This is a genomic window from Arthrobacter sp. 9V (assembly GCF_902506065.1).
Classification (GTDB): domain Bacteria; phylum Actinomycetota; class Actinomycetes; order Actinomycetales; family Micrococcaceae; genus Arthrobacter.
Genome location: NZ_LR732912.1, coordinates 112859 through 565984, shown reverse-complemented (window position 1 = coordinate 565984; position 453126 = coordinate 112859). Strand labels below are relative to the sequence as shown.

Genomic DNA, 453126 nt, shown 5'->3' with positions numbered 1-453126 from the left:
GAAGGCCCTGCCCACTGAGAAACCTGTAGCCAAGGCCGAGTAGCGAAGACCCCTGGGTCCGTCCCGCCGGGTCCTTCGGTAGAGCTTGCCGCACCAGCCACACTGCCGCGGTTGCTCTGACGCCCCTTCCGGCCTCGCGAGCCCACTCCGATTCGGGCCAGAGCCCGCTCGGGCACAACCCGCGCCCCGCAAGCCTCCTCCTTCCCCCGAAGCCCGCTCCGGCCTCGCGAGCCCACTCCGTTTCGATGGTTCCCTGCGAACAACGCCGTGCGCCCGGCACTCCTGGCAGGGAACCCCCGAATCGAGCCGGCCACAGCCCAGCCGCCACAGCCCCGGGCTACACAGCAGGAATACCCACGTAAACCTCCGGGTTCACCCTTCAAGAGCACCCAAACGCGCATTGGAGAAGTTCATGACTGCAGTTCAGCTCGGCGACGGCCTTGAGGTTAGCCCCCTCGGCTTCGGCGGAATGGCCCTCACGCCGGTTTATGGCGGAATCGATCCTGAGGAAGGCCTGAAAACCCTTAGGCATGCGGCGGATGCGGGAATCACGTTCATCGATACCGCGGATGTTTACGGCGCGGGGAGCAACGAGGAACTGGTGGGCAGGCTGCTCAAGGAGCGGCGCGACGAGATCCAAGTGGCCACAAAGTTTGGAATTGAGGGCAACCCCGCGGACGGGTACACGGGAGTCCGCGGGGATGCGCCCTACATCAGGCATGCGGTGGAAGCGAGCCTCCGCCGCCTGGACACTGATGTGATTGACCTCTACTACATGCACCGCCGTGACCTCCGCGTTCCGATAGTGGAAACCGTGGAGGCCATGGCGGAGCTGGTCCGAGAGGGCAAGGTCCGGCACCTCGGATTATCTGAAGTGACAGCCGAGGAGCTCACGCAGGCCAGCGCTGTTCATCCCATTGCCGCGGTCCAGAGTGAATGGTCAATCTGGAGCAGGGATGTTGAACTCAACGTCGTGCCTGCAGCCAAGGAACTTGGCGTAGGGTTTGTGCCTTACTCGCCGCTGGGCCGTGGCTTCCTTACGGGAACCGTTAGCGCGGGCGATCTCGGGGAAAATGACTTCCGCCACAAGATCCCCCGTTTTGGAGACGAGGCACTTGATGCAAACCAGGCCGTGGTAGCCGCGGTCCGCGAGGTAGCCAGTGAGCTGGATGCAACTCCGGCCCAGGTAGCCCTGGCTTGGCTGTTTACCCAAGGTCAGCGCCTTGGGATTTCTGTGGTTCCCATCCCCGGCACGCGTAAAACGCACAGGATCGACGAGAACCTTGGGGCGCTGTCCCTGCAACTGGGAACAGCGCAGCTTGAGAAGCTCAACCAAGCTGCGGCCGCCGTCGTGGGTTCACGTTCCGCAGACCCTAACTGGGTCTCGCAGGGCCGCGAAGCCAACAACGTAGGCTGATTCGCATGGATTCGCTTATTCACTCACTGCGTGAGATTACTATCCGAAGCATTTCGGTCAGCGAGATGAACAACAATGTGTACGTGTTGACTTCGAAGTCAACAGGTACGCAGTTGTTGATCGACGCCGCTGACGACCTTCCGGCCATTCAGCAACTTCTCGAGGACGCGGCCGGCGATTCGACGGCGCCCACCAAGTTGGCCAGGATCGCCACCACCCATCAGCACTGGGACCACGTCCGGGCCCTGGCTGAGCTGGTGGAAATCACCGGCGCAAGCACCTCAGCGGGAGCGGACGACGCCGATGCGTTGCCGGTTCCAGTGGATGTCCGGCTTGGACACGGCGACGTTGAGCGGTTCGATGGCTTCGAGGTTACGGCGGTCCACCTGCGCGGACACACCCCGGGCTCGATCGCTTTCGTGTACCAGGATGCTGTCGGGCCAGCCCACATTTTCAGTGGAGACTCGTTGTTTCCGGGCGGCGTCGGCAACACACAGAACGATCCTTCACGTTTCACTTCTCTGTTGAACGACGTGCAGGAGCGGCTGTTCGACGCTTATCCGGACGAAACCCTGGTTCACCCTGGCCATGGACTGCCCACCACCCTTGGTGCCGAACGCCCACATCTTGAGGAGTGGCGCGCCCGAGGCTGGTGATTGCGGGGCCCACTCTGCGTTCCAAACCCAAGGAATGGGGCGCAAAGCGGGCCTCACAACGCGAGACTCAAACTTGCGGGGCCCGCTCTGCGTTCCAAACCCAAAGAATGGGGCGCAAAGCCGGCCTCACAACGCGGGGGGTTAGCGGCCGCGACGTTCGTTCGAAGCCGGAGCCGATGCACGACGCGGGCCGCTGCGTGCCGGACGACCTGCACCGGAGCCACCACGGCCCGAGTTGCCTGAGGCACCTGAACCGTAGGATCCGCCGGACGTTGCACCTGTTGCGGAAGACCAGACGGCCTTGTTTCCACCGGTGCGGGTGCTCGTGGTGGATGCCGTGCGGGGAGCCGAAGCCGAGCGCTGGCCGGTAGCCGGACGCCCACTGCGGCCGCTCTGGCCCTGCGAGCCGGGAACGTCATTGCGGTGAGTAGCGCCGGCCTTGCCGCGACCACGGGGGCTGCGGGCGACGTCGTCGTTCATTGCTGCGCGGCGATCCGCACGGTTGGTGTCCGTACGAACCGGCTCAGCCCCAACCTTGCCGCGACCATTGCGACCACCACGGCCACCAGCGGTGGGAGCAGCCTGCGTGGAACGGCGTGCGCGCTTGCGCTGGGCGTTGGCGCCGGTAGACGTGCCGCCACCCTGCTGGGTTTTCGCAGCGAGGAGGGCCGCACGGGTGCGGGGATCGACCTTGTCAGCGATGTCGCCCACGAGCTTTGTCACCAGCGGGGAGTTGGCCGTAACACGTTCAAACGAAACATCAACGCCGGCAGCCTTCATGAGCTTCTTGACGTCGCTCTGCTGCTCCGGGAGCGTCAGAGTAACTACGGTGCCATCCGAACCTGCGCGGGCGGTGCGGCCTGAGCGGTGCAGGTAAGCCTTGTGCTCTGTGGGCGGGTCCACGTGGATGACGAGTTCGACGTCGTCAACGTGCACGCCGCGGGCTGCGACGTCGGTGGCCACCAGGACGCGGACGTCACCGTTGGAGAACTCGGCAAGGTTGCGGTCGCGGGCGTTCTGCGACAGGTTGCCGTGGAGATCGACAGCGGGGATGCCGGCGTCCGTGAGGGTCTTGGCAAGCTTGCGGGCGTGGTGCTTGGTCCGCATGAAGAGGACGCGGCGGCCGGCGCCGGAGGCCAGTTCAACAATGAGCTGCTTCTTGACGGTCTGGTCGTTGACCACCAGGACGTGGTGTTCCATGGTGGTGACAGCGGCCTGGGGATCGTCCACGGAGTGCGTCAGCGGGTTGGACAGGTAACGGTTGACCAGCTTGTCAACACCGTTGTCCAACGTTGCGGAGAAAAGCAGACGCTGACCCTGGGTGGGGGTCATGTCCATGAGCTTCTTGACAACCGGGAGGAAGCCGAGGTCAGCCATGTGATCGGCCTCGTCCAGCACGGTGACCTCAACGGCTTCGAGCGACAGGATGCGCTGGCGGATCAGGTCCTCGAGGCGGCCCGGGCAGGCGATGACAATATCGACGCCGGCGCGGAGTGCCTTTTCCTGGCGGGCCTGGGAGATGCCGCCGTAGATGACCGTGGTGTTCAAGCCCATGGCCTTGGCCAGCGGCTCGATGGTGGCGTTGATCTGGGTTGCCAGTTCACGTGTGGGTGCAAGAACGAGGCCCATGGGGCGGCCGGGCTTGCGGAAGTGCTTTGCTTCGCGCTCGGCCAGGCGGGCCACGAGCGGGATGGCGAAAGCGATGGTCTTACCGGAACCGGTGCGGCCACGGCCCAGGACGTCGCGGCCTGCGAGCGTATCCGGGAGAGTCTTGACCTGGATGGGGAATGCCTCTTCGATGCCATCTGCGGCGAGGGATTCAGCAATGGGCTTGGGCGTGCCAAGGGCAGCAAAAGTAGTCATAAACTTCATGTCTTTCGGGCGGTGTCCAAGTGCGGACATCGGCCCCCGACGCCGGTTGGGCCAGGGGTTCGCCGAGGAAAAGTCAGGTGGTCTACCGGTTCGCTACAACAGCGGTGCCGGGACCAAATAGAACGCGTTCATCGACGCAGGATGTGCCTCTCACATGAAAAATGCCCCGTCGCGTAGCCTTTCAGGCCACCTGCTTCAGGGCGTCACCGCACATCAAGTGTTCCTAGCTTAGCAGTGTTTCTCCTGCGGACCTGCATCGGGGCTGTTCAGACCCCGTTGCGGGGCCCGCTTTGCGCGGCTCGCGACCCGCGAAGCACGCAGACCGGGCCCCACAACTCACCCACCCGGCGTTGCGGGGCCTGCTTTGCGCGGCTTGCGACGCGCGAAGCACGCAAAGCAGGCCCCACAACTCACCCACCCGGATCAGGAGCGAGTGAGTTCGGGTTCCGCGGCCCGGGTTTCGGTTGCGGCCGCGCGGGCGGCGACCCTGGGCGCAATAACAACCCCGACGACGGCGATGATCGCCGTAAGTGCGAAGACCCCCGCAAACGAGTTCGTCGTCGTAAAGGCAGCGAATACGAGCCCCGTCAAAGCCAAGGACAGCGCGCCCCCGAGGGAGTCGGAGATGGACATGGCCGCGCTGTTGAAGCCCTGGTTTTCCTCGGTGGAAAGGGCCAGCGTCATCACTGAGAGCCGCGGGTACATGAGCCCCATTCCAGCACCAGCGAGGATCCACCCGGCAATGGCCACGGCCGCGGGGAGGGCAAACGCCGAGGTCACCAAGGTGGAGATCACGGCTATCAGCACCAACAGGGCGCCGATCTTCACAGCAAGGTCGTCGGCAAGCCGGGCACCGAGCCGCCCTTGGATGGCCGACGCCCCGGCCCAAGCCAGTGCCGCACCAGTCAGGGTCAGCCCGGCGAAGGTAGGTGTGAAAGCGTACTTCTCAGTCAGCAGGTACGGCAGGTACACCTCGGCCCCGAAGAACGCCGCGGACGCCAAGCCGCGCACCAGGATTACACTGGGCAGGCCGCGTCGGGCGGTCAACGTTCCACGCGGTACCAGCGGGCGGAAAGCGACCAGCGCAATGACAAGCGCCACCACGGCGATCACCCCGCCGAAGCCCGGAACCTCTGCAGACAGGTTCAGTCCAAGGACGGCGACGGCGGCGAGCGCGGCCCATCCCATCCGTCCGAAGGCCCACGGAACAGGCTCGGCAGCGGGTTCGGAATGCATGCCGCGGACCGCCGGCACCACCATCAACAGGGCCGGAACTACCAGGCCCACAACACCAAGGAACACCCAGTGCCAGCTGCTGAGCTGGGCCACCACTCCTGCGGCGAATGGCCCAATCAGGGAAGGAACCACCCAGGACGCGGCGAAGGCGGCGAAGATTTTGGGGTGCAGCGCCGGCGGGTATACGCGGGCAACCAGGACGTAAAGGGCCACGGTCATTGCACCGCCACCAAGTCCCTGGACCAGACGCCCCAGCACCAGCATTTCCATGGTTCCGGCCATGCCGGCGATCAGCAGACCAACAACAAACAACGCAACCGAGGAGTACAGCGGCGCTGCCGGACCACGACGATCTGACCAGTTACCCGCTGCCACCATGCCCATCACGCCGGTTGCGAGCGGGCCTGCGAAGGCCAGCGCGTAGAGGCTGGCTCCGTCGAGGTCGCGGCTGACCAGCGGCATGATGGTGGTCACCGCGAGGGACTCGAACGCGCTCAGGAACACGAGCGCGCATGCCCCCACGGTGGCGAGCAGGTATGGACGGCGCAGTATCCCGGCCGTTGAGGTGTCAGAGGTCATGGACGCCAGCCTAGAACCTCAACTAATGTTGAGGTCAATCCGCCGCCCGCCCCATCGAAAGCAACCCATGCCGCCAGGAGAAATGCACCGGCCACTGACCATAGGTGAGCTGTCCGAGAGGAGTGGAGTATCGGCGTCGGCCCTTCATTTCTACGAACGGAACGGGCTGATTGAAGCTGAGCGAACGGCCGGCAATCAGCGCCGGTACAGGCGGGACACGCTGCGGCGCGTCGCGTTCATCAAGACCTCCCAGCGGGTGGGTTTGCCGCTGAAGGACATCCGTGAGGCGCTGGACTCGCTGCCTGACGGGCGGACCCCCACCAAGCACGACTGGTCCAAGCTGTCCTTGCGGTGGCGCAAGGAGTTGGACGAGCGGATCGCAGCACTGCAGCACCTCCGCAATGATCTTGATGGGTGCATCGGCTGCGGCTGCCTGAGCCTGAAATCCTGTACGCTGCAGAATCCGTCGGATGAACTCGGCGCGTCCGGCGCCGGTGCCCAGCGATGGACTTTGCCGGAATAGCAACAGGCATTGCCTTTCAGCGCAGCGCCACGGCACGCTTGGGTTATGACAGAACACGCGCACGACGCCGGTACCCACCAGCACACCCATGAGGGCGCACAGCAGGGCGGCCTGAACCTCCACGAGGACGCGGACAATGCCGTGGACATGTGGGACGGCATGTACCGGGAACGCGCCAAAATTTGGAGTGGAAACCCGAACCCGCAGTTGGTGGCCGAGGTCGCCGGGCTGAAGCCGGGAAGGGCGCTGGACCTTGGCTCCGGGGAAGGTGGGGACGCCATCTGGTTAGCCCGGCAGGGTTGGACCGTCACCGCGTTGGACGTGTCCGCCGTCGCGCTTGAACGGGCAGCAGCCCATGCGGCGGAAACCGATCATGCGGATCGGATCACGTGGCAGCAACAGGACCTCAGCGAGTGGGAGCCCGAACCGGTCTTCGATCTGGTCTCGGCCCAGTTCCTCCATTCCCCTTTATTGCCGTGGCGGGACTCTGCAGCGAAAGCGGCGGCGGCCGTGGCACCCGGCGGGACGCTGCTGGTGGTGGGGCATCATCCGCACGGGCTTCCTCCATGGAGCCGCCACCACGAGTCCGGCATGTTCTTCACGCCCGAGCAATTGGCTGGCGCGCTGCGGCTGGATCGTGAGCCGTGGTTCGTCAATGTCCTCACCGACCGCGCAAGGACAGTTGCAGGACCTGACGGCGAATCCGGCACCACCTTGGACACGGTTCTGAGGGCCACCAAGCACGCCTAAATACCCGCAGGCAGCAGCTCCCCATAGGGCGGCACCACTGTCCCTGTTGCGGTGGAGTCCGGATTCAGCATCCACCCCACGCGTTTGGCCGTGTTCAGCATGACCACGCTTTCCACGAGCTGGATGCCCGGGATCCGCTGCTGGATGGTGAGTTCCATTTCCATGACGTCGGCCAGCGAGCGCAACCACATGATCATGGTGAAGTTGGTGCGGCCTGTGGTGGAGGCGGAAAAGCGGACATTGCGGATGGCCCTAAGCTCGGTGGCGGCCGCTTGGTGCTCCCCTGCGGGAACGTTGGCGAACCATTGAACAGTGATGGGGAAGCCGGAGAATTGTTGGGCGATTTCGCATCGGAAGGACAGCATTCGGCTGTTCAGGACCCTGCCCAGTTGCCGTTGGACGGTGGCGGGGTTTCTGCCCAGGGCCCGGGCGATTTCTGCTGCTGTGGCCCGACCGTCCCGGGCCAGAAACGGGATGAGTGCCAGGTGGTTTTCCGGGAGCGGGAGCACCATGGAGTCAGGTGACGGGTTTGCTGATTCGGGTCCGGCGAGCGCCCTGAGCGCTTGTTGTTCGGCCTTGCTGAGGACGTTGAGCCGCCAGGCGTAGCCGCTGGTGTGGATGCGTGTGCAGAGGGCTGTGTGGTACTTGGTGAGTCCACGGATTTCCTTGAGCCTGGGCAACACGTGGGTGCTGAACTGTCCCAGATCCTGGGTGATGACGGTCAGCGTGAGGTCGCGGTTACTGGCGGCTTCTTCAACCGTGATGACCTCGGGAAGTTGAGCTACCGCGGCGGTGACGTCCGGCCGCAAGTCCATGTCGCAGTCGATATCCACCATGGCCAAGCACATGTCTTTGGGGTCGCCCATGAGGTGTGCGGTGGTCCATGCCGCGCCGGCCCCTCTGAGGCGCTCCCATCTGGACGCCAGCGTGGTGGCATGGACACCCAGGACCTCGCCGGCGTCGGACCAGCTGATCCGGGGCGAGATTTGCAGGGCGTTGACCAGGCGCAGGTCTTCTTCACTGAGTTCCACGAGTACATCATGGCAGATGACTGCATAATTCCAGCCGGAAATGGTTGTTGAATGCATTTTTGCAGTTGTTTTCATACTTGTGAAGCACGTCACCTCAGAATGGCATAAGGAACCCGTCCCCGGAAAGACCAGGAGAACTTATGACCATCGCCGCAGACGCCAAGGAACTGCAGGAGGACATTGTCCGCCTCCGCCACGACCTCCACCGGGAACCGGAAATCGGCCTGCAACTCCCCCGCACCCAGGAAAAGGTGCTCAAGGCGTTGGACGGACTCCCGTACGAGATCACCCTGGGTAAGGAAACGACGTCGGTCACCGCGGTTCTGCGTGGCGGCGCGGCTCACGCTTCAGCGGAGAAGCCCGTGGTGTTGCTGCGTGCGGACATGGATGGACTCCCGGTGCAGGAAACCACCGGCGTGGACTACACCTCCCGTGTGGACGGCGCGATGCATGCCTGCGGCCACGACCTCCACACTTCCATGCTCGCCGGTGCCGCCACCCTGCTAGCCGAGCGCCGCGATCAGTTGGCCGGTGACGTCATCCTCATGTTCCAGCCCGGCGAAGAGGGCTTCGACGGCGCAAGCTACATGATCAAGGAGGGCGTGCTTGACGCGGCCGGTCGTCGCGCTGACACCGCCTACGGAATGCACGTGTTCTCCTCGCTTGAACCACATGGCCAGTTCGTCACCAAGCCGGGAGTCATGCTCAGCTCCTCCGACGGCCTTGTTGTCACGGTGTTGGGCGCTGGCGGCCACGGCTCGGCTCCTTACTCCGCCAAGGATCCCGTCACGGCAGCTGCAGAGATGGTCACAGCGCTTCAGGTGATGGTCACCCGCCAGTTCAACATGTTCGATCCCGTGGTCCTCACCGTCGGCGTCCTGCACGCCGGAACCAAGCGCAACGTCATCCCGGAGACCGCCCGCATCGAAGCCACCATCAGGACCTTCTCCGAGGAGTCCCGGCGGAAGATGATGGAAGCAGTACCCAGGCTGCTCCACGGCATCGCCGCAGCCCACGGTTTGGAGGCGGATGTGCACTACCAAGAGGAATACCCCCTCACCATCAACGACGAGGATGAAACCACCACTGCCGAGAAGGTCATCGCCGGAATGTTCGGCGAGTCCCGGCACACGCGGATGGCTACTCCCCTGAGCGGTTCGGAGGACTTCTCGCGGGTTCTCGCTGAAGTTCCCGGCACCTTCGTAGGACTCAGCGCCGTTGCCCCGGGCGCCGACCACACGACGTCGCCGTTCAACCACTCGCCGTACGCAATGTTCGACGACGGCGTCCTCACCGACGGCGCGGCACTGTACGCCGAACTTGCCGTATCCCGCATTGCTGCCCTCGCCGGCAACTAACTCCCAGCCCCGCCTGATCTTGGAGAATGACATGACCGCTACCGTAGGAACCACTCCCGAAGTCAAGGTCCACAAGTCCCACGTGCGCACATTGGTGGGCACGGGCATCGGCAACGCCGTTGAATGGTACGACTGGGCGATCTATGCAACGTTTTCGCCGTTCATCGCGAGCGCCCTGTTCAGTCAAGCCGACCCCACCTCAGCGGTGTTGTCCACCTTGGCAATTTTCGCCGTCGGGTTCGTGGCCCGTCCGTTCGGCGGGTTCGTGTTCGGCTGGATCGGCGACAGGATCGGCCGCAAGACCTCCATGACCGTGGCCGTGGCCTTGGGCGCGGTGGGCAGCCTCCTCATCGGCGTTGCGCCTACGTTTGCTGCCGTTGGCGCCTTCGCTTCGGTGATGCTGCTGGTAGCCCGCCTCATCCAAGGGCTTGCGCACGGCGGTGAGCTGCCGTCATCGCAAACTTATTTGTCCGAAATGGCGCCCAAGGAACACCGCGGCTTCTGGGCAACCCTCATTTACACCTCCGGGACGGCCGGCATCCTGGCCGGGACGTTGCTGGGCGCCATCCTCACCGCAACCCTCAGCAAGGATGACATGAGTGCCTGGGGTTGGCGCGTCCCGTTCCTGATCGGCGGAGCGCTGGGCATCTACGCCCTGTTCATGCGGGCCAAGATGAAGGAGACCGAAGCTTTCCAGGCCGAGGCACCCAAAGAGAAGCGCCTGCCCATCTGGCCGCAGATTGTGAAATACCGCAAGCAGGCGCTGCAGGTTATCGGCCTCACCGTCGGCCTGACCGTTGTGTACTACATCTGGGGCGTCGTGGCTCCGAGCTACGCTGCAACCGCGCTGAAAATGGACCGTGGTGCGGCACTCTGGGCCGGCGTGGTGGCCAACGTGGTGTTCATCGCCGCCCTGCCGTTCTGGGGCAAACTGTCTGACCGCATCGGCCGCAAACCGGTGATCATCGCTTCCTCCGCAGGTGCCGCGCTGTTCCACTTCCCCATGACGTGGTTGCTCAAGGACTCGCCTTGGCAGCTGGCGGTGTCCATGTCCGTGATGCTGTTCTTCATCGCCGGCAGCGCCGCGATTGTGCCGGCCGTCTACGCTGAGCTGTTCCCCACGCACATCCGCACCATCGGCGTCGGTGTTCCATACTCCATCTGCGTCGCTGTGTTCGGTGGCACGGCTCCTTACCTGCAGACCTGGCTTGGCACCATCGGACAGGCTCAGCTGTTCAATGTGTACGCAGTGATCCTGCTGCTGGTGGGCATCGCGTTCGCCTTCTCCATCCCGGAGACCAAGGGCAAGGACCTCACCGTCTGACCTCTCCCGCTTTCGTTGTGAGGCCCGCTCTGCGTTTGTCCCTAGGTTTTTGGGGCGCAGAGCGGGCCTCGCAACGTTAAACGAAGCGGTCGCGGCCTGCCCGGTATCCGAAGAACGCGGCCAGCGAGCCCACCACCAGGAACAGGATTCCGGCCGCTGCGAATCCGCCGGTTGCCTGATGAAGTTGGCCTACCATCAACGTGCCAAGGGAACCCACCCCGTAGCCGACGCCCTGCATCATTCCGGACAAGTGCGCGGCGGTGTGGGCGTCGCGGGTGCGGACCATGATCATGGTGAGGGCCACTGCAGTCAGCGACCCCTGACCCAGCCCATTGAGCCCGGTCCAGATCCAGATGAGCTCCGTGGGACCAAAGATGGTGAGCGCAAAACCGCCTCCGGTCATGAGCGCCACCACCATGTTGATGATCCGCTGATCCTTGAAGCGCGTGGCCAAGGCAGGGGCAAACAGCGAGCCGAGCATCTGCAGAACAATGGACACCGAGACGATCAACCCGGCCGTCCCGCCGTCAATCCCCCTGTCCCGGAGGATGGGAGCCATCCACGCGAACACGCTGAACGACATCATGGCCTGCAGCACCATGAACAATGTCACCTGCCATGCCACGGCCGACCGCCACACGTTGACCCCGCCGTGAACTGCCTGATGCTTCACGGAAGGCTGGCGGATTGCCAACGGCAGGAAGAGCAAAAGTACGACGCCGGCAGGCACCGCCCAGAACCACAGCGCCGAGGTCCACTGGCCGGTTGCCGTAAATACCGGATACGTGAAGCCCGCGCCAAGGGCCGCCGACGCGCAGATCGCCGTCGTATAGAGCCCACCCATCAGACCCAGCCGGTGAGGGAAATCCCTTTTGACGACACCCGGAAGGAGAACGTTGCAGAGGGCAATGGCGGCACCGCACGCGGCGGTTCCAGCGAGAAGCGTGGGTAAGTGTCCCATCCCGGGAATATCCAGGGGCCTCAGGAGCAAGCCTGCGGTGAGGACCGCCATGGCTCCCAAGAGCACCCGTTCCGCACCGAACCGCCGGGCGAGCACGGGGGCTAAGGGTGCGAAGACTCCCAGCAGGGTGACCGGAACGGTGGTGAGGACTACCAGCGACCAACCCGGCAACCCGGCGTCGGACGTTATTTCCGGAAGGACCGCGGAGAAGCTGGAGAAGACCGTGCGGAGGTTCAGGCCGATGAGCACCAGGCAGATTCCCAGGTATACGAGTCCGCGCTTGCCACTGAGCCGGGTGGGATCGGGCGCAGGTTCTTCGTCAATCTCTGCGTCCACCGCGATCTCAGGGAGGACTGACTTCTCTGGGTAGCCGGGGGTCTTGGAGGAGGTCACACGTCCTATTCTGTCAGCCAGGCTTGTCCGGCGCCCGTTGGGCCGGATATGACCATCACGGGATATGACCATCACGGGATATGACCAGCACGGGATATGACCAGCGGGATTGGCACAGTTATCCACATAGGCTTGATCACCCCTGCCTGTGCAGCATCCCGATCCATAGCGTTGAGGGCATGGACAAGACCTTGGAACCTTCACCTCAATCCGCAACTTCAGAACGCCCCGGTAAGCCATCCCAAGAGACGGCCGCAGCGTATTTACGCCCAGCGGGATTGCGTGCAGGCATCTGGAGCTTGGTGCTTGCCATGGGGGTGCCTGTTGTCTTACAGATCATCTTGCCTGTGGGGACATACTTCGCGTTGAGCGCCGAGTCGCCTTCCTACTCATTTGCTGCGCAGACCGTTTTCCTGGCCCCCACGGGAGCTTGTTGGCTCGCGGCAGTGCTCTGTGGCCTGACGTGTCTAAGGCTGGCCAGGCGCAGTGGCGCCGATGGGCAGCGGACCACCGCCTGGACGTTCGGCGTCCTCGGGCTCTGTGTTGCAGGACTCGAAGGGCTGATGTTGCTGGTGCCGTTTCTTTACAGCTAGCTCGGGTTCTTTAGAGCTGAGTTCGGGCCGAACTACCCCGCCGAACCAAAGTATTCTGGAAAGGATGAGTGAAACTCCAGATTCCCCGAGACCCGTGACCCCCGGCAGCCAGGCCTCCTTCGGCACCTATGGTGGCCGACCAGTCAGCTTTGTGCGCCGCGGCACCCGTTTGCAGGGACGTCGACAGGCCGCCTGGGAAGAGCACGCCGAGCGCTGGGCCATCCAAGTCCCACGCCATGTTGCCAACACCTCGGTGCACCCCGATTACACGTTCGACGCCGAGGCAGTGTTTGGGCGCAAGGCACCCCTGATCGTGGAGATCGGTTCCGGCCTGGGCGACGCCGTGGTTCATGCCGCAGAGCAGAACCCGGACAAGGACTTCCTCGCAGTGGAGGTCTATACCCCGGGCCTTGCCAACACCATCATCAAGATCAACAGCCGCGGGCTGACCAACGTGCGGGTGGTGGAAGCCAATGCCCCCGAGGTCCTGGAGTCCATGCTCCCGGAAGGCTCGGTCAGCGAACTGTGGGTGTTCTTCCCGGATCCGTGGCACAAGGCGCGCCACCACAAGCGCCGCCTCATCCAGCCTGCCTTCGCTTCGGTAGCTGCCAAGGCGCTCGAAAAGGGTGGTTACTGGCGGATCGCTACTGACTGGTCAAACTACGCAGTACACGTCCGCGAGGTTCTGGCAGACTCCACGGAGTTCGAGAACATGCACGAAGGCGAGCGCAGCGGCGAGGAGAGCCCGTTGACGCAAGTGTGGCAGTCCGGCGTCGAGTCTGTTGTGGGCGGTGCGCCCGTCCGGGAAGGTCGCGCGCCGGTCAGTACGGAGCACACCGGGCCGAACCAGGGTGTGGATGAAGAAGGCGGTTGGGCGCCACGGTTTGATGGCCGCATCCGGACAAGTTTTGAGAATAAAGCCCACGAGGCCGGGCGCATGATCTTTGACCTCACGTACCGCAAGCTTTAGCCGACGGACTTTGGGGAAAAACATGAGCTATCAGCCGCCGATCGAGTACTACCAGCAGCCGCAACGTGCCGGGAACCAGGGGCTGGGTGCAGGCATTACCAGCATCATCGCTGCCGTGCTCTCGCCGGTCGCGGCGATTGTGAGCATTCCCTTGGGGATCGCAGCAGTAGCATCGGCCATGAGCCGTTATAACGAGGGCAACGACTCGTGGTGGGTTGGTGCGCTTGTCCTGGCGGGGATTGCGGTGGTGCTGGCTCTTGTTGCTGTGGTGAGTGGGCTGATCGCCGTCTTTCGGGCTGGCCGCATGAATGCCGGGCGCATCACGGGAATCATCGGATTGGCCATCATGGCAGTCAACATTTTTGGCATCCTCTTCATGGTGTTTCTGGTACTCGGTTCAGGTCAGGGGTCCTAAATGCCGCAGGTACGCGCCGAACGGTTCATCCGGCTGGATCCGGAAACAGCCTTCGCCCTCTCCCAGACCACCGGAGAATTCCGGCTCAAATGGGATCCGTTTATTTCTGCCCAAGCCTTTTTGGATGGCGCGAAAGCAGCCGGCAAAGGCGTCAGAACACGGACTGTCTCCCGTATGGGCTTGAAGATGGTCAGCGAGTACGTCTCCTTCATGCCTCCCAGGAATGTAGGGATGACCATGGTTTCGGGGCCGTGGTTCTTTGAGAATTTTGGAGGTGGCTGGAGATTCACCCCGGACGACGGCGGCACCCGGACAGTCTGGAAATACACCTTCTCCTGCCGCCCGGCCCTCCTGAAACCTGTGGCCGAGAGGATCGGAAGTTGGGTCCTGGGCAGGGAAATTGAGCGTCGCATTGAGGCGTTTGCCCGGGCCTGCGAGGACGAGACCTTGGTAGCAGAGCTGCGCGCGCAGGGCACCGGAGTTACTGAACGCTAAGGTTTCCTCGCAAGAACCTGCCTGTTACGGCACCGAAATCGAGGCCACCGTCTTCTGGGCTTCATCGCGAAGCTCAACCCCGGCGATGCCGGCCAACTGTACCGGCGTGGCACCGGTGATCTTGATCCGGCCGCTGGCTGTGGCCGTCCATCCGCAGGTGCGTTCTTCAGCGCCGTCCCGGCCCTTGACCCAAAGGTAAAGGGTGCCCTCCAGCGGCATGGACCGGCCCTCAACCTCGAGCTCCGTCCCCCAGTTCTTCTTCACCATGCCCACGGTCAGCTGCAGCCCGTCGTCGGACTGGACCGAGTAGCTGGCGTCCGGCTTCGGCGGCTGGTTCAGCAGCGGCCCGGCAAGGAAACCAACGGCAAGGCAAGCAGCGGCAACCGCGCCCACCAAAGCTGCCCACCGGCGTCGTGATTTCCGCCTGCGAGCTGACAAGTCCACCAGGACCTTCTCCGGTAATGCCTCGGGTTCGGGTTCCAGCAGCGAGAGTGCGTTCACACCTCCAGCGACAGTGAGGGCCACTGCGTCAGCCGCGGGAACGGCATCGAGCAAAGCCGGCAAGCTCTCCAACTGCTCCAACTCATTGCGGCATTGCGCGCATTTGGCGAGGTGGTCTTCGAACGTGCGCGCCTCCTGGAGCTCCAGCCCACCCAGCAGGTAGGCGCCCAGCAGTTGGTGGACGGAGTTCTCGTTCATCGTTCCACCTCCATTTCATCAAGGATCGTTCGGAGGGCTTTCACTGCGTAGAAAGCCCGGGACTTCACGGTTCCCGCCGGGATGTTCAGTTCAAGTGCTGCTTCACTGACGGTGAACCTCTGGTAGTGGAGCGCCACCAAAACCTGGCGGTGTTCATGACTGAGCCGCAGCAAAGCTTCCTCCATGAGGACCCTGTTCAGTAGTTCGTCAACGCGCTCCGTCGCGGGATGGTCCGGGAGGTCCTGTTCGCCTGCTTCGGAAGGGCGGCGCTGGGCCTTCCTGTAGTTGTCAATGATGACGTTACGCGCCGTGCGGAAGAGGTAGCTGCGCAGGCTTCCCGTGATCTGAGGAGCGTGCTGCCACACCTTAAGGATGGTTTCCTGAACGACGTCGTCGGCCTGATGGGCATCGGAGGTGCAGCTCAGAACGAAGCGTTTCAGCGCTGTGCCGTGGTCGCGGTAAATCGCGGCCACCACGTCTTCGTCCAACGGCATAGCCACCTCCCTCTTTCGGCTGCCCCTCGCTTATACGACGACGTGCGCAAGGAAAAGGTTCAGCTCCGTGAACCATTCTTCCCCCACCGACGTCGTAGGGGTTAGCGCCGACCCATCCCGGCCGGCTCGTCAAAGGAGCTAGACATGAAGAAACCACTCAGTTTTGGATTCGGTGCATTGATCCTGAGCGCCGCATTGGCCGGTTGTGGTGGAAGCCCGGGAACTACTACAACTACTCCGCCACCGGCGGCTTCGTCTTCCGCGGCCGCTACCTCCGCGTCCCCCGGCATGGATGCATCCCCCAGCATGAACGCCAGCACTGCTGCCTCCGGTACGGAAATGAAAGTGTCCTCTTCCAGCGCCGGGCAGATCGTGACGGACAGCAAAGGCATGAGCCTCTATTTCTTCACCAAGGACGTCAAGGACTCGGGAACCAGTGCCTGCACGGAAGCCTGCCTGGTCGCATGGCCAATATTCACAACCACCTCTGATGCTCCCTCAGTTGATGGGGTCACCGGGACCGTGGGAACCATCGCCTCACCTGACGGAAAGAAGCATGTGACTCTCAACGGTATGCCGCTCTACTACTACGCCAAGGACAAAGCTCCAGGGGACGTGACGGGTCAGGGCGTGGGCGGTGTCTGGTACCTGGTCAGCCCCACCGGGGAGATGATCAAGGGCGCTGCTGGTTCGGGCTACTAAGACCTGGGGCCGGGTTCGCGGGAAGCCTGCCACGTCCATCACAGTCACCCAAGCCATGGACCCGATCCGCTAGACTGCAAGCCACTCATCGGGGGAGAGAACATGGCAGACCAGAAAACCACCACGAAGAACCCGCCGAACCTGGGATTCCTTGTCTTGCAGGAAACCGCTTGGACCCTGGGTCTTTTAGCGATGATCATGACTGCCTTAGACCGGGGTTTGGACTGGATTTGGATCGGCCTGCTTGTCTGCTGGCAAGCGTCCATCATCTGGGGCTTCATCAAGCTGTGGCGAGCCAACGCCACCTAGCGCACTGGGCTCGCCGGAACGCGTCCAGATCGCCGGAAACGTCCGGCGATCCGAGCAGCGTTCCGGCGATCACGGCGGCGGAGGCAGAGACCCTACCGCCGGGCGCTCCCATACAACTGCCGGACCAGGTGCTCGATGTCCGGCTCGTGCAGTGACAGGTCGGCGACCTCGGCCGTGCCGGAGATGGCAGCCAGAACGGCGGCCGCTGAGAGCCTGCGGGGGTCGAAGGAGACGCTGTGCCGGATCCCTTCGGCCTCAATACCTTCATGGACGGCGCCATCGGGCAGCGCAAAGAGATCAGCCGAGTGCACGGGAGAGGCGAGGTCAACCACCATGGTGCGGACGGCTCCGGCGACGTCAGCCAACCCGGTAAGCGGGCCGTCGTAGGCGATGGCGCCGTCGTCGACTACCAGTACGCGTTGGCACAGACGCTGGATATCACTCATGTCGTGGGTGGTGAGCAGCAGCGTGGTGCCATTTTCCCGACGCTCGGCGTCCAGGAACTGGCGCAGTTTCTCCTTGCTGATCATGTCCAGACCAATGGTGGGCTCGTCCAGGATCACCAGCTCCGGCCGGTGCAGCAGGGCAGCGGCAACCTCGCCGCGCATACGCTGGCCTAGCGATAGCTGCCGGACAGGCGTAGTGAGGAACTCCCCCAGATCCATCTGCTCGGCGAGTTCGCGGAACCGTGGCTTCCAATCGGCCTCGGGCATACGGTGCATGGCACCGAGGATCGGGTAAGAGTCCTGCAGCGGCAGGTCCCACCAGAGCTGTGAACGCTGCCCGAACACGACGCCGATCTTCCGGGCCAGCGCTTTACGCTGCGGTACGGGGTTGAACCCGCAAACGCTCACGCGCCCTGAGCTTGGCACCAGCACACCGGTCAACATCTTGATGGTGGTGGACTTCCCGGCACCGTTGGCTCCGATATACCCCACCGCTTCTCCGGGTTCCACGTTGAAATCAATGCCCCGGACTGCGTGAACGGTCTTTTTGCGTCGCCGGAACCTGCCCATGGGTTCCATGACTTGGAACTCGCGGCTCAGATTTTCTACCTCAATGATGGGCATGTCAGCCTCCTGCGCCGGTGTACTTTTTGATGGCTGCCCGCCAAAGGAGCAGCATGAGTCCGCTGAGGACGACGGCGGCCGGCAGTCCCAGCCAGCCCGTCCACGCCGGGATTCCGGCCGGTCCGTTGAGGCCGAGAATGACCAGGCTGGGTGCGTAGGCCACGAGCGTAGCCGGGATAACAAAAGTGAAGAAGATCTGGATCGGGAAGAACAACGCCGCTCCGGGCATGGAGGCAACGTACCGGCCCCCGTAGGTGAATGCGTTGGCGAATTGTCTGCCGTCAAGGATCCAGAACTGCATGGCTCCAGCCCCGAGGAAGAGCGCACAGAAGATCGCCGCCCCAGCCAACGGCGTGATCAGGGCGAGCAGTACTTTGCCTGGATCCCACGTGATGTCGGCGAACAGCAGGGCCGCAGCCAAGGCCGCCAGAGCGAAGATCAAACGGCCAACGCGTCTCAGTTGGAAGTCGGATGTGGCGAGCTGAAGCAGCACAGGAAGGGGCCTCACCAAGAGCACCTCCAGCTTCCCGGACCTGATGGTCTCGGACATGGCGTCCGTCTCCCCCAGGAGCAGGTCACCCAGCGCGAATGCTACGGATGCGAGTCCGAACACCAGGAGTGTCTGCGCAAAGGTCATACCGCCGAACGAGGAGACGTTGTGGACAATCGCGTACAGTTCAACAAACTCCGTCAGGCCCAGGAGGACCTGGCCAGCGACGTCTGAGAGGAAGCTGCCCCGGTAGGCGAGTTGCGAGCGCAATCTCGCGGAGACCAACAGCCTGAGGAGCACCAGGTTGGTGACCGGAGCGTGGGGATCATGTAAGGCACGGGAGCTAGCCACCTTGCACCACCAACCGCCGCGAGCCGAAGCGGACCATCGTCTGCACAATGATCAGCAGCACGGCCAGCCACAGAAGTTGGATGCCAACCATCGCAAGGCTCTCACCGCCGTCGGTCCTTCCGGCAAGAATGTCCACCGGCGTCTGCAGCATGGACGGGAACGGTGTGGCCCGGGCGAAATCAAGCAGCCAGTCCGGAAACCACGTCACCGGGACCAGGAACCCGGACAGCAGGTTCATGAGGACCATGTACAGCATCCAGAATCCCCGGATCTCGAGCACCCAGAAGGCAAGCAGGTTGATGGCGAAGAAGCCCAAAAAGTTCAGGGACACGGCAGCGAGGATGGACACGAATCCCAGCAGGTACGGTCCAGGACTACCCGGCATCGCCAGGCCTGTCACCAGGGCGCCGACGATGAGCGGCGGCAAACCGCGCGGCAGAACATCGAACGCGGCGCGCCCCAGGTCTTGCGCCCAATATGATGCGGTCAGGTTGACCGATCGGGACAGGTCGACGGCGATGTCCCCCGACTTCACGCGCCCGGCCAGCTCAGCGTTCCCGAAGAGCCCCAAAGGTGCCAGGAGCGCCTGGCCCAGCCACACGTAAGTGGCCGCCTCCATAGCCGAGTATCCGCCAATGGCGCCGCCCGCCGTCGTAATAGCGCTTAGCAGCAGCGACGCCCGGATGAGCCCAAAAACGGAGTTGGTGAAAGCACCGGCGACGGCGGCAGTACGGTACGTGGAATGGCGGCGGAAAGATGACCTGGCCAGTTCCCAATACGCACGCACCGATCGAGTCTACTCACGCCACTCCCCCTCATCACACGAAGCCGTGAATTCGTCGACACGCATGGGGATGAACCGCCGAGCGGCCCGGCATCCGGAAGCGTGCGTCCAACGGCAGGACGGCAGGCATCCGGAAGCGTGCGTTAAAGCGCAAGGTGGGCCCACGCCGTCAGGGTTCCCTGGCCGAGCTTGCGAGGCTAGGGGGACGGTGGGGTACACGCGGAGGATGTCTGCCGCCCGGCCGCAGGCAAAGCCGGAGGATGCCGGGCCGCTCGGCCCGCATACCAAGGCCTAGGCGTCGGCGAATTCCTCGGACTCTTCGAACTCTACGGCCGCGATGATTTCCTTGGTTTCAGGGTGGATCATGAAGGCCTCGTCGTCGTCTTCGATCATGAGGTAGTCGCCGTGGTCGGTGGAGAAGTGCCAGGCGAGGGTCTTCACGCCGTCGTGCTCGTAGTTGGGGTCGCCCATGGTGATCTTTTCCAGGGCGTAGCCGGCAACGTCACAGAGTTCGCGGATGATGACCTCGAACTCGGGGGCGTTGGCGAGGGCTTCTTCGTCGGCTTCGGCTTGGCGTTCGGCAAGGTCCGGGATGAGGGCGACGCGCTGGGTGATGTGCTCTTCGATTTCTTCGTCAGTGAGAACCAACAGGGCAGACTGGTCGCGGAGGTAGGCGCCGTTGAGCTCGATGATGTCCTCTTCTTCGAGCAGCGCTTCAAATTCGCCGTCGAGCTCGTCCAAGGTAACAACAGCGGCAGGCGGGGTTTCGGATTCGTCCAGTTCGCCGTCGAGGTAGGCCTCGGCTTCCTCCTCGGTCAACGCATCAAAGGCGGCGGCGGTCCTGTTGAAGAGGTCAAGATGCCGGCTGGCACCCATCTCTTCTAGGCCCGAGCGGACGTAGGCGTCCACTTCTTCACGCTCCGGCGCGGTGAAGACGTACTGTGCGAAACCGCCGGACAGTGCCTGTGTGAGGTAGAAGTCCACAAAGTAGCTGTTGAGCGCAGGGGCCGCAATTTCGTCGCTGTTGAGGAGCTCTTGGTACATGTGGTTCACCACGTTGACGTTGGAATCCACCACATCCGCGTTGCCGGCTTCGAAGCTGGTCTTGTTCAGGACAACGGGGTACTCGTTGGTAGTCATGGGAAATCCTCACTGCTGAAAGCTGATGGTGCTCCGGACCCTTTCAACGTACGCGCGGGAGCGGCGCGGCAATCGAGGATGAGGTTAACGGAGGGCGAAGTTTGGGAGCCGTTTTCTGCTGACTAAGATTGAACAGATATCCTCCTGCCGAAAGTAGCCCTGCGCATGCCGTCCCACACAGACGAAAACTGGGAACTGGCCATTCAGACTCCAGCCATCACTGACCGCTCGCTCGCGGCCGGACTGGCTTATGCCATGGGCAGCCGCGTGAACGGGATTACTTTTGACGCGGCCACGGGCCTGTTGATGGGCAAGGTTCGCGGCACTGGTCCGCAACCGTATTCGACGTCGGCAAAGCTGGTCCGTAAGCCCAGCGGCTGGAGCTGCACGGTGGGTATTTGCAGCTGCCCGGTCCGTAAGGACTGCAAGCATGTGGCCGCGTTGCTCTTCACTGCTGAAGACCACCCCACCATTCGCGCCCAGCTTCTCTCCCAAGCCCCCGGAATTCAGACATCAAGGGTTGGCTCAGGTCAGCAGGGCGGGGCGGCACGGCCTGCTTGGGAACAAGCCCTCAACAGGCTGATCACCAAGCCCGGTACGGCTCCCAGCGCTGCGGGCATCCAGCTGGCGCTTCAGTTCGAGGTGGAAGAGCCCGCGGCGCACTTCTCCTACACAGGCCGCCGTGATCCCATGCGCAGCGTCCGCCAGCTCAAAGCACGCCCTGTGATGATGGGTGCCAAGGGAAAATGGATCCGCGGCGACGTCTCCTGGAACAACCTCAGCTACGTCAGCTTCCGGCGTGAATTCAACGAGGTCCACGTCGAATGGCTTCAGACTTTCCTGGCCGCACACGGTTCAAGCAACGGCCGGCAGCAACCATCCGGTGCAATGTGGTTGAGCCTGAACGATTTCGCGGCCAAGAACCTGTGGACCCTTCTCGCCGACGCCACCAAGGCCGGCATCCCGCTCATTCACGCCGCTGGTAGCGAGCCTGTTCGCGTCGAGACGCAACCCGCCGTCGTCGGACTGAGTCTGGCGCGGCTGGACGCGGACCCTGACACCGCTGCGAACACCGCAAAAACGGAAGCGCCCGACGGCGGCCTGCAGCTTGCGCCATCGGTAACCATCGGTGGGGAGCCCGTAGATCCCGGATCCGTGGGTTTCCTGGGCAAACCGGCCAATGGGATTTTCTTCACGCATTCGGGCGAAACCCTCCCGGGCGTGCCTCAGCAGAAGAACCTCATCACCCTTGCCCCGATTGAGGGCGGCATTACGGATGAGTTGCTGGAGTTCGTCATGGATGGCGATACCCTTCAGATCCCGGCAGAGGACGAGAGCCGGTTCCTGACCTCGTTCTACCCCAAGCTGCGGCAGTCAACACCGGTTCAGGCCGCGGATGAATCGGTGGAGCTTCCCACGCTGGCCGTTCCTACGCTGTCCCTGCTGGCCAATTACGGAAACGACCACAAGGTACGGCTGCACTGGGAATGGCACTACAAGTCCGGCACCCTTGTTACCGCGCAGCCCTTGTGGCGGCACCCGGACGATCGCGGCTACCGGGACGATCTTGAAGAAGCACGGATACTGGAGTCGCTCGGACGGCCGTGGGACGTGGTGCCTGCGCTGGCCGAATCTGCAACGGGCGGCTGGGGTGCGCCCCGCATCGCGGCCTCCGCTGAGCTCAGTGGCTTGGACACGCTGGCGTTCACCGAGGAGGTGTTGCCTGCGCTCAAGGACCTTCCGGACGTGGTGGTTGAAACCTCAGGCGACATCGCCGATTACCGTGAGGCCGCCGAAGCGCCCGTGGTGTCCATTTCCACGAAGGAAACGGCAAGCGGCGACTGGTTCGACCTCGGCATCGTGATCACCCTAGAAGGTGAACCCGTCTCCTTCGCGGCTGTCTTCTCCGCGCTCGCCGCCGGGATGAGCCGCATGCTGCTTCCCAGCGGCGCCTACTTCTCGCTGGATCTTCCCGAACTTCACCAGCTCCGGGCACTCATTGATGAAGCCCGCTCCCTGCAGGACAACCCGGACAACAAGGACGGCACCCTGCAGATCAGCCGCTTCCAGGCCGGGCTCTGGGATGAGCTGGCACAACTGGGAATCGTGGACGAACAGGCCGCCGCGTGGCGTGAGGCGGTTGGTGGACTGCTCGACGACGGCGTGACCGGGCTTCCGCTCCCGGCCGCACTTAACGCTGAGCTGCGTCCGTATCAGCTTGAAGGTTTCAACTGGCTGAGCTTCCTCTACAAGCACAGCCTTGGCGGAGTGCTGGCTGATGACATGGGCCTGGGTAAGACCGTGCAGGCCATCGCGCTGATTTGTGCGGCGAAGGACCTGGCGGCGGAAACTGCTGCCGCCGCTCAGGGTGACTCTTCCGAAGTGACGCCGCGGGCTCCGTTCCTGGTGGTGGCGCCCACCAGTGTGGTGAGCAACTGGGCGGCCGAAGCTGAACGCTTTGCTCCGGGCCTGGTGGTGCGCACCGTGGGGGAAACCTTCGCCAAGAGCGGCCTGGCCCCGGCCGAAGCGTTGGCGGGCGCCGACGTCGTTATTACCTCCTATGCCTTGTTCCGCATTGATTACGATGCCTACGCGTCCTTCCAGTGGGCGGGGCTGATGCTCGATGAGGCGCAGTTCGTCAAGAACCACCAGTCCAAGGCGTACCAGTGCGCCCGGAAACTGCCGGCGCGGTTCAAATTGGCCATCACGGGCACGCCGCTGGAGAACAACCTCATGGAGTTCTGGGCGCTCACCTCGATTGTGGCGCCAGGCCTGTTCCCCAGCCCCAAACGATTCGCGGAGAACTACCAAAAGCCGGTGGAAAAGAACGGTGACTCGGCGCAGCTGGGCAAGCTCCGGCGTCGTGTGCGTCCGCTCATGATGCGCCGCACCAAAGAGCAAGTCATCAAGGACCTGCCGCCCAAGCAGGAGCAGATCTTGGAAGTAGTGCTGAACCCGAGGCACCAAAAGGTCTACCAGACCCACCTGCAGCGCGAACGGCAGAAGATCCTGGGCCTGATTGACGATGTGAACAAGAACCGGTTCACCATCTTCCAGTCGTTGACGTTGCTGCGGCAGCTGAGTTTGGATGCGTCGTTGGTGGACTCGTCCTTGTCCGGAGTGCGTTCCTCCAAGCTGGACGTGCTGTTCGAACAACTGGAAGACCTCATTTCCGAGGGGCACCGGGCGCTGATCTTCAGCCAGTTCACGGGATTCCTGGGCAAAGTCCGCGAACGCCTGGACGCCGAAGGGGTGGAGTACTGCTACCTCGATGGCAGCACCCGCAACCGCGGGGATGTTGTGAGCGAGTTCAAGAACGGCGCCGCTCCGGTGTTCCTGATCTCGCTGAAGGCCGGTGGTTTCGGGCTCAACCTGACCGAGGCAGATTACGTGTTCCTGCTGGATCCTTGGTGGAACCCGGCGTCCGAGGCCCAGGCCGTGGACCGCACCCACCGCATTGGGCAGGCCAGGAACGTGATGGTCTACCGGTTGGTTGCGAAGGACACCATCGAAGAGAAGGTCATGGCGTTGAAGGCCAAGAAATCACAGCTGTTCGCGGACGTGATGGAAGGCGATGCCCTGGCCGGTGGCTCGTTGACGGCGGACGACCTTGCGGCGCTGTTCGCGGAGTAGCCTCCCCGAACAGCCCGGCACTTTGCTTAGTCGGCTCGTGAGGAAGCTGTCTGAATGACCTTGGCCAGGTCCCTGGGGCGGCTCCACATGGGCCAATGTCCCGTGGGCAGGTCAATGACTTCGAGCTGCTCTATGTTCGCCACTTCCGCGAACATGGGATGGCCTGTGTTGGCCAACTCCAGCACCTGCGCGCCAGGGATCGAGCAGCACACCAATGTGGTCCGGACCTTGCGGCGGGCATCGTTCGTCAGGTGGACGGCTTGACGAAGCACCGGGCCGGGCTCAGGTATTGCGCGTGCCCGAAAACGCTCGAGGACCTCGGCGCTCAGGCCTTCCAGACTGGCCTGCTGCCCAAGCACGTCAAAAGAGGGCAGTGGAAGCTCCTCCAATCCTTCCGGGAAATCCGGAGCGAACACGCTTCCTGTGGACACAGGCCCGGAGTCCACCCACACCATCTGGTGAACAAGCTCAGGGTGCCTGTCGAGGACAAGACTGACCGGTGCGTTGGCCCCACTGTGGGCGACGATAGTGGCAGGCTGGTCTTCGGAAACCCCCAGTCGGGCAAAGATATCCAAGACCGCTGCAGCTTGATCTTCCAAGGTCTTCGTTGCCCGGTCAGGATCGTTGGCATCCAGACCAGGAAGCGTCATTGCGACTGCACGCGACTGCTCGGATTCCAAGTGCTCAAGGACTTCATCCCACGCCCAAGCGCCCAACCAGTGGCCGGCGATGAAAATGATCGGACTGCTGTTAGTAGTTCTCATATGACTACCTTCTTGGATAGTCCGGACAGCTGTGTGTCACTATTTATGTCATGAATTTCGTGCGGCCTGAACAGTGAAACGAACCGAACAGTGAAGCGATCCGAGCGACTCCTCGCCCTCTCCGAGATGCTTCGCCGCAACGGATCACGGGGGTCCTCCGCCGATCGGCTGGCCAGAGAGTTCGGCGTTTCCGCGCGAACAATCAAGAGGGACCTCGCTGCGCTTGAGAACAGCGGCGCGCCCATATGGTCGCGTCCAGGACCCGGTGGTGGCTACGGATTGGCTGCCGGTGCTTCCCTGCCGCCTGTGAGTCTGTCCCCAGCGCAGGCCGTGGCGCTTATGGCAGCTGTGTCCGCTTCACCAGATGCCCCTTATGCCGATCTGGCAGCGGCCGGGATCCGGAAGATCGTTGATGTCCTCGATCCCAAGACCAAGGCAAGAGCCGATGAACTCGCTGGCCGCGTCTGGGTCAATGCGGCCTCCCCCTCCTCGCGGACCATCAAATCGGCGCTGGAGGAGGCGATGTCTGAGCAGCGTGTAGTCCGCATCCGCTACACCTCCAAAGATGGGAACAGCACCACCCGCGACGTCGAACCCGTGCTGTTCGCCTCAACAAACGGCCAGTGGTACCTGGTTGGGTGGTGTCGACTTCGCGACGCCATGCGATGGTTCATTGTGTCGCGCATCGAACGAGCCAGCGTCACCAAGGCGGCTTGCGGCGGCCACACCATCCACGAGGTGGGTGAACCCCCGGAGAACGCCAGACCCGTGCATGGTGGGGGCGTGTGAGCCCCTCAATGAGCCCCTCGCAAGTCTTAGTCGTCCAGCCGAACCCCACGCAATAGCAACATGGTTCCGCCCACGGCAACCGCGGAAGCCAGGAACACCCCCGCTGCGCCGAGGCCCACCGCCACCACGCCGATTGCACTGGGCAGGACCACCTGCCCCACCCTGTTTCCGGCCAACCGCAAGGCGAGCGCACGTCCGCGTTGGCCTTCGGGGGCTTGGGCCGAGAGCCAGGACATGGTCAGTGGTTGGCCTATCCCGAGCCCGAGGCCGAGGAATGCCATGACGATGAACAGCAGCCACTCGGGCATGGGAATGGCTGCGACACCGAGCGCAACTGTGGAGATGGCAAGGCTGAGGACCAGCAGCTTCATCCGGCCCAGTTTCCGTGACATGCTGCCCAGACCTAGCCGGGAAACCATGGAAAACAGAGCGCGAACGGTCAGCATGAGGCCCACGGTTGCTGCGGTGAGGCCCCTATCCGCGCCCAGTGCCGGCAGGTAGACAACGGTCAGGTCCACTACTGCCAGCACAGTGGCGCTGGTTGCGAGGGCGCGGACCACGCCCGGGGTCCGGAGGAGAGCAACAGCTCTGCCCTTCGGCCCGCCCTTGGCGATGCGCCTTCCCTGGCTGACCTTGGAAGAAATCACGAACGTGGTCAGGAACAGCACCAAGCTCATAGCGGTGGCGAGCAGGAAGATGGCCTGCGTATTCGGCCGAACAGATGCACCGCCCACCACGGAAATGGCCAACGGTCCCAAGGCTTGGCCCAGTGATGCGGCGAAGGTCAGGTATCCGAAAGCCGAGTCCAGGCGCGAGGAGGCAGCGTTGTTCGCCACTACCGCTTGCTGCCCCACCACGCAGGCCAGCTGGCCTGCGCCCAGCAGCGCTGTCCCGGCCACGAGTGCCGGAACCGATGTCCCCCAGAACAACAGAAACGCTGAACAGCCCAGTACGACGGCGGCCCCTATCGCCATGAGCCGGCGCTCGCCCAGGCGGTCCACCAGTCCGCCGATGGGCAGGGCAAGCAACAGGGGAAACACTGCGTAGCTCGCGGCTAGAAGTCCCAACGCAAATCCGGGAACGTCCAATTCGAGCGCACGGTACGTGGTGGCTGGCCGGACAAGGAAAGTGACGGCCTGGATGAGGGCCGAGTGAATCAGGAGTGCGGTGGACGAACGCCGTCCGAGTTCGCCGATCATTCGACCACGAGGCCGGTGCTTGAAATGACCCGCAAGGTCTCATCACGTGCGCCGATCACGTGGTCGAAAGCAACCTTGGCTGCCTTCTCCGCATCCTTCGATGCGATGGCTTCGACCAGGAGCCGGTGATTGGCCAGGGCTTCATCACGGCGTTCAGGGGCGTTGTTGGTGAAGTAACGGTAGCGCTCAACCTGACTGCTGATCTGATCGTGAAAGCGCCTGGCCCAGGAGTTTCCGGCGATCCTGGCGATGGCTGCGTGGAGGGCCACCCCGTACTTCATGGCTTCATCGGCGAATTCCACCAGGGCGGCATTACGGGCAACAATCCCTCGAAGTTCTTCAAGGTCCGCCTCGGTGGCATTGGCACACGCTTCCCGGGCCATCAGCGACTCCAACGCAGCACGGACGTCATACAGCTCTGAAATGGCCGTTTCGTCCAGCACGGGAACCATGACTCCGCCGGTGGCTTGCTGCTCGAGCAGGCTCTCCGAGATGAGCCGCCGAATGGCTTCCCGTAGCGGCGTCCGGCTGACCTGCAGGGCCGCAGCCATGGCTGGCTCATAGATTCGCTCACCAGGCTTGAGCTCCAGGCTGAGGATCCGGCGTTTCAGCTCGCCGTAGACAACGTGTGCCCCTGTGTTTCGTGGCTGTGGATCTGCCATGCCGGGCCTCTCGTAGACAATAGGTGTACTTGTATACAAGTATCCACCGCCAGTCCGACACTGAGCAACCAGAGCAACACGGAATGAAGGTGACCACTTCTGACTGACCCCGAACGAGCCTGTTCGAATGCCTTGTTGCCGCCCCAAGAGACTCATAGTCTCGGCTTGCCCGGCCTTCCCGGAAACCGGGCAGCACCCGAATGAAACCCCAAAGATGAGGTCCCCCATGGCGTTTACCGCTCGAAGAATCCGAAGGCCCGTGGCAGTGCTGGCGGCAGCTGTTACGGCAGCGGCCGGCCTTGCGCTCCTGCCCGCGACTACACCGCAAGCACACGCTGCTGACGCAACCGCCGTCACCATCACCCCGAACCCGGCCAGCCGCGGCGAAGCGTTCGAGGGTTGGGGCACCAGCCTGGTCTGGTTTGCGAATGCGACGGCGGGGTACTCCCCCGAGCTGCGTGAGGAGCTGTACCAGAAGGTCTTTGGCGAGAACGGGCTGAACCTCAACATCGCCCGCTACAACGTCGGTGGCGGCAACGCCTCGGACGTCCCGAACTACCTCAATGACGGCAGCGCTGTGGAGGGATGGTGGAAGCCGGTCACTGAAGCACAACCCGGCCAACCGGCGTCGAACCTTTACAACCCGGACGGAACCGTAGACAAGACGCAGGCCAACAAGCTCGCTTTCCTGAACGCCTGGGACCCTGATAACCCCGCGTCCTACAACCCCGATGCCGATCAAAACCAGCGCTGGTGGGTGGAGCGCCTCGCCGCGGACCAACAGATCACGCACTGGGAAGCCTTCAGTAACTCCCCTCCATGGTTCATGACCAAGAGCGGCTACGTGTCCGGCCAAGTCAACCCCGCCAAGGGCGAGAATCTGCTGCCCGAAGCGGAAGCGAAGTTCGCCGCCTACATGAGGAACGCCGTCGAGCTTCTTGAAAAAGGCAGCGGCGTTACCGTGGACACCATTGATCCGTTCAACGAGCCGAACTCCGGCTACTGGGGTACGGACATCGACGCCGCCACGGGCAAACCGCCCACCAGCTACACGCAGAAGCAGGAAGGCGCACTGATTTACCCGGCAGCCCAGGACCGCGTGACCAAACTACTGGCTTCCGAGCTGGAAAAAGGCACCACGGACGCCGTCATCTCCGCGATGGACGAGACCGACCCCACCAAGTTCATGACCAACTGGAACGGCTACAGCCAGGAAGCCAAGGACGCGGTTGCCCAGCTCAACGTCCACACCTACGGGACCAATGATCGACGCCGGGTCCGCGACCTCGCCAACTCCACGGACAAGCCACTGTGGATGAGCGAGGTTGGCGGTTTTTGGACCGGCAACCCTGCGCTCGGCGACTCCACCAGCGGCTGGGACCGCTCCAACATCACCAACGGCCTGGGCATCGCGGGCCGAATGGTCAATGACCTCCGCGAGCTGGAACCCGACGCCTGGGTGTTCTGGCAGCCGGTAGAGGACACCTACAAGCAGGAAAAGGCGGACAAGGGCTGGGGTTCCATCTACGTTGACTTCGACTGCAACTACGAAGGCCGCGAAGGCTTCTCCAACCGCCGCATCAATGACGGCGCAACCGGAGACCAAGCCAAATGCAAAGTCCTGACCAACCAGAAGTACAACACCACCCGGAACTTCACGCACTACATCCGTCCCGGTGACTTCCTGATCCAAAACGACAACGCCAAGACCGCCAGCGCACTCCGCGCCGACGGAAACGGCGCCACACTGGTCCACTTCAATGACACCCCGACGCCGGAAAAGGTCACCTTGGATCTCAGCCGCTTCGGCTCAATTGCTCCCGGCGCCAAAGTCACGCCAGTGGTCACCACCAAGTCGCCGTTGGATGACATCGAGAAGAACGCGCTGGTGAAGGGCACTCCGGTTGCCGTGGACACTGCAGCCAAGTCCGCCACGCTTGAGGTTCCTGCCGCATCAGTGGTGACGTTCGTCGTCGACGGCGTCAGTGGAGTTTCGGACGACGCCGCACCTGTGCAGGACGGTCACAGCTACCACCTCAGCGGTGAGGCCAGCGGGAAGTACCTGACCGGGCGTGCGAACGGTACCGCCTCCATCGAAGAACTGGGCACCGATGCCGCTGGCGTGGCTCCGCAGATGTGGACATTCAACGCCGTGAACGCTGACGACGAGTTTGCGAACGATCGCCGTTGGGTTCTGACCAACAAGGATGGCAAGGTTCTCACCGGCAACGGTGGTGTGCTCAACGGCAGCCAGAGCGGTGCGGCAACGCTGGGTTCTCTGACGCTGGATCAAGCCAAAGCGACTCCTTCTGCACAGTGGATAGTAACTACTGAGAACGGCAAGCAATGGTCCCTGGTGAATGCGGGCGCTGCGATTGCCCTGCAGGTTACAGGCAACCAGACCGCAGCGGGAACGTCTGTGGCTCTGGCATCGTCCACAGGAACCACAGCAACCGCATGGGCCAACCCACACCAGGCGTGGGCCTCTACAGACATTGCGGATCTGAAGCTCATGGGCGTCACGCCCGTTGAATTGAGCACGCTTCCCGGCGTGGCACCTGTCCTGCCCAGCACCGTCACTCCCCTGTACGCGGCGGGTCCGGGAAAGCCGCTGGCCGTTACCTGGTCCGCAGTTGACCCTTCGGTTTGGCAGAAGGAAGGGAAAGTGACCCTCCAGGGGTCGGGCCTTGATCCCTACGGGCAGGCGTTCACTGATGCCCTGCTGACGGTGACCGTTGGGCAATACGTGGCCACAGATCCGGCGTCCGTCACAGTGGGAATCGGTTCTACTGTGGCCGAAGTCCAGGCTGCCGCGCCCACGTCCGTCCCCGGACAAATCGGCGATGGCCCGGCCCGTAACCCGCTCCCGGTCACGTGGGACTGGGCTTCTCTCTCAGAATCCGCCCTGCAGTCCACCGGCTCAGTGACAGTTCCCGGCACGGCGGGTTCACTGCCTGCGAGCCTCACAGTGCTGGTGGTGGACCGGGTTCCCAGCAGCAATATCTGCAAGGACGATCCCACCACTTCTGTCACGGCGAGCTACACCGAGGGCTCCTACATTGCCAAGAACACCTGCGATGCCAACGCCTCCACGCGCTGGTCCAATTGGGTCAGCGGTGGCCGGGCGGGTGACAACCTGAGCTACGCCTTCGGCCGCGACTACACCGTTTCCTCTGTGACCGTGACGTCTGCGGAAAAGGCCGCCCAAAGCCTCAAGGTCCAGTATCAGGATGCCTCCGGAGCGTGGAAGGACACCTCCGCGGGAACCATCACGGGACTCTCCATTTCTTCACCGACAACCGTCCGCTTCGACCCCGTCACCACCCGCGGGATCAGGGTTTCGTTCATGACCACGGCTTCGTACACGAAGATCGCTGAGGTTGCCATCGCGGGTTCCCGCCTGGCCGACGCCGGACTGGCCGACCTCGGCCGGCTCCTCGTCAACCAGGCCTCGGTTATCGGCTTCCACCCGGCGACCACCGACTACAGAGTGCTGACACCCACGGCGACTCCCGCCGTCGTCGGCTACCCGCTGGACACCAACGCAAAGGTGACCGTCCAGCAGCCCACCGCTGAGAACCCGACGGCGGTAGTCACCGTGACAGCACCGGACGGCACCGCCAAGCAGTACAGCGTGACAGTGTCCACGGGCAAGGACGCGTGCAAGAGCGACGGCTGGAAGAACAGCCCATCGCCCGTGTTCACCAACCAAGGGCAGTGCGTGAGCAGTTTCGCGGCCGGGAAGTAGGTCCTCAGTAACGGTTCGGGTCTCCTCCTGCTATGCGCGGGAGGAGGCTCGCGCCGTTTCTGCCTAGCCGCGCACCCAGCGGTACGGCGTCGTCGTCGAGACCTTGAGCAAGCCGGAGCGCTCCAGGATGGGCCGCGAAAATTCGGTGGAGTCGCTGTGAATCAGGGTCTTTCCCATGTCCAGCGCGGCCTGTGCACGGCGGGCCGTCAAAGCCCGGTAGATCCCGCGACCGCGCCACTCTTTCCTCGTGGCACCACCCCAGATTCCGGCGAAGGACGTGTCCGGCGCCGGCTCCAGGCGTCCTGCGCTGACAATCTGACCGTCAGCTTCAGCTACCCACAACTGCATGCCATCGCGCAAGGACAGCCTGTGCAGCAGGGCATCGGCCATTTCATCTGACACAGGTTCCCCGAAGACCTCGTCTTGCATCGCGCTCATCGTCCGGACATCAGCTTCATCCGTTACCTGCCGGAGGGTCACGCCTTCGGGAAGCGGCACCTCTGCGCTCAACGCCTTCGCTTCGCCGATCATGATGGATTCGGGCTCGTCCTGGGTGAAGCCATTCTCGATGAGCGCTCCGTGCAAACCCGGCGCGCGATCATGCCCGCGCGATTTCCATTCCACCCTGGTGATGTCAGGTTCAGCGCGGAAGTAGGCTACCGTCTCGGCGACGAGCCGGCTGACGGTGGGCGCATCCACGTTGCCCAGGTCCTGGTAGGTCACGAAGCCGCGGCCCTTCATGAACGTCACCCAACGCAGCGGGCCGTGCCGGGTCACTTTGATGGCACTCGGCGTCTCCGCGTCGGTACGGAGGTTGGCGTCGTAAGCATCAAGGAAACGTGCGCGGTCTTCGCTGAGGGTCATTCCGCGAGCCTACTGCAGCCTGGCTGGTCACCCGATTTCGATGGTTCCCTGCGCACCATGCCGTGCGCCCGGCACGGTCAGCAGCTAGGCATCGAAATGGGCGGGCCACAGTTCGGCGAGGGTTATTGAAGCACCGTCGGGGAACACGAACTCTCCCTCGCCCTCCCCTTCCCCGGCAACAAACGTGACACCTGCGTCCTGCGAAGCACCTCCGTCACCGGCGAGAACGACGACGGCGGCATAGTCGCCGTCGTGCGAGGAGCCTGCGGTACCCACCCAGGGAATGGTGAGCTCCGAGCCCATGGGGTGGGCGCCGGGGCGGGCGAACGTCCCGGACGAATCCAACGCCAGGCCGTACCCGGGAACAGGGCGGATGGTACTGGTTGCTGACGACGCGGCATCCACAGGCCATCCGCCAATCCGCAACGCAGCACCCGAACCGGCGGAGGCACCAGAGGCACCCGAAGCACCCGAAGCACCTGCAGCACCCGTTACCCGCACCAGCCTGAGTTCCACCGCACCCCGCGTCACTGAAACCACCGTGACCGAGGGCCCTGGAGTCGCAACCCCTGCAACTCCGCTGCCGTGATCGGGGCCGGCATCAGGATCGGGTTCAATCCAGTGGGCTGTGAACCGCGACGCGCCAACCTGGAAGCCACCTTCGGCAAAGGACCCGAGGTGTTCGAACCCCGTCCGGTGCGTCAGCCGTTCAGAGGAGTCAAGGAACGCCACCGCGTTGTCCACGGACTCCGGCGTGAGGTCCGGGAACGTGTGAGTCGAGTACCCAATCCGGGCATACAGCGGCGAATCAGCCACCACGGAGCCAACAACAGCGTGATCCGTGGCATGGTTCCGGATCCGGACCACGCCGTCCGCGCGGGTACCGTCAATCTGCCAACCCGGCGCTTTGATCAGCCGCTGAGTGTCCGCAACCTCAACGGGCAGGGGAGCTTCAACGGAGGTCCAGGCCAGGTGATCCGCCGGCAGCACCAGGCCCAGCATGCCCTTCGCAGCCCAATACGGTGATCCAGCACCGGAGTAGGCCTGCTTCATCCCGGCGAATTCTCCCTGCCAGCCGATGGAGAGAAGCCCGTCCCCGGTGATGGACCCGTGCCGGGCAAAGTAATCCAGCATTCCGGACGCTGCACGGCGGGCCATGCCGGGAGCCAAACGCGTGTGCCCGGACAACTCCCCCACCCAGAATGGTGCGGCCGCCGCGAACCGGTAGATCAAACTCCGGCCTTGAATGAGCGGGGCTCCGTTTGCCCCCACAAGGTACGCGGCGTCGTCCAGGAAATCAGCCAACCGATCGCCGTCGAGCTTCTTGCGGGCGGCAACGCGGGGATCGTTGGGAGCCATCAGCGCCCAAAGCTGCGGGTACACCTGGAAAGCCCAGCCAACGTAATGGTCGTAGGCGCGTTCGGGACCGTCGGCGAACCAGCCACCGCCCCGGTACAGCGAATCGTGGATGGCGAGTCCGGCGTCGATGTCCTCGTCCGAGTACCGGCCACCAACTGATGCAAGGAACGTCTCCACCACAATCTGGAACCACACCCAGTTGATGGGCGGATACTCCTCACCGATCACAGTCTCAAACCAGGCAATGAGTTGCTCCTGCACGCGCTCCGGGAGCTTGTCCCACAGCACGTCACGCGTCAACGCCAAACCAACAGCCAACGACGCCGCCTCAACCTTCGCCTGCCCCAGCTCACCTGGCGTCGGCCACCGGTCAGGGTTGGCGGGATTGGTTCCGGCGTCCAGGCCGTCGGCATACCACTGGGCGATCCACCCGGTGCTGGCGGGGTCGCCTGCAATCCGGAAGGAGGCCAGGAGGAACGTCCGGGCGAAGGCTTCGAGTGAATCGCTTCGCGGGCCGTACCGGCTGTTTGCTCCGGGCAAGTGGATGTTGGCGTGGTCCTCGGTCCCAAAACGGTGGGCAGAACGCAGGAGGTGATCCGCGTACGCGCACCAGTGCTCGCGGGTCAGGCCGGTGTATGGGGAAAGCGCGTGGTCCAAAGGGGGCAGGACAAGAGTCATCAGAGCGAGTCCTCCAGCAGTACACCTGCAAGCCCTCGCGGTGCACCTAACGAAGAATCGCGCACAATCAGCTCAGGGTTCAGGTCAATCCGATGCACAGGGCGCATCCTTCCTTCGGCCAGGCGGGCAGCCATGAGCTGCACCGCCACTTTGCCCACATAGCTTTTGGGTGGTCGAACCGCGGAAATCGCAGGCTCGGCAAGGTAGGCAACTTCGTCGTCGTATCCAACGATCGCCATGCTGCCGGGGACGTCCACCCCGCGGTCCACGCAGTGCTGTACGAACGCCACGGCCTGGGTATCGGAGTGCACCAACATTGCGGTGGTCCCTGATGAACGGCAGAGCTCCAGGACCTGATCAAAGTGCTGGGCGCGGTCGCCGTTGTCCAGCTTGGCCGAATCCTCGTGGATGGACTTGTCCAGGGGGATCTTCAAAGCGTTCAGGGCCTGCTTCCAACCGCGGACCACGTGGGGACTGGTGGGACTGGTGGAATCGGTGAGGCAACCGATCATCCGGTGCCCCTCTTGCCACAAATGCCGTACGGCCATCCCGGCACCGAAGGAATGATCCGTGGCCACCCATTCAAGGCGGTGCGACGGGATCTCCGACGGCGCCCGACGCTCGGCCATGATCACCGGAATGGGCAACGCATTGAGCCAGCGGAGAAGCTCTTTGCCGTGCTCACCACCCATATCCGGGGCCACAATCAGGCCGTCAATGTTCTGCGTATCCAAGAGTGCCTGGACCTGGCGGCGGTTATCGGCTGCATCGTAGGCGGAGCCGCGCACCAGGATACGGAGATTCTGGACCTCGGCCTCTCCACGTGCACCGGAAATCACTTGCGGCCAGTAATAGTCCAAGGACGGAACCACCATGCCGATTGAGTAGCTGTGAGCCGAGGGCCGTCCCACAGCCGCCGATCGATCCAAGGGGCTGGGCAGCGTAGCACCCCCGTGAACACGCGAGACAAGGCCTTCGTCCGCCAAGGTGTTCACATCGCGTCGGATGGTCAACTCACTGACGCCCAGTTTCACCGCGATATCGCGCACAGTGATGGCGCCATGGGCACGCAGCTCCTCCATGAGACGCTCACGTCGTTGCAGCGAAAACAGCGACTTTCCGCCCATTTCGGGCGTCTGTTCGGAACTCAAGGTGTTGCCTCCACTGTGAGGGTGAATGCGCCGGAAGCGCGGTTTTCGGCGGGCATGCGGAATCGGAGCCGGGTCAGCTTTTCGCCCCAGATATCTCCCAGGAGCGGATCGTCCAGGAGCCATTCGTCCACCAGTACGACGGCGGTGGCCGGCTTCCAGCGGAGATGCAGCCCTCTGTTGGTTTCCACGGCCGGAATCCCCTCAGGCGTGATGGTTGCCGTCGCGTCTGAACCGACGCGGACAGTGCCGGACATCAGATAGGTGATGTCGACGTCGTGCGTTCCCTCTGGCGGGTGCGTTCCCTCCGTGCCAGCCGGCAGGTTCCAGCGGTCGTCAATCACCACAGTCCCCAGCTCGCGGTTCATGAGCGAGGTTCGGATCCACTGCTCGGCGTGGTCCAGGCCGTAGGCAGCCCCGAGTCCCAGGGCGAGCGTCGGTTCCTCGGCGGTGGGTTCCTGCAGAACGGTTGCCGCAAACGAGGGCCCGGTCCCCTGTTCCAGTCCGAACGGCGCCGGCACGCTGTGCCAGGCGCTCTGCATGGCCCGGATCAGGTACCGATCAGGTCCGAACGTTTGGGCGGTGTAGGTGGGCTGGCCGGCATCCACCAGCAACGGCACACCGTCCACGGCCACCACCACTGAGCCCACGTCGCGGTGGTTGTGGTGCTCGCCGTTGTGTCCGCCCTTCGCCGCGAGCGTGAGCCCATCCGAGGAGCCCGGAGTTTGCCGCGCCACCATGATCTGGACCGATGGCAGGTACGTCCCCCAACTGGGGGACAGCACATGTCCCAATGGGCCCTCATTGCGACGTTTGCTGTCCCCTAGTTGGGGGCGGGAGGTGAGTTGGGTGAGGACGCGGCCCAGTCCGGCGGCGGCTTTGGGTTCGGGCTCGACGGCGGCAAACGTTGCGGCATGTGCGGCGGCCTCAGAGTCCCCCAGCCGGACAGCCCATCGGTGCAGCATTCCCCACGGCAATCCGTGGTGGGCTCGGGCCGGACCGTCGGCCACGTTCAGGAACCACCGGTTGCCCAGATGCATCCGGTGCGGGAAGGCCACCAGTGCACGGATCACGGGCAGGTCAGGATTCAGGACACCGCCACTTGCCTCCTCCAGCAAAGCGAGGCCTTCCAGCGCACGCCCGGCACCGTTCCACCAGTAGGCGAAGCCCTCGTCGATGGCGCCATCAGCCGGGATGGAGGCGAGGAAACGGTCCAATCCTTCAATACAGCGGGCAACCACCTCCGCCTGCAGCCCCGGGTCGTCCACCAGCAATAGCGCTGCCACAATGATGTTCGAGTGGATCCATGGGTTCCAGTTGTGGACATCACCGTCCAAGCCCAGCCAGTGCCAGTCGAGGCGGTCCAGGAACGGGCGGATCACGCGTTCGTTCGTCTCCAGGCGGATCCGCCGACGGAGACCGGGGGCGCGTTCATCCAGCAGAGAACCCAGCACATGGTCCAGCCACGCGAGCTGAGCCACCACTTCTCCTGCACCGAGGTCCAGATACGGCCGGGAACGGTCCGGGACCACCTCGCCGTCGCGCGTGAACACGTCATCATGCGCGGCCCAACTCCACGAGCTCTGCTCACACAGGAGGTACGCGCCATCAATCACTTCGTCGAGCCAGCCGTCATCAGAGGGACCACCCAAGGCAGCCATCACGACGGCGCGCGTCAGCCGCTGCTGCCGGCCCGCCACCAGTCCCTCATACGCCGTGCGGTTTCCGTCCCGGAAGTAGCGCGCGTAGTGCGAGACCAGTGGCTGGGGCCACGGCGTCCCGGCATCCGCATTTGCCAGGGTACGCAGCTCGGAAAGGGGGCTGGCAGCAGCGAGCTGCCACCCGGCGTCGGACGCTGGACGAACGGTGAGGCGATTACGGGAGCCAACAAGTGTCTGCTTCAAAGCGGATGCGCCTGCTGACTCACCCCAAGCGGTCAGCAGGGGCGTCAGGGGTGGCGCGTCAACGGCGGCGGTGCCGGTTGCCATAGGAATTCTTCTCTCATTTGTTCGAGTCTGAACGTTTAAGATCAAGCTCGATTGAGTTGAATGAACTGTCTTGTTTATGAGTATGTACTGATTATTAGATGTGATGCAACACATAAATCACGGTCGAACAGGCCACCGATAGCTTCGAAGGGAGGATCCCTCAATGTCGCTCAAGCCCCAGGCACTGCTGGTCATGAATAGCGGAACCTTTGCTGATCAGTTCGACTCCACACGACTGGAGCGGCTGGCAGGAATGGTTGATCTCGGTGATCAGCCGTGGACGGATTCCTTGGACACCCCGGAACTGACGGGTCGCCTGGAAGAGGTGGAAATCCTCCTCACCAGCTGGGGAGTACCGCAGCTCAATGCTGAGCGTCTGGAGCGCATGCCCAAGCTCCGGGCAATTTTCCACTGTGCAGGAACAGTGCGCAGCTTCGTCAGCGAGGAGCTCTGGGATCGCGGCATCACCGTAACCAACGGGGCCGACGCCAATGCCATACCGGTAGCCGAGTTCACGTTCGCTTCAATAGTCCTCGCGGGCAAGAAGGCCCACGTGCTGGCCAACGACGCCCGCACCTACCGGGAAGACTGGAGCTACATAGGTAACCGCGGCGAATTGGGCAACATCGGACGGGTGATCGGCGTGATCGGGTTCTCCCGGATAGGCCGCCGGGTGGTTCAACTGGTCCAGCAACTCCAGGACGTCACCTGCTTGGTGAGTGATCCTTATGCCGATCCGCGTGAAGTGGCCGCCGCGGGCGGCAAGCTGGTGACGTTGGAGGAGCTCCTGCCCGTATCCGACGTCGTGACCATCCACGCACCCGCACTGCCGGAAACCCGCAACATGATCAGCACCGCCGAGCTGCAGTCCATGAAGGACCACGCGACGCTCATCAACACCGCCCGCGGTTCGCTCGTGGACACTGAAGCCCTCGAGAAAGAGTGTGCCACCGGACGGATCACTGCCCTGCTGGATGTGACCGAACCCGAGCCTCTACCCGCCGAATCCACCCTGTACAACCTCCCCAACGTGATCATCACCCCGCACATTGCAGGTTCGCTCGGGACTGAAACCAGGCGGATGTCAGATGCCGCACTGGATGACCTGGAGCGGTACCTCGCCGGCAAGGACCTCCTTGCCCAAGTAGTCCACGCGGACCTCGGCCTCAGCGCCTAGATCCCCTCAAGAACACCCGGCACCAACCAAGCCGCACCTACGGCAAACTTAAACCCAGTACTAAAGGAGAACGCAATGAAGCGCACAACCCTCGCCGCAATCGCCCTTGCGGTGACTGCAGGGCTCGGACTCACCGGCTGTGCCGGCGCTGCCGGTCCCGCCGAACCGCAGGCGGCCGAAGGCAAAACCCGGCTGACCGTTTCGGTGTGGAACTACGAGGGCACCCCGGAGTTCAAGGCCCTCTTTGACAGCTACGAGGCTGCCAATCCCAACATCGACATTGAGCCCGTGGACATCCTGGCCGATGACTACCCCCAGAAAGTCACCACCATGCTGGCCGGCGGTGACACCACTGACGTGCTCACCATGAAGAACGTGATCGACTACTCCCGCTACGCCAACAACGGCCAGCTGCAGGAAATCAATGACGTTGTAGACAAGGTGGGCAAGGACAACCTCGCCGGCACGGACGCCTTCAACATTGACGGCAAGTACTTCGCAGCCCCCTACCGCCAGGACTTTTGGCTCCTGTACTACAACAAGGACCTGTTCAAGGCTGCCGGAATTGAAGATCCCAAGGACCTGACCTGGGAAAAGTACACCGAGATCGCCAAGAAGCTCTCCACCGAGGCCGGCGGTAAGAAGACGTACGGCACCTACCACCACATTTGGCGTTCAGTGGTCCAGGCCATCGCAGCAGCCCAGAACGGTGCTGACCAGAACAGCGGCGATTACGGCTTCATGGAGGACCAGTACAACACCGCGCTGGACCTGCAGAAGTCCGGAGCCACCTTGGACTTCGGCACCGCCAAGAGCCAGAAGACCAGCTACCGCACCATGTTCGAGTCCGGCCAGGCGGCCATGATGCCCATGGGTACCTGGTACATCGCCGGCATCCTCCAGGCAAAGAAGGACGGCAAGACCAACGTCAACTGGGGCTTGGCCCCGATGCCGCAGAAGAACGACGACGGCAAAGTCACCACGTTCGGTTCGCCCACGGCCTTCGCCGTGAACAAGAACGCGAGCCACTCCGATGAAGCCAAAAAGTTCATCGAGTGGGCCGCCGGAGAAGAAGGCGCCAAGGCGATCTCCAAGATCGGCGTAGTCCCGGCCCTGCAGAACGACGCCATCACCGCTGAGTACTTCAAGCTCGATGGCATGCCCACGGACGAGCTGTCCAAGAAGGCCTTCACGCCGGACACCACCGAGCTGGAAATGCCTGTCAGCGACAAGTCAGCCGCCACGGACAAGATCCTCAACCAGGAGCACGACCTGATCATGGTGGGCGAGCGCTCCGTCACTGATGGCATTGCCGAGATGGGCAAGCGCGTCACGAGCGAAGTGCTGGGCAAGTAATCCCGCCTGGCAAGTAACTCTCCCCGGTTCCGGTGCTGCATCCTTGAGGCGCAGCACCGGAACCCGGACCTGAACTCTCCGGATCCTGAAATGGAGGAACGCCCCCGCCCCCGGGAGCGGTCATCATGACTACAGAAACAATCCCCCAGGCACCTGCCCCAGTGCAGAGCCGCGGCAACAGGAAGCAAGCCAGGCGTAATACGCTGATCGGCTGGACGTTCATCCTTCCGAACTTCCTTGGCTTCCTGGCCTTCACACTCATTCCAGTCGTGGCCGCTTTCGCGCTCTCCTTCATGGAATGGACCTCGTTCAGCGCTCCCAAATGGATTGGCCTGGCCAACTTCGAGCGCATGTTCGCCTCCGATTCCTTCTGGATCGCCCTGCGGAACACCGTTGTCTACGCCTTGGGCCATGTGCCGCTCACCATGGCTTTGGCACTGCTGCTGGCCATGCTGCTGAACCGCAAGCTCAAGGGCATCGGCTTCTTCCGGGTAGCGATCTTCTTCCCTTACATCACCTCGCTGGTGGCTGTGGCAGTGGTTTGGAACATGCTGTTCAGCCCGGACAGCGGCCCCATCAACCAGTTCCTCGGCGCAATCGGCATCGCCAATCCTCCCGGCTGGACCTCCAGCTCGGACTGGGCCATGCCTGCGGTGATCATCACCAGTGTGTGGCGGGACATGGGCTACTACATGGTCCTGTACTTGGCCGGTCTTCAGGCAATCCCCACCGAGCTGTACGAAGCGGCCGAAGTTGACGGGGCCAGCGCGTGGCAGCGTTTCTGGAACGTCACCATCCCGTCCCTGCGTCCCACCACGTTCTTTGTGGTGGTCATGCTGACGGTCTCCAGCTTCAAGGTGTTCGACCTGATTGTGGTCATGACCAACGGTGGCCCCGGGCGGTCCACCACGGTGCTGTCCCAGCTGATCTACCAGGAAGGCATTGGCGAAGGTAAGTTCGGCTACTCCTCGGCCATTTCGCTGGTCCTGTTCATCATCGTGCTGACGGTCACCGTCCTGCAGTTCAAGATCCAACAGCGGAGGGAACGCTGATGACCAACATGGCCGAAGACCTCAAAGCCACTCATGTGACGGACGCAGCCTCATCTCCGTCCGGGGCACCCAGTGCGGAAGACCGTCGTCGTACTGACCGCAAGCGTTCCCCGCGGGAACAGAAGAAGCGCACCGCAAACATTGTGATTTATGGTGTTCTGGTGGTCCTGGTGGTGGCGCTCATGGTGCCGTTCATCTGGATGCTCTCTTCCTCGCTGAAGGAAAACAACCAGGTCCTCACCGTCCCCATCCAGTGGATCCCGCAGGAGTTCGTGTGGAGCAATTACACGGACATCTGGACCCGCATCCCCATGATGGGCTACCTGCAAAATTCGCTCTACCTCGCCGTGATCATCACCTGCCTCCAGGTCCTCACAGGCTCGCTGGCTGCCTACGGTTTCTCCAAGGTCCGCTTCCCGGGCCGCGACGTCCTGTTCCTTGCCTACATTGGCACCATCGCCGTTCCGTGGCAGGCCTACATGGTGCCGCAGTACATCATGATGCAGAACCTTGGCCTGACCAACAGCTTCAACGCCCTCATCCTGCTGCAGGCGTTCGGCGCTTTCGGTGTGTTCCTGATGCGCCAGTACTACATGACCATCCCGGACGAGCTCTGCGAAGCGGCCCGCATTGACGGCCTCAGCGAGTACGGCATCTGGGCCCGCGTGATCCTGCCCCTGTCCAAGCCCGCCCTCGCCAGCCTGGCACTGCTCACGTTCGTGAACACGTGGAACGACTACATGGGCCCGTTCATCTACCTCACGTCCAACCGACTCTGGACTGTCCAGTTGGGCCTCCGGTCCTTCGTTGGCCAGTTCGACGCCGAGTACGCCATGATCATGACCGGCTCTGTGATCTCCGTGATCCCCATCCTCATCATCTTCCTCATCGGCCAGCGCTACTTCATCCAGGGCATCGCCACCAGCGGGATGAAAGGATGAGTACTGTGGCGGGGCAGAAGCGACGGCGGTGGGCCAGCCCGGGGTTCGAAACCTTCGGGAGCATTTTCGGCTTCATTTACACCTTCCTGGCCGGAAACGCGTTGCTCGCCGTGGCCAACGCCCCGCTGGTCCTCAGCCTCTCGCTGGTGGCCGACCCCGCCGCTGCATGGCCGTTCTTCCTGGCGCTCTCGGTCACCATTGCGCCCTCACTCGCCGGCATCTTCGCCGCCTTCAAGGCTCTGAACGACGACGGCGGTGCGGTCAAGCCGGTTGCCGCTTTCCTTCGGGGATACAAGCGCAGTTTTGCCAAAGCCGCACTGCTTGGCGTGGGGGCCGTGGCCATGCTGCTGTTCCTCGGCGTGGACTTGGCCGTCATCCAGAACAATGCAGCGGCGATTCCCGGCGCGGCCCTTCTGGTGCCGCTGATCGTAGTAGCAGCCGCCGTGACGGTGACCCTTTCCGTCACGGCGATTGCCGGCGTCGTACTTCTGCCTGAGGCGAGGCTGAAAGGCATCCTCAAGGCCTCGCTGTATCTGGCCGTTCAGCGCTGGTACCTCAGCCTGGCCATGCTGATCCTGCTGGGGATCATCGTTTCCGCGGCAGTGCTGCAACCTGTCCTGGGCATCGCGCTGGCACCGGCGCCGCTGCTGTTCGTGATTTGGAGCAACGCCTCCTACGTTTTCCACGCCGTGCTCCGCACCCCGTAATACTGTTAGGACCATTTCTTGGACACGTTCGAAATCGGAGATCAGGACTTCCTCCTGAATGATCGGCCCTTCCGCATCCTCTCCGGCGCCATCCACTACTTCCGGGTTCACCCCGATCTGTGGGCGGACCGGATTGAGAAGGCCCGGCTGATGGGGCTGAACACCATCGAGACGTACGTGCCGTGGAATGAGCATTCACCCTCTCCCGGCGCTTTTGTTGCCGACGGCGCGCTGGATCTTGGCCGGTTCCTTGACTTGGTGGCCGATTCCGGGATGCACGCGATTGTCCGGCCAGGTCCCTATATTTGCGCCGAATGGGACAACGGAGGGCTGCCCGCCTGGCTGTTCACCGACCCCACTGTTGGCGTGCGCAGCAGTGAGCCCGGCTATCTCGCCGCAGTTTCCTCCTACATGGAAGCCGTCCTGGCTCTGGTGGTGCCGCGGCAGATTACGCAGGGCGGCCCCGTGATCATGTTCCAGATCGAGAACGAATACGGCGCTTATGGCAGCGACAAGGCGTATCTGCAGCATTTAGTTGACCTGTCCAAGCGTCTGGGTGTTGATATCCCGCTGTTCACCTGCGATCAGCCGTTCGGGACCATGATCGAGGACGGCTCACTGCCGGAACTCCACAAGACTGGAACGTTCGGCTCCCGTTCGCTTGAGCGGCTCGGTTTCCTGCGGGAGCGGCAGCCTACCGGACCCCTGATGTGCGCCGAGTTCTGGAACGGTTGGTTCGATAACTGGGGAACGCACCACCACACCACCGACGCCGCTGTTTCCGCCGCCGAACTGGACGCGCTGCTGACCGCAGGTGCTTCAGTGAACATCTACATGTTCCACGGCGGCACCAACTCCGGGTTCACCAACGGTGCGAACCACAAGGGCATTTACGAGCCCACCATCACCTCCTACGACTACGACGCACCGCTCTCCGAAGACGGACACCCCACGGCCAAGTACTTTGCATTCCGGGACGTCATTGCCAAGCACTTCCCGGTTCCAGCGGAGGTGCCTGTCGGTCGGGTTCCTGCCCCGGCTTCTACCGTTTCTGTCTCGGCGACCACGCCGTTGCTCTCCGCTGCTGCGGCTACGTCCTTGGCTACGTCCTTGGCGCCCGGAGCCGTTCCTCCTGTCGAGATGACCGGGCAGTACCGCGGCTTTTATCTGTACGAGGTCTCGCTTCCGGCCGGAGGAGTCTTGTCCTTCTCCGAGGTGCGGGACCGTGCCCAGTTCTTCCTGGACGGCGTGCCCGTGGGCGTCCTGAGCCGGGAACAGGGCGAGCGTGCCATTGTCATCCCCGGTGGTGGCCGCCTCCAGGTCCTTCTGGAGGATCAGGGCCGGGTGAATTACGGGCAGAGGATCGGCGAGGCCAAAGGGCTGATAGGGCCTGCACTGCTAAATGGTGTGGAGGTGTTGGACTGGAAAGTCGGTGCTGTTGACCTGGCCTCGCTGGACGCCTTCCGGACCACTGCCCTGCCCCTTCCCGCAGGTGATGTGGACGCCGGCGTGGGCGGTCCGTCCATCTCCTTTGCCACTTTTGAAGCGGACGGCCCGCGCGACCGTTTCCTCCGCCTGGACGGTTGGACCAAGGGCAATGCCTTCATCAACGGCTTCAACCTCGGCCGCTACTGGAGCCGCGGGCCGCAGCGAACGCTATACGTTCCCGGTCCGCTGATCCGTGAAGGCGCCAACGAGCTCGCCATCCTGGAACTCCACGGAAGCGCCACGCGTGAGGTGAGTTTCGTCGTCGAGCCCGATCTCGGCCCCGACGAAAAGTAACCCTCCATCACATCCCGCGCCCTTTAACCCAACCCTCCATCACATCCCACGCGCCAAAACCCAACCCTCCATCACATCCCACGCGCCAAAACCCAACCCTCCATCGCATCCCACGCGCCAAAACCCAACCCTCCATCACATCCCACGCACCAAAACCCAACCCTTGCGTTCGTCAACTTTTTGAGACAGGTTCGTTGTTTGTTTTGGGTTAGGCGGCCAGGGGTTGGTGGGCGTGGGTTTGGTATTGGGTGTGGGCTTTGGCTGGTGGGATGCCACCTGCTCTGCGGTTGGGCCGGCGGCGGTTGTACCAGGCTTCGATGTAGTCCATGACTCCGGTGCGGGCAGCGAGCCGGGAATCATAGCGTTGGTGGTGGTAGAACTCGGTTTTTAGGTGGGAGAAGAAGTTTTCCGCGACCGCGTTATCCCAGCACACCCCGACCTTGCCCATGGACTGGGTGACCCCGTGATCGCCGCACCATCTCTGGAATTCATCAGAGGTGTACTGGGTTCCCCGGTCTGAATGGAACACCACCGAGGTCCCGGTCAGATGCCCATGGTTCCGGGCCATCTGCAGGGCCGCGGTGCACAGGCTAGCGCGCATGTGTGCGGCCATGGACCAGCCGATCACCATGCCCGAAAACAGGTCAATGACGGTGGCAAGGTAGAGCCAGCCCTCACCGGTGCGCAGGTAGGTGATGTCACCAACGAGACGGGTTCCGGGCACTGTTGAGGTGAAGTCCCGATTGCCCTTAGCGTCGAGCATGTGGTTCTCAATATGAGCTGTTTTGGCCTGCGGGTCCTGGACCGTGGTGGCCTTCCAAGCCCGGGTGCGGACTGCCCGCCGCCCGTGCTCGCGCATGATCGCACCCACCGTCGGGGCTGAGACCTTCACCCCGCCCTCGTTCAAAAGGAGGGTGAGCTGGTCCCGGCCCGCACGGCCTTCCTCTTTCGTGTAAAGCGTGGTCACCGCCGCAGCGAGCTGCTCGTGCCGTACCACCCTTGGCGGCGGGCCTGCGGGATTCCGCCACCGGTAAAACGAGGCCCGGGAAACCTTCAACGCCCTGCACAGCCACACCACCGAATGGTTGGCCTTCTCCGCTTCGATGAACTCGTAGAAGTCCTCTACTTTTGCTTCGCGGCAAAGAAGGCGCTGACTTTTCCCAGGAACTCAACCTCAGCCTTCAACCGCTCGTTCTCGGCCAAAGCCTTCTGGTGCTCTTCCCATTCCACGGGCCCACGATCGGGCACCGGGACCAGTGTCGGACCACCAGGGGAACGCTGACGGGCCCGCGCAAGCCAGTTGCCCAACGTGCTTTCCTTCACCCCGATCTCCTCAGCTACCTGTTTTACCGACCGATCAGTGGACAAAACCAGCTGCACTGCTTCCTCACGGAACGCAGCATCATATTTTCTTCTGGGCGTGGTCATCTGAAGCGAATCTCCCATCAAGCTGTCTCAGAAAACCATACGACCGCACCTCCATCACATCCCGCGCGCTTGAGGGGCAACCATCGCTCACTTTCCTTAGAGGAGTGATGGAGGGTGCCGGATTAAGGCACGGGAAGCGAAAGAGCGTCCCGGAATAAGCCACGGGAGGTGATGGAGCGTCCCGGAATAAGCCACGGGAAGTGAAAGAGGGTCCCGGAATAAGGCACGGGAAGTGAAAGAGGGTCCCGGAATAAGGCACGGGAAGTGATGGAGGGTTGGGGACGCAGGAGGGGACCGGCTGGTGAGCCGGTCCCCTTCTGCGTATTCAGCGACGCTGCGTGTTCAGCGGTTGAATGTTCAGCGCGCGGGCGTCATTAGCCGCGGCAGAGCTCGCCGTACTTCGTTCCTGCTTCCTGGTAGGCCGCGGAAAGCTCGCCCAGCTTCTCCTCGCTCGGCTCCTCCTTGGCCTGCTCATCCAGGAAATCCAGAATGGCGGTGACAACCGGCTTCATCTCGGTGGAAGCCACCGATTCGATGGGCCGAATGGCGTTGGCTACGCGGTTGGTGGCGGTCTTGCTCGCGTTCTGGGGAATGCCGGCGGCGGCGACACCCACGCGGTCGCAGGTTTCCGCGGTGGTCAGCTGCTGCTGGGCGGAACAGGCGGATGCCGAGGCGATGAGCCCGGCAGCGATCAGGACAGTGGTGAGTTTCTTCATGATTCCCTCAGTGGTCGACGTCCCTTTGATTGTAATCAGAGCAGCGGCCGCATCACGCATTAGGTCCTGCTTGCCCGCCGCCGAACCCGCTACAAGGCAGGCGTACGGGGTGGTGCCGTTCGCCGTGAACCGGTGGCTTCGAAGGCGGCGGCCAACGCCAGCAGGGCATTGTCGTCGTAAGCGCGGCCGGCGAAGGTGAGGCCCACGGGCATGCCGATATCCGCCATGGTTCCCATGGGTACAGTCACCGTGGGAATGCCCAAGTGCCTCGGGACAAGGTTCCCGTTGGCCACCCACACACCATTCCGCCAGCCGAGGTCCGCGGAATCAGGGTTGACGTCCATGTCGGCAGGACCAACATCCGCGACAGCCGGGAACAGGACAGCGTCCAATCCAAGCCCGTCCATCCACTCCTCCAGATCCACACGCCGTGTCTCCTCGAGCCCCTGCACTCCGCTTTCGAGCTCGGGAATCTCAGTGAAGAGCGATACTCCGTGCTCACGGACGTGCCCCGGATACTCTGCAATGTCGTCGTCGAATCCGTCGTAGCGGTCAGGCAAGGCACCTTCAGGATGCGGGAAAATCAAAGCGCCATCCACGTCCGTGAGACTGCTGAGTGCGGGATCGCCGTTGGCCCGCAGGAAGTCGTCCCACGCCCAGGCGGAAAGGTCCACGATTTCGCGCTTGAGGTATTCGGGGGTGACCAGGCCGCGTGTGGCGATAGTGGGTGCGCCGGGCCGGTCGCCTTCATAGTTTGAGACCACCGGGAAGTCCACCAGCACAACGTCAGCACCGGCTGCTTCAAGGTCCCGCTTCGCCGCCTCCCACAGGGCAATTACGGAAGCCCGCGTCTCGATGCGCTGCCCGGTGGGTCCGCCGATGCCCGGCTGAGCGCTGGTTCCGGCGTCGGGGTCTGCGTTGATGTACATGCGCGGCACTCCGAACCGCTTTCCCCGCAACGCCAGCTGTCCGCCGTCGGCGTCTTCCACGGACAGAGCCACGTATGACTCCGGCCGGACCTCGGAGGACTTCGGGATGGGAACCCATGGCTGTGCGCGCCAGAAGTCGCCGCGGGTCTCGGCGTCGTCGGCCACGATCACGTCCAGCAGCTCCAGCATGTCCGCCATAGTGCGGGTGTGCGGGACCACCACGTCCATGGTGGGGACCAGCGGCCAGTTGCCGCGCACGGAGATGACGCCTCGGGAGGGCGTGTAAGCGCACAGGGCATTGTTCGACGCCGGTGCGCGGCCACTTGACCAGGTCTCCTCGCCAAGACCGAAAGCGGCGAAGCTTGCCGCTGTCGCGGTCCCGGACCCGTTGGAGGAACCGGAACCGAACGCTGCAGTCAGGAACTCTGCGTTGTAGGGGCTTTCGGCGCGTCCGTAGACGCCACGTTGCATGCCGCCGTTGGCCATGGGCGGCATGTTGGTGAGGCCGATCAGCACCGCACCGGCATCCCGTAGGCGCTCGATGGTGAAGGCATCACGCTGCGCCACCAAGTGCTCGAACGCCGGTGATCCGGCTGCGGCAGTAAGGCCCTTGGCCAGGTAGCTGTCCTTGGCTGTGTAGGGTATGCCGTCCAACGGGCCCCTCAGAGTCCCGTTGGACCGCCGAGCGTCAGATGCCCTGGCGTCGTCCAAAGCATGGGGGTTCATGACCACCAGCGCATTGAGTTTGATGCCGTTGTGGTCGTAAGCCTCAATGCGGTCAAGGTACGCCTGCGTGAGCTGTTCGCTGGTCACCTCTCCGGCTTCCAGCGCCGCGCGCAACTGCGCGATGGAGGCTTCAACGACGTCGAAGGGGGCCATTACACTGCACCTCCACTGGTTTGTGTTGGAACGAGAAGGGGCTGCTGCTGGGTGATGCAGTGGATACCGCCGCCGCGGGCGAGGATGGGGCGTGCGTCCACGGTGACAACACGGCGGCCGGGGTAGGCCTCGGCCAGGATTTCTGCCGCGAGGGAGTCGGCACGTTCTTCGCCGTAGCCGCACGCGATGACGCCGCCGTTGACCACGAGGTGGTTGACGTAGCTCCAGTCCACAAAGCCGTCTTCGTCGCGCAGCGTTTCCGGCGCGGGCAGCGGGATGATCTCGAACGGTTTGCCGGCCGCGTCCGTTTGGGTTTCCAGGAATGACTGGAGAGTGCGGCTGACCTGGTAGTCCGGGTGCTCAGGGTTGGTTTGGGAGTGCAACAGGATCCGGCCGGGGGTGGGGAGGGTGGCCACCATGTCGATGTGGCCCCGGGTGCCCAGGTCCTCGTAATCGCGGGTCAGGCCGCGGGGAACCCAGATGACCTTGGTGGCCCCGATGGTGCGAGCTAATTCAGCCTCCACTGCAGCCTTGTCCGCGTAGGGGTTTCGGCGCGGATCAAGCTGTACCGTTTCGGTGATCAGCACAGTGCCTTCGCCGTCTACGTGGATGGCGCCGCCCTCATTAACCAGAAGGGAGCTGACCAGTTCAGCGCCGGATTGTTCCGCAACGAAACGGCCCATGCCGGCACTCTTCTGCCATTCGGACCATGCAGGCGCGCCCCAGCCGTTGAAGATCCAGTCCACCGCGCCAAGCACGCCGGGACGTTCGTCGTCGAGCACAAAGGTGGGTCCGACGTCGCGCATCCAGAACTCATCCAGCGGCACTTCAACTTGCTCGATGCCGCTGCCCAGCATGCGGGCAGCACGATCACGCTCGCTGGGGTCCACCACCATGGTGACCGGTTCGAATTCGGCTACCGCATGGGCGACGGCGGTCCACGCCCCGTAGGCCTCTTCGGCGGAGGCGGGGTCGTCGCCGAGGGTCAGGCCGGTGCGGGGGAACGCCATCCAGGTGCGCTCATGCGGTGCGGTTTCGGCCGGCATTCTCCAAGCCATGGGTGACTCCTTTGTCTTCTGACACGTTGTAGCAATCTTCTTGTTGATCACTCGATCAACAATGGTGAAAACTTAATCTAGACTGGTCCTTGATGTCAAGCACCCAGCAGAAACGCGCAGTCCGCAAGTCACCGGCAGAGCGCGCCGCGGAAATCACCGAAGCCGCCCGCGAAATAGCCCTCGAGGCCGGCCTCACAGCGCTCACGTTGCGCAATGTCGCCGCCCGCGTGGGCGTAGCTTCCGGGCTCGTGGCGCACTACCAGCCCACCATGGACGCGCTCGTTTCAAGCACCTTCGCCACCATCGTGGCCGCAGAAACACAAGAAGTTGCGGCCCTCCTGAGCCAACTCCCCGGACCATCCGAACGCTTGGCCCTGCTGGTGGAAACTCTGTTGGACAACAGCAGGCTGGACGTCACCGCAATCTGGGTGGAAGCCTGGACGCTGGGCCGCCGCAACGAAACGTTGGCTGCTTCAGTCCGCGAGCAGATGGATGCCTGGCAGAAGGTTTTCCAAGGAGTGGTGGAGGAGGGAAATGCGACCGGCGCCTTCAGCGTTTCCGATCCTGCCGCCGTCGCATGGCAGATCCTCGGCATGGTGGACGGCCTGAATGCACAAGCACTGGTCCGTTGGGACGGCGTCAACGATCGCGGCACTCATCTGGCCCACGCCGTCGAAGGCATGGTGGGCGCCGCACGAGGCTCCCTGGTGACCAATCCGGACGCGTAGCAAAGCCCACCAGCCCGCTGGTCTTGAGGGTGCCGCGCTCCCCCTGCCCTAGGCTGGGGAGCATGGCGCTCATTTACAAGGCAACCCTGTCCCCGTCCAAGCTCGAACTCATCGCCGACTACCTCCCGAAGCAGCCCTGGTTCATCCAGGATGGTTCACCGGAGCTCATTGGCGCCTACCGCTTTGATGATCCTGCCGGTGAGGTGGGCCTCGAAACGCACGTTGTCACCGCCGGAGAGCGCGTCTACCAGGTTCCCCTCAGCTACCGCGGCTACGAGCTGGCCGGGGCGGAGGAGTGGCTCATCGGCACCATGGACCACTCGGTCCTGGGCAAGCGCTGGGTCTACGACGCCTGCGCCGACCCCGTCTACGTCAAGGTCCTCGCCACCGCCATCCTCACCGGCCAGAAAGAAGCCGAGCTCATTGTGGACGGCGAGCCCGAGCCCCGCCCCAGCACCGTCACGGTGAAAGGCAGCGGAAAGCTCGACGGCGGCGTCCCCGCCTTGAGTGCTTCGGCGCCGGTATCCGGTAGCGGCGTAACCATCATTGATGCAGGCGAGCTGCGGTTGAAGGTCACCCGGGTTCTGGACGTGGCAGCGGATGCTTCAGCCAATACGGCCGCAGCCCCGGAGCTTCACGGGGACCTGATTCTCAACGGACACTGGGCCGGGCTGGAGAACCCGGTGGAACTGGCATCAGTGGTTCGGAACTAACCTTCCAGCTGCTTCGCCTCGCTGGGGTACCTGTTGGTCGCAGGTGCTCCGGCGTAGGCTGGCAACCAAGTCGTCTTCCTACGTGAGGAGTTCAGCATGTACAAAGCGCAAAGCATCATTCCCGCCGCCCAGGATCTTGCACGGGAGTGGGTATCGCATGCAACGGAGGGCACATCCGCGCAGACAGATGCAGTGGTGAGGTGGGCTTTAGGCCGGATCAACCACGCCGACGTCCCGTCCGTGGTTCAAGGCGTAATGCTCACGTTGACCGGGAACAAGAAGGCCGCCAAGGAAGCAAGGCGCACTGCCGAGAGGGCAGTTAAGAGGACCACGCAGGCTCTTAGCCGAAAGACCACGCAGCGCAGTTCCGGACGGGCCATATGGTTCACCGCCATTGCTGCTGCCCTGCTGGGAGCCGGCGCGGTATTTGCTTGGCGTACCATGCTGCCTCCGGGGGAACCTGAGCCGGTCAAGCAGCCGGAAACTCCTGTCCAACCGCCGGTGCCCCCGGTTCCGTAGCACCGCCGCCGCACCGGACCGATTCAGGTTCCGGAAGCGCTAACGTACCGAAGAAGCTAAGGCGCCGGGTCGTCGTCGTGCGGTAGTAATCGTCTCCGCAGCGACGTCCCGGCGAAGAGCCAGTAAGCTCCTCCGCTTGCCAACAGGAACCCCACCACGCCCAGGATGACCACTTGGGTGATGATCCCGGCGATGACCATGACGAAGCCGGCAATAACGGCCACAGTGCCAAGAACGGTACGTGCCACGGCTCCTCGCGGCCGGCCGGACTTCAGCTCATAGGCGAGGTCGGGATCCGTCGAAGCGAGATCCCGCTCCAGCTCTTCCAAGCTCCTGCGTTCTTCTTCCGACAACGACATCGGAGTTCCTCACCACATGAGCAGGGCCGCCAACGTTGCGTCGATGCTCGGAACATCAGCACGAGCGCTGCTTGCCGTGCCATGCCTTTATTATCTTCCCGATGCCCCGTTCTTACCAAAGGTCCTAAGCATGCTTACGATGGAGGGGCACGATTCTGACACACCACGAGCATGGAACCCCCACCCGCCGAATGGAAAGTTGAACTCCCATGGCACGACCAAGCGCTAAGAAAGCAACGAACACCATCCAGGCGGTTCCCAGGCGCCGCGGACCTGGAAGGGCCATTTGGCTTATCGCGGCCGGTCTCGTCGCTGGGATAGCCGGTGGAGTTTTCGGCTTCCGCATGCTGGTGCCGCCGGGAGAGCCCGAGCCAGCGACGGACCGTCGCCGTGAAGCAAGTCGCCGCGGAGCAAGTCCCCGCGAAGCAAGTCCCCGTGAGGCAACAGGCGCTTCCCGGGCGCAAAGAGACGATGCTTCACAGCCCCATGTGGAACAGCCCGCGGAAATCCTGGTCCCGGAAGAGCCGGTGGAAATCTCCACCAGGATGCGCCCGGGAGAATGGACTGAGGCGTCACTGCTGGAACACGTGGAGAACTACAAGCAGCAGATCCGGGACATGGGAGCCAGGGAGTCGCAAATTGTGGTGGACGTGGAACGGACGGAAGCAGGCGCTGCCCGGGTAGTGGTCAGTTGGGACAGGACTCTGCCGTAGCCGAAAGGGCGCAGGGCCCTAAAGGTTCTCGCCCTGCCGCGGCCGCCACACCACAACTGCCTGAGATCGCGCGCGGGGCCTTTGCCCACGGGCAAGGCTGACGACGTCGCCGGCCGCACCGGCCGCGAATATCCGCGCATCCACCGGTGAACGGCGGCGCGATAGTTCCTCCGTCAGCTCGGCCACCCGGTACTGCAGCGCAGCAACCTGGTTTTCGAGGTCAAGGATGCGTTTGATGCCTTCAAGGGAGACGCCGGACTGCGAGAGGCGCTGGACCTCCCGCAGTTTGTTGACGTCGTTCTGCGAGTAGCGGCGGGACTTGCCGGGAGCACGGCTGGGCGACACGATGCCCAAACGGTCGTACTGGCGCAACGTCTGCGGATGCATGTCGGCAAGCTCCGCAGCCACGGAGATGACAAAGATCGGCTGGTTGACGTCGATTGCCATGACCGCCTCCTTACAACCGGGCCTTTGCGGCCAGGTCGTGACGCGGGTTGGCGTCAGTGGTGGCCGCGGCGAAAGCCTTCACGGCTTCCTCTGCTTCCTTGTTCAGGTTCTGCGGAACCGCGACGTCGATTGTCACCAGGAGGTCGCCGCTGGACTTGGACGTCTTCACGCCACGGCCCTTCACCCGGAGGGTACGGCCCGAGGGGGTTCCCGCCGGTACACGCACCTTGACGGTGTCGCCGTCGAGCGTTGGCACCTCAATAGTGGCGCCCAGCGCCGCTTCGGCAAACGTGACGGGCACATGGATGCGGATGTTGTCGCCGTCGCGGTGGAAAAAGTCGTGGGGCTTTACGCTCACCGTGATGATGAGGTCGCCATTGCCGGCAGGTCCGGCGTTGCCCTTACCGCGCTGACGGACTTTCTGCCCGTCCTTGATGCCGGCGGGAATCTTGACGTCGATCACGTTGCCGTTGCTCTCACGCAAGCTCACAGTGGTGCCCTTGATGGAACCGGCAAACGAGATGGACGTGGTGGCCGTACGGTCTGCGCCCTTTTGCGGCGCACGCTGGAACCCTGTGGGGCCCGCTCCGCCGAAACCACCGCCGAACAGGTCAGCAAACTCGGGGGGAATGCCGCCGCCTGCAGGTTGACGGGCACCCGGTCCGCCGCCGAACAGACCGCCAAAGAGATCCTCAAACCCGCCGTTGGCTCCGGCACCACCGCGGCCGGCACCGGCACCCGGAGCGAACCGGGCACCACCCATGGCACGGATGGCATCGTACTGTTGGCGGTCCTCGGGGTTGGACAGCACCGAGTAAGCCTCGGAGATGTCCTTGAACTTCTTCTCCGCAGCAGCATCGCCCGAGTTCGTATCAGGGTGATGCTCGCGGGCCAGCTTGCGGTAAGCCTTCTTGATATCCGCGTCGGACGCGTCCTTGGCAATACCAAGGATCGCGTAAAAATCCTTTTCAACCCAGTCCTGGCTGGCCAAGAGCGTTTCCTTTCGTTGGGGGGCGGAACGAGATGGCAGTTCGCGCCAATGTTTTACTCAAACACTGTCACGAACTGCCATCTCGAGAGGTGTACTAAGCCGGAACCGCGACGATGACCTGGGCTGCACGCAGGACCCGCTCGCCGGAGCGGTATCCGGAGCGCAGCACCTGGCTGACAGTGTCAACCTCGATGTCTTCGCCGGGCTGCTGGATGAGTGCCTCGTGGATGGTGGGGTCGAATTCGACTCCGGTATCTGCGATGCGTTCCAGTCCGTACGTCTTCAGCGCGTTTTCCAGTTTGGTGGCGATCGCGGCGAAGGGGCCGTCTTCGAGGTCACCGTGCTGGCGGGCGGCGTCGACGTCGTCCAGCACCGGGAGCAGCGAGTTCAGGACGCCAATGACGGCCATCTCTCCTGCTACGGCGCGGTCGCGTTCAACGCGCTTGCGGTAGTTGACGTACTCAGCCTGAAGGCGGAGGAGATCGTTGCGGAGCTCCGCTGCCTGGGCTTCCGCCGCGGCACCGGAGGCTACCGATTCCTCGGCCGGCACCTCTACCCCGTTGAGGATTTCCTCAGCCTGGGAGAGTGCGTCGCCGTCCGTGGGAGCAGCGTTGCCTTCGGCCGGGGCCGCAGCTTCGCTGTCCGGGTGACGGGCCGCGCCGGTCTCCGGGTCAACCTTGCGGTTGTCCCGAATGACAGGCTTGCGCGGCTCGTTGCCTTCTGAGTGCTCTGCTTCGTTGCCGTGGTGAGGCATGGCTACTTCTTCGCTTCGTCTTCGTCGATGATTTCTGCGTCCACGATGTCTTCGTCAGCAGCCTTCTCACCGGCAGGAGCGCCTTCAGCACCGGCACCCGGAGCGTCAGCTGCGGCAGCCTGCGAGTAGATCGCTTCGCCGAGCTTGGTCTGGGAGGCCTGGAGCTTCTCGAACGCAGTCTTCACGGCTGCGTCGTCAGTGCCTTCCAGCGCGGACTTGAGGGCGTCGACGTCGGCCTTGACCTCGGTCTTGACTTCCTCAGGCAGCTTGTCGTCGTTGTCGGCGATCAGCTTGTCCACGGAGTAGGCGAGCTGCTCAGCGGAGTTACGGGTATCCGTAGCTTCGCGGCGGGCCTTGTCCTCTGCGGCGTGCTCTTCGGCTTCACGGACCATGCGGTCGATGTCGTCCTTGGACAGTGCCGTGCCACCGGTGATGGTCATGGACTGTTCCTTGCCGGTGCCCTTGTCCTTGGCGGACACGTGGACAATACCGTTTGCGTCGATGTCGAAGGTGACCTCAACCTGCGGAACGCCACGCGGTGCCGGAGCGATGCCGGTCAGTTCGAACGTGCCCAGCGGCTTGTTGTCGCGGGTGAATTCACGCTCGCCCTGGAAGACCTGGATGGCCACGGACGGCTGGTTGTCGTCAGCAGTGGTGAAGGTCTCGGAACGCTTGGTGGGGATAGCGGTGTTGCGCTCGATCAGGTGCGTCATGACGCCACCCTTGGTTTCGATGCCGAGGGACAGCGGGGTGACGTCGATGAGGAGGACGTCTTTGCGCTCACCCTTCAGGACACCGGCCTGGAGTGCGGCGCCAACGGCCACAACTTCATCCGGGTTGACGCCCTTATTGGGTTCCTTGCCGCCGGCGAGTTCCTTGACGAGCTCGGAAACAGCAGGCATACGGGTGGAGCCACCGACGAGCACGATGTGGTCGATGTCAGAAACCTTGATGCCGGCTTCGGCAATGACGTCGTTGAACGGCTTCTTGGTGCGGTCCAGCAGGTCCTTGGTGAGGTCCTGGAACTTGGCGCGGGTGAGCTGCTCGTCCAGGTGAACCGGGCCGTCGGGGGTGACGGAGAGGTACTGGAGGGAGATGTTGGTGCTGGTGGAGGAGGACAGTTCCTTCTTGGCCTGCTCGGCAGCTTCACGGAGACGCTGAAGGGCGATCTTGTCCTTGGAGAGGTCGATGCCCTTGACCTTGAGCTGGCTCAGGAGCCACTCGACAACGCGGTTGTCCCAGTCGTCGCCACCGAGGCGGTTGTCGCCCGCGGTTGCACGGACCTGAATGGTGGAGAAGTTGTCTTCATCCTTGCCAACTTCGAGGAGGGAGACGTCGAAGGTTCCGCCACCGAGGTCGAAGACCAGGATGAGTTCGTCTTCCTTGCCCTTGTCCAAGCCGTAGGCCAGTGCAGCCGCGGTGGGCTCGTTGACAATGCGGAGGACGTTGAGGCCTGCAATTTCGCCGGCTTCCTTGGTGGACTGGCGCTCGGCGTCGTTGAAGTAGGCCGGAACGGTGATCACGGCGTCGGTGACCTTTTCACCCAAGTAGCTCTCGGCGTCGTTCTTGAGCTTCATGAGGATACGCGCGGAGATTTCCTGCGGCGTGTACTTCTTGTCATCGATGGCGACGTTCCAGTCGGTGCCCATGTGGCGCTTGACCGAAGCGATAGTGCGGTCGATGTTGTTGACGGCCTGGCGCTTGGCGATTTCGCCAACCAGGACTTCGCCGGACTTGGAGAACGCAACCACCGACGGCGTGGTGCGGCCGCCTTCTGCGTTGGCGATAACTGTGGGCTCGCCACCTTCGAGAACAGAGACCACGGAGTTGGTGGTTCCGAGGTCGATACCTACTGCACGTGACATATCTTGTTTCCTTTCAATGGCCGATGTTGGAGATTGCACCTGACAGCTGTCCGCTGGGCGGTCTACGTGCCGGAAGCCTGCTCAACAATCGGCTAGTTGAGCGTTCTGCACTCAACTGTACTCAGCCTTGGAAAGATGTCAATCCAAAGTTGAGTCGACTGCGCTCAACTTTGCTTCTCACCCTTAAAAACTTGCCGGAATTCCGGGGCTGAAGGGCTGGTTTCGCCTACGGTGAACTGAGCATCCCGGGCCTGAGCATCCCGGGCCGGCGGCTGCGGCTTGTACACCCAGGCCACCAGCACCACGGAGATGATCATCAGCAGGAACCACGCCAAAAGCTTGTCGATGGAGACGGCCTGCCAGCCCTCCAGCTGGTTCGGGTACAGCCACGCGCGCGACCATGTGCCGATGTTCTCGGCAAACCAAATGAACAGCGCCACCAGCAGGAAGGACACCAGGATGGGCATACGGAAGCGACGCCGGAACACCCGGAAGTGCATGACGCACCTTCCGTAAACAAGCACGACGGCGGCCAGCAGCACCCAGCGCGCATCGAAGATGTAGTGGTGCGAGAAGAAATTGACGTAGATCCCACCGGCAACAACGGCCGTGATCCACCGGCGCGGGTACCGGTCAAAGCGAAGGTCGAAGAGCCGGAAAACGCGCACCATATAGGAGCCAACCGCGGCGTACATGAATCCACTGAACAAAGGGACGGCCCCGATCCTCAAGACGCCTTCAGCCTCATAAGCCCACGAGCCAACGTCAGTCTTGAACAGCTCCATCACCGTTCCCACCACGTGGAACAGCAGGATCACCCGCAACTCCCGGAGGGTCTCAAGTTTGAAACTGATCATCAGAATCTGGATAACCACTGCGGCGAGCGTGAGGAAGTCGTTCCGCGCAAGGCCCGCGTTGTCCGGATACCAGAGCCGCGCCGCGATGATCACTGCGAGTAACGCCGCCCCGAACACGCAGGCCCATGCCTGCTTCAGCCCGAAGACCACGAACTCGGTGAGCCGCTCACGCATCCGACCACTGCGGGCGCGGTCCAGGTAGCGGTGAGCGGCGTCGTCGATGGACTGCTCAACCGAGGTGAAGTTACGCGCCATGGGATGCCTCACCCGTCTTGAGTTGGCTCAAGTAGTAATCCCTCGGCCAGTGGCGGAGCCGCTGCGGCAGCCGCGGGTAAACGCGTCCTGCCATGCGCATGGTCCGTTCGAAGCGCCGCGCATGATGTGGGCTCCAGTCGAATCCGAAACCTTCACGAACATGCTCAGGCAAGAGGCCCGCCGTGAGGAAGCGGGCCAGCGGCATGGCCAGGCGCATCATGGCCGGGCCTGCCGCAGGGTAGAGCAAGTCCCGGGCGATTTTGCGCGCCTTATCATCAGGCCGCAACGTCGCCAGGTGCCCGTCCCAGTATGTGGCGAACGCGGCACGATCAGCGGGCCACTTCTCCGGCGGGAGCTGTAATGCCGTGCCGATCCGCGCGTAGTCACGGTACATGAGGTCCGCGGTTTCGTCGTCGAGGGGTCCGTGAACCTGCTGATAAACGGTCATCGCGGTGTCGTAAAGGGTAGCGACAACCCACAGCTGCGAATCGGCGTCGAAAGCGTTGTAGCCTGCCGACGCATCGTCAGCGGTCCGGCGAACCGGCGCGTGGGCGCGGTTGACGGCGCGGCGCACAGCGGCGACCTGCTCATCCGTGCCGTAAACCACGGCGTAAACGTAGGTCAGCGTGGCGCGGAGCCTGTCTTGCGGCCTATGAGCGAAGTCGCTGTGGTCCGCAACTCCGTGGCCAACGCGGGGATCGGCAATCTGCAGGAGGATCGCGCGGCCCGCGCCGGCCAGAAGAACACCTTCCGCACCAATATCTGCAAGTCCCCGAGCCATCTGAATACTGTAGCGCCCTAGCCTTGGAGCCCTATGACTCCCAGCAGCACACACAGTTGATGCTCGAACAACTCATCCCGAGCAGTGAAGGTGTCCGGCCCGTACTGGCCAAATACCTCGAAACTGACTGCTCCGAACAGGGACGTCCATAGCAACACGCCACGCGCCAGGGACGCATCCGGGGCGGCAAGGTTCAGTTCAGTACGGATGGCCGCGAGGTCCTTGGCAAGCTTTTCTGGAATCACGACGGCGGGACTCACCTCGGCGTTAAGCGCACCTGCCCGGTAGGCGGCATCGAAGATCCCGACGAGACGAACGATGACCCGCGTTCCGGGGACGGTAGTGCGCTCTCCCGGCGCTTGATACCCGGGAACGGGACTGCCGAAAAGCAGGGAGTAGCTGGCGGGTTCACGGATTGCCCAGGCGCGGACCGCCTTTGCGAGCGCCGTGAACTGTCCGGCGAAATCGTCCTCCGGCACGGCATCCACCGCCGCGTCCACTTCATCGCCGAGCTGGTTGTAGCCGTCAATCAGCAGAAGCGTGAGGAGTTCGTCACGGTTCTCCACGTAGCGGTAGACCGCTGAGGACACGACGCCGAGATCCCTCGCCACGGCGCGAAGGGACAGGGCGGCTGCGCCGTGAAGAGCCAAGTGCTCCCTGCCTAGCCGGATGATGTCCGCGATGGTCTGAGCACGGGCTCTCTCGCGGGGCGTGGCGGGCTTCTCCTTGGTGTTCGCGGAAGTGGTTTCGACTGATGTCATGGTCCCAGCTTGCCATAACAGAGAGCGCTGTCAACAAAGGAGAGCAGTGCTCTTGACTTTGAGCATCTCATGATTGAGTCTTATTGAGAGAGCAGCGCTCTCGCTTTGAATTTCCTGACAGAGACCGAAAGAAGGAATCACCATGTACGTCGTCACCGGAGCAGGGCCCGTTGGTTACACAGTCGCCGAACAACTCGCAGAGCAAGGACATCATGTACGGGTCCTCACCCGCTCGGGCAGCGGCCCGGACCATCCCTTGGTGGAGCGGCTGCAGGTGGACGTGTCGGATCGCGAAGAGCTCAGCAAAGTCATCACCGGAGCCAGCGCAGTCTTCCACTGCATCCACGCTTCCGCTTACCGGGCAACAACGTGGGCCGCCGAACTTCCCCCAACCGAGCAAGTGGTGATGGACGCAGCGGCAGCCGCGGGCGCCGTCGTCGTCTTCCCCGAAAGCCTGTATTCGTACAGCGAGCCGGACCGGATCATGGCTGAAACGAGCCCGCGGGAAGCTTCCGGAGGAAAGCGCGGCATTCGTGTCCAGCTGCTGAAGGCCCGCCGGGCGCACCTGGCCAATACCGTGAGCGTCATAGCTGGAGACTTTTTTGGTCCGCGGGTGAAAATGGCCCACGCCGGCGAACGGATGGTCCCCTTGGTCTTGTCGGGCAAGCGCATCCAAGCGATCGGCAGCGCAGATCAGCCACACTCTTTCACTTACGTTCCGGACCTCGCCGCGGCCATGATCGCCGCAGCATTGAATCCCCAGTTATGGAACAGCGTGCTGCACGCGCCCACCGGCCTGCCGATGACCCAGCGCCAACTGGCCGCAGCCTACGCCGATGCGGCAGGAGTTTCCGTCCCGAAAGTGAGCGCCGTGCCCGGTTGGGTACTGCGGGCGGCCGGCATCTTCTCCACTGACATGCGTGAACTGGCTGAGATGCTCTATCAGTTCGAGCGTCCCTTTGTGATGGACTCAGCCGAAAGCCAGCAGCTACTGGGGCTGCAACCCACTCCCCTTACCGAAGCGGCTGCGGCCACGGTGGCGTGGTGGCGGGCGTCGGATGTCTGAAAATGTTCGAATCATGGATTTCGCAGTCTTGGGCTGAAACCCTGAGGAAGTGCGCACGGGACGTATCCGGAACGTCCTAAAAGCACCCAATCACCCCCACGGGACACTCAATGAGGAGATCTTCCATGCCCACTTTCGCCATCAATCGCCGTCAATTGCTGCAGACCGGGGGCATCGGCGGCCTCGCCGTAGCGCTGTCAGCAATGACCTCCGAGGCAGCCCAGGCCGCCCGCCCCCTCAACACCTCGGTGCCGGTAATTACCGACCTGGGACCCGCCGTCGTGCAGTTTTCCCTGATGAGTTCCCTGCTGGTGGGCGACACCGTGTACATCGGCTCGCGCAATCTGAATCCTGTGCGGGTCATTGGATTTCATCTGCCCACCGGCAAAGTTACGTCCCGCACCGATCTCGGTTCCGGGTACAGCATCCAGGCTCTGGCCGCTGACTCCACCGGCCGTTACCTCTATGCGGGCGTACTGCGCGACGGCGTGGATGGGAAACCGAACCTGTACCGCTGGGATCTGAGCACACCGAACGTTCCAGCAGTGGGCGTCGGCGAAACCGGGGACCGCGACATCCGGGCCCTGGCCGTTGCTCCTGATGGCAAGGTCTACGCAGCCGGTGGCGGTGAAACCACCAAAGCTCCCTCTCTCTGGGAATACGATCCCGCCACCAATGCCATGACCAGCTGGGGCGTGCCGGATCCCGGAGCAACAATCGCCCAGGCAGTGGCAGCCACTGCCAGCCACGTGTACTTCGGCACCGGCAGCACCTTGGGCGGCGGCAACGGATCCAGTCCGGCACGCTTGTTTGCGTTCGATCGGACAAGCAAAACGCCCACCAACATCCTTCCAGCCGAGGTGGCTACCGGCGTCTCCGTTACTTCCCTTAGCGTCCTGAACGGCCAACTCGGAGTGGGCATCAAGGGCCCGGGGAAGTCCGTGCTGATCAACCTGGCAGACCACAGCAAGTATGTGATCATCGCAAAGACCGGTGTGATGTTCAGGCAGCTTGGCAATGACGTTTTCTTCGTCAAGGAGCCGGGCGTCTGGTCCTACAACATGGCCACCAAACGGATCACCCAGATCCTCACCGAAGATGTTGGCGCAATGTGGGGGTTGGACGTCTACGGAGGCAAAGCAATCACGGTGTCTTCCTACGACGTCATTGAGGTTGACCCGGTGGCGAAGACCGCGGTCAAGCATGATCTGACGGAGGCGGGCGCTCCTGGCGGACCACAGTTGTGCATGGGCCTGGCGGCTGGCGCCGGGGATGTTTACGTGGGCGGCACCGGGACCATAGCCCGTCACCAATTGGCTGCGAACCAGGTTTCCTACCTCAGGGCAACCGGCGAGGCCAAGGACGCTGTAATCGTGGGAGGAATTCTTTACACCGGGCAGTACAACTCACGGGGAATCTACGCCTTCGACCCCAACACCGGGCAGCTCCCCTATCAAGTGGCTGCGCTCCCGGCGGGGCAGAACCGTCCCCTGGATGTCTGCTGGGATGCCGTCAACGGGCTGGTGATTGCCGGCGCCCAGAACGACACAGGCGGTGGGGGCTGCTTCGCCGCGTACAACCCGGTGACAACGCAGGTCATCTCCAAGGTCAACCCCATCGACAACCTCCAGATGGTCCGCGCCGTGTCCACAAAGGACGGCGTGGCCTACCTCGGCGGTGACAACATCTACGCCACAGGTCCCCGGAGCACTGTGGTGGCCTGGGATCCCGTGGCCAACCAGGAATTGTGGCGCCTGGATCCGGGACAGCCGCAGGGCATCGCAGCAATGGCAATCCACGGCAAATTCCTTTACGGCATGTCCCGCAAAGCTGCCGGTCTGTTCGTCATCGATCTTGACACCCGTCAAGTGGTTCACCACGGCGACCTCAGCAGCGTGTGCACCGACTTCGGCGCCCTCCAGGTCAGCCGCCGGATCATCTACGGCGTCTCCGACACCACGGTGTTCCGCATTGACCCCATCACCTTCGCAGTGTCGGTTGTTGTGGCAGACATCAACGGCGGCTGGTACAGCGGACCCCACATCACAGCCGACGAGGACGGTCTGCTGTACACACTCCGCGGGCCCAATCTCGTGCGCATTGACGATCAGCAGGCAATGCAGACCATGCGGCGATAGCCCCGTCACACCCAAGCGCCCTCCGGTCCCATGTAAGTAGCAGCAGATGCCGTTCTGAGCCCTCAAAACGGCATCTGCTGCTACCCAGTTGGGCTGGCGGTGAACAATCCCGCCAGCACCGAGCATGCAGCACCTCGGGCCAGCGCTACCGGATCTGCAACTGAAGTATCAAACAATGGAGGCGGAGTATTCGCGTGGTCGTATTGGCGCACGAACGCGGCCTTGGTCTGCTCGGCAAACGTCCCCAGATCGGCCTCGGGCGCGAAGCCGACCACCACCTGCCCGGGGCCCAGGACCTTGGCCGTGTTCGCCATTCCGATGCCCAGGTGCAGGGCGGCGTCGGCAATCAGGCTGGAATCGGCGTCGGGGTCTATCCCCCGGTCCTGGCCGCTCCGCTCCAGCTCACGCTGCATCCCCCACAGGCTGCCGCGGGTCTCGAAGCAATCGTCCGCGCCGCAGTGACAGGGCCTGGCCGGACCTGGTCCGGTGATCGCCCGCGAATGGGCGAAGCCCCCGGCCGCACCGTTGAAGCCGCGCTGGATGCGGCCTTCAATCACGACGGCGGCGCCCAGACTGGTGCCGACGCTGAAGATGAGCATCTCGCGGCCTTTGAAAACGTCGTCGAACAGCAGCCCGCGGGCGTAGGCATTGACGTAACTGTCAACGATGACCGGTTGCCCGGAAACTTCTTCCAGGAGCACTTGGAACTTGATGTCAGCCCAGCCCATCGCCCCGCTGTGCCGCACCAAGCCGCTAGCTTGATCAACCACGCCGGAAACGGCAACACCCACTCCAATAAGCCTGGACTCCAGGTTGCCGGAGGCTGTGTGGACCGCCCGGGCCACGGCCGCTGCCGCTTCGTCCGGGCCTGTGGACGCCAACGGCTCGCTGTGGGTGGCCACCACGTCACCGCGCAAATCGACGACGACGGCGTGGGCCTCCGTAGCGGACAGCCTCACCCCCGCCGCGAAAACACCTTCGCGTCCGAGCTCAAGCAGTCGCGCGGGCCTTCCACCCGTGCTGGGCGCAATCTCGGTCTCAACCAGCAGGCCCGAGTTGATGAGCTTGCCCGTTATTCCGGTGACGCTGGCAGCGCTCAGGCCGGTCTGAACCGTGATGGTGGCCCGGGAGACGGGCGATTTGGTCCGCACGACGTCGAGCACCAGGGCCTCGTTGATCTCACGGATCAGGGCCTTGCTGCCTGCACGTGGCTTCATTGCTGGTGGCTCCTGTTGTTGCGCGGCAAAGGATCCCACCCATTCTGGCATCCGTAGCGCTATTGCTTTCACACTCTCCATCATACTTACTTTAGTCATTGACAAAAGATAGTGAAACTGGCAATCTCAACCCATGAACATCAACAACGGCGTTGCATCGACACCACCACCACCCACCGCCGCCGGACTGAGGATTCTCCTGAGCATCCCGGACGTGGAACGGGCGGCCTTCATCTCCCCGGAAACCCACGCTGCACTGAACCAGCTGGGCGAGGTTACCGCCATCGCACCGGCCCAGCTCCAGTCATTGGACGCTTTCGCCGCCGCGGCAGCTGGGACAGACATCTTCATCACAGCGTGGGGCTTCCCCCGCCTCGATGCCGAACACCTGGCAGCGGCACCGAACCTCAAATGCGTCGTCCACGCCGCGTCATCGCTGCACGCCCTTGTCAGCGACGCATTTTGGGCCGCCGGCATCCCCATCTCCCAAGCGGGAGCAGCCATGGCCCCGGCCGTTGCGGAGCTCTCGCTCACCTTCACTCTGAGCCTGCTGCGCCGCGTGCACCAGCTCGATCACAGCCTCCGCAACGGCACCAACTGGGACGATGCCCGGGCAGTACCCAGGGCCCGTGAAGTCTCCGGCGCCCGCATCGGCGTAGTCGGCGCTTCACGGACGGGCCGCCGCTACATTGACGCTTGCCTGGCACTCGGCGCCACGGTGTCCGTCTACGACCCCTACATTCCCCAAGGCGATCCCCTCGCGACCAGTTCCGCCTCCTTGCAAGACGTGATGGCAAACAGTGACGTGGTTGCGGTTCATGCACCGGCCACCAACGAAACCGAAGGGCTCATCGGTGCTGCCGAACTCGCGCTGCTTCCGGATGGGGCAGCGTTCGTGAACACGGCGCGCTCCACCATCGTGGACATGGAAGCCCTGTACAAAGAGGTCCACTCAGGCCGGATTGATGCCGCACTGGACGTCTTCGACCAGGAGCCCTTGCCCGCGGACAGCCCCTGGCGTTCGCTGCCGAACGTGCTCCTTACTCCCCACCTCGGCGGAGCCACCATCGACTCCAGACGCAGGGCCGGCGGCATTGTGGTTGACGAACTCCGCCGCTTCATCAGCGGCCAACCCATGGAACACGCCCTCATCCGCACCGACCTCGAACGGATGGGCTGACCGTGCAGAACATTCTCCTGATCCACTGCCACGACCTCGGCCGCTTCCTGGGCACCTACGGAGTGGAAACCGTCTCCACACCGAATCTGGATGCCTTTGCCGACGAATCCACGCTCTTTGAGCAAGCCTTCGCCACCGCTCCCCACTGCAGCCCGGCCCGGGCCTCACTCTTCACGGGCACCTATCCCCAGACCAACGGTGTCCTCGGGCTGACGCACGAGCCCTTCAGCTGGGATCTCAAAGATCCGACGGACCACATCGCCCACAGGTTGAAGTCCGTCGGCTACCAAACCGAGCTCGTTGGCGTGCACCACGAATCGCGTGTTTTGGCGGACGACGTTGTGGCCAGCCGGCTCGGTTTCGACCACGCCCGTACGGGAGGTACCCGGGACGTCGTCGTGGATCGCGCCACTGACGCTTTGCGTCGCATGTCCGGCAGCGACCGTCCCTTCTACCTGCAGGTCGGCTTCACGGAGCCCCACCGGGTGCCCTCCGAAAGGGACCGCCCTGGGGTGATGGGTTTCCTGGCCGACGGCGTGAACCCGGACGTTTCTCTGGGGCACACCGTTCCTGCCCACCTGGTGGACGACGACGGCGCCCGCGAGGAAATCGCCGAGCTGCAGGGCGCTGTTAAGCACATGGACCAAGGCGTGGGGCGTGTCCTAGCCGAATTGGATGCACTGGGCCTCCGCGATCAGACGCTGGTTCTGTTCACCACGGACCACGGACTTGCGCTGCCCCGCGCCAAATGCACCCTGTACGACGCCGGACTCGGCGTTGCGCTGATGCTGCGCCACCCCGGCAATCCGGCGTGGTCCGGGAGACGCGTGGCGGACATCGTCAGTCACGTCGATGTCCTGCCCACCCTGTTGGACCTGGCAGGACTGCCAACACCGGAAGGCCTCGCCGGGACCACCCTGCGGCCGGCGGTCGAAGCAGGGGAGGCACCACGCAACCACTGTTTCAGCCAGTTGAGCTACCACACGTATTACGATCCCAAGCGATCAGTGCGGACATCCACGCACAAGCTGATCGTTAATTTCTCCAACGCACCACGCGCCATGGATCCCACGCAATCCTGGATCCATCGCAGCTTGCCGGCAGATCTCGGCGGCCCCACCATCGGTACCAGCCCGGCGATGGAACTCTACGACCTCACAACAGATCCTGAGGAACTGGACAACATTGCCGCCCATCCGGAGCAGTCGGGGATCCTCCGTAATCTCTCCGTTGCCCTCTTCGACTGGATGCGGGAGTGCGATGATCCCCTCCTCGCCGCCCCCGTAGCAGCCAGCCGGCATCACCTCGCGCTCAACGCGATCCAAGAAGCCACCCTCACCCGAAAGTAGCCACCATGTTTACACGTAAGTTGGGCCGCGCCACCTTGGCGACTGCCGCCGTCGTGACCGCCGCTTTGACGCTGACCGCCTGCGGTCCCGCCGGTTCTTCAACCTCCGACGGCGGCCAGGCCACCGGCAAGGTGACGCTCTGGATGTACCCCGTCATCAAGGACGAGACGGCCAGCAAGAAATTCTGGCAGGACACCGAGGCCAGCTTCGAGAAGGCCAATCCGGGAATCGACCTGACCATTGAGCTCCAGACGTTCGACAAGCGGGACGCCCAGATCTCGGCAGCGCTGGCCGCTGGCTCGGGACCCGACGTCGTACTCATTACGCCGGACCAAGCCGCCACCTACCGCAATGTTCGTGGTCTGCTGCCAGTGGACAAAGCCGTGGAGAAGGATAAGGACAGCTTCTACCCCGGGACTTTGGAAGCGGCGACGTTCGACAAAGAGGTGTTCGGCGTTCCGTTGTTCCAGAACATCAACACCACTGCGTACAACACCAAAATCTTCGCTGAAGCAGGTTTGCCGCTGCCCAAGACCTGGGACGATCTCCGCAGGACAGCGCCGGTTCTGGCCAAGAAGGGCGTCGCCGTCATGGACTACGCCGGCAGCCCTGAACAAACGCTGAACCTGTCCTTCTATCCTCTGTTGTGGCAGGCAGGCGGCACTGTGTTTACCGATGATGCCAAGGACATCGCTTTCGACTCCGAAGCCGGTGTTTCGGCGCTGCAACTGCTGATCGATCTCAAGAAGCTCGGTGGGCTCCCCGCGGATGCCGCCACCGATGGTCCCAAGGTTGAAGGTGCGCCGATCGCCACAGGAAAGGCCGCAATGCGTGCCACCGCATCCCTGCCTGAGCTAAAGCAGATGAGGACCGCCCTCGGTGCCGAAAATGTTGCCCTGGGCGCCCCCTTGCAGGGCAAGGTACAGGCAACGTACGGCAACCCCGGATTGCTCGCACTGACCTCCATCAACAAGAAGGAAAACCGGGAAGCCGCGTACACCGTGATGAGCTACCTGAGCTCGGCGGAGTCCCAGAAGGCCCTCAACGCCGCCGCAGGCAACCTGCCCACCCGGACCGACGCCGCGGTGTTGGGCACCGATGCCGATTCGCTCGCCATGGCAGAAGCTTTGAAATCCGCCAACCCCGGCGAACCGTCGCCCGCGGCACGTCAGGTCATGGGTGCCCTTGCACCGAATATCCAGGCAGCGCTTCGTGGCGATGTCACCGCCAAGGAAGCCCTGGACCGTGCCGCTAAAGAGGCTCGCGGCATCCTGCAGCGCTCGGCATCCTGAGTCCAGCCCAACCACTGATTGGTCACCCCATGTCTGTAAACACCCGCACCAGAAACACATTGGCCGGTCGACATCCCGAGTTGACGGCACCCCCGCTCAAGCCGTTTGGGGCCAAGAAGGCCCGTAACCGGGAGGCACTGGCCGGCATCCTCTTCGTCCTGCCCACCCTGGTCATTTTCGGTCTGTTCAAATTCCTCCCCATCTTTGGGGCCGGAGCCATGAGCCTGACCGAGTACAGCCTCAACGGCGACTTCGAATTCCTGGGCGCAGACAACTACACACGGCTGGCTGCTGATCCCAACTTCTGGCAAAGCCTCAAGGTGACGTTCCTGTACGTGGCGATCTTTGTGCCATTCATCATTGCTGTGTCCCTGGCCGGGGCCGTCCTCTTGGACAAGTTGGTTCGGTTCACCGGGACTTTCCGTGCGCTGCTGTTCATCCCGTACCTCAGCTCGTTCGTCATGGCCGGCATTATCTGGACGTGGATCTTCTCCACGGATGGTCCGCTGAATGCAGCATTGGTTGGTCTTGGCATGGGCCCCGTGCCCTTCACTTCAGGACCCCAACTCCTGGTCCTGTTGTCCCTGGCCGTGGTGTCAGTGTGGAAAGGCTTCGGCTACTCCATGCTGATCTTCCTGGCCGGACTCAAAGCCCAGCCCGCGGAAGTCCATGAAGCCGCCCGCATTGACGGGGCCGGCGCCTGGAAATCGTTCTGGTACGTCACATTGCCGCTGCTGAAGCCCGTGGTGTTCTTTGTCCTGGTCATTGAGACGATCGTCGGATTCCAGGTCTTCGACACCATCTACGTCATGACCGGCGGCGGGCCCGCCCGGGCCAGCCACAGCCTCATCTACTTCCTGTTCGATGAAGGCTTCAAGTTCTTCGATTTCGGCTACGCATCAGCCATCGGTGTGGTGCTGTTCGTCATCGTGCTCATCCTGTCACTCATCCAGCAGCGCTTCTTCGAAGGTAAGGACTCCAAGTGACTGCCACTCTGCCTGCTTCCACCGTTGGGCAACGGCCTAACACAAGCCCCCGCCGCAACACGGAGAAGCGCCGCCAGCGCACCCTGACCTGGGTACTTGCGGTGATCTCACTCTTCACCGTGGCGCCACTGATTGCAGTGGCAGTTCTGGCGCTCTCCCCGGAGGATGCCCCCACACTGCCCTACGCGTTGCCGTCGTCGTTGACGTTGGACAACATTGTCCGCATCTTCAACGTAGGCGAATTCCCGCTCTGGCTTTGGAACTCATTCCTGTACTCTGCGGTATCCGTTGTTGTGGTGCTGCTGACCGCCTCCATGGCCGCTTACGCCTTGGCCCGTAAGAGGTTCCCGGGACGGAACGCTCTGCTATGGGCCATCATCGCCACCATGATGGTGCCCGTTCAGGCCACGTTGATCCCCACGTTCATCCTCATTTCCAAGATGGGGGGCGTGAACACCTTGTGGGGCTTGATCCTGCCCACCTTGGCCAACGCCCAGGCGATCTTCCTCATCCGCCAGTTCGTCAGGGACATGCCGGAGGAACTCTTCGACGCCGCCCGCATTGACGGTGCCGGCGAATGGCGGACCTTCTGGCAGATTGTGCTCCCGCTGATCCGGCCTGTCTTGGCCACGCTGGCCATCTTCGTCTTCCTCTGGCACTGGAACGACCTCCTCTGGCCACTGGTGGTGGGTCAATCCGACACTGCCCGGACGCTTACCGTGGGCTTGGCAACCTTGAACACCGAGACGGCCTCCACGTCCAACGTCATGGCTGCAACACTGGTCAGTTTCATCCCGTGCCTGGTGATTTTCGCCCTCCTGCAGAAGCACATCGTCGCCAGCATCACGCACAGCGGGGTGAAGGGATGACGTCCGTGGCGCCTATCCGCTTCGGCCTCATCGGCGTCGACTCCCCGCACGCGCCGTCGTTCACCCGGCTCTTCGGGAACGGTTCCGACGGCGTGGTCCCCGGCGGCACGGTGACCCACGCTTGGAAGGGGGAAGCGGCGTCGGACTTTCCGTTGAGCCTGGACCGGATCGATAGTTTCGCGGCCGAGGTGAGCGGGTTGGGCGTCACCATGTGCGATTCGCCGGAAGCCGTGGCCGAAGCCTGCGATGCCCTGCTGATCGTGTCCTCCGATGCACGGACGCACCCACGCTTTTTTGAGCGCGTGGTGCGGTTCGGCAAGCCGATTTACGTGGACACGCGGTTCGCTCCTACCCTTGCTGAGGCCCGCACCATGCTCGCCCAGGCGCAGGCTTCCGGAACTTTGGTCCTGGCCGGCTCTCCCAAGCGGTTCACGCCTGAGTTCCAGGAGGCCCTTTCCCGCGGGACCGGGCAATCCGTGTCTTTGGAAGGTCCCCTCCCCACCCAGCCCGGCCACCCGGGCCTGTCCTGGTACGGCGTGCATCTGGTCGACCTCGCAGTGGCCGCCTTGGGGGCCGGACCGGAGACGGTAACGGTCGACGCCGTTAGGCCGGGGTCACCGGCCAGCGCCACCAGCGTGACAGTCCGCTGGGGAGACGGCCGCGTGGTCTCGTTGACGGGCGAAGCGGGATGGAGCGCCTTTACGTCAGGACGCATCGACACCGATCGCGGCTGTTCCGAGTTCTCCATCGAAGCGGGTCCGCCCATGCTGGCGGGCCTTCTTGACGGGATCGTGAACTCCATCCGCAACGGGACACCGAATGTGCCGTTGCGGGAGATCCTCTGCATTGTGGCAATCGTGGAAGCCGCCAATAAGAGCCTGGAAGCCGGCGCGGCGATCGTGGCCGAATAGCATTCGTTCTTTTCCACTACCCAAAGGAAACCCATGGCAGAAGTCATCATTGTCCGCGATCAAAGCGAGGCTGGAAGTGTTGCCGCGGCGATCTTCGCACAGCAGATCATCACAAACCCCTCCACCGTTCTTGGCCTCGCCACCGGCTCCACTCCCCTGTCCACCTATGCGGCACTGGCCAAGGCCGTCCGGGAGGACAGCATTGATGTGTCCCGCGTGCGTGGCTTCGCCTTGGACGAGTACCTCGGTATCCCGCCTGAGCATCCGGAAAGCTACCGCTCCGTGATCAACCGCGAAGTGGTGGAACCGCTGGGGCTCAATCCGGACCAAGTGTTCACCCCACGAGGAACGGGCGCCAACGTCACCCGGGCCGGAGCAGAATACGAAGGCCTGATTGAGCAGGCCGACGGCGTTGACCTCCAAATCCTGGGCATCGGTTCAAACGGCCACGTGGGTTTCAACGAGCCCGGATCTTCCCTGGCATCCACAACGCGCATCAAGGCATTGGCCGAGCAAACGCGCAGGGATAACGCCCGATTCTTTGGTTCCTTGGAAGAAGTCCCTACCCATTGCATTACCCAAGGGCTTGGCACCATCCTCCGGGCCAGGCAGTTGGTCCTTCTGGCCTTCGGTTCCAATAAGGCACAGGCTGTTGCAGCTGCGTTGGAAGGACCAGTGTCATCAGCAGTTCCGGGCTCGGTCATCCAACAACACCCGCGGGCTACGGTCATCATCGACGAGGACGCCGCCGCCGGACTTGCTCATGTGGAGTACTACCGGCACGCATGGCACTCAGCGCAAGATCTGCGTGCAGTAGATTTCTAGGCGGGACCATCCTTCATCCCGCAGACTCAAGGGGGCACTACATGGACCAAACCGTCCGTTCATCAGCGTGGAAAACGTTCTGGGACAAGGGTGGTTGGTGGCGGGCAATCCTGCTGGCCGTGCTCTACATGGCGATTTACCTTGGTGCCGGCCTGGTGATTGGGCCGATTGCGGGCGACCAGGTGGTAGCCGAGGACATCTTCCGCACACCTCAGAGCGTCTTCATCGGCCTCACGTTGTCGCTGATCATTGGCAGTGCGGCACTGGCCGCATTCGTGTATTCGGTGAAGTGGTTCAAACCGCTGTTCGCTCCGCAGCCGGTCAAGGGGAGCTGGTGGATGTGGGCAGCGCCATTCTTCCTGGTGGCCGCCATCGCGCTGCGCTTCCTGGGCATCAACTACAGCAGCTACCAAGCTTCCGTGGTGGTAGTGACGTTACTTACCGGTTTGCTGATCGGCTTTGCCGAAGAAATCCTCACCCGTGGCATTGTGGTGAAAATGCTGCGCGACTCCGGGAAGTCCGAGTGGGTAGTCATGGTGCTGTCTTCCTTGGTCTTTGCGCTGCTTCACTCCGCCAACATCTTGTCAGGCATGCCGATAGTCACCGTTTTGGTGACTGTGCTGTTTACGTTCGGCTTCGGCATCTGCATGTACCTGACGTTGAGGGTCACCGGAAACCTGATCTGGCCCATGATCCTGCACGCCTTGTACGACCCCACGCTCTTCTTGTCCACGGGCGGCATTGACCAAGCTGCCACGGGCCCCCAGAGCCCGTTGCTGTTGCTGGCCGGCCCGGCCAACATGATCTACATGCTGATCGCAGTGGTGGCCCTCATTGTGGTGCGGGGACATGTGCAGCGCGCCCCGCTGGCCGTACCGGCCGCACTTTAGAACAGGCAAACAGAAGCGTTCGACGGCGGATGCGCACCCGCCGTCGAACGCTTCTGTTTTCGTTTGCGGCACCCTGCTGCAGGTTCAGGACTGACCGATATCGATGCCCGTGATTGGCGCCCCGGCACGCTCGTAAACCAGCGAAACCGCCCCGTTTGGGAAGCCCTGCGGCGGCTGAGCCAACCGGAATGCCGCGGGGACGCCGTCCCCATCGGCCCACAAGCGCTTGCCCGTACCGAAGGTGAGCGGGTAGAGGTACAGGTTGAGCCGGTCCACGAGGTCCGCTTCGAGGAGCGACCGTACCAGCTCGCCGCTGCCGATCACATGAATGTCGTTGAACCGCTCCTTCAGCGCCGCGATCCGGTCAACATCCGCCAGCGCGGTTGTCCCCTCCCACTGGGGATCGTTCACGTTGCGGGACACCACGAACTTGGGCAGTCCATTGAGGGTCTCGGCAATGTGATCGCTCTGGTTGGGCCAGTACGCGGCAAAGATGTCGTAGGTTCGTCGACCCAGCAGAAGCGCGTCCATCCGGTCAATTCCGGCGACGATCGCGGCGCCGCTTTCCTCATCTGAATAGGCGGCCTGCCAACCGCCGTGATCGAAACCGCCCGAGCGGTCCTCGTCCGGACCGCCGGGCGCTTGGTACACGCCGTCCAGAGTGATGAAAAGGTCTACGGACAAAATTCCCATCGTGTGCTCCTGTTAGAGGTTAGGCTCAGGTCTTGTCAGTGTGGAGTGCGCTTCCGCGGACATCCTAGTCCGGCCAAAGAGCTGGCGGGAGGGTCGCGGGGTCCAGGGAATGGGACTATTCTGGCGCCCATGGCCAAGGCAACCTCGCCTGCGCGTGCGTGGATCGGCACGGTTCTCTTCTTGTTCCTGGCGCCCGGCATCGTGGCGGGACTCATTCCCGGACTGATCTCCGGCTGGCGATGGTTTGGTTGGGGCTCAGCGTGGATGGTGGTGATGTTTGCGTGGATCGCTATCGCTGCTGGGGTGGTTTTCCTCCTGCACGCCTTTGCCCTGTTCGCACTGCACGGTGGAACGCCCGCTCCGGTGGCTCCCAGCGAAACGCTGGTCGTGACGGGGGCTTACCGCTTCGTGCGCAACCCTATGTACATCGCCGTCGTCAGCATGATCCTCGGCCAGGCCTTGCTGTTCGGCAGTTGGGGACTAGTGATCTACGCAGTAATTGTCCTCGCCGCGGTGTTCGCGTTTGTGAAGGGCTACGAGGAACCAACCCTCACCGAGACCTACGGCGAGCAATACCTCCACTACCGGCGCAATGTCCCGGGGTGGTGGCCTCGGCTCACGCCGTGGCGGGAGTGACCGAAATTGTTGCCATACCGCCTAAGTGGGCTCGGCCTGTCCCTCGTCAGGTTCTGCCCATTCGAGGGCAGCGACAAGGTGGCTTTCGTTGGGCAGGGCTTGCTGTTCGGAGGCCGGGAGCTTGTCGTATGTATAGGCGGCGACTGCCATGGGTGAGGTTGACCGCCCGAGGCTGTACCTGACGCTGCGGTCGTTCTTAGTGCCGCAGACCAAGATGCCAATCGTTTCGTTGTGATGCTCCCGGCGAAGCATGTCATCCACAAGGGCAACGTAAAAGTTCAGCTTGCCGGCGTACTCAGGCTGGAACTTTCCCGTCTTCAGCTCGATAACCACATACCGGTTCTGGTCCATATGGAAGAACAGCATGTCGATGTAGAAGTCGTCGCCGTCGACATCGAAGTGGACCTGCCGGCCAACGAACGAGAATCCCGGCCCGAGTTCCCTCAAGGTTTCGGCGATCCGGCTGGTCAGGGCCAGTTCCAGGTCCCGTTCGGCAACTTCCCCCGACAAGCCAAGAAATTCGAAATTGTAAGGGTCCTTGGCGACCTGCTGGGCCAGCTCGGAATCTTGTCCAACAAGCCGTTGGACAAAGTTCGATGGCGCCGCACCTGTCCTTTCCTGCGTCCGGTTCATGATCATATTCAGGAGGACGTTGCGAGACCAGCCGTGTTCAGCTGCGGCAGCCGCATACCAATCCCGATCCACCTGGTTGTCCAGTTTGTCTAAGAGCACTGTGATGTGACCCCACGGCAATTGTCCAACAGCTTGTTGGACAATTGGATCCGTCCAGGCCGTTGCGAATCCCCGCATATAAAAGAGATTTCCGTCAGCCGGCCGCCACTGACATTTCTCCAAGCAAACCCCTACTCCGCGTCCTCCCCCGTCACCGTGGACTCGCGGATGATCAGCTTCGGGGCCAGGCTTACGCGCCGCAGCGCTGGAGACACCGTCGAGCCGGTCTTCCCTCCCAGCCTTTCCATGCACATGGCGACGGCGGCATGCCCCACATCGCGCTTGGGCGGGGCGATGGAGGTCAGGGGTACCGGGGCGAGGTCCGCCACTTCGTCGTCATAGGCAACGATCGCCAAATCCTCGGGTACCTCCAGGCCCGCTTCCTCAGCAAGGTTGATCAAGGTGATGGCCTCTTCGTCCGGAAGCACCAAGGCGGCGTGCGTTTCAGTGCGCCTGCAGTCTCTGAGGAACTTCGCGAACTCCTTTTGGTTGTTGCCGGCTCCCACCACTGACCGGACGTATTCCATGATCGGCGCATCTGTTTCGAGGCCGAGCTTGGCCACCATGCGCTCATGGCTTTCACGGAGCCAGGGTGCTGTGGGGCTGGTGGCAACGGCCAGTCCTATCCTGCGATGGCCCAAGGATGCCAAGTGCTCAAGGGCAAGCTCGGCGCCATGGCTGTGATCGGACATCACGGATTCGAACACCCGACTTGACCGTTCAACCAGCACCACCGGGATCCTTAGCCCGGACAGCAACTCGAAAGTGGGCGAACCGGGTTCAAGGGACCCTGCGGTTGCCAGCAGGATCCCGTCCACGGAGTTGGCCACCATGCGTTGGAGCTGCCGGTGCTCATCCTCGGGGGAGTAGTTGCTGACGCCCAGGATCAGCCGCGCGTTGAGCTCCCTGGCTGCTGCTTCGGCACCCCGGATAACCTCCGGAAAGTAGTAACCCGTGGTGGGGACAATGAGCCCCAGGGTGGCCAGCGGCTGGCGGGATCTCCTATGGACGGTGTCCCCGGAGCGTTCGGACGGCACTGGGACGGCCCCGCCATGCACTCGGCGCAAAAGCCCTTGGGCGGCCAGCTGTGTCAGGTCCCGCCGGATGGTCATGGTGGACAGGCCGGTCTTCTCCGCGAACCCGTTGACCGTCAGGGTTCCCCGCATTTCAAGCTCACGCAGAATCTTCTCGTGGCGTTCGCCGCTGAGCATGCCCACCCTCTCCGCAAGTCCTGATGTTCAAACAAGCATAGGTGACCGTATGCACGTGCGTTGCGGGGCCTGCTTTGCGCGTTAAATACTCGCCAGAGAGCGCAGAGCGGGCCCCGCAACGCCGGGCACCTACCGCCGTGGGTGGTCGTTGATCCGCACTACGTTGCGGCCGCGCATGGTGTAAAGGTAACCGTCATCGTCGTTGGTGATGTGCGAGCCGCTGTACCAGCCGCCGTTGATGTCAGCCACCACTGTGGCGAGCTCGAAGGTCTTCGGATCAAAGCGGAAGACGTCCGTGTCCGAGACGCCATAAACAGCCCCGCGGTTGGTGACCAGGGCCGCGAATCCCCTGCAGACCGAGCTGATGTCTGCTTGGTGCACCACCACACGCCGAGACAGGTCAATGACAAACAAGCGCCCGGTCCGGACGATCCCGTAAAGGTACTTGCCTTGCACGGCGAGGGCGGAGATACCTGCGCCCAGACCCGGATCCAGGCGCCACAGTTCCTTGCCCGTCAAAGGGTTCATCGCCACAACCGTGCCGGGTCCTTCAGTACCCGGCCGTCCTCCGCCAAGGTAAGCGACGCCGTCGTGCGCTGTTACTGCCCGCACCAACTGCACCTTGTCCACGGGGTTGAGGAAGAATCCGGACCTGCCCGTAGCGGGGTCATAGGTCCAGAGCGAGCCGCCGCCCTCAGTGTCGGCCTGTGCGCACACCAACACGAGCTTGTTGACCTCGTCCCAGTGGACGTCCAGGGGCCGGTTCTGTTCGGAGGAGAACTTTGCCACCTGGCTGATGGGCTGGCCACTGCGGGGATCGTAACTCCAGATGCCCTGGGAGCTGTACTGGCCCGTGTACAAAACCTGGTCCACCACCACAGCGTCCTTCGCTTCGCCCGGGACTGTCATGTTGGTGACCTGCCCGTCCTTCAGCGATCGCCGCGAGATGACGCCGTTGCCGCCCACGTAAACCAGGCCACCTCCGGCTGCCAGCCCCATGGCTTCCTGCGCGTCAGACGGCGCCCCGGCCTCGCCCAGGTCCGTGGTCTTGAACGTCCCGGAGACCGGATCGATTTCGGCCACGAATCCGAACGCGGAGGTGACCAACAGCTTGCCGTTCAGGGCATCAACGCCCCAGATTTCGCCGAGGAAAGGCCCCTGGTACGGCACCGCTGAAACTGTGTTGGCTGAAATCGAGTAGACCAACAACCCGGCCTCGTTGGCGAAGTAGACCTTGTCCCCGATCACTGCGAAATTCTTGGCGGTCTTCCCAACAGATGCAGCCGCGGCATAGGAGGACGGATTGGCAACGCTCACGGCTGCAATCTTTGAGGTGGAGGTTGAAGCGGCAGAGCTCACCAGAACCTTGTCGCCAACGATTGCAAGATCCCTGATGCTGGGGTCCGCAACCATCTCCGCCGGCGTCACGTTGGTGAAGGTCTTGGCGGCATGGTTGTAGGCGTACAGGCAGGCGCGGCTGGCACTGCCTCCGCCGCCCAGTGTGCTGCCCGCGCCGAAGAAGATGGTGGAGTCCGTGGCAGCGACTGCTCGGGCCAGGGTTGCGCCGGAGTCCGGAGTACCAAGGTTGGAAACCGTCCCCGTGGCGGGGTCGTATTCCCACAACGCCGGTGCCGTCCCGCTGCCGCCGCCCACGGCGTAGAGGCGGCCGTTGGGGGCTACGCTCATGTCGCGAACGTCGCGGTCACCGATCCGACCCACTGGCGTGGCCTTGGCGCCCAGATTGGAAAGGTCCCAGCGGAACAGGTTCGGCTTGGGGCCGGTGGTGTTCTGCAGCACGCCGGCGTACAGGTACCGGCCCGCGGCGTCGGCTGCCAGAGTTTGGATGGCGTAGCCGTTCTCCAGCTCGGTCACTCCGGTCACTTTGCCGCTGGGAACGTGGAACGCCACCACGCGCACCGGATCCAGGTTCCGCGAACCGATGTACAGCGTCTCACCCACCAGCAGCCCGCTCATGAGGGAGAACTGCACGACGCCGGGGCCCAGGTCCAGGACTTCGGTGGCCTTGGGTTTGGTGCCCGGCACGGTAGACGCCGACGCCGGGTGGCTGGCTGCGAGACCGAAGGCGGCTGCCAGCGATGCGGCTCCACCGACCTGCAGGACTGCGCGCCTGCTGATGTTCGATTTCTCCATGGGAAGGCCTGCTTTTCAGTAGTGGAATTGGTTTGTTAGTCCAAAATTCATAGCAGCGGCGATCCGGAGAGGTCCAGCATTTCTGTTCGTTCAAACAAAACCTTTCTGCCTTGAGTTCGGTCAAACTCGCACAGCGGTTCATGAGTGCGTGGTTTCGATGTTTGAAAATGTTTGAAATCTTGTAGATGTTCGAAGTAGCGCGATTACATGGACCCATCGCATGTGGCCCCAACCACACTCCCCTTCTTCGCATCGCAAGTCTTCAAAGGAGAACACCATGAAGCGTCGTCACCTCTTCGCCGGAGTAGCTGGCTTGGCCGCCAGCACTCTGTTGCTGGCCGCCTGCGGCACCGGCCCCACCCCCGCAGCAGCGCCCACACCCACGGAAGACCCCTCAGGTTCCATTACGTTCTGGTCCTCGCTGGCCGGAATGGACAAGGTGGCTGAAGCCTTCAACGCCAGCCAGGACAAGATCAAGGTCAGCTTCGAAACCATCCCCAACGGCGCCAACGGTGGGTATGCCAAACTCTCCACCGCCATCACGGCAGGCAACGGCCCCGATGTCGCAACGATCGAATACCCGCAGTTGCCGCAGTTCGTCAGCAACAGCCAGGTTGTTCCCCTCGATGGCCTGATCAACAAGGCCGAGACCGTGGACAAGCTGACGGACGAGACCAAGGCCCTGGTCCAGTTTGGTGAGAAGACCTACGCACTTCCGTACGACGCAGCCCCCATGCTCATGTGGTACCGCAAAGACATGCTGGCCAAGGCCGGCGTCGAGGTCCCCAAAACCTGGGACGAATTCGAAGAAGCGGGCAAGAAGCTCAAGGCAGCAGCCCCCAACTCCTACCTGGCCAGCTTCAACCCCAACGAGGTAGCGGCGAGCGCCGGGCTGGCCTGGCAGGCGGGCGCCAAGTGGTTCGGCACCGAGGGTGACAGCTGGAAGGTGGGCGTCAATGACGAAGCTACCCAAAAGGTTGCCTCTTACTGGCAGAAGCTGATTGACCAGAAGATCGTCAAGGTCAGCCAGGCTTACAGCGACGAGTGGAGCCTGGATCTGGCCAACAGCAACGTTGTTGGTGTGCTGGGCGCTAACTGGAGTGCCACCGGCATCCAGAAGCGTACGGAAGCCAGCGGCCAGAAGGGTCAGTGGATTGCAGCCGAACTGCCCACGTGGGGCGATGAGTCCGGCGCCTTCTATGGCGGATCCAGCTTCAACGTGACCAAGAGCAGCAAGAACCCGGCCGCTGCGGCCAAGTTCGTCGAGTTCCTGACCACCAGCCAGGAAGCCATCAAAGCCCGCGGCAATACCGGGTCCGCATTCCTTGCCTTCCCCGGACTGACGCCGGTTGCACAGCAGGCTTATGACGCCAGCTACTTCGGCAACGACATCTACGAGGTCTTCAACAAGGCCTACGGCACCATCACCCCGGGCTGGCAGTGGGGACCCAACTGGGACATCACCAACACAGCTTTGAAGGATGCTTACGGCAAGTTGACCACCGGCGGAACCATTCACGACGCCGTCGATACTGCCCAGGACGCCACCGTCGCGAGCCTGAAGCAGGCCGGCCTTTCCGTCAAAGAGTAGTTCCGTCAAAGAGTAGTAGGAGAATCCCATGGCCACCCAGGCCCTCACCACCACAGGGCGCCGCCGAGGCCGCGCCCTGGCGGGAACCGGCGGACGGACTGCTGCACTGTTCCTGATCCCTTTCTTCGCGGTGTTCGCCATCGCCATGATCGCACCGGTGGTTTACTCCCTGGTGCTGAGTTTCCACTCCCAACAGAAGTCGGGTCTGGGCTTCGGGGAAGCCAAAACCGTGTTCGTTGGACTTGAGAACTATGTGCAGGTGTTCCAGTCCGAAACGTTCATGGAAGGCATCGCCCGCTTGGGCTTGTACTGCCTGATCTACATTCCCTGCATGGTGGGTGGCGCTGTGGTCTTTGCGCTCCTCCTGGATGCATCGGTGGCCAAGGCACGCAAACTGTTCCAACTCCTGGTGTTCCTGCCCCACGCAGTCCCCGGCGTCATTGCGGCGCTTATCTGGGCCTACTTGTACACACCGGGCATCAGCCCGCTGGTCCAGGCCCTCCAAGGTGGCGGCATCCAGATCAACTTTTTGGATGCCCACATGGTCCTTCCGTCCATTGTGAACATCGGCGTGTGGGAGTGGACCGGCTACAACGTCATTATCCTGTTCACCGCGTTGCAGGCTGTTCCCCGGGAAATCCTGGAAGCCGCCAGAGTGGACGGTGCGGGCGAGATCCGGGCCGCGGTGAGCATCAAGTTCCCCCTGATCCTCCCGGCGCTGAGCGTCATCATGCTCTTCACCATCATCGGCACTCTGCAGCTGTTCACCGAGCCGTCCATCATTTCCAAGGCCACAGCCTCGGTCACCAGTACCTGGGTTCCCAACCTGTGGGCCTATGACGCGGCCTTCATCCGCCACAACCTCAACCAGGCGGCCGCCGCCTCCGTGATCATCGCCGGGCTGGCAGCAGTTCTGTCCCTGACCGTCACCCGCCTCAGCTCCAGGATGAACAAATCATGAGCACCCCAACGCTTTCCAGTTCCCGCAGCAAAGACCCTTCGGAGCAGGATCTCCGCCGCACGGGGTCCCGTACCAACCGCGGCAACTCCAATGGCAGCAGTTCAAAACGCAGCAGTTCCAAGCGCAGCGGCGGCCTGGCCAGCAAGTTCACCGTCAATGGCCTGCTCATCATCGGCTCCGCCTACATGGTGGTCCCGGTCCTGTGGCTGGTGTTCGCTTCCACCAAGAACGCAGCTGACCTCTACGGCACCAGCGCCTACGCGTTGGGCAACTTCTCCTTGTTTGAGAACATCGCGGCCGTGGCGAACCAGGACGGCGGCCTCTTCTTCCGCTGGTTGGGCAACTCCGTGATGTACGCCGGAGTAGGCGCTGTCCTGGGCAGCCTGATTTCGGTCATGGCAGGCTATGCGTTCGACAAGTTCCAGTTCCGCTGGAAGGACTCGCTCTTCGGCTTCGTCCTGGTGGGCGTCCTGATCCCCAACACAGCCACGGTTCTACCCATGTACCTGCTGGCCTCCCTGGTGGGCATGACCAACACGATCTGGGCGGTCCTCATCCCTGTCCTGTGCAACCCGTTCGGCGTGTACTTGGCCCGCGTTTACTCCGCGAGTTACGTCCCGGCCGAAACACTCGAAGCCGCCCGCATGGACGGTGCCGGGCCCATCCGGTCCTTCTTCTCCCTGGGCCTGCCCATGATGATGCCCGGCTACATCACCATCGCCCTGTTCCAGTTTGTAGGTGTGTGGAACAACTTCATGCTCCCGCTGGTCATGCTCCAAGATCAGCAACTCCTGCCCGTCAGCGTCGGTATCTCCATCTGGCAGGGGTACTCGGTACCGCAGCCCGAGTTCACACCCATGGTCATCACGGGCTCGTTGCTCTCCATCCTTCCGCTGCTGCTGGCGTTCATCATGCTGCAGCGCTTCTGGAAGTCCGGCCTTACCGCAGGGAGCGTCAAGTGACCACCACTGAACTGAACGTCGCACTGGCCATGGGGCCCGGCGTCGTGTCCCGCGTTTTCCCGCCCCGCAGATTGGAAACCCTGTCCCCCGGCTTGCGGCTGCTCAGTCCGGAGCCCATGGAAGACTTCACCACGCCGCGTTCGCTGGAGCTCCTTGCCCGGACGGACATCCTCATTACAGGCTGGAGCTGCCCCAGGCTCGACGCGGCAGCCCTGGCAGCGGCTCCGCGACTGACCCACGTCCTCCATGCCGGCGGTACTGTGAAGCACCACGTGGGCGATGAATGCTGGGACCGGGGGATCCAGATCAGTACGGCTGCCGATGCCAACTCCATCCCCGTTGCCGAATACACGGTGGCCATGATCCTGCTGGCCAATAAGCGTGTCCTCCAGATCGCCCGGAAGTTGCATTCGGAGAAAACCGAGATTGAGCCGGACCAGGTGTTCCCGGACATGGGCAATTTTGGCAAACGCGTGGGCATCATCGGAGCGTCCAGGATCGGCAAACACGTCATCCGGCTCCTGAAGTCCTACGACGTTCAGGTAGTGGTGGCAGACCCTTTCCTGGACGAAGCCGCGGCAGTGGACCTCGGCGTCGAACGTGTTTCCTTGGAGGAGCTCGTGGGCAGTTGCGACGTGGTCAGCCTCCACGCGCCGTCGCTGCCCTCCACCCGCAACCTCATTAACCACGAGCTGGTGGCCGCATTCAAGCCGGGAGCCACCTTCATCAACACCGCACGTGGCGAGCTGGTGGATCAGGACGCGCTGCTTCGGCGGATCGAGCAAGGCGACCTTTACGCCGTCCTGGACGTCACCACTCCCTGGGTACTTCCTGCAGATTCGGGCTTCTACACCCACCCCCACGTGCTGCTCACACCGCATTTGGCCGGTTCGCTGGGCATGGAACTGGAGCGCATGGCAGCCAGCACCATCGAGGAAGCACACCGCGTTTCCCGTGGCGAACCGCTTCTCCACAGGCTGCACGCGAAGGACCTCGCCTTCACGGCCTGACTTTCACTCCCCAAGACACCGACGACGGCGACATAACGGCCCGGGGCTGGCATACTCAGACCCATCGCTCCACCGAACCTTGGAACCGAGCAATAACGGGGGCATGAGTGCCAAACGAGAAGGACTTACCAGGGGCGGCCCTCCGTACGGTGGGGTCCTCGGCGCAGGGATTGAGCACCGCCGAGGTTGCCGAGAGGGTGGCCGCGGGGAAAACCAACGCGTTCGTCCAGGACACCAGCCGCAGTGTGTGGAGCATCGTCCGCGCAAACGTGCTCACCCTGTTCAACGGCATCATCCTGGCCTGCTTCATTGTCCTGTTCGCGATAGGCCGCTGGCAGGATGCCCTCTTTGGTTTCAGTGCTGTTGCCAACGCCGTGATCGGCAGCGTCCAGGAGTACCGGGCCAAGCGGGCGTTGGATCGTTTGGCCCTTCTGAACGCGCCGCACGCCCGGGTGATGAGGGACGGTTCCGAGGCAGAAATCGCCTTGGATGACGTGGTTTTGGACGACACCCTGGTCCTGAGGGCCGGTGATCAGGTGCCCGCTGACGGGGTAGTCACCAGCTCGCGCGGGCTCCAAGTGGACGAGTCCATGCTGACAGGTGAATCCGATGCCGTTGAAAAGGAAGACGGGGACCGGGTGCTGTCCGGCTCTGTTGTAGTGGCCGGTGAAGGCTCAGCGGTGGTGGACCGGGTGGGCGCAGACTCCTTCGCCAACTCCCTTGCAGCCGAAGCCAAAAGATTCTCGCTGGTTGCCTCCGAGCTCCGCTCCTCGATTGACCGCGTCCTGAAGTGGGTGACCTGGTTCGTTGGTCCTGTGGCGTTGTTGGTTTTGAACGCACAGATGATGGCACAGGGCGGGTGGGCCGAGGCTTCGGCGAGCGGCGCGTGGCGTGACGCGGCGACGGCGACCATTGCCGCCGTCGTCGCCATGGTGCCCCTGGGCCTGGTGCTGATGACCAGCATTACCTTCGCCGTCGGTGCAGTGAAACTGGCCCGGCAACAGGTCCTGGTGCAGGAGCTCCCGGCCGTGGAAGGGCTGGCCCGCGTGGACATCATCTGCTTGGACAAGACCGGGACGCTCACCCAAGGCGACATCGTCTTCGACGCCGCACACCCTTTGACGGCCCGCCCCGGCTGGGAGTCCGTTCTTTCCTGGTATGGCGTGCAGAAAGATGCCAACGCAACAGCCCGCAGCCTCAACGGGCACTTCAACGAACCGGCCGGCCAACCGCTTGACCGTGTTCCCTTTTCTTCGGCCCGTAAGTGGAGCGCGGTAATCTTCGACGACGGCATGTGGATCCTGGGCGGACCGGAAATGGTGTTCCCGGCGGGCAACCCCAGTGATCCCGTGCTCCAGCAACTTGCCACCCAAGCCCTGGAGTTGGCAGCAACAGGGCGTCGCACTTTGGTGCTGGCACATGGCACGCCCACTGATGACGAGACTGTTCCGGCCGATGCCGTGCCGGTGGTGCTGCTGACGTTCAAGGAGAACATCCGCCCCGACGCTGCCGAGACACTCACGTATTTCGCGGCTCAGGACGTGGAGGTCCGGATCATTTCCGGTGACAACCCCCAGACGGTGGCCGCAATTGCCCGGGAAGTGGGTCTGGATGCGCCCCGCGGCTTTGATGCCCGGGAACTGCCCGACGACGACCAGGAACTTCTGGAGGTCATCAACAACAACGTGGTCTTCGGACGCGTGACGCCGGACCAGAAGAAAAGGATCGTTGTAGCGCTCAAGGGTGCCGGCCGCACAGTGGCCATGACCGGGGACGGCGTCAATGATGCCTTGGCCATCAAGGAAGCCGACATCGGGGTGGCCATGAATTCCGGGGCCGCTGCCACTAAAGCAGTGGCCCGGTTGGTACTCCTGGACGGCAAGTTCTCCCACCTGCCCAGTGTGGTGGCCGAGGGCCGCCAGGTCATTGCCAACATTGAGCGCGTCTCCATGCTGTTCCTGACAAAGACCGCCTACGCCACTTTCCTGGCCATCGCGTTCGGCATCCTCCTGCTGCCGTTCCCGTTCCTTCCACGGCAGCTCTCCGTAACCGATGGCCTGACCATTGGCATACCGGCGTTCTTCCTGGCCTTGCTGCCTAACGCCCAGCGCTACATTCCCGGTTTCCTGCGCCGCTCACTGACCTTTGCAGTGCCGGCCGGCGTGTCCGTGACCTTGGGGCTGGCCTCCTACGCCCGCCTCGCCGCGAACCTGCAGATCCCCGAAGCCGAGATCCGCACCGGGTCAACCCTCATCCTTGCCATCATCGGCATCTGGATCCTGGTGGTGCTTTCACGCCCCGTCACACGTTTCAAGGGGCTGGTCATCGGGGCCATGATGATCGGGCTGATACTGGTGTATTCCGTTCCGATCGCCCGCGACTTCCTGCAATTTACCGACCCAACGCTGCCCACGGCACTACTGGTCCTGGGAACGTCCGTGGCGTGCATCGCACTGATCGAGATCGTCCGCTTCGTTCACCGCCGCGTGGCCTACCGGGATGCCCAGGACGCACTGCATCACCGGCCCTCAAATGACCGGGCCTCCAATCAGCCTGCCTCGAAGTAGCGGCGACCCCTTCCTGTCCACAGCGGCACCACCACGGCAACCGTGGCGGCCGACTGAGAAATCACAGCTGACCAGTCTGCATCGGCGGCAATGATCAGGTCCAGCACTGCAAAGGCCAAGCCGAGCAGCATCACAGCTGTTGCACCACGGCGGGCCGCCCTGCTTCCGCGTGCCACACCGGAGGCCAGCCCGATCACCAGCAACCCGAACAGGATCATTCCTGCGCCGAGCAAGGTGATGGGAAGGGCGATTCCGCCGGACTGGGCCTCAGGGGTGTAGCGCAGGAAAATTGTCAGGATCCCCAAGAGGATCTGGGCTATGCCGCCGATGTACATCAGCACCACTGAGAACGTCACCACTCCGGGCCGCTGACGGCTCTCCCCCGTAGTCATGAACTGAGCATAGACGAGCCGTTATTCGGCTTTGAGGGCTTCCGAGCGTGGTGACGCCTTTTGTCACACAGTTAACCGCTCATTCATGCCGTTCTTGGATTCAGTCAACCCCGGCTTCCTAGGGTCGGCGTTATGGAAAACATCTCCCGCAGATCCCTCATCTCGGCCGGTCTGGGTGCCGGACTCGTCGCCGCCGTGGCCGCTCCGGCCGCCAGTCCCGCCGTCGCGGTTTCAACAGCGGACGACGCCGGCCTCCGCACCGATCCGTTCACGCTTGGCATCGCGTCGGGCGAACCGTGGCCGGACGGCTTCGTCATCTGGACCCGCCTGGCAGTAAACCCAGTGGCCGAGGACGGCCTGGGCGGCATGCCCTCCCGCAACGTCGCGGTTGCCTGGGAAGTTGCCGAAGACCCGGCGATGCGCCGGGTCGTAGCCCGCGGCGTCGAGCATGCCGGGATCCAAACCGCCCACTCAGTGCACGTCGAACTCAAGGGCCTCAAACCGGGCCGGGAATACTTCTACCGTTTCCGCACCGGACGGCACCTGAGCGAGGTTGGCCGTACGCTGACCAGCCCGGCGCCCCGAGAGACCCCCGCGGCGCTGGCCATGGCGTTCGCCAGCTGCGCCCAGTACGAGCACGGCTACTTCACGGCGTACAAGCGCCTGGCCGAGGACCACCCGGACCTGGTGCTGCACCTTGGGGACTACCTCTACGAGTACAAGAAGGACAGCTACGTGATCGGCGGCGGCAACCCCCGCGATCATGAGGGTCCGGAGACCGTGGGCCTGGGCGGCTACCGCCAGCGGCACGCCCAGTACAAGTCCGACGCCGATCTTCAGGCCGCGCACGCAATCGCGCCGTGGCTGGTGGTGTGGGATGACCACGAGGTGGACAACAACTGGGCGGACGACATCCCCGAGAACAATGACCCAGCTCAGCTCAATGACACCACCGAGCATTTCCGCCAGCGTCGTTCGGCAGCGTTCCAGGCGTACTACGAGAACATGCCGCTGCGGGCTTCCTCGGTTCCAGCCGGGTTCGACATGAAGATCTACCGCACCATCCAATGGGGCCAGCTCGCCAACTTCCACATGATGGACACACGGCAGTACCGGGACGATCAGCTCGCGGGCGACGGCTGGCGCAAGAACGTTGCCGAGCGCCTGGACGAGAACCGCAGCATCACCGGGGCCGAACAGGAGAAGTGGCTGTTGGAGGGCTTCAGGAACTCCACGCAGCGCTGGGACATTCTGGGCCAGCAGGTCTTCTTCGCCGAGCGGGACCGGGACAAAGCACCGGAGATCGACGACGTCTCCATGGATGGCTGGGACGGTTACGCTGCGTCCCGCCGCCGCATCACCCAAGGCTGGGTAGACGCCAAGGTGCGCAACGCCGTCGTACTCACCGGCGACGTTCACCGTCACTGGGCCACCGACCTCAAAGTGGACTACAAAGACCCGGCGGCGGCAGTGGTTGGCTCGGAACTGGTGTGTTCTTCCATTACCTCGACCGGCGATGGCACCGGATCCACCACGGACCCCACCATGGCGTGGAACCCGCACCTGAAGTTCTACAACGACAACCGCGGGTACGTGAACACGCGCATCACCAAGGACGCCCTGAAGGCCGACTTCCGTGTACTGGACTACGTCACCACTCCAGGCGCTCCGGTCAGCACCAAAAAGTCGTTCACCATCACCGACGGCGTCGCCGGCTTGGCCTAGGTTTTTGTACAGATAATGCCCTTTCGGGGCTTTTGAGGGGCATTATCTGTACGTAAAATTGGCGGAAGCGAGCCGCCAACGTGGTGGGTAACTTCTTCAATGTCGCATATGGATCTCAAGGCTCTGGTCTCGACCGCCATCGGTCTGGTTATCGCACTCGTTGCGGCGTTGCTCGGCGCTCCGGAACTCGCGCCCTTGATCGGATGGGCTGTCGCCGGCTCCGTCTTCCTGGTCTGGGCGTGGACTAAGGCGTGGCCCGCTGGCCCGGAGGCCACGGGTGAACTCGCCCGCCACGAGGGTAAGTCTCGAGGGCTCGTTGACTCCCTGATCATAGGCGCCACATTCATCAGTCTCGTGGCGGTGGTCTTCGCCTTGATCCGCAGCCAGGAGAAGGACCCCATCGGTGTGGCCGCGGCGCTCCTGGCGGCTCTGGGCGTGGTGATCGCGTGGGCCCTGGTCAACACTGTCTACGCGTTCAAATACGCTCGGATGTATTACCACGACGACCGCCATCGCTTCAGCTTCAACCAGGACGAAGAACCGTCTTACAGCGACTTCGCCTACGCGGCATTCTCCATCGGCATGTCATACAACGCGAGCAACGTGAACCAGTCATCCACCCCCTCCCGCAGGATCGCCCTGGGGCACGCTTTGCTGTCCTATTTCTTTGGCACCTTCGTGGTAGCAGTGGCGATCAACCTCGTCGTCAGCCTGGGCCAGTCCGGTTGACCAGGAACTGCCATGGGACCTCCCGTGGTTGGTAGCGGCCGGCCCTACGCCCCAGTGACTACGCGCAACAGCGGGAGTAGCCTAGTTCCAGTTGAATTACTGGATCTCTGTCCGGCTGGGGTTCTGCCGTGGGCCATGTGCAATCGTCGCTGTACGACCTCCTGAGGGTACTTTCCGACGCCATCTCTCCCCAGCACGTGCGGTTCGACGACGGCTCCCCCACCGCCGTCGTTCCTCCACCGGACGCTCCGGTCACCGTGCGGGCGGTAACCCTGAACAGGGTTGGGCGGTCCCGCCGTGACGGGCCGGCACTGGACCTGGAACTGAGGGTGGCAGTGGAGTGCCACGGCCCTGAGCAGTTGGAGAACATGGAGCGCCTGCTCTTGGCCGTGGAACTGCACGGCCAGTACTCCGTAGTATCCAGCGGAGAGTTCCGTCCGGAGGAGTACTCCGGCGCAGTGGGGCAAGGGCTGGGCTTCCTGGTCCGCGTCCCTGTATCCCTCCCCTTCGAGGAGCCGTCGGATCCGCCTGCCCAGGCTGCCGTGGGCGCTTCAACTGCCGGACGCCGTATCCGAGGACGGCTGGTGGATGTGCACAACAAAGGCATTTCCGACGCTTACATTCACGCCCACTCTTCTGCAACCGCGGCGGTCAGTGATGCGACCGGCCACTTTGAGGTCCTGGCATCGGCTGACGAGGTCCAGCACTTCGCCGTGGCGGTTAATGGGGCCGAACGGGAAGTTTCAGCAAGCACCAAGAGCCTTCCCCTGGTGATTCGGTGGGTCTGATTCCGGAACGGTTTGCTTGCACGGGCCGCTGACGTGAAAAGATCAACCATGCGTCCCATGCAGCACTCCAGCAAACTTCAGAATGTCCGCTATGAACTCCGTGGGCCCATCCTCCAAGCGGCCAAGGCCATGGAAGCCGAGGGGCACCGAATCCTCAAGATGAACCTTGGGGACACCGCGCCGTTCGGGCTGGAGGCTCCGGAGTCAGTTGTGGTGGACATGATCCACCACCTTCGCGGCGCGCAGGGCTACAGCGATTCCAAGGGCATTTTCTCCGCCCGAACCGCCATCTCGCAGTACTACCAAACCCGCGGACTGATGACGATCGGCGTCGAGGATGTGTTTGTAGGTAACGGCGTCAGCGAGCTCATCTCCATGACCTTGCAGGCGTTCATGGAGAACGGCGACGAGATCCTTATCCCGGCTCCCGACTACCCGTTGTGGACTGCGGCTGTGACGCTTACCGGCGGTAATCCCGTGCACTACTTGTGCGATGAGGAAGAGAACTGGTGGCCGGATATGGCCGACGTCGAAGCCAGGATCACCCCGCGCACCAAGGGCATTGTGATCATCAACCCGAACAACCCCACCGGAGCCGTCTATCCCCGGCATATTCTGGAGCAGTTTGCAGCGCTGGCCCGGAAGCATGACCTTGTCCTGTTCTCCGATGAGATCTACGAGAAGATCCGCTACGTGGACGCTCCGCACATTCACACTGCAGCCGTGGCCGATGACGTCTGCGTACTGACATTCAGTGGCTTGTCCAAGGCGTACCGCATGCCGGGGTACCGGGCCGGTTGGGTGGCCGTGACCGGTCCCCGTACCGTAACCGCCGCCTACCGGGAGTCGTTGGAACTGCTGGCATCACTTCGGTTGTGCGCCAACGTGCCGGCCCAGCACGCCATCCAGACCTGCCTGGGCGGGTATCAAAGCATCGAAGCGCTTATTCGTCCCGGCGGCAGGCTCCGCGAGCAGCGTGACCTGGCCTGGAAATTGTTGACTGCCATTCCGGGCGTTTCCTGCGTTCCCGCGGCCGGTGCCATGTACCTGTTCCCGCGCCTGGACCCGGAGATCTACCCCATCGCCTCGGATGAAAAGTTTGTCCTCCAACTCCTGCAGGAACAGAAAATCCTGGTCTCGCACGGAACGGCGTTCAACTGGCCCACGCCGGACCACTTCCGGTTTGTGATCCTGCCGGCCGTGGAGGACATTGAGGAAGCAGTGCGCCGCATCTCCACCTACCTCGCCGCGTACCGGAACCGCCCCGTGGACGCCCCCAACTGAGTCGCAGATCAGGTCGTTCCCAGCGCTGGCAACGACCCCAACTGCGACTTACTTGGGCGCCCGGAGCACCTACAGAGCAGGGTCCACCATGGTCATGCCGGCAGGGTTGGCCTTGTCGAAGCCGGGCAGGAGAGCCGCTGCTTCTTCCAAGCCAATGGTGCGTTCAATGAGCAACTGCGGCTGAAGCGCACCCTGTTCGATGAGCGCCATCATGCCCGGATAGTCCACAGCTGCCATGCCGTGACTACCCAGGACGTCCAGTTCCCAGCCAATCACCCGTGCCATGGGTACTTGCGGATTGCCGTCAATGGACGGCAGCAAACCGATCTGGACGTGCCGGCCATGCCTGCGAAGGCTGAGGATCGCGTCGGCACAGGTCTGTTCACTTCCGACGGCGTCTACCGCCACATGGCTGCCTCCGCCGGAGAGGACGTTCACTGCGGCAGGGATATCCGAACCATCAGCCAGCACAGTGTGTTCGGCACCCAAACGCTCGGCTACGGCAAGCGCTTCGGGGTTCCGGTCCACGGCAATCACCCTGGCTCCCATGGCCTTGGCGATCATCACAGCACTCAGCCCTACGCCGCCCGCGCCAACCACGGTCACCCATTCGCCGGTCTTCACCTGCGCACGGGCTGCCAGCGCACGGTATGCGGTGGCGAAGCGGCAGCCGAGACTTGCCGCCGTCGTATATTCAACACCGTCAGGGATGGCAACCAGGTTGCTGTCGGCAGCATGGAGGGCCACAAACTCGGCGAAGGACCCCCAGTGGGTGAAGCCAGGCTGCTGTTGGTCCGGGCAGACCTGAGCCTCGCCGGCCAAACACCATTCGCAGGTGCCGCATCCGCAGACGAAGGGGACGGTGACGCGGTCGCCCACCTTCCAATGCTGGACGCTTTCCCCGACGGCGTCGATCACACCGGCGAGCTCGTGGCCCGGCACATGGGGCACAGCAATGTCATCGTGCCCCGCCCAGGCATGCCAGTCGCTGCGGCACATGCCTGTGGCCAGCACTTTCACCACAACGCCTCCCACGGGAGCCAAGGGTTTGGCGACTTCCCGTACTTCGGGCTGGGTCCGGACCTCATCAAAAACCATTGCGCGCACGCCCCTGACTCTAACAAGCTGCGTCCTGTCACACTTTCATCGCCCCATCCGACATCCCTGATGTAAGGCACCACCACCGAAGGGAAACATCATGCCCCGCATCAACATTGGCCACAGCAACAAGCTCGGCTACGCCGCCGTGATCGGCTTGGAAGGCTACGCACGCAAGTCCGTGGACCCGGACCTGTTTGAACTCATCAAGCTCCGCGCCTCCATTCTCAACGGCTGCGGATTCTGCGTCGACATGCACGCCACGGACGGCTTTAAGCGCGGAATACCCTCCCGCAAGCTTCATGCAGTTGCAGCATGGCAGCACTCAAAAGTGTTCTTCGATGCCCGCGAACAGGCTGTACTCGCCTTGACTGACGCGGTGACTCAGCTTGGCCCGGACACTGTCACTGATGAGATCTGGAATGCTGCCGCCACGCATTTTGACGACAGCCAAATGGGTGACTTGATCCTTGCCATCTCCACCATCAACGTGTGGAACAGGATCGCCATCAGCACGCAGATGGAGCCGCCTTTGGATGAGAAGAATCCGCTGGTCTGAACGGTAGCGTTGGCAGCATGAGTCTTGCGGTGTCGGCCACCTCGGCGTGGCAAAGCGAACGGAATCGCCTCCTGGGGATCGCCTACAGAATGCTGGGCGACTTCGGGCATGCCGAGGACGTGGTCTCTGAGGTGGCAATCGATGCTGTGCAGAGGGAACGCAAAACCGATGCAGACCGCGTGGATTCCTGGCCGGCATGGCTCACTACCGTGTGCGTGCGCCGCTCTGTTGACCGGGTACGCCAACTGGCGGCCGTGCGTGAGGAGTACACCGGCCCGTGGCTGCCGGAACCCGTGGATGCGTCCACGCTTCCGGAAGACACTGTGGCCAACCGTGAGCTTCTGTCCTTGACCCTGCTGCACTTGGCGGAGCAACTTGCCCCGGAGGCCAGGGCGGCACTCGTGTTGCACCGGGCCTTCGCGATGTCCGCTCCGGAGATTGCCGAAATCCTGGAAAAGACCCCAGCAGCTGTCCGCCAGATGATTTCACGGGCCGAACGTCGCCTTGAGATCGATCCGGATGCACCTGCTCCCCGGGCCAAGGACCGCGCCGCCTTGGAGAAGCTGGTGCGGGCCATCGAGCACGGTGAAATTGACACGGTTGTAGCCATGCTGGACCGCGACGCCGTCCTCTGGGCGGACGGCGGCGGAAGGGTCAAGAGCGCCATGAACCCGTTGTTCGGGGCGGCCAGGATCGCGCGCTTCTTCGCAGGTATCTTCGGCAAAGCGGCGGTGTTTGACCCAGCGGAGCCGGTTCGTGCCTGGGTCATTGAGGTCAACAGCGAGGCGGCCCTGGTGCTACGGCATCACGGCCGCTCCGACGTCATGGTGATCAGCACCGGCCCGGACGGGAGCATCCGGGAACTTCGCCAAGTGTCCAACCCGGACAAGCTGACCCGGGTTTCACTCTGAGCTCGGCGCTTCCAGCCCATCTTTGGCTTCCATTGTTGACCCCCTGCAGCTGAAAACCGGGCCTGGCACCGGCAAAGATGGGCCAATTCAGCGGCTCCGATTTGAGCGCCGAAGCCGGGCCACCAGCGTGGCGGCGAGTAACGCCGTCGTGATTTCCAGTCCGATCACCAGCAACAACCCGGCAGCGCCGGATGAAACAGCACCCGACGCCGGTCCCCCGCCGTGGGCGTGTCCGGAACCGACCGCTCCTAGCAGCAGGACGGCGTGGAGTCCCACCATTGCCAGGGCCGAAATCATCACTTGATGGAGCGCCCCCACCCGGCTGTGGCGCCAAATGTGGACCGTGCACGGAACGCACACTGCCGTCAGGCCGATCATGAGGATGCCCAGCCAGGCACCGTGGTGTCCCGTGATTGCGAGCCAGAGGTGCACCAGGCACGAGGCAGCGGTGAGGGCCGCGCAGATCCGGGGGTGCAGGACGGGTCCGACTGAGCGGACCCGTCCTGCCGTTGTTGTCATGGTCAGTTTCCCGGATGGGGTCTAGTGGCAGTGCCCGGCGGGTTCGCCGTGCTCGCCTGAGCCCTGCTCGCCGGAGCCGTCAACAGCGCTGTGGCAGCTCGAGCCTGAGGCGCTGGCGGGCACGTCCAACACCGGGCTCCGGTCAAAGAAGCCTTCGGGGCGGAGCTTGAAGCCGACGGTGTCCACGGGCATGATCGGCCAATCTTCCACGCGCGGGAAGTGCGTGAGGCCGAAGGTGTGCCACACTACGATGTCCTGGCCGTCGATCTCCCGGTCCTGGGCAACGTATGCCGGCAAGCCTGCTCCGCCGGAGTGCTGGTTCACGAAGTCGCCCGTAGGGTAGCGCTCCTCGTCGGAATAGCGGGTGACCCAAAGGTCCTTGGTGGCGAAGGCCGCGCGCCTGGCAATGGACGAGCCGGGGTCAGCCAGCAGCGTGGGCTGGTTCTGGGCGTGGAGCTTGTAGCCAACAGGCTCGCCCAGGCGATTCCTGGACTCCGGGTTGGAGATGATCCAGGTCCTGCCTGCGCGCGCGTCGGCCTCGCGGACTGCCTCGGACTCTTTGCTCAGGACCGTGCGCTTGCGGGAGAACGCGTTGCCGCGCTCATTGCCCGGGCCCATGGCCTGGCGGACCACGTCTTCTTCTTCAACCCGGTTGGTGAACCCGTCAATGGCCATGTCCAGGCGGGCGCTGAAGAGGTGCTGGTGGAAGGGTGCGCCGAGGCCCGGGGCGAGCTGGGAGATATTGTCCGAGCCGCCCTCGGGGAAGGCACTGGTGAAGACCACGCCGGTGGCTTTGGCCTCGAACTCGATGGTGCCGTCCAGGTAGAGGTACCAGTAGAAGCCGTAATCGTAGTTGCCGATGGTGGTGAAGAAGGAGATCACCAGGCGTCGGTTGCGGCGGGTGTAGTTGATGCCGGTCCAGAGGTCTGAGTGCTTGGAGAGGATGCCCCAGTCTTCCTCGTGCATGCAGATTCCGTTGCGGATTTCGCGGGGGTTGCCGAAGGCGTCACTGATGACGGGGCTGAGGTAGGTGATGTCGCCCAGGCAGTCGCAGCCCAGTTCCAAGGAGTTGGCGTACTGGCCCACCAGGTATTCGCCGGTATCGAAGTAGTTTTGCCAGGACCGGATGGGCGAAGGGTCGCCGTAAGGAACCACCATTTCCGCGATGGAGGCGCGGTTGATGATGGGACGCTTATTCTCGCCATCCTGGAAGGCAAGGTTGTGGAGGACAACTCCTTCACGGACGTCGAACCCAACGTCCACGCTCCACTTTTCCCACTCAACGTGGTTCCCGCAGGTGACCGTGAAGCTTGGGCCTTCCGGCTGAGTGATGCTGATGGGTTTCTGGGTTTCGCGGAGCGGGCCGGTCAATTCCGGGTCCGTGTAGTTTCCGTGCTCTGCCGGAATGGGCATGACCCCAAGGTCAATGACCTGGGTGACTTCCTTATTGACCACATCCACGTAGGCCACCAGTCCGTCCACGGGGTGGGCCCAGGCGCTGTCTTCCGGGAAGTCCTGCACGAAAGCGAGGCCGCGGAGGATGCGGCGACCTTTCTCGTCGTCGTACTCAAAAACACCGGCAGACAAAGGTGCCACGCGGACTTTGGCGACGTCCAGCTCCCTGGCTGCGAGCGCGGCGAGCCAACGCTCGTCCGTTGCGAGGAGTGTCTCCACAACCTCGAATTCCTCTTCCAGCACGGGAAGTTCGCCGGAGACTTTGGTATCGAGTTCAGTGGCTGTCAGGATTTCGCCGCTGGTTACCGAGACGAGGACGTCCGAGGGAGCTCCGCCGGAGACGTCGTGAATGAAAACACGGAATCGGCGGTCCTGCTGCGCCTGGCTGCGGGATGGATCCACCAACCCCAGGTACGCGATCCGCTTCTCAGCGCCGAGCTGGCCGGCTGCCTGCAGGATCCCCTGCACCCGGGAGATTTCGGCGCCCGTTGCCAGGGCGTACTGCGTTGCCTCAATGGCTGTGGCGTCGGTTGCTGTCTCAGTTGCTGTGGGCGTCATGGCTGCCTCTTGTCCGGGACCTATGATGGGTCAGGATTTATTTTCTATAGATGTAGAGAATAACCAAAACGTAAGATGGGTCACAAGACCTGTCCACCATTTATTTTTCGGGAGCCCATCCAGTGCCAAAGATTGTGGACCACGATCAACGACGCCTCGAGCTGGTGGACGCAACCTGGCGGATCATCGCAAGGTTGGGCATGGAGGGCGCCACCATGCGGGAGATCGCAGAGGAAGCCGGCTTCGCCAATGGCGCCCTGAAGCCCTACTTCCCCACCAAGGACCTGCTGTTGACCTCCGCGTTCGGCCACGTCTTCAACCGCACCAACCAACGCATCACTGCCCGGACCGAAGGGCTCTCAGGCGTTGAAGCCCTCCGCGCGTTCTGCGCCGAGGTCCTGCCGCTGGATGAGGAACGCGTCAACGAAGCGCGGATTGTGATTCCGTTCTGGCAGAAAGCACTCAACGACGCTGACATGGCCGCATTGCACAGCGCGTCCATGAGCCAGTGGCACACCACCATCACCGATCATTGCGCGGCAGCCCGGGCGGCGGGCGAGATCAAAGCCCCTATTGGGGACGCCGCCGTCGCCGACCACCTGCTGAACATGATGCTGGGTGCGCAGATTGTTGTGGCGCTGTCCCCCGCCGAGCACTTCTCACAGGATCTGTCCGGGCAACTGGATAACTACCTTGCGCTGCTTGCCTGTTAGCTAGCTGCTGCCATCCGAGCCAGGATTATTTAATTACACATTGCTAGCGGCATCGCTAGGCAGCTGTAATCCCAATTAGGAATGGATTTCATATTCATAGCGTTACCGATAGGATTATGAAATGGCATTGAGCATCCCCCAGCTGGCTAAGCGCCTCAACGTCAACGAAAGCCGAGCGCGCCAGCTCGTCCACTCCGGACGTATACGCGGACAACGAGTCGGTGGACGCTGGATTGTTGAGGAAGCTGACGCCGCCCAGTACCGGCCTGGCAAACCCGCAGGCCGACCACTGTCTGAACGCAGCGCCTGGCAACTCATGTCCTGCTTCTGGGAAGACAACCCGGGTCAGCCCCTCCTTGAATACCTCGAACCCTCGCCCGTTGAGAAACATCGCTTAAAGGAGCGCATCAGCCGGCTGCAGAACTCCCCCGACTTGGTGGAACTTCTCGCGTGGCTGGCTAATCGAGCCGAAAGGTTCGAGTTCTCTTCCAGCCCGTCCGACATCGCGGAGCTTCGGGAGGACAAGCGAATCCACCTCTCCGGAGTCTCTCACCCGCGCTCCGGACTGCTGGCCAACTCGGAGGTTGAAGCGTACGTGCGACGCGATGAACTCAGAGACGTCGTCAAAGACTGGTTCCTGGTCGAGCCCCATCCTGGGAAGAGACCGAATGTCATCCTCCACGCCGCCGAGCGAATCCCCGAGGAACTTCCCCCACTAGTGGTGGCGGCAGACTTGGCCGAACGGCCAGGCGTCCGTGAACAGCAAGCTGCACGCGAAATCCTGAGGAGCGTCCATGCCCATTGAACTTCCCGCAATGCTCACCGAACAGCAGGAAGCATGGCAAGCCCCGGCAGCCTCATCGGCAAAGCGGGAGCGCTGACCATCATCCACGACTCCCTACGGCAGCGGCACATCGACGACTTTCTTACCCTGGCCGCTGTTGTCCGAGCCTCCGATCTTCGGGGCGTCTCTTATAAGCCCGCCGAGCGAGACCACTTGGCAAACATGCTTGGACGCCTCGCCAATGAACCGCAGCTCATGGAACAAGTGCCGGAAGGTGCCGAGGGCGTGGAGCGTCTGCGAATCTCGCTGAACTAACTGGTGGCGCCCGAAGCCACCACTCCAACCCCCAGCCCGGCGATCACACCGCTACTGACACGCTCGACGACGGTGCTCACCTTGGGGCGTTTGAGCCACCGCATCGCCTTGAAAGCGACGACGGCGATCATTGAGAGATACGCGAAGGCGATGACGGCCACCACTGCGCCGAGAATAAGCGAGGTGCCCATGGTGTCCCCGCCGTGCGGGATGAATTGCGGAACCACGGCCAGGTAGAACAGGCCCACCTTGGGGTTGAGCAGCGTGGACAAAGCCCCTGCTCCCAACGCCGCGAGTCGACTGTACGGGAGGGGCATGTTCTCTTCGGCTCCCGCTGCAACTGCTTTGGCTGCCTTTGCCGCCTTCCGGGACTTGATGAACGAAGACACCCCCAGGTACAGCAGGTACAGGCCACCTGCGATCTTGACCCAGCGGAACAGCTCCGCGGACTGCTCAAGGATGGCGGCGAGGCCCACGCCCACTAATGCAGCCCACGCGATGGCGCCAAGGGCAGACCCTGCTGCGGCAGCGATTCCGGCGCTGGGACGGTTCAACGCGATGCGCAGAACCAGGAAAGTGTCCGGCCCAGGCGTCACGGACAGGACCAGGCAAAGGCCGGCGAAAGCGGCAAGGGAAGCAAGAGTCACAAGCTCGATTATCAGGTACTGGCGCCGCTGGGGAAAGCGTTCGCTTCCCGTCAAGCGCTGTTCGTGCATAGACAAGGCCCCTGCGAGTGATCCCAACCACACTGGAAACATCGCCGCGTGCCTCACTGGCCGCCAAGACTTACTACCCGAGCGGAGTACCAATGGAGACTTACGACGCCCTCCTGACCTCGATCACCCCGGCCACAGGCCAGAACAGCCGTACCATCCTTGACCCGGCAACTGGCCAGGCTGTGGGCGAGGCACCTGTTCACACGGTGGAAGACCTCGAAGCCGCCATCGCTGCCGCTACCGCAGCACAGCCGGCGTGGGCCGCCTTGGGCCATGACGCCAGGTCCGCTGCGCTCATGAAGGCCGCCGACGCCGTCGAGCGTTCCGCCGAAGAGCTCGCCCAACTCCTCTCCCGCGAGCAAGGCAAGCCGCTGAACGGGCCTAACGCGCGCTTCGAAGTGGGCGCGTGCGCCGCCTGGCTCCGCGCCACCGCTGCCACGCCGCTTGATCCCGAAACCGTGGTGGACGACGGCGAAACCCGCGCCGAACTGCATTACCGACCCATCGGCGTCGTGGGTGCCATTGGCCCGTGGAACTGGCCCATGATGATCACCGTCTGGCAGATCGCACCAGCCCTGCGCATGGGTAACGCCGTAGTGGTCAAGCCGTCCGAGTACACCCCGCTCTCTGTGCTGGCCCTCGCTTCGATCATCAACCAGGAACTTCCCGAAGGCCTGCTGTCCGTAGTCTCGGGCGGCCGCGACGTCGGCGCCCGGCTTGCCGAGCACCCGTCCATTGGCAAGGTGATGTTCACCGGCTCTACCGCCACGGGCAAGGCGATCATTCGCTCCTCGGCCGATACCGTCAAACGGCTCACACTGGAACTTGGCGGTAACGACGCCGGGATCGTACTCCCCGATTCCGATCCCAAAGCAATTGCCGAGGGCCTGTTCTGGGGCGCCTTCATCAACACCGGGCAGACCTGCGCCGCCCTGAAGCGCCTGTACGTGCACGAATCGCAGTACGAGGCCGTGTGCTCCGAGCTGGTTGCTGTTGCTCAGACAATGCCCATGGGTAATGGCCTTGATGAGAACAACGTGTTGGGCCCGCTACAGAACCGGCAGCAGTACGACATCGTGGCCCGACTGGTGGAGTCCGCTAAGGAATCCGGTGCGCGAGTGCTGCTGGGTGGCAACCCCGACGCCGGGCAGCCGGGCAACTTCTACCCCACCACGTTGGTGGCCGACATCGATAACGACAACCCGTTGGTTGCCGAGGAACAGTTCGGCCCGGCCCTGCCGATCATCAAATACAGCACCGTGGACGAGGCAGTGGCCAAAGCGAACGGACTCGACGTCGGACTGGGCGCCTCCGTCTGGTCATCGGACCTGAACGCTGCACGCGAGGTCGCCTCGCGGATCCAGGCCGGCACCGTGTGGATCAACAAACACGGAGCAGTGGATCCCCGCGTCCCGTTCGGTGGTGCCAAGCAGTCCGGCTACGGTCTCGAGTTCGGCGCCGAAGGTCTGAAGGCCCTGGGCGTCCCGCAGATCATCAACGGCTAACCCCCTCCCCCTCTACCCAACTAGGTGACAGATAGCGTCGCAATGAGCACTCACAGCGACGCTATCTGTCACCTACTTTTGCTTTCCCGGTGCTCCACTTCGGCCACGTTGCGGCGGCCACAGTGACGACGCCGCACGCACCTACGACGACGGCGCTGAGCTCGTGCTCGAATCTGGAGACCAGCGCGGCTCCCAGGGCCAATACGCCGACCCCGGCAAGCAAGGGGCGGCGAGCGCTGGCCGCCCACGCGATGAGCGCGACGCCGAAGAACGGGCTGTAATTGAACCCCATGGCCACGTCTGCGAAGAAGAACCCTACCGCCCCAAAACAGAGCAGACCGGAGGCGCTGGTCCTATAGTTCATGCGTCGGCAATAGAGGTAGACAATGAGCGCTGAAACCAAGCTCAATCCGTGTGAAGCCATCTGAAACGGACCGGGCGCCCTCACGTGCTAGCCCACTTCGCCTGTAAGCAGGAACGCCCAGATGAGGGTGAACAGTCCTACCACTGTCCCTGCTAACCTTGAGACCCGCTGCTCATTGACGCTGTTTGCCTTGTTTCCTTGAAACGTTGTCGCAGTCGTCATCGGCTGCCCCCAATCCTTTCTGCGAACCTAGGTCCGGCGGTACCCACTTGTCCAGTCACAGGGTGGACGCGGTTGGGAGGCCGGGCGGTCTGCGTGCAACCATGAGCATCATGGCCCAGAAGATTGCGTACCAAGGTGAGCCCGGAGCCAATTCGGATCTCGCGTGCAAGGAAATGTTCCCCGATCTCCAAAGCGTCCCGTGCGCGAGCTTTGAGGATGCCTTTGAGCGGGTATCCACTGGAGAAGTCGATTTGGCCATGATCCCCATTGAGAACTCCATTGCCGGACGCGTAGCGGACATCCATGTGCTGCTCCCCCAGTCCAAGCTCCAGATTATTGGCGAGTTCTTCCTCCCCATCCACTTTGACCTCTTGGGAATCCCGGGCAGCACCATCGAGGGTGCCACCGAGGTCCACAGCCACATCCACGCTCTGGGACAGTGCCGCAGGCTTATCCGGGAAGCGGGCCTCAAGCCGGTCATCGCTGGCGACACCGCAGGCTCAGCGCGTGAAGTCAGGGACTGGAACGATCCCCGCAAGCTGTCCCTCGCTCCGCCGCTGGCCGCTGGTCTCTACGGACTCGACGTCCTGGCCTCCGGAGTAGAGGACGACCCCACCAACACCACGCGCTTTGTTGTTCTGGCCCGGGAACAGGAGCTCCCCACCAAGGAAGAACTGCCCGGCCCTGCCATCACCAGCTTCGTGTTCCGGGTCCGCAACGTTCCCTCGGCCCTCTACAAGGCCCTGGGCGGCTTTGCCACCAATGGCCTCAACATGACGCGATTGGAAAGTTATATGGTGGGCGACGAGTTCGCTGCCACCATGTTCCTCTCCGACGTCGAAGGCCACCCCGAGGACGCCCGACTACGACGGGCTTTGGAGGAGCTGGAGTTCTTCACTACCGAAGTTCGGATTCTCGGCGTTTATGCTGCCGATGGTTACCGGGAACGGAACATCGTCGGAGTCTGACCGCGTTAGAAGTGGGTGGGCTCCTCGACCAGCGCGGTGGCAATGCTGTGGGCGTCGTCCAGGGCGGCGAGGTAGCGCTCAGCGTCCAAAGCAGCCGCACAGCCGGTGCCGGCTGCGGTGATGGCTTGGCGATAGCGGTGGTCTACGGCGTCACCGCATGCGAAAACACCTGAAAGATTGGTACAGGTGGTGGGTGAGTCCACCTTGATGTAGCCCTCTTCATCGAGGTCAACCTGACCTTCCACCAGCTCTGTTCGCGGCAAATGACCGATTGCAACGAAGATTCCGGTTGCCTCCTGCTCACGGGTTTCGCCAGTGCGGGTGTCGGTGAGGGTTACACCGGTGACTTTGGTATCTCCGTGGATCTTGGTGATCTCCGAATTCCACGCGAACTTAATCTTGGGGTTGTCCTTTGCGCGCTGCGCCATGATTCGCGAGGCACGCAGCTCATCCTTCCGGACCACCACTGTGACCGACTTTCCAAAGCGGGTCAGGAAGGTAGCTTCCTCCATGGCGGAATCGCCGCCGCCCACCACCATGATGTCCTGTTCGCGGAAGAAGAAACCATCACAGGTGGCGCACCAGGAAACGCCGTGTCCGCTGAGTTTCTTCTCCTCCGGCAGCCCGAGCTCCTTATACGCGGAGCCCGTGGCAAGGATAACCGCGGGAGCCTCGTGAGTTTCGCCGCCGCCAGTGACTACACGCTTGAGGTGACCTTTCAGATCAACGTCAGTGACGTCGTCGAACACTATCCGCGCGCCAAACTTTTCAGCCTGCTCTTGAAGTCCGTCCATCAGCTCCGGGCCTTGAATCCCGCCCGGGAAGCCGGGAAAGTTCTCCACTTCCGTGGTGTTCATGAGGGCGCCGCCGGCAGTGACGGAACCCGCCAGAACCAAAGGGCTCAGTCCGGCGCGGGCAGCGTAGATAGCGGCCGTGTAACCGGCAGGGCCGGACCCGATGATGATCAGCTGTTCGGTGCTCACGGTATCTCCTTGGGAGGGGTAGGGAAAACGGGCGGGCCAGCTGACTACTGGGCGTCAGCGTGCCGGGCAGGCAGAAGTTCTATGACGAGATTTTCAATGCGGGTCTTGATCTCGTCCCGGATGGGGCGGACAGCCTCCACGCCCTGACCGGCCGGGTCTTCAAGAACCCAGTCTTCGTAGCGCTTTCCGGGGAAATAGGGGCACTCGTCCCCGCACCCCATGGTGATGACGAGGTCTGATTCCTTGACGGCCTCCGTGGTGAGGACCTTGGGAATTTCGGCAGACATATCGATGCCGAGCTCAGCCATGGCTTCAACAGCAGCCGGATTGACCTTGTCCGCGGGCTGCGATCCCGCAGATCGGACCTCAATGGCACCTTTGGAAATACTCGTGAGGAAGGCGGCGGCCATCTGCGAGCGCCCTGCGTTGTGAACGCAGACGAACAAAACGGAGGGCTTCTTGGCGGTTTCGGTGCTCACGGGGTCTCCTGCGTCGGTGGGTTGGTCTGTCAAATAGTGTGGGGAGGCCAGGGTCAGGTCACCCGCAAACGGGGGGCGAGATCATTGACGCGGCGTGAAATGTCGGCGAACGCACCCTCAAACGCCTCTTCACTGTCAAGCCGGACCGGATCAGGGATGGACCAATGGATGCCCTTCATGCCCGGCAACTCCTCGTGGGCGTTATCGCAGACAGTAACTACCAAGTCTTCGTCGCTCATCACTTGGTCTATCAGGCAGGGTCTTGCGCCCGCAAGGTCCAGGCCGTGGCGGCGTGCGACCTCTACTGCACCTGGCGCTACGTGTTCCGCGGGATGAGTTCCTGCCGACACCGAAGGAATATCGCTCGCGGTTCGCCACAGCGCAGTTGCCAGCTGCGAGCGCGCGCTGTTCCGGGTGCAGACGAACAAAACCCGCTGTGCGCCGTGCTCCCTGCCGGGAGTGAGTCCCTCGAGTGCGCCGGGGGCCAACCGGACATAGCTGCGCCGTTTGTCACCTTCGGACCTATGCCGGACCGCCAGGCCAGCGTCCTCCATTGAGCGCAAGTGGTGCGACAGCAGGTTGGCGGGCATCTCCAGCTCTTCCTGCAGTTCTTTGGGTGACATGTCCCCCAAGGTCAACAGGTCCACGATGCGCAGGCGTGCAGGATCGGCCAGGGCGGCATATTTGGCAGCCCTCTCCAAGAGACTCGAATTTCGTTCAATAGTCATTGGTTCAATTTTGACTGAACTAGTTTCATCAGTCAAGCTGTTCTCCATGAACACTCATTCGCCAACGTTGTGGCGCCGCGGTCTCGCTGAGGCTCTGGGGACCTGCCTGCTTGTTGCCATAGTTGTGGGCTCCGGTATCGCTGCGCAGCAACTCTCCCCCGGCGACGTTGGCCTGCAGTTGCTCCAGAACAGCACTGCCACAGTGCTCGGACTGACGGTCCTCATACTGATCTTCGGTCCCATCAGCGGCGCGCACTTCAACCCCGTGGTGTCTTTGGTGGACTGGATTCTGGGCAGGCGAGTCGGCAACGGCTTGTCGCTGAAGGAACTTGGCATCTACGTTGCATCGCAGACTGTGGGTGCGATCGGCGGCAGCGTACTGGCGAACGCCATGTTTGAAGTTGGGACGTCCATGTCCAGCAAAGAACGTGCGAGTCCTGGCCCCCTGCTCGGCGAAATCGTGGCCACAGCCGGACTTGTTCTGCTGATTTTCTCCCTTGCCGCCACCAAGCGCAGCTCCCTGGCAGCCCCTGCCGTCGGCGCCTACATCGGAGCAGCGTACTGGTTCACGTCCTCTACGTCCTTCGCAAACCCTGCAGTGACAGTAGGACGGATCTTCAGCGACACCTTCGCAGGAATCGCACCGGGCTCAGTGCCTGGGTTCGTCGCGGCGCAGCTGATCGGTGCCGGCGTCGGATTCGGCCTTCTGGTGGCGCTTTTCACCCCCGGTTCGCGCGCTGCGGAGGACGTCGTCGTACCGTACACGGTGGACAGGCCGGCTTAATTCACCCTTGAACTGACGGTTCGGCAGGTTCGGCAGCATCAAAGTCATAGGCAGCCAGACCGTCGATGCTCGTACGGTTCTTGGTGATCCGGTAGTCGGCCCTGTCATAGCGACTTACGACTCGGCCCGTCCCGTGGAGACGGACAATATTCGGTCGCCCGACAAAGGCGCAGAACACGACGGTAATCCGGCCGTTCTCCCTCAAGTGGGCTATGGTTTCGCTCCCGCTGCCAGTGACATCCAGCCATGCAAAGGTGTGCTCATCAAGAACCGCGAAGGTGCCCGGAAGCCCGCGGGGAGATACGTTGACATGCACCTCGCCGGATAGCGGAGCGGTTGCTATGGATTCGCCATTGTCGGACGGCGGAACCGTAGTGCTCGCTTGAGCACCGGACCCGCCGCCGGACAATGGCGCGACACCCGGCTGCTTGAGTGCCGCTCACCTGTGGCCCGGTACTTCGCCTACCGAGCCGCCGGTGCCTTTTCTTCCTCGCGAGGCTCAACCGGGGCCGGCGAGGTCTCGCGAGCCAGCTTGCCCGGCCACCAGATCTTGCTGCCGATGTCGTAGGCCAACGCGGGCACCAGCAGGGACCGGACCAGCACGGTATCCAGCAGCACACCGAACGCCACAATGAAGGCGAGCTGCACCAGGAACATGATGGGTATGACGCCAAGGGCTGCGAAAGTAGCGGCCAGCACCACACCGGCTGAGGTGATGACACCACCTGTCACGGCCAATCCCCGCAGGATTCCGGGCCGCGTCCCATGCTTCAACGATTCTTCGCGGACACGGCTCATCAGGAAGATGTTGTAATCCACGCCGAGTGCCACCAGGAATACGAAGCCGAACAGCGGCACCGTGGCGTCGGCCCCGGAGAATCCAAACACTCCATTGAAGACCCAGGCGGAGACACCCATGGCGGCACCGTAGGAGAGCACCACGGACAGGACCAGCAGCACCGGTGCCACCACCGAACGCAGAAGGAGCATCAGGATGAAGAGGATGACTACCAGCACGATCGGGATGATCACCACCAAGTCGCGTTGCGCGGTGGTGTTGGTGTCCAATGCAGTGGCTGTCACACCGCCCACCAAAGCATCGGCATCCACTTCCTTAACCGACACCCGCAAGGACTTCACGGCTTCTTCGGCCTCTATCGAGTCCGCCGCCGAGTTCAACGTGGCATTGATAAGTACTCTGCCATCGCGAACGGCGGGATCTGCGGGAGTCCCGGGAGCACCGGTGATGGGAACATTCCCGTCGGCCAGCAGGTAGGCGTCGCCCACGCCGTCGGCCGCCTTGACCTTGTCCAGCACCTGCTGCGCGGAACCTTGGGAAGCCACCACGACGGCGGGGCTGCCGCTGCCGGCGTCGAAGTGGCGCGCCAGCGCGTCCTGGCCGTCCACGGCGTCGGATGCGGAAAGAATGACGTCCGTCTGCGGGACACCGTTGGCCTTCAGCTGCATCAAGCCCGTGGAAGCTGCAAGAAGAAGCAGGACCGAAGCCACCCACACTACGCGCGGTCGCTTGGAGACAAGACGACCCGTGGCGCGCCACAGTCCCTTTTGACCCTCAAGGCCCGTGACAATCTCAGGTTCGCGTTCGTCGTCGGGCAGCAACTTGGGACGGAAGGGCCAGAACGCGGCGCGGCCCAGTAACGCCATGAGTGCCGGCAAGAGGGTGAGCGCAGCAAACAAAGAGCAGAGGATGCCGGCGGCAGCCACGGGTCCCAGCGCCTTGTTGGAATTCAAATCGGAGAACAGCAGGCAGAGCAGCGCAATGATGACTGTGGCGCCGGAGGCGAGGATCGGCTCAAAGGAAGCTTTCCATGCCGTGATCACGGCCTGCGTGCGGTTGGTGGTGTGCGTCAGTGCCTCCCGGAACCGCGCCACGAACAGCAGCGCGTAATCGGTGGCGGCACCAATGACCAGGATGGACAGGATGCCCTGGCTCTGGCCGTTCAACTGGATCCAGCCGGCTTTGGCCATTCCAAACACCAGCAGAATTGCCGCGCACAAGGCGAAGACCGAGGTCAACAGCACTGCCAACGGCAAGACCACTGAACGGTAGACCAGCAGCAGGATCAGGAACACTGCACCCAGGGCAACCAGCAGCAGGATGCCGTCGATCCCGCTGAACGCGTTGACCAGATCGGCCGTCAAGCCTGCCGGGCCAGTCACGAACGCCTTCATGCCGTCCGGAGCTCCGGGCTGCACTACGTCGCGCAGTTCCTGGACTTTCTCGCGCAGCTCATCGGAGGACGCCATGGGAACAACAAACTGAACGGCTTTGCCATCTTCGGACGGGATGGGCCCGACGACGGCGCTCCCCAGCTTCAGTGCCTCGATATCAGCTTTCAGCCGGGCTGCTTCGCCCAGCTGTGCCGGGGTGAAGGAAGCGTCGCTCTCAACGATGACGATTGCAGGGATCTCTTCGGAGTCGCGGAACTTGGCCTGCCAGTCCCCGGCTTCGGTGGCCTCAGCACCTGCGGGCAGGAAAGAGGCTTGATCGTTGGATGAGACCTCGTCCAACCGGCCAAACGTTGGGCCGCCGATTCCTGCGATGCCCAGCCAGGTGATGACCAGCACCACTGGTATCAGCCAGCGCAGCCAGAACGGTACTTTGCGCGAGTTCATGTGTCCTTCTTCTGTGCGAATGCGGTGGGGCTTTATTCCATCATAGATTATCTCTATGATGGAACTATTCCAAGGGTTATTCACCGGGAATGCCCGAATCCCCTACTGCTGGGAGTAATATCCGGAAGGCAGTAATCACCGACAACGCAGCAGGAGGGCGGAGATGTCGAACCCAACAGATCCGCGCCCCGAGGCGAACGCGGTACAGGACCGACCAGCCGACGGCCGCCCAGACGCCCGCCCTGGTGCTGGCCCCGACACACGGCCCGGTGCTGGCCCTGCAGGAGGCCGCCCGGAAAACGCGGCTCCCCAAGAACTCGTGCGGCTCCTCCAGGACTTCACACTCGAAGCCAACCACTACGTGGACGCAGCGGGCGGCCGGAACGACATGCACCGCACGGACCTGAACGCGCTCGCCGTGATCATGCGCCATTCCGCAGCGGGCAAGGTGGTCACGCCGGGTGTTCTCCGCGCCGAACTCCGGCTCAGTTCCCCCGCCACCACGGCATTGGTCGATCGACTCCACGCCTCCGGGCACGTAGTGCGCGAACGTCTTGGTACCGACCGGCGGCAGGTTCAGTTGCAGATGACCCCCAAGGCGTACCGGGACGGAAGTGCCATGTTCATGCCGCTTGCCATGCGGATGGGCAAGGCGATGGCCGCGTACAGCGCGGAGGAACTGGAGCTCGTTACCCGGTTCATGACAGACATGGTGGAGGCCACTCTTGCCGCACGTGAGGAAGCGACCCAAGCAGAGGGGACGCGTTCCACCTAATTCCACCTTCGGAGTTGTAGCGTTTCCCTATGAACGCGCAGCAGCCTGAAGATGTCTACACCCACGGGCACCACGAGTCGGTTGTCCGGGCCCATGCCTCACGGACGGTCGAAAATTCGGCCGCGTTCGTGATTCCACACCTCACCCCTGGAACGTCAGTGCTCGACGTCGGGTGCGGACCAGGCAGCATTACGTGCGACTTCGCGGGGCTGGTGGCGCCCGGGCAAGTGATCGGTTTGGACCGGTCCGCTGATATCGTCGCGCAGGCCACCGAACTGGCTACCGAGCGCGGCGTGGATAACGTAACCTTTCAGACCGGCAATATCTACGATCTCGACTTCGAGGATGAGTCGTTCGACCTCGTTCACGCGCACCAGGTCCTCCAGCATCTGACCGACCCCGTTGCCGCCCTTCGGGAAATGCGGCGGGTGGCAAAGCCGGGCGCAATCGTTGCCGTGCGCGACGCCGATTTCCATGGCATGAGCTGGTACCCCGAAGTCCCCGAGCTGGACGACTGGATGGAGCTCTACCAAAAGATCGCCCGCCGCAACGGAGCAGAACCCGACGCCGGCCGACGCTTGGTTTCCTGGGCCCAAGAAGCCGGTTTCACCCAGGTGGCTCCCACCAGCAGCAACTGGCTCTACGCCACCGCCCAGCAACGAGCATGGCAATCCCGCGTTTGGAGCGAACGGGTGCTGCACTCAGCCTTCGCCGAGCAAGCCCTTGAATATGGCTTTGCCAATGAAGCGGACCTCGCCCGGATCGCAGCAGGTTGGCATCGCTGGGGAGCCACTGATGACGGCTTCTTCCTCATCCCCAACGGAGAGGTGATCGCCCGGGCCTGAATCTTTCGAAAAAGACGCCTGAGCTTTTTCAATAAAGTTTGCCCGGCCATGTAGAAATGCCCACCGCAGTTCCGACCTATGAGTGAAAGCACCCACCAAGGGCGCTCCTCACAAGGAGTTTGAAATGAAATACATGATCATGATGTTCGGATCGGCCGAGGGCATGATGGAAACCGCAGACCCCGCATGGATCCAGGAAATGATCGGGTTCATGATCCAGATCGACAAGGACCTCACCGAGTCCGGGGAGATGGTGTTCAACGCCGGCCTGGCCGATGGCAGCACTGCGAAACTGGTCAAGCAGACCCCGGACGGCGTCATCACCACGGACGGGCCATATGCCGAGTCGAAGGAGTCGCTGGTGGGCTACTGGGTGGTTGATGTTGCCAGCGAGGAACGTGCGGTGGAGATCTGCTCCAGCATTGTGAAGTATGCCCAGACAGTGGAACTTCGGGCCGTCCAGGAAGCGCCCCCGGAGGTCTAACTGGACTACCCGCCTGCACCAATGGAGGACCTGCTGCGCACGTTGGCGCCGCAGGTCCTCGGCGTGCTGGCGAGGACCCACGGCCAATTCGACGCGTGCGAGGATGCCGTCCAGGAGGCGCTCCTCGAGGCCTCCCAGCGGTGGCCAACCGCGTTGCCGGAGAACCCTCGAGCCTGGCTGATGGCCGTGGCTTCCCGCCGGCTGGTGGATTATTACAGGAGTGAAAGCGCCAGGCGGGCACGCGAGGAACGCGTTGCTGCCATGGACTTCGATTTCCAGTACAACTCCGCCCCGGAAGACGACGACACCCTCACCTTGATGTTCCTCTGCTGCCATCCGGCGCTGTCCGCTCCGTCGCAGCTCGCCCTCACGCTCCGGGCAGTTGGAGGACTCACGACGGCGGAAATCGCCTCCGCTTTCATGGTCCCCGAAGCGACCATGGGACAACGCATCAGCCGCGCGAAACAAGGGATCCAGAAAGCCGGCGCCACCTTCACCTTGCCGCCGCCGTCGGAGCGCAAGGCGAGGCTCGGCGTCGTACTTCACGTCCTGTACCTGATTTTCAACGAAGGCTACGCTGCTAGCTCTGGTCCTTCTTTGCAACGCGAGGAGCTCACCACTGAGGCCATCCGCGTAACGCGCCTGCTGGTGGCCGCGGCGCCGCGTGAGCTTGAGGCCACGGGCCTGCTGGCGTTGATGCTGCTGACCGATTCCCGCCGGGCGGCGCGTGCTTTGCCGGACGGGACACCCGTGCCCTTGGCGGAGCAGGACCGAGGATTGTGGAATCGGGAGCAGATAGAGGAGGGCGTCTCATTGTTGTCCTCTGTGCTGGGGCGAGGGGCCGCTGGTCCGTATCAACTTCAGGCGGCCATCGCTGCCGTTCACGCAGAGGCTGCCTCCGACGACCAGACTGATTGGCCGCAGATTTTGGCCCTGTACACGGTCCTTGAAGCCGTAGCCCCCAGCCCCGTGGTAACCCTGAACCGAGCGGTTGCCGTGGCCATGGTGCATGGGCCAGCCGCTAGTCTTGAGCTGCTGGCCGGGCTCGACGCGGCGCTTGGCCGCACACACCGTTTGGACGCCGTGCGGGGTCATTTGCTGGAAATGTCCGGCTCCTACGCTGAAGCCCGCGCAGCCTACCTTTCCGCCGCCAAGAAGACCGGCAGCCTGCCGGAACGAAAGTACTTAATGGGAAAAGTAGCGCGGATGGACGAGCAATAACCCCATATAGTCGAATCCATGGAACAACGCATACTTGGCAAGACCGGCCGGTCCGTCTCCACCATAGGACTTGGCACGTGGCAACTCGGAGCCGACTGGGGTTCCGTCACGGAAGAGGACGCCGTCGCCGTCCTTGAAGCCTCGGTGGAAGGCGGCGTCAACTTCTTCGACTCCGCAGACGTCTACGGTGACGGCCGGAGTGAGCAGTTCATTGGCCGCTTCCTGCGCGCCCACCCGGAGCTGAACCTCACGGTGGCCACCAAGATGGGCCGCCGAGTGGATCAAGTCCACCAAAACTACACCCTGGAGAACTTCCGGGCATGGACGGACCGCTCCCGGCGCAACCTCCAGCAGGACACCCTGGACCTCGTCCAGTTGCACTGCCCACCCACGTCCGTTTACAGCAGCGACGAAGTCTACGACGCCCTGGACACGCTGGTCAGCGAGGGCGCCATCCGCAATTACGGCGTCAGCGTCGAGCGGACGGACGAGGCCCTTGAAGCCATCAGGCGCGGGAACACCGCCACTGTCCAGATCATCCTCAACGCGTTCCGGTTGAAGCCCCTGGATGAGGTGCTGCCGGCAGCCAGGGAAGCGGGCGTTGGCATCATTGCCCGGGTTCCACTGGCATCCGGTTTGCTGTCCGGCAAGTACACCCCGGACACCGAATTCCCGGAGGACGACCACCGGAACTACAACCGGGACGGTTCTGCCTTCGACGTGGGCGAGACGTTCTCCGGAGTCGACTTCGCAACCGGGGTGAAGGCCGCGCAGGAGTTCAGCGGATTAGTACCCGACGGCGTCAGCACCGCCCAAGCGGCCCTCGCCTGGGTGATTGCCCAGGACGGTGTCACATCGGTCATTCCCGGTGCACGATCCGCCTCGCAGGCAGCAGCAAATGCCGAGGCCGGTGGACTTCAATCCGTGGGAGAAGGCTTGGCTGAGGGGGTGCGGGATATCTACGACCGCTACTTCCGCGAAGCGATCCACCCGCGCTGGTAGCCGCCGGGCCGCCGTCGGGCGTTGGTGTTCGACGGCGCTAAAGTCCGACGGCGCTAGTGTTCGACGCCGTTACCAGCCGCTGCGCGTGGGCGTATGTCCCTTGCGGGCTTCCTCGGGCATGGACATTTCTGCACGCAATCCGAGAAGCCGGATGGGGCGCTCCGGCTCCATTTTTCCAGTGAGTTCCAAGGCCTGCGCGAGGACCTCATCCCGGTCGAAAGTCCGGGGAATCTTCCTCGCGTAGGTCTTGGTGAAAAACGGCGCATACCGGACTTTCAGGGTCAGGCCAATCACTGGCCGACCCTCCGCTGCCACATCCTCCAGGACGCGAGCCGTCAGTTCCTTGACGGCATCCTGGATCTGGGAGGGCTCGGTGAGATTCTCCTGATACGTGGTCTCGCGGCCATGAGCGCGGGCAACCCACGGAGTGTCGTCAACCTCGCTGGCGCCTTCCCCGCGTCCCAACTGGGCGTACCAAGGGCCCATCTTCGGGCCGAACTCCGGGACGAGATCCTGGGGATTGCATGCGGCCAGCTCGGCCACTGTGGTGATGTGGTGCTTCGCGAGCCGCTGCGACACCTTGCTTCCAACGCCCCACAAATCCTTAGTGGGCTTATCACCCATGACGTCCAGCCAATTTTCCTTGGTCAGCCGAAAGATGCCCGCCGGCTTGCCGAAATCCGTGGCATTCTTTGCCCGAACCAAGGTGTCTCCGATCCCCACGCTGCAGTGCAGCCGGGTTTGCTCGAGGACCGCGGCCTGGACCTGCCGGGCGTACGCTTCCGGGTCCTCCGTTTCGATGCCCACAAAAGCCTCATCCCAGCCGAGCACCTGAACCGTGGCGCCCGGCTGTGCCCGCAGGGTAGACATGACCACCTCCGATGCCGCCAGGTAAGCCTCCTGATCGACGGGCAAAATGATGGCGTCCGGCACTTTGCGGGCAGCTATCCTCAAAGGCATGCCGGACCCGACGCCGAAAGCCCTCGCTTCATAGGATGCGGTGGAAACCACGGCGCGTTCCGTGGGGTCTCCCCTGCCACCCACAATGATCGGCTTGCCGGCCAGCTCAGGCCGACGGAGGACCTCGACAGCAGCAATGAACTGGTCCAGGTCAACGTGGAGTACCCAAGGGATTCCGCTCACGGCACCAGTTTGCCCTAAGCCGCTACTGTGGTTGTACCTTCACCACCTTCTTTGGCTTGTTCGGGTGCAGAAATCAACCCATTCCGGGTGCATTCCGGCAGATCAGCCGCCAAAGTGGGTGGGGAAGCAACGCGTCCGGAGCACCCGCCTCGCGGGCATAAGCTGAGATGTGCAGTTTTCACTTTGGCTGGCCCTTGTTGGAGCCGGCACCCTGATCAGTTTCACTCCAGGCGCCGGCGCCATTTTTACCATGAGCAACTCGCTCAATTCCGGCTTCCGACGCTCAATCTGGGGCATTCTCGGCCAGCAGGTGGCTCTGGTCATCCACATCGTCATTGTCGCTTTGGGCGTCGGAGTGCTCGTTTCCAGCTCTCCGGTGATCTTCAATGTCATCCGTTATGCCGGTGCCGCGTATCTGGTGTACCTCGGGATCAGGCAGTTCCTGCGCAAGCCGGACCTGGACGAGGAAGAAGTTGCGGACAAGAAGAACGAGTCCGCACTGTCCATGTTCCAACGCGGAATCTGGGTGAACCTGCTGAACCCGAAAGCAATTGTCTTCTTCCTTGCTTTCATGCCCCAGTTCATCCGGCCCGATCAGCCGCTCCTTCAGCAATACGCGGTGCTGACTACCACGGTCATCATTATCGACATCCTGGTGATGTGGTTCTTCTTCGCGTTCGCCGCGCGTTCCTTCCAGAGATTCACCCATGATGAGCGCGGTCAGCAGGTCCTCAACCGGGTCTTCGGCTGCTTGTTCGTGCTGGTGGGTATATTGCTCGCCGTCATCCACTAGACGTAGATCCCCGCACCACCAGCGAGCTCTCCAGGGTCACATGCGGCTCGACCAGCGGCAGGCCCTCCATGAGCCCCCGCAGTTGCTCCCCCGCTTTACGTCCCAAAGGCGTTGCAGGCAGGTGGACGCTGGTGAGGCCGGGGTTGCTGGTGGCCGAATAGGGCAGGTCATCGAACCCTGCCACAGCCAGCTCCTCAGGGATCCGTACGCCTTCAACGCGGGCTTCCTGCAGCACGCCATAGGCATGCGTATCGGTACCGCAGACGACGGCGGTAACACCCTGGCGCTGCCACTGCGGCCACGCTTCGGCGAAGGCGGCAGCGGCAGCACCGACGTCGATGGGGGTGCTGATGACGTGCCCGTCATCCACTGAAAGTCCGCACGCTGCAGCCTCTGCCAAGAAAGCTTCCCGGCGCAGCTGGAAGGTTGTTGTGCCCGTCACGCCGTCCACGTAGGCGGCGCGGGTGTGCCCGGAAGACGCCAAGTGACGGGCAAGCTCCCGGGCACCTTGGGCAACATCGAGGTTGACGGACGGCGCATAGGATTCCAGTCCCGGCGCATCCAACAGCACCAGTGGTCCTGCAGCGGAGAGGTCTTCCAGGAATTCGGCACTGGGAGCGCCCACCAGCAAGCCTGCGGGCCGGAGGGCCAGCAACTTGCGGACGTCATCAGCCTGTGGTGATTCGCCGGCGTCGGTCACGGAAAGCAGCAGCTGGTACTGGGACCCGAGCGACTCCCGAACCCCTGCAATGACGTTGGCAAAGAACGGGTTGGACACGTCCGGAGTTACCAGAATGACGATTGAGCTGACTCCGCGAGCCAAGGAACTGCCGATGCTGTCCACCACATAGCCGAGCTCAGCTATGGCGGAGCGGACCCGGGAAATGTTGTCCTCGGACACCCGTCCTTGGGTTTTGCCGTTTGCCACAAGGGACACAGTGGCCGTGGAAACGCCTGCCCGGGCGGCCACCATCGCGGCCGTCACACGGGGCGAACGGGGCGCGCGGCCATGGCGTTGGTCCAGGGATTCCATGCATCGATCGTAACGGTCTCAAACGGTCTTGACCTGCGAGAAGGCATCAAGCGCTTGACGTTCCAGCATTCAGACCAACGTTAAGCGTTTGACGTAGACCACACAGCAGTGCCAGAATTCCTCTGAATGCTTAGCGCCCTGCCCCGGGCAACTACCAGGCAGGCCCCAATGACGTGGAGAGAAACGTGGACCCCAACACCATGACACCGGCACGCAAGAAGATCATTCTTGACTGCGACCCTGGCCATGACGACGCCGTGGCATTACTGCTGGCACACGGCAACCCGGACATCGAGCTGCTTGCGGTAACAACGGTGGTGGGAAACCAGACCCTGGAAAAGGTCACCCGCAACGCCCTTTCAGTCGCAACCATCGCCGGCATCACTGGCGTCCCCTTCGCCGCCGGCTGCGACCGCCCCTTGGTCCGCACCATCGAAACGGCACCCAGCATCCACGGAGACTCCGGCATGGACGGCCCGGAGCAGCCCGAGTCCACTATCGAGCTGGACCCGCGCCACGCCGTCGACCTCATCATTGAAACGGTCATGGCACATGAGCCGGGCACGGTCACACTGGTCCCCACCGCGGGCCTCACCAACATCGCCATGGCTGCCCGCAAAGAGCCGCGAATCGTTGAGCGTGTCAAGGAAGTCGTCCTCATGGGCGGCGGCTACCACGTGGGCAACTGGAGCGCTGTGGCGGAGTTCAACATCATCATTGACCCCGAAGCCGCGCACATCGTGTTCAATGAAACCTGGCCCGTGGTGATGGTGGGCCTGGATCTCACGCACCAGGCTCTGGCCACGGACGAGGTGGTGGACCGCATCGCGAAAATCGGCACCAAGCCCGCCAAGTTCGTCATGGAGCTCATGGACTTTTTCCAGAAGACCTACAAGGACGCCCAAGGCTTCGACTTCCCGCCGGTGCACGATCCGTGCGCAGTGGCCTATGTGATCGACCCCACCGTCATGACCACCCGCAAGGTCCCCGTGGACATCGAGCTGCAGGGCAAACTCACACTCGGCATGACCGTAGCCGACTTCCGTGCCCCTGCGCCGGATGACTGCCACACCTCCGTGGCCGTGGACCTGGACCACAAGAAGTTCTGGGATTTGGTCACCGACGCAATCGAACGGATCGGCGAACCAACGCACGACGCCGGCGCTGACGCCACCGCTGGCGCCGAGGCCGAAGTCACTGCCACAGCGAACGTCACTGCCACAGCCGAGGCAATCCTGGCAGGAGAGGCAAAGTAATGTCCTCCCCCGCAACTGAATCAAAGTCCACCCGCGGCAACGTCACAGCCCTCATGGTCGCGCTGTTGGCGGCCTGCCTAGCTTTCCAGCTCAACGCCTCCATGCTCAGCCCGGCACTGGTCACCATGGGCAACGAGCTCAACACGGACCAAGCCACCATCGGCCTGTCCCAGACGTGGTTCTTCACCGCCGCAGCCCTCTTCTCCCTGTTCCTCCCGCGGCTGAGCGACATTGTGGGCCGCAAGAAGATCCTCGTCGGCATGATGATCCTGATGGCCGTTGGCTCTGTCATCGCAGCCATGGCACCGGACGTCACGTGGCTCTTCGTAGGCCGCATCATCCAGGGCGTCAGCGGTCCCACGGTTCCGCTCTGCCTGATCATGCTGCGGTCCGCGGTTACCAACCCGCGCAAGTACGGAACCCTCATGGGCCTGATCACGGCAGTCAACGGCGGCGTGGCCGGCGTCGACTCCTTCGTGGGCGGCTACTTCGCTGAAAACTTCGGCTTCCGCAGCATCTTCTGGCTCATGGTGGCCCTGGCCTTGGTAGCTACCGTGTTGGTCGCCGTCCTGGCCGGAGAAAGCAAGCCCGCCGCCGGCACCACCATGGACTGGCTGGGCGTGTTCTTCATTGTCATCGCAGTGGGCGCCCTGCTGACCGCCCTGAACGAGGGCGCCAAACTGGCCACGGCCTTCGACGCCGGAACCCTGACCCTCGCGCTCGTGCTCACGGTGATTGCCGTCGTCGCGTTCTTTGCGTTCTGGACTGTTGAGAAGCGCGCCAAGCAGCCCATGGTGGAGACCGTGCACCTGCGCCAGCGCTCCACCTGGGCTCCGCTGCTGACCACCACTCTGACCATGACGGGTATTTTCGCGGTCATCAACGGCATTGTTCCCGCATACGTGCAGGCAGCTGATCCTGGCTTCGGCGTCGGTCCTACCGAGATGTCGCTGATCATCCTGACCCCGTACGCCCTGCTTGGTTGGTTGTTCGGCCCCATCAGCGGCCGTGTGGCGCCTGTTCTTGGCTACACCAAGGTCCTTCGCATCGGCCTGATCGGCAGCTTGGTGGCGTTGGCGATCATCGCATTCTTCGGCCTGAACAACCTGCCCATGATGATTGTGGGCACGGCCTTGCTGGGCATCATGTACGCCGGTACGGTCAACATCATGCTGAACGGACTGGGCGTGGTTCTTTCGCCGCAGGGCAACCCGGGATTCCTTCCGGGCATGAATGCCGGCGCCTTCAACCTTGGCGCCGGACTGAGCTTCCTGGTCCTTCCGGCCGTCCTTGTGGCCACGGCTTCGCTCAATGACGCCAAGGCTTCTTACTTGACCGTTGTGGTGGTGGGCCTCGCCATTACCTTTGCTGCCTTTGCCGCTTCGCTCCTGATTCCCAAGCCTGTGGACGCCGAAGTGTCCGAAGACGAAAAGGTGACGGCATGACCAGCGCACCCAAGGCGGGAATCGTCGTCGTCGGCTCCCTTAACGCGGACCTCACCATCTACTGCGATCGCCTCCCTCAACCCGGCGAGACGGTCCACGGCAACGGTTTTGCGGTGAATCCCGGCGGCAAGAGCGCCAACCAGGCGGTGGCTGCCAGCAAGCTCGGCGGTCAAGTCACCCTGATCGGCGCTGTGGGGGATGATCCCAACGGCACCATGCTCCTGGATTCGACGGCCAACGCGGGAGTAGACGTTTCGCGTGTCCTCCGTTGCGACGTGGCCACCGGTGTCGCTGTCATTTCCGTGGACTCCAGTGGTGAGAACAGCATCATCATTTCCGCCGGCGCCAATGGGACGCTCAGGCCCGCGGACGTCACCCCGGACGCGTTCCAGAACGCTGCGGTGGTGTGTCTCTGCCTGGAGGTGGGGATCGATACTGTGATTGCCGCCGCCCAAGCAGGGCACGACGCCGGCGCAACAGTTCTGCTCAACGTCTCGCCTTATGCGGAGGTGCCGGAGCGGTTGGCCGGGCTGGGCGACGTTCTTCTGGTGAACGCGCATGAGGCGTCCCTGTTCCTTGGTGCCGAAGCGGAGATTCCTGACGCTGACGCTGGCGCGGAGGCTTGGGAGCCGGTTCGGAGCCAGTTCGCGGAGAGGGGTCTGCAGCGGATTCTGGTGACCCTCGGCGCCCAGGGATCCGTGGTCCTGGATTCGTTGGCGCGCGGCATCGAAGACCAGATCACCCGTATTGCCCCCACGCGTGTGTCCGCAGTTGACACCACGGGAGCCGGCGACGCCTTCACAGGTGCTGTGGCTGCGCGCTTGGCTGCGGGTGAATCACTCGCTGCCGCCGCATCCTTCGCGTCCGTTGCCGCGGCCTTGGCTGCCACGAAGAAGGGGACGCAGGCCGCGTACCCAACCATCGCCGACGTCGAGCAGCTGCGGGGCGCTTAGTCCCGCCGTCGCCACCCAACCCGGTTCGGACCCAACTAGGGGACAGCACCTGCTCTACTGAGGGCTCAGTGGAACAGGTGCTGTCCCCTAGTTGGGTTAAGCGCTTGGGTCAGGCGGACTTGCGGGCTGCGCGTTGTGCTGCGCGCTCCACGGCCTTGCGGGTCAGGGCGCCGTGGCCGGCCATGAGGCGGGGAACCACCAGATAGACGGCCGTGGGAACAACGAAGGCTGTCAGAACGAGCGCCCTCAGGACGGGGTGTAGCGGCTCCATGACGGGACCGAGGAGCAGCATGCCTACGGACACCAGCGGGAAAATGGCCAGCCAAGTGATGAGGGCCCTCATGTGAACGGAGGGCCCTTGCAGGCGCGGCACTGTTGTGGGCTCAGCAGTAGGCTCAACGGCGATTTCGGAGGCGGTTTGTGCAGTCATGGCATTCTCCAACTAAACGGTTGCTTTTGGCTTGAGATCACACTAACCCCACTCGCCAACAATTACAACCATCCAGTTGGAAAATGGTAATATGACTCCTATGGCATGGGACACAGAGCGAACCAAGGCGCTGCTGCTCGAGGCGGCTACCAGCGAGTTTTGCACTCGCGGATTGGCCGGTGCCCGCATTGATCGCATCGCCGCCGAGGCAGGGGTCAACAAGGAGCGGATCTACCAGTACTTCGGCAACAAGAATGCGCTCTTCGACACCGTGATCGTCACCGCCCTGAGCTCCCTCATGGATGAAGTTCCCATCGAAGGCAACGGCCCCGAAGCCATGGCAGACTACGCCGGCAGGCTCTTCGACCACCACCAGAAGGACGCCACGGCACCACGCCTCCTTTTCTGGGAAGGACTGGAACGGGGCACCGAAGTGGTGGGGCTTCCCAAGCGGATGGCCAACTGCGCATCCAAGGTCAACAGCACCATCGCAGCCCTGCCCGGGGTTTCACGCGAAGACGCCGGAGATCTCCTCATCACCATCGTGAGCTTGTGCGATGCCGCTCCGGTGCTCCCGGCACTGGACGGACTCATGGCCGGCAATGACCCCGGCCGGGCAGAAAGGCGACGCGCCGCCGTCGTGCGTACCGTCTACCTGGCGGCCGCAGCGCTGGCCGCCGAGGCGCAGGAACCTGCCCACAGCCGAGCCTAACGAGGACCCTGCGCCACGCACCGTGACAGTTTTGACAGGAAAAGTGACTCGGTTGTGAAGTTGCCCCTAGCCAAGAGGGGGCGGCATGAACCATGCTTGCTGCATGTACTCAACGACGAGCCCATACCGCATCATCACGGTCTGCACCGGAAACATCTGCCGCTCCCCCATGGCAGCGCTCATGCTGACCGAAGCCTTCTCAGCGGAAGGGCTCGGCGAGCTCGCAGTAGTGGACTCCGCAGGCACAACAGGGTACGAGGTAGGACACCCGATCGACCCCCGTGCCGCACGCGTTCTGACGGCCCAGCACCTCGCTTCCGAGGACCACGTTGCCCGCGAGTGGCGGCGTGAATGGTACGCCGAACGGGACCTGATACTCGCTCTTGACGTTGACCATTTCGGCTGGCTCCAAGAAGGCGCCCCGGATCACGCCTCCCTCGAAAAAGTCCGGATGCTCCGCAGCTTCGATCCCCACATGGCGGGCCGCAGCTCCCTGGACCTCGGCATCGAAGACCCCTGGTACGGCGGCCACACGGACTTCGACAACACGTGGACGCTCATCAAAGCCGCCATCCCCGGGATCGTGCAGCACGTCAAGGCCGCCATTGCCGCGTCACAGGACGCAAAAGCCAACGAGCCCCAGCAGGTAACCTCTATGACATGACCCCTGCACCCGTGATCATCGCTGTTGACGGCAGGTCCGGCGCAGGAAAAACCACGCTGGCCGTTGAACTGGCGGCCCGGCTGCGGCAACACCACAAGGTTTCGCTGTTCCACCTGGAGGACATCTACCCCGGCTGGAACGGGCTCATGCCCGGTATTGAGCGCTACGTTGGTACAGTCCTGAAGCCGCTCAGCGAAGGCATGGCGGCAGAGTGGACAAGCTGGGATTGGGACAAGCATTACGACGGCGGCCTGAACGTTACGCTGCCCGCCGAGATCGTCATTGTTGAAGGGGTAGGAGCGGCAGCGGACGCAGCCCGCCCCATGCTGGACGCCGTGGTGTGGGTGGAATCCCCCGGCGACGATCGCCGTCGTCGAGCCTTAACACGTGACGGAAGCACCTACGAGCCGTACTGGGACAGCTGGGCCGCCCAGGAAGATCAGTGGCTTTCAACCGATCAGGTGGTGGCCGCCGCCGATGTCCGGGTGCAAAACCAGGCCGACGGCAATGCGCCCGACGACGTCCTGCAGGCCCTTATGTACCTGCCCTCAATTGCTTCGATCCTGTCGCCGGAACTCAGTGCGCGGCGTGGATTGCAACTGCGTTCCGAGCGCTTGGAGGCGACGCCGGACGCTGAGCTGCTGTTCGATTCCCTCTACGGGAAATCGGCAAACGCGGTGTGGCTGGATTCTTCCAACGCCTCCGCAGTGGCCGGCCGCTCCCAAGCCGCCGCCCGCAGCCGCTTCAGCATCCTGGCTGACGACGGCGGCACGTTCGGACAGTCCGCCCTGCACCGGTCCGGGACTACCCAAGTAACAGCCGGTTCCGCCTCCGTCAGCACCTCCGGGCCCTTCTTCCGCTGGCTCGATTCAGTTTGGGGCCGCAGGGCCGTTCGCGCACCCCGCGGTTACGATGGCCAGTTCACCCTCGGCTGGCTCGGATACCTTGGCTACGAACTCAAGCGCGAAACCGGCGGCAACGATGTCCCATCCGACACCCCGGATGCTGCCCTGCTGTTCGCCGGCCGGGCCGTGGTGCTGGACCATCGCGAACAAGCCGTCTGGCTGCTCGCCTTGGCTGCGCCCGACGCCGGGGAATGGTTCCGCGAGGCCCGCACCGCCGTCGAAGCTGCCTCCGCGCCTGCCGCCGCGCCTGTCTCAGTGGGGGCGGTTCCCGAATTTACCAGCCGGGACTCCGCCACCGATTACAAGCGCAAAATTGCGGACTCCCAGCACCAAATCAGCGAAGGTAACTCCTACGAGATCTGCCTGACCACCACGTTGGAAGCCCCTGCCGGAAATCTGGACCCCTGGGCAAGCTACCTCTCGCTGCGTCGCCGCAACCCTGCACCTTTTGCCAGTTACCTCCGGTTCGGCGAACTGGTGGTGGCCAGTACGTCACCTGAACGGTTCCTCCGCATCATGTCCGACGGCGGCATGCGCGCCGAGCCGATCAAGGGCACCCGTGGCCGGTCTTCTGATGCTTCCGAGGATGCTGCGTTGCGGCACGAGCTTGAGACCTCACTAAAGGACCGCGCAGAGAACATCATGATCGTGGACCTGCTCCGCAACGACCTCAGCCATTTCGCCATACCGGGGTCCGTGACGGTCAGCAGGCTTTGTGCAATCGAAAGTTACGCCACAGTCCACCAAATGGTGAGCACCATAGATGCCCACCTTCGTCCGGGCGCCCCGCGGGCCGAAGCCCTGGCAGCAGCCTTCCCGGCAGGGTCCATGACAGGCGCGCCGAAAATCAGCACCATGGACATTCTGGACCAACTCGAATCCGGGCCGCGGGGAATCTACTCCGGCGCTATCGGATACTTCTCAATGAATGCCGCCACGGACCTTGCAGTGGTGATCCGCACGCTGGTGGTGAATCCTGACGGCGCTGGCGGGCGGATCTTGTCCCTGGGGGTGGGTGGGGCCATTACTGCGGATTCCGTGGCAGATGACGAGTACCAGGAAATCCGGACCAAGGCTTTCGGGGTGCTGTCCACGCTGGGTGCCGACTTCCCGGGCTGAGTACGCTGTTTTGGCCCTGGTCCGCTGTCGCGGCGTAGTCCACTGTTGAGGGCTACTGGAGTGTGGCGGTCAATCTGGCCACGTTATCCACATACTTGGCCAGCGGGGGTCTATCCATCCAGTCGTCCAGCATAAGCTCACGGGACACCTCGCGGTACGTGGACTCCACGGCGCGCATGAGGTTTACGGTTTCGGCGCCCAGGAGCATCACCGAGACTTCCATGTTCAGTGAGAAGGAGCGCATGTCCATGTTGCTGGAACCAAGGACGGCCACTTCGTCGTCAATAGTGAAGTGCTTGGCGTGGAGGACATATGGTGCCCGGTACAGGTAGATCCGTACGCCGGCATTCAGCAACGCCTCGTAGTAGGAGCGCTGGGCGTGGTGCACCAGGAATTGATCACCCTTTTCGGAGACGAAGAGCTCCACATCCACACCTCGCTGCGCGGCGGTGGTAATGGCGTAGAGGAGGGAGTCGTCCGGAACGAAATACGGGCTGCAGATGGAGATCCGGTGCTGCGCTGAGTAGATCAGGGTATTGAACAGGCGAAGGTTGTTCTCCGTGGCGAATCCCGGACCACTCGGCACTACTTGGGCCGTGACCTGCCCGGGAGACGGCTGGGAGGGCAGGCGAAGCTGGTCCTCAAGCGACTCGTCGGTTTCGCTGAGCCAGTCCGTAGCGAAGACTACGTTGAGGGTGGCCACAATGGGACCTTCAAGACGGGACATGAGCTCAACCCACTTCCGGCCCACCTTGTGGTGTTTGGGATTGTTGTAGGAGGGTTCAATCAGGTTCTGGGAGCCGGTGAAAGCAACCAGTCCATCGATCACCATGATCTTGCGGTGGTTCCTGAGGTCCGGACGCCTCCATTGTCCATGGATAGGCAGTAGCGGAAGCATGCGCTTCCATTGGATCTTGCCTGCCTTGAGCCTCCGGATCAGGCGACGATATCCCTTGACCCGCAGCGTTCCAATGTGGTCGAAGAGCAGCCGGACGGTGACACCCCGTTCAGCGGCCTTCTCCAGCTCTGTGAGGAGCTCATCAGTTACGGAGTCGCTGCTCATGATGTAGAACTCGGCGTTGATGTAGGTCTTGGCATCTTTGACCGCTTCGGCCATGGCTTTGATGGATTCCTGGTACCCGGGGAAGAGTTCAACCTTGTTGCCGTCAACCATGGGCAGCGATCCAAGGCGATGATTCAGCTCACCCGCTGATTTCACCCACTCCGGACCCGAGTACACGCTTACCGGATCTGCAAGATCGGATGTCACGGCACGGACTCGCCGATTTACTTCCTCCTGCTGCTCACGCCTGCGCTTGGACAGTTTGAAATTGCCGAAAAGAAGGAAGAGAACGAACCCTACGGAAGGGATGAGGAACACAGCCAAAAGCCAGGCCATGGCGGTGGTGGGACGCCTGTTACCGGGAATGATGCCCAACAGCACTATGCGCATGATCACTTCCGCAATGGCCCACGCGCCTAGTAACCAGGTCCACTCCTGGCCAAACGGAAAAGGAAAGAGCACCCTACAAACCCCCACGGTCCAAGAACAACATGGACCACAGCCTATCCGGCAAAGTCATACATCACGGCCCCGCACTAAGCTGGCACCATGACTTCTCCTGCTCCCACGGTCCTTGTTTTCCTGGACCCAGCCTTCGAAAATGGACGCGTTGCCGATTCCAGCCTTCCCCAACTCATGGCTACGGACCTTGGCGCCACCCGTGGCGATGGCGTGTTCGAATCACTCCTCGCTGTTCAAGGACGGCCCCGCAAGGTGCAGGCGCACCTGAACCGGTTGAGCAGTTCCGCGGCAGCTTTGGACCTGGTGCTTCCGGAGCAGGACGCCTGGCGCAAGGCGATTGATACCGCCATCAACGAGTTCCGGGATGTCCATCCTGCCCCCACGCCGGAGGAGGACGAGGTGGTCGTTAAGCTCATAGTGACCCGCGGTGTCGAAGGCGCAGCCAGCCCAACATGCTGGGTGCAGGCTTCCCCTTCACCCGCGGGCAGTCGCCGGCAGCGCGAGACGGGAATCGACGTCGTACTTTTGGACCGCGGCTTTGATACCGAAGCCGGCGAGCGGGCACCGTGGCTGTTGCTGGGCGCCAAGACGCTGTCCTACGCGGTCAACATGGCTGCCCTGCGTTTCGCGCATAAGCAAGGCGCAGATGATGCTATCTTCACGTCCACGGACGGCCGCGTACTGGAAGGCCCCACCTCCACTGTGTTGCTGGCGCACCTTGAAACGGTGGACGACGGCGAAGGTTCCCTCAAGACTGTCCGTCGCCTCATCACGCCGCAGCATGACAGCGGAATTCTGCCCGGAACCTCGCAGGGGGCACTGTTCGCAGCGGCGAAGGCCGCGGGTTGGGAGCTCGGCTATGGTCCGCTCGTCCCGCAGGACCTGTTCGACGCCGACGCCGTATGGCTCATCTCGAGCATTCGGTTGATCGCACCCGTGAATCACATCAACGGCAAGGAAATCGGTACACCGGCTGTTCGGAAGCAGCTGACCGCCGAGCTCAATGCTCTCTTTGCGGGCATCGAGTAAATCAGGGGCTCCAGAGTTTCCGCTCGCATTGCTCCGCTAGGAACCTAGCAGGCGGCAAGTAGAGTAATCGCTCGAATGACTCACTGATTAGAACTTCTTGCTCTCGACCACAAGTGATCATCGCGTTCAATCGCGTTTCTTAGGCTCCTTGAAATGGTCATTCGTCATGTGATGAATCTTGTAATCGTGTTAGTTGGATCACGTCCGGCTGGTACTACTTCAGACTTTGCTGGCTAACTTCCCGGAGGGAATATGGGACTCAGCTCCCCCACAGAAGCCGAAGCATCGGCAACCGAGGCGCAGTCTCAGACTGACTCCTCGCAGACAGGACTTCGCCGGTCCATGGAGGCCCGGCACCTGGTCATGATCGCCATGGGCGGAGTCATCGGCTCAGGCCTGTTCGTTAGTTCCGGATACACCATCTCCACCGCCGGCCCCCTGGGCGCGGTCCTTGCCTTCCTCATTGGCGCCGTGGTGGTCTACCTGGTGATGGCATGCCTCGGGGAGCTCGCTGTTGCGTTCCCCGTCTCGGGTGCTTTTCACATTTACGCCGCCCGCACCATCGGCCCGGCTACCGGCTTTGCCACCGCCTGGCTTTACTGGCTCTGCTGGGCCGTGGCTCTAGGTTCCGAGTTCACCGCCGCGGGCCTGCTCATGCAGCGATGGTTTCCGGGCGTTGACGTCTGGATCTGGTGTTTCGTCTTCGCCACCGTCCTGTTCACCTTGAACGCCATTTCATCGCGCGTCTTTGGTGAATCGGAGTTCTGGTTCGCGCTCATCAAGGTGGCCGCCGTCGTCGGCTTGATCATTTTGGGCGGTGCCGCGCTGGCAGGATTCCACCCCATGGCCCCGGGTGAGTTCCCCTCCTTTGGCGAGAACTTCAGCACCCCGGATGGGTTGTTTCCCAACGGATTCACCGGCGTCTTCGTCACTTGCCTTGCGGTGTTTTATGCCTTCTCGGGTTCCGAGTTGATCGGTGTAGCAGCCGGTGAGACCGCGAACCCGGGCGCCAACATCCCCAAAGCAATGCGCACCACGGTCATTAGGCTCATGATCTTCTTTGTTGGGGCGATCGTGGTCATTGCGGCCACCATCCCGTACGAACAAGTCAGCGTGGACGAGAGCCCGTTCGTCACCGTCTTTTCCATGCTGGGCATCCCGTACGCCGCGGACATCATGAACTTTGTGATCATCACAGCACTGCTGTCCGCCGGCAATTGCGGGCTCTTCTCCTGCGCACGCATGCTCTTCTCGCTGGCCGACGAAGGCCACGCGCCCAAGGCTTTCCGGAAGTTGACCAAGCGGGGCATCCCCATGATTGCCCTCTGCGTCAGCATGCTGGGTGGCCTGGCCTCACTGATCAGCAGCGTGGTTGCCCCGGAAACTGTTTACCTCGTGCTGGTCTCCGTGGCCGGTTTCGCCACCGTTGGTGTGTGGATGTCCATTGTGGCTTCACACTTCATCTACCGGCGGACCTTCATCAAGAACGGTGGCGACCTTTCGACGCTGCCTTACAAAGCGCCACTGTTCCCGCTGGTTCCAATCCTCGCGTTCGCGCTCTGTTTGGTGTCGCTGATCGGCATCGCGTTCGACCCCAACCAGGTGGCAGCACTCTTCTTTGGTGTCCCGTTCGTGGGCGCCTGCTACGCCATCTTCTACTTCAAGTACGGACGACGCCGTTCGCTCAAGAAGGCAGTGGACGCTTAAGGTCTTCGGCCCTGTGGGCTCTTGACCTTCTTTGGATACAGTTCAGCCCCTGGGCAACCTTTCCCGGTTGCCCAGGGGCTGATCTCGTCTCAAACAGGGTCAGGACCCTCCGCCGGCCGGGCCTTCACCACCCACTTTGGATTCCAGGGCTCCGCAACACTGTTTCGAGGTGTGTCGGGGCCGGTCCGAGGCCAAAGTAGGTGGTGGCCGTACGCGGCCAATGGTTCCGCGGAAGTCACGACGACGGCACTCGCCGCGCGTGCCCGGGCTTGGGTCTGAACCCGGAGCTTACTTTTTGGCCGCGCGGACCGGGTGCTCGCTCAGGATGGACAGACGGTTAAAAGCGTTGATACCAATGGCAGCCATGCAAAGCACGCTGATTTGCTCATCGCTGTAGTGCTGACGGGCCTGTTCGAAGAGCTCCGGGCTGGGCCTCGATGAGCTCATGCGGGTGATCTGTTCGGCAATTTCCATGGCCACCACTTCGCCGGGTTCAAACAACTGCACTTCCTTGTAAACGGTAACAAGGGACAGCCGTTGTTCGGTTTCCCCGTATTTCAGGGCACGACGGTGATGGAGGTCCAGGCAGAAGGCGCAGCCGTTGATCTGCGAACACAAGTAGTTGATGAGTTCAAGGGTGCGGCGCGGGATGCCAAGCCGGTCAGCTTCGTCCACCAGTTGCTGCGAGTAGTGGCTCAATGTTGCATATAGATCCGGCTGCTGCTTATCCAGATAGCCGGCCAGACGGGGTTTTGTTTCCTGTTCAGGCATGCTTGGAGCCTAGCGCAACGGGGGTTCCTGTCCTCGCTTCAGCTCCTGAATGCGCAGGCGTAAGAAGATGATTGCGAGCACCAAAGCGTAAATCGCCAAAGCCCCAACGGCCACCATCAGCAGCGTGTAGAGAATCCCAATAAGCGAAAACAAGAAAAACCCCCAATTTCACGGCCGCCAGGTGCCGAGCCGGAGCTTCAGATGCTAGCAGCCCTCGTGCAAACCCGCGGGACGTGATAGAGGGTTCGCCCCAAGCACGCGGGACGTGATAGAGGGTTCACCCCAAGCACGCGGGACGTGATAGAGGGTTCTAGTCGCGCGCGGCAGGTGCGTCTGCGGCGAGCCTTATGCCGTGCTCCGCCAGCCACACCGGATTGAAGGCCTTGCTCATATAGTTCGTACCGGCGTCGGGCGCTATGGCCACCACCACGGAACCGTGGGGCGCAGCGCGGGCCACGCGAACGGCCGCCGCCACGGCGAGCCCGGAGGAAGGACCGAGCGCGAGTCCTTCTTCATCCAGGAGCTGGTGGACGGTGGTGTAGACCTCGTCGTTGGGAATCCGCAGGAAACGGTCCACGATGGAGCGGTCGAAGGCTTTGGGCCATTCGGGCTCGGGCCAGGAGTTTCCCACACCGTCCACCAGGATCTCACCGGGATGGCCGCCGCTGTAGGCCGAGCCGTAGGGGTCGGCGCCAACCACTTCCAGATGCCCACCGGGGCGTGAAGCAGCCACCCGCTCCTTCAAGTACCTGCCGTTCCCGCTGATGGTCCCGCCGGTTCCGATGCCCGCAACGAAGTGAGTCACCAAGCCGCCGGTCTGTTCCCAGATCTCGGGGCCGGTGGTTTCATAGTGCGCAAGAGGGTTTGCCGGGTTGTCGAACTGCATCGGCCGCCAGGCACCGGGTGTCTCCGCGGTAATCCGTGCAGCCACAGCACGTGCGTTCTCCGGCGATTCGGCCGGTGCGTTCCAATCCGTCAAGATCACGCGGGCGCCATAGCTGTGCAGCGCGGCGAGCTTCTCCTCGGAGATTGTGTCGCCGGTGACCACAACTACCGGGTGCCCGGTCAGGTGACCGATGAGGGCCAGCCCAATCCCGGTATTGCCGGACGTGCTCTCCACAATGGTGGCCCCGGGTTTCAGCTCCCCGGACCTCTCCGCAGCCCGGACCATGCTCAGCGCGGTGCGGTCCTTGATGGAGCCGCCCGGGTTTTCGGACTCGAGCTTGATGTGGATGGTGCTGCCCAGGCCGCTGCCCAGCGCCTCCAACTTCACCAGAGGCGTGTTGCCCACCTTGTCCAGGACCGAGGCATCCAGTCCGTCGGCGAAGGGAAGGGCCGCGTGCACTCCATGTTTTCGGCTCACTGTACTCACCACGTCTTCTCCCCTGTCTCCGGGAATTCCCCGGCAACCGCACTGCGTAAGACCGCCCGCGCCCGTTCCACCAAGTCCGGCGCTGATGGCCGTTGGGCAAGCACGTCCGCGAGCCGGCCCACCACAAAGCCGGTCCCCTTCCCCAGCGGCTGCGCGGCACCCGCCTCAAGAAGCAGGTACGACGCCGTCAATGCTTCAATCACCAGGAGCTTCTCCGCAGCCTCCAGCGACTTCTCAAGCTGCTGCAAGGCCAGCGGGGCCAGGGTTGAATGATCCTCGACGTCGGCAGAGAGTGTGGGGGCACCCAGCGTTGCGGGGGCGGCGAGGAACTTGAGCTCAGCCAACAGTCCGGCGGCCGAGTACCAGAGGAGCCCGGGAAGTTCTTCCTGGGCCAGGCCCTCCCCGGAGGACGCCGACTGCAGGTGACGGGCACGGATGGAACGTTGCGGAGGATACAGCTTGGCGATGCGACGTTCGCTGGAAATCCCCACATGCGCCAGGGCGAGCCGCAGGCTCTCAAATGCGAGGGCCAGTTGCATTGGTTGGAAGTTCCCGCCGGACACCATGTGCCCGGAGCCAACATCAACCAACGGATTGTCGCCGCGGCCGTTCAGTTCCACTTCCAAAGCAGCACCGAGCTGCGTTACCAGTGCTCGAAAGGCTCCGTGAGTTTGCGGTGCGGCCCGGAAAGACAGGGCGTCCTGAACCGACACTTCGGGGCGAACATCCTCCAGCCATCCGCCGCTCAGCAGCTCGCGCACTGCAGCTGCCGAGTCCCGCTGCCCGTCCACCGCCTTGGCCGCCTGGATTGCCGGCGAAAACGGGCTGAGGTTCCCGCCGCCGTCGTACCTGGCGATCGTCTCCAGCGAGAGGGCAAGTGCGACGTCGGCCAGCTGGGCCAGGTGCTGCAGCCGCAGCAATGCGAGCGATCCGGCGCCCACCGAGTAGGCGTTGGCGCTGACCAGGGCGAGGGCCTCACCAGGCGCGGGAACGAGGGGCTGTAGACCGGCGTCGGCGAGCGCTTTGGCACCGGAGATCAGGGTGCCGTCCGCGCTGAACGCTTCACCTTCCCCTATGGCAACGGCGGCGACGGCGGCGAGTTGGGTGAGGTCCGAAGAGCCTACGGATCCTTCGCGCGGGATGGCGGGAAAGACGCTGCGGTTGAGCAAGTGGGCATAGAACATGGCGGTCTCGGGGCGCACTCCGGAACCGCCGCGGCTGAATCCGATCAGCCGGGTAAGGATCACGGCGCGGGCGGCGCCCCTGTCCAGATACGAGCCCACTCCGCTGTTGTGATACCTGACAACCTGGACCTGATAGGCAAGGAGCGAGTCCTCCTCCACAGCGGTATCGCGGCCGGATCCCAGCAAGGTGTTGAGTCCATACACGCGCTGCCCTGCGGCCGCTGTCTGTTCCACAATTTCTCTTGAGCGCAGGAGCAAAGACAACGCATCTTGGTTGAGTTCCACGTGAACCGCGGGATCCTCGGCCACCAGGGCCACGTCCGTAGCGCGCACGGGAGCCACCCCAATCACCAGTGTCCGCGGTTTTTCGGATGCCATCAGAAGTCCAAGAGGTTCTGCCTGAACCCGCCGTTGCCGTAACTCTTCCTCAACAGGCCTCGGCGCCGGAGTTCGGGCGTGAGCTTGTCCAACACACTGTGCACGGTCACGGGGTCCACGAAACCGGAGAAGAGGAAGCCGTCGCCACCCACCTCAGATCCGGTGGACTCCAGGTAGTCGGCAATTTCGCCGGCCGTGCCGATGATCGAGTCACCCGCACCGCCGCTGCGTGCCTGAAGGATCTGACGCAGTGTGGAACCCGGAGGCGCTGCTTTCGCGAAATGCTCCAGCGTGCCTTGGTTGCTGTTGGTGCTCAACTCGGGCAGCGGAGCGTCGAGGTCGAATTGCTTGAAGTCGATCACGGAGAGGTAGGAGATGGAGTTCAACTGGCTGTCGATGTCGCGCTGGGTGAGCTCCCGCCGCTGCGCACGTAACTCCTCGGCCTCAGCCTGGGAACCAACAACCGTAGGCTTCAGGACGAAAAGTACCTTGACGTCGTCGGGATTGCGGCCGGCCTTCGCAGCTTCCGCACGGATGGAATCCCGGTATGCCTTCATTCCGTCCACGCCCCGGGCCAAGGCAATGGCTACGTCGGCATGCCCGCCGGCAAACGCCTTGCCCCGCGGGGAAGCGCCGGCCTGAACCAGCACAGGTTCTTCAGGCAAAGGGGCCGTGTTCAACGGGCCCCTGACCTTGAAGAACTCACCTTGGTGGTTGATGGGGTGCACTTTGCCGTGGTCCGCGAACACCCCCGTCTCAACGTCCTCCAGCACGGCGCCCGGTTCCCAACTGCGCCAAAGCCGTCTGACGACGTCCACGAATTCCTCCGCCTTCTCGTAGCGGAGGTCGTGCTCAATCTGCTGGTCCAGCCCGTAGTTCTGCGCGGCGAGGTCGCTGCCGGAGGTGACAACGTTCCAGCCAAGCTGTCCTTCGGAGAAGTGCTGCAGTGTGGCCAGGAGCCGGGCGGCAGTGAAGGGCGGGTAGAAGGACGCACTGACGGTGGGGACAATCCCCAGGTGCTCGGTGGCGGAAAGAAGGTACGGGACCAACGCCAATGGATCGTGCTTGGGGGCGAAAGACGCGTGAGCCAAGGACACCTCAGCAGTGCCGCCATAGGTGTCCGGAACGGTGAGGGAATCTTCAATGATGAACAGGTCCAGCCCGGATTGCTCAAACGCCCGGACGGCTTCCTGGTACAGGGCGGGCTTCTTCCAGTCGTAGCCCAGGCCGTAACCAGGAGTCCCCCAACCCTGGACACCGAAACCGTGGCCAACAAACCATCCAAAGTGCAGCATGGGCTTGAGTGTAGAACTGCTGTGTCCGTTCACCGCGACCTGATTTCATGCGAAGTTACAGGGGGTCGTACTGGGTCAATTATGCTCCCGGGACGTCACATTTGGGCCGGACTCTTGACGGCTTGGATTTCCACATACGGCGTTCACCGTGTTCCGCAAACAGCACGGGTCCGGAATGATCGCTGTATGAGTTCACCCAGTCGCACTTCCGCCAAAGCCCGCCTGTCGGGCGTTTGGGCGCTCAAGGGGTACAAGCTTGAGTGGTTGCGGCACGATGCCGTGGCGGGTGCTGCACTGTTTGCCTTGCTGGTACCTGCCGGGATGGCTTACGCGCAGGCCGCCGGCCTTCCTCCTGTCACCGGGCTCTATGCCACGGTCATTCCGTTGCTGGTTTACGCCATGGTTGGACCTTCCCGCATTTTGGTCTTGGGACCCGATTCCTCCCTCGCCCCCATGATCGCCGCGGCTATTGTGCCGCTTGCAGCCGGGAGCAGTGAAAGATCGGTGGCGCTCGCCGGGCTGTTGGCTGTGTTGATCGGGGTGATCATGATCGCCGGTTCGGCCCTGAAACTCGGCGCCATCACCGGACTGTTGTCCAAACCCATCAGGCTCGGATACCTGAACGGAATCGCGTTGCTCGTCGCGTTATCGCAGCTTCCGGCGTTCCTGGGGATAGAGGCCAGTGGTGATATCTGGCAAAAGCTCGCGAAGGTCGCCACTGGGTTGGTGGGCGGCGAGGTCAACGTCACCGCGCTGCTGCTGGGAATGGGTTCTCTTGCCCTCATTTGGATTCCCCGGCTGCTGAAGTGGAAAGTGCCGGGCGTCCTGCTGGCGGTGGTGGGCTCGTGTGTTGCAACCGCCGTTTGGGGGCTGAACGACGACGTCAAGGTCACCGGAGTCTTGCCGCAGGGGCTGCCGATGCCCGCGTTGGGCGGAATAAGCTGGGCGGACGCGCTCACACTGCTCCCCGCGGCCGCAGGCATCGCCCTCATGGCCTTTGCAGACACCGGCGTCCTTTCCCAGACCTTGGCCGCCAAGGAAGGCAAGAGAGTTTCAGGCAACCGGGAGATGGCAGCGCTTGGAGCGGCCAACGCGGCCACAGGCCTGCTAGGTGGATTCCCGATCTCCGGCAGCGCCTCACGGACCCCCGTAGCTGTGGACGCAGGCGCCAAATCCCAGATGACGGGGGTGGTTGGCGCGGGGCTGGTCCTGGCTTTCATGTTGCTGGCTCCCGGAGTTACCGGGTATCTTCCTTCCGCAACCTTGGCCGCCGTCGTCATCGCTGCGGCCATTGCCTTGGCGGACCCTGCCGGTGTCAAGCGGCTCCTGGGCCTGAGCCGGAGCGAGTCCGTGGTGATGCTGGCAGCGTTCCTGGGAGTCCTGACCGTCGGTGTGCTGCAGGGAATTGTAGTGGCCATCGCCTTGGCGCTCCTGGACTTTGTTCGGCGGGCTTGGGATCCGTACCGGACGGAACTGGGAGCCGAAGCTGGACTCCCCGGTTATCACGACCTCGAGCGGCACCCCGACGGCGCGCGCATCCCCGGACTTCTGATCCTCCGCTTCGATGCACCCCTCTTCTTCGGCAATGGGCAGGTCCTGGCGGCCTTTGTGCGGGAACAGTTGGATGAAACTCCGGAAGAAACAACACACCCTGTTACCCACGTTATCCTCGCCGCAGAGCCCATCACCGGGATCGACACCACGGCGCTGGATGACCTCCTGACGCTGGACGAATGGCTGGCTAGACGAGGCGTGGACCTGGTGTTTGCCGAAATGAAGGGACCCGTGAAAGACAAATTGATCCGGCTGGGCACAGGCGCACGCTTTACACCCGAGCATTTCTTCCCCACGGTGGGAGCGGCAGTACGCGAACTGAAAACCAACAAGGGTGGAGCCCCCGATTACGCAACATGACGGCAGGACAAGCGCGCGCAAGTGCGGCCCAAGGCCCGTGGATGTTACGTTTTTCTTGAGTAATGAGCACCAGCGCAAAGCCCTGACTTGCTGGTCGGCAACCCTCTCTCCGGCGGGGTGCCTCAGGTGACTACTCGGCGTATCGACAAATTCGAACTGCAAGCGTGACTGAGGAGCACCAGCTATGCCTGAACCCACTGAAGAAAAACTTTCCTATCGCCTGATTACAGGCCCGGACACCCGTGATTTTTGCGAGCGGATCTCCAATGCCCTGGCGGAAGGGTACGTGTTGCACGGCAGCCCCGCGGCCACCTTCAACGGAACCGAGGTGATCGTCGCCCAGGCCGTTGTCCTGCCCGCCGCCATCGCCAGCGCCGATGCCGCAGTTGCCAATGCTGTTGACGAGTTGGATGTCGAGGACGAAGAAGCATTCGAGGGCCACGCATGAGCTACGCAGGTGACCTGACCCCGCACGACGCGTGGGCCAAGCTTGAAGCCGGTGCCATCCTGGTGGACGTCCGCACTGAAGGCGAATGGGCCCACATCGGCATCCCGGACACCAAAGCCACGGAAAACGATCCCCTGTTTATCCAGTGGAACCTTGCCGGCGGCATCCCCAACTCCCGCTTCATTGATGACTTGCGGCAGCAGGCGCCGGAGGACGACGGTGTTGAACTGGTGTTCCTGTGCCGTTCCGGCCAACGCTCCATCTCCGCCGCCATCGCCGCAACTCAGGCCGGTTTTACTGCCTACAACGTCTTGGAGGGCTTCGAAGGCGAACCGGACCGCTACGGCGAGCGCACCGTCAATGGCTGGAAGAACCGTGGCCTGCCCACCAATCTGGGGGCCGAGTAAGTGACCTTCAATCCTGACGCCGCCGGCTGGAGCCCCGACACCCAGGCCGTCCGTGGCGGCCTTGACCGCACCAATTTCCAGGAAACGTCCGAGCCCGTTTTCCTGAACTCGGGTTTCGTTTACGAATCCGCCGCTGCCGCCGAGCGCGCCTTCACAGGCGAGGACGAGCGCTTCGTCTACTCCCGCTACGGCAACCCCTCCGTCGCAACCTTCCAGGAGCGGCTGCGGCTGCTCGAAGGTACCGAAGCATGCTTTGCGACGGCGTCAGGCATGTCCGCGGTCTTCACGGCTTTGGGTGCCCTGCTGGCTGCCGGGGACCGCGTGGTTGCCGCCCGATCCCTGTTCGGCTCCTGCTTTGTGATCCTCAATGAAATCCTGCCGCGCTGGGGCGTGGAGACGGTGTTCGTGGACGGTCCTGATCTGGAGCAGTGGCGCGATGCCCTCTCCCAGCCCACTACTGCGGTCTTCTTCGAGTCGCCGTCCAATCCCATGCAGGAAATAGTTGATATCGCGGCAGTCAGCGATCTGGCGCATGCCGCCGGGGCGACCGTCGTCGTCGACAACGTCTTCGCCACTCCCCTGTTGCAACGCTGCGGTGAGCTGGGCGCAGACGTGATTGTGTACTCCGGCACCAAGCACATCGACGGCCAGGGCCGCGTCCTGGGCGGCGCGATCCTGGGCACCAAAGAATTCATTGACGGTCCGGTCAAGCAACTCATGCGTCACACTGGCCCGTCGCTGTCCGCGTTCAACGCGTGGGTGCTGACCAAGGGCCTTGAGACCATCGGACTGCGGGTGAACCACAGCTCGGCCTCCGCGTTGAAGATCGCCGAGTGGCTCGAGCAGCAACCGGCCATCAGCTGGGTCAAGTACCCGCTGCTGAAGTCTCACCCGCAGTACGAGCTTGCTGCGAAGCAGATGAAGGCGGGTGGCACGGTACTGACGTTCGAGCTGTCGCCCTCGGCCGGCCGCTCAGCGAAGGAGGCCGCGTTCGCCTTGCTCGACGGCCTCCGCGTCATTGACATCTCCAACAACCTGGGGGATTCCAAGTCCCTCGTCACCCACCCGGCCACCACCACCCACCGGGCCATGGGTCCTGAAGGCCGTGCCGCGATCGGGCTTTCCGATGGCGTGGTCCGCCTGTCCGTGGGTCTTGAAGATGTGGATGACCTCATCCTGGATCTGGAGAAGGCCCTCAAACAGGTCTAACAGCCGCCGGCACCTGCCTGATCTCGTGGGAAGAAGACTCTAGGGCCTCCTGACCCGGGTCAGCAAAGGCGCCGGTTCCGGATACGCGCCGGCAGCGCCCCCGCTGACGGTCACTTTCGCAGCATGCCCGACGACGGCGGCCAGCGCTTCTTTGGTGGGCGGACTACCCGGAGGTGCTTGGCCGTCGCGCTGCTTTTTGTTGTAACGCTCCGCCGCTTCCCGCTGCTCGTGGGCGCCGTTGCCCCGCTCCAGGATGTCCGAGATCCCCGCTTTGACGATCTCCAGCTCGCCTTGGTCGTCCAGGACAGGACTCAGGTAATCAACCAATGCCCACACCACCTCCGCCGCCGGTTGAGGCAGGAAGTCGCCAAAGTCCAGGAGCTCTCCGCGCAGACCCGCGTTGCTGGCCTGCCAGCTCGCCATCCGCAGGATTGCCGTGGGCACCGCGGCGGGTTCCACGCCGTCGAGCATCTCCAAGGAAGCTGTCTCCACCAAAGCCCGCACCAGCACTGCCATCAGTGCCGCATCCTCAGCGCGAAGGCAGACGTCGGCAACACGGACCTCAACAGTGGGCTGGTCCCGGGAAATGCGGGCGTCAAAGTAGACCATGCCCTCGTCCAGGATCACGCCCGTGTCCAGGAGGCGCTTCACCAAGCGTCTATACGCCGTCAGCGAGCCAAAAACGGAGGACGGGCCGGACGTCGGCCAGCGGTTCCAGGCTTGCGTACGGTAGCTGTCGAACCCAGTGGGGAGCCCCCGCCAGTAGGGCGAATTGGCAGTAAGTGCTGTTAGGACTGCGAGTTTGTCCCGGATGTGATCCAACACCACCACCCCCTCCTCGGGTGACTCCACGGAGGTGTGGACATGGAAACCGCACGTCAGCTGCTCGGTGGCAATGATGCCGAAGCGGTCCAGCATTTCCGCATACCGGAGGTCCGGAGTGGTGTGCGTGTTCGAAGCCAGTGGGGATGTGGCAATCGCAGCAATTCGTGCTCCGTGGCGGCGTGCGGACTCGTTGGCCATGGCCCGGCCGCGTCGGATTTGTTGCAGGATCTCGCCGTAGCTGTGGCACGGGCGTGTTTGGGTTTCGATCTGCTCCAGCTTCAGTTCGTGGCTAAGACCAGTGGCGGTTGCAGGTTCATGGTGGCCGGCCAGCAGCGCGTCCGCGAGGGCCAAGGGCTCACCCGTCACAGGATGGACGATGAGCAGCTCTTCCTCAACCCCGAAAGTCCGCATGCTCCATTCTGCGTCAGGAGTCAGGGTCAGGACAGAGCGGACACGGGTTGTGCAAATTTTGCTGGATCATCCACTAAGCCCGTGGTGGGAAGCCTTGGACCCTCCGGGGTGACCTCAGGTGCCCAGCTGTTGATCCAGCAGAATCTGATCAGCACTTCTCCACATAGGCCAAACTACCAGCCCTCTTGGACCAGATCCCATGGCTAGCTGGGAGCATGGACTCTTTCGAATTCCTGATGTCAGCGGGTGGAGTAGCAAGAGTAGGTCTCCTCAGAGACCACGGCTTTACCGCAGCCCAAGTCCGAAAGCTGGATGGCGCCTATCAAACTCGGAAGGGCCTCTGGGCTCTCCCGGAGGCGGACACCGGGTATCTCTCCGCCTTGGTGAACAACGGACATCTCACCTGCGCCAGCGCGGCAGCTCGCTATGGGCTGTGGCTCAAGGACAGACCAATGCGGCTGCATATGGCAACGAGGCACAGCAGGGGCCGGGGTTTCGTCCGTCACGGTGGGCTGAGGATGAGGCCGGACGCTTTGGTCCCGGTGGCATCGCTGGAAGACACCGTCGTTCACGCTCTAACTTGCCTTCCCGCCGTTGATGCCATCGCAGTTGCCCAATCGGCAATGGTCCTGCGCGGGGTTTCAAGGGATTCTCTTGAAAGCGGGTTGGGGGCCAGGTACTTCGGCAACGCGCGGAGGCTTTTGCGGATGGCCGACGGCCTGTCGGAGTCTGTTCCTGAGATCAGCGCACGTCTGTTGTTTGAAGCGGAGGATCTTCCATTCCAACGCCAAGTCGGCATTTCAGGGGTCGGTAGGGTGGATGCTTTGATCGATGGGTGGCTGATTGTCGAGGTCAACGGCTATCAGTTCCACAGCTCGCGAGATGCGTGGCGAAAGGACATGGCCAGACTCAATGCTGCACAGGCCTTGGGCTATCAAGCCCTGAGCTTCGCTCCCGAGCAAATATGGAACTCACCGGACGACGTCATTGCCCAGATTCGTTGGCTCCTCGCGCAGGGTAAGCCGCGTGGTGGGCGCTAAGCATATTCTGCTGGATCATCACGAGCGGAGCCGAGAAAGGCCTTGGACTTCCGAGGTTTCGTAATCGCTTCCTTGGGATGATCCAGCAGAAAACACCTAGTCCTGGAAGTACTCGATCTTCGCCCCGATGGTGTTCAGTCGCTCAGCAAGGTCCTCGTAACCGCGCTCGATCACGTAAATGTTGCGGAGCTCGGAGGTTCCCCTGGCAGCCAACATGGCCAGAAGCAGGCAGGCGGCAGGGCGCAGGGCCGGTGGGCAGCCGATCTCCGCAGCACGCCACTTGGTGGGCCCGTTCACATAGATCCGGTGCGGATCCAGCAGCTGCACCTGAGCGCCGAGCTTGTTGAGTTCCGTCAAGTAAATGGCACGGTTCTCGTATACCCAGTCGTGGATCATGGTTTGGCCCTCGGCGTTGCCCGCGATCACCGCGAAGAACGGCAGGTTGTCGATGTTCAGGCCAGGGAACGGCATGGGATGGATCTTGTCCTGCGGGGCCTGGAGCTCCGAGGGCTTGGTAGTGACGTCCACCAGCCGGGTGCGTCCGTTGCGTGCCATGTATTCGCCGGAGATCTCAAGCTTTTGGCCCATCTGCTCCAGGGTGGCCAGTTCGATTTCCATGAACTCGATGGGAACCCTGCGGATGGTGACCTCTGAGTTGGTCACAATGCCTGCGGTGATCAGGCTCATGGCCTCAATGGGGTCTTCAGACGGGAAGTACTCAATATCCACATCAATGGCCGAACGTCCGGTGATCTTCAGCGTGGTGGTTCCCACACCGTCGATCTCCACACCGAGACCCTGCAAGTAGAAGCAAAGGTCCTGCACCATGTAGTTGGGGCTGGCGTTGCGGATGATGGTGGTGCCCTCGCGATGGGCGGCGGCCATAATGGCGTTTTCCGTCACGGTATCGCCGCGTTCGGTCAGGACGAAGGAGCGATTCAGCTCATCGGCGGGAGGGGCTGTCACGGAGTAGAAACCGGACTTGGCCTCTACCTCCAGGCCGAACTGCCGGAGTGCCTGCATGTGAGGTTCCACCGTGCGGGTTCCCAGGTCACAGCCACCGGCGTAGGGAAGGAGGTATACGCTGGTTTCGTCCAGGAGCGGGCCCAGGAGCATGATGACACTGCGGGTACGCCGGGCTGCGTCTACGTCCATGGACTCGAGATCCAGGACTTCGGGGCGTCGGATGCGGAGGTCGCTGCCGTTGAGCCAGGTACATTCCATGCCGATGGAGGTCAGGACCTCAACGATCCTGTTGACTTCCTCGATCCGTGCCAGCCGACGCAGGGTGGTGGTGCCACGGTTGATGAGGCTGGCACACAAGAGAGCCACTCCGGCGTTCTTGCTGCTGTTGACGTCCACTTCGCCGGAGAGGGTCCTGCCGCCCTCCACGCGGAGGTGGGTCATCTGCGGCTTGCCCACTTTGACGATGGAGCGGCCAAAAATGGCTTCAAGCCGTTCGATCATCCGGAGGCTGAGATTTTGCTTGCCTTGTTCCATCCGGGCGATTGCGCTCTGGCTGGTTCCCAGCTCAGTAGCCAGCTGCCCCTGCGTCCAGCCCTTTTCACCTCGGGCGTCGCGGAGCAGGAGGCCTACATGTTCGGCGGTAGGTTGCGTCATAACCAATAAATATCACAAGTGAGTTAGAAGCAGTGAGCAAAACGCTGATTCAGCGGCATACATCACACGGTACCCGTCCTGTGCGATAAACAGCCCGACGGCAGTTGCTCACGGCGGTGAACGCTTTCCCCTAGTCTTCTCAAGGACAAGGCCCGCTTGAACACCCGCAAAGCCCCTTGAAAGCCAGCGAATCCTAAACCCGCCAGTACCCCAGCGCATCAATCCGGTGCTTATCCACGCCGATTTCTTTCCTCAGGTGCTTAACGATTGCCCGCGTGCTTGATGCTTCGCACGCGATCCAGAAGAAGTCGTCCGAAACAGAGACCGTGTCCGCCGTTAACGCAGCGCAGACCTCCTCCACCAACGCGGCCCCGTCGCGTTTGCGCGGAAGCCAGGTAACAACGTCGGAATCGGAGGTACGCACCTCAAGCGAGGAGTCGGCGTCGTGCTGGTATTCAAGCCAAGCCGTCACAGGAGTCCCGCCCGCAGCAACCCGGCAGCGCTCGTCCAGCAGCGAGTTGACGGCAGGGATGGAAGCGGGATCGCCCACCACCCAGATCCGGCGCGGGGCGGGCTGCGGGAAAGTGAAGGAGCTGCCTTGGACGGTGGCATCTATCGTGTCGCCGGGCTGCACTGAGCGCGCCCAGTCCGCAGCAACGCCGTTGTGCATTGCGAAGTCCATGCTGAACGTCCCGTCCGCTGGTGAGGCGTTGACCAGGGTGTAGGCACGCTGGTGGGCCTTCCCGGAATCGTTGAACCAGAGCCGGATCCACATGGTGGGATGCAGGCCGCTTCGCCCCAGGAGTCCGCCGTCGCGCACGTGCACGCGAAGGAAATCGGGGGTGATCTCCTCGCTCCCCGTGACCTCCAGAGTGAAATCCTTGGCGCCCATGACTTTGAGGACGACGCCTTCCCAATTGCGTTTCAAGCAACACTCCTTCACGAAGGTCCACGATTTGTGAACGGGGCCAAAGCCATTTATCTTGAACTTAAGTAAGCCTAACCTAAGCTCGAAAGCGGCCAGAGATTATGACGCCTGCCCCTCAGCACCACACCGCCCCGGCAGGCGGCCCCGGCACATACCGTGACAAGTGGGGGATCCCCCACTTGTGGGCTGAAACAGCTGACGAGCTCGCATTTCTGCAAGGACTGAATGCGGGCACGGACCGCTCCTGGCAGATCGAGCTGGAACGGTGGCGTTCGGAAGGCCGCACAGCCGAAATCCTGGGCGTCGACGCCATACCTTGGGACCGTTTTGCACGTCAGACGCGGCTGGATGACACCGCGCGCCGGTGCTTCGAAAACCTCGACGCCGGCACACAACGTTGGTGCGTACAGTACGTGGCAGGCGTCGACCAGGCACTAACGAACGGTCACCGCCGTGGACCGGAGTTCGAAGAATCCGGTTGCGAACCCGAGCCGTGGAATCCGTGGACCCCGCTGGGTGTCTTCCTGGTGCACCACATCCTCTTCTCAACGTTCCCCAACAAGCTGTTCCGGGCTCACATTGCGCGGACACTGGGCGATGACGCGGTGAACTTGTTCAGCATCGAAGCGCCCGTCTGGTCAGGCAGCAACGCATGGGCCGCCCACGGTTCCACCACCGCCAGCGCTCTGCCACTGATAGCAGGCGATCCCCACCGCCTCCTGGAACTTCCCGGCGTCTACCAGCAGATAAGGCTGGCATGCCCCGAGTTCGACGCGATCGGATTCGCCTTCCCCGGCGTTCCGGGCCTCCCCCATTTCGCCCACACCGGCGACACCGCCTGGGCCATCACCAACGCCATGGCCGACTACCAGGACCTCTTCGTGGAGGAGTTGCGCCGGGTCAGCGACACCTTCGGCGAGCGGATTGAGGCGCGCGGTGCGGAAGTCTGGGAACCCGTCGTCGTGAGTTCCCAAACCATCACCGTCCGCGGCGGTGAGCCGGTGCCCGTGGAGATTATTGAAACCGCGCGCGGTCCGGTCATCTCCGGAACGCCCGACGGCGGCGCCCTGAGTTTGCGCTTCCCGGCCAGGGTTGAGGGGCGGATGGGTTTCGAAGCCCTCCTGCCGCTGCTGAGGAGCCGGAGTGTCTCGGAGGTGGAAACCGCCTTCGACGCATGGGTGGAGCCTGTCAACAGCGTGGTTGCCGCGGACGTTTCCGGATCTGTACGGCATTTCGTTGCCGGGCTGGTTCCGCAACGAAATCCAGCCAACCGCCGATTGCCTGCTCCGGCTTTCTCCGCACGCCACGGGTGGGAGGGACAGTACGTGGCCTTGCCCCGCACCGAGATCCAGCAGTTTGCCGTGAGCGCGAATGACCGCCACGCGGGAGGTGGAGATGCTGTGGCCATGGAGTTTGCGCCGGCGCACCGCGCACTGCGTATCAGGGCGTTGTTGGAATCGACACCCGGGCCTTTGACCGTGGACGCCATGCGGGCTATCCATATGGACACCTTGCTGGGCCCGTGGCCGTTGTTCCGGTCCGTGCTCACCGGCCTGGATCCCGAGGACCTGTCCAGGGAAGCCAAGGAACTGCGGTCTTTGTTGCTGATTTGGGATGGCCGGATGGACGCCGACAGCCACTCGGCCGCTGTGTTTGCAGCCTGGCGTGGTTCGATGGTCCAGCGCCTGGTAGGGCACTCTGCGTTTGCTCCCCTGAATGAGCCCACCGGCTATTCACCGTTGTTCGGGCCGTGGTTGTCCGTGGCATCCCGCATTGGTTTCGCTTTGGAGACTTTGCTGGTCCGTGGCTCCGAACTTGGCATCAACGTGGGAGTGGAAGCCTCCGCCGCGCTTGAAGTCGTCGCGCTCGAGGAGTCCATGCTGAACGGCGCTGCCTGGGGTGACCGGCACAAGCTGCTGCCCGTCCATGTGCTCCCCGGGCCGCTCGCCTCATCAGCGCCTACGGCTGATCTCAGCGGGGACACCGGATGCGTTCTCTGCACCGAGAGCCTGCCCGGCGTGGAAGACCGAAGCTTCCGTGGCCCCGTAGCCCGTTACGTCTGGGACCTGGCGGATCGGCGCAACAGCCGTTGGATTGTGCCTTTCGGTGCTTCCGGCACCCCAGGTCACCAGCACTTCTCCGATCAGCTCCCGCTCTGGACCAATGGGGAACTAGCCCCGGTGGTCACTGACTGGCCTGAATTGACCAAAGACCATCTCTGACCCGCGCCAGTACCGCGCCAGCACCGCGCCAGCACCGCGCCAGCACCGCGCCAGCACCGCGCCAGCACCGCGCCAGCACCAGCCCGCATCGCCACCGAACCTCACCACCGAAGGAAGCCATGACCACCATTACCCGGGACTTCTCCGTCCGCACCACCGTCTACTCCGAAGACCTCCACGGCTGGGGCGCGCTGCGGCTTGTCCCACTGATTCCCGCTGATGACATCGATCTAATTTTCGAATGGGTTACCCAGCCCCGTGCCAAGTTCTGGGGAATGACGGAGAACTCCCGGGAAGAAGTCCAAGGGATCTACGAATTCCTGGACTCGTTGGAGACCCACCACGCGTTCCTGGCCGTCCTGGATGGAGAACCTCTGGCCCTCTTCCAGACCTACGAACCCCTGCATGATCCCGTAGGCGAGGCCTACCCTGCCCGGGAATCCGACATCGGCATGCACCTGCTCTTGGCCCCCGCCACGCGTCCCATTCCGCACTTCACCCCGCGGTTGGGTACGTCCCTGATCAAGTACATGTTCTCCCTGCCGGGCAAGGACAGGATTGTGGTGGAGCCGGACTCACGCAACGCCAAAGCTCTCCGCCGCCTGGAAGCAACATGCTTTGAACTGGGCCCCATCATTCAGCTCGCGGAAAAGGAAGCCCAGCTGGGGTTCCTTACCCGGGCGGGTTTTGATGAGATCCAGGAGCAGCAGGCACCCTAGCAATCCGGAAAACGAAGCTGGCCCGGAAAAGCGAAGTGCCGCCGGCGCCCAACAGGCCGGCGGCACGCTTGGCGACCGCTTTATCAACGCCTACGGCACTAGCGCCACACGAAACTCCAGGTTCCCGCCCCCACGGCCGTCAATACGGCACCGGCTGCGATGACCAGCCCACCCAGGAGCACCCACGCGTCCAGCATGGAGTACGTGGATTCACGGGCCCACGTCCGTTGTCCGCCGCCAAAACCGCGCGCCTCCATGGTTACTGCCAGTCGGGAAGCCCTTCTCACGGCCTGAACCAAGAGACCGAAGCTCTGCCCGAGGGTGGCTTTCAGCCGCTGGAACGGGCTGCCGTGGGAGCCGACTCCGCGCGCGCGTCGGGCCATGCCGATCGTCTGCCACTCCTCCGCCATGAGCCCCACCAGCCTCATCGCAGCCAGGGAGCCCAGGACGAACCGATGCGGCAGCTTTGCCTTTTGCGCCAAAGCATCAGCCAAATCCGTGGGATCGGTGCAAGTCATCAGCAGGATAGCCGGCAACGCAATCGCCAAACCGCGCAGCATGAAACCCAGCCCCAGCTCAAGGGAACCTTCACTGATGGACCAGAGTCCGACGTCGAGCAATACAGTGCCGCTGTCCGCGGCCACAATCGCGGTGCTCCAGCCGCCGATCGCAGCCGCGATGATCAGGGGCCAGGCCCGCTGCCACAGAAGCCTGAGGGTGAGGCCCGCCAGTGGGAACAGCGCCAGCTCCGCAACAATCGCCGTGGAGGCCGAAACCCAGTCGATGGACAGAGCCAGCACCAGGGAAATCAGGAAGACAGACACGAACTTGGCCAATGGATTGGCTTTAGTCAGGAGGGCGTGATTCCCCCGCAGGTTCACTGCGTCCCTCATGCTGCACCCGCTTCCTGATGCGTGGCCTCACCCTGGCGGACCGGGCCGAGCCGCAGCTCCGTTCCGCCGAGTACGGCACTGAATTCCTGATCGTGGGTCACCGAGACCACCGCGGTTCCGGCGTCCAGCAACTCTGAAAGGAACGACGCCAATTCCGCCCAGGTGTTGGCGTCCTGACCGAACGTGGGCTCATCCAGGACAAGTACTTTTGGATGTGCCGCGAGGACCGTGGCCACCGAAAGCCGCCGCTTCTCGCCACCGGATAACGTGTAAGGGTTGGCCTCCACCAGATGCGTTAGCCGCAACCGCTCCAGCAGTTCGTCCACGCGGTCCTCACCATGGCCCAGGTGTTTGGGGCCAAACATCAGCTCGTCCAGGACTTTACCCGTGACGAACTGGTGCTCAGGTTCCTGGAACACCGTTCCGATGCGGGAAATCAACTGCTCGGCTTTCCACTTATACGGGTCAATACCCGCCCCTTCGGAAAGCTCGACGGCGGCGCTGACCTTGCCATCCACCGGCGCGAGAAGACCGGCCAACGTGAGCGCGAAAGTGGACTTGCCCGCACCGTTGGGACCTGTAATGGTCAGCGCCTGGCCAGCCCTGACCTGTGCAGTGATGGCCGTTTGAACCGGCACCGGCGGGAAGGTCTTGAAGCCCTTGCGTCGGGGTCTTTCCCGGGAAACTGCCAGGTCCTGCGCTGCGAGGAGAAGCTCTGCGGTGTGAGGCTTGTTGCTCCGTATCCGGGTTGCCGGGACGTACCCGGGCACCCAAACACCGGCTGACATCAGCATGGTGCGGGCTTCTGAAAGCACCTGGTCCGGCGGCCCGTCCAGGAGGACACCGCCCGCTCCTCCGCTGCCGGCCTTAGCGGAGCCCGGCTGCAGGACCACGATCCGGTCCACAAGGTCTTTCCACACGGACACGCGGTGTTCCACCACAACAAGCGTGGCTCCGGTCTTGTCCACGCAGCGCCCCACCGCATCACGGACCTCCAGGACCCCAGCCGGATCCAGGTTGGCGGTCGGTTCATCCAGCAGGATCAGGCCGGGTCGCATGGCCAAAATACCGGCCAGCGCCAGGCGCTGCTTCTGACCTCCGGAGAGTGCCGCCGTCGGGTGATCCAATGCCAAACCGCCGCCTCCGGCGGTACGCAACCCCACGTCGTCGAGTGCTTCATGGACGCGGGCCCAGATCTCATCCCGCGGCACGGCAAGGTTCTCGGCACCAAAAGCAACGTCATCCCCAACCCGGGACAAGACCACCTGCGTTTCGGGGTCCTGCTGCATCAAACCGGCGCGGCCACGCTGCTCGCGGGGCGCGACGCCGTCGATCAGCAGCGAGCCGGTCTCATCCGAATCGTCCTCCTCATCCCCCAGCACGCCGGCCAGGGCATGCAGGAGCGTGGACTTACCGGCACCCGAAGGGCCCAGCAGCAGCACACGCTCACCAGGTTCAATCCGGAGATCCAAGTCCTCAATGGCAGCTTGGGCCCGGCCGGCATGCCGCCAGCCCCAGCCCTCGGCTGAGATGGCGGCAGGCCGCACCGTGCCGCTTTGCTTGGCGGACATCAGCTGAAAACTGGCTCCGAAGCGGCCTTGCGCGAAGCGAAGGAGCTCAGCACGCCGGTCTTGGCCAGGCCGCGCGTGGCAACCCAAGAAAGTCCGCCAGCGATGATCGCCCCGGAAATAGTAGTGAAAGTGATGTACGCCAGCTTGTCCACGGCTTCATAGGCGATGTTCCAGCCCCAGGGCAGGAAGGAGTCGTTCAAACCGCAGAAGAGTCCCGCTCCGGCGCCCGCAAGGAGGGAGGTAGGCAGGTTGAACTTCTTGTAAAGGAAAGCAGCAAAGATGAGCTCGGCGCCCAGGCCCTGCAAAATACCGGAGATGAGCACCGTGGTGCCATACTGCGAACCCATGATGAGCTCACCCGTGGCGGCAACAGCTTCACAGAACAGGGCGGCGCCCGGCTTGCGGATAATGAGCATGCCCAGAACCGCAGGGATCATCCAACCGCCGGCGATCAGGCCGGTGAGCGGCGGATACGTCGCATTCATGGGGATGGATACCAGTGCAGCGCCTTGGGACCACGCCCAGAAAATAACGCCGCCGGCAATGGCGATCAAGGCCGCCACAACAATGTCTACAACACGCCAGTTATAACTGGTCTTCTTCACGTTTACCGTGGTCATTTTCTGCCTCCTGAGGTTACAGGAGGGGAAAGTGCTCCCCGGAATCCGCGTGGCATGCGCCGCCCGGATCCGGACACTCTGAGAAGCTCGACTCCCTTGCGCCGGTACTAACCGGATCAGGTTCGAGGGTCTGCGGCTGTCCGCACTCTCAGCGCCCTCGCGTCTTCCGCATCTCTGCAGAGTCCGACGGCGGCGCTCCCCTGTCGTATCAAATCTGCCCTGATGGGCGGATTCAGTTTACACCTGAGTCCATGGAGGGCGCTGGTCCGTGGTGGGCATGTGGTCACAATTCGGGCTTGGGGCTGCGATGCCAGGCCCGCTCTACACCCCAACCCCACGCCCAAGCACGCACACCAGGCCCCACAACACGAGGGGCTGCGTTGCGAGGCCCGCTCTACACCCCAAACCCACGCCCAAGCACGCACACCAGGCCCCACAACACGAGGACGCGCGATGCCAGGCCCTCTCTACACCCCAACCCCACGCCCAAGCACGCACACCAGGCCCCACAACACGGGGACCTGAGAGAATGAACCAGAAGACTTCGGCGCGGCAAAGGGGCACATTTTCATGACGGACCTTCCCATCACAGACTCAACTGCGTCCCAAGCACGGTTGGCCGCCAGCGTCATCCTGCTCCGTGACGCCCCGGACGGGATTGAGGCTTTTGTCCAGCACAGGGTCAGCACCATGGACTTCGCCGCCGGCATGGTGGTCTTTCCGGGAGGACGCGTGGATTCTGTGGACGGGTCCGGATGGGATTACCCGGAGGACCTGCTTCAACGTCACGCAGCCGACTGGAACCAGAGCTCCATCGGCGCGGAGCCGGACGAGGCAGCGAAAAACGCCGGGACAGTGCTCAGGGCAGCCATCCGGGAGGTTCAAGAGGAGGCGGGGCTCAGCATCGAGGCCTCCAACCTGCGCCCGTGGGCCAATTGGATCACGCCCATAGACATGCCCAAGCGCTTCGACACCTACTTCTACATTGCCAAGCCCTCTCCGGGTGCGGCACCCCAGCACCAAACCACGGAAGCGTGGCAATCACTGTGGATGCCGGTGGAGGAGATTCTGGCAGCCGAGGCGGCCGGCTCTTTGAAGCTCATGCCACCCACGTATTACCTGCTCAAGGAAATTGCCGGGTTCAGGACAGTGGAAGAAGTTTGGCGGGCCGAACACGACGTTATTCCGGTGTTGGCCCCGGTTGGCTCTTTGGCTGCGTTCCTCAAGGAGCGGGAAAACCGTCGCTAGCGCTTGAGACGGGCCGTAGCCAGCTAGGCTGGGGGCATGAACCTCTTCTTCAAGCTGATCGGTGCCGGAGTGAGCCTCGGAGCTGGCTTTGTGGGCACCAAACTCGTCAATAAAGGCTGGGAAAAGGCCACGGGCAACAAGCCACCCTTGGGCCATGACGACACGGAATCCAGCCTGCGCTCGGCGCTGACCTTCGCACTGATCTCCGCTTTTGTCAGCACGCTCATCCAGGTTCTGGCGAGCCGCGGCACCCAGCGTGCCATCGCGCGCTTCGCCAAGAGCCACGACATCGTCTAAGCGTCCTCCGAAGAAGCAACGCGGGATCATTCCGGGCCCATTCCCAGAGGGTTTGGGGGCCGGATATGACCCCGCGTTGCCTAACGTTCGGAGGGTTCCTGGCCGGCAGCCGCCCTCTGGACCACGGCCTCAAGTTCATCTTTGGTGAGCTTTTCGCGGTGTCCGTGCTTGGTGCGGTAGGCGGAGCGCCCCACCATGTGGGCTGAGACGGGTGCTGTTAGGAGCTGGAAAATCCATGCCACCAACAGAACCGGCCATACCCACCAGGTCCGCATCTGGAGACCGATCGCGGCAAGCATGAGGAACAAGCCCAGGACCTGGGGTTTGGTGGCTGCGTGCATGCGGCTCATGAGGTCCGGGAATCTCAACAGACCGATGGCCGCACCAAGGGACATCAACGCTCCCACCACCAGGAACACTGCGGTGACAGCATCAATCACGGCGTCAAAGCCTGTGGTTTCAGGACTCATTGCTCTGGTCCCTTCGCTCTGCCACGAACCGTGCCACGGTCACCGAGCCAATGAACCCGATCACCGCCAGCGCCACCAGCAACATCAGGTTGTTCAGGTGCCTGTTCAGCGCCATGTCGATCGCCAGGGCGGCGCCAAGGATGGCCAGCAATACATCCGATGCCAGAACGCGATCCAGAAGGGACGGGCCGATCGCGATTCGGATAATCGCACCAGCGGCGGCCAGGCTAAGGATCACGGCTGTCACCACCAGAACTATTTCCTTCATAGCGCCGCCTCTTCCAGCCCGGGACGTTGTTCGGCTTTGAGTGCCTCGACTTCTTCGCGTGTACCCATAATGCGGATCAGTCCTGCTTCGATGTCTTGGGTTTCCTGACGGATTTTGTCGATGTCTGCCTCTTCATAAATGTTCAGTGCATGCAAATACAGCGTGGAAGTGGAGCGATCCACCTCCACCACCAGGGAGCCCGGGATCAGCGAGATGACGTGACCGGTGGCCGTCACCATGAGGTCGGAGTGACTCCGCAACGGAACGGCGACGACGGCGCTGCGTACCTTGGGTCCTTTGGCTACGGCCAGGTACAGCACCAGGAAGCTCGCTGCCACCACTTTGGCGATGAACATCAGGGCAAACGGTATGGCGCGCAGGATGTTGAACCTGCCGCTGAGCTCCACGGGCGGAAGGTAGAAGAACTTGGCCACCAGCACGGCGATCAGGGCACCGAACAGCAGGTTGCCTGGGCTGAAGTCCCGCCACAACGCACCCCACACAATGACCAACCATATGAGCAGCGGCAGTTCTGTGCGGAACGAGATCGGTTTACGACTCATTTGGCATCACCTGTCCGAGCATCGTCCGATGCAGTTAGATCCTTCTGCGCTTCGTCCGGCTGTGCCAGCGGCGGCACCACCACGGAATCCCCCAGCACGGAGTGAATGTACGCCGAACGGTCCAACATGATTTCAGCGGAGCCATCAGCAACCTTGAACAACGGGCCCGCGAAAACTGTCAGTGCAACACCGAATACCACCAGTCCAGCGGTGGACCCCACCATGGTCCGCGGCAGCACCCCTACATTTCCGGGGGTTTGCAGCACAGGGTCCGGGTACTCGGCGTCTTCCGGTTTGCGCCAGAACGCCCTGTTCCAGACACGGGCGATTGCCAGCAGGGTCAGCAGGCTGGTCACCACACCGCCTACTACCAGCGTGATCGCCAGCGGCGTTCCCAACTCCACACCTGCCTGCAGCAGTCCTAGTTTTCCGAGGAAACCTGAGAACGGTGGAATACCTGCCAGGTTCATTGCCGGAATGAAGAACAGTAAAGCCAGCAATGGAGAGAGCTTCGCCAAGCCACCCAAACGGTCAATGGAGGAGCTTCCGCCACGACGCTCGATCAGTCCTGTGACCAGGAATAGACTTGTTTGGACGGTGATGTGGTGGGCAACGTAGAAGACTGCGGCGCCCAGCCCTGCCACGGAACTCATGGCGAGGCCAAACACCATGTAACCGATATGGCTTACCAGGGTGAAGGACAAGAGACGCTTGATGTCACTCTGGGCCAAGGCGCCCAGAATTCCGACAATCATGGTCAGTAACGCCACCACCATCAGCGGGACATTGAGGGTGTCGCCCGGAAACAGGAGCGTTTCCGTGCGGACCATGGCATAGACGCCCACCTTGGTCAGCAAGCCCGCGAACACGGCGGTCACCGGCGCGGGGGCGGTGGGATACGAGTCCGGAAGCCAGAAGGACAGCGGGAAAACTGCTGCCTTGATGCCGAACGCCACCAGCAGCATCACGTGCAGGAGGTTCTGGGTGCCTTGGTCCAGTTCCGCGAGCTTGATGGCCAGGTCCGCCATGGTGATGGTTCCGGTGGCCCCGTAGATCATGGCAATCGCAATGAGGAACAGTACGGATGACACCACGGAAACCACTACGTACGTGACGCCTGCACGGATACGCGGGCCCGTTCCGCCCAGGGTCATCAGCACGTAGCTTGCCGTCAGTAGGATCTCGAAACCGACATAGAGGTTGAAGAGGTCACCGGTCAGGAACGCATTGGACACACCCGCAACGAGGATCAGATAAGTGGGGTGGAAGATTGAGACCGGGGCTTCCTGGTCCCCGTCGGCCATACCCTGACCCGTTGCGTAGATCAGCACGGCGAGGCTCACCACGGTTGAGACCACCAGCATGAGCGAGGAGAACTGGTCCACCACCAGGACCACGCCCCACGGCGGCAGCCATCCACCCAACGTAACCGAGGTGGTTCCCCCGTCCCAGACGGAGATCAGGAGCAGGCATTCGAGCAGCAGCGTCGCGCTGAGAATGCCGATGCTCACCACGCGTTGAGCGGTGTGGTGACGGATCAGCAGGAATGCGAGGGCAGCACCCAGAATTGGCAGGAGGACAGCTAGCGGCGACAGGTTTGCGAGATTCACGCGCTGCCTCCTTCCTGGGTTGTTGCCGTATTGGGGGTCTCTGTGGCGTCCGGTTTATCTCGATCCGCAGGGCTTGCCGGGGTAACGGCGAACTCCGAGGTTTCCAACGGGACAACGGCGTCGTCCTCGGCATCAAAGCTCGGCGTCTTGGCCACACGCATGTCTTCGAGGTCATCCTGGATCTCGTCCTGACGGGCCAGAACCCATGTGCGGTAGATGATGCCAAGCATGAAGGCCGTCACAGCGAAGGAAATGACGATCGAGGTCAGGATCAGCGCCTGGGGCAGTGGATCGCTGTACGCCTCCGGGTTGGTTTCCTTGCTGAACAGTGGCGCCAGACCGGCATACCCTCCAGTGCTCAGAATGAGGATGTTGGTGGCGTTGGCCAGCAACATCAAACCCAACAGCACGCGGGTCAGGCTGCGTTCCAGAATCAGATAGATACCGCATGCGTACAGCACGCCCATGACAATCAACAGGGTCAGGTTGATGCTCATGGGTTAACCTTCCCGAGCGCAGCGGACTGGGCGGCTTCGTGGGCGAGCTCAGGATGCTCGGCGCCATCTTCCTCCGCCAGCGGTGCGCCTTTGCCTTCGAAGTGCTCGTCGATTTCGGCCCCGAGGCTGCGAAGGACGTCGAGCGCCAACCCCACAACCACGATGTACACGCCGATATCGAAGATCGTGGAGGTGACGAACTTGACGTCGCCAAAGACCGGCAGCCAGAACTCGATAATCGCGCTTTGGAACACCTGTCCGCCGAGGAAAAGCGGAACCACACCCGAGGCCGCCGCCGTCGCCAGTCCCGTCCCCAGAAGCGTTCCGGCACTGATGGTCGCTGCCTCACTCAACTCGAACCGGCCACCGGCCAGATACCGGATAGTGAGGGCGAGGCCTGCGGTGAGGCCGCCCGCGAACCCGCCGCCCGGCAGGTTGTGGCCGGCCAGGAGGAGGTAGATGGAGAAGACGATCATCGAGTGGAAGATCAGCCTGGTCACTACTTCAAAGATGATGGAGCGTCGCTCCGGCGCGAGGGTCCGACCCGCCACCAGCCAGGCATCGCGGGTGACATCGCTGAACTTCCTGGCAACGGCCAGCGTGGCACCGTCCCGCGAATCGCGGTCGACGCCGGTGCGGCGTCCCACGCTGCCTTCCGGCACGGCGTCCGAGGTCTTGATGCGGTCGCCTCGGCTGCGGACGAATATCAGGCTGGCAACGCCCGTGGCCGCAATCGCCAACACGGAGATTTCGCCGAACGTGTCCCAGGCCCGAATGTCCACGAGGGTTACGTTGACAACGTTCAGACCGCCGCCGCCTTCATAGGCCAAGCGCGGGAAATCAAGCGAAATGGGAGTAGCCACGCGTGCGCCCATGGCGTAGATCGCAACAAAGATCATGGTGATGCCGAACGCTGCCCCAATGATCACGCGGATTACCCGCAGCCTGCCGCCGGTCCTGTCCCTGAGCTCCGCGGGTAGGCTCCGCATGGCCAGCACGAACGCCACCAGCACTATTGTTTCCACCAGCATCTGGGTCAGGGCGAGGTCCGGTGCGCCCTGCAAGGCGAACATCAGTGCGATGCCATAGCCGGTGACGGACACCATGAGAACGGCAAGGAACCGTTTGTTGGCACGGACCGCAGCCAGCGCACCCACAACGATTCCGGCTCCTGCCACCAACTGCAGCGGAGAGTTGGGGTCGATGAGATAGATGCCGTCGGGCAAAGGCTTGTTCGCCACTATCAGCGCCGTCAACGGGACCGCAAAAGCAACCGTAAGGATCACCGCAAGGTAGAAGTACAGCGAACCACGCTGTGTGCGGCCTGTTACCCAGACTGCAACATCGTCCAAGGCGCCGATGGTGTTCTGGTAAGCCCTGTCCCCGTCCACCCAGTCCGGGACCACGCTTTGCATCCGGGAGACAAGGTTGCGTCCGTAGAACATGGCAGCACCAGCGGCGAACGTTATGGCTGTGAGTCCCAGCGCAGGGGTGATGCCGTGCCACAAAGCCAAGTGTCCGGCGTCGGCCGCTTCCTGCCCGTCAACGAACAGCGCCGCGTAAGGCTGGATCCAAGTGTCCACAGGCACCGGCCACACGCCATAGGCGATGGTCAGGAGGCTCAGGATGGCCGGGGCGGCCAGGAACGCAGGTTTGATGGGTTTGAAAGGTGTGGGTTCTACGCCCGGCTTGACCGCAAACGCCCCCCACATGAAGCGGGCGCTGTAGGCGAAAGTGAGGATGGAACCAATGACCAGCCCAAGGAGAATCCAGATGCCCCACGTCGGAGCATGATCCCCGGTGCCGTAGTGGACGAAGGCTTCGAACACCGATTCTTTCGCCACAAAACCAGCCAAGGGCGGCACACCGGCCATGGACGCAGCGGCAATACCGGCTACCACTCCGAGGGCCCGTGAAGAACGGAAGACTCCTGATAGTTTGCGGATATCCCGCGTTCCGGACTGGTGGTCGATGATGCCTACCACCAGGAACAGCGCTGCTTTGAACAGGCCGTGAGCCAGCAGCAGCCCCAGCCCCGCGAGAGCTGCGTCAGGCTGCCCCAGACCCACCACCATGGTGAGGAAACCGAGTTGGCTGACGGTGCCGTAAGCGAGGATGAGCTTGATGTCGGTTTGGCGAAGCGCACGGTAGCCACCAACCAGCATGGTGGCCAGGCCCAATCCCAGAACCACGGGGAGCCAGAACTCCGACGTCGAAAATCCCGGAGCAAGGCGGGCAACAATGTAGATTCCGGCCTTGACCATCGCCGCCGCATGCAGGTAGGCACTGACGGGAGTGGGAGCCGCCATCGCGCCGGGCAGCCAGAAGTGGAAAGGAACAAGCGCCGATTTAGTCACCGCGCCGGCCAGGACAAGTACGACGGCGGCAGCCACCGCTCCTTGCATGGGTCCGCTGATGAGCGTCCCCGCTTGGTCCAGAATCGCTGAAATCCGGTATGTTCCTGCAGCTTGGCCCAGGATGATGAGGCCCACGAGCATGGCCAGGCCGCCGGCGGTGGTGACCATGAGTGCCTGAAGTGCTGAACGGCGTGCCGCGAGGCGGGTGCGCGCGTAGCCGATCAGCAGGTAGGACAGGATGGTGGTGAGCTCCCAGAAGATGAACAGCATCAGGAGGTCATCGGAGGTCACCAAGCCGAACATCGCTCCGGCAAAGGCGAGGAGTTGTGCTCCGAACCCACCGAGGTCCGGATCCGCATTCTTGAAGTAACGGGCGCAATAGACCAGTACCAAAGATCCCACGCCGAGGATCAGGAGCGACATGACCCAGGCCAAAGGATCCATGCGGAAGGCAAGTTCAAGCTTGAGGGTGGGGATCCACGGAAGAATCTCTTCTATGCCGCCACCGGAATATACGGCTTCGTACTGCATGACCAGCCAGACGAAGGCGCCTCCGGGTACCGCGGCCAGGACGTAGAACGCGTTTCTACCGAGTTTGCGAAAGATCAAGGGCGCCACAGTTGCCGCTACAAAGGTGATGGCGAGAACTGTGATCACTGTTATCTCCGCAAAGTCAGGAACATATTGTCAAAAGTTGGAGCAGGCGGTCATACGTTGGGTTCGGTTTACCTAGTTTATCAAGGGGAACCGACAGTTTTAGGCGTCGGGACCGGTCTGCGCGCACGGCTTAAAGCCGCGTTCTCCACATACCGGTCTGTCATGTGCCCGCCGATATCTCCGCCCCTATAGCATTCAAACTATGAACGCGGCCGCAGTTCCCGAAGCCTCCCATCCGACGTCCGAGCTTGCCTCGGGACCTGTTGTCTCAAAAAAGGCGCAAATACTCGCTTGGGCATCCTGGGACTGGGGCTCGGCTGCCTTCCAAGCAGTGATGACCACCTTCGTCTTCACCGTCTATTTGACGTCCAATGCCTTCGGCGGGGAAGACGCTGCCTCGGCAGCCCTCGGTGCCGCCCTGGCCATTGCAGGCCTCGCCATTGCACTGCTTGCTCCCGTCACTGGCCAGCGTTCAGACGCCGGAGGACGCCGCAAGCTCTGGCTCGGCGTCAACACGGCCGCTACGGCCGTTCTGACCGCGCTGTGCTTCTTCGTTTTCCCGCAACCGGAGTTCCTGCTCCTTGGCGTCTGCCTGATCGCCTTGGGCAACATCTTCTTCGAGTTTGCCGGCGTGAACTACAACGCCATGCTGGCCCAGATCTCAACGCCAAAGAACATCGGCAGGGTCAGCGGCTTCGGGTGGGCCATGGGCTATCTGGGAGGAATCGTGGCGCTCCTCCTTGTCCTGCAACTATTTGTCCAGCCTTCCTTTGACTGGTTCGGATCATCCACACAGGACTCCCTCAACATCCGGCTCGTGGCCATCTTCTCCGCCCTGTGGTTCTTCATCTTTGCCCTTCCAGTCATGTTCGCCGTGCCGGAAGTCTCCGTGAAGAAAGACACCGCGTCCCTGGGGTTTGCCGCCTCCTACAAGCTGCTGTTCCGGCGTATCAGAGCGATCTACAAATCCAGTCCCCACACCATCTACTTCCTGCTGTCCAGCGCGATCTTCCGCGACGGTCTCGCTGCCGTGTTTACCTTCGGCGGCGTCATTGCCGCCGGTACCTTCGGCTTCGAACTCAAGGACGTCATATTCTTCGCGATCTTCGGCAACGTAGTGGCGGCTGTCGGTGCCATCATCGGTGGCTTCCTGGATGACAGGATCGGGCCCAAGGCCGTCATCATCCTCTCCTTGGTTGGCCTCCTGGTCGCAGGCACGGCCATCCTGGTCCTCGGCAACGGAGACTACGTCTTCTTCGGAAACGACTGGCCCGGAACCTCCACTTTCTGGGTCTTCGGCCTCCTGCTCTGCTTGTTCGTGGGACCGGCGCAATCCTCCTCACGGGCCTATCTGGCAAGGCTTGCCCCCGCGGGGGAATCCGGTGAACTCTTCGGGCTCTACGCAACAACCGGCAGGGCAGTCAGCTTCCTCGCCCCCACTCTTTTCACTTTGTGCATCACCATCGCCTCGCCACTCGTTGCTGAAGGGGAAGCCCAACGATGGGGCATTCTGGGAATCATGGTGGTACTCCTTGCGGGCCTCTTGGTGATCCTTCCGGTCAAGCCACCGGCCAAGGTGGAAATAGCCGTGGTCCCGGAGCGTTAACTACATAGGACTGGCTGAGCATGAACGCCGTACCAGCCCCGTACAACAGAGTTAGGGTGGAGCTATGAACGTGGATGAGACTGAACTCCCGGGCCTCGGGATCCGCAAGGATTTCGTCACGGCCTCGGGCCGTCGCATCGGTGTCGTTGAACTTCGTGAGGGCGAGACAGAACTTTTCGTGTCCACTTGGGACGATCCTGACACCTGCCAGGCATCCATCCCTTTGACAGCCGATGAAGCGTCCACGCTCGGAAACCTTTTGGGCGGCCAACACATTGCCATGCGCTTGGCCGAGGAACATCGCGAGATACCGGGCATCGTCACCCGCCAGTTCTCCATCACCCCTGAATCGCCCTTCGTGAACCAGCCCATGGGCAAGGCACAGATCCGCACCCGCAGCGGTGTCTCCATCGTGGCGATCATGCGCGAAGGCGAGGTAGTTCCGTCGCCGGCTCCCGACGTCGTACTTCACACCGGTGATTTGCTCGTAGCGGTCGGCACGCAGGAAGGTCTTGACTCGGCAGCCGGCATCCTGCGCAACGGCTGACCGGAATGGATCCGCTCGCATTAGCCCTCGTTGAACTGGGGGCCGTCGTCTTCTGCCTCGGTCTCCTGGCTCGATTAGCGGGCCGAATAGGCATGTCCCCCATCCCTCTCTACTTGGTAGGGGGCCTGGCGTTCGGAGCCGGCGGGTTCGTCAAGCTCGATGGAATGCACGAGTTCGCCCATCTCTCAGGAGAAATCGGCGTCATCCTCCTGCTGCTTATGCTCGGACTGGAATATACAGCTTCGGAGCTCGTCACCGGCCTTCGACGGTCATGGCAAGCCGGGGTCATGGATTTCGTCCTCAACTTCCTTCCGGGCGCGGGGCTGGCCGTTCTTCTGGGGTGGGGACTTGTAGGCGCAATCGTCATGGGTGGCGTCACTTACATCTCGTCATCCGGTATCGCCGCCAAGGTCATCACGGACCTCGGCCGCATCGGCAACCGTGAGACTCCAGTAGTGCTTTCCATCCTGGTTTTTGAAGACCTCGCAATGGCCATATACCTTCCCATCCTCACGGCCATCCTTGCCGGCGTGGGTTTCTTGGGCGGACTGCAAACTGTGGGAATTGCCTTGGCCGTGGTCACGGTGGTGCTGATCATTGCGCTCAAGCATGGGCACCGGGTCTCGCAAGCAGTGCATAGCGAGAATTCCGAGGTCTTCCTGCTCAACGTGCTTGGCCTCGCGCTACTGGTGGCCGGTATTGCATCTGCCTTGCAAGTGTCCGCAGCAGTGGGCGCCTTCATGTTGGGCATCGCCATCTCCGGCGCCACGGCTCACAACGCCACACGGATCCTGGAACCATTGCGGGACCTCTTCGCTGCGATCTTCTTCGTGGCGTTCGGGCTCAACACGGATCCCACGTCGATTCCACCGGTCCTTGGATGGGCTCTTGTGCTGGCATTCATCACCGCCGCAACCAAGATGCTCACGGGAATATGGGCAGCCAAGCGCGCCGGCATCGCTGTGCCCGGTCGCTTCCGAGCAGGAGCTGCTTTGATTGCCCGCGGTGAATTCTCCATCGTCATCGCGGGCCTCGCCGTGGCATCCGGCGCAGTACCCGATGAACTCGCCGCACTTGCTACTGCCTACGTGCTCCTCATGGCGATTCTCGGTCCCCTTGCAGCCCGCTTTGTGGAGCCGGTGGTTAAAGCCATCAGGAAGGCTCCAGGAGCCCCGCCGCGTACCACTGAGCGCGCCCCCGCCTAGCGAAGCCGTCAGCGAAGCCGTCAGCGAAGCCGTCAGCGAAGCCGTCAGCGAAGAAGAGGCTAGATGGACGTCCGGTGGAAGTTCTGGTGGCTGCGGCTTGCGGTGGGTCCACGCTGGCCTTGGTAGCGGTTACCGTATTCGCCGGAGCCGTAGGGGTGTTCCGCTGAGGACGTGAGCCGGAAGAAGCACAGCTGGCCGATCTTCATACCCGGCCACAGCTTGATGGGCAACGTGGCGACGTTGGAGAGTTCCAGAGTCACGTGTCCCGAGAATCCCGGGTCGATGAAGCCAGCCGTTGAGTGGGTCAGCAGCCCAAGCCGCCCCAGGGAGGACTTGCCCTCCAGACGCGCTGCGATGTCGTCGGCCAGGCTGACAGTTTCGTACGTGGAGCCGAGCACAAATTCCCCCGGGTGCAGAATGAACGGCTCGTCGCCTTCCACTTCCACCAACCGGGTCAGTTCCGGCTGTTCCTCGGCGGGGTCAATGTGGGCATATTTATGGTTGTCGAAGAGCCGGAAGAACCGGTCAATCCGCACGTCCACGGAAGACGGCTGAACCATCGCGGGGTCGTACGGTTCAAGAACAATCCGTTGGGAGTCTATTTCGGCACGAATATCGCGGTCAGAGATCAGCACAGCATCAAAAATACCCCATGCATTGTCCGCGCCGCCCCATGGGACTATAGTTCCCGGACATGTAGAACCGCGCCCGTACTTGGGGGCAACGAGCATTCGCGGGGTAATTTGTGAGAAAACTGGCTGCGCCTGCCGCTATTGTGCTGGCCTGCACGCTGGCTCTGGGGGTGGCAGCTTCAAGCCAAATTCTCCCCTCAACGCAGACCAATCCCGGCCCCATCACCACCCCTTCGGCCGTTGTCCCATCAGGACTGACGGCACCAAAGGAAACCACGACGGCGGACTCCGCACCTTCCGCCCAGCTCCCCGCAGCCGGCAACCCATCCCAGCCAACCACGGCGCCCACCCCCGATTCCGGATCTTCAGAGCCGACTACAGGCACCACCCCGGGAACGGATACAAACAGCGGACCTGTTGCCGTGGATCCGGTCTTCGAAACCCCGCCACCATTGCCCAGCATCGGGCCTTCCTGGGGCCCTGACAACCCCTCGGACCCTGGCGTCACTGGACCACCTGCAACGGAGCCGACTCCACAAGGAACCGTTGGCACCGTCCCCACTCAAGCCCCGCCGACGGCCCCGGCCGCAGGGCCGAACCCCTCGGACTCCCCCGGCGAACCCACCGAGCCAGCCTCACCCACCGAGCCAGCGGAACCCACCGGTACCGCCTCGCCGCTTCCGGCACCACCGTTCGAGCCACCACCGTTCGAGCCATCACCGTCCCAGGCACCACCATCCGAACCGGCAACAACCCCGCTACCCACCACGCCCTTCCCGGGAAAGACCCCCAGCGGCGACATTAATCCGGAGACCGGTGCCCTCGCCCTCCTCCCTGACAGCAACGCGGCGGCGATCCTCACGGTGTTCAATGCCATCAACAGCTACCGCGCGTCGCTTGGCCTGGCTCCGGTGAAGTACCACGCAACAGTGGCCAGCTTGGCCCAGGACTGGTCCAACAACATTGCGACGCGTGAGGTGATTCAGCACCGCGCGAATTTCTGGACGGATCCACGCGCACTCAATCCGAACAACGGTGCGGGTGAAGTCATCGCTGTCCGTTGGGACCGGGATGCGGCACAGCTGGTGGAGTGGTGGAAGGGTTCCCCGGGTCACGATGCCCTTTTGCGTGATCCCCGGTTCAACGTCATGGGCATCGGCATCACCTATACCGACGGCAATTGGCAAACCACCCCCAACCGCTACACGCTCTGGGGAGTGGTGAATTTCTTTGGCTACACGACGTTACCGGCCGGGACCACCACGAGCCCTGGCGGTACGGTCCCACCCCCCACGCCCCCAACGGACCCTGTGGCTGTCTGCGAACCAGGCAGCAAGTACCAACCGCCCACCCTTAACCTGAGCGCGGCGTCGATCAACAGCGCGGCCGACCTCGTATCGATCGCCGGTGACGGTTCAGTGGTGGCTTACCCTTCGTGGGGTGGCGGGCGGTATGGCGGTGGCAAGAGAATCGGCGTCGGGTTCACCGGGCTGAAGGACCTCTTCGTCACGGACTGGGACCGTGACGGCGTTTTTGACCTGATCTCCCAAAGGCTTGACGGTGCCCTCCTGGTGTACCCCGGCCTTCAAGCGGGTGGATTCAAGGATCCCATTGCACTGGGGCAGGGCTGGGGCACGCTGAACATTGCCGTGGGCACTTGGTGTGCCAACAACAGGCTCCCGCAAATAGTGGCCATGGACGCGGGAGGCAACCTGTACCTGTACAAGAACGCGGGACTGGCCTATATCCGTTCGCAAGCGGCGATCGGAACTGGTTTCCCTGCCGTCAGGCTGAGCATGGTGGATTACAACGCTGACGGTTTCCAGGACCTTCTCACCACGGAGGCCAACGGTACTCTCCGCTTGTATCGTGGCAGCGGGCTGGGCACGCCAAAGCAGGAATCCCGTCCGGTGGTGGGTGCGGAGTGGACTGACTACACGGGAATGCGCGCACTGCGCGGGGTGACAGGTCCCGATTCCACAGGCGTCGCGGGGCTGAACCGCAACGGTGTTGTTGAGTATTGGGATCTCAATACCGGACGGCTCACCACACCGGTGACAATCGGGATCGGGTGGGGCGGACTGAAGTTCGCCCAATAGAAGCGGAGCCGAGCGCGCAACCCGGGAGTCGGCGTCGGGCGCCAACACCGGCGTCGGGCGCCAACACCAGTGACTACCCGTCCGAGTGCGCTTCGATGGCAACCTTGAGCTGCTCCAGCTGCGCTACTTCGCTCTCCAGTGCCTTCTGAATCAAGCCGTTGGTGAGTTTCCGCAGGCCCTTCGGATGGTACTCAAGGGCGAACCGGAGGCGTGTGGTGTTGCCTTCGGTGCTGAGGTAGAAGCCGCCGGTGGGCCGTGCCGGTCCAGTCACCACGGCGTAGCGGACTTCGGCTCCGGGACGGGCTTCGATGATCCTGAAATCGGCGGCGACGGGGCGGCCGCCGGGGCCGGTCACTGTCTGCTGGTAGAGGGCACCTTTTTGGCCTCGGACACCGGATCGAAGCGCGATACTCCGAACCCCCGAACGCCACAGGGAGTTGTTCATCCCGTCCATGAGGAATCCGTAAACGGTCATGGCGTCCCGGCTGATCACCACTTCATTGGCTGCGAATGCCATGGGAACCTCTTTCGGCGTACGGTCGATTATTCGTAGCCCGGTTCCCCATACGCTGCAGCTAACACCATCAGAATAGTCAGCGGCGGGGCGCCCGGGACACAAGACTGCCGAGCCTTGACCGAATGGTTATCTGCCGATTCTCGAGGCACTGCTGACAGGTGGCCGCTGGCCGGGTAGAGTGCCTGCGGCTGACTACAAGCAAATGGGGGGCGTTATGCGAGGCAAAAATCATTCGGGTTCCATGAGGAACGCACGACGACGACTGGCAGTTTGCGCTGCAATCTTCAGTTTGGCGGTAGCTGGCGGCGTCATGGTCGGGTCGCCCGCCACGGCTGCGCCGGTGCCTGGCACGGCTGCGTCGGCCGCCGTCGTTCGAGGCGCGGTGCCCACGGCGGCGAATCCCCTCCCGAGCGTCGATCCTGTGGGCGACCCTGCGAGCCTCTCCGTGCTGGTCAACAAATCCCGCCCCCTGAACCCGGTGAGCTACGCCCCCGGCGACCTGGTCAACGCCCGCGGCTCCGGCCAGTACCTCCGAGCAGAGGCTGCGGCATGGCTCAATGGCCTGTTCCAAGGTGCGGCTGATGCCGGCACGGGCGGGCTGGCTGTGGTGAGCGGCTACCGCTCCTACGCACAGCAGCAACAGGTTTATTCCTATTACGTCAGCATCTACGGCCAGGCCCAAGCGGACCTCATTTCGGCGCGCCCGGGATATAGCGAGCATCAGACCGGATTGGCCGTGGATGTGGGAAACGCCAACGGTTCCTGCGGTCTGAGCACGTGTTTCGGGGATACGGCTGCCGGCCTTTGGGTGGCTGCCAACGCGCACAAGTACGGCTTCATACTCCGCTACCCCAACGGCTATACGAACATCACGGGCTACAGCTATGAGCCATGGCATCTGCGTTACGTGGGTGTGGATCTTGCCACAGATATGAAACGCCGGGGCTTCCCCACTATGGAGCAGTACTTCGCGGGCAACCCCAGCGCTTATGCGAGCATCACTTCCGGCGCGGACTTGGTGGCTGCCGACTCTTCCGGTCGGCTCCTCCGTTACCCCGCACACGGTGGTGGCGGTTACGGCGTTCCCACGGTGATCGGCTCCAACTGGCAGGGCTTGAAGCAGGCTTTCGTAGTGGACTGGGATTCTGATGGCGTCTACGACATTCTGGCGCAATGGGATAACGGCACTTTGGGCTTGTTTACGGGTTGGCCCGGGGGCGCTTTCTCCACCCAGATCGTGGTGGGAACCGGTGACTGGGACAAGATGACCATTACCGTGGGCAAGTGGTCAGCGGCTGAGCGGTTCCCGGGCGTCGTGGGCTATTTCCCGGACGGCGGGCTGCGGTACTACCCCAATAGCTTGGGCAGGGCATTGATCTACCGGGTGGATATTGGGACTGGCTGGGCAGGCATGGGCCTGACCATGGCCGATTGGAATGCCGACGGCGCCAACGACATCCTTGCAACCACACCCTCCGGGCAACTGCTCAGCTATCCAGGCAACGGCGGTGGCGGCTTCTCGGGGCTGCCCGTGGCTGTTGGTTCCGGGTGGGGGACCATGAAAGCCCTGGTACCCAGCTTCGGTTTGTCCGGTCCGGGCACCCGTAGTATCACTGCCCAAACCGTGGACGGCTACCTCGTCGATTACGCCTTGGGGGCCGGCGTCTGGGGTGCCCAGCGTCAAGTGGGCAACGGATGGAATGGCATGAAGCTGTTCAAATAGGTCAACGGCTGTCAGCGGTGCGCCGGTCATGATGAGTCCTGCAACTGCGCTAAGCTAGGACTCGCTCGGGGGAATTTTCCCAGGCAGTGCGGGCGTAGCTCAATGGTAGAGCGCTAGCTTCCCAAGCTCGATACGCGGGTTCGATTCCCGTCGCCCGCTCCAGGAAAACCCCGGATCCTCCGATCCGGGGTTTCTTCTTTTCCGAAACCGAATGCCGCCTCGCCGCCGACAAAAGGGCCCTGCCCCCGTGACTCGGGCCACAGCGCCTTCCCGGGAGGTGTATCGTCAGAAGTCAGGAGCCATCGCGGCTCCGCTCTAAGGGAGCCATCATGGGCGACAAATCACCGCGCCAAACTGCATCGAAGAAATCCAGCAAATCCATCAAGGAAAAACGCGCGGATAAGCGGGCTTCCGAGTCTTCTGCCACCGAAGCTGCCAAGCCCTCCACGGGCAACAAGAAGTGACCGCACCAACCGGCCAGCTGAGCGTTGGCGTCCTCGCTTCCTCGCTGAAGCCCAATGAGCGCAGGCTGCCGATCCACCCGCAGCATTTGGAACGCATCGCGCCTGAAGTTCGCCGGCAGCTTCGCTTTGAGCACGGCTACGGTGAGCGTTTCGGCGTCCCGGACAGCAAACTCGAATCGTTGGTGGGCGGGCTCGGAACGCGCCAGGAGTTGATTGCCAACAGCGACGTCATCCTCCTTCCGAAGCCGCAGGCACAGGACCTGGCTGAACTCCGTGACGGTCAAACGTTGTGGGGCTGGCCGCACTGTGTGCAGGACCGGGCCATCACACAGCTGGCCATTGACAAGAAGCTCACGCTCATCGCCTTCGAGGCCATGAATCACTGGGCGGGCGACGGCGGGTTCGGCCTTCACGTCTTCCACAAAAACAACGAGCTCGCCGGGTACTGCTCCGTGCTCCACGCCTTGGCGCTCACGGGTTCCACCGGCGATTACGGCCGCCGGCTCAGCGCCGTCGTCATTGGCTTTGGTGCCACCGCCCGCGGTGCTGTTACGGCGCTTAACGCCCATGGCATCCACGACGTCCAGGTCCTCACCAACCGGGGCGTCGCCGCCGTCGGGTCTCCGATCCATTCAGTGCGGATCGTGCAGTTCGACCATGACAACAAGGCGCCGTTCCTCAGCGAAGTCATCACGGACAAGGGCCGCAAACCCCTAGCCCCGTTCCTGGCAGCCGCGGACATCGTGGTCAACTGCACCCTGCAGGACCCCAATGCCCCGCTGACTTACCTGCGCACCGAGGACTTGACCGAATTCCAGCCGGACAGCCTGATTGTGGACGTGTCCTGCGACGAAGGCATGGGCTTCGACTGGGCGCGGACCACCACGTTTGACGAGCCCATGTTCCGTGTGGGTGGGCACGTCAACTACTACGCAGTGGACCACAGTCCGTCCTACTTGTGGAATTCGGCCAGCTGGGAAATCAGCGAGGCTTTGCTTCCGTTCCTGGACACCGTGGTGGCGGGACCGGACGCGTGGGACGCCAATGACACCATCTCCCGCGCCATCGAAATCCGCGACGGCGTGATCCGCAATCCGGACGTCCTGGAATTCCAAGGACGCTCAGCGGAATATCCTCACCTGCCTGTGGCCCAGCTTCAGGCAAAGTAGCCCCACAAAGTGAAGCGCCCCCGGCTCCCGGGGGCGCTTCATCTGTTTAAACTGCCTGGGGCTCCTGAACAATGCGCAGCACCCGACGCCGGTCCCGCAGGTCCACCTTGATGTGCAGCGATGACTTCCGGGCCAGTACGACGGCGACTGTCACCGCCGCGAGTGCCGGCACACCACCGGAGATCAGGACGGCCAGATGGGGACCGAGGTGTTCGGCAAGCCAGCCCATCATGGGTCCGCCGATAGCCTGCCCACCGATCAGTACCACCAGGTACAGGCTCATGACGCGTCCGCGGATGCTCATGTTGGAGCTGGTCTGCACCATCTGGTTGGCCGCTGTGAGGAACATGAGGCACCAGAACCCGGCCAGGACCATGGTGACGCTGAACCACACCATGGACGGCATCAGCGAGGACACGCAGAGCATCAGCCCGTACAACCCGGCGGACGTCACCACCGAACGCAACCGCAGCTGGCGACGGCGGGTGGACGCCACCGCGCCCGTCAGTGCACCGAGCGCGACCATCGCGTTCACCAGGCCGTAGCCTCCGGCACCGGCGTCGTAAACGTGGTCCGCGAACGCGGCCAACAGCACTGGCAGGCTCATGGCGAAAACTGCCACGAAGCCGGCCATCAGCCACGGCCAATAGATGGTGGGCTTGCTCAATGCGTAGTTCAGACCTTCGCGCAGCATCCCTTTCTTGCGGGGAGTCGGCTGGCTGAGGTGCAGTTGGTCCTTGCGGAGGATCAGCAGCATGGCCACTGTGGAGCAACATGCCACCGCGTTCGCGGCGAAAGCCCAACCGGCGCCCACTGCAGTGAGCAGCACACCGGCAAGGGCGGGGCCGATCAGTCCGCCGAGCTGGAACGTTGTGGAGTTCACGCTGATGGCGTTGCGCAGGTATTTAGGGCCGACGAGTTCGTTGACGAACACTTGCCGGGCGGGTTGGTCAAGAACCGTCACAAAGCCCAAGACCAGCGCGATCACGTAGACGTGCCAAACCTCGACGCGACCACTGAGGGAGAGCACCGCGAGCAGGGCTGCGAGTACCGCGGCCGCAGACTGGCAGATGATGAGGATCTTTCGCTTGGCAAAGCGGTCGGCAATCATGCCACCCCACGGGCCAAGGAAAAGTGAAGGCATGAACTGCAGCGCCACCGTAATTCCGACGGCGGTGACGGAACCGGAAAGCTGGAGCACCATCCAATCCTGGGCGATGCGCTGCATCCAGATGGCGATCACGGCGATGAAGTGGCCCATCGCGAAGATCCTGAAGTTGGGGACCTTCAGGGAGATGAAGGTATGCCGCCAGGGCAGCTTTTCACTCACGACGGCGAGTGGCTGGGTGACGGTGTCCGCGGGCTGAGGTGCGGAGAGGGAATCGATGACGGGCTGGCTGACATTTGCCGCTGAAGGCGGTGGGGGTGCCAAAAGTAGTCCTCGGATGGAGTTTCGGTGGGATGCGTTTAACGCTAGGGTTGCCAGCAGCAATTATGGAAGCGTATTACGCCTATAACTAGCATTGCGGAACGCAATGACTCCTTCCCATCGGCGTAGTACTCCGGCCCGCCGCTGACCTGCGCTTTAGGAGTTCCGTGTTCGAACCTGTCCAGCTCCGATCCTTTTTGGCCGTCGCAGAAACACTCAGTTTCACCAAGGCTGCAGAGCGTCTTGGACTAGCGCAGCCCACAGTCAGCCAGCATGTCCGCAAACTTGAGGCCTCCGCCAAAAGGGTGCTGGTGGCCCGCGATACGCGCGAAGTCCGGCTCACCGACAACGGCGACGCCATGGCCGGATTTGCCCGCAACATCCTTGCCGCCCACGACTCCGCTGCGCGCTACTTTTCCGGTTCGGCCATGCGCGGGCGCCTCCGATTCGGGACCGCCGACGACCTCGCCATCACAGGTCTGCCCCGCATCCTTCGCGAGTTCCGGCAGTTGTACCCGCAAATCAACCTCGAACTCACCGTGAGCCAAAGCGACCAGCTCTACAAGCGACTCAACGCCGGCCAACTGGATCTGGTGTTCGTCAAATGGGTGGCCGGGGCCAAGGAGGGCACTGTGGTGCGTCACGACAACTTTGCATGGGTGGGCGTGGAGCAGACAGTGCTTGAACCTGGAGCCCCGGTACCGCTCATCGCCTACCCGGCCCCCAGCCTGAGCCGGAAACTGGCCATCGATGCCTTGGAAGCCGAGGGCCGTACCTGGCGGATCACGTGCAGCACCAAGCAGATCAGCGGGGTCCTCGCCGCTGTGCGCGCCGGCATTGGAGTTGCCGTGATGCCGGCGTCCTTGGTGCCCGAGGACCTGAAAGTCATCACGCAGAGGTTCGGTCTGCCGCCCGTGGGTGACGTGGACTTCACGCTGATCCGCAACCCACTGGCCAACGCTGAGGTGATCGATGCCCTCACCCAGGCCATCATGGGCCGGACTCTGAGCAAATCGAACTAGCCGTAGTACGCTCGCCCAATGATTGACGCCAAACTCACGCCACCATCTGCAAGCTTCCACGCCTCGTGGCTGGAAAGTTACGACGAATGGGGGACCTTGGACCAAGACGGCGCTGCGGCTTTTGTGGCTGCGAGATACGATCTGGACCTCCGCGACGCCAGCCACTTCGCCCAATGGGTTAACGTCCTGCACCAGATGGCCAAGGACGACTTTCAACCTCCTGAAGGTTTGGCCAACCAGAGCACCATCTGGGTGGTTCGGGACAACGCGTATTTGGGCGCCGTCAGCCTGCGGCACTCCTTGATGAACGAATACCTGACCGAGGTGGGCGGACACATTGGCTACGGCATACGGCCAAGCGCAAGGGGCCATGGCCTCGCCAAATTTGCGCTGAAGGGGGCTCTGGAAGAAGCGCGTGAGCTGGGTATGGAACGCGTGCTGGTCACCTGCAAGCAGTCCAACGTGGCATCCGCCCGCACCATCGAATCGTGCGGCGGCATCCTCGAGAGCGTGCGCCCTCCCGAGAGCTTTGTTGCCGACTTGGGCGTTACCGAGCCAATCCGTCGGTACTGGATAGACCTGTAGCCTCTGCACGGGCCCGGCCGGGGTCATCGCTGACGTGGTTCCGGCGGCCTGCCGCACTCGTTTCCGCCATATGCACCCGTAACCTCTGGTGCGCACGGCGCGAAAGGGTGCGCTACTGGTGCGTAAGGGGTGCGCACAGCGGGAAGGAGTGCGCTGCTGATGCTGACCACGCACCACCCCTGGGAACCCCAACACGTGGCAGTGGTTCCGGCGGCCTGCCGCACCCGTTTCCGCCATATGCATCCGTAACCTCTGGCGCGCACAGCGCGAAAGGGTGCGCTGTGGACGCGCAAGGGGTGCGCACGGCGGGAAAGGGTGCCCTGCTGATGCTGACCACGCACCACCCCTGGCCACCCCAACACCTGACAGTGGTTCCGGCGGCCTGCCGCACCCCTTTCCGCCATTTGCACCCGTAACCTCTGGTGCGCACGGCGGGAACGGGTGCACTGGTGGCGGGAAAGGGTGCGCTGCTAACGCGGAAAGGGCGCGCGGGTGTGTTCAACAGGCGACACGCCCTTACCGGGTAAGCGCATTCCCGGTATCCTGTGAAGATGATCGACCTCACCACGCTGGCTGACCTCACGCCGGGCATTTGTTCCGTCACTCTTCGCTCCAAAGGGATTGACGAGGTGGTCCGCATCTCCTCGAGTGCTGGCTTGGCCGGCATCGAGTGGGGTACTGATGTTCACGTGAGCGACGTCGACTCAGCCGCTCACGCCCGGAACGCAAGCAAAGCAGCCGGGCTCCGCGTCCTATCGCTCGGCTCCTACTACCGATGCGGCGAATTCGGGGACTTCGGGCGGGTGCTGGACCTTGCCACGCAGCTTGGTGCACCGAGGATCCGCGTGTGGGCCGGAGAACTGGGCTCGGCCGGTGCGAGCCAGGAGCACTGGGACGCGGTGGTCAAAGATACCCGGCGCATTGCAGACCTGGCGGCCGAACGCGGCGTGGCCATTGCTTTCGAATATCACGGGAACACTCTCACCGACTCCCCCACAACCACCCTCGACCTCCTGAACCGGGTCAACCACGCCAACGTGGGCACCTACTGGCAGCCCGCCGTCGGACTTTCAGACCAGCAGGCGCTGGAGTCCCTCCACCAAGTCCTGCCGCATGTAGTGGGCGTGCATTGTTTCTCGTGGGGGCCGGAGGCCGAGCGCTTCCCGCTGCGAAACCGAAAGCAACTGTGGCAGACCGTCACGGATGTTCTGCGCGGCAACGGCAAGGACATGGACATGATGCTGGAATTCGTCGAGGATGACCTTCCGGACAATGTGCTCAACGACGTCGCATTCCTGCACACCATCACTTTGGGCGAGGACTAGCTCTGTTCAGCGAGTGCCCCACCCCGCTACTTAGCCCAGCCCATCCGGCGAAGCCACGCGGCACAGAGCGCAGTCCATTGCTCGGCGCCAGGCGTTCCCAGAGCCAAGCCAATCCCGTGAATACCGCTCGGGAAAACATGAAGCTCCACCGGAACACCGGCCCGGCTCAAGGCGCCTGCATACGCGAGGCTGTGGCTCACAGGGACTGACTGGTCGTCAGCCGTATGCCAGAGGAACGCCGGGGGCGTGGCAGCCGTGACGTGCAGTTCCGTTGAGAGCTGCCGCAGGATTTCCGGCCCTGCTCCCGCACCGGCCAGATTGTCCACTGACCCTTGGTGCACCGAATCCACAAAGGAAATGACCGGATAGCAGAGGATGCTGAGGTCCGGCACGGCACCGGATACATCCAGGTCAGGGTCACCGGTGGAAACCTGCACCGACAAAGTGGCGGCAAGGTGCCCGCCAGCCGAAAACCCGAGGACGCCCACGCGCGAGGGATCAACCTTTAGCCCATGACTTCCACTCCGGATCCACAGCATGGCCTGCTTTGCATCCCGCAACGGGGCCGGGTGCCGGTCCGGGGCGACGCGGTAGCGCAGCAGAAACGCGTGGATTCCCAGCGAAGCGAGCCACTCCGCTACAGGTTCAGCTTCGTGATCGGCCGTTTTGGCGTAGCCTCCGCCGGGAAGAACCAGAACGGCCGGCGCCGGCACATCGGAAGGCCCGACGGCGGGAATCAACTTGAGCGCGCGGGGCGCCTGCGCCTCAACCTCCGCGGGCGCGTGCGCCTCAACCCGCGCGTCAGTCCCCGTGGCGGTCATACCTGCGATTCCACCGGGGTTTCAGTGCTCCGACGGAGTTTGACTGTACCGCTGACAGGAGGGGTGTCAGGGTCCCCGGCAGCGAGACGACCGATGTCCTCGAGAGGCAAACGCACCGTGGATAGGGCGGGCCGGAAGTCGCGGAGGGTCTCAATATCGTCGAAACCGGCGATGGTGGCGTCCCGGGGAATCCACACGCCTTCGGGTCGGAGCGCGGCGGTAACACCAATGGCCATGACGTCGTTCACGGCGAAAATGCAGAGCCGCTCCTTGGATTCTTTGATTCGCCCGGCGAGCGCCAGCCCGGCCTCGTAACCTCCGGCGCGGTTGAAGCCGGTGCGGATGATCTCAGCGGCGGGCTTACCGGCGCCAGCGAGTCCTTGCTGGAAGCCGCGGATCCGGTCGTCCGAGGTGTAGAGCCCTTCGGGTCCGGCAACAATCAGAAATTCACCGGCGTGGGTAGCGGCTAGTTCGGCGGCGAGGCCGGCAGCGAGTTCCTCATTGGGGACTTTCACTACGTGGTACCCCTCAGCGGTGGACGCGCCAACAACAGGATGGCCTACCACTCCCACGTGCCCGCCGTTACGGCAGTAACGGTCCAATTCTGCGGCGAGTTCGATGTTGCCTTGCTTGTCCTCCGCGCGGACGGAGCGGGAGCCGGCGATCACGATGGAGTCGGCGCGCCGGGCGGCGAACGCGGCAACAGCTTCTTTTTCGTCGTGCGGGGCGCCGGAGGTGCTGGCCAGCAGCACCATGCGGTTTTGCTGGCGGGCTGCTTCCTGGACTCCGCGGGCTATGGCGGAGAAGTAGGGATCGGCAATGTCGTGAACAACCAGGCCGATCAATCCGGAGCTCGATTTCGCCAGGGCCTGCGCCTGTGCGTTGGGGACGTATCCGAGCTTGTCGGCTGCCTCGCGGACGCGTTCTGCGATGTCCTCGGCCGGTTTACGGGACGAGCCGTTGAGGACCCGGGATGCCGTGGCCAGGGAAACCCCGGCCAAACGGGCAACTTCACTCAGTGTGCTGGCGGCCACGGGGCCCTCCTTTTCTGCAAGCGTCGGGACTGGCGCTAAGGAAATTATGGCAGTCTATTCCAAACTTCAGGAAAGCGCTTGCCAATGCAGTAAGTCATAGTGCATGATCGATGTCAGCGGGAATGCGCTTTCCCACACGAATCAGCAAGCACCGGCATCCGCAGAGCGACCGGCACCCAAGGCACTGGAGAAAACATGGGCTACGAAACAAAGACGATCCGCATCGCCATGAACGGCATCACCGGCCGCATGGGCTACCGCCAGCACTTGCTGCGGTCCATCCTGCCCATTCGCGACGCCGGAGGCTTCACCCTTGAAGACGGCACCAAGGTTCAGGTTGAGCCCATCCTCGTTGGCCGCAACGAAGCGAAGATCCGCGAACTGGCCGAGCTCCACAAGGTTTCCGAATGGACCACGGACCTGGACGCCGTGATCGCCGATCCCACCGTGGACATCATCTTCGATGCCTCCATGACCAGCCTCCGCGCCGCCACCCTGAAGAAGGCAATGCGCGCCGGCAAGCACATCTTCACCGAGAAGCCCACGGCCGAGACCCTCGAAGAAGCAATCGAGCTGGCACAGATCGGCAAGGAAGCCGGCGTCACCGCAGGCGTTGTGCATGACAAGCTGTACCTCCCCGGCCTGGTCAAGCTCCGCCGCCTGGTGGACGAAGGCTTCTTCGGCCGCATCCTCTCCATCCGTGGCGAGTTCGGCTACTGGGTCTTCGAAGGCGACGTCCAAGCTGCCCAGCGGCCGTCCTGGAACTACCGCAAGGAAGACGGCGGCGGAATGACCACGGACATGTTCTGCCACTGGAACTACGTCCTTGAAGGCATCATCGGCAAGGTCAAGAGCGTCAACGCCAAGACCGCCACGCACATCCCCGCACGTTGGGACGAGGCCGGCAAGGAGTACAAGGCCACAGCGGACGACGCTTCCTATGGCATTTTCGAACTTGAAACCCCGGGCGGCGACGACGTCATCGGCCAGATCAACTCCTCCTGGGCCGTCCGCGTTTACCGCGACGAACTGGTTGAGTTCCAGATCGACGGCACGCACGGTTCCGCCGTCGCCGGTTTGAACAAGTGCGTTGCGCAGCAGCGCGCCCACACCCCCAAGCCTGTGTGGAACCCGGACCTGCCCGTTACCGAATCCTTCCGCAGCCAGTGGCAGGAAGTTCCCGCCAACGCCGAGTTGGACAACGGCTTCAAGCTGCAGTGGGAAGAGTTCCTTCGCGACGTCGTCGCCGGCCGCGAGCACCGCTTCGGCCTGCTCTCCGCAGCCCGCGGCGTGCAGTTGGCCGAGCTCGGCCTGCAGTCCTCGGCTGAACGCCGCACCATCGACATCCCGGAGATCACCCTCTAATGACGTCACTGATACTTCCCACCGACGACGGCGGCACGCGCGAGTACCGCCTCCAGGCGGCCACCTCGTGGGCCAAGCCGACCGCTCCGTTGACGGCCCGCCGCGCCTACGCCGCTGCGCACGTCATCCCCGAGGTGGCTGCAGACAACACCCCCGGCGCCCCGGCGCAACTCGACTGGGACGCCACCTTGGCTTACCGGCACGAACTGTGGTCCTACGGGCTCGGCGTTGCTGACGCCATGGACACCGCCCAGCGCGGCATGGGCTTGGACTGGGCCGCGACCCAGCAGCTCATCAAGCGCACCGGCGCCGAGGCCGCTTCTGTTGTGACAGCGGGCAACGCCGCCATCGCCGGCAAGTCCGTCCGGGACCTCGTTTCCTGCGGCGCTGGCACCGACCAGCTGGACATCGCCACCCTCCCTGAGGGTGCGGCCGGCATCCAGGCCGTCATCGACGCGTACCGTGAGCAGATCGCCGTCGTCAGTGAGGCTGGCCCCAAAGTCATCCTCATGGCATCCCGCGCCCTGGCCAAGGTTGCCAACGGTGCCGACGACTACCTGCACGTTTACTCGACGCTGCTCCAGGAAGTGGACCAACCCGTCATCCTGCACTGGCTCGGCACCATGTTCGACCCCGCACTGGCAGGATACTGGGGCTCCGACGACGTTTCCGTGGCCACAGAGACGTTCCTCAGCCTGATCCGTGAGCACTCGGACAAGGTTGACGGCGTGAAAGTTTCGCTGTTGGACGCCTCGCACGAGGTCGCCCTGCGCGCCGAGCTCCCGAAAGACGTCCGCCTCTACACCGGCGACGACTTCAACTATCCGGAATTGATCGACGGCGACGAAACCCACCACTCGGACGCCCTGCTGGGCATCTTCGCTGCCATCTATCCGGCCGCTTCGGTTGCGTTGCAGAAGTACGACGCCGGTCAGGGTGCGGAAGGGCGTGCCATCCTGGACTCCACCCGTGAGCTCGGAAAGCACATCTTCAGCGCACCCACGTTCTACTACAAGACCGGCATCGCCTTCATGTCCTGGCTCAACGGCAAGCAGCCCGGCTTCCAGATGGTGGGCGGCCTGCACTCGGGCCGTTCAGTCCTCCATCTGGCCAAGACCTTCGAACTGGCAGACCAGGCCGGTCTGCTGAAGGATCCGTCGCTGGCAGCCTTCCGGATGTCCGACTTCCTCCGGATCAACGGGGTGGGCGCATGAGCGACTTCGCGCGACTCTCCCTGAACAGCGCCACCACCAAAAAGTGGACGCTCGCCGAAGCCGTTGATGGTTGCGCGCGCGCCGGTATCCCGGCGATCGGACCGTGGCGTGACCGCGTTGCGGAAGCAGGGCTGGACAAGGCCGCCAAGCTCATCAAGGACGCAGGCCTCCGGGTTTCTTCGCTCTGCCGTGGCGGCTTCCTCACGGCGGCGGATCCCGAGGGACAGGCCGCAGCGCTGGCCGACAATTTCGAGGCCGTCCGTGAAGCAGTAGCGCTGGACACCCAGGAGCTGTTCCTGGTGGTTGGCGGGCTCGCTCCGGGCGAGAAGGACGTGGTGGCTGCACGCCAACGCGTGGCCGATCGCTTGGAAGAGCTGGTCCCGTTCGCTTCGGAGAATGGCATCCGGCTGGTGCTGGAACCCCTGCACCCCATGTACGCCGCTGACCGCGCACTCATCTCCACCCTTGGCCAGGCACTGGACCTCGCCGCGCCGTACGACGCAAAGGCTGTTGGCGTCGCCGTCGACACTTTCCACGTCTGGTGGGATCCGGAACTGAAGGCGCAAATCGAACGTGCCGGCCGCGAAAACCGCCTTGCCTCCTACCAGGTGTGCGATTTCAACCTGCCCATCGCGGCTGATGCATTGCTGTCCCGCGGCATGATGGGCGACGGCGTCATTGACTTCGCCACCATCGGCACCTGGGTCAGGGACGCCGGATATACGGGCGACATAGAGGTTGAAATCTTTAATCAGGAAATCTGGGACGCCGATGGCGACACCGTCCTGGAAACCATGAAGCAGCGCTACGCGGAGCTCGTCCTCCCGTTTGCGTAACAACGTGATCCTCCCGCGGATGCCCTAAGCTCCGCGGGAGGATCGCTCCAAAAACCAGCGGGTTCCTGCCATGGTCACGGCAGGGGCCCGCTTTTTGTGCCCCTTTGTGTGTCTGCTGTGAGTCGCGGAAGGATCAGGTGAGATAAAAGGTACACAGCTGAAACATTGCGTCGACGGGAGGAAACAATGCCCACTTACGCTGGTTTTACCTGGACAAAGACGTCCACGAAACCACTGAAAGGACACCATCATGATGCTCTTGAAGACCCTCAGCTTCTTTCTCGATGCCAGCGGCAGCCACAGCGGACCGTCGGGCGAATCCAGTGCAGAGCACTCCCCCGCCGTTAGCGTGCGACTGACTTCCAGCGCTTGGGAAGGCTGGTGGGATGACGCCGATGAGGGCTTCCCCGCAAAAGCCTGAGCCTCAGCCCACCACGCGCCCGTCCCAAGACCACATGGTAAGGCCGAGCCCGGCAGGTACGTCATCCGCCGAATGTTCGTAGCGCGCCATGGTGTTGGTGGTAGTCCACGCGAAGTAATCGTGCAGGACTTTGCGGAGGGGGTCATCCACCACGCCAACGTCCGTCAGCGCCTGATCAAAGCAGCCGATAGCCCGGAGGTTCATCTCTTCATGGGGGCCGTTGCCGCTGTGCATCTTCACCACGGAAGTCTCATCGCCAAAGCTTCCCGAGTACAGCGGCGGGCCACCCAGCGCCTCACTCCAGTAGGCGGCCAGCCGTGGCCGGACGGGAAGCTTCGAATCAGGTCAGCTTTCGGCGCAGGCTTATGACGCTCGAGCGGCGAGTTGCACCTTGGCTTTCGGCAAGCCGATAAAGGTGACCGATCCGCCGTCGTGCCCTTTCAGTTCAAGCCTGATGTTCCTCGAGCCTTCCTGGGGTTCAACGGAGCTGACCTGGAAGGTCTCGCCGCCGATCCGGACGTTGTCGCCGCCCTTGATGGCTTTGAGCTTCTTGTGTTGCCTCTCAGCGTCCACGGCGTCGATCCCCGTCATCTGTTTGCTTGGCTTTGTCACCGTGATTTTCGCGGATTTCTTCGCCATCCTTGATGACTTGATCTTCCTTTTCCTGCATCTTGTCGCTCTTCTTGGTATCGCGCGGCGGAAGCTGAATGCTCTTTTCAGCTTCAATACCGCCTTGAAGTTGGCGGCCGCGCTCCATCTCGGCGTCGAACTCGGCACCAAACAGCAGGGACATGTTCAGGATCCAGAGCCACAGCAACATGATGATCACGCCGGCCAGTGCGCCATAGGTCTTGTTGTAGTTGCTGAAGTTTGCCACGTAGAAGCCAAAGCCCAGCGACGCCAGGGCAAAAATCACCAAGGCGATCAGGGAGCCCATGCTCATCCAACGGAACTTAGGCTGCTTGACGTTGGGGGTGAAGTAGTAAAGCACGGCGATGATGACCACGACGATGATGATCAGGACCGGCCATTTGGCGATATTCCAGACTGTCAGGAACGTTTCCGACAAACCGATGGCCCCACCAATGGCTTCTGCCACAGGGCCGCTTAGCACCAGCATGGCTGCTGCGAGCGCTGCACCCACGACGGCGACCACCGTCACGGCGAGCATGGTGCCGCGCAGCTTGATGAACCCGCGCCCTTCATCTACTTCGTAGACCCGGTTCATGGCCCGGCTGAATGCGGCGACATAGCCCGAGGCTGACCACAGCGCCACCACAATACCGAAGAACAACGCGAAGCCGGCCGCATTGGACTGCGTCAGGTCCTGGATGGGCTGCCGCAGGGTGTCAACCCCTGGACCCGGCGCGAACTGCTGGACGATTTCCAGCAGTGCGGACGTGGTTTTCCCCGCGTCCCCGAAAATTCCCAACAGGGAGACCAACGCCAGGAGTGCAGGGAAGAGGGCGAGGACACCGTAATAGGTAAGACCGGCCGCGGCGTCCGGGCACTGATCCTTGGTGAACTCCCGTAAAGTCCGCTTGGCAATGTACATCCACGTCGGCTTGACGAGATCGTTCGGGCTGTCCGGCTTGCGTGGGTCTTCCGCGGAAGGAGCGGTCTGCGCCTTGGCCGTGCTGGTGTGGGCTGAGTCTTGTGTAGTCATGGGGCACTCGTCCGTTGGGGTAGTTTGCGCGAACAACTGACCCATCAATAGTAAGCATGCTGATGATTATTTCGGAAGAACCCACGCCAATTAATCATCGACAATCCTGCAAGGCTATCGCGGACCCAGACTCCCCGCTCAGGCCAGTTTCCCGGCCAGCAGGAACTCGAACGGCGACTCAATCACGGACCGGATCACCTGTCCCGCAGCACCGAGGAGCGTACCGGAGTGCTCCAGGGTGGAAACGGTCAGATTTCCTGGATCCAACAGACCCGGGGCATGGCGCTCCAAGCTACCCAGAAGGGCAGGCCGGAGCCATTCCCCCAGAACGGCAAAATGCCCGCCAAGAACCACAGCTTCAATGTCCATCAGCCGGGCAGAAGAGGCGAGGGCAACCCCCAAGTACCTCCCGGCGTCGTGAACGGCCTGAGTGGCCCGTGGCTCCTGGTCAACCAAGGCCGCCAGCAGCAGTTCCGTGCGCACGCCCAGCGAGCCTTCGGGGATGCCCGCCGCCTCGAAAATGGCTTCCTGGCCCGCGAATGTTTCCAAGCACCCCGCGCCACCGCAGGAACAAGCGGGACCGTCGGGGTGGACAACAATGTGGCCGAGTTCGCCCGCCGAACCGCCCGGTCCGGTGTAAAGCTCGGAGCCAATAATGACGCCGCCGCCCACGCCCACTTCTCCCGAGACATAGAGGAAGTCCGGTTGCCCCTTGCCATACCAAAGCTCTCCGAGTGCGGCACTATTGGCCTCGTTGGACAACCTGACACCAAGCGGCGCGCCCTCCAGGAGCGAGCCCGGATTGAGTTTCTTGTGTTCCCAGTGAAGGTTAGGGGCGGACAGGACAAGGTTGCGCTGCTCATCAACGAGCCCCGGCACAGCCAATCCACCACCCAGGATCGAGATGTCCGCTGCGTTCGCTGCGGCGATGGCCTCGGCAGCCAGTCCGCCCAGGCGTTCCATGACCTTGTCAGGCTCCAGTCCCCGGTTCCGGGATTCCACTGAGGCGTGGAAGCGCAGGTTTCCACCCAGATCCACGAGACCAACGGCCAGGTAGTCCACGTTGATCTCCATGCCCACCACGCCGCGACGCGAGCTGAGCTCCAAGCCCTGCCCCGGGCGCCCCCGCTCACCGTCGCGGTAAAGCCCGACTTCGGAGACCAACCCGGACTCCACAAGATCGGCAACCAAGCTGGAAACTGCGGCCTTGGTCAGGCCGGTTCCCGCGGCCAGTTGAGCCCGGCTTGGCTTGGCATCACCGGTCCGGGCAATGGAGTCCATCACCAGAGAAAGATTTCGACGGCGGACGTCCCCTACGCGCCCGGGCGCGGCTTGCTCATTCACTGGCGTGGGACCTCCCTGCAGATTCGAAAAATTTTTCCGGCTTCCATTGACCATGATCCATCATCCCCCATATAGTTCAGATTGAAAACTAATTGGAAGGCACTTCATCAAGTTCTTCCCCCAGTGCTTTGCAAAGGAGCAAAAATGACCCCGCAGCCCACCCCGCAGGACCGCTTCACCTTTGGCCTCTGGACTGTCGGCTGGACCGGCGCCGATCCCTTCGGCGTGGCAACGCGCCCGGCGTTGGACCCTGTAGAAGCAGTTCACAAGCTCAGCGAACTTGGCGCATACGGCATCACGTTCCATGACAATGACCTCATTCCTTTCGATGCCACCGCCTCCGAGCGTGACCTCATCCTGAAGAACTTCAAGACAGCCCTCGCCGAGACTGGCCTGAAGACGCCCATGGTCACCACCAACCTCTTCAGCCACCCCGTCTTCAAGGATGGCGGGTTCACCTCGAACGACCGCTCCATCCGCCGCTTTGCCTTGAGCAAGATCCTCCGGAACATCGATCTCGCTGCCGAACTGGGCGCCGAGACCTTCGTGATGTGGGGCGGCCGTGAAGGCAGCGAATACGACGGCTCCAAGGACCTCTCAGCAGCGCTGGACCGCATGAAGGAAGGCGTGGACACCGCAGCCGGGTATATCAAGGAAAAGGGCTACGGTCTCCGTATTGCTCTGGAGCCCAAGCCGAACGAACCCCGCGGCGACATCTTCCTGCCCACAGTGGGCCATGGCCTGGCGTTCATCGCCCAGCTCGAACACGGTGACATTGTGGGCCTGAACCCGGAAACAGGCCACGAGCAGATGGCCGGGCTGAACTTCACGCACGGCATCGCCCAGGCCTTGTGGGCCGGCAAGCTCTTCCACATCGACCTCAACGGCCAACGCGGCATCAAGTACGACCAAGACCTCGTTTTCGGCCACGGAGACCTCACCAGCGCCTTCTTCACGGTGGACCTGCTGGAGAACGGCTTCCCCAACGGCGGCCCCACGTACGACGGCCCGCGCCACTTCGACTACAAGCCGTCCCGCACAGATGGTTACGACGGCGTGTGGGAATCAGCCAAGTCCAACATGTCCATGTACCTCCTGCTGAAGGAACGCGCCCTTGCTTTCCGCGCAGACCCGGATGTCCAGGAAGCACTCGCTACCTCAGGCGTGTTCGAACTGGGTGAGTCAACGCTGAACGCCGGAGAGACCACTGCGGACCTGCTGGCTGATGCCACCGCCTTCGACACGTTCGACGCCGATCAGGCCGCCGAGCGCTCGTTTGCCTTCGTCCGCCTCAACCAGCTGGCCATCGAGCACCTGCTCGGCGCCCGCTAGGTCACCCCACCCACCGCAATACCGCCGCCGGGCGCAAGGATTTCAGCTTCCTTGCCAGCCCGGCGGCGGTTCCCTTAAGGAACAAACACATGCCTCTCGTAGCCGGGATCGACAGCTCCACCCAGTCCTGCAAAGTGGTCATCCGGGATTCAGTCACAGGCGCCTTGGTGCGTCAGGGCCGGGCATCCCACCCTGAAGGCACGGAAGTCCACCCCGAGCACTGGTGGTCGGCCCTGCAGGAAGCGATCACAGAAGCAGGCGGTTTGGAAGACGTGCATGCCGTATCCGTCGGGGGCCAGCAGCACGGCATGGTGTGCCTTGACGAATCGGGAGAGGTTGTTCGACCTGCCCTGTTGTGGAACGACACGCGCTCCGCCCAAGACGCAGAGGATCTCATCCTCGAAGCCGGCAATGGCGATGCCACCGCCGGAGCCTCCTACTGGGCATCGACCACCGGAACAGTGCCCGTAGCATCATTGACCGCCAGCAAACTCCGGTGGCTAGCGCGGAACGAACCCGCGAACGCCCAACGGACCGCAGCTGTGTGCCTACCCCACGATTGGCTGTCCTGGCGCCTGGCTGGCCACGGCCCCGGAAGTGGGTTGGCCTCCCTGGAGCTCCTCCGCACGGACCGCTCGGACGCTTCCGGCACGGGCTACTTCTCGGCCTCCAGTGGCGAGTACCTGCCGGAGGTCCTCAAAGACACCCTTGGCCACGTCCCCGTGCTGCCGGCCGTCGTCGGGCCCTTGGAAACTGCCGGCAAAACGCCCGGCGGGGCACTCATCGGTCCAGGCGCGGGAGACAACGCTGCAGCGGGGCTTGGCGTGAATGCTGCAGTAGGGGACGTCGTCATATCAATCGGAACATCCGGGACGGTCTTCGCGGTTTCAGATGTTCCGGCGCTGGATGCAAGCGGGCTCGTGGCTGGCTTCGCGGACGCTACGGGCAACTACCTGCCGTTGGCCTGCACACTGAATGCGACGCGAATCTTCGACGCCACAGCTGCACTGTTGGGCGTGACCCTCACGGAACTCGGAGACCTGGCCCTGGCTGCTCCGGAGGGCGCTGAAGGGCTGACCCTTATCCCGTACTTCGAGGGCGAACGAACCCCTAACCTGCCCGATGCCACCGGTTCGCTCCACGGCATCACGGTTTCCAATTACACACCTGCCAACATGGCACGGGCGGCCATAGAGGGCGTGCTGTGTTCCTTGGCGGACGGGCTGGCCGCATTACAAGCACAAGGCGTCTCCGCCCAGCGCATCATACTGGTGGGCGGCGGTGCGCAATCACCCGCGGTTCAGCAGATCGCGGCCGCAACCTTTGGCGTACAGGTTTTCGTCCCCAAACCCGGAGAGTACGTGGCGGACGGGGCAGCCCGTCAAGCGGCAGGCGTTCTCACAGGAAAACTGCCGTCATGGCCCCTTGAAGGAATCGATGTACAGCACCCACATAAGGCCGGGGCTCCGGAGTTTCTTACGAGGTACCGCCATTACGCCGCCAAGGCGGCCAAGGGCTGATCAACTTAGCCGGTGCTCTATCGTGACAGAGTGAGCACTGAACAATCCGCATCCACCCGGCCTCCCGTCATGGAGGACGTTGCCCGCGTGGCAGGTGTCTCCCACCAGACCGTATCCCGGGTGCTGAACAACCACCCCAACGTGAGCTCAAAGACCCGCGAGCGCGTGGAACAAGCCATCACTGAACTGGGGTACCGTCGGAACACCGCCGCCCGAAGCCTGGTCACACGGCGTTCGCAGACCATCGGGGTGCTCGGCAGCGAAATGGCACAGTACGGGCCGTCCCACACGCTGCTCGGGGTCCAACAGGCGGCACGGGAAGCCGGCTACTTCGTGAGCGTTGCCGGGCTGCGGGAAGTAACCCCGGAGACCATCAAGGACGCCATGGCGCACTTCATGGACCAAGGCGTCGACGGGATCGTAGTGACCGTGCCGCACCCGGGGACTTTTGAGGTCCTCAAAGACATCACCGCTCAAGTGCCCTTGGTTGCTGTTGGATCCACCGGTGATGAACACCTCACGGGTGCCACCGTTGACCAGCGGCAAGGTGCGCGGCTCGCCGTCGAGCATCTTTTGAAACTAGGGCACCAGCGGATCGGGCACCTGTCCGGGCCCGCCGACTGGATTGACACCGCTGCGCGCATCGAAGGGTGGCATGACGCGTTGAGCGAGGCCGGAATTGAGCCTGCCATTCTCATTGAGGGCGACTGGAGTGCCGAATGCGGGTACCGCGAAGGCTTGAAAATCGCGGCCGATCGGTCCGTGACAGCTCTTTTCGTAGCAAATGACCAGATGGCTCTTGGGGTCCTCCGGGCGTTCAATGAGCTAGGCGTCCAAGTGCCGGAGGACATCAGCGTGGTGGGCTTCGACGACCAACCGGAATCGGCCTATTTCATACCGCCGCTCACCACAGTGGCACAGGACTTCGAGGAGCTCGGCCGGCGCTGCATCGGCTTGCTGTTGGATCGGCTGGAGAGCGGCTCAACCGGCACGCCTGCCACGGTAGCGCCGCGGCTGGTTGTTCGCTCCACCACGGCTCCCGCCCCCAACTGAGTAGCAGCACGTGCCGTTATGAGTGCTCAAAACGGCATCTATTGCGAGCTACTTGGGTGCGGCAGCGGCTGACCCCGTCGTAAGAAGCCCGTTCCAGGCGTCCTGCTCTTGACATCAAAGTTGTGAGCGCTAACAATTGCATCAGACCTTCTTCAGTTTTCCACCCCGACCCCCGGCAATGAGGCCTTGGCCAGCCGGATGGAGACCCCATGAATACTTCTGAAAACCTCCCGCTCGACCAACAGTTCGTCATTGGCGTGGACTACGGCACATTGTCCGGACGCGCCGTCGTCGTACGCGTATCGGACGGCGCCGAACTTGGCAGCGGCGTGTTCGAATACCCGCACGCCGTCGTGACGGAAAAGCTGCCGGGCAGCGGAAAGCGGCTCCCCGCTGACTGGGCTCTCCAGGTGCCCAACGACTACCGCGACGTCCTTCGCAATGCCGTACCGGCCGCCGTCGCTGACGCCGGCATCAACCCGGAGCATGTGGTGGGCATTGCCACTGACTTCACCGCTTGCACCATGGTTCCGACGACGGCCGACGGCACGCCGCTGAACGAACTGGAGCGCTTCGCCGACCGGCCGCACGCTTTCGTGAAACTCTGGCGTCACCACGCTGCGCAGCCGCAGGCCGACCGCATCAACAAGCTGGCCGAAGAACGCGGCGAGTCCTGGCTTCCCCGCTACGGCGGCCTGATCTCCTCCGAGTGGGAGTTTGCCAAGGGATTGCAGCTCCTTGAAGAGGATCCGGAAGTTTATGGCGCCATGGATCACTGGGTTGAGGCCGCCGACTGGATTGTTTGGCAGCTCTGCGGCAGCTATGTCCGCAACGCCTGCACCGCCGGATACAAAGGCATCTACCAGGACGGAAAGTACCCCACGGAGGACTTCCTGGCAGCGCTCAACCCGGAGTTCAAGGGCTTCGTGTCCGAAAAACTGGAACACACCATCGGCCGTTTGGGCGACGCCGCCGGTTACCTCACTGAGGAAGCCGCCGCGTGGACCGGGCTTCCGGCAGGAATCGCTGTGGCGGTAGGCAATGTTGATGCCCACGTCAGCGCACCGGCCGCGAACGCTGTTGAACCCGGGCAGCTCGTAGCCATCATGGGCACCTCCACCTGCCACGTCATGAACGGCGACGTCCTCCGGGAAGTCCCCGGCATGTGCGGAGTAGTGGACGGCGGCATTGTTGACGGGCTGTGGGGTTACGAAGCCGGGCAGTCCGGGGTAGGCGACATCTTCGGTTGGTTCACCAAGAACGGGGTCCCTCCGGAGTACCACCAGGCTGCCAAAGACAAAGGCCTAGGTATCCACGAGTACCTCACCGAGCTCGCAGAGAAACAGGCCATCGGCGAGCACGGGCTGATCGCTTTGGACTGGCACTCAGGCAACCGCTCAGTGCTGGTTGACCACGAACTTTCAGGCGTGGTGGTGGGCCAAACGTTGGCCACCAAGCCCGAGGACACTTACCGGGCACTGCTGGAAGCCACGGCATTCGGAACCCGCACCATTGTGGATGCATTCCGCGATTCCGGTGTTCCCGTTAAGGAATTCATTGTGGCGGGCGGGCTTCTGAAGAACAAGTTCCTGATGCAGGTCTACGCCGACATCACCGGACTGCAGCTCTCCACCATCGGATCCGAACAGGGTCCTGCGTTGGGCTCTGCCATCCACGCCGCTGTTGCTGCAGGTAAATACAAGGACATCCGTGAAGCCGCCGCCTCCATGGCCGCTGCTCCCGGCGCCGTCTACACTCCCATCCCGGAAAACGTGGCCGCCTACGAGGTCCTCTTCCAGGAATACAAGGCACTGCACGACTACTTCGGACGCGGAACCAACAATGTCATGCACCGCCTTAAGGCCATCCAACGCGCCGCGATTCAAGGCTCAGGACAGCAAGGATCAGCAAACGGGGCCACCGTCCTGGAAGGAGCCTCAGCATGAGCGCGCTCTTGGAATCCATCGCGAAGGTCCGCCGGGAAGTCTGCGATCTTCACGCCGAACTGACCCGCTACGAACTGGTGGTGTGGACCGCCGGCAACGTCTCGGGCCGCATCCCCGGGCACGATCTCATGGTGATCAAGCCGTCGGGGGTTTCCTATGATGACCTCACCCCCGAGCTCATGGTGGTCACCGATCTTTATGGCACACCTGTGCGGGGAATGAACACGGGCAGCGCCGGCACCGTGGACTGGGGCAACCCGGACCTCTCGCCCTCCTCTGATACGGCAGCGCACGCATACGTCTACCGGCATATGCCAGAGGTAGGCGGTGTGGTCCACACTCATTCAACGTACGCAACGGCCTGGGCTGCCCGTGGAGAAGAAATCCCCTGCGTCCTGACCATGATGGGCGATGAATTCGGCGGATCGATTCCCGTGGGACCGTTCGCCCTGATCGGCGACGACTCCATCGGCCAGGGCATCGTGGAGACCCTCAAGAACTCCAACTCGCCGGCGGTACTCATGCAGAACCACGGCCCCTTCACCATCGGCAAGGACGCCCGCAGCGCAGTCAAAGCGGCCGTGATGTGTGAGGAAGTGGCAAGGACAGTCCACATCTCCCGCCAGCTCGGCGAACCGCGGCCAATTGACCCAAGCAAAATTGAGTCCCTGTACCACCGGTATCAGAACGTTTACGGCCGCTAACGCGGACAGCCCGGCCGTTACGCCGGACAACCTCGCCGCTACCGCGGCCCACCAGAAGCCACTCGAAACTCAAAGCACCTCAGGAGCCACCAAAATGCCCAGCGCCAACAGCACTTCCGCCAACAACACTTCCCTGGGGCAGTACGAGGTCTGGTTCCTCACCGGCAGCCAGCACCTCTACGGGGAGGACGTCCTCAAGCAGGTGGCAGCGCAGTCGCAGGAGATTGCCAACGTCCTCAACGCCAGCAGCGACGTCCCGGTGAAGCTTGTGTGGAAGCCGGTCCTCACCGATTCAGACGCGATCCGCCGCACCGCGTTGGAAGCAAACTCTGACGATTCGGTAATTGGCGTCACCGCCTGGATGCACACGTTCAGCCCCGCCAAGATGTGGATCCAGGGCCTTGACGCGCTGCGTAAGCCCCTGCTTCACCTGCACACCCAGGCCAACAGGGACCTGCCGTGGGCTGACATCGATTTCGATTTCATGAACCTCAATCAGGCAGCCCACGGAGACCGGGAGTTCGGGTACATCCAGTCGCGCCTCGGCGTGCCGCGGAAGACCGTCGTCGGGCATGTTTCCAATCCCGAGGTGGCCCGCCAGGTGGGCGCGTGGCAGCGTGCCTCGGCTGGTTGGGCCGCCATCCGCACGCTGAAATTGACCCGTTTCGGCGACAACATGCGCAACGTTGCCGTCACGGAAGGTGACAAGACCGAAGCAGAGCTTCGTTTCGGCGTCTCGGTGAACACCTGGTCCGTCAACGAACTCGCCGACGCTGTTCATGCCTCGGCAGAGTCCGACGTCGATGCCCTGGTAGCCGAATATGAGCGCCTTTACGAGGTGGCTGACGAGCTGAAGGCCGACGGCGCCCGCCACGAGTCGCTGCGGTACAGCGCCAAGATCGAGCTGGGTCTTCGCAGCTTCCTTGAAGCCAACGGTTCCGCAGCCTTCACCACGTCCTTTGAGGACTTGGGCGCTCTGCGTCAACTGCCGGGCATGGCCGTCCAACGTCTCATGGCTGATGGTTATGGCTTCGGTGCCGAGGGTGACTGGAAGACCGCCATCCTGGTTCGCGCCGCCAAGGTGATGGGCGGGGACCTGCCCGGTGGCGCCTCGCTGATGGAGGACTACACGTACCACCTGGAACCGGGCAGCGAGAAAATCCTCGGCGCACACATGCTGGAGGTCTGCCCATCACTGACCGCCAAAAAGCCCCGCGTAGAGATCCACCCGCTGGGCATTGGTGGCAAGGAAGACCCCGTCCGCATGGTGTTCGACACCGACGCAGGCCCGGGAATCGTGGTGGCGCTATCCGATATGCGTGATCGTTTCCGCCTGGTAGCCAACGTGGTGGACGTCGTCGATCTCGACCAGCCGCTCCCCAACCTTCCCGTGGCCCGCGCGCTCTGGGAGCCGAAGCCCAACTTCGCCACTTCCGCCGCCGCATGGCTCACCGCCGGCGCCGCACACCACACGGTATTGTCCACGCAGGTGGGCCTTGAAGTGTTCGAGGATTTCGCCGAAATCGCCAAGACGGAACTCCTCACCATCGACGAAGGCACCACCATCAAACAGTTCAAGAAGGAACTCAACTGGAACGCCGCGTACTACAAACTGGCCGGCGGCCTGTGAGCACCGAATTCACGCTGAGTGCGGGCGGTTACACAGCCGTTGTGACCGCCCGGGCAGCCGCGCTGCGCGTCCTGCAGTTTGAGGGCAGGGACCTCGTTGTCCCGTTTCCGGAGGGCGGTCCCATCCCGGATTACCGCGGCATCATCGCTGCGCCGTGGCCCAACAGGATCGCTGATGGCACGTACAGTTTCGATGGCGTCGAGCATCGCGTGCCCCTCAACGAACCGGAGCGGGGAACCGCCCTGCACGGCCTTGCCTTCCCGCTTGATTGGGCCTTGAAAGAGTCCGACGCCGGGTCCCTGACCTTGACGTGTACGGTGGGGCCCACGGCGGGATACCCGTTCGTGTTGGAGCTTACGGCCCGGTTCACGCTGGATCAGGCCGGCCTGCATACCTCCGTGACTGCCCGGAACGCCGCCGAGGTGGCCGCTCCGTATGGCGTGTGCCCGCACCCGTATCTCGTGGCCGGACCCTCGCCACTGAACGAGTGGGTCCTGGAGTTTTCCGCAGACTCTTTCCTGGAGGTCACGCCGGATCGGCTGCTGCCCGTCGGCTTGAGGCCTCTGGACGGCCACGACTTCGACTTCCGTTCGCCGCGCGCCATCGGCAGCACCGAGATCGATCACGCCTTCACAGGAATAGGGTTCGACGGCGGTCTGGCGCGGTTGTCGTTACGCGACCCGGCGGGCACCGCCGTCGGAAGCTCCGGCGTCGGGATGTCCTGGGACGAAAGCTGCCCATGGCTGCAGATCCATACTGCTGACAAACCGGCACCCATTCCCGGCCGGATCGGCCTGGCTGTGGAGCCCATGACCTGCCCGCCGGATGCCTTCAACAGCGGCACGGACTTGATCCGGCTGGAACCGGGCGCCCAGCACACTGCGTCCTGGAGCATCTACGCCCTGTAGTCACCCAACCGCTGTAGTCACCCAACTGGGGGACAGCAAACGCTCCACTGAGCACTCAGTAGAGCAAGTGCTGTCCCCTACTTGGGTGCGCGGGGGCTAACTGTCAGAGCCCGCAGTGCTTTGGCGCACCACGAGTTCGGGGGTGAACACCACGGACCGGTGCTTGGTTCCGCCGCTCTCCTGTTCCTCGGCAAGCAACTCGATGGCCGTCCGCCCCAGAGCCTCGGTGGGCTGGCGGATGGAAGACAAGGGGACCACTGCGGAGACGGCGAAGTCGATGTCGTCGTAGCCGATCAGCGCGATGTCCTCCGGAATCTTCACGGTCCGGAGCATGGTCAGCGACTGCATGACACCCAGCGCCAAGAGATCGTTGGAGCAGAATACTGCTTCGGGCCGAAGCTCCGGGGCGCGCTCCACCAGGCTGTTGCCTACCTGCCGTCCTGCCAATACGGTCTGACCGGCGGAGTCCAGCACTTCAACACTGGCTCCTGACACCTCGGACGCAGCCCGCTGCGCGCCCTTGAGTCGGCTGGCCACCTGGCGGATGGAGGGCGTACCAACAAAAGCCAGACGACGGCGGCCCAGGTCCAGGAGGTGCTTGGCGGCCAGATACCCCCCTTCCTGGTCATCCACGGAGACGGAGCTGCAGCGATCGGTGTCCGCAAGTTCGTCCACCAGAACGGTGGGCACACCGCGTTCGCGCAAAGTATCGATCCGCTCCCCCACGTCACCCACGGGAGAGATCAGCAGCCCTTGGACGCGCTGTTCCTGGAAGAGGTCCATGTAATGGGCTTCGCGCGAGGCATCCTGCCCACTGTCCCCCACCAGCACCACGGATCCCAGCGCCGTGGCAGCGTCCTCTGCGGCACGGGCTACCGAGGAGAAGAAGGGGTTTCCAACGTCCAGCACAATCAGGCCGATGGTCCGGCTCTGGCCTGCTCGCAGTTGACGGGCGGCATCGTTGCGGACGAAGCCAAGTTCAGCGATGGATTTCAGGACGCGTTCCTTGGTCCTCTGCGAAACCCGGTCCGGGTAATTCAGCACATTGGAAACGGTTCCCACTGCTACCTGGGCGTGGATGGCAACGTCTTTGATGCTGGCTGTCTGGGACATGCTTTCCGATCTCCGCTGGCTGACGTCATTGTGTTTGGAAACGCCTTGACACCCTCCCGTTCACGAGGGTAATTTGAATCGTAACAAATGAAACGATTCAAAGACGAGTGACCCTGGAGAACCGCACATGAGGGTTTGTTTCCGCTCTTCAGTCCAGCCGGAACTGATGAACGAGTACAAGCGGCGCCACGCCGCGGTATGGCCGGAGATGCTGTCCGCACTGAAGAACGCCGGGTGGAACAACTACTCCCTGTTCCTCGCTCCGGATGGTCAACTCATCGGCTATTTGGAATGCGAAGACTACGAGGCAGCCCAGGCCCGCATGGCACTCACGGACGTCAATGCCCGCTGGCAGGCTGAGATGGCAACCTTGTTCGCCAACAGTGACCTCCCTCCGGACCAAGGCTTCGAAGTCGTCGAGGAAGTTTTCAACCTCGAAGACCAACTTGCTGCTGCCGAAATCGTCACAGGTGCAGCCGCCGCCACACACATAGATATAGACCCAGCCAAGCAAAAGGAACAAGCATGAACACCACAGAATCGGCCCTGAGCCGTCTGGGAGAACTGGCCATTGAAGTGCCGTCCTGGGCCTACGGAAACTCCGGGACCCGGTTCAAGGTCTTCGGCACTCCGGGCACTCCGCGCACCGTCCAGGAAAAGATCGCCGACGCCGCCAAGGTCCACGAGCTCACCGGTTTGGCTCCCACCGTGGCACTGCACATTCCGTGGGACAAAGTGGACGACTACGCAGCACTGCGCGAGTACGCCGCAGGGCTTGGCGTTGGCCTGGGCACCATCAACTCCAATACTTTCCAGGATGACGAGTACAAGTTCGGCTCCCTCACCTCGTCCAGCGAGTCCGTGCGCCGCCGGGCCATCGATCATCACCTGGAGTGCGTTGAGATCATGCACGCCACGGGTTCCAAGGACCTGAAGATCTGGCTGGCTGACGGCACCAACTACCCTGGCCAGGACGATATCCGCGGCCGCCAGGACCGCCTCGCGGAGTCCCTGCAGGAGATCTACGCAGGCCTCGGTGACGAGCAGCGGCTAGTCCTGGAGTACAAGTTCTTCGAGCCGGCTTTCTATCACACCGATGTTCCGGACTGGGGTACCTCCTACGCGCAGACCCTGGCCCTGGGTGAGAAGGCGTTCGTCTGCCTGGACACCGGCCACCACGCGCCGGGTACCAACATCGAGTTCATCGTCATGCAGCTCCTGCGCCTGGGCAAGCTCGGCTCCTTTGACTTCAACTCCCGCTTCTACGCCGATGATGACCTGATTGTTGGCGCGGCTGATCCGTTCCAGCTGTTCCGCATCATGCACGAGGTCATCCGAGGCGGCGGTTTCGGCAAGGACTCAGGCGTCGCGCTGATGCTGGACCAGTGCCACAACCTCGAAGAGAAGATCCCGGGCCAGATCCGCTCGGTGCTTAACGTCCAGGAAATGACGGCCCGCGCGCTCCTCGTAGACACGGCAGCACTGTCCGAAGCCCAGCGTGCCGGCGATGTCCTGGCCGCCAACGGCATCTTCAACGATGCCTTCTACACTGACGTCCGCCCGGTCCTGGCCGAGTGGCGCGAATCCCGCGGCCTGCCCGCCGATCCGATGGCCGCCTACAAGGCCAGCGGATACCAGAAGAAGATCAACGAGGACCGCGCAGGCGGCCAGCAAGCCGGATGGGGCGCTTAGAAATGACAAACACAGCCAATGAGGCCGTTCGGCAACTGATTTCCCGTTCCAACCGCCTCGGCGCGGACAAGCGGAACACCAACTTCGCCGGCGGCAACACCTCCGCCAAAGGCATCGAAAAGGACCCTGTAACGGGCCAGGACGTTGAACTCCTCTGGGTAAAGGGCTCCGGCGGCGACCTCGGCACGCTGAAAGCTGAGAACCTTGCTGTTCTCCGGCTGGACCGGCTGCAGGCACTGAAGTCCGTTTACCCCGGCGTCGAGCGTGAAGACGAAATGGTGGCCGCGTTCGATTACTGCCTCCACGGCAAGGGCGGCGCCGCGCCGTCGATCGATACCGCCATGCACGGCCTCGTTGACGCTGCCCACGTTGACCACCTGCACCCGGACTCCGGCATCGCCATTGCGACGGCGGTTGACGGCGAAGCACTGACCTCCAAGGTGTTCGGGGACAAAGTGGTCTGGGTTCCGTGGCGTCGTCCCGGCTTCCAGCTGGGCTTGGACATTGCTGCAATCAAAGAAGCCAACCCGCAGGCCATCGGCACCATCCTGGGTGGCCACGGCATCACCGCTTGGGGTGCCACCAGCGAAGAAGCCGAGGCCAACTCGCTCTGGATCATTGACCAAGCCGAGAATTACATCAAGGAAAACGGCAAGTCCGAGCCTTTCGGTGCCAAACTCCCCGGCTACGGCGCACTCCCTGAGGCTGAGCGCAAAGCCAAGGCAGCCGCCCTCGCTCCCGTGATCCGCGGCCTGGCTTCCACGGACAAGCCGCAGCTGGGGCACTTCAGTGATGACGCCGGCGTGCTTGAATTCCTTGCCGCCGAAGAGCACCCGCGCCTCGGCGCACTGGGCACTTCCTGCCCGGACCACTTCCTGCGCACCAAGGTCAAGCCGCTGGTCCTGGACCTCCCGGCTGACGCCACGATCGAGGAATCGGTGGAACGCCTGAAGGAACTGCACGCCGCCTACCGCGAGGACTACCAGGCGTACTACGACCGGCACGCCGACGCCGATTCACCCGCCTTGCGCGGCGCGGACCCGGCAATCGTGCTGGTCCCGGGTGTGGGCATGTTCTCCTTCGGCAAGGACAAGCAGACCGCCCGCGTGGCCGGCGAGTTCTACCTCAACGCCATCAATGTGATGCGCGGCGCCGAGGCCATTTCCACCTACGCCCCGATCGAGGAATCCGAGAAATTCCGCATCGAGTACTGGGCATTGGAAGAAGCCAAGCTCGCCCGCATGCCCAAGCCCAAGTCCCACGCCACCCGCATCGCGCTGGTGACCGGTGCGGCGTCGGGCATCGGCAAGGCGATCGCCACCCGTTTGGCATCCGACGGCGCCTGCGTGGTGATTGCCGACCTGAACCTTGAGAATGCGCAAAAGGTAGCCGAGGAACTGGGCGGTTCCGACGTCGCCATCGGCGTGCAGGCCGACGTGACCGACGAAGTCCAGATCGCAGCCGCAATCCAAGAGGCCGTGCTGGCGTTCGGCGGACTGGACCTGGTGGTCAACAATGCCGGCCTGTCCATCTCCAAGCCGTTGCTGGAAACCACTGAAAAGGACTGGGACCTGCAGCACAACGTCATGGCCAAGGGCTCGTTCCTGGTGTCCAAGGCCGCTGCCAAGGTGATGATCGATCAGGGCATGGGCGGTGACATCATTTACATCTCCTCCAAGAACTCCGTGTTCGCCGGACCGAACAACATCGCATACTCGGCCACCAAGGCAGACCAGGCACACCAGGTCCGCCTGCTCGCCGCCGAATTGGGCGAGCACGGGGTCCGTGTCAACGGCATCAACCCCGACGGCGTGGTCCGCGGCTCCGGCATCTTCGCCGGCGGCTGGGGCGCGAAGCGCGCAGCGGTGTACGGCGTGGACGAGCAGGAACTGGGCAAGTACTACGCCCAGCGCACACTCCTCAAGCGCGAAGTCCTCCCGGAACATGTGGCCAACGCCGCCGCCGTGCTCACCAGCAACGAGCTCTCGCACACCACCGGTCTCCACATCCCCGTGGACGCCGGCGTCGCGGCAGCTTTCCTCCGCTAGGACCGACAGTGAATTACGGAACCACAGCGGGCACCGCCCCGGCACACGCCGGGGCGGTGTCCGCTCACAACACAGTGTTTGCCGCAATCGACATCGGCGCGTCCTCCGGCCGCGTCATGCTGGGCCGCGTCTCTCCCTCCACAGGCGTGTCCCTCGAGACCATCCACCGCTTCCCCAACGGCGTCATAGAGCTCGACGGCGGCCTCCACTGGGATTTCAAGGCACTGTTCGCTGAGGTACTCAAGGGCTTGGCGGCTGCCGCCTCCGCGGCGCGTAAAAACGGCGAGCGGATCATGAGCATTGGCATCGACACCTGGGCCGTGGACTACGGATTGGTGAACGACGCCGGTGAACTCACCTCGGTGCCGTTCAGCTACCGGGACGAGCGCAGCCGGGCCACCGTGGAGCGGGTCCATGCGGTTGTTTCTCCCGAGAAGCTCTACGCTGCCACGGGCCTGCAGTACCTGCAGTTCAACACGATTTACCAGCTGGCGGCGGAACCGAACCTGGGCGGGGTGCAGGCTCTCCTCATCCCGGATCTGATCGCGTTCCTACTCACCGGTGTTCGCCGCACCGAGGCCACCAATGCCTCCACCACCGGGCTCTTCGACGCCGTGGCGGGCCAGTGGGCCACGGACTTTCTGGATGCACTGGGGCTCCCCAGGGACATCTTCCCGCCGCTCATTCAGCCCGGTGAGACCGTGGGCACACTGCTGCCTGGCATTGTGGAACAGACGGGCCTGCCCGCGGACACCACTGTGGTGGCTGTGGGTTCACACGACACTGCTTCAGCCGTGGCAGCAGTTCCCGCTGCTCAGGACGATTTTGCGTACATCTCCTCAGGGACCTGGTCCTTGGTGGGCGTGGAATTGAACGCTCCGGTGCTGAGCGAAGCCAGCCGCAAGGCCAACTTCACCAATGAGCGGGGAGTGGACGGCACCATCCGGTACCTGCGCAACGTCGGTGGCTTGTGGTTGTTGAGCGAATGCCAGCGTGCGTGGGCCGCCCAGGGATTCACCCAGTCGCTGCCAGCGTTGCTGGACTCAGCCGCTGCGCTTCCTGCCGGAGGTCCACAGATCAACGCGGACGATCCTGCTTTCACAGCCCCTGACAACATGCCGGACCGTATCCGCGCCGCCGTGCGCAACACCGGTGCGGTGCTCCCGGACCGGCCTGCCGCCGTCGTGCGTTGCATCATGGACAGCCTCGCTGCCGGGTATGCCCGGACGCTGGCCGATGCTGAGCGGCTGACTGGCGGCAGTACCAGCGTGGTGCACATTGTGGGCGGCGGTTCGCAAAACCGGCTCCTCTGCCAGCTCACGGCCTACGCCACCGGCAAGGCCGTGATCGCCGGACCTGTGGAAGCGACTGCGCAAGGCAATGTCCTGGTGCAGGCCCGCGCGGCGGGGATAGTGGCCGGCGGGCTGGCCGAGCTGCGTGAACTCGTCATGGCAGGAACCAGGTTGGAGCGCTACGAGCCGGCCCATGAGGTCAGCGGCGTACCTTCCTGACCCTCTTTGGCAAAGGGATGGCCGCGAAACAACCTGCAGCGGTTGCTTTGCGGCCATCCTGCCGTCAATCAAGGTCGGGAAGCCACACGGTCATCGGCGCTAACAACGCGAACGTCTGGTACGTCACAGCGCCGGATGAGGGTGCCGCGCTAAACTGATCGCATTATGATCCGCACAATGTTCAAGTCCAAGATCCACCGCGCAACGGTGACCCACGCCGACCTCCACTACGTCGGCTCGGTCACTGTAGACCTGGACCTCCTGGACGCGGCCGACATCCTTCCCGGCGAGCTCGTCTCCATTGTGGACGTCACCAACGGCGCCCGGCTGGAGACGTACACCATTGCCGGCGAGCGCGGTTCGGGCGTGATCGGGATCAACGGCGCGGCGGCCCACATGGTCCACGTTGGAGACACCGTCATCCTCATCACCTACGCGGAGATGACCACGGAAGAGGCCCGCACGTACGAGCCCCGCGTTGTCCACGTGGGCAAGGACAACAAGATCCTGCAGCTCGGCAACGACCCCGCCGAGGGCCACACTCCAGGGCTCATGCGCCCTCCGCACGCGCTGAACAACGCAGCACACCTCAGCTAACGCTTCAGCTCCGGCTCCACAACGAACGTTCGACGTCGGCACTTAGGTGAGTGCCGACGTCGAACGCGTTTTCGGACTGTTTCAGGACAGGACGGGAGCCTGGAGGCGCGCACCCGCGTCGTTTCGGAGTGCGGATGCTGTTTCGCGGGCAGCATCGAGGCCGCTCTCGATGGCCCCGTCAATGAACCCTCCCCATCCGTTGGCGATGTCAGATCCTGCCAGGCGAATTCTTCCCTCCGGCTGCTGGAGTTCGGCCAGGTACCGGGTGAGGTACCCCGTGTAGTGCATGGGCCACGTGGACCGAGCATATTCATCCGCCACCCAGTCATGTCCGGCGACCTCAAGCACCTTCAAACCGGGGACTATGGCATCAAGATGCCCTTGTGCAGCGGCAACGTCGGCTACATCCACGGCCCCGGCATCGGGACCGAAGCACACAAGGGTGGTGGTGTCCTGATCGATGTACTCGGCTTGGACGAAGTTCAGGGCCGCTGTCTCGGGTCCGAACGCGACGAACCTTTCCTGCCGGCCTTCCACTTTGATCCACAACTTTGCGCCGCGGCCCGCCTGTCCCCTGCCTGCCGCCTCCCTTTTGCCCGGCGACAATTCGGGTTGAATGTCGATGTCGTTGAGCACGCTGAGAGGAAGCGCAAGAATGACCTGGCGGGCCTTGTACTGTTTGCCCGTTTTTGTTGTCACGAGCACTCCCCCGTCATCTTGCTCAATGGCAGCCACTGGCTGATTCAGCCGCAGCTCTGCCGTTGAGTCCGCAAGGATCGCCTCGGCGAAGCGGCGGGTGCCGCCGTCGATCTTGAAGCTGGCGCAGGCCTCGAACATCAGCTGCCAGTCACCACTGGCCACTGCGCACCAGCGCAACGCCTGGGTGTAGGCCGCCTGGCCCAGCCTGCCGTTGAAATTCAGGGTCCAGAAAGATCTCATGAGCTGACGCTGATCTTCCGGGAGGTTCAACTGGTCAATAGCATCCGAAAGTGTGAGCTCGTCAATGTCGGCCACTGCCGGGTTATTCAGAGGTGACCACGGAAGGGGAAAGTAGTGCCGGGCCGCAGCCAGGAGCATGCGATTCGGGCCGTCAAGCAATTCCAGCAAACTTTCGGCACTGCCTTCATGCCTCTGTCCTGCAACGGTCCAGAAGGCCTTGGTGAACTCCGGCCCCGGCAACGCCTTGATCCCGTAGCGCCCCATCTCCGCCCAGACGTACGGCTGGGTCCAGTGCACCCAGGTGCCACCGAGTTCCAGGTCCCGGCCCAGGTGCTCTGCGAGGTGGGTTCGGCCCGCGATGCGGTCCTTCGCCTCGAGCAAGATGGTGGAGTGTCCGCTGCGGGACAGTTCCCTTGCTGCGGTGAGCCCGGCAAAGCCAGCGCCGATAACGACGACGTCGGAGGTTTCCACTTGTCCGTTCCTCAGCTGTAGACGAAGAATTCGATGGTGGGTTCCAGGACACTCCAGCGGGTCATTGCCCCCTTGGACAGTGAAGCCATGGAACCTTCCCTCAGCTCAAGGGTGCTCCCGCCTTTGACCTCAATGCGGAGCCTGCCGGAGATGATGTAAATGGTTTCATCCTGGTCAATCGGCAGGTCGAACGGTTCAGGCGCTTCCTCGGGCGTGACTTTCCAGATGCCGCCGCTGAGCGTCTCGTTTCCGTTGTCTCCGGGGCGGCGAAGCCATTGAACGGTGCCGAGCGCAAACGGTTCAAACGCTGCGTGGTCAAGGTGGGCATGGAAGACCTGGGACATGGGATTGCTCCTCTGGTGTGGATTGCGGAGGTGGGCCTCCACTCAGTGTTTTTGGGTGTCAGTGCTTGTGGGTGTCAGTGGGGTAGCTCGTGGTGTTCAAGACACTGAGCCTGGAGTTGAACGGCAAAGTGACGGGTTCCGCGGCAGGATTGTCCCAACCAAACATCCGGCCGATGGAGCGCTGCTCGCGGAGGTCGATCAGCAGCACTGCTTCAACGGTCATCACCTGTTCGGTCCAGAAGAAGATGTACAGGTCCTCCGCCACGGTCCATGTCATGCAGCGGTCTGTATCAGCGAGCCCCGCTTCCCCTCCCCGGACGCAGTGCCACGTGAAAGTTCCTTGGTTCAGGTAAATGTGCTCGTAGGACTCGACGTCGCTGTAACGGTAGAAGATGCGCTTGCCAACGAGGTCCGCGGACCGCTGGTGCACAGCAGCCCGGCCGCTGGCGTTGGAGTGCGTGAAGTCGGTTGTCCCCCGGACCTTGCCGTCCAAGGTGGCAAACCGGGAGACGGCGGTGGTGAGGGCACCGGTGGTTTGGTCCAGGATGATGGTGACATTCTCGGCGTCGGCGCCTTTGCCGTCGTCTTGTCCACGAACAAAATCGATGATGAAGATTCCAGGACGGGCTTCAATGGCCTTGTAAGCAGCGGTCCCGCCGGCAGCGCCCTCGGCCCAGGTGAGCGCAGAGGGAGTGAGGAAGCTGTACTCGATGGGTGTTCCATCGGCTGCCTGAAGGGAAATAGTTGTGGCAGCCAGCGCTGGAGATGCTGGCAAGGTTTGATCTCCGAAGCCGTCCAGCATGGTGGAAACGGGCGGCCATTCTTCCTCGGGGACGTAGTCCTGCAGTTCAGTGGTGGTCATGATGTGGTCCTTTGTTGGCTTGGACGGTTTTCAGTACTTGGACGATTTCAGTGTTTGGACTACATGGTTCAGACAATTTCTGCGGCGTAGTTAATGGCGGGTTTCTGCTTTCCCCGAATCAGGCCTGCCACAAAGATCAGCGGGATCCCGAGGAGGAGCCAACGGGCTACCCCGCCGGCACCGCCAAGCAGGACGTCATAGTTGTCCAAAGTCAGGTAGCCCACCACTACAAACGCCAGGAGGGAAAGTGCGGGTGCGATCACGGTGACCCAGAGGTTGTCCCGGATCCCGGACCTGGCGAAGTACACCAGGACCGCAGCGGAGGTCAGCAACAGGATGGAGATGAAGCCCGCTGTTCCCAGGGCTACAAACCACGCGAAGACTGTGGCGATCGGGTCTGCGCCGGCCAGGAGGAAGGCGCTGATCACTGCCAGGACAACCAGGGAATTGACCAAGCCGGCAAAGGCAGGTGCCCCTGTTGCGGAAACGGAAGACAACTGGGCAGGGAGTGCCCCTGCCCTGCCGAGAGCAAAAAGGTAGCGGGAGAACATGTTGGACAGACCCAGGAGCATCGCGATGAAGCTTGTGACAACCAGTACCTGCATGGCGAGGCTCAGCCACGCCCCGCCGCTGGACTCGGCGAGGTCGAAGATCATCCCGGACGGATTCTCGCTGGCTAGAGCTTGAATCCCATCGATCCCCACGGCTCCGCTGATAGCCCACGTGGACAACATGTAGAAAACGCCGATGAAGGCAATGACAAGGTAGGCCGCCCGCGGGATGGTACGCCGCGGATTCCTGGCTTCTTCGGCAAAGACCACCGTGGCCTCAAAGCTTGTAAAGCAGGCAAAGGCGAACAACAGTGAGATCCCCAGGCCGGGACCAAAAATGTTCTCCCCCGTGAACCCGGCGAACGTGAAGATTCCCAACCCCTTCTGCATGATGAGGGAGACCACAAGCGCTGCCACCACCAGGGTTTCGCCGAGGATGAGCACTCCCAGCACCTTCAAGCTGGCGTCCACGCCCTTCATGGTCAGGAAGGTAATGAGTCCCATGACTACGACGATCCAAAAATAGACCGGCAGGCCAATGCCGGTGAGGCTTTCCACGAGTTGCTGAGCAAAGACACCGAACTGGGACCACAATCCGATCTGCAGGCTGAGATAGGTCAGGATGGCGATTCCTGCGCCACCGGTGGCCCACTTGTTGCCCAAACCCTTGGCGATGTAGGCAACAAATCCGCCCGCATTAGTGATGTGCTGGCTCATTCTTAGGTATCCCACCGAGAACAGGGCCACCAATAGGGCTGCTATCACGTAGATCACCGGAGTTCCGGGGCCACTCGCGGAGAAGATGACGGGGCTGGCTCCCACCACTGCGGCCATGGGGGCGGCCGCTGCGATGGCGAAGAAGGCAATGGCAACAACGCCAAGCTTGTTCGCCCTGAGCCGGACGGCGTTGGCTGAGGGCCTGGAATCCTTGGCACCGGCCATTGTGGGACCGGCACCTTTGCCACCAACCGGGGCCGAGGTCTGATGTGAATCGTTCATGAGGCTGTTCTTTCCAAAATGCACTGGCATCATCGCCACTGCGGAGGGATAGGGGGCCCTGCCGCCCGGGGGACGAGTGTCGGGGGCGGTGAGGCTGAAGCTGCTCTTGGTGGCGGGTGATCCGGGCCACACTCCAAACTATACGTTTGTATAGTTTGAGGTGTCAATGGGTCCGCTCCCCGGATTTCTTGACCGTTAGACTCGCTGTATGAGCCAGGAAGCACGGAAACTGCCCTACGGAGATGGTCGGGATGCCCTGCTGGCTGCCGTGTTGGATGTAGTGGCGGAGAAGGGCCTGCGGGGAGCAACCTACAGATCTGTTGCCACACGCGCCGGCGTCAACCATGCACTGGTCACCCACCATTTCGGCTCCATGGAGGGACTCCTGGCCGCCACCATGGAATGGTCCGTCCAACGGTCCATCGAGGAAACCGGGCTGTCCGGGATCGCTGACTTCGACGGAAACTTCGCCGACACACTGATCGCTACCGTTTCTGCCGAACCCGAATTGCAGTTATTCCAATTCGAGATGATCCTCGAGTCCAGGCGAAACCCCCGGATCCGGGAGATGGTGGAGCGCCTCTACGCCAACTACGTCAGCACCGTGGAAGAGGCCTTGGCGCGGCGGGGGCTGGACACGCGCAACGAAGCCTCCCTCGCCATTTTTGCCGCCCTTGACGGCCTCATGCTTCAATTCCTCACCATCAGCGACCCTGACCGAATCAGGGCCGCAGTGATTCAAGTGGGGCGATTGATATCAGCGCTCGAAGCCACGAACGGAACCGCCCACAATCCTCCTGCTTGTGATGATTCACTTGGATATGACCATGGGCGAACTGCGCAGCGCGATGACCGAGGACCTTGAGGTCGCATATTTCGACAACGGCCCGGCGGACGGAGCAGTTGCGGTACTCCTCCACGGCTTCCCTTACGACGTGCTCAGTTTTGAATCCGTTGCCCACTTACTGGCAGAGCGGGGGATCCGGTCCATAACTCCGTACCTACGCGGCTACGGTGGAACTCGATTCCGTAAGGCCACGACGCTTCGTTCCGGCCAGCAAGCGGCCGTGGGGCAAGATCTGCTCGATCTCATCGATGCCCTCGAATTGCAGCGTCCAGTGGTCGCCGGGTATGACTGGGGCGGCCGGGCGGCCTGCATTGCCGCAGCCGTGCGGCCTCAAGGAATAGCTGGACTGGTGACAGTTGTGGGCTACGCAATCCAGGACATCGCCTCGTCGGTGGAGCCTGCAGCCCCGATGGATGAGTATCGGGACTGGTACCAGTGGTACTTCCACACCGAACGCGGACGCGCCGGCCTCCAGGCAAACCGCGACGAGCTGTGCCGCCTGCTCTGGCAGTTGTGGTCACCGGAATGGGCAGAGAGCGGCGACGCGTTCACTTACAGCAGTCCCAGCCTGCACAACCCCGATTTCGTTGACGTTGCTGTACATTCCTACCGCCATCGCCATGGTGCCACGGCTGGTGACGATCGATTCAATGAGCTCGAAGCATTTCTTGCGAAATCGCCACCCATCCTTGTACCAACCATTTCGCTGGACGCTCTGGCCGACGGGTTCGGGCCGGACGATTCCGAGCGGGATCGGCATCATTTCGCCGGTCCTTTCGAAATCCGCAAGCTACCGGGCATTGGCCACAACGTGCCTCAAGAGGCACCGCAGGCGTTCGCCAACGCTGTCGCCGATCTTCTCCCTCGCTAATTCGCGCCCTTAAACCGGTCCCGCAGCGTGCGTGTCCAAGGTGAATCGAAGTCCCACCGCTCAAGTGCTGCTGCCAGAGAAACCTCGCCGCCATGTTAGAGGCTGAGATGCCGGGTTTCGGTGGTGTTGTCGTTGTAGGTGACTTCGACGGGAACGGCATGGTCGGAGGAGTTTGTCAGTTCAGGGCCGGGGAACCACAAGGCGAATTGACCTTTGGATACGGTGGCCTTGATTCGTTCGCCGGTAGCCCTGATGTAGGTGATGGCGGCAACTTCGGGACCAACTTGACCGGATGCCATTGATAGCGGGTTGTCTGAAATTACACCCGTTCCGAGTTGCGTGGCTCTGACTTCCCTGGCCGATGGTTCCTTCCCTTTTCCGGGGTTTCCAACTGAACCGATGGACCCCTTCTTGAACCACGGGGCGGTGGTGTCCGTGGTGCATGTTGCTTCAAAACCGTGGCCGCCGGTGAGGACAACAGTTGTCCAGGCGCCGCGCTTCTCAGCGATGGCTACCTCTGCTTCGGCCAGGTCATGTAAGTACATACCATTACCTGCTCCTTGACTCGAGCGGAGGCAGTCGGAAACGGCATTGTCACGCTCGGTACCGATCAACTCTCCAGGCGTGGCGGTCCAGGTCGCGAAGGCGGGGTCTCCTCCTGAGAGTGCCGGCACCACGAGGAACCCGGCAGTGGCTGCCAGCGCCATGGTACCCAAGGCGAGCGCCCGCCGTCGACGTCTGGGGCGTGGCGTGGCACTTTCAAGTTTCAAGCGTCCGCTTGGCATGGAAGTTTGAGGTGACCTGAGAATTTGCTCCAGGTCGTTCCGAGACCTCTGCAAGTTGGGAGCGGGAGACTGCTCAGCTGCGTCCATGGACCGTAGAAGCGCATCAAGTTTCTGGTTTTTTTTCATGGTGTCGAGGCCTTTTCCGGAAATGTCGTTGGCACGGCAGACTCGTTGTGGGGAAAGTGGTGGAGCAGTAGTCGCAGGGACCGTCTCGCTCGGGCCAGGCGGAGCCGAAAAGCCACGGGAGAAATTCCCACGACCTGTGCTGCTTGTGGCGCCGAGAGGTTCTCAAAGATCGCTAGCCCCAGGGTCTCTTGGTGGACTTCGGTGAGAAGCGCCCAGGCCCTGCCCAGATCAACCCGGCTGCTGACCATATCAGCGTGGGAAGGGCGATGGGATACCGTCGTCTCGGCTAAGCGGACGCCGAGGGCCTGTCGTCGTTGTTCTCCGCGACTGGCATTCAGCAAGAGATTTCGTGCGATGCCAAAGACCCATGCTCGTGCATCATCTTCGCGCGTCGGCACTTCCGAAAATCGACGCCAAACAATGAGAAACGCCTCGGCCACCACGTCCTCAGCATTCGCGGCCTCTATACGGCGCTGAACAAACTTCAGTAAGTCCGAATACGCAGATTCGTATAGTGTCCAAAGGCTTCTGCCTGGTCCGGGGCTCTCGAAAGATGGCTCATACCCTGTACTTGTCCGCCACCTACCTAAGTGTGTCGCAGCGGCCCATAAAATTTTCGCAGCCCGCGCCACAACGCATCGAATACGAGTCTCCTACCCGGCGTAGGCAAACCGTCCGTATGACGGAACTCTCGCGAGAAAACGCTTACTCAGGTCTCATTTGTGGTTAAGCTGTCATTCGTGACCCCACGAATCTGCTCCCGCGCAACGCCATGATCGGCGTCCTTTCCGGGTTCTTCGTGGTGTGGGCCATCATCCTGGTGGGCATGTTTGTTGGGCGGCGGAACATCCTGGGTGAGAACGCCCGGTCAGTGCTGAGTTCGCTGACGTTCTTCGTTGCCAGCCCTGCGCTCTTGTTCGAGACCCTCAGCAAAGCCAAACTGCATGACGTTTTTGCCGCTCCCCTCCTGGTCACCGCCGTGGGTGCCGTGGTGACGGGCCTGTTGTTCTTCCTGATCGTGAAGTTTTGGCTCAAGCGCAGCCTGCCGGAATCGCTCATGTCATCCATGAGTGCGTCCCTGGCCAACTCAGCCAACCTTGGCATCCCCATTGCCGTCTTCGTGCTGGGTGACGCCAGCTATGTGGCGCCGCTGCTGATCTTCCAGTTGGCGTTCTTCACCCCGATGTACCTCATGGCCCTCGACGCGAGTACCAGCTCGCACCGCACCACTCCCCTGCGTTTTTTGCTGATGATCGTGAAGAACCCCATGATTGTGGGCTCAGCGCTGGGGCTGCTGGTGGCGGGCACTGGCTTCCAAGTCCCCGCACTGATTCTGGAGCCCATCCATCTCATTGGCGGCGCGGCGATTCCGGCCATGCTGATGTCCTTCGGAATGAGCCTTAACGGTTCCAAGCCCCTGCAAAAATCCGCAGGACGGCGCTTGGATACCTTGCTGGCCAGCGGCTTCAAACTGATCATCCACCCCTTGATCGCGTACCTGTTCGCCCGCTTCGCGTTGGGCATGGACGGGCATGCCCTGTTTGCCGTGGTGGTCACCTCGGCGCTGCCCACTGCGCAGAACGTATTCGTGGCAGCCAACCGATACCAAGCAGGAATCACCGTAGCCAAGGACACCGTGCTCATCACCACCATCGTGGCGGTGCCGGCCATGATCGCGGTGGCGCTGCTGCTCGCCTAGCGCTGCCGTACCCAAGTAGGGGACAGCACCTGCTCCAGTGAGCACTCATTGGAACAGTTACTGTCCCTCAGTTGGGTTATTGGACGTCAGTTGGGTTACTCCACGTCGGCGCTGGCCAGGTAATAGTCCAGGAGCTGAGCGCAGCGGATGAAGCCCAAATGCGAGTACGCCTGAGGATGGTTGCCCAGGTGTGTTTCCGTCCCGGGATCGTATTCCTCCGGCAACAAGCCCGTGGGCCCGAACAGTGCCACCAACTGGTTGAACAGCTCCAAGGCATCATCCAGGCGGCCAACGGCAAGATACGCCTCGATCAACCAGGTGGTGCAGATGTGGAAGCCGCCCTCCAAGCCCGGCAGGCCGTCGTCGTACCTGTAACGGAAGACGGTGGGTCCCACCCGCAACTCACGTTCAACGGCAGTGACGGTATCCAGGAAGCGCTGATCCTGAACATCCAGCAGGCCTGAGATCCCGATGTGGAGGACGGCAGCATCCAGATCAGGGCTGTCGTAGGCCACCGTGTAGGAAGCAGCGGACGAATCCCAGCCCTCGCGGAGGACTTCCTCGCGAATGGTTGAGGCAGTGGGTGCCCAATCCGAATGAGGCGTGCGCCCATGCAAAGCCGCAGCCCGGAGCGCCCTGTCCAGCGTGACCCAGCACATCACTTTGGTGTACACGTGGTGCCTCGGAGGCCGGCGTGCTTCCCAAATTCCATGGTCGGGCTCATGCCATCGGGCCAGCACTGCATGGGCCATCTGCTCCATGAGGAACCAGTGTTCATCCGGCAGGAAACCGCGACGCTCGGCAAGATCGTGGATCAACCCGGCAATGGGTCCGAAGACATCCAGTTGCACCTGGTGGTCGGCCGCGTTGCCAATGCGCACCGGCCGCGAGCCTGCATAACCTGGCAGACTTTCCACGATTGCCTCCGTGGAGAGAGGCGCCCCCGTCACCGAATAGAGGGGATGCAGCCACTCAGGCCCCGGTGCATTCTGAAGGATGCGATCCAGCCAGGACAGGAACCCGTCGGCCTCCTGGGTGGAGCCCAACGACACCAGCGCGTTCACTGTCATGGACCCGTCACGCAACCAGCAGTAGCGGTAATCCCAGTTTCTGGTCCCGCCGATGCCCTCGGGCAGTGAGGTGGTGGGCGCGGCGAGAACAGCACCGGTGGGCTCATGAACCAGGGACTTCAGCACCAAAGCCGAGCGGCGCACCAACGAGGTTTTGATGGTGGGCAGCTGCAGGGCCTTGATCCAATCACGGGAGGACTGCCCGACGGCGGTGCGCCGGTTTGGTTCACCGGCCGGGTCTGCGGGTGGAGGCTCGGTGTCACCGCAGCGAAGGTTCAACACCACAGGACCATGATTGAGGGGAACTTCCCCGGTGGCCGTAGCGTATTTGCCGTCGCTGGTGATCCGGAACGAAACCCCCGGCGCAGAGAGAATGATGGGGTCGGATGTTCCCATGATGTGGACGTCGTCGCCCCGGATCTCCATGCTGAAGGGCGCGTTGGCGTAGTCCGGCCTGGGTGCGAAGACCACGCGGGCCGTGCCTGTACCGGAGAGTACCCGCACCAGGCTGGTGATACCTTCCGGAGCAGGTTCGAGGTAGTCGGTCACAGTGACGTCAGCCCAGCGGGTCTCAACGATCATGGTGTTATCCACATACCGCTGCGCCAGCACCTGCGATGGTTTTACCGGCTCTATGCTGAAATGACCGGCGGGTTCACCGCCAAGAATGTGGGCAAAAATGGATCCCGAATCCGGCAAGGGGTGACTCATCCAGCAGACTTTCGCATCCGGGGTGAGCAATGCCGTGGAGCTCCCGTTGCCGATCATGGAATGCCGTTCCAGCCCCACCGCGTCTTCACCGAACAGCCATGCCCGCCGAAGTTCGAACAACAAAGCCAGCACGCGCGCAAAGGCCTCCGGGTCCGCGATGGTGTGCGCCGCCGTCGTATTCCCCGGACCTACATGAAGGCCGAGGTCCGGTCCGCGCAGGGTGGCGATTGCTTTTTCGTCGCTCTCGGCGTCACCTGCGTACAGCGCAGCGCTCACCCCGAGCCGTGCTCGCAGTTGCTCCAGCGCCTGTCCCTTGGCCGGTTCCTCCACGGTGAGGTCCAGGACGGAGCCGTCAATGATGAAGTACAACCCAAACTCAATGGCGATCTTCTGGGAAAGGAAGATCACCCGGTCCACTACCTCGGGCGTGGCCGGCCGGGTATGCACAGCCAAACCCACGGGCTTGCGGACAATGCTGATGCCCTTTTCAAAACCAACTGCCTCGGTCAGCGCCGTGGCCACCTGTTGGAGCAACTGTTCTGTGGCCAGGGACAAGGTGTAGGCATAACCCATGTCGAACTCCACCCCGTGGGAACCCACCAGATGGACCTCGGCCGGAAGACGGGAGACCGCTGCAAGATCCCGCAAGGACCGCCCGGAGATGATGGCCGTGTGCGTGTTAGGCAAGGCGGCGAGCGCCCGGAGTGCCACAGCTGCGCTATCAAGCGGCAACGTTTCTGTTGACACTCCCTCCGCAGAGCACAGCGTCCCACCGTAGTTGCAGGCCACCAGCAATCCGGGGACGCGGGCCAATGCCCGCAGTTCCGCGAACAACTGCGGCGTGATGCCGTTCTCAGCGTCGGACTGGAGGACGGTGCGAAGGAGGCCAAGCGGGAGCGATTTCATGAGCAGCGCCGAGTCGGCCACTGCTTGGTTCAGGTGCGTGGGCATGGCAAATCCTTCCGAAGCGGATAGCTACAGTCTCCGCCCGGATGGTTTCGCTTGACTACCTAGTAAGTTGCAAATACGTAAAGCTTTTCCTTGGATTTATGCAGGAAGGTCCCGCACTCCCCCGGCGAATTGGTTCTGCCGGCTCGAGTGCGGGACCTGACGCTGGAATCAGGCGGCGAAGGTGTCCGCGATGTCCAGGACGTCGTCCAGTATTGCCAGGCCCGCCTGGGCATCTTCAACGCTGATATTGCACGGCGGAACCACATGGATGCGGTTGAAGTTGGCAAAAGGGATAAGTCCGCGCGACTTGCAGGCTGCCACGAGTTGGTTCATTTCGGGGCTGGAAGAACCGTACGGAGCCAACGGTTCGCGGGTAGTACGGTCCTTGACCAGCTCGATGGCCCAGAAGACACCCCGGCCCCGTACCTCCCCCACAGAGCGGTGGTGTTCGGCGAATCCGGCGAGTGCCGGGCCGATCACGTCAGTTCCTAACGTTGCCGCGTGCTGCACCATGCCTTCACGTTCCATGGCGTTGATGGTGGCGACGGCGGCCGCGGTCGCAAGTGGGTGCCCGGAGTAGGTCAGCCCGCCGGGATAGGCGCGCGTACCGAAGGTGGCTGCGATTTCCGGGCTAATCGCTACCCCGCCTAATGGCACATAACCGGAATTCACGCCTTTCGCGAAGGTGATCAGATCCGGGACAACGTCAAAGTGCTCCACTGCGAACCATTTACCTGTGCGTCCGAAGCCGGCCATGACCTCGTCCGCGATCAGGACGATGCCGTGCCTGGTGCAGAGCTCACGGACCCCCTTCATGTAGTCAACCGGCGGAACGTAGATCCCTGCCGTTCCGGGGATGCTCTCCAGCATGATGGCCGCGATGCTTGATGGGCCTTCGAACTCGATCAGCTGTTCAAGATGTTCCAAGGCGCGCTGGGCTTCCTCAGCCTCGGAGGTGGAGTGGAACGCCGTGCGGTAGAGGTAGGGCGGGAAGAAGTGGAGGGTACCCGTGGAGGCGTTGTCGCTGGCCCAGCGCCGGGGGTCGCCGGTGATGTTGACGGCCAGGTGCGTCCCGCCATGGTAGGAGCGGTAGGCGGACAGGACCTTGTGGCGGCCAGTGTGCAGCCTGGCCATCCGGACCGCGTGCTCGTTGGCATCGGCCCCGCCGTTGGTGAAGAAGATCCGGTCCAGCTCTCCCGGGGTTCGCTCGGCGATCAACCGGGCGGCTTCCGATCGGGCGTCGTTGACGTAGCTGGGAGCAATGGTGCACAGCTTCGCTGCCTGCGCGGCGATCGCTGCAACCACGGCCGGGTGCTGGTGTCCTATGTTGGTGTTGACCAGTTGGGAGGAGAAGTCCAGGTACTTGTTGCCCTCACCGTCCCAGACGTGTGAGCCCTCAGCGGCGCTGATGACCATGGGATCCAACGTGTCCTGCGCGGACCAAGAGTGGAAAACGTGTTTGCGGTCCAGATCATAGGCCCGCTGCGCTGCTTCACGGTCCGTCTGTGGTGGTTCAAGAGTGGTGGTCATGCTGGTTGTCCTGACGTCGGCGCTGGGGAGTTTGGGGGAACGTTTAGGAGTTCTGAGGGAAGCCGAGGTTGATCCCGCCGTGACTGGGATCCAGCCAGCGGGTGGTCACTGCCTTGCCCCGGGTGAAGAAGCCAACGCCTTCAGAACCATGGGCATGGGTATCGCCGAACAGGGAGTTCTTCCATCCGCCGAACGAGTAGTACGCCATGGGCACCGGAACGGGGACGTTGATGCCCACCATTCCCACCTCAACCTCGTTCTCGAAGCGGCGGGCCGCACCGCCGTCGTTCGTGAAAATCGCAGTCCCGTTGCCGTACGGATTGGTGTTGATGGTAGCCAGGGCGTCGTCATAGCTGTCCACCCGGACCACCGAAAGCACGGGTCCGAAGATCTCGTCCTGGTAGATGGACATGTCCGTGGTGACGTGGTCAAACAGGGTGGGGCCCACAAAGAACCCGTCGCCTTCAGCGTCGGGGGCAACGCCGCGGCCGTCGACGACGAGGCTGGCACCTGCCGCTTCACCGGCGTCGACGTATCCGGACACTTTGTCCCTGTGCTGGGAGGTCACCAGCGGGCCCATATCGCAACCACGCATCCCATCGCCGGTGCGCAGCGTACGGGCACGATCGGCAATTTTGTCCACCAAGGCATCGGCAATGTCACCGACGGCCAGCAGCGCTGAGACAGCCATGCATCGTTCACCGGCGGAACCGAACCCGGCATTGATGGCGGCGTCGGCAGCGAGGTCAAGGTCGGCGTCGGGCAGGACAATCATGTGGTTCTTTGCACCGCCCAGCGCCTGGACCCGCTTGCCGTTGGCAGTGGCCGTTTCATATACGTACTTGGCAATCGGTGTGGAGCCTACGAAGGAAACGGCCTTCACGTCCGGGTGGGTCAGCAGGGTATCCACCGCTACTTTGTCGCCGTGGAGGACGTTGAAGACGCCGTCGGGCAGGCCGGCTTCCTTCCAGAGCTCAGCCACCCAGTTGACGGCCGTGGGGTCCTTCTCGCTGGGCTTGATGATCACGGTGTTGCCGGCTGCGATCGCGATGGGGAAGAACCACATGGGGACCATTGCCGGGAAGTTGAACGGGCTGATGATTGCCACGGGGCCCAGCGCTTGGCGGATGGAGTGGATGTCCACCTTGGTGGAGGCATTTTCGGTGTAGCTGCCCTTGAGCAGGTGCGGAATCCCGCAGGCGAACTCCACCACTTCCTGGCCGCGGCTTACTTCGCCCAAAGCGTCGTCCAGGACCTTGCCGTGCTCGGAAGTGATGATCGCGGCGAGCTCATCCTTACGGGAGTTGAGGAGCTCCCGGAAGGCGAAAAGCACCTGGGTGCGGCGGGCCAAGGAGGTATCGCGCCATGCCGGGAAGGCGGCTTTGGCAGCGGCGACGGCGGCGTTGCCCTCCTCCACGCTGGCCAAGGCAACCTGCCCGGTAACCTTCCCCGTGGCCGGGTTGGTGACAGGAGCAGTGCGGTCTCCGGCCGGGACGTAGCTGCCGTTGATCCAGTGCTCAATGGTGTTCAAGAGTTCTCCTTGGTGCGGTTCGGTTTGAAGGGCTGAAATCAGTCTGTCCGCCGCTAAAGGTTCACAGTAGGGTGCACGTGTAAAAGTATCGGCATGGACTCTTACACTGTGTAAATGCTGCCCTCCGTTAGAGCCATCCTTGACCTGCCCGTGTTCCGGGCCGCCTCGCCCAGCGTGCTGGGCGGCTCACAAGGTTTGGACACAGCCGTCCGCTGGGTGCACGTCAGCGAAATCCTCGACGTCGGCCCCCTGCTGTCCGGCGGGGAATTGGTGCTGACCACAGGCCTGGAGCTGGAGAAGACCCCTGAAGAGTCGGCGTCGTTTATCCGCTCCCTGGAATCGGCCGGAGCGGCCGGACTGATCGTGGAACTCGTCGGCCAGCGGCCCCGCAGCCGGAAGGCCCTGGAGAAAGCGGCCCGTTCTGCGTCAATACCCGTGGTTGTGGTGGAACAACGGGTGAGGTTTGTCCAAGTCACGGAGATCGTCCACAGAATGATCGTGGCCGAACAATTGGAGCGTGTGGAACGTGCCCGGGACGTCCATGAAGCGTTCACCGTGCTGAGTTTGGAAAGTGCCGACACTCAACGTGTGGTGGAGCAAGCGGCCACCATGATCGGCGCTTCAGTAGTGCTGGAAGACCTCTCGCACCTGGTTCTCGCCTACGCCGGGCAGCGCGTATCCACTACCGATCTTCTCCACGATTGGGAGCGACGATCCCGGACTACACCCTTCCCGGCACACACCGCACGGTCCGGACCGGAGCAATGGCTCCAAGCTGCGGTGGGGGTGCGGCAACAAGTGTGGGGCAGGCTGGTGGTGCCCATGCCACCCGCGGCTTTCGACGCCGATGAGGACATGGCCATCATGGTCCTGGAACGGGCGGCCCAGACGCTGGCCATCAACCGGCTGGCAGATCGGGACCAACGCGAACTCAGCCACCACGCACAAGCCGGACTCCTCAATGCACTCCGCCAGCCCCGTGGCCTCAGCGAAGCGGAGGCGCTGGCACGCGCTGGTTCCTTGGGCTTGAAGCGCTCCTCCTACTATGTGCCGATCGTTTTCAGCACCGCCCTCCCTGCCTGGGGTTCGCCCATCCTTCCCGGTGACCCCTTCGCCGGGCAGCAGGACGAGCGCGAACTTTTGGAGCGGTTGGCCAAGTCCGTCAGATCCAGTGCCGGCACAGCTTTGGCGGCAAGCATCCAGTCCGGGTCAGTAGGCATGATCCTCTCCCTACCCGCCCGGCAGCAGGAGGATCCGACGCTTCAAATCCTCGCCGAGGCTGCCGGCTCGGCGGAAGAAGCGGCACCCCCTGCCTGGATCATCGGGGTTGGCCGCATGAAAGCAACGCTTCTGGAAGCCGCGGCCGGCATTGACGAAGCAGCCCACGTGGCCGAAAGCGCTGCCACGCTCCGGGACACGGGCAAGCCCTACTTCCGGGCCACGGACGTGCGCCTTCGCGGGCTGCTGGCGCTCCTGCGCAAGGACCCCCGCGTTCAACAATTCGTGGAATCGGAATTGTCCGCCGTCCTCCAAGCAGAGGCTGAGGGCAAAGGCGAATACCTGGAACTGCTGGGACTCTACCTCGGATCCGCTGGCAACAAGGCCGCCATGGCACGCAGCGGCTACCTGAGCCGGCCCACGCTTTACGCCCGGCTCAGCAAACTTGAGGAGTTGCTGGGCGTGGACCTGGAGGATGCCGAATCGCGGACCTCACTGCACGTGGCGCTCCTGGCACACCTGATCCGGGGACAGTAAGCGCGCTACGCGCTCACCAGCCCAGCAACTTCAGCCACGAGTTCCACGGACCGCAGCCGCTCTTCGGTGCCGATGCTCTGGTGCGCCACAATCAGTTCATCGGCGTCGGCGAACGCCGCAAACTCGTCCAGGTAATCGCGCACCACGTCCTTGGTACCCACCGCGGAGAACTTCATCATTTGAGCGATGTGCTGGCCCTGCGGGGAGTCCAGCACCATGTCCGCCTCGTCATCGGTGAACTCGCGGCCGCCACCGAAGAACAGTGAAACCCGGGCACGCTTCACAGCTAGATGGATCGCCTGTGCCTGGGAGTTTGAGTCCGCGGCAGTGACGTTCACACCGGCGATCACGTGCGGCTCGGACAACTGGTCCGAGGGCTTGAACTCGCGGCGGTAAATGGCAACAGCGTCCTGAAGCGCAGCGGGGGCAAAGTGTGAAGCGAAAGCGTAGGGAAGACCCAGCTGGGCGGCCAGTTGGGCGCCGAACAGTGAGGACCCCAGGATGTACAACGGCACGTTGGTGCCCTTGCCGGGCGTCGCTTCAACACCCTGGATGCGGGTGGGTCCGGTGAGGTAGCCCTGCAGTTCCAGGACATCCTGCGGGAACCGGTCCGAGGACGTGTGGTCACGGCGCAGCGCGCGCATGGTGTTCTGGTCACTGCCGGGAGCCCGGCCCAGACCCAGATCGATTCTTCCCGGGTGCAGCGTCTCAAGGGTGCCGAACTGCTCAGCAATGGTCAGCGGGGAGTGATTGGGCAGCATCACACCACCGGCGCCGAGGCGGATGGTGTTGGTGTGGGCAGCCACGTGGGCGATCAGGACGCTGGTAGCGGAGGAAGCAATCGCGGACATGTTGTGGTGTTCGGCGTACCAAACACGGCGGTACCCCAGCTCTTCGGCTTTCTGCGCCATGGCAACACTGCCCGCCAGGCTTTCCGCCACCGTCTGGCCCTTCCCGATGGTTGCCAGGTCGAGGATGGAAAGAGGAACAGTCACAAGAAGGCCTTTCGGTACGTTTTGGTGCCCGCCGGTTGATTGCCGGGCACTCTAGCGACAACGACGGCGGCACCCGGCTTATTTCTGTGAGTTGCGTCGCGCGGTCCTTTCCCACGGTTTCGGAGCAGTTTTGTGAACCAGTTCGACGCCCGATTAACTGCCGTGAACCCCTGTATCCCAGCGTTTCGGAACGCTTTGACCCGCTCCCGGAAACTGCCGGATAGTTGCAGCCACAAGAACGCATCAGACCTCCCTGTCGCGATGATCAGGGGAAATCCAAGGAGAAACACATGGCACGCTTCGCTCTCAAGACCGGCGCCACAGCGGCGCTGGCCGCTACGGCGCTACTGGGGCTGGCTGCCTGCTCCGATCCCGGGGCCACCGCCGCAACCGGAACCTCAGCTCCGGCGTCGAACGCTTCATCCAGCTCGTCCACCAAAGAGTTCAACCTGACCCCGCAGCAGGACCGCATCAAGGTGTCTGTGGACTCTGCCGCGGCCGCCCTGGTTCCCGACGCCATCAAGGCCGATGGCAAGCTGACCGTGGTGACCACCGGCGGCACTCCCCCGCTGAGCACGTTCGCCACGGATAACAAGACTCTCATTGGCAGCGAAGTGGATATTGCCTATGCAGTGGGCGAAAGCCTTGGCCTTCAGGTGGAAGTGTTGCCGGTAGCGTGGGCCGACTGGCCGCTGGGCGTGGAGTCCGGCAAGTATGAGGCCGTCCTGTCCAACGTCACGGTGACCGAGGCACGCAAGGAGAAGTTCGACTTCGCCACGTACCGCAATGACCTTCTGGGCTTCTATGCCAAGTCCGACTCGGACATCGGCGAGGTCAAGGAAGCCAAGGATGTGGCCGGTAAGCGCATCATTGTTGGCTCGGGCACCAATCAGGAAGCCATCCTGGTGCGCTGGGACGAGGAGAACAAGAAAAACGGCTTGAAGCCCGTTGAGTTCCAGTATTACGACGACGACTCCGCCTCCCAGCTCGCCCTCCAGTCCGGCCGTGCGGACCTGACGTTCGGCCCCAACGCCTCCGCCGCCTATAAGGCTGCCAAGGATGGGAAGACCAAGGAAGTGGGCACGCTGGAAGGCGGTTGGCCGCTGAAGGCTGAGATTGCTTTCACCACCCAGAAGGGCAACGGACTGGCCGTGGCTGCCCAGGCTGCACTCAACACCCTCATCAAGGACGGAAGCTACGCCAAGATCCTGGACCGTTGGGGCCTCTCATCCGAAGCGATTCCCGCGTCCGAGCTGAACCCGGCAGGCCTGCCCAAGAAGTAGGAACCCAACTAGGGGACAGCACACGTCGCAATGACCGCTCAATGGAGCGTTTGCTGTCCCCTAGTTGGGTGGGGTTAGAAGTGGGCGGGGTCCGTGTTGGCACCGCAGAGGATCACGGCAACGGTTTCACCCGCCCGTGGAGCGTAGGCGCCTGACAGGAGCGCCGCATAGGCCGCCGCCGCACCGTGCTCCACTACGATGCGGTGCTTCTCCCACAGGGCGCGGCGTGCTTGGACAATGTCCTCATCCGTGACCAGCAGGCTTTGGACACCGGTACGCCGGGCAACTCCGAAGCCGATCTCTCCGATCCGCCGGGCTCCGAGGGAGTCCGCGGCGATGCCGGACACAGCCACATCCACCGGTTCGCCCTTGGCCAAGGCGGTGTGCAGGGTGGGGACGGTCTCGGGTTCGACGCCCACCACCTGCGCCCTGCCCTCGGCGGCCGCAGCAATGCCGCCCATCAACCCGCCGCCGCCAACAGCAACGAGGATGGTGTCGACGTCGGGCAGTTCATCCAGCAGCTCAAGCCCAACACCACCTGCGCCGGCTACGATCTCGGGCTGGTCATAGGCGTGGCAGTAGACTGCACCCTTTTCCTCGGCGAAGCGGATCGCGGCGGCGTAGGCCTCCGCGTACTCCGCGCCGCCCTGGACCACAGTGGCACCAATGGCGTAGAGCTTATGCACTTTGTTGGCCGGAGCCGACTCCGGCACAAACACAGTTGCAGGGACCCCTAGCTTGGCCGCAGCGTAGGCATTGGCCAGGCCGGCATTGCCGCCGGAAGCCACCACAATCCCCACCTCCGGGTTGAGCTCGCCGTTTTCCTTTGCCGTGAGAAGCCTGTTGAAGGCGCCGCGTGCCTTGAAAGAGCCGGTGTGCTGCATGTACTCACACTTGAACCAAAGGTGGTAGGCCTCCTGGTCGCCGCTCTCGGCCAGCGGCGTATGGCGCACCCACCCTGCCGTCCTTGAGTACGCTGCTTCTACTTCTTCGCGTGTGACCATCGTGTCTGCACCTTTCGTCCATTTCATCCTATGGTTCGGGTGGGCGGACGACGTCCTGCCGGGCATAGGCTTGAACCCATGTCCGTTGACTTCGTCCTCCGCCCCACCGTTGCCACCGATGCTGCCTGGATTGCCGAACTGCGCGCAGTGGTGATGCGCCCGGACCTCGAACGGCTGCAGCGCTTCGATCCTGTTCGCGTCCGCGAGCGCTTCCTGAACGGCTTCCAGCCCGAGCACACGTACATCATCCATTCCGACGGCGTGGACGCAGGCGTGATCGCTGTCCGCCCCGCCCCGGACAGCCGTTGGATTGAACACTTCTATGTGGCCCCAGCGCATCAAGGCAAAGGTTTGGGCAGTGCCGTGCTCCGCCACGTGATGTCGGCGTCGGTGGACGAGCGCCCGTTCCGTCTGGACGTTCTGCAAGGAAGCCCGGCCCGTCGGCTCTACGAGCGCCACGGCTTCGTCCTGGAATCCGAGGACCCCGTTGACGTGTTCATGGTGGCTCCCGCCAAGGCGTGACCCCCGCCAACCCCTAACTCCCACAACGGATGTGCGGTACCCTCAGCACACACCACGCGGCTACAGACGCGATATTTTCCGGGGGGAAACATGGGGATCTTTCAAGCGCGCTCTTTGAGGCGAGCTACCACTACCGCACTTGCCATAGGACTGTTGGGCTCGGGGCTGCTCGCTGCCGGCCCAGCTACTGCAGCGTCCCAGCCAACGCCGTTCATTGACGGCGTCCCGTACGTCGGTTCCGAGATGCGCCGGCAGTACAACTACGACTACTGGGGCTGCCGGAATCCGGACGGTTCCGGGGATGCGATCACCTTGGAATGGTTGCGCGACGGCGAACCTCTGCCGCCGGAGCGTCAGGGTGAAACTTTGCGTGTCCTCCCTGAAGACCAGGGCAGCCGCATCTCTTTGAAGGTCTACCCGCTCACCCCGGGTGAGCCAGGCTGCCCCACCGGAACGCAGCTCAGCGCCGAGACCAAACCCATCAAGGCTTCCAGCCGCGCCATGGGCTGGACCGGGCGCGGCAATTTTGAGCCGCTGGCCCGCACACACGATGGCAGGCTCATCCTGTATCCGCGCACGTACACCTATTACAAGGGCATGTGCGAGGGCCCATGCCCGGTCTATTTCAGCTCCTGGGATGAACCCCGTCAGGTGGGTGCCGGGTGGAACATGTTCAACATCGTCTTCTCCCCCGGGGATTTCGACGGTGATGGATTCAATGACCTCCTGGCGAGGAATGCGGCCGGCCAGCTGTTCCTGTACCCAGGTGACGGCGACGGAGGCTGGCTCCCCACCCGCCAGGTAGGTGCAGGGTGGAACGTCTTCGACTCGATCGTGGGACCAGGGGATTTCACTGGCGACGGCACCAACGACGTCCTGGCAAGAAATGCCGCAGGCGAGCTGTTCCTCTACCCCGGCGACGGGAACGGCGGCTGGCTCGCTCCCTCGAAGGTGGGCTGGGGTTGGCAGGTCATGAACAAGATCATCCCTGGCGGTGACATGAACGGCGACGGCACCGTGGAGGTCTTCGGCCGGGACATCAACGGCGGCCTGCAGCTGTACTCGGCCGACGGTCAGGGCGGCTGGGGTGCCCAAGCGTTCATGGGTGGCGGCTGGAATGAATTCCAGGATGTGGCGGGCATGGGCAGTTACGCGCATCAGAAGTACAACAACCTTGCGGCCGTCAACCAGAACGGCGATCTGGTGCTGTATTCCACGGGCGCCGCTACCACAAGCCTTTATGGACCCTACGGGCCGGTGGGCAACGGCTGGAACGTGTTCCGCGAACTGCTCTAGGACGCCGCTACAGCGGCAAGCTGCCCGCGGTCAGTTGCAAGCTGACAGTTCCGCGCGAAACGTCCACGACGGCGGCACTCGAGCCGCCGTCGTCGGGGGCTGTTGCGCATGCTGACGGGGAATTCTGCTGGATCATTGCCCGAAGCTCCGAACCCAGGCCGCGGAATGTAGCGGTTTTGGTTCCACGGCGAAGCAATGATCCAGCAAAAAATTCCTTCATGAGAGCTGCGCCGGCTCGTCGGACCGCACCGGAGTCTCCAGCCCCAGGTTTTCGCGCAGCGTGGTGCCCCGGTATTCGGTGGGGTAGACGCCGCGTTCCTGAAGTTCGGGCACGAGGTGCTTCACGATCTCGTCCAGGCCTGTGGGGATGAGCCACGGGGAGATATTGAAGCCATCCACCGCGCCCACCCGCGCGTATTCGGCCAGGTGATCCGCCACGGCGGTGTAGGAACCGGTAAACGTGGAGACTATGCGTGCGGTCTTGGACGTGACGAATTGGCGGATGGACAGGCCCTTGTCCTTGGCTTCGGCCCTCCATTGATCGGCAAGCTGACGGGCCTTGGCGCCGTGGAACCCGCTGCCACGCGTCTCCGAGGTCTCTTCCACCACGGGGTCGATCTCCGGAAGTGGACCATCGGGATCGTAGGAGGAGAGTTCCCGTCCCCAGAACTGTTCCAGGTAGGCGATGGCCTGCTGCGGGCCGATTTGGAGGCTCCGGACCCACGCTTTCTTCTCCTGGGCTTCCTGATCAGTGGCGCCAAGGATGAACTCACTGGCGGGCATGATCTGGACGGCGTTGGCACCGCGGCCGGCTGCGATGGACCGGGTCACGATGTCGCGGCGGAACTCCACGGCGTCGTCGAACTTGGGGTGGGCTGAGAAGATCACGTCTGCTTGGCGCGCTGCGAAATCACGGCCGTCCGGGGAGTCTCCGGCTTGGAAGAGCACAGGGCGGTACTGGGCGCTGCGCGGCAGGCGGGGGGTGACGTCAACGGTGTAGTGCTGGCCTTCGTGGAGGACCCGCCGCGCAGGTCCGGCGGGTGTTTCCCATGAGTCCCAAATGCGCTTGGCGGTTTCCACAAACGCTTCGGCGTGCTTGTAACGGTCGGCGTGGTCCAGGTATCCGCCGCGGCGGAAGTTGGCACCGGTTCAGGCGTTGTCCGTGGTGACGATGTTCCATGCAGCCCGGCCGCCGGAGATCACGTCCAATGAGGACAAGCGGTGTGCCAGGTCCGCGGGATCGTTGTATGTGGTGTTCTGCGTTGCCACGAGGCCGATGTTTTTGGTGACTGCGGCGAGCGCGGCCAGCATGGTCTGGGCATCGGGCCTGCCCACCACATCAAGGGCATGCGGGCGGCCGAGGTGCTCCCGCAAGCGAAGCCCTTCACCGAGGAAGAAAGCGGCGAACTTGCCGCGCTCGGCGGTTTGGGCGATGTGCCGGAACGATTCGAAGTCCGTCTGCGAGCCCGCTTGGGGGGCCTTCCAGATGGTGCCGGAGTTGACGCCTTGGAAGAAGATTCCGAACTGAATCTGGCCGCTGGGCTGGAAAATATCGCGTGTCATGGTGTTCCCCTACTTTCCGGCGGCAACAGTAGCCGCGGCAGTGGTCGTATAGCGGTTCTCCGCCGGCGCAAGCCTGAGGACATCGCGGAATGTGCCGTCCTGGATGGGCGGCCGCAGAACCCCGCGGCGGCGCAGTTCCGGGAGGACCAGCCGCGACAGTTCTTCCAGCTCCACATCCAGGAAAGCCGGGTGGATCCGAACGCCGTCGGCGTCCTGCAGCAGTGAGTCGAGCAGTTCGGTGAGGGCGGAAGCCGAGCCAACAAAGCGTGCAAGCCCGCTTTCCTGATCAGATACAAAGCGAGACTCCGCAGCCTGCCCACGCGCGTCCAGAACGACGTCGAGCTCCGCAACAATCGCCACCGAAGAACCAAGGCGCGCCCGCACATCTCGGATCTCAGCGGCGAGCAATTCCGGCGTGGGTGCGGAAACCAGCACCGCGTCCACGGCCTCGGCGGGGACCAGGCCCTCGCCCACCAGCGACGCCGTGGCGAGCACCGGCAGCTGTCCCTGGAGGGGCCTTGGAATGATGGACGGCCCCTTCACCGAGTAGGCGGGTCCGGCAAAGTCAGCGGGCGTTTCGAAATCCGCGTAGTGCAGCTTGTCCACATCGATGTACCGTCCGGTGGCGACGTCGCGGATCACGGCGTCGTCCTCCCAGGAGTCCCACAGGCGCCGGCTCACCTCGATGGACGCGGCGGCTTCCTGAGCCAGTGCCTCACCCTGAACAAAGGAACGTCCGACGGCGACGGCAGCCTCGGGCGAGTCCGCTGCGGTAGCGATCCAGCCGGCCCGACCGCCGGAGACGTAGTCCAAGCTGGCGAGTTGCGTGGACACGTGGAATGGCTCCGTGTAGACCGTGTCTACTTCCGGGACCACCGCGATGGTGCGGGTTACTGGGCCTGCGAAAGCCGCGCGCTGCAGGGCGTTGGCCCGCCCGGCCTCAGGGGTGTCCTTGAAGGTTGCCGCATGAAAACCGGCGGATTCGGCTGCGAGGACGGCGGCGGCAAGGTTCTCATACCCTGCGCCGTCGAGTTCAATGGCCAGGAACCCGGCCTTGCGTTCTTCGGAAGTACTCACTGCTGGTCCTGACGTTCGTAGGGAATCTTTTCGCCGGCTTCAATGGCCACCGGGAGCCGGTTTTCGGCGGGCGGCAGCGGGCAGGTGGCGAGGTCCGTATAGGCGCAGGGCAGGTTGACGGCCCGGTTGAAGTCGAGCACCACGGAGCCATCAGCTGCGGGGACCACGGACAGTGAGCGGTTGGCCGCATACGTGGTTTTGCCGGAGGTCTGATCCGTGAACAGCACGGACAGTGAGCCCGGTGCATAACCGTTGAACGCGGTCAGCGCCAATTCCTCACCGGCCAGTTTGAAGCGAATCTCCCCCGGAGCCTCGTAGACGTGTTGGATGCCCTCGACGGCGGCGCCCACCGTGGTGGGGCGCGGAGCCTCGAAGGGGACGAAGGTACCTGCCACGGCAAACGCAGCATTGGGCGTGTAGGCGGGCGTGCCCTGGTACTCCTGCAGAAGTGCGTTGGAGGGGTTTCGCGGCCGCACAATGTACTCGCCGCCGCGCTTGGCCACCTCAATGACGGTGTCGCCGGAGACCAGGTTGATGCCGCCGCGTTCCTCAATGGGACCGAACTCCAGCGTCTTGCCGGAGTCGGTGTTTAGTTCCACGCCGTCCTGCTGCAAGCTTTCGCCCGGCTCCAGGACAACACGCACGACGTCGGCGTCCACACTCCACGTGCCCGGCGCACCTTCCAGGCGGGTGGCGTCGCTGCTGAGCCAGTGCAGGTGGGTCACGGCGAGGAAGCCATGCGGGTGGGCACGGTGGCGCTCGTGGGCGGCGTGCCACTCCTGCCATTCCTGGTCAAAGGCTTCGAGAGCTGTTTCAGTGTGCCTTGCTGTTTCAGTGTGCGTAGACATGTGCGTTATCCGTCCTGTTGAAGGCGTGGTCTGCTGTGACTGCTGCTGCGGCGTCCGGTTCGGTGGCCCCGGCGAATTCCGGTCGGCCGCCAAAGGGGTCCGCGGCTTCCCAGAGCGTGGTGGGCGCCGAAGCCCGGACGGCCGGGATGACTTCCAGCGCGAAGCGTTCCAGGATTTCCAGTTGCTGCTCAAACGGCAGTGTGGTTGGCAAGGAGATTGACTGGAGATCGTGGTTGTACAGCGAGTGATAGCTGAGGATCTTGTCGATCACCTGCTCGGGGCTGCCAACCAACGCCGGCCCCTCGGCCACCGCGTGCTGGATATCCCTGAACGGCGAGTTGTTGCCCGGCACGTTGCGGCCGGCGGTGAGCCCTTCATAAACCGGCCCGTACTGGCGGATGGCTTCCTGCGTGGTGTCCGCAATGAACACCCCGCCCGCACCACTGCCCGAGCCCAGGTACTGGTGCCGCGGATCATGCCCGTGGCGCTCATACTCTTCGCGGTAGTGGTCGATCAGGACCTTGTAGTTCTCGCGGGGCTGGATGGCGTTGGCCGTGAACAGCGGATCACCCCATTTGGCGGCGAGCGCAGCCGACGTCAGGGTTGTAGCCGAGCCGTGCCAAATCCGGGGCGAGCCCGCGAAGGGGCGGGGCGTCGTCGTGGTTGGTTCGGTGAGCGCGGGCCTGAAGCGGCCGGACCACGTGACGCTCTCCTTGCGCCAGAGCGTGCGCAGCAGCGCATACTTCTCGGCGAGCAAGTCCCATTGATCGTCCAGGGAAAGACCGAAGAGCGGGTACTGCAGGACTTCGTTGCCTTTGCCGATCACCAGTTCCAGGCGGCCCCGGCTCAGTTGGTCGATGGTGGCATAGTCCTCCGCCACGCGTACCGGATCCAGTACGGAGAGCACGGTAACACCGCTCTGAAGGCGGATGCGGGTGGTGACGGCGGCAATCGCGGCGAGGACCGTCGTCGGGGATGACGAGACGAACTCGCCGGCGTGGCGTTCCCCCACGGAGAAGCTGTCAAAGCCGAGTTCTTCAGCACGCCGGGCCGTCTCCACCACCTGGTTCAGGCGGTCGGCAGGAGAGACGATTTCCCCTGTGACCGGATTTTTCAGGTGGGGAATGATGTCCAGGACCTGGAACTTCATTTAGTGGTCCCTGCCGGGGTGACGAAGGTGGCTTCAGTGACGGTCTTGGATTCGGGGATGGCTTCTTCGGAGAGGCCCCAGCGTTCCAGGACCTTGCCGTAGGAGCCGTCCTTGATGGTGGAGTTCAAGGCGTCGGTGATGGCTGGAGCAAGTCCGTTGCCCTTCAGGGTGGTGGCGGCAACGAGTGTTTCTGCGGGCCAGCCGGCGTTGACTTTGCCCACAACTTTGAGGTCATCGCGGGTGTTTTCGCGGTAGGTCACGGACGGGTACGGTGCCAGGTTCAGGTCAGTGCGGCCCGAGGAGAGCGCCAGGATGGTGTCGGCGTCGGAGGAGTAGTACTGGAGGGTGGCCGGGGCCTTGCCTTTGACTTCGAGTTCTTTGTTCCAAGCCAGCAGAATTTTCTCCTGGTTGGTGCCCGAGCCCACGGAGATCTTCAGGCCGGAAATGTCGTCCGAACCCTTGATGTTGTACGTGGAGCTCTTCTTCGCCTCAAAACCCATGTACGCGGCGCGATAGGTGGAGAAGTCGAACAGTTTCACGCGGGCTGCGTTGATGCCCACGTTGGAGAAGACGGCCTCGAAGTCGCCGGACTGGGTCTTGAGCGGCCAGTTCTCCCAGGACGTCACCTGCAGGTCCAGTTCCAGCCCCAGCTTGTCCGCCACGAGCTGGGCGATGTCCACCTCAACACCAATCGGAGTTTTGTCATCCGTGGCGTGGAAGGACAACGGAATGGAACCCGCGGTGGTGGCAACGGTGAGCTTGCCGTCTTTGGCGATCGCAGCGGGGACGGATCCTGCTGCGGCAGCATCTTTCTCGCCGCGGATCCTGTTCTGCTCCACCGAGGTGTTGTAGACAATCCCGTTCTTGGCCGCTTCGGACTCCGGCTGGGCAGCCGACGCTCCAGGATCGGAGCACCCGGCCAACACTGGAAGCACGACGGCGGGAAGTACAGCGAGTGCCACGAGCTTGCTTTTGGTGGTGCGCAGCTTGGTTTCATGTCCGGCGAAGGTGCGGGTGGTGCGAAGCATGGGGTGTCCTAGATGTTGAAGGCTGGTTCGATGACTTTGGAGAAGAAGCTGCGGGTGCGCTCCTCGCGGGGGTTGGCAAAGATGTCCTGGGGCGTGCCGGATTCCACAATCTGGCCCTGGTCCATGAACACCACGGTGTCCGCCACGTCCCGGGCGAAGCCCATCTCGTGCGTCACCACAATCAGGGTGGTGCCGGACTTGGCCAATTCACGGATGACATCCAGGACCTCGTTGACCAGTTCAGGGTCCAGTGCCGAGGTTGGCTCGTCGAACAGGAGGATCTTGGGATCGAGGGCCAACGCCCGGGCAATCGCAACGCGCTGCTGTTGACCACCGGAAAGCTGCCGCGGGTAGGCATCGGCACGATCCTTCAGGCCCACCCGGTCCAGGAGTTCCAGGCCGCGTTTCCGGGCTTCTGCCTTGGACCTTTTCTGCGCCACGATGGGCGCCTCGATCACGTTCTCCAGGGCGGTGAGGTGCGGGAACAGGTTGAAGCTCTGGAACACCATGCCAATGTGGGTGCGCTGCTTGAGGATGTCCTTCTCACGGAGTTCGTGGAGTTTGTTGCCGCGGACCTCATAGCCCACCAGTTCGCCGTCGATGGTGATGTAACCGCCGTCGACTTTTTCCAGGTGGTTGATGGTGCGCAGCAGGGTGGACTTGCCGGAGCCGGACGGGCCCACGATCACGGCCACACCACCTGGCGGCACGGACAGGGAGACACCCTTGAGGACCTCGGTGGCACCGAAGGACTTGCGGACATTGGCGATGTCCACCTGGCCCCGGGTGGCCACCGGGGCTGTGCCGGCCACTTCGCGAACCGGAGCTTTAGCGGCAGGCTGTGCCGCCGTCGTCGTGTTTTCCTTGCGTGCGGCGATGATGCTCATCGGGCGTCCTTCGTGGGAGAGGCAGCAACGTGGGTGGTGAAGAATTTCCGGGCCTTCTGCAACGGCGTGAGCGGCAGGGTCCGCAGGGCGCCCTTGGAGAAATGGCGCTCAATGTAGTACTGGAAAACGCTCAACACCGAGGTGATCACCACATACCAAAGCGTGGCGACGAGCAGCAGCGGAAGCACCTGCTGGGTCCGGTTGTAGATGACCTGGACCGTGTAAAAGAGTTCGGAGTAGGCCAGGACATAAACAATGGAGGTGCCCTTGACCAGGCCGATGATCTCGTTGAAAGCGTTGGGCAGGATGGCGCGCATGGCTTGCGGCAGCACAATTCTGGTGGACCGCTTCCATGCCGGGATGCCCAACGCCGAGGCAGCTTCGAGCTGGCCTTGGTCCACGGAGAGGATGCCGCCGCGGATGATCTCGGCAGAGTAGGCTGCCTGGTTCAGCGTGAGCCCCAGAACGGCGGCAGCGAACTGGCTGATGAGCGTGGTGGTCTGTGCCTCGAAGAAGCGGACGTCCGTGAAGGGAATGCCCAGGCTGATCTTCTCGTAAAGGTAACCAAGGTTGTACCAGAGCAGGAGCTGGACCAGCAGGGGCGTGGACCGGAAAATCCAGGAGAACGTCCAGGACACCGAGACCAGCAGCGGCGAAGAAGAAAGGCGCATGAGGGCCAGGATGAAACCGAGGATGAACCCCAGCACACCCGAAATGGCGGTGAGCTTGAGGGTCTCGATCAACCCGTTCACTACAGACTGCGCGGTGAACCATTGGGCCACTACGCCCCACTCCCAGCGCGGGTTGGTGACCAGCGACCACGCAATGGCTGCGACGCCGGCAGCTACCAGTACGGTGCCCACCCAACGCCAGGGGTGCCGGGCAGGTACCAGCTGGTAACCGGAGTAATCCGGGGTGGGCGGTGCAGTTTCCGCCGTGGCAGGCGGTGCGATTGCACTCATGCGCCACCTCATTTCAGATCGGTTGTTTTCTATCGGATGGCTGCCAATCTAGGGCTGTGCGAAACCCGGCAGCAAGGCGGGAATTTGCACTTCTTCACTGGACTTCGCGCGGCTTCGCCGGGGTTCTCACGGCGTCACAATCCTCGTCACGAGGCGCCATATGCGACGGGATTTTGCGTGACTTAACGTTGCGTGACGTGTGGTGAACGGCGATTACTGCCGCCTCGACCGGCATGGTCCAAGGTCCTTAGATTGGGCATCACCAACCACTGTTTTTCAGGAGATCCCATGCCGTCACGAGAACCCGCCATCGCCTTCATCGGCGGCGGCCCGCGCACGGCCGGTGTCCTCGAACGGCTTGCCGCCAACCGTCCCGAACTTTTCGGCGGTCCCCTGCACATCCACGTGATCGAACCCCACGAACCCGGTTCCGGGAGGATCTGGCGGTATGACCAAGATCCCGGGCTGCTGCTGAACTCCACTGCTGCGGACGTCACCATGTTCACCGACTCCTCCGTTGCCTGCGACGGGCCTTCGGTTGACGGACCCGGACTGTCCACGTGGGCCGCCGGGGTCCTGGATGGCAGCATCCGCGACGTCCCGGCTTTGGAGCCGCACCTGCTGGACCAGCTCCGCGCGCTGACCCCGGCGTCCTTTCCCACACGGCAGCTGCAGAGCAAATACCTTGAATGGTTCTTCCGCAGGGCCGTGAGCAACCTTGGCCCCGACGTCACGGTGACCGTTCATCGCGACACAGCTACCGGCGTCGTGCGTTCTTCCGCTTCCACCACGCAGGATGTTGCCACGCAGGACAACCACACGCACGACGACGCCGCGCACCGCGTTCGCCTGGCCTCCGGCGCCGAGGTGGCTGCCGACGTCGTGGTGTACGCGCTGGGCCACACCGATTCCCTGGCTGATCCCGAGTCCGCCCGCCTCAGTGAGTTCGCTGCCCGTCACGGCGGATTCCACGCGCCGCCGTCGTACACCACGGACGTGGACTACTCCGCGATTGAGGCCGGACAGGACGTGATCGTTTCCGGCATGGGACTCGCCTTTGTGGACCTGATGGTTTTGTTGTTTGAGGGCCGCGGTGGCCGCTTTGAAGAAAGTCCCGACGGCGAGCTGGACTATGTGCCCTCCGGCGCCGAGCCGCGGGTCTGGGCAGGTTCACGACGCGGCGTGCCATACCATTCCAAGATCTCCTCCGTCCTGCGCGGGGAGCCGGTATTGCGTCCGCGATACTTCACGTCCTCAGCCATCGACGCCCTGCTCGCCGAGCACCAGGAACTCGATTTCCGCACCCAGCTGTGGCCGCTGATCGCCAAGGACGCCGGCTATGCCTACTACCGGGAGCTTTTCACGGGCTACCCGTCGCGGGTGCTGGGGACGTGGGCCGACTTTGAGCCGCGCTTCGATGCCCTGGATTGGTACAGCGCTGCCCGGGAAGAACTGGTGGCATTCTCGGTGCCGGATCCTGCGCTGCGACTGGACCTCGAAAAGCTTGACCACCCCCTGAGCGGTTGCGCCTTTGCAGACTATGAAACCGTCCAGCGCTCCGTGGCCGCCTACATCCATCGCGATCTTGATCTCCGGACAAGTCCCGACCATTCCGAGACCCTCGCCCTGTTCACCGCGTTGCTGTTTGTATACATGGACCTTGGCCGGCTGGTTCCCCAGGAGCGGCTCAACGCCCGCTCCCAGCAGACCATCCATGGTTGGTGGCACGGCTTCTTCAGTTTCGTGGACTCGGGGCCTCCCGCGCACCGGCTGCGGGAAATGCTGGCACTGCACAGGGCCGGGCTCCTGAAGTTCCTGGGCCCTGGCATGTGGGTCCGCGCCGACGACTCCATCGGCAGGTTCGTGGCCGGGACGTTCCAGTCGCCCGTGGTGGTGGATGCTTCCGCCTACATTGAGGCCAGGCTGCCCTCGGCTTCCGTGGAACGTTCCGCGAATCCTGCGTTGAGGGACCTGCACGACGCCGGCTGGGGTACCGAACAAAGGCTTCTCACCTCCGAAGGCGCCCACTCCACCGGAAAACTCCTGGTCTCCGGGAATCACGAGGTCCTGTCCCCTGTTGCAACTCCTCAGAAGGGTCTGTTCGCGGTGGGACCGTGGACGTCCGGCTGGGGCGCGGGGGCGTTTGCCCGTCCCAACACCAACGCAGCACCCTTCCGGGAAAACGACGCCCTGGCGCGCCGGATCCTGTCCACGGTTGCCGCCGCCCCAGCGCTCCAACCCAACTAGGGGACAGCAAACGTCGCACTGACCCGTCATTACAGCAGTTGCTGTCCCCTACTTGGGTTCCACCTACGAAAGGCCTGACATGACCACAACGCCAACCCTGCCGACGTCGGGCCTCACCGTCCTCCGGCTGCCCATGCGTGATCCCCGCGTCCGCCCGCTTTTGGACGAGCTCGCCGTCGAATACAACACCCGTTACGGGGACCTGTTCAGCAGTGAAGGCGCTGCAGAGGAACTGAACAGGTACCCTGCCGAGGAATTTGAAGCTCCACACGGCGCGCTGATCATCATTCAGGAGAACGGCGAGTCCGTGGCAGGCGGCGCCTTCCGCCGCTATGACGAGCACACCGCAGAGCTGAAGCGGATCTGGACACACTCAGCGCATCGCCGCCGCGGTTTGGCACGGCTGGTGCTGACGGAACTGGAAAATGAGGCTCGACGCCGGGGCTACCGGAAGCTGTACCTCACCACCGGGCCACGCCAGCCGGAGGCAAAGCACCTATACCTCGCCACAGGCTACAAGGCGCTGTTCGACCTCGCAGCCGACCCCGAGGACATCAAGCACCTGGCCTTCAGCAAGGATCTTCCCCCGCAGAGCTAAGCTATGCGCATGGCCAACAAACCCACCGCAACAACTGCCGAAAAACTCGCCACCATCCAGCAGGGGTACACCTTGGAAGGCGCCACCATCGAGCTGGGGGCGGCGATCGTTGACGGGGAGATCCACAAAGAGGCCCAAGTCCGCTTGCCGTTGGCCATGATGAACCGGCACGGACTGGTTGCGGGCGCCACGGGCACCGGCAAGACAGTCACGCTGCACATGATTGCCGAGCAATTGTCGACGGCGGGTGTACCGGTTTTCCTCGCGGACATCAAAGGTGATCTGTCAGGATTGGCTACGCCCGCCACCGGCAGTGAGAAGCTGACCGCACGCACCTCTGCGCTGGGTCAGGAATGGTCTGCGAAGAACTTCCCCGTGGAGTTCCTCTCGCTCGGCGGCGACGGCCACGGAATCCCCATCCGCGCCACCATCACCTCGTTCGGGCCCATCCTGCTCTCACGCATCTTGGATCTGAACGACACCCAGGAATCCAGCCTCCAACTCATCTTCCACTTCGCGGACAAGAAGAACCTGGAACTGATCGACCTCAAGGACCTCCGCGCCGTTATCCAGTTCCTCACTTCGGACGAGGGCAAGGCCGAACTCGCAGAACTTGGCGGGCTGTCCAAGGCCACGGCCGGTGTGATCCTGCGCGAACTGGTCACCCTTGAAGCGCAGGGCATGGAGAAGTTCTTCGGCGAGCCGGAGTTCGATACCGCTGAGCTCCTCCGCACGGCACCGGACGGCCGCGGAGTAGTCAGCTGCCTCGAACTGCCCACCCTGCAGACCAAGCCGCTCTTGTTCTCCACCTTCCTCATGTGGCTCCTGGCCGACCTCTTCGAAGATCTGCCCGAAGCCGGCGACCTTGAAAAGCCCAAGCTCGTTTTCTTCCTCGATGAGGCACACCTGCTGTTCAACGGCGCGTCCAAGGCCTTCCTGGAAGCCATCACCACCACCGTCCGGCTCATTCGTTCCAAGGGCGTTGGCATCTTCTTCGTCACCCAGACACCCAAGGATGTTCCCGCCGACGTCCTCGGCCAGCTGGCCAACCGCATCCAGCACGCACTGCGGGCCTTCACCCCCGAGGATGCCAAAGCTTTGAAAGCCACGGTGTCCACGTTCCCGGTGAGCGACTACGACCTCGAAGAAACGCTCACGTCCGCAGGCATCGGCGAAGCCGTCATCACCGTCATGAACGAGAAAGGCGCACCCACCCCCGTTGCCTTGACCCGGCTCCGTGCTCCCGAGTCTGTGATGGGCCCCAGCACTGACCAGCTCATCCAAAGCACAGTGGCTGCTTCGGCTTTGCTGGTGAAATACGGCACTGCCGTGGACAACCTCTCTGCCTATGAGAAACTCACGGACCAGGCAGCCGCTCCTACCGGAGACGCGGCACCGGGTTTGCCGCCGGTTCCTTCCTCTTCCGGTGCTTCCGGTGCTTCGGGGGCTTCCGGGGCTTCGGGGGCTTCCCAGGCCGAGATCGACGCCGAAGCGCGCCGGATCGAAGAGGAAATCCTGGGCCGCCCCAGCTCAAGGTCCTCGTCGCCTGATCCTTTCCCGGCACCGTCTGCGCCCCCCGTTTCGGCTCCGTCACAGCAGTCTTCCCCGCAGTCTTCGCCGCAGGACGGGATGTTCGGCGACATCGCCGGCGCCCTCGGAGGAGCGTTGGGTGGCGGGCTCAAGAGCATGGTCCGGTCCATGGGAACCCAGCTCGGGCGCGACCTCATGCGCGGAGTCTTCGGCACGTCCTCGAGGCGCCGCCGCTAGTCCTGCCTGAAGCCGGAACCACGACGCCGGGTGGCAGCAACGCCTGCTGCCACCCGGCGTCGGGCCTTCTCCAATCGGTGGATATAAGTCGTCCGGACGTCTTCCTGCACGGTGTTGGCCGCCGTGGCAGGTAACGTAAAGGGCGTGCAGTTGAGTCAAGCGTTCGTCAAGACCGCAGCCGGATGGCTGCTCGGTCTGATGCTTGCTGCCGCCGGAGCCATTGTCTGCATCAACCTTGTGAGCTCTTCAGTGGCCAGTCCGCAACAGCCTGTCAAGGAGTATTTGGCAGCCTTGCAGCACGGCGAAGGCGAACAAGCTCTGGGTTTGCTTCGCGCCAAAGTCCCCAGCGCCAACGCGGCCATGCTGGACGGCACAGCGCTGCAAACAGCAGCCTCCAAGATATCTGACATCAAGGTGGGAAACCCGGAAACCAGGGGCAGCAATCGCGTTGCCGTGCCGGTGAACTACACCCTTGACGGCAGCCGTCTCCACACCGAATTCCTGCTGGAACGGACCGGGACCCAGTGGCTGTTCTTCGCCAAATGGGCTTTCGTCCCCACCACGCTTCCCACCATAGAAGTCACCGTGGTCAACGCCAGCGAGGCAACACTCAACGGCGTACCCGTGAACATGCCCAACGGCCGCAACAACTTTGCCGTGTTCTTCCCCGGCAAGTACGAGGCAAGTCTGAACGGCACCTACTTCGAGGCCCCGCCTGCATCGGCCCTTGTTTCAACGCGCGACGGCGGCCAGGCGCCCTTGAACTTGCAGACACGGTCCACCAAGGCCATGAATGAAGCGGTCGCGGGCAAGGTCCGGGAGTTCCTGGACACGTGTGCCGCCCAAGCCACCGAGCAACAGCGCCTGCAACCCGATTGCCCGTTCTATCACGCCAGCAATGCGCGCGTGGTGGACGGAACCATCAAATGGGCCATCACCGAGTACCCCAAAATCACCATTGAGCCGTTCGGCGGCAAGTGGGTAGTGGCCCCGCTCAACGGCAAGGCCACGCTTACCGCCCGGGAGATCAACCTCTTCACCGGCTTCGTCAACGACCTCAACGTGGAGCACGATTTCAGCTTCACCACCCAGTTGGACGTGGGCGCAGACACCGTGACTGTCACCCCGATGCTGACCTTCTGAGTCCCTCCCCTTCCCGCGTCCGCCGCGTCACGCCAAGCAACTTTTTAGCCGGGTCGGCGTCCGAGTTCCTTGGATTCCCGGGGTTTCGCCTCTCCGGTATACCCAGAAACTTGCTCAGCGTGACGGCGCTGTGACCGGTTTCCCCCGTGCCAACACGGCCAAGACTTCCCGAACCATCGCCTCAGGATTATGGACTACATCGGCGTAGTAGTAGCGGAGCACCGTGTAGCCCTTCACCGCCGAGATATTGCCTCGACGATGGTCCTTCTTGACCTGCGTCCACTCAGAGTGGTGTCGACCATCAAGCTCCACCAGCAACCAGCCCTCCAGGATGAGATCCACATACCCCACGCCATCAAGGTAAAACTGCGTTTGTGCATTGATCCCCGCCCGCCGAAAATGCGTTCTGGCCAATGTCTCCAACAGCGATTCCGCTCCGCGATCCACCCACCCAAGAACAGCCCGGGCCTTGCCATTCCTCTTGCCCTCAAGGTGCCGCAGCAGAAACTCCACAGTCGTGTCGCCCCTGCCAACGGCGCACTCCACCATCACCAAGGCCTCGGCCCAAGGCCGGCACCGCAAAGCATGGATCAGCGCATCGGCCAAGGAGGCGACCGGTCGGTACGGGTGGGCAGGCAACAGCAGACCACCGTGATGGACACCCGGGCCCTCCCCGTTTCTGGCCTGATGAACGTGCAACGGACCACCCCCGTCCAACACCCAAAGGTTATGGAAGCTGGCCGCACTGATGCACGTCAGTAACTGCCGGTTCCTGATCAACTCGATATGTGAGGTGTTGGCACCGTCCAACGCGTACACGCCTCGCGCGGGCTGAACGACTCCCCCACGCACGCTACGCCGCAGCGCGGCGTCGCTGACACCGAGGCGAGCCAGTGCAGGTCGTCGAGCCGCGCCGCCCAAGCGTCGTAAGGCGTCCTCGGGTTCCATACCTCCAGCCTGCAGTTTCAGCTGCGGGGGCGGCAGGGCCGAAGTGAGCTATGTGGATAACGCATAGACACGGACCGGCCCACTTTTGACGTCACCCACGGCATAAAAATGGCCCGGGCAACCTCCTGAGAGGTCAAACCCGGGCCATTCCAACGAGTGAGGCTTAGTCCATGCCGCGCAGATCCAGCACCAACTCGGATTCGCCGTCAGCCTGCAGGATTACGGGAATGCCCCAATCCTGCTGGTAGAGGTGGCAGGCAGCGTGGTCCGGGATTTCGCCGTCTTCAGTCTCGGGACCATCGCATGCGGCCGCCCGGGCCGTGATGTGCAGGATGCCCTCAGGAACATCAGCCGAGAGTTCAAGGGTGCGCAGCAAGCCTACCGAGGTGCCGCCACCGGAGACCAGAAGTTCCGGCGGGGTGGATGAAATCTTCAGCTGCGTGGGGTCACCCCAACGGTCGTCCAGCTTCTGGCCGGTAGGTGCTTTGAACCGGACTGCGAGTTCCAAAGTGCCAGGGGTCACCGGGCTCTTTGGACGGTGCGTCTGCGATGCGCCCTCGTCCACCTGCTGGGCTTCTTTGGGGATCGGCACCAGAACCAGTTGGTGTTTGTTGGACTCCACCACAACCAGCAGAGGATCGCTGTCTTCCACCTGAACCACGACGACGTCACTCGGCTCCGCGAGGCCCCTCGCCAAGGTGGATACCGACTTGGTGGCGGGGTCATAGCGGCGCACGGCACCGTTGTAAGTGTCTGCGATGGCCACTGAATTATCCGGCAAGACCGTCACGCCCAAGGGATGTTGCAGGCGGGCTTCGTCAGCTCCGCCATCGCGGAACCCGAAATCGAACAGGCCCTTGCCAACAGCGGTTTCCACGGTCACGCCGGAATCGCCCACCACCAACCGACGCAAGGACGACGTTTCCGAGTCAGCCACCCAAATGTTGTCTTCACCATCAATGGCCAGACCGGACGACTGAGCGAACCAGGCCTCCTCCGCTTTGCCGTCCAGCAGGCCTTCAAGAGCGGAACCGGCGAGGATGGAAACCTCATTGGCCAAGGGGTCGAAGGCGAAGATCTGGTGGGTTCCCGCCATGGCAATGACTACGCGCTGCAGCTTTTCACTCCACACCACATCCCACGGCGAGGAAAGGGAAACCTCGGTACCGAGACCCAACGCACCAACATCGATCGCGTCGGCAGCGAAGTCAGCCGGGCCGCCGTCGTGATGTTCGGACCACGTTCCGGCGCCACTGTCCGTGACTCGGGCGGGGCCGGCGTCGAGCAGCCGCTGAACACCGTTCCCAGCGAGAGTCTGTACATAGCCGGAGCTCAAGGTCACGCCACGCAGGCGGTGGTTGACGGTATCGGCAACCACGGCGTCGTAGCCAAGCTTCCATGCCACGTCTGACGGGAGAAGAGTCACGCCCTGCGGTTCGTTGAATTGGGCGATCTCGGACTGCCCATCCAGGAAACCCTTGGTGCCCGAGCCGATGATGCGCTCAACGGTTTCAAGATCGGGGCGGAGTTCCACCAGCCGGTGATGGCCGGAATCCACTACCAGGTAGTTGCCGTTGGGGAGCTGGGTGGCCTTTCCTGGGAAACGCAAAGTGCCCGACGTCGGCTCGGGAGCCACGTAAGGTCCGTTACCGCGGTGGAGGGTCCCCTTCGCCTCGTGCTCGGCTACGAGTTCCTCCAGAAGGACGCCTAGGCCGCCTGCGTGGCCCTCGCCGGAGAGGTGGGCCACGATGTAGCCCTCGGGATCGATGACCACCAGAGTGGGCCAGGCCCGGGCGGTGTACGCCTTCCACGTTGCCAGCTCGGGATCATCCAGGACCGGATGGTGGATTTCGTAGCGTTCAACGGCTGATGCCAGTGCAACGGGATCCGCCTCGTGTTCGAACTTGGGCGAATGCACGCCAACCGTCACCAGGACGTCCGAGTACTTTTCCTCGAGCGGCCGGAGTTCGTCCAGCACGTGCAGGCAGTTGATGCAGCAGAAGGTCCAGAAATCCAGCAGCACGATCTTGCCGCGCAGGGACTCGAGGTCCAGGGATTTCCCGCCCGTGTTGAGCCAGCCGCGGCCCTCCAGTTCGGAGGCCCGGACCCGGTGTTGGGTACGTACGGTTTCGCTCATCAGCGTCCTTCCAGCTTGGTGTTCGGTTCGGCCTGCCCGGCGGAGTCTGTTGTGGTGCGCTCGTTGTTGCTGCGCTCCGCCTGGGACGTTCCGGAAGCCTGGGGCGTCCTGGTTGCTTGGGCAGTCCGATGAGTCATCTTGGCATCGCGGTCAGCGAGCCGGGCAAACATATCGTTGTAAGCACTGAGATCGGCGTCGTTATTCCTGTCGGCTGCCCGGTCCACCCTGCGGGTTTCCCGTTCATCCGAGCGGGACCACATCACTGCCACGCCGATTGCCACCAGCAGCGTGGGGACCTCGCCGATGCCCCATGCCACCGCACCACCCAGTTGCTGGTCTCCAATGGCCGACGGACCCCAGGCCCTGCCCAGGTTTCCGAAGTAGTCGGCAGCCAACAGCCCGGTGCCACCCATGATGGCCACACCAAAGAATGCGTGGAAGCCCATGGTGGCCAGCAGGAGAAGCAGCCGCATGGGGTAGGGGGCGCGGCGTGGAAGAGGATCGCTGCCGATCATGCTCAGCACAAAGATGTAACCGGTCAGCAGGAAGTGCACGTTCATGAGCTCATGGCCCACATGCTCGCGCATTGCCAGGCTGAACAGGTCCGAGTAGTAGAACAGGACGATCGAGCCCGCGAAGTTGGCAGCGGCGAACAACGGGTGCGTCACAAGCTGCGAGAACTTTGAGTGCACAAACAGCAACAGCCACTCACGCAGGCCCCTGGACCCGTGAGCGCCCTCACCCCGGGCTGGCAAGGCCCGCAACGCAAGGGTCACGGGGGATCCAAGGACCAGGAAGATGGGAGCCACCATGGTCAGTGCCATGTGGTCCACCATGTGGGCAGAGAACAACACGCGTCCGTAAACGGCGGGGGGACCGGACGTGATGTAAGTGAGCACCACCAGCCCGATCAGCCAGTTCACCGTCCTGAACCAAGACCACTTGTCGCCACGCTTACGGACCTTGATGATGCCAAGGATGTAGGAGATAGCACCGAACAGCGCAACACCCACCCACAGCCAGTCAAAGCGCCATTCAGTCAGCCAGCGTTCCGGGGTGAGCTCAGGTGGGAGTTCGTAGCCGGAGAGGATGAACGACGGCGAAGCATCGGGCGCGTAGGTGGTGGGCTGCGGCGGTGCCGAGCGTCCGAGCGCAACGGCGAGTCCCGACGTCGCGCCCATCACCAGAAGCTCCACCAAAACGAGTTGCCACAGCACTCGGCGGGCAGACATGGAACCGTTCTTGCCCAGCTGCGGGATAACCCACTGGCGGTGCATGAAGCCGATACCGCCCAGGACCAGGGTGGCCAAGGACTTGGCAAGAATGAGCTGGCCATACGCCGAGCCGAAAAGGTCCGCGGGATTTGTCACGCGGATGGCGGCGTTGATGACACCGGACGCGAACACCAGGACAAAGGCGAACCCGGCAAGCGCTGAGAAGCGGCGCAGGGTCTGCTCTGTGATATCCGGTGTTCCCTTGCTCCTGGAACCCGTGAGAATGCCGGAGAGTACCGCCAGCATGATGATGCCGCCTACCCACGTTGACACACCCACCAAGTGGAGGCCCAGGGAATTAATGGCCCCCTCATGATCGCTTGAACTGGAGGAGTGCCCGATCAAAGCGGTGGGAATCAGGCCGATGAGAGCCAACAGGAGCGTGAATGCCAGGCCCGTCAGGGACCGGACACCGAACAGCGCTGTAGTGACGACGGCAGCAATGATGGTGACCGCGAGCCAGGCCTTGCCGGTCTCGATGTCCGTCATGAAGTACACCAAGGAGCGCGTGAACTCCGCGTCTCCGGAGAGCCCCTGCCCTGCGACATCTGCGTATGTCAGTACGAGGACCGCGACGGCGGACAAAGTCCATGCTGCGCCGGCGGCTGCTGCAACGGCCAGGGCCCGGGCGAAGGCCGGATGTTCCGGCGCGTCAATGTCCTTTTCGCGGGACCGGGAGCTGCCGATGTTCTTGGGCAGGATTCCGACGGCAAAGATCAGGCCGCCAACCACCGTTGCCACCGACACGTTGTGGATGGCCTTGGCGATGGGAAGGCCCCACCGGACCAGTTCGCCGGGGTCCGACACCTGCCGAGCGGCTGAGGCCCCGGAAAAGATGAGGGCCGCTGCGAGTGCGAGGAACAGCACCGCCAAACCGGCCAGCTGCCACGGCAAGGAAATGCCCGCGACTGTAGTGCCTCCCCGTGCTCCCGGTTTGGGAACAGGCGAAGGGGCAGTAGCGGAGCTTCTTGCTGATGGCACTTATCCATTGTCCGCTACCTGCCGCCGGGCTGCGAATCGAAAGAGGCGCTATGTGCATTAACTAACAAAAGGGACGGCAACCAGCAGGTTGCCGTCCCTTCAAGGCGTTCGCCGAAGAGTAATTACTTCTTCTTGGCGACAGCAGCCTTCAGCTTGGAGCCAGCGGTCAGCTTGACGCTGTGGCCGGCTGCGATCTGGATGGTTTCGCCGGTCTGCGGGTTGCGGCCGGTGCGAGCTGCACGGTCGGTGCGCTCAACTGCGAGCCAGCCCGGGATGGTGATCTTTTCGCCAGCGGCGACAGAAGTCTCGAAAACTTCGAACAGTGCATCGAGCACGGAGTTGACTGCTGCCTGGCTGGTGCCAGCCTTGCCTGCTACCTCTGCAACGAGTTCACTACGGTTCTTAGCCATTTACGTCCTCCTGGACTCATACGTTTTTGAGCTTTCAAGCGGAATGCGAGCAAGCCACTGTTCGAAAACTTACCAGCTTGGACTGGCATGGCCAGCAAATTCCGCGTGTTTCCGCGCCTTTTTGACCAAAATCACCGGATTTTCGGGGTTTTTAGGAGTGCTTTACGCCCTTGGCGTACCCTTCGGCGTTGGCAGAGTGCATAAGGGCCACACCTATGACCATCCCTCGCCGCTTCCGGGAGAGCACGCTTCTAGAAGAGTATGCGCTGGAACAACACATGGTCCTGCCACTCCCCCGCTATCTGAAGATAGGACGGAGCTACGCCTATCCTCTCGAAGCCGGATCGTTTCAAGACGGTTTGGGAGGCCGCGTTGTGGACTAGCGTGGCAGCCTGAATCCGATGGAGGCCGAGTGCGTGAGTGGCCATATCGACGACGGCGGCCACGCACCTGAAGCGATGCCCTTGCCTGTGCATGACTCATCCACCCAATAACCGAGGTTGGCGTTCAAGAAGGGCCCGCGGACAATTCCGGAGAGCGTGATCATCCCGATAATTCCGTGCGTTGCGGCTAAAACCCAAGGCACCTCCATGCTCTGTTCGTAAAGGTTCAGCTTGCCTTGGATCACTGCCGCCTGACCTGCTGTGGTGAAGAACTCGTCAGGCCGGGCCGGCTCCCACGGTGCCAAGTGCTCACGGTTCCGACCATAAGCAGCAGCCAGGGCGGACGCATCCGAATGTTCCAGTGGGCGCACGAGGAACGGGGTGGCGTCACCGCCCGCTGATGCAAGGTTTCGCGTGAGAATCATCCCTGGACTCTACCGGTGTACGCCCCGTGGCATTGCGCACGATTCGAGGGAGTGATAGCTTTCCGATGATCGTGATTTTTCCACAGGAGGTGAGTCCCATGAACGCAGTAACAACAGTGGGCGCTCCCCTGTCCACGATCCCGCGGCTGAGTTAGCCGCCACCGGGAGCGCCAAACAGGCAATTCGCGAAAGGCGACTCCCATGAACAACACACCATCTTCTTCACACTTCACCGGGCCATCTACACGGCCCGGTTCCAACCTGTCGGATCTTCAGCCCCAACCAGCCATTGACGCCTCACACAGGGTGCCCACCGGCCAGCGGGCGTTGATCCTCGGCGGCGGCGGGTCAACAGGCAATGCGTGGCTGATCGGCGTCGTCGCCGGCCTTTTCGACGCCGGCTTGGACGTGACAGCTGCCGATCTCACCGTTGGCACGTCCGCCGGCTCGACGGCGGCGGCTCAGTTGGCGGGGGCAACCCCCGCCGAGCTCTTGGATGCCGTACTTGCCGCCGTCCCGCAGAAACCCGCCGGGGTGGATTCCCGCCGAGCCGCTCCTGCCAGGAACTCGGGCGGACACAACGGAGCCCGCACTGTGACCGACCATATGGAACGAACCGGCAACATTTTGAAGGCCTCTACGGACATGGCCGATATGCGACGCCGCATGGGTGCTGCAGCAATGGACATGGCCGCAGCAATGGAAGGCGCCAGCGAACGATGGCGCGCCACCGTCGCAGCACGGCTGCCGCAACAGGAGTGGCCGGAACGGCTGGTGCTCCTCACCGCGGTTAATGCTCGCACCGGTGAACCGGTGGTTCTCGACCGCAGCAGCGGAGTGGAGCTGGTGGACGCTGTGGCAGCCAGCTGTGCAAGTGGCTTTGCATACGCCGTAGGTAGCCATCACTATATCGACGGCGGCTACCGGACCAACGCCGATAATGCCGACCTCGCGGCCGGGTACAGCCGAGTGCTGGTGCTGTCACCTTTTGGGGGCAGGACCAGGACGCCGGCGGAGTGGGGCATGCATCTGAAGGCGCAAGTAGATGAGTTGCGTCGCAGTGGCAGCCGGGTTGAGACGATCTTCCCGGACAGCGAAGCCGAGCACCTGTTCGGCACCAATGCGATGGATCTCTCGTTACGGCCGGCAGCTGCCCAGGCAGGTTTCGATCAGGGCAGGGAACTGGCCGATCCACTCAGGGAGTTCTGGCGCTGACTCGGCGGTTTGGTTGTTAAATGCGGGGAGCCCCGACCGTGTGGTCGGGGCTTCCCGTTTTAATGGTTGTCCGGCGGTGTCCTACTCTCCCACACCCTCCCGGGTGCAGTACCATCGGCGCTGTGGGTCTTAGCTTCCGGGTTCGGAATGGGACCGGGCGTTTCCCCCACGCTATGACCGCCGTAACTCTGTTACCCGTCCCTACGGTTTGTGGCCGTGGGGTGGGAAGACTGTTACAACTGTGGTGTTGTTATGTAGTTGTTGGTTCCCGTGAACATTTCTGGTTGTTGTTCGGGAACCACATAGTGGACGCGTGCAGTGTGTTGTGTGGTGTAAGTTGTTGGCCTATTAGTACCGGTCAGCTTCACGAGTCTTTAGTCCTCGCTTCCACATCCGGCCTATCAACCCATCGAAACCAGCTGAAAACCAGACCACCACACACGGGGGTGCATGACAGTACTGGCCATAATTTCAACCAATTGATAAAACAATCGGTATCAACAAACTTGGCACACTATTGAGTTCTCAAACAACAGACACACCCGGCACCACCAACCCCCAACAAGAGGCAGGATCGCTCCGGAGCAACTTTTCAAACTTACCCGAACAACCAGATCTTTGCAAATCAGCGTTTCCGCGATTTCCGATCGAGATTTCGGCCCCACCCGACGCAGGCACGCTCAGAAGCGTGCCATTTTCAGGCTGTTATCAAGGGGGTTGGCCTCCGCGGTTCTCAGCTCCAGGCTGTCTCACTCGCGGCGACTCAGAAGACATTACACGCCCCCAAGCCCGGGCACAAATCGACCCCAACACCATCCAAAAACCCCGCCAGTCCGGGCCAAAAGGCACAAGTAAAGACTCAAACCAGCCAAAAGGCCGCGAAAACAACGCCAGTGAAGCCCGTCACATAAGAAAAGACCTTCCATGTCCGCGCTAAGACTCCGAGCCAGCTACCGCCGTCGAACATTCACTCAAACCCGAGGGACCTGCACGAGCGTCCAGCCCAAACCCGAGGGACCTGCACGAGCGTCCAGCCCAAACCCGAGGGACCTGCACGAGCGTCGAGTTGAAACCCGAGGGATGTGAGCGAGCATCGGAAGGGGCGGCGGTCATCCGGCAGCGCGCGTCCAAAGGAGGAACGACCGAGCGCGCCGAGGATGACCGCCGCCCCACCACAGCCACCCGCATCAGGCCGGGATTATCGCCGGCCCAGCAATCACGTTAAAACACAAAAAGGGCCGGCAACCATAACGGTTGCCGGCCCTTTCAGAGCTTCGTGATTACCAGGAAGACTTGGTGATGCCCGGGAGCTCACCACGGTGCGCCATGTCGCGGAAGCGAACACGGGAGATACCGAACTTCTGGAGCGTGCCGCGGGGACGGCCGTCGATCTGGTCGCGGTTACGCAGACGGATCGGGGAGGCGTTGCGGGGCAGCTTCTGCAGGCCGAGGCGTGCAGCTTCGCGTGCTTCGTCAGTCGCGTTGGGGTCAACCAGGGTCTTCTTCAGCTCGAGACGCTTTGCAGCGTAACGCTCAACAATGACCTTGCGCTGCTCGTTGCGAGCAATCTTTGACTTCTTTGCCATGTGTTTAGCGCTCCTCTCGGAATTCGACGTGCTGGCGGATCTTGGGGTCGTACTTCTTCAAGACCAGACGGTCAGGATCGTTACGACGGTTCTTACGGGTTACGTAGGTGTATCCGGTGCCCGCAGTGGACTTCAGCTTGATGATCGGACGTACGTCCTTGTCCTTTGCCATTAGAGCTTTACTCCTCGTGCCAGGATGTCAGCAACGACTGAGTCGATGCCGCGTACGTCGATTGTCTTGATGCCACGGGCTGACAGGGTCAGCGTGACGTTACGGCGCAGGGACGGAACCCAGTAGCGCTTCTTCTGAATGTTCGGATCGAACCGACGCTTGTTGCGACGGTGCGAGTGCGAAATGCTGTGTCCAAAGCCCGGCTCGGCTCCGGTCACTTGGCAGTGTGCTGCCATGACTCTCCTCCAAAGATTGAATGTAACGGCGTGCAGATGTTCCTGCGTTGCCGTGCGACAGGCAGCGTCCGCATCCGGGTCCAAACCATTTCGGTAGTTTCCGCAGCAACTGCGGCGAAGAAGGTTGGCCTCAGGACCGGGCAGTGAAAATCACTGGAACAGATCCTGGGATACCGGGCGAATACAGGAATGCACGCAACTTGAGCCCCTAACTACCGGCCACCGGGACGTCAGTAAAACTGACAGTCACCACCAACCGGAGCAATTGCACACGAACCGCACTACCTAGCGCCTAACTATTCTACGGGTCAGGCCAAATTAAGACCAATCCGGCATCATACGCCCTCGAAAGCTCTTTCACAGCAGAACGAAAGGAAGCTTGGCGAGTCTTGAGTCATGACCTCGTTGATGAATCCTGATACTCCGGTGAAAAGCAGTCCGGCGCGGGCGGCACCCAAGCGGCCATCCGGCGTCGAACGCTTCCGTCCGCAAGCACGACGGCGGCTGGTCCGGGCCGACGTTCTGGGCTTCTTCGCGTGGTTGTCACCTGTTGCGGCCGTGGCATTGTGGCTGGCCGACGGCGGTTCCGCCGGGTTTTCCTCATTCGCCGGCACCATGACGGCTTTGGGGATAGTGGCTGGCTTGGTGGGCATGGACCTTGTGCTGCTGATGCTGTTGCTGGCGGCACGCATTACGTTGGTTGACAACGCCATTGGCCATGACCGTGCGCTGGAAATCCATAAGAAACTGGGCAAGCCGGCGCTTTACTTACTCCTGGCCCACGGCGTCCTGATTGCAATCGGCTATGGTGCCGCGGAGGGTTTGGACCCCGTCAGTGAGTCGGTTTCGCTGTGGACCAACGTTCCGGACATGTGGCTGGCTTTCGTGTCCATGGCGTTGTTCGTTGCCGTGGTGGTTTCGTCGCTGGTTGCGGTCCGCCGTAAGTTTCCGTACGAATTCTGGTACGCGGTACACCTGATGACCTACGCCGCTGTGGGAACGGCCATTCCCCATCAGTTCAGCGTGGGCGGGCTCTTCGCGGAAGGTACCTGGCAGCGTTGGTATTGGCTGGTGCTCTGCGTGGGAACGGGTGCGGCGCTCCTTTTTTATAGGGTGTGCCTGCCTGTCGCGGCGAGCTTTCGGCACCGACTCACCGTCAGTCGTGTGGTTCGGGTGGCACCGGACGTGTTCAGCATCGAGATGACCGGGCTCCACCTGGAACGGCTGGCCGGCAGTGGAGGCAGGTTCTTCATCTGGAGGTTCCTGGCACCCGGCCAATGGTGGCATGCCCATCCCTTCAGCCTTTCCGCTGAACCGGTTGCAGCCACGGCACCAGGCCGGGGGAAACTGCGGATCACCGTGCGGAATCTGGGTGACGGCTCGGCACGCCTGGCCCATATCAGGCCCGGGACCAAAGTAGCCATTGAAGGGCCGTACGGATTGTTCAGTACAGCCGCCAGGTCCCGTAACAGCGTGGTGATGATTGGCGCAGGCATCGGTATCACTCCTCTGCGGTCACTGCTCGAATCGACCCCCTTCGAGCCCGGCAACGCCACGGTCCTCCTGCGCGGTCACAACGAGTCCGAGATCTTCCTCGGGCAGGAAATCATGGCCCTTTGCCAGGCGCGGGGCGTCACCCTCTTCCATCTGACAGGTCCTCGGTCCTCCGGAAACCTTGCGTGGCTTCCCCGCGAGGCAGTTCAGGCCGGGTTCACCGTCAGCTCCTACGCTCCAGGCATCGCAGATGCCGACGTCTACATTTGCGGCCCGTCCGCGTGGGCCGCCTCCGTGATCCGGGACGTCCAGGCAGCTGGGGTACCTGCAGGACAACTCCACTACGAAAGGTTTGACTGGTGAGAACAAGGGCAGCATTGGCAACCGCGGTGGCATCAGTAGGCATTCTGCTGGCGGGCTGGCAGTCGGGAGCACACATCGCCGAAACCGGCACAGCAACCACCACCAGCCTCAGCAGCAGCGCCACAACCGGCGGATCAGCTGCCGGCGGATCAGTTGCCGGCGGCAGCAACAGCTCCAGCTCCGGCGGCAGCAGTTCCGGTAGTTCCGCCAGTGCTGGTAACTCCAGTAGCGGAAGCACGACGGCGGCAACGTACGACGGCGCGTCCGTCCAGACCCGCTTCGGTACAGTCCAAGTGCAGGTGACCATCCAGGACGGAAAGATCACAGAGGTCACGGCGTTGCAGCTCACTGATGCTGAACGTAAGTCAGCCCAGATCAGCAGCCGCGCAGCCCCGGTGCTGAGGTCCGAAGTTCTCCAGGCCCAGTCAGCCAACGTCCAAACCATCGGCGGGGCCACCGTCACCAGTGACGCCTACCTCTCCTCTCTCCAGGCAGCCCTCGATGCAGCCAACTTCTAACGGACAACGCCTCCGCGCACGGACGTTCCGCAGCATGGGCACTGTGGTGAGCCTGACGGTGGCGAGCACCACCTGGGCGGATGCCGCGGTTGACGAACTAGAGTCCGCCGTCGAGGTTGTTGAGGGAATCTTCGCGGACTTGGACGTCACTTTCAGCCTTTACCGTGGGGGTTCGGAAGCGAGCAGGCTGGCGTGTGGTGAGCTGGCCTTGGCGTATGCCTCCGAGACCCTGCAGGATCTTTACATCGAGGCATCGGACTGGCGGTTGGCGACAGAGGGTGCCTTCACCGCCGAGCGTCCGGACGGCACGTTGGACCTCTCCGGAATCGTGAAAGCCCATGCGGTGCGGGAAGCGTCGTTGTCGCTGGGCGCACTCGGGCTGCGGGACTGGTGCTTGAACGCGGGCGGGGACGTGCTGGTGAGCGGATCGCCTGTGCCGGCAACGCGTGAACCCTGGCTCGCAGGCGTGGTGGACCCGCTGGATCGTCAGGCTCTACTAAGTGCGTTCCCGTTGGAATCCTTCAGTGCCCTGGCAACCTCGGGATCGGCGGAACGGGGCGAACACATTTGGGCTGTTGGCGGCAGAAGAGCCGAGTTTGTCCAAGTCTCAGTAGCGGCAGCGGACATTGTCACAGCCGACGTTCTGGCGACGGCAATCGTGGCCGGTGGCACCCGGACGTTGGATCAGGCCGTTGATAAGTGGGGCGTAGGAGTGCTGGCAGTTAATGCCGATGGCACACTGTTGGCCACGCCGGAATTCAGGGCCGCTGCTTGAAGCCGCTTGCTACAGCCCGGAAGCTACAGGGGCCGGATCAGTTCCGGGTACTTGGGGCTGAGGCTGTCGCCGGAAGAAACTCCCCGCAGGCGGCGCGATACCCACGGAGCCGCGGATTCCTTCACCCACCGGGCATTGGCCTTCAGGGTTTCCACCCGGTTGGCCAACCGTACCGGCGCCAGCTCGGGCACCTCGATCGCGTGTTCGTGCTCAAGGACATCGAGCACCCGCTTTGCCATATTGACGTGGCCGGCGGTGGACATATGCATCCGGTCCTCGCCCCAGAGACGCCAATCGTCATATTCATCAAACCGCCAATAGTCCACCAGCAGTGCGCCATGGTTTTCGGCGATTTCGCGCACCAGTTCGTTGTAGATCGCAGTGCGGCCTCGCATGGCACTGAAAACTTTGGAGCCCTTCGCGTCAAAGCCAGTAAAGAGGACCACGGTGGCTCCGGTGGCACTTAACTTGGCAATGCCGGCGTCGTACTCTTCCAAAAGCGAGTCGATATCGATCTTGGGCCGCAGGATGTCGTTCGCGCCTGCGTACAACGTCACCAAGGTTGGATTCATGGCGATGGCGGCATCAACCTGCTCGGCCATGATCTGCCGAAGCTTCCGGCCACGGATGGCCAAATTGGCGTAGCCGAAGTCCGTGTTGCTGTGGGCGAGCTGTCCGGCCACGACGTCGGCCCAGCCGCGGACACCATTGGGACGGGTAGCGTCCTCGTCTCCAACACCCTCAGTGAACGAGTCCCCCAAGGCAACATAACGGGCAGAAAAATCCATGCCGTCAGTCTGCCACTTCAGCGCTCGAGGCCACAAAGCAACCGGGGACCGGGTTACGAGTCACGGAGAATCCAGTGATTGTTGTCCAGCCGGGCCACGATCTTCTCGCCAATGCGGGCAAGATCCGCGACGTCGTCGGGGCTGAGGGAATCGAGCATCAGCGTCCGCACGGACTCCACGTGTCCCGGGGCGAGGGACACAATGGTGGACATGCCGGCGTCGGTCAAGTGCGCTACGGTCACCCGGGCGTCGCCGGGGTGGGCTTGCCGTTCCACCCAGCCGCGTTTCTGCAGCTTGGTGACAACGTGGGAAAGGCGCGAAAGGGAGGCACTTGTGCGCGCGGCGAGCTCACTCATTGGCAGGTATCGGCCCTCTGTTTCGGAGAGCATCGCGAGCACGTTGTAGTCGAACAAGGACAGTTTGCCGGCCGATTGAAGCTGGGTGTCCAACGCCGAGGGGAGCAAGGTGTTGATGCTCAGCAGGGCCAGCCAGGCACGGCGTTCGTCGGCGTTCAGCCAGCGGGGTTGAGTCATGCCTACATCTTATGAGAATTCGCTACTTCTTTAGGTCCCGGCCACGGCTCAGACGATAGGCTGGCGGCATGTTTGTCGTCTCATTGACCTATAAGGTTCCCGACGAAATTGTGGACTTCCACCGCCCGGGCCATATGGCCTGGCTCAAGGACGCGTTCGACGCCGGAACTTTCCTTGCGTCCGGACGTCGCGTCCCAGCCACGGGTGGCGTTCTGCTCTCCAAAGTGGACAGGGCAGCACTGGATGCATCGTTGGCCCAGGACCCGTTCTACATTAATGGAGTGGCCGAGTTCGAGATCATCGAATTCACTGCCACCAGCGTGGCCGAGGGTTATGAGAACCTGCTGGACAGCTGAAGTATCCATGCTTTTGCCGGACCAGGCACCCGCATTTCCTTACCGGGCAGCTTCCGGGTCCTCCACGAGCTTTTTCAAACCTCCTTTCCGCGGGACCTTCACGGGTTGAGGCCAACGGGGTTTGAGCGTATCGCCTAACGTGATGCCCCTGAGTTTGCGGCCAAACAACGGAACCACCCAATCGTTGACCCAACGGCGCTGCCGTCGCTCCCATTCGCGGAGGGTGACGCGGGACGGCGGATCCCACTGTTTGGGCGAAATTTTGTGGGGGACGTTGAGGTGGTCGAGGACCTGCGCCGCCAGATACTTGTGGCCCGCTTTGGACATGTGGAGCCGGTCCGGGGCCCACATCCTCTTGTCCTTGTAAGCGTCGAAGCACCAGTAGTCCACCAGGACTGCGCCATATTTGGCAGCGAGCTCGCGGACCCTTTGGTTATAGAGGGTGTTGCGCTTCTTGAAGGGCTCCAGGACGGCAGAGACTTTTACGTCAAACCCGGTGAAAAGGACCAGGGTGGCCCCGGTTTCACTCAGACGCGCAACGAGCAACTCGTAGTCAGTGAGGAGGGCGTCCATGTCGGTACCGAAATCGAGGATGTCGTTACCGCCCGCGTAGAGCGTAACGAGGGTCGGCTCCATGGCAAGGGCGGGCTCGAGCTGTTCATCGATGATGTGCCGAAGCCTCTTGCTGCGCACAGCCAGGTTGGCGTACTCCCAACCAGGCTGGTCCTTGGCCAATTTCTCGGCAACCCTGTCCGCCCATCCACGGACCCCGTTGGGCAGAACCTTGCTGGGGTCGCCTACGCCTTCGGTGAAGGAATCCCCGATCGCGACAAACCGCCGTCGAACATCCCTCCGGTCCCCAAAGTCCTCCCGCACCCACCCGACTCTACCCGCCCCCGGTTACACAAGGCCCAACCCAAAGTGAACTCAGGGAACGGCAGGTGCGCGAGCATCGGCCTCAAGCACGAGGGATGTGCGCGAGCATCGGCCTCAAGCACGAGGGAAGTGCGCGAGCATCGGCCTCAAGCACGAGGGAAGTGCGCGAGCGTCGGCTGGAAACCCGAGGGAAGTGCGCGAGCGTCGGCCTCAAACCCGAGGGAAGTGCGCGAGCGTCGAAAGGTGACGCTCGCATGAGCCGCGGCGGCGGTTTTGCAAAGGAGCGCATCGCGGCCCATCGTGGCGCGGAGGTCGCTTAGCGACCGGACCGCCACCTATGGGTTGTGTCTAAGCGACGGCAAAACTGCCGCTTCGGCGGACTAAAGGAGAAGGATTAGCCCTCGGCTTTACCTCGTCGCCAGTAGCCCATGAACGCAACTTGCTTCCGGTCGATACCTACGTCGCGCACCAGGTACCGCCGCATTTCCTTGATCACGAACGCTTCGCCGGCGATCCATGCGTAGAACGGGAGGGCGCCTGCGGGCAGGGTGGGGTTTTTGGTGGCTTCGATCGCTGCGGTGTCCATGCGTTGCGGGGTTTCCCAGAGGATGTCCTGGTCCACGTTGACGTCTTCCGGCTCGGGACCGGCAGCTCCGGAGCCCTTGATGCCAACCCAGCCCGGAACGGGAATGGCCTTGGCCACGGCTTCTTTGAGGAGCTCGCCGTGCGGACGGGAGCGTCCAATGGCTGCACCGCGGGCGAGCCAGGTGATTTCAATGTCCGCTGCCGTGGAGATGTCCTGGAAGTCGCCGGCTTCGGGAACTTCGAGGAAGGCGTGGCCGGTCATGTCGGCAGGCAGGCTTTCGAGGATGGCACTGATGGCGGGGACGGCGGTTTCGTCGCCGGCCAGGAGGACGCGCTGGGCCAGGCCCGGACGCCATTCGATCCCGCCGTAGGCCCCGGCTGTGGTGCACTGGGCTGCGCGGTTGTTGGGGCCGATGATGGTGATGGCGTCGCCCGGCTTCGCAGCAAGGGCCCAGTTTGCTGCGGGTCCCCCGTGGCCGGCGTCGTCGAAGTGCATGACGAAGTCGATGTCGATCTCCGGGTACACGGCGTCCAGACGCTCGGAGCGGACGGTGTAAGTACGCATATCACCGCGGACGGCAGGGTCCATGGCCAACCATTCCTGGTACCAGCCGGCTTCTTCCATCTTGAAAGGAGGCAGCGGAATAACGTTGCCGGAGGCGTCGAAGGACGGGATCATCAGCTTCACGCGCAGGTCCAAGGTGTCCCCTGCCACGCCGAAATCGCGCAGTGAGTAGCCGCCGAAAGTGATGCGACGGAAGTTGGGGCTGAGCTCCTGCACGGCCGTCACAGTGACGTCGAAGGCGAGGGTCATGGGCTCCACGGCGGCACTTGCTTTTGCCTGTGTTGGTTGTGCACTCATGAGGCGATCTCCAGTTCGTTGATGGAAGCGGTCTGTGCGTGGTGGCGTCCGATGGGAACGATCAGCGGGGTGCCTGAGATGGGGTCCGGTACCACCCGGGACTCCAGGCCGAAGACGTTGAAAACAAGTTCCTCGGTGACCACGGTGGGCGCCGGGCCTTCGGCCACGATGCATCCGCCCTTCATGGCGATCACATGGTCGGCGTAGCGGGCGGCAAGGTTGAGGTCGTGGAGCACAATTGCCACTGTGGTGCCGCGGCTGCGGTTGAGGTCCGTGATGAGGTCCAGGACTTCCACTTGGTGGGCTAGGTCCAGGTATGTGGTGGGTTCATCGAGCAGCAGGACATCGGTTTCCTGCGCGAGGGCCATGGCGATCCAGACGCGCTGACGCTGACCTCCGGACAGTTCGTCGATGCTTCGCTCAGCGAGTTCCAGCGTGGCGGTGGCGTGAAGCGCGCGCTGCACCGCGGCGTCGTCGGCTGCGCTCCAACTGCGGAAGAAGCCCTGGTGCGGGTAGCGGCCGCGGCCTACGAGATCGCGCACGGTGATGCCGTCCGGGGCGGTGGGGTGCTGAGGGAGCAGGCCGAGTGTCCGCGCAAGTTCGCGGGCAGGACGGCTGTGAATGTCCTTGCCGTCCAGGGTGACGGCGCCGCCGGCGGGCTTGAGGAGTCGGGACAAGCCGCGCAGGAGGGTGGACTTGCCGCAGGCGTTGGCGCCCACGATCATGGTCACTTTGCCCTCGGGGATCTCAGTGGTGAGTCCCTCCACCACTTTGCGTGCCTCGTACTGGAGGGTGAGGTCCTTGGCATTAAGGATGGCCATGTCAGGCCTCCTTTCGGTTCGAGGTGACCAGCAGCCACAACAGGAAGGGTGCACCGAGCGCGCCGGTGATGACGCCGACGGGGAGGACGGTTCCGTCCAGGATGACGGGGGCGATGTTGGAGGCGAAGAAGTCTGCGAGCAACACAATCAGGGCACCGGTGAGGGCCGACGCCGGGAGGCTGGGTTTGCGGACGATCCGGCGGGCGATCGGTCCGGCGAGGAAAGCGACAAACGCTACCGGGCCGGCGGCCGCGGTGGCAACAGCGGCAAGTCCCACGGCGGTCAGCACCAGTCCCAGCCGGGCAGCGTTGACCCTGATCCCGAGGCCGGCAGCGGCGTCATCGCCAAGTTCGAGGATGCGCAAGGGGCCGGCGAGGGCAATAACGGCGGGAATCAGGACCAGCAGAGAGACTGCGAGGACGCCTGCCCGGTCCCAGGTGGAGGAGTTCAGGGAGCCGTTGAGCCAGATGAGGGCGTCGGCTGCGGTGCGGATGTCCGCCCGGGTCATGAGGAAGTTGACCACTGCGTGCAGTGCAGCGGCGATGCCAACGCCGGCAAGGATGAGGCGGTTGCCTGCAGCGTTGCCGCGGCTGCCTCCGCCCGCGCCGGAACCACCGCGGGAGATGGCGTAAATAATGGCCGCGACGCCGAGCGCGCCGCCCAGGGCTGCCCCGGAGACCACGGCGCCGGAAGCGCCGAAAATCACGATTGCTGTTACGGCCGCCGCGCTGGCGCCGTAGCTGATGCCGATGATGTCCGGGCTGGCCAGCGGGTTACGCAGCATGGTCTGGAACAGTGCGCCGGCCAGGCCGAAGGCGATCCCGATCATGGTTCCCACAACCGCTCGTGGCAACTTGTGCTCCATCACGATGAAGCTGGCTCCGGGGATTTTCTCGCCGCCGGTCAGGTGGTTGATCACGATTGTGAAGAAGTCCGGGATGGTCACGGTGTAGCTGCCCAGGAGCACGTAGACCGCGAACATGACCACGAGGGCCAGTCCGAGGAAGAACGTGGGGCTCAGCAAGCGCCGAAGTGGCATTTGATGCCCATGTTTGCGGGAAACATTGGCGTTAAGTGCCAACTCGGGGGCGGTTTTGAGGGTCACAGTCCGGCCCCCTTGCCGCGGCGGATGAGCCAGACGAAGACGGGTGCACCGATGATCGCTGTCATGATGCCTGCCGGGACTTCGCCGGGGAGCAGGATGACGCGGCCAAGGATGTCGGCGCTGATCAGGAGAATAGGGGCGACCACCACGGAGAATGGCAGGATCCAGCGGTAGTCCGGGCCGGTCAAGGAGCGGACAGCGTGGGGAATGACGAGCCCCAGGAATCCAATGGGGCCGGCCAGCGCAGTGGCGGAGCCGCACAGCAGCACAATGCCCAGACCGGTGATGCCACGGGCCAACCCCACATTCTGGCCAAGGCCGCGGGCAATGTCATCACCCAGGGCCAAGCTGTTCAGGACACGGCCGCCCGCCAGGATAATCAGGGCTCCGATCACAAGGAACGGCAGCGCCGGAAGGAGGACCGACCAGTCACGTCCGCCAATGCTGCCCACTTGCCAGAAACGGAAACGGTCAAAAGTGTCCTGGCTTGAAACCAGGATGACGTTCATCAGGGAAAACAGGCCGGCGCTCAGGGCGGCACCTGCGAGGGCGAGCTTGACCGGCGTCGCACCGTCACGTCCCAAGGACGCAACGGCATAAACCACGACGGCGGCCACTGCGGCACCGATGAAGGCGAACCAGATGTACCCGGTCAGCGAGCCGATACCGAAAACGTAGATTCCTACCACGACTGCCAGAGCAGCGCCGGCATTGAGGCCCAGGATTCCGGGATCGGCCAGGGGGTTGCGCGCTACACCCTGCATGGCCGCACCGGCCAGGCCGAGTGCGGCTCCGGCGAGCAGGCCCAGCACGGTGCGGGGAATCCGGGCGATGACCACAGCGTGGTTGCCGTCTTCCGGATTGAAGTTGGTGAGTGCTTCCCACACGGTATTAAGGGGAAGACCGCGTGCGCCGATCGCCAGGGATGCGGCGCAGACTGCGGCGAGTACGACGACGGCCGCCAACAGCCAAGCGGTGCGCTTGCCTGCCGTGCCGCGGGAGACGGTTCCCCCTCCGGTTCCAGCAGCTTCAAGGGCGATGCCTCCCGGGCCAGCCGACACCAAAGTGCCGCTGCCCCGCCCCTGAACTGCCGTCGTCGTACTCAGTTTCATTGCAGTTACTTGCCCGCTGCGTCTGCTGCTTTACCCAGCTGCGGCAGGAACGTGTCCAGTGCCCACGGCAGGCTCAGCGGCGATGAAGCGGAGATGGAGAGCGTCAGAGTCTGGTCCGAATCAGCAACCAGAGCGCCCTTCTTGATGGCCGGGATCTGGCCGAGCAGCGGGTCAGCCTTGATGGCGTCAGCGGTGGTGGCATCCGGCACCCAAGTGACGAAGACGTCGGATTCGAGCTCGTTGGCCTTTTCAGCAGACCACGGGATGAAGAATTCCGTAGCGCTCTTGGTGTTTTCGGTGACCACCGGAGCAAGCTTCATGCCAATTTCGGAGAGGAAGCGGGGGCGGTTGTCGATGGCCGTGTAAACGTTGGCGCCATCACCCTTGGCAGGCTCAAGGTTGCCGTAGATGAAGGTCTTGTCCTTGATCTGCGGGAACTTGGCAACCTTTTCCTTGACGGTGGTTTCGGTGTCCTCGATCAGCTTCTTCGCTTCGGCTTCCTTGCCCAGTGCCTTGCCGATCAGGGTGGTGCTTTCCTGCCACGGGGTGCCGTACGCGAGTTCCGGCTGCGCCACAACGGGGGCGATTTCGCTGAGCTTCTTGTAGTCAGCTTCTTCCAGGCCCGAGTAGGCGGCCAGGATGACGTCCGGGTTGAGCTTGGCGATCTCGGTGAAGTTGATGCCGTCCGCCTCGGAGAACTGAACGGGAGCCTTGTCGGTGCCGAAACCGGCGCCGAGCTTCTCCAGTGCTGCGTCCTTCCAAGGGGTGGAGCCCTTGTCATTGTTGCCCCACTCGTTCTTCGGAACGCCAACGGGGACAACGCCCAGGGCGATCGCGACGTCATCATTGACCCACGAGACGGTGACTACGCGCTTGGGCTGTTCCTTGATGGTGGTCTCACCAAAGACGTTCTTGATGGTCACCGGGAAAGCTGCGGATTCCGCCTGCTCAGTTGCCGGTGTGGTGGTTGCCGGACCAGTGGAGCAGCCGGTGAGCGTGAGGGCGACGGCGGCAAGTGCGGCCGTTGCGGTTCCTGCTGTTTTGAGCAGGGCGCGGCGTGGGAGAAGGGAAGCCACGGGACTCCTTAAGTAAGTGATGCGAACCTAAGTAAGGCTAGCCTACCCTCCGGATAATTAAGAAACGTTTGCGTCACCTAATCCACGCTATCGGCCAAATGCGATGCAGATCACACCATCGCTCACATCCCAAGCCCCTAACCCCAACGCTCTTCCACATCCCGCGGCTTTCCACTAAACCCTCCCGCAGTGGACATCTGCCCGGAAGTTTTGAAAGTATTGGCGGCAGCGGACTACCGCTTCTTAAGGAATCGAAACGAGGGGATGAGCGTGCGCACTGTTTCAGTTGCTGCAGCCATGGTTGGCGAGGTGGCCGCTCTGGCCTGCTTGGCACTCCCCCGTACGTCGGTATCTTCCTAGGCTCCCGGCCAGGCATCCGTTCTTCGGGTCCCTTTGTTGTGCCCTGTTTTGCCGGATGACCGACGACTTCTGCCATTTCGCGCGCGCCCGAAGCCGCGCCGACGTCGACCATTTCCGAAAGAAGCTTTGCCATGCAAAAAATCACTGCCCAACAAATCCGTTCGTCGTTCATCAACGCCAGCCGATCAGAGGCCGCCAAGATGAACCTCCCGCGGGATTTCGAAACCATCAACTGGGACAACCTGGAATTCCTGGGCTGGCGGGACGAAAAGATGCCCCAGCGCGGGTACCTCGTGGTTCCGCACCGGGGAAAACTCACTGGAATCATGCTCCGTGCACCCGAAGGCGGATCCGGGAAGAGGCGAGTGGTCCTCTGCGAACTATGCCGCGACGTTTTCTCAAAAGATGACGTATATCTGTGGGTCGCCAAGAAAGCCGGACAATCCGGTAAGGATGGCAACACCGTGGGGACACTGATCTGCGCGGAGTTCGGCTGCAGCGCCAACGTGCGCAAGGAACCGCCCGCCAACGAGATCAACCCGGACCCGGCCGCCGTCGTTGTTCGACAAATCGCAGGCCTGGTGGCCAGGACCGAACAGTTCCTGGACCGCGTCCGCGCGAAATAGCCGCGAATAGTACCCAAGTAGGTAGCAGCAGGTGCCGTTTAGAACCCTCAAAACGGCCTGGTCTGCTACCTACTTGGGTGCGCCGGCAGAGGTGACGTCAGCGCAGGACGATGTCCACCGGGTTGGCTTCGGAGCGCCAGGCTCCAGGCTCACCGGGGCCGGCGATGACCGGAGCGGTGAGCACACCCGAGCGATTGGTTCGTTTGTCGCGGAGGATTTCCGTGACTGATCCCAGGTGCCGGGACAGGTCGATCACGTTTTCCGGAGCCGCAAGGAGCAACTGGAAGCCGAATTCGTGAAGCGCCTTGATGCCGGCGCCCGCGAATTCCTCGGAAGCCAACACGAAAGCTTCGTCCATCATCACGGTTCCGTAGGTGGTGAACCCTTGCTCGGCGATGCCCAACTGGTAGCTCAGCGCCGCGGCCATGATGAAGGCCGTGAAACGCTGGCGCTCACCGCCGGACATGGACCCGGTATCGGCGTGCATGAAGACTTCAGTCTTCTTTTTGCCTGACTTGCCAGTGCCGCCCGACTTGGACGCAACCTCACGGTGTTCCTTGCACTGGATAAACAGGTGCCCGCGGACATCCAGCACCTCAGCACGCCACCGCCGATCCTCCGGGGTCTGCGATCCAAGCCGTTTCACCAGGGTTTCCAGCGATTTGTAGCGCGCGGTGAGCTCGGCGTCGTCGTCCACTTCCACCGCTGAACCGGTCGCAGAAGCAGCGCCACGCGATGGGCGGGTGTGCCTGGCTTTCAAGGCATTATGGATAGCGTCCTTGAACTGTTTGGCGGTGGCCGGAAGCGTCTGCTTGATGTCCAATTCGAGGAAGCTGCCCTCATGGAAGTTGACCTGGGACAGGATGCCGTTGAGGGGCAGGATGCGGCTGGTGATGCTGCGGCGTTCCTCGTCCAGCAGATGCAGGAGCGTGCTGAACGATTCGTGCGTGCGCTGGTTGAAGAACAGCCGGAACTCAGCCTCCTGAGCAGGCAACCCGTCACTGACGATCGCGTGGTAACGGGACTCGAAATCCCCGGCAGCCCCGATCGACGTGCCGTGATCGGCGCTGATGGCACTTCCCCAGTCCCGCACGAAAGCTTCAAACATGCGGGTCAGCCGTTCGGCTGTCGCCTGCCCGCGAGATTCCGCCGCGTGCAGCTCATCGAGCAGCTTATTGCGGACGCTGTTGGCCAGGTTGTCCAGCTCGTACAGTTCGTTGACCTCTGCGATGCCATCGAAGTACGGCTCCAGCGCGGTAACGGTGGACGCCGACGGCGGTGCTTGCTCCAGCTTCAGCCTCGCCGCATCGAGCAGGCCGTCCGCCGTGGTCATCTTATGGTCGAGCGCTTTGTATTCGCTCTGCAGCACAGCGGCCGTGCCTGTGGAGGACTGGTGCTTTTCCCGGACGGTTTCGATGCTGGCACGCAACGGCTCAAGGTCCGCCTGAGCAGCTAAAGCGTCAGTAAGACGCTGCTCGATCCTGGCAAGCTCGTCCGCGGCGACGGCTGCCGAGACCTGCTCCCAAGGCCGCTCATCTTCGGCAACCCGGCGCAGGGCCTCGAGCTGGCGAGCCATACCCTGGTGCGAGTCCTCGCGGCTCTGGGCAAGTTCCGCGGCTTTCACGAGCTCGTTTTCCAACTCGCCCACCCGCGCTGCAACCAGCTCAAGCTTGGACGCGTTGTCGAAACCGAGGACGTAATCCTGGCGGCTGGTGAAACGGTCGTCCTTTTCCACCGTGTGCCGGTTGCGTTTGACCACACCGCCCAGGCTCAGGCCCTTGTCCATGGACGCAAGCTCGTCCGGGTCCTCAACGCACGGGTATGCGAAGTCCAGGGCGATCCGCTCCCGGATCCATTCCCCCGCATCCGCATTGGAACCGGAGGTGAGGATGCTCAACTTAGTCAAGAGGTCGCCGTCGGACACGTCCTCCACAGCTAGCGCACCGCCGGCGAGCGGCTTGGACACATCAATGGCGCGAAGTGCGCCACGGACGGTGTTGTCGTTCAAATAGCGGGTCACCGCCGCGAAGTGCTCGCCCGGAACCAGCAACGTGGTGGCGAGGTTACGCAGCGCGCGCTCGGCGGCCGGACGCCACTGGTCCTGTCCTTCGGCGAGATCGATCAGCTCACCGCCAAAGGGCATCCGCTCTTCCGGTACACCGGTGGCAGCTGCTATGGCAGCCCGGTTTTCAATGCTCGACGGCGGCAGCAGCGATTTGCGCGACCGCAAGGAAAGCAGCTCCTGCTGGGCCGCGGCAAGCTCACGCTTCTTGGTGGCATGGCCGTCAAAAGCCTCAAAGCGAAGCTCCTTGAGCGCCTCCGAATCGTCCTTCAACTCAGCGGAGCGGGCCGCCGCCTGCTCATGCGCCTGATCCCAGCCCTCAGCGGACCACTCAAGGTTCAGCCCGGCGTCGGCCAATGCCTTCTTGGCCGAATCCTCAACCTGCTGACGCAGTTTAAGGCCAACCTTCGCGTTCTCCAACGACTGCTCAATGGCCGATATCGCGTTGCCGCCGCGGTTGTTGTAATCCAGCTCAAGATCCCGGAGCTCTTTGGCTAAAAAGTCCCGCACCGTGCGCTCGGCAGCCAATTCCTGGGCTTTGGACTGAGCCAACTCCTTGAAACGAGCCAGCGTCTTGGCGTGAACCGTGACCGCAAGCTGCTGCTTGTAAGCCTCGAACTCCTCGCCGGCCAGCTCCCGCAGCCGGTTCGCGTCCAGCAACGCCTGCGCGTACTCCTTGTTCAGCCCCGGAACCGGAGCCAGCTGATCCCGCTGCTGCCGCACGTCCTCCAGCCGCTGCCGGATGGACATCAGGTTGCTGAACTCCTCCACCACATCATCGGCGGCAGCCAACGTTGCCGGAGCATCCAGCACCTGGTCGCGGAAGAACGTATTTACGCTGCCACCCAAGCCCTTACCGGCCTGGATCACGCGAAGCAGCGGAAGTGCCTGGTCCGAGTTGATGCCGAGCAAGCGCCGGAAGCGCTCCGCGAACGCCTTATGCACATCGAAAACCTGCCCATCCGGGAAGATCGACTCCAGCGCACCCTTGGTGAACCGCTTCTGCGCAATGCCCTCGATCGCTTCAAGATCCAACGGCTTGCTATCGATCACGTAAAAACGCCCGACGCTGGACTCCGTGCCATTCTTCGGGAGATCGAACAGCGCCGACACCGTCACCTTGGTGCCGGCCGCGTTATCAAACGTCAGCGCGACGGCGGACCAGGTGGCACCCGGGCGTTGGAAGGCACTGGCCGAGCTATCGCCCACCGCCTTATCACCAACCTTGCCGCGCATGTACGTGAACGTGGTCCTCTTATCCTCCACAGCACCGCCGGAACGCTGGGCAGCAGCCTCGTTGGAGCGGGGGCGGGCATCAAAAACACGCAGCATCGCATCAAAGAGAGTCGACTTGCCTACGCCCGAGTTGCCGGTCAGGAGCGTGCCCTTCCGGTCCACGTGCATGGTGTGGGCGCCATGGAACGTGCCCCAGTTGACCACCTGCACCAACGCGAGGCGCATCTGGCCCGGGTTGGTGAGTTCGCCTAGTGGGAGCATGCTTGCGATGGTCACTTTGTGATCCCTTCAGCGTTGGTTCCGTCCGCGGCGGTGCCGGCGTCGTCGTCCCCGTCCGCGGAGGAGTCGGGGTCCAGGTCGAGGAAGGGCTCTGTTCCTGATTCGTCGGCGGCTACTGCTATCAGGGCCTCAATTTGGGCCGGGATGTCGCCGATGTTTTCGAAGGGGAGGGCCAGGGGCAGGGCGTTGCTGATGGTGTACGTGTCATCCAGCGGGGTGGGGAGGATGAGTTGGCGGGCCAGGAGTTTGGTGATGGTGCGGGTGACTACGTCGGAGTCGCGCAGGGCATCTTGTTGGCCTGCGGGCGTGTAGTTGGCCACGAGGTCCGATATTTCTTCGCGGGTGATGGTGGGGTCTGTTTGGGCTGTGACATGGCGGTCAAGCAGGAGGCGCAGGCGCAGCAGGACGATGGTTTCCACTCGGCTCAGAGCGCGTTGCTGGCGCAGGATGCTGGAGCGTGAGCTGGCACCAACGACCTCAGGATCGACGGGCCGGAGGACTGCGATTTTGCGATCATGATCGAGTTGGAGGGTGAGGAACAGCTCGGAGAGGCGGCTGCGGAGGATCAACTGGTTGTCCAGCAGGGTTGTCCACAGTTTCTCATCGCGGCCACCGTCAATGTACGGCCCCTTCAGCAGCTTCACCAGAGCATGGCGGACCTTCATGGGAAGCACACCGGTGTCGCCCGGGAAGAGCGCTGCGCCGTCCACGAAGGTGTCCCGTGGAGTGACCCGGAAAGGGTCAGCGTGGCTGACTTCAGGAGCAGGCTCAGCGTCAGCAGCGGGCTCAACCACCACTTCGGTGACCTCATCCGCGTCGGTGACGTCCGTCGTCGTGATTTCTTCAGTCATCAGAATCCTCATTCAGCGTGACGACAGGCAGGTACGCCGTGCGGATGCTGCCGTCGATTTGTTCGAAGTCGATGTGTTCCCACGTGGCCCGGTTGAAGGCCGCGCCCGTTTGCAGCGCCATGGACAGCAAGGTGCGCACGGTGTTGATGTGGCGTTCCTCGGCGGGGAGGTTATCCCAGGCATCGCCCAGGGTTGTTGCGCCAGCCATGGCTGCCCGGACAACAGCGGGCTTGGCCTTGCCCGTGCGCGCCGACCTTACGCGGTCCGAGTCACTGAAGGCAATGGGATCGGCCAGCCGCGGGGGTGTGGCGAATTCGTCGGGATCGAAAAGTTTGACCATGGCCAACGACTCGAACCCGGCGTTGTAGAGCACGGGCCCGCGGACCAGGCCGGGACGATCGCGTTCGTAGGGCAAGGACCGGATGGCTTGCTCTGCCTCGGCCAGCACCTTGCGCAGGCTGACGGACTGCCTGACGTCGTCGCTCTGGATGTAGGTGTTCAGGCTCTCGGAGAGCTTCCCGTAAATGCGTTGGATCTGGCTGTGCTGCGTGCGCAGTTCCGCCACCAGGTTCTTGAGCGTTTCTCGATCCTCGTGGGAGAGATCGTCCGCGAATTGACGGCTCAGCACCTCACCGATCGCCGAGCGGAACCTCAGTTGCTGCTGGGGATCTTCCAGGAACGCCGTAAAGGAGCGGAACGTGCGGCCTTCCGGGCTTTGCCGCAGGCGTTTGTCGGCCTCCAAAACCTGGGCCATGGTGGCGCCCTTGCTCAGGGATTCCTCGATGATCTGGTTGCGGAGCTCGCCGACCAATTCTTCGATCCGGTCACGCATTTTCTTGTAGTCGGCAGGCAGGCTGGCCGCCAGGTCAAGGATGTTGCCGGCGGCTTCAACTGCCTCTTCGTCATCCAAGAGCCCGTCGAATTCGCCGGAGCTGATGTCTTCCACCAGCTGCTGGCGCTCCTGGATTTCCTCTTCAAGGGCTTCCAGCCGCGCGCTCTGGTCAGGGTTTGTCTCGTTGGCGAGCTTCTCTACATCGCCCAGCAGTGTGCCGAGCCGCGACCCGTTCAAGGTGGAACGTTCACTGGAGAGGCTGTCCAGGAACGCGAGCACGCGGGCTGCCGGTTCGGTGACCTCGTAAACGATCTGGCCTGATTGGTTGCGCCGGGTTAAGAACTGCTTCCGCGTCCATTCGTCGCCAAAAAGCTTGCCGTTTTGCTGGCCGCCCAGCGCCGGGTCCTGGCGGCGGAGCTGCTCAAGGAAGGCGTCGACGTCGGCATGGAACTCTTCGAGCGGAAGCTGCGGCCTGGTGCGGGTAAAGGATGCCTGCAGCACGGCGATCACCCACGGCGCCGATCGTGTCAGTGCCCACGCGGGCCCCTTGGTCAACTGTTCGAGGTCACGGAGCCGGGCGCTGATGGCGTCGGCGGAGGACATGGCTGAACGGGACAACTACTCTCCTTCAGCTGCTGCGAATCCTGGCTGGCAGCGAAAACTGCCCCGTACAAGGTTAACGCAGAGCGTCGCCGGAGCGACCGCGCGCCGGAAGCGCCGCCGTCGTGCGCGCCGGAAGCGCCGCCGTCGTGCGCGCCGGAAGCACCGCCGTCGTGCCTTTCCGAAGCCGCCCGCCGCAACCATTCCGTAACCTACCGTCAGGTATGGTTTCGATCCCATATCAACGGCGTCACGACGCGTTTCTGCACTGGCCGGAAACCACCGCCACCCCTAGTGTCAGAGCATCGACGCAGCCACGCCGCGTCGACCCACGCACCGTCGCCCCGGGGGGAACCATGAATTTCGACTTCTCTGCGCTTGATACAGCCACTTACGTATTCATTGGAACGCTGGTCTTCGCTGCACTTTTGGTGGCATTTATTGCCGCTGCAGCCATAGCAACAATCATTCTTATCGGAGCAATGGGCATTGCCTGGTATGCCGTAAAGGCAGTTCTGGGTGGGCTGGTCCATGGCATTAACTTTGCGTGGGACCGCGTGGTTCACCATGCCGGTCAAGTGGAAATTCCGGCCGAATTCCAACCGCAGGTTTCCCCTAGCACAGGTAGCTACTCGCGGGTAGCATTGAGGGACAGCTGAAGGGTTCGCACCCAAGGCGGACCCTGGCTCCATCCGGCACCACCGGCTAGAGGAGTTCTCCCATGACGTCCGCCACTGACAACAGTCTCGCCGCCGCAAGCGTCAATGCCAGCGCAGAAGAAGCCCGTGCCGTAGCCGAGGCTGCCCGGGAAACCGAATGGAACCGGCCCAGCTTTGCCAAAGGCCTGTACCTGGGCAGCTTTGACCTTAGCCTCATCCACCCCTGGCCACAAGCCAAAACAGACGATGTCCAGCGGGGCGAAGAATTCATGGCCCGCCTGGTGACACTCGCCAAAACCATGTCCGGACGCGTGATCGAGCGCGACGCCAAAATTCCGGACGAATACCTCAAAGGCCTCGCGGATTTGGGGGTTTTCGGAATGAAGATCCCGCGCGAATATGGCGGTTTAGGCCTGTCCTTGGTCTATTACGGCCGCGCACTTGCCCTGCTGGGATCGGTACATCCGAGCTTGGGCGCCCTCATTTCCGCCCACCAATCCATCGGCGTTCCGGAGCCCGTGAAAGAATTTGGCACGCTCGAACAGAAGCAGGAATACCTGCCGCGTTGCGCTGCCGGCGCCATTACCGCTTTCCTGCTGACAGAGCCCGACGTCGGCAGCGACCCCGCGCGCATGGGCGCCACTGCCGTACTGTCCGACGACGGCGGGTCCTACCTTCTGGACGGCGTGAAACTGTGGACCACCAACGGCGTGATCGCAGAACTCGTGGTGGTCATGGCCAGGGTTCCTCAGCACACCGATGCCGACGGCACGGAGCACAAGGGCGGCATCTCGGCGTTCGTCGTGGAAATGGACTCCCCCGGCATCACCGTGGAAAACCGCAACACCTTTATGGGCTTGCGTGGAATCGAGAACGGGGTGACGCGTTTCCACCAGGTTCGCGTCCCCGCAGCCAACCGGCTGGGCCGTGAGGGCCAAGGGCTCAAGATCGCCCTCACCACCCTTAATACAGGACGACTTTCCATCCCCGGACTGTGCGTCGCCGCCGGAAAGTGGAGCCTGAAGATCTCCCGCGAATGGTCCAACGCCCGGACCCAGTGGGGGCGTCCGGTAGGCAAACACGAAGCCGTGGGCAAGAAGATCGCCTTCATCGCCGCCACCACTTTCGCATTGGAGGCCGTTTTCGAGCTCTCCGCCGAAATGGCTGACGCCGGCCAAAAGGACGTTCGCATCGAAGCCGCGCTGGCTAAGTTGTGGTCCACGGAACTGAGCTGCCGGATCGCGGACGAACTGGTGCAGATCCGTGGAGGCCGGGGCTTCGAAACTGCCGACTCCCTCGAAGCCCGCGGCGAACGGGCTGTGGCCGCTGAACAGCTCCTCCGTGACCTCCGCATCAACCGGATCTTCGAGGGGTCCAGTGAGATCATGAAACTCCTGATTGCCCGTGAGGCCGTAGATGCCCACCTTGCCGCCGCCGGCGACCTCGCCTCAGCGGACGCGAGCCTTCAGGATAAGGCGCGGGCCGCCGTCGGGGCCTCCGGCTTCTACGCCCGCTGGCTGCCGAAGCTGGTTGCGGGCGCAGGCATGGACCCGCGGTCCTATGCGGAGTTCGGTCGCCTTGGCAAGCAGCTGCGCTTTGTGGAAAGGTCCTCCCGGCGGCTGGCCCGTCAGACTTTTTACGGCATGGGCAGGTGGCAGGCGAAACTCGAGCACAAGCAGGCGTTCCTGGGCAGGATTGTGGACATCGGCGCTGAGCTGTTCGCCATGGCAGCATGCTGTTCCCGGGCCGAAATGCTGCTCCGGACCCGCCCGGAACAAGGCGCCGCGGCGTTCGAACTGGCCGAGGCGTACTGCGAGCAGGCCCGCGTTCGGGTGGACGAATACTTCGATCAGCTGTGGAGGAATACTGACGACGGCGATCACGACCTTTCGCGCAAGGTCCTCGCCGGCGACTACGCCTGGTTGGAGGCCGGCGTGCTGGACCAGTCCGAAGGGACCGGCCCATGGATCGGCGATGCTTCCCCCGGCGCTTCGACCAAGGAGAATCTGCACCGCAGCTACCGTTGAGGCCTTAGCGCACGTCCCCGTCCACGTAGAACCACCGCTTGTCTTCCCGGACGAAGCGGCTGATTTCGCGCTGGACGCCGCGTTCGCCGTCGAGCCTGTAATGCGCAGCGAACTCCACCAGGCCGGTGGTGTCCAAGGGGCCGCCGTTCGACGTCGAAACGATGTCCAATCGGCGCCACTCCATGTCCGGATCGAGGTCCATGGACGCGGGCCGGGTTGACTTGTGCCAGGTGCGCAGGAGATAGCCGGGATCCAGGATGACGAACGCCGAATACCTGGAGCGCATAAGTTGCTCGGCGGTTGGCGCTTCGGCGTCGCCACGGTGGAATCGTCCGCAGCAATCGTCATACTGCTCACCGGACAGGCAGGGGCAGGCGCCGTTGCGGAGCCGGGCTGTATCAAAGGTCAAAGGGTCCCAATCTGAGGCTGGAAATGAGAGCTGGGCAACATATTTTCCCACGCCAGATAACAGCTTCGAAACAACCCCGCCTGAGGGTGGGGCGGGGCGTGATTCCGTCGGTGCTGGACCTTAGGCTATATATGCAAGCTGGGTGGGCATTGGGCGCATCACAAAACGACGGCCAGGGGAGGCTAACGTGGAGGATCCGACAACACTCGCCATCAACCTGACGTATTTGGGGACACTGGGACTTGCGGTCCTGATGTTCGTGGGTCTCATGTTGATCGTCATCATCACTCTGGTGATCGCCGGAGTTGGGCGGCTGCTGTCCATCATCCTTCTGGCCATGGTGGGGATTTTCCCCAAGAAGGCCAACACTCCCATCGTTCACCTCCCTCGGCACCCGGCGAGCGTGACCGATCCTGCGGCTGAGGACGACGATTCTGCGCGTTCAGCTGTTTCCGCGCCGGCACCTGCTTCCGCACCTGTTGTTGCACCTGAGGTGGCGCCTGCGGCGCCCAAGCGAGACCTGCTCGGAGATGCCCGACGGCGGCTCTCGGGCGCGTCTTCTGCGCTGAAGGACGGCGAGTGGAAAGCCAAAGTCTCCCCACGGAATCTGCCGAAACCTGCTGAAGTGAAATCAGTGGTGGAACATCAGACCGCGCACCATCCGATCGTCGTTGCAGCTGCAAAGGAACCGCCTGTCCTGGCAAAGGACTGGGCGGACGCTGTGGCAGAAGCAGACGAACGGGCGGCCGCACGCGCCAAAGCGCAACAGCCGCCTGCCATCAAGGTCACCGTCCGCGATCTTGACGAGCCCACGCCGTCGTCCAACGGCAAAAATCCGGCTCCCAAGCGTCCGGACTTTCCGCCAAAAGGGCCGGACCACGGACCCGCACAGGCCGGCGATGCCAAAAGTCCTGACTTCGGCAACGGGGCCAGGAAATCGGGCCCGGACACTTCCAAGAATGGAAAGGTTCCGAGCCCGATTCGAAAAGGTTCGCTGAGCGGCGCGAGCCGCAACACCTAAAGGCTTATGCTGCCAGCTGCCTGAACGCCGCGCCGTGGTAGATCAGGGGCTTGGATTCGAGGTTAATAGTGGTGGCCTTGACCTCGAGCACAACAATCGCGTGATCTCCGGCCGGGGTCTCGGAAACAACTTCGCATTCGAAACCCAGCACCGCGCCGTCGATCAGCACTGCACCTGAGTCGCTCACGCTGGTGTCCAACCCGGCGAAACGGTCCCGCGTTTTGGAGGCCAGCTGGAGCGCGGCCGCTTCCTGCCCCTCAGCCAGCACTGACACGCCGAGGCGTTGGGCCTGGCGGAGCTTGGGCCAGGTGGTGGAGGAGTTCTGCACGGCGAACATCACCAACGGCGGTTCCAGCGAAACTCCAACCGTGAAGGACGAGGCAACCAGAGCTTCCGGCGTGAAGTCCACCATGGCGCTGAAGGCCGCAACTCCCGAAGGGAACTGCGCAAATGCTGCCTTGATGGCGGCCGTTTCTTCCACTGTGGTCTGTGTCATTCCGGTGTCCCCTATCGTGCGATGCCTGTGTTCCTTTCCCATAATTCCCCCGGTTCCCGGAACGGCAATATTTGTTGATCCGCAAGACATTTGTGTTGCCGCGTGTCAAGAAATGTCGCGAAGTATGGCCTCCTCCATTACCTCGCAAGACGAAAAACGAAGAACTTCTACCATTTGCGTTTATGCCTCTGACAGCCGTGTGTAGCCTCGATTGAACATCCCGTCCATGGCCGCCAACTCAGGCCCGGACACCCAGCACTGCCCACAAGCACTGTCCCACCACAGGAAGCCGACATGAGCCTCAACGAGCTACGAACGCTTGGACGCACTGGCGCCCTGATCAGCCCCCTCACACTGGGCACCCTGAATTTCGGCACCGGCGCCGCGCCTACAGGCCCGGCCGAGAGCATTCGCATCATCAAAGCTGCCCTCGATGCCGGTATCACCAGCGTTGACACCGCCGACATCTACTCACAGGGCGAAGCCGAAACCGTAGTTGGCCAGGCCATCCACAGCCGCCGCGACGACGTCTTCCTTGCCACCAAGTTCCACGGCCAGATGGGTTCCAACCCGGCGCACGCCGGCAACTCCCGCCGGTGGATTGTCCGGGCTGTGGAGGACAGCTTGCGACGGCTGAACACGGACAGGATCGACCTCTATCAAGCGCACCGTCCGGACTACAACACGGATCTGTTGGAGACCATCACGGCACTCAACGACCTCATCCGCCAAGGCAAAATTCTCTATTACGGCACCTCCGTGTTCAGCCCGGCCCAACTTGTGGAGGCGCAGTGGATTGCGAACACCAACCACCTGACCCCGCCTGTGGTGGACCAGGTTCCCTATTCACTCTTGGTGCGCGCCAATGAACGGGACGTTTTCCCCATCACCCAGCAGTACGGCGTCGGGGTTTTGAGTTACGGACCCCTCGACGGCGGATGGCTTGCTGGAGGTTATCGCGTCGGCGGGGGCCAGCCGGAAAGTTCGCGATCGGCTGCGGTTCCGGGCCGTTTCGACGTCAACGCGCCCTTTAACCAAGGCAAGCTGCACGCAGCCGATGCCCTCGCGCAGCTTGCGGCACGCCACGGGTTGACCCTGATCCAGCTCGCCGTCGCCTTCGCACTGAACCACCCGGCGGTGACCAGCGTAGTCATCGGGCCGCGCACCGAGGATCACCTCACCGACTATCTGAAGGCCGCTGATGTGGTGCTCAGCGAGTCCATTTTGGATGAGATCGACGACATCGTTGCCCCGGCCGTGAACTTCCTGGAGCGCGACGCGGGCACTGTTGCACCGCACCTTGAGTACCCGGAACTACGACGCCGATAACCCCCTTTGCGTTGTGAGGCCCGCTTTGCGCGCCCTGAGCACGAGTTGGCGCGTAAAACAGGCCTCACAACAAGCTATTGACGCAGCTTCGGCCTCGGCGTGATCCTTGACCTAAGTGCTGCGGCACTCCGCAGCGTTTAGCTTCCAGTAGAACGCCGCCATCCCATGTCCAAACACCATGTCAAACAAAGAGCACCAAAAACCGCCAACCCCGGCCAGCCAACCCAAGGGCCGCTAACTCACGAGGAATTACAACTCTCCGGGCGGAACCACTCCATGCCCCTTGAAGCCCTGCACGACGACATCACGCCGGCCGGGCTGCACTATCTGCTGATCCACTTCGATATCCCGCACGTTTCCGCCGATACTTGGCGACTGAAACTAGGCGGCGCCGTTGACCGGAGCCTCGAGCTGAGTCTTGCGGACATCAAAGCCCGGCCCGCCGTCACTATGCCCGTCACCCTTGAATGTGCAGGGAACGGAAGGTCACTTCTGCAGCCCCGTCCCGTCAGCCAGCCCTGGGTTCTCGGTGCGGTGGGCACGGCAGAGTGGACCGGAACCCCGTTGGCACCCTTGCTGGAGGAAGCAGGCCTGACGAGTGACGCCGTCGAACTTGTCTTTACGGGTGCCGACTCCGGCATTCAAGGCGGCGTCGAAGAACCGTATGCGCGCAGCCTGTCTGTAGCCGAGGCGATGCATCCGGAAGTCATGCTGGTGTATGCCATGAACGGTCAGCCGTTACCCATCCAGCACGGCTTCCCGGTCAGGCTGCTGGTTCCGGGTTGGTATGGCATGGCGAGTGTGAAGTGGCTGACGTCGATCGAGGCCGTGAAGTCGCGGTTCATGGGTTTCCAGCAGGCGGTCGCCTACCACTATCTTCAAGGACCTGACGGGCCGGGGATTCCCGTCTCACATATCCGCGTCCGTTCGTTGATGATTCCGCCCGGAATCCCGGACTTCTACACTCGGCGACGCGTAGTGGACGCCGGTCCCGTGATGCTGCACGGACGTGCGTGGTCCGGACACGGTGAGGTTGAGCGCGTGGAAGTGGGGATCGACGGCGAGTGGATGCCTGCGCATGTGGATTCGCCGCTGGGTGATTTCGCATGGAGGTCGTGGTCCATGGTGTGGGTCGCGAGCCCGGGAGAACACGTTCTGCGGTGCCGGGCCATGGATTCCACAGGCGCGCTCCAGCCCACCGAACAGGTGTGGAACTACCAGGGCATCGGGAACAACATGGCGCAGGCGGTGCAGGTGACGGTGCGGTAGTTCCTTCTCTTCCAGCCCGCCGAGTTCGCTGGAACGCTGCAGGACCGCCGGAACGCTGCAGGACCGCCGGAACGCTCCCGCGTTTTCGGTGGCTTCCCCACGATCTCGCGCGCTTCCGGTGTTCTCGCCAGCCCGCCTTGCCCCGGTTAGACTCGTTCCAATCATGAGTATCCCGTCTTCATCCCCAGCGAACGTCCGAGTCGACGCTTGGCTGTGGGCGATCCGCGCATACAAGACCCGCTCCGCTGCCACCGCTGCCTGCCGCGCCGGGCACATCCGCGTCAACGGAAACCCGGTTAAGGCATCGCAGAGCGTGATCATCGGGGACACCATCCGCGTCCGCGAATCCGGTTGGGAACGGATCCTCGAGGTACGGCGACTCATCGCCAAACGTGTGGGCGCAGAAGCCGCCTCGCACTGCTTCACCGACCACACTCCCCCGCGCCCCGTAGCCCCCAAGCTCGGGCTCCCCCAGCGCGACCGCGGCGCCGGCCGACCCACTAAGAAGGACCGCCGGGACATGGAGAAGCTGCGGGGCTAGGTGGGCCCTCGCTGACGTTTATCCACAGGCCCCATCTTCTGACATGAAGGGTTGCCCCTTCCCGGCCTAGACTGACCGGCACACCGCCAAACAGCTGCTGGGGAGCCTGTCATGTCACGCCTTTCGTTTGCCTCTTTTCCTTCTGCTCACGTCCGACCGGCGGTCTTCGGCCTCACCGCCATGATCCTTCTCAGCGGTTGTCAGGGTGGCTCCGCTCCGGGCAGCCCACCTTCAGAAAGCAGCTCGACGACGGCGTCGCCCACCTTCAGCGTTTCGGCTCCGGCGGCTTCGGCTACTCCTGTTGCCCCGCCCGCCGTCTACAAGCCAGCCGACGCAACCGGGAAGGCACAGAACGTACCTGTGCCTGTGATGCCTGAGCTGGCGAAGGAGAACTCGAAGGCCGGGCTGGAAGCGTTTATTGGGTACTGGTACGCCACCTTTTCCTACGCCACTGAGACTGGTGATCTGGATCCTTGGGTTGCAACAACTGATACTTCCAATGCAGTCGCGGCAGCGTACAGGAAGGCGTTGGAGCGCAATTTTTCTCAGGGAATGTGGATGGTCGGCGGAACGATCTCAACGCCCGTCATTGATGTTCTATGGACAGATGGGGCCGCTACCCAAGAGGCAAAGGTACAGGTTATCCAAAGTGAAATTCGGTACTTCAACGCGGACGGGACCTCCGGCAAAGATGCCACGCCCGGGTCCAACATAGCCGAGGCAGTATTCGCAAAATTCACGGATGGAATGTGGCGGGTTACCGACAATGGAATGATTGTCGGCTAGTTGTGAGGACAATTCGGATTGGCTCCGTCATGGTGTTACTCATCGCCCTCTGGAGCGGGACAGCACACGCACAATCATCAAATGACGGTGGAGGACCGATAAGTGTCGGTCGAGGCGAAACTTCTTTGACGGCTGGTGGACTCTTCGTTTTCAACCCTGAGACTGGGAGATCTGAAAGCACAGCCGGGTCGTCAGACAACACCGCCGAGGATCCGAATCAGTACATGGCCGATGTTCACTGCCGGTCCGGCGGAACGGACACTCCCGACAGGGGGTGCCTCACTATGGAATGCCCGGCCAAAACACCTGCCGGAGAAGAGGGCACTCCCGTGATCTGGAGACAGGCCCCAAAGTCCATCGAGGATCCAACATGGACCGACTACCCCGCCGTCAGCGGCCCTACCTGCCTGTTTGACCCCGAACCCGGGAACGTCCTGGACAACATCGCCGCCCGGATCCTCACCGACTTCCAACAGCTCCCCGTCAACCCAGGAACCCTCGAAGCCCAACCCTTCCCCCACACCCTCAAAGGCGGACCCACCAACTTCTACACCACCGCCGGCGAACAAACCTTCAACGTCACCATCCTCGGCCAAACAGTCCACCTCACCGCCACACCCGCCAGCTTCACCTATACCTTCGGGGACGGCACCACCCTCGGACCCACACCAGCCGCCGGCTACTCCATCCCCGAAACCGAATGGCTCACCAACGACACCCGCACCAGCCACAGCTACACAGACACGGGCAACTACCAAGCAACCGTCACCACCAACTTCACCGGCACCTACTCCGTCAACAACGGACCACCCCTACCCATCAACGGAACCCTGGACATCACCACACCCGCCAAAACCATCCACGTCTGGAAAACAGAAAAAGCCCTCGTCGCCGACACCTGCCAGGAAAACCCCAACTCCTGGGGCTGCCCCGGAGCCGAGACCAGATAGACCTGCGGTGCCACGTACCGCCACCACCCTCTTCGAAGGCGAACAGCCCGGCGAAACACCACGCAGGCGGCGAGTCAGGGCCCTTCAAGATTCAAGGGGGGTGGTGGAGGCCCCTGGAATAAGCACGCCGGAAAGAGAAAGCACCAGTTCCGAAGAACCGATGCTTTCCGCAGGCTGAAGCTTAAGAGAACCAGGTACCGGGAGGGCCCATGAACAGCAGGAAGCTGAACACGGCCCCTACGGCAACAAGAGTGACAACCAGAGCAAGAACGGGGTTCCGCAGGACCCAGGCCTGGGCTTTTTCGAAGCCCCCTTGAGGCTTGTCACCCCCGGCAGCCAAGCGCCATCCGCCGTCGAGGAGGCCACGACGGTCCAGCGACTTTTCCGTGGGGATGGTGGCGTACGGGATGACGGCTGAACCGATGGCCAGCAGGCCTGTGCGGGTGGACCACTTCTGGTTGATCCAGGTGAAGGCGGCCGTAGCGGCGTAGCAAAGGAACACGAAACCGTGGATGCCTCCGGCAATGCTCACCCCCACGTCGGTGGTGCGTGTGACGTACTTGAGGAACAGCCCGATCAACAACAGTGTCCATGTCACGGCCTCGGCAAAAGCAACGGTACGGAACAAGGTACGGGGCTGCATGGAAGTCCTCAGGTAGAAAACGGGAGACACCTTCTATTTTACCGGCTGTAGAACTTCCCTTGCCTCATCTGTGCATCGGCACGCTTACGGCAATGGGAGTGCCGCCCGGTTTCGGATCTGCGAGTCGCCGAATTCGATAGCCACGGGAGCGATCTCCATCTCCGGCTCATGACGGGTACGGGCCTTGCCGACTGCTACGTGGGGCAACCACCGCGGTGATCTGTAACCGAGTGCAGGTGAGCTGAGGATGAAGTCGTCAATGTTGTCCAGGCCAAGATCGTCAAGAAGCACGTGGAGCCCTTGCACCAGAAGTGCCTGGTAATCGTGTACTTCCTGCGGCACATCCACCTCGAGTCCCATCAGACGACCACCGCCCAAAGGGATCAGTTTGTCCGATTTCCCCAGGAAGCCCTGCAACACCGGAAGATCCGTCAACCACCCGGCGATCTCCGGAAGGGTCTTCCCGGCACGGGACAACCCCTTGGTCCAGTCGGCGATGTCCCTGCCCAGTTCATCGAGAATTCCCACATGCAGCAGGGTCATGTGCAGGCCCTGGGGTTTTCGCAGGGAGTCGACGAACCGGTTCAGACCCTCGTAGTCCGAGACACCGGCGCCCACCCGAAGCACGGGTACCTCAAGAGTGATACGAGGTGGATGAGGTTTGCTTCCAGAGGAGACAAGTGCCGTCATGGTTGCCATTATGCGCCGAACGCCCAGCGATCGGGAGGCCGACGGCGGAACCCGGCGTCCGCCGTCGTGCTGCCTTTTACGCTCTGCTGGTTTTCACTTCTTGGCGCGGGCCTGAACCAGATTGGCGAATGGCAGGCGCCCATGAGCGGCTACGAAGCCTACGTGGTAAGCGGCCTCGGCACCATTCACTTCCGAAGCCGGGAGTTCCTTCCACGCGATGATCAGGTCAAGGGCGTCGCGGAGTTGCCAGATGAGCCGTGCATCCCACACGACGGTGGGCCGTCCACGACCGTAGTCAAGGAACTCCTGGATCTGCTTGCGGAGCCCCCGGTTGCCTTGGCTACCGGCGCTGGCTTTGCCGATGTACAACACCGAAGCATCGGGAATCCATTCGGACTCCAACACTTCACGCTTGAGGGAGGGGTCCTTCTTTTTGAACGTTCCGGCAGTGCTCTTGCTGAGGAATATGGGCTCGAAATCCGCAGGGCGAAGGATCACGAAGATGCCGGGTCCTTGGGGAATTCTCATGGATTCGAGTTCGTCGATGGGTCGGAATCCGGTAAACCCGTCCTCGATGAGGGACTTTTTGGTGAAGAGCATGGTCCATTGTGCGGGACCGCGCAGCGCCGGTCCCAACGAACGGCGGTAAGCGCCGCCGTCGCCCCCCAAAGCGTGAAGCAAAGCTTTCAGCGTTGACACGCACTTGTGACCCGTGCCATATTCAAAGCGTGAACCTGTCAGACAGCCGGACAGCCGGACAGCAAGTACCCCAAGGTGGGCATACTCCCATCTCGCGCATCTCCGCAGCCGAAGCGGTCTTTGCGGCGCTCCGGCGCGCCATTGAGGGCGGCCAGTTCGACATCGGCACCAAGCTCAGTTCCGAGGCAACGCTGGCAGGCCAATACGGCGTGAGCCGCTCGGTAATACGTGAAGCGTTGAGGTCCTGTAACACCTTGGGCCTCACCGTTACCAAGACCGGCAAGGGTACGTTCATTGTGGCCAACAAGGTTGCTAATGACCTTACCTTGGGTCAGTACAGTGCACGTGATCTTAATGAGGCCCGCCCGCATATCGAAATCCCGGCAGCCGGGCTTGCCGCCCAGCGACGCACCGAGGAAGAGCTGGAGCACCTCAAGGAAATCGTCCAGGAGATGCTCACGGAGAACGATCCCGAAGCCTGGGTGAACCTGGATGCCAGCTTCCATTCAGCAGTGGCCCGTGCAAGCGGAAACCGTGTTTTCGCCAGCGTCGTCTCGGATATACGTGAAGCGCTGGCCCACCAGTCCGAAACTTTGAACCTCGTCGCAGACCGGCAACACCGCTCGGACGAGGAACACGTCGCCGTACTCAATGCAATCGAAGCAGGCGACTCCGAGGCCGCAAGCAAAGCGATGGCTGCTCACCTGCAGGCCGTCAGCGTGGCTCTGGACAAGATCCTCAGCAAATGACACATCCAAAGGACACAGCCACCATGCCCGCCCCCGAAGCATCGGCGCCAGCAAAAGCGCACCACCTCAAAACGCCCCAGCACGTCCCCCTCGTAGAGGTAACCCGCGACGGCCTGGTGGAGAGCATCCACTACGGATCGCTGATCGCACTCCACAAAAACGGCAGCACAGCGCTGGAAGCCGGCGAGCCGGACGCACCGATGTACCCGCGTTCAAGCCTGAAGCCATTGCAGGCTGTGGCTCTGCTCAAGGCCGGTTTGGATATCCCCCAGAAACTTCTTGCCCTTACGGCTGCCAGTCATTCCGGCGCGCAGATGCACCGCGACGGTGCCAGCGAAATTCTGAAGTTGCACGGCCTCACCGAGGCGGCACTTGGCAATAGCACGGACCTGCCGTACGGCGTCGCCGAGCGTGAAGAGTGGCTCCGGGCCGGCAACGGTCCTACTCAGATCGCGCAGAACTGCTCCGGCAAGCATGCTTCCATGACCGCCGTCTGCGTCATCAACGGCTGGCCTGTGGAGGGATACCTGCACCCGGAACATCCACTGCAGATCCTGGTGCGGGACACCATCACGGAGTTGACCGGCGAGGAAGCCGCTGCGGTGAGCACTGATGGCTGCGGAACGCCCCTCTTCGCCCACTCCCTGCACGGCATGGCCCGCGCTTACGGCCGCTTGGCTGCGGCCGACGAAACCACCAACGAGGGCAAAGTTGCCCACGCCATGCGCCGCTACCCGGAGATGGTGGCCGGTGAGGGCCGCGACGTCACCGCGCTCATGCGTGCCGTTCCCGGCCTGCTGGCGAAGGACGGCTTTGAAGGCCTTCAGTTGGTTGGCCTCCCGGATGGCACCGGCTTTGCAGTGAAGATTTCCGACGGCGGCGATCGCGCCCGCATGCCCGTCACCGTTGAGGTTCTTCGCCGCTTGGGCGTCGACGGCGCCAGCCTGGACACGCTTCAGAGCCCACCTGTGCTGGGCGGCGGCCTTCCGGTCGGCGAGCTCCGCGCAGCCCGAATTTTCAGCAACTAAACCAAGGACAGCTATGACCACCGTCGATCAGGCGATCCCCCTCCGTTCCGAACACGACCTTTTGGGCGACCGCGATGTACCCGCAGACGCTTACTGGGGCGTTCACACCCTCCGCGCAATCGAGAACTTCCCCATAACGGGGCAGCCCCTCTCCACCAACAAGCACCTGGTCAGGGGCCTGGCCGCCGTCAAGCAGGCAGCCGCACGTACCAACCACGAGCTTGGCCTGCTGGACGCCGAAAGGGCAGCCGCCATTGAGCAGGCATGCCAGGACATCATGGACGGCATGCTTCACGAGCAGTTCATGGTGGACGTGATCCAGGGCGGGGCGGGAACCAGTTCCAACATGAACGCCAACGAGGTGATCGCCAACCGTGCCTTGGAGATCCTCGGCCACCCCAAGGGCGACTACTCCAAGCTTCATCCGAATGACCACGTGAACCTGAGCCAGTCCACCAACGACGTCTACCCGACGGCGGTAAACCTCGCCACGATCTTCTCCGTGAAGGAACTCCTGGAAGCCCTCGAAGAACTCGAGTTGGCCTTCGCTGAGAAGGGCCGGGAATTCCGGACCGTTGTGAAGATGGGTCGCACGCAGTTGCAGGACGCCGTACCCATGACACTCGGGCAGGAGTTCGGCGGGTACGCCGTGACCATCGGCGAGGACCGGGCACGCCTGGACGAGTCCCACATGCTGATCCACGAGATCAACCTTGGTGCCACGGCAATCGGCACGGGTTTGAACGCTCCGGCCGGTTACGCGGAAGCAGCGTGCCGCCACTTGGCCGAAATCACCGGCCTTCCCCTCCTCACTGCTGCTGACCTCATTGAAGCCACCCAGGACGTGGGCGCATTCGTCCACCTCTCCGGCGTGCTGAAGCGCGTGGCAGTGAAACTTTCCAAGATTTGTAACGATCTCCGCTTGCTGTCCTCAGGACCGCGTGCGGGTTTTGGCGAGATCAACCTTCCGGCCGTTCAGTCCGGTTCGTCGATCATGCCCGGCAAGATCAATCCGGTGATCCCGGAAGTGGTCAGCCAGGTGGCGTACGAGGTCATCGGCAACGATGTCACCGTCACCATGGCCGCGGAGGCCGGCCAGCTTCAGCTGAACGCCTTCGAACCGATCATTGTGCACAGCCTGCACAAGAGCATCTCCCACCTGGAAGCAGCGTGCCGCACCCTTACGGCGCGCTGCGTCCGGGGCATCACTGCAAACACCGAACGGCTACGGCTTACCGTGGAGCAGTCGATCGGTCTCGTCACGGCATTGAACCCACATATCGGCTACGCCTCGGCCACCGCTATCGCCCAGGAAGCGTTGGCAACGGGCAAGGGCGTTGCAGAACTCGTGTTGGAGCACGGTCTTCTGACCGCTGCCCAACTTGAAGAACTGCTGAGCCCCGAACGTCTGGCAAATCTGAGCAAATAGGCCGAAACTGGCCTGTAAGCGCTACAACCAGCCGTCCCGCCCCATGAGGCATTCCCCCACGAGGCTTAGTTCTGCGTGCCCGGATCCCCGACCGGACGCGCCCAGGACACCCCCAACAGGACACCCCTAAGGATTCCAATGACCAACCCCATCACGGACCACACGGTCCCGCCGCAAGCGCACGCCAGCGAGAAAGCCCTCCACAAGGAGGACTCCGGCTACCACAAAGACCTCAAGCCCCGCCAGATCCAGATGATCGCGATCGGCGGCGCGATCGGCACCGGCCTGTTCCTGGGTGCCGGTGGCCGACTCAACGCAGCCGGTCCTTCCCTCGTTATCGCCTACGCAGTCTGTGGCTTCTTCGCTTTCCTGATCCTCCGCGCCCTCGGTGAGCTGGTTCTGCACCGCCCGTCGTCGGGATCCTTCGTTTCCTATGCCCGTGAGTTCTATGGCGAGAAGGCCGCCTTCGTCTCGGGCTGGTTCTACTGGATCAACTGGGCCACCACCACCATCGTGGACATCACTGCGGTGGCCCTGTACATGAACTTCTTCGGCAAATACATTGCCTGGATGGGCGCCGTTCCACAGTGGGCCTGGGCGCTCATTGCGTTGGTGGTTGTCCTCTGCCTCAACCTGGTTTCCGTGAAGGTCTTCGGCGAAATGGAGTTCTGGTTCGCGCTGATCAAGGTGGCCGCGCTGGTGGCCTTCCTCCTGGTTGGCACCTACTTCGTCATCTTCGGTACCCCGGTGGATGGCCAGGAGGTTGGCTTCAGCCTCATCTCGGACAACGGCGGTATCTTCCCCAACGGCATCCTCCCCATGATCATCCTCATGCAGGGTGTGCTGTTCGCCTACGCCTCGATTGAACTCGTGGGTACCGCTGCCGGTGAAACTGCCAACCCGGAGAGGATCATGCCCAAGGCCATCAACTCCGTGGTCTTCCGCATCGCTGTCTTCTACGTTGGTTCGGTCATCCTGCTGGCACTGCTGCTCCCGTACACCTCCTACGAGAAGGGCGTCAGCCCCTTTGTGACGTTCTTTGGTTCAATCGGTGTTGAGGGTGTGGACGTGATCATGAACCTCGTGGTCCTCACCGCGGCGCTGTCCTCGCTGAACGCCGGCCTCTACTCCACGGGCCGCATCCTCCGCTCCATGTCCGTTGCCGGTTCCGCCCCCAAGTTCGCCCAGCGCATGAACAAGGCCGGCGTCCCTTACGGTGGCATCGCCATCACCGCAGGCGTTTCCCTCCTCGGCGTTCCGCTGAACTACCTCGTTCCGTCCGACGCTTTCGAGATCGTGCTGAACGTCGCCTCAGTTGGCATCATCGTCACTTGGGCCACTATCGTCCTCTGCCAGATGCAGCTCAAACGCTGGTCGGACAAGGGCTGGGTGAAGCGGCCTTCCTTCCGGATGTTTGGGGCACCGTACACAGGGTGGCTGTCCTTGGTCTTCCTGCTGGGCGTCCTGATCATGGTGTTCATCGAGTCTCCGCTCACCATGCTGGTCACCGCAATTGCCTGCGGACTCATGGTGTGGGGTTGGTTCCTGTGCCGCAAGCAGATCCATGAGCTTGCCGCCACCCGCGATGGCTACACGGGCAGCGCCCCGGTCATTGCCAACCGCCCCCTGCCCGGCGGCGACAAGTAACAAGCACCAACCGCTGACTCACGACGGCGGCACCCCGGGTTCCGTACAATCGGAACCCAGGTGCCGCCGTCGTGGGTTAACGCCCCCAAGTGGGGGACAGCAAACGTCGCTACGACCCTTCAATAGGACGTGTGCTGTCCCCCAGTTGGGTGAGCAGTTGGGTAGCGATGCGGCGGAGACAGACATCGGATCATTCGTGGCTACTATTGGTCCATGGCTGTCACAGACGAGGCGATCAGCAAGATCAAAGACATGCTGATCCGCGGCGAACTCAAGGCCGGCGATCGACTTCCGCCGGAAAAGGAACTGAGCGAACGGCTCGGTCTTTCACGGAGTTCATTGCGCGAGGCCGTGAAAGCCCTGGAATTGATCCGCGTGCTGGATGTTCGACGCGGCGACGGCACCTACGTGACCAGTCTCGACGCGAAACTGCTCAACGAAGCCGTGGCATTTGTTGTGGACCTGCACCAGGACCGGTCCATTTTGGAACTCTTTGAGGTCCGACGAATCCTGGAGCCCGCAACCGCGCACCTGGCCGCCGGCAAAATTACCCCGGACGAGCTGCTGGCCCTGCGAAGCACCATGGACGGAATAGACGAGACCACAGATGTGGAAGAACTCGTGGCCCACGACCTTCAATTTCACGGCATCATCACCGAAGCCGCGGGAAATGATTACCTCGGGAGCCTTCTGGAAGCACTGTCCAGCAGCACCGTGCGGGCACGGATCTGGCGTGGCCTGACGCAGGACAAAGCCGTGGCGCACACGTTGGCCGAACACCACGCGATCGCGGACGCTTTGGAGCGCGGCGATGCCGAACTGGTGCGGGCCTTGGTTACTGTTCACATCAGCGGCGTGGAGAACTGGCTGCGGCAGGCGCTCTAACCCTCGGCAATAGGGGTCACAGCCAAGCCGTAGGTCCTGATTGCCGTTTCTTCAAGCACCAGATCCTGCTCCGAGGGGCTCAAAGTGGACACCAGTTCCAGCAGGACATCCAGCGTCCTGCCGTAGGGAGCGCCCACAGTACTCACCGGCCAATCACAGCCGATCATCAAACGCTCCGGCCCGAATGCCTCCAACGCCGATTCAAACAGAGACCGCAACGCATCCGCGGTGTACTCGACTCCCGGCAGATGTAGTCCGGAGAGCTTGGCCACCGTGTTGGGTTCCTGCCCAAACGCCGTGAAGTCCGCGCGCCACTCGTCCATGAGCAGGGGATCAGCCAACGGCGGTTTACCCAGATGATCCAGCACAACGGTCAGTTCAGGCGTCTCCCGGGCGAGCCGAACCGCGGAACCCAAATGCCGGGGGAAAGCATCCGGAATGTCCAAAGTGAGTCCCTGCTGAGCCACCATTGCCAGGGACTCCCGAACCTTGGGAAGATCCAGGAAGTCACGCCGAGGATCATCGTGGAGCAGGTGCCTTACTCCCTTGAAAACCGCTTGAGCCGTGAAGCGGTATAACTGCTCGGCAGCTTCAGCGGGTGCGTCCAGCCTGACCCAGCCCACCACTCCGAACACCCAGGGATTCCGCTCGGCCACGGCCAGCATGCTCTCGGTATCAGCAACGGAGTCGTCGGCCTGCACCAGCACAGCTCCCCTGACCCCGGCAGCCTCCAATGTCTGGCGCGCCTCATCTTCTCCATAGGTGCGGAAGAGTGCACCATGCTGCGGACCAAGCCACGGATAGTGCCGCACACCGCCGGTGACGAAGGTGTCCAAGGTCCACAAATGCAGGTGAGAATCAATCACCGCCCAGCACGCTCCAATGCCTCCCACAGCTCTTCAGGCACGGGCGCCTCCATCCGGGCCGCATTGGTGGCCACCTGTTCAGGAGTAGTTGCCCCGGCTGTCACGTTCACCACGGCGGGATGCCGCAACGGGAACTGGAGTGCCGCCGTCGGAAGCTCCACGCCGAATTCGCGGCAGACGTCCGCGAGCGCCCGCGCCCGCTCCAGAACGTCCGGTGGGGCCTGATCGTAGTTGTAATGCGCGTCTTCGGGGACCTCGGGCCGGGCAAGGATGCCGGAGTTGTAGGCGCCAACACTAACGACGCCGGTGCTGCGCTCCGCACAGCGTTCCAGCAGCGGGACGCCGGGCTGCTCAAGCAGGGTGTAGCGGCCAGCCAGCATGACGAGGTCCAGATCGGCGGCTTCAACGCATTCCAAGGCGGCCTCGGCGGAGTTGATGCCCACGCCGATTGCCCGGACCACTCCTTCGGAACGCAGCTTCTCCAAGGCTGGCAACCCTTGGGATATTCCGGCGTGAAGATCGTGGACGTCGGGATCGTGCAGGTAGGCAATATCCACGTGGTCCAGGCCGAGGCGTTCCAAGGAGTCCTCGATGCTGCGCCGGATGCCTGTTTCGGAGAAGTCCCACACACGCCGTTTGGTAGCGGGAACGTCGAATCCTTCGGGGTCCTGGCCCCCGCTGGCGTTGGGTTCCAGCAGGCGGCCCACTTTGGTGGAGATGACGAATTCGTCGCGGGGCTTGTCCCTGAGCACGGCGCCGAGTCTCTGCTCGGACAGGCCCAGTCCGTAGTGGGGTGCGGTGTCGAAGTAGCGGATGCCGACGTCCCAGGCTGCCAGGACAGTTGCGAGCGCCTCGCCGTCGGGGATGGCCCGGTAGAGGTTCCCGATTCCCGCCCCGCCGAAGCCGAGTTTGTCCGGTTTGCCGAGGTTGCCGAGTTCAAGAGAGTTCATGGCAGTTCCCATACCCTGTGGATACCCGCATCCTCCCCTGAGTAATCGTTCCGGCCCTCCAAAAGTTTCAGCCTTGTGTGGAGGGCGGCACTTTCAGTCACCGGCCTCCTCCTTGAGGTAGAGCTCCAGGACGGGGACAGCCACATCCGGCCGTTGGACGGGGAGTTTCACGGTGAGGGTTCCCGGCGGCTGACCGCCGGGGATGGTGTTGAACGCTTGCTGGTGGGGGTCTACTTCCTTGAGGAACACTTCGGAGGCGTCGTTGAGGAGTTGGGCGTACTCCACTTTTCCTGCGAGTCCGGGCAGGTGGATGTACTCGAAGGGCCAGGCGAACAGGTGGACGTAGAGCCGGTTTCCGCGTTGGGTGTACCGGGCATCGGGCGGCGCGGTGAAGTCCGCGGGACCGGCTCCGTAGATGGAGCGGGAGTGCAGTTTCATCCACTCGCCGATTCCCTTGAGGGAGGCAAGTGCGCGTGGATCGATGCTCCCGCGCCCTGTGGGACCGACGTTGAGCAGCAGGTTCCCGCCGTTTGAGACCCCGTCCACCAGCATGCGGATGAGCAGGTCCACGGACTTGTAGTTGACGTTGTCGCGGTGGTAACCCCAGCTCCCGTTCAGCGTCTGGCAGGCCTCCCAGGTGACCGGTTCGCCGTCGAGCATCATGGGCTCGGTGGGCTGGTACTGCTCCGGCGTGACCACGTCCCCGGGGATGCCCAGGCGATCATTGACCACGATCCCGGGTTGAAGTTCACGCACCATAGCCATCAATTTTTCGGAGTCCCAGTCATCACTGCCCTTGCCGCCCCAAAATTCAGGGATCTTTGTGTCGGCGTAGGAGAAGTCAAAGAACAGGTAGTCGATGGTTCCGTAGTTGCTCAGGAGTTCACGCACCTGACCGTGCAGGTACGCGCGGTAGCGAGCCATGTCGCGTCCGGCGTTCAAACTCTCGAGGTCGGCGGCGTTGCGTTGCGGATGTACCCCGTCGATGGTGAAGTCGGGGTGGTGCCAGTCGATCAGCGAGAAATAGAAGCCCACTTTCAGCCCCTCGGCGCGGAGGGCCTCCACGTAGGGAGAGATCAGGTCCCGGCCGGCTGGCGTGTTGGTGGCTTTGTAGTCCGTCAGCGCGGAATCCCACAGGCAGAAGCCGTCATGGTGTTTGGTGGTGAGGACTACGTATTTCATTCCGGCGTCACGGGCAGCATGGGCCCACTCGCGGGGATCGTAAAGGTCCGGATCAAAACGTTGGAAGTACTTGGAGTACTCCTCCACTGTGATCTCTTCATAGTTCATCACCCACTCATGGCGTGCCGGGAGCGCATAGAGGCCCCAATGCACGAACATGCCAAGGCGTGCTTCTTCAAACCAGGGTGCGTGCCGGATCAACGGGATTCCTTCCAGATGGGGCCGTTGGGAAAGCTGTACGCGGCCAATGTTTCACGGAGCATTTCACTCCCGGCGCCAGGATTCGACGGCGGCCAGTACGCGCCGTCGTGGACGTCCACAGGAGTGATGAAGTGTTGGTGAAGGTGGTCCACGAACTCGATTGTCCTGTTCTCCTTTGTCCCGGACACAGCAATGAAATCGAACATGGACAGGTGCTGAACTGCCTCGCACAGGCCCACCCCACCGGCATGTGGACAAACCCTCACACCAAATTTGGCAGCCAGGAGAAGGATCGCGATGTTCTCGTTCACGCCCGCCACCCGCGCTGCGTCAATCTGCAGGACCTCAAGTGAGCCGGCCTGCAGCATCTGCTTGAACACCACCCTGTTCTGGACGTGCTCGCCGGTGGCAACGGGAATCGGGGCTACTCCCCGGGCGATCGCGGCATGGCCCAGGATGTCGTCCGGGCTGGTGGGCTCCTCGATCCAGGCGATGTCGTAGGGAGCAAGGTGTGCCATCCAGTCGATGGCCTCCTGCACGTCCCAGCGCTGATTGGCGTCTACAGCAATCTTGATATCGGGACCAACAGCAGCGCGAGCAGCCCGCACGCGGCGAATGTCGTCCTCCAACGAGGCACCGACTTTCAGCTTGATCTGGGCAAATCCATCAGCCACCGCTTCCTTGGCCAGCCGCGTAAGTTTCTGGTCGCTGTAACCCAGCCAGCCCGGCGTCGTGGTGTAGGCGGGGTAACCCTCGGCGCGAAGTGCCGCCTTGCGTGATTCCCTGCCGGGCTCTGCGGCGCGCAGGATGGTCAACGCTTCCTCCGGAGTCAGCGCGTCCGTGAGGTACCGGAAGTCCACCAGGGCCACGAGTTCTTCGGGTGTCATGCCGGCGAGCAACTCCCACAGGGGCAGCCCCGCGCGTTTGGCCTTCAGATCCCAGAGCGCATTGACCACGGCACCGATGGCCATGTGCATGACGCCCTTCTCCGGGCCCAGCCATCTGAGTTGGGAATCGTGAGCCAGGAGCTTCCAGGTGGCGCCCATATTGTTAAGGAGATCCTCGACGTCAGCGCCGAGCATGTGCTCCCCCAGGGCATTGATTGCCGCAGTTTCAACCTCGTTCCCCCGTCCAATAGTGAACACGAACCCGTGGCCTTCATGCCCGTCCCCTGCGTCGGTGCGAATCATCAGATACGCCGCTGAATAGTCCGGGTCCGGGTTCATGGCGTCGGAGCCGTCCAGTTCCAAGGATGTGGGAAAACGGATATCGAACGTTTCCATTGCGGTAATGATGCTCATGCGGCTCCTGAAGTGCGTCACGATTCTTCGCTGAGCCTAAACATCGGATGTATTCCTTGTCAATGGGTCACATTTCCGTATTATGGGTGAAAACACCACACTAGAGCTCGGATGTTAGTCCCGAACGCACGGAGGAAGCCATGACCTTGAAATTCGCCAGGCTGGGTACGGCCGGAAACGAACAACCGGCCGTCATCGCCCAGGACGCCCACGGCATCGAGAAGTACTACAGCCTGACCGCCTTGACCAACGACATCGACGGCGGTTTCCTCGCCTCGGACGGCATCGAGCGCACCCGTGAGGCCCTGAACAAAGGGGAACTCCCCGAAATCTCACCTGAGGGCCTGCGGATCGGCGCTCCCGTTGCCCGTCCCGGCGCCATAGTTGCGATCGGCCTTAATTACACTGCCCACGCTGCCGAATCCGGTGCCACGCCGCCCGAGGTTCCCGTGGTTTTCCTCAAGCCCACCAACACCATCTCCGGCCCGTTCGACGCCGCCCCCATCCCGCCGTCGTCGGAAAAATACGACTGGGAAGTGGAATTGGCGATCGTGATCGGCAAGGAAGCGTCATACCTTTCCTCCGTTTCAGAGGCCGAGGCGTGCATTGCCGGTTACGCTGTGGCCAACGACCTCTCCGAGCGTGACTACCAAATCCCCGGCGCGGCAGGACAGTGGACCAAAGGCAAGTCCCTGCCCGGCTCCACTCCCCTGGGCCCGTGGCTCGTGCCGGCCTCGGACATCAATCCGGGCAACCTTCGCCTCCAGACCCTGGTCAACGGCGAGGCCCGCCAGGATTCCACTACCTCGGACATGATCTTCAACCCCGCCACGATCGTCCACCACCTCAGCCAGTACATGGTCCTGGAACCCGGCGACGTCATCATCACCGGCACGCCGGAAGGGGTGGCAATGTCCGGCCGTTTCCCCTTCATCCTGCCCGGCGACGTGGTTGAACTGGACATTGAAGGCCTGGGACGCCAGCGGCAGGAGTACTTCCGGGCACAGGCCGGCTCCCACGCAGGAGCCGCTGCTCCCCTCAGCATCAACGCCTGAGGACGTGGCACCCTTGGAAAGCAACGAGTTCCAGGGCCTGACAGCACTCGTGACCGGCGGTGCTTCCGGGATCGGGGCTGCAATTGCGGACCGGCTCACGGCCGGCGGCGCGCAGGTGGCCGTTCTTGACCTTGAACCCCAAACCAGCCCGCACTTTGGAGTGCAGTGCAACGTTGCCGACGACGCCTCGGTTCGTGCCGCCGTCGAGCAGGTAGTGGAGCAATTCGGCGGCCTGGACATCGTGATCAACAACGCAGGGATCGGCGCGCAAGGTGATGTTTCGGCCAATGATGACGACGAATGGCTGCGGGTCCTCAACGTCAACGTGGTGGGCATCGCGCGCGTCAGCCGGGCAGCCCTGCCGTATCTCCGCAAGTCCTCGGGGGCAGCGATCGTCAATACCTGTTCCATCGCGGCCACCGCCGGGCTTCCGCAGCGAGCACTGTATTCGGCGTCGAAGGGTGCAGTCTTGTCCCTGACACTCGCCATGGCAGCAGACCACGTCCGCGAGGGCATCCGCGTGAACTGCGTCAACCCGGGCACAGTGGACACTCCGTGGGTGGGCCGCTTGCTCGATTCCGCCGCCGACCCCGCCGGCGAGCGCGCAGCCCTCAATGCCCGCCAGCCGCACGGCCGGATGGTGGACCCGGCCGAGGTGGCCGGTGCTGTGGCCTACTTGGCGAGCCCGCTGTCCGGTTCGACGACGGGAACCTCGCTGGCCGTCGACGGCGGCATGCAGGGTCTGCGGTTGCGGCCCGTCCAGTAGGGGCTTCTTTTACTGACTGCAACGCCTGTTTCGTAACGCAACGGGCCCGCAACCTCCTGCAGCGGTGCTTCGCCTATGCTCAACTCCAAGAGATCAACGGCGACTCACTTAGCAGACTCAGGAGATACAGCCATGAGCAACTGGCGCATCAGGGACTTCCACTCGTCCGATTTGGACGGCATCCTGCACCTTTGGGAGTCACTCAAGGCCGACGGTGTAGAGCCTGTGTACGCGTTGTCCGAGGTTCTGGCATCCTGCGAAAAGGACCACGCCGTGGTGGCGGTGCAGGGCGAGCAGGTGGTGGGCGCCGCCGTCGGACGCGCCGCGCATGACCAAGGATGGATCGTCTTCCTGGCCACCCTTACTGAGTTCCGCGGCCGCGGAATCGGCACCTCGCTGCTGTCCGCCGTCGAGAACCGCATGGCTCCGCACGGCCTCAACAAACTCTCCGCGCTCATGCCGGAAACCGAAACGCGGGTGGAAGCCTTCCTCGGCCGCGGTTTCGTGGTGAAAAAGAATCTGCGCTATTTCGAGCGGACCATCCCCGTTCAACGGCAGGAACTTGGCGCCTTGGGACTGCTGGGCGGGCGCATCCTTGCCCGGGACCTGTGGGAGAACGTGGCAGGCATGCGTCGTGAGAAGGAACTGCTGGAACGGCGGCTGGTACTTCCCTTGGCTGAGGCGGACCTCGCCGACGAATACGGCGTGGTTCCCCCGCGCGCCGTGGTGCTGTTCGGTCCTCCGGGCACCGGCAAGACCACGTTCGCCAAGGCAATCGCCTCCCGTCTGGAGTGGCCTTTCGTGGAAGTGTTCCCGTCCCGCCTGGCCGCCGATCCAAAGGGCCTGGCAGGGGCGCTACGCGAGACGTTCCTGGAAATCGCCGAGTTGGAACACGCCGTGGTGTTCATCGACGAAGTTGAGGAGATCGCATCGCAGCGTGCCGGTGATCCGCCGTCGCCATTGCAGGGCGTCACCAACGAGCTCCTCAAGATCATCCCGGCCTTCCGCGAACAACCAGGCCGTTTGCTGGTGTGCGCCACCAACTTCATCCGCGCCCTGGACACGGCGTTCCTGCGCCACGGCCGGTTCGACTACGTCATCCCCATCGGGCTGCCCGACGTCCACGCCCGCGAAGCCATGTGGCAACGCTTCATTCCTGCCACCGTGGTGGACTCGGTTGATATTGCCCAGCTGGTGGAACGGACCGAAGGTTTCTCGCCGGCCGACATCGAGTTTGCTGCCCGCAGCGCCTCCCAGCGGGCTCTGGAAAAAGCCGTTTACGACGACGACGCTGCTTCGGGCGGTTCAGCCAGCTCTGCTTCCAACGGGCGTAAGGGGCCCGTAACGCAGGACTACCTCGACGCGATCGGGGATACCCGGACCACTGTCAGCCCCGAGGTGCACCAGGATTTCCTGGAAGACATCGACGTCCTGGGCCGCGTGTAGTTCTCTCCTGGCCGCGATCTCGGCGCGGCGGCAGGGGGAACGGTAACCTTTGAGCCATGTCCTCGAATCCACTTCGCCATGCACTGTCCCGAATGGGCGGCCGCGATCCCCACGAAAAGCACCGCACAGCAACTCCGCTGGAGCTCTTCTTCGACCTGACCTTCGTCATCGCATTCGGCGTTGCGGGGAACCAGTTTGCGCATGCCGTGGCTGAAGCCCATTTCTGGCCGGGACTCCTGGCCTTCTCCTTCGCCATGTTTGCCGTGATCTGGGCGTGGATCAACTTCACGTGGTTTGCCAGCGCCTACGACACCGACGACTGGGTGTTCCGTGTTGTGACCATGATCCAGATGGTGGGTGTGCTCATCCTGGCCATGGGTATCGAGCCGATGTTCCACTCGATCATCGAGGGCGAACATGTGGATAACGTCACCATAGTCCTTGGCTACATCGTCATGCGGGTGGCCCTGATCTTCCAGTGGCTGCGAGCGGCCCGCCAGGATCCCGAACGACGTGAAACCTGTTTGCGATACGCGAAGTACGTGGGGATCGTCCAGGTTGGATGGGTTGCTGTGCTGGTGGTGGATTCGAACGTCATTACCACTTTCCTCATCACGGCGCCCCTGTTCATCTTGGAGATGGCGGCACCGTACTTCGCCGAACGGAAGATCCGTACCCCGTGGCATGCGCATCACATTGCCGAAAGATACGGGCTACTGGCCATCATCGCCCTGGGTGAATGCTTGATTGGTGCCATTGAAACCCTGCGGGCGATCGTGGCTACCCACAGCTGGTCCATGGATGCTGCCCTGGTGGGCTTGAGCGGAACCGGCCTGGCCTTCGCCATGTGGTGGATTTACTTCATCCTGCCCTCAGGCCCGGCACTGCACGTTCAACGGCACCGTTCATGGGTGTTCGGCTACGGGCACATGCCGGTCTTCGCAGCCATTGCGGCCACAGGTGCCGGGCTACACGTTGCCGCGTACTTCATTGACCACGAAACCCACATACCTGCTGCCGCTGCCGTGGCTTCCATCGCCATCCCCATCATTCTGTTCAAGGTCTCCCTCAGCACGCTGTACGGAATCCTGCTCGGCATGGACCGGGAACACCTCTTGAGCTCCACGCTGGTGGTCCTGGGCCTGGCAGCAAGCATTGCCCTGGCGGCAGTTGGCGCAACCGTGCCCATCTGCATGCTGGTCATGATGGTGGTCCTGGGCCTGTCCACTGCATATGACGAACGCCGCGGACACAAGGGCCGGGCAGCAGCACTCAGCCGGCTCGAAACCGCCGCGGGCTAAAGAACTCCGCCCTCGCGTTGCGGGGCCCGCTTTACGCCCCAAAACCCACGTCAAACACGCAGAGTGGGCCCCACAACGGCCCCCCCTCGCGTTGCGGGGCCCGCTTTACGCCCCAAAACCCACGCCAAACACGCAGAGCAGGCCCCACAACGGGTGGGTGAGGGCTACTCGGGGACGATCTCGTCCAGCTCACGAAGGAGATACGGGTTGATCCGCTCCAGGATCATCCGGACCTCTTCCCGGGGAACGGCCGTGTACAGCACAGGGCGTGCATCGGCATAGCGGGTTACCGGGGGCTTGTCCGGCCACTTTTCAGCTAGCGCTTTGACCCTCTCCGGCAAGGAATTGTGGGCGTTGTCCGCGATCTTCACCAACGTTGCGTCGTGGTCCTCCGCAACGAAACGGATACCGGCGTCGTAATCATCCGGGTCGTCATGGAAGCGGCGGGTGACGCGCTCGATGATGTCCACTGCACGCTCGGACACACCCATTTCCAGCAGCGCTTGCCTGGTGATGGGCGTGTCCTCGGCGATGTCGTGAAGGTAGCCGGCTATCTGAATGTCCTCGTCAAAGTCGGCAAGCGCGTCGCCCACGGCCAGAACGTGCTCCCGATACGGCCGTTTGAGCTTGTCCTTCTGCCGGTTGTGCGCCACCTCGGCCAAAACCTGGGCTGTCTCTACGGTAAAGCGTGGTTCGGTCATGCTGGCCTCCGGCTTGAAGAGGGACCGACGGGGATCAGTCCTCCCCTTCAGGCTATCCGCTGCGACGGACCCCAAAACACCGGCCCCAAGCCACCGGTTCTGAGAAGCCGGTTCTGAGAAGCCGGTTCTGAGAAGCCGGTTCTAAGAAGCCGGTTCTAAGAAGCCGGCCTACCAGTCTTGAACGGCTCGCGCAGCGATGGCGACGGTAACGGCCCTGGGCAAACGCTGCGCGAACCCTGCCGTCACCCGGTTGACCCATCCGGAAACGACGCTTCCGGGCGTGTCCTTGCGATCGAGAGCCTTGAGGGCAGTCGCCACAACCTGTTCAGAGGATTGCATCTTGCCGACAGCTGCTGACTCGCCACCGAGGACCTCGAAGAACTCCGTGCGCGTCGCGCCGGGGCAAAGGGCCAGGACATTGAGCCCTGAGGCTTTGTTTTCGTGGGCAACAGCTTCGGTGAAGCTCAGCACGAAGGCTTTGGTAGCGCCGTACACGGCCATGCCGGGAATGGGTTGGAAGGCGGCTGTGCTGGCCACGTTCAACAGCGCGCCCTTCCCCGAAGCCAGTAGTCCCGGCAGGAAGGCCCGGGTAATGTCCACGAGGGCGGCAACATTCAGGGAAATTTCAGCGGCAATGGTGTCCGGATTTTCTTCCGCCAGCGGGCCGTGGGTGGCGAATCCGGCGTTGTTGATCAAGGTGTCCACGGTGATTCCGCGGCCGGACAATTCATCGAAGAGCTCGCGGCCAACTCCTGCACGGCCCAGGTCCATGGGGATTACGGTGACGGTGATCCCATGCCGGGTCCGCAAGTCCTGGGCCAGCTCTTCAAGACGATCGGCGCGCCTGGCAACGAGGACAAGATTGGAACGCCGGGCAGCAAACTGTGCCGCGAACTCGGCACCGAGGCCGGAGCTGGCACCCGTAATGAGTGCAGTGGTACCTGCGTAAGTCATGGTCATGGCTGAATCCCATCGATTGAGGCTAACTAATGTAGTCGCTGTCTACATGGTAGGCAGTGACTACTTTGTTGTCAATGACTACATTGGCTTAGACTGACAGCATGACCGACCAGCCCTACCACCACGGCAAGCTCCGGGAAGCCCTCCTTGAGCGGGCCATGGAAACCATCGAAGAAGCCGGAGTCGAGGGTCTCTCCCTCAGGCAGCTGGCCCGGGACGTCAACGTCAGCCACGGCGCCCCGGCCAAGCACTTCCGCGACAAACAGGCACTGATTGACGCACTAGCACTGGCCGGCTTTGAGTCCATGAACCGCCGCATCCGGGACGCCGCCCGGTCCGGCGAAGACCTCCGGCAACGTTTTGTCAGCGTGGGCAAGTCCTATGTGGAGTTTGCTGTGGAGCACCCGGCCCTGCTCACGGTGATGTACTCCACCAAGCACCACCCCGATTCCAGCGAGGAGCTGCGAAGCACCGGGGCGCAAGGAATACACGTTGCCCAAGCCATGATCGCCGAAGCGCAGGAGGCCGGCGTCCTGGCCGACGGCAACCCCGAGACATTGGCCATGGTGTGCTTCGTGAGCCTGCACGGCACGGCCCTTCTTGCCGCCGGCGGGCAGTTGGACGGAAATTCAGTGGAGGATGTAGTCACCGCTACTACGGACACCCTGTGGGCAGGAATGGCGGCCGGAGTCCCGGCCGCGCAGCTCAGCTAAGTCTCCGTTAACAGCAGCTCAACTACGCCGCGAGCCCCGCAATCACTTCCCGCACTGCAGAGCTCAGCTGGAAGTTCCGGCACCCCAGTCCCCCGGGCTCGGCAGTCTGCGGCACGTACCCAAAGCCGAGTTCATACACAGGGTCCGCGAACCCCAAAGATGCGCTGGCGCCGTCGTGCCCGAACGCTCGGTAGCTGCCGAATGGCATTCGTGCGTGCGACTTCATGAAAACGGTGCCGAAGCAGCCGGTCTCGCCGAACACACGGTCGATCCCGAAGACCTGCTCGGCGGACACAGTCCGGATGGTTTCCTCTGTCAGGAGGGGTGGCATGGCGGATTCGCCCTCCAACCCAGTCAACGCCGCCGCATAGATCCTCGCCATGCCTTCCGCGCTGGCCACGCCCGCCACCGAACACTGCCCGGCAGCCCGGACGTCCTGCATGTTGGGAAGGTCCAGGATGTCGCCGAAGGCCGCGTTGGCTGCCAGGCCGAAGTGGCTGGCCGGGTCCACCCACGGCCATGAGGGATCGGCCGCCCAGCGGAACGGCGCAAACCGGGCTTCCTCGGATTCGGGCAGGCCCAGATAGAAGTGCGCACCTGTTACTGCACGGATGCGTTGCTCGAAAATCTCCTGCAAGGCGGCACCGGTAATGCGGCGGCATAGCTCTTCCATGAAGATGCCGATGGTCAGCGCGTGATATCCGAACGCGGCACCGGGCTTCCACAGTGGCGGAAGTTTGGCCAGCTTGGCGGCGGCGAGCTCGGAGTTGTTGACCTCATGGAGGCTTAGGCCGCCTTCCACTCCCAGGAGCCCGGCTTGATGCGAAAGAAGCTGTGCAACGGTGATTGAGGACTTACCCTCCACACCGAATTCCGGCCAGTACTTGACCACCTCCGCGTCAAGATCCAGCTGGCCGTCTTGAACGAGCAACGCCATGACCAGCCCTGCCATGCCCTTGGAACACGAGAAGACGCCCGTGACGGAATCCGGGCTGGTGTGCGGGCCGCCGCTGAGGTCCAGCACCTTGACCCCGCGATGGTATGCCGCAACTTGCGCAGAGTAGTCAGGATCCTGCTCGAGGAAACGGGCGAAGAGCTCGGCGACGGGTTCGAAACCTGGGGCGATCAGCTGTGACTCCATCCAGACAGCCTACGCGGCGCCGGTTTTAGACCCGGGGAGTTTCCACACCCAGGGCGTCTTTGGCACGTTCTGCGGCGTGAAGTGCGGCAGCGCATCCTGCACGCTTCCGGCAGGCAGTTCAAGGGACTCGAGGATCAGGTCGCGGACGCGTTCGGCGGGGATTCCGACGGCGGCGAGGTCGCCCAGCGTGACGGCGCCGTCGCGCTTCGCCAGCCTGACGCCGTCGTGGTTCACCACCAACGGAACGTGGGCGTATTCCGGCACCGACAAACCCAAAAGTGTTGCCAGATACGCCTGCCGCGGGGTGGACGGGAGGAGGTCGTCGCCCCGAACCACCTGGTCAATCCCTTGGGCGGCATCGTCAACCACTACCGCGAGGTTGTAGGCCGTGACGCCATCGTTTCGGCGGAGGACAAAGTCATCCACGACCCCCACATAATTGCCGCGTAACTGATCCTCAACAGCCCACTCCGAAACCTCCGAGCGAAGGCGGATGGAAGCAGGACGAGTGGCACGCCGGATCTCACGCTCGGCGTGCGAAAGCCGGCGGCAGGTCCCCGGATAGGCGCCATGCGGCGCATGCGGCGCGGACGGTGCTTCCTGGATCTCCCGCCGGGTACAAAAGCACTCGTAGGTGCGGCCTTCGGCCGTGAGCCGCGCAATCGCTGCGTCGTACAGCGCCGCCCGCTCAGTCTGGCGTACGACGGCGCTGTCCCAGCTGACGCCCACAGCCTGCAGATCGCGGAGCTGCTCCGCCTCCGCGCCGGACCTGGCCCGGTCCAGGTCCTCGACGCGAAGCAGGAATGTCCGTCCGCTGGACTTGGCGAAAAGCCAGGCAAGGATGGCGGTGCGAAGGTTGCCGACGTGCAGTTCGCCGGAGGGGCTCGGGGCGAAGCGGCCGGCAGACGTCATGGTCCAAGCCTATGCGCCTGCCAGAGGAACCAGCCAAGTCCCCTATAGATAGACCTGGCCGGAAAGCACAAGAGCCCCTCAGCTACCGCAACGATCCGGTAGCTCAGGGGCTCTTGCTGTGGCGCCCGGGTGAAGGGGCGGGTGCGGAATGACAATGCTGTGAACAAGAGTCAATCAGCGGCTGCTTCCTTGCGGGAAACTGTGCAGGACTCCGGGTGGTGTGCCGGGGTCCTGGTGCCTGCGGGCTTCGGCGGTAGCCTCGTCCTGCTTCGTTGTCACTATTTGAGCAGTAGACATACAGTTGGTGCAACGGACACCGCAATGATTGGTCGATCTGACCAATACGGTTCAAAAACATAGTCAGGAAGTGGTCACTTTGCAGGAACTCGACGCCACGGACCGCCGGATCCTCGCCGCCTTGGACGAAGATCCCCGGGTGCCCATCATGGTGCTGGCGCAGAAACTGCACCTTGCTCGCGGAACAGTTCAGTCCCGGTTGGAACGGATGACGGCGTCCGGAGCACTCCGACCCAACAGCAGCCGCGTCCTGCCCTCAGCCTTGGGACGCGGTGTGGCTGCCGCCGTCAGCGCCGAACTGGACCAGAGCCACCTCAACGAAGCTATCGCTGCCCTGCGGGACATCCCCGAAGTCCTGGAATGCCACGCCCCCGCCGGCGATACCGACCTCATCATCCGGGTAGTGGCCAAGAGTCCGGATGATCTGTACCGGGTATCCGAAGAAATTCGATTGTGTCCGGGCATTGTTCGTACATCCACCAGCATGTTCCTCAGGGAAGTGATCCCCTACCGGACCACAGGACTACTGGCGGAGTAAAGGGCCGAGTAAACGAAAGGGCTAAACCGGCGGTCCGATGTTGGTTTTCAGGTTCTTCATCACCAGCGTTGACGTGAGGCGCTCCACCGCGGGAAGCGCCGCCAGTTCGTCGTCGTAGAAGCGCTGATACGCGGGCAGGTCTGCCGCAATAACCTTGAGCAAGTAATCCGGGGATCCGAAGAGCCGCTGGGCTTCCACAATGTTGGGGCTTGCGGTGACGCGCTCTTCAAACTCGGCCATGATGGTGCGTTCCACCTGCTTGAGGGCGACAAAAACAATCGCTTCGAAACCCAGCCCCACCGCCGCAGGATCGATGTCTGCACGGTAGCCGCGGATCACCCCTGATGCTTCCAGATCGCGCAGCCGCCTGTGGCAAGGAGCCACCGTTAAGCCCACCTTCGAAGCAAGAGCTGTGGCAGTCATCCGACCATCCTCTTTGAGGTGGCGCAAAATACTTTTATCAATTCCGTCGATCACGCAATAATCTTACCGGGAACAGCGCATGGCGGGCTAAAAGAGGGAACACTTATGGCCAGTTTTTCCTTAGAGTTTTCCTACCATCTAGCTCTGGAGAGAAAACGTGAACCCGCAGCTGTTCCTGGCCTTCATGATCGTCGCCGTCAGCTTGGCGTGCACCCCCGGCGTCGACTGGGCCTATTCAATCTCGGCCGGACTCAAGCAACGCAGCTTCGTCCCCGCGGTGGCCGGCCTGTGCAGCGGGTACGTCCTTCACACCCTGCTGATGGTGGCAGGATTAGCTGCCCTCCTGTCCGGAGTCCCAGGGCTTCTGGGGTGGCTGACCCTTGCGGGAGCTGCCTACCTGCTGTGGCTCGGAGTAACGACCCTCCGCTCGTGGCGAGGCGCAAGCTTCAGTGCGGAAGCCGGCGTCGTGCAGTCAGGAAACCAGCTCCGCACGTTCCTTCAGGGCATGGGCACCAGCGGCATCAATCCCAAGGGTCTGCTGTTCTTCGTGGCGCTGGTGCCACAGTTCGTCAGCCCCGAAGCAGCCCTGCCTGTTCCGGTCCAGTCGGGCTTGCTGGGCCTGACCTTCGTGATCCTTGCCGGGGTGGTCTACACGGCCGTAGCTTTGACCTCCAGGAAGCTGCTGGCTTCCCGCCCAGGCGCCGCCCGTGTTGTGACCTTGGTCAGCGGGATCATCATGATCGGGCTGGGGACAGTGCTGCTATCAGAGCAACTCCTACCGCTCCTGCCGCAGATTCAAGCAGCTGGCGCTTAGCCGGCGAGCAGTTCATCCAACCGCTCATACCCTTCGATCACGCCGTAGTCCATCCCCGTAGCCAAGGCCATGTCGCGGGCTTCAACCGATGGGTACACCTCGTGCGCTGCCATTCGCGTCCTGCCATCGATTTCCTCGAACGTGGTGGTGCTGATGACCACTTGATTGGGCGCACCCTCGAATTCGATGGTCTGGATGATCAAGGCGTCAGATTCAACGGTGTGGAAAACGCCGCGGAAGCCGTACATACCGTTGTCGTCTCCGCTTTCATAGCGCCAGCTGCCGCCAGTGGTTGCGTTGTACTCGGTGATTTTCGTCTGCGTGCTGCGCGGACCAAGCCACTTGGCCAAGAGGTCCGGGTCAACGTGGGCCTTGAAAACTGCACTAACCGGAGCATCGAATTCGCGGACTGTGTCAACGAACGGGACGCCTTCGGTGGCCGTGATTGTTGTTGGATGGCTCATTTCGATTCCTCTTTCTTTTGTACAGGTGTGTTTTCTTTTTCCTTGCGGGAGATGACTGCCCCCAGCAGTTCGTCCAACTGCCGGAAGCGGGACTCAGCAATCAGCCGGTACTGGTCGATCCAGGCCGTCAATCGCTCCAAGGCTGCTGCGTCCAGGTGAACCGGCCTGCGCTGGGCGTCACGGGAGCGGGTTACCAGCCCTGCGTGTTCCAAGACTTGTATGTGTTTTGAAACCGCCTGTTTGGTGATGGCGAATGGTTCGGCGAGCTCGTTGACCGTGGCATCTCCCCGGGACAGCCGGGCCACCATGGCCCGCCGTACCGGATCCGCCAAAGCCATGAAGGCCTTGTCCAGGGTTTCGGGTCCCTGAGCATCGTGTTCCATTCCCGCTTGCACCTCCATACTCAACCAATCGGTTGATCAACTGATTGGTTGATTAAGAGAATACGCCTCTCCCCCGGGAGACACAATGGTTTTCTATTCGCCGCCCAGTTGCCTGAAGTCGTTCTCCCAAAGACGCCGCATTTCGGCGTCCTTCCGGATAACTTCCAAGGTCTCCAGCTCCGCGGGCGGGACCGGACGCTTGGACCGCGGAGTCAACGTGCGCCGGCCTTGGTCAAGTGCCAGCAGCGCCCTGTCAGTCAAGGCGTCATTCTTCAGCGCCAGATTGGTCTTCCGCCGCCGGAGCACTTCCTTCAAGGCCACCTGGGCGGACTCGAAGTCACCCCTGGCCCGCTGTGACCGCGCACGGATCAATAGAAGTGCTGCCGAGAGGTCGTCCGTGTTCAGCAAACCCTCCGTCCACAGCACCACATCGCGGTGGCGCTCCAAAGAATGCGCCGCCGTGCATCGCGCCAACGCAGAAGGCAACGACGGCGGCAAAGTCACCACTGCTTCCAACGCCGCCTCGGTCATCCCCATCTCCCGGAGACAGTGGGAGAGCGCCAGAAACACGGATTCCTCGCTGAACAAGACCGGAACCTCTATGCGTTCGGCCACCTCAACCTTGGTGACCACCTGCCCCAGGTACATCGCCGAGAACTGGCTGGCGTCGTCGTCGATCCTTGTTGTTAAACCGCGCTGCAACAACTCTGAAGCCCTCAGGAACCCGCCGTGTTTGTACGCGAGCAGCCCGGCCATGACGTGGCACAAGCCGGCCCATCCCGGGTTCATGCGGCCAAAGGCAAGGAGCCGGTCCGGCTCAGTGGAGGTAAAAACAGCCTCGTGCATGGCCTTCGCCGTTTTGGAGGACAGCATCTTCAGCCGCGGGACGTTGCCTGTCACGGAGAGCCGCGCGTGGTCCCGGCCACTGAGGACGCCGGACAGGACGTCATTCACACCGTCAGTGAGCCCGCGCACCGGCGTGCGGACGTAGCCCTCGCGGAAAGGAGTGAGATCCCGGGTGTCGTGGAAGATCGTGTGAACGCGTCCGTTGGGAGCTTGGCTCATAAATCCATGCTAACCGCCGCTGAACTGGGCTCATCCCCTGCTATCAGAGGCATTTCAGGAGTATTATGGCGGCGTCGGCAAGGTTTTGCGACACCCCTTGCCGCAGGTCGGCTCTCCATGAGAAGAGCCGGGTAACAGCGTGAAAGGGAGGACTTGATGACCACCGCTTCGCACCCCGCCGAACACCACCACATGATGGGGTTGACGCTTCGCAACACCGCCATGGGCGTTGGCATTGTATTTCTGCTGGTTGGCGTCCTGGGCTTTATCCCGGGAATCACCACCAATTTCGGCGCCATGACCTTTGCGGGACATGAATCCGGCGCCATGCTGCTTGGAGTCTTCCAAGTGTCCATACTCCACAACATCGTTCATCTGCTGTTTGGCGTGGCCGGCTTGGCCATGGCAAGGAACGCACGCATGGCCCGCCTGTTCCTGTTGGGCGGCGGCGCCGTGTACATCGTTCTTTGGATCTACGGCCTGGTCATCAACCAGGAAACAGGCGCCAACTTTGTCCCGTTCAACACCGCTGACAACTGGCTTCACCTGATCCTCGGCGTTGCCATGATCGGGCTGGGCGCCTGGCTCGGCAGGGACGCCATGGACGAAACCACCACAGCGCGACGGAAGATGTAGCCCCTTCCGCACGCCTGGTAGAACAACCGACGGCGACCGCCTCCTCAGGGGGACGGCCGCCGTTTTTCGTGCCCCACCACCTGACGCCGAGATGCCACTTAATGACAATGTTCGCGCTCCGGATAGTCGTTAACTGCCATCTCGGCCGGGGCTGAAGGCACGACGGCGGATCCCGGCCACCGCGGGGCCCCGGCCACCGCAATTAGCCGAGCAGCCGGTGCTCGTACGCGAACGATACGAGTTGAAGACGCGTCCCGACGCCCAACTTTGTGAGGACACTGCGCAGATGTGTTTTGACCGTTGCTTCGGACACAAACAAGCTTTCAGCCATAGCGCTGTTGCTCAGACCCTTGGCCGCCAACAGGAAGACATCCCGTTCCCGCACAGACAAAGGATCCAGGACGGAAAGATCCGGACCAGCAACCGGCACCGTCCGGGCAGCATGCTGAAACAGGTCATGCACGGATCCGGGCGCGATGACTGAGTACCCGGAATGAACGGTCCGGATTGCGGCCAGCAGGAATTCCGGCTCGGCACTTTTGAGCAAGTACCCGCTTGCTCCTGCCTGCACGGCTTCCACCACAGCCTGATCGCGGTTGAACGTGGTCAAAGCAATAATTTTCGGCTTTTCCGCTCCGTCACGCGCGGCCGCATCCCAGATGTTCCTGGTAGCAGTCACGCCATCCATGACAGGCATACGAAGATCCATCAGCACGACATCCGGCGGCTGATCTGCCGCGAGCGCAACCGCCTGGACGCCATCCTCCGCCTCCCACGCCAGCAGCATGTCCGACTGACTTTCAACAAGCATCCGGATGCCCGCTCGGAACAACGGCTGATCGTCCACCAACGCTACGGATATGGGCGCAGATGACTCAGCCACGCTCAACGGTTCCTGCCGCCGCGGTCCGTTCTCCCAAATCTGTCAACGTTCCGGAAGCGTGGGAGGTGACCTGCAGGCTCCCGGTTCCATAAGGGAGAAAAGCAGTTACCCGAAACTGCTCGCCATCCGGGCCCACTGTCAGCCAACCACCTGCCAGATGCGCACGCTCCCGCATTCCAGGAATGCCTCGTCCGTAGCGTTCCTTGGCATGCCCGGCGTCCGTTTCCCCCAACGGAACGGACGGCGGCAGCTCGGAGGAAGCATGAAGTGTCAGCCCTGGGCCGCTCCAATCGAAATGCACGCGCACAGCGGTTCCCCGCCCACCATGTTTCAGCGCATTGGTGAGGCATTCCTGGACGATTCTGAACACTGCCAGCTGCTGACCTGCTCCTAGTTCAACGGGTACACCGCTCTCACTGTGCTCAATCTCAAGGCTGCCCTGACGCATGCGTTCCATCAGCGGTCCGACGTCGCTGATCAAGGGTTGTGGGGCAACCATGCCATCGTCCCTAACGCCTTCGATGACGCGTTGGGCATCAACCAATGCGTGCCTGGCTGATACGGCGATGTTCTCCAACGCGTCCAGGACAGGCTTCGGCTGACCTTTGCTCAGATACCGCGTGCCATCAGCCTGGGCCGTAATGACTGCCAATGAATGAGCCAGGACATCATGCAGATCGCGGGCGATCCGAGTGCGTTCCTGCTCAACGACCAGTTCGATTTCCGTTTCCTTCAGACTTGCTTGGGTGACAATCTGTGCCTTTGACAGCGTCCGGCGATCTCCGTAGAGGGATGCCAGGATGCCCACCGTTCCGCACGCAGCCGCAACCACCAAGAGCAGGAGAAACAGCACCGGCCCATAGCCCCTGAGTGCAACGCTGTCCCCCATGTACAAGGGCATGAACCATCCAACTCCGTCACCGTAGCGCGCAGAAATCATCATGTAAGTCATGATGAGGATGAAAAGCAGATTGGAACTGGCAGCTACGATTCTCTGGGTTTTGGACCCCATCCACATAATGAAGCCCAGTGCGATGAACGATCCCAAGTAGATAGCCCAATGGTTGGCGGCCATGGCTGGCACAATGTGCAACAGTTGTCCCAGCAGCAGGACGCCGGTTAGTCCGAGCGAAAGGTTAGGCTTCCACGTCGCGGTTCCGATCGCCGTTGTCATCACCAGCAGAGGAATGGCGCCCGGCCAGTAGAGGCCAGGCCATGGTCCCATGCGGCCCGCTTCTCCAACACACCACAGCACAAAGAAGATGGCAGCCGCCGCGGGGGCGCCCCAATGCCGGACTACTCTCAGTGTTCGTTCCATGCCAGCCAGACTATCCACGGCCGGGATGCAGGTTCGCCAATAGCCGGCGCTTGCAGTCGATCTCCACCTCGAAGCCAGCAGATTCATCCTTAGGAGGCACGGATGACGCCGAGATGCCACTTAATGACATGTTCGCGCTCCGGATAGGTCATTAACTGCCATCTCGGCGCGGGGTTCAAAGGCTCGACGGCGGGTACCCGGCTACCGCGGGGCCCGGCCACCCAGCCTTGTGGTCACCTTGGCAGCAGCTGCGGCGCAGGCTTCGCCGAGGCTGTTCAGAGTGTCCTGGGAGACACGGAACTTCGGCGCCGGGATCAGGACGGAGGCCACCATGTTGCCGCGGTGGTCGTACACGGGCGAGGCCACACCCACTTCCTCAATGGACGTTTCCCCGAAGTTCACGGCCCAGCCGCGCTCCCCGGATTCTGCCACCCGCGCCAGATACGCCTCAATCGCGTCCTCGTCCAGCCCTGGGAGCGTGATGGAACCGCTGCGCAACAACTGACGAACCCGGTCCTGGTTCTCCGCACCAAGGAACACCTGCACCGACGAGCTCAGGGCCTCGTTGTAGCGGGCACCCAACGGAGCAAGGTGTTTGACCTGGTGCCGGCTGGGGATCTGCTCAACGCACATGGACTCGTTGCCGTTCCACACCATGAGCGCGCTGGTCTCCCCCGTCCGCTCAGTAAGTTCGCGCAGCACGGGGTAGGCAACGCGCCGCTCTTCGAGTTCCGCCAGGAGCGGGCCCGCCATGGCGATCATCCCCAGCCCCAAGCGGAACCTGCGCGAATCGACGTCGCGCTCTACAAGGTTTTCCTGTTCCAGCGTCGCCAGGATGCGGGAAACGGTGCTCTTATGCAGGCCGATACGGCCTGCGATTTCGGTGACTCCCAGGAGCGGTTCGTCGGCGGTGAAGCTCCTCAGCACGGCGATTGCGTTGACGATTACCGAGGTGTTTTTGCTGTCACCAGTGCTGTTGCTGTTCTCGGGAGTGTCGCCGGATTCAGTGGGAGTCATGGGTTCACTATATTTCGCTGGAGATATTTCGACGGCGGTCGCCCCGCCTGTTCGGCCGGTGGACACCACGCTGTGCCCACCGGCCGGGTCACTAGGCTCCGATGATGTTGTACTCGGGGCCGAACGGGAACTTGGTGATGTTCTCCGCACCGTCCTCGCCCACCACCAGGATGTCGTGCTCGCGGTAACCGCCGGCACCCGGCTGGCCATCGAGCACCGTGATCATCGGTTCCATGGATACCACCATGCCCGGTTCAAGAACGGTGTCGATGTCCTCGCGCAGTTCCAGGCCTGCTTCGCGTCCGTAGTAGTGGCTCAGCACACCGAACGAGTGGCCGTAGCCGAACGTGCGGTTGGCCAGCAAACCGTGGCTGACGTAGATCTCGTTGAGCTCGGATGCGATGTCCTTGCAGACGGCGCCCGGCTTGATCAGTTCAAGGCCGCGCTTGTGGACCTCAACGTTGATGTTCCACAGTTCCAAAGAGCGGGCATCCGGTTCGCCGTAGAACAAGGTACGTTCCAGGGCTGTGTAGTAGCCGCTGGTCATGGGGAAGCAGTTGAGGGACAGGATGTCGTGTTCCTGGATCTTCCGGGTGGTGGCCCAGTTGTGTGCACCGTCGGTGTTGATGCCGGACTGGAACCATACCCAGGTATCGCGGATTTCTGAGTCCGGGAATGTGCGTGCGATCTCGTGGACCATGGCTTCGGTGCCAATCAACGCAACCTCGTACTCGGTGATACCGGCCGTGATGGCGTTGCGGATGGCCTCGCCGCCAAGGTCGCCGATGCGGGCGCCGTGCTTGATGACCGCGATTTCCTCGTCCGACTTGATCATGCGCTGACGCATCGCAGCCTGCGCCACATCCACCAACGTTGCTCCGGAGAAGGCGGCTTGGATCTTGTTGCGGTTGTCCAGGGGCAGCGAGTCATCTTCGACGCCGATGCGGCGCGGGTTGATCCCGCGCTTCCGCAGTACTTCCTGGATGGCGTGGATGTAGTTGTCCCGACGCCAGTCCGTGTACACCAAGTTCTCACCGTAGCTGCGGCGCCAGGGCATGCCGGCGTCGATATTTGCAGTAATGGTGACCGTGTCATCCTTGGTGACCACCATGCCGTAGGAGCGGCCGAAGTAGGTGAAGAGGAAGTCGGAGTAGTACTTGATGGAGTGGTAGCTGGTGAGGACAACGGCGTCGAGGTCCTTCTCGGCCATGATGCTGCGGAGGCCGGTGAGCCGGCGCTCGAATTCAGCGTCAGAGAAGGTCAGCGAGACCTTTTCGCCATTGTTGAGGACCTTGGTGCGCTCGAGCTTGGCCACATCGTTGACGGCCTCATTCTGGGTGATGGTCATGGTTGTTCCTTTCAAAGGGTTGGCTGTCGCAGAGGATGCATAACTCCTCGACCACCTAAGTCTTGATAGTTGCGCTGAACGCAACATTGTTGCATCAGAGTATGCCCGGGCCGCACCCAGGTCAAGGGGTTGCTTTAGGGAATCACGCAAAATTGTCCGGAACCAGCGCGCTGAGGGACTCGACGGACAGGCGTCAATTATGTTGCGCTTATTGGATTTGCGTTGCACTCAAGGAATAGTCCCGACGCTCTCGCACATCCCAAGCCCTTCAGCCCACTGCTCTCGCACTTGAGCGACGAAAGGCTCGACGTCGGCACCCAACGCGGCATCGACGTCGGGCCTTGCTTCGTGGCGGCCCACTATGCCCCGATGCCGTGAGGCGGGATATGCGCGAGCGTCGGGAGGGGGCGGGGCTGTCCGGCAGCGCGCGTCTAAGCGAGGAACGAGCGAGCGCGCAGAGGATGGCTCCGCCACCGGAAGGCGGCGCGGCTCAAACACGCGGGATATGAGCGAGCGTCGCGTTCAAACACGCGAGATATGCGCGAGCGACGCGTTCAAACACGCGAGATATGCGCGAGCGACGCGTCCAAACACGCGGGATGTGCGCGAGCGATCAGAAAAAGCCCGCGGGATGTGAGAGACGGTCAGAGGACCTTGCGGATGGTCTCTTCGAAGCTGACTACGTGGTGCAGGGCGAGTTCGGCGGCGTGCTCTTCGTCGCCGTCGGCAATGGCCGTGAGGAGCTCGGCGTGCTCGGAGATGTGCCCGGAGACGGAGGGCATCTTCTCGAGCATGTGGCACCAGATGCGGGTGGCGAGGTTGTCGTACCGGATGAGGACGTCTTCGAGGTGCGCGTTGGCCGAGGCTTTGTAAATGAGCCTATGAACCTGGATGTCGTAGCGCATGAGTTCCTGGGAGGAATTTTCCTGGCCTTCAAGATCGCGAATGGCGGCAGCAACGGCGCGGAGCTCGGAACGCATGGCGGGGCTGGCCATGCGGGCAGCTTTCCTGGAGGCCAGGGGTTCCAGGAGCTCGCGGATTTCGGAGACTTCGGCGAGCTGGGTGATGTCCACACCGGTGGCGAAGGTGCCCCGACGGGGGTATGACACTACGAGGTGGTCGCTTTCGAGGCGCTTGATGGCTTCGCGGACGGGCGTGCGGCCGATGCCCAGTTCGGCGGCAATTTGGCCGTCATTGATGGGGTCGCCGGGTTTGATGTCCAACATGATGAGCCGATCGCGCAGCAGCAGGTAGGCGTTCTCCGCCAGGGACGTCCCCTGCGGAGCTGATTCCAGTGCTTCGAGTGCTGCGCTCATTACTCTCTCCCGTTAGTCGCATTCCCAGTCTGCTGGATGAGTTACCACGGACTTGTTGACGACTATGTGATTTCCAACATACTATGGCAATAGTTCTAATATATCAGTTGCCTAACAGTCGGCCACTAGACAAGCCTTTGAAGGAGAACACCATGGTTGAACCGCTGATCCGCCCGCTTGCACAGGCGGACCCGGAGGTCGATCAGGCGATCGCCCAGGAACTCATCCGCCAGCAATCCACGCTGGAAATGATCGCCTCTGAGAACTTCGCTCCTACGGCCGTCATGGAAGCCCAGGGCTCGGTGCTGACCAACAAGTACGCCGAGGGTTACCCGGGCAAGCGTTACTACGGCGGCTGCGAACACGTTGATGTGATCGAACAGCTGGCCATCGACCGCTTGAAGGCCTTGTTTGGCGCAGAGTTCGCCAACGTCCAGCCGCACTCCGGCGCCCAGGCCAACGCCTCGGCCATGCACGCACTGATCACCCCGGGCGACACCATCATGGGCCTGAACCTTGCCCACGGCGGGCACCTGACCCACGGCATGCGCATCAATTTCTCCGGCAAGCTGTACAAGGTTGTTCCTTACGGCGTCCGCGAGGACACCCACACCGTAGACATGGCTGAAGTTGAGCGCCTGGCGCTGGAAAGCAAGCCGCAGCTGATCGTCGCCGGCTGGTCCGCATACTCCCGCCAGTTGGACTTCGCAGAATTCCGCCGGATCGCGGACCTGGTGGGCGCCTACCTCATGGTGGACATGGCCCACTTCGCCGGCTTGGTGGCTGCTGGACTCCACCCCAGCCCCGTCCCCCACGCGCACATTGTCACCAGCACCACCCACAAAACCCTTGGCGGACCCCGTGGCGGCGTGATCCTCACCAACGACGCCGATATCGCCAAGAAGGTTAACTCCGCAGTCTTCCCCGGCCAGCAGGGCGGTCCGCTGGAGCACGTGATCGCCGCCAAGGCTGTGGCTTTCAAGATGGCAGCCGAGCCGGAATTCCAGGAACGCCAGGTCCGCGTCCTTGAAGGCTCCAAGATCCTGGCCCAGCGCCTCCTCCAGGACGACGTAGCGGCAGCCGGCATCTCCGTTGTCAGCGGCGGAACCGACGTCCACCTGGTCCTGGCCGACCTCCGCCATTCCGTCCTCAACGGCCAGCAGGCCGAAGACACGCTGCACCGGATCGGCATCACGGTCAACCGCAACGCCGTCCCCTTCGACCCCCGCCCGCCCATGGTTTCCTCCGGCCTGCGCATCGGCACTCCCGCCCTCGCCGCCCGCGGCTTCAAGGCCGAGGACTTCACCGAAGTCTCGGACATCATTGCGACGGCGTTGATCGCCGCAGCGAGCAGCGGCACCAAAGCGGGCACTGAAGCAGGCAGCACCGAAGCCGACGTGACCCTGGACGAGACCACCGCCGTCGAACTTCGCCGCCGCGTCACCGCGCTGGCAGAGAAGTTCCCGCTTTACCCACACCTGTCCAACAACGGCAATGGCGCCGTAACCGAAACCGAAGCAGAACTGATTGGAGCAGCCCAGTGAGTGCAGACCACCTCCCCGAGCACCCGGACTTCCTCTGGCGCAACCCGGACCCGAAGAAAAGCTATGACGCCGTGATAGTGGGCGGCGGCGGGCACGGCCTGGCCACCGCCTACTTCCTGGCGAAGAACCACGGCATGACCAACATCGCCATCCTGGAAAAGGGCTGGCTGGCCGGTGGAAACATGGCCCGCAACACCACCATCATCCGTTCCAACTACCTCTGGGACGAGAGCGCTGCAATCTACGAGCACGCGCTCAAGCTGTGGGAGATCCTCCCGGAAGAGCTGGAGTACGACTTCCTGTTCAGCCAGCGCGGCGTCATGAACCTGGCCCACACCCTGGGCGATGTCCGCGAAAGCGTTCGCCGCGTGGGCGCCAACCGTCTCAACGGTGTGGACGCTGAGTGGCTGGACCCGCAGCAGGTCAAAGAACTCTGCCCCATCCTGAACATCAGCGACAACATCCGCTACCCCGTCATGGGCGCCACGTACCAGCCGCGTGCAGGCATCGCCAAGCACGATCACGTTGCCTGGGCTTTCGCCCGCAAATGCGACGAACTGGGTGTGGACATCATCCAGAACTGTGAAGTGACCGGCTTCATCAAGGACGGAAACCGCGTCACCGGCGTCAAGACCACCCGTGGAAACATCAACACCGAAAAGGTGGGCCTCTGCGCCGCCGGCCACAGCTCGGTCCTGGCGGAAATGGCCGGCTTCCGCCTGCCGATCCAGAGCCACCCGCTCCAGGCGCTGGTGTCCGAACTGCACGAACCTGTCCACCCCACGGTGGTCATGTCCAACCACGTGCACGTCTACGTCTCCCAGGCCCACAAGGGCGAACTGGTGATGGGCGCCGGCGTGGACTCTTACAACGGCTACGGCCAGCGCGGATCGTTCCACGTGATCGAGGAGCAGATGGCAGCAGCCGTGGAGCTCTTCCCGATCTTTGCCCGGGCCCACGTGCTCCGGACCTGGGGCGGCATTGTGGACACCACCTTGGATGCCTCACCGATTGTGGGCCTGTCCCCGGTGGAGAACATGTTCGTCAACTGTGGTTGGGGAACGGGCGGATTCAAGGGCACCCCGGCGGCAGGCCTGACCTTCGCGCACACCATTGCCACGGGCGCACCGCACAAGCTGAACAAGCCGTTTGCTCTGGAACGCTTTGAGACCGGCGCCTTGATCGACGAACACGGCGCCGCAGCCGTGGCCCACTAGCCAGGACAGGAAAAGACATGCTCCTCATTTCATGCCCCAACTGCGGGCCACGCGACGAAACCGAATTCCACTATGGCGGCCAAGCGCACGTAGCCTACCCGGAGAGCCCCAACGAGCTCTCGGACCGTGAATGGGCTGAATACCTGTTCTACCGCGAGAACACCAAGGGCACCTTCGCCGAGCGCTGGGTTCACAGCACCGGTTGCCGCCAGTGGTTCAACATGCTCCGCGACACCGTGAGCTATGAGATTCACTCCATCTACGGCATGGGCCAAGCCCGCCCGGATCTTGCCCCCGGCGCCCCCACCACCGGCGTCCCGATCTCCGGCTCCACAGCACCCACCTCCTCGGAAGGAGTCTAGAAGTGACCAGCAAGAACGCACGCCTCGCCACCGGCGGACGCATCGATCGCAGCATCTCCTGGCGCTTCACGGTGGACGGCCAGGAATTTACCGGCCACCCGGGGGACACCATCGCTTCGGCGTTGCTGGCCAACGGCCACATCAACGCCGGCAACTCCCTCTATGAGGACCGCCCCCGCGGCATCATGGCCGCAGGTGTGGAAGAGTCCAACGCCTTGGTCAAGATCGCTCCCCGCTTCCGCGGACACGTTGCCGAGTCCATGCTTCCCGCCACCGCAGTTTCCTTGGTGGACGGCATGAACATTGAGCTCCTCTCCGGCCTGGGCAAACTGGATCCCAACGAGGACAAGGCCGAGTACGACAAGAAGTACGTCCACACGGACGTTCTGGTGGTGGGTGGAGGCATCGCCGGCCTGGCAGCAGCCCGCGAAGCAGTCCGCACCGGGGCCCGTGTCATCCTGATCGATGACCAACCCGAACTCGGCGGCTCGCTGCTCTCCGGCTCAACCGCCCCGGAACTTGCCGAGCAGATCGAAGGCAAGCCGGCCCTGGAATGGGTTGCTGACGTGGAAGCCGAGCTGGTTTCCGCCGGCGAATGCACGGTGCTGAACCGCACCACGGCTTTTGGCTCCTACGACTCCAACTACTTCATCGCAGCCCAAAACCGCACGGACCACTTGAGCGTTCCGGCAGCTTCGGGTGTTTCCCGCCAGCGCATTTGGCACATCCGGGCCAAGCAGGTTGTCCTGGCTCCCGGCGCCCATGAGCGTCCGTTGGTGTTCGAGAACAACGACCGCCCGGGCATCATGCTCGCCTCCGCTGCCCGTACCTACCTGAACCGTTACGCGGTTGCGGCCGGTTCGCGCGTGGTCATCAGCACCACCAACGATTCCGCTTACGCTCTTGCCGCGGACCTGAAGGCAGCAGGCGTGGCGGTTGCCGCCGTCGTCGATGCCCGTCCGCAAATCAGCGAGAAGGCCGCTGCCGCCGTCGAGTCCGGTATCCGGGTCCTGATCGGCAGCGCCGTGGCTGACACGTCCGCAGATGAGAATGGCCGCGTGAGTGGCGTCACCGTCCGCAGTATTAACGACGACGGCGAACTCACCTCGGGCGTCGAACAGCTGGCTGCCGATCTCCTTGCAGTCTCCGGTGGATGGAGCCCGGTGGTCCACCTCCACAGCCAGCGCCAAGGCAAGCTGCGTTGGGATGACGAGCTCGCAGCATTCATTCCCGCCGCCCCCGTCCGCGACCAGCAGGTTGTTGGCGCAGGCCGTGGCAGCTACGAACTCCAGGATTGCCTGGCAGAGGGCATCTCCGCGGGAGCAACAGCGTCCATCGCCGCCGGCTTCGAATCCGCAACCACCCCGGTGGAGCTGCAGGCACCCAAGGCAAGCGCACCGAGCCGCCAGCTCTGGCTGGTTCCCGGCCAGAGCGGTGAGCCCGGTGAGTGGCACCACCACTTCGTGGACTTCCAGCGCGACCAGTCCGTAGCCGACGTCCTTCGCTCCACCGGTGCAGGCATGCGGTCCGTGGAGCACGTCAAGCGGTACACCTCCATCAGCACGGCCAACGATCAGGGCAAGACGTCCGGCGTCAACGCAATCGGTGTGATCGCCGCGGCGCTGAAGTTCGGCGGGGCTGAGAACATCCCGGGTGTTGGCGAGATCGGAACCACGGCATACCGTGCGCCATTCACCCCCGTCGCCTTCGCAGCGTTGGCAGGCCGCCAGCGAGGCGAGCTGTTCGACCCCGCCCGCGTCACCTCCATCCACCCGTGGCACGTAGCCCAGGGCGCACTGTTCGAAGATGTTGGACAGTGGAAGCGCCCCTGGTACTACCCGCAGTCCGGGGAAGACATGGACACGGCCGTCCTGCGTGAATGCGCAGCGGTCCGCGATTCCGTGGGCTTCATGGACGCCACCACGCTGGGCAAGATCGAGATCCGGGGCAAGGACGCCGGCGAATTCCTGAACCGCGTGTACACCAACGCGTTCAAGAAGCTCGCTCCCGGATCTGCCCGCTACGGCGTGATGTGCACCTTGGACGGCATGATCTTCGACGACGGCGTGACCCTTCGCCTGGACGAGGACCGATACTTCATGACCACCACAACAGGCGGCGCAGCCAAGGTGCTGGACTGGCTGGAAGAGTGGCACCAGACGGAGTGGCCGGAACTGGATGTGGTGTGCACCTCCGTCACGGAACAGTGGAGCACCATAGCCGTCGTTGGCCCCAAGTCCCGCGCCGTGATCGCCAAGGTTGCTCCCCAGCTCGCCGAAAACGGTGGACTGGAGGCAGAAAACTTCCCGTTCATGACGTTCCGCGAGACCACACTGGCGTCCGGAGTGCAGGCACGCGTTTGCCGCATCTCCTTCTCCGGTGAACTGGCTTACGAAATCAACATCCCGTCCTGGTACGGACTGAACACCTGGGAAGCCGTTGCAGCCGCAGGTGCCGAGTTCAACATCACCCCGTACGGCACAGAAACCATGCACGTCCTTCGCGCCGAGAAGGGCTACCCCATCGTGGGGCAGGACACCGACGGCACGGTCACTCCGCAGGACGCCGGCATGGACTGGATTGTCTCCAAGGCCAAGGACTTCATTGGCAAGCGCTCCTACCTCCGGCAGGATGCAAGCCGCGAGGACCGGAAGCACCTGGTCAGCGTCCTCCCCGTGGACCACTCGCTGAGGTTGCCGGAAGGCACGCAACTGGTGGAAAAGGGCATCCCGGTCAACCCGGCCAACGGTCCCGTCCCCATGGAGGGATTTGTGACCTCCAGCTACCACAGCGCCGCACTGGGCCGTTCCTTCGCCCTGGCTCTGATTCAAAACGGCCGCAACCGCATCGGCGAGACCCTGGTGGCCTCGCTGGGAGACCAATTGGTGGACGTGGTTGTTGGCGAAACCGTACTTTTCGATGCTGAAGGGACCCGCAAAGATGGCTGAAACAGCAACACCAGCAGAAACCGCACACGTCAACCGCGTCCGGGGTGCCCGCCGCAGTCCGGCCGAACACCTGGCTGACGCTTTCACCTCCGGCTCCGTGCCGGGGACAGTGACGCTCACCGAAATCCCCTACCAGACCATGGTGGGTGTCCGGGTTCACCCCGCGTCCGACGCCGGTGCCCGGGTTGGGTCAGTGACCGGCGGCTTGCCAGCCACATGCGGTGAGGTGACAGGTGCAGGAGGAGTCAACACCCTATGGCTTGGCCCCACCGAGTTCCTGGTGGTGGCACCCGAGGAAGCCCACAACTCGCTGGGCGGCTCCCTGGTCAGCGATTTGACCACGGCGTTGGGCAACGACGCAGGCCAGGTGGTGGATCTGTCCGCCAACCGCACCACGTTCGAGCTCTCCGGCAGCCACGCCCGGGCAGTCCTGGAGAAGACCTGCGCCTTGGATTTGCACCCCCGCGTCTTCAAGGCAGGCACGGCAGTCTCCACTGAGCTGGCACACATTCCGGTGATGCTCTGGAAGGCCTCCGACGAGTCCTACCGGATCTTTCCCCGGGCCTCCTTTGCCGACTTCCTGGGACGCTGGCTCCTTGACGCCATGCGGGAGTACGCCTCCCCAGAGGTCCCCTAATGGCACTAAGTGTGCTTGATCTGTTTTCTGTTGGCATTGGGCCGTCGTCTTCACACACGGTAGGCCCAATGCGTGCGGCAAAGCAGTTCACGGACGGTCTTGAATCGTCCGGCCAGCTTCCGGCTACGGTGCGCGTCCAGGCTGAGCTTTTCGGCTCGCTGGGCGCCACCGGCCGGGGCCACGGCTCAGACAAGGCCGTGGTGCTGGGGCTGCAAGGCCAATCCCCCGAAACAGTGAACACCCACACCGCCGATGACCAGGTGGCCGCCGCAGCACTGGACGCGGAACTTCGCCTGGGCGGCAATCACCGGGTGGACTTCAACTGGGACGAGGACGTGGTCCTGCATCGTCGGAAGTCGTTGCCGGCCCACCCCAACGGCATGACGTTCCGCGCTTTGGACCATACGGGCTCTGTCCTGCGGGAGCGCAGCTACTACTCCATCGGGGGCGGCTTCGTGGTGGACGGCGACGTCTCCGGAGCTGACAAAGTGGTAGCCGATGACACCGATCTCCCGTACCCCTTCACCACGGCGGATCAACTCTTGGCGATCTGCGAGCGCGAAGGCATGTCCATCTCCGACGTTATGCTCGCCAACGAACTGGTGTGGCGTTCCGAGGAGGAACTCCGCGAACGACTGCTGGGCATTTGGGCCGTCATGCAGGAATGCGTGGACAACGGGTGCGCTGCAGAGGGAATCCTCCCGGGAGGCTTGAAGGTGAGGCGACGGGCGCCGTCGTTGTTCAAGAAGCTTTCGGAAACCGACGCCGAGCTGAACGGAGCAAGTTCAGCGGACCCCCTCCTGGCCATGGAATGGGTCAACCTCTTCGCCTTGGCCGTGAACGAGGAAAACGCCGCGGGCGGCAGGATTGTCACCGCGCCCACCAATGGTGCCGCCGGTATTGTGCCCGCCGTGCTGCACTACTACACCAGGTTTGTTCCGGGAGCCAACGACGACGGCGTGGTGCGGTTCCTGCTGGCGGCGGCCGCCGTCGGAATCCTGTTCAAAATCAACGCGTCCATCTCCGGTGCCGAGGTTGGCTGCCAAGGTGAAGTGGGTTCCGCGTGCTCCATGGCTGCCGCCGGGCTTTGCGAAGTTCTGGGCGGAACGCCTGAGCAAGTGGAAAACGCCGCTGAGGTGGGCATCGAACACAACCTTGGCCTCACCTGTGATCCCGTGGGCGGGCTGGTGCAGATACCCTGCATTGAACGCAATGCGATTGCCAGCGTCAAAGCCATCAACGCCGCCCGCCTTGCCCTGCACGGAGATGGCAGCCACAAAGTTTCCCTGGACAAAGCCATCAAGACCATGCGCGAGACAGGCGCAGACATGAAATCCAAATACAAAGAGACCTCCCGTGGGGGCCTCGCCGTCAACGTAGTGGAGTGCTAGCCATGACTGCCATCCAAACCGAAACCACTGCCGTCTCCTCTCCCGAGACCACCGTGGAACACGTCCTCACCCTCGACTGCCCCGAAGGGCCCGGAATTGTCCACGCGGTGTCCGGTTTCCTGCTGGACCACGGCTGCGACATCATCGATAACAAGCAGTTCGGTGATCGTGCCGAAGGCCACTTCTTCATGCGGGTTCACTTTGCCTCTTCCGGCGATGAATCCACGGTTGACCAGCTGCGTACCGCTTTCGCCCCCGTTGGCGAGAAGTACGGCATGAACTGGCAACTGGAGCAGCAGGGATACAAGCGACGCATACTGATCATGGTCTCCAAGTTCGGGCACTGCCTGAACGACCTCCTGTTCCGTGCAAGGATCGGCGAGCTGCCCATCAATGTGGTGGGCGTTGTGTCCAACCACACCGATCACCAGGGCTTGGCGGAATGGCACGGGATCCCGTTCTTCCACGTCCCCGTCACGGCTGCCACCAAGCCCGCGGCTGAGGGGCGCCTGCTGGAGATCATCGATGAACTGGACGTGGAACTCATTGTCCTGGCCCGGTACATGCAGGTCCTCAGCGATGACCTCGCCCGTAAGCTGGACGGCCGCGCCATCAACATTCACCACTCGTTCCTGCCGAGCTTCAAGGGTGCCAAGCCCTACCACCAGGCCTACGCGCGTGGTGTCAAAACTGTGGGTGCCACCGCCCACTACGTCAACGGCGAGTTGGACGAAGGTCCCATCATTGCCCAGCAGGTAGTGGAGGTGGACCACACGTTCGGGCCGGACGATCTCGTAGCCGCCGGCCGGGACACCGAATGCAAGGCCCTCAGCAACGCCGTTCGCTGGCACTGCGAGGGGCGGATCATCCTGAATGGGAACAGGACGATCGTGTTGAAGTAGGGCTCTGCAAGCAACCATTTCGATGGTTCCCTGCGCATACGCTGTTGCGAACGGCACTGTGTGCAGGGAACCATCGAATTGGCGTTTAACGGGTGCTACACCCGGGCCAACTTTGTTGCCAGGTGCAACGCAGCCAGCCGGCCGTTCCCCCGCGGATCACCGCCGCACAGCTCGAAGATCCGTTGGAGCCGGTGATGCAGGGACTGCCGTTCCAAGTGCAGCTCACGTGCAGCCTGGGCAGTGTTGCAGCCCGTATCCAGCCACACTGCCAGGGTCCTCATGAGTTGGGACTTCTTCAGGCGATCATGCTCGACGACGGCTCCCAGCTGCCGGTGGACGAACCCTTCACGCATGGCCGGGTCCAGTGCCTCCTGCGCAAGGAGTTCCACGGCAAGCGTGTCCGCATCCACAACACCCTTGCCTGCCGGGGCCAAATCCAAAGCCCGGCGCGCCTCAGCCAGGGTCCACGGCGCCTGAACAATGCCGCTGCCCAACGGCCCCACAGCCACCAAGGATCCGGTGGGCACCTCCAGTCCTTCCAAGGCTTCCATCAGTGCATGCCTGGTGGCGATCCCTTCCCCCAAGGCAGCGAGCGCGATCAACTCAGCATTGTTGGCGTAACTCGCACTATGCGGCACACAGTGCCGGAGCAACGCGTCCACGGCCGGACGCAAATGCCCCGCACCGGTTGATCGGATCACCACTGCGGCCACCGCGCCCTGAGCAGGGAACCCCGACGCCGGACCCAGCTGCTGAAGTTGCCAGTGCTGGCCTCCTGCATTGATGGCACGCATGAGTTCGATGCCCGCCAATTCCTTCAGCCCCGGCGGCATCCGCTGCAACAGTGCCAAGCCCAGAATGTCCACGGAACGCTCGCCGGCCACCCGCGCAAGGCCACCGTCGCCGTCGTCGGGCATGTGCAGTTCAAGCCGCGCGGCAAGGACTCCGCGGACCGGCACGTCCACGGTGGTGACGCTGGCGGCGTCTTCGAACGAGCCCGCAGCACCGAGGGTGAGGCCCGACGGCGAGACCAGCCGCGCGCTGGCCCCTGTCCTTTCGGACAGCACCGCCAGGAGTTGGTCAAGCCCGCCGCCGTGGGCAAGTTCGGCGGCCATGGCGTGGCTTGCTTGGTCTCCGCGCTGAAGGTGCTCCACGGATTCGCTGACCAGGAGCGAATTGATCTCCTGCATGACTCCCACAAAGGGAACCACGTGGCGCAGCTCGATCACCGGCAATCCTGCAGCCTCGGCGGTCTCCAGCATGTGCGCTGGAACTTCGGGCAGGGCGGGACCAGTTTCCAGGGCCAGCGCTGCGATCCCCCGGGCTGCCAGCTCGCGGACGTAATCGGCCTGCCGTTCGGTTGTGACACCGGCCAGCGCTTGGCCGCCACTGAGTAACAGCTCACCGCCACTGAGGAGCGGGGCAATGTCCAGGACTTCACTGGAGTGGACCCAACGGACGGGCCGGTCCAGCGCCTCAGGCACGTTGTTAAGGAAGCGGGGTTCAGCGGATTTGAGACTTTGGTACTCCAAAGCCGCACCCAAGGCTATAGACATGACACTCCGTACGGTGATTAGTCATTTACTTTGACACATCCTATCTTGTTGCTGTGATCCGGGGCACATACGCTGAAAGGGTCCCTTTCACACACGGAGGCTCTCCCCATGCAAGACAACCTCTCCCCCGCGCATACTGGCTCCTCGCAGCCGGGCACAGCGCAGTCAGACCCGGCAACGGCGCCGGGTCACGACAGCGAAGCCTGGCTGCAACCCATCCCCGAAGCAGACCGCACCCGCAAAGTTTCCGGACAGTTCTGGATCTGGGCAGGCGCCAACCTCGCACCTATCAACTGGGTGCTCGGTGCCCTCGGCATCCACCTTGGCCTTGGCTTCGCTGACACCGTGATTGTCCTGGTCCTGGGAAACCTGATCGGCATGCTGCTGTTCGGCTGCTTTGTCCTCCTTGGCCAGAAGACCGGGGCCACCGGAATGGTGTTGGCCCGCGCCGCCTTTGGCCGCCGCGGCAACTACCTCCCGGCCGCCATCCAAGCCCTGCTGGTGATCGGCTGGTGCGCAGTCAACACCTGGATCATCCTGGATCTGGTCATGGCACTCTTCGGAACCCTTGGCTGGGTTGACCCGGAGGCCAAGAACTACCTTTGGAAGATCGGGGTCGCCACGGCCATCATGGCCGCCCAGGTAGCCATCGCCTGGTTCGGCTACAAGGCAATTGCAGCCTTCGAAAAGTGGACCGTCCCGCCCACCATCATCATCCTGGCTGTCATGTCATGCGTGGCATGGTTCGGCATGAAGATCGACTGGGGCTACGCAGGCCCTGCCGGCAACATCCTTGAAGGCTCCGAGCGCATCGCGGCCATGAGCGCCGTGATGACAGCCATCGGCATCGGCTGGGGCATCACCTGGTTCACCTACGCCGCCGATTACTCCCGCTTCGTCAGCACCTCGGTCCCCAAGCGCAAGGTCTATCTTGCCTCGGTCCTCGGCCAGTTCATCCCCGTGGTGTGGCTCGGCGTACTAGGGGCAAGCCTGGCCACCAACAGCGGCGAGATCGATCCCGGCAAGTTGATCGTCCAGAACTTCGGCGTAATGGCCCTGCCCGTTCTGCTGATGGTGCTGCACGGCCCCATCGCCACCAACATCCTGAACATTTACACCTTCTCCGTAGCCACACAGGCCTTGGACATCAAGATCAGCCGACGCAAACTGAACCTGTTCGTGGGTGTCTTCTCGCTGATCGCCGTCGTGTTCTTCATCTTCCAAGAGGACTTCGCCGCTGTTCTCGATGCTTGGCTGATCGGCCTGGTTGCCTGGGTGGCCGCCTGGGGCGGGGTCATGCTGGTGCACTACTTCTGGCTGGAAAAGCGTTGGCCAGCCAAGGTTGACCGGCTCTTTGATCCCGTAGGCACACACCGCTTGCCCGTCATCAACTGGGCCGGAATTGTCTCGCTGCTGGTGGGCATCTTCTCCACCTGGTTGTTCATGTACGGACTGGTTCCGGCCATGCAGGGCCCCGTAGCCGTGGCGCTGGGCGGCTGGGACCTCTCCTGGCTGGCCGGCGGACTGACCAGCGCGGCAAGTTACGCAATCCTCGGGCCCCGGGCCCACAAGAAGTACCTTCTGGCGGACTCAAACCACGTTTCAGTCACCGCTCCGTCAACCGCGGCACCGGCAGCTGCCGACGCACCCGCAGTTCCCGAAAGGACCACAGCATGAACCAGCCCGCCTTCGCTGATTCGCTCCACCCGATCACGTGGCCAGAGGGCTACCAGGCTGCAGCATCCTTCACTTTCGACGTCGATGCCGAGTCCTGCACCATCGCACATGATCCGTCCAGCACCCGCCGGATGTCCCTCATGAGCCACCAGTCATACGGCCCCAAGATCGCCGTACCGCGCCTGCTTCAGCTCCTGGACCGCCAGGACATCAAGGCAACGTTCTTCATCCCCGGCTTCACGGCGGAGAGCTACCCGGACGTAGTACGCAGAATCGCCGATGGCGGGCATGAGATCGCCCATCACGGATTCCTTCACGAGCCCATGCAGGGAATCGACGCCGCGACTGAGGCCAGCTACCTGGACCGCGGCCTCGAAGCACTGGCCACCGTGGCAGGAATCCGGCCCGTTGGCTACAGGGCACCGTGGTGGGAGCTGAACTGGCAGTCGCCCGCGCTGCTGGCGGACCGTGGCTTCCTCTACGATTCAAGCCTGCTCGACGGCGATGCCCCCTACCGCATGGCCGTCGCCGAGGGCGATTCCCGGGACATTGTGGAGATCCCTGTGGACTGGGCACTGGATGATTGGGAGCAGTACGGGTTTTACCCCGGAGTTACGGGCAGCGGGGTGATCGAGAGCCCGGCCAAGGCACTTGAAATGTGGACCCTTGAAGCCCAGGCGCACCATTCCCAAGGCAGCTGCTTCGTCCTGACCAACCACCCCTTCATTTCGGGCCGGCCGTCACGTGCCGTAGCCCTGGAACAGCTGATGGAGCGGGTCAAGGATTTGGACGGCATGTGGGTGACCACCCTGGCCGAGATCGCGCAGCACACCAAGGACACCGTGCAGGAAATCCACACTCACGCACGGATCGACGTCCCGTTGTTCCCCGGTGCAGGAGCAAGCTTCCGTCCGGCACAGGTCCACGTCCCCGCTGGAGTGCCCGCACACCGCTGATTTCCTCCGCCGAGATGGCACTTCACCCCCATGTTGAGCCGCAACATGGGGGTGAGCTGCCATCTCGGCGCGGGCTCAGGGGGCCAAGCCGGGGCCTAGGGGCCCTAGCCGTTCACCGCGTCGATCCATACACCGATGATCCATGTACTGGCGGCGGCACAGGCGAGCCCGAACTCCACCAGGATGCCTATGCCGGTAGCTTTCAGCGCCGCACCGCTCGAGCGGACAGCCGCCCGGAAGTCACGGGTACGCTGGACCTCGCTGAGGAGAAGCCCCACGGCGAAGCCCATAAAGAGCCCCACCACGGGGATCACGAACATTCCCACCACGCCCAGGACCACGCCGATCAACACAGACCTGTTGGGAATGCCGTGTTGCTTCAGCTTCCGCCCGGTGAGAACAGCACTGGCTGCCATACCGGCCACCACAAAAAGCATGCCGACGGCGAAGATCACCCAGCCGAGCGGACCGGCACCTCCCCAGATAGCCCAGGCCAGCAGGCTCGCGCCGATGAGGATACTGCCGGGGAGTACAGGAATGATGGTCCCGGCCACGCCTACCGCAATGGCCAGGCCGCACAGGATGGTCACAAGAAGTTCGGCGTTCATGGCCCCAAGTCTATGCACAGTCTATGCACAGCAACCCGGGGTCACTTGTGGCCCTTTCGACGTCGCTTAAGGGTGCGTAGGTGACCCCGCGTTGTTCCTTAACGGCTTAACGCCCGACGACGGCGACGCTCCCCAGCGCGGGAAGCGTCGCCGTCGTCGGTGTTGTGTCAGTAACCGCTACTCAGTCACGGCGGCGGCAACTGCCGCGGTGACGGCAGGTGCCACACGGGCGTCAAGCGGGCTCGGCACGATGTAATCCGCGGAGAGGTCTTCTGCGGCCAGTTCGGCAATGGCGTTGGCGGCGGCGATCTTCATGGCGGGCGTGATGCGGCGGGCCTTGGCATCGAGCGCACCACGGAAGATGCCGGGGAAGGCCAGCACGTTGTTGATCTGGTTGGGGAAGTCGCTGCGGCCCGTGGCAACAACGGCTGCGTACTTCCGGGCAACCTCGGGGAGAACTTCCGGGTCCGGGTTGGACAGGGCGAACACGATCGACTGATCGTTCATCAGCTTCAGGTGTTCTTCGTCCAGCTTGGAGGAGGAGACTCCCACAAAGACGTCGGCGCCGGTCAGGCCTTCGCCCGGGCCACCCGTGACGCCGCGGGGGTTGGTGCGCTGGGCCATGCGGGCCTTTACGCTGCCGGGATCGGCCACAAGATCGGCACGCCCGGCGTTGACTACGCCCTTGGAGTCGAGCAGGATGACGTCCTTGATGCCAACGGCAAGAAGGATCTCGGCGATGGCGATGCCTGCGGCGCCTGCGCCGGAAACAACCACCTTGAGGCCGGCCAGCTCGCGCTGGGTCACCTTGGCGGCATTGGTCAGGGCTGCAAGAACCACGACGGCGGTGCCGTGCTGGTCATCGTGCATGACCGGGCAATCAAGTGCTTCGATGAGGCGCTCTTCGAGTTCGAAGCAGCGCGGAGCCGAGATGTCCTCAAGGTTCACAGCGCCGAAGCTCGGGCGGAGGCGGACCAGGGTTTCGATGATCTCGTCCACGTTGGTGGTGTTGAGGACCAGTGGGATGGAGTCGAGATCGCCGAAGGACTTGAACAGGGCCGACTTGCCCTCCATGACGGGCAAGGAAGCGCTCGGACCAATGTTGCCCAGACCCAGAACGGCGGTGCCATCGCTGACTACAACAACCAGGCGCTCGGCCCAGGTGTGGGTGCGGGCAAGCTCCGGGTTGGCGTGGATCGCGCGGCTGACCTGGGCTACGCCAGGGGTGTATGCGATGGAAAGGTCGCGCTTGTTGTCGAGCGGCACAGTGCTGGAAATGGTCAGCTTGCCGCCCTCGTGGGCGGCGAAGATCTCTTCTTCGCTCAGTACCAAGGCTTCGTTATCAGTTGCAATTGTCTCAATGGACACGTCTTTGTCTCCTCAGGCTAGCCGTGAACCCACGGCACGATTCGGGCAGGAACAGAACTGCTGGTGCGGGCCAAGGGTGACTGGTCCGGCATTGCTTCTGCAGATAGGGGGCTGCTAGCCGCTTCGGTGGTTCCAGCCTAGGGAAGTGGCGGGGGTACAAGATTCAATACCAACAGAGACGATTCGAGAGTAAAACGTTCAACCAGGCGCTTTTGTGACTTACGTCATGCAAAAAACCGCATTCCGACGGCCTGCTGGTCTAGACCAGTAGGTTCTGTTTCATTCCCCGGTGAGCAGCGTGCATGCCTTCTTGAGATCCTTCTCCGCCTCAAACAAGGACAAGCGACGGCAACGGACCGCCTGCACCAACCCACTCACCAGGTGCAACAGAATCCTTGCCCTGACAGTGTCCTTACCGGCGTCCCTGCTCAACGAACCAACCACTTCCTCGGACAGGGCGTCAATCTCGCGCAGCAGTTGGGCCGTGTCATCGTCCTTGCCCGCAGGCCGGATGAGGCAGTGCTCCACACCCGGCTGCATTACCCGCAAGTGGAAAATCTCCATCATCAAACCCGCGAGGGCATGCCCCTTGCCTTCCCGCAGCCGGACGCCGTCGCGAAGTTCCCTCAACTGCTGCCGATAGACGGCCAGCATCAGATGGGCTGTGGAGGGAAAGTAGCGGTACAGCGTACCGAGAGGAATGTCCGCACGGGCCGCGACGTCGGAAAGACTCAAGGTATCGAACTGACGCTGGGCAAAGCCTTCGGCAGTTTTCAGGATGCGGGCATAGCGCAACTGCTGCCGCGGGGTGGTGGGTGCGGCAGCCATACGGGGCAGCCCCGTGGTCAGGTCAAGGGAGTAGGGTTCCAGTGAGTTTGATGCGGGCATTTCCGGCGATCTCTTGGCAGGCTGACAAGGAAACGGCCCGCTGGGTCAAAGACCGCGGCTGGCCGATCGCATCAATGATACGGGAGCAAAATGACCGTTTCCTGAGAGCTCGCCTTGGCCCCGTAAGCCATGCCTTTTCCGCCTATCCACCCCCGCAGACATACACTTCATGCAGGTTTGGAAGCCACACGGGAGGAACACGCATGGGGACATTACGACGCCGGATGGCAGCGGCGCTGCTGACCGCCACTGTTGCGGTCATGGCACTTACTCCCCTGTCGGCGTCGGCCGCTCCCAGCAACGGGCCGGACCCCATAGTCACCGGCGACGCGTTTGTGGGTAAGACACTGACCGCAGACATTGGCCCGTACACCTTCTACGGCTGCGGGGGCGGCAAAGGCCCTGACTTTACGGTCTACTGGACCAGGGACGGCTTCCTTGTGGCCGGGGAAACAGCACGAAGCTACAGGCTCGAGCGGGATGACACCGGCGCCCGCATGGCCGCGCACGTCACCGCCAGCACCACGGCCTGCGGCGGAGAATCCCTGCACAGCAACGAGACCAAGCCCGTGGGTGCCGTGAACCGGGCGGCAGGCTTTTCCGGACGCAGCTTTGAACTCCTGACCCGCGCCAATGATGGCTCGCTGCTGCTCTACGGGCGCAATGGCAGCGCGTGGGATCCCGCCCGAACCGTGGGTTACGGCTTCAATATCTTCAATACCGCGTTCTCCCCTGGTGACTTTGACGGTGACGGAAAAAGCGACGTGGTGGTGCGCGACTCCGTTGGAGGGCTCTACCTCTTTAGCGGCGACGGTGCCGGTGGGTGGAAGCCGGCCAGGTCCATCGGCAACGGCTGGAACGTGTTCGACTCCATCATCGGTCCGGGAGACTTCAACGGAGACGGCAATAATGACGTCCTGGCCCGGGAACCCGGCGGCGCACTGTATCTCTACCCGGGCAATGGCGCGGGAGGCTGGTTGGCAAGAACCGCCGTCGGGACGGGCTGGAACGTCATGGACGCGCTGGTGACCCCGGGCGATTTCAATGGCGATGGCAATGTAGACGTCCTGGCTCGAGACCGCAGCGGTTACCTGTACTTTTACGGGGGCAATGGCGCGGGAGGCTGGTCGCGGTCATGGATGATCGGCGTCGGATGGAACGCCCTCAAGTTCGTGGGCGGAGCCGGTGACTTCAACGGCGATGGCTTCCCCGATGTTTACGGGGTGGACCAGCAGGGCCGCTTGCTGGCCTACTACAGCGACGGAAAAACGGGCTGGAAGGGTTCCGAGGCTGTAGGCGCCGGTTTCGGATGGTTCACAGCAATCTTCTAGGAAGATCCCAGTCGCGGTACCATTAACCGCATAAAGTCTGGGGAGGACACAATGTTTGCTTCATCACGCCCTACGTCCGGCGTGCGCCGGGCACTTGCCGGAATCGGGGCTGCGATCTTTGCAGCAGTAGTACTTGCTCCCGCTCCCGCCATGGCCACCATGGACCCTGAACCTCCAGTAATTACCGGTGCTCCTTTTGTCGGTTCCACGCTCACGGTCACGTGGGACTACATGGCCTACAAGGGCTGCGCTCAGGCCTCGGGCCCGGATACCCGCATCTATTGGACCCGTGATGGTGAAGTGGCAACGGATCACCCCACATGGCCCAACTATGTCCTCACTGAGGAAGACCGCGGCAAAACCATAGCAGCGCACCTGGTTGCCAACTATCCCTGTGAAGGGCTGGAAGTGGCCAGCGAAGAAACAGCGCCGATTTCTGCCTCCAACCGGCCGAACGGCTTCACGGGCCGTGGCGCATTCGAGCTCCTGGCCCGCCGTTCCGACGGCGCACTGATGATGTACCCGAGGGTTCAGAACACCTGGGAACCGGCGAAGACCGTAGGCGCAGGCTGGAACATCTTCCCCACCGTTCTTTCTCCTGGGGACTTCGACGGCGACGGCATCAACGACGTCTTGGGCAGGGACTCGGCCGGCGGCCTCTACCTTTACAGCGGCAACGGCTCAGGCGGCTGGACTGGTCCCCGAAAAGTCGGCACCGGATGGAACATCTTCACTTCACTGGTCTCCCCCGGAGACTTCAACAGCGATGGCACCAACGACGTCCTGGCCCGCGACGCCAACGGGATTCTCTACCTTTACCCCGGCGACGGGCAGGGCGGTTGGCTCCCCCGCTCCGTGGCAGGCCAAGGCTGGAACGCCCTGAACTCGATCATCACCCCCGGCGACTTCGACGGCGACACCAACGTTGACGTCCTGGCCCGCGATTCTGCCGGCTACTTGAAGCTCTACAGCGGCAACGGCGCTGGCGGCTGGAACGGCATGACCGTAGTTGGCCAAGGCTGGAACGGCATGAGCAAGATAGGCAGCGCCGGCGATATCAACGCCGACGGCAGGCTCGACGTCTTTGCCGTGGACGGCTCGGGCCAACTGCGCGCCTACTACGGCAACGGGAACGCCGGCTGGGCTGGCTCCGAGGTGGTCGGTTGGGGCTGGGGCGGGTTTACAGACCTGTTCTAGAAGTTCGTTGCGTTTTGTTGACCGTGGTTGAGAACCCCGTTCGGAGCGATCCGGACGGGGTTCCCGCAATAAACGGGTTAGCTATATACCAGCGATCCCGCAGGCGGTAGTGTCATCCCAATTGATCTCTTCGGCCAATTCTGTGCCGCCTTATTTCTCTGGGGGAATCCTTGGGCTTCAACTCTGCCCTTCGCGCGTCTCCGCGCCTTCGCAAACACCTTCTAGCCGCCGCCGTCTTATTGGCCCTGACCCTTGCACCGGCTACAGCTGCCAGCGCTTCCACGCCTGCTCGTGTCAGCGTAGGCTCACCGACTTCAGGCATTGCCAGCGGTGCTAAGCCGGAGGCTACGGTGCCGCTCCGCACTGTGTGGCTAAATGCAGTTGAGATTCAAGGAGATCCCACATTGGGGGGCCGCCTTAGGATGCTGCTTTACAGCCCTCCGGAAGTTACTCCTGCGGGAGGCCAGCCCACCTTCATTTATCAATGGACCCGAGATAACGTGGCAATCCCGGGCGCTAACCAATCCGAGTACCGTCCCGGCACAGCCGACGTGGGTCATTCCATATCAGGGTCAATGACGGTCACTTTTGATGCAACGTCCGCAGCGACCCAGACCGCGCATAACCCCGTGGTTATAGGTGCCAAGGCACGTTCTTGGGGGTTCAACGGGGATGGGACGGCTGATGTATTCGCCCGCAATGCGTATGGTCAACTGTTGCTTTACCCAACAGATGGACGCGGGCATTGGCACGCACCCCAGGTCATCGGAACGGGATGGCATATCTTCAACCTGCTGATGTCTCCCGGTGACTTCGACGGAGACGGCAATGTGGATGTCATGGCCCGAGACGGGCAGGGACGGCTATTTCTTTACTCGGGTAACGGCGCCGGCGGCTGGGTTGTCGCCAAACAGATAGGACAAGGTTGGCAGGGCTTCTACGACATCGTGGGGGCCGGCGACTTCAACGGGGATGGAACCAACGACATCATCGCCCGTGACTCCGCCCATAATATGTTCCTCTACCCTGGTGATGGACGCGGCGGATGGTTGCAGCCGACGCTCATTGGTTACGGCTGGGGGAATGCCGACCTGCTGACTACCGTGGGCCACTTTACGGGCAGTGAAAGCTTGTCCCTGATGTACAGGAATCAATACGGCGGCCTGATGATCAGCGAAGGTTCCCGCAATGGGAAAATCCTTGGAGCCATGACAACGGGCTATGGCTGGAAAGTCATGTCACGGCTCGGCGGGCTAGGAGACTTCAACGGCGACGGTGACCCGGACGTATACGGAATTGATAATTCCGGCGCCATGATCATGTACTACGGGAATGCCTCCGCCTATCAGATAAATGCGATGTTCAATGGCTACTGGAAGGGCCAGGCAACCGTTGGCAGCGGCTGGAACGTCATGAACTACGTTTTTTAGGACTAGTCCACGCTCTTGATCTTCACCACGAACACGGCGCCCAAGAGCCCAACGATTGCGGCGGCTACGTACAGCGAGACGTAGCCGCCCAGTTGCTTAACGAATACGAAGGCGATGACGGGAGCCAGCACCTGCGGCAGTGAGTTGGCGATATTGATGACCCCCAGGTCCCGCCCCCTATCCAAGGCTTTGGGAAGAACCTGGGTTATCAGCGCAAAGTCCACAGCCAAGTAGGCGCCAAACCCGATCCCGAGCACCAGGGCACCGGCAATCGCACCTACCCACGTCGGCGCAAAAGCCAGTATGAGCGAGGCTATGGCGATGACGACGGATGAAGCAATGACCAACGGCTTTCGCTTGCCCGTCCTGTCGCTCAGCCTGCCACCCAGGACACTGGTGATGATGACAGTGACGGCATAAAGACCGGTAACGACGAGGACACCGAACTCTGGATCAATACCTTCGGCCTCCTTCAAATGGACGGCGTCGGTGAGGAAATAGAGCAAGTAGATAGTGACCATGTGGTTACCCGTGCTGACCAGGAACCTGGTCAACCACGCCCAGGCGAAATCCGGGTAGCGCTTGGGTGATACCCAGAATCCCTGGAGAAATGCCACCATCTTGAATGGAGGACGCTCGCTGGGCGGCAGGGTTTGATCATCGCTTTTGAAAAGATAAAGAACGACGCCGGCCAGCAGCGCCGCTGCGCAAAACCAGTACCCTGCGGCGAAGTTTCCAGCGACGAGCGAAGCGATCAACGCACCGACGAGTATGCCCACGGTCTGCCCCATGGCCGCCAGTCCGCCCACAGTTCCACGCTGCGGCACGGGAACCCTGTCCGGAACGGCAGCAGTGATGGCGGCGTACATGGCGTTGGCTCCGGCCTGCACCAAGCACCACAGCAACGTCATCACCGCAACATTGGGGGCACCGGCCAAGGCAACAAGGGCCACCGCTCCCAGAATTGCTCCCATCAAAACCCAGGGAACCCGCCGCCCGAATCTGGACGCTGTACGGTCGCTCATCGCGCCGAACAAGGGGTTTGCCACCATGGAAACGGCCGCACCACATCCAGTTACCAGCGCAAGGATTGCTTCCTTCTGGCCGGCATCGAAATGGGCCGCCTGCTGCGCCAGGAGCACCTGGAGGGGGCCGAAGAACGCTGCGTTGATCCCCAGATTAACCAGCACCACGCCCGTGACCCAGATAGGCCGGACGCGGGCAACCGGCTCGGCCAAGGCTGTGGTGGTTCCGCCGCGGACCACAGCTGGATCCGGCACCGGGCCCGGTAGGTCGGACAAGCTCATAGCAGGTTCCCCCTCTTGCAATGTTTGGATTCAGCCTAGCGCGGCGGAACGACACTGAACCGCCGTCGGGGTTTTTATCCACATAGGCCGAAACATGTCCTGCCCTGACCCTGATGCAAGCGTTAGTGTGGCCTCAAACCGAAAGAGGAGGAGCACTGTGAGTGAGCAAGTAAATACCGCCGATCTTTACGACGAGCGCGGCGATGAACTGGAGTCCATCGCCTTACAGTTTCAAAACCTGGGCGGACAAACGCACTTCAAAGGTCCTGTCCGCACTATTCGGTGCTTCGAGGACAACGCCCTGGTGAAGACCATCCTCAATACGCCCGGCGAAGGCGCCGTTCTTGTCATCGACGGGCAGGGCTCCCTGAGGACCGCACTCATGGGCGACATGATCGCGGAAAGCGCCGTGGCGAACGGCTGGGCCGGCGTCGTCATCAACGGCGCCATTCGGGACCGCGAGGCAATCGCCCGCCTACCCCTGGGCGTCAAGGCGCTCGGCAGCAACCCGAAGAAGAGCGCCAAGACAGGTGCGGGTGAAGTGGATGTTCAGCTGGTGATCGATCACGTCCGCATCCAGCCAGGAGTAATGATCTTCTGCGACCCGGACGGGATCCTGATCGAGCGCTGACCCTTCCGGAGCTGCCGACTTAGAGGGAAAGTGGAAGAAATATTCTCTCATCGGGAATCAACCGGGGAGTAAGATAGTTACTGAAAGCAACTATCCTGCTTAATCCACTTTTCTGCCACCTCTGGAGAAGATATGTCCAAAACTGCGCCCGTACGGGCCGCCGGAGAGGTCTTGACGCATCGTCAGACACTCACCGTCATGGTGGGACTCATGCTCGGCATGTTCCTGTCCTCGCTGGATCAAACCATCGTTTCCACCTCCATTTACACCATCGCCAACGACCTCGATGGCCTGTCTCTGCAGGCGTGGGCAACCACGGCCTACCTCATCACCTCCACCGTCAGCACCCCGCTCTATGGGAAGCTCAGCGACATCTTCGGACGCCGCCCGCTCTACCTCGTGGCAATCGTGATCTTCCTTGCAGGTTCCCTGTACGCGGGATCTGTCCACTCCATGACCGAGCTGGCCATCGCCCGTGGCATCCAGGGCCTCGGCGCCGGTGGCTTGTTGGCCTTGGCGCTGACTATCATCGGCGACATCGTGGCGCTGAAGGACAGGGCAAAATACCAGGGCTACTTCATGTCCGTCTTCGGCATTTCGTCCGTTCTTGGTCCTGTGATTGGCGGCGCCTTCGCTGGCTCGGCAAACATCCTGGGCTTCGACGGCTGGCGCTGGGTGTTCTTCATCAATCTCCCCATTGGGCTCGCCGCCCTTGTGGTGGTCTTCATGTACCTGCACCTTCCGGCACGGCACGTGAAGCAAAAGATCGACTATTGGGGTGCGGCCGCCATTACCCTTGCGATTGTTCCGCTGCTGCTGGTTGCAGAACAGGGCCGCACCTGGGGTTGGGCTTCCGGCGCATCCTGGCTCTGCTACGGACTTGGCGTCATCGGCATCGTGGCCTTCCTGCTGGCCGAAAAACGCGCGGGCGACTACGCACTGATTCCACTGCGCCTTTTCAAGAACACCACTTTCGGCTTGTCGTCACTGCTGAACTTCATCATTGGCATCGGCATGTTCGGGGCGATCGCCATGCTGCCCATGTACCTGCAGCTCGTGAAGGGGCTGACGCCCACGGAGGCCGGCCTGATGATGATCACGTTTACCGTGGGCATCCTCTTCGGCTCCATCTCTGCCGGCCGGACCATCTCCTCATCAGGGGTCTACCGGATCTTCCCCATCATGGGTACAGCAGTGCTGGCTACCGCAGCCACCGTGATGGGCCTTGTCCTCGGCGTCGATACCGGGCTCTGGGTTCCCGGCCTGATTGCCGTGTTCTTCGGCGTCGGACTGGGCTTCTGCATGCAACCGCTGACACTTGCCATGCAGGTTTCGGTCCCGCCCAAGGATATGGGCGTGGGAACCTCAACAGCCGCGTTCTTCCGTTCCATGGGCGGCGCGGTGGGCACGGCCGTGTTCATCTCCATGCTCTTCAGCACGGCGGCCGACAAAATCGCCGACGGCATGAAGACTGCTGCGTCGAGCCCGGACTACCAAGCCGTCATGAAGGACCCGGCTGTGGCTTCCGATCCCGCCAATGCCAAGCTCTTCGATTTCTTCAAGAACGGCGCCAACAACGAGTCCTTGAATGACACCAGTTGGCTTCACACGGCCAACAGCACGCTTACCCGGCCCATTACGGAAGGCTTTGCCCAGGCAATCGACGTCGTCATGCTCACTGCTGCCGGCCTCATGATCATTGCCTTCCTGATCAGCTTCGCGCTACCCAACAAGAAACTGACGGACCCCCAGGCTGCAGCTAAGGAATCCGTTCCGGCGCACTGAAATACCCGTTAGGCACCAACTTAACTCAACACCGGAAACGGTAGGCAGTCCTCGGACTGCCTACCGTTTTTGTTTGCCTCAGCCAACTCCCGGTCGCCCTACAGCAGACCAACGCGTTAAAGATCTGAATACATGTAGCGCCCGTCACTTGACTGGAAGTGAGCTGATATGACGTGCCACACTGTGTAGCGCGAGTGCACCGGCGTCCCCGTCGGATAGCCGACGACGTCCTGCACTGCGCTTCCAAACCCCCATTTCCCAAGGGAGACCCATGTCCAGTTCCAGCGCCGAAGGCGCGCCCCCAGTTTCACGAAAAGTGATCGGCCTGGCCGTTGCCGGCGCTGTGGGTGGATTCCTTTTCGGCTTCGATTCCTCAGTGGTCAACGGGGCCGTGGACGCGATGGCTGACGAGTTCGTCATGAGCGAGGCGGTCACAGGCTTCGCCGTCGCCGTTGCCCTGTTGGGCTGTGCCGCCGGCGCCTACTTCGCCGGCAAGATCGCCGACCGCTACGGGCGCATCCCTGCCATGAAGATCGGTGCATTGCTCTTCTTGGTAAGCGCCATAGGAACCGGCCTCGCCTTTGGTGTGTGGGACCTGATCTTCTGGCGGCTGGTGGGTGGCCTGGGCATCGGGTTAGCCTCCGTGATTGCCCCTGCCTACATCTCCGAGATCTCCCCCCGGCATGTACGCGGCCGCTTGGCATCGCTCCAGCAGCTGGCCATCACCACCGGCATCTTTGCAGCTCTTCTCTCCGATGCGGTACTCGCCAATTCGGCCGGCGGCGCAGACGGCATGTTCTGGCTCGGCATTGAAGCATGGCGTTGGATGTTCATTGCGTGTGCCGTACCCGCGGCCGTGTATGGCTTGATCGCTTTCCGTTTGCCGGAGTCCCCACACTTCCTGGTCCTTAACGGCAAAGAAGACCAAGCCCGCAGCATCTTCACCCGGATCATCCCCGGCGACGATATTGAGCGCCACATCCGCGAGATCCGCGAATCCATCCAAGAGGAGAAGCTCTCCACCAAGAAGGGCTCCCTCCGCGGCAACAGGTTCGGCCTCCTGCCTGTGGTGTGGATCGGCATCATCCTCTCGGTCCTTCAGCAGTTCGTCGGCATCAACGTGATCTTCTATTACTCCACCACGCTGTGGAAAGCTGTCGGATTCCAGGAAAAGGACTCGCTGACGATCTCCGTAGCCACGTCCGTCACGAACATCCTGGTGACCCTTGTTGCCATCGCCTTGGTGGACCGCATTGGCCGCCGTCCCATCCTGCTCACCGGTTCCATCGGCATGGCCGCATCCCTCGGCGTCATGGCATTGGCCTTCTCCTCCGCAGTTGGCACGGGTTCTGAAATCAGCCTCCCCGGTGCGTGGGGACCGGTGGCGCTCGTCGCAGCCAACGTCTTCGTGATCAGCTTCGGTGCCTCGTGGGGCCCTCTCGTTTGGGTACTGTTGGGCGAGATCTTCCCGTCCCGCATCCGTGCCCGGGCCCTCGGACTGGCCGCGGCAGCACAGTGGATCGCGAACTTCGCCATCACGCTCAGCTTCCCCATCATGGCGGCTGGTTCCCTGCCACTGACCTACGCCATGTACGCGGCGTTCGCGGCGGCGTCGTTCTTCTTTGTCATGTTCAAGGTTCCGGAGACCAACGGCATGTCCTTGGAGCAGGCGGAAACGCTGTTCGTTCCCAGGGGCGCACCGGTGGCACCCCTGCCGGTCCCCTCGGACGAAGCAAAGTAACGCGAAGCGAAGTAGCGCACAAAAAGCCCGGCGGATTTGATCAGTTCAAATCCGCCGGGCTTTTTTGGGGTTAGGGACACGCTAAACCAGGTGCGGCTCGTGGGATTTCAAGTATCCACGTCCTCCGAAAGCAACCAGGATGGCAATCACCATGGCCGCTGCACCGGCGAAGAACGGTACCTGTGGGCCGAAGTGCTCGCCCAGCTGGGCGGCCGCGAAGGGTGCCAGCGCGCCGCCCATCCAGCGCACAAAGTTGTAACCGGCGGAGGCAACGGGTCGGGGCGAATCGGAAACGCCCATGGCCAGTTCCGTATAGACCGTGTTGTTGATGCCCAGCAGTGCACCAGCCACGATGACAAGTACGACGACGGCCGTCACCGAGTGCCCGGCGGCCAGTCCCAGACCGATCAGGTCGAGCATGAGCGCCGCGAGCGTGCCGGTGAGGACTTTGACGGCGCCGAACCGCTTCTGGAGAGCCGGTGCCACGAACACCGAGAAGACAGCCACTGCAACACCCCAGCCGAAGAACACTCCCCCAATGCCATAGGCGTCCATGCCCAGAATGAACGGCGTGAAGGCCAGAATGGTGAAGAAGCCGTAGTTGTAGAACAGCGCGCTGGCTGCAGTGGTGCGCAGGCCCTTGTGCCCCAGCGCCAGCAATGGATCCCTCAGCCGGGATTTCTTAGCCGGGGCGGGTGTTTTGGGCAGCAAGGCCAGCAACGCGATGAAGGCCGCGGCCATAAGTACTGCTGTGCCGAAGAACGGAGCCCGCCACTGCCAGCCACCCAAGAGGGCACCCAGCAAAGGGCCGAGCGAGATCCCCAGGCCCAGTGCTGCTTCGTAGAGAATGATGGCTGTGCCGGTTCCGCCGCTGGCCACACCCACGATCACTGCCAGTGCCGTGGCAACGAATAGTGCGTTGCCGAGACCCCACCCCGCCCGGAATCCCACCAGCTGTTCAACACTGCCGGACAGACCGGACAACGATGCGAACACCACGATGATCGCCAAGCCGATCAGCAGCGTCTTCTTTCCACCGATCCGGGAGGACACGAATCCACTGATCAACATGGCTATTGCGGTGACCAGGAAGTAACTGGTGAAAAGCAGCGAGACTTCACTGGTGGATGCCTCAAGATTTTTGGCAATCGCGGGAAGAATCGGGTCTACGAGTCCAATGCCCATGAACGCGAAAACGGCCGCGAGCGCAGTGGCCCACACCGCCTTGGGCTGCTTAAGGAAGGAAGCCTTCTCAGCTTCCAGGGTGGTTTCAATAGTTGTTTCGGCGCTTGCTGAAGCGTCAGCCAACTGGCGTGACATTCACGTGCTCCTTGTCGGTGCTTTTCTGCGTTTAGTTCTGGAACGAGCTGTTGAGCTTGGCGATCACGGGCAGCGCGGATGCGAGATGCTCGATTTCTTCGCTGCTGAGCTCTTGGAGCAGCTCGGCCACCATGGCATTTCGCCTCTGGTTGGCGGACTCGACGGCGGCTGTCCCTGCCTGGCTTATGACCACTCGAACGGCTCGTGAGTCGTCGGGGTCGGGCTGGCGGGTGATGAGGCTCGCCCGTTCGAGTTTGATGATTTGCTCGGTGGCGCTGGGGACTTTGATGCCCAGGTTCTTGGCAATATCGCCCACGCGGAGGCCGCCGTCGGAAATCATGGACAGCAGACTGAGCTGTGCGGCGGTGAGTTCACCCTCCGGATCGAGGCGGCGGAACATGTAGACGCCGAGCCTGAGCGACTCGCGGAATTCCTGGGCCAGGTCCAATAACCGGGGATCAAAGGTGTTCATATTTAGGTAGCCTAATAGTTAGGGTACCTAAATGTCAACGGCAATGCACCCAAGAAGGTCGCAGATCAGGTCGTTCCCAGCGCTGGGAACGACCTGAACTGCTACTCAGTTGGGTAAGAGGATTAGCTTCATGCCCTCGTGACTGGCAGCAAAGCCCAGCCGCTCGTAGAAGCGATGCGCGGCCACCCGGGACTTATCCGTAGTGAGCTGCACCAGGGAACAACCGCGATCCCGCGCCTGATCGATCGCCCACTGAATCATCAACGCCCCAACGCCCTGACCCCTCAGGGCATCCGAGACCCGAACCGCTTCAATCTGCGCGCGCCAGGACCCCTTCCGGGACAAGCCCGGGATGTAGCTGAGCTGGAAGGTGGCAACCACCTCCCCCTCCAGTTCGCCCACCACCAGAAGATGCGCCGGGTCGGCGTCGATCGCCTCAAATGCACGCTCATACGGCGCTGGATCGTCAAGATTCTCACGCCTGGCGCCCAGTTGATCATCCACAAGCAGCTCCAGGATGCGCGGAACGTCGCCCTTGCGGGCACGCCGGAGGGTGAAAGTTCCATGCTCGACGGCGGCGGTCAGCAGGGCGGGTTCGGCACTGGATTGAGTAGTCACCATCCCAGCATGCCATTCCAGCCGAAATACCTCGGAACTCAGTGTTGCTAAGTACCGGTACCTAGTTCTACTATGTAGTGGTAGCTAGTAATACTGAGTAGTGAGGGAGGTGTCCGATGGGCAAGCAGATGACGGAGATGCTCAAAGGCACATTGGAGGGCATCGTTTTGGCCCTCCTGACCGGAAAGGCAGCGTACGGATACGAGATCACCACGCTGCTCCGGGAGCAGGGATTTACCGAGATCGCTGAAGGCACCGTGTACGCGTTGCTGGTCAGGATCGAGCAAAAAGGGCTGGTGGACGTTGAAAAGCGGCCGTCCGAAAAGGGCCCGCCCCGCAAGGTGTACACGCTCAACACGCAGGGCGAAAAAGAACTGAACGAATTCTGGAACACATGGAGCTTCTTGTCCGGACGGATCGAAGAGCTCCGCAAGGAAGGAAAATAGCATGGCAGCGAAATGGATCGAACTGGTCACCGGATCACTCGAGCAGAAGAAGCAGTACAAGCAAGCGAAGGCCCGGCTTGATGCCCTGCCTGAGCCGTACCTCGCAGTGGCTACAGCCTTCAACCGCTATTTGACGTACTACGGCGGCGTCACTGACGGCGACACCATGGTGCAGATGATTTCCGATCTGGCCGACCTCTGGGAACGAGCCGCGGTGGACGGCATTCCGGTCAGCGAAATCGTGGGTGGAGATCCGATCGAGTTCGCCGAGAGCTTCGCCCAGGCCTACGGCGGAAAACGCTGGATCGACAAAGAACGCGAGCGCCTCAACAAGGCAATTGATAAAGCGAAAGAGGCGGAATCATGACCACCGCAGCAATCCGGGTAGAGGGTATTGAGAAGTCCTACAAGGACCTCCATGTACTCCGGGGTGTGGACTTTGAGGTATCACCGGGAAGTATCTTTGCTCTTCTGGGATCCAACGGTGCTGGCAAGACCACCATGGTGAAGATCCTCTCCACGCTACTGAAAGCCGATGCCGGCTCGGCCGCCGTCGAAGGCTTTGATGTGGCCACTGAGTCGCTCCAGGTGAGGCAGTCCATTAGCTTGACCGGGCAGTTCGCGGCAGTGGACGAGGTTCTCTCCGGCAAAGAGAACCTGGTTTTGGTGGCGAAGCTGCGTCACTTGAAGAATCCGGGTCAGATTGCGGACCACCTGCTGGCGCAGTTCAGCCTTACCGAGGCCGGGTCCCGCAAAGTGGCGGGCTATTCGGGCGGCATGCGCAGGCGTCTGGACATCGCGATGAGTTTGATCGGCAACCCCGAGGTGATTTTCCTGGACGAACCCACTACGGGCCTTGATCCCGAGGCTCGCCTGGAGGTGTGGCATATCGTCAAGAACCTTGCCAAGCGAGGGACCACCGTCCTGCTCACCACGCAGTATCTCGATGAAGCTGAACAACTCGCAGACCGAATCGCCATCCTGCATGAGGGACGCATCATCGCCAACGGCACCCTTGCCGAGCTCAAGCAATTGCTCCCACCGGCCAAGATCGAGTACGTCGAAAAGCAGCCGAGCCTGGAGGACATCTTCCTGGCTCTGGTGGGCAGCGGCGCCCAAGCGGGTAACAACCCTGTGGCCAGCAACAACGAGTCGGTAAAGGACAGGTCATGAGCACCCATTTCTTCGCAGACACCTCGGTCCTGCTGGGCCGCTCCATGCGGCACATCTTCCGCAGCGTTGACACCATCATCACCACGGCGATCACGCCGGTCGCCCTCATGCTGCTGTTCGTCTACGTCTTCGGCGGTGCCATCAGGACCGACACCGAGAACTACGTCAACTACCTGCTCCCGGGCATCATGCTGATCGCCATTGCGTCCGGGATCGCCTACACAGCAGTCCGGTTGTTCACGGACATGCAAAGCGGTATCTTTGAGCGGTTCCAGTCCATGCCGATTGCACGCTCGTCAGTTCTCTGGGCGCATGTCCTGACGTCGTTGGTGGCCAACGGACTCTCGCTGGTGATCATCGTGCTGGTGGCGCTCCTCATGGGATTCCGCAGTTCGGCCAACGTGCTGGACTGGTTGGCCGTGGCGGGCATCCTGGCACTCTTCACTCTGGCCCTGACCTGGATAGCGATTATCGCGGGCCTCTCAGCGAAGTCCGTTGACGGCGCAGGCGGTTTCTCCTATCCGCTGATCTTCCTGCCGTTTATCAGCTCGGCCTTCGTCCCCACGGAAACCATGCCCGGTCCGGTCCGGTGGTTCGCCGAAAACCAGCCTGTGACATCCATAGTGAACACCATTCAGGATCTGTTCGCCCAGCGTCCGGTGGGCGGCGACATCTGGGTAGCCCTGGCCTGGTGCCTGGGGATCCTCGTTGTCTCCTACGCCTTCGCCACGGCCGCCTACAAGCGTCAGATCGCCTAGGTATCACTGAGGTACTGCCGCTATGCCGCCAGGCAGAACAAGGGCTGAAGCTCCTCTTTCCACAGGAGGGGCTTTCGCCATGCAGACCGATTGGCCATCGGCCAGACATTAGCTATAGCTTTATCGAACACATTTGTAACGGCCGTCACTATTGTGGCGGGTCCTTCGAAGGGTTCTTGATCTAATGTCCGACCAGACAACACCGGAGTTACTCCGCGCCTCCAGCAGGGACAGCGAGCCCCACCTGTCACGCTCGCTCAGCAACCGCCACATCCAGCTCCTCGCCATCGGCGGCGCAATCGGAACCGGCCTCTTCATGGGCTCCGGCAAAACCATCTCCGTAGCCGGACCCTCCGTGATCTTCGTGTACATGATCATCGGCTTCATGCTGTTCTTCGTCATGCGTGCCATGGGCCAGCTGCTGCTTTCCAACCTGAACTACAAGTCCTTCAGCGATTTCGCGGGCGACCTCCTCGGGCCGTGGGCAGGCTTCTTCACCGGCTGGACATACTGGTTCTGCTGGGTAGTCACCGGCGTTGCAGACGTCATCGCCATTGCGGGCTACGCCGACGAACTCTGGCCGGGAATCCAGCTCTGGATCCCGGGTCTGGCCACCATCATCATCCTGCTCCTCCTGAACCTGCCAACTGTGAAGGCCTTCGGTGAGACAGAGTTCTGGTTCGCGCTCATCAAAATCGTTGCCATCGTGGCCCTGATCGTCGTGGGCTTGGTGATGATCTTCACCGGCTTCCAATCCAACGCGGGAACGGCGAGCTTCACCAACCTTTGGAGCCACGGCGGCTTCTTCCCCAAGGAATTCATGGGCTTCGTGGCAGGCTTCCAGATCGCCGTGTTCGCGTTCGTGGGCATCGAGTTGGTGGGTACGGCCGCCGCCGAAACCAAGAACCCGGAACACAACCTCCCCCGCGCCATCAACGCAATCCCCCTTCGCGTCATGCTCTTCTACGTGGGCGCACTCATCATCCTCATGTCCGTCACCCCGTGGACCGAGTTCAAAGCCGGCCAGAGCCCGTTCATTGCCATGTTCTCCCTGGCAGGCTTGGGAATGGCGGCTACCGTGGTCAACCTCGTGGTCCTCACCTCGGCCATGTCCTCTGCCAACTCGGGCATCTACTCAACGTCCCGCATGGTCTACGGCCTGGCCAACGACGGCGACGCACCCAAACTCTTCGGCCGCCTCTCCAGCCGCAAAGTACCCCAAAACGCACTGTTCCTGTCCTGCGTCCTCTTGCTGGCCGGCGTCGCACTTTTGTACGCCGGCAAGGACGTTGGCGTGGCCTTCGACATGGTAACCACCGTGTCTGCGGTCTGCTTCATGTTCGTCTGGTCCATCATCCTGGCCAGCTACCTCGTGTACCGCAAACGCCGCCCCGAACAGCACGCTGCCTCTCCGTTCAAGATGCCCGGCGGCATCCCCATGGTGTGGGTGGTGTTCGCGTTCTTCGCATTCCTGGTCTGGGCCCTGACCACCCAGCCGGACACGCTCACCGCCCTGCTGGTGACACCCATCTGGTTCGCCATCCTCGGTGTGGCTTACGCGATTGTCCGGAGGTCGCCCCTGCATCAGGCCCGCGTGGCCGAATGGAAGGCGATGGCCGAAACCGAAACCACAGCAGCAACCGCAACAACGCGCTAAGGCCTCAACGCCCAGAAACCACGACGTCGGCACCCAGGCTTGGGTGCCGACGTCGCTGTTTTAATTCACCTCCGGCCAGGCGCTAGGCGGCCTGCGTTAGGCGGCCCTGCGCCGACGGCTGGCAACCAGTGCCAAGCCTCCGGCAATCAAAAGCACTACCGCCGCAGACAGTCCCACCATGACGCCGGAGGCACCGGTGTCAGGCAGGTTCCCGGTGGCTGCAGCGGGAGCCGTGGGGCTCGTCGTTGCGGGAGCCGTGGGACTCGTCGGGGTGGGAGCAGCGGGACTCGTCGCGGTGGGAGCAGCGGAAGCCGTGGGAGCGGCGGGAGCCGTGGGGCTCGTCGTTGCGGGAGGATCTGTGACCGTGCTGACGGGAGGAACAACCACCACTGGCTTCACAATCACCTCACCCGTGTCGCTCCCTGTAACCTCGTCTCCACCCGGCGCCGTCGCAGACGCAGACACTACGTTGATGTAGGACTCCATGACATTGGTCTGGGCGACGACACGGCTGGCCGCCTGGCCGGGTGCCAGTGTGGCAACCGGCTCGATGGCCCCGAGGGCGGGGTCGTCGAATCGGACGTCCTTGAGCACAGTATTGCCGGTGTTGGTGACAGTGAACTGCCAGTACACCGTCTGAGCTGCATCAATGGTGACAACCTCGCTCCACGGACCTTCTTGGTGAGCGGAGACCAGCTTGTCCACCTTCAGCCCGGGCACGGCACCGAAGTAGTACGAATCATCAGCGGCACTCAGATCCGAACCACCCAGGGGGTTGGCAGCGGACGCCGTCACAGTGTTCTTGTACTGACCCTTGACGGCCTTGCCCTGTGCAGTCAGCTCAACAGAGGCACCGGGCGCCAATGATGGAACCGTTCCGGAGAACACTTCATTGCCGGCACTGTCCTTATCCACAACCAGGACATCCTTGAGAACAACGTCGCCGGTGTTCCTCACGGTGTAGGACCATTTGACCTCACTGCCCGGGACCACCTGCGGCCCCGGAGCAGCCTCAACATCCTCACCATTGGTTGTCTTAACAACGGACAACCCGGCGTCTCCGCCCACGTACCAGGACTCAGCGTTGACTGGCGCGGGCTGCTGAGCCAAAGGGGTGCCTTCTGCATCCGTAGCCGTAGCCGTAGCTGTGGCCGTGTTGTGGTACTGACCAGTCACTGCGGCATCATGAGCAGTAAAGACCCGCGTGGCGCCGGGAGCTAGCGCGCCTGTCTCACTGGAGGTGGGACCAAGGGTGCCCGTGCTGCCATCCCCTGCGGAGAAAGCATCTGAAACTGCCACGTTTGAGAGCGGTGTGTTGCCCGTGTTGGTTACCTCGTAGGTCCATGTCACATCAGAGCCGTTGGCAACCATTGCACCGGGCGCCGACGAGTAGACGGTTCCGTTGGTCTTCTTCACGATATTCAGGGCAGGAGAACCGGCTACATTCACAGCCGCCTCATTCGTGGCGAACTGTACCGCTTCCCCGTTATAGGTTCCTGTAGCCACCAGTACGTTGGTTGCTTTCGCTCCAAAACCAGGATTACCCGCCACCTTGGTGGGAACCACCAAGGTGAAGTCGTCCCCGGTTGCCAGAACGTCAACGAACATCCGGAACGCCGTGGCGTTGACCGGGTCAGTGCTCCAGCTACCGGAGGTGGCGTTCGTGGCGTCGGCGGAGTATTCGATCTTTGCCCCCGCCGGTGCTCCCGTTACGGCACCCGAAAGGACGACGTCGAAATCGTCTCCTGTTGCCGCGGACGGCAGACGGTCAAAGAGGGTGGCGCCGGTTACCGGGTTGGGCAAAACGTTGCTGACGTACACCTGCCAGAACGCGGCCTTGTCCACAGTGGTGGCCAGCGACCACGGACCTGTTGCCGAGGTACCGGACAATTTATCAAGCAGCAAACCGCCGGCGATGTTGATCGAGGCCTGGTCGGTAGCCTTGGCAATACTTGTCCGTGCAGCATCGAAATTGTAAACGTCATCGCTGAAGAAGGGCGCGTAGCCAATCATCGGCACCGTTTCCCCGGCTGTGCCACCATCAGCAAGTCCGATGAAGCGGGGGTCTGCTGAGGACGCATACGATTCGACCTGAACCGAGGAGGCAGTGGGCTGATAGGCCTTGGCCAGGACGGTGACGGGGACGTCGTACTGCCACCCGGTGTTCTCCACCTTGCGGTCAGAAGCTTCCTTCGGGTCCCGCATAGGGCTGATCTGATCGAAGGTGAAGGTTATGACTTGCAGCTCGCAACCATCGGCATCAGTGACCCGCGAGGTGGAGTTCACGCTCACGCCTTTGCCGATGGTTGGGATCGGCTCCACTCCCACGGAGAGGTCGGTGACCGGCGTGATGGTCTTTGTGGGGTCGTACTGGACGCCACAGGGAAGCACCACGGACATCTCAGCGTCCTTGTAGGTTTCCGAAGGGTTTTGGTTGACGATGCCGGCCCTGATGGTGCCGTTGTCACCCACGCTCAGGACCGAGGGGGCCGAGACGTTGGTGGTCAGGTAAACAGAATCGACGGGGGTGAAGACGTCGGATGCCTCACCCGTGAGGCTGCCCGCCTTGAGAGTGGCTGTGTTGTTCACCGGTCCCGGCGGGACACCTGCAGGGCTGTTCGCTGCGACCACACCTTCGGTGATGTCACGGAAGACCGGCACGCTCCCCACAGTGGTCCGCACTTCCGAGCCAACGGGCACGTCCTCATTGCCAGGTGCAACGGAGATGCGCCACCCGGTCAGGACGGTGCCCGGGGACAGGTTGAGCGTGTTGTTCCCGTTGAAGGACTCCCAGCTACTTGAACCGGTGTTCTGGACGGTCAGGGATAAATTGACGCTGGTGCTGGGCTTGGCGGGCGTGAAAGTCTGCCATGCGTCTGAGTAATCAGTCTGATATTCAAGGGTGTAGGGAAGATCCTCCGTAGCCAGCACCGGGCTGAAGGCCACGTTGATAGCAGTGACGTCGTTGTGGTGAAACCACTTCTCCGAGGGGCTGCCAGCCGTGCCGCTATCAGTGACAACCAGGTCCTCGGCCCTTGGACTGTTCCGTGGACCGAGGTAGGAGGCATTGACATACGTGTTCCTGGAGATCATGCCAGCGGAGGTCTGGCCTCCTGAAGATTTCTCAATGGCCGTTGTTACGCCACCGGCAGGGCTGAAGACAGGACCCTGGGATGCAGCGGGCGTGCCCGCCCTGACTACGCCGTTTGCGTCCGTGGTCTCCAGCGTCACAGTGTTGACCGGAGGTCGCTGGCCGTCTTCCCAGCCTGCAACGTCATCCGGGTACCGGACGGTCAGCCAAATGCCGGTGTTGCTTCGGTCCAGGCAATATCCCGTGTGATCATAACGTTCGTCATTGGTCCACGTGGCTGTGGGCCAAGCGCTGGTGTCCCATGCGCCCAGGCCCCCGGAGGCGGAGGCGAACTCTGCACCGGCGGGGAAAACGTCAGTGAGTTTCTGCTCGTAGGCGGAGAAACTCAGATAGCTTTCCTCCGAACACACGTTGAACCGGTAGGTCACCTCGCGATGGGTGGAGCCTGTAATGGTGGTGGCGGTCTTTTCCGCCCGATAGTCGTGGGGACCGGTGACTTTTGACGTGACAGGTCCGGATGTCACTTCTCCACTGGGGCCGCCTGTACCGGTCATCTCAGTGTTCAGCGGAAAGCCCTCGTATTTGAGCTCATTTTCCACCTGGGACACCGTGTACACGACGCTGACAAGGTCCTCCGTGGTTTCGCCGAGGACCATGCTCAGTACCCGGGTAGCGGGATCGTAGCTGTGGCTCAATACCGGTGAAGAGCCGCCCGTGGGCAGGCCCGCGAAGGTAGTACCCTCCGGAAGTGTTGTGGTCATTGCTACACCGCTGGCCGGATGGGACGAATCAACGCCGCTGAAATCAACGGTGGCGGTGTAGTTGTAGTTCTGGCTCAAGGGCACCGTTTCCGGGGCGGAGAGCGAGATGGTGAAGTCCCCGGCGGCTGCCATGGCCGGTGAGACGCCCAGCATCAGCGAACCCGCACTGACCGCTATGGCCAGGGCTGCCGCCGGAATCTGCATCACAGAACGTCTCCGTGACGGGGGTATCCGAGGTTTGGCTGTGGAACCCCTCCTCGAATCCGGCGATTTTTCACGCCGGCCGAAACGGCCCCATGACTGCAATGCTGACATCAAAGCTCCCTTACTAAGTCCCGGGCCGCACCGTCCGGGAGTGCACAGCAGGAGCGCACGGCACAAGACGGGGCAGTTCAGGAGTGGGAAAGTGAGCGTCCGCTCTCTTTCTCCTAAGTAGTGAGAGATGTCCTGCAAACGTGACGGGAGAGTTTTCAGGCCAAGGCCATATGTTGATAACCCGGGGAGAAAAACCAAACCTTGTCAGGCGAAATAGACACCGATACGGTTGCCGTCGATTTCTTCGATGCGGATATCAATGTCGTAAACGTCGTACAGCATTCCGGCCCGCATGATCTCAGAGGGCGTGCCCTGATGGATGAGGCGGCCGTTTTTCATGGCCAGGATGGTGTCCGAGTAGCAGGATGCAAAGTTGATGTCGTGGACCACCAACACAATGGTCTTGCCGAGCTCATCAGCCAAGCGCCGCAACAGCCGCATCATTTCCACGGAGTGCTTCATGTCCAGGTTGTTGAGCGGCTCGTCAAGCAGCAGGTATTCGGTGTCCTGTGCCAGGACCATCGCTATGTAGGCACGCTGACGCTGGCCACCGGAGAGCTCATCCACGAACTTGTCCGCCATGGACGTCAGGTCCAACTGGCGGATGGCTTCGTCTACGTGCTCAAGATCCTCTACTGTTGGCCGGCCCCCACTGTGCGGGAAGCGCCCGAACGCCACAAGATCCCGCACGGTCAACCGCATGGTGAGGTGGTTTTCCTGGCGGAGGATGGCCATGGTCCTGGCCAGTTCCTTGCTGGGCGTCGCCGTGACATCCAACCCTGCCACGGAAACTCCGCCTGCATCCATCGGCTGCAGACGGCTGATCAGGGAGAGCAGCGTGGACTTGCCTGCGCCGTTGGGACCGATGATGGAGGTGATGCCACCACGCGGGATCTCGCACGTCACGTCGTCCAGCACGGTGGTGCTGCCGTAGCGCTTTGTCACGTTTCGGACGGTGATCATTTCAGTGAGCCTTTCAGCAGCAGGTAGAGGAACAGGATGCCGCCGGTGAATTCAATGATCACGCTCAGGGCAGTGGCGAACCCGAACACGCGTTCCAGCAGCAACTGGCCGCCCACCAGCGCGATTGCACCGATCAGCACCACGATCGGCAGCAGCCATGCATGCCGGAAACCGCGGCAGATCTGGTAACCAAGGCTGACCACCAGCAGCCCGAAGAACGTCACAGGACCCACCAACGCCGTGGAAATTGCCACCAGCAGCGAGCACGCCAGCAGCACCCGCATCACCACGCGCTTGTGGTCCACACCCACATTGATGGCCACTTCGCGGCCCAGCGCCAGCACGTCCAAGGTATGCCGCATGCGCCAGACACCAAAGCAAACCAGGACGATCAGCACAGCGGAAACGCCCAACAGCCCTGGATCCACATTGTTGAAGCTGGCGAAGAACAAGTCCTGCAGGATAATGAATTCGCTGGGTTCCATGAGCCGCTGAAGCAGCGAAGAGAAGCCGCGGAACAGGGTCCCCAGCACGATTCCCACGAGCAACAGCAAGTGCAGCGATCGCGTGGCACCGGTGAACATCCAGCGGTACAGGATTGCGCTGAATCCCACCATCAGCAGGATCTCCACGCCGAACTTGAGCGTTGACGGGGCGGTGGCCAGGGTGGCGGCACCGGCCATGAACGCCAATGCGGTTTGTACCAGGATGTACAGCGAATCGAACCCCATGATGGACGGGGTCAGTATCCGGTTGGCCGTCACGGTCTGGAACAACAGCGTGGAAACGCCCACCGCCACAGCAACCAGCAGCATCGCGGAGACTTTGACGGCCCGGCGTGGCAGCACGTAGGCGATGTTTCCCTTGAGATCGATCGTCAGAAAAACGGCAACAAGCACGACGGCGGCAATCGCCAGGACGGCAATCACCAGTCCCGGCGGGGTGCTGCGGATGGCGGCACGGCAGCCAGTAAGGGTGCGCAGGCGCGTGCGGGTGGAAACGGCAGGGTCGGGTGCCATGGACACGGGAGTTTCAGGCATTGCGTTTCCTCAAAAGCAGGAAGAGGAACAGGATGGCACCCAGGACGGACATGACCATCCCCACCGGCACCTCGTAGGGGAACCGGATGGTCCGGCCGATGATGTCGCAGACCAGCACGAAAGCCGCCCCGAAGAGCGCAGTCCACGGCACGGCCCGGCGGAGGTTGTCGCCGAAGAGCAGGGAAACAATGTTGGGGACCACCAGGCCGAGGAAAGGCACGGCCCCAACGGTGGTGACAACGACGGCTGAGATCAGGGAGACGATCATCAGGCCGAGCCGCATGGTGCGCGCGTAGTTCAGGCCGAGGTTGGTGGTGAAGTCCTGTCCCATGCCGGCAACTGTGAAGCGGTCAGCGGCAAAGAGGCCCACCAGCACCAGGACAGCCACGATCCACAGCAATTCATACCGGCCACGGAGCACGCCGGAGAAGTCACCAATCATCCAGTTGCTGAGGGTTTGGAGGAGGTCGAACCGGTAGGCGAAGAACGTGGTGACGGCCGCAATGATGCCACCCAGCATGATGCCCACCAGGGGAATCAGCAGGGTGTTGCGGGCCGGAAGCCTGCGGAGGATCGCCAGGAAGAGGGCCGTGCCCAGTACAGCGAACACGGAAGCCACGATCATCTTGGTGAGAATCGGCGAGTCCGGAGCCACCACGGTGACCACCAGGATGCCGAGCGTGGCCGACTCCACCGTGCCCACAGTGGATGGCTCAACAAAGCGGTTGCGGGCCATGAGCTGCATGATCAATCCGGCAACGGCGACGGCCATCCCGGCCAGCACCACAGCCAAGGTGCGCGGCACCCGGGAGACCCAGAAGATTTCCCAGGCGCCGGCGTCGTTCGCCAGCAGGGCGGGCAGCGAAACATCGCTGACGCCCACGAAGATGCTGCCCACTGCGATCACCAGCACAACCGCGGCAGCCGCAACCAGACGGGCGGTTTCGCCGGTCCGGTTGCGGCTTGCTGCTGCCGTGGGGCGCACGGCTGTAGTTGTCACGTCAGGATTTCAGGTGATGCTTGGTGTCAGGCGACAGAGTCGGCCACTGCCGTGACCATGGCCTGGACGTTGTTCAGGCCGTAGCCCACGATGTACCAGCCGGCGGGATCGAGGTTGACGATCTTGTTGTTCTTGGCAGCGTTGGTGGACTTCACGAGCTCGTTGTCCAGGATGGGGTTGGCCGCGGAGCCAGCGGTGCCAATGGCGGTGTCGCGGTTGATGACGTAGAGGATGTCCGGGTTGGTTTCCTTGATGTATTCGAAGGAAACAGCCTCGCCGTGGGAGCCCTCGGTCTTGACGTCGGCCGCAGTGGGGACGCCCAGGACATCGTGGATGATGCCGAAGCGTGAGCCCGCACCGTAGGCGGTGACTTCGCCGCCGGAAGTCAGGACGATCAGGCCCTTGCCGGCCGCAGCGGCCTTGGTCTTGGTCTCAGCCACCGTCTTGTCTACCTCTGCGAGCTTGGAAGCAACGTCGTCTTCCTTCTTGAAGATCCTGCCGAGCTTCTCAGTTTGGGCCTTGAAGCTTTCCATGGGCTTGGCAGCGTCCACGGAGAGATCGATGGTGGGGGCAATCTTGCTCAGTTCCTCATAGGCGCCGGCGGTGCGGCCGGAGACGATGATGAGGTCCGGGGCTGCGGAGCTGACAGCTTCGAAGTCGGGTTCCTTGAGCGAGCCCACCTTGGCGTACTTGGCCTCGGAGAACTTCTTCAGCGCCTCCGGGTAGCTGGCCTCGGGAACACCGGTGGGCTCCACGCCGAGCGCATTCATGGTGTCCAGGACGCCGAGATCGAACGTGACAACCTTGGCCGGGTTCACGGGAACGTTGGAGGTTGAACCCTGAGCGTGCTCGATGGTGATGGTGCTGGCTTCCTCGGGCTGCGAAGACGCCGTTGCCCCGCCTCCACATGCCGTAACGGTCAGCAAGGCAGCGCCTGCAGCCAGTGCCCCGATGTAGCTCGACAGCCTCTTTTTCACGCCGGTACTCCACTCACTAATAAGTCATAGATGTGTTGCCTAATTGCCCTTTTGACTCTATTAGTAAGGTGAGGCTAACTTCAAAACCGAAAGGCTCTCCAGCGGGTGAAAGTGACCGAAGTCACGCGTTTTTCTCCCGCTGGAGAGCCTTTATTACTCGGACGTGGCGTTACGACTCGGCTTGGCGATCCTCCACGAGCTTCTGGACAGCCGCGAAAAGCGGATGCGACGGCGTCAGTTCAGTGATGCGTTCGACGGCGGCAGCCGCGTCCAGCTCGGACAGCAGGTTGGCGAGCTCCACGGCTTCGTCGTCGTTGCCGTCGTCAAAACGAAGCGCTGCTGACATCGCCTCAAGAAGAGCCACCGGAGCAACCCCGCGCTCGGCCAACTCCGCGGCAGGACCAACAAAGCGCTCGTGCCGGCTGAGCTTCCGCAAGGGCGCCCGGCCTACACGGTTTACGGTGTCCGGCAGGTGCGGGTTGGTGAAGCGGGACAGGATCTTCTGCACGTACGCTTCCTGCTCGGCCTCCACGAACCCGTGCTTGGCCACCAGCAGTTCCTTGGTTTCCTCCAGCACAGCCCGGACCTTCGCCGCCACGGACGGATCGGCCATGGCATCGGAGATCTTCTCCAGGCCGGCCTGGTAACCGAAGTACGCCGCCGAAGCGTGGCCGGTGTTCACCGTAAACAGCTTGCGCTCGATGTACGGGCCAAGCTCGTCCACGAACGTGGCACCCGGGATCACCGGCGCATTGCCGTCAAACGGCGTGCGGTCAATAACCCACTCATAGAAGGTCTCAACCGTGACATCCAGGCCCTGGCCCGGCGCCTGGTTGGGGACAATACGGTCCACTGCGGTGTTGGCAAAAACCGCGACGGCGTCCAAGTCACCTGCGGAATCGTCCCAAGCCGCCAGGATCTCCGTGTGCAGGAGGTCCGTGGCATTGATGGCGTTCTCGCAAGCCATGACCTGGAGTGGCGGCAAGTCCGTGGGACGGGCTGCCAACCCTCGGGCGATCACCGGCGCCACGAACTTCAGGATGTGCGGCCCCACAGCAGTGGTGACCACATCCGCCGTCGAGATTTCCTCCACAACGGCGGCTTCCTGCGACGCGGAGTTGAAAGCCCGGAAGCCGGTGACGGTCTTGACCGCCGGATTCTCGCCTACCTCGTGGACGTCGTAGCTGCTTGCCGATGCGAGCTGGCTGATCAGGGCGTCCGCCACATCAGCGAACACCACCTCATAGCCGGCCTCGTGAAGCAGCAGCCCCACGAAGCCACGCCCGATGTTGCCTGCCCCAAAATGGACTGCCTTCACTATGCGTTGACCTTTCCGAACAGTTCCAGCACTTCATCAACCGTGGCGGCTTCCTCCAACTGCGCCACCTGGGCCTTGTTGGTGAAGATCTTCGCGATGGAAGACAGGATGTGGAGGTGTTCATTGTTGAGGCCGGCCACGCCAACCACGAACTTCACTTGCTTACCGCCCCAGTCGATTCCCTCCGGGTAGCGGATGATGGACACGGCCGAGTGATTGATGTGTTCCTTGGCATCGTTGGTGCCATGCGGAATCGCCAGGAAGCTACCCATGTAGGTGGACACGGATTCCTCGCGCTCGTGCATCGCGTGAACGTAGCTGACGTCAACGGCGCCACGGTCCAGCAGGAGCTTTCCGGCCTCATCGATCGCGGCGTCACGATCCGTTGCAGTACCGTTCAGGACCACGCTTTCGCGGAGCAAGACACCTTTGCCTTCGACGGCGGGAGCCGGTTCAGCGGCATGCGAACCGTGCGCGGGGGCTGCTGTTGCGGAATCTGCGGTGGGCTGGACGCCTCCTGCAGGGGCCGCCGTCGTGCCAGTACCGGGAGCCGCGCCTTCAGTGTTGCTGCTGCGGACCAAGTCAACGATTTCGTCGTACTTGGGGCTGTTCATGAAGTTGTCCACCGAGTAGTGCACGGCGCTGGCCGTCCTCGGCTGGGCACGTTCGGTCAGGTCCTGGTGCGTGACCACAACATCAAAGGTGTCGTTGAGGTTGGCGATGGCCGAGTTGGTGACCTTGACGTCCGGGAATCCGGCCGCCTTGATCTTGTTGCGCAGCACCGAAGCGCCCATGGCACTTGAACCCATACCGGCGTCGCAAGCGAACACGATGTTCTGCACCGGGCGGGTGAGGACGGTTCCCTCACCCTGGGCACCGGTGCGTTCGCCGGTGAGTGCGGAGGAGACCGAGCTCTTCTTGCCCTTCATGGCTTCCATGCGGGAGGTGGCTGCGGAGAGATCGTCCTCGCCCTTGTTCTTGGACGTGCGCAGGATGACCGCAGCGATGAGGAAGGACACTGCCGTGGCCAGGACCACTGCCAGAATCACACCGACGTAGCTGTCACGGGACGTCTGTGCCAGTACGGCGATGATGGAACCGGGAGCGGCAGGAGCTACGAGGCCGGAGTTGGTGATGGCCAGTGTGGCGATGCCCGTCATGCCGCCGCCGATCGCGGCAAGGATGAGGATGGGCTTCATCAGGACGTACGGGAAGTAGATCTCGTGGATGCCGCCGAGGAAGTGGATGATCGCTGCGCCGGGAGCCGAAGCCTTTGCGGCACCGCGGCCAAAGAACATGTAGGCCAGCAGGATGCCGAGGCCCGGGCCGGGGTTGGCTTCCAGAAGGAACAGGATGGACTTGCCCTGGTCCAGCGACTGCTGAATGCCCAGCGGGGTCAGTACGCCATGGTTGATGGCGTTGTTGAGGAAGAGAACCTTGGCCGGCTCAATGAAAATGCTGGTCAGCGGCAACAGTCCGTTATTGACCAGGAAGCCCACCACCGCACCGGCGCCATCGGTGAAACGCTGAACAACCCAGGAAAGGCCGTAGAAGCCGCCCAACGCCAACAAGGCACCCCAGATACCGGCGGAGAAGTTGTTGACCAGCATCTCGAAGCCGGGGCGGATCTTGCCGTCCCAGAGGCGGTCGATCTGCTTCATGGTCCACCCGCCCAGGGGGCCCATGATCATGGCCCCGATGAACATGGGTGCATCCGTACCCGCGATCACTCCCATGGTGGCAATGGCACCCACCACGCCACCCCTGACGTCATAGACCATCCGGCCGCCTGTGTAGGCGATCAGGAGCGGGAGGAGGTACTTGACCATGGGGCCAACAATGCCCCCGTTGGGATCGCCTTCAGCGTTGGTGCCGAAACCGCCCAACTCGGCTACGGGAATCCAGCCCTTCTCGATGAACAGGGCTGTGATGAGGCCCCAGGCGATGAAGGCGCCGATGTTCGGCATGATCATGCCGGACAGGAATGTCCCGAACTTTTGGACACCAACGCGGGCGCTGGTGCGGGGCTTCGCAACGGTCTCTGTTGCCATGTGAATTCCTAACGTGTATCCCGCTGCGGCGCGGGGTCAGTCGATATAGATCGAGAGAGAACAGCCTTAGGAGCTGCTGGAAATGCGGTGAAGCCACTCAAGGAACAGCTTCAATTCAGAGCTGGAAAGTTGGTCCGAATGCGAGGCCTGCAGTGCCGCATTCAGGGCGATTGCCGCAACAACCACGGATGACTTACCGGAGTCGTCCGCTGCGGCGCCACGGGCGGTGTCCGTGGAGACAGCAAAAATCATGGAATCCCGGGTCATCGTTGAGAGCTCGAGGTTCCTTTCTTCCACCGGTTCAGCGATCAGCATGAGCGTGACGCCCACGTTGGCGGCCAGAATGCTGCGGGCCGCTTCGCGGGGCGGCACGTTGATCTGACCGGAGATAGCAGCCTTGTTCAGCATCTCCTCCAGAAGCGCCTCAGCATCGGCCACGATTGCCGGGCGGCTTTCCGGCCTGATGTTGCCGAACATCACCAGATACAAATGGGGTTGGCTCAGCCCGAACTGGACGTGGTTGTCCCACATCCGCCGGACGTCTTCCAAGGGCTCCCCGGACGGTGCAAAATCCCGCTCGCCCGCCACATACTCTTCAAATCCGGCTGATACGACGGCGTCGAACAGGCCTTCTTTGTCGCCAAAGTGGTGGTAGAGCGTGGGCGCCGTGACCCCGGCAAGCTTGGTGATCTGGCGCGTTGAGACCGCTGACCCCTCCGAGTTCGCCAGCAATTCGGCAGCTGCGCGAAGCAACCGAATTTTGGGCGGAAGCTGGTCATCGAAACTCATAACCGCTACCCTAGCACCTATAGCGTTGCTATATGAAGTGGCTCACAAAGGAATTTTGTAGGCTAGTTTTCGAGGCTCCCGGTGCCGTCGCCGGCGGGCCTGAACCAACAAGCAGGAACAGAGGATTCAGTGCAGAATTTCCAAGGAGTAGGGGTAAGCCCTGGCCGCATCATTGGTTCCGTTCGCCAGATGCCCAAGCCGGTGAGCGAACCGCCGTCGGGAGAGCGCTTGGCTGCGGATCTTTCGCCGGAGGAAGCCGTCGCGGGCTTGAAAGCGGCTGCGCAGGCGGTCCATGACGAGCTCAAGGCACGTGCGGACAGTGCTTCCGGCGACGGCAAAGCCGTCCTCGAAGCCACCGCGCTCATGGCCAAGGACACCATGCTCCTGAAATCGGCCGGCAAGCTCATAAACGCCGGTTCCTCGGCTGAGCGTGCCATCTGGGAAGCCGGCGCTTCGGTCTCCGAAATGCTGCACAACCTTGGCGGCTACATGGCCGAGCGCGCCACCGACGTCCTGGATGTGCGCGCCAGGATCGTGGCCGAACTCCGCGGCGTCCCCGCTCCCGGAATTCCTGCCTCGGACACGCCGTTCATCCTGGTAGCCGAAGACCTCGCCCCGGCCGACACCGCAACGCTGAATCCCGCTGTGGTCCAGGCACTGGTTACGTCCGGCGGCGGCCCACAGTCGCACACAGCCATCATTGCCCGCTCGCTCGGCCTGCCTGCTGTCGTTGCAGCCCACGGTGTTGACTCCCTAGCGGATGGTTCCGAGGTGTACGTTGACGGCGCGGCCGGTTTCGTGGCCGTTTCACCGTCCGACGAGCAGCGCGCTGCTGCCACAGCCTGGGCCGAAACGTCCGCCACGCTTGCCGAATTCGACGGAAACGGCACGACGGCGGACGGCCACTTGGTGCCGCTCCTCGCCAACGTCGGCGGAGCCAAGGACGCCGTGGCAGCTGCCGCTTTGGGCGCCCAGGGCGTGGGCCTGTTCCGTACCGAGTTCTGCTTCCTGGAGCGCGACACCGAGCCCTCCGTGGATGAGCAAGCCGCAGCCTACAAGGCCGTGTTTGACGCTTTCCCGGGCAAGAAAGTTGTCCTGCGCACCCTTGACGCGGGGGCCGACAAACCCCTCCCCTTCCTCACCGATGCCACCGAGCCCAACCCGGCACTGGGCGTACGCGGCTACCGCACCGACTTCACAACACCAGGGGTCCTGGAGCGCCAACTCGAGGCCATTGCCCGGGCCGCCTCGGAATCCGAGGCCGATGTGTGGGTCATGGCACCCATGATCTCCACGGCTGCCGAAGCCGGACGTTTCGCCTCACTCTGCGCCGCCGCTGGAATCCAAACGCCGGGCGTCATGGTGGAAGTTCCCTCTGCTGCACTGACTGCCGCCACCGTGCTGCGGGAAGTCGGATTCGCCTCCCTGGGCACCAACGACCTCACCCAGTACGCCATGGCCGCCGACCGCCAACTGGGCCCCCTGGCCGAGCTCAACACTCCCTGGCAGCCGGCCGTGCTCCGGCTCGTGCAGCTCACCGTTGAAGGCGCCGCTCAGGAAGGCTCCGGCCGCGAAGGCGATCCCAAGCCCGTGGGCGTCTGTGGTGAGGCAGCCGCAGACCCTGCCCTCGCCGTCGTACTGACCGGCCTGGGCGTCACCACACTGTCCATGACCGCGCGCTCGTTGGCCGCCGTCGGGACTGTGCTGAAAACCGTGACGCTGGAGCAGGCGCAGGAACTCGCGCGGCTCGCCCTGTCTGCGCCAAGCGCCCTGGAAGCACGCGACTGGGTCCGTGCCAAGCTCCCCGTGCTCGAAGAACTCGGCCTCTAACTTTCGCTTCCGACCTTTAGGAGAAACCATGCCCGAACGCACAGCCACCATTGCCAGCCGCTCCGGACTGCACGCCCGCCCCGCCGCCTTGTTCGCCGAGGCAGCCGGCGAGCAGCCAGTGGAGGTCACCATTGCCATGCAGGGCGAGTCTGCGGATGACGCTCTCGACGCCGCCAGCATCCTTTCGCTCATGACGCTCGGTGCCGCTAAGGGCGACGTCGTTGTGCTGCGGGCGGAGGGCGACGGCGCCGACGCGGCACTGGATGCACTGGTGAAGCTGCTGGAGACGGACCTGGACGCGGAGTAACCGCTCGCCGGCGCCCTCTTGCCGGCGCCCGTTTCGATGGTTCCCTGCCAGCAATGCCGTGCGCACGGCATGATCAGCAGGGAACCCCCGAAACGGGCGGCAGTGTTGCTCGGCTGGGCGGACGTACGTGAGGCAAACCGGGTGCGGGCAGACCTCAGGCTAGGCTTCTGCCATGGCATTGATAGCTCCCCGCGTAACGGCCGGCCTCCCCGCTGAAGACGCCCGGAATCTGGCACGCTCCCTCCAAGACAGCAACGACATCACCGTGTTCGTTGACGGCACGGTCCACCGCCTGCCGGATGAGGCGAGGGACGCCGTCGTGGACCTCTTGGCCAGACTGAGCCGTGGTGAAACGGTGACGGTCAGCAGCGTGGAGGAAATGCTCACCACCTCTCAGGCTGCGGAGCTCGCGGGCATCTCCCACACCTATCTGCGGAACATGACTGATCGCGGTGAAATTCCGGTTGAGTACCGCGGGACGCACCGACGGATCCGTCAGGCTGCCATCATGGCGTGGCTGGAAACGCAGAAGAAGAAGCAGGCGGAGGAAGCGTCGGATGGGAACATGGCGACAGAGAAGTGAAAATGCCAGGTAACACGAAAGACCTGCTCTCTGCCGACGTCGAGGTCTTGGGCCTGAGCGGACGGATCCTCTGGGCCGAGGGCACGCCTCCGCCTGAACCGGGCGCGGAATCCCGGAGCGAGCCCGCATACATTCTGATTCATGGGATCGGCGTATCGCACCGGTACTTGGCGCGGTTGCACGCCGTTCTTTCTGCGAACGCGCCCACTTATTCGTTGGACCTGCCCGGTTTTGCCGGGACGCCCAAGCCCGGCCACCAACTGTCCGTAGAGGAGTACGGCGCTTTCATTGCTGCGGCCCTGAAGTCCTGTGGCATCGATTCCTATGTGTTGGTGGGCCATTCCATGGGGGTGCAGTTCGCCATCGAGGCTGCCCTGCATGCGCCGGAGCAGATCCGGCAACTGGTGCTGATGGGGCCGGTGGTGGACTCGCGGCACAAGAACGTTCGCCGGCAGTCTCTGGCGCTTTTCCTGGACGGGCTGCTCCGTGAGAGTCCGTCGTCCAACTGGATCGTCATCTCGGATTACTTCCGATGCGGGCCGCGCTGGTATCTCACTGAGCTCCCCGTCATGATGGCCTACCGGACGGAGGAGCGGCTGGCGGGTGTCGGTGTACCGGTTCTGGTTTTGCGCGGGAGCCGCGACCATGTGGCCGGCCCGGATTGGTCGCTGCGGTTGTCCAGGGCAGTGGCACAGGGGCGTTTGGTGGAGATTCCGGGCGTGGGGCATGTGGCACAACACATGCGTCCCCAAGCCGTGGCGGAGGCAATCAGGAGTTTCGTCTCCGCAACGACTCAGCACCGCTAAGTCCGCACCGTTAAGCACTAGCGCACGACGCCGGCGCCTGGCTTGGGTGCCGCTCGCCAGGCTTGGGTGCCGCTGGACTGAGGTGCTACGTGGCTTGTCCCGGTGGGCTGGTCCCGGCTAGGCTGACGGAGCAAGCGCATTAGTAAGTTTGCTTACGAAAGGGCTGATCGTGACTGACAAAGACTCGAATGAAGAGACCCAGGGCTTCGGAGCCACCGGCGCTACCGGACCCTTCGACACTACGTCCGATGCCGACAGCATCCACGAGGACCCGGACATGCGCCAGGACGAGGACGACGATCCCGCAGCCTCCGCCAACCCCGACCCCCTCGACGGCAACGTCACGGGCTTGGAGCCTGGCGGCGGAGTACCGCCGGGAGAAACCCCGCCCGCCGAAGGCAGCATGAGCAGCGACCAAGGCCACGAGGAGTAGCCCGCTGCCAACCCACTGTTACGTTGCCAACCCGCTGTTACGTTGCCAACCCACTGTTACGTTGCTGGCTAGCGACGTAACAGCGGGTTCGCCATGTGCTTGCGGGATCCCGGCTAGCGCAGTTTCAGGATCTCCCCGAGATCGTAAGCAACGGGCTCTTCCAACTGCGAGTACGTGCAGCTCTCCGGAGTACGGTCCGGACGCCAGCGCCGGAACTGCGTGGTGTGCCTGAACCTGTCCCCCTCCATGTAGTCGTAGGCTACTTCGATCACCAATTCGGGGCGCAGTGGCACGAAGGAGAAATCCTTGCCCCCGCTCCACCGGCTTTGGGCGCCGGGCATGCGTGAACCTCCGGCAGCTTCGTCCTGCTTGGCCCATTCACCCCACGGGTGCTCACCGAGTTCAACTTGGTAAGGCTCAAGCTCAGCCACCAGGGCCTCGCGCTTGGCCATGGGGAACGACGCCACCACTCCTACGTGATGCAGCCTGCCATTGTCGTCGTGCAGGCCAAGCAGCATGGAGCCCACTACTTTCGCGGTCTTATGCCAGCGGAAACCTGCCACCACGCAATCCGCAGTGCGCTCGTGCTTGGTCTTGAACATCACCCGCTTGTTGGGTTGGTAGGCCCCATCCAGCGGCTTGGACAGTACTCCATCCAGGCCCGCGCCTTCCAATTGCACGAACCACTCCTGCGCCCGCTCGAGGTCGGTCACCGCGGGAGTTACGTAGATGGGCGGCTCTGCCTTGGCGAGCGCACGTTCCAGGACGGCCCGACGCTCGGAAAACGGCTTGTCCATGAGGTTCTCATCGCCAAGTGCGAGGATATCGAAAGCAACCATGGAGGCAGGAGTCTTCTCGGCCAGCATCCGCACCCGGCTATCAGCTGGGTGGATCCGTTGCTGGAGTACCTCGAACTCGAGCCGGCTTCCCTCGATCAGGATGATCTCGCCGTCGATCACGCATTTGTCCGGCAGGTTCTTCCTGAGTGCGTCCACTACCTCGGGGAAGTAGCGGGTCATTGGCTTCTCGTTGCGGCTCCCAAGAATGATCTCGTCGCCGTCCTTGAAGACGATGGTCCGGAACCCGTCCCACTTGGGCTCATAGTGCCCAACATCCGGGATGGCCGGAACGGATTTGGCGAGCATGGGCGAGACGGGTGGCATCACAGGCAGGTCCATAGACAATGTCTACCTGCCGGTGCGTGCCGAAGCTAGTGTTAGGCCATGGATATCTTGCTCGTGTTGTCGGCAGTGTTGGGCGTTCCCGCCTTGCTGGCGGGGCTCTGGTACTGGTCCTCACGGCAGAACAGCAGAGGAAACGTTCGTCGCGGAGCTACCGGTGGAATGCTGGGAGTGGTGGATGAAATCTTCCGGCCCGAGACCCACCAAGCGGTACAGATCCAGAAGATCCAGCATGAGTTGCCTGCACCCGCACCGGCCCCGAAGCCTAAGTCATAGAACCCTTCCGTCTGGGCAGCCGTACCGCCCGTTACATTAATGTGACTTTACTTTCCGGCTCATGTACCGTCGTAGGGCGACCCGTATCTCCGCTGGGCCGCTTCCGGATTGACGCCGAGCTCTGCCGCAATCCGGGATCCGCCAGACCCGCGGCAGAGGCGGGGGACCCACAGTTCCCGGGCTTGGTTTCCAAGTCCTTGGGGTGAAGCCGCTTAGGCGGCCGGACGGCCTCGTCCGAACCCGACAGCTAACCTCGAAGGCGTTGAGAGGCAACAACCATGTCCCCAACCATGGATCAGCCGCGCCGCGCCCAAACTGAAGGCGAGCGCACCAAGCCAACCGGACGCCGTCGGGCCCAACCCAGCGGACCCCTTGCCGGCGCACCGACAGATTCAGCCGCTGCGTTTCAAGACCCAGTTAACACGAGCACGACGCCGGAACCCGCCACTGCGGCGCTGCCCAGCGTCGCGGCCCCCGCCACGCGTGCGGAAATCCGCGCGGCTGAGCGGGAGCGAGCCGCTCAAGCTGTGATTGCGCCCGAGGCGCCGGCAGCTCGGAAGTCCACCACGCCAGGACCCCCTACCGCGGCCATTCCCATCGTTCCGCCGGCCATCGTTCCGCCAGCCAGTGTTCCGACGGCCAGTGTTCCGGCGGCTGGTCCGGGACCGAATTCAGGGGAGTCCACCGCCCAGGAACCCGCCACGGCAGCTATTCCCGTGGTGCCGCCTGAAACCGCGGAACCCGCAACCGCCGCCATTCCGGTGGTCTCTGCCCGCGAAGAATCCGTCAGCACACCCGAACCCACCGAGTCCTCGCGAAACGGGTCCTTGCCGGCTGAGTCCCCGCGAACGGAGTCCTTGCAGACTGTATCCCCGCGCGGCTCGTCCCCCGCGCAGCTTGCCGCGGCTGCAACGGTTTCGGCATCACTGGCGAGCCGCAAGGACGTTCGGAAGCAGACTGCTGCACCCACCACCAGGTCCAGCTTCGGCTCCACGTCCTCCTTCAGCCGTGAACCACAGGCCGTCCTGCGAAAAGCGGCCTCCGTCAAACACATGAGCCAGCGCATGGCCGTGGTTGCAGGCGCCCTTGGCCTGGTCCTGACAGCCGGCGCCTTGGGACCGGCACTTGATCTGCCGTTCTTCGGACAGGAAACCCCTGCGCAGGAAGCAAGCGGGAGCGATGGTCGCAGCTCGGGTTCGGCGTCGCCCGCGCCCAAGGCTTCCTACACCACGGCGTCCTCGCCTTCGGCCTCCATCCCATCCGCAACATCAGGTGCAACGTCTTCCTCGGAAGCCGGCCAGCCCGCGACCGTTGCCGAGGCACCCGGGACGGTCTCGCCGTCGTCGGCTCCTACCCCTCAGGTTTCGCTCGCGGACCCGGTGTGGGTTCCCTCAACCGCGCCTTCTGCCGTTCCGGCCGTTCCTGGCGCGACCAGCCCGACACCCACCCAGCCGGCGCCTGCGCCGAGCGAGGTGCCGCCGTCGGACACCATCACCACTCCGCCTGCGCCGACACCAACCGCCACGCCGACGCCGACAGTTACTCCCACACCGACGCCGACCCCAACCCCCACAGGCACTGCAACGCCCACTTCCAAGCCGAAGCCGGGCAAGCCGACCGCCGCTTCGGCACCGCAACCCAGCGAATCAGCCCTTCAGGACATCCTGGATGCCGCACAGAAGGTCCTCGGTTGAGCACGCGCCTGCCCCGCACCTCCACCCATGCGGGGTGGCACGGCCGGTACTGCAGCAGCAGCCGGACTGCCACGTTCCGTGCGCGGATGGGACGTTGGAGCTGCCAGCGTTTGAGGCGCTCCTAGGCTGGATGTCCAGTAGAGCAGGAGGCAGGCACCCGGCCGGGTGCCTGCCTCCTGTGGTTATGGCTTGTGCGCACAGTTCAAATGCGGGGCCGCCCTGCCCAGCGCTTCGCCTTCAGGGCCGCATGAAGTTCGAGCCGGATGGCGCCGCTCAACGGATCGGCCCCGATCAGCTGCCGGATCCGCCCCAGCCGGTTGTAGATGCTGCTCCTGTGCAGGTGAAGTTTGGCGGCGACGTCCTGAACTGAACCGTCATTGTCGTAGAGAAGTTCCAGGACAGGCAGGAGTTCACCGTTTTTGTCCTGGTCCTCGAGCGTCTGAAAATGCACCGAACCTGTGTCATCCCAGCCCCCGGGAGCCACCAAGCGATCGAAAAGTTGATACACGCCAACAGTCCGGGAGTCCACGAGCTCGCCCAAGGGCTGATCCACTGCGGCCGCTTGCGCAGCAACCTTGGACTGCCTGTAGGCACCCGATAGTTGGCGGATCACCTGAAAGGGTTCGCTGATCCCCAGGATCACCCTGTCCACTTTGCGGCCGGCGCGTTTGGCAAGCTCCAGTTGATAGTGCACCAGAACCTGGGCGTGGTCCGCCCTGCCGCCTGATTCGCGGAACAGGACCACCGAATGCGTCTCCGTTCCGGCACTGAACAAGGCGGCGTTGACGCCGATGGTGGACTGCAGCGCAGCAGAGCGATGCGTCAAGGTAGCGGCAATGGGGTCGACGTCGGACCTCGCACCTTCAGGGTCCAGGATGGTGACCAGTTGCCACGGACCGCGGCCCTGGATTTCCTTCCAACCGGCTACCGCGGCCACAGCGTTCGATTCGCCGCTGCAGGCTGACAGGAACTCCTGTTCACGCCGTCTCCGGAACTCCGATTCCGCCGTATTGGAATCCAGGAGCAGGCCCGCCAGCAGGTCCAGCTCGTCACGGACGCCGGGCAGTTCGGCGAGTATCGCCGTCGCACTCTGTTCTTCAAGGTCCAGTTGCACCCACAAGTACCCCACCCGGAAACCGCGGACCAGAAGTGGCACGCAGACTCGGCCCAGCATGCCCAGTTGGTCGTTTGCGGGAACCACCACGGGACGGACGGCAGTGGAGATGCCGTGTGCGAGCTGCCAGGCGCTGACGTCACTGGGAACCCGCTTGCTCAGGAGGAAGTTCACGCGGACACGGTCGGCGTGGGACTGGTTGGAGCTGTAGGCGAGAAGAACGCCGTCGAGATCTTCCAGGGACAGTCCCCGACCCAGCTTTAGGGCCACGCGCTCCACGATCTGTTCAACGTCCTGCTGCATCCTCCACAGCGTACCAACAGCAGGCGACACTTGACGCTTCGGCACTCGACAAATGTCGAGCTCGCCAGGGAAAGATCCTTGTGTTTACGGGGTTTGACTCAGCGGCCAACGTCCGGCCCATGTCGCCTGCCTCACAGCCGGATTTATTCTGGAATCACAGCCCGCAACACATTTTTCGGCCGATGAGGCCGCTAACGATGGAGCCCAAAGATGATCATCGGCGTCCCCAAAGAAATCAAGAACAACGAATTCCGCGTAGCCATCACGGCCGCCGGCGTCCACGAGTTCCGCACCCACGGACACACCGTTCTGGTTGAGCGCGGCGCAGGCCTCGGCTCGGGCATCACCGACGAGGAATACTCGATCGCCGGCGCCGAGATCGTCAACGAAGCCGACGACGTCTGGGCACGCGCGGACATGGTCATGAAGGTCAAGGAACCCATTGCGGCCGAGTACCACCGCTTCCGCAAGGGCCTCATCCTCTTCACCTACCTGCACCTCGCCGCCGAACCCGAGCTCACTGCCGAGCTCATCAACTCCGGCGTCACGGCCATTGCCTACGAGACCGTGCAGGAAGGCCGCACCCTCCCGCTGCTCGCCCCCATGTCCGAGGTAGCAGGCCGCCTCTCCGTTGTTGTGGGCGCCTCCTCGCTGATGGCCCCGGCCGGCGGCAAGGGCGTCCTCCTGGGCGGCGTACCGGGCGTGCGCCCGGCCAAGGTTGTTGTCCTGGGCGCAGGCGTTGCAGGAACCAACGCCGCCGCCATGGCGCTGGGCCTCGGTGCGGATGTCACCATCATGGACATCAACATCAACCGGCTGCGCGAACTCGACGCCCTCTACCAGGGCCGCCTGAAGACCGTCGCCTCCAACGCCTACGAGATCGAGAAGTCAGTGATCGACGCAGATCTGGTGATCGGTTCCGTCCTGATCCCGGGCGCCAAGGCACCCAAGCTGGTCACCAACGACCTCGTTGCCCGCATGAAGCCCGGCTCGGTCCTGGTGGACATCGCCGTTGACCAGGGCGGTTGCTTCGAGGACACACACCCCACCACCCACCAGGAACCCACGTACAAGGTCCACAACTCGATCTTCTACTGCGTTGCCAACATGCCGGGCGCGGTTCCCAACACCTCCACGTACGCACTGACCAACGTCACCCTGCGCTACGCCGTGGCTCTGGCCAACCTGGGCGTCAAGGCCGCCTTTGACCGCGACCCCGCACTGGCTGCCGGCCTCAACATCGCTGCAGGCCACGTGGCACACCACTCCGTATCCGAGGCGCACAACCTGCCCCTGGTTACCGACTGGCACACGCTGGTTTCCGCGTAACTTCGCGCGACAACACGCACGACGGCGGGGTGCGGCTTCCACGAGAAGCCGCACCCCGCCGTCGTGGTTTATACCCGCGCCGAGTTGGCAGTTAATGACGATGTTTCCGCCAAACATTGGCATTAAGTGCCATCTCGCGGAGGGGAATCAGGGCTTTGCGGGGAGGTCCGGGATCAGTTCCGACGGAACCGGCACAGGCACACCCGAGGGGCCAAGCTTTGAGGGGTCGATCTTGGCCGGGTCGATCTCCGGCGGGGTTACAGGCAACACCGGAGGCGTGGGGATGATGCCCTTCCCGGGTTCCTTGTTGGACGGCACGTCCGGCGTCTTGGGGGCGTGCTGCGAAGGCCCGACGCCGGGATGCGGCGCAGGTGCGGGAACGGCAGGGGCGCCGGGTGCAGCCGGTGCAGGCTGAGGTTGGACCGTTGCAGGGGCCTGCTTCGGCTCTTCCCGGACAGGCAACGGCTCAACGTTGGTTCCAGCGGGGGCGTCAGGTTGGGGAGCGTTGCCGGAACCGGGGTTCAGTTGCGAGACCACTGTCCCGATTGCTGCTCCGAGGTGCTGGAAGGCGCCCGGCAAGCCACCTTCTGATGCGACGGCAGCGGTTGCACCCCCCGCCAGGGACACAGCAACGGCCAGGCCGGCAATGGCCGTCCGGCGCTTCCGACGACGCCGGGCGGCAAGTTCGTCCACGGGAGCGGACTCGGATTCGTCCACGGGAGCGGACTCGGGTTCGGCCCCGGCCGCAACTGCGCCGAGTACAGCCGTGGGTGCGCCGGACGACGCGGACGATCCCGCCGTCGTCGTGAGCTGCTGGGTCGCGGAGAGCTGCTGGGTGGCGGCCGGGCTGCCGGCCATGAGGGCGCGGACTGCGTCGGAAGGCACGGGCGCAGTGCTGGCCAGTGAGCGGAGCTCGAGCAGTTCAGTGCGGAGGTGTGCGTCGCCGGAGAGGCCGGAGTCGGCCAGCAGGTGGTCGATTGCCTGCTGGTTGTGACGTTCGCGAGGCGTTGGTTGTTCGCTCATGATGTGCCGTTCCTTAGTAGTGCACGCTTCTTAAGTGCACCCAATGCCCTGCGCTGTAGTTGTTTGACGGCTCCTTGGGACTTGCCCATGATCGCCGCGGTATCCTCCACCGACACATCGGCGACAACCCGGAGTGCCAGCACCTCCCGATAATCCTCGGGGAGGTCATCCAAAATTTCCGTGACGCCCAAACCGGCGGCACGTCCGAACGCCTGGTCTTCAGCCGATGGCACCCGCCGTGCATCAAGATCGGATTCATAGGGTGTGGAGTCCGGTGTTCGTTCGCGTCTGCGGTAGTGGTCCACCATTCGCGCATGCGCAATGGAGAACAACAAGGTCTTTGCCCCTTTGAGGCCGCCATGGAGTGTTTCCAGCTGTGGATACAGTGCCAGGAAAACGTCCTGGGTCACGGCTTCGGGATCATCGACGCCCCGAGCCTTGAGGTAGCCAAAAACTGGTCCGGCGAAGTTATTGTAGGCAGCCGTGAAGAGCAGGCCGGGATCATCCTGATCCGTCTGCACGTATTCATCAGCCAAAGGGTCAAGCACCCCTGGATGCCTCCGTCCCACACCGCACTACGTAGCGGGGCTCCTTGTCCTAAGCCAAGGAGCCCCGCCCTTAAACCGTAACCGCTGATTGCTTAGCGGACGGAATCGAGAGCTGCGCCGGGAACAGCCGGGACATTGGTGGGTACCTGCGTGGGCAGTTCAGGGGTCGCAGGAACGGCCGGGACTGCAGGCACTGCCGGAACAGCTGGCGTTGCGGGAACCGCCGGTACAGCCGGAACAGCGGGCGTTGCCGGCAATTTGGACGTAACGGCGGCGTCGACGTCGGCGTCTGCCTTTGCCGAACCATCAGCCTTGAGGCCGGCAGCCTTGCCGGCGTCCACCACGGACTTGCAGTGCGCTTCCACCTTGGCTTCTCCACCGGCAGCGATGGTCAAGGACTGGAAGCCCGGGACCTTCGTGTCAGACTTCAGGCCGCCATTGAGGAAAGCGGTGCAGAGACCGAAAGCCTCCGGGGAGGTGGCGTCTTCTACTGCACCTTTGGCCGTGGAGGTTGCGTCGGCAGCCTTTGCCTGGCCGGCTTCGGCGGCTTCAGTTGCTGTTGCCTTCGCGGTCTCGACGGCGTCCGTTGCCTTGGTCTTGGCGGTTTCGGCAGTGTCGGCTGCTGCGGTATCTGCTGCCTCCGCGGCTTTCTCAGCCACCGGGGCCGGCGCGCCAACGAGGTCGTGGGCGGACTGCTGGAATTCGGTGGGAAGTGCGCCATTGAAGGCAGCGACGCCGGTTCCGCCGGCAGCTACGGCTCCGGCAGCCAGGACGCCCGCGGCGACTTTGCTGGTGGCAAGGACAGTGAACAAGGACATGAAACCCTCCGACAAACGATGTTGGGATTGCCCCGGCCGCGGTTGGGTCGCGACCGGATGATCAGCGTGCGGACGTGGCCCGCACACCCCTTACATCGTTCGCGGCCCCGGTGAGGTTACGCCTTGCCCAAAATTCTTTTTTAGAGCTTGGAGAACTGCTTCTTATCCACATACCGCTCCTTTTCCACATTGGCTAGTTGTCCCCATGGCCGCGCACGCGGCGGCCAACTATGCTCAGGAAATGGCCCGCACCTTTGGAAGCCGGGCGAACAAGATGTCACTACGTTCAGGGGGATACGTGATGGGCCGGGAAGTATTGGGGCAGCACCACGGGATGGGGCTGAGTATCTGATGGGGCAGGGACTGGTAGGCGCGGACGTCGCGGATCTCCGGCGTCTATCCGCGGTGATGGACGCTGAAGCCGAGAAGATCACAACCCTTCAAAAGCAACTGACGGCGATGATCCAAGCAGGTTCGTACTGGCGGGGAAACGATGCTGACCAGTTCCGGAGCAGGTGGCAGAGCGACCTCCACGGACGGTTGGGAGCAGCAGCCAATTGCCTGCGGACGAATGCCCGCGCCCTGAAGCTCAACGCCGAGCAACAGGAACAAGCGTCCGCTGGGGGTTCCGCGGGCGGATCCAAAGGCGGGCCGTCCACTGGGCCGGGCAAGAGCAGCCCCGGGGCGCCCGGGTTCACGTTTGATCCCACCACTTATGGCCCGGTAACCGTCCAAGGCAGCGGCTCGATTGACAGCCAGGCAACGGGCGAAGCCCACGGCTCTGTTGGTCCCGGCGGCATCGAATTCGGGGGCTCCGGCGAGGCTTCCAGCGGTGGGGACATGACCTGGAAGGCAGAGTCCGGCTTCGGGCCCGTCAAGACAACTGTCACTAACGAAACATTCGTCGGCGCCCGTGCCGAAGGCGAGTTCGGTGCCAGTGTGCCGTTCGGGCTCGGGCTTCCAAACGCCCACGCCACCGGTGAAGCATTCGCGGGCGCGGAAAACGTCACCATCGTACGTTCAGACTTCTTTGACGGATGGGTCACCAACACTTCCACCACCCGTCTGATGACTGGAGTCGAAGCCAGCGCACACGCCACCGCCAGCAGCCCCTTCCTGTTTTCGGCTGGTGGGGAGGGCTTCGCAGGCCAAAAAATCACCGTGGATAACAACACGGAATTTGCTGGCGGGCTGTTCGCCATGGGACAAGGCGGTGAACTGCGTGCCGGGGCCTGGGCCAGCGCCGGTGAAGGCGAAGTCAGCGTCAAAGGCCGCGATGTCACTGGGACTGCGTTCAGCGCAGGAGCGGGCGCGGAGCTGACGGGAAGCCGGTACGTTGAAGTCCTGGGCCAGACCTTGACGCTCAATGCCACCGTCGCCGCAGGAGCAGGTGAGGGGCATTTCTTCACTGCTTCCATGGATGAAGACGGGCTCACCCTGGGCGCCGGAGCCAAGCTCACCGCCGAGCTGGGACTGGGCGCGGGTGGCCAAATCACCATTAGCCCCAAGGGCTTTGTGGATTCGGCCACCGGATTCGTCGACTTCCTGAACAACTGACTTTGCCACGCCCCAACGCCGGAAAGGCTCCCATGTCGCAGCAGGTATTCCCGTCCGCATCTTTCCCCGCCTACCCCACAATCCAACTCAATCCGCCGTCCGACTGGACGCATCAAGTGGTCCCCGATGCCATAGGCGCGCTGATGGCCCCGGCCGTTGAAGGTCGCTACACAGCAAATGTGGTGATCTCCGTGTCCCGCCGCTCGCCTGGCTACACGCTGCAGGATATCGCCGCATCGGTGGACTCGTTCTTGGACGCTTTGCCGGAGGCTGTCCTGCTGGGCACAGAGCCCGTGGTGATCAACGGCCGGGATTGGCACGTCCGCGAGGCACGCTACACCCACCCGCAAGCAGGCTCGCTAACCCAGTTCACCGCCGTCACCGTGGTCGATCGAGACGCCGCTGCTGATGTGGTCCAGCTGACCGGGAGCTGCCAGCCGATTGAAGACAACAACGACGACCTGAAGGCCATTTACTCGCTGGTTGCCAGCGTGGACGTCACACCAGCGTCCTAGCCTGCTCAATCAGCTTCAGCACCGCAACGGAGTCCGCCGGATCCACAGGTGATGGAAGCGCGGAGGCGACGCCGCCGTCGTCGAGCTTTTCAGCAAGGATCCGGTAGAACTCCGGGTAAGCGCCACGCTCCGTGGGGACCGTGACACGCTGTCCGTTCGCTTCCAGCGTGCCATGGGTTTGGGGAGGTTCGACGCCGTATTCAGGGTCCGTCGGGAGCCCGCCGCCCAGGATATAGGGCTCTTGAGGGTCGCTACCGAACTTCACAAAGGCGCCCTCTGTGCCGAGAATGCGGAAGCGGGGGCCGTGGAGGTGGCTGTTGAGGTTGATGGTCACATGACTGAGCACACCCGATTCGTGTCGGAGAGCGAGGAAGACGTCGTCGTCGGCGCTTTCCTGGGGACGCCTTGCGCGGATTTCCGCGTAGGAGACCGTGGCCGGTCCGAAGAACCGGAGGGCGAGGTCCAGGACGTGCGTGCCGAGATCGAACAAGACACCGCCGCCGTCGTCCGGCGTGGCGCTGGCCTTCCAGGCCTTGGCGATCCGGGGCGCCCAGCGCTCCATGCCCACCTCGAACCTGGTTACGGTACCCAGCGTCCCGGCGTCGAGCAGCTTCTTCACGGTGAGTGAGTCGCCGTCCCAGCGCCGGTTTTGGTAGACCGTGAGGACACGGCCCAGCTTCGCCGCCAGGTGGATCAGCTCCTCGCCCTCGGCGCTGCGGACCGTGAACGGTTTATCAACCACGACGTCGAGCCCGGCTTCCAGCGCAGCTTTGGCTAGCGGGTAGTGGGTTGCCGGCGGTGTGCCCAAGACGATGAGGTCCAGTTGGTCGGCCATTGCCAAAATGTCCTGTGGAGTACTGACGATGCGCGTTTCAGGGTAGCGCTCTTTCGCTTTCGCCTGCCTTCCGGCGTCCGACGTCGAAATCACTGCGAGCTTATAAACGGGGTTGCTGGCGATAAACGGCGCGTGAAAAACGCTGCCGGACAGGCCAAAACCTGCCACGGCGGTACGGATCGGCTGGGAAGTCATGTGCTTAGGCTACCGACCCTCTCGCACGTAATAGCCCCTTTTCGCCAACCCTCTATCACCGGGTGAGCGAGGGATCGGCCCAAGCACGCGGGATGTGAGCGAGCGATCGGCCCAAGCACGCGGGACATGAGCGAGCGACGGGGAAGGCCGGGAACCTCCCGAACCGATGCACAAGGTTCAGGGAAGTTCCCGGCCTTCAGGAAACTACACTTTGGAAAACTACAGCGTGGGGGCTACTTCTTGGCGCCCTTTTCCCAGCCGATGGTGGTCCAGTCCGGAACGTTGGAGAGGCTCTTGAACAGGGACGGGCCATAGTTGGCCAGGCCCGTGCGCACGAACTGGATCTCCGGGCCGTTCAACACAGTACCCATGGAGAAGTACTTCTCCATGTGCTTCTTCTCTACCTCCATGGCGGCCTTGTTGCGCTCTTTGTCATCGGAGATGGTTGCCAACCGCTTGATTTCAGCGTCGAGCTCAGCGTCGCCGAGGCCGTTTTCGTTCGTCGTGGAGTCGTAGTACTGCTTCACGGCATCAGTGGCATCCGGTCCCACGGTGTAACCGGAGATGGTCAGATCAAACTCGCGTCCGCCGATCACCTTTCCGAAGTCAGCGTCGCCGCGCTGATCGATGGTGACATCCATGCCGGCAGCTTTGAGCTGGTTCTGCAGGGTCTGCGAGGTTGCAGCCGTGGTGGGGTCGTCACCGAAGTTGGTGATCTTGAAGGAGACGGGGACGCCGTCCTTGGCCATGATGCCCTTGTCGTTGGCCGTGTAACCGGCGTCCGTCAGAACCTTCTTGGCAGCCTCAGCGCCGGTGTCCTTCACGGGGTAGTTGTCCTGGTAGTACTCGGAGAACGGCATGAGCATCATGGAGCCCGAGCTTTCCTCGGACCAGTTCAGGCCGTTGAAGCGGACATCGCGGATGGCTTTGCGGTCGACGGCGGTGAAGATCGCCTTGCGTACTGCGACGTCGGTCAAGGCCGGGCGCTTGGCGTTGATGTTCAGGCCACCGGCAAACAGGCGCTGACCGCGGCGGACCTCGGAGTTGGTGGTGCCTTCGAGCTGCTTGTAGCGGCCCAGGGTGCGGCCGTTGGCGGCGTCGATCTCACCGTTCTTGAAGGCTGCGATGGTTGCACTCGGCTCCATCTGGCGCCAGATGACCTTCTCCAGGACCGGCTTCTGGCCCCACCACTTGTCGTTGGGCACCATGGTGACGGTCTTGGCGGTGGTGTCGTAGTTTTCCACCTTGAACGGACCTGCCATCCATTCGGGGTGCATGTTGCCGGCAAACCCCGTGTTGAAGATCTCGGGGGTATTGATGGCCGGGTGGATCAGGCCGAAGAACAGGCCTTCCAACGGAAAGACCGGCTGGGTGGTGGTGACAATGACTTCTTTGTCGTTGGCGCCAGCCTTGACGGAGTCCACGAAAGCGTAAGCGCCAGCGGTGACGATATCGATGGACTTGTCTTCACCCTTGAGCATCTTCCAGGTGTTCTCGAACGTCTTGACGTCGATGGGTGTCCCATCGTTCCACGTCGCTTTGTCGTTGATCTTGATGGTGACGGTCTGCTTGCCGTCCTTGACTTCGCTCTTGACGTCTTCGCAGAAGTCCTTGTTGGGCTCTGCTTTGCCGTCGAAGTCCAGCTTCCAGCAGCCGCCGATGCCACCGCTGTTGATGGAGGCAGTGTTGACCGGGGTCATAAGGGCTGAGTTGTCAGCGCTGTTGCCCACATTGGAGAAGCCGTTGAAGTCCGGCCCGATGCTGCCCACAGCCAGGGTGAGCGTGCCGCCCTGCTCCAGATCCTTTGCTTCCTTGGCGTTGACGCTGATCAGCTTGCTGATATCGCCGCCGCTCTCTTCAGCCTTCTGCGAGGCCGGACCCGACGGCGTTCCCCCGCCGCAAGCGGTCAGCATAAGCGTCGCTGCGAGCGCTACGCCACCGATCGTCGTGTATTTCTTCATGGTTTGCCCTTCATGTTTACGACTGGAAATTCATTTGCGAGTTGAGACCAGGGATTCATTTCATACGCGTCATATGTCGTCAGGCATGCACCACCAGCATGTCGGCATCTATCTCTCCGTCCGGGAAGAAGCAGGCGAAGTCCTGTGTGCCTTCCTTCTCAGAAGCCAGTGGCGGCTCCAGAGTAAGGCACTTCTCCTGCTTTGCGGCAGGTAGCGCGGCGAAGACAGGACAACGGGTGGCGAAATTACATCCCTTGGGAGCATCAAGCGGGCTGGGAAGGTCACCCTGAAGGATGATGCGCTCGCGGGTTCGTTCCAGATTGGGGTCCGGCACCGGGATCGCGGACAGCAGGGCCCGGGTGTAGGGGTGGCGCGGGTTGTCGAAGACGTCGTCCACGTCACCGGTTTCCACGATTTTGCCGAGGTACATCACGGCCACGCGGTCCGAGATGTGCCGGACAACCGAGAGGTCGTGCGCCACCATGAGGTAGCTGAGCCCGAGTTCGGCACGGAGCTTGTCCAGCAGGTTGATGACTCCGGCCTGCACGGATACGTCCAGCGCGGAGACCGGCTCGTCCAGCACCACGAGCTTGGGGTTGACCGCGAGCGCCCGGGCAATGCCGATGCGTTGGCGCTGGCCGCCGGAGAACTGGTTGGGGAAGCGGTTCACATGGTCAGGTTGCAGGCCCACCAGCTTCATGAGTTCCATGATGCGTTTCCTGATGGCAGCTTTGGGCATGCCCAGGTTTTCCAAGGGTTCAGCCAGGACCTCGTACACCGTGAAGCGCGGGTCCAAGGCGCCGGTGGGGTCCTGGAACACCATCTGCATTTCCTTGCGCATGGCCATCTTGGTCTTGTGGTCCGTGGCTACCTTGTTGCTGACGCCGCCGATCACCACTTCGCCCACCTGGTCAGGGTGGAACTCCATGATCTCCAGGAGCGTGGTGGTTTTACCGCAACCGGACTCCCCCACAATGGAGACGCACTCGCCTTCACGGATATCGAAGCTCAGCCCATCCACTGCCTTGACCGTGCCGATCCGTCGCTTGATCAAAGCACCCTTGAGCAGCGGGAAGTGCTTCTTCACGTCCTTGAGTTCCAGGACCTTTTGGCGCTCGACCCGAGCGACGCCGTCGAACTTTGAAACGGGCTTGGGCGGCGCGTGGAAAATCTTGTGCGCGTCGGCGTTGCCGGACAGTTCCTCTGACTTGATGCAGGCAGCCTTGTGCCCCAGGGCCTGGCCCTCAACACCTGGCACAGGGAAAAGTTCGGGCTCGCCGTGCAGGCAGGCGTCGCTGACCAGGGGGCAACGGGCGGCGAAGGAGCAGCCGGTCACCGGCAAGGCGAGGTTGGGCGGAGTTCCATCGATAGGTACCAAGGACTGTTTGGTGGCGGTATCCACGCGGGGAACGGCTCCGAGGAGGCCCAGTGTGTACGGCATCCGCGGGTTGTAGTAGATGTCCTCCACCGTGCCGGTTTCCACGGGCTTGCCCGCGTACATGACCATGATGTCGTCGGCCATGCCGGCTACGACGCCGAGGTCGTGCGTGATCATCACGACGGCGGCGCCGGTCTCCTCCTGCGCGGTGTGCAGGACTTCGAGAACCTGCGCCTGGATGGTGACATCCAGCGCCGTCGTGGGTTCATCAGCGATCAGTACCCGGGGATCGTTGGCAATGGCGATGGCGATCATGACGCGCTGGCGCATGCCGCCGGAAAATTCGTGCGGGAAGGCCTTTAGCCGGTCCTTCGGACTCGGGATGCCCACCATCCGCAAGAGCTCGACGGCGCGGGCTTCTTTGGCCTGCTTGCTCATGGTGGGGTTGTGGACGGTCAGTGCCTCGATGATCTGTGTCCCCACCGTGTAAACGGGGGTGAGCGAGGACAACGGGTCTTGGAACACCATGGCGATGTCGCTGCCACGGTGCTTGCACATGGCTTTGTCGCTGAGGCCCAGCAGTTCCTTGCCTTTGAAGCGAACGGAACCGGTGATGTCCGCGGTTTCGGGCAGGAGCCCCATGATGGCCATGGATGTGACGGACTTACCGGAACCCGATTCACCCACGATGCCCAGGGTTTTGCCGGGCATGAGGTCGAAATCCACTCCGCGAACCGCGTGGACTACGCCGTTCTCGGAATTGAAGCGGACGTTGAGGTCCCGGACGCTCAGGACGGCGTCGCCGGGGGCGTAGAGCCCGGCGTCTCGGAGGCGCTCAGCGGGAGTGATGTTGGTGCTCATTTGGCAGCCTTTGCGGTCTTGGTCTTGGCCCGTCCGATGGAGCTGGAGCTGGGGTCGAAGGCGTCACGGAGGCCGTCATTCATCATGGCCAGTGACCCCGTCAGCAGGAACATCACAGTCAGCGGCACCCAGAACATCCACGGGAAAGAGGACACCTGACCTGTGGCCTGCCCGATCAGGACACCGAGGCTGACGTCCGGAAGTTTGATGCCGATGCCAATGAAGGAGAACGCCACTTCGGCCAGGATGGCGCCGGTGATGCCGCGGGTGAAGTCGAGGACCAGCAGCGAGCCGATGTTCGGAACGAGGTGGCGCCATACGATGCGGCGGGAAGGGACTCCCATGTACTTGGCGGCCTTGACGTAGTCGCGCTGCATGAGGGACATGGACAGTGAACGCACCAGGCGGGCAGTTCCCATCCAGCTGAAGAACAGCAGGACAACCACCAGCAGGAGCCAGCTGGGGAGGTCCTTGAGACCGCCGCTGCCGCTGGTTGCCACAGCCACCACCAGGATGGCGGGCATCATAATGAGGGCTTCGAGGATGAACAGCATGGTGGCGTCCACCTTGCCCCCAAAGAACGCCATGGTGCAGCCGTAGACGGCGGAGATCAGCACGGACACGCCGCCTACGATCAGGCCGATGAGGATGGAGGTGCGGGTGCCGTCCACAATGAGCGCCAAGAGGTCGATGCCGGCCTGCGTGGTTCCCAGCAAGTGGTCAGGCGAGGGTGGCATACCAATGTTCAACGGATCAAGGGTGTCCTTGTCCCACGAGGTCAGGAATCCGCCAAAGATCGAAAAAAGGAACAGCGCGAGGAAAACAAACAAGCCGGCGACGGCGGTCCGGTTCCGCATGAAGCGACGGAAGATGATGCGGGATTTCCCGATCACCACGTCCTGGTCGCCAACCCGGGATTCGTCGAGTTCCGCAATGGGATCAATGATGTTGGTCATTACTGGACCCTCACTCGTGGATCGACCAGCGTGGTGGCGAAGTCGGCCAGGATGGCGCCGATGGCGAAGATCACTGAACCATACGCCAAGGTGGCGGTGGCAACGTTGACGTCCTGCAGGCTGATGGCCTGGATGCTCCAGAGGCCTATGCCCGGCCAGGCGAAGATTGCCTCCGCGAAGAAACCGCCGGTGAAGATGGCCGGGATGGTGAACGCGATGCTCTGTGCCACCGGTATGAAGGACACGCGCAGGGCGTGCTTCCTGATGGCCTGGTTCCGGGTCAGCCCCTTGGCCCGGGCTGTGCGGACGAAGTCCGCATTGACGTTGTCCAGCAGGTACTGCCGTTGGGCGATCTGGTAACCGGCCCAACCAAAGATGGTCATCGCGAAGGTGGGCACGGCGTAGTGGGCCACAAGGTCAACGAAAGCCGGCCAGCCTGGCTCAATTCCCGGCGTCGAAATTCCCGTCACGAAGAAGATGCGCTGGCCCACGGCCTCGTTGATGCTGATGGCGCCGAGCTGTACCAGGAAGTACGCGATGGGCGCGGGCAGGATGTGGACCAGGTAGCTGTAGGACGTGATGACGCGGTCCTGGACCTTGTACTGGCGGGCGGCGGAATAGACACCGAGCGCGACGCCAATGATCAGGGTGAGGATGATCGAGGCAATGAACAGCCGGGTGGAGACCAACACGCGGTCGGCGAATTCTGCATTGACGAAGGCGCCGTTGGGGCTGCGGCCCCAGTCCCAACGGGTAATGATGCCGCCGAGCCATTCGACGTAACGCTCCCAGGCGTTCTTGTCCGGATCCAGTCCCAGGCCACGGAAGGAGGCGGCCACCTGTTCAGGGGTTGGCCGCGGGATTTTCTCCTGCTCCAGCACTGCAGGCTTCAGCGACGAGACGGCCAGGAAGTAGCCAGCGCTGGTGGTCAGGAAGATCATGATCAGGTAGATGCCCGACCGCTTCATCAGATATTTCAGCATGTCGGGTGGCTGCCCCGAATCGTGGCAAAACTCAATGCTCGTCCTTCCGCGGTTCCCGGCTGTGGCCGGCGTCAGCTGCGAAGTGGCGCAGCGGGTTGTTGGGTCCCCCGCACCCCTTCAGTGATCACCAGCCCTGTATGGCATGCGTCACATTCAAGAGGAAACTACCACAATAACTGCTTCACGTTTTGCTTCAAGGCGTCCGGTTTCGCGCCTGCAGCCAGATTGTTATGTGCAGCTTGCGTCATGTTTACGACGCCGGCGGTACTAATGGGCTCTCTGCCGCCGAAATCTAAGCAGCGCCCAGGAGTCGCGTGATCAGTTCACGCCAGGAATCAGCAAGCCGGGTGGGGGAAATACCCCGGACGCGAACGTCGTCCACAATTCGTTCAGGGTCCAGCGCGTAGGTCAGGGACATCGCCATCACCCAAGGATCCGCGATACCCGCCTCCCGCAGCAGGACCTCCATATGTCGGTGCGAAAGTTTGGTGGCGGGGACGTCGAACCTGTTGCGGGTTGCAGCTCCGGCCGCCTTCAAGAGTTCGCCGTTCTCAAGGACGAAGTAAATGCGCCCCTCCCCGAAGGCCACCAAACGATCCTTTGGCGCAGCCCCCGGACCCAAAGGGGGCGGGCCGAACATGAAACCGGCCTGGAATTCGGACTCCGAGTCGCTCAGGAGCGTCATCATGAGCCCGGCGCGGCTGCCAAAACGGCGGAACACGGTCCCCTTGCCAACCTTGGCCTTGCAGGCGAGCGCGTCCATGGTCAGAGCTTCTGCGCCAAGCTCCGCCACAAGGTCCCGGGCAGCGTTGAGGAGGCGCTCGCGATTCCTCGCTGCGTCGCTGCGCTCGTGGGGCGCACCTAGGGGCACGTCCGGCCTCATGGGGATCGAGCTCACAGAAATATTCTAGACCCCGGGAATAGAAACCGGACCATAGTCCGTTTAGTATCGATGAAGGCCCCAAAGCCCAGACAACGCAGGTCGGATCCGCCAGGTACCGGCCAGACACAAGGAGACACCATGTCCAAGAGCACAGTTCTTACCCTCGTCGGCAGCCTGCGCGCCGATTCCCACAACAAGAAGCTCGCCGAAGCCATCCAGCTGAACGCACCCGAGAACGTTGACGTGCAGATCCACGGCTCACTGGGCACCATCCCCTTCTACAACGAAGACATCGACGTCGAAGGCCAGGTCCCCGCCGAAGCCGCCGCCCTGCGCGCTGCAGCAGCCGACGCCGACACCATCCTGCTGGTCACCCCCGAGCACAACGGCACCATGCCCGCCTCCCTGAAGAACGCCATTGACTGGCTGTCTCGCCCGTTCGGCGCCGGCGCCCTCTCCGGCAAGCCGACCGCCGTCGTCGGAACCGCCTTTGGCCAGTTCGGTGGCGTGTGGGCACAGGACGAAGCCCGCAAGGCCGCCGGCATCGCCGGTGCCAAGGTCCTGGAAGACGTCAAGCTGGCCGTCCCGGGTTCCATGATCCGCTTTGCTGAACTGCACCCGAAGGACGACGCCGAGGTTGTAGAGCAGATCAAGGCCATCTTCGAGCCCCTGACTGCCGTTCAGGAAGAAGAAGCAGCAGCTTAGTCTTTACGCTTTCGATGCCCCCGTTCCGCTTTCTGCGGGCCGGGGGCATTTGCGTCCCTGCCGGCCTATGGGTGGGCGTGATCAACTCTTGTCCGAACCGTCACCGTAACGGCATGTTCTGTTCCACCGTCCCGCCCTAACGTTGGAGGTACAGGTGGACGGACAGGAGCGCGGGGCTGTCATGCATGCCGGACGGGGATCAAAAAGTACGACGACGATCGCGGCTGCCTGCGTCGTCTTCGGCCTGTGGGTGGCGGGCTGCACGCCCACGCCCTCCCAATCTGCCGATCCCCTACCCACGGTTTCCGTGACTCCACGCGCCCCATCACCCAGCACGGCTGCTTCCACCCGGGCCGCGTCGACCCCCCTCCCGCCGGTTCCTGCACCGCCAGATCCTCCGCCGTCGAGCCCCGGCATTCCCTCCGTTGCCGTCCCTGCCGCACCGCCCTCGCCGGCACCACCAACGCCCGATCCTTCGAGCACATCCTCCGAGGCCGCCCCTACCCAGCCCGCGAACGTCGCAGAACCTTCGCCCCGGCCCGGCACCAGCGCCCCCGAACCAACACCCACCCCCACGGTCGTTCCCGTGGATGCGGAAAACTACGGACCAGCTGTCTACTACGTGGCAATCGACGACGGCGGCGCCCGCGGGGTACGGTTCGGCTGCAATGACAGCCTGGTACCGGTCCGGGGCGTTGCAGTGCCCGGTGATCCATTGTCCGTGGCACTCGGCCGGCTACTGGAAACCGGAATGCCAGTGGACAGTGATGCCGCCCTCTACGATGCATTGGCCGATTCGTCGCTGCAGTACCTCTCCGGTTACATGAGCGGCAGCACGGCGGTGGTGAACCTCAGTGGTTCGCTGCGGCCCGGAGGCGTGTGCGATATCCCCCGGATCCAGGCGCAACTCACCCAAACCATAGTGCAGGCCAGTGGCGCGTCACGTGCCGAGATCTACGTGAATGGCCGGACATTGACCGAGGCGCTGAGCGTGCGGTGATTCGGGGCCTCTTGCTCCGTGAGTTCCCGGCTGCCACGTGCCGGGCCGCTATTCCGTGGCTGCCCCGCAACGGAATAGCGGGGCAGCGACGTGCTGCAGGAGGATCGGGAAAACGGGAGTTCACGCCGTTGCGATCGCCAGCACTCTCCGGAGTGCCCACCCCACACGCAACAAGGCCAGGACGGAAGCGAAGGTCAGCAAGAAGACCAGAGCTTCAGGGATCCACATGCCCGTAACCGCATCTCCTTCCAGCACCACTGTGACCAAAGCTGCGACCACCAGTAAGCCCAGCCCCGGTATGGCAAAAAGGAACACCTCGCCGATTTGGCGCCGGTGAGTAGCGGACAGTTTCTCCAAAGGAAGTTCCCGCTGACCCGGCGCAGCCTTCTTTCCCAGCACGTTGATCAACATGGAGACGCTTGTGAGAGTCAGCCCGGCCGTGGCCCCTGCCAAGGTGGCGAGCGTCTGGAACAGGGCTCGCCGTGCACCCGGGTCCACGGCCTCCAGCATCAGCGAGTGACGGGCCAGGAGCGCGATTCCCAGCCAGAGAAGAACGGCAAGTGCAGCCCAGCCGAAATCCGCAACGGGGTGCAAGAGAAACCAACGCCACGGAGTCCTGCGCCGCCCGGTCCGCTCTACGTCAACCTCGTACAAGCTCATGACCCGCACCGCCTTGGTTCTCCCCGGCTGATTGATCGGCTTTTTGAGCTCCCTGGCTTGCCTCTCCAGCACCCTCCACGGCTGCCGCGAGAGCCGCCCGGAGAGTGGCCATTCCCCCCGCGACGATGTCCGGTACCAGGCCTGAATCGGCAGTGCCCTTGATTTCCGGCAGGGTCCTGGCGAAAAAGGCCTCATTGTCCCTGGCTTGTTTGTTGAGGATAGTGATGGCTTCAGCAGTGGACTTTTGAGGATCGTTGAACACGTCCGGATCCACGTCGATGTGCGAGATGAACCGCTCCTTCAGAAGGTCCACTACCTCGCGGTCCCCTGTCAGGGAATCCTTACCCTCAGCCACCACATAGTCGAAGTGGTCTACGGATCCGGCCCTGCGGAAGAGGCGGATCAGTTGCTGGATGCGGTCACGAATCCGTTGCTTGTCCTCGGCGTTGCCGGATCTGCCCACGCTCAAGGAAATCCGGAACGTACCCTCATTCATGAGGCGTGACGCACTGTCCAAAACGTCAGCCCATTCGCCGTCCATGAGCTTGCCGGAGAGACGTTCAGCAGGAAGCGCGAACTCGAAACGGCTCACCTCAAGCCTTGTCAGGATTTCCTCTATGTCCTCGCGGACTACCGGCACCAGGCTCGGCTCAAGCCCGAGCATCCCTTCGAGGTACTCGCCCAACCTTGATGCCCTGGGCCCGTTTCCACTGGTCAGCACCGCAATGACATTGCGCTTGAGGAAGGCGAAGTACGTGGTCTCCAGCAGATGATCCCCGGGCGCCAGGGGCAGAGGTTTACGCCGGCCCAGAGCATCGCCGACACTGGGCAGGTTGGTGTCCCGCACCCGATCCAACAGCAGCATGGGATGCGGTGCTGATGCCACCGCCTGGGCCAGCAACACCGTACCGTCACCGCTGGTGAAATGCCTGTCGGTGCCGGCGTCCCGGGCCTTCTGCAGCACCTCGGCCACACGGCGCGCCGGAAAAGGGCGGCTGAGCTCATCACCGTTCAATTGCTCGATCCGCCAGAACTGCACACTGCGCCGTGCCATGGATTCTCCCCTCGTCTTCCGTGACCCACGCTATGGGCGAGGTCTGACATTAAAGCCAAGTGCCGCCGTCGTGCGTTAACTTCCTCACGGGAAGCGCATGGTCACAGGCTGTATTTGGGTCCCGGCGCGAACAGCGAGTCCATCTCGTCGTGGCTCCGCGTGCCGGCCAGCCCGGCCCAATTGCCATCGCCCAGGATTTCCTTCGCCACCCTGGCCACCTTGGCGTAGGCCGCTTTGGCCGCGTTTCCACCGATACTGACGCGCCTCACGCCGGCGTCGTGCAGTTCCAGGGGCGACGGCGCGCCCACTCCCGCCAAAGCGTTGAGGGGTGCGGGAATGCGGTTGGACAGCTCGTGCAGTACATGCAGATCCACCACACCGGGCACAAAGATTCCGTCCGCTCCCGCCGTCAGGTAGGCCTCGGCACGCAGCAAAGTCTCCTCATAAGCAGTGTCCGGAAACTGACCGGACAAGTAGGTGTCAGTGCGGGCGTTGATGAACAGCGGTATACCGCGATCGTCGGCAACAGCGCGGATCAAGGCGATCCGCCGCGATTGTTCCATCACGTCCGTGAGCGGCTCCGTTGCGGAGTCCTCAATGTTGATTCCAACGGCGCCTTCGTCCAGGACGGCATGGACAGTGGCGCGCAATTCGTCGTCGGTGCGCCCGTAGCCGGTTTCGATGTCTGCGGTTACCGGCAACCGCGTTGCCCCTGCAATGCGGCCAAGTGCGGCCATGGCCAGGCCCCATGGCACATGGTCTCCGTCGCGGAACCCCAAGCTCCAGGAGACGGCCGAGCTCGAGGTGGCTATAGCCGTGGCACCGGACTCCTCTACAACCCTGGCGGAAGCTGCGTCCCACACGTTCACCAGGACCAAGGGGGTGGGCCCGGAGTCGTGAAGCTTATGGAAGTGTTCGGCCTTGGTCACGGATCCCCTGTGCGCTGTCATAGCTACATTCCAGCCCTTCCCGATCCCGGCGTAAAGCTTGGCCTGCGAAAATGGTGCGAATTGAAAACAACTGTTGCCTTATTATCAACATCGAGGAGTATCCTGTCACTGTGACCCACGAAACATTGGATGCCGGCGCAACGTTGCCCGCTGAAGCCATCGACGCCATTGAGCGTGCCGCCACGGCCGCCCACCCGCACGAGGAACTGTTCTCTGCGCGGGCCGCCAACATCAAACAATCCGCTGTCCGGGATGTCTTCGACATCTCCATGCAGCCGGGCCTCGTCTCCCTTGCCGGCGGCAACCCCTATTTGCAGTCGCTGCCGCTGGAGAAGCTCGGGCAGACCGCCGCCCGCATCATCGCAGAGGAGGGCATGACCGCCCTGCAGTATGGCGGAGGTCAAGGCACCGAAGAACTCCGCGAGCAAATTTGCACCATCATGGCTGCCGAGGGGATCACTGACGCTCTCCCCGAGAACGTGGTGATCACCGCCGGTTCACAGTCCGCACAAGATGTTGCCACCAAGGTCTTCTGCAACCCCGGCGATGTTGTGCTGGTGGAAAACCCTACCTATGTGGGCGCCCTGAACACGTTCGAGGCATACCAGGTACAGGTGGAACCCATCGAGATGGACGACGACGGGCTGGTACCGGAGCTCCTTGAGGCCAGGATCGCGGCACTCCAGTCAGAGGGCAAGAACATCAAGTTCCTCTACACGATCCCCAACTTCAACAACCCTTCGGGCATTACCTTGGCCGAGGAACGCAGGCAGCGAATCGTCGATATATGCCGTAATGCGAATATCATTGTCCTGGAAGACAACCCCTACGGACTCCTTCGCTTTGACGGCCATCCGATTGCCCCCATGCGGGCCGCAAATCCGGATGACGTCATCTACCTGGGTTCGTTCTCGAAGATCTTCGCTCCGGGACTCCGCATCGGCTGGGCCCTGGTTCCCGCGCATTTGCAGCGTCGCTTCTACCTCGCCTCCGAGGCCGTAACCCTCTGCCCGCCGGCGCTGAATCAAATGCTCGTCTCGGCATACCTCCGCGAGTACGACTGGCAAGGGCAGATCGACATCTACCGGACCCTCTATGCCGAACGCTGCCAGGCCCTGCTGTCCGCGCTCGACCAATACATGCCTGCCGGGCTCACGTGGACACGCCCGGACGGTGGCTTCTTTGTATGGGTCACCCTGCCTGAAGGTGTGGACACCTATCCGCTGCTCGGAAAGGCTATTGACGCAGGGGTGGTCTTCATTCCGGGCGCAGCCTTCTCCCCGGCCGACGGACCGTCCAACAAGCTCCGCCTCGCGTTCAGCGCCGTGCCGCCGGATACGATAGCCGAAGGCGTCCGCCGCTTGGCCCCTGTCCTGGCGGAAGCCATTGAAGCCACCAATGAAGGAGCACCACAATGACCGGAGTTGTGATCGTCGGAGTCGACGGCAGCGAAACCGCGATGAGGGCAGCACAGGCTGCCCAGAAGTTGGCGATCGGACTTGGAGCCAACCTCCGCGTGGTGAGCGCCTTCGACAGCAACCGGACGGAAGTTGTTGAAATCGGCACCGACAAGTGGATCGTCTCTGACGCCGCCGAGGCTGAAGCCGTGGCCCGCGCGGTAGCCGAACGCTTGGCTGATGACCGCCTTGAGGTCACTTACTCTGCAGCCCGTGGCAAGCCCGGGGAAGCGCTGGTCAAGGAAGCCGAAGTACAGGATGCCCGTCTGATCGTGGTGGGTAATCGCCGCATGCAGGGCTTGGGCCGTGTGCTTGGGAGCGTCGCCAACACGGTTGCCCACACCGCGCCGTGCGATGTCTATATTGCCAAGACCGACCAGCCGTAGAGCGAGCTGAATCACGCCGCCGGGTGGGGAGCCTCACCCGGCATTTGGCGTCTTTTGGGCAGGATCCCCGAAGTCATCGTTATAAAATCGAGATGCCCCCAATGGCGTGCGCCACCTCCACTTACTGACTTCAGGGGATCATTTCTTGCTTACTTTGCAGCCGCGCCAGCGCGTGGGACACGACATCCTGCTTGCCCGCCACGGCAACCACATCAGCACCATGCGCTACGACCGGGGCAATGACCGCATCATCGCCATGCTCGACGACGGCTCCTGGGACAGCGCCCCCAACATGATCTCCCCCAGCCTTGAGATGCCCGAGACATTCGGCAGCGTCTTCCGGAAGGACTGGCGCTTCCTGTCCGTGGCCTGCGTGGCCATGGTTACCGTAGCCGCCGTCGCCATGGGCATCAGCGTTGAGATGGCAAACCACATGTCGACGACGGAACTTCAGGCTCTGCTGGTCAGTTACCCGGCGTTCTAGCGCCCTCGCGCCCACCCGGCATTTGTCCCGTGGAGGCCGCGCCGTCGTCCGCGACCGTGCCGTCGGGGACAGCGCCGTCGTCGAAGTTCAGGGCCATCTGCCCTCCCGCTTTCCGCCTGCGCAGCAGGAAAATGACTGCTCCTACAGCAAGCCAGGCGGCGCCCAGCAGGTAAGTGAACCATGCCAGCGACGTCCATAGCCAGGCGATGAAGGCAAAACCGAGCAGCGGCATGGCCAGGTTACGCACCATCCCAGCTGTTCCTCGCTTTCGCAGGTCGAAGAACACCACCTTGATGGTTGCCAGGTTCACCACAGCGAAAGCAACCAGCGCCCCGAAGTTGATCATGTAGACCGCCTGTTCCAGCGTGATGACAAGCGCGATCAAGGACACGGCGGAGACCAGCATCGCTGCGAAATATGGAGTACGGAATCGCGGGTGCAGCCGCGCCAGGGTGCCGGGCAGGATCCTGTCCCTACCCATTGCATAGATGACACGGCTGACGCTCATTTGGGCAGCCGTGCCGCAAAGAACCAGCCCGCCCAGGTTCACGATCACGAACACCACCATGAGCACGTCCCCTCCGGCGCGCTGCATAAGTTCGGTTCCCGCGGCATCGAGGTTCACAATTGATCTCCACTCCGGAGCGATCAGGCTTCCGGCCACGGAAAACAGGGTATAGCCCAAGCCGGCAAAAAGCGTTGACAGAATGATGCCCCGCGGCACATCGCGCCTGGGATTGCGGGTCTCTTCGGAGAGGGTGGAAACGCCATCGAATCCCAGGAATGCGAAGGCCACAATAGCCGCGGCCGCCATCACCGGGGCAACTCCGCCCTCCCCCAAAGTCAGGGGCCGGGCAATATTGTCGAAGGACAGCTCTGGGGCGTTGACCACAGCCAGGACAAGGAACACCAGAATCACCAGGACCGAGGCCGCCACCACCACGATGTTCATCTTCTTGATCCAGGCAACGCCGATCACACTGAAGAGTCCCACCACCAAAAGGCAGAGGAGGACTGCGAGTTGCGGCGGTATCACGGGCACCAAGCTGTTGAGATACAGGCCGAAGAGCAGGAAGTTCACCATAGGCAGGAACAAGTAGTCCAGCATCATGGCCCAACCCACCATGAATCCCACAGGGCTGCCGAAGGCCCGCGAAGCGTAGGCATAGGCCCCTCCTGTTACTGGGACGTGCTTGGCCATCTGGCCATAGCTATGCGCGGTGAACAGCATCGCCACCAAGGCAGCCACATATGCGGCCGGCAAATGCCCATCGCTGATCTCCGTCCCCGCCCCGTAGACCGCCACGACGGACAGGATCCCCATGGAGGTCAGGCCGAACGCGATGAGTGAAGGCAAACCCAGGACGCGTTTGAGTGTGGGGGCCGATTTGGGCGTGGGGGCCGATTGCGGGCCATCCATTGTGCTTCTTCCAGTGATGCTCACGGGTTCTCCTCGATGCGATGGGGGTCACATAAATGAATCTTGTTCATTAGAGTAAGTCGCCCAAGCGGTCCTGTATAGGTTTTGGTATCCCAAACATTCCGATCAGCTCGCTTTCCTTCAGATTGCACCCCCGACTAATGAGGGTCTGGAGAGCGACTTTCACTCCACTCCGAATATTTGGTATACCTTGGTGGACTTTGCGAAAGGATTCAGATGACTACGCTACTGGCCACCCCGGGTTTTGTGGACGCGCATATCCACCCGGACAAGACCACCTGGGGCTCGGGCTGGCTGTCCCGCACACCTGCGCGCACGCTGACGGACCTGATCGGAAACGACCTCCGCGCGCAGCTCGCATACCAGGACAGTGTGGAGGAGCGGGCTTATGCCTTGATGAAGCACGCTGTCCTTAACGGGACCATGGCAATGCGGGCCCACGTTGACGTAGCGCCGCAAATCGGCCTCAGTAACATTCACGGTGTCCGTGCAGCGGCTGAGCGCCTGGCCCCATTCCTGGACGTCCAGGTGGTGGCATTCCCGCAGTTTGGCCTGCTGAGCAACCCAGGCACGCTCGATCTCATGGAGGCCTCCCTGTCCGAAGGCGCGGACCTTGTAGGTGGCATAGACCCTGAATCGCTGGACGGAGACCTGCACGGACATCTGGATGCCGTCTACGGACTGGCAAACAAACATGGCAGGAATCTGGATATACACCTGCACGACGACGGCGCCAAAGGGCTGGCGCAGCTCCGTGTCATCGCACAACGCACAGTGGATGAAGGCATGCAGGGAAGAGTCAACATCGGGCACGGTTTTGCGCTCTGCGATGCCTCACAACCCGGCATCGGACCTACATTGGACGCCTTGGCCGAGGCCGGAATCTGGATGGCTACCTGCGCACTGGGAGCCGACCCCGTACCGGATCTGGACCTCATGGAAAGGCACGGGGTTCAGGTTGCCCTCGGCTCGGACGGAGTCCGCGATGCTTGGTCACCGTTCGGCACGGGCAGCATGATGGATCGCGCACATCTGCTGGGATACCGAACAGGAGCATCCACCGATGCCGAGTTGGAGCGTTGCTTCCGGCTGGCCACCTCAGCAGGTGCAGAGCTCGTTGGAGCCCCCGCCGTGGGGAGCTTCTCCGGCGCGGGCTCCCGTGATCGGCTCGAATTTCGCGCGAACTCCATCCCGGAGCTGGTGGTTGACCGTCCCGCTCCCACGAGGGTGGTACGGGGTGGTCAAACCGCGACTCTCAGCGATTGAGGCAATGGCGAACTCGAGGGCATCGGCAGCTAGCTAGAGCATCCATTCCCGCAGCAACCACCACAGGCCTGCGATCACAACGCCTCCAAACAACGAGCCTGCAATGACCTGGGCAAGGGTATGGGCCCGCAAAACCAGCCGCGACCAGCCGACAGCCGGCACAAGGAGCAGCAGAGGGAGCCAGGCCGGCCCGAACATGAGGATGACTATCACCACTGCTGCCGCCAGGGCCGAGGCGTGCCCGCTCATTTTCCAGAAGGCACTGACCACGGCCAGTACCCCGATGCCTCCTATGAGCGCGATGATCATCACCGTGACACTCACAGGCCCGTTGAGTAAGTGCAGCACGAGCAAACCAACCAGCACTGAGCCCAGCGTCATCAGAAGCAGCGCCGGCCTCTGACGGCGGTCACTGACATGGTGGTCCGTGATCCTGCCCAGCTTCACCATCACCAGGACATAAGCCAACGGCAGCACGCAGACGAACATCGCCGCCAGCAGCCCGAACCATATGGTCCCCGGGAACCCAGGTTCCGGGGCAGGGCTGATCAGCAAGAGAACCAACACGACAACCGGCGGCTGGAAGACTTCCGTCAGGACGCGGGCAACCGTGCGCCAAGGCCCTGTCACAAACTGAGGGGCCACGTGACCGGTTTCCTTGGCGGCTGCTGAAGTCCCGGCTACTGCCGCAGTTCCAGTTGCTGCCGGCGGCCGGGCTTGCCCGTCAGTCAAGCAGGAGCGCCGGTTCTTCGAGAATGGAAGCAACGTCAGCCATGAACCGCGCGGACAGGTCCCCGTCCACCACGCGGTGGTCGAAAGAACCGCCGAGGGTGGTGATCCAGCGCGGAATGACCTCCCCGTCCAGGACCCAAGGCTTCTGCTTGATGGTTCCGAACGCAATGATGGCTACTTCGCCGGGGTTGATGATGGGCGTTCCCGTGTCAATACCGAGGGCGCCGATGTTGGTGATGGTAAGGCTTCCACCCTGCATCTCAGCCGGTTGCGTCTTCCCTGCCCGGGCCTTGGTTGCCAACTCGTTGAGGGCCAGCGCCAATTCCTTGAGGGACAGATCCTGGGCGTCCTTGATGTTGGGGACCATGAGGCCGCGAGGAGTTGCGGCAGCAATGCCCAGGTTCATGTAATGCTTCACCTGGATCTCCGCGCCACCCTTGCCATCGGCGTTTTCCACCCAAGTGGCATTGACGCTGGGGTTGCGTGCCGCGGCCCAAATGACTGCTTTGGCAAGAATGAGCAGCGGTGAAACTTTGATGCCTTCGAAGTCACGGGAGACCTTCAGGCGTTTGACGAACTCCATGGTCCGGCTGGCATCCACGTCCACGAAAATGCTGACGTGCGGAGCCGAGAAGGCCGAATCCACCATGGCCTTGGCAGTGGCCTTACGCACGCCCTTGACCGGCATCCGCTCCACCCGCTGATCCTGCGGTTTCTTGGAAGCGCCCCAGAAGCTGTCCGCCTGGTCATGCTCAGCATCCCGTTGGGCCTGATAGCTCACCAGGTCCTCGCGGGTTACTTCGCCGCGTTGGCCGGTGGGCACAACATCGGCGAGGTCGATTCCAAGGTCGCGAGCGAATTTGCGCACCGGAGGCTTTGCAAGGACCTTGTTCACCAAGCCACTGATGGTTCCGCTGATGGCGGCTCCACGCGAAGCCGCAGTTTGGGGCGCCTCGGGGGCCGGGGCGGCGACGACGGGGGCCGTCGTCGTGCGGTGCGCAGCCGGGGTTTCGGCCGCTTTGGCTTCCAGTACTGCCTGATGGTCCTGGACGGTGCCTTCCGCATTCTCGGCAATTGAAGTTGCCTCAACCGCCGTCCCGGCCGGGCGTTTGCGCGCGCGCCGCTTGACGGCGTCGGCCTTGGGTCCGGAACCCACCAGCGGGCCGCCGGCCGGACGGTTATCGTCGCCGTCGTCATCGGCAGGCAGCTTGCCGTAGAGGGGCATCTCGACGGCGGGTGCCTCCGGAGCAGCCGGCGTCACCGTCGCAGACGGGGTCACCGGCGCAGCATCTCCGTCTTGTCCTTCGGAAACAGCAATGATTGCCGTGCCGACCTCAACGGTGATACCTTCCTCAACCAGCAGTTCGGTGACTGTGCCCGCAAAAGGCGAGGGGAGCTCAACGAGGGACTTGGCGGTCTCGATCTCGCACAGGACGTCATTGATGGCAACGACGTCGCCCGGCTTGACCTTCCAAGCCACTACCTCGGCTTCGGTCAGGCCTTCGCCGACGTCCGGCAGATTGAATTTCTTTACAGTCACAGTGGTCCTCGATTTCCGGTCACCTGGCAGTGATGCCTGGCTGGATCAGGGCGGTTGGTAGGACGGCGGTGAACGGACGGTCCTGGTGGAACCGGCAGTTCTAGTAGGACAACGATTTAGTAGGACAAGGAGCGGTCGAGCGCCTCAAGGATCTTGTCGATATCCGGCAAGTAGTCCTCCTCCACCTTGGCCACGGGGTACGGCATGTGGAATCCGCCAACTCGAATGACGGGTGCCTCCAGGTGCAGGAATGCCCGTTCGCTGATGCGGGCAGCGATCTCGCCACCGATGCCGCCAAAAGTGGGGGCCTCATGGGCAACGATCAACCGGCCGGTCTTCTTCACAGACGCTTCAACGGTGTCGAAGTCCAAAGGCGAGATGGAGCGGAGATCGATCACTTCAATGCTCCGACCGTCCTCGGTGGCTGCGTTGGCGGCCGCCAGTGCCACCGGCACCAGCGGACCATAGGCCACGATCGTTGCGTCCGTACCTTCACGGACAACGTGCGCTTTGAAAGGATCCTCGGAAAGACCGGCGTTCTCAACATCCACCTCGCCCTTGAGCCAGTAACGGCGCTTGGGCTCAAAGAAGATGACAGGATCCTGGCACTCAATGGCCTTCTGGATCATCCAGTAGGCGTCATGCGCGTTGGAAGGCGAAATGATGCGCAAACCCGCAGTGTGGGCGAACAGGGCTTCCGGTGACTCGGAGTGATGCTCGATTGAGCCAATGCCTCCGCCGTAAGGAATTCGGATGACCACAGGAACCGTTAGCTTGCCCAGGCTGCGGGCGTGGATCTTGGCCAGCTGGGTGGTGATCTGGTTGAAGGCCGGGTAGACGAAGCCGTCGAACTGGATCTCACACACCGGCAAGTATCCGCGTAGCGCCAAGCCAATGGCGGTGCCGACGATGCCGGATTCAGCCAACGGGGTGTCCAGGACGCGTTCGTCGCCGAACTCCTTGATCAAGCCATCAGTGACCCGGTAAACACCGCCCAAATGCCCGATGTCCTCGCCCATCAACAAGGACTTGGGGTTGTTCGTCAGCGATGCCCGGAGACCCTCGTTGATGGCCTTCGCAATGGTCATTGTTGCCATCAGTTAGCTGCCTCCTGGTCACTTTCGAAGCCTGCCGAGTATTCCTCGAACCAAGCAAGTTCCTCCGCTATCAGCGGGTGTTGTTCGGCGTAGACGCTGGCGAAGGCGTCGCGGATATCCGGGACTTCCAAGCCATGGGTTGTGCTGCGGACGTATTTGGCGAGTTCATCGCCGTCGGCCTTCACTTGGTCGAAGAACGCTTCGTCCGCCAACCCTTCGGCACGCAGGTACGTTTCCAGGCGATCCAGCGGATCCTTCTCGCGCCAGGCAGCTTCCTCAGCGGATTCCCGGTACTTGGTGGGATCATCGGCAGTGGTGTGTGCGCCGACCCGGTAAGTGTAGGCCTCAATGAGAACAGGGCCCCGGCCCTCGCGGGCGTGCTCAAGAGCCCACTCTGTAACGGCGTGGACTGCGATGACATCATTGCCGTCCACCCGGATTCCCGGGAAGCCATAGCCCTTGGCACGGTTAGCCAGCGGAACCTTGGTCTGGACCTCGGTGGGCACGGAAATGGCCCAGTGGTTGTTCTGGCAGAAGAACACAACCGGAGCGTTATACGACGCAGCGAAGACCATTGACTCGTGGACGTCACCTTCAGAACTTGCGCCGTCGCCGAAGTAAGCGATGACGGCAGCCTTGGGCTCTGTGGAATCCGGGGCCGCCAGCTTCTGGTCCCGCTGGATACCCATGGCATAACCAACAGCGTGGAGCGTCTGGGCTGCCAGGACCAACGTGTACAGGTGGAAGTTGTTCTCCCGCGGATCCCAACCACCGTTGGAGACACCGCGGAACTGCTTCAGCAGCTCGGCCAGGTCCACGTTGCGGACCAGGGCGACGCCGTGTTCGCGGTAGGTGGGGAAGATGTAGTCCTGGGACTGGCTTGCGTGGCCCGAACCGATCTGGGCGGCCTCCTGGCCGGTCAGCGGAACCCACAGGGCAAGCTCGCCCTGGCGCTGCAGGGCGGTGGCCTCCTGGTCAAAGCGGCGGATCCTCGCCATGTCTGTGTAGAAAACACGGAGCTTCTCGGGATCAATGCGCTTGGCGTAGTCCGAGAAGACAGGATCGGAGCCAAGTGTCCCATCAGGACCGAGCAACTGCACCATGTCCACAGGTTCGCCTGGCGCGGCTGCTGCCGCGGTTGTTGCCGCGAGCGTTTCTTCCGTCCCGGGGGGCAGTTGTGTCGAGCCCATTCCGTCTCCTTGCTTGCCCAGGCGGGGCGCCGGGCAATGTCTGTCGCTGGGATATATGCCCGTTCCGGAATGCATTCCGGAACGGGCATATATTTTGGCTTTCGTCCCTTACTTTATCGGCAGTAAGTAAGGTTGGCGCATTTGTTAACCGCTAGGAACCCTGCGGAGCCTTTGTATAAGTTGCACAGAGATCCAGGAACCGGCTGTTGGCTTCCACCTCGCCAATACTGACCCGAACGCCCTCGTTTGCGAAGGCTCGGACAGACAAGGCTTGCTCTGCCGCCAACGCAGCAAACTCCCCGCTGTGCTCACCCAGATTCAACCAAACGAAGTTCCCCTGGGCCTCGGGAACGAACCAACCGATATCCCTCAGGCCAGCTGTCACGCGATCCCGTTCATCCACCAGGCTTTGTACCCTTTCCACAACCTGATCGAAATTCTCGATGGAGGCAACGGCAGCGCGTTCGGCAATTTGGGAAACGGCAAAGGGAGTGGCAGTCACACGGAGGTGCTGTGTCAGCAAGGGGCCGGAGACACTGTAGCCAACGCGCAAGCCTGCCAGGCCGTGTGCTTTGGAGAACGTCCTCAGCACCACCACATTGGGGTATTTACGGTAGAGCTTGATTCCGTCCACGGCATCGGCATCCCGCACAAATTCCTGGTAGGCCTCGTCGATTACCACCACTACGTTGGGTGGCACTGCTTGGATGAAGCGTTCCGTTTCCTCAGCCGTGAGGATCGGGCCAGTGGGGTTGTTCGGTGTGCACAGCAGGATCACTTTGGTGCGTACTGTCACTGCGGCGGCCATGGTTTCGAGGTCATGGCGTCCGTCTGCGAGCAGCGGAATTTGTACACTTGCTGCTCCGGCAAGGCCCACACAGATGGGGTATGCCTCGAAGGAACGCCAGGCATAAATCACTTCGTCGTGTTTACCGTCGTCATTCTGCCCCGCGAAAGTGGCCAGGATCTGGTTCAGCGCTCCCAGGCTTCCGGCTCCGGTGACAACATCGTCAGCCGGAACATCCAAGAAGCCGGCCAAGGCGTTGCGAAGCTTTGTTGCCAGCGGGTCCGGGTAGCGGTTGATGTCGGTCTGGCCTGCGATTGCCTGCAACACTGCAGGAATCGGAGGCAGCGGATTCTCGTTGGACGACAATTTGTAGCTGGTGAGGCCCTCAATGGCAGCAGGGGGTTTACCAGCTGCATACTTGGGGAGCCTGTCCACGACCGGACGAGGGGTTACGCCCTCCGGTGCGTTGTCAGTAGTAGTCATGGCGTCAAGCCTACTTGCCCATTCATGGTGGACGCCGAGCTCTTTAACAGGCGCGTGTGAAAGCATGGGCCCATGGGTTCATTCATCATTCGCGTCCTGATCAACGGGCTTGCATTGTGGGTTGCAACCTGGCTCCTGCAAGGCATGGACATCTCCACCAGCGCCACAGAGTCAGTCGCGGCCAACGCAGGACTGACGCAGGGCGCAGACACCGCCGGCATTATTCTGGCGTATCTGTTCATCGGCCTGATCTTCGGTGTGGTGAATGCCTTCGTCCGTCCTTTGGTCAAGATGTTGTCCCTTCCGGTGACCATCCTTACGCTGGGCCTGTTCACCATCATCATCAATGCAGCAATGCTGTATCTGACTGCCTGGCTGAGCACCTTCACACCAGTGCACCTCACTCTTGACTCCTTCTTCTGGACGGCAATCCTTGCGTCCATCATCATCAGCATCATTTCGATGGTGGCAGGCCTCATTCCGGGCGCCAAGAAGCGCTAGCGTCACCTTGCGCCGGCCGAGGACCTTGAATCCGGGAGATTTGGAATCCGAAGCGTTCCTCTACGGTCCGGCAAGGGATCACGCTTCAGTTTGAACCTGGTCACTTTGACCGCGCCGCCAGCACCCACGATTCCTGCAAATGCCGTTGCCGAAGCCGCCAGAGAAGGATCGTGGCTCGCAGCGACCAGTTCTGCTCCTCTCGCATAGTTCTCCTGACCGTGTCCTGGCCCGATACCGGGACCTTGTCCCTCAGGAGACTTCACTTCATCGGTCAGCGTGACCGTCACCGTGTCCTTTGTATCCGCGTTCATCCGGCCGTCCGTTCCAGGGACCCAGTCCTGAACGTGTTCCAGATGGAGTGAGCTGACTCCTGGCTCAGGCGTGATGTCTCCAACAGGGGCTCCTGCTGTCAGCACATACTTCAGGTCGAATTCGCTGAGAAACGCTTTGTTCCGGCTCAAGTTCATGGCGTGAATGCCACCCTGGCTGTGTCCGACAGCCACCACTTGGTCACCCGCTTCGGCGCCCGCCTCACGGAGTGCTTGGCCGACGGCCGGCACAACTTCTTCGGAGTCGTAGCCCACAGCCTCGCCAATTCCTTGAATGTCAAAAGGATTGGTATTGGGTGAGTCGGGCTGGGTTCCCGGAATGAGCACCATCCATGAAGCGGAGCCATTGGTTTCAAAGCCAATGACCTCAATCTCGCCGTCGTTAAGGGAGTGAAGCCTCTCCAGACGTCGGAGGCTTTCTGCCATCGTCGGCTGCAAGACCTCGGCGTTCTCATCCACCTTTTCGATGCTCACCCGGCGGGGCTGGTAGGCGGCCAGCAGTGGCGAATCAAGAACGAGTTGGACAATGTCCGCCGCCTTATAACCGTTGGGGATGCTGCGGTTGTAGTTTTCCTCCGAAATGTCCCGTCCCAGCGCGAAAAGGCCGTGTGCGCCGGAAAGCCTGTATTGATCATGGTCCAATTCGTGCGGCCTGGCATTCCTGGCCTCCGTTTCCACATAGTCCCGGTGACTGGCTCGCACGCTTGCGCTGACCTCCACCAGTTCCTGCCGGACCCGTCCCACTTCCTTGCGGCTCTCCGCCACAGCATTGATGGCGTTGCAGCCTGTTTCGTAGGAGTCGTAGAGAAAGGGTTCCAGGCAGCCTTGAACCTGACGCGCCTCAGTTTCTATGTTCACGAGTTGTTGAACCAGTTCATCCAGCGCTGCTGCCCCCCTGAGGAGTTCCTCGAGCTGAAAAGACATTCCTCCCACCCCTCCCCTGATATTGAGGATTCCGTCAGTACCCGGTGGTGAGGGCTTTGGTGCTGCGCCTGCCCCAATGGGAGCTGAATCTGCCATTACGGTCCCCGTTCGCTTGAGACTGAGACGCTTTGGGAGTGCCGGAGCACCAAGGCCACTGAGGCGTCCATCGACTCACGTGCACGCATCAACGCTGAAGCATGCAGCGCAATGGTCGTCCTGTAGGCCCGTCCTGCGGGGGACAGCCAATCGTCCACCTGTGCTCTGCGCAGGGACGTAAGAACCACGTCCACTTGATCCACGCATGATTGCATTCGCCATGCCAGCCTCTGGACTTCATGGCTCCGGGAAGCACACTCCGAGGGATCGAAAGTGGGCGGGTTGGGTGCAGGCATCAAGCCGACGCTCATCGTCTGTGTACTCCATTGATTGTTCTGCGGATCGGTAGGTTCGACGCTACGGAGCAGCAGAAGCCAACGGAAGTTGCGCCATCGGCTATGTGGATAACCCGATCAGCCGTCCACATAGCCCCGTCATCGACTCCATGGCCCGCCGTGGAACATGAAAGAATAGACCTCATGGCTGAATCCCTCCGCGTGTCCCTCGCTTCCGAACCCCTCGCCCTTGGTGCCCTTGACGGCCGCTACCGTGCCGCCGTCGCGCCCTTGGTTGACTACTTGTCCGAGGCCGCACTTAACCGCGATCGCGTTCACGTTGAAGTTGAGTGGCTCATCCACCTGACCAGCCAGTCCGTATTGCCGGGTACCGGGCCGCTGTCCGACGAGCAAGTGGCCCGGCTGCGCGCCATCGTCACCGAATTCGATGCCGCATCCGTCAACGAACTCGCGGAAATCGAAGCGGTAACCGTCCACGACGTCAAGGCCGTTGAGTACTACATCGGCCGCAGGTTGCCGGCCATCGGCATCGAGAACCTCACCGCCATGGTGCACTTCGGTTGCACGTCCGAGGACATCAATAACCTCTCCTACGCTGTGGGGATCAAGGGCGCTGTAGAAGATGTGTGGCTGCCCAATGCCATCGCCCTGGTGAAGCAGATCGAAGCCATGGCCGAAGCAAACCGCTCCGTGCCCATGCTGTCCCGTACACACGGTCAGCCGGCCACGCCCACCACGCTGGGCAAGGAACTTGCCGTCATTGCGCATCGCCTGAACCGTCAGTTGGCGCGCATCTCCAAGACTGAATACCTCGGCAAAATCAACGGTGCCACAGGAACATACGCAGCCCACGTGGCTTCGGTACCGAGTGCTGATTGGGAAACGGTGGCGAAGACGTTCGTCGAAGGCCTGGGCCTCACGTGGAACCCATTGACCACGCAGATTGAAAGCCATGACTGGCAGGCCGAGCTGTACGCGGACATGGCACGCTTCAACCGCATTCTGCACAACGTCTGCACCGATATCTGGAGCTACATCTCCATTGGCTACTTCCGCCAGATTCCGGTTGCCGGGGCCACGGGTTCTTCCACCATGCCGCACAAAGTCAACCCGATCCGCTTCGAGAACGCCGAAGCCAACCTGGAGATCTCCAACGGCCTCCTGGACACCCTCGGCGCCACTTTGGTCACCTCCCGCTGGCAGCGCGACCTCACGGACTCTTCGTCACAGCGCAACATCGGTGTCGCGTTCGGACACTCGCTGCTCGCCATCTCCAACGTTGCCAAGGGTTTGAAAGCACTGGACGTCGCCGAGGAAGTCCTGGCCGGCGATCTTAACACCAACTGGGAAGTCCTTGGCGAAGCCATTCAGATGGTCATGCGCGCTGAGGCAATTGCCGGTGTCGAGGGCATGGAAAACCCTTACGAACGCCTCAAGGATCTCACCCGCGGCCAGCGCGTGGATGGCGCCCGCATGCAGGAATTCGTTCAAGGTCTTGGCCTCTCCGCAGACGCCGAAGCCCGCCTGCTCGCCCTGACTCCGGGCAAGTACACGGGTATCGCGGACAAACTGGTGGACCACCTGCAGTAAGGGACCACCGCAGAAACATGGCACGCTCGACGGCGGCCCGGGGTTGGATGCCCCCGGGCCGCCGTCTGCGTTAACCCCCCGGCCGGTGGCGACACGGCGTGTCGGGGTGTTTCCGGACATCGTCGGCTGATTGGCTGGAAGCAATAGAGCAGGAGCACTGGAAACACAGGGCAAGAACATAGATTGTCCGGCCCGGAACAATGAGACGTAAGGAGCGGAGCACTCATGAAGCTCCTATTGATCAGGCATGGACAGACACCGGGCAACGTCGCTGGTCAATTGGACACCGCGTTTCCGGGTCCGGGCCTGACCCAGCTCGGCGAGCGCCAGGCGTCCGCCCTGCCCGAAGCGCTGGCCGACGAAGGCATCGAAGCCCTGTACACCTCAACTTTGCTGCGTACCCATCGGACCGTCGCGCCCTTGGCGAAGGCCACAGGATTGGAGCCGACAATCCTGGATGGAGTTCATGAGATAGAGGCCGGCGCGCTGGAGAAGAAGACTGACCACCAATCACACCTCCGCTATATGAGCACCGTTTTTGCATGGACGGGTGGCGAGTTGGAAGTACGCATGCCGGGGGCTTTCAACGGGCACGACTTCTTTGCCCGATTTGATGCTTCGGTCCAGCAGGTTGCGGCCGCAGGGCACTCGACGGCGGCGATCGTCAGCCACGGTGCTGCGATCCGTTGCTGGGCGGGGCGCAGGGCAACGGACATCGATACCCGGTTTGCCGAAACACATCAACTCCCCAATACGGGGATCGTGGCATTGGAGGGGGACCCCGAAGACGGCTGGCGGGTGCTGCACTGGGACCAAATCCCTGTTGGGGGCATGGCGATGGAGGACCAAACGGCCGAAGACCCCACCGGCGAGGCCCTTCAGCCCTGACCTCGGGTTACCCCCTCCCCTCGGGTTACCCCTTCCCCGTATGTCCCTGGCATATGTCCCTCGCATCACTCCGGCGCATCATCCCGGCGCATACTTTTGCGTTGCGGGGCCCGCTCTGCGCGCTAAACCCAGCCGGGAGGGCGTAGAGCGGGCCCCGCAACGCAACAACGGCGCGCAATTCTCCCGACTCTTACGCGCAGGAAACACCACGGTAACCACAGCTACCTAGGCTTGAGACGCATAGACACCTCCCGAGAAATCCGGCGAAAAGAGGCAACGATGCAGACCAACCCACGGCTCAACATCCGGCAGGTAACTTGGGCAAACCCCGTGGGCGCAGACCTCCGCGCCGCCCAACAGGCAGAACTCGATGCGAGGTTCGGAACCACGGATCATGAGCCCGGACCGCCGCCGACGGAAGCGGACACGGCAGTCTTTGTGGTGGCTTATGAGAAGTGTTCGGGCCAACCCCTGGGATGCGGCGGCTTGAGGATGCTGGACGAAAACACTGCCGAGATCAAGCGGCTTTATGTGGTCCCCTACGCCCGTGGCTCCGGAGTGGCAAGCTCCATCCTGGCCGCACTCGAAGCACAGGCTCATTCGCATGGTTTCACTGTGATCGCGGCCGAGGCAGGGTCAGCCCAATCCGACGGCAGAAGCTTTTACGAGAGCGCGGGGTTTGCCGCGGTGCCCAATTTCGGCCCTTACGTTGGTGCCAGCGGATCGTATTGCTATTCAAAGCGGATCGACTCACACAGTGCCTCGCACACGGCCATGGCCTAGAGTTCAGGCGCAACAACGAGCGAAGGTTGCGCCAGTTCGATAATCTCGGATTATGGAAAAAGCAGACATCACCTTCCGCACCCGCAAATGGGTGCGGCCCGAGGACCTCAACGCCAACGGCACACTCTTTGGTGGGAGCCTGCTGAAATGGATCGATGAAGAGGCCGCGATCTACGCCATCCTCCAACTGGGCAATGGCCGCGCTGTCACCAAGTACATTTCCGAAATCAACTTTGTCAGTTCCGCCGTTCAGGGTGACTTGGTGGAGATGGGCCTGACTGCGAAGCGGTTCGGCCGCACTTCCTTGACCATGCGCGCCGAGGTCCGCAATATGATCACCCGCGAGGCAATCCTGACCATCGAGGAGATAGTCTTCGTGAACCTTGGGCCAGATGGCCGTCCCCAACCGCACGGTTACACGGAGATCACCTACGACCGTGACCGCATCCCCACGCATCACCTGACTGAAACGCTCGACGAGGACTGAACCGCCCGCCGTCGGACGCTTGGGTATTGCAGGGGTCCGTAGATCAGCGGTTAAACGGGTGCTGGCGGCCGCGGGAACGCGGCCGCCAGCTTGTATTTCCGGTGACGGGAGTGATGCCACCGGAACTTAGGGGGCTGCTGGCTCCTGGAGGCCAGCGCAGATGGGATTCAGTGCCGGCAGAATATCAGCGGCGGTCGAACGTCAGGCCACCGGGGACCTGGAATGTGGGCATGAGTTCGAGCATGCCCACATTGACGTGGCGCGGCGTTTCAATGGCGTAGTCCAAGGCGTTCACGATGTCGTCGGTGGTGAGCGACTCGTAGCCTTCGTAGTACGTCTGCCAGGCTTCTTCCATGGCCTCGGGCGTGCCACCAAGGTTCCGGCCGAAGATCTCGGTCTCCACACGTCCGGGGCAGATCTCGGTGACGCGGATGCGCTTGCCCACGGTATCGTTCCGGAGCTGGCGGGAGATCTGATGAACGGCTGCCTTGGTGGCGTGGTAGACCGTGTGACCGTAGAAGTTGTACACGCCGGCGATTGAGCTGATGTTGATGACATGGCCGAGGTCGCGCTCCACCATGCCGGGCAGGACCAGCCGGGTGAGCTGCAGCAGTCCGCGAAGGTTCACGTCCACCAGCTCGTCAATGTCCTCTTCGGACGAGTCCAGGATGTTTCCGGGCCGTGAAACACCGGCACAGTTGACCAGAACGTCCACCTTGAGGTCATTGACGACGGCGGCCAGCGCGGCTGTGTCGGTCAGGTCCACTACGTGCGGGATGGCTCCCGTGCGGTCGGCCAACTCGGCGAGGCGTTCCTCGTTACGGGCCACGGCGTGCACGGTGAGGCCGCGCTTGGCGAGGCGTTCGGCGATGGCTGCGCCCATGCCGGTGGAAGCGCCGGTGACGAGTGCGGTGGTGTAGTCAGAAAAGGACATTGGATCTCCCGGGGGAATTGATGGACGAAGTGCGCCGGACCTTCAAGTCCGGCGCACTTGCCGGAGGTTAGTGGTGCTACGCGTCGCGCAGGGGTTCGTGGGCGCGGTCCTTGACGGTGCTCACCGCGATGAGCGTGCCAAGTGCTGTGATGACTGCATAGAACGCCGGCATGTAGATGTTGCCGGTGCTGCCGATCAGCCAGGTCATGAGCAACGGGGCGGTGCCGCCGAACAGTGCCGAGGAGATGTTGTAACCGAGTCCGTAAGCGGAGTACCGGACGCGGGTGGGGAAGAGTTCCACGATCAGGATGTGGATGACGGCGGTGTGGCCGGCGAACACGATGGCCATGATGCAGGCGCCGAGGATTGCCAGGCCCATCTGACCGGTGGCGATGAGGGCGTAGGACGGGATGCCGAGAATCGCCATGGCGATCGCGGAACCGGCGATGACCTTCTTGCGGCCAACGCGATCAGACAAGGCGCCCATGAACGGGATGGCGATGCAGATGACAACCAGGCTGCAAGCGGTAACCAGGAGTGCCTCGCCGATGGTGAAGTTCAGCTGCTTGCCCTTGAGGAACGTGGGCATGTAGGAGAACAGGACGTAGTAGCCGGAGCCGTTCATCAGCGGGATGAAGAGCGCCAGCAGCATGGCACGGCGGTGTTCCTTGGACTGGAAAGCTTCTTTGAGCGGGTTCTTGGAGAGACCGCCCTCTTCCTTGAGCTTTTCGAAGTTGGGGGTATCGCTGATGGCCTTGCGGATGTACCAGCCGATGATGCCCATGGGGATGGCCACCAGGAACGGGATGCGCCATGCGAACGCACCGAAGCCGCCGCCGTCGATCGCTGCCTGGGTGAGCCACGGCGACATGGAGAAAGCAACCAAAGTACCGGTGAGCAGTGCTGCGAAGGAGGCGATCTGGGCGTAGGAGGTGATGATGCCGCGTTTGCCTTCCGGTGCGTGCTCAGCCAGGAAGGTCATGGCGCCGGCAGCCTCGCCGCCTACGGAGAAGCCTTGCAGGAGCCGAAGGAGGACCAAAAGGATGGGAGCCGCGACGCCGATCGCTGCGTAAGGCGGCAGCAGGCCAATTCCCGCGGTGGCAACACTGATCAGGAGGATGACAAAGACCAGTAGCTTCTGCCTGCCGATCCGGTCACCGAGGTAGCCGCACACAACGGCGCCGAGCGGACGGACGAAGAACGAGACCGCATAGCCGGCAAACACAAAAAGCAGGGCGTTGTCCGGGTTGCCGGGGGCCAGGAAGACGAGCGCCAGCGTTCCCGCCATGAAGGCGAAAATGCCGTTGTCATACAGTTCCACGAAGATGCCAACACAACCTGCGGTGACAACCTTGCGGGTTTGGCGGCTGGTGAGCCGCTCATGCTGCACTGGCGCAGCGTTGGTGCTTGCGGTCATGACTTTTCCTTACTGAGATGAGCGTAGCAACGCCTACTGGTATGACGACAGGGTTTTAGCTGCATGCCGCAACTGGTAGGTCCTGCCATTGGGGACGGCATCCGATGCCGAGGAGTCCGAAGACGGTGTTGACGGATTCGCGGAGGGTTTCAAGCTGAGCCCGCGAGCGCCGGTGGGCGGCAGTTGCTTCTGCCACTGTGGTTTTCCGAAAACGGACTTTGTCCCCTGGCCGGGCTTGAGCCAGGACATCCAGTCCGGTGCTGGTGACCACTGCAAGGACGGGATAACCGGCAGTGACGCCGCGCCCCCGGTGCAGTACCAGCAGTTCTTCCCTTGAGGGAACCTCGACGGCGCCTACCGGCACTCCGCGGGAGAGGACTTCGCCGCTTGAGGTTCTTTCCGGAAGTTCACCGCCGAGCCGCAGGCCGATGTGGTTGCTGCGGCCGCTTACGGCGTATTCCGAGGTGAAGAGCAGTTCACCGGTTTCGCCAAACTCGGCGACGTCCGGCCCGTCGGTCACATCCACCAACAGTTCTGGTCCCATGCTTGGCCGTTCAAGGCCCAGCCGGAAAAGCGGTAGATCGAAGTACGGTTGGCGCACGGGTCCAACGCTCCTGCGGGTGTGGAGGCTGGTGTTTTCCTTCAGTTGAAGTCCGAAGCCTACAACCGTGTCCGGAGCGCAGCTGCCAAGAAGTGTGGGGGCCTCTATGGAACCGTGGATTGCCAGGTAGGCACGAAGACCACTGTGGATGCCGCGAACGGACACCGACTCCCCTGCCTTCACGGACACTGGTTCCCATTGGCTGCAGGGCCGCCCGCCCACAGTGAGAGTGAGCGGAGCGCCGGTGACGGCAATCAGGACGTCCGTGGTGGCCGTCATTCGAAAATCCAGGGCCGTGATCTCAACCAGCGGGTCATTGTCCGGGTTGCCGGCCAGGATGTTGGCTGCGCGAGCGGAATACTGATCCAAAGCTCCGTTGACCGGAAGTCCGAAGCGTGGTCCGCGGGTTCTGCCAAGGTCAGTGACCACCGAGTTGCCGGGCTGTAGGATCAGGATTTTGCCGCTCATGGCAGGAGCTCCATTTCCAGCGGCACCAATTCCAGGCCGGCAAACCGGCAGAACTCATCGGCGGGGATCTGCCGAAACTTCAGGATGTCTCCCGGCTTGTACGGCACCAAGGGTTCGCGGCGGATATTCAGGACCGACAGCGGGGTTTGGCCTATGACGCACCATCCACCGGGAGCCATCGCCGGAGCGATGACTGCCTGGCGGCCCGCGACTGACACGGCACCGGCAGGGACAGCAAGCCGAGGGTCCTTAAGCCGTGGCACGGGCTTGGGGAACGCCGGGCCGTCCATCATGGGCGATCCCGCCGGCGCGCCGAGGCAACGCACGGTGTAGGTCTTACCGGTGTGGAGGCCGATGACGTCGTCCACGGAAATCCCCTGGTGCTCAGCGACGCGCTCCAGATCGGGGCCGTATTCGCCGCCGTACACTACGGGGACGTCGAACTGGCGGGGCGCTTGTGCTGATTCGCCAATGCGCCCGAGTTCCAGCAATCCGAGCTTCACGAAGGCCCGTATCTGCCGGGCGGACACCATGATGGGGTCGAACTCCACCAGCACGGAATCGTAGGTGGGAACGGCGCCGTACAGACCCTCGGCACCGCAGTTTTCGAGCCAGTCGGCCAAGCCGTGGACGGTGAGCCAGTTGTCTTCGCTGTTCTCGGAGATGGCCACGACGCGCAGTGCTGAGTCTCCGGATTCGTAGATCTCGGTGGGGGCCGCAGTGAGTACGGACATGCTCAGGCCGCCTTCTTCTTTGCGTCCATGACCTCAGCCAGGGGCGCAAGAGTGACGCCGGCGGTGATGAGCTCAGAACGGATCCGGCGGGCCAGTTGGACGGCCCCCGGGTTGTCGCCGTGCAGGAGGAGGGTGTCGACGTCGATGTCCATGTCCACGCCGTTGGCGCAGCGGATCTTGCCTTCAATGACCATGCGTAGGGTCCGCTCAACAATTTCCGCGGGATCGTGGATCACGGCGCCGGGCTGGCTGCGGGGAACCAACGTGCCGTCTTCCTGGTACGCACGGTCCACGATGCCCACGATTGCGACATCAAGACCGGCGGCCCGGGAAGCGACGGCGAGTTCCCCTTCCTGCGCAACAACAATCAGCTCGTTGTCCACCCGCGCAGCAGCCTGTGCCACTGCCTGGGCGTAGTCGTCGCGAACAGCAACCAGGTTGCCGAGCCGGCCGTGGGGTGCCAGGTGGGTGACCTTGGTGCCGTGGAAGGCTGCGAAGCCGTTCAGTGCTCCCAACTGATAGAGGACGTCGTTCTGTACTTCGCTGGCTGAGAGGCCCATATCGCGTCGGCCGAAACCTCGGAGGTCCGGAAAGCTTGGATGAGCCCCGATGCCAACGCCACGGCGAACACATTCAGCAACGGTGGCCGCCATGATGTCAGGATCACCGGCGTGGAACCCGCATGCAATATTGGCACTTGTGACGATCTCCAGGAGTTCGGAATCGTCGCCAATGGTGTAGGCGCCAAATCCCTCTCCAAGATCCGCTACAAGATCAATGGTGGGGTTCACGTGGTTCTCTTTCCGTGAGTTCTGAGTTGATTGCGGAAATATCAAAGAATGCCCCAATAAAAGTGACATTGAATTTCCGGGAAATTGTGGGTGCCGGATTCAATCCGAAGCGTTGACTGAAGTTCTTTCCAAAAGTCTCGCACCCCGGCAGACCCCTGCACAAAGACCTAATAGCTATCCCGTAATAGCTCTCCGTTATGACGTGCGCCACCTGGCACTGTGGTGTGGATCCCAGGGGAGGCCGACTGGCTGATGCGTCTATATTTGAACATCGGGACCTGCCACCGAAGGGGACCTCCCACCCACGGGGCACGGCTCTCCAGGAAGGTACATTCATGGATACGCGGAAGCTCTCATACTTTGTCCAGATCGTTGACTCGGGGAGCATCACCAAGGCAGCTGCTGCCCTCCATGTCGCCCAGCCGGCCCTCAGCCAGCAGGTATCGGCGCTGGAGAACGATCTCAAGCAGCGGCTCCTGATCCGCAGCAAGCAGGGGGTTGAACCCACAGCGGCCGGGCACACCCTCTACCGGCATGCCCAATCGATCCTCAGGCTCGTTGAGCAAGCCCGGCAAGACGTAGCCGCTTCCGGAGCCGCGCCCTCGGGCAGGGTCTCCATAGCAATTGCGCCCTACAGCATGGCATCAAGCCTTACACCCCGGATCATCAGCGAAGTAGGCCGGCGATACCCGGACATAGTGGTCCACCTGACAGAGATCTTCGGCGGCGTATTGAGCGAGGCCATCAAGAACGGGCGCTTGGACATGGCGCTGATCTACGAACCCGGCAAAATCCGAGGCGTTCAGTTCACCACCATGATCGTGGAAGACCTGCATCTGGTAGTGCACCCGGACGTGGACATCAACCACGGCAAGGACACCATCACCCTTGCCGAGGCCAGCACCGTGGGGCTGTTCCTCCCCGAAAAGAACCACACACTGCGCCAACTGATCGAGAAAGGCCTGGCAGACCAGGAGCTTCCGCTCAAGCTGGTGGGGGAAGTGGAATCCGTCCCTTCGCTGACACGTCTCATCCGAGCCAACCTGGGCGGGACCGTGCTGCCGAAGTCAGCGGCCGATGCCCTCTTCCCGGACCAGGACTTCAAGGTGTTGAGGATTGTAGAGCCGGGCCTCCAAAGCAAGATCGCCCTCTGCACCCCGGACCACGAACCGTTGTCCGAGGCCGCCTCCGCAGTGCTCTTGGTGGTCAAGGAAATGCTGCATCAACAACTCATCAGCAAGTACGGAACCGACCCCGTCCAACTGCCGGCCCATCCATAACAAAGCCTTATCCGGACAGACAGCTTTGGTCTTATTCACGGCCGTTTTAATTTCCTATCATCGAATTAAGAAGAAATTCGATAACAGCCTGCGGATTCCGTGGACAAGTTCAAAGGAAAAATGGTGAAAAAGATCAGCACAGTCGGATGGGTGTCCAATCCAACCCGCGGAACAGTCACCGCACGAACCGGATTCCATTGCCCGCGAAATGGTTTCTGGCGTCCGGTGGGAGGGATAGGCGAGCCCCTGTTCGTCTTCGAAGGAAGCCTGATGCCCACCCACGCAGGCAGCAGCATCGAATGGCACTTGGTGGATACCCGCCCCGGACACTCGGGGCTTGACTAACCCGGCCCCACCGCCGTCGGACCTTGAACAAAGCTTCGCAACGCTAAGGCGCCCTGCTCCGGCAAGGCGCCTTCTTCGTGCCCGCAAGTGAACAGAACAGCACAGTGGATAGAACAGCACGCCGAAGGCCGGTCACACGCTGGTTATCAGCAGTGCGGCCGGCCTCCGGCAAGGCGCCTTCCTAGTCTTCCACCAGAAGGCCCTTCTCCTTGAGCTTGTCCGTCAGGCCGCAGAGCTCGATTGTGGTGCCGCCGTCGTGGTAGAGCTTGATGAGTTCACGCTCGTGGTCATCGCGGGCCTGGGACAGTGCAATGACTTCCTCGGCCTCCTCACGCCGAACCACTACAACACCGTCAGCATCACCGCGGAGGATGTCACCCGGGTAGATGATTTCGTCGCCGAAGACAATCGGATGGTTGACCGGGCCCAGCGTTTCCTTGACCGTTCCCTTGATGCTGACGCTGCCGGAGAACACGGGCAGGCCAAGTTCGATCAGGTCCTGGGTGTCGCGTACGCCGGAATCGGTGACCATGGCAGCGATTCCCTTGGCCTTCATGGCGTTGCCAAGGACGTCGCCGAACGTGCCGGCCTCGGACATTTCCTGCGCCCCCACCAGCACCACATCCCCGGCCTGGGCATAGTGAATGGCCACTTGGAGCATGAGGTTGTCCTGCGGCGCACAAGCTACCGTTACGGCCGGGCCGCAAAAGGACATGGAGCGGTCAATCGGCTTGATCTTGGAGCTCAACGCACCGCGGCGGCCCTGGGCTTCATGAATGGTGGCGGAGGAAAAAGCGGCGAGGCGGCTGACGACGTCAGCGTCAGGGCGTTCGAATTTGGTCTTGACGTGGATCATGTTCTTGATCTTTCTGTGGGGCTTAGGACAGTTCGTTAACAGCGGCGCGGATAGCCTCGACGCCGTCGTTGATGTTCTCCAGCGAGGTGGCGAACGAGATCCGGAAGTACGGCCCAAGGCCGTAGGCCGAACCTTGGATGACAGCTACGCGTGCGGCGTCCAGCAGGTAGAGGGTGAAGTCCTGGTCGTTGGCGATAACACGGCCATCCGGCGCGGTTTTGCCGATCACACCGGAGCAGTTCACATAGGCGTAGAAGGCGCCTTCCGCCGGGGCGACGGCCAGTCCGCTGACGGAATTCAAACCTTCGACGGCGGCGTCCCGGCGCTTGCGGTACACCTCCACACTGTCGCGGACGAAAGTCTGGTCGCCATTCAAGGCCGCTACAGCCGCGGCTTGGCTGATGGAGGACGGGCAGGACGAGGTCTGCGACTGCAGTTTGTTCATGGCCGCAATGAGAGGAGCCGGCCCCACCCCGTAGCCGAGACGCCAGCCGGTCATGGCGTAGGCCTTGGAGACGCCGTTGACCAGGAGGATACGGTTCTTGAGCTCCGGAGCGGCTGCGACCAGGCTGGTGACGCGGCCGTCACCGAAGTGGATTTCGTCGTAAATCTCGTCAGTGAGGATGAACACGTGGGGGTGCTGATCCAGGACTGCGCCAAGTGCCTGCAGTTCCTCGCGGGTGTACACCGCACCGGTGGGGTTGGAAGGCGCGTTGAGGATGAGCCACTTGGTCTTGGGCGTGATGGCATTTTCCAGGGCACCCGGCGTGAGCTTGAAACCTGTCTCTTCGCCGCACTGGACGATCACTGGCGTGCCGTCGTTGGCGAGCACCATGTCCGGATAGGAAACCCAGTACGGCGCGGGGACAATCACCTCATCGCCCTCGTTGAGCGACGCCATCAGGGCAACATAGAGGACCTGTTTGGCGCCGCCGCCGATCGTCAACTGGTTCGGCTCGTAATGCTGGCCGGTGTGGCCCTCGATCTTGCGAAGGATGGCCGCCTGCAGCTCAGGAGTGCCCGTCACCGAGGTGTACTTGGTTTCACCCCTGGTGATGGCCTCAATGGCGGCGGCCTTAATGTGGTCCGGCGTATCGAAGTCCGGCTCGCCGACTGTCAGGTCGATGATCGGAATGCCTTCAGCTTTCAGTTCACGGACACGGGCCGCCGCGGCGACGCTCGCTGAGGACTTGATGCGGGTGACCCTCGACGCCGGCAGGTAGTGCGGCATGTCTCCTCCAGGAATGTGGAACCCAGGACACGCGGATTCGCGTATCCCCTTTTTCGAGACTAGGGATTCGCGGGTCACGTGGATAAGACCTAATGTGCGTGGATCCATAAGGGGTACTTATGGCCGAGATGTCTTGAGGGGTTTTCAGATCTCATTTCGATTACCGAACGTCCATGCACGCGTTTTTGGGCACTTCTTCCATGCACTTTGCTTATGGCTTCACCCGGTATTGGTATTTCCCGGCCCGGAGGAGTGCCGCCTACATTCAAGGGATTACAAGGACTTGTCCGAACCGAAGAGGGAGCCAATGCCCGCCCGAACCAGCTCAGCCACAGCCCTTCCCGTGCAGGCCCGCTTAACCGCTGGAAGATACGCATACCGTGCCAAAGCTCCCCGGGCTCAGGCGCAGGCGGAAGCTGAGAATCAAGCCGAACATGCCAGTCTGGCTCACGCGCTCGGAGTGCATCGGCAACTCCTCTCCCACGCTGCCAGCGCCATCCGGACGTTGACCGCTGTGCGAAACGAGCTCATGGCGCAGGCGATCGAGGACGGGCTCACCCTTGCCACTGTCTCGGCCGTCACCGGGGAGAACATTAAGGCGGTCCGGACCATCGCTTTGGCTTATGACGACCTCCATCCCAGCGGGCTCCCCCGCCAGTGGCACCTGTCCGCGCTGCAGGCGAAAAGCGCTGAACTTCAGGCAGCGGAAAAGCACCGGGATCTCATCACGGAACGCCGCGAGGCCTTGATTGTCAGGGCGCTCCGGGATCAGGTCTGCGATGATCTGGACCTCGCCTCACTGACCGGCCTCACCCCGGACCACATCCGCCGCGCGAGCCGCGGAGCCGCTCGCTCCGCCTGATCTGCCCCAACCAACAGCGCAGCCTACCGATCCGCGCAGCCCACCCAACAGCGCAGCCCACCCAACAGCGCAGCCCGGAGGAACACAGGACGCCCGGACACTAACCGGGGAGGAACGTTTGGTGAAACCAGCAAACCCACCGTTGAACCCGCAGGTCCCTGCAGGGTAGAACGGAGGAATGAGCGATGTGAACTCCTGGATGGACAAGTACCTCCGTGCGTGGACTACAAACGAGCCCGACGATATCCGTGCCCTGTTTACCGAGGACGCCGTCTACAACGACCGCCCCAACACTGAAAAACAATGGAATGGGCACAAAGAGATCGTCCAAGCGTGGGCCGATGCCGGCGACAAACCCGAAGACTGGACCTTCGAATGGGACCTCCTGGGCCAGGATGGCGACACCGCCTTTGTGCAGGGCCTGACCACGTACCTCAACGGGCACCCCACCTATGACAACCTGTGGGTCATCCGCTTCGCCGAGGATGGGCGCGCCCGCGAGTTCACCGAGTGGTACATGGCGCGGAAGAACCCATCACCTGAGCAGCCCGAGTCACCCGAGCAGCCCGAGTCACCCGAGCAGCCCGGGTAACTGGAGAAACACGGGTCACGCGTCCGTGGGGACCTTGTCCGTGGGACTCTTTTCCCCGGATGTGAACGACGACGGCGTGCGTCGATCGAACACCGTAGCACCGACTTCCTGCTCCGCCTGGTTGTCGATCCCCAGGTCAATCCCCTTGCGTTCGCGGGTCAGCAGCACGGCGACCGTGGAGATCACCGCAACAATCAACAGGTACGCAGAGACGCTCATGGTGGTTCCAGTGGCTTGAACCAAGGCCGTCGCAATGGTGGGGGCAAAGGCTCCGCCAATGATGGAACCCAGTGCGTAGGAGATAGCGACACCGGAGAACCGGATGGATGCCGGGAACAGCTCGCTGTACAGCGCGGCTTGCGGCCCGTACGTCAGTCCCAGCCCCAGGCTGAACAAGGCCAGGCCGGCAACCATGGCCCAGATGTTCCCGGTGTTGATCAGCCAGAACAGCGGGAAGAACGTGACGATCAGGCAGGCGTAACCGATCAGATACGTCTTCTTCCGGCCGATGCTGTCTGCGAGGTACCCGGACAGGAGGGTGAACACGAACCACAGGGCCGCGGAAGCTGTGATGGCCAGGAGGACCTGCGTTCGGTCCATGGCCAAACCCTTGGGTGCAGTGGCGTAGCTGAGGATGTACCCGCCAGTGGTCATGTAGCCGGCAGCGTTGTTGCCCGCGAAGATCAGCGCGGCCAGAATCACCAACAGCCAGTGTTTCTTGAACAGTTCCACGATCGGAACTCTTGTCTGCTGCTTGCGGGTGGCGATTTCTGCGAAGACAGGACTTTCATCGACGCCCCTACGGACTATGAAGCCCACAATGATCAGCACGAAGCTGAGCAGGAAGGGAACTCGCCAGCCCCATTCTTCGAACGCTGCGCCGGGCGTGATCACACCGGACATGAGGGTGAGGACGCCTGAGGCGAGGAGCATGCCCAAAGGCACTCCCAGTTGGGGGAACGAGCCGAAGAGGCCGCGCTTGTTCCGGGGTGCGTGTTCCACGGCCATCAGGACGGCGCCGCCCCATTCGCCGCCTGCGGAAATGCCTTGCAGGATCCGCAGGAACAGCAGCAGGATCGGCGCTGCGAGGCCTGCCGTCTCGTAAGTGGGCAGGACACCAATGAGCATGGTGGCCGCACCCATCAGCACGAGCGTCAGCACCAGCATGGCCCGGCGTCCCAGTTTGTCGCCGAAGTGCCCGGCGAGGAAGGCCCCCAGCGGCCGGAACAGGAAGGACAAGCCCACTGACGCGAAGGAAATCAGCAGTGCGATGTCGTCACCGGCCGGCTCGAAGAAGAGCTTGGCAAAGATCAGGCCGGCAGCGTTGGCGTAGATGAAGAAGTCATACCACTCCACCGTGGTCCCGATGATCGTTGCAAAGGCTACCCGGCGATTGTTCCGCGCCGAGTGGCGCCTCTCCGAGCCAGGCTGTGCAGATGGTGATGCGCTCATGAGTGTGACTCATTTCCCGCGGACACAGCCTTGTGCCCGCGATTGGTGGCATTGATGGGAGGGTCAGGCTGCGTAGGGGTCGGCGATGCCGATGTATTGGGTGGTGGTGTATTCGGCGATGCCTTCGGAGCCGCCTTCACGGCCGAGGCCTGATTGTTTGACTCCGCCGAAGGGTGCTGCGGCGTTGGATATGACGCCGGCGTTGAATCCCACCATGCCGAACTCGATCTGTTCCGCGACCCGCAGCAAACGGTTGATGTCGCGGCTGTAAAGGTAGGAGGCGAGCCCGTACTCGGAGGCGTTGGCCAGGCCGATGGCGTCCTGTTCGGTCTCGAACGTGGTCACTGGGGCGACGGGTCCGAAGATTTCCTGGCGGAGGATGTCCGCGTCGTTCGGGACGTCCGCGAGCACGGTGGGCGGGTAAAAGTAGCCGGGACCCTCCGCGGGCTTACCACCTGTGAGGGCGGTAGCACCGGCGTCGACGGCGGCACTGACCAACGCGTGCACGTCCTCCCGCGCACCGGCGTCGATCAACGGACCCACCTGGGTGGACGGTTCGGTGCCGCGGCCGGTCACCAAAGCGCCCATCGCGTCAGCGAACTTGGCCGTGAACTCCGCAGCCACCGAGGAGTGGACCAGGAACCGGTTCGCTGCGGTGCAGGCCTCGCCCATGTTCCGCATCTTCGCCGCCATGGCCCCCTCCACCGCCTTGTCCAGGTCCGCGTCCTCGAACACGATAAAGGGGGCGTTGCCGCCAAGTTCCATGGAGGTGCGCAGGACGTTCTGGGCTGCGTCAGCCATGAGCCGCCGTCCTACCGGGGTGGAGCCGGTAAAGGAGATCTTCCGCAGGCGAGGGTCCGCGAGCAGCGGCCCCGAGATCCCGGACGCGGAAGAAGACGCGACGACGTTGAGGACACCCGCGGGCAGGCCGGCGTCGAGCATGGTCCGGGCGAAGTACTGCGCCGTGAGTGGCGTGAGTTTGGCGGGTTTGAGGACCATGGTGCAGCCGGCGGCGATCGCAGGCGCTACCTTCCGGGTTGCCATGGCCAGCGGGAAGTTCCAGGGCGTGATGAGCAGGCATGGGCCCACGGGTTTGTGCTGGACCAGGATTTTGTTCTTGCCCTCGGGGGTGGTGAGGTACCGGCCGTAGTCCCGGACGGCTTCCTCCGAGAACCAGCGCAGGAACTCGGCCCCGTAGGTGACCTCACCACGCGCCTCGGCCAAGGGCTTGCCCATCTCCAACGTCATCAACAGGGCGAAGTCCTCTGCACGCTCGATGACGAGATCAAAGGCACGACGCAGGATCTCGGCACGCTCACGCGGTGCGGTCCGCGCCCAGGAAACCTGCACGGCGTCGGCCGCGTCAAGGGCAGCCACGGCGTCCTCACTCGTGGCGGACGCGAGCGTCGCCAACACCTCGCCCGTGGACGGATCGTGGACATCGAACGTCCCGCCGTCGGACGCGTCACGCCACCGCCCGCCGATCAGCAAGCCGGTGGGAACGGACGCCAGCAATGACGCTTCACGGGACGACAAATCAACAGGTGCAGCAGACATGGAAATCTCCTAGAAAATGCGCAAACAGGACCCACTACGTGGGCAAAAGACCGCGAAAAATGGGAAGGTCAGTAGCTTTCGCGCTCGGCCGTTTCAGACACGGGAATGAACGTTGAGGCGAACCCCTCCGAGGCGCGGGCCAGCACAGCCACATCGGCGCCGACCAGCACGAAGGAGGCCCCGGCGTCGAGATAGGCGCGGGCGGTTGACTCGTTGAACGCGTTCACGCCCGCGGGCTTACCGGCCGCTTTGGCGGCTTCAAGGCAATGCTCGACGACGGCCCTCACCAAGGGATTTTCCTGCTGTCCCAGCAGGCCCATGGAAGCGGCGAGGTCCGAGGGGCCAAGGAAGATACCGTCAACGCCGTCGACGGCCAAAATCTCCTCAACTGCCGAGGCTGCTGCCTCGGATTCGATCTGGACCGTGAGGCTGATCGAATCCGAAGCCACAGCCAGGTAGTCCGGGACACGGTTCCAGCGTGAAGCCCGGGCAAGTGCCGAACCCACTCCGCGAACCCCGAGTGGAGGGTACCTTACGGCGGCCACGGCGGTGGCTGCTTCGAAGGCCGAGTTGACCATGGGGATCAGCAGGTTCTGTACCCCGAGGTCCAGGTATTGCTTGATGACCACGGTGTCATTCATTGGAGGCCGGACCATGACCTGGAGCGGGTAACCGGACACGGCGTGAAGCTGCGCGAGGATGGATTCGAGCCCGTTGGGGCTGTGCTCGGCGTCGATCAGCAGCCAGTCCAATCCGGACCCGGCACAGATCTCCGCCACCAGAGGACTGCCTGAGCACACCCACATCCCTGCCAGCGGACGCCCGGCGTCCGAGAGGGCCGAATAGAAAGTGGGGCTCAGCTGAAGTGACATGTCACAACTCCCAACGGTCCGTAGTCCGCGTGCACGGTATCACCTTTGTACACCCACAAAGGCCTGGTAAACGAGCCCGCCAGGATGATATCTCCGGCTTTCATGGAGTCCCCGTGCGCGGCGATTTTGTTGGCCAGCCAGTGCACTCCGTTGGCCGGGTGATCCAGCACGCCGGCGGCCACTCCCGTCTCTTCCACGGTCTGGTTTTTGTACAGGATGGCGGACACCCAGCGGAGGTCGACGGCGTCCGGCCGCACCGGGCGGCCGCCCACCACCATGGCTCCCATCGCGGCGTTGTCCGAGATGGTGTCCACGATGGTCCGGCCCTCCATCTCAATCCTGGAGTCCAGGATTTCGAGGGCCGGAACCACGTAGTCGGTGGCATTGAGGACATCGAAAATGGTGCAACCGGGCCCCTTGAGGCCCTCCTTGAGGACGAATGCCAACTCCACTTCCACCCGCGGATGGGTGTACTTGTCCCATTCCACGGAGCAGCCGGTTTCCAGGACCATGTCATCAAAAATGGCACCATAGTCCGGCTCGGTGATGCCCGTGGCGGCCTGCATGGCCTTGGACGTGAGGCCGATCTTCCGCCCCACCAACGTGCGCCCGGCTTCCTCGTTCCGCCGCATCCACAATTGCTGCACGGCGTATGAATCCTCCACCGTCATCTCCGGGTAGCGGGCGGTGAGGCGCGGGACCGGCTTACGGTTCCGGCTGGCCTCAAGCAGTTCGTCGGCAATGGCTTCGATCGTCTTCGCGTCCAGCATGTTCTAGACCTGCGCTCCCAACTTGAAGCCCTCGGCAGTTGTGCCTGAGGCGTCATCGGGGCGAGTGTAGGAGAAGCCGTCGGCGCCCACGGTGACGGCCATTTCGGACTTGTCCTCACGTTCGATCACGGGCTGCGGGTTGCCATCCAGGTCCAGGACCCGGGAGGCTTCCGTGTACCAGGACGGGACCACGGGGTTGCCCCACCAGTCGCGGCGCTGGTTGTCGTGGACGTCCCAGGTGACGGTGGGGTTGTCCGGATCGCCGGTGTAGTAGTCCTGGGTGTAGATCTCCACGCGGTGGCCGTCCGGGTCAAGGATGTAGAGGTAGAACGCGTTGGACACGCCGTGGCGTCCGGGGCCGCGCTCAATCCGGTCCGAGATGCGCAGGGCGCCCATCTTGTCGCAGATCTGGATGATGTTGTGCTTCTCGTGCGTGGAGAACGCGATGTGGTGGAGGCGGGGTCCGTTGCCACCGGTCAGGGCGGTATCGTGCACAGTCTGCTTGCGGTGCATCCACGCGGCATACGTGACGCCGTCGGAATCTTTGATGTCCTCGGAGACGCGGAAGCCGAGGTCCTCCAGGTACTTGCGGCCCCGCGGGACGTCCGGGGTGACCTGGTTGAAGTGGTCCAGGCGGACCAGTTCGCCGGCGGAGTAGAGGTCGTAGCGCTGGGTGAGGCGTTCCACGTGCTCTACGTCGTAGAAGAACTCGTACGGGAAGCCCAGCGGGTCCTCCACGCGGACGGAGTCGCCAACGCCCTTGGTGAAGCCTTCCTTGCGGCGCTCCACCCGGCAGCCGAGTTCGCGGTAGTACGCCTCGGCGGCGTCCACTTCGGCCGGGGACTTCACGCGGTATGCGAAGGCTGCTGCTGCTGCGACCGGTCCCTTGCGGAGGACCAGGTTGTGGTGGATGAACTCCTCGAAGGAGCGCAGGTAGATGGTGTCTTCATCTTCCTCGGTGACGTGCAGGCCCAGGAGGTCCACGTAGAAGGCGCGGGATTTGGCCAGGTCCGTGACCACGAGTTCCAGGTAGGCGCAGCGGACGATGTCCGGTGCCGGGATTGTGGGAGTGGGGATGGGGCCGGTGAAGGGGGTGCTCATGGGATTCTCTCTTCTTTGAAAGGGGGTCAGGTGAACGCTTTAGGCGCCGAACTTGGGGGTGTGAACGGATCCGAGCGTGATGTGCACGGCCTGCTGGTCGGTGTAGAAGTCGATGGAACGGTAGCCGCCCTCGTGGCCCAGCCCGGACGCTTTCACGCCACCGAACGGGGTTCGAAGATCACGGACGTTGTGGCTGTTGAGCCACACCATGCCGGCTTCCACGTTCTGGGAGAAGTTGTGGGCCCGGGTAAGGTTCTGGGTCCAGATGTAGGCCGCCAGGCCGTACTTGGTGTTGTTGGCCAAGGCGAGGGCTTCGTCGTCGTTCTCGAAGGGCGTGATGGCCACGACGGGACCGAAGATTTCCTCCTGGAAGATCCGCGCGTCAGGCGCGACGTCGGCAAACACCGTGGGTGCGATGTAGTTGCCTTCGGGCAGGTGGTCGGGTCGGCCGCCGCCGGCCAGGAGCCGGCCTTCAGACTTGCCGATCTCCACGTAGGAAGCCACCTTGTTGTAGTGCTCCGGGTGGACGAGGGCGCCTACCTGGGTCTTGGGATCGTGGGGGTCGCCCACCACGATGTTCTTCGCCCGGGCTGCGTACTTTTCGCAGAATTCGTCGTAGATGGCCCGCTCAACCAGGATGCGGGAGCCGGCGGTGCAGCGTTCACCGTTGAGGGAGAAGACCCCGAACAGCGCCGAATCGATCGCGGCGTCAAGATCGGCGTCAGCGAACACCACGCACGGGGACTTGCCGCCGAGCTCCATGGACAGGCCCTTGAGGTTGGCTGCGGCGTTGCGGAAGATGGTCTGGCCGGTGGTGGTCTCGCCGGTGAAGGAGATCAGCGGCACGTCAGGGTGCTTCACCAGGGCGTCGCCGGCTTCTTCGCCCAGGCCATTGACCAGGTTGAACACACCGTCGGGCAGTCCTGCGTCCTTGAAGATCTGTGCCCAGAGAGAAGCCGACAACGGGGTGAACTCGGCCGGCTTCAACACCACCGTATTACCGGTGGCCAGCGCCGGGGCCAGCTTCCAGGACTCCAGCATGAACGGCGTGTTCCAAGGCGTGATCAAGCCTGCGACGCCGATCGGCTTGCGGTTCACGTAGTTGATCTGTGAGCCCGGGACCTTCATGGCGTCGTCGAACTGGGCAACAATCAAGTCCGCGAAGAAGCGGAAGTTCTCAGCGGCACGAAGGGCCTGGCCCTTGGCCTGGGTGATCGGCAGTCCGGTATCGAACGTTTCGAGTTCGGCGAGGCGCGCTTCCTGGGCCTCCACCGCATCAGCGATCTTGTTCAGCACCCGGGCACGTTCGCGCGGCTTCATCTTCGGCCACGGGCCATTGACGAACGCTTCGCGGGCAGCGGCAACGGCGAGGTCGATGTCTTCCTTCTGGCCCGCGGCAGCTGTGGCGTAGTTGCCGTTGGATACCGGGTCCAGGACGTCGAAGGTCTTGCCGGACAGGGAGTCAACGAACTCGCCGTTGATGAAGTGCTGGATGTGGGACGGCAGGTTCTCGGGAATGTAATGCTTGGCAGTCTCTACTGAGGTCGTCATCGTTGAAGTCCTAACTAGCGATTAGTGGTGGGTAGTTATTGCTTGGCTTGGGCCAGGTACGCGTCCAGGGTTGCGGCGCGGTGCTGGCGGGCTGCTTTTTCGATGGTGTCGGAGTCTGCGGCGCCCTCGATCAGCTGCAGCAGTGCCTCATGTTCCTGCACCGACTCCTGCGCCCGGCCGGGGACGAACCGGAACGTTGAGGACCGGATGGAGGCCAGCCGGTTCCAGCCTCGGTGGACCAGGTCAAGGATGTGCGGGTTGGGGCAGTGTTCAAACAGGACGCTGTGGAAATCCTGGTTCAGCGTGGTGAAACGGACGGGGTCGAAGTGCTCCAGGCATTCACGCATTTCCTCATTCACAGCGCGCGCCCGGGCAATGGCTACCGAGTCGATCAGCGGGGCGGACAGCGCGGTGGCCGCACCTTCCACGATGCTCAGGGTCTGCATGGTGTACAGGTACTCGGTGGGGTCGATCCCGGACACCGTAGCGCCCACGTTCCGCTCGAATTTCACCAGCCCTTCGGCTTCCAGCCGGCGGATTGCCTCCCGCACGGGGACCACACTGAAGCCCAGGTCCTCGGCGATCTTGGCAAGCACCAGCCGGTAGCCCGGACTGTAGGTCCCTTCCACGATCCGCCCCTTCACCGCGGCATAAGCCTGTTGGGACTTGCTTTGGGCGCCGGAGTTTTCGACGGCGGTACTTCCGATAGCGGTTTCAGTCACCTGAGGCCCCCTGCTTGCTCTGCCACTCCGCTGTTACCCACTCCGCGTAGCGGGTCTGCCATTCCTTGTTCATGGGGTACAGGCCATCCACGCTGTTGCCTTCCTGGACCATCTGGAAGATAAACGTCTCTTCCTTTTCCTGGGCGATGCAGTCATCCACCAGTTCTTCAGCGATGGCCGGCGGGATCACCAGGATCCCGTCCGAGTCGGCCACAATGATGTCCCCGGGCTGCACGGTGGCGCCGCCGCAGGCGATGGTGATGTCCGTATCCCACGGAATGTGGCGGCGTCCCAATACTGCCGGGTGGGGGTTGGCGAAGTAGGTGGGCATCTCCAGATCGGCCACGGCCGAGTAGTCCCGGACGCCGCCGTCAGTGATGATGGCAGCAGCCCCGCGGACCTGGGCACGCAGCGCGAGGATGTCCCCCACGGTCCCGGTGCCCTTCTCGCCGCGGGCTTCCATGACCAGGATTTCGCCTTCATTCACGGAGTCGATTGCGCGTTTCTGGGCATTGAAACCGCCGCCGTGGGTCTTGAAAAGATCTTCACGATTGGGAACATAGCGCAGGGTGCGGGCCAGGCCCACTACCTTGCGGTCCGGGCGGGTGGCCTGCAAACCGTCGATGCTCACATTGTTCAGCCCGCGCTTGCGAAGCTGCGAGCTCAAAGTGGCGGTGGCGACGGACTCCAGCTTCGCCTTCAACTCCGGCGTCAGCACACTGGCGGCAGGTGCGAGTCCGGCGGCTTCCCGCGAGCCGTACGCCTCTTCCCGCTGGGTGTCATCAGCCTTGGGCCCGGCACCAAAGTCCGCGAACGGCGTCGTGCCTTCCGTTACTTTGGTGGCCAGACGGCCGCTGCTGAAGTCACCTCCGGTGACCTCAATCTCGACGACGTCGCCGGGCTTGGCCACGGAGGCGCCGGCCGGGGTGCCGGTGAGGATGATGTCGCCCTCTTCGAGGGTAAGCAACTGGGAGAGGTCAGCGACGAGTTGAGCGAACGGAAAGAGCAGGTCCCCGGTGGTGTCGTCCTGGACGAGGTCTCCGTTGTGCCATGTGCGGATCCGCAGCTGAGCCGGGTCAACGGCGTCGGCCGGGATAAGCGCGGGCCCAACGGGAGTGAAACCGTCGCCGCCCTTGGACCGGACATTGGAGCCCTTGTCTGCGTAGCGGAGATCGTACACACCCAGGTCGTTTGAAGCCGTGACCCATTCGACGTGGCTCCAGGCATCCTCAAGACCAACGCGGCGCGCGGACTTGCCGATCACCAAGGCGATCTCGCCCTCGTAGCCGAGAAGTTCGCAACCGGCGGGGCGTTCAACCGTGCCGGGAGCGTCGGTGGAGCCAAGCGCCAACGATGAGGACGGCTTCAGGAAGTACGACGGCTGCCCGGGAGTGCGTCCGCGTTGCGCCGCACGGCTGGGGTAATTGATGTGGACGGCAATGACTTTGCGCGTCCGGGCCAGCATGTTCAGGCTGACTTCCTGGGTCCGGAACTCCAGTGTCACGGCGCCTCCTCCTGATGGAACATTATCAAGTACGAAATCGTATACGATAACTATGGACCTGAACGTGATGCACGTCAACCCCCTTCCCAACCCAACTGAGTCGCAGAAGCGGGCGGAAGGGTAAACAGCCACTCTTACAAAGTGTCGGGGGGCTCCCGTAGGGTACCGGCATGGACATCATCCTCGTACCCGGTTTTTGGTTGGACGCATCCTCGTGGGAGGAGGTGACACCGCCGCTGGTGGCGGCCGGGCACACTGTCCATCCACTGACGCTGCCCGGACTGGAGTCGGTGGATTCCCCACGCGCCGGCATTGGCCTGCGCACCCACATTGATGCCGTGGTGGAGAAGGTGGACTCCCTGAACGGCAAGGTGATCCTGGTGGGCCATTCGGGTGGCGGCGCCATCATCCACGGCGCGGCAGATGCCCGCCCGGACCGAGTGGCCCGGGCCATTTATGTTGACAGCGGGCCCCTCGGCGAGGGCGGGGTCATCAATGATGAACTGCCCGACGACGGCGACGACATCCCGCTGCCGCCGTGGGAATTGTTCGAGGACGAAGACCTGGTCGACCTCACAGACGACCTCAAGGCAGCCTTCCGCGCACGGGCCATTCCCGAGCCCAAGGGTGTTGCCATGGACCAGCAACACCTAAGTAACGTCCGGCGCTATGAGGTACCTGCCACGATCATCGCTTGCCAATTCCCGTCGTCGCTCCTGAAGGAATGGATGGACGCCGGACACCCGTTCACGGCCGAACTCGCTCGGATCCGGGACGTGGACTACATCGATCTCCCCACAGGTCATTGGCCCCAGTTCACTAAGCCCGGCGAACTGGGCGAGGCCATCCTGAATGCGGTGGAACGCGCAGGCTAGTGCTTGGGGGGCGTGTTGGTAGCCGGCCCTTCAGGCGCTGCGCCGCCCTCATCGGTCCAGTCACTTCCCGTGGTGTCATCGAGTGCAGGATCGGACACTACATCCGCATGGATCGTGGGGCCCGCACTAGTGGCATCCCCGGATGCGCCGGTGGACTCTGTCTTAACAGTGGACACCGTTGGCTTGCTGTCTGAAGCAGAGGAGGCGGAGCGTTGGCCCGCCTTGGGGGAAGTGATGCCCGGGAACATGGTCTCGGCCCGTTCCATCAGCTTCTTTCCGGCCTCATACAGGTTGTCCAGAATGTCCGGCACTGACTCCTGGACAGCTTCGGTGGCCTGATGCACGTTCTCTTGAACCTCAGGGTTCTTCCACAGCTTCTCAGTGCCTCCGCGAACCCGCCGATACACCTCCGGCCAGGACTTCGACCCCCACACGTAGCCGACAGCCACGCCCACGGCGAACAATGCTTTCCCTTTCACAGCAATCACTCCTTCCGAGGTGTTATTCCTCGACATTAGCCCCGCAGGCCGCTCCCTGTCACCTGCGCTTGTGCGCCGATTGGGTTAACAATGATTTGCCGAGATAAAACATTCGACTAAACTCTTATGCCAACCAGCGGATATCCACTGGAAGTGTTCGCAAGACAACCCGAGGAGTGAAAGCCATGGGACTGGGAGACAAAGTTGGAAATGCCGCTGAACAAGCAGCCGGCAAGGTCAAGGAAAAGACCGGCGAAACCACAGGCAACAGGGAGCTCCAGGCCGAGGGCCACGGTGACCGGTCGAAGGCGAACCTCAAGCAGTCGGGCGTGAAAGTAAAGGATGCCGCCAGGGGTGTTTCGGACTCGCTCAAGGGCCACTAGGCGGCGAATCCGTGGCATTCCGGGCCTGCAAGCAAGGACCGGCTAATAGTCAGGTTACTTGCTACTAGCCTCGGGAACGGCTAGCGTTGCTGGTGTAGTACCGAGTCTGACCCAATCGGCAGGAGTGCTTTATTGGCTGATTTTCATAAATTCATCGGGGTTTCACACTAGTTCCAATTCCCCACATTCCATAGGGCCTCCAGGGGCCCCATTACGGTGCCTACACCTTGGAACAGGCACCCGGTGAAATTACTCGCTTCATCACGTTCATGGAATTTCCATCAACAAGAAAGTAGGAGCAAAAATGGGTTTCTTTGGTTTTCTTCTGCTCGGTCTTTTGGCCGGCGCTATCGCAAAGCTTATTCTTCCGGGCCGTCAGGGTGGCGGCTGGCTGATCACCCTCCTGTTGGGCGTCGTCGGCGCACTTCTGGGTGGCTGGATCGGCGGGCTCATCTTCGGAACGGGCCTGCAGGAATTCTTCTCCCTCACCACGTGGCTCCTGGCCATCGGCGGCTCCATTATCGTGCTGCTGATCTACGGCCTGGTCACCGGACGCAGGACACACCATGGCTAATAACCAGAACCGCGACGCCAACGGCGAGGAACTGGAAGGCCAGTACTCCGAAGGTGACTACGGCGACGCCGGAGTGTCTCCGGAAACCCTCAAGGATGACGCCGGAGGCGATTACACCGAGGGTGACTACGCCGAGAAGACAGTACCTTCGGCAGACGCCGAATTGAACGAAAAGAACACGGAAGACGTCCCTGAGGACCGACCCTTCTCTTCCGAACCGGATGAAGAAGCGTCAGGCTCAAGTCGCCCGTAACATCTGAATACAGCCAAGAACCCGGAGAACTGCAGCTGCAGCCTCCGGGTTCTTGCGTTGCCGGGGGTTCCTGCGTTGCCGGGGGGTCGTGCTTCGCCGGGGGCCATTAGCGATCCGGGGCCTGATACTTTCGGGCATGGATTATTGGGGCAGGGACCACGACGCCCCCGTAGCGTCGATGGAAAGGATGGAAACAGGTGCTGGAGGAGACAGGGTGCCGGACAGGGACATGATGCAGGGCTGGAACCAGGCAATAGAGCTGATCGAGCAGGACCTCACCCAAGAGATCGAGGTGCGGGTCCTGGCCAAGGCCGCTCTGACATCCGAGTATCACTTCCGGCGGATGTTTTCCTCGCTGGCAGGCATTCCACTCTCCGAGTACATCCGTAGGCGGCGACTGACAGCCGCCACCGCGGAATTATTGGAAGGCCTCACGGTCCTGGATGTGGCTGTTCGCTACGGATACGGATCAGCAGAAGCATTCAACCGTGCGTTCAAGTCCATGCACGGGCTGAGCCCCGCAGAGGCACGACTGCCGGGAGCCGTTCTCCATTCCCAACCTCAGTTGAGGTTCCACCTCCGAGTCGAAGGAAATACTGACATGAAGCACCGCATGGAAGACAAAGCGGCATTCCGCCTCATTGGCCTGAAAGCCCGTGTCCCGCTGGTCCATGAAGGGCCCAACAATGCCATCATCGAGTTGCAACGCGGGTTGGACCCTTCGGTTACCAAACGCTTGCTGGAGCTCGCCGATATGGAGCCTTCCGGGCCTTTGTCCGTCACTGACAACATCGAAGAAGAGCGCACCGAGGGTAGCGAACTGGACTACTGGCACGCAGTTGCCTCTACCAAACCGGTCCCGGAAGGTTTCGAATCCGTTGAGGTCCCGGCAGGCTTATGGGTGGTTTTTGAAGCCGAGGGAAAATTCCCGGACGTCCTGCAGGGTATGTGGGCTGACGCCGCAACGGAATGGTTTCCCGCAAACCCCTACAGGTGGGTGCCGGGACCTGAAATGCTCAGCGTCCAGGTGGAGCCTGGCGGCACGCATGGCCGCGGCCAGTTGTGGATCCCCGTTGAAAGGGAAGACCTACGCTGAGGGAGCGGTTCCAAGAAGCTGCCGAATCTCGTCCAAGGGCAATACGCTCTGCCGGTATTCACGGGTGAACACCCGCAGAACGGACTCCGCGGCTTCCGCGTTTTCCGTTCCTATTGCTTCGGCCGCGTAGATCACCTTGAGGTTGTGGGCGAAGGCATCAGCGGCGGTTTGAGCAATGCAGTTATGGGCTGAAATGCCGGCAAGAATCACGGTGTCCACCTCCCAGTTACGCAAGCGCATGGCCAGATCCGTCCCAAAGAAGGCGCTGTCCCGGGTTTTGATCAGCCGTGGATAGTCTTCAGTGAGCAGGCCGGGAACGAACTCGGCCTGCTCACTGCCCCTGAAAATAAAGCCCTGATCATCGTCAAGCATGTTCAGGCTCCACGTGGACTTGTCCCGTTCATGAACTGTTCCCACCAGGAGCACTTTGGCCCCGGCTTGGATTGCTGCACTGGTTAGCGAATTGCAGGCAGCAACAATTTCTTCCTGACGCCCCTTCAGAGCCGGGTCCTCAAAGTAGGCGTTCTGCATGTCGATCACCAACACCGCGATCATTCGTTTTTCCCCCTAAATGCTCAACCTTAGGAAAGCTGAAAGCTCAGCCTCAAGAACGCCCTCCGCCACGGATCAGAGTCCCTTACCGCCCGTGACGGGAAGGACCGCCCCTGAAATGTAGGATCCTTCGTCCGAGGCCAGCAGCACGTAGGCAGGTGCCAGTTCAGCCGGCTGTCCGGCCCGGCCCAGCGGCGTATCCTGCCCGAACGTGGGGAGCTTGTCCGGCCATTCGGTGGCGGGAATCAGCGGCGTCCAAATGGGTCCGGGCGCCACAGCATTGACGCGGATTCCCTTGGGTCCGAGTTCCTCGGCCATGGCCTTGGTGAAGGCCACTTGGGCTGCTTTGGTCATGGCGTAATCCACCAACTGGGCGGAGGGATTGAAGGCTTGAATGGAGGCCGTGACGATGATCGAGGCACCCGGGCGGAGATGCGGAATGGCTGCCTGCGCCGTCCAGATGAGGGAGTAAAGATTGGTCTTGAAGACGCGGTCGAACTCCTCGGTGGGAATGGTCTCCAAGCCTTCCCGGTTCTTTTGATACGCGGCGTTCAACACCACCACGTTGAGCCCGCCAAGCTCCTGCACGGTACGTTCCACAATCTCAGTTGCGAATCCTTCATCCCTTGCGTCACCGGGCAACAGCAGGACCTGTGATCCGCACTCACGGATCCATTCCGCCGTCGACTGCGCATCTTCCTCTTCCTCCGGAAGGTAGCTGATGGCCACATTGGCGCCTTCACGCGCGAAGGCGATGGCTACTGCCGCACCGATTCCGGAGTCACCCCCGGTGATGAGGGCTGTTTTGCCCTGGAGGCGTCCGTGCCCCACGTAGCTTTTCTCACCGTGGTCCGGTTGCGGATCCAGCGGCTTGGTGAGGCCGGGCTGTTCCTGCTCCTGCTGGGGGAATTCGCCGGAGTGGTACCCGCCGCGGGGGTCCGACGGAGCGGAGGTGAGACGGTTCCCGTCAGTAAGCGGCTTGTCGGTCCGGTTCGGATCACCTTGAGTCACGAGTTCTGCCTCTTTTCAGATTGCGTTACACGGTACTTTTGCCCTGTACCCAGCCTCCAAGCTCCTAAACGCGGACAGCACTACGTCCGAAGGGTCTTCGCTTTGACCATGAGGAAGAGCCCATACGCGATGAGCCCGAGCGCCACTGCAGCCAGCAGGTATGGCCCGTAGGGTTGCTCCTTCAGGGCTTTCAGTCCACCGTCAAGACCGGTTGATTGTTCAGGCTGGACGCGGACCGCGGCAATAACCACCAGCAGGCCAACCAGGAACAAAGCGATTCCCTTGGCTATGTAACCCACCACGCCAACCCAGAGCTGGAACTGATGCACGGACTGGTTGGATGAAAGGGAAAGGTCCTTGGTGAACTTCTTCCGGAAGCCCCTCACCGCGAACACGACGCCGGTAATCGCGATGCCCGCCCCGACGGCGATCAGCAGGAATATCCCGAACGGCGCCTTCATCAGGGTGGCGGTGAAGTCGCTGCTGGACTCGCGGCTGTTTTGGCCCTGCCCCATGACGAAAGACATGATGGTGGCAGCCAAGGCAGCAAAGACAAGGGCCTGGCCCAGAGCAGAGAGTCTCTTGGTCAACTTGTTGTCCGAGGCATGCCGGTAACCCAGGATCGCGTTTCCCAATTGCCACAAGGCAAGCGCCGCGCAGGCCGCAAAGCAGGCCCAGAGCAGGACGGGGCCCGCCGGTTTGTTGGCCAGCTCGGACACCGCGCCGCTGACATCGGCTTCACCGCTGCGGCCCACCGCGAGTTGGATTGCAATGACCCCAATGAGTAAGTGCAGCAGGCCGCTCACGGCATAACCGGCCCTGGCAACAGCTGCGAAAGTCTGCGAATTGGCGGCTTCCTCTGCAACGTCAGCGGCCTTTCTCATCTCGTCCTTGATGACAAGCCTCCTTATTTATTGCACTGGGTTCCATCGTCCCTTAAACGACGCCGGGCAGGTACCTCCCCCATGAGAAAGGTCCTGCCCGCATCAAAAGCTGCAGCGTTCTAAAATCCGACGACCGACTGTGGCCAGATGCTCCGGAGACCCGCGCCAAGAGGATTGAACTGCTCACGAATGGTCACCACTGCACGGGCTTGGCCGGCAGGGTCCCCGGCATGGCCGGCCGCGTCCGCGGAACCCGCGAGGGCGTCGGACTTCGTGTGGGCGGCGCCGGCAGTCACGGACTTGGCGGAGATTTGTTCGGTCATGTCGGTGGTCCTTCCTGGAAGTTCCCGTCAGCTGATTGGCTGATGTTTCAACCATCGGACGGGGTCCTCAAGAAGGACGCCGGGTCATCTCAAGATTCCCTCAAGATTTCGGAAGGCGAATCAAGGTGCGCATCAAAGGCCCACAGCGCCGCCAGTCGAAGTGATGTCCGCCAGTCACAAGTCTGCGTGAGTGGCCATGGCTGCCGAGACAGCGGAAAGCGTTCCGCTGGTGGCTGTCACCGCGGATGCAGGCAACTTTGCAGGAGGCCCGAATCGGCGTGGGTGCTGCCCTCCCCGCCCCAGACCCCGCCGAGGTGGCACTTAACGCCAATGTTCGGCGTCGCGATGGGCATTAAATGCCATCTCGACGGCGGGTGGGGCGGGCCTCCCGGCGGTCGTCGCCACCCCGTTGACCGCGAGCAGGGCGTGCCAGCGCGCGGCGGCGAGGTCCGGGTCCTGCAGGGCGCCGCAGGCGTTCGCGAGCCGGACCGTCTCGGACAGGTGCGACAGCGAGCGGCCGGCGTGCTGGCCACCGGCCATGGCGANAAGAGATCGATGCCGCCATCACCGGTGCTGTTCACGTTGTCAGGAAACAGTTCGGGCTGCAGGAGCCGTTGATCCGGTCCGGCAAGGTGGGCCGCAAGCTCTATGTGGAGGTTGATTTTGTGGTTCCCGGGTCTGAGTGGAACGTTGCAGAGGAGGACGCCGTTCGCCGGGCAGTTGTAGCGGCACTTGAGCCTTTAGGCCTGGACGTGTGGGCGACGGCGGGTGGCTCGACGGCGGGGGCCGGCTTAGCGGGCGTCCTTCTTGGCTTGGCGTTGGGCGCCTTGCGATCGGCTGGAGGCGTCCCGTTTTACGCCGCCGGTGGTTTTCTGGTGGGAGCGGGCACGGCCGGAATTGTTCGTGGAGGCGTTGCCGGTTCCGGCGCTTTCCGGTCCGGTGGACTTGCCTGCTGAGGCGCGTTCCAGCCGCTCATCCTTGAGTTCCTCGGCGGCCTCGTGCGCCACCCGGGCGAGTTCTTTGCTGACGATGGAGAGTGCTTCCTCGAACACAAATGCACGCGCACGTGCCTTGTCCGATTTGTTGGCCGCAGCTCCGCGACCACCAGCCTCCAGTACCTCGTCTGCTGCTTTACGCCGGTAATTGGTGGTGTATTTGTTCCGGGCCTTCCGCACCCGTTTATGGAGTTGGAGCAGGCCGTCTTCGTCCAGGAGCTCAAGCCTGGCTGGCTCCAATTCGCGAATCAAATCAAGTTGATCTTGTTTCAACACCCACAGATATTGGTCCATTTGCCGATACTTCCATACCTCCTGTCCAAGGTATAGACCGCGACGGAGTTCTCACTCAAAGAGGGTGGGGAATCTGCCTACTCAAAGAGTTTCGGGTCCGCCGTGAGCGCCACGTACGCCCACACGTCCAGGCCTAAAGGCTCAAGTGCCGCTACAACTGCCCGGCGAACGGCGTCCTCCTCTGCAACGTTCCACTCAGACCCGGGAACCACAAAATCAACCTCCACATAGAGCTTGCGGCCCACCTTGCCGGACCGGATCAACGGCTCCTGCAGCCCGAACTGTTTCCTGACAACGTGAACAGCACCGGTGATGGCGGCATCGATCTCTTTGGATGGCGCGCCTTCAAGCAACTCGTTCAAACCTGCCCGGATCAAGCCGAAGGGAATGTAGGCGAGAATGAGGCAGGCGAGGAGCACCAGCACGGGGTCCACGAAGAGGGCCACATCCTCCATCCCCCTGCCCTGCAGGACCAAGGCCACACCGGCGCCAAGCACCATCATGACGCTGAGTATGGCTCCCGCGCGCCACTGCGCGATCTCCGCTCCTACCAGGTCCGAGGCCGGCGCCGTACGCCGCATCCACCAAGCCACCAGGAAGCCGATCGCGGCGGTGACCGCCCCGTAAACGGCGATGATGACAGGGCTGACCGGGGCTCCGCCGTCGCGAATGACCAGCACGGCATCAGCCGCAGCCACCAGGAGCGTCGCGGCAACAGCGATCCCTTGGATCAACACCACCAATGGCGTCAGCGCGTCCCGCCCGAACGGAAAGCGCCGGGTTGGCCCGGCCGCTAACGCGGAGGATGCAGAAAGGGAAACGGCGGAAAGAATCAGGCCAATGCCCATGTAAGCGCCGTCGAAGATGATGATCCTGGTCCCGCTGATGACGCCCAGGATGATTGCGCCGGCCGCAGATACGGCTGATACCCATAACGACACCCGGAGGGCGCGCCCCTCAACCCTCAGCGCCGGTTTGGTCACGAGGGCGATCCTCCCAGCAGACCTGCCGGGCCACTTTGCTCATCATCAGCGTGTGGATCAACGGTTTGTTGTTCCGGCTCCACAAGCCAGGCCCTTGCCTCCGCTTCGGAGGTAAAGAACCGCGTGGGGCAAGGTGCCGGTTGGGCGGCCAGTTGGTAATCGACCAGTATGCGGTCGACGGCGTTTTCGCCCAACAACGCGATTTTGGAGGCAGCGCACGGTTCAACGAAAACGTCACGTGCGGCGCGGCTCAAGTGGCTCGCGTTGGCCATTTTGACCAGTAGGGGATAGCGATCACCGGCGGCGAATTCGTTGACCGCATTCACTGCCGCCCGGGCATTATCGGCTTCGATCCGTACGCCCTGGTGCCACGCCAGTAACAGGACATGGTCCGGCTCGAGCTGGAGAGTGTAGTCAATATGGTCCGTCTCAGCCATGGAACCGTCTCCATCTCTGCAGATCGCAAGATCGCAGGATCGCAGGAGTGCCCGCGTGCCACGGGCTGACTCCACCCTGCACCTGGCAGCAAGGGTCCCGTCTCATCCGAAAAGAGTGATCTTTGGCTTACTTACCGCTGATCCGGAGCACTTCATGCCGTGAAGCGGCGCCTGTAGTCCGTGGGCGAGGTGGAAAAGGCGCCTGCAAAGTTCTGGCGAAGGGTCACTGCACTGCCGAAACCGCAGTCGGCCGCCACCTGGTCGATGGATAAGTCGGTGGTTTCCAACAGTCGGCGGGCAGCATCCAGCCGGCGGGTGCGTATCCAGGCCGACGGCGTGGTCCCGGTTGAGGCGCGGAAGGCGCGCACAAACGTTCGCCGGCTCATGTGGGCTTGGGCTGCGAGCCGGTCAATGCTGAGGGGCTCGCCCAGCCGCCGCATGGCCCACTCGAGTAGTCGCGCCATGGGATCGCCCTCGGCTCGCGGTGGAAGGGGATGCTCAATGTACTGGGCCTGACCACCTTCACGGTGCGGAGCGATCACCAGGCTTCGCGCCACCTGGTTGGCTGCCTCCGAACCCAACCGGCCCCTCACAACGTGCAGGCAGGCGTCGAGCCCGGACGCTGTACCGGCAGAGGTCAGGACATCGCCATGATCGATGTACAGCACCGTTTGGTCCAGGGAGACATCGGGGTGCCGGACTGCGAGGGAATCAAAGGCCTGCCAGTGCGTTACGGCCGAACGTCCGTCAAGGAGTCCGGCATCGGCAACGGGGATGGCTCCCAGGCACAGACCCACAATGGTTGCGCCCCTGCCATGGGCTTGTCGGAGGACAGTGCTGAGGGCTTCGCCGGTCTCGCGTTCGTCGTCGAACCACGACGGCACCACCACGACGTCGGCCTGTTCCGCCGTCGACGGTCCTTGAACCTCCCCCAACGTGTACCCTTCAGCGGTTTTGACGCTGCCGGCATGGTCCGAGAACAGCACGGTGGTCCAGTCAGCCAATTCTTGACGTGAAACTTCGTCGAACACCATTTGCGGCACAGCCAGGTGGAACATGGTGACGCCGTCGAAGGCATATACCGCAATCTTCACCTGTGATCCTTTTTCCTTTGGCCCGAATCAATCGTATATGGGCATACGTGCCACTGGTGCCCGGTGGCGCGTCGGCGAAAGATGGAATGGAACACCAAGTACACCCAAGCACTCACTCAGGGAGAACACCATGAGCACAACCCGCCGCGCCCTCATCCTGGTGGACGTCCAGCAGCAGTACTTCAGCGGACCACTGGAAATTCAGTACCCGCGCCACCAGGAGTCGCTGCCCATGATCGCCCAGGCAATCGATGCTGCAACCGCCGCCGGCATTCCCATCGCAGCAATCCAGCACAACGAAGGAGAAGGAGCGCCCGTCTTCGCACCGGGAACAGCTGAGTATGAACTGCACCCCGAGGTGGAAGCCCGGAAGGCCGGTTCATGGAAAGTGGTCACCAAGAAGTACGGCTCGGTTTACGCAGGCACCGATGTTGCGGCCTGGCTGCGGGAGCACGACGTCGACACCGTCACCTTGGTGGGTTACATGACCAACAACTGCATTCTGGCTTCTGCGGTTGAAGCAGAATTCCTTGGCTTCAGCACAGAAGTCCTCTCTGATGCCACCGGTGCCATCAACCTCAGCAATGCTGCCGGAACCGCCGATGCGAAGACCGTGCACACCACGTTGATGGCGCTGCTGAACTCCAACTGGGCTGCGGTGGCCTCCACCCGGGCATGGGCAGAGGCCGTCGAGTCAGGGCAGGCTCTGGAAAAGAGCGATTTGGGCAGCTCTGCGGCGTATGCGTCCCAGTAAACCACCGCGGCCAACGTCCCGGTAGTATCGGCAGGGAATCCTAATGACGCCTGGGGGAGTAATAACATGACGGAAGTTCAGGGGCAGCTGTCCTTCACTGATGACATCAGCCGGGACCTCGAATTACAGGAATACGGCCTGGACCCGGCGGAGGATTCCACCCTGCTTCCCAATGCCGCCGTCATGAGTGCCCTGCAGAACCTGGTGCGGCTCGCTACGGAGCTTTGCGGCGCTCCCTTTGGCGTGGTCAACATCATCAGCGCGGAGTACCAGCACCAGATCGGCGCTTGGGGCGTGGACCCGGGTGTCTGCTCGCGTGAGGATTCCATGTGCGCCAAGGTGTTCCTCTCCCGTGAGAGGACAGTGGTGGCGGATGCCTCGCTGGATCCGCGCTTTGCGGACAATCCCTTTGTCACCGGTGAAATAGGGAACGTCCGCTTCTACGCCTCCGTCCCGCTGCAGACGGAATCCGGGTTCGTTCCGGGAACCTTGTGTGTCTTCTCGGATAAGACCAATGAGCTGCGCCCCGAACAGGTGAGCATGTTGGAGGTCCTGGCCAAGCAGGTGGTGGAGTTGCTGGAACTTCAGCACCGCACCGTCCAACTGGACCGCACCTATGCCGAGCTGAAGGACAGCAACGCCAAGCTCGCCGGTTTTGCCGGCCGGGTCAGCCACGATCTCCGTATTCCCCTCACCACCATCCTGGGCTACGTGGAGTTGGTGGAAGATGATCCCGACGTCGAACCCAACAGCACCGCCGCCCGCTACCTGGACCGCATCGGTTCCAGTGGGCGGCGGATGTTGGGCATGCTTGAGGATGTTCTGAGCTACTCCAGGGTGGGTGGCGCGGTTCAGCCCACACAGGTTTCCCTGCGCGAGGTTACCGAAGAAGTTGTCCGTGACTTGGGCATTGAGAACCACAGGATTGTTGAAGTGGAGGACCTGACTCTTCATGCCGACGGCGGACAACTCCGCACACTGCTGCAGAACCTGCTCTCCAATGCCATGAACTACCGCAGTCCTGAGCGGGATCTCCGCGTCCGGATCAGCGGGGTTTCCAACTATCAGGGCGCCACGGTCTTCGTTTCGGACAACGGCAAGGGCATCAGGCCCGAGGACCGCGCCAAAGCCCTGGAACCCTTGGTACGTTTGCGGCGGGAAGGCGACGGCCCGGGTTCCGGACTCGGACTGGCCACCTGCAGCAGCATCGCCAAGGCACACGGGGGCGACCTCACCCTGACGGAAACTCCCGGTGGCGGAACCACCGTGGCGATCAGCTTTCCGGCCGGTCTCTAGCGCACGACGGCGGCGGGTCGCCGTCGTGCGTTGATTCAGCGGGTTGGGGCTACTTCCCCTCGCCGGATCCCTTTGCCTTCTCAGGCTTTTTTTCGCTCTTGCCGTTGCTCTTTTCCTTGGCAATGTCCGGTCCCGGCATCACGGCGGGGGCGGGTGCAGGTTCCAGTGCCGGCGCCGGTACGGGCTCCGGCAGGTTGACTGCCTCCGCGGGCTGGACGCCGGTGTTTCCGGCGTCGGCAGGCTGGGCGTCTGCCGGCACAGCTTCAGCGGGCGCCGGTGCGCTTGGTACCACGGGGACCACCGGCACAGTTGGTTGCGGATCGGCCTGGGAGACGCCGGTGTCTGCCGGCTGCGAGGGGTCGGCGGTGTTGCCTATGGCCGAAAATCCTTGGGAGAGGATCAGCAGTGCGAGGGGAATGGTTACCGCCGCAGCAGCCACCCCTCTTACGGTCTTGGGGCGCCGCCTGCTGAAGTCCCTGAGACTGGTAACTGCTGCCTGCTTCCGGGTGACCGCCCGCAGGGGTGGACGGGAAGGCACGGGGACCAGCAGCGCGGTCCGTCGTCCGGATCGCATTTCTTCGTGGGCCAGCGCCTGTTCAACGTGCTGCGCGGTGGGGCGCTTCGCGGGGTCCATGTCCGTCATGGCTTCGAGCAATTCGCGCAGCGGAGCGGGCAGTTCCAAGGGGACCTGCGGCGCGCGGTGAAGGCGTGCTGATGCCGTTTCAATGGGAGTTCCCGGGTACTCAGCCCTGCCGGTGAGGCATTCGAGGAGCACCAGGCCCAGGGAGTAAATGTCGCTCGCAGGAGTCAGGCCAAGGCCTTGCGCCTGTTCGGGGCTGAGGTATTGGGCGGTCCCCACTGTGAAGCCGGTTGCGGTGAGGCGGTTGTCGTTCATGACCAGTGCCACGCCAAAGTCCGCGAGTTTTACCGACTCCTGGCCCAGTCCGTCGTCGTCGGATACCAAGATGTTGGCCGGTTTGATGTCGCGGTGGATGACGCCGTGTTGGTGAACTTGGGACAGCGCCCCGGCGAGCCGAATCCCGATCCGAGCCGTCTCCGGAACGGTGAGCGGTCCCTCGGTCAACACGGCGCGCAAATCTCGCCCTGCAGCCAGTTCCATGACCAAATACGCGCGTTCTTCATCGTTGCGGGTATCCACGCCGGCGTCGAAGGCGGCCACCAGCCCGGGATGATCAAAGGCGGCCAGGAGCCGCATTTCGTTTTCCTGGCGGGCTCGGAACGACTCGTCGCCTGAACCGGGCAGGAATACTTTGATGGCTACCTCACGGCCAAGCAGCAGGTCCGTCGCTTGGTACACGGCAGACATGGCGCCCCGGCCCAGCAGGGACCCCAACTGGTAGCGGCCGCCAAGCATTTCTGTAGCGTCTGCTTCTGTTACTGCAGTTTCGTCGGAGGTGGGGAGATGGGAGTCCACGGCCTCGTAGTTGTTGCCCACGAATGTCACGTCCTTCAGGCTTACCCGGAGCCACGGACCCAACCACTGTCCCTGCGTCACCAAGTAATGCCGTCAATCAAACTTTCACGATGGCCGCGCGGCCGTCTGCTTCAGCCACGTGCGGCCCAGGCAAGCAGCCCAAACAGCATCATCCGGTTAACCAGATAAGTAATCAGGATACTGATTAAACAGTCGGAAGGGTAATGCGATGTCTCATATCTCCAAGAGTCAGGCGGTCCCGAGCCGGTCCACTGCTGCGCGAAGCCCGCCAGGCGCAACGCCCAGCGACCATTCAGCCACGTCAGTGACGAATCGCTTGAAAGCGTCATACTCGAAGTTTTCAGCATTGTTAACGTAGGAACCCACGCCGTCAATGGCCACCCAAATCCGGATGCAGGCCGCAAAGGGATCCCCTACAACGAAGTCACCTGACGCCACGCCATCCTCAATGAGGGCGGTCAGACGGTTGCGATCCAGGTATTCCTGCCCCAGCAACGCCTCGGTCAGCGCCGGAACGAAGCGGCACAAGTGCCGGGCGTTGAGCCATAGCCGGGTGAGCTCCAGGGTTTCATTGCCTTCGATGCGCGAGACCAGGTGAGCCATCCGCTCGAGGGGAGTTCCGTCGTCGGGAAACAATTCCTCGCGCTCCTCCGATACGGCGCGCACAAATGCTGCGATGACCAGGTCCTCGGCAGCCGGATAGTAGTGGCTGATCAGGCCCGGCCGCACACCAAGGCGGTCGGCGACTGCGCGAAGGGTGATCCTTTCCAGCCCCTCGGTCAGCGCAATGGACGCGGCTTCGGCCAGAATTTCGGCTCGTCGCTCGTCGGGTAACTTCCGGATGCGTTGGGCTACGGGGCTTGACACCATGCCGTTCAGTCTATTGGATTAGTGACCAATAGCTCATTGGTCGTGCGACCAATAGCGTTCACGGACCGGTCTCCCAGCGTTGCGAACCGGACCTTGCCCTGAGAGGAACAGCGTTGTCCCACCCCCACATAACCGATCCGGCCAGTTACCCGGAACCCCTTGCCCACCCCGAAAAACGCGGCATTGAACTCATCGAATCGTCCGAACGCCATGGCCGTGCCCGGGACCTCTTCCCGGTGTGGGCCGCCCCAAACGTCAGCGTCCTCAACTTCACGGTGGGCGCCACGCTGATCCTGCTGGGCATGGAGCTCTGGCAGGCTTTCCTGGTCATCATCGCGGGCAGCCTCCCGTGGATCCTCACTGGCATTGTGGCCACCAGTGGCCCGGCGGCAGGCACCTCCGGCTCCGTCATCACTCGCGCCATCTACGGAATCCGCGGGAACAGGGTGGTTGTCGCCTTCTTTGGCTGGTTCATTTCCGCCGTTTTCCTGGCGCTCAACTGGCTCGCGTCCTCGTTCATGGGCGCAGAGCTCCTGGCGCAGATCGGCTTCACCGATCCCGTCCTCGTGCCGGTGCTCGTCACGATTATTGTTGCCGCCATCACCGTGCTGGTGGCCGTGTTCGGCCACAGCCTGATCCTGCGCAGCTACCCCGTGGTTGCCTCGGTGCTGCTTGCAATCTTCCTGCTGGTCACGGCGTTCATCCTCCCCCACGTGCAGTGGGGCTACACGGCTCCTGCACCGTTGGAGGGTCTGCCGCTATGGTCTGCGATGACCATCGGATTCGCCATCCTCGCTTCCTCTCCCCTGTCCTATTCAAATAGCCCGGACCTGGCGCGCTACCTCCCCAAATCCACCAAGCCTTCGCACATCATCGCGGCCACAGCGCTCGGTGGCGCCCTGCCAGCCATCTTCTTCACATCAGTGGGCGCATTGCTCGCAACAGGGATTGACGCCGCAGCCATGGATCTTGGCATCGAATCGGCGCTTCTGGCCCTGCTCCCGGCCTGGCTCGGACCCATCTTCGTGGTGGGCGTCATCATCAACACCATCGCACTCAATGGCATGACCACCTACACGGCGAGCATGGCGTTCCAGTCCATCGGCGTCCCCATCCGCCGCATCCCCTCGGCAGTGGTAGTTGGAGCGATCGGCACAGCGCTGACCATCTATCTCGTCATGTCCACCAGCCTGCTGGACGCCGTCAACCTGATGCTGCAACTTCTGGTGCTCATTTCCGGGCCCACCATGACCATCTTCGCCACGGACGTCATCCTTCGGCGCAACCGCTACAGCGGCGATGACCTCTTTGACGAGCAGGCCGGCAGCCGCTTCTGGTACTCCGGCGGCTGGCACGTCCCCGGCTTGCTCGCCATCGGCCTTGGCGCAGCCGTGGCCTCCCTGTTCCTCACCAGCTCTGTATGGACCGGCCCTATCGCCGCGGCTATGGGCTTCCTGGACCTCTCGGTGCCGGTGTCCATGGTGGTGACAGCCGGGGTCTACATCGCCTTGACGCGCCTCGCCGCGAAACACCGCCCCACCGCAATCCCCTCCATTGAAGGAGCCCCCGCATGACCACCACCGGAGCCCATCCCCCGCGTTACGGCGGCGCCGCCGGCCAACCCACCGTGGACTCTTGGCAGGAAGGCCCGCACAACCGCTGGACCTTCGCCCACCTTGGTGAAATGCTGCCGACGGCGTCAGTCCCCCGCCACTTCACGTCCGCGCCGGCAGCGGCTACTGAGCGGCTGGCTGCCCTTGCCGTTCCCGGCCTGACTCAGCGCCTTGAGGAAACATACACCGACGCCTTCCTGGTCCTGCACCGCAACAATGTCATTGCGGAGTACTACCGCCCTGGCTTCGGACAGAACGACCTGCATCTGGTCATGAGCATTTCGAAGTCGATGTGTGGCCTGGTGCTGGGGGCGTTGGTGGATTCCGGAGACATCGTCACGTCCGACCGCGTTGTCCACTACGTCCCGGAACTCGCCGGCTCGGTCTACGATGGTCCCACCGTCCAACACGTCCTGGATATGGCTCTCCACCTCAACTACAGCGAGGACTACCTGGATCCGTCCTCCGAAGTGCAGACCCACGACCGCTCTGCCGGCTGGCGCACCCGCCGGGACGGCGACCCCCAGGACACCTACCAGTTCCTCACCACCCTCACAGGTGACGGAACCGTGGGCCGCTTCCAGTACTGTTCCGCGAACACCGACGTGCTCGCCTGGATCATCGAGCGGGTGACCGGGCTCCGCTACTCGGAGGCCCTGTCCAAGTACCTGTGGTCCAAGCTCGACGCCGACCGGGACGCCACCATCACCGTGGATTCCAGCGGCTTCGGCTTCGCTAACGGCGGGGTCTCCTGCACCGCCCGCGACCTGGCGCGGGTGGGCCGGTTGATGCTCGACGGCGGCGAAGGTCCGGCAGGCCGGGTGGCGTCCGAGGGGTGGGTCCGCAGCATACACGCTGGCGGAGACCGCGAAGCCATGGCCGACGCTTCTTTCACCGGCATACACCCCCACGGCTCCTACACCCGTCAGTGGTGGTGCACAGGAAACGAGCGCGGCAACGTGACAGGCATCGGCATCTACGGCCAGTACCTCTGGATCGATCCCGCCACCGATACCGTGGTGGTCCAGCTCTCCACCTGGCCGGAACCGGATAGCGGCCACCTCCACGAACTACAGAATCAGCTGCTCCTCGATGTCAGCCGCTCCCTGGATGAGCCCCTCGCAGCAGACGAATCAGAACCACAAAAGATCACAGCAGAAGAAACAGCACCCGAAACCAAGGAACCCGCCACGTGAGAACCCAGCTTTACACCAACGCCCGCATCTTCACCTCCGATACCCGCCGCTGGGCGGAGGCCATGCTCGTCCAGGATGAGCGGATCCTGTACGTCGGTGACGCCGCCACAGCCGAACGACTTCGTCCGGAGGCCGAGCGGATCAACCTTGAGCGCCGCTTGATGGTGCCCGGTTTTGTTGATGGCCACGCCCACGTGGTCGGCACCGGAGAAGCCCTCAGCCAAGTGAGCCTCTGGGGAGCCAAGTCCGTGGAAGAGATCCAGCAACGAATCACCGCAAGGGCCACCGAACGCCCGGATGCTGAGCGGATCCTGGCTACCGGCTGGCTGCACGGAGCAATTCCGGGCGGCGTGCCGGACGCGGGAATGCTCGATGCCGCGGTCCGCGACAAGCCCGTGTATGCCTTCGCCTATGACTTGCACTCAGCATGGGTGAACACTGCGGCACTGGCCGAACTCGGCATCGATGACCACACGCAGAATCCCCACGGCGGCACCATCAAACGGGACGCAGACGGGCACGCCACCGGTTACATCGACGAGAACGCGTTTTATGACATGGTGATGCCCTTTCTCGACGCCCAAGTGAGCGAGGACGAGCACGAAGCAAGCATCGCCGCTGTCCAACAGGCCTACCGCGAGACCGGCGTGACCACTGCCTGTGACATGGGTTTCAACGAGACCGACCTCGAAGCCTTCAACCGGGCCGATAAAGACGGCACGCTGACCAGCCGCCTCATCGCCTATTGGCGGGTCAACAACGCCGGATCGGCGGAAGAGAACCTCGCCCAGGTCCAGCGGGCGGCCGCGCTCGCCGTCGAACATGTTTCGCCTTTCCTGCGCGTGGTGGGCATCAAAATCATCATTGACGGCACTATCGATGGCTGCACGGCCACGCTTGGAATGCCGTACGCCGATGGTTCCAACGCGGAACCTATCTGGAGCCTTGAGGAACTTGCACCGGTGGTTGCCGCTGCGGACGCTGCTGGTTTGAAAGTTGCCATGCATGCGATCGGCGACGAATCCGTGCGGATTGCCATCGGTGCTGTGGAACGCGCCGTGGCGGAGAACGGCCCCCGCGAACGCCGCCACCGCATTGAGCACCTGGAGCTGGTGGACAGGGCCGACGTCGATCGCCTCGCCGCGCTTGGCATCACGGCCAGCATGCAGCCCGTCCACGCCGATCCGGCCATCAGTGAGAACTGGGCCGGCAAACTGGGTGACGACCGTGTGGATCGGGGCTTCCCGTGGCCGTGGATTACGGCAGCGGGAGCCCGGTTGGCATTCGGCACTGACTCCCCCACCTCCCCGCACGCGCCGCTGCCCAACATGTACGTGGCCACCACCCGGTCTTCGGCCTTGGATCCGTCTGCGGGAACCAACGTTCCCGGCTTCGCCCTGCCGCTGGCCGAATCGATCGAGCACGCCACACGGGACTCGGCGTGGACCTGCGGCGCGGAGCAGGACATCGGACGCCTCGCAGCCGGCCTGTACGCGGACTTCGTAGTGCTGGACACCGACGTGCTCGCTGCAGAAGACCCCGCCTCGCTCCTGAATGCGAAGGTTCTTCAAACAGTGGTGGGCGGCAAAACGGTGTACCAAAGGGATGAGGCCGGCCACGAACAGACCGCGTAGGAAACCACCAAGCCATGCGGCGTTAACCGCAGCAGAACGCCCGACGGCGGCCTCCCGCCGTCGGGCGCTACGTGCTGCGCGGTACCGGTGTTACGTGACGTAGGAAACTGCGGCGCCGCCTGCCCGCAAGGCACAATGGAAGACATGACCCTCACAACTTTCGCCCTCGTCCGCCACGGCCAAACCGATTGGAACGCGGAGCGCAGGTTGCAGGGGGCAACTGACATCCCGCTTAACGACGTCGGCCGCGAACAGGCGCGGGACGCCGTCGCCTTCCTCTCCGGCCAGCAATGGGACACCGTGGTGTCCTCGCCTTTGAGCCGCGCCGCCGAAACCGCGGAGATCATCGCCGAAGGCCTGGGACTCAAGGTGGCCCGGCTGGTTCCCGAACTCACCGAACGCAGCTTCGGTCCCGCCGAGGGACTCCAGGCCGGACCCGACCTGGAGGCACTCCGCATCCCCGGCGGCTTCCGCGGCGGGGAAACAGACGAGGCTGCTGCTGATCGCGGTATTGCTGCCCTGGAGTCGCTGTCTGAAGAGTTTGCCGGCAAGCGCGTCCTGGTGGTGGCCCACGGCACCCTGATCCGGCTGACGCTGAGCCGCGCAATCGGACGCACCTTGGACAGCGTGCAGAACGCGGTACTCAACCTGGCCCACCACCACGTGACCGATGGCTGGCAGCTGGAGTACTTCAACGGCGAGCGCGTCACGGCCGACGTCGAGTCCTGAGCCGCTTTTACCTCCCCCAATTCAAGGACTGCCAGCCCCTGACCGATAGGGTTATCTCGGCTGAGGACCGCTCAGCTTGGAAAAGCAGCACCCGATGGGGGAATAAAGTGAAGAAGTTTGCGTTGCAAAGCGCCGGAGTCTCGGCACTGATCATGATGGCATTGACCGGCTGTGGCGGGTCCACGGGATCAACGGACGCGGCCTCGCCGGAGGCTACTCCTAGCGCGGCCAAGCAGTACACCAATGATGAGCTCATGGCCATGGTCAAGCAGATCAAGAGCCCGTCCGGCAAGGACCTCACCGTTGCTTCCAGCGAAGAGCTGGCACAGGAAAATCCGATGAAGGCACTTTTGAGCATGTTCACTGTGGAACCGGCCGAGTGCAAGGACCTGGGAACGCTGGGTGGTTCTGAAGTCCTTGAGGGCTCGACGACCGCTGCCGGAGCAGATCTTAACGCTGAAACCGGCGTCATGACCATGGTGACCCTGACGTCGGGCGTGGATGCTCAGACGTTGCAGGAAAGCCTGGAAAAGAGCAGTGCCCAGGCAAGCAAGTGCGCAAACATGACGCTGTCCATGTCCGGCCAGTCCATGACCGTTTCCACGGAGAAGTTTGAAGGCATCAGCACTGTGCCCGGAACAGTCGGCTACAAGACTGCAATGTCCACACCCGGCGGCGCCTCGCAGAGCACCTACATTGCCTACGCCATTAAAGACGGCGTCATGATCACCGCTACCGCATCCGGGAAGGGTGCCGAGGCTGCCGGTGTTGCCAACGCCGGCACCATGATGGACCAGGCTGCCGCACTGATCAAGTAGTCAGCACTTCCATATTTTCAGCATCTGCAGGTAAGGGCCGTGATCCTCAGTGAGGTTCACGGCCCTTACTGTGTTCGGCATGCATTCGCTGCTGCGTACAGCGTCGCAGGTTCAGTGTCATGGCGTACAGCGTCGCAGGTTCAACGTCGCGGCGCGGCTTCCAGCACCATGGACGCCATTTCCTTGGCAACGGCAACGGCCTGGGGTTGTGCGTCCAAGTTGGAACTGGCCACTGCGCCGTCGTAGAGGAGGCCTAGCCGCGCGGAGACGTCCTCGGGATGGGAATAGTCTGCGTCCTCACACAAGGACAAGATGGTGCCGGCCAGCCAGTCACGGAAGGTGCGAAGCGCGGTGGACTCAACGCTGCCGGGGCGGGCTTCGGCATTGGCGTTGGCAAAGGGGCAGCCTTTGTAGCCAGGCTCGGCGACGGCTTCCCCCAGTGCCTCAAAGATAGCCAGCAGCTTGTCCACCGGGTTGTCCAGGCCTTGCTGGAACTTGGCGATTCGGTCCCGGCGGCGCTGGTCCCGGCCCGCCAGGTAGGCGGCAATGAGGTCGTCTTTGCCGGAGAAGTTGTAGAAAAGCGAGCCTTTGGCAACCCCCGCTTCTTCTATGACCCTGTCAATCCCCACCGTATGAACGCCCTCGGAATAGAACAAGCGGTCTGCAGCCTCGAGGAGTCGCTGACGGGCAGGAGCCTTGGTGGGGGACATATCAGCAGCATATCAGACAGATCTGTCTAAATATTCTTGACTTTATTGAACAGACCTGTCTAACTAAAACTCTTAGACCACTCTGTTCAAGGAGCCTTCTCTTGACTAGTTCCACCCCCACAAAGTCATCCTTCATTGGGCTCTCCGTAGTCTTCGCAGCATTCTTCTTCGCCGCCGGAGCGCCAACACCCCTGCTCTCATTACGTCAACAGGAGTGGGGCTTTTCGGCCGCAACCCTAAGCATCGCGTTCTCCATGTATGCCATCGGCTTATTGGCTGCGCTCCTCATCGGAGGGTCCTTATCCGACCACTTGGGACGTCGCCCGGTCATGATCATTGCCCTCTACGGCGAACTGCTCTCCATGGCCATCTTCATCCTTGCCCCCAACATCCTTTGGGTGATCGCTGCCCGAGCCCTTCAGGGCCTCGCCACGGGGCTGGCAACCAGCGCCTTCAATGCCGCCATCACTGAACATGCACCGTCCCACCGCAAGAAGCTCGCGGGCGGGCTCACGGGCGCCTCCGTAGCCGGCGGCCTTGGCATAGGGGCGCTGGTGACCGGAGCCGCGGTTCAATTCACCCCTGACGCCAACACGCTGATCTTCGCCATCCTCGCCGCGGTCATGATCATTGCACTGGTTTACGTGAGCTTCACGGCAGAAACAGTCACACCCCGGCCAGGCGCCTTCCGCTCCCTTGTCCCTCGCCTGGGATTACCGGCTTCAATCCGGCCCGAGTTTGCCGCGGGACTACCGATCCACATTGCAGGCTGGATGTTTCCGGCGCTGTTCCTGGGGCTCTCGCCGGCACTACTACGCCTTCAATTCGGGCTGGAAGGCGGACTCATTGCAGGATTCACCGCATTTTTGGGTCCCTTCTCGGCAGCGGCGGCCGGCTTCTACTTCACCCGGCACCCTGCCCGCCACAGCACCCTGGCCGGGGCGGCCCTGATTCTCGCAGGGATCGTTGTTGTGCTGGTGGGAATCAGCACGCCTTGGCTCCCTGCAATCTGGATCGGCGCAGTGCTTGGCGGCATTGGCTTTGGCGGATCTTTCGGTGGCCAGCTTCGCCTGATGACACCCTTGGTTGAACCGCATCAACGAGCCGGGGTGTTTGCCAGCATCTACACTGCCGCCTACCTCGCATTCAGCATCCCGGTGGTCATTGCGGGCTTGCTGGTTCCTGCATGGGGCCTGGTTCCTACACTGGAGGCCTACGCGGCCACTCTCCTGGCATTTGCCGCCCTGGGTGCCGCGATTCAGGGGTTACGGCTTCGAAGGGACGCAGCCGCAGTAAATTAACGAGCTTCCAGCCGCGCCTTCAACTGCTCCGCGTAATCAGGGTAGGCAGCAGCAATCTCTTCCAGGTCAACGGTCTGGGGGAAGTCAATCACAGGCTGGTGTTCGGCCAGATATGACGTTGTTTCCTCAACAACATGCTGTTCGTCGAAGCCATCCAGACCCGCCTCGGCAAGGAAATCCGGGTTGGTGTGCACCAGGGATTCTCCACTTTGGCCTTCCGAGGCCCACCGCACCAAGTATTCGTTCTGATTGACCGGTTCAATGTCGAATGACTTCTCCATGGCAGCAGCCTACGCCGTTAGGAAGCGGGCTCTGAAACGCCACGGGCGGCAACGAATCCCAGCAAGGTTTCGGCTTTGATGCCCAGAAGAGCGGCCGCGAGACTTCCCATCAGTTCGAGCACATACTCACTGGTGGCAGTGCCGGCCAATACATCCATCACCAGCCCGTCTTCCTGGGCAACCAGGGTCCGGGCGATCTTGGCCGGGTCCAGAAGGGGAACGAACTCGCCGGACCGGGTTCCGGCGTCGATTATTTCCAGGTAGACGCGTTCCTGGGCATCGGTGAGCTCTTCCTGGATCCGGCGCTGCTCGGCATCGCGAAGCATGTGGGGCCAGTATTCGTAGAGAATCCGGGAAACGTCGTCGTCCAGCCCGGCAGTAGTGCCGGCACTGATGACCGCGGCGAGCCGCGCCGTCGGGCTCATGTCAGCGTCCACGGCTTCAGCAAGCTTCTCAAGGAATCTTCCGGAGGAGGCCTGCACAGCGGCGGCGATGATCTCAGCGTGGCTGCCGAAGTAGTAGAGCACTGCGTTTGCGGCCATGCCGGCCTCCGCTGCGATGGCGCGGAGCGTGGCACCCTCAGCGCCGTCGCGAGCCGCCACGGCTTGGGCAGCCGCAACGATTTCCTGCCGCCGGACTTCTTTTTTGTCAACCCGTGCCACTGCCGCTCCCCCGTGGATTCCTGAAGTTCCTGTTGACATTGACTCTAGACCGGTATTGAATGGTATTCAAATTTGAATGTGATTCAAATTACTATCCAGATATGACTTACTGATTCAACGAGGAGTCTTCCGTGTCACATCCCGTTTCCCCCACCCCACTCGCGAGCGGCCCCAAACCCAAAAGACCCGGACTGAAGGACCCGGCCCCTGAGGCAACATCGAAGGAAGCAACATCAAAGGTCCCAACACCAAAGGACCCAACGCCAGAGGACCCGAGGTCCAAAGGCTTAAAGGCCGACTCAATCGGCATTGGCCCCACTGTCGCCCTCGGCCTGGCAGCCGTAGCACCCGCCTACAGCCTGGCCGTGACGCTCGGCTTCGTGGTCCTGGCCGTGGGATCAAGCACGCCCGCAGCATTCCTCCTGGGATTCGTCCCCATCCTGTTTACCGCCCTGGCCTTCAGGGACCTCAATAAGGAGATGCCCGATTGCGGCGGCGTTTTCGTCTGGATCACCCGAGTCTTCGGACCCGCAGCCGGCTGGTTCCTGGGCGGCTGGGTGCCGCAGATAGCAACCTTCATTGCGGGCGCCGCCGTTGCCCAGGTTGCCACTACGTATCTGCTCACCTTCTGCGGCTTGGCATCCATCGCCGCAGAGCCCCTTGCCGTAGCTGCCATTGCCTGCGGGCTGATCGGCCTGAGCGGATGGATCGCGGCGAGGGGAATCGAACTCTCCGCCTGGGTTCAGTACGCGCTGATTGGCCTCCAGTTGGTGGCACTCGGCGGCTTCTGCGTGGCTGCCTTCACCGCGATGGCCTCAGGCAACGCCGCGGAAGGAGCCGAGCAGCCAGGCCCGGAGTGGTTCAACCCCTTTGCATCCGGCGATATGTCCGGCCTGGTGTCCGGCGTCATCCTCTGCTTGTTCATTTACTGGGGCTGGGATGCGCTGATAGCGGTGAACGAGGAAACCACGGACCGCAAGGGCACGCCCGGCAAGGCTGTAGTGATCACTACCGTCATCCTGCTGTTCTTCTACGTGGTGACGGCCACAGCCGCCGTCGGATTTGCCGGAACCGCAAGCATCACCGATCCGGAAACCGTCTCCGATGTCCTCTCGGTCCTCGGTCCGCAAGCGACGGGAAGTATTTTTGGCCAGGTCATCGTTCTTGCAGTGGGCTTATCTGCATTGGCAGCACTGTTGACGGTAGCCGTCAGCACACCGCGGACATGGCTCAGCATGGGCACATACGGCGCCCTTCCCAAAGCGACCACAAGGATGCACGCCAAGCGGGGAACGCCCACCACTTCCATCATCTGGTGGGCTGTTATCACCATGGTGATTACCTTGGGGTTGACGGCAATCAGCGCCGATTTCATCGGCCTGGCAATCCTGTCGGTGGGACTGATGATCGCCGCTTACTACGCGGCCACAGCCCTGGCCTCGGTGGTGTACTTCGCACCGCTGATGCGCACCTCTGCATCCGCGTTGATCCTGAAGGGCATCCTCCCCGGCCTCGGAGCACTCCTGATGATCGGAGCGTTCGCGTACAGCGCCGTGGACATGCTTTCCCCGGAGTACGCGGGACTATCCTGGCTGGGCATCGGCTCGGTGTTCTGGATCGGGATCGGCGCGCTGTGCTTGGGCTTGCTGGTTACCGCAATCCTGAGGAGCCGGCTGCGCCGCTTCTTTTCCGGGGAAGCCATCCCCCGCGGAAACGTCACCACCCGCAACCAACTTTCAACCATTCTCAGCAACGAAACTCTCAGCAACGGAACCGAGGCATAAATGCGCATCCTGTCCATCGCAGCAATTCAGACCACCCCCGTCCCCCACGATCTCGAGGCCACGTGGGCGCGCTTCGAAGCGCAGGCCGAGTCAGCCAGGAAGCTCGGCCCCGACGTGGACGTCATTGTGGTTCCGGAACTGCTGCTCTCCGCACCGGGCGAATTCCTGCTCCCGGATCCGGACGGTGAAAGCCGTTCCGCCGCGCCCATTCCCAGCCCGCTCACGGACCGCATCTCCGCGCTCGCCCGCAGGCTCAACGTATGGCTTGTACCCGGATCGCTGCTTGAAACGGAGAACGGAAACACCTACAACACCGCAATCGCCGTCTCCCCGCAAGGCGAGATCGTGGCACGCTACCGCAAGCTCTTCCCTTGGCGTCCGTTCGAGACCACCACGCCCGGAGATTCCTTCGTGACGTTCGACATCCCCGGGTGCGGACGCATCGGCCTTGCCATCTGCTTCGACGGCAGCTTCCCCGAGGTAGCGCGCCAGCTGGCGTGGTTGGGCGCTGAGGTCATCATCCAGCCCACACTCACCACCACCCGGGACCGGGCCATGGAGATCGTCATGTCCCAGGCAAACGCCTTCGCCAACCAGGTTTATGTGGTGAACGTCAACGGAGCCTCGCCGTGCGGGGTTGGCGAGAGCGTGATCGTGGACCCTGAGGGCACCATCATGCAGCAGGCACGTGGCGGGGAAGAGATTCTGTTCGCAGTAATGGATCTGGACCGTGTCACCCAACTCCGCCGTTACGGTACGCATGGCATCAACCGTCCATGGGCGCAGTTGAGGGACCAGGAGGGCACGCTGGCCTTCCCGATGTTCGGCGGCGCGCATTTCCAGTCACCGGAGTGGAGCCGGACCAGCACCGCCGGCCAGCGCAGCGGAGCCGCCTCCGCATAGTCTCCACAGCTTTAGCCAAAGAACCGCGCGAATAACTGAAGAAGCGCACGACGGCGAGTACTCGCCGTCGTGCGCTTCTTCAGTAAATTGCGGCTGCTAGACCTCCGGGCGCCGCTCGACAACCGTGTGGGGATCGCCGCGCCGTTCAACCACGGTGCGTCGGGTCCGGTTGGACATGGCAATGGAGATAATGAGGCCGATGATGCCGACCCCGATCAGAATGTAGCCGACCAGGACTTGGTCGAGGAAGGGGATGATTCCGGGGGCGAGCGCGAAAGCCAGAATAGCTCCAATGGCAATCAGTGCAATGGAAGAACCAATTCTCATAACGTGCTCCTCATGTTTTTTCGGCGTAGTCAGGGTCTACGCCGAATCTGTGTCATCAGGATACTTACGATCCGCGACTCGGGCCAGTCATCGCCGCGCCGGGTTGGTCAGCGTTTTTCAGTGACCGTAGCGTTCGGCCACCCGCCTGATCGCATCCTCGGGAGTCGGAGCGGGACCGAATACCTGCTCCTGGCGGGTGATGTCCGCCACGTATTTTCCGGTCTCGAACCACGCCACCATGCTTGCCATATCGCCCACCAAAGGAAGGACCTTCGCGGTGACTTTTCCGAGGGCGGCAATGGCCCCGGCAGGTACGGACATCACCTTGATCTCCTTGCCGGCACGTCGGCCTGCCACTACCGCAGCCTCATGCATACTCACCGACCGGCTCCACCCGATGTCGATTCGTTCGCCCTCAACAATGTCCGCATCCACAGCCTCCGCCAGGTAAGCGGCAACGTCACTGGCCAGGACGAACGTGAGCCGGGCGTCCTTGGACCCGAGCCATACGAAGCGTCCCTTGGCGAAGGGATCACCACCCATACCCACCGCTTGATCAAAGAAGGCGCCGGGCCTGAGGGCCACGAAGGGAACGCCGAGCTCCTCAAATTTGTCCTCGGCCAGCTTCTTGTTCCAGAAATGCGGTATCTGCGGAGTCTGGTCACTTGTAACGATGCTGATCAGCACAAAGCGGGGCACCCCGGCGTGCTTGGCCGCGACAGCCAGATTGCTGTTGCCGAAGGTGTCAATCGCTTTGGCGTTCTTGTCATTGCGCGTATAGCCGGCCGCCGTGGATATCACCGCCGAAACGCCTGTCATCGCAGCAATCAAGGAGGCAGCATCCAGCATGTCTCCTCGGGCTATTTCCACACCCTTGGTCTCAAGTTTGGTGGCATTGGACTTGGGCCTCACCAAGGCACGGACTTTCTTGCCGCGTTTGAGAAGCTCGTCCACAACTTGGCCACCCAAGAACCCTGTAGCGCCAACAACAAGAACGGGCAGGTCTTCGGCCACGGTTTCTCCTCACTGGTTTGATCCTAGGGTCAGTGGTAGCACGCAACATAGGCCGGCCGATAGAGGGCATTCGGGTACGACTCTGGCGACGAGTTCAGGTTCGGACTGCACCTGATCCTCGACGGCCGCGCACGTTTGAGAACCGGCTCCGAATAAAAGCCCTCCCGCGGGGTGGCGCGAGTCCCATTGGAGGCACTCACGCCAACGGGGTACGGTCGGGCATAGTTGACATCACCGAGAGAGGGAGTTTGATTCATGGCCAGGATCGAGGACTATGCCATCATCGGTGACCTTAATACCGCCGCTTTGGTAGGGCGCAGCGGCTCGATCGACTGGATGTGCCTGCCGCGCTTCGATTCCCCGGCCTGTTTCGCCGCACTGCTGCATAACCCCGACGCCGGCCGCTGGCTCCTCGCGCCCGCCGGCACACCGGAGGGGGCAAACTGCACACGACGCCAGTACCGCGAGGACACGCTGATCCTGGAAACGGAATGGGAAGTTGACGGCGGCTCGGTCCGGGTCATCGATTTCATGCCAGTCCGGGACGACGCCGTGGACCTGGTGCGGATCGTCGAAGGGCTGTCCGGCGAGGTAACCATGGAGATGGAGCTGGTTCTGCGCTTCGACTACGGGCGGGTGGTGCCTTGGGTCCGGCACAGCGAACACGGCATCAGCGCTGTTGCGGGCCCCGACTCGGCGTACCTCACCACCCCGGTTACCTTGGAGGGCCGGGACAAGCGCACCCTCAGCGAATTCACCGTCCGAGCCGGCGAGCGAGTTCCGTTCGTACTGCGCTGGGCGCCAAGCCACGAGAGGGAGCCCCGGCGGATCGACCCCTTCCGGGCAGTTTCGGTCACGGAGAAGTTCTGGCTGGAATGGATCGGCCGCAGCGAGATGACCGGCAAATACAAGGAGCCGGTGGAGCGGTCCCTGATCACCCTCAAAGCCCTGACATATGCACCTACCGGTGGCATTGTGGCCGCCGCAACTACGTCCTTGCCGGAGCAATTGGGCGGCCCACGCAACTGGGACTACCGCTACTGCTGGCTGCGCGACGCCACGCTGACCCTGCAGTCGTTACTGGCAGCGGGCTACACGGAGGAAGCGGCAGCGTGGAGGGATTGGCTGCTGCGCGCTATCGCCGGCGACCCGTCCGAGCTTCAGATTGTGTACGGGCTCGACGGCGCCAGGAGGCTCCCGGAGGCGGACATTCCATGGCTGGCCGGTTACGAAGGTTCACAACCCGTCCGGACCGGGAACGCCGCTGCCCCGCAGCTCCAGTTGGATGTATGGGGCGAGGTGCTGGATGGTCTTTCCCTGACCCGGGCGGCTTCACCCGACGCCACGGCGGACAATTCCTGGGATATCCAGGTGGCATTGATGGAGTATCTGGAGGGTGCGTGGGACCAGCCTGACAACGGGCTCTGGGAGATGCGGGGCCCGCGCCGGCACTTCACCCATTCCAAAGTCATGGCGTGGGTGGCTGCGGACCGCATGGTCAAAGCCGTCCGGACATCCGGCTTGCCGGGTCCTGCTGACAGGTGGGCGGCACTTCGCAACGAGATCCACGCAGATGTCATGACCAAGGGATTCGACGAGAAACTCAACACGTTCGTCCAGTCCTACGGAAGTACGGAATTGGACGCAAGCCTGCTTTTGATTCCACGGGTAGGCTTCCTGCCGCACCGGCATCCCCGGGTGGCCGGAACTGTGGAGGCCATCCAGAAGGGACTTACCGACGACGGCCTGGTCCTGCGGTACCGCACCCAGTCCGGTCACGACGGACTTCCGGGCGATGAGGGCGTCTTCCTGGCATGCTCGTTCTGGCTGGTGGATGCACTGCTGGGAATTGGTCGTTCCGACGAGGCGACCGAGCTATTTGAGCGGCTGCTCAGCCTTCGCAACGATGTTGGGCTGCTCAGCGAAGAGTGGGATCCACGGACGCAGCGGCACCTTGGCAACACTCCGCAGGCCTTCAGCCATTTCCCGCTGATTCACAGCGCCCTGCAACTTCACCAGGGCGAAGCCCACAGCAGTGACACGCCGCTCCACAAACCCAAGCATCCATCCCGGGCCAGCGGCTCTACCCTTCGGAATGATCCTCGCCTTCAGTAGCGGTGGTCTCGCCCTTGTGGCTCGCTTCTTCCAGATGGAGGTCCAGCTTGCGTTCGGCTTCCCGCCGACGCTGGCCGACGGTCCGCATCTGCTGCGTAGTGGGGTCTCCCCGATCTTCCCACGCTGCGCTACCTTCTGCTGCGGCCTCTGCGGGCTGCACGTGCTCTTGTTCGCCCATATGACAATGGTCCCATCACCAGCTGGTCAGCGATAGCTATGGCCCGCCGTTGCGAGGCCCGCTCTGCGCCCACATACGAGCTTTTGGGGCGCAGAGCGGGCCTCACAACATGCGTTTAGCGCTTGTCTTGTTTAGCGCTTGTCTTGTTTAGCGCTTGTCTTGGTCGACGCCGGTTCCCTCGGTTTCGATCCTTTCCTTACGGACTTCCTCGTCAACCTGGACGTCATCAGTGACTGTGTCCTTTTCCAGGCGTACACGCTCCACCGGAACGGTCTCCTTATCCACCACGGGGCGCTCTTCGTGGAGGGTTACCTCGTGTTCACTTTCCGTCAGATCCGGACCTGACATGGCGTCGCCCGCGTTGGCGTCCGTGATGGGCTCCCGCTCCAAGCGGACTTCCTCACGCTGCACCGGAACGGTGGTGGTGACGTTTTCGGTAGTGATGTACTTACGCAAGCGGGCCTGGCCGGTGGCCTGCTTCTCCGTGCCAACGTTCAGCCGCTCTTCCGAGCGCGTCATGGCGTCGTCTCTGCGGCTGGTGTCTGTATCGCGGTTGTAGTCGGCATCACGGGTGTAGTTGGCGTCGGTGTCCACTCCGTCCCTGGTGCCGGTGGTTCCTGCCGTGCCCGTGGTGGTGCGGGCGTAATCGTCGTGTCCACTGAAACCGCGTTCACCTGCGAGCCCGTAGTGGTTGTAGAGGCGGCTCTCCTCGCCCGGATCCAGGTGCCCGTCTTCCGCAACGCGGGGAGCGTCCTTGATGTGGTCCTTGCTGAAGGGCACCACCACGTCGTCACCCTCCACATTTGCGTCCTGGAGCGGGATGAATGACTCCGAGCTGCCAAAGAGTCCGGTTTTGACGGTCACCCACGTGGGCTCGCCCGTGTCATCGTCGGTGTAGAACGTGCCAATGGAGCCGACCTTGTCACCTTCAGTGGTTCGGACGTTTCCGTTGAGTCCCATCAAACGGTCAATGTTTTCCCTCGCGAGCATGATGTCTCCTTGGAATGCGGTTCTCTTATATGGGTTGCCAAGCGGGCTGCATCACCAGGCATGGTTTCCGAACGCCGGACGGGGAAAAAGTTCAACCCGCCGACTTTAAGGAACAGCAATACCATAAGCATGCTTACTGTTTGCTTGGCAAGCCCCAATTTGTGAACACGTGGCGCCAGGCGGCCCGGCTAGGGAACCCGCCACCAAGAAGCCCGCACCGACGAGCGGTTAAGAAACCGCGACGGCGAGCGGCCGGGAACCCTCGACGGCGAGCGGTGAACAAGCGCGCGACGGCGACCTTCCGCCGTCGTGCGCTTCTTGCCGACTCTCCAGAAGCTTGGGCGGGCGGCCCGTCCCCGGTAGCGTGAGCCGGAGACAGGTTGCGGCCCCGCCGTGAGCGGACGATCCCCAAGGAGTTGCTGCATGAGCAGATCCCACCGAGCGTCACAGCATGAACCGGACACCGCCGTCGAACTCAATCCTTTGTTCAGCAGGCCGGGCGAGTCCACCATTTTTCCGCGCTTCACCCTGCCGGATGGCGAATCCCTGCCGGCCACGGCCTACCAGGTTGTCCACGATGAAGCGATGCTGGACGGAAATTCGCGGTTGAACCTGGCCACCTTTGTGGGGACGTGGATGGAGACGGAAGCCTCCAAGCTCTATGCCGAGACGTTCGACAAGAACATGATCGATAAGGACGAGTACCCTCAAACGGCCCTCATAGAAACCCGCTGCTGGCGGATGCTGGCAGACCTGTGGAATGCACCGGATTCCGCGAAGAGCATCGGAACCTCCACCATCGGATCCTCCGAGGCCTGCATGTTGGGCGGCTTGGCGTTGAAGCGGCGCTGGCAAAATGAGCGGCGGGCTGCCGGGAAATCCACCGAAAAACCCAACCTCATCCTCAGCTCTGCCGTCCAGGTCTGCTGGGAAAAGTTTTGCAATTACTGGGATGTGGAGCCTCGCTTTGTCCCGGTTTCAACCGAGCACCCCACTCTGGACGGCCATGACCTGGACCAGTATGTGGACGAGAACACGATCGGCGTGGTGGCCATCCTGGGCGTCACCTACACGGGCAAGTACGAGCCTGTGGAGCTCATCTCAGAAGCCTTGGACGAGATCCAGGCACGTCGCGGACTTGATATTCCCATCCATGTAGACGGGGCTTCAGGAGCTATGGTGGCGCCGTTCCTGCAACCGGAAACGGTATGGGATTTCCGGCTTCCCCGCGTGGCCTCAATCAATACTTCGGGCCATAAATACGGGCTCGTGTACCCCGGCCTCGGATGGGTCCTATGGCGGGATGCAGAAGCACTGCCTGCGGACTTGATCTTCCATGTCAGCTACCTCGGCGGGGACATGCCAACGTTTGCCCTGAACTTCTCCCGGCCCGGCGCTCAGGTGTTGCTGCAGTATTACCTCTTCCTTCGCCTTGGCTTTGCCGGCTACCGGACCGTCCAAGCGACGTCCCGGGATGTGGCGCTTTACCTCTCCAGCGAGATCGGGGCCATGGATGCCTTCACCTTATGGAGCGACGGGTCCGACATTCCGGTGTTCGCTTGGCAACTCACCGACGGACACACCAGGAACTGGAATCTGCACCACCTCTCGGAGCGGCTCAGAATGAACGGTTGGCTGGTTCCGGCGTACCCACTGCCTGAGGGATTGAGTGAGGTCACCGTCCAGAGGATCGTGGTCCGCAACGGTTTCACCCGCGACCTCGCCTCCAGCTTCCTGGCCGACCTCAAGAAGGAAGTTCACTACCTCGACAGCCTGACCGCACCCATGCCCACAGACAAGCAGTCGGAAGGTTTCCACCACTGACTCTTTGGAAGGAAAATTCCCTATGTGCCGTCTCTTCGGGCTCCACGCCGGTCCACAGCCGGTTCGCGCCACATTCTGGTTGTTGGACGCCCCGGACAGCCTCTCCGTGCAGAGCCGGCGGGAGCCCGACGGCGCCGGAATCGGCACCTTTGATACTGACGGTAAAGCTCACGTAGCCAAACAGCCTTTGGCCGCGTGGGAGGACCACGCATTTGCCCGTGAAGCGAGGGACTTGTTGAGCACAACGTTCCTCGCCCATGTGCGGTACGCCAGCACCGGCGCGCTCACCCTGGTCAACACGCACCCTTTTGAACAGGACGGGCGGCTGTTCGCGCACAACGGCGTCCTTCACGGCTTGGAGCACCTCGATCAGCGCCTCGAGGAGTTCGGGGTGATGGACCTCGTGCTGGGACAGTCCGACAGTGAGCGCCTCTTCGCACTGATCACTGCTGAAACGCGCAAGGCCGGAGGAGACGTGGGGGCCGGGATCGTGGAGGCGATCACTTGGGTGGCCAGGGAACTCCCCGTGTTCAGCCTGAACTTCATTCTGTCCACGGCCACCGACATGTGGGCGCTGAGATATCCGGCTACCCATGAGCTTTACGTGCTGGAAAGGCACGCGGCCATCACGTCCGCCCCGCTGGACGCTCGAAGTTACAGGATCCGGTCAAAGAGTACCGAGCTCTCCCATTCCCCGCATGTTCTCTTCGCTACTGAACCCATGGATCCCGGTCCGGGCTGGCGTCCCATGGCATCCGGCGAGCTGGTACACGTCGGGCCGGATCTTGCCGTGACGTCCACTACGCCCTTCCCGAATGCCCCCGCACGGCTGCTCACCCTCGCCGATCTTGAACCCACGGCGGCCGCGTCGCAGCGCCCCTGACGGTCGCCTTACCAGTCCGCACCTCATCCGCACTCAACAGCAGAAACGCACGACGGCGACCTCCCGCCGTCGTTCGCTTCTTGCCTTTCCTGGTGGTTGGGGACAGCAGCCAGGGTCAGGCCTGTGGCAAGGCGGGAACCGGCTGCCTGAGGGCGACAGCCGTCGCAAGCGCACCACTTGCCAGGAGGGGCCCCGCATCAGTCAGCGCATTGATGCCACAGTTTAGTAAGCATCCTTGCTTTCTTGCCGGGCGCGGTGTTTTGCTTGATTAAGCACAGTTCAGGCACCCGGCGAAGGAGCTGACATGGCATATGAAAATGGCGCAGGATCGAGCACCCCTCAAGGTCGCAGGAACGATGTTGTCCAAGCAGAAAAGGAAAGGTTTGGCGGCATCAAGTGGGGTTCGGCCTTCTTTGGCTGGCTAACGGCCATCGGCATGACCGTCCTGCTCAGCGCTTTGGCCACGGCCATCGGCGTAGGCGTGGGAGCGGCGAACCCATCCGGCGCGGAGCAAGCCGCCGAGCAGGCCCAGCAGAATGTTGAAACCTTGGGCATTGTGAGCGGAATCGTGCTCGCAGTCGTCTTATTCGTTGCTTACTACTGCGGAGGGTACGTCGCTGGCCGCATGGCCCGTTTCGACGGCGTGAAGCAAGGGCTCGCCGTCTGGATCTGGGGCATCATTATCGCCATAGTCGTGGCTGTTCTCGCTGCTGTGGCCGGTAGCCAGTTCAACATCCTGGGCAACCTCAATGGCGCCCCGCAGATACCCGTGGACGGAAGCCTTATGACCACCAGCGGCATCATTGGACTCGTCATCGCCCTGATCGTGCCCCTCATTGGTGCCATCGTGGGAGGCAAAGCCGGCATGCGCTTCCACCGCAAGGTGGACCAAGCGGGCGTCGACCACCAATCCGGGCTCGTCAGCTAGGCCCCCCAGACGGGTCAGGCCAGCGTGCGGGGCTGGATTACTCCTGCCGGAGCTCTCGGGTTCGGCTCGGGTTTTCCACATAGCGTCGATAGGGGCTGATATCTGGAGGGCCTTCCTGACAGGGTTGAGTTATGGAAGGCACAGGGCAGATCTTGGCGCGGCGGGCAGGTTCGCCCGGCGCTAATACCGTGCCCGGGGGTGTCACACCCGCCTCCCTGGACGCGCCTCCCCGACCATCAGCGCGCACGTGCCCGACGGCGGCAGGAACCAATGCGGGACTTTCGCCGAGCACGGGGCTTCTTCTCGGACTTGAGTCATTGCCGAAGGGTAGGAAATCCGGGTCGGAGGGCAAGCCTGGGGCGTTATCCTTGGCTTTGTTCGAGCAGCCACGCGAGCCCGCGGAGTCCAAGCGGCAGCCCTTCCCCGAGCCCTTATCCACCACCCCTGGATCCACGCCTACCACCGGGGCAGAGTCGCCAAGCAACTGCACCATATCCACGGCCGCCGCGGGGGCAGAGGCATCATCGGGGTTCGCGCACTCTGGTGAGCCCATATTGGAAGCCGCACTTCTTGAGGGTGCTACGGCCATGGATGCATTGCGATCAATGGCCGTCGATGAGGTGCGGTTGTTGGGGTTTGTTGAGGCTGCTGATTTTGCGGGCAGGGTTGAGGAGATCTCCCGGAGCGTGGAGTTCTTGCAGATTGTTGCCGCGCAGGCGGTGGAACGGGCGCGGAAAGAAGCACAACAAGCCGGTGCAGGGCGGACGTCGCCCACTGGAGCAGCGGAAGCTATGCAGGAGTGGCGGACGGGCTGGACTGACCCGGTGCCGGGAACCGACACGGCGTCAGTTTCCAACATGGACGGCGACCGTTCCACCGACGCAGCACAGCTCTTGGGCGACACAGCTGTGCCCGTGGACGGCGACCGTTCCACCACGGGCACAGGGACAGGCTCAGCGGAAGGGGGTCCCGGGTCCGCGGCCAGCGTTCTGGATGATGGGTACCGGGACGCGGCGCAGTTCCTTCGGGCACGGTTGCGGATCGGGATCAGTGAGGCACGGCGCCGGCTCACCCTCGCCCCCAACGTCCTCCCCCAGGCAGGGATGACCGGCCAAGAGATCCCGGCCCGCCGCGAAACCCTAGCCCAGGCAGTCGGATCCGGGATGGTGCCTTCCCGGTCGGCGACGATCATCAGCACCGCCCTGGACAAAGTCCGGCACCTGACCGATCAGGACACCATCACCCGGATGGAACACTCCCTGACCACCACCGCGGTGGAAACCGACCCGGACTTCGTCACCACCATGACCAAACGCTGGATCGACTCCATCGACCAGAACGGCCCCGAACCTTCCGAAGAACTCCTCCGCCAACACCAAGGCGCGTTCCTACGCAAACGACGCCGCTACGGCCTGCACCACATCGAAATCTTCGCCACCGACGAACAATACGAAACCCTCACCACCGTCATGAACACCGCCACCAACCCCCGACTCACCACCAACGACACCAACACCGACACCGGCAGCGGCACCGAAGCCGGCGGCGTGGGACCCGGTGTTGGCGCGGAAGCCGGCGGAGTGGGACCCGGTGCTGGTCCTGACCTGGACCGCCGCTCCCGGGCCCAGACCCCACATCGACCCCCACCAAACACCACGCCGCAACCACCACCACACACCCCAACGAACATAAACACGCACAACACAAACACGCGGGAAACAGTGGATCCGTCCGACAGGGGGACCATCCGATGAGGAGAGTGTGCACCCTTCCGGCGGGTTGGGCCGTGGCCCTTTGTAGCACAGCGGTTGACCACGAAGGTGGCGGCAAGGGGGACGCCGCCTGATTCGCGGGGTGATGCGGAGGCTGGCAGCGAGATGGGAGGTGTGGTGGCCCCCTCGCGACGCTGCAGCGCACACACACTGACCATAGGGCCGTCCACAGCCCCGCCTGGCCACAGAGCCGACCGCGGTGCCCCCACTCGGCCAAGGGGCGCGTTCGCTCCCCGCGGCCTGACTTAGCGCGAGGTCGGCCAGCCTGTGTACGACTCCGCAAGATAGGCCTTGGCGTGCTCGGACGTGACCACGGAGTGAAGCTCACCAAGCTGACGGGCCCGGTCGAAATCGTCGGCGCCTGGCACCGTGTGCAGCATGGAGGTCATCCAGTAGGAGAAGTGCTGGGCCTTCCAGACGCGATCCAGAGCGCGGTCGCTGTAAGAGTCGAGCAGCGCAGTGGAGCCGTTGGAGTAGAAGGAATCCAGGCCTTCGAAGAGCACCTTGACGTCGTGAATGGCCAGGTTGAGGCCCTTGGCACCGGTGGGCGGGACTGTGTGGGCAGCATCGCCGGCGAGGAAGAGGTTGCCGTGACGCATTGGGGTGTGCACGAAGCTACGGAACGGCAGGACCATCTTTTCCAGGACGGGCCCTTCTTTGAGCTCGAACCCATTCCCGTTGACGCGCTTACGGAACTCGGTCCAGATGCGCTCGTCGTCCCAGTCAGCCACGTTCTCTTTGGGGTCGCACTGGAAGTACATGCGTTGAACGGTTTCGGTGCGCTGGCTGATCAGGGCGAATCCGTTTTCGGAGTTGGCGTAGATGAGTTCGTCGGCACTACGCGGTGCCTCCGCGAGAATTCCGAACCATGCGAACGGGTACTCGTGGAAGTACCATTTGCGGCTGGCTTCGGGGATCTGGAAGCGGCAGTGACTGCGCGAGCCATCGGCACCCACCAGGAAATCGGCTTGAATTTCGAATTCCTGGCCGTCGGCGTCAGTGAACCAGACTTTCGGTTTGCCTTCGAGGTCGTGCACGGTGGTGTCCGTGACGCTGTACCGGACGTCGCCGCCGTCGGCCTCCCGCTTTGCGGCGAGGTCGGCGAAAACGTCTGTCTGCGGGTACAGCCACACCGATTCACCCACAAGCTCCTTGAAGTTGATGCGGTGGCTCTCGCCGTTGAACCGCAATTCGATTCCGTCGTGTCGGTCGCCTTCGCGCAGCACGCGGTCAGAGACGCCGGAATCCACCAGCAGGTTCACGGTGCCGTGCTCCAGGATTCCTGCACGGACTGTTTCCTGGATTTCCTTGCGGCTGCGGATTTCCACCACCACGGACTCGATGCCCTGCTTTGCCAGAAGATGGGAGAGCATCAGACCGGCAGGGCCTCCGCCCATGATGGCAACTTGGGTGGTAATCGGTGTACGTGCCATGGTTTTCCTCGCTTCGTTGCGGACCCCGGCTTGCTCTGCAGCGGGATGAATCTGATTCAGTGTGACCCGCAAGGAGTGACTGGCGTTACAAGGATTCCGTTCAACGGAAGCAAATATCTAGTCGCCGAGTTGGCGTCCGATCCCCCGGGCTGCTGTTTGCAGCGCAGGCACCAGCGCTTGCAACCGCATCTCAGCCAGTGGCACAACCACTCCGAGCGCCGCCACTGTGCGCCGCTTGCTGTTCATCACCGGCACGGCAATCCCCCATGTGTCCGGATCCACCACTCCAGCCAGTTGAACGTACCCTTGCTGGGCCGCTTCGGTCAGAAGGTGACGCACGACGCCGGCACTCACCTTTCCGGTCGGATCTTCGAATTGCTCAAGGTACTCAGCCTGCAGCTCACGCGACTGGTGTGACATCAATGCCAGTCCTGCCGAGGAAATGTGGACGGGCATCCGCCCGGCGATCCGCGCACGGTTAGCCACTGATCCGCGCCGGGAAAGCCGCTCCACGAAGAGCGCTTCCCATCCGTCAAGCACAGCCAGGTTCACATTCTGGTTGAGGACCTGCTGTATGTCCTCCATGAAAGGCATGGCCGCCTGCCGAAGTGCCAGGGTGGGCGAATTCCGGTTGACGAGTTCCCATAAGCGCAGTCCCAAGCGGACAGTACCGCCCACGCCAAGATCCAGGAGGCCATGCTCGGAGAGCTGGCGGACCAGGCGATGGGCCGATGACAACGGAATTCCGGAGCGATCAGCGAGCTCAGTCAACTGCAGCGAGGTCACTCCTTCCGGAAAGGCCTCAATGACCCGCACAACACGGTCCACCACAGAATCACCTGATGCCGAGTTGGCCATGGTGTGCTCCCTTGCTATCTGGTCGCCGCGCGGTAGGCGCCTAGTCACCGCCGATGATCTTCCATTCAATGGTAGAACGTGTGCCAGGCAACACGAAGCGGTGATACAACTCTCATAACCGACCGAACGTTCCGTGTTCGGGCTCGACTACAGAGAAGTACCGAGGACGCTATGCCAACGATGTCATCTGCCCGCCGCTCCCAATGGCCAGTTTGGCTTTGCTGGTTGGCTATGGTGCTGGACGGATTCGACCTCGTGGTTCTGGGCACCGTCATCCCAACACTCATCAAGACCGGTGAGTTGGGCTTTGACGCTTTCGGGGCCACCTTCGCCGCCACCATTTCCTTGGTAGGCGTGGGCCTCGGCGCCCTGTTCATCGCGCCGCTCTCAGACAAGTTCGGACGCCGCAGACTCCTGATGGCCTGCGTGGCGAGCTTCTCGCTGTTCACTATCGGAGTTGCCTTCGCCCCGAACGTCGCAGTCTTCTCCCTGCTCCGCATGTTGGCCGGGCTCGGCTTGGGCGCCTGCCTTCCGGCAGCTTTGGCCTACATCAACGATTACGCCCCCGCCGGATCCGCCGGCAAGTCCACCACCCGGACCATGACCGGCTACCACGTTGGCGCTGTAGCAACGGCACTCCTGGCAATTTTCATCGTCCCAAACTGGCGACTCATGTTCATCATTGGCGGCCTTGCCGGTCTGGCACTCCTGCCCTTCCTCTGGGCCAAGCTGCCCGAATCGCTCCCGGCAGCAGCCTCCGCAAGGGTTGGCTCGGAAGATGTCACCAAGCAAAAGGCGAGCGAACACGCGAACGCAACAACCGCCGTCGAGCATTCAACCAGCGCCAAACAAAAGACAGGCTTCCGCGACCTCTTGCAGAAGCCGTACCCCATGGTCGCCGTGGGCATTGGTATTGCCTCGTTCATGGGGTTGCTGCTGGTGTACGGCCTGAACACGTGGCTGCCGCAACTGATGGCCGCTGCCGGATACCCGGTAAGCACCGGACTTACGCTGCTGCTGGTCCTGAACCTCGGCGCTGTAGCGGGTCTTTTCCTTGCCGGGGTGCTGGCCGACAAGCACGGGACCAAGAAGATCGTGCTGATGTGGTTCGGATTGTCCGCCGTCTTTCTGGCCATTCTGAGCGTCAAAATCCAGAATGAGTTCCTGCTCAACGCAGCCGTGTTCGTCACCGGAGTCTTCGTTTTCAGCTCACAAGTGTTGGTCTACGCCTGGGTCAGCCAACTGTTCCCGCCACGCCTGCGCGGAACCGCACTGGGCTTTGCAGCAGGAGTGGGCAGGCTCGGCGCGATCGTCGGGCCCGCGGTGACGGGAACTTTGGTTGCCGCGAACATCGCGTACCCCGCCGGCTTCTATGTGTTCGTCGCCGCCGGACTGTTGGCCGTCGCCGCGCTGTTCCTTGTGCCGTCTGAGGTTAAGACGGCCGACGTCGGCGTCCCGGTTGAGCGCTGAACTCCGGACTTGAGCACCGAACTCCGGACTTAAAAGCGGGCCGGTCCTGGGACGCTGGATCCTAAGAAGACGCTGGACCCTAAAAAGGAGCCCGGGGGCGGGAGCAGAGCGATTCCCGCGCTTTCCCCAGCAACTGTGGTCCTTCTGCAAAGCAGCGGTCCGTGGACTGTTGAAGAGCCGGGAATGCCCGCACCGCAGCATCGAAGTGGTCGTCACGGATCATCAGTTCGATGGCCCGGCACTGCTCCTCCGTGTCCAAGGCTCCCACCATGGCCGAGGAAATCTTGAGGCTCAGGATAGCGTCCATGCTCGCAGCAGAGTCGTGCCCGCATAATCCACTGGAAATACTCAGCATCCGGTGAGGCAGCATGGACAAGTAATTGGAGAGAAATCCGAGCGCCGGCGTTGAGTCTCCCAACTCGTCAGCCAACTCTTGCATCCTGCACGGTTCCAGGACCGCCGTCTCCGCCCCGCGGTTCAGGTCCTCACTCACCGCTTGCCGCCTGAGGAGTTGCGACGTCTTCCGGGGTTGTCTTGCTCGGGTTTTTGGTCCAGATGGAGGCGAGCATTCCGATCACCAGGATGGCGGGTGCGCCGTACATGAGGGTGTTCATGACCATGGGTTCGCGGAGGGTGCGGATGGCGTTGCCGACGTAAGGGATGGTGGCGATCTGCTTGTCCACGGTTTTGCCTTGAAGGGTGGCGATCCAGGGGTCGATGCCGTTGTTGGCGTCGCCTTTGGTTTGGACTGCGGTGCCGCCGTCTGCGGTGGTGGTGATCTCGGTGATGCGGTGGGTTTCCACTCGTTGGTCTTCGACGGGGATGTGGTAGGTGATGATGTCGCCTACTTTGATGTCGGTGACGGGGGTCGGGATGGTGACAACGACGTCGCCCGGGTTGATCAGCGGGGCCATGGATCCGGTGAGCATGGTGGAGGTTTGGTAGCCCAGGATCCGGGGGCCGATGGCCAGGAGCAGGAACACCAATGCGCCCAGGACCAGCATTCCCGCGCCGATGCCCTTGGCTGCTTTGCCGGCGACCCGGCGGAACGCGCCCGGCTGAACGGCGGTCTCGGTGGTGGCCGCTGCGGGCTGCTTCACAGCGGCGGTCTCAGTGGTGGCCTTCGCGGCAGCTTCGGCGGCCTGAGTCGCTGAGTTCCCGACGGCGGCGCTAGCCTCCTCGGCGGAACGCCGGCCTCGGACTGCGGGTTCGGTGATGCTGGTGAGAGTGCTCATTGCCTGGCGTTCCTTCCGTGGTGAGGGGTGGAGCTCGTAGTGGGAATCGAGCTTGCTGGTGGGTCAATACCGGCGGACCTGATCGGGCAGGGGGGCGCCCGACCAGGCCCGGCGGGGCTGGTGGTGGTGCTTACTTGGTGGTTTCGGTGCGTTGGGTGCCGGTGAAGGCGAAGGCGATGGTTGAGGTGGCGCCTTGGAAGGTGTTGTCTGCGGTGGTGGGGAACGCGGTGCGTGAGACCGGCCGGCCGTTCATTTTCCAGCCTCTCTGGCTGACAAGAACTACTGTGCCGGGCCCGGATCAAGAACAAATCCTGTGAACGGTCAACACTTCCTCAGGAAAACCTCAAGACTCCCGCACGCCCGTCACGCAGCCCGATCGGGCCTTGGAGAACAGGCAAACGGGCCCCATGTGCAAAACTTCTTGATGCACATGTAAGGCCGATGAAAGGGCGGGAACAATGCCGATGTGGTTGCAGGCCTTGATGTGGGGAACGCTGGCCGGCGGCGCCTTGGTCCTCGGAGCGGGCATCGCATGGATCTGGAAAGTACCGCCCAAAATCGTCTCCACGGTGATGGCTTTCGGTGCCGGCGTATTGATCTCCGCGTTGGCGTTCGAACTGGTTGATGAAGCCGTGGAGGGCGGCGGACTGCTCCCCACCGTTTTGGGCTTCCTCTTGGGCGCCGTGATCTTTGTGGGCTCCAACGTCCTGCTGGCCAGGGCCGGAGCCAAGCACCGGAAACGGTCCGGAGGCGCCCAGCCTTCAGAGAAGGACAACCCGGGCAGCGGCACAGCCATCGCAGTAGGTGCACTTATTGACGGCATCCCGGAATCAGTGGTCCTTGGTGTTGGCCTCCTCGCCGGTGGAGCAGTGAGCCCGGCCATGCTGGCCGCCGTCTTCATTTCGAACGTCCCTGAGGGCCTGTCCAGCACAGCAGGGATGAAGAAGGCCGGACGCCGCCCCGCGTACGTCTTTGGAACATGGGCAGGCATTGCAGTGTTCAGCGGTCTTGCTGCACTCCTGGGATACACGGCCTTGGAAAATGCGCCGGAGAGCGTCATTGCGTTCATCACCGCCATTGCCGCTGGCGGAATTCTGGCCATGCTGGCGGACACCATGATCCCTGAGGCCTTCGAGGAGCACCACAACCTGACCGGGCTAACGGCCGCCGTCGGCTTCCTGAGTGCGTTCACGATTCATCACGTCGGCGGCTAACCTCGCCGAGTAGGCAGTTAATGCCGATGTTCCCCAGGAACATCGGCATTAACTGCCACTTGGGCGGGGGACGCGAGAACTAGAGCAGCCCAAGCACCGGCAAGGTGACCGCCGTCGAGATGGCCATGGCGGCAGTGTTACCAATCACCGGATGAAAGCCGAGCGGAAGTCGGATCGTAATGGCCCGGGCCAGAGGCGGTGCGAGAACCGCGCCCAGTAAGGCTCCCCCGACCATCCCTTGCCACGAACCGTCGTATGCGAGAACCGCCGCCGGAGCAACCGACACTACCGAGGCATAGGTGGCCGCCCACCCGCCATCGCGGTACCAGCCCCGCCATAGGACGACGCCGATTGCCGAGGTCAACGCCTGGGCAAAGAGAATGTGCGGCAGCAAGCCCGTCCCGTAGGACGGCAGTCCCGGGTTGAAGACGAACGCCGCAGCCACGGCCAGGATCACACAGGCCCCGGCGAGTTCGTTGGCAAAGAAATGGGTCTCGGTGAAGTCCTTGAGTACTCGTCGCGCAGCCCAACCGGCGTCCGCCGTGATGTTCCGGTTCAGGCCCGACGGCGGCAGCTCCAGTCGCGTTGCAGGGTGACCCTCCCCAACCTCCCGCACCATCCGTACTTCCCGTACTTCCCCTGTTTCCCGCGTATCCCTCAGGTCAAGCCAGGGCACCCACCGGGCGACTTGGAACGAGATGACCGAGCCTACTGACATGGCGGCTACGCTCGCTACCACTGCAGGCAAGCCAAGAGGTGCTGAGAGGGTAGGGATGAACAGCAACGCCAACGGCGTGCTGGTGGCCGCGCCCAGGACGGCGCCGGTGATGCAGGTCCGCCAGCCCGCACCGTACAGAAGGACCATAGCGGGAGCGACACACACAAAGGGCACAAAAGTGGGTTGCCAGTCGTCGTCGAGCAACCATCCGAACGCCAGGTTGGACAGCATTAAACTCAATGACGCCGATGCCAGAACCCAGGGCCACAACCCGGAACCGTAGCTCAGCGTGCCCGCCCATGTTGCGCCTCGCCGGCCGATCCGCCACGCAACCAGGGCACCCCCAAGCAGTCCGAGGGCTGCGAGATCGGACTTGAAGAACAGGGGCTCGGTCATGTCGCCGAGGAACCAGCGCAGGGCGTCCAAAGGGGAATCGAGTGTGTCCAGCGTCCAGCCTGCGTAGCCGGGACCCAAACGCGGTGAATGCTGTCCCAGCATGTGGAGGAGAAGTGCGAAGACCCCGACGAGGCCCGCCATCCCGAACGCCCCCACGGCAGTGCCGGCCGCGCTGTGTTCGACGACGGTGCTGTGTTCGACGACGGTGGAGTGTTCGACGACAGCGCAGTGTTCAAGCGAAGGTTCCGACGAATTTTCGGATTGCGGGACGGCGTTGTCGGCGGCAAAAGAGTGCGTCATTGGTGGCCCTATGCGTGCGAAGTGGCGTGGCTTTGAGCAGCGTAACCGACCTGTCGATGCCGTCTGCAGTTGCCCGGCTGCGGGGGATTTGTGACCGGACGGCGGGAACCCATTCCAGCCACGGGTCGTGGGACGCCATCTACCGGCGCTCACCCTTAGTGGGTGATCTTTCTGCCCAATCGCTACCGATCCACCGAAGGCGCGCGCACTTAAGCGCAAGCAAATCGAGAATGGTGTTGTGGTCCTGCCAGTGGAGTTGTTGCTTTGGCAGACCATGGCGGTCCAGCCCCGGGCCGAACGAACGATGGGAAAGACACCATGAGCTTTTTGGAATCGTTGTGGAGCATCATTGTCGCATTTCTATTCATTGCCTACTTGATCCTCCTCTTTCAGATCATTTCCGATCTTCTCCGCGATAAAGCCTTGGGCGGCGGCGTGAAAGCATTGTGGATCCTATGCCTGTTCGTTGCCCCCTTTATCTCCGCCTTGATCTACGTCATCATGCGCGGAAAGGGAATGGCTCTTCGCAGTGAAATTCGTGTCCGGGAGTCCGTGGAGGAAGCGGAGAACTATATCCGCGAGGTAGCCGGAGCCCCAACACCCACTCAGCAAATCGAATCGGCTAAGGCGCTGCTCGCTGCCGGCGATATTAACGACGCCGAGTACGCCCGCCTCAAGGAGCTCGCATTGGCCTGACCTGGGCCGCGGTCCGCCATTCACGTACTGCCGAAAGGGACCGCATGACGCGTTTGAAAGCATTCCCGCTCTTGGAAGGCGGACCGTTCAGGTTCGGGCTTATCGCCGCCCTGGGTGTATTGGTCGCCCTTGCTTTGGGCTCAGCAGTCATCACTCTGCGCTATTCGCTGACCCTGATCTTTGCTGCCCTGTTTATCTCTCTGGGCCTCTATCCCTTGGTTCGCTGGCTGGAACGGTGGAAACTTTCCCGCGGTGGCGCAGTTCTGGCCGTAGCGGCAGGTTTCCTGATATTGGTAGCCGTGCTGATCCGCTTCATTGTTCCGATTTTGGTGGAGGAGGGCTCCGCACTGGTCCGGGTTCTCCCCTCGAGTTTCGATGCCGTGGGCGAACAGGACTGGTTCCGGGATTTCAACGGCTCACTGGGTGGCGCGCTGAGCCCATTACTGGAATGGCTGGAAGCCTCGGCCGCGGATCCCAACGTGTGGCTGGCTATTGGCGGCGGTGCGGTGCAGGTGGGCTACAACGTGGTTAATGGCGCCTTTGCCGTGGTGTTCGTCGTGGTCCTGACGCTCTATTTTGTTGCCGGGCATGAGGTCATGAAGTCGAGCCTTTATGCACTGGTTCCTGCGTCCCGCCGGGAATCATTTGCAGACATCTCCGAAACAATTATCGCCTCAGTTGGTAAGTACTTGAGCGGCATGTCAATTCTTGCCTTGCTCAATGCGATCTTCACCTTCATTGTTCTTTCCGTTGCCGGAGTGAGGTACGCGGCAGTGCTCGCCGTATTGGCCTTTCCCATCACCCTTATCCCTTTGGTGGGCAGCGCGATCAGCACCGCAATCATCACCGTGGTTTCGCTTTTCACCTCTCCGGCAACGGCACTGGTGGTTCTCCTGGTCATGCTGGTCTATATGCAGGTGGAGGCCTACATACTGACTCCCCGGGTGGTGGGGAAAGCGATCAGCATCCCCGGTTCCTTGGTCCTCATTGGCGCCATGGTGGGCGGGACCCTCCTGGGGCTGCTCGGGGCGCTGATAGCGTGCCCCACTACAGCCTCGATTCTGTTGATCATCAAAAAAGTGGTCATACCGCAGCAGAACGCCAAGTAGCGCGGCATGCAGGAACTACTGCGTAGTTTCCAGGAACTACTGCACGACGCAGATGCTGTCGCCTTGATCTTGCTGGCGCTCCACATCGTGCTCGGATCAATAGCGGCAGTCATGGTCTCAGCCAACAGACGGCCGTCCTCCGCCATTGCCTGGGTGCTGGCGATCATTTTCATCCCCTACCTGGGGATGGTGGCATTCCTGCTGGTGGGCCGGGGCAAACTTCCCAAAGCCCGGCGGGAGAAACAGCGCGCCGTCAACGAGCTCATGCTGGCACGGACGCCCGGCCTTTCAGCAGTGAGCCACAGCGAGGACTGGCCCGCCTGGCTGCGCTCCGCCGTCGAACTTAACCTCAGGCTTGGGTCGCTGCCCATGGTGGGTGGCAACCGTGCCGAATTGCTGGAGGACTACACAGGATGCTTCGATCGCATGATCGCGGACATCGACTCCGCCAGGGAGTACGTGCACGTGGAGTTCTACATTTTGGCGCTGAATCACACCACGGAGCCGTTCTTTGATGCCATGGCCAGGGCTTGCCGGCGTGGTGTGCCGGTGAGGGTCCTGTTCGATCATCTGGCGGCGGTCCGCGATCCCACGTATCAGGACATGCTGAGATCTTTTGACGGGATGGGCGCTCAATGGCATGCCATGCTCCCCTTGCGTCCCTTCAAAGGCCAATGGCAACGCCCGGACCTGCGCAACCACCGCAAGCTGATGGTGGTGGATGGCCGGGTGGGTTACACGGGATCGCAAAACCTCATTGATGCGTCCTACAACAAGAAAAGCAACATCAAACGCGGCCTCCAATGGCACGAATTGATGGTGCGGTTGGAAGGCCCGGTGGTCCGGGAGCTCGATGCTGTGTTCGTCACCGATTGGTATAGCGAATCCGAGATTCTGCTGCCCTTGGACACGTCCCCTGTGGTCCTTGGTTCCGCGCCCGAACTGATCGATGCCCAGGTCCTGCCCAGCGGACCCAGCTTTGACAATGACAACAACCTCAAGCTCTACACCACGCTCATTTACAAGGCCGAGCATCGAGTCAGCATCACCAGCCCCTATTTTGTGCCGGATGAGGCCATCCAGCTGGCCATCATTACAGCAGCCTCGCGCGGTCTCAGCGTGGAGCTCTTTGTCTCGGAAGTGGGGGACCAAGCCATGGTCTACCACGCACAGCGTTCCTACTACGAGGTATTGCTGCGGGCCGGCGTCCGAATCTATCTGTACAAAGCGCCGCAAGTCCTGCACGCCAAGCACTTCACAGTGGACTACGACGTCGCCGTGATCGGTTCAAGCAACATGGATGTCCGATCCTTCAGCCTCAACATGGAAGTCTCCGTACTGGTGCACGGCCGCTCCATTGTGGACCAAATGCGGGCAGTCGAAGACAGCTACCGCGCAGCCAGCACCGAGTTGCTGCTGGACGATTGGCTCCGGCGGCCAATGGGCCACGTGGCTTTGGACAACCTGGCGCGGTTGACGTCCTCGCTTCAGTAGCTGCGCACCCGTTTCACCGCCTGCATGTACATCATTAGCGCAGCCGGGTTAACTCAGTCATCCAGTTGCAGATACCACGTCACTCCGGCACTGATTGCCCGGCCCAGCAGCAGAGAGAACGCTATGGCAATAACCACGGCAAGCTCGGTGGACAGCCCCGGCAAAAGCCCGGAGAGGGCACCGATGCCCACGGAGTATGCAGACCACAGGATGCCCGCGGCCACTGAATACAGGACGAACCTGCCCCGTGGGACCGGGGTGATGGCACTGGCCACGTTCATGGTCAGCCGCCCCATGGGAACGAACCTGGACGTCAGGACCCACGAGGCTGCGTGCTTGGCCAACCGCTCCCGGGAGGCGTGCAGGGCTTTTTGGGTGCGGGGCCCCCGGAGTATCTTCCAGTTGGCCATGTCCCTGCGGCGTACCAACTCGTAGGCGCCCAGGTCTCCGGCCACGGCACCGGCAAGCATGGCTGCCACCAGGAGGAACCCGTTGGGGAGGTTATCCGTGGCTGAGAGTGCGCCCAAGGCTACGAACAAAGACGTGGTGGGAATTGGAGGGAAGATGGCCGAGAACGCAACAAACATTGCCCCAAGGGGGTAGACCCATCCGGAGTCCGCGGCACTCATGATGTCCTTAAACGCCTGCATGGTGAAACCCCTCTCCCGGGCCTCATCCAAGCGTCTCACGGCCGCCAAGATCATCCTTACGTCCTCAGCACGCCACGCGGATCGCCCGTACCGGGTGAATCCTCGATCCCCCGCCCCTACACTGAAGGTGTGGACGACCAAGGTGGTACCCGCCCGGACCTCTTGAGCCTGAAGCCAACTCCGGTCCCCCGGCCGCCCTTGGCCCTGCTGGCTCGCTCCCGACTCATGTCAAAGCTCGATGCCGCGGCAGGGACCGTCCTGATCTGCGCCCCCGCAGGTTACGGAAAAACCGTGCTGTTGAGCCAGTGGCTGGAAGACCAGCAGCACAATGTTGCCTGGCTCAGCCCCGACCAACACAACAGGGAAGCGTTGTGGCCGGCCATATTGCAGGCGCTCAGGCGATGCCCTGCCCTTCCGCCGGGCACCTTGCAGCAATTTTCCGGAACCGAAGATGACGCCGCGGACGTCCTGGGAGACCTGGCCCAGGTACTGATCGCAACAGGCACCACAATTCGCCTGGTGATAGATGGAGTGGACGGCTTCGCTCCTCATGAGCGGGATTACTGGATCCCCGCACTCATCAACCAATCAGGCCTGCCCCTTCAACTCGTGTTGGCCTACCGGGACAACACTGCGGTTGATTCCGGACCTGCCCGGCTCAGCGGACGCGTGTTTGAGTTGGGCACCAAAGACCTCGCGTTCACCATGGATGACATCAACGTGCTGGCCGCGAAAACCACCACCCTGATGGGGATGCCTCAACTGCGTGAGCTTTTCCGGCAGACTGCGGGGTGGCCGGCCTGCGTAGTCCTTGCGTTACGTTATCTGCGCGAAGCCGCCAATCCTGATGCCCCTTTGGGAGACCTGGCTGCCAACTACCGGCAACTCTCCGATTACCTCGACCACCAGATCCTCGGTGCCCTTTCCTGTGAAGAACGGCATGTCCTGACCAGTACCAGCGTATGCCGCGTGGTGGTTGCCGGGCAGGCCAACACCCTTTCAGGAAACCGGAACGCCGGGAGCATTCTTTCGGCCCTGGCCGATGACCGGGGAATCGTGGAATCGGCGGGCAGCGGGCGGAGCGTGTTCCTGGTCCACCCCTTGATTCGTGCATACTCCAGAGCCGGATTGGCCCGGAAGCAGCCCGACGAACTACTCCGCTTCAGCCGGATCGCCGCGCGGTGGCATGAGAGTGCGGGTGAACCGGAAGCGGCGCTCAGGCACGCAATGGACTCCGCGGACAGCGAGCTGATGGGCCACATCCTTGAAAAGCACGGCGTAGCGCTGTTGGGATCAGGTGAAGTGATGCACGTGCGCCGTGCGATCGCGGCATTGCCCGATTCCCTCTTCGCTGCGAGCCCCAAGCTCTGTGTGGTTGCCGCGCTGGCCCACGTGGAGAGTCGTCAACCAACCACCGCCAGCCGCTACATGGCGGCGGCAAACCGAAACCGGGCCGATGACTCACCTCCCGAACTCCGTGAACTGCAAGCGTTGGCGAAAGCCCGCCTTTCCTGGTTCAGCGACGGGTGGGAGGAGCAGGACCCGCTAGCCACCGTGGACCACGCTGCACTCCGTTTCTCGAGTCAAAGCGATGTCCGGATCGAGGCAAGGATGGTGACGGTCACTGCGGCACTGGTGGACGGGAAGTATGGAACTGCCGAGAACGAAGCCTCCGCAGCCCTGATCGAAGCCACGGAAGCAGGCAGCGCGTACCTTGCCGGCAAGGTCTACCTCAAGCTTGCCGGCATTTACTCTATGCAGGGCCGGCTTCGCCAAGCCAACGAATTTTTGCATCTCGCCGAGGAAAAGCTTCCGGCACAAATGTGGACAGCCGGTGCAGGCAGGTCGGTTGGTGCCGTGATGCATGCTTCGGCATTTCTCCTCCGGGCTGAACCGGCCCAGGCCCTGCAGTTCGCCGCAGCAGGCCTTTCGGAACTTGGACAACTGGGGTCCTCTTCCAAGGGGGTGGGAGCCGCCACGCGTGCCACCTTGGAAATCATCACCGCCTGCGCACACCTGGATTCCGGGGATAGGCGCAATGCTCTGGATGGCCTGCGGCAGGCCAGGCTGCGGATCAGCAGGGAACACGTCTTCGCCCACCCGCTGGCGGCATGCATCGCTGTTATTGAGCACACGGCCGCGCTGGCACTTGGACATGCCGACCATGCCCGCGAGGTGTTGGAATGGGCTGAGGAACGGATCCCGGGAACAGGTGAATTGTGCCTCCTCCGGGCCCAGGGGCCAGCGGGGATCAGTCGCTTCGACGCCGCTACGGACCGCCTCAGGCCACTGCACACTGGCGCGGTGAAGCCAGTACTGGAATGGACAAAGCTCCATGTGAACGTCCTGGAATGCTCCATTGCCATCCGCACCGGACGTCGAACACAGGCCGGCAAACTCTTGGAAGAAGCCCTGCATACAGCCGACGAACTGGACGTGCTCCGGCCTCTGGCAATAGCTCCCCAGGAAGTGATCGATCTCTTGGTGGAAAGGGTAGGTGCTTACGGCCCCCAAGAGGCCCTGGCTCAGCGCCTGCTTGCGTTGCGGCCGGCCACCGATGCCGGGCGGGCGCAGTCGTTGACTCCCCGGGAACGTGAAGTCCTTGCTCTTCTTCCGTCCCACTTGTCGCAGGAACAGATGGCAGCGGAACTGCACTTGTCCGTTAACACGGTGAAGACGCACATTCGCATTATTTATTCGAAGCTTGGGGCGGGGTCACGGCATGATGCGGTGGCGGCGGCGTACAAGAACGGGTATTTGCCCTAGCCGTGACCTCGGAAGACGCCCATCACTCACCTGAT

425 protein-coding genes, 1 tRNA gene, 1 rRNA gene, 3 pseudogenes and 3 riboswitches (1 of these 433 running past the window's edge) are annotated in these 453126 nt (G+C 62.6%); of the genes and pseudogenes, 213 read left to right on the top strand and 217 right to left on the bottom strand.

All coding sequences use genetic code 11. The features are described from left to right. The 3 genes from BACI9J_RS02675 to BACI9J_RS02665 form a co-directional block, all read left to right on the top strand. A protein-coding gene (locus tag BACI9J_RS02675) for a DMT family transporter (protein ID WP_159733061.1) crosses the window boundary here: on the top strand, positions 1–43 show its final stretch. 341 nt of this gene lie to the left of the window's left edge; only the last 43 of its 384 coding nucleotides appear in the window; the start codon falls outside the window, past its left edge; the stop codon is at positions 41–43. A 369-nt stretch (positions 44–412) separates the two neighbouring features. Next, positions 413–1417, top strand: coding sequence for an aldo/keto reductase (locus BACI9J_RS02670; RefSeq protein ID WP_159733060.1), 1005 nt, complete (start codon positions 413–415; stop codon positions 1415–1417). A 5-nt stretch (positions 1418–1422) separates the two neighbouring features. After that, positions 1423–2073, top strand: coding sequence for an MBL fold metallo-hydrolase (locus tag BACI9J_RS02665; RefSeq protein WP_159733059.1), 651 nt, complete (start codon positions 1423–1425; stop codon positions 2071–2073). Between the two features lie 141 nt (positions 2074–2214). Here BACI9J_RS02665 and BACI9J_RS02660 read toward each other — a convergent pair whose 3' ends face one another. Together BACI9J_RS02660 and BACI9J_RS02655 are read right to left on the bottom strand one after the other, a co-directional pair. Continuing rightward, positions 2215–3936 (bottom strand): DEAD/DEAH box helicase, encoded by a 1722-nt coding sequence (locus BACI9J_RS02660; protein WP_201296486.1) that lies wholly within the window; start codon positions 3934–3936, stop codon positions 2215–2217. Positions 3937–4368: 432 nt separating this feature from the next. After that, a complete protein-coding gene (locus BACI9J_RS02655; RefSeq protein ID WP_159733057.1) occupies positions 4369–5760 on the bottom strand; it encodes an MFS transporter in 1392 nt (463 codons plus the stop codon). Between BACI9J_RS02655 and soxR the strand changes: the two genes are divergently transcribed. Together soxR and BACI9J_RS02645 are read left to right on the top strand one after the other, a co-directional pair. Then, complete coding sequence (soxR, locus tag BACI9J_RS02650; RefSeq protein ID WP_159733056.1) at positions 5759–6283, top strand: redox-sensitive transcriptional activator SoxR; 525 nt, start codon at positions 5759–5761, stop codon at positions 6281–6283. The genes BACI9J_RS02655 and soxR overlap by 2 nt on opposite strands. Before the next feature lie 45 nt (positions 6284–6328). Next, positions 6329–7033 carry an SAM-dependent methyltransferase gene (locus BACI9J_RS02645; protein ID WP_442858629.1) on the top strand — a complete coding sequence of 235 codons (705 nt, stop codon included), beginning with the start codon at positions 6329–6331 and terminating at the stop codon, positions 7031–7033. Here the strand turns inward: BACI9J_RS02645 and BACI9J_RS02640 are convergent. Then, positions 7030–8121: an Lrp/AsnC family transcriptional regulator gene (locus BACI9J_RS02640; protein ID WP_159733054.1), complete on the bottom strand. Its 1092-nt coding sequence runs from the start codon at positions 8119–8121 to the stop codon at positions 7030–7032. The genes BACI9J_RS02645 and BACI9J_RS02640 overlap by 4 nt on opposite strands. Positions 8122–8204: 83 nt before the next feature. Between BACI9J_RS02640 and BACI9J_RS02635 the strand changes: the two genes are divergently transcribed. Together BACI9J_RS02635 and BACI9J_RS02630 are read left to right on the top strand one after the other, a co-directional pair. After that, entirely contained in the window at positions 8205–9422 is a 1218-nt protein-coding gene (locus tag BACI9J_RS02635) for a M20 metallopeptidase family protein (protein WP_159733053.1), read from the top strand. A gap of 31 nt (positions 9423–9453) precedes the next feature. Then, positions 9454–10746, top strand: coding sequence for an MFS transporter (locus tag BACI9J_RS02630; RefSeq protein ID WP_159733052.1), 1293 nt, complete (start codon positions 9454–9456; stop codon positions 10744–10746). Positions 10747–10822: 76 nt separating this feature from the next. On the opposite strand, the gene BACI9J_RS02625 is transcribed toward BACI9J_RS02630, so the two are convergent. Beyond that, a complete protein-coding gene (locus BACI9J_RS02625) occupies positions 10823–12100 on the bottom strand; it encodes a CynX/NimT family MFS transporter (protein WP_159733051.1) in 1278 nt (425 codons plus the stop codon). A 179-nt stretch (positions 12101–12279) separates the two neighbouring features. On the opposite strand from BACI9J_RS02625, the gene BACI9J_RS02620 reads away from it, so the two are divergent. From BACI9J_RS02620 to BACI9J_RS02605, 4 genes are all read left to right on the top strand, one after another. Next, complete coding sequence (locus BACI9J_RS02620) at positions 12280–12693, top strand: hypothetical protein (protein WP_159733050.1); 414 nt, start codon at positions 12280–12282, stop codon at positions 12691–12693. 64 nt (positions 12694–12757) lie between these two features. Beyond that, a complete protein-coding gene (trmB, locus tag BACI9J_RS02615) occupies positions 12758–13663 on the top strand; it encodes a tRNA (guanosine(46)-N7)-methyltransferase TrmB (RefSeq protein ID WP_159733049.1) in 906 nt (301 codons plus the stop codon). Between the two features lie 22 nt (positions 13664–13685). After that, positions 13686–14078, top strand: coding sequence for a hypothetical protein (locus tag BACI9J_RS02610; protein ID WP_159733048.1), 393 nt, complete (start codon positions 13686–13688; stop codon positions 14076–14078). After that, the gene (locus BACI9J_RS02605; protein ID WP_159733047.1) at positions 14079–14573 is read left to right on the top strand and encodes a type II toxin-antitoxin system RatA family toxin; all 495 of its coding nucleotides are present in this window, start codon (positions 14079–14081) and stop codon (positions 14571–14573) included. Between the two features lie 24 nt (positions 14574–14597). Here the strand turns inward: BACI9J_RS02605 and BACI9J_RS02600 are convergent, their stop codons facing one another. Further along, entirely contained in the window at positions 14598–15272 is a 675-nt protein-coding gene (locus BACI9J_RS02600) for a zf-HC2 domain-containing protein (RefSeq protein ID WP_159733046.1), read from the bottom strand. Next, on the bottom strand, positions 15269–15766 hold the full coding sequence (locus BACI9J_RS02595) for a sigma-70 family RNA polymerase sigma factor (RefSeq protein WP_159733045.1): 498 nt from the start codon (positions 15764–15766) through the stop codon (positions 15269–15271). The genes BACI9J_RS02600 and BACI9J_RS02595 overlap by 4 nt, the downstream gene beginning before the upstream one ends. A gap of 144 nt (positions 15767–15910) precedes the next feature. Here BACI9J_RS02595 and BACI9J_RS02590 point away from each other — a divergent pair, with 144 nt between their 5' ends. Next, the gene (locus tag BACI9J_RS02590; protein WP_159733044.1) at positions 15911–16468 is read left to right on the top strand and encodes a COG4315 family predicted lipoprotein; all 558 of its coding nucleotides are present in this window, start codon (positions 15911–15913) and stop codon (positions 16466–16468) included. 102 nt (positions 16469–16570) lie between these two features. Continuing rightward, a complete protein-coding gene (locus BACI9J_RS02585; RefSeq protein WP_159733043.1) occupies positions 16571–16777 on the top strand; it encodes a hypothetical protein in 207 nt (68 codons plus the stop codon). Positions 16778–16869: 92 nt separating this feature from the next. Here the strand turns inward: BACI9J_RS02585 and BACI9J_RS02580 are convergent, their stop codons facing one another. The 4 genes from BACI9J_RS02580 to BACI9J_RS02565 form a co-directional block, all read right to left on the bottom strand. Next, a complete protein-coding gene (locus tag BACI9J_RS02580; RefSeq protein ID WP_159733042.1) occupies positions 16870–17847 on the bottom strand; it encodes an ABC transporter ATP-binding protein in 978 nt (325 codons plus the stop codon). Position 17848: 1 nt separating this feature from the next. Next, a complete protein-coding gene (locus BACI9J_RS02575; protein ID WP_159733041.1) occupies positions 17849–18688 on the bottom strand; it encodes an ABC transporter permease in 840 nt (279 codons plus the stop codon). Then, on the bottom strand, positions 18681–19475 hold the full coding sequence (locus tag BACI9J_RS02570) for an ABC transporter permease (RefSeq protein ID WP_159733040.1): 795 nt from the start codon (positions 19473–19475) through the stop codon (positions 18681–18683). Before BACI9J_RS02570 ends, BACI9J_RS02575 begins: the two co-directional genes overlap by 8 nt. A gap of 288 nt (positions 19476–19763) precedes the next feature. After that, complete coding sequence (locus BACI9J_RS02565) at positions 19764–20612, bottom strand: DMP19 family protein (RefSeq protein ID WP_159733039.1); 849 nt, start codon at positions 20610–20612, stop codon at positions 19764–19766. Between the two features lie 165 nt (positions 20613–20777). Here BACI9J_RS02565 and BACI9J_RS02560 point away from each other — a divergent pair, with 165 nt between their 5' ends. Then, on the top strand, positions 20778–24245 hold the full coding sequence (locus BACI9J_RS02560) for a DEAD/DEAH box helicase (protein WP_159733038.1): 3468 nt from the start codon (positions 20778–20780) through the stop codon (positions 24243–24245). A gap of 26 nt (positions 24246–24271) precedes the next feature. Here BACI9J_RS02560 and BACI9J_RS02555 read toward each other — a convergent pair whose 3' ends face one another. Then, positions 24272–25009, bottom strand: coding sequence for an alpha/beta fold hydrolase (locus BACI9J_RS02555; protein ID WP_159733037.1), 738 nt, complete (start codon positions 25007–25009; stop codon positions 24272–24274). A gap of 90 nt (positions 25010–25099) precedes the next feature. Here BACI9J_RS02555 and BACI9J_RS02550 point away from each other — a divergent pair, with 90 nt between their 5' ends. Continuing rightward, complete coding sequence (locus BACI9J_RS02550; RefSeq protein WP_159733036.1) at positions 25100–25798, top strand: helix-turn-helix transcriptional regulator; 699 nt, start codon at positions 25100–25102, stop codon at positions 25796–25798. A gap of 26 nt (positions 25799–25824) precedes the next feature. Here the strand turns inward: BACI9J_RS02550 and BACI9J_RS02545 are convergent, their stop codons facing one another. After that, entirely contained in the window at positions 25825–26997 is a 1173-nt protein-coding gene (locus BACI9J_RS02545; RefSeq protein WP_159733035.1) for an MFS transporter, read from the bottom strand. Continuing rightward, the gene (locus BACI9J_RS02540) at positions 26994–27659 is read right to left on the bottom strand and encodes a GntR family transcriptional regulator (protein WP_159733034.1); all 666 of its coding nucleotides are present in this window, start codon (positions 27657–27659) and stop codon (positions 26994–26996) included. Before BACI9J_RS02540 ends, BACI9J_RS02545 begins: the two co-directional genes overlap by 4 nt. A gap of 226 nt (positions 27660–27885) precedes the next feature. Here BACI9J_RS02540 and BACI9J_RS02535 point away from each other — a divergent pair, with 226 nt between their 5' ends. Beyond that, complete coding sequence (locus BACI9J_RS02535) at positions 27886–31407, top strand: discoidin domain-containing protein (RefSeq protein ID WP_159733033.1); 3522 nt, start codon at positions 27886–27888, stop codon at positions 31405–31407. Between the two features lie 63 nt (positions 31408–31470). Here BACI9J_RS02535 and BACI9J_RS02530 read toward each other — a convergent pair whose 3' ends face one another. The 4 genes from BACI9J_RS02530 to BACI9J_RS02515 all read right to left on the bottom strand — a co-directional run bounded on the left by BACI9J_RS02530 (position 31471) and on the right by BACI9J_RS02515 (position 37444). After that, positions 31471–32271, bottom strand: a complete 801-nt coding sequence (locus BACI9J_RS02530; RefSeq protein WP_159733032.1) for a GNAT family N-acetyltransferase — start codon at positions 32269–32271, stop codon at positions 31471–31473. Positions 32272–32355: 84 nt separating this feature from the next. Next, on the bottom strand, positions 32356–34308 hold the full coding sequence (locus tag BACI9J_RS02525) for a DUF2264 domain-containing protein (protein ID WP_159733031.1): 1953 nt from the start codon (positions 34306–34308) through the stop codon (positions 32356–32358). Continuing rightward, complete coding sequence (locus BACI9J_RS02520) at positions 34308–35459, bottom strand: LacI family DNA-binding transcriptional regulator (RefSeq protein WP_236558314.1); 1152 nt, start codon at positions 35457–35459, stop codon at positions 34308–34310. Before BACI9J_RS02520 ends, BACI9J_RS02525 begins: the two co-directional genes overlap by 1 nt. Beyond that, complete coding sequence (locus BACI9J_RS02515; protein WP_159733030.1) at positions 35456–37444, bottom strand: heparinase II/III family protein; 1989 nt, start codon at positions 37442–37444, stop codon at positions 35456–35458. Before BACI9J_RS02515 ends, BACI9J_RS02520 begins: the two co-directional genes overlap by 4 nt. A gap of 163 nt (positions 37445–37607) precedes the next feature. Between BACI9J_RS02515 and BACI9J_RS02510 the strand changes: the two genes are divergently transcribed. The 6 genes from BACI9J_RS02510 to BACI9J_RS02485 all read left to right on the top strand — a co-directional run bounded on the left by BACI9J_RS02510 (position 37608) and on the right by BACI9J_RS02485 (position 44459). Then, positions 37608–38621 carry a hydroxyacid dehydrogenase gene (locus BACI9J_RS02510; protein ID WP_159733029.1) on the top strand — a complete coding sequence of 338 codons (1014 nt, stop codon included), beginning with the start codon at positions 37608–37610 and terminating at the stop codon, positions 38619–38621. A gap of 75 nt (positions 38622–38696) precedes the next feature. Beyond that, positions 38697–39977, top strand: a complete 1281-nt coding sequence (locus BACI9J_RS02505) for an ABC transporter substrate-binding protein (protein WP_159733028.1) — start codon at positions 38697–38699, stop codon at positions 39975–39977. 125 nt (positions 39978–40102) lie between these two features. Next, positions 40103–41029 carry a carbohydrate ABC transporter permease gene (locus BACI9J_RS02500; protein WP_024818234.1) on the top strand — a complete coding sequence of 309 codons (927 nt, stop codon included), beginning with the start codon at positions 40103–40105 and terminating at the stop codon, positions 41027–41029. Next, positions 41029–41970, top strand: a complete 942-nt coding sequence (locus BACI9J_RS02495; RefSeq protein ID WP_159733027.1) for a carbohydrate ABC transporter permease — start codon at positions 41029–41031, stop codon at positions 41968–41970. The genes BACI9J_RS02500 and BACI9J_RS02495 overlap by 1 nt, the downstream gene beginning before the upstream one ends. After that, on the top strand, positions 41967–42677 hold the full coding sequence (locus BACI9J_RS02490; protein ID WP_159733026.1) for a DUF624 domain-containing protein: 711 nt from the start codon (positions 41967–41969) through the stop codon (positions 42675–42677). Before BACI9J_RS02495 ends, BACI9J_RS02490 begins: the two co-directional genes overlap by 4 nt. Positions 42678–42695: 18 nt before the next feature. After that, positions 42696–44459, top strand: a complete 1764-nt coding sequence (locus tag BACI9J_RS02485) for a glycoside hydrolase family 35 protein (RefSeq protein WP_159733025.1) — start codon at positions 42696–42698, stop codon at positions 44457–44459. Between the two features lie 208 nt (positions 44460–44667). Here BACI9J_RS02485 and BACI9J_RS02480 read toward each other — a convergent pair whose 3' ends face one another. From BACI9J_RS02480 to BACI9J_RS02465, 5 genes are all read right to left on the bottom strand, one after another. After that, entirely contained in the window at positions 44668–45564 is an 897-nt protein-coding gene (locus BACI9J_RS02480; RefSeq protein ID WP_442858655.1) for an IS3 family transposase, read from the bottom strand. 17 nt (positions 45565–45581) lie between these two features. Further along, on the bottom strand, positions 45582–45887 hold the full coding sequence (locus BACI9J_RS24725; RefSeq protein WP_442858628.1) for a transposase: 306 nt from the start codon (positions 45885–45887) through the stop codon (positions 45582–45584). A 374-nt stretch (positions 45888–46261) separates the two neighbouring features. Further along, the gene (locus tag BACI9J_RS02475; protein WP_159733023.1) at positions 46262–46603 is read right to left on the bottom strand and encodes a hypothetical protein; all 342 of its coding nucleotides are present in this window, start codon (positions 46601–46603) and stop codon (positions 46262–46264) included. 89 nt (positions 46604–46692) lie between these two features. Continuing rightward, positions 46693–48411 (bottom strand): amidase, encoded by a 1719-nt coding sequence (locus tag BACI9J_RS02470; protein ID WP_159733022.1) that lies wholly within the window; start codon positions 48409–48411, stop codon positions 46693–46695. Continuing rightward, entirely contained in the window at positions 48411–49469 is a 1059-nt protein-coding gene (locus tag BACI9J_RS02465) for an agmatine deiminase family protein (protein WP_159733021.1), read from the bottom strand. Before BACI9J_RS02465 ends, BACI9J_RS02470 begins: the two co-directional genes overlap by 1 nt. A gap of 92 nt (positions 49470–49561) precedes the next feature. Here BACI9J_RS02465 and BACI9J_RS02460 point away from each other — a divergent pair, with 92 nt between their 5' ends. The 3 genes from BACI9J_RS02460 (at position 49562) to BACI9J_RS02450 (ending at position 51429) form a co-directional block, all read left to right on the top strand. Then, positions 49562–50197, top strand: coding sequence for a TetR/AcrR family transcriptional regulator (locus BACI9J_RS02460; protein WP_159733020.1), 636 nt, complete (start codon positions 49562–49564; stop codon positions 50195–50197). A 62-nt stretch (positions 50198–50259) separates the two neighbouring features. After that, positions 50260–50910 carry a CG0192-related protein gene (locus BACI9J_RS02455; RefSeq protein WP_159733019.1) on the top strand — a complete coding sequence of 217 codons (651 nt, stop codon included), beginning with the start codon at positions 50260–50262 and terminating at the stop codon, positions 50908–50910. Between the two features lie 96 nt (positions 50911–51006). Continuing rightward, positions 51007–51429 carry a hypothetical protein gene (locus BACI9J_RS02450; protein WP_159733018.1) on the top strand — a complete coding sequence of 141 codons (423 nt, stop codon included), beginning with the start codon at positions 51007–51009 and terminating at the stop codon, positions 51427–51429. 56 nt (positions 51430–51485) lie between these two features. On the opposite strand, the gene BACI9J_RS02445 is transcribed toward BACI9J_RS02450, so the two are convergent. After that, entirely contained in the window at positions 51486–51788 is a 303-nt protein-coding gene (locus BACI9J_RS02445; RefSeq protein ID WP_159733017.1) for a DUF3040 domain-containing protein, read from the bottom strand. A 209-nt stretch (positions 51789–51997) separates the two neighbouring features. Here BACI9J_RS02445 and BACI9J_RS24245 point away from each other — a divergent pair, with 209 nt between their 5' ends. Next, a complete protein-coding gene (locus BACI9J_RS24245) occupies positions 51998–52501 on the top strand; it encodes a hypothetical protein (protein ID WP_236558312.1) in 504 nt (167 codons plus the stop codon). A gap of 18 nt (positions 52502–52519) precedes the next feature. Here the strand turns inward: BACI9J_RS24245 and BACI9J_RS02435 are convergent, their stop codons facing one another. The 7 genes from BACI9J_RS02435 to BACI9J_RS02405 form a co-directional block, all read right to left on the bottom strand. Beyond that, positions 52520–52948: a heat shock protein transcriptional repressor HspR gene (locus tag BACI9J_RS02435; protein ID WP_141280640.1), complete on the bottom strand. Its 429-nt coding sequence runs from the start codon at positions 52946–52948 to the stop codon at positions 52520–52522. 10 nt (positions 52949–52958) lie between these two features. Continuing rightward, positions 52959–53939: a DnaJ C-terminal domain-containing protein gene (locus tag BACI9J_RS02430; protein ID WP_159733016.1), complete on the bottom strand. Its 981-nt coding sequence runs from the start codon at positions 53937–53939 to the stop codon at positions 52959–52961. Between the two features lie 94 nt (positions 53940–54033). Continuing rightward, a complete protein-coding gene (locus BACI9J_RS02425; RefSeq protein WP_159733015.1) occupies positions 54034–54693 on the bottom strand; it encodes a nucleotide exchange factor GrpE in 660 nt (219 codons plus the stop codon). A gap of 2 nt (positions 54694–54695) precedes the next feature. Then, positions 54696–56558: a molecular chaperone DnaK gene (gene dnaK / locus BACI9J_RS02420; RefSeq protein ID WP_159733014.1), complete on the bottom strand. Its 1863-nt coding sequence runs from the start codon at positions 56556–56558 to the stop codon at positions 54696–54698. 164 nt (positions 56559–56722) lie between these two features. Beyond that, complete coding sequence (locus BACI9J_RS02415) at positions 56723–57670, bottom strand: DUF817 domain-containing protein (protein ID WP_236558310.1); 948 nt, start codon at positions 57668–57670, stop codon at positions 56723–56725. Next, positions 57660–58451 carry an oxygenase MpaB family protein gene (locus tag BACI9J_RS02410; protein WP_159733013.1) on the bottom strand — a complete coding sequence of 264 codons (792 nt, stop codon included), beginning with the start codon at positions 58449–58451 and terminating at the stop codon, positions 57660–57662. Before BACI9J_RS02410 ends, BACI9J_RS02415 begins: the two co-directional genes overlap by 11 nt. Before the next feature lie 17 nt (positions 58452–58468). After that, a complete protein-coding gene (locus BACI9J_RS02405; RefSeq protein WP_159733012.1) occupies positions 58469–59212 on the bottom strand; it encodes a TetR/AcrR family transcriptional regulator in 744 nt (247 codons plus the stop codon). Positions 59213–59354: 142 nt separating this feature from the next. On the opposite strand from BACI9J_RS02405, the gene BACI9J_RS02400 reads away from it, so the two are divergent. Continuing rightward, complete coding sequence (locus BACI9J_RS02400; protein WP_159733011.1) at positions 59355–60278, top strand: NAD-dependent epimerase/dehydratase family protein; 924 nt, start codon at positions 59355–59357, stop codon at positions 60276–60278. Positions 60279–60403: 125 nt separating this feature from the next. Beyond that, a complete protein-coding gene (locus BACI9J_RS02395; RefSeq protein WP_159733010.1) occupies positions 60404–62416 on the top strand; it encodes a PQQ-binding-like beta-propeller repeat protein in 2013 nt (670 codons plus the stop codon). Between the two features lie 80 nt (positions 62417–62496). On the opposite strand, the gene BACI9J_RS02390 is transcribed toward BACI9J_RS02395, so the two are convergent. After that, on the bottom strand, positions 62497–63633 hold the full coding sequence (locus BACI9J_RS02390) for an ROK family protein (protein ID WP_159733009.1): 1137 nt from the start codon (positions 63631–63633) through the stop codon (positions 62497–62499). Positions 63634–63766: 133 nt separating this feature from the next. Between BACI9J_RS02390 and BACI9J_RS02385 the strand changes: the two genes are divergently transcribed. The 8 genes from BACI9J_RS02385 to BACI9J_RS02350 are packed head-to-tail and all read left to right on the top strand — an operon-like array spanning position 63767 to position 71935. After that, the gene (locus BACI9J_RS02385; protein WP_159733008.1) at positions 63767–64813 is read left to right on the top strand and encodes a hydroxyacid dehydrogenase; all 1047 of its coding nucleotides are present in this window, start codon (positions 63767–63769) and stop codon (positions 64811–64813) included. A 2-nt stretch (positions 64814–64815) separates the two neighbouring features. Then, entirely contained in the window at positions 64816–66162 is a 1347-nt protein-coding gene (locus BACI9J_RS02380) for a sulfatase family protein (RefSeq protein WP_159733007.1), read from the top strand. A 5-nt stretch (positions 66163–66167) separates the two neighbouring features. Further along, on the top strand, positions 66168–67454 hold the full coding sequence (locus tag BACI9J_RS02375; protein ID WP_159733006.1) for an extracellular solute-binding protein: 1287 nt from the start codon (positions 66168–66170) through the stop codon (positions 67452–67454). Positions 67455–67483: 29 nt separating this feature from the next. Continuing rightward, entirely contained in the window at positions 67484–68440 is a 957-nt protein-coding gene (locus BACI9J_RS02370) for a carbohydrate ABC transporter permease (RefSeq protein WP_159733005.1), read from the top strand. Continuing rightward, positions 68437–69309, top strand: a complete 873-nt coding sequence (locus BACI9J_RS02365; RefSeq protein ID WP_159733004.1) for a carbohydrate ABC transporter permease — start codon at positions 68437–68439, stop codon at positions 69307–69309. The genes BACI9J_RS02370 and BACI9J_RS02365 overlap by 4 nt, the downstream gene beginning before the upstream one ends. Further along, the gene (locus BACI9J_RS02360) at positions 69306–70220 is read left to right on the top strand and encodes a Gfo/Idh/MocA family protein (protein WP_159733003.1); all 915 of its coding nucleotides are present in this window, start codon (positions 69306–69308) and stop codon (positions 70218–70220) included. The genes BACI9J_RS02365 and BACI9J_RS02360 overlap by 4 nt, the downstream gene beginning before the upstream one ends. 33 nt (positions 70221–70253) lie before the next feature. Beyond that, the gene (locus BACI9J_RS02355) at positions 70254–71045 is read left to right on the top strand and encodes a glucosamine-6-phosphate deaminase (protein WP_159733002.1); all 792 of its coding nucleotides are present in this window, start codon (positions 70254–70256) and stop codon (positions 71043–71045) included. 41 nt (positions 71046–71086) lie between these two features. Then, complete coding sequence (locus tag BACI9J_RS02350) at positions 71087–71935, top strand: CPBP family intramembrane glutamic endopeptidase (RefSeq protein ID WP_159733001.1); 849 nt, start codon at positions 71087–71089, stop codon at positions 71933–71935. Between the two features lie 84 nt (positions 71936–72019). Here the strand turns inward: BACI9J_RS02350 and BACI9J_RS02345 are convergent, their stop codons facing one another. After that, positions 72020–72628 (bottom strand): dihydrofolate reductase family protein, encoded by a 609-nt coding sequence (locus tag BACI9J_RS02345; protein ID WP_159733000.1) that lies wholly within the window; start codon positions 72626–72628, stop codon positions 72020–72022. Positions 72629–72757: 129 nt separating this feature from the next. Here BACI9J_RS02345 and BACI9J_RS02340 point away from each other — a divergent pair, with 129 nt between their 5' ends. Next, the gene (locus BACI9J_RS02340; RefSeq protein WP_159732999.1) at positions 72758–73264 is read left to right on the top strand and encodes a methyltransferase family protein; all 507 of its coding nucleotides are present in this window, start codon (positions 72758–72760) and stop codon (positions 73262–73264) included. 21 nt (positions 73265–73285) lie between these two features. Here the strand turns inward: BACI9J_RS02340 and BACI9J_RS02335 are convergent. The 3 genes and pseudogenes from BACI9J_RS02335 to BACI9J_RS02325 form a co-directional block, all read right to left on the bottom strand. After that, positions 73286–74086 (bottom strand): annotated as a pseudogene (locus BACI9J_RS02335) (PDDEXK nuclease domain-containing protein); the annotation flags it as partial. Between the two features lie 41 nt (positions 74087–74127). Further along, positions 74128–75207 (bottom strand): substrate-binding domain-containing protein, encoded by a 1080-nt coding sequence (locus BACI9J_RS02330; protein ID WP_159732998.1) that lies wholly within the window; start codon positions 75205–75207, stop codon positions 74128–74130. Positions 75208–75336: 129 nt separating this feature from the next. Then, positions 75337–77358, bottom strand: coding sequence for a hypothetical protein (locus BACI9J_RS02325; protein WP_159732997.1), 2022 nt, complete (start codon positions 77356–77358; stop codon positions 75337–75339). 277 nt (positions 77359–77635) lie between these two features. Here BACI9J_RS02325 and BACI9J_RS02320 point away from each other — a divergent pair, with 277 nt between their 5' ends. The 5 genes from BACI9J_RS02320 to BACI9J_RS02300 all read left to right on the top strand — a co-directional run bounded on the left by BACI9J_RS02320 (position 77636) and on the right by BACI9J_RS02300 (position 84449). Further along, entirely contained in the window at positions 77636–78949 is a 1314-nt protein-coding gene (locus tag BACI9J_RS02320) for an ABC transporter substrate-binding protein (protein WP_159732996.1), read from the top strand. A 28-nt stretch (positions 78950–78977) separates the two neighbouring features. Then, positions 78978–79910 carry a carbohydrate ABC transporter permease gene (locus tag BACI9J_RS02315; RefSeq protein ID WP_159732995.1) on the top strand — a complete coding sequence of 311 codons (933 nt, stop codon included), beginning with the start codon at positions 78978–78980 and terminating at the stop codon, positions 79908–79910. After that, positions 79907–80872 carry a carbohydrate ABC transporter permease gene (locus tag BACI9J_RS02310; protein ID WP_159732994.1) on the top strand — a complete coding sequence of 322 codons (966 nt, stop codon included), beginning with the start codon at positions 79907–79909 and terminating at the stop codon, positions 80870–80872. Before BACI9J_RS02315 ends, BACI9J_RS02310 begins: the two co-directional genes overlap by 4 nt. Then, positions 80869–81882: a hydroxyacid dehydrogenase gene (locus BACI9J_RS02305; protein WP_159732993.1), complete on the top strand. Its 1014-nt coding sequence runs from the start codon at positions 80869–80871 to the stop codon at positions 81880–81882. Before BACI9J_RS02310 ends, BACI9J_RS02305 begins: the two co-directional genes overlap by 4 nt. A 107-nt stretch (positions 81883–81989) precedes the next feature. Further along, complete coding sequence (locus tag BACI9J_RS02300) at positions 81990–84449, top strand: HAD-IC family P-type ATPase (RefSeq protein ID WP_159732992.1); 2460 nt, start codon at positions 81990–81992, stop codon at positions 84447–84449. Here BACI9J_RS02300 and BACI9J_RS02295 read toward each other — a convergent pair. Then, on the bottom strand, positions 84431–84841 hold the full coding sequence (locus BACI9J_RS02295; protein ID WP_236558309.1) for a hypothetical protein: 411 nt from the start codon (positions 84839–84841) through the stop codon (positions 84431–84433). The two genes, BACI9J_RS02300 and BACI9J_RS02295, sit on opposite strands and share 19 nt — an antisense overlap. Positions 84842–84973: 132 nt before the next feature. Between BACI9J_RS02295 and BACI9J_RS02290 the strand changes: the two genes are divergently transcribed. From BACI9J_RS02290 to BACI9J_RS02275, 4 genes are all read left to right on the top strand, one after another. Then, positions 84974–86566 (top strand): alkaline phosphatase D family protein, encoded by a 1593-nt coding sequence (locus BACI9J_RS02290; RefSeq protein WP_159732991.1) that lies wholly within the window; start codon positions 84974–84976, stop codon positions 86564–86566. Positions 86567–86665: 99 nt separating this feature from the next. Next, positions 86666–87295, top strand: a complete 630-nt coding sequence (locus BACI9J_RS02285) for a DUF1345 domain-containing protein (RefSeq protein WP_201296484.1) — start codon at positions 86666–86668, stop codon at positions 87293–87295. Positions 87296–87423: 128 nt separating this feature from the next. Then, positions 87424–88083, top strand: coding sequence for a hypothetical protein (locus BACI9J_RS02280; protein WP_159732990.1), 660 nt, complete (start codon positions 87424–87426; stop codon positions 88081–88083). Between the two features lie 48 nt (positions 88084–88131). Continuing rightward, positions 88132–89367, top strand: a complete 1236-nt coding sequence (locus BACI9J_RS02275; protein ID WP_159732989.1) for a pyridoxal phosphate-dependent aminotransferase — start codon at positions 88132–88134, stop codon at positions 89365–89367. A 69-nt stretch (positions 89368–89436) separates the two neighbouring features. Here the strand turns inward: BACI9J_RS02275 and BACI9J_RS02270 are convergent, their stop codons facing one another. Beyond that, positions 89437–90474 (bottom strand): zinc-dependent alcohol dehydrogenase family protein, encoded by a 1038-nt coding sequence (locus tag BACI9J_RS02270; RefSeq protein WP_159732988.1) that lies wholly within the window; start codon positions 90472–90474, stop codon positions 89437–89439. 91 nt (positions 90475–90565) lie between these two features. Here BACI9J_RS02270 and BACI9J_RS02265 point away from each other — a divergent pair, with 91 nt between their 5' ends. Beyond that, positions 90566–91024, top strand: a complete 459-nt coding sequence (locus BACI9J_RS02265) for a carboxymuconolactone decarboxylase family protein (RefSeq protein WP_159732987.1) — start codon at positions 90566–90568, stop codon at positions 91022–91024. Positions 91025–91041: 17 nt separating this feature from the next. Beyond that, positions 91042–91935 (top strand): sigma-70 family RNA polymerase sigma factor, encoded by an 894-nt coding sequence (locus BACI9J_RS02260; RefSeq protein WP_159732986.1) that lies wholly within the window; start codon positions 91042–91044, stop codon positions 91933–91935. A gap of 87 nt (positions 91936–92022) precedes the next feature. On the opposite strand, the gene BACI9J_RS02255 is transcribed toward BACI9J_RS02260, so the two are convergent. Further along, complete coding sequence (locus tag BACI9J_RS02255; RefSeq protein WP_159732985.1) at positions 92023–92454, bottom strand: hypothetical protein; 432 nt, start codon at positions 92452–92454, stop codon at positions 92023–92025. A gap of 21 nt (positions 92455–92475) precedes the next feature. Beyond that, positions 92476–94467, bottom strand: a complete 1992-nt coding sequence (locus BACI9J_RS02250) for a primary-amine oxidase (RefSeq protein ID WP_159732984.1) — start codon at positions 94465–94467, stop codon at positions 92476–92478. 122 nt (positions 94468–94589) lie between these two features. Here BACI9J_RS02250 and BACI9J_RS02245 point away from each other — a divergent pair, with 122 nt between their 5' ends. The 3 genes from BACI9J_RS02245 to BACI9J_RS02235 all read left to right on the top strand — a co-directional run bounded on the left by BACI9J_RS02245 (position 94590) and on the right by BACI9J_RS02235 (position 96279). Beyond that, on the top strand, positions 94590–95180 hold the full coding sequence (locus tag BACI9J_RS02245; RefSeq protein ID WP_159732983.1) for a TetR/AcrR family transcriptional regulator: 591 nt from the start codon (positions 94590–94592) through the stop codon (positions 95178–95180). A 121-nt stretch (positions 95181–95301) separates the two neighbouring features. Continuing rightward, on the top strand, positions 95302–95985 hold the full coding sequence (locus tag BACI9J_RS02240; protein ID WP_159732982.1) for a helix-turn-helix domain-containing protein: 684 nt from the start codon (positions 95302–95304) through the stop codon (positions 95983–95985). Between the two features lie 33 nt (positions 95986–96018). Further along, on the top strand, positions 96019–96279 hold the full coding sequence (locus tag BACI9J_RS02235; RefSeq protein ID WP_201296483.1) for a hypothetical protein: 261 nt from the start codon (positions 96019–96021) through the stop codon (positions 96277–96279). Here BACI9J_RS02235 and BACI9J_RS02230 read toward each other — a convergent pair. Next, positions 96276–96926 (bottom strand): LysE family translocator, encoded by a 651-nt coding sequence (locus BACI9J_RS02230; RefSeq protein WP_159732981.1) that lies wholly within the window; start codon positions 96924–96926, stop codon positions 96276–96278. The genes BACI9J_RS02235 and BACI9J_RS02230 overlap by 4 nt on opposite strands. Positions 96927–97087: 161 nt before the next feature. On the opposite strand from BACI9J_RS02230, the gene BACI9J_RS02225 reads away from it, so the two are divergent. After that, on the top strand, positions 97088–98500 hold the full coding sequence (locus tag BACI9J_RS02225; protein WP_159736319.1) for an aldehyde dehydrogenase family protein: 1413 nt from the start codon (positions 97088–97090) through the stop codon (positions 98498–98500). A gap of 61 nt (positions 98501–98561) precedes the next feature. Here BACI9J_RS02225 and BACI9J_RS02220 read toward each other — a convergent pair whose 3' ends face one another. Beyond that, on the bottom strand, positions 98562–98903 hold the full coding sequence (locus tag BACI9J_RS02220) for a hypothetical protein (protein ID WP_159732980.1): 342 nt from the start codon (positions 98901–98903) through the stop codon (positions 98562–98564). 293 nt (positions 98904–99196) lie between these two features. Between BACI9J_RS02220 and BACI9J_RS02215 the strand changes: the two genes are divergently transcribed. Then, complete coding sequence (locus BACI9J_RS02215; protein WP_159732979.1) at positions 99197–100054, top strand: prephenate dehydratase; 858 nt, start codon at positions 99197–99199, stop codon at positions 100052–100054. 5 nt (positions 100055–100059) lie between these two features. Here the strand turns inward: BACI9J_RS02215 and trxB are convergent, their stop codons facing one another. From trxB to BACI9J_RS02200, 3 genes are read right to left on the bottom strand one after another with little or no spacing between them, the layout of a single operon-like run. Next, positions 100060–101037 (bottom strand): thioredoxin-disulfide reductase, encoded by a 978-nt coding sequence (trxB, locus tag BACI9J_RS02210; protein WP_159732978.1) that lies wholly within the window; start codon positions 101035–101037, stop codon positions 100060–100062. Between the two features lie 44 nt (positions 101038–101081). Next, positions 101082–101516 (bottom strand): arsenate reductase ArsC, encoded by a 435-nt coding sequence (locus BACI9J_RS02205; RefSeq protein WP_159732977.1) that lies wholly within the window; start codon positions 101514–101516, stop codon positions 101082–101084. 53 nt (positions 101517–101569) lie between these two features. Further along, positions 101570–102244 carry a metalloregulator ArsR/SmtB family transcription factor gene (locus tag BACI9J_RS02200; RefSeq protein WP_159732976.1) on the bottom strand — a complete coding sequence of 225 codons (675 nt, stop codon included), beginning with the start codon at positions 102242–102244 and terminating at the stop codon, positions 101570–101572. A 46-nt stretch (positions 102245–102290) separates the two neighbouring features. Between BACI9J_RS02200 and BACI9J_RS02195 the strand changes: the two genes are divergently transcribed. Then, positions 102291–103028 (top strand): aquaporin, encoded by a 738-nt coding sequence (locus tag BACI9J_RS02195; RefSeq protein WP_159732975.1) that lies wholly within the window; start codon positions 102291–102293, stop codon positions 103026–103028. A 1-nt stretch (position 103029) separates the two neighbouring features. Here BACI9J_RS02195 and BACI9J_RS02190 read toward each other — a convergent pair whose 3' ends face one another. Further along, entirely contained in the window at positions 103030–103344 is a 315-nt protein-coding gene (locus BACI9J_RS02190; protein WP_442858627.1) for a pyridoxamine 5'-phosphate oxidase family protein, read from the bottom strand. A gap of 146 nt (positions 103345–103490) precedes the next feature. Next, positions 103491–105665 carry an MMPL family transporter gene (locus BACI9J_RS02185; protein WP_159732973.1) on the bottom strand — a complete coding sequence of 725 codons (2175 nt, stop codon included), beginning with the start codon at positions 105663–105665 and terminating at the stop codon, positions 103491–103493. 163 nt (positions 105666–105828) lie between these two features. On the opposite strand from BACI9J_RS02185, the gene BACI9J_RS24235 reads away from it, so the two are divergent. The 5 genes from BACI9J_RS24235 (at position 105829) to BACI9J_RS02160 (ending at position 109992) form a co-directional block, all read left to right on the top strand. Continuing rightward, on the top strand, positions 105829–106440 hold the full coding sequence (locus BACI9J_RS24235) for a MarR family winged helix-turn-helix transcriptional regulator (RefSeq protein WP_236558308.1): 612 nt from the start codon (positions 105829–105831) through the stop codon (positions 106438–106440). A gap of 29 nt (positions 106441–106469) precedes the next feature. Continuing rightward, on the top strand, positions 106470–107285 hold the full coding sequence (locus BACI9J_RS02175) for a methyltransferase domain-containing protein (RefSeq protein WP_159732971.1): 816 nt from the start codon (positions 106470–106472) through the stop codon (positions 107283–107285). A 124-nt stretch (positions 107286–107409) separates the two neighbouring features. After that, on the top strand, positions 107410–107769 hold the full coding sequence (locus BACI9J_RS02170) for a YciI family protein (protein ID WP_159732969.1): 360 nt from the start codon (positions 107410–107412) through the stop codon (positions 107767–107769). A 21-nt stretch (positions 107770–107790) separates the two neighbouring features. Continuing rightward, positions 107791–108990, top strand: a complete 1200-nt coding sequence (locus BACI9J_RS02165) for an RNA polymerase sigma factor (RefSeq protein WP_159732967.1) — start codon at positions 107791–107793, stop codon at positions 108988–108990. An 18-nt stretch (positions 108991–109008) separates the two neighbouring features. Continuing rightward, the gene (locus BACI9J_RS02160) at positions 109009–109992 is read left to right on the top strand and encodes an aldo/keto reductase (RefSeq protein ID WP_159732965.1); all 984 of its coding nucleotides are present in this window, start codon (positions 109009–109011) and stop codon (positions 109990–109992) included. 69 nt (positions 109993–110061) lie between these two features. On the opposite strand, the gene BACI9J_RS02155 is transcribed toward BACI9J_RS02160, so the two are convergent. Continuing rightward, positions 110062–111135, bottom strand: a complete 1074-nt coding sequence (locus BACI9J_RS02155) for a DNA polymerase IV (RefSeq protein ID WP_159732963.1) — start codon at positions 111133–111135, stop codon at positions 110062–110064. 169 nt (positions 111136–111304) lie between these two features. Here BACI9J_RS02155 and BACI9J_RS02150 point away from each other — a divergent pair, with 169 nt between their 5' ends. Continuing rightward, positions 111305–111928: a LysE family transporter gene (locus tag BACI9J_RS02150; protein ID WP_159732961.1), complete on the top strand. Its 624-nt coding sequence runs from the start codon at positions 111305–111307 to the stop codon at positions 111926–111928. Here BACI9J_RS02150 and BACI9J_RS02145 read toward each other — a convergent pair. Next, the gene (locus tag BACI9J_RS02145) at positions 111918–112961 is read right to left on the bottom strand and encodes a LacI family DNA-binding transcriptional regulator (protein ID WP_159732959.1); all 1044 of its coding nucleotides are present in this window, start codon (positions 112959–112961) and stop codon (positions 111918–111920) included. The genes BACI9J_RS02150 and BACI9J_RS02145 overlap by 11 nt on opposite strands. Before the next feature lie 200 nt (positions 112962–113161). On the opposite strand from BACI9J_RS02145, the gene uriH reads away from it, so the two are divergent. From uriH to BACI9J_RS02130, 3 genes are read left to right on the top strand one after another with little or no spacing between them, the layout of a single operon-like run. After that, positions 113162–114217 carry a uridine-preferring nucleoside hydrolase UriH gene (gene uriH, locus BACI9J_RS02140; protein WP_159736317.1) on the top strand — a complete coding sequence of 352 codons (1056 nt, stop codon included), beginning with the start codon at positions 113162–113164 and terminating at the stop codon, positions 114215–114217. Continuing rightward, on the top strand, positions 114217–115662 hold the full coding sequence (gene uriT / locus BACI9J_RS02135; RefSeq protein ID WP_159732958.1) for a uridine transporter UriT: 1446 nt from the start codon (positions 114217–114219) through the stop codon (positions 115660–115662). The genes uriH and uriT overlap by 1 nt, the downstream gene beginning before the upstream one ends. After that, positions 115659–116615 carry a ribokinase gene (locus BACI9J_RS02130; protein WP_159732956.1) on the top strand — a complete coding sequence of 319 codons (957 nt, stop codon included), beginning with the start codon at positions 115659–115661 and terminating at the stop codon, positions 116613–116615. Before uriT ends, BACI9J_RS02130 begins: the two co-directional genes overlap by 4 nt. A gap of 109 nt (positions 116616–116724) precedes the next feature. Here BACI9J_RS02130 and BACI9J_RS02125 read toward each other — a convergent pair whose 3' ends face one another. Then, complete coding sequence (locus BACI9J_RS02125) at positions 116725–117045, bottom strand: hypothetical protein (RefSeq protein ID WP_236558307.1); 321 nt, start codon at positions 117043–117045, stop codon at positions 116725–116727. A 100-nt stretch (positions 117046–117145) separates the two neighbouring features. On the opposite strand from BACI9J_RS02125, the gene BACI9J_RS02120 reads away from it, so the two are divergent. The 3 genes from BACI9J_RS02120 (at position 117146) to pabB (ending at position 120445) form a co-directional block, all read left to right on the top strand. Beyond that, entirely contained in the window at positions 117146–117757 is a 612-nt protein-coding gene (locus BACI9J_RS02120; protein ID WP_159736316.1) for a TetR/AcrR family transcriptional regulator, read from the top strand. A gap of 103 nt (positions 117758–117860) precedes the next feature. Then, positions 117861–118421 carry a low molecular weight protein-tyrosine-phosphatase gene (locus BACI9J_RS02115; protein WP_159732952.1) on the top strand — a complete coding sequence of 187 codons (561 nt, stop codon included), beginning with the start codon at positions 117861–117863 and terminating at the stop codon, positions 118419–118421. After that, a complete protein-coding gene (gene pabB / locus BACI9J_RS02110; RefSeq protein ID WP_159732950.1) occupies positions 118418–120445 on the top strand; it encodes an aminodeoxychorismate synthase component I in 2028 nt (675 codons plus the stop codon). Before BACI9J_RS02115 ends, pabB begins: the two co-directional genes overlap by 4 nt. Positions 120446–120497: 52 nt before the next feature. Here the strand turns inward: pabB and cls (BACI9J_RS02105) are convergent, their stop codons facing one another. Further along, complete coding sequence (gene cls / locus BACI9J_RS02105; RefSeq protein ID WP_236558306.1) at positions 120498–121898, bottom strand: cardiolipin synthase; 1401 nt, start codon at positions 121896–121898, stop codon at positions 120498–120500. A 159-nt stretch (positions 121899–122057) separates the two neighbouring features. Here cls (BACI9J_RS02105) and BACI9J_RS02100 point away from each other — a divergent pair, with 159 nt between their 5' ends. Next, positions 122058–122999 carry an aminodeoxychorismate lyase gene (locus BACI9J_RS02100; protein WP_159732946.1) on the top strand — a complete coding sequence of 314 codons (942 nt, stop codon included), beginning with the start codon at positions 122058–122060 and terminating at the stop codon, positions 122997–122999. A 252-nt stretch (positions 123000–123251) separates the two neighbouring features. Then, positions 123252–124706: an amino acid permease gene (locus tag BACI9J_RS02095; RefSeq protein WP_159732944.1), complete on the top strand. Its 1455-nt coding sequence runs from the start codon at positions 123252–123254 to the stop codon at positions 124704–124706. A gap of 288 nt (positions 124707–124994) precedes the next feature. Here BACI9J_RS02095 and BACI9J_RS02090 read toward each other — a convergent pair whose 3' ends face one another. From BACI9J_RS02090 to BACI9J_RS02070, 5 genes are all read right to left on the bottom strand, one after another. Further along, positions 124995–125477, bottom strand: a complete 483-nt coding sequence (locus BACI9J_RS02090; RefSeq protein WP_159732942.1) for a carboxymuconolactone decarboxylase family protein — start codon at positions 125475–125477, stop codon at positions 124995–124997. Positions 125478–125486: 9 nt separating this feature from the next. Continuing rightward, positions 125487–125630, bottom strand: coding sequence for a hypothetical protein (locus BACI9J_RS02085; RefSeq protein WP_201296482.1), 144 nt, complete (start codon positions 125628–125630; stop codon positions 125487–125489). Positions 125631–125787: 157 nt separating this feature from the next. Beyond that, on the bottom strand, positions 125788–126852 hold the full coding sequence (locus BACI9J_RS02080) for a PLP-dependent cysteine synthase family protein (RefSeq protein WP_159732940.1): 1065 nt from the start codon (positions 126850–126852) through the stop codon (positions 125788–125790). Further along, positions 126846–128411, bottom strand: a complete 1566-nt coding sequence (locus tag BACI9J_RS02075; RefSeq protein WP_159732938.1) for an aromatic amino acid ammonia-lyase — start codon at positions 128409–128411, stop codon at positions 126846–126848. Before BACI9J_RS02075 ends, BACI9J_RS02080 begins: the two co-directional genes overlap by 7 nt. Then, entirely contained in the window at positions 128411–129739 is a 1329-nt protein-coding gene (locus BACI9J_RS02070; protein WP_159732936.1) for an NtaA/DmoA family FMN-dependent monooxygenase, read from the bottom strand. The genes BACI9J_RS02075 and BACI9J_RS02070 overlap by 1 nt, the downstream gene beginning before the upstream one ends. A 153-nt stretch (positions 129740–129892) precedes the next feature. Between BACI9J_RS02070 and BACI9J_RS02065 the strand changes: the two genes are divergently transcribed. The 4 genes from BACI9J_RS02065 (at position 129893) to BACI9J_RS02050 (ending at position 133684) form a co-directional block, all read left to right on the top strand. Further along, complete coding sequence (locus tag BACI9J_RS02065) at positions 129893–131620, top strand: SulP family inorganic anion transporter (RefSeq protein WP_159732934.1); 1728 nt, start codon at positions 129893–129895, stop codon at positions 131618–131620. A gap of 58 nt (positions 131621–131678) precedes the next feature. Further along, positions 131679–131791, top strand: a riboswitch (SAM riboswitch). Positions 131792–131804: 13 nt separating this feature from the next. Next, positions 131805–132068: a DUF1737 domain-containing protein gene (locus BACI9J_RS02060; protein WP_159732932.1), complete on the top strand. Its 264-nt coding sequence runs from the start codon at positions 131805–131807 to the stop codon at positions 132066–132068. Next, a complete protein-coding gene (locus tag BACI9J_RS02055; RefSeq protein ID WP_159732930.1) occupies positions 132065–132475 on the top strand; it encodes a rhodanese-like domain-containing protein in 411 nt (136 codons plus the stop codon). The genes BACI9J_RS02060 and BACI9J_RS02055 overlap by 4 nt, the downstream gene beginning before the upstream one ends. After that, positions 132476–133684 carry an O-succinylhomoserine sulfhydrylase gene (locus tag BACI9J_RS02050; protein ID WP_159732928.1) on the top strand — a complete coding sequence of 403 codons (1209 nt, stop codon included), beginning with the start codon at positions 132476–132478 and terminating at the stop codon, positions 133682–133684. It begins immediately after the preceding gene. Positions 133685–133723: 39 nt separating this feature from the next. Here the strand turns inward: BACI9J_RS02050 and BACI9J_RS02045 are convergent, their stop codons facing one another. After that, positions 133724–134920 carry a glutamate--cysteine ligase 2 gene (locus BACI9J_RS02045; RefSeq protein WP_159732926.1) on the bottom strand — a complete coding sequence of 399 codons (1197 nt, stop codon included), beginning with the start codon at positions 134918–134920 and terminating at the stop codon, positions 133724–133726. 707 nt (positions 134921–135627) lie between these two features. Between BACI9J_RS02045 and BACI9J_RS02040 the strand changes: the two genes are divergently transcribed. Further along, positions 135628–135960 carry an endonuclease domain-containing protein gene (locus BACI9J_RS02040; RefSeq protein ID WP_159732924.1) on the top strand — a complete coding sequence of 111 codons (333 nt, stop codon included), beginning with the start codon at positions 135628–135630 and terminating at the stop codon, positions 135958–135960. 96 nt (positions 135961–136056) lie between these two features. Here the strand turns inward: BACI9J_RS02040 and BACI9J_RS02035 are convergent, their stop codons facing one another. Continuing rightward, positions 136057–137580 carry a UDP-N-acetylglucosamine 1-carboxyvinyltransferase gene (locus BACI9J_RS02035; RefSeq protein WP_159732922.1) on the bottom strand — a complete coding sequence of 508 codons (1524 nt, stop codon included), beginning with the start codon at positions 137578–137580 and terminating at the stop codon, positions 136057–136059. Between the two features lie 193 nt (positions 137581–137773). Further along, on the bottom strand, positions 137774–138508 hold the full coding sequence (locus tag BACI9J_RS02030) for a siderophore-interacting protein (RefSeq protein WP_159732920.1): 735 nt from the start codon (positions 138506–138508) through the stop codon (positions 137774–137776). Between the two features lie 101 nt (positions 138509–138609). On the opposite strand from BACI9J_RS02030, the gene BACI9J_RS02025 reads away from it, so the two are divergent. Then, positions 138610–140730, top strand: a complete 2121-nt coding sequence (locus tag BACI9J_RS02025; protein WP_159732918.1) for a penicillin acylase family protein — start codon at positions 138610–138612, stop codon at positions 140728–140730. 119 nt (positions 140731–140849) lie between these two features. Then, positions 140850–141449: a GNAT family N-acetyltransferase gene (locus BACI9J_RS02020; RefSeq protein ID WP_159732916.1), complete on the top strand. Its 600-nt coding sequence runs from the start codon at positions 140850–140852 to the stop codon at positions 141447–141449. Positions 141450–141547: 98 nt separating this feature from the next. Here BACI9J_RS02020 and BACI9J_RS02015 read toward each other — a convergent pair whose 3' ends face one another. The 3 genes from BACI9J_RS02015 to BACI9J_RS02005 are packed head-to-tail and all read right to left on the bottom strand — an operon-like array spanning position 141548 to position 144533. Next, positions 141548–142342 (bottom strand): energy-coupling factor transporter transmembrane component T family protein, encoded by a 795-nt coding sequence (locus BACI9J_RS02015; RefSeq protein ID WP_159732914.1) that lies wholly within the window; start codon positions 142340–142342, stop codon positions 141548–141550. Further along, positions 142339–143913 (bottom strand): ABC transporter ATP-binding protein, encoded by a 1575-nt coding sequence (locus BACI9J_RS02010; RefSeq protein WP_159732912.1) that lies wholly within the window; start codon positions 143911–143913, stop codon positions 142339–142341. The genes BACI9J_RS02015 and BACI9J_RS02010 overlap by 4 nt, the downstream gene beginning before the upstream one ends. Beyond that, positions 143913–144533, bottom strand: coding sequence for an ECF transporter S component (locus tag BACI9J_RS02005; protein WP_159732910.1), 621 nt, complete (start codon positions 144531–144533; stop codon positions 143913–143915). Before BACI9J_RS02005 ends, BACI9J_RS02010 begins: the two co-directional genes overlap by 1 nt. Positions 144534–144608: 75 nt before the next feature. Further along, positions 144609–144745: riboswitch (TPP riboswitch) on the bottom strand. Positions 144746–145103: 358 nt separating this feature from the next. Between BACI9J_RS02005 and BACI9J_RS02000 the strand changes: the two genes are divergently transcribed. Together BACI9J_RS02000 and BACI9J_RS01995 are read left to right on the top strand one after the other, a co-directional pair. After that, positions 145104–145781 (top strand): NUDIX hydrolase, encoded by a 678-nt coding sequence (locus BACI9J_RS02000; protein ID WP_159732908.1) that lies wholly within the window; start codon positions 145104–145106, stop codon positions 145779–145781. Positions 145782–145817: 36 nt separating this feature from the next. Continuing rightward, positions 145818–146078, top strand: a complete 261-nt coding sequence (locus BACI9J_RS01995) for a DUF4235 domain-containing protein (RefSeq protein ID WP_159732906.1) — start codon at positions 145818–145820, stop codon at positions 146076–146078. Positions 146079–146158: 80 nt separating this feature from the next. On the opposite strand, the gene mnhG is transcribed toward BACI9J_RS01995, so the two are convergent. From mnhG to BACI9J_RS01965, 6 genes are read right to left on the bottom strand one after another with little or no spacing between them, the layout of a single operon-like run. Continuing rightward, positions 146159–146548: a monovalent cation/H(+) antiporter subunit G gene (gene mnhG / locus BACI9J_RS01990; RefSeq protein WP_159732904.1), complete on the bottom strand. Its 390-nt coding sequence runs from the start codon at positions 146546–146548 to the stop codon at positions 146159–146161. Further along, positions 146538–146816, bottom strand: a complete 279-nt coding sequence (locus BACI9J_RS01985; protein WP_159732902.1) for a monovalent cation/H+ antiporter complex subunit F — start codon at positions 146814–146816, stop codon at positions 146538–146540. Before BACI9J_RS01985 ends, mnhG begins: the two co-directional genes overlap by 11 nt. Further along, on the bottom strand, positions 146813–147379 hold the full coding sequence (locus tag BACI9J_RS01980; protein ID WP_159732900.1) for a Na+/H+ antiporter subunit E: 567 nt from the start codon (positions 147377–147379) through the stop codon (positions 146813–146815). Before BACI9J_RS01980 ends, BACI9J_RS01985 begins: the two co-directional genes overlap by 4 nt. Continuing rightward, positions 147376–148989 carry a Na+/H+ antiporter subunit D gene (locus BACI9J_RS01975; protein WP_159732898.1) on the bottom strand — a complete coding sequence of 538 codons (1614 nt, stop codon included), beginning with the start codon at positions 148987–148989 and terminating at the stop codon, positions 147376–147378. The genes BACI9J_RS01980 and BACI9J_RS01975 overlap by 4 nt, the downstream gene beginning before the upstream one ends. Then, the gene (locus tag BACI9J_RS01970) at positions 148986–149486 is read right to left on the bottom strand and encodes a Na(+)/H(+) antiporter subunit C (protein WP_159732896.1); all 501 of its coding nucleotides are present in this window, start codon (positions 149484–149486) and stop codon (positions 148986–148988) included. The genes BACI9J_RS01975 and BACI9J_RS01970 overlap by 4 nt, the downstream gene beginning before the upstream one ends. Next, complete coding sequence (locus BACI9J_RS01965; protein WP_159732894.1) at positions 149483–152500, bottom strand: Na+/H+ antiporter subunit A; 3018 nt, start codon at positions 152498–152500, stop codon at positions 149483–149485. The genes BACI9J_RS01970 and BACI9J_RS01965 overlap by 4 nt, the downstream gene beginning before the upstream one ends. A gap of 202 nt (positions 152501–152702) precedes the next feature. On the opposite strand from BACI9J_RS01965, the gene BACI9J_RS01960 reads away from it, so the two are divergent. From BACI9J_RS01960 to BACI9J_RS01950, 3 genes are all read left to right on the top strand, one after another. Continuing rightward, positions 152703–154106 (top strand): MFS transporter, encoded by a 1404-nt coding sequence (locus BACI9J_RS01960; protein ID WP_159732892.1) that lies wholly within the window; start codon positions 152703–152705, stop codon positions 154104–154106. Positions 154107–154170: 64 nt separating this feature from the next. After that, a complete protein-coding gene (locus BACI9J_RS01955; protein WP_090822806.1) occupies positions 154171–154653 on the top strand; it encodes a cation:proton antiporter regulatory subunit in 483 nt (160 codons plus the stop codon). Between the two features lie 5 nt (positions 154654–154658). Next, on the top strand, positions 154659–155858 hold the full coding sequence (locus BACI9J_RS01950; protein WP_159732890.1) for a cation:proton antiporter: 1200 nt from the start codon (positions 154659–154661) through the stop codon (positions 155856–155858). A gap of 59 nt (positions 155859–155917) precedes the next feature. On the opposite strand, the gene dcd is transcribed toward BACI9J_RS01950, so the two are convergent. Further along, positions 155918–156493, bottom strand: a complete 576-nt coding sequence (gene dcd / locus BACI9J_RS01945) for a dCTP deaminase (RefSeq protein ID WP_011776299.1) — start codon at positions 156491–156493, stop codon at positions 155918–155920. A 110-nt stretch (positions 156494–156603) separates the two neighbouring features. On the opposite strand from dcd, the gene BACI9J_RS24230 reads away from it, so the two are divergent. Next, positions 156604–158589 carry a CAP domain-containing protein gene (locus BACI9J_RS24230; protein WP_236558304.1) on the top strand — a complete coding sequence of 662 codons (1986 nt, stop codon included), beginning with the start codon at positions 156604–156606 and terminating at the stop codon, positions 158587–158589. Positions 158590–158662: 73 nt separating this feature from the next. On the opposite strand, the gene BACI9J_RS01935 is transcribed toward BACI9J_RS24230, so the two are convergent. Then, complete coding sequence (locus BACI9J_RS01935; RefSeq protein WP_159732888.1) at positions 158663–159106, bottom strand: hypothetical protein; 444 nt, start codon at positions 159104–159106, stop codon at positions 158663–158665. 241 nt (positions 159107–159347) lie between these two features. On the opposite strand from BACI9J_RS01935, the gene BACI9J_RS01930 reads away from it, so the two are divergent. The 4 genes from BACI9J_RS01930 (at position 159348) to BACI9J_RS01920 (ending at position 162462) form a co-directional block, all read left to right on the top strand. Then, positions 159348–160829, top strand: a complete 1482-nt coding sequence (locus BACI9J_RS01930) for a M15 family metallopeptidase (RefSeq protein WP_236558303.1) — start codon at positions 159348–159350, stop codon at positions 160827–160829. Positions 160830–160917: 88 nt separating this feature from the next. Then, a tRNA-Gly gene (locus BACI9J_RS01925) sits at positions 160918–160991 on the top strand. A gap of 167 nt (positions 160992–161158) precedes the next feature. Further along, positions 161159–161293, top strand: coding sequence for a hypothetical protein (locus BACI9J_RS24595; protein WP_011776304.1), 135 nt, complete (start codon positions 161159–161161; stop codon positions 161291–161293). Further along, positions 161290–162462: a N(5)-(carboxyethyl)ornithine synthase gene (locus tag BACI9J_RS01920; RefSeq protein WP_159732884.1), complete on the top strand. Its 1173-nt coding sequence runs from the start codon at positions 161290–161292 to the stop codon at positions 162460–162462. Before BACI9J_RS24595 ends, BACI9J_RS01920 begins: the two co-directional genes overlap by 4 nt. Positions 162463–162508: 46 nt before the next feature. Here the strand turns inward: BACI9J_RS01920 and BACI9J_RS01915 are convergent, their stop codons facing one another. Then, a complete protein-coding gene (locus BACI9J_RS01915; RefSeq protein WP_159732882.1) occupies positions 162509–163894 on the bottom strand; it encodes an MFS transporter in 1386 nt (461 codons plus the stop codon). A 164-nt stretch (positions 163895–164058) separates the two neighbouring features. Here BACI9J_RS01915 and BACI9J_RS01910 point away from each other — a divergent pair, with 164 nt between their 5' ends. From BACI9J_RS01910 to BACI9J_RS01900, 3 genes are all read left to right on the top strand, one after another. Then, complete coding sequence (locus BACI9J_RS01910) at positions 164059–164913, top strand: LysR substrate-binding domain-containing protein (RefSeq protein WP_159732880.1); 855 nt, start codon at positions 164059–164061, stop codon at positions 164911–164913. An 18-nt stretch (positions 164914–164931) separates the two neighbouring features. After that, positions 164932–165498, top strand: a complete 567-nt coding sequence (locus BACI9J_RS01905; protein WP_159732878.1) for a GNAT family N-acetyltransferase — start codon at positions 164932–164934, stop codon at positions 165496–165498. 551 nt (positions 165499–166049) lie between these two features. Next, complete coding sequence (locus BACI9J_RS01900) at positions 166050–166823, top strand: sugar phosphate isomerase/epimerase family protein (RefSeq protein ID WP_159732876.1); 774 nt, start codon at positions 166050–166052, stop codon at positions 166821–166823. Between the two features lie 26 nt (positions 166824–166849). On the opposite strand, the gene BACI9J_RS01895 is transcribed toward BACI9J_RS01900, so the two are convergent. Continuing rightward, complete coding sequence (locus tag BACI9J_RS01895) at positions 166850–167644, bottom strand: alpha/beta hydrolase (protein ID WP_159732874.1); 795 nt, start codon at positions 167642–167644, stop codon at positions 166850–166852. Beyond that, entirely contained in the window at positions 167641–168678 is a 1038-nt protein-coding gene (locus tag BACI9J_RS01890; RefSeq protein WP_159732872.1) for a LacI family DNA-binding transcriptional regulator, read from the bottom strand. The genes BACI9J_RS01895 and BACI9J_RS01890 overlap by 4 nt, the downstream gene beginning before the upstream one ends. Positions 168679–168873: 195 nt before the next feature. Between BACI9J_RS01890 and BACI9J_RS01885 the strand changes: the two genes are divergently transcribed. The 4 genes from BACI9J_RS01885 (at position 168874) to BACI9J_RS01870 (ending at position 172514) form a co-directional block, all read left to right on the top strand. Next, positions 168874–170043, top strand: coding sequence for a Gfo/Idh/MocA family protein (locus tag BACI9J_RS01885; protein ID WP_026543316.1), 1170 nt, complete (start codon positions 168874–168876; stop codon positions 170041–170043). Next, complete coding sequence (locus BACI9J_RS01880; RefSeq protein ID WP_159732870.1) at positions 170043–171257, top strand: dihydrodipicolinate synthase family protein; 1215 nt, start codon at positions 170043–170045, stop codon at positions 171255–171257. Before BACI9J_RS01885 ends, BACI9J_RS01880 begins: the two co-directional genes overlap by 1 nt. After that, positions 171254–172093, top strand: a complete 840-nt coding sequence (locus BACI9J_RS01875; protein WP_159732868.1) for a sugar phosphate isomerase/epimerase family protein — start codon at positions 171254–171256, stop codon at positions 172091–172093. Before BACI9J_RS01880 ends, BACI9J_RS01875 begins: the two co-directional genes overlap by 4 nt. A gap of 250 nt (positions 172094–172343) precedes the next feature. Next, complete coding sequence (locus tag BACI9J_RS01870) at positions 172344–172514, top strand: hypothetical protein (RefSeq protein WP_201296481.1); 171 nt, start codon at positions 172344–172346, stop codon at positions 172512–172514. Between the two features lie 3 nt (positions 172515–172517). Here the strand turns inward: BACI9J_RS01870 and BACI9J_RS01865 are convergent, their stop codons facing one another. The 4 genes from BACI9J_RS01865 to BACI9J_RS01850 all read right to left on the bottom strand — a co-directional run bounded on the left by BACI9J_RS01865 (position 172518) and on the right by BACI9J_RS01850 (position 175524). Beyond that, complete coding sequence (locus BACI9J_RS01865; RefSeq protein ID WP_201296480.1) at positions 172518–172754, bottom strand: hypothetical protein; 237 nt, start codon at positions 172752–172754, stop codon at positions 172518–172520. A 123-nt stretch (positions 172755–172877) separates the two neighbouring features. Then, positions 172878–173105, bottom strand: a complete 228-nt coding sequence (locus BACI9J_RS01860; RefSeq protein ID WP_159732866.1) for a hypothetical protein — start codon at positions 173103–173105, stop codon at positions 172878–172880. Beyond that, positions 173077–174180, bottom strand: coding sequence for a YihY/virulence factor BrkB family protein (locus BACI9J_RS01855; protein ID WP_159732864.1), 1104 nt, complete (start codon positions 174178–174180; stop codon positions 173077–173079). Before BACI9J_RS01855 ends, BACI9J_RS01860 begins: the two co-directional genes overlap by 29 nt. 138 nt (positions 174181–174318) lie before the next feature. Continuing rightward, positions 174319–175524 (bottom strand): ROK family transcriptional regulator, encoded by a 1206-nt coding sequence (locus BACI9J_RS01850; protein ID WP_201296479.1) that lies wholly within the window; start codon positions 175522–175524, stop codon positions 174319–174321. Between the two features lie 144 nt (positions 175525–175668). Between BACI9J_RS01850 and xylA the strand changes: the two genes are divergently transcribed. From xylA to BACI9J_RS01815, 7 genes are all read left to right on the top strand, one after another. Then, the gene (xylA, locus tag BACI9J_RS01845; protein ID WP_159732862.1) at positions 175669–176856 is read left to right on the top strand and encodes a xylose isomerase; all 1188 of its coding nucleotides are present in this window, start codon (positions 175669–175671) and stop codon (positions 176854–176856) included. Positions 176857–176945: 89 nt separating this feature from the next. Then, positions 176946–178376, top strand: coding sequence for a xylulokinase (gene xylB / locus BACI9J_RS01840; protein WP_159732860.1), 1431 nt, complete (start codon positions 176946–176948; stop codon positions 178374–178376). A gap of 69 nt (positions 178377–178445) precedes the next feature. Beyond that, positions 178446–179429, top strand: a complete 984-nt coding sequence (locus tag BACI9J_RS01835; protein ID WP_159736314.1) for a LacI family DNA-binding transcriptional regulator — start codon at positions 178446–178448, stop codon at positions 179427–179429. Between the two features lie 209 nt (positions 179430–179638). Further along, a complete protein-coding gene (araB, locus tag BACI9J_RS01830) occupies positions 179639–181375 on the top strand; it encodes a ribulokinase (protein ID WP_159732858.1) in 1737 nt (578 codons plus the stop codon). Then, positions 181372–182079 (top strand): L-ribulose-5-phosphate 4-epimerase, encoded by a 708-nt coding sequence (locus BACI9J_RS01825; RefSeq protein WP_159732856.1) that lies wholly within the window; start codon positions 181372–181374, stop codon positions 182077–182079. The genes araB and BACI9J_RS01825 overlap by 4 nt, the downstream gene beginning before the upstream one ends. 94 nt (positions 182080–182173) lie before the next feature. After that, positions 182174–183709 carry an L-arabinose isomerase gene (araA, locus tag BACI9J_RS01820; RefSeq protein ID WP_159732854.1) on the top strand — a complete coding sequence of 512 codons (1536 nt, stop codon included), beginning with the start codon at positions 182174–182176 and terminating at the stop codon, positions 183707–183709. Beyond that, the gene (locus BACI9J_RS01815; RefSeq protein WP_159732852.1) at positions 183706–184617 is read left to right on the top strand and encodes an aldose 1-epimerase family protein; all 912 of its coding nucleotides are present in this window, start codon (positions 183706–183708) and stop codon (positions 184615–184617) included. The genes araA and BACI9J_RS01815 overlap by 4 nt, the downstream gene beginning before the upstream one ends. A 96-nt stretch (positions 184618–184713) precedes the next feature. Here the strand turns inward: BACI9J_RS01815 and BACI9J_RS01810 are convergent, their stop codons facing one another. Continuing rightward, positions 184714–185730, bottom strand: a complete 1017-nt coding sequence (locus BACI9J_RS01810) for a LacI family DNA-binding transcriptional regulator (RefSeq protein WP_159732850.1) — start codon at positions 185728–185730, stop codon at positions 184714–184716. Positions 185731–185857: 127 nt separating this feature from the next. On the opposite strand from BACI9J_RS01810, the gene BACI9J_RS01805 reads away from it, so the two are divergent. The 5 genes from BACI9J_RS01805 (at position 185858) to panD (ending at position 191578) form a co-directional block, all read left to right on the top strand. Continuing rightward, positions 185858–186259 (top strand): L-rhamnose mutarotase, encoded by a 402-nt coding sequence (locus tag BACI9J_RS01805; protein WP_159732848.1) that lies wholly within the window; start codon positions 185858–185860, stop codon positions 186257–186259. Then, positions 186256–187422 carry an L-rhamnose isomerase gene (gene rhaI / locus BACI9J_RS01800; RefSeq protein WP_159732846.1) on the top strand — a complete coding sequence of 389 codons (1167 nt, stop codon included), beginning with the start codon at positions 186256–186258 and terminating at the stop codon, positions 187420–187422. Before BACI9J_RS01805 ends, rhaI begins: the two co-directional genes overlap by 4 nt. Continuing rightward, complete coding sequence (locus BACI9J_RS01795; protein WP_442858626.1) at positions 187410–189470, top strand: bifunctional aldolase/short-chain dehydrogenase; 2061 nt, start codon at positions 187410–187412, stop codon at positions 189468–189470. The genes rhaI and BACI9J_RS01795 overlap by 13 nt, the downstream gene beginning before the upstream one ends. A gap of 8 nt (positions 189471–189478) precedes the next feature. Next, positions 189479–190981, top strand: a complete 1503-nt coding sequence (locus tag BACI9J_RS01790; RefSeq protein WP_159732842.1) for a rhamnulokinase — start codon at positions 189479–189481, stop codon at positions 190979–190981. A 165-nt stretch (positions 190982–191146) separates the two neighbouring features. Then, positions 191147–191578, top strand: a complete 432-nt coding sequence (gene panD / locus BACI9J_RS01785; RefSeq protein WP_201296478.1) for an aspartate 1-decarboxylase — start codon at positions 191147–191149, stop codon at positions 191576–191578. Between the two features lie 81 nt (positions 191579–191659). On the opposite strand, the gene BACI9J_RS01780 is transcribed toward panD, so the two are convergent. The 4 genes from BACI9J_RS01780 to BACI9J_RS01765 all read right to left on the bottom strand — a co-directional run bounded on the left by BACI9J_RS01780 (position 191660) and on the right by BACI9J_RS01765 (position 195744). Then, complete coding sequence (locus tag BACI9J_RS01780) at positions 191660–192988, bottom strand: flavin monoamine oxidase family protein (protein ID WP_159732838.1); 1329 nt, start codon at positions 192986–192988, stop codon at positions 191660–191662. A gap of 11 nt (positions 192989–192999) precedes the next feature. Continuing rightward, a complete protein-coding gene (locus BACI9J_RS01775) occupies positions 193000–193332 on the bottom strand; it encodes a cupin domain-containing protein (protein WP_159732836.1) in 333 nt (110 codons plus the stop codon). A gap of 58 nt (positions 193333–193390) precedes the next feature. Then, the gene (locus BACI9J_RS24590; RefSeq protein ID WP_159732834.1) at positions 193391–194194 is read right to left on the bottom strand and encodes a MoaF C-terminal domain-containing protein; all 804 of its coding nucleotides are present in this window, start codon (positions 194192–194194) and stop codon (positions 193391–193393) included. A gap of 68 nt (positions 194195–194262) precedes the next feature. Further along, the gene (locus tag BACI9J_RS01765; protein ID WP_236558302.1) at positions 194263–195744 is read right to left on the bottom strand and encodes an APC family permease; all 1482 of its coding nucleotides are present in this window, start codon (positions 195742–195744) and stop codon (positions 194263–194265) included. Between the two features lie 208 nt (positions 195745–195952). Here BACI9J_RS01765 and BACI9J_RS01760 point away from each other — a divergent pair, with 208 nt between their 5' ends. Beyond that, positions 195953–196609 carry a TetR/AcrR family transcriptional regulator gene (locus BACI9J_RS01760; protein ID WP_159732832.1) on the top strand — a complete coding sequence of 219 codons (657 nt, stop codon included), beginning with the start codon at positions 195953–195955 and terminating at the stop codon, positions 196607–196609. Then, the gene (locus BACI9J_RS01755; protein ID WP_236558301.1) at positions 196551–197462 is read left to right on the top strand and encodes an alpha/beta fold hydrolase; all 912 of its coding nucleotides are present in this window, start codon (positions 196551–196553) and stop codon (positions 197460–197462) included. Before BACI9J_RS01760 ends, BACI9J_RS01755 begins: the two co-directional genes overlap by 59 nt. 95 nt (positions 197463–197557) lie before the next feature. Here BACI9J_RS01755 and BACI9J_RS24215 read toward each other — a convergent pair whose 3' ends face one another. Together BACI9J_RS24215 and BACI9J_RS01745 are read right to left on the bottom strand one after the other, a co-directional pair. Further along, on the bottom strand, positions 197558–198007 hold the full coding sequence (locus BACI9J_RS24215; RefSeq protein WP_236558300.1) for a hypothetical protein: 450 nt from the start codon (positions 198005–198007) through the stop codon (positions 197558–197560). Between the two features lie 362 nt (positions 198008–198369). Continuing rightward, on the bottom strand, positions 198370–199005 hold the full coding sequence (locus tag BACI9J_RS01745) for an RNA polymerase sigma factor (protein WP_236558299.1): 636 nt from the start codon (positions 199003–199005) through the stop codon (positions 198370–198372). Positions 199006–199145: 140 nt separating this feature from the next. Here BACI9J_RS01745 and BACI9J_RS01740 point away from each other — a divergent pair, with 140 nt between their 5' ends. Beyond that, the gene (locus tag BACI9J_RS01740) at positions 199146–200072 is read left to right on the top strand and encodes an AEC family transporter (RefSeq protein ID WP_159732828.1); all 927 of its coding nucleotides are present in this window, start codon (positions 199146–199148) and stop codon (positions 200070–200072) included. A 95-nt stretch (positions 200073–200167) separates the two neighbouring features. On the opposite strand, the gene BACI9J_RS01735 is transcribed toward BACI9J_RS01740, so the two are convergent. From BACI9J_RS01735 to BACI9J_RS01725, 3 genes are all read right to left on the bottom strand, one after another. Next, complete coding sequence (locus BACI9J_RS01735) at positions 200168–202804, bottom strand: trehalase-like domain-containing protein (protein WP_159732826.1); 2637 nt, start codon at positions 202802–202804, stop codon at positions 200168–200170. Positions 202805–202972: 168 nt separating this feature from the next. Next, on the bottom strand, positions 202973–204334 hold the full coding sequence (locus tag BACI9J_RS01730) for an aspartate aminotransferase family protein (RefSeq protein WP_159732824.1): 1362 nt from the start codon (positions 204332–204334) through the stop codon (positions 202973–202975). Positions 204335–204377: 43 nt separating this feature from the next. After that, positions 204378–205865 carry a CoA-acylating methylmalonate-semialdehyde dehydrogenase gene (locus BACI9J_RS01725; protein ID WP_159732822.1) on the bottom strand — a complete coding sequence of 496 codons (1488 nt, stop codon included), beginning with the start codon at positions 205863–205865 and terminating at the stop codon, positions 204378–204380. 114 nt (positions 205866–205979) lie between these two features. Between BACI9J_RS01725 and BACI9J_RS01720 the strand changes: the two genes are divergently transcribed. Then, positions 205980–207620, top strand: a complete 1641-nt coding sequence (locus BACI9J_RS01720) for a PucR family transcriptional regulator (RefSeq protein WP_159732820.1) — start codon at positions 205980–205982, stop codon at positions 207618–207620. A gap of 5 nt (positions 207621–207625) precedes the next feature. Here the strand turns inward: BACI9J_RS01720 and BACI9J_RS01715 are convergent, their stop codons facing one another. After that, positions 207626–208615 carry an LLM class flavin-dependent oxidoreductase gene (locus BACI9J_RS01715; protein ID WP_159732818.1) on the bottom strand — a complete coding sequence of 330 codons (990 nt, stop codon included), beginning with the start codon at positions 208613–208615 and terminating at the stop codon, positions 207626–207628. A gap of 290 nt (positions 208616–208905) precedes the next feature. Here BACI9J_RS01715 and BACI9J_RS01710 point away from each other — a divergent pair, with 290 nt between their 5' ends. Further along, positions 208906–209898, top strand: a complete 993-nt coding sequence (locus BACI9J_RS01710; protein ID WP_159732816.1) for an ABC transporter substrate-binding protein — start codon at positions 208906–208908, stop codon at positions 209896–209898. A gap of 74 nt (positions 209899–209972) precedes the next feature. On the opposite strand, the gene BACI9J_RS01705 is transcribed toward BACI9J_RS01710, so the two are convergent. Then, entirely contained in the window at positions 209973–210902 is a 930-nt protein-coding gene (locus BACI9J_RS01705) for a threonine/serine dehydratase (protein WP_159732814.1), read from the bottom strand. 78 nt (positions 210903–210980) lie between these two features. On the opposite strand from BACI9J_RS01705, the gene BACI9J_RS01700 reads away from it, so the two are divergent. After that, positions 210981–211424 carry a GNAT family N-acetyltransferase gene (locus BACI9J_RS01700; protein WP_201296477.1) on the top strand — a complete coding sequence of 148 codons (444 nt, stop codon included), beginning with the start codon at positions 210981–210983 and terminating at the stop codon, positions 211422–211424. 90 nt (positions 211425–211514) lie between these two features. Next, complete coding sequence (locus BACI9J_RS01695) at positions 211515–212720, top strand: FG-GAP repeat domain-containing protein (protein WP_159732812.1); 1206 nt, start codon at positions 211515–211517, stop codon at positions 212718–212720. A gap of 7 nt (positions 212721–212727) precedes the next feature. On the opposite strand, the gene BACI9J_RS24585 is transcribed toward BACI9J_RS01695, so the two are convergent. The 8 genes and pseudogenes from BACI9J_RS24585 to BACI9J_RS01660 form a co-directional block, all read right to left on the bottom strand. Further along, entirely contained in the window at positions 212728–212856 is a 129-nt protein-coding gene (locus BACI9J_RS24585) for a hypothetical protein (protein WP_268891907.1), read from the bottom strand. A gap of 80 nt (positions 212857–212936) precedes the next feature. Next, positions 212937–214283: pseudogene (locus BACI9J_RS01690) on the bottom strand (NtaA/DmoA family FMN-dependent monooxygenase). A gap of 9 nt (positions 214284–214292) precedes the next feature. After that, positions 214293–215360: an LLM class flavin-dependent oxidoreductase gene (locus BACI9J_RS01685; RefSeq protein ID WP_159732810.1), complete on the bottom strand. Its 1068-nt coding sequence runs from the start codon at positions 215358–215360 to the stop codon at positions 214293–214295. Next, complete coding sequence (locus BACI9J_RS01680) at positions 215357–216208, bottom strand: DUF1684 domain-containing protein (RefSeq protein ID WP_159732808.1); 852 nt, start codon at positions 216206–216208, stop codon at positions 215357–215359. The genes BACI9J_RS01685 and BACI9J_RS01680 overlap by 4 nt, the downstream gene beginning before the upstream one ends. After that, positions 216192–217358, bottom strand: a complete 1167-nt coding sequence (locus BACI9J_RS01675; protein ID WP_159732806.1) for an LLM class flavin-dependent oxidoreductase — start codon at positions 217356–217358, stop codon at positions 216192–216194. Before BACI9J_RS01675 ends, BACI9J_RS01680 begins: the two co-directional genes overlap by 17 nt. Then, positions 217355–218386 (bottom strand): ABC transporter substrate-binding protein, encoded by a 1032-nt coding sequence (locus tag BACI9J_RS01670; RefSeq protein ID WP_159732804.1) that lies wholly within the window; start codon positions 218384–218386, stop codon positions 217355–217357. The genes BACI9J_RS01675 and BACI9J_RS01670 overlap by 4 nt, the downstream gene beginning before the upstream one ends. An 8-nt stretch (positions 218387–218394) precedes the next feature. Then, on the bottom strand, positions 218395–219273 hold the full coding sequence (locus BACI9J_RS01665) for an amino acid ABC transporter ATP-binding protein (protein WP_236558298.1): 879 nt from the start codon (positions 219271–219273) through the stop codon (positions 218395–218397). Next, positions 219270–220235: an amino acid ABC transporter permease gene (locus tag BACI9J_RS01660; protein ID WP_201296476.1), complete on the bottom strand. Its 966-nt coding sequence runs from the start codon at positions 220233–220235 to the stop codon at positions 219270–219272. Before BACI9J_RS01660 ends, BACI9J_RS01665 begins: the two co-directional genes overlap by 4 nt. A 288-nt stretch (positions 220236–220523) precedes the next feature. On the opposite strand from BACI9J_RS01660, the gene BACI9J_RS01655 reads away from it, so the two are divergent. The 4 genes from BACI9J_RS01655 to BACI9J_RS01640 all read left to right on the top strand — a co-directional run bounded on the left by BACI9J_RS01655 (position 220524) and on the right by BACI9J_RS01640 (position 225990). Continuing rightward, positions 220524–222482: an FAD/NAD(P)-binding protein gene (locus BACI9J_RS01655; RefSeq protein ID WP_159732800.1), complete on the top strand. Its 1959-nt coding sequence runs from the start codon at positions 220524–220526 to the stop codon at positions 222480–222482. A gap of 79 nt (positions 222483–222561) precedes the next feature. After that, entirely contained in the window at positions 222562–223080 is a 519-nt protein-coding gene (locus BACI9J_RS01650; RefSeq protein ID WP_159732798.1) for a GNAT family N-acetyltransferase, read from the top strand. Between the two features lie 3 nt (positions 223081–223083). Continuing rightward, positions 223084–224847 (top strand): helicase HerA-like domain-containing protein, encoded by a 1764-nt coding sequence (locus BACI9J_RS01645; RefSeq protein ID WP_159732796.1) that lies wholly within the window; start codon positions 223084–223086, stop codon positions 224845–224847. A gap of 114 nt (positions 224848–224961) precedes the next feature. Then, complete coding sequence (locus tag BACI9J_RS01640) at positions 224962–225990, top strand: hypothetical protein (protein WP_159736310.1); 1029 nt, start codon at positions 224962–224964, stop codon at positions 225988–225990. A gap of 114 nt (positions 225991–226104) precedes the next feature. Here BACI9J_RS01640 and BACI9J_RS01635 read toward each other — a convergent pair whose 3' ends face one another. The 6 genes and pseudogenes from BACI9J_RS01635 to BACI9J_RS01615 all read right to left on the bottom strand — a co-directional run. Beyond that, positions 226105–226938, bottom strand: a complete 834-nt coding sequence (locus BACI9J_RS01635; RefSeq protein WP_159732794.1) for a DUF559 domain-containing protein — start codon at positions 226936–226938, stop codon at positions 226105–226107. A 163-nt stretch (positions 226939–227101) separates the two neighbouring features. Beyond that, complete coding sequence (locus BACI9J_RS01630) at positions 227102–229075, bottom strand: NHL domain-containing thioredoxin family protein (protein WP_159732792.1); 1974 nt, start codon at positions 229073–229075, stop codon at positions 227102–227104. Beyond that, complete coding sequence (locus BACI9J_RS01625) at positions 229075–231330, bottom strand: cytochrome c oxidase assembly protein (protein ID WP_442858625.1); 2256 nt, start codon at positions 231328–231330, stop codon at positions 229075–229077. Before BACI9J_RS01625 ends, BACI9J_RS01630 begins: the two co-directional genes overlap by 1 nt. A gap of 122 nt (positions 231331–231452) precedes the next feature. Further along, positions 231453–231740, bottom strand: a complete 288-nt coding sequence (locus BACI9J_RS01620) for an HU family DNA-binding protein (RefSeq protein WP_011776355.1) — start codon at positions 231738–231740, stop codon at positions 231453–231455. A gap of 251 nt (positions 231741–231991) precedes the next feature. Continuing rightward, a complete protein-coding gene (locus BACI9J_RS24720; RefSeq protein ID WP_442858654.1) occupies positions 231992–232138 on the bottom strand; it encodes a hypothetical protein in 147 nt (48 codons plus the stop codon). Next, positions 232133–232548: pseudogene (locus tag BACI9J_RS01615) on the bottom strand (GNAT family N-acetyltransferase); the annotation flags it as partial. The pseudogene BACI9J_RS01615 and the gene BACI9J_RS24720, both read right to left, overlap by 6 nt. Before the next feature lie 201 nt (positions 232549–232749). Between BACI9J_RS01615 and BACI9J_RS01610 the strand changes: the two are divergent. Continuing rightward, a complete protein-coding gene (locus tag BACI9J_RS01610; RefSeq protein ID WP_159732790.1) occupies positions 232750–233763 on the top strand; it encodes a patatin-like phospholipase family protein in 1014 nt (337 codons plus the stop codon). A gap of 68 nt (positions 233764–233831) precedes the next feature. On the opposite strand, the gene rrf is transcribed toward BACI9J_RS01610, so the two are convergent. The 4 genes from rrf to rpmB form a co-directional block, all read right to left on the bottom strand. Continuing rightward, positions 233832–233948: ribosomal RNA gene (rrf, locus tag BACI9J_RS01605) — 5S ribosomal RNA — on the bottom strand. Between the two features lie 1095 nt (positions 233949–235043). Continuing rightward, a complete protein-coding gene (gene rpsN / locus BACI9J_RS01600) occupies positions 235044–235349 on the bottom strand; it encodes a 30S ribosomal protein S14 (RefSeq protein WP_011776360.1) in 306 nt (101 codons plus the stop codon). Positions 235350–235353: 4 nt separating this feature from the next. Beyond that, entirely contained in the window at positions 235354–235521 is a 168-nt protein-coding gene (rpmG, locus tag BACI9J_RS01595) for a 50S ribosomal protein L33 (RefSeq protein WP_003798558.1), read from the bottom strand. Continuing rightward, positions 235521–235757, bottom strand: coding sequence for a 50S ribosomal protein L28 (gene rpmB, locus BACI9J_RS01590; RefSeq protein ID WP_011776361.1), 237 nt, complete (start codon positions 235755–235757; stop codon positions 235521–235523). Before rpmB ends, rpmG begins: the two co-directional genes overlap by 1 nt. Positions 235758–236153: 396 nt before the next feature. On the opposite strand from rpmB, the gene BACI9J_RS01585 reads away from it, so the two are divergent. From BACI9J_RS01585 to BACI9J_RS01575, 3 genes are read left to right on the top strand one after another with little or no spacing between them, the layout of a single operon-like run. Then, positions 236154–237614 carry a ferredoxin reductase family protein gene (locus BACI9J_RS01585; RefSeq protein WP_159732788.1) on the top strand — a complete coding sequence of 487 codons (1461 nt, stop codon included), beginning with the start codon at positions 236154–236156 and terminating at the stop codon, positions 237612–237614. Then, a complete protein-coding gene (locus tag BACI9J_RS01580; protein ID WP_201296475.1) occupies positions 237611–238132 on the top strand; it encodes an FMN-binding protein in 522 nt (173 codons plus the stop codon). The genes BACI9J_RS01585 and BACI9J_RS01580 overlap by 4 nt, the downstream gene beginning before the upstream one ends. After that, positions 238116–238907 (top strand): FAD:protein FMN transferase, encoded by a 792-nt coding sequence (locus tag BACI9J_RS01575; protein WP_159732785.1) that lies wholly within the window; start codon positions 238116–238118, stop codon positions 238905–238907. Before BACI9J_RS01580 ends, BACI9J_RS01575 begins: the two co-directional genes overlap by 17 nt. Before the next feature lie 23 nt (positions 238908–238930). On the opposite strand, the gene BACI9J_RS01570 is transcribed toward BACI9J_RS01575, so the two are convergent. Beyond that, entirely contained in the window at positions 238931–239695 is a 765-nt protein-coding gene (locus BACI9J_RS01570) for an SGNH/GDSL hydrolase family protein (RefSeq protein WP_159732766.1), read from the bottom strand. Positions 239696–239748: 53 nt separating this feature from the next. Beyond that, the gene (locus BACI9J_RS01565) at positions 239749–240228 is read right to left on the bottom strand and encodes a MarR family winged helix-turn-helix transcriptional regulator (protein ID WP_017198795.1); all 480 of its coding nucleotides are present in this window, start codon (positions 240226–240228) and stop codon (positions 239749–239751) included. 68 nt (positions 240229–240296) lie between these two features. Here BACI9J_RS01565 and BACI9J_RS01560 point away from each other — a divergent pair, with 68 nt between their 5' ends. After that, positions 240297–240584 carry a YciI family protein gene (locus BACI9J_RS01560; RefSeq protein WP_159732764.1) on the top strand — a complete coding sequence of 96 codons (288 nt, stop codon included), beginning with the start codon at positions 240297–240299 and terminating at the stop codon, positions 240582–240584. A gap of 39 nt (positions 240585–240623) precedes the next feature. Here the strand turns inward: BACI9J_RS01560 and BACI9J_RS01555 are convergent, their stop codons facing one another. The 6 genes from BACI9J_RS01555 to BACI9J_RS01530 all read right to left on the bottom strand — a co-directional run bounded on the left by BACI9J_RS01555 (position 240624) and on the right by BACI9J_RS01530 (position 247021). Next, the gene (locus tag BACI9J_RS01555; RefSeq protein ID WP_159732761.1) at positions 240624–241460 is read right to left on the bottom strand and encodes an SGNH/GDSL hydrolase family protein; all 837 of its coding nucleotides are present in this window, start codon (positions 241458–241460) and stop codon (positions 240624–240626) included. A gap of 394 nt (positions 241461–241854) precedes the next feature. Beyond that, positions 241855–242907, bottom strand: a complete 1053-nt coding sequence (locus BACI9J_RS01550) for a siderophore-interacting protein (RefSeq protein WP_159732758.1) — start codon at positions 242905–242907, stop codon at positions 241855–241857. Next, positions 242904–243728 (bottom strand): ABC transporter ATP-binding protein, encoded by an 825-nt coding sequence (locus BACI9J_RS01545; RefSeq protein ID WP_159732755.1) that lies wholly within the window; start codon positions 243726–243728, stop codon positions 242904–242906. Before BACI9J_RS01545 ends, BACI9J_RS01550 begins: the two co-directional genes overlap by 4 nt. Before the next feature lies 1 nt (position 243729). After that, positions 243730–244767: a FecCD family ABC transporter permease gene (locus BACI9J_RS01540; RefSeq protein ID WP_236558824.1), complete on the bottom strand. Its 1038-nt coding sequence runs from the start codon at positions 244765–244767 to the stop codon at positions 243730–243732. 62 nt (positions 244768–244829) lie between these two features. Beyond that, positions 244830–245945 carry a FecCD family ABC transporter permease gene (locus BACI9J_RS01535; protein ID WP_159732749.1) on the bottom strand — a complete coding sequence of 372 codons (1116 nt, stop codon included), beginning with the start codon at positions 245943–245945 and terminating at the stop codon, positions 244830–244832. Positions 245946–245950: 5 nt separating this feature from the next. Beyond that, a complete protein-coding gene (locus BACI9J_RS01530; protein WP_159732746.1) occupies positions 245951–247021 on the bottom strand; it encodes an iron-siderophore ABC transporter substrate-binding protein in 1071 nt (356 codons plus the stop codon). Between the two features lie 491 nt (positions 247022–247512). On the opposite strand from BACI9J_RS01530, the gene BACI9J_RS01525 reads away from it, so the two are divergent. Next, positions 247513–248007, top strand: coding sequence for an FBP domain-containing protein (locus BACI9J_RS01525; RefSeq protein ID WP_159732743.1), 495 nt, complete (start codon positions 247513–247515; stop codon positions 248005–248007). A 97-nt stretch (positions 248008–248104) separates the two neighbouring features. Here BACI9J_RS01525 and BACI9J_RS01520 read toward each other — a convergent pair whose 3' ends face one another. From BACI9J_RS01520 to BACI9J_RS01510, 3 genes are read right to left on the bottom strand one after another with little or no spacing between them, the layout of a single operon-like run. Continuing rightward, on the bottom strand, positions 248105–251581 hold the full coding sequence (locus BACI9J_RS01520; RefSeq protein WP_159732740.1) for an ATP-binding protein: 3477 nt from the start codon (positions 251579–251581) through the stop codon (positions 248105–248107). Next, complete coding sequence (locus BACI9J_RS01515; protein ID WP_159732737.1) at positions 251578–252435, bottom strand: DUF4194 domain-containing protein; 858 nt, start codon at positions 252433–252435, stop codon at positions 251578–251580. Before BACI9J_RS01515 ends, BACI9J_RS01520 begins: the two co-directional genes overlap by 4 nt. Further along, the gene (locus BACI9J_RS01510; RefSeq protein WP_159732734.1) at positions 252428–253885 is read right to left on the bottom strand and encodes a DUF3375 family protein; all 1458 of its coding nucleotides are present in this window, start codon (positions 253883–253885) and stop codon (positions 252428–252430) included. The genes BACI9J_RS01515 and BACI9J_RS01510 overlap by 8 nt, the downstream gene beginning before the upstream one ends. A 338-nt stretch (positions 253886–254223) precedes the next feature. Here BACI9J_RS01510 and BACI9J_RS01505 point away from each other — a divergent pair, with 338 nt between their 5' ends. Both BACI9J_RS01505 and BACI9J_RS01500 read left to right on the top strand, forming a co-directional pair. Then, the gene (locus tag BACI9J_RS01505; protein WP_159732731.1) at positions 254224–254526 is read left to right on the top strand and encodes a hypothetical protein; all 303 of its coding nucleotides are present in this window, start codon (positions 254224–254226) and stop codon (positions 254524–254526) included. Between the two features lie 62 nt (positions 254527–254588). After that, on the top strand, positions 254589–256553 hold the full coding sequence (locus BACI9J_RS01500) for an acyl-CoA dehydrogenase family protein (RefSeq protein ID WP_159732728.1): 1965 nt from the start codon (positions 254589–254591) through the stop codon (positions 256551–256553). A gap of 4 nt (positions 256554–256557) precedes the next feature. On the opposite strand, the gene BACI9J_RS01495 is transcribed toward BACI9J_RS01500, so the two are convergent. Continuing rightward, positions 256558–256962 carry a YchJ family protein gene (locus tag BACI9J_RS01495; protein WP_236558297.1) on the bottom strand — a complete coding sequence of 135 codons (405 nt, stop codon included), beginning with the start codon at positions 256960–256962 and terminating at the stop codon, positions 256558–256560. Between the two features lie 187 nt (positions 256963–257149). Here BACI9J_RS01495 and BACI9J_RS01490 point away from each other — a divergent pair, with 187 nt between their 5' ends. Beyond that, positions 257150–257983, top strand: coding sequence for a hypothetical protein (locus tag BACI9J_RS01490; protein WP_159732722.1), 834 nt, complete (start codon positions 257150–257152; stop codon positions 257981–257983). A 4-nt stretch (positions 257984–257987) separates the two neighbouring features. Here the strand turns inward: BACI9J_RS01490 and BACI9J_RS01485 are convergent, their stop codons facing one another. Further along, positions 257988–258479, bottom strand: coding sequence for a flavin reductase family protein (locus BACI9J_RS01485; protein WP_159732719.1), 492 nt, complete (start codon positions 258477–258479; stop codon positions 257988–257990). A 294-nt stretch (positions 258480–258773) separates the two neighbouring features. Between BACI9J_RS01485 and BACI9J_RS01480 the strand changes: the two genes are divergently transcribed. The 5 genes from BACI9J_RS01480 (at position 258774) to BACI9J_RS01460 (ending at position 263354) form a co-directional block, all read left to right on the top strand. Then, complete coding sequence (locus BACI9J_RS01480) at positions 258774–259808, top strand: aldo/keto reductase (protein ID WP_159732716.1); 1035 nt, start codon at positions 258774–258776, stop codon at positions 259806–259808. Between the two features lie 165 nt (positions 259809–259973). Next, a complete protein-coding gene (locus BACI9J_RS01475) occupies positions 259974–261077 on the top strand; it encodes a sulfite oxidase (RefSeq protein WP_159732713.1) in 1104 nt (367 codons plus the stop codon). Between the two features lie 163 nt (positions 261078–261240). Beyond that, positions 261241–261618 (top strand): RNA-binding S4 domain-containing protein, encoded by a 378-nt coding sequence (locus tag BACI9J_RS01470; RefSeq protein WP_159732710.1) that lies wholly within the window; start codon positions 261241–261243, stop codon positions 261616–261618. 111 nt (positions 261619–261729) lie between these two features. Next, positions 261730–262404 carry a DUF6318 family protein gene (locus BACI9J_RS24210; RefSeq protein WP_236558296.1) on the top strand — a complete coding sequence of 225 codons (675 nt, stop codon included), beginning with the start codon at positions 261730–261732 and terminating at the stop codon, positions 262402–262404. Between the two features lie 329 nt (positions 262405–262733). Next, entirely contained in the window at positions 262734–263354 is a 621-nt protein-coding gene (locus tag BACI9J_RS01460; RefSeq protein ID WP_236558295.1) for a hypothetical protein, read from the top strand. A 181-nt stretch (positions 263355–263535) separates the two neighbouring features. On the opposite strand, the gene BACI9J_RS01455 is transcribed toward BACI9J_RS01460, so the two are convergent. From BACI9J_RS01455 to BACI9J_RS01445, 3 genes are all read right to left on the bottom strand, one after another. Further along, a complete protein-coding gene (locus BACI9J_RS01455; protein ID WP_236558294.1) occupies positions 263536–263997 on the bottom strand; it encodes a DUF3817 domain-containing protein in 462 nt (153 codons plus the stop codon). Positions 263998–264081: 84 nt separating this feature from the next. Further along, positions 264082–264687: a hypothetical protein gene (locus tag BACI9J_RS01450; RefSeq protein ID WP_236558293.1), complete on the bottom strand. Its 606-nt coding sequence runs from the start codon at positions 264685–264687 to the stop codon at positions 264082–264084. Between the two features lie 93 nt (positions 264688–264780). Beyond that, on the bottom strand, positions 264781–265287 hold the full coding sequence (locus BACI9J_RS01445; protein ID WP_159736306.1) for a hypothetical protein: 507 nt from the start codon (positions 265285–265287) through the stop codon (positions 264781–264783). A 128-nt stretch (positions 265288–265415) separates the two neighbouring features. On the opposite strand from BACI9J_RS01445, the gene BACI9J_RS01440 reads away from it, so the two are divergent. The 5 genes from BACI9J_RS01440 (at position 265416) to BACI9J_RS01420 (ending at position 271124) form a co-directional block, all read left to right on the top strand. Next, positions 265416–266135, top strand: a complete 720-nt coding sequence (locus tag BACI9J_RS01440) for a FadR/GntR family transcriptional regulator (protein ID WP_159732698.1) — start codon at positions 265416–265418, stop codon at positions 266133–266135. Next, a complete protein-coding gene (locus BACI9J_RS01435; RefSeq protein WP_159732695.1) occupies positions 266132–267163 on the top strand; it encodes an asparaginase in 1032 nt (343 codons plus the stop codon). The genes BACI9J_RS01440 and BACI9J_RS01435 overlap by 4 nt, the downstream gene beginning before the upstream one ends. Before the next feature lie 13 nt (positions 267164–267176). Then, entirely contained in the window at positions 267177–268592 is a 1416-nt protein-coding gene (locus tag BACI9J_RS01430) for an aspartate ammonia-lyase (RefSeq protein ID WP_159732692.1), read from the top strand. Positions 268593–268730: 138 nt separating this feature from the next. After that, positions 268731–270239 (top strand): amino acid permease, encoded by a 1509-nt coding sequence (locus tag BACI9J_RS01425; RefSeq protein ID WP_159732689.1) that lies wholly within the window; start codon positions 268731–268733, stop codon positions 270237–270239. Between the two features lie 213 nt (positions 270240–270452). Next, positions 270453–271124, top strand: coding sequence for a FadR/GntR family transcriptional regulator (locus BACI9J_RS01420; protein WP_159732686.1), 672 nt, complete (start codon positions 270453–270455; stop codon positions 271122–271124). Here BACI9J_RS01420 and BACI9J_RS01415 read toward each other — a convergent pair. The 4 genes from BACI9J_RS01415 to BACI9J_RS01400 form a co-directional block, all read right to left on the bottom strand. Then, positions 271121–271990: an amidohydrolase family protein gene (locus BACI9J_RS01415; protein WP_159732683.1), complete on the bottom strand. Its 870-nt coding sequence runs from the start codon at positions 271988–271990 to the stop codon at positions 271121–271123. The genes BACI9J_RS01420 and BACI9J_RS01415 overlap by 4 nt on opposite strands. Next, positions 271987–272940: an aldo/keto reductase gene (locus tag BACI9J_RS01410; protein WP_236558292.1), complete on the bottom strand. Its 954-nt coding sequence runs from the start codon at positions 272938–272940 to the stop codon at positions 271987–271989. The genes BACI9J_RS01415 and BACI9J_RS01410 overlap by 4 nt, the downstream gene beginning before the upstream one ends. Before the next feature lie 93 nt (positions 272941–273033). Next, on the bottom strand, positions 273034–274323 hold the full coding sequence (locus tag BACI9J_RS01405; protein WP_159732677.1) for an alpha-L-fucosidase: 1290 nt from the start codon (positions 274321–274323) through the stop codon (positions 273034–273036). Further along, positions 274320–275624, bottom strand: a complete 1305-nt coding sequence (locus BACI9J_RS01400; protein WP_159732674.1) for an L-fuconate dehydratase — start codon at positions 275622–275624, stop codon at positions 274320–274322. The genes BACI9J_RS01405 and BACI9J_RS01400 overlap by 4 nt, the downstream gene beginning before the upstream one ends. A 140-nt stretch (positions 275625–275764) precedes the next feature. On the opposite strand from BACI9J_RS01400, the gene BACI9J_RS01395 reads away from it, so the two are divergent. The 4 genes from BACI9J_RS01395 to BACI9J_RS01380 all read left to right on the top strand — a co-directional run bounded on the left by BACI9J_RS01395 (position 275765) and on the right by BACI9J_RS01380 (position 280192). After that, on the top strand, positions 275765–276679 hold the full coding sequence (locus tag BACI9J_RS01395) for a fumarylacetoacetate hydrolase family protein (RefSeq protein ID WP_159732671.1): 915 nt from the start codon (positions 275765–275767) through the stop codon (positions 276677–276679). 4 nt (positions 276680–276683) lie between these two features. Continuing rightward, the gene (locus tag BACI9J_RS01390; protein ID WP_201296474.1) at positions 276684–277445 is read left to right on the top strand and encodes an SDR family NAD(P)-dependent oxidoreductase; all 762 of its coding nucleotides are present in this window, start codon (positions 276684–276686) and stop codon (positions 277443–277445) included. Between the two features lie 132 nt (positions 277446–277577). Continuing rightward, the gene (locus BACI9J_RS01385) at positions 277578–278891 is read left to right on the top strand and encodes an ATP-binding protein (protein ID WP_159732668.1); all 1314 of its coding nucleotides are present in this window, start codon (positions 277578–277580) and stop codon (positions 278889–278891) included. Positions 278892–278947: 56 nt separating this feature from the next. After that, on the top strand, positions 278948–280192 hold the full coding sequence (locus tag BACI9J_RS01380) for a low temperature requirement protein A (protein ID WP_159732665.1): 1245 nt from the start codon (positions 278948–278950) through the stop codon (positions 280190–280192). 164 nt (positions 280193–280356) lie between these two features. Here the strand turns inward: BACI9J_RS01380 and BACI9J_RS01375 are convergent, their stop codons facing one another. Both BACI9J_RS01375 and BACI9J_RS01370 read right to left on the bottom strand, forming a co-directional pair. Beyond that, on the bottom strand, positions 280357–280893 hold the full coding sequence (locus BACI9J_RS01375) for an HD domain-containing protein (protein WP_159732660.1): 537 nt from the start codon (positions 280891–280893) through the stop codon (positions 280357–280359). A gap of 168 nt (positions 280894–281061) precedes the next feature. After that, a complete protein-coding gene (locus tag BACI9J_RS01370; protein WP_159732658.1) occupies positions 281062–281853 on the bottom strand; it encodes an SDR family NAD(P)-dependent oxidoreductase in 792 nt (263 codons plus the stop codon). 101 nt (positions 281854–281954) lie between these two features. On the opposite strand from BACI9J_RS01370, the gene BACI9J_RS01365 reads away from it, so the two are divergent. Then, on the top strand, positions 281955–282566 hold the full coding sequence (locus BACI9J_RS01365; protein ID WP_159732655.1) for a TetR/AcrR family transcriptional regulator: 612 nt from the start codon (positions 281955–281957) through the stop codon (positions 282564–282566). Between the two features lie 22 nt (positions 282567–282588). Here the strand turns inward: BACI9J_RS01365 and BACI9J_RS01360 are convergent, their stop codons facing one another. Further along, complete coding sequence (locus BACI9J_RS01360; protein WP_159732652.1) at positions 282589–283707, bottom strand: serine hydrolase domain-containing protein; 1119 nt, start codon at positions 283705–283707, stop codon at positions 282589–282591. Between the two features lie 9 nt (positions 283708–283716). Continuing rightward, complete coding sequence (gluQRS, locus tag BACI9J_RS01355) at positions 283717–284619, bottom strand: tRNA glutamyl-Q(34) synthetase GluQRS (protein ID WP_159732649.1); 903 nt, start codon at positions 284617–284619, stop codon at positions 283717–283719. A gap of 376 nt (positions 284620–284995) precedes the next feature. On the opposite strand from gluQRS, the gene BACI9J_RS01350 reads away from it, so the two are divergent. After that, the gene (locus BACI9J_RS01350; protein WP_201296648.1) at positions 284996–285454 is read left to right on the top strand and encodes an Lrp/AsnC family transcriptional regulator; all 459 of its coding nucleotides are present in this window, start codon (positions 284996–284998) and stop codon (positions 285452–285454) included. Positions 285455–285475: 21 nt separating this feature from the next. On the opposite strand, the gene BACI9J_RS01345 is transcribed toward BACI9J_RS01350, so the two are convergent. Beyond that, a complete protein-coding gene (locus BACI9J_RS01345; RefSeq protein ID WP_159732643.1) occupies positions 285476–285931 on the bottom strand; it encodes an Lrp/AsnC family transcriptional regulator in 456 nt (151 codons plus the stop codon). A 103-nt stretch (positions 285932–286034) separates the two neighbouring features. On the opposite strand from BACI9J_RS01345, the gene BACI9J_RS01340 reads away from it, so the two are divergent. Beyond that, complete coding sequence (locus tag BACI9J_RS01340; protein ID WP_159732640.1) at positions 286035–286691, top strand: LysE family translocator; 657 nt, start codon at positions 286035–286037, stop codon at positions 286689–286691. Here BACI9J_RS01340 and BACI9J_RS01335 read toward each other — a convergent pair. From BACI9J_RS01335 to BACI9J_RS01325, 3 genes are all read right to left on the bottom strand, one after another. Beyond that, positions 286688–287155, bottom strand: coding sequence for an SRPBCC family protein (locus BACI9J_RS01335; protein ID WP_159732637.1), 468 nt, complete (start codon positions 287153–287155; stop codon positions 286688–286690). The two genes, BACI9J_RS01340 and BACI9J_RS01335, sit on opposite strands and share 4 nt — an antisense overlap. Then, positions 287152–287538: an ArsR/SmtB family transcription factor gene (locus BACI9J_RS01330; protein WP_159732634.1), complete on the bottom strand. Its 387-nt coding sequence runs from the start codon at positions 287536–287538 to the stop codon at positions 287152–287154. Before BACI9J_RS01330 ends, BACI9J_RS01335 begins: the two co-directional genes overlap by 4 nt. A 93-nt stretch (positions 287539–287631) precedes the next feature. After that, positions 287632–288603, bottom strand: coding sequence for a hypothetical protein (locus BACI9J_RS01325; protein ID WP_159732631.1), 972 nt, complete (start codon positions 288601–288603; stop codon positions 287632–287634). A 156-nt stretch (positions 288604–288759) separates the two neighbouring features. Between BACI9J_RS01325 and BACI9J_RS01320 the strand changes: the two genes are divergently transcribed. Next, positions 288760–289239 (top strand): DUF4383 domain-containing protein, encoded by a 480-nt coding sequence (locus BACI9J_RS01320; RefSeq protein WP_159732628.1) that lies wholly within the window; start codon positions 288760–288762, stop codon positions 289237–289239. A 202-nt stretch (positions 289240–289441) separates the two neighbouring features. Here the strand turns inward: BACI9J_RS01320 and BACI9J_RS01315 are convergent, their stop codons facing one another. The 5 genes from BACI9J_RS01315 to BACI9J_RS01295 form a co-directional block, all read right to left on the bottom strand. Beyond that, positions 289442–290122, bottom strand: a complete 681-nt coding sequence (locus BACI9J_RS01315; RefSeq protein WP_159732625.1) for a response regulator — start codon at positions 290120–290122, stop codon at positions 289442–289444. Next, positions 290115–291440, bottom strand: coding sequence for a sensor histidine kinase (locus BACI9J_RS01310; RefSeq protein WP_236558291.1), 1326 nt, complete (start codon positions 291438–291440; stop codon positions 290115–290117). Before BACI9J_RS01310 ends, BACI9J_RS01315 begins: the two co-directional genes overlap by 8 nt. A gap of 201 nt (positions 291441–291641) precedes the next feature. Continuing rightward, complete coding sequence (locus BACI9J_RS01305) at positions 291642–292457, bottom strand: IclR family transcriptional regulator (protein ID WP_159732622.1); 816 nt, start codon at positions 292455–292457, stop codon at positions 291642–291644. Between the two features lie 91 nt (positions 292458–292548). Next, positions 292549–293805 (bottom strand): aminopeptidase P family protein, encoded by a 1257-nt coding sequence (locus tag BACI9J_RS01300; protein WP_159732619.1) that lies wholly within the window; start codon positions 293803–293805, stop codon positions 292549–292551. Positions 293806–294449: 644 nt separating this feature from the next. Then, complete coding sequence (locus BACI9J_RS01295; protein WP_159732616.1) at positions 294450–295121, bottom strand: GntR family transcriptional regulator; 672 nt, start codon at positions 295119–295121, stop codon at positions 294450–294452. Positions 295122–295273: 152 nt separating this feature from the next. Between BACI9J_RS01295 and glyA the strand changes: the two genes are divergently transcribed. From glyA to purU, 7 genes are read left to right on the top strand one after another with little or no spacing between them, the layout of a single operon-like run. Further along, positions 295274–296665: a serine hydroxymethyltransferase gene (gene glyA / locus BACI9J_RS01290; protein ID WP_159732613.1), complete on the top strand. Its 1392-nt coding sequence runs from the start codon at positions 295274–295276 to the stop codon at positions 296663–296665. Further along, complete coding sequence (locus tag BACI9J_RS01285) at positions 296662–297882, top strand: sarcosine oxidase subunit beta family protein (RefSeq protein WP_159732610.1); 1221 nt, start codon at positions 296662–296664, stop codon at positions 297880–297882. The genes glyA and BACI9J_RS01285 overlap by 4 nt, the downstream gene beginning before the upstream one ends. A gap of 17 nt (positions 297883–297899) precedes the next feature. Then, positions 297900–298244 (top strand): sarcosine oxidase subunit delta, encoded by a 345-nt coding sequence (locus BACI9J_RS01280; protein ID WP_159732607.1) that lies wholly within the window; start codon positions 297900–297902, stop codon positions 298242–298244. 2 nt (positions 298245–298246) lie between these two features. Next, entirely contained in the window at positions 298247–301192 is a 2946-nt protein-coding gene (locus BACI9J_RS01275; protein WP_159732604.1) for a sarcosine oxidase subunit alpha family protein, read from the top strand. Next, positions 301185–301829 carry a sarcosine oxidase subunit gamma gene (locus BACI9J_RS01270; RefSeq protein ID WP_159732601.1) on the top strand — a complete coding sequence of 215 codons (645 nt, stop codon included), beginning with the start codon at positions 301185–301187 and terminating at the stop codon, positions 301827–301829. The genes BACI9J_RS01275 and BACI9J_RS01270 overlap by 8 nt, the downstream gene beginning before the upstream one ends. Then, complete coding sequence (locus BACI9J_RS01265) at positions 301829–303220, top strand: L-serine ammonia-lyase (protein WP_159732598.1); 1392 nt, start codon at positions 301829–301831, stop codon at positions 303218–303220. Before BACI9J_RS01270 ends, BACI9J_RS01265 begins: the two co-directional genes overlap by 1 nt. 2 nt (positions 303221–303222) lie before the next feature. Beyond that, positions 303223–304122 (top strand): formyltetrahydrofolate deformylase, encoded by a 900-nt coding sequence (purU, locus tag BACI9J_RS01260; RefSeq protein ID WP_159732595.1) that lies wholly within the window; start codon positions 303223–303225, stop codon positions 304120–304122. Between the two features lie 95 nt (positions 304123–304217). Here the strand turns inward: purU and BACI9J_RS01255 are convergent, their stop codons facing one another. Beyond that, entirely contained in the window at positions 304218–305678 is a 1461-nt protein-coding gene (locus BACI9J_RS01255) for a PucR family transcriptional regulator (RefSeq protein ID WP_159732592.1), read from the bottom strand. Between the two features lie 108 nt (positions 305679–305786). Here BACI9J_RS01255 and BACI9J_RS01250 point away from each other — a divergent pair, with 108 nt between their 5' ends. Continuing rightward, positions 305787–307355 (top strand): purine-cytosine permease family protein, encoded by a 1569-nt coding sequence (locus BACI9J_RS01250; protein WP_159732589.1) that lies wholly within the window; start codon positions 305787–305789, stop codon positions 307353–307355. Beyond that, positions 307352–308311 carry a polysaccharide deacetylase family protein gene (locus BACI9J_RS01245; RefSeq protein ID WP_159732586.1) on the top strand — a complete coding sequence of 320 codons (960 nt, stop codon included), beginning with the start codon at positions 307352–307354 and terminating at the stop codon, positions 308309–308311. Before BACI9J_RS01250 ends, BACI9J_RS01245 begins: the two co-directional genes overlap by 4 nt. Positions 308312–308415: 104 nt before the next feature. Here the strand turns inward: BACI9J_RS01245 and BACI9J_RS01240 are convergent, their stop codons facing one another. The 3 genes from BACI9J_RS01240 to BACI9J_RS01230 all read right to left on the bottom strand — a co-directional run bounded on the left by BACI9J_RS01240 (position 308416) and on the right by BACI9J_RS01230 (position 311175). Then, a complete protein-coding gene (locus BACI9J_RS01240; protein WP_159732583.1) occupies positions 308416–308919 on the bottom strand; it encodes a DUF456 domain-containing protein in 504 nt (167 codons plus the stop codon). 177 nt (positions 308920–309096) lie between these two features. Further along, the gene (locus tag BACI9J_RS01235) at positions 309097–310287 is read right to left on the bottom strand and encodes an NAD(P)-dependent malic enzyme (protein ID WP_159732580.1); all 1191 of its coding nucleotides are present in this window, start codon (positions 310285–310287) and stop codon (positions 309097–309099) included. A 279-nt stretch (positions 310288–310566) separates the two neighbouring features. Beyond that, positions 310567–311175: a TetR/AcrR family transcriptional regulator gene (locus BACI9J_RS01230; protein ID WP_159732577.1), complete on the bottom strand. Its 609-nt coding sequence runs from the start codon at positions 311173–311175 to the stop codon at positions 310567–310569. 203 nt (positions 311176–311378) lie between these two features. On the opposite strand from BACI9J_RS01230, the gene BACI9J_RS01225 reads away from it, so the two are divergent. The 3 genes from BACI9J_RS01225 to BACI9J_RS01215 all read left to right on the top strand — a co-directional run bounded on the left by BACI9J_RS01225 (position 311379) and on the right by BACI9J_RS01215 (position 315133). Beyond that, positions 311379–312506, top strand: coding sequence for an FG-GAP repeat domain-containing protein (locus BACI9J_RS01225; RefSeq protein WP_159732574.1), 1128 nt, complete (start codon positions 311379–311381; stop codon positions 312504–312506). Positions 312507–312557: 51 nt separating this feature from the next. Next, positions 312558–313703 carry an FG-GAP-like repeat-containing protein gene (locus tag BACI9J_RS01220; protein ID WP_159732571.1) on the top strand — a complete coding sequence of 382 codons (1146 nt, stop codon included), beginning with the start codon at positions 312558–312560 and terminating at the stop codon, positions 313701–313703. A 575-nt stretch (positions 313704–314278) separates the two neighbouring features. Further along, entirely contained in the window at positions 314279–315133 is an 855-nt protein-coding gene (locus BACI9J_RS01215) for an FG-GAP repeat domain-containing protein (RefSeq protein WP_159732568.1), read from the top strand. Between the two features lie 2 nt (positions 315134–315135). Here the strand turns inward: BACI9J_RS01215 and BACI9J_RS01210 are convergent, their stop codons facing one another. Then, positions 315136–316440: an MFS transporter gene (locus BACI9J_RS01210; protein ID WP_159732565.1), complete on the bottom strand. Its 1305-nt coding sequence runs from the start codon at positions 316438–316440 to the stop codon at positions 315136–315138. 157 nt (positions 316441–316597) lie between these two features. Between BACI9J_RS01210 and rraA the strand changes: the two genes are divergently transcribed. From rraA to BACI9J_RS01195, 3 genes are all read left to right on the top strand, one after another. After that, the gene (gene rraA, locus BACI9J_RS01205) at positions 316598–317071 is read left to right on the top strand and encodes a ribonuclease E activity regulator RraA (protein WP_159732562.1); all 474 of its coding nucleotides are present in this window, start codon (positions 316598–316600) and stop codon (positions 317069–317071) included. Between the two features lie 132 nt (positions 317072–317203). Next, positions 317204–318856, top strand: a complete 1653-nt coding sequence (locus BACI9J_RS01200; protein ID WP_159732559.1) for an MDR family MFS transporter — start codon at positions 317204–317206, stop codon at positions 318854–318856. A 271-nt stretch (positions 318857–319127) separates the two neighbouring features. Further along, the gene (locus BACI9J_RS01195; RefSeq protein ID WP_159732556.1) at positions 319128–320597 is read left to right on the top strand and encodes a sugar porter family MFS transporter; all 1470 of its coding nucleotides are present in this window, start codon (positions 319128–319130) and stop codon (positions 320595–320597) included. Positions 320598–320678: 81 nt separating this feature from the next. Here the strand turns inward: BACI9J_RS01195 and BACI9J_RS01190 are convergent, their stop codons facing one another. The 3 genes from BACI9J_RS01190 to BACI9J_RS01180 all read right to left on the bottom strand — a co-directional run bounded on the left by BACI9J_RS01190 (position 320679) and on the right by BACI9J_RS01180 (position 323010). Beyond that, complete coding sequence (locus BACI9J_RS01190; RefSeq protein WP_159732553.1) at positions 320679–321917, bottom strand: MFS transporter; 1239 nt, start codon at positions 321915–321917, stop codon at positions 320679–320681. A 31-nt stretch (positions 321918–321948) separates the two neighbouring features. Continuing rightward, positions 321949–322389, bottom strand: coding sequence for a MarR family winged helix-turn-helix transcriptional regulator (locus tag BACI9J_RS01185; RefSeq protein ID WP_159732550.1), 441 nt, complete (start codon positions 322387–322389; stop codon positions 321949–321951). A gap of 105 nt (positions 322390–322494) precedes the next feature. Continuing rightward, entirely contained in the window at positions 322495–323010 is a 516-nt protein-coding gene (locus BACI9J_RS01180; RefSeq protein ID WP_159732547.1) for a GNAT family N-acetyltransferase, read from the bottom strand. 113 nt (positions 323011–323123) lie between these two features. Here BACI9J_RS01180 and BACI9J_RS01175 point away from each other — a divergent pair, with 113 nt between their 5' ends. The 5 genes from BACI9J_RS01175 (at position 323124) to cycA (ending at position 327041) form a co-directional block, all read left to right on the top strand. Further along, positions 323124–323453: a PadR family transcriptional regulator gene (locus BACI9J_RS01175; RefSeq protein ID WP_141283837.1), complete on the top strand. Its 330-nt coding sequence runs from the start codon at positions 323124–323126 to the stop codon at positions 323451–323453. A gap of 1 nt (position 323454) precedes the next feature. Further along, complete coding sequence (locus BACI9J_RS01170; protein ID WP_159732544.1) at positions 323455–323820, top strand: DUF1048 domain-containing protein; 366 nt, start codon at positions 323455–323457, stop codon at positions 323818–323820. Next, positions 323817–324626, top strand: a complete 810-nt coding sequence (locus BACI9J_RS01165) for an ABC transporter ATP-binding protein (protein ID WP_159732541.1) — start codon at positions 323817–323819, stop codon at positions 324624–324626. Before BACI9J_RS01170 ends, BACI9J_RS01165 begins: the two co-directional genes overlap by 4 nt. Beyond that, positions 324623–325384: an ABC transporter permease gene (locus tag BACI9J_RS01160; RefSeq protein WP_159732538.1), complete on the top strand. Its 762-nt coding sequence runs from the start codon at positions 324623–324625 to the stop codon at positions 325382–325384. The genes BACI9J_RS01165 and BACI9J_RS01160 overlap by 4 nt, the downstream gene beginning before the upstream one ends. Positions 325385–325568: 184 nt before the next feature. Then, on the top strand, positions 325569–327041 hold the full coding sequence (cycA, locus tag BACI9J_RS01155) for a D-serine/D-alanine/glycine transporter (RefSeq protein WP_201296473.1): 1473 nt from the start codon (positions 325569–325571) through the stop codon (positions 327039–327041). Positions 327042–327137: 96 nt separating this feature from the next. Here the strand turns inward: cycA and BACI9J_RS01150 are convergent, their stop codons facing one another. From BACI9J_RS01150 to BACI9J_RS01115, 8 genes are all read right to left on the bottom strand, one after another. Continuing rightward, positions 327138–331097: a DUF7507 domain-containing protein gene (locus BACI9J_RS01150; RefSeq protein ID WP_236558823.1), complete on the bottom strand. Its 3960-nt coding sequence runs from the start codon at positions 331095–331097 to the stop codon at positions 327138–327140. Positions 331098–331412: 315 nt separating this feature from the next. Then, a complete protein-coding gene (locus BACI9J_RS01145; RefSeq protein ID WP_159732530.1) occupies positions 331413–332171 on the bottom strand; it encodes an iron ABC transporter ATP-binding protein in 759 nt (252 codons plus the stop codon). Next, the gene (locus BACI9J_RS01140) at positions 332168–333211 is read right to left on the bottom strand and encodes an iron chelate uptake ABC transporter family permease subunit (RefSeq protein ID WP_236558290.1); all 1044 of its coding nucleotides are present in this window, start codon (positions 333209–333211) and stop codon (positions 332168–332170) included. The genes BACI9J_RS01145 and BACI9J_RS01140 overlap by 4 nt, the downstream gene beginning before the upstream one ends. Further along, positions 333204–334211 carry an ABC transporter permease gene (locus tag BACI9J_RS01135; RefSeq protein ID WP_159732527.1) on the bottom strand — a complete coding sequence of 336 codons (1008 nt, stop codon included), beginning with the start codon at positions 334209–334211 and terminating at the stop codon, positions 333204–333206. The genes BACI9J_RS01140 and BACI9J_RS01135 overlap by 8 nt, the downstream gene beginning before the upstream one ends. Positions 334212–334237: 26 nt before the next feature. Beyond that, entirely contained in the window at positions 334238–335188 is a 951-nt protein-coding gene (locus BACI9J_RS01130) for a siderophore ABC transporter substrate-binding protein (RefSeq protein WP_159732524.1), read from the bottom strand. Positions 335189–335357: 169 nt separating this feature from the next. After that, the gene (locus BACI9J_RS01125; RefSeq protein WP_159732521.1) at positions 335358–336506 is read right to left on the bottom strand and encodes a mannitol-1-phosphate 5-dehydrogenase; all 1149 of its coding nucleotides are present in this window, start codon (positions 336504–336506) and stop codon (positions 335358–335360) included. Beyond that, entirely contained in the window at positions 336506–338557 is a 2052-nt protein-coding gene (locus BACI9J_RS01120) for a PTS mannitol transporter subunit IICBA (protein WP_159732518.1), read from the bottom strand. Before BACI9J_RS01120 ends, BACI9J_RS01125 begins: the two co-directional genes overlap by 1 nt. Positions 338558–338623: 66 nt before the next feature. Continuing rightward, positions 338624–339346 (bottom strand): TetR/AcrR family transcriptional regulator, encoded by a 723-nt coding sequence (locus BACI9J_RS01115; protein WP_014923084.1) that lies wholly within the window; start codon positions 339344–339346, stop codon positions 338624–338626. A gap of 129 nt (positions 339347–339475) precedes the next feature. Here BACI9J_RS01115 and ptsP point away from each other — a divergent pair, with 129 nt between their 5' ends. The 5 genes from ptsP (at position 339476) to BACI9J_RS01090 (ending at position 343305) form a co-directional block, all read left to right on the top strand. Further along, positions 339476–341176: a phosphoenolpyruvate--protein phosphotransferase gene (gene ptsP / locus BACI9J_RS01110; protein WP_159732516.1), complete on the top strand. Its 1701-nt coding sequence runs from the start codon at positions 339476–339478 to the stop codon at positions 341174–341176. 28 nt (positions 341177–341204) lie between these two features. Continuing rightward, complete coding sequence (locus BACI9J_RS01105) at positions 341205–341483, top strand: HPr family phosphocarrier protein (RefSeq protein WP_159732513.1); 279 nt, start codon at positions 341205–341207, stop codon at positions 341481–341483. Positions 341484–341655: 172 nt separating this feature from the next. Further along, positions 341656–342066, top strand: coding sequence for a helix-turn-helix domain-containing protein (locus BACI9J_RS01100; protein WP_159732510.1), 411 nt, complete (start codon positions 341656–341658; stop codon positions 342064–342066). A 2-nt stretch (positions 342067–342068) separates the two neighbouring features. Continuing rightward, positions 342069–342872, top strand: a complete 804-nt coding sequence (locus tag BACI9J_RS01095; RefSeq protein ID WP_159732507.1) for an alpha/beta fold hydrolase — start codon at positions 342069–342071, stop codon at positions 342870–342872. Positions 342873–343041: 169 nt separating this feature from the next. After that, positions 343042–343305, top strand: a complete 264-nt coding sequence (locus BACI9J_RS01090) for a DUF6480 family protein (RefSeq protein ID WP_236558289.1) — start codon at positions 343042–343044, stop codon at positions 343303–343305. 113 nt (positions 343306–343418) lie between these two features. Here the strand turns inward: BACI9J_RS01090 and BACI9J_RS01085 are convergent, their stop codons facing one another. Beyond that, positions 343419–344483 carry an ATP-dependent DNA ligase gene (locus BACI9J_RS01085; protein ID WP_159732501.1) on the bottom strand — a complete coding sequence of 355 codons (1065 nt, stop codon included), beginning with the start codon at positions 344481–344483 and terminating at the stop codon, positions 343419–343421. 45 nt (positions 344484–344528) lie between these two features. Between BACI9J_RS01085 and BACI9J_RS01080 the strand changes: the two genes are divergently transcribed. Together BACI9J_RS01080 and BACI9J_RS01075 are read left to right on the top strand one after the other, a co-directional pair. Next, positions 344529–344762, top strand: a complete 234-nt coding sequence (locus BACI9J_RS01080; RefSeq protein ID WP_159732498.1) for a hypothetical protein — start codon at positions 344529–344531, stop codon at positions 344760–344762. A 129-nt stretch (positions 344763–344891) separates the two neighbouring features. Next, a riboswitch (cyclic di-AMP (ydaO/yuaA leader) is annotated at positions 344892–345038 on the top strand. Between the two features lie 2 nt (positions 345039–345040). Further along, a complete protein-coding gene (locus tag BACI9J_RS01075; protein WP_159732495.1) occupies positions 345041–346456 on the top strand; it encodes a hypothetical protein in 1416 nt (471 codons plus the stop codon). A gap of 202 nt (positions 346457–346658) precedes the next feature. Here the strand turns inward: BACI9J_RS01075 and BACI9J_RS01070 are convergent, their stop codons facing one another. Beyond that, positions 346659–347873, bottom strand: coding sequence for a PucR family transcriptional regulator (locus BACI9J_RS01070; RefSeq protein ID WP_159732492.1), 1215 nt, complete (start codon positions 347871–347873; stop codon positions 346659–346661). A gap of 210 nt (positions 347874–348083) precedes the next feature. Here BACI9J_RS01070 and ald point away from each other — a divergent pair, with 210 nt between their 5' ends. Then, complete coding sequence (ald, locus tag BACI9J_RS01065; protein WP_159732489.1) at positions 348084–349202, top strand: alanine dehydrogenase; 1119 nt, start codon at positions 348084–348086, stop codon at positions 349200–349202. 147 nt (positions 349203–349349) lie between these two features. On the opposite strand, the gene BACI9J_RS01060 is transcribed toward ald, so the two are convergent. The 3 genes from BACI9J_RS01060 to BACI9J_RS01050 form a co-directional block, all read right to left on the bottom strand. Continuing rightward, positions 349350–350225: a hypothetical protein gene (locus tag BACI9J_RS01060; protein ID WP_159732486.1), complete on the bottom strand. Its 876-nt coding sequence runs from the start codon at positions 350223–350225 to the stop codon at positions 349350–349352. Beyond that, the gene (locus BACI9J_RS01055) at positions 350222–350773 is read right to left on the bottom strand and encodes an RNA polymerase sigma factor (protein ID WP_159732483.1); all 552 of its coding nucleotides are present in this window, start codon (positions 350771–350773) and stop codon (positions 350222–350224) included. The genes BACI9J_RS01060 and BACI9J_RS01055 overlap by 4 nt, the downstream gene beginning before the upstream one ends. 92 nt (positions 350774–350865) lie before the next feature. Then, entirely contained in the window at positions 350866–351591 is a 726-nt protein-coding gene (locus BACI9J_RS01050; protein WP_159732480.1) for a hypothetical protein, read from the bottom strand. 351 nt (positions 351592–351942) lie between these two features. Between BACI9J_RS01050 and BACI9J_RS01045 the strand changes: the two genes are divergently transcribed. After that, complete coding sequence (locus BACI9J_RS01045) at positions 351943–353148, top strand: WXG100 family type VII secretion target (RefSeq protein WP_159732477.1); 1206 nt, start codon at positions 351943–351945, stop codon at positions 353146–353148. 32 nt (positions 353149–353180) lie between these two features. Next, on the top strand, positions 353181–353663 hold the full coding sequence (locus BACI9J_RS01040) for a hypothetical protein (RefSeq protein WP_159732474.1): 483 nt from the start codon (positions 353181–353183) through the stop codon (positions 353661–353663). On the opposite strand, the gene BACI9J_RS01035 is transcribed toward BACI9J_RS01040, so the two are convergent. The 6 genes from BACI9J_RS01035 to BACI9J_RS01010 all read right to left on the bottom strand — a co-directional run bounded on the left by BACI9J_RS01035 (position 353647) and on the right by BACI9J_RS01010 (position 361730). After that, positions 353647–354693, bottom strand: a complete 1047-nt coding sequence (locus BACI9J_RS01035) for a Gfo/Idh/MocA family protein (RefSeq protein ID WP_159732471.1) — start codon at positions 354691–354693, stop codon at positions 353647–353649. The genes BACI9J_RS01040 and BACI9J_RS01035 overlap by 17 nt on opposite strands. Positions 354694–354926: 233 nt before the next feature. Beyond that, positions 354927–356654, bottom strand: coding sequence for an ABC transporter family substrate-binding protein (locus BACI9J_RS01030; protein ID WP_159732468.1), 1728 nt, complete (start codon positions 356652–356654; stop codon positions 354927–354929). 79 nt (positions 356655–356733) lie between these two features. Beyond that, positions 356734–358893 carry a dipeptide ABC transporter ATP-binding protein gene (locus tag BACI9J_RS01025; protein WP_159732465.1) on the bottom strand — a complete coding sequence of 720 codons (2160 nt, stop codon included), beginning with the start codon at positions 358891–358893 and terminating at the stop codon, positions 356734–356736. Further along, positions 358890–359849 carry an ABC transporter permease gene (locus BACI9J_RS01020; protein WP_159732462.1) on the bottom strand — a complete coding sequence of 320 codons (960 nt, stop codon included), beginning with the start codon at positions 359847–359849 and terminating at the stop codon, positions 358890–358892. Before BACI9J_RS01020 ends, BACI9J_RS01025 begins: the two co-directional genes overlap by 4 nt. Further along, entirely contained in the window at positions 359849–360832 is a 984-nt protein-coding gene (locus BACI9J_RS01015; protein ID WP_159732459.1) for an ABC transporter permease, read from the bottom strand. The genes BACI9J_RS01020 and BACI9J_RS01015 overlap by 1 nt, the downstream gene beginning before the upstream one ends. A 292-nt stretch (positions 360833–361124) precedes the next feature. Next, positions 361125–361730, bottom strand: coding sequence for a TetR/AcrR family transcriptional regulator (locus BACI9J_RS01010; protein ID WP_201296472.1), 606 nt, complete (start codon positions 361728–361730; stop codon positions 361125–361127). 123 nt (positions 361731–361853) lie between these two features. Between BACI9J_RS01010 and BACI9J_RS01005 the strand changes: the two genes are divergently transcribed. Next, positions 361854–362420 carry an NAD(P)H-dependent oxidoreductase gene (locus BACI9J_RS01005; protein ID WP_141283806.1) on the top strand — a complete coding sequence of 189 codons (567 nt, stop codon included), beginning with the start codon at positions 361854–361856 and terminating at the stop codon, positions 362418–362420. Positions 362421–362574: 154 nt separating this feature from the next. After that, positions 362575–363420: a GerMN domain-containing protein gene (locus tag BACI9J_RS01000; protein WP_236558288.1), complete on the top strand. Its 846-nt coding sequence runs from the start codon at positions 362575–362577 to the stop codon at positions 363418–363420. A 120-nt stretch (positions 363421–363540) separates the two neighbouring features. On the opposite strand, the gene BACI9J_RS00995 is transcribed toward BACI9J_RS01000, so the two are convergent. The 3 genes from BACI9J_RS00995 to BACI9J_RS00985 all read right to left on the bottom strand — a co-directional run bounded on the left by BACI9J_RS00995 (position 363541) and on the right by BACI9J_RS00985 (position 366084). After that, on the bottom strand, positions 363541–364080 hold the full coding sequence (locus BACI9J_RS00995; RefSeq protein WP_159732456.1) for a hypothetical protein: 540 nt from the start codon (positions 364078–364080) through the stop codon (positions 363541–363543). Next, the gene (locus BACI9J_RS00990) at positions 364061–365134 is read right to left on the bottom strand and encodes a hypothetical protein (RefSeq protein WP_159732453.1); all 1074 of its coding nucleotides are present in this window, start codon (positions 365132–365134) and stop codon (positions 364061–364063) included. The genes BACI9J_RS00995 and BACI9J_RS00990 overlap by 20 nt, the downstream gene beginning before the upstream one ends. 101 nt (positions 365135–365235) lie before the next feature. Beyond that, the gene (locus BACI9J_RS00985; RefSeq protein ID WP_159732451.1) at positions 365236–366084 is read right to left on the bottom strand and encodes an isocitrate lyase/PEP mutase family protein; all 849 of its coding nucleotides are present in this window, start codon (positions 366082–366084) and stop codon (positions 365236–365238) included. Between the two features lie 110 nt (positions 366085–366194). On the opposite strand from BACI9J_RS00985, the gene BACI9J_RS00980 reads away from it, so the two are divergent. From BACI9J_RS00980 to BACI9J_RS00970, 3 genes are all read left to right on the top strand, one after another. Then, entirely contained in the window at positions 366195–367502 is a 1308-nt protein-coding gene (locus tag BACI9J_RS00980) for an aminotransferase-like domain-containing protein (protein WP_159732448.1), read from the top strand. Then, positions 367499–367927: a universal stress protein gene (locus BACI9J_RS00975; protein ID WP_159732445.1), complete on the top strand. Its 429-nt coding sequence runs from the start codon at positions 367499–367501 to the stop codon at positions 367925–367927. Before BACI9J_RS00980 ends, BACI9J_RS00975 begins: the two co-directional genes overlap by 4 nt. Before the next feature lie 172 nt (positions 367928–368099). After that, complete coding sequence (locus BACI9J_RS00970) at positions 368100–368411, top strand: hypothetical protein (protein WP_159736300.1); 312 nt, start codon at positions 368100–368102, stop codon at positions 368409–368411. On the opposite strand, the gene BACI9J_RS00965 is transcribed toward BACI9J_RS00970, so the two are convergent. Continuing rightward, the gene (locus BACI9J_RS00965; protein WP_159732442.1) at positions 368392–369855 is read right to left on the bottom strand and encodes an APC family permease; all 1464 of its coding nucleotides are present in this window, start codon (positions 369853–369855) and stop codon (positions 368392–368394) included. The two genes, BACI9J_RS00970 and BACI9J_RS00965, sit on opposite strands and share 20 nt — an antisense overlap. A gap of 177 nt (positions 369856–370032) precedes the next feature. On the opposite strand from BACI9J_RS00965, the gene BACI9J_RS00960 reads away from it, so the two are divergent. Beyond that, positions 370033–371118: an amidohydrolase family protein gene (locus BACI9J_RS00960; protein WP_268891904.1), complete on the top strand. Its 1086-nt coding sequence runs from the start codon at positions 370033–370035 to the stop codon at positions 371116–371118. 33 nt (positions 371119–371151) lie between these two features. Here the strand turns inward: BACI9J_RS00960 and BACI9J_RS00955 are convergent, their stop codons facing one another. The 5 genes from BACI9J_RS00955 to BACI9J_RS00935 form a co-directional block, all read right to left on the bottom strand. Then, positions 371152–371748, bottom strand: coding sequence for a phosphatase PAP2 family protein (locus tag BACI9J_RS00955; protein ID WP_159736299.1), 597 nt, complete (start codon positions 371746–371748; stop codon positions 371152–371154). 94 nt (positions 371749–371842) lie between these two features. After that, the gene (locus BACI9J_RS00950; RefSeq protein WP_159732436.1) at positions 371843–373390 is read right to left on the bottom strand and encodes a dihydrolipoamide acetyltransferase family protein; all 1548 of its coding nucleotides are present in this window, start codon (positions 373388–373390) and stop codon (positions 371843–371845) included. Positions 373391–373506: 116 nt separating this feature from the next. Beyond that, positions 373507–374487, bottom strand: coding sequence for an alpha-ketoacid dehydrogenase subunit beta (locus tag BACI9J_RS00945; RefSeq protein ID WP_159732433.1), 981 nt, complete (start codon positions 374485–374487; stop codon positions 373507–373509). Further along, positions 374487–375677, bottom strand: a complete 1191-nt coding sequence (gene pdhA / locus BACI9J_RS00940; protein WP_159732430.1) for a pyruvate dehydrogenase (acetyl-transferring) E1 component subunit alpha — start codon at positions 375675–375677, stop codon at positions 374487–374489. Before pdhA ends, BACI9J_RS00945 begins: the two co-directional genes overlap by 1 nt. A 151-nt stretch (positions 375678–375828) precedes the next feature. Continuing rightward, on the bottom strand, positions 375829–376947 hold the full coding sequence (locus tag BACI9J_RS00935; RefSeq protein WP_201296471.1) for a histidinol-phosphate transaminase: 1119 nt from the start codon (positions 376945–376947) through the stop codon (positions 375829–375831). A gap of 72 nt (positions 376948–377019) precedes the next feature. Here BACI9J_RS00935 and BACI9J_RS00930 point away from each other — a divergent pair, with 72 nt between their 5' ends. Continuing rightward, entirely contained in the window at positions 377020–377448 is a 429-nt protein-coding gene (locus BACI9J_RS00930; RefSeq protein ID WP_159732424.1) for a phage holin family protein, read from the top strand. 2 nt (positions 377449–377450) lie between these two features. On the opposite strand, the gene BACI9J_RS00925 is transcribed toward BACI9J_RS00930, so the two are convergent. Beyond that, on the bottom strand, positions 377451–378701 hold the full coding sequence (locus tag BACI9J_RS00925; RefSeq protein ID WP_236558286.1) for a hypothetical protein: 1251 nt from the start codon (positions 378699–378701) through the stop codon (positions 377451–377453). Between the two features lie 575 nt (positions 378702–379276). Here BACI9J_RS00925 and purB point away from each other — a divergent pair. The 4 genes from purB to BACI9J_RS00905 all read left to right on the top strand — a co-directional run bounded on the left by purB (position 379277) and on the right by BACI9J_RS00905 (position 382841). Beyond that, on the top strand, positions 379277–380683 hold the full coding sequence (gene purB / locus BACI9J_RS00920) for an adenylosuccinate lyase (protein WP_159732418.1): 1407 nt from the start codon (positions 379277–379279) through the stop codon (positions 380681–380683). 225 nt (positions 380684–380908) lie between these two features. Then, the gene (locus BACI9J_RS00915) at positions 380909–381571 is read left to right on the top strand and encodes a histidine phosphatase family protein (protein ID WP_159732415.1); all 663 of its coding nucleotides are present in this window, start codon (positions 380909–380911) and stop codon (positions 381569–381571) included. A gap of 279 nt (positions 381572–381850) precedes the next feature. Continuing rightward, positions 381851–382354 carry a GNAT family N-acetyltransferase gene (locus BACI9J_RS00910; protein ID WP_024818574.1) on the top strand — a complete coding sequence of 168 codons (504 nt, stop codon included), beginning with the start codon at positions 381851–381853 and terminating at the stop codon, positions 382352–382354. A gap of 52 nt (positions 382355–382406) precedes the next feature. Beyond that, positions 382407–382841 carry an acyl-CoA thioesterase gene (locus BACI9J_RS00905; protein ID WP_011776502.1) on the top strand — a complete coding sequence of 145 codons (435 nt, stop codon included), beginning with the start codon at positions 382407–382409 and terminating at the stop codon, positions 382839–382841. Positions 382842–383025: 184 nt separating this feature from the next. On the opposite strand, the gene BACI9J_RS00900 is transcribed toward BACI9J_RS00905, so the two are convergent. From BACI9J_RS00900 to BACI9J_RS00880, 5 genes are all read right to left on the bottom strand, one after another. Further along, positions 383026–383775 carry an SDR family oxidoreductase gene (locus tag BACI9J_RS00900; RefSeq protein WP_159732412.1) on the bottom strand — a complete coding sequence of 250 codons (750 nt, stop codon included), beginning with the start codon at positions 383773–383775 and terminating at the stop codon, positions 383026–383028. 76 nt (positions 383776–383851) lie between these two features. Further along, the gene (locus BACI9J_RS00895) at positions 383852–385192 is read right to left on the bottom strand and encodes an MFS transporter (RefSeq protein WP_159732409.1); all 1341 of its coding nucleotides are present in this window, start codon (positions 385190–385192) and stop codon (positions 383852–383854) included. A 55-nt stretch (positions 385193–385247) separates the two neighbouring features. After that, on the bottom strand, positions 385248–386261 hold the full coding sequence (locus BACI9J_RS00890) for a biotin-dependent carboxyltransferase family protein (RefSeq protein WP_159732406.1): 1014 nt from the start codon (positions 386259–386261) through the stop codon (positions 385248–385250). After that, complete coding sequence (locus BACI9J_RS00885) at positions 386258–386995, bottom strand: 5-oxoprolinase subunit B family protein (protein ID WP_159732403.1); 738 nt, start codon at positions 386993–386995, stop codon at positions 386258–386260. The genes BACI9J_RS00890 and BACI9J_RS00885 overlap by 4 nt, the downstream gene beginning before the upstream one ends. Positions 386996–386997: 2 nt before the next feature. Further along, entirely contained in the window at positions 386998–387786 is a 789-nt protein-coding gene (locus tag BACI9J_RS00880) for a LamB/YcsF family protein (RefSeq protein ID WP_159732400.1), read from the bottom strand. 335 nt (positions 387787–388121) lie between these two features. Between BACI9J_RS00880 and BACI9J_RS00875 the strand changes: the two genes are divergently transcribed. Together BACI9J_RS00875 and BACI9J_RS00870 are read left to right on the top strand one after the other, a co-directional pair. Continuing rightward, on the top strand, positions 388122–389066 hold the full coding sequence (locus tag BACI9J_RS00875) for a LysR substrate-binding domain-containing protein (RefSeq protein ID WP_159732397.1): 945 nt from the start codon (positions 388122–388124) through the stop codon (positions 389064–389066). Between the two features lie 123 nt (positions 389067–389189). Continuing rightward, on the top strand, positions 389190–389411 hold the full coding sequence (locus BACI9J_RS00870; protein WP_209756956.1) for a hypothetical protein: 222 nt from the start codon (positions 389190–389192) through the stop codon (positions 389409–389411). A gap of 181 nt (positions 389412–389592) precedes the next feature. On the opposite strand, the gene BACI9J_RS00865 is transcribed toward BACI9J_RS00870, so the two are convergent. Together BACI9J_RS00865 and BACI9J_RS00860 are read right to left on the bottom strand one after the other, a co-directional pair. Then, complete coding sequence (locus BACI9J_RS00865; protein WP_159732391.1) at positions 389593–390267, bottom strand: 4-carboxy-4-hydroxy-2-oxoadipate aldolase/oxaloacetate decarboxylase; 675 nt, start codon at positions 390265–390267, stop codon at positions 389593–389595. Positions 390268–390289: 22 nt separating this feature from the next. After that, the gene (locus BACI9J_RS00860) at positions 390290–391498 is read right to left on the bottom strand and encodes an aspartate transaminase (protein WP_159732388.1); all 1209 of its coding nucleotides are present in this window, start codon (positions 391496–391498) and stop codon (positions 390290–390292) included. A gap of 307 nt (positions 391499–391805) precedes the next feature. On the opposite strand from BACI9J_RS00860, the gene BACI9J_RS24205 reads away from it, so the two are divergent. Continuing rightward, positions 391806–392360, top strand: coding sequence for a hypothetical protein (locus tag BACI9J_RS24205; protein ID WP_236558284.1), 555 nt, complete (start codon positions 391806–391808; stop codon positions 392358–392360). A gap of 178 nt (positions 392361–392538) precedes the next feature. Then, positions 392539–392952 carry a nuclear transport factor 2 family protein gene (locus tag BACI9J_RS00850; protein ID WP_159732382.1) on the top strand — a complete coding sequence of 138 codons (414 nt, stop codon included), beginning with the start codon at positions 392539–392541 and terminating at the stop codon, positions 392950–392952. Positions 392953–392967: 15 nt separating this feature from the next. Here BACI9J_RS00850 and BACI9J_RS00845 read toward each other — a convergent pair whose 3' ends face one another. The 8 genes from BACI9J_RS00845 to BACI9J_RS00810 form a co-directional block, all read right to left on the bottom strand. Next, positions 392968–394404 carry an MFS transporter gene (locus BACI9J_RS00845; protein ID WP_159732379.1) on the bottom strand — a complete coding sequence of 479 codons (1437 nt, stop codon included), beginning with the start codon at positions 394402–394404 and terminating at the stop codon, positions 392968–392970. Between the two features lie 63 nt (positions 394405–394467). Next, positions 394468–395961: an NAD-dependent succinate-semialdehyde dehydrogenase gene (locus BACI9J_RS00840; RefSeq protein WP_159732376.1), complete on the bottom strand. Its 1494-nt coding sequence runs from the start codon at positions 395959–395961 to the stop codon at positions 394468–394470. 68 nt (positions 395962–396029) lie between these two features. Beyond that, on the bottom strand, positions 396030–396833 hold the full coding sequence (locus BACI9J_RS00835; RefSeq protein WP_159732373.1) for an HpcH/HpaI aldolase family protein: 804 nt from the start codon (positions 396831–396833) through the stop codon (positions 396030–396032). Next, on the bottom strand, positions 396818–397603 hold the full coding sequence (hpaH, locus tag BACI9J_RS00830) for a 2-oxo-hept-4-ene-1,7-dioate hydratase (RefSeq protein WP_159732370.1): 786 nt from the start codon (positions 397601–397603) through the stop codon (positions 396818–396820). Before hpaH ends, BACI9J_RS00835 begins: the two co-directional genes overlap by 16 nt. Positions 397604–397606: 3 nt before the next feature. Beyond that, on the bottom strand, positions 397607–398704 hold the full coding sequence (hpaD, locus tag BACI9J_RS00825) for a 3,4-dihydroxyphenylacetate 2,3-dioxygenase (protein ID WP_159732367.1): 1098 nt from the start codon (positions 398702–398704) through the stop codon (positions 397607–397609). Positions 398705–398743: 39 nt separating this feature from the next. Next, the gene (hpaE, locus tag BACI9J_RS00820) at positions 398744–400255 is read right to left on the bottom strand and encodes a 5-carboxymethyl-2-hydroxymuconate semialdehyde dehydrogenase (protein ID WP_159732364.1); all 1512 of its coding nucleotides are present in this window, start codon (positions 400253–400255) and stop codon (positions 398744–398746) included. Between the two features lie 35 nt (positions 400256–400290). After that, positions 400291–400977, bottom strand: a complete 687-nt coding sequence (locus tag BACI9J_RS00815) for a GntR family transcriptional regulator (protein ID WP_236558282.1) — start codon at positions 400975–400977, stop codon at positions 400291–400293. After that, positions 400970–402481, bottom strand: a complete 1512-nt coding sequence (locus BACI9J_RS00810; RefSeq protein WP_159732361.1) for a fumarylacetoacetate hydrolase family protein — start codon at positions 402479–402481, stop codon at positions 400970–400972. Before BACI9J_RS00810 ends, BACI9J_RS00815 begins: the two co-directional genes overlap by 8 nt. Before the next feature lie 170 nt (positions 402482–402651). Between BACI9J_RS00810 and BACI9J_RS00805 the strand changes: the two genes are divergently transcribed. Next, positions 402652–403356, top strand: coding sequence for an alpha/beta fold hydrolase (locus BACI9J_RS00805; RefSeq protein ID WP_159732358.1), 705 nt, complete (start codon positions 402652–402654; stop codon positions 403354–403356). On the opposite strand, the gene BACI9J_RS00800 is transcribed toward BACI9J_RS00805, so the two are convergent. Further along, positions 403353–403835, bottom strand: a complete 483-nt coding sequence (locus BACI9J_RS00800) for a hypothetical protein (protein ID WP_159732356.1) — start codon at positions 403833–403835, stop codon at positions 403353–403355. The two genes, BACI9J_RS00805 and BACI9J_RS00800, sit on opposite strands and share 4 nt — an antisense overlap. A gap of 185 nt (positions 403836–404020) precedes the next feature. Here BACI9J_RS00800 and BACI9J_RS00795 point away from each other — a divergent pair, with 185 nt between their 5' ends. The 4 genes from BACI9J_RS00795 to BACI9J_RS00780 all read left to right on the top strand — a co-directional run bounded on the left by BACI9J_RS00795 (position 404021) and on the right by BACI9J_RS00780 (position 406141). Further along, positions 404021–404218: a CsbD family protein gene (locus tag BACI9J_RS00795; RefSeq protein ID WP_159732353.1), complete on the top strand. Its 198-nt coding sequence runs from the start codon at positions 404021–404023 to the stop codon at positions 404216–404218. 304 nt (positions 404219–404522) lie between these two features. Next, the gene (locus tag BACI9J_RS00790; RefSeq protein WP_159732350.1) at positions 404523–404792 is read left to right on the top strand and encodes a GlsB/YeaQ/YmgE family stress response membrane protein; all 270 of its coding nucleotides are present in this window, start codon (positions 404523–404525) and stop codon (positions 404790–404792) included. Continuing rightward, a complete protein-coding gene (locus tag BACI9J_RS00785; RefSeq protein WP_159732347.1) occupies positions 404785–405045 on the top strand; it encodes a hypothetical protein in 261 nt (86 codons plus the stop codon). The genes BACI9J_RS00790 and BACI9J_RS00785 overlap by 8 nt, the downstream gene beginning before the upstream one ends. Before the next feature lie 232 nt (positions 405046–405277). Continuing rightward, positions 405278–406141, top strand: coding sequence for an AraC family transcriptional regulator (locus BACI9J_RS00780; RefSeq protein WP_159736297.1), 864 nt, complete (start codon positions 405278–405280; stop codon positions 406139–406141). On the opposite strand, the gene BACI9J_RS00775 is transcribed toward BACI9J_RS00780, so the two are convergent. The 9 genes from BACI9J_RS00775 to BACI9J_RS00735 form a co-directional block, all read right to left on the bottom strand. After that, complete coding sequence (locus tag BACI9J_RS00775; RefSeq protein ID WP_159732344.1) at positions 406133–406696, bottom strand: cysteine hydrolase family protein; 564 nt, start codon at positions 406694–406696, stop codon at positions 406133–406135. The two genes, BACI9J_RS00780 and BACI9J_RS00775, sit on opposite strands and share 9 nt — an antisense overlap. A 72-nt stretch (positions 406697–406768) precedes the next feature. Then, positions 406769–407704: an SDR family oxidoreductase gene (locus BACI9J_RS00770; RefSeq protein WP_159732341.1), complete on the bottom strand. Its 936-nt coding sequence runs from the start codon at positions 407702–407704 to the stop codon at positions 406769–406771. Positions 407705–407784: 80 nt separating this feature from the next. Next, on the bottom strand, positions 407785–408588 hold the full coding sequence (locus tag BACI9J_RS00765) for a DUF1206 domain-containing protein (RefSeq protein WP_159732339.1): 804 nt from the start codon (positions 408586–408588) through the stop codon (positions 407785–407787). A 119-nt stretch (positions 408589–408707) separates the two neighbouring features. Next, on the bottom strand, positions 408708–408911 hold the full coding sequence (locus BACI9J_RS00760; RefSeq protein WP_159732336.1) for a hypothetical protein: 204 nt from the start codon (positions 408909–408911) through the stop codon (positions 408708–408710). A gap of 321 nt (positions 408912–409232) precedes the next feature. Continuing rightward, positions 409233–409451 (bottom strand): DUF993 family protein, encoded by a 219-nt coding sequence (locus tag BACI9J_RS00755; RefSeq protein WP_236558821.1) that lies wholly within the window; start codon positions 409449–409451, stop codon positions 409233–409235. Between the two features lie 251 nt (positions 409452–409702). Further along, positions 409703–410200 carry a hypothetical protein gene (locus tag BACI9J_RS00750; protein ID WP_159732334.1) on the bottom strand — a complete coding sequence of 166 codons (498 nt, stop codon included), beginning with the start codon at positions 410198–410200 and terminating at the stop codon, positions 409703–409705. A gap of 77 nt (positions 410201–410277) precedes the next feature. Continuing rightward, the gene (locus BACI9J_RS00745; protein ID WP_159732331.1) at positions 410278–411183 is read right to left on the bottom strand and encodes a cation transporter; all 906 of its coding nucleotides are present in this window, start codon (positions 411181–411183) and stop codon (positions 410278–410280) included. After that, a complete protein-coding gene (locus BACI9J_RS00740) occupies positions 411180–411620 on the bottom strand; it encodes a DUF7793 family protein (RefSeq protein WP_201296469.1) in 441 nt (146 codons plus the stop codon). Before BACI9J_RS00740 ends, BACI9J_RS00745 begins: the two co-directional genes overlap by 4 nt. A gap of 152 nt (positions 411621–411772) precedes the next feature. Beyond that, positions 411773–412714 (bottom strand): GlxA family transcriptional regulator, encoded by a 942-nt coding sequence (locus tag BACI9J_RS00735; protein WP_201296468.1) that lies wholly within the window; start codon positions 412712–412714, stop codon positions 411773–411775. A 130-nt stretch (positions 412715–412844) separates the two neighbouring features. Here BACI9J_RS00735 and BACI9J_RS00730 point away from each other — a divergent pair, with 130 nt between their 5' ends. Both BACI9J_RS00730 and BACI9J_RS00725 read left to right on the top strand, forming a co-directional pair. Beyond that, the gene (locus BACI9J_RS00730; RefSeq protein ID WP_159732328.1) at positions 412845–413468 is read left to right on the top strand and encodes an isochorismatase family protein; all 624 of its coding nucleotides are present in this window, start codon (positions 412845–412847) and stop codon (positions 413466–413468) included. A gap of 66 nt (positions 413469–413534) precedes the next feature. Further along, entirely contained in the window at positions 413535–414764 is a 1230-nt protein-coding gene (locus BACI9J_RS00725) for a GAF domain-containing sensor histidine kinase (RefSeq protein ID WP_159732325.1), read from the top strand. Between the two features lie 49 nt (positions 414765–414813). On the opposite strand, the gene BACI9J_RS00720 is transcribed toward BACI9J_RS00725, so the two are convergent. Next, positions 414814–416229, bottom strand: coding sequence for a serine/threonine-protein kinase (locus tag BACI9J_RS00720; RefSeq protein WP_236558278.1), 1416 nt, complete (start codon positions 416227–416229; stop codon positions 414814–414816). A 219-nt stretch (positions 416230–416448) separates the two neighbouring features. Next, positions 416449–417090 (bottom strand): TetR/AcrR family transcriptional regulator, encoded by a 642-nt coding sequence (locus BACI9J_RS00715; protein ID WP_159732322.1) that lies wholly within the window; start codon positions 417088–417090, stop codon positions 416449–416451. A gap of 113 nt (positions 417091–417203) precedes the next feature. Here BACI9J_RS00715 and BACI9J_RS00710 point away from each other — a divergent pair, with 113 nt between their 5' ends. The 5 genes from BACI9J_RS00710 to BACI9J_RS00690 all read left to right on the top strand — a co-directional run bounded on the left by BACI9J_RS00710 (position 417204) and on the right by BACI9J_RS00690 (position 423080). Beyond that, on the top strand, positions 417204–418664 hold the full coding sequence (locus BACI9J_RS00710; protein ID WP_236558276.1) for a purine-cytosine permease family protein: 1461 nt from the start codon (positions 417204–417206) through the stop codon (positions 418662–418664). Beyond that, positions 418661–419899 carry a serine hydrolase domain-containing protein gene (locus BACI9J_RS00705; RefSeq protein WP_159732319.1) on the top strand — a complete coding sequence of 413 codons (1239 nt, stop codon included), beginning with the start codon at positions 418661–418663 and terminating at the stop codon, positions 419897–419899. Before BACI9J_RS00710 ends, BACI9J_RS00705 begins: the two co-directional genes overlap by 4 nt. After that, positions 419896–421533, top strand: a complete 1638-nt coding sequence (locus tag BACI9J_RS00700; protein ID WP_159732316.1) for an amidohydrolase — start codon at positions 419896–419898, stop codon at positions 421531–421533. The genes BACI9J_RS00705 and BACI9J_RS00700 overlap by 4 nt, the downstream gene beginning before the upstream one ends. Positions 421534–421668: 135 nt before the next feature. Beyond that, complete coding sequence (locus BACI9J_RS00695; protein WP_159732313.1) at positions 421669–422262, top strand: histidine phosphatase family protein; 594 nt, start codon at positions 421669–421671, stop codon at positions 422260–422262. A gap of 107 nt (positions 422263–422369) precedes the next feature. Next, positions 422370–423080 carry a hypothetical protein gene (locus tag BACI9J_RS00690; RefSeq protein WP_236558273.1) on the top strand — a complete coding sequence of 237 codons (711 nt, stop codon included), beginning with the start codon at positions 422370–422372 and terminating at the stop codon, positions 423078–423080. 140 nt (positions 423081–423220) lie between these two features. On the opposite strand, the gene BACI9J_RS00685 is transcribed toward BACI9J_RS00690, so the two are convergent. Beyond that, complete coding sequence (locus BACI9J_RS00685; protein WP_159732310.1) at positions 423221–423790, bottom strand: TetR/AcrR family transcriptional regulator; 570 nt, start codon at positions 423788–423790, stop codon at positions 423221–423223. A 101-nt stretch (positions 423791–423891) separates the two neighbouring features. Between BACI9J_RS00685 and BACI9J_RS00680 the strand changes: the two genes are divergently transcribed. After that, entirely contained in the window at positions 423892–425091 is a 1200-nt protein-coding gene (locus tag BACI9J_RS00680; RefSeq protein WP_159732307.1) for an MFS transporter, read from the top strand. Here the strand turns inward: BACI9J_RS00680 and BACI9J_RS00675 are convergent. Both BACI9J_RS00675 and BACI9J_RS00670 read right to left on the bottom strand, forming a co-directional pair. Next, positions 425088–425372 (bottom strand): hypothetical protein, encoded by a 285-nt coding sequence (locus BACI9J_RS00675; protein ID WP_159732304.1) that lies wholly within the window; start codon positions 425370–425372, stop codon positions 425088–425090. The two genes, BACI9J_RS00680 and BACI9J_RS00675, sit on opposite strands and share 4 nt — an antisense overlap. 17 nt (positions 425373–425389) lie before the next feature. Continuing rightward, positions 425390–426034: a TetR family transcriptional regulator gene (locus BACI9J_RS00670; RefSeq protein ID WP_159736291.1), complete on the bottom strand. Its 645-nt coding sequence runs from the start codon at positions 426032–426034 to the stop codon at positions 425390–425392. A gap of 131 nt (positions 426035–426165) precedes the next feature. Between BACI9J_RS00670 and BACI9J_RS00665 the strand changes: the two genes are divergently transcribed. Then, complete coding sequence (locus BACI9J_RS00665; RefSeq protein ID WP_236558271.1) at positions 426166–427818, top strand: APC family permease; 1653 nt, start codon at positions 426166–426168, stop codon at positions 427816–427818. Beyond that, positions 427819–428721: a carbon-nitrogen hydrolase family protein gene (locus BACI9J_RS00660; RefSeq protein WP_159732301.1), complete on the top strand. Its 903-nt coding sequence runs from the start codon at positions 427819–427821 to the stop codon at positions 428719–428721. A gap of 96 nt (positions 428722–428817) precedes the next feature. Here BACI9J_RS00660 and BACI9J_RS00655 read toward each other — a convergent pair whose 3' ends face one another. Further along, on the bottom strand, positions 428818–429048 hold the full coding sequence (locus BACI9J_RS00655) for a DUF6458 family protein (RefSeq protein ID WP_043470828.1): 231 nt from the start codon (positions 429046–429048) through the stop codon (positions 428818–428820). Between the two features lie 117 nt (positions 429049–429165). Beyond that, positions 429166–430062 carry an SDR family oxidoreductase gene (locus tag BACI9J_RS00650; protein WP_159732298.1) on the bottom strand — a complete coding sequence of 299 codons (897 nt, stop codon included), beginning with the start codon at positions 430060–430062 and terminating at the stop codon, positions 429166–429168. Between the two features lie 255 nt (positions 430063–430317). Here BACI9J_RS00650 and BACI9J_RS00645 point away from each other — a divergent pair, with 255 nt between their 5' ends. Further along, the gene (locus tag BACI9J_RS00645) at positions 430318–432177 is read left to right on the top strand and encodes a glycoside hydrolase family 15 protein (protein ID WP_159732295.1); all 1860 of its coding nucleotides are present in this window, start codon (positions 430318–430320) and stop codon (positions 432175–432177) included. Here the strand turns inward: BACI9J_RS00645 and BACI9J_RS00640 are convergent. After that, entirely contained in the window at positions 432146–432355 is a 210-nt protein-coding gene (locus BACI9J_RS00640) for a hypothetical protein (RefSeq protein WP_159732292.1), read from the bottom strand. The two genes, BACI9J_RS00645 and BACI9J_RS00640, sit on opposite strands and share 32 nt — an antisense overlap. Before the next feature lie 147 nt (positions 432356–432502). Beyond that, complete coding sequence (locus BACI9J_RS00635) at positions 432503–433345, bottom strand: DUF2382 domain-containing protein (protein WP_159732289.1); 843 nt, start codon at positions 433343–433345, stop codon at positions 432503–432505. Between the two features lie 423 nt (positions 433346–433768). Here BACI9J_RS00635 and BACI9J_RS00630 point away from each other — a divergent pair, with 423 nt between their 5' ends. The 4 genes from BACI9J_RS00630 to BACI9J_RS00615 all read left to right on the top strand — a co-directional run bounded on the left by BACI9J_RS00630 (position 433769) and on the right by BACI9J_RS00615 (position 438734). Beyond that, complete coding sequence (locus tag BACI9J_RS00630; RefSeq protein WP_159732285.1) at positions 433769–435169, top strand: glutamate decarboxylase; 1401 nt, start codon at positions 433769–433771, stop codon at positions 435167–435169. Between the two features lie 22 nt (positions 435170–435191). Then, positions 435192–436052, top strand: a complete 861-nt coding sequence (locus tag BACI9J_RS00625; RefSeq protein ID WP_159732282.1) for a class II glutamine amidotransferase — start codon at positions 435192–435194, stop codon at positions 436050–436052. Positions 436053–436356: 304 nt separating this feature from the next. Further along, positions 436357–436980, top strand: coding sequence for a hypothetical protein (locus BACI9J_RS00620; RefSeq protein ID WP_159732279.1), 624 nt, complete (start codon positions 436357–436359; stop codon positions 436978–436980). 368 nt (positions 436981–437348) lie between these two features. Beyond that, positions 437349–438734 carry a DUF222 domain-containing protein gene (locus BACI9J_RS00615; protein ID WP_236558270.1) on the top strand — a complete coding sequence of 462 codons (1386 nt, stop codon included), beginning with the start codon at positions 437349–437351 and terminating at the stop codon, positions 438732–438734. Positions 438735–438997: 263 nt separating this feature from the next. Here the strand turns inward: BACI9J_RS00615 and BACI9J_RS00610 are convergent, their stop codons facing one another. Together BACI9J_RS00610 and BACI9J_RS00605 are read right to left on the bottom strand one after the other, a co-directional pair. Then, positions 438998–440185, bottom strand: a complete 1188-nt coding sequence (locus tag BACI9J_RS00610; protein WP_159732273.1) for a 4-hydroxybenzoate 3-monooxygenase — start codon at positions 440183–440185, stop codon at positions 438998–439000. Positions 440186–440302: 117 nt separating this feature from the next. Next, complete coding sequence (locus BACI9J_RS00605) at positions 440303–441043, bottom strand: IclR family transcriptional regulator (protein ID WP_159732270.1); 741 nt, start codon at positions 441041–441043, stop codon at positions 440303–440305. A 171-nt stretch (positions 441044–441214) separates the two neighbouring features. Between BACI9J_RS00605 and BACI9J_RS00600 the strand changes: the two genes are divergently transcribed. Next, complete coding sequence (locus BACI9J_RS00600; protein ID WP_159732267.1) at positions 441215–442513, top strand: MFS transporter; 1299 nt, start codon at positions 441215–441217, stop codon at positions 442511–442513. A 79-nt stretch (positions 442514–442592) separates the two neighbouring features. Here the strand turns inward: BACI9J_RS00600 and BACI9J_RS00595 are convergent, their stop codons facing one another. The 3 genes from BACI9J_RS00595 to BACI9J_RS24580 all read right to left on the bottom strand — a co-directional run bounded on the left by BACI9J_RS00595 (position 442593) and on the right by BACI9J_RS24580 (position 444001). Then, complete coding sequence (locus BACI9J_RS00595) at positions 442593–443006, bottom strand: Hpt domain-containing protein (protein ID WP_236558266.1); 414 nt, start codon at positions 443004–443006, stop codon at positions 442593–442595. Continuing rightward, positions 442999–443748, bottom strand: a complete 750-nt coding sequence (locus BACI9J_RS00590) for a signal peptidase I (RefSeq protein WP_159732264.1) — start codon at positions 443746–443748, stop codon at positions 442999–443001. Before BACI9J_RS00590 ends, BACI9J_RS00595 begins: the two co-directional genes overlap by 8 nt. 130 nt (positions 443749–443878) lie before the next feature. Next, positions 443879–444001: a hypothetical protein gene (locus BACI9J_RS24580; RefSeq protein WP_268891902.1), complete on the bottom strand. Its 123-nt coding sequence runs from the start codon at positions 443999–444001 to the stop codon at positions 443879–443881. Between the two features lie 205 nt (positions 444002–444206). Between BACI9J_RS24580 and BACI9J_RS00585 the strand changes: the two genes are divergently transcribed. Beyond that, positions 444207–444962 (top strand): ZIP family metal transporter, encoded by a 756-nt coding sequence (locus BACI9J_RS00585; protein WP_159732261.1) that lies wholly within the window; start codon positions 444207–444209, stop codon positions 444960–444962. 79 nt (positions 444963–445041) lie between these two features. On the opposite strand, the gene BACI9J_RS00580 is transcribed toward BACI9J_RS00585, so the two are convergent. Then, the gene (locus BACI9J_RS00580) at positions 445042–446376 is read right to left on the bottom strand and encodes a hypothetical protein (protein WP_159732258.1); all 1335 of its coding nucleotides are present in this window, start codon (positions 446374–446376) and stop codon (positions 445042–445044) included. Positions 446377–446694: 318 nt separating this feature from the next. Between BACI9J_RS00580 and BACI9J_RS00575 the strand changes: the two genes are divergently transcribed. From BACI9J_RS00575 to cls (BACI9J_RS00565), 3 genes are read left to right on the top strand one after another with little or no spacing between them, the layout of a single operon-like run. Further along, a complete protein-coding gene (locus BACI9J_RS00575) occupies positions 446695–447072 on the top strand; it encodes a PLDc N-terminal domain-containing protein (protein ID WP_159732255.1) in 378 nt (125 codons plus the stop codon). Between the two features lie 44 nt (positions 447073–447116). Continuing rightward, the gene (locus BACI9J_RS00570; protein ID WP_159732252.1) at positions 447117–448181 is read left to right on the top strand and encodes an AI-2E family transporter; all 1065 of its coding nucleotides are present in this window, start codon (positions 447117–447119) and stop codon (positions 448179–448181) included. 6 nt (positions 448182–448187) lie between these two features. Beyond that, entirely contained in the window at positions 448188–449675 is a 1488-nt protein-coding gene (cls, locus tag BACI9J_RS00565; protein ID WP_159732249.1) for a cardiolipin synthase, read from the top strand. A gap of 53 nt (positions 449676–449728) precedes the next feature. On the opposite strand, the gene BACI9J_RS00560 is transcribed toward cls (BACI9J_RS00565), so the two are convergent. Then, on the bottom strand, positions 449729–450364 hold the full coding sequence (locus tag BACI9J_RS00560; protein WP_236558263.1) for a DedA family protein: 636 nt from the start codon (positions 450362–450364) through the stop codon (positions 449729–449731). Between the two features lie 90 nt (positions 450365–450454). Between BACI9J_RS00560 and BACI9J_RS00555 the strand changes: the two genes are divergently transcribed. Then, positions 450455–453091: a LuxR C-terminal-related transcriptional regulator gene (locus tag BACI9J_RS00555; RefSeq protein WP_159732246.1), complete on the top strand. Its 2637-nt coding sequence runs from the start codon at positions 450455–450457 to the stop codon at positions 453089–453091. Positions 453092–453126 lie beyond the last annotated feature (35 nt).

Coding starts and splice junctions, on each gene's coding strand:
- BACI9J_RS02670 (WP_159733060.1), top strand. CDS start 413: ATGACTGCAGTTCAGCTCGGCGACGGCCTTGAGGTTAGCCCCCTCGGC.
- BACI9J_RS02665 (WP_159733059.1), top strand. CDS start 1,423: ATGGATTCGCTTATTCACTCACTGCGTGAGATTACTATCCGAAGCATT.
- BACI9J_RS02660 (WP_201296486.1), bottom strand. CDS start 3,936: ATGACTACTTTTGCTGCCCTTGGCACGCCCAAGCCCATTGCTGAATCC.
- soxR (WP_159733056.1), top strand. CDS start 5,759: ATGGACGCCAGCCTAGAACCTCAACTAATGTTGAGGTCAATCCGCCGC.
- BACI9J_RS02655 (WP_159733057.1), bottom strand. CDS start 5,760: ATGACCTCTGACACCTCAACGGCCGGGATACTGCGCCGTCCATACCTG.
- BACI9J_RS02645 (WP_442858629.1), top strand. CDS start 6,329: ATGACAGAACACGCGCACGACGCCGGTACCCACCAGCACACCCATGAG.
- BACI9J_RS02640 (WP_159733054.1), bottom strand. CDS start 8,121: ATGCATTCAACAACCATTTCCGGCTGGAATTATGCAGTCATCTGCCAT.
- BACI9J_RS02635 (WP_159733053.1), top strand. CDS start 8,205: ATGACCATCGCCGCAGACGCCAAGGAACTGCAGGAGGACATTGTCCGC.
- BACI9J_RS02630 (WP_159733052.1), top strand. CDS start 9,454: ATGACCGCTACCGTAGGAACCACTCCCGAAGTCAAGGTCCACAAGTCC.
- BACI9J_RS02620 (WP_159733050.1), top strand. CDS start 12,280: ATGGACAAGACCTTGGAACCTTCACCTCAATCCGCAACTTCAGAACGC.
- trmB (WP_159733049.1), top strand. CDS start 12,758: ATGAGTGAAACTCCAGATTCCCCGAGACCCGTGACCCCCGGCAGCCAG.
- BACI9J_RS02610 (WP_159733048.1), top strand. CDS start 13,686: ATGAGCTATCAGCCGCCGATCGAGTACTACCAGCAGCCGCAACGTGCC.
- BACI9J_RS02605 (WP_159733047.1), top strand. CDS start 14,079: ATGCCGCAGGTACGCGCCGAACGGTTCATCCGGCTGGATCCGGAAACA.
- BACI9J_RS02600 (WP_159733046.1), bottom strand. CDS start 15,272: ATGAACGAGAACTCCGTCCACCAACTGCTGGGCGCCTACCTGCTGGGT.
- BACI9J_RS02595 (WP_159733045.1), bottom strand. CDS start 15,766: ATGCCGTTGGACGAAGACGTGGTGGCCGCGATTTACCGCGACCACGGC.
- BACI9J_RS02590 (WP_159733044.1), top strand. CDS start 15,911: ATGAAGAAACCACTCAGTTTTGGATTCGGTGCATTGATCCTGAGCGCC.
- BACI9J_RS02585 (WP_159733043.1), top strand. CDS start 16,571: ATGGCAGACCAGAAAACCACCACGAAGAACCCGCCGAACCTGGGATTC.
- BACI9J_RS02580 (WP_159733042.1), bottom strand. CDS start 17,847: ATGCCCATCATTGAGGTAGAAAATCTGAGCCGCGAGTTCCAAGTCATG.
- BACI9J_RS02565 (WP_159733039.1), bottom strand. CDS start 20,612: ATGACTACCAACGAGTACCCCGTTGTCCTGAACAAGACCAGCTTCGAA.
- BACI9J_RS02560 (WP_159733038.1), top strand. CDS start 20,778: ATGCCGTCCCACACAGACGAAAACTGGGAACTGGCCATTCAGACTCCA.
- BACI9J_RS02555 (WP_159733037.1), bottom strand. CDS start 25,009: ATGAGAACTACTAACAGCAGTCCGATCATTTTCATCGCCGGCCACTGG.
- BACI9J_RS02545 (WP_159733035.1), bottom strand. CDS start 26,997: ATGATCGGCGAACTCGGACGGCGTTCGTCCACCGCACTCCTGATTCAC.
- BACI9J_RS02540 (WP_159733034.1), bottom strand. CDS start 27,659: ATGGCAGATCCACAGCCACGAAACACAGGGGCACACGTTGTCTACGGC.
- BACI9J_RS02535 (WP_159733033.1), top strand. CDS start 27,886: ATGGCGTTTACCGCTCGAAGAATCCGAAGGCCCGTGGCAGTGCTGGCG.
- BACI9J_RS02530 (WP_159733032.1), bottom strand. CDS start 32,271: ATGACCCTCAGCGAAGACCGCGCACGTTTCCTTGATGCTTACGACGCC.
- BACI9J_RS02525 (WP_159733031.1), bottom strand. CDS start 34,308: ATGACTCTTGTCCTGCCCCCTTTGGACCACGCGCTTTCCCCATACACC.
- BACI9J_RS02515 (WP_159733030.1), bottom strand. CDS start 37,444: ATGGCAACCGGCACCGCCGCCGTTGACGCGCCACCCCTGACGCCCCTG.
- BACI9J_RS02510 (WP_159733029.1), top strand. CDS start 37,608: ATGTCGCTCAAGCCCCAGGCACTGCTGGTCATGAATAGCGGAACCTTT.
- BACI9J_RS02505 (WP_159733028.1), top strand. CDS start 38,697: ATGAAGCGCACAACCCTCGCCGCAATCGCCCTTGCGGTGACTGCAGGG.
- BACI9J_RS02500 (WP_024818234.1), top strand. CDS start 40,103: ATGACTACAGAAACAATCCCCCAGGCACCTGCCCCAGTGCAGAGCCGC.
- BACI9J_RS02495 (WP_159733027.1), top strand. CDS start 41,029: ATGACCAACATGGCCGAAGACCTCAAAGCCACTCATGTGACGGACGCA.
- BACI9J_RS02490 (WP_159733026.1), top strand. CDS start 41,967: ATGAGTACTGTGGCGGGGCAGAAGCGACGGCGGTGGGCCAGCCCGGGG.
- BACI9J_RS24725 (WP_442858628.1), bottom strand. CDS start 45,887: ATGACCACGCCCAGAAGAAAATATGATGCTGCGTTCCGTGAGGAAGCA.
- BACI9J_RS02475 (WP_159733023.1), bottom strand. CDS start 46,603: ATGAAGAAACTCACCACTGTCCTGATCGCTGCCGGGCTCATCGCCTCG.
- BACI9J_RS02470 (WP_159733022.1), bottom strand. CDS start 48,411: ATGGCCCCCTTCGACGTCGTTGAAGCCTCCATCGCGCAGTTGCGCGCG.
- BACI9J_RS02465 (WP_159733021.1), bottom strand. CDS start 49,469: ATGGCTTGGAGAATGCCGGCCGAAACCGCACCGCATGAGCGCACCTGG.
- BACI9J_RS02460 (WP_159733020.1), top strand. CDS start 49,562: ATGTCAAGCACCCAGCAGAAACGCGCAGTCCGCAAGTCACCGGCAGAG.
- BACI9J_RS02455 (WP_159733019.1), top strand. CDS start 50,260: ATGGCGCTCATTTACAAGGCAACCCTGTCCCCGTCCAAGCTCGAACTC.
- BACI9J_RS02450 (WP_159733018.1), top strand. CDS start 51,007: ATGTACAAAGCGCAAAGCATCATTCCCGCCGCCCAGGATCTTGCACGG.
- BACI9J_RS02445 (WP_159733017.1), bottom strand. CDS start 51,788: ATGTCGTTGTCGGAAGAAGAACGCAGGAGCTTGGAAGAGCTGGAGCGG.
- BACI9J_RS24245 (WP_236558312.1), top strand. CDS start 51,998: ATGGCACGACCAAGCGCTAAGAAAGCAACGAACACCATCCAGGCGGTT.
- BACI9J_RS02435 (WP_141280640.1), bottom strand. CDS start 52,948: ATGGCAATCGACGTCAACCAGCCGATCTTTGTCATCTCCGTGGCTGCG.
- BACI9J_RS02425 (WP_159733015.1), bottom strand. CDS start 54,693: ATGCCTCACCACGGCAACGAAGCAGAGCACTCAGAAGGCAACGAGCCG.
- dnaK (WP_159733014.1), bottom strand. CDS start 56,558: ATGTCACGTGCAGTAGGTATCGACCTCGGAACCACCAACTCCGTGGTC.
- BACI9J_RS02415 (WP_236558310.1), bottom strand. CDS start 57,670: ATGGCGCGTAACTTCACCTCGGTTGAGCAGTCCATCGACGACGCCGCT.
- BACI9J_RS02410 (WP_159733013.1), bottom strand. CDS start 58,451: ATGGCTCGGGGACTTGCAGATATTGGTGCGGAAGGTGTTCTTCTGGCC.
- BACI9J_RS02405 (WP_159733012.1), bottom strand. CDS start 59,212: ATGACATCAGTCGAAACCACTTCCGCGAACACCAAGGAGAAGCCCGCC.
- BACI9J_RS02400 (WP_159733011.1), top strand. CDS start 59,355: ATGTACGTCGTCACCGGAGCAGGGCCCGTTGGTTACACAGTCGCCGAA.
- BACI9J_RS02395 (WP_159733010.1), top strand. CDS start 60,404: ATGCCCACTTTCGCCATCAATCGCCGTCAATTGCTGCAGACCGGGGGC.
- BACI9J_RS02390 (WP_159733009.1), bottom strand. CDS start 63,633: ATGAAGCCACGTGCAGGCAGCAAGGCCCTGATCCGTGAGATCAACGAG.
- BACI9J_RS02385 (WP_159733008.1), top strand. CDS start 63,767: ATGAACATCAACAACGGCGTTGCATCGACACCACCACCACCCACCGCC.
- BACI9J_RS02375 (WP_159733006.1), top strand. CDS start 66,168: ATGTTTACACGTAAGTTGGGCCGCGCCACCTTGGCGACTGCCGCCGTC.
- BACI9J_RS02370 (WP_159733005.1), top strand. CDS start 67,484: ATGTCTGTAAACACCCGCACCAGAAACACATTGGCCGGTCGACATCCC.
- BACI9J_RS02360 (WP_159733003.1), top strand. CDS start 69,306: ATGACGTCCGTGGCGCCTATCCGCTTCGGCCTCATCGGCGTCGACTCC.
- BACI9J_RS02355 (WP_159733002.1), top strand. CDS start 70,254: ATGGCAGAAGTCATCATTGTCCGCGATCAAAGCGAGGCTGGAAGTGTT.
- BACI9J_RS02350 (WP_159733001.1), top strand. CDS start 71,087: ATGGACCAAACCGTCCGTTCATCAGCGTGGAAAACGTTCTGGGACAAG.
- BACI9J_RS02345 (WP_159733000.1), bottom strand. CDS start 72,628: ATGGGAATTTTGTCCGTAGACCTTTTCATCACTCTGGACGGCGTGTAC.
- BACI9J_RS02340 (WP_159732999.1), top strand. CDS start 72,758: ATGGCCAAGGCAACCTCGCCTGCGCGTGCGTGGATCGGCACGGTTCTC.
- BACI9J_RS02330 (WP_159732998.1), bottom strand. CDS start 75,207: ATGCTCAGCGGCGAACGCCACGAGAAGATTCTGCGTGAGCTTGAAATG.
- BACI9J_RS02325 (WP_159732997.1), bottom strand. CDS start 77,358: ATGGAGAAATCGAACATCAGCAGGCGCGCAGTCCTGCAGGTCGGTGGA.
- BACI9J_RS02320 (WP_159732996.1), top strand. CDS start 77,636: ATGAAGCGTCGTCACCTCTTCGCCGGAGTAGCTGGCTTGGCCGCCAGC.
- BACI9J_RS02315 (WP_159732995.1), top strand. CDS start 78,978: ATGGCCACCCAGGCCCTCACCACCACAGGGCGCCGCCGAGGCCGCGCC.
- BACI9J_RS02310 (WP_159732994.1), top strand. CDS start 79,907: ATGAGCACCCCAACGCTTTCCAGTTCCCGCAGCAAAGACCCTTCGGAG.
- BACI9J_RS02295 (WP_236558309.1), bottom strand. CDS start 84,841: ATGACTACGGGGGAGAGCCGTCAGCGGCCCGGAGTGGTGACGTTCTCA.
- BACI9J_RS02290 (WP_159732991.1), top strand. CDS start 84,974: ATGGAAAACATCTCCCGCAGATCCCTCATCTCGGCCGGTCTGGGTGCC.
- BACI9J_RS02285 (WP_201296484.1), top strand. CDS start 86,666: ATGTCGCATATGGATCTCAAGGCTCTGGTCTCGACCGCCATCGGTCTG.
- BACI9J_RS02275 (WP_159732989.1), top strand. CDS start 88,132: ATGCGTCCCATGCAGCACTCCAGCAAACTTCAGAATGTCCGCTATGAA.
- BACI9J_RS02265 (WP_159732987.1), top strand. CDS start 90,566: ATGCCCCGCATCAACATTGGCCACAGCAACAAGCTCGGCTACGCCGCC.
- BACI9J_RS02260 (WP_159732986.1), top strand. CDS start 91,042: ATGAGTCTTGCGGTGTCGGCCACCTCGGCGTGGCAAAGCGAACGGAAT.
- BACI9J_RS02255 (WP_159732985.1), bottom strand. CDS start 92,454: ATGACAACAACGGCAGGACGGGTCCGCTCAGTCGGACCCGTCCTGCAC.
- BACI9J_RS02250 (WP_159732984.1), bottom strand. CDS start 94,467: ATGACGCCCACAGCAACTGAGACAGCAACCGACGCCACAGCCATTGAG.
- BACI9J_RS02240 (WP_159732982.1), top strand. CDS start 95,302: ATGGCATTGAGCATCCCCCAGCTGGCTAAGCGCCTCAACGTCAACGAA.
- BACI9J_RS02235 (WP_201296483.1), top strand. CDS start 96,019: ATGGCAAGCCCCGGCAGCCTCATCGGCAAAGCGGGAGCGCTGACCATC.
- BACI9J_RS02225 (WP_159736319.1), top strand. CDS start 97,088: ATGGAGACTTACGACGCCCTCCTGACCTCGATCACCCCGGCCACAGGC.
- BACI9J_RS02215 (WP_159732979.1), top strand. CDS start 99,197: ATGGCCCAGAAGATTGCGTACCAAGGTGAGCCCGGAGCCAATTCGGAT.
- BACI9J_RS02200 (WP_159732976.1), bottom strand. CDS start 102,244: ATGACTATTGAACGAAATTCGAGTCTCTTGGAGAGGGCTGCCAAATAT.
- BACI9J_RS02195 (WP_159732975.1), top strand. CDS start 102,291: ATGAACACTCATTCGCCAACGTTGTGGCGCCGCGGTCTCGCTGAGGCT.
- BACI9J_RS02185 (WP_159732973.1), bottom strand. CDS start 105,665: ATGAACTCGCGCAAAGTACCGTTCTGGCTGCGCTGGCTGATACCAGTG.
- BACI9J_RS24235 (WP_236558308.1), top strand. CDS start 105,829: ATGTCGAACCCAACAGATCCGCGCCCCGAGGCGAACGCGGTACAGGAC.
- BACI9J_RS02175 (WP_159732971.1), top strand. CDS start 106,470: ATGAACGCGCAGCAGCCTGAAGATGTCTACACCCACGGGCACCACGAG.
- BACI9J_RS02170 (WP_159732969.1), top strand. CDS start 107,410: ATGAAATACATGATCATGATGTTCGGATCGGCCGAGGGCATGATGGAA.
- BACI9J_RS02165 (WP_159732967.1), top strand. CDS start 107,791: ATGGAGGACCTGCTGCGCACGTTGGCGCCGCAGGTCCTCGGCGTGCTG.
- BACI9J_RS02160 (WP_159732965.1), top strand. CDS start 109,009: ATGGAACAACGCATACTTGGCAAGACCGGCCGGTCCGTCTCCACCATA.
- BACI9J_RS02145 (WP_159732959.1), bottom strand. CDS start 112,961: ATGGAATCCCTGGACCAACGCCATGGCCGCGCGCCCCGTTCGCCCCGT.
- uriH (WP_159736317.1), top strand. CDS start 113,162: ATGACACCGGCACGCAAGAAGATCATTCTTGACTGCGACCCTGGCCAT.
- uriT (WP_159732958.1), top strand. CDS start 114,217: ATGTCCTCCCCCGCAACTGAATCAAAGTCCACCCGCGGCAACGTCACA.
- BACI9J_RS02130 (WP_159732956.1), top strand. CDS start 115,659: ATGACCAGCGCACCCAAGGCGGGAATCGTCGTCGTCGGCTCCCTTAAC.
- BACI9J_RS02125 (WP_236558307.1), bottom strand. CDS start 117,045: ATGACTGCACAAACCGCCTCCGAAATCGCCGTTGAGCCTACTGCTGAG.
- BACI9J_RS02120 (WP_159736316.1), top strand. CDS start 117,146: ATGGCATGGGACACAGAGCGAACCAAGGCGCTGCTGCTCGAGGCGGCT.
- BACI9J_RS02115 (WP_159732952.1), top strand. CDS start 117,861: ATGTACTCAACGACGAGCCCATACCGCATCATCACGGTCTGCACCGGA.
- pabB (WP_159732950.1), top strand. CDS start 118,418: ATGACCCCTGCACCCGTGATCATCGCTGTTGACGGCAGGTCCGGCGCA.
- cls (WP_236558306.1), bottom strand. CDS start 121,898: ATGCGCATAGTGCTGTTGGGCATCATTCCCGGTAACAGGCGTCCCACC.
- BACI9J_RS02100 (WP_159732946.1), top strand. CDS start 122,058: ATGACTTCTCCTGCTCCCACGGTCCTTGTTTTCCTGGACCCAGCCTTC.
- BACI9J_RS02095 (WP_159732944.1), top strand. CDS start 123,252: ATGGGACTCAGCTCCCCCACAGAAGCCGAAGCATCGGCAACCGAGGCG.
- BACI9J_RS02090 (WP_159732942.1), bottom strand. CDS start 125,477: ATGCCTGAACAGGAAACAAAACCCCGTCTGGCCGGCTATCTGGATAAG.
- BACI9J_RS02075 (WP_159732938.1), bottom strand. CDS start 128,411: ATGGCATCCGAAAAACCGCGGACACTGGTGATTGGGGTGGCTCCCGTG.
- BACI9J_RS02065 (WP_159732934.1), top strand. CDS start 129,893: ATGAGTTCACCCAGTCGCACTTCCGCCAAAGCCCGCCTGTCGGGCGTT.
- BACI9J_RS02060 (WP_159732932.1), top strand. CDS start 131,805: ATGCCTGAACCCACTGAAGAAAAACTTTCCTATCGCCTGATTACAGGC.
- BACI9J_RS02055 (WP_159732930.1), top strand. CDS start 132,065: ATGAGCTACGCAGGTGACCTGACCCCGCACGACGCGTGGGCCAAGCTT.
- BACI9J_RS02045 (WP_159732926.1), bottom strand. CDS start 134,920: ATGCGGACTTTCGGGGTTGAGGAAGAGCTGCTCATCGTCCATCCTGTG.
- BACI9J_RS02040 (WP_159732924.1), top strand. CDS start 135,628: ATGGCCGACGGCCTGTCGGAGTCTGTTCCTGAGATCAGCGCACGTCTG.
- BACI9J_RS02035 (WP_159732922.1), bottom strand. CDS start 137,580: ATGACGCAACCTACCGCCGAACATGTAGGCCTCCTGCTCCGCGACGCC.
- BACI9J_RS02025 (WP_159732918.1), top strand. CDS start 138,610: ATGACGCCTGCCCCTCAGCACCACACCGCCCCGGCAGGCGGCCCCGGC.
- BACI9J_RS02020 (WP_159732916.1), top strand. CDS start 140,850: ATGACCACCATTACCCGGGACTTCTCCGTCCGCACCACCGTCTACTCC.
- BACI9J_RS02015 (WP_159732914.1), bottom strand. CDS start 142,342: ATGAGGGACGCAGTGAACCTGCGGGGGAATCACGCCCTCCTGACTAAA.
- BACI9J_RS02010 (WP_159732912.1), bottom strand. CDS start 143,913: ATGTCCGCCAAGCAAAGCGGCACGGTGCGGCCTGCCGCCATCTCAGCC.
- BACI9J_RS02005 (WP_159732910.1), bottom strand. CDS start 144,533: ATGACCACGGTAAACGTGAAGAAGACCAGTTATAACTGGCGTGTTGTA.
- BACI9J_RS02000 (WP_159732908.1), top strand. CDS start 145,104: ATGACGGACCTTCCCATCACAGACTCAACTGCGTCCCAAGCACGGTTG.
- BACI9J_RS01995 (WP_159732906.1), top strand. CDS start 145,818: ATGAACCTCTTCTTCAAGCTGATCGGTGCCGGAGTGAGCCTCGGAGCT.
- mnhG (WP_159732904.1), bottom strand. CDS start 146,548: ATGAGTCCTGAAACCACAGGCTTTGACGCCGTGATTGATGCTGTCACC.
- BACI9J_RS01985 (WP_159732902.1), bottom strand. CDS start 146,816: ATGAAGGAAATAGTTCTGGTGGTGACAGCCGTGATCCTTAGCCTGGCC.
- BACI9J_RS01980 (WP_159732900.1), bottom strand. CDS start 147,379: ATGAGTCGTAAACCGATCTCGTTCCGCACAGAACTGCCGCTGCTCATA.
- BACI9J_RS01970 (WP_159732896.1), bottom strand. CDS start 149,486: ATGAGCATCAACCTGACCCTGTTGATTGTCATGGGCGTGCTGTACGCA.
- BACI9J_RS01960 (WP_159732892.1), top strand. CDS start 152,703: ATGAACGCGGCCGCAGTTCCCGAAGCCTCCCATCCGACGTCCGAGCTT.
- BACI9J_RS01955 (WP_090822806.1), top strand. CDS start 154,171: ATGAACGTGGATGAGACTGAACTCCCGGGCCTCGGGATCCGCAAGGAT.
- BACI9J_RS01950 (WP_159732890.1), top strand. CDS start 154,659: ATGGATCCGCTCGCATTAGCCCTCGTTGAACTGGGGGCCGTCGTCTTC.
- BACI9J_RS01935 (WP_159732888.1), bottom strand. CDS start 159,106: ATGGCATTCGCAGCCAATGAAGTGGTGATCAGCCGGGACGCCATGACC.
- BACI9J_RS01930 (WP_236558303.1), top strand. CDS start 159,348: ATGAGGAACGCACGACGACGACTGGCAGTTTGCGCTGCAATCTTCAGT.
- BACI9J_RS24595 (WP_011776304.1), top strand. CDS start 161,159: ATGGGCGACAAATCACCGCGCCAAACTGCATCGAAGAAATCCAGCAAA.
- BACI9J_RS01905 (WP_159732878.1), top strand. CDS start 164,932: ATGATTGACGCCAAACTCACGCCACCATCTGCAAGCTTCCACGCCTCG.
- BACI9J_RS01900 (WP_159732876.1), top strand. CDS start 166,050: ATGATCGACCTCACCACGCTGGCTGACCTCACGCCGGGCATTTGTTCC.
- BACI9J_RS01895 (WP_159732874.1), bottom strand. CDS start 167,644: ATGACCGCCACGGGGACTGACGCGCGGGTTGAGGCGCACGCGCCCGCG.
- BACI9J_RS01885 (WP_026543316.1), top strand. CDS start 168,874: ATGGGCTACGAAACAAAGACGATCCGCATCGCCATGAACGGCATCACC.
- BACI9J_RS01880 (WP_159732870.1), top strand. CDS start 170,043: ATGACGTCACTGATACTTCCCACCGACGACGGCGGCACGCGCGAGTAC.
- BACI9J_RS01875 (WP_159732868.1), top strand. CDS start 171,254: ATGAGCGACTTCGCGCGACTCTCCCTGAACAGCGCCACCACCAAAAAG.
- BACI9J_RS01870 (WP_201296481.1), top strand. CDS start 172,344: ATGATGCTCTTGAAGACCCTCAGCTTCTTTCTCGATGCCAGCGGCAGC.
- BACI9J_RS01860 (WP_159732866.1), bottom strand. CDS start 173,105: ATGACGGGGATCGACGCCGTGGACGCTGAGAGGCAACACAAGAAGCTC.
- BACI9J_RS01855 (WP_159732864.1), bottom strand. CDS start 174,180: ATGACTACACAAGACTCAGCCCACACCAGCACGGCCAAGGCGCAGACC.
- xylA (WP_159732862.1), top strand. CDS start 175,669: ATGACCCCGCAGCCCACCCCGCAGGACCGCTTCACCTTTGGCCTCTGG.
- xylB (WP_159732860.1), top strand. CDS start 176,946: ATGCCTCTCGTAGCCGGGATCGACAGCTCCACCCAGTCCTGCAAAGTG.
- BACI9J_RS01835 (WP_159736314.1), top strand. CDS start 178,446: ATGGAGGACGTTGCCCGCGTGGCAGGTGTCTCCCACCAGACCGTATCC.
- araB (WP_159732858.1), top strand. CDS start 179,639: ATGAATACTTCTGAAAACCTCCCGCTCGACCAACAGTTCGTCATTGGC.
- BACI9J_RS01825 (WP_159732856.1), top strand. CDS start 181,372: ATGAGCGCGCTCTTGGAATCCATCGCGAAGGTCCGCCGGGAAGTCTGC.
- araA (WP_159732854.1), top strand. CDS start 182,174: ATGCCCAGCGCCAACAGCACTTCCGCCAACAACACTTCCCTGGGGCAG.
- BACI9J_RS01810 (WP_159732850.1), bottom strand. CDS start 185,730: ATGTCCCAGACAGCCAGCATCAAAGACGTTGCCATCCACGCCCAGGTA.
- BACI9J_RS01805 (WP_159732848.1), top strand. CDS start 185,858: ATGAGGGTTTGTTTCCGCTCTTCAGTCCAGCCGGAACTGATGAACGAG.
- rhaI (WP_159732846.1), top strand. CDS start 186,256: ATGAACACCACAGAATCGGCCCTGAGCCGTCTGGGAGAACTGGCCATT.
- BACI9J_RS01795 (WP_442858626.1), top strand. CDS start 187,410: ATGGGGCGCTTAGAAATGACAAACACAGCCAATGAGGCCGTTCGGCAA.
- panD (WP_201296478.1), top strand. CDS start 191,147: ATGATCCGCACAATGTTCAAGTCCAAGATCCACCGCGCAACGGTGACC.
- BACI9J_RS01775 (WP_159732836.1), bottom strand. CDS start 193,332: ATGTCCCAGGTCTTCCATGCCCACCTTGACCACGCAGCGTTTGAACCG.
- BACI9J_RS24590 (WP_159732834.1), bottom strand. CDS start 194,194: ATGACCACCACTGAACTGCAGGACTACGTCCCCGAGGAAGAATGGCCG.
- BACI9J_RS01765 (WP_236558302.1), bottom strand. CDS start 195,744: ATGAACGATTCACATCAGACCTCGGCCCCGGTTGGTGGCAAAGGTGCC.
- BACI9J_RS01760 (WP_159732832.1), top strand. CDS start 195,953: ATGAGCCAGGAAGCACGGAAACTGCCCTACGGAGATGGTCGGGATGCC.
- BACI9J_RS01755 (WP_236558301.1), top strand. CDS start 196,551: ATGATTCACTTGGATATGACCATGGGCGAACTGCGCAGCGCGATGACC.
- BACI9J_RS24215 (WP_236558300.1), bottom strand. CDS start 198,007: ATGTACTTACATGACCTGGCCGAAGCAGAGGTAGCCATCGCTGAGAAG.
- BACI9J_RS01740 (WP_159732828.1), top strand. CDS start 199,146: ATGATCGGCGTCCTTTCCGGGTTCTTCGTGGTGTGGGCCATCATCCTG.
- BACI9J_RS01735 (WP_159732826.1), bottom strand. CDS start 202,804: ATGCCCACGCACCTGAACCAAGCAGTGGCCGACTCGGCGCTGCTCATG.
- BACI9J_RS01730 (WP_159732824.1), bottom strand. CDS start 204,334: ATGACCACCACTCTTGAACCACCACAGACGGACCGTGAAGCAGCGCAG.
- BACI9J_RS01720 (WP_159732820.1), top strand. CDS start 205,980: ATGCTGCCCTCCGTTAGAGCCATCCTTGACCTGCCCGTGTTCCGGGCC.
- BACI9J_RS01710 (WP_159732816.1), top strand. CDS start 208,906: ATGGCACGCTTCGCTCTCAAGACCGGCGCCACAGCGGCGCTGGCCGCT.
- BACI9J_RS01705 (WP_159732814.1), bottom strand. CDS start 210,902: ATGGTCACACGCGAAGAAGTAGAAGCAGCGTACTCAAGGACGGCAGGG.
- BACI9J_RS01700 (WP_201296477.1), top strand. CDS start 210,981: ATGTCCGTTGACTTCGTCCTCCGCCCCACCGTTGCCACCGATGCTGCC.
- BACI9J_RS01695 (WP_159732812.1), top strand. CDS start 211,515: ATGGGGATCTTTCAAGCGCGCTCTTTGAGGCGAGCTACCACTACCGCA.
- BACI9J_RS24585 (WP_268891907.1), bottom strand. CDS start 212,856: ATGATCCAGCAGAATTCCCCGTCAGCATGCGCAACAGCCCCCGACGAC.
- BACI9J_RS01680 (WP_159732808.1), bottom strand. CDS start 216,208: ATGTCTACGCACACTGAAACAGCAAGGCACACTGAAACAGCTCTCGAA.
- BACI9J_RS01675 (WP_159732806.1), bottom strand. CDS start 217,358: ATGAAGTTCCAGGTCCTGGACATCATTCCCCACCTGAAAAATCCGGTC.
- BACI9J_RS01670 (WP_159732804.1), bottom strand. CDS start 218,386: ATGCTTCGCACCACCCGCACCTTCGCCGGACATGAAACCAAGCTGCGC.
- BACI9J_RS01665 (WP_236558298.1), bottom strand. CDS start 219,273: ATGAGCATCATCGCCGCACGCAAGGAAAACACGACGACGGCGGCACAG.
- BACI9J_RS01660 (WP_201296476.1), bottom strand. CDS start 220,235: ATGAGTGCAATCGCACCGCCTGCCACGGCGGAAACTGCACCGCCCACC.
- BACI9J_RS01655 (WP_159732800.1), top strand. CDS start 220,524: ATGCCGTCACGAGAACCCGCCATCGCCTTCATCGGCGGCGGCCCGCGC.
- BACI9J_RS01650 (WP_159732798.1), top strand. CDS start 222,562: ATGACCACAACGCCAACCCTGCCGACGTCGGGCCTCACCGTCCTCCGG.
- BACI9J_RS01645 (WP_159732796.1), top strand. CDS start 223,084: ATGCGCATGGCCAACAAACCCACCGCAACAACTGCCGAAAAACTCGCC.
- BACI9J_RS01635 (WP_159732794.1), bottom strand. CDS start 226,938: ATGGAACCCGAGGACGCCTTACGACGCTTGGGCGGCGCGGCTCGACGA.
- BACI9J_RS01630 (WP_159732792.1), bottom strand. CDS start 229,075: ATGAGCGAAACCGTACGTACCCAACACCGGGTCCGGGCCTCCGAACTG.
- BACI9J_RS01620 (WP_011776355.1), bottom strand. CDS start 231,740: ATGGCTAAGAACCGTAGTGAACTCGTTGCAGAGGTAGCAGGCAAGGCT.
- BACI9J_RS01610 (WP_159732790.1), top strand. CDS start 232,750: ATGAACAACACACCATCTTCTTCACACTTCACCGGGCCATCTACACGG.
- rpsN (WP_011776360.1), bottom strand. CDS start 235,349: ATGGCAAAGAAGTCAAAGATTGCTCGCAACGAGCAGCGCAAGGTCATT.
- rpmG (WP_003798558.1), bottom strand. CDS start 235,521: ATGGCAAAGGACAAGGACGTACGTCCGATCATCAAGCTGAAGTCCACT.
- rpmB (WP_011776361.1), bottom strand. CDS start 235,757: ATGGCAGCACACTGCCAAGTGACCGGAGCCGAGCCGGGCTTTGGACAC.
- BACI9J_RS01585 (WP_159732788.1), top strand. CDS start 236,154: ATGACCTCGTTGATGAATCCTGATACTCCGGTGAAAAGCAGTCCGGCG.
- BACI9J_RS01575 (WP_159732785.1), top strand. CDS start 238,116: ATGCAGCCAACTTCTAACGGACAACGCCTCCGCGCACGGACGTTCCGC.
- BACI9J_RS01570 (WP_159732766.1), bottom strand. CDS start 239,695: ATGGATTTTTCTGCCCGTTATGTTGCCTTGGGGGACTCGTTCACTGAG.
- BACI9J_RS01565 (WP_017198795.1), bottom strand. CDS start 240,228: ATGACTCAACCCCGCTGGCTGAACGCCGACGAACGCCGTGCCTGGCTG.
- BACI9J_RS01560 (WP_159732764.1), top strand. CDS start 240,297: ATGTTTGTCGTCTCATTGACCTATAAGGTTCCCGACGAAATTGTGGAC.
- BACI9J_RS01550 (WP_159732758.1), bottom strand. CDS start 242,907: ATGAGTGCACAACCAACACAGGCAAAAGCAAGTGCCGCCGTGGAGCCC.
- BACI9J_RS01545 (WP_159732755.1), bottom strand. CDS start 243,728: ATGGCCATCCTTAATGCCAAGGACCTCACCCTCCAGTACGAGGCACGC.
- BACI9J_RS01540 (WP_236558824.1), bottom strand. CDS start 244,767: ATGCCACTTCGGCGCTTGCTGAGCCCCACGTTCTTCCTCGGACTGGCC.
- BACI9J_RS01535 (WP_159732749.1), bottom strand. CDS start 245,945: ATGAAACTGAGTACGACGACGGCAGTTCAGGGGCGGGGCAGCGGCACT.
- BACI9J_RS01525 (WP_159732743.1), top strand. CDS start 247,513: ATGCAAAAAATCACTGCCCAACAAATCCGTTCGTCGTTCATCAACGCC.
- BACI9J_RS01515 (WP_159732737.1), bottom strand. CDS start 252,435: ATGACTGAAGAAATCACGACGACGGACGTCACCGACGCGGATGAGGTC.
- BACI9J_RS01505 (WP_159732731.1), top strand. CDS start 254,224: ATGAATTTCGACTTCTCTGCGCTTGATACAGCCACTTACGTATTCATT.
- BACI9J_RS01500 (WP_159732728.1), top strand. CDS start 254,589: ATGACGTCCGCCACTGACAACAGTCTCGCCGCCGCAAGCGTCAATGCC.
- BACI9J_RS01485 (WP_159732719.1), bottom strand. CDS start 258,479: ATGACACAGACCACAGTGGAAGAAACGGCCGCCATCAAGGCAGCATTT.
- BACI9J_RS01480 (WP_159732716.1), top strand. CDS start 258,774: ATGAGCCTCAACGAGCTACGAACGCTTGGACGCACTGGCGCCCTGATC.
- BACI9J_RS01475 (WP_159732713.1), top strand. CDS start 259,974: ATGTCCAAACACCATGTCAAACAAAGAGCACCAAAAACCGCCAACCCC.
- BACI9J_RS01470 (WP_159732710.1), top strand. CDS start 261,241: ATGAGTATCCCGTCTTCATCCCCAGCGAACGTCCGAGTCGACGCTTGG.
- BACI9J_RS24210 (WP_236558296.1), top strand. CDS start 261,730: ATGTCACGCCTTTCGTTTGCCTCTTTTCCTTCTGCTCACGTCCGACCG.
- BACI9J_RS01455 (WP_236558294.1), bottom strand. CDS start 263,997: ATGCAGCCCCGTACCTTGTTCCGTACCGTTGCTTTTGCCGAGGCCGTG.
- BACI9J_RS01450 (WP_236558293.1), bottom strand. CDS start 264,687: ATGACGGCACTTGTCTCCTCTGGAAGCAAACCTCATCCACCTCGTATC.
- BACI9J_RS01445 (WP_159736306.1), bottom strand. CDS start 265,287: ATGCTCTTCACCAAAAAGTCCCTCATCGAGGACGGGTTTACCGGATTC.
- BACI9J_RS01435 (WP_159732695.1), top strand. CDS start 266,132: ATGACACATCCAAAGGACACAGCCACCATGCCCGCCCCCGAAGCATCG.
- BACI9J_RS01430 (WP_159732692.1), top strand. CDS start 267,177: ATGACCACCGTCGATCAGGCGATCCCCCTCCGTTCCGAACACGACCTT.
- BACI9J_RS01425 (WP_159732689.1), top strand. CDS start 268,731: ATGACCAACCCCATCACGGACCACACGGTCCCGCCGCAAGCGCACGCC.
- BACI9J_RS01420 (WP_159732686.1), top strand. CDS start 270,453: ATGGCTGTCACAGACGAGGCGATCAGCAAGATCAAAGACATGCTGATC.
- BACI9J_RS01410 (WP_236558292.1), bottom strand. CDS start 272,940: ATGAACTCTCTTGAACTCGGCAACCTCGGCAAACCGGACAAACTCGGC.
- BACI9J_RS01400 (WP_159732674.1), bottom strand. CDS start 275,624: ATGAGCATCATTACCGCAATGGAAACGTTCGATATCCGTTTTCCCACA.
- BACI9J_RS01395 (WP_159732671.1), top strand. CDS start 275,765: ATGACCTTGAAATTCGCCAGGCTGGGTACGGCCGGAAACGAACAACCG.
- BACI9J_RS01385 (WP_159732668.1), top strand. CDS start 277,578: ATGAGCAACTGGCGCATCAGGGACTTCCACTCGTCCGATTTGGACGGC.
- BACI9J_RS01380 (WP_159732665.1), top strand. CDS start 278,948: ATGTCCTCGAATCCACTTCGCCATGCACTGTCCCGAATGGGCGGCCGC.
- BACI9J_RS01375 (WP_159732660.1), bottom strand. CDS start 280,893: ATGACCGAACCACGCTTTACCGTAGAGACAGCCCAGGTTTTGGCCGAG.
- BACI9J_RS01370 (WP_159732658.1), bottom strand. CDS start 281,853: ATGACCATGACTTACGCAGGTACCACTGCACTCATTACGGGTGCCAGC.
- BACI9J_RS01365 (WP_159732655.1), top strand. CDS start 281,955: ATGACCGACCAGCCCTACCACCACGGCAAGCTCCGGGAAGCCCTCCTT.
- BACI9J_RS01360 (WP_159732652.1), bottom strand. CDS start 283,707: ATGGAGTCACAGCTGATCGCCCCAGGTTTCGAACCCGTCGCCGAGCTC.
- gluQRS (WP_159732649.1), bottom strand. CDS start 284,619: ATGACGTCTGCCGGCCGCTTCGCCCCGAGCCCCTCCGGCGAACTGCAC.
- BACI9J_RS01335 (WP_159732637.1), bottom strand. CDS start 287,155: ATGAGCCATCCAACAACAATCACGGCCACCGAAGGCGTCCCGTTCGTT.
- BACI9J_RS01330 (WP_159732634.1), bottom strand. CDS start 287,538: ATGGAACACGATGCTCAGGGACCCGAAACCCTGGACAAGGCCTTCATG.
- BACI9J_RS01325 (WP_159732631.1), bottom strand. CDS start 288,603: ATGAGCCAAGCTCCCAACGGACGCGTTCACACGATCTTCCACGACACC.
- BACI9J_RS01320 (WP_159732628.1), top strand. CDS start 288,760: ATGACCACCGCTTCGCACCCCGCCGAACACCACCACATGATGGGGTTG.
- BACI9J_RS01310 (WP_236558291.1), bottom strand. CDS start 291,440: ATGGAACGAACACTGAGAGTAGTCCGGCATTGGGGCGCCCCCGCGGCG.
- BACI9J_RS01305 (WP_159732622.1), bottom strand. CDS start 292,457: ATGACTCCCACTGAATCCGGCGACACTCCCGAGAACAGCAACAGCACT.
- BACI9J_RS01300 (WP_159732619.1), bottom strand. CDS start 293,805: ATGACCATCACCCAGAATGAGGCCGTCAACGATGTGGCCAAGCTCGAG.
- BACI9J_RS01295 (WP_159732616.1), bottom strand. CDS start 295,121: ATGAGCGCAGCACTCGAAGCACTGGAATCAGCTCCGCAGGGGACGTCC.
- glyA (WP_159732613.1), top strand. CDS start 295,274: ATGGTTGAACCGCTGATCCGCCCGCTTGCACAGGCGGACCCGGAGGTC.
- BACI9J_RS01280 (WP_159732607.1), top strand. CDS start 297,900: ATGCTCCTCATTTCATGCCCCAACTGCGGGCCACGCGACGAAACCGAA.
- BACI9J_RS01270 (WP_159732601.1), top strand. CDS start 301,185: ATGGCTGAAACAGCAACACCAGCAGAAACCGCACACGTCAACCGCGTC.
- BACI9J_RS01265 (WP_159732598.1), top strand. CDS start 301,829: ATGGCACTAAGTGTGCTTGATCTGTTTTCTGTTGGCATTGGGCCGTCG.
- purU (WP_159732595.1), top strand. CDS start 303,223: ATGACTGCCATCCAAACCGAAACCACTGCCGTCTCCTCTCCCGAGACC.
- BACI9J_RS01255 (WP_159732592.1), bottom strand. CDS start 305,678: ATGTCTATAGCCTTGGGTGCGGCTTTGGAGTACCAAAGTCTCAAATCC.
- BACI9J_RS01250 (WP_159732589.1), top strand. CDS start 305,787: ATGCAAGACAACCTCTCCCCCGCGCATACTGGCTCCTCGCAGCCGGGC.
- BACI9J_RS01245 (WP_159732586.1), top strand. CDS start 307,352: ATGAACCAGCCCGCCTTCGCTGATTCGCTCCACCCGATCACGTGGCCA.
- BACI9J_RS01240 (WP_159732583.1), bottom strand. CDS start 308,919: ATGAACGCCGAACTTCTTGTGACCATCCTGTGCGGCCTGGCCATTGCG.
- BACI9J_RS01230 (WP_159732577.1), bottom strand. CDS start 311,175: ATGCCCGCATCAAACTCACTGGAACCCTACTCCCTTGACCTGACCACG.
- BACI9J_RS01225 (WP_159732574.1), top strand. CDS start 311,379: ATGGGGACATTACGACGCCGGATGGCAGCGGCGCTGCTGACCGCCACT.
- BACI9J_RS01220 (WP_159732571.1), top strand. CDS start 312,558: ATGTTTGCTTCATCACGCCCTACGTCCGGCGTGCGCCGGGCACTTGCC.
- BACI9J_RS01215 (WP_159732568.1), top strand. CDS start 314,279: ATGACGGTCACTTTTGATGCAACGTCCGCAGCGACCCAGACCGCGCAT.
- BACI9J_RS01210 (WP_159732565.1), bottom strand. CDS start 316,440: ATGAGCTTGTCCGACCTACCGGGCCCGGTGCCGGATCCAGCTGTGGTC.
- BACI9J_RS01200 (WP_159732559.1), top strand. CDS start 317,204: ATGTCCAAAACTGCGCCCGTACGGGCCGCCGGAGAGGTCTTGACGCAT.
- BACI9J_RS01195 (WP_159732556.1), top strand. CDS start 319,128: ATGTCCAGTTCCAGCGCCGAAGGCGCGCCCCCAGTTTCACGAAAAGTG.
- BACI9J_RS01190 (WP_159732553.1), bottom strand. CDS start 321,917: ATGTCACGCCAGTTGGCTGACGCTTCAGCAAGCGCCGAAACAACTATT.
- BACI9J_RS01185 (WP_159732550.1), bottom strand. CDS start 322,389: ATGAACACCTTTGATCCCCGGTTATTGGACCTGGCCCAGGAATTCCGC.
- BACI9J_RS01180 (WP_159732547.1), bottom strand. CDS start 323,010: ATGGTGACTACTCAATCCAGTGCCGAACCCGCCCTGCTGACCGCCGCC.
- BACI9J_RS01175 (WP_141283837.1), top strand. CDS start 323,124: ATGGGCAAGCAGATGACGGAGATGCTCAAAGGCACATTGGAGGGCATC.
- BACI9J_RS01170 (WP_159732544.1), top strand. CDS start 323,455: ATGGCAGCGAAATGGATCGAACTGGTCACCGGATCACTCGAGCAGAAG.
- BACI9J_RS01165 (WP_159732541.1), top strand. CDS start 323,817: ATGACCACCGCAGCAATCCGGGTAGAGGGTATTGAGAAGTCCTACAAG.
- BACI9J_RS01160 (WP_159732538.1), top strand. CDS start 324,623: ATGAGCACCCATTTCTTCGCAGACACCTCGGTCCTGCTGGGCCGCTCC.
- cycA (WP_201296473.1), top strand. CDS start 325,569: ATGTCCGACCAGACAACACCGGAGTTACTCCGCGCCTCCAGCAGGGAC.
- BACI9J_RS01150 (WP_236558823.1), bottom strand. CDS start 331,097: ATGCAGATTCCGGCGGCAGCCCTGGCCATAGCGGTCAGTGCGGGTTCG.
- BACI9J_RS01145 (WP_159732530.1), bottom strand. CDS start 332,171: ATGATCACCGTCCGAAACGTGACAAAGCGCTACGGCAGCACCACCGTG.
- BACI9J_RS01140 (WP_236558290.1), bottom strand. CDS start 333,211: ATGCCTGAAACTCCCGTGTCCATGGCACCCGACCCTGCCGTTTCCACC.
- BACI9J_RS01120 (WP_159732518.1), bottom strand. CDS start 338,557: ATGGCAACAGAGACCGTTGCGAAGCCCCGCACCAGCGCCCGCGTTGGT.
- BACI9J_RS01115 (WP_014923084.1), bottom strand. CDS start 339,346: ATGAGTTTCGATGACCAGCTTCCGCCCAAAATTCGGTTGCTTCGCGCA.
- BACI9J_RS01105 (WP_159732513.1), top strand. CDS start 341,205: ATGCCCGAACGCACAGCCACCATTGCCAGCCGCTCCGGACTGCACGCC.
- BACI9J_RS01100 (WP_159732510.1), top strand. CDS start 341,656: ATGGCATTGATAGCTCCCCGCGTAACGGCCGGCCTCCCCGCTGAAGAC.
- BACI9J_RS01095 (WP_159732507.1), top strand. CDS start 342,069: ATGCCAGGTAACACGAAAGACCTGCTCTCTGCCGACGTCGAGGTCTTG.
- BACI9J_RS01085 (WP_159732501.1), bottom strand. CDS start 344,483: ATGGACCTGCCTGTGATGCCACCCGTCTCGCCCATGCTCGCCAAATCC.
- BACI9J_RS01080 (WP_159732498.1), top strand. CDS start 344,529: ATGGATATCTTGCTCGTGTTGTCGGCAGTGTTGGGCGTTCCCGCCTTG.
- BACI9J_RS01075 (WP_159732495.1), top strand. CDS start 345,041: ATGTCCCCAACCATGGATCAGCCGCGCCGCGCCCAAACTGAAGGCGAG.
- BACI9J_RS01070 (WP_159732492.1), bottom strand. CDS start 347,873: ATGCAGCAGGACGTTGAACAGATCGTGGAGCGCGTGGCCCTAAAGCTG.
- ald (WP_159732489.1), top strand. CDS start 348,084: ATGATCATCGGCGTCCCCAAAGAAATCAAGAACAACGAATTCCGCGTA.
- BACI9J_RS01060 (WP_159732486.1), bottom strand. CDS start 350,225: ATGAGCGAACAACCAACGCCTCGCGAACGTCACAACCAGCAGGCAATC.
- BACI9J_RS01050 (WP_159732480.1), bottom strand. CDS start 351,591: ATGTCCTTGTTCACTGTCCTTGCCACCAGCAAAGTCGCCGCGGGCGTC.
- BACI9J_RS01045 (WP_159732477.1), top strand. CDS start 351,943: ATGGGGCAGGGACTGGTAGGCGCGGACGTCGCGGATCTCCGGCGTCTA.
- BACI9J_RS01040 (WP_159732474.1), top strand. CDS start 353,181: ATGTCGCAGCAGGTATTCCCGTCCGCATCTTTCCCCGCCTACCCCACA.
- BACI9J_RS01035 (WP_159732471.1), bottom strand. CDS start 354,693: ATGACTTCCCAGCCGATCCGTACCGCCGTGGCAGGTTTTGGCCTGTCC.
- BACI9J_RS01030 (WP_159732468.1), bottom strand. CDS start 356,654: ATGAAGAAATACACGACGATCGGTGGCGTAGCGCTCGCAGCGACGCTT.
- BACI9J_RS01025 (WP_159732465.1), bottom strand. CDS start 358,893: ATGAGCACCAACATCACTCCCGCTGAGCGCCTCCGAGACGCCGGGCTC.
- BACI9J_RS01020 (WP_159732462.1), bottom strand. CDS start 359,849: ATGACCAACATCATTGATCCCATTGCGGAACTCGACGAATCCCGGGTT.
- BACI9J_RS01015 (WP_159732459.1), bottom strand. CDS start 360,832: ATGCTGAAATATCTGATGAAGCGGTCGGGCATCTACCTGATCATGATC.
- BACI9J_RS01005 (WP_141283806.1), top strand. CDS start 361,854: ATGTCCAAGAGCACAGTTCTTACCCTCGTCGGCAGCCTGCGCGCCGAT.
- BACI9J_RS00995 (WP_159732456.1), bottom strand. CDS start 364,080: ATGAGCTTGTACGAGGTTGACGTAGAGCGGACCGGGCGGCGCAGGACT.
- BACI9J_RS00990 (WP_159732453.1), bottom strand. CDS start 365,134: ATGGCACGGCGCAGTGTGCAGTTCTGGCGGATCGAGCAATTGAACGGT.
- BACI9J_RS00985 (WP_159732451.1), bottom strand. CDS start 366,084: ATGACAGCGCACAGGGGATCCGTGACCAAGGCCGAACACTTCCATAAG.
- BACI9J_RS00975 (WP_159732445.1), top strand. CDS start 367,499: ATGACCGGAGTTGTGATCGTCGGAGTCGACGGCAGCGAAACCGCGATG.
- BACI9J_RS00945 (WP_159732433.1), bottom strand. CDS start 374,487: ATGGCAACAATGACCATTGCGAAGGCCATCAACGAGGGTCTCCGGGCA.
- pdhA (WP_159732430.1), bottom strand. CDS start 375,677: ATGGGCTCGACACAACTGCCCCCCGGGACGGAAGAAACGCTCGCGGCA.
- BACI9J_RS00935 (WP_201296471.1), bottom strand. CDS start 376,947: ATGACTACTACTGACAACGCACCGGAGGGCGTAACCCCTCGTCCGGTC.
- BACI9J_RS00930 (WP_159732424.1), top strand. CDS start 377,020: ATGGGTTCATTCATCATTCGCGTCCTGATCAACGGGCTTGCATTGTGG.
- BACI9J_RS00925 (WP_236558286.1), bottom strand. CDS start 378,701: ATGTCTTTTCAGCTCGAGGAACTCCTCAGGGGGGCAGCAGCGCTGGAT.
- purB (WP_159732418.1), top strand. CDS start 379,277: ATGGCTGAATCCCTCCGCGTGTCCCTCGCTTCCGAACCCCTCGCCCTT.
- BACI9J_RS00915 (WP_159732415.1), top strand. CDS start 380,909: ATGAAGCTCCTATTGATCAGGCATGGACAGACACCGGGCAACGTCGCT.
- BACI9J_RS00910 (WP_024818574.1), top strand. CDS start 381,851: ATGCAGACCAACCCACGGCTCAACATCCGGCAGGTAACTTGGGCAAAC.
- BACI9J_RS00905 (WP_011776502.1), top strand. CDS start 382,407: ATGGAAAAAGCAGACATCACCTTCCGCACCCGCAAATGGGTGCGGCCC.
- BACI9J_RS00900 (WP_159732412.1), bottom strand. CDS start 383,775: ATGTCCTTTTCTGACTACACCACCGCACTCGTCACCGGCGCTTCCACC.
- BACI9J_RS00895 (WP_159732409.1), bottom strand. CDS start 385,192: ATGACCGCAAGCACCAACGCTGCGCCAGTGCAGCATGAGCGGCTCACC.
- BACI9J_RS00890 (WP_159732406.1), bottom strand. CDS start 386,261: ATGAGCGGCAAAATCCTGATCCTACAGCCCGGCAACTCGGTGGTCACT.
- BACI9J_RS00885 (WP_159732403.1), bottom strand. CDS start 386,995: ATGTCCGTACTCACTGCGGCCCCCACCGAGATCTACGAATCCGGAGAC.
- BACI9J_RS00875 (WP_159732397.1), top strand. CDS start 388,122: ATGGATACGCGGAAGCTCTCATACTTTGTCCAGATCGTTGACTCGGGG.
- BACI9J_RS00865 (WP_159732391.1), bottom strand. CDS start 390,267: ATGATCCACGTCAAGACCAAATTCGAACGCCCTGACGCTGACGTCGTC.
- BACI9J_RS00860 (WP_159732388.1), bottom strand. CDS start 391,498: ATGCCGCACTACCTGCCGGCGTCGAGGGTCACCCGCATCAAGTCCTCA.
- BACI9J_RS24205 (WP_236558284.1), top strand. CDS start 391,806: ATGCCCGCCCGAACCAGCTCAGCCACAGCCCTTCCCGTGCAGGCCCGC.
- BACI9J_RS00850 (WP_159732382.1), top strand. CDS start 392,539: ATGAGCGATGTGAACTCCTGGATGGACAAGTACCTCCGTGCGTGGACT.
- BACI9J_RS00845 (WP_159732379.1), bottom strand. CDS start 394,404: ATGAGCGCATCACCATCTGCACAGCCTGGCTCGGAGAGGCGCCACTCG.
- BACI9J_RS00840 (WP_159732376.1), bottom strand. CDS start 395,961: ATGTCTGCTGCACCTGTTGATTTGTCGTCCCGTGAAGCGTCATTGCTG.
- BACI9J_RS00835 (WP_159732373.1), bottom strand. CDS start 396,833: ATGTCACTTCAGCTGAGCCCCACTTTCTATTCGGCCCTCTCGGACGCC.
- hpaH (WP_159732370.1), bottom strand. CDS start 397,603: ATGCTGGACGCGAAGACGATCGAAGCCATTGCCGACGAACTGCTTGAG.
- hpaD (WP_159732367.1), bottom strand. CDS start 398,704: ATGAGCACCCCCTTCACCGGCCCCATCCCCACTCCCACAATCCCGGCA.
- hpaE (WP_159732364.1), bottom strand. CDS start 400,255: ATGACGACCTCAGTAGAGACTGCCAAGCATTACATTCCCGAGAACCTG.
- BACI9J_RS00805 (WP_159732358.1), top strand. CDS start 402,652: ATGGACATCATCCTCGTACCCGGTTTTTGGTTGGACGCATCCTCGTGG.
- BACI9J_RS00795 (WP_159732353.1), top strand. CDS start 404,021: ATGGGACTGGGAGACAAAGTTGGAAATGCCGCTGAACAAGCAGCCGGC.
- BACI9J_RS00790 (WP_159732350.1), top strand. CDS start 404,523: ATGGGTTTCTTTGGTTTTCTTCTGCTCGGTCTTTTGGCCGGCGCTATC.
- BACI9J_RS00785 (WP_159732347.1), top strand. CDS start 404,785: ATGGCTAATAACCAGAACCGCGACGCCAACGGCGAGGAACTGGAAGGC.
- BACI9J_RS00780 (WP_159736297.1), top strand. CDS start 405,278: ATGCAGGGCTGGAACCAGGCAATAGAGCTGATCGAGCAGGACCTCACC.
- BACI9J_RS00775 (WP_159732344.1), bottom strand. CDS start 406,696: ATGATCGCGGTGTTGGTGATCGACATGCAGAACGCCTACTTTGAGGAC.
- BACI9J_RS00765 (WP_159732339.1), bottom strand. CDS start 408,588: ATGAGAAAGGCCGCTGACGTTGCAGAGGAAGCCGCCAATTCGCAGACT.
- BACI9J_RS00760 (WP_159732336.1), bottom strand. CDS start 408,911: ATGACCGAACAAATCTCCGCCAAGTCCGTGACTGCCGGCGCCGCCCAC.
- BACI9J_RS00755 (WP_236558821.1), bottom strand. CDS start 409,451: ATGGCCGGTGGCCAGCACGCCGGCCGCTCGCTGTCGCACCTGTCCGAG.
- BACI9J_RS00750 (WP_159732334.1), bottom strand. CDS start 410,200: ATGGACCAATATCTGTGGGTGTTGAAACAAGATCAACTTGATTTGATT.
- BACI9J_RS00740 (WP_201296469.1), bottom strand. CDS start 411,620: ATGGCTGAGACGGACCATATTGACTACACTCTCCAGCTCGAGCCGGAC.
- BACI9J_RS00730 (WP_159732328.1), top strand. CDS start 412,845: ATGAGCACAACCCGCCGCGCCCTCATCCTGGTGGACGTCCAGCAGCAG.
- BACI9J_RS00725 (WP_159732325.1), top strand. CDS start 413,535: ATGACGGAAGTTCAGGGGCAGCTGTCCTTCACTGATGACATCAGCCGG.
- BACI9J_RS00715 (WP_159732322.1), bottom strand. CDS start 417,090: ATGGTGTCAAGCCCCGTAGCCCAACGCATCCGGAAGTTACCCGACGAG.
- BACI9J_RS00705 (WP_159732319.1), top strand. CDS start 418,661: ATGACCACCACCGGAGCCCATCCCCCGCGTTACGGCGGCGCCGCCGGC.
- BACI9J_RS00695 (WP_159732313.1), top strand. CDS start 421,669: ATGGAAGACATGACCCTCACAACTTTCGCCCTCGTCCGCCACGGCCAA.
- BACI9J_RS00685 (WP_159732310.1), bottom strand. CDS start 423,790: ATGTCCCCCACCAAGGCTCCTGCCCGTCAGCGACTCCTCGAGGCTGCA.
- BACI9J_RS00675 (WP_159732304.1), bottom strand. CDS start 425,372: ATGGAGAAGTCATTCGACATTGAACCGGTCAATCAGAACGAATACTTG.
- BACI9J_RS00660 (WP_159732301.1), top strand. CDS start 427,819: ATGCGCATCCTGTCCATCGCAGCAATTCAGACCACCCCCGTCCCCCAC.
- BACI9J_RS00655 (WP_043470828.1), bottom strand. CDS start 429,048: ATGAGAATTGGTTCTTCCATTGCACTGATTGCCATTGGAGCTATTCTG.
- BACI9J_RS00645 (WP_159732295.1), top strand. CDS start 430,318: ATGGCCAGGATCGAGGACTATGCCATCATCGGTGACCTTAATACCGCC.
- BACI9J_RS00640 (WP_159732292.1), bottom strand. CDS start 432,355: ATGGGCGAACAAGAGCACGTGCAGCCCGCAGAGGCCGCAGCAGAAGGT.
- BACI9J_RS00635 (WP_159732289.1), bottom strand. CDS start 433,345: ATGCTCGCGAGGGAAAACATTGACCGTTTGATGGGACTCAACGGAAAC.
- BACI9J_RS00630 (WP_159732285.1), top strand. CDS start 433,769: ATGAGCAGATCCCACCGAGCGTCACAGCATGAACCGGACACCGCCGTC.
- BACI9J_RS00625 (WP_159732282.1), top strand. CDS start 435,192: ATGTGCCGTCTCTTCGGGCTCCACGCCGGTCCACAGCCGGTTCGCGCC.
- BACI9J_RS00620 (WP_159732279.1), top strand. CDS start 436,357: ATGGCATATGAAAATGGCGCAGGATCGAGCACCCCTCAAGGTCGCAGG.
- BACI9J_RS00610 (WP_159732273.1), bottom strand. CDS start 440,185: ATGGCACGTACACCGATTACCACCCAAGTTGCCATCATGGGCGGAGGC.
- BACI9J_RS00605 (WP_159732270.1), bottom strand. CDS start 441,043: ATGGCCAACTCGGCATCAGGTGATTCTGTGGTGGACCGTGTTGTGCGG.
- BACI9J_RS00600 (WP_159732267.1), top strand. CDS start 441,215: ATGCCAACGATGTCATCTGCCCGCCGCTCCCAATGGCCAGTTTGGCTT.
- BACI9J_RS00590 (WP_159732264.1), bottom strand. CDS start 443,748: ATGAGCACTCTCACCAGCATCACCGAACCCGCAGTCCGAGGCCGGCGT.
- BACI9J_RS24580 (WP_268891902.1), bottom strand. CDS start 444,001: ATGAACGGCCGGCCGGTCTCACGCACCGCGTTCCCCACCACCGCAGAC.
- BACI9J_RS00585 (WP_159732261.1), top strand. CDS start 444,207: ATGCCGATGTGGTTGCAGGCCTTGATGTGGGGAACGCTGGCCGGCGGC.
- BACI9J_RS00580 (WP_159732258.1), bottom strand. CDS start 446,376: ATGACGCACTCTTTTGCCGCCGACAACGCCGTCCCGCAATCCGAAAAT.
- BACI9J_RS00575 (WP_159732255.1), top strand. CDS start 446,695: ATGAGCTTTTTGGAATCGTTGTGGAGCATCATTGTCGCATTTCTATTC.
- BACI9J_RS00570 (WP_159732252.1), top strand. CDS start 447,117: ATGACGCGTTTGAAAGCATTCCCGCTCTTGGAAGGCGGACCGTTCAGG.
- cls (WP_159732249.1), top strand. CDS start 448,188: ATGCAGGAACTACTGCGTAGTTTCCAGGAACTACTGCACGACGCAGAT.